The following is a 450,263-nucleotide window of genomic DNA, read 5'->3' on the forward strand; positions in this document are numbered from 1 at the left end:
ACGCGATCGTCGCGCACGCCCACGACCGCGCCGGCGACGATCGGGACGGCCGGCCCCGGCTGCGCCTCGCCGTCGCGCACGACGCGCACGGTGGAGGCGTCGCGATCGACGAGGACGGTGCCGCTCGGGCTCTGGTGCGCCTCGTCGACGCCTCCGACCCGCACGATGCGCTCGATGGTGCCGTTCGCGGTGTTCGCGAGCCCGATCGCGCCGGCACCGCCGTTGGCGACCCAGACGCTCGACCCGTCGAGCTGCGGCTGCACCGCGACGTAGCCCGGGCTCAGCACCGCACCGGCGACGACGCCGGCGACGAGCAGCGTGCCCAGCGCGGCGCCGGCGGTGCGCCGCTTCACGGCAGCGGCTCCCCGCACGCGGTCGTGACGTCGCCGGTCGAGCCGTCGCGGTTCACCGCGATGTCGATGCAGAGCCGCTCCCCCGCGTCACCGGTCATCGTGAACTCGCGCCCGCCCTGGATGAGCGCATCGCCCGTCGACGTGCGCACGTGGTAGGTGTCGGTGTCGACGAGGCCGGGGTCTGGCCATGCGAACACCACGCGGCCCGACTCCGGCGTCACGGCGACGTCGGCGACCACCGGGATGCGCTGCGAGACGCTCGAGAGCGCCACGGCCGCGACCGCGACGATGCCGAGCACGACGACGCTCGCGAGGCCGACGCCCAGGCCGACCGCGAACCGCTTCGGCTGCTGCGGCTGCCGCCTGCCGGTCGAGGCGGAGATGTCGACGCGGCTGCCGGTGATGCCCGGCGACCGGCGCGAGCGGCGCTGGCGCAGCCGCAGGGCATCCGCGTCCTCGTCCGAGGCCGTCTCCGGCAGCGGCGCCGCCGCCCACGCGTCGACCTCGACCTCGATCGGCGTCTCGTCGAAGCCGAGCTCGCGCTGCACGCCCTGCAGCTCGAGCAGCATCTGCTCGACGCTCTCGAAGCGGTCCGCGGGCCTCGCCGCGAGCGCGCGGTCGAGCACGCGGCGCAGCGGCGCCGGGATCGCGCGCGACGGCAGCAGGTCGTGGGCGATGATCCGCTCGGTGAGGGCGGCGTGGTCGTTGGCCCTGCCCGGGTGCTCGGCGGGGCTGCGGCCCGCGACGAGCGAGAAGAGGGTCGCGCCGAGGGACCACACCTCGGTCGCGATCGTGCCGCCCGTCTCACCCTGCAGCACCTCGGGGGCGGCCCAGGGCACGGAGACGCCCGCGGTCTCGGTCGCGTCGTGCTGGAGCCCGGCGATGCCGAAGTCGCTGAGCACCGGGTGGCCGAACGCGGTGGTCAGGATGTTCGCGGGCTTGATGTCGCGATGCAGCACGCCCGCGCGGTGCGCGGTCTCGATCGCCGCGCCGACCCGGATGGCGACGCGCAGCGCCGCCTCGGGCGCGAGCGGCTCGGTGCGGAAGCGCTCGCCGAGCTCGGGGCTCGCGAGCTCCATCACGAGGTAGGGCCGCCCGTCGCTCGCGACGCTCGCCCCGAAGACCGTGAGGATGCCCGGATGCGACGACAGCCGCCCCATGAGGTTGACCTCGCTGCGGAACGAGCGGCGGACGTCCTCGTCGACGAGCTCGGCGAGCAGCACCTTGACCGCGACGGGGCGGCGCGGCAGCGCCTGCTCGTACAGGAACACGTCGGCGTAGCCGCCCGTGCCCAGCACGTGCAGGTGCGAGTAGCCGGGGAGGACCGGCGGCGCTGAGGGGAGCCGCCTCGCCATCAGGACCGCCTGGTCTCCTCGTCGCGCAGCGTCGTCCGCGGGACGGTGCGGTCGACGTCGTCGACCGTCGGCGCCTTCGTCACGTCGATGACGATGACGGTCACGTTGTCGCGGCCGCCGCTGTCGAGGGCGGCGGAGACGAGCGCGGAGGCGGCGGCGGCAGGCTCGTCGTGCTCCCAGAGGATGCGCTCGATCTCGATGTCGTGCACCTCCTTGGTCAGCCCGTCGGAGCACACGAGCAGCCGCAGCTGCGGCATGATCGGCAGCAGGAAGTAGTCGGGCACCGGGTCGATGCCGGCGCCGACGCCGCGCGTGACGACGTTGGCCTCCGGGTGCGTCTCGGCCTCCTCCTCGGTGAGGAGCCCGGCGTCGATGAGCTCCTGCACGACGGAGTGGTCGATCGTGATGCGGGTGAGCCGCTCCCCGAGCATCGCGTAGGTGCGCGAGTCGCCGACGTTGAAGACGGCGAAGTGCGGCGCCCCCTCGTGCATCGCGAAGGCGCAGCCGGTCACGGTCGTGCCGGCGGATCCCTCGCCGTCACCCAGCTTCTCGATCTCGTCGGTCGCGCGGCGGAGCGCCTCGACGACGTCGATCGGCTCGACCGACTCGAGCGAGCCGAGGCCGCCCAGCTGCTCGGCGACCGCCTTGCTCGCGAGGTCGCCGTGCGAGTGGCCGCCCATGCCGTCGGCCACCGCGAACACCGGCGGCTGCGTGACGAGCGAGTCCTCGTTGTGCTGGCGGCGGAAGCCGGTGTCGGTGGCGCCTGCCCAGCGCACCGCGAACTGCCGGCCCTCAGGCCCCTGTGTGGCGTGCTCGCCGGTCGCCGCTCCGATGTGGGTCACGATCCCCAGTCTTCCATGCCGTGGCTGATGCGCCCGCATCGCGCGCGCACGCCGTCCAGCTAGAGCCGGCCCTTGAGGATCCGGTGCCAGTACACCTGCGGGAGCGCGTAGCGGTCGAGCGCGTACCAGAGCGGGCTCGAGCGGATCTCGTCCGGCACCGGCAGGCTGCGCCGCACGCGGAGCTCCCGGTCGTACTCGCCGAACGAGAGGCTGCGCCGCGCGGTCATGATCGGCGCGACGGTGTAGCCGTCGTACCGCTGCAGCGGCTGCCCGCCACGAGCGCGGCGGATGTTCTCGACGACGGTCGTGACCTGCTTGCGCAGGGCGCCGCCGGTGCGCGCGTCGCCGAGGTCGGCGCCGTCGCCGACCGCCCAGATGCGCGGGTGCTCGGGGTGGCGGAGCGTCTCGGGATCGACGGCCACGAAGCCGCCGGTGCCCTCGGCGTCGAGCCCGGACGACGCGATGAACGCGTGGGGCGCGTACGGGGCGTGGAGCACGATGAGGTCGGCGTGCTCGGTGCCGGAGCCGTAGGGGCCGACGAGCGCGACCGCGTCGCCGTCGATGCTCTGGAGGCGGGTGCCGAGCCGGGCGTCGACGCCGTAGTCGTCGAGGTGGCGGCGGATCTCGCGCTCGATCGCCTCCACGCGGTGGAGCCGCGCGCCCTCGTGGACGAGCACGACCTCGATGCGGTCGAGCACCCCGGCGGCGCGCCACGTGTCGCACGCGATGAACAGCGGCTTGAAGGCGGTCTCCTGGCCGGAGGCCGGCTGGCCGTGCACGTGGAAGATCGCGCGGCCGCTCGTCGTCGCGGCGATGCGGGACCGCGCGCGGTCGAGCTCGCGGTCGTCCCACGTCGTGATCGCGGTGCCCTCGGCGAGCGCGCGCTCCGCGCCGGGGAGCAGCGACCAGTCGATCCGGGCGCCGGGCGCGAGCACGATGTCGGCGCCGCGCACCTCCCGGCCGTCGGCGCAGCGCACGATGCGGCGCACCGGGTCGATCGCGACCGCGGCGGTGCGGTACCACTCGACGCCGTCGGGCACGAGCGACGACTGGTCCCGGACGAGCTCGTCCGAGCTCGCGCGGCCCGTGCCGACGTAGTGCTGCAGCGGCTTGTAGACGTGCCGGTCGGCGGGCTCGATCATGCCCACGTCCCTGCAGCCCTTGCGGAGCAGGTGGGCGGCGGCCGACAGGCCGCCGTTGCCGCCCCCGACCACCAGGACGTCGTGCACGCGTTCGCTCGTCATGCCGCGACGCTACTCCCCGGACCTCTGCCCGAGCACCCAGTCGGGAGCGCCCTTCGCGTCGACGATGTCGCGCAGCAGCGGCGCCATCGAGAGGCCGGGGTCGATGGCCATCGCGAGCTCGGCGCAGCGGCCGGCCGTGCGGCCCCGGCCGACGAAGAAGTGCAGGAAGCCGACGATCACGAGCAGCGGCGCCCGCGCGTCGAGCGGCGTCGCCTCGGCGATGGCCGTCCAGCGGCGCAGCCGCTCGTGGAGGCGGTCGGCATCGGGCGCCGGACCGCAGCCCAGGAAGCGCTCGGCCGCGTCGTCGGCGGCGAGCGCGCCGTCGCGGTCGATGGCGGCGAGCGTCGCCACGGCAGCGTCGGGGCCGTCGAGGGCCAGCTCGATCGCGATGTCGCGCAGCACCGGCCGGGCGACGAGCGCGACGGCGACGGCCGCGGCCTTCGCCGGGTCGATGCCGATCGGCCCCGGACCGGCATCGAGCCGCGGCGCGAGGTCCACCGCGCGCTCGAGCGCCGGGATCGCCGCCTGCGCCGCGGCCTCGACCTCGACGACGCCGAGCGCGTCGAGCCACCGCGCGACGGCGAGCGCCGCGGGGCCGTCGGTGCCGCTCGGCGCGCCAGGCAGCGGCGGGAGCTCCGGCACGCCGGGCGCCGGGTCGTCGAGCAGGTCGAGCTCGGCGAGCGGTCCGCGGGCGCCCTCGGGCATCGCGTAGTCGCCCCACGCGTCGGGCGCGAGCGCGAGCAGCTCGAGGCAGCGGATGCCGTCGCGCGCGAGCCGCTCGGCGAGGGTCGTGAGCGCCGCGTGGAGCGGCAGCGGCGCCGCGCCGAGCGGCTCGGCGAGGCACGCGACGAGCACCACGGCGTCGGCGCCCTGCGCCCCCGCGCGGATCGCGCGGGCGATCGCGGGGACGGAGCGCCGGGCCGGGAGGTCGAGCACCATCGGCATGCCCGACCTGCCCCGGCGGAAGGGCAGCGCGAAGAGCGCGGGCGGCTCGGGCGCCCCGACGAGGCGCGGGAGCAGCCGGAGGAGCGATTGCGGGGTGCTGATGCGGACGGTGTCCATGGCGCGCACTCTGCGGCACCCGCGTCATCCGTCGCTTGCCGCGGGCACCCGGCTGTGGACAACGGCGACGGGAGGGTACGCCTCCGGCCGGAGGTCAGCGCGCGCCGGTTAGCCTGAGCCCCATGATGCGCACCAGACCGCCGCTGCAAGGTTCGTTCGGAGCGGTCGCGTCGACGCACTGGCTCGCGTCCTCGAGCGGCATGGCCGTGCTCGAGCGCGGCGGCAACGCCGCCGACGCCGCGGCCGCTACGGGCTTCGTCCTGCACGTGGTCGAGCCGCACCTCAACGGGCCGGGCGGCGATCTTCCCGCCATCGTCCGTCGCCCGGGGCAGCCGCCGCAGGTGCTCGCCGGCCAGGGCGTCACCCCTGCGTCGGCGACGATCGAGCGGATGCGCGCGGAGGGCATCGAGCACATCCCCGGCACCGGGCTGCTCGCGGCGGTCGTGCCGGGCGCGGTGCCCGCGTGGCTCGCCCTCGTGCGCGACCACGGCTCCTGGACGCCCGCCGACGTGCTCGCGTTCGCGATCGAGCTCGCAGAGCGGGGCCACCGGGTGCTCCCCCGCGTCGCCCGCACCATCGCCGGGCGGGCCGACTTCTTCCGCGAGCACTGGGCCTCCTCCGCCGCGCTGTGGGCCGACCCCGCCCCCGCCGCGTGGGACGTCATCCGCAACCCCGTGCTCGCCGAGACCTACCGCCGGCTTGCCGACGCCGGCCGCGGCAAGGACCGCGAGGCCGCGTGCGATGCGGCGATCGCCGCCTGGAGCGAGGGCTTCGTCGCCGAGGCGATCGACCGGCACGCGCGGCAGCCGGCGATGGACTCCACCGGCGCCGCGCACGCGGGGCTCCTCACCGGCGACGACCTCGCCGCCTGGCGGCCCACCTGGGAGGACACGGTCGCGATGCCCTGGCGGGGCACGACCGTGCACAAGGCGGGCGCGTGGTCGCAGGGCCCGGCGCTGCTCGCTGCGCTCGGCATCATGGACCCCCTGCTGCCCGATCGCGCGGAGGCGTTCGACGCCGACCTCGTGCACGTCGCGGCGGAGGCGACGAAGCTCGCGCTGGCCGACCGGGACGCCTGGTTCGGCGACGGCGCCGATCTCTCGCGGCTGCTCGACGCGGACTACCTCGCGGAGCGCAGGGCGCTCATCGACAGCACGGCGTCGCTCGAGCTGCGGCCGGGCGCGCTCCGCGGCGACCCGCGCCTGGCGCGCATGCCCGAGGGCGCGCCCGCGACCCGCGCCGCCGGCACCGGCGAGCCCACCCGCGGCGACACCTGCCACATCGACGTCGTCGACCGCTGGGGCACCGTGATCTCCGCGACCCCCTCCGGGGGCTGGCTGCAGTCGAGCCCCGCGATCGCGGAGCTGGGCTTCTGCCTCGGCACGCGGGCGCAGATGCTGTGGCTCGAGCCCGGCCTGCCGACGAGCCTCGCGCCGAGCATCCGGCCGCGCACGACCCTCTCCCCCACGATGCTCGTCGACGACGACGGGACGACGGCCGCGCTCGGCACGCCCGGTGGCGACCAGCAGGACCAGTGGCAGCTGGCGATGCTGCTGGGCCTGCGCGTGCTCGGCCTCGACCCGCAGGCGGCGATCGACGCGCCCTCGTGGCACGTCACGCACCTCGTGTCGTCGTTCGAGCCGCGCACGTGGGAGCCCGGCGGCCTGCACGTCGAGTCGCGGCTGGGCGACGCGACGATCGCCGAGCTCCGCCGCCGCGGGCACGTCGTGACGGATGCCGGCCCGTGGTCGCTCGGCCGGCTCTCGTTCGCGTCGCACGAGCCCGACGGCACCATCCGGGCCGCGTCGAACGCGCGCGACGAGCAGGGCTACGCCGCGCTGCGGTGAGCCCGCCCGCTCAGGCGAAGAGCGCCGAGATCTCCTCGACCGTCTCGGCCTCGAGCTCGCCGCGGCCGGCCGCCGCGTTCTGCGCGACCTGCTCGGGGCGCGTCGCGCCGGCGATGACGCTCGTGACCGCGGGCTGCGCGAGCAGCCACTGGAAGGTGGCGTCGAGCATCGTGCGGTCGGCGCGGCGGACGATCCGCTCGTACTCGGCGATGCGCGACCAGTCGGTCTCCTCGAGCAGCTGCGGCTTGAGCGCCGTGAGCCGCGCACCCTCGGGGCCGGTGCCCTGCGAGTACTTGCCCGAGAGCAGCCCGTTGGCGAGCGGGAAGTAGGGCAGGAAGCCGATCCCCACCTCGAGCACGGCGGGCAGCACCTCGCGCTCGACCCCGCGGGCGACGAGCGAGTACTCGTCCTGCGCCGAGACGAAGCCGTGCTCGCTCTCGACCTCGGCCGCCTCGCCGATCTGCTCGGCCGAGAAGTTGGAGTGGCCGTACGCGCGGATCTTGCCCTCGGCGACGAGCTCGTCGAGCGCGCGCACCGTCTCCTCGATGGGCGTCGACTCGTCGGGCGTGTGCAGCTGGTAGAGGTCGATCCGGTCGGTCTGCAGGCGGCGCAGCGACGCCTCGACGGCGTTGCGGATGTACGTGCGCGCGCCCTTGGGACCCCACGACTCGGTGCCCTCGATCGCGAAGCCGGAGTGGCCCCACTTCGTCGCGAGCACGACCTTGTCGCGCCCGGCGCTCCCCGCCTTCGCGAGCGCGACGCCCATGAGCGTCTCGGAGGTGGTGGCGGGGTTGCCGTAGATGTCGGCGGTGTCGAAGAGGGTGATGCCGTGGTCGATCGCCGCGTGGATGACGGCGTCGGTGCCCGCCTGATCCTCCGTCGCCGTGCCCCTGCGGCCGAAGTTGTTGCATCCGAGGCCGATGGGCGAGACCTCGATGCCGCTGTTTCCGAGCGTGCGCGTCATGCCTCCACCCTAGGACCCGTCGGCATCGAGGCCGCGCCGCTACGGGCGGCCGCCGGGGCCGCCCATGCCGCCGCCTGCGCCTCCGCCCTGGCCGCCGCCCATGCCGCCGCCACCGCCGGTCGCGGTGCCGAGCGTCACGGCCGTCTCGGTCCCGTCGACGACGACCGTCGCGGCGTCCCCGGTCAGCCCGGCGGCCGAGAACACCACGTTCGAGAACGCCGCCTCGGCCGCGAACGTCGCGATCGTCGCGCCATCCGCGCCCAGGACCTCGATCGTCGAGCCGGCGATGCCGGTCGCCTGCGCCTGCAGCCACGGCTGCGTCGACGCGGCGTCCGGCGACTCCGCCATGCCTGCGGAGCCGACCGCGAGGAGCGTGCCGCCGGTGACCATCAGTCCCCCGTTCGCGTCGAGCGCGCCGTTGCCGTCACTCGACGGCCCCCAGATCACGACCGTGCCGCCCGAGACCTCGATCGAGCCGTTGGAGTCGAGGCCGTCGCCGCCCGAGCGGAGCGTCACCTCGCCGCCGGTGATCGCGACGAGCTCGCCGGAGTCGGCCATGCCGCCGCCCATCCCGACCGCGCCCGCGTCTGCCGCCGACGACCCCGCGGATCCGTTGATCGCGTCGTCGTCAGCGGTCACGTCCACCGCGCCGCCGTCGATCTGCACGAGCGCCGACTCGAGGCCCTCGTCCGAGCCCTCGACGGTGATCGTGCCACCCGCGATCGCGAGCGCGACGTCGGCGTGCAGGCCGTCGCCCGTGGCGTCGACCGTGACCGTGCCGCCCGCGACGAGGATGTCGCTCACGGCGTTCAGGCCGTCGTCGCCGGCCGTGGCGATGATCGTGCCGCCCTCGATGCGGATCCACCCGCGCTCCGCCTCGTCCGCGTTGTCGCTCTGCAGCGCGTCGCCGCCGGCGGAGAGGGTGAGCGTCCCGTCCTCGACCTGGATCGAGTCCTTGCCGCGCAGCGCCTCGTCGGCGGCGGTGACGTCGATCGTCCCGCCGACGACGGCGAGGTCGTCCTCGCTCGTGATGCCGTCGCCGGATGCCTCGAGGCGCAGGGAGCCGGTGCCGGAGAGCGTCAGGTCCGGCTCCGAGAAGATGGCCGCGTTCGCCTCTGCGTCCTCGGCGTACGTCGAGGTGTCGACGATGGAGCTCTCGCTGCCCTCGGCGAGGTGGATCGCCACGTCGTCCGCCGTCTGCACCTCGATGGCCGGGCCGGCGTTCGAGGCGATCGCGGCGCCGTCGAGCACGAGGACGACCTGGGCGTCCTCGGGAGCCGCCACGACGATGCGGCCGTCGAGCGAGCCGGAGAGCCGGTAGACGCCGGCCTCCGTGATCGTGACGATGCCGTCGGCGCTCGTCACGCCGCTCGCCGCGGTCGCGCCGGTGCCGGCGAGCGTGACGTCGATGGCGTCGTCGACGCTCCACTCGTCCTCGCGCACGACCGTGCCGTCCTCGTTCGCCGATGCGAGCTCGTCGAGGGTCGCGCTGACGACCGACGTCGTCGTGCCGCTGGTGCCGCTCGCCCCGGCCGCGACCTGTGTGAGGCCGGCCTCGACCGCGGTGCAGCCGGCGAGCAGGATGCCGCTCGCGACGATGGCGAGGGCGGGCGCGAACCCGCGCCGCCGGAGGCGTGCGAGGCGGCCGGTGCGCATGCTGGTGGTGTCCATGGGTCTCTCCTGGTGGTGGTGGTGGTCGATCGTGGTCGTCATGCGGCGATGCGCTCGGCATCGGCGAAGCACCGGCGCAGCACGCCGTGCCAGCGGTTCGAGGGCAGGTCCGGGCGCAGCGCGGCGAGGCCTGTGGCGAACTTGCTGACGCGGTCGGGGCGGTGCCCGGCGCGCCAGAGCAGCCGGTCGACGGGACCGGCGCCGCTCGAGGCCTTCGTCTCGACGATGACGAGGCCGGGCGTCCGCATCGTCGTGCCGTCGTCGAGCTGCCAGGCGAGCTCCGTGTCGACGGTCGCACGGCTGGCGCCGTCGGGCAGCAGCAGGGTCGTGCGCCGGTAGGTCGTCTCGACCACGGGGGCGAGCGGTGGCGCTGCGAGGCCGATCGCCGCGAGGCCCTCGTCGGCGTAGGCGCGGCCGTCGTCGGTGAGCACCTCGCGGTCGTCGAGCGCGTACTCGATGCGCTCCTTCACGGTCGTGCCCCTGCCGCCGCGCGTCTTGAGCTCGAGGTAGGAGCGGCCGGCGTCCACGTAGGTGCGGGTGCGCAGCTTGAAGCGGCGCCGCCGGCCGTGCGCGGCGAGGCGGTAGGCGAGCAGGTCCGGCGAGTCGAAGTAGCAGGATGCGTACGCGAGCGAGCGCTCGCCGTCGATCTCGAGCGCCCGGGTGCCCTCGGGCAGCCGGCCGAGCACGGCGCCGGCGTCGCGCGCGTGGAGCGCATACTTGCGGTCCACGCGGGTCAGCAGCGCTGCGGCTGCGGTGAGCTCGGCGAGCGAGACCGGCTCGAGGCGGCCGAGCGCCTGCGCGACGCCGCTCACGCTGCGACCGCCTGCCGCGCGCGCGGAGCAGGGCTCCATCGCACGTCGACCAGCGTCGAGTCGTCGACGAGGTCGAGCTCGACGACGGTCGCCTGGCGGACCCGGCCTCCGGTGAGCCGCTCGAGCTCGGCGACGAGCTCGACCTCGTCGACGACCGCGCGGTCGAGGCGCACCATCTGCTGGCGGTTCCCCGCGAGCAGCCGCGGATGGTCGACGATCGCCATCGCCACGATGACGAGGGCGATGAGGCCGATCGCCACCGGCAGGCTGCTGCCGCCGAGACCCGCGACGAGGCCGATCGCGAGGGATGCGAAGTAGTACGCCACCTCGCGCTGCGAGATCTCGGTCGAGCGGAGCCGGATGATCGACAGCACGCCGAAGAGGCCGAGCCCGACGCCGATCGAGGCTGTGGCGCTCGCGAGCACGAGGCTCACGGCGAGCACCCCGACGTTCACGCCGACGAAGGCGACCAGCAGGTCGCGGCGGCGGTGGCGACGGAAGTAGAGGCCGAAGGCCATCATGGCGATCGCGATCGCGTCGATGCCGATCATGAGGATGTCGTTCACTGGTGCTCCAAGCGTTGCGGGTGCGGTTCGGTCGTGGGGGTCGGGTCCTGGACGGGCGCGAAGACGCCGAAGCGCTGCGCGAGGTAGGTCGCCGCGGCGAGCGCCAGGTCGATGCCGACCTTCGCCGGCAGGAGCGCCGCGCCGGCGGCGACCGCGAGCTGCAGGGCGGTCGCGCCGACGGCGATCGTGCCCGCCGCGAGCAGGGCGTAGCGACGCGCCTGGGCACGGACGCCGCCGGTCGCGACGAACACCCATCGGCGGCCGGCGGCGAAGTGCACGGCGCCGCTCGCGGCCCGTGCCAGCACGGCCGCGATGCCGGCGACGCCGAGCACCGCGGACAGCGCGACGACGAGCAGCGCGTCGAGCGCGAAGCAGGCGGCGCCGAGCGCGAGGAAGCGGCCGATCGGCGCGAGCAGCGGCGCGACGACGCGCGCGGAGTCGACGAGCGGACGGAAGTGCGACGACGCGTTGCCGGCCAGGTAGATGGTCGCGATCGGCACGCCTCGGAGCGGCACCCGCCGCCTCGACGCCTCGAGCAGCACGCGCTGCTCGTGGTCGAACCGATCGCCCGGCACGGCTGCGATCCACGGCAGCGCGTCGCTCGGGAGACCCCGGAGGCCGGTCTGCGCGTCGCCTACCCGGACGCCGGAGGCGAGCGCGAAGAGCGAGCGGGCGACGCTGTTGCCGACCCGGCTGCGCACCGGCACCGCCCCGGTGAAGCGGCGCTCGCCGAGGGCAATGGCGCCGGGCACGATCGCGGCCTCGACGGCGGCGACGTCCTGGGACCGATGCTGGCCGTCGCAGTCGGCGGTGACGATGTCGGCGCCCGGGTGGGCAGCGCGCACGTGCGCGATGCCGGTGCGGAGCGCAGCGCCCTTGCCCCGGTTGCGCTCGTGCGCGAGGACGGTCGCGCCCCGCCGCCGCACCCTGGCGAGGACGCCGGCGGAGTCCGAGCCGCTGCCGTCGTCGACGACCACGACGTGCCGGGGCGCGAGCGCCTCCACGAGCAGCTCGAGGCGCTCGTCGGGGTCGAGCGCGCAGATCAGGACGACGGCCATCAGCCGGCCACGTACAGGATGTCGCTCGTGGCGCGCTCGCCGCCGTTCGACGGCTCGGTGACGACCTCGCCGTCGACGACCATCGTGGAGGACCCGCCACCGTCGAGGTTGTACGCGGTGACCGCCCCGAGCCCCTGCACGTAGGCGGCGAGCTCCGAGAGCGTCATGCCGGCGCTCGCGTCGCTGCGGCCGTCGACCACGACGAACGCGACGCTGCCGTCGGCGAGCATCGCGATCGCGGTGCGGGGCTGGTCGCCCTGGATCGAGTGGTTGCCGATGTTCGTGTCGACCTCGACGGCGTCGATGCCTGCGACGACCTCGCCGTCCTCGACGAGCGCCGGCCCGAACGAGAGCGTCTGCCACGCGCCGTCCGCGAGCAGCTCCTCGCCCGGCGTGGCGGTCTCGTCGACGATCGTCGCCGTGCCGTCGCGGTACAGCACGAGCGCCTCGCGCGCGCCCTCGTCGCGGTACAGCACGCCGTTGCGGATGACGATGCCCGAGTCGCGGAAGCCGTAGTAGTCGCCGTTGATCGCCAGGCTCGCGCCGACGCCCTCCGCGATCACGCTCGGCAGCTCGGTGATGTTCTCGCCGAAGGCGTCGTCGGCGAACGCGCTGCGCAGCTGGGTCATGGCATCGAGGTCGATGACGGCGGTCGTGACGACCGCCGCGTCGCTGCCGCTCCCGACCGACTCGGTCGTGACCGCGAACGCGGCCGCCTCGGTCGTCGTGGTGACCGCCGACGCGCCCTCGGCGGCGGAGGCGCTCACGACCTCGACGTGCTCGACGACGAAGCGGTCGAGCGCCCACGCGACGCCGCCGACGACGGTCATGCACGCGACGAGGGCCGCGGCGATCGCGAGGCGGATGCGCGTGGAGAGCGGGCGGCGGACAGCGGTGCTGGGCGATGCGGAGTGCATGCCTCCAGGTCTACGGATCGCTCCCTACCCGGAGCAGAAGCGATGCTTGGTCGCGCATGAGCGCCGTCGAGCCGCCAGCAGGGCGTCGGCTATGGACTGGCCCTCAAGGTCGCGGCCGGCGTGCCTTCGCGGGCTTGTGCGGCTGGGTGCTCGCGATGGTCTGGGCGACCTCGTGGAGCCAGTCGGTGTCATCGAGCGCGTCGTCGTCCACGATGCCGTAGGGCTTCGATCCCGGGTATGCCTCGCCGCGCGGCAGGTGCTCGGTGAGCTCACCCGCCTCCGGGACCAGCTTGAGCAGCAGGGTGTCGTCGCAGACGAAGCCGAAGATCCGGTCGTCGCAGTAGATGGCCTGCTCGCCGAACATGGGCTGCAGCCGCACGGGCAGCGGCTCGAACGCCGCGCGGATGCGATCGAGGGTCTCTGGCCGGTTCGTCACGGCTCGATGCTAGGCCGCGGGTCAGCTGAGCGGGAGCCGGACGATGAGCTCCGTGCGTCCGGGCGCGCTGTCGACCTCGATGGTGCCGCCGTGCGCGGCGACGATCGCCTGCGAGATCGAGAGCCCGAGCCCCGTGCTGCCCGCCGCGCGGTGACGCGACGCATCGCCGCGCACGAAGCGCTCGAAGAGGCGCGACCCCAGCGCCGGGTCGATGCCCGGCCCGTCGTCCAGGACGCGGATCTCGGCGTGAGTCGCGTCGTGCGCGAGCGATGCGGTGACGGTCGTGCCCGCCGGCGTGTGCGCCCGGGCGTTGCCGAGCAGGTTCGCGATCACCTGCCGGATGCGGCCCTCGTCACCGCGCACCTCGACCGTCTCGTCGACGTGGAGGATCCACTCGTGGTCGGGTGCTGCTGCGTGTGCGTCGCTGACGGCGTCCACGAGCACGAGCGCGAGGTCGACGGGATCGCGCCGCAGCTGCTGGCCGGCGTCGAGCCGCGCGAGCAGCAGCAGGTCGTCGACGAGCGAGCTCATGCGCACCGCCTCGGCGCTGATCCGCTCGAGCGAGCGCTCCTGCGTCGGCGTCATGGGCGCGTCCTCGCCCTGCGAGAGCTGCGCGTAGCCGCGGATCGAGGCGAGCGGCGTGCGCAGCTCGTGGCTCGCGTCGGCGATGAAGCGGCGCAGCTGCTGCTCGCTGCGCTCGCGTGCTGCGAGCGAGGTCTCGACGTGCGACAGCAGCGTGTTGAGCGCGAGCCCGACGCGCCCCACCTCGGTGTGCGGGTCGGTGTCTGCGACGGCGACGCGGTCCGGCAGCTCCACCGCGCCGGCCGCGAGCGGCCGCTCGGCGACGCGCTGCGCAATGCCGGTCACCCGCTCGAGCGGCCGCAGCGCGCGCGTGACGACCAGGGCGAGGCCCACGACGACGAGGATGAGCGCCGCGCCCATCACGACCGCCAGGATGCCGGTGATCGCGCCCGTCGTCGCATCGACGTCGTCGAGCGAGCTGCCGGAGATGATGGTGCGGCCGTCTCGGGCCTCCGCCGCGACCCGGAAGGTCCCCAGCTCACCGCCGAGGTCGATGGTCGTGGGCGCGCGCTCGCCGAGGTCGGCCGCGAGGAGCGCCTCGAGCTGGGATGACGCCAGCGGCACCTCCTCGCCGTCGACGCCCGCGTAGGTCGCGCTCGTCGCGGTGCCCGAGCCGTCGACCACCACCTGGAGCGTGCCGATCCGCGCGGCCGGCTCGAAGCCGCTGCCGCCGGGTCCGCCGGGACCGCCGTCGGGCTCACCGCGGGGGCCGGCGGCGAAGTCCAGGCCTGCGAGCACCTGCTCATCGAGCCGCTCGATCTCGGCCGATCGCAGCGCCGACATCGTGATGATGCTCGTGAGGAGGAGCGCGAGCGCGACCAGGACGCTCGCGCCGGTCACGATCGTGCGGCGCAGCGTCCAGGCGCGACGGGGGGCGCGGCGCTTCACGCCGGCTTGATCGTGTAGCCGACCCCGCGCACGGTGTGGATCATCGGCTCGCCGAGCTGATCGATCTTCTTCCGCAGGTAGGAGATGTAGATCTCCACGATGCTCGACTTGCCGCCGAAGTCGTAGCTCCAGACGCTCTCGAGGATCTGCGCCTTGCTGAGCACCCTCCGCGGGTTGCGCATCAGGAACCGCAGCAGCTCGAACTCCTTCGCGGTGAGCGTCACGGCCGTGCCCGCACGCGCGACCTCGTAGGTCTCCTCGTCGAGCACGAGGTCACCCACTTGGAGCCGTGGGTCGGCGTCGGCGATCGCGACGTGGCGGCGCGCCATCCGCCGGAGCCGCGCGATGACCTCCTCGAGGTTGAACGGCTTCGTGACGTAGTCGTCGCCGCCCTCGTCGATGCCGGCGATGCGGTCCTCGACCGCGTCCTTCGCGGTCAGGAACAGCACCGGCACGTCGTTGCCCGTCGCGCGGATGCGGCGCAGCACCTCCATGCCGTCGATCGTCGGCATCATGATGTCGAGCACGATGATGTCGGGCTGGAACTCGCGGACGGCATTGAGCGCCTCCTGCCCGTTGCCTGCCGTCCGCGCCTCCCACCCGTCGTTCGACAGCGCCATGCGCAGCAGCTCGCTCAGGTTGACCTCGTCGTCGACGACGAGCGCGCGGACGGGCATCCCGTCGGGGCGCACGAGCGGTGCGCGCGGGCTGGTCGGGGTCATGGCCATAGTCAACCGGATTCTCGAGCGGATGATCGGGCCGCCGATGCGCGCCCTCCGGCATCGTGCCGCCGCGCCGTGAGGCGCACCTTCACGGTTCCTTGGTGACGGCTAAGCAGCGGGCAGCGGCTGCAGCACGCCGGTGCGCTCGATCGCCTCCACCGCGAGGGTCTTGTAGCCCTCCTCGTCGAACAGCACGGTGATGCGGTCACCGTCCTCGCTGACGACGCTGCCCTCGCCCCACGCCTCGTGGCGCACCTCGAGCCCCACGGGCCAGCTCGCGTCCGCGTCCCCCTCACCGCGCGTCTCCTCGACGCGCGCGGCCGACCCGCTCCTGCACGTGTCGCACGCACCGCAACGCTCGGGCAGGTCCTCGCCGAAGTAGCCGAGCAGGAACCGCCGGCGGCAGCCGCCCGTCTCGGCGTAGCCCCGCATCATGTCGATGCGCGAGCGGTCGACCCGGCGCCGCGCCTCCGCGAGCCTCGCCGCCTCGGCGACGGCAGGCTTGACCGTGCCCTCGCGCCACACGAGGTCGCCGTCCCCGTTGGTCTCGAGCGCGCCGGTCTGTTCGAGCAGGTTGACCGCGGAGGTGAGCCGGCTCGCGCCGACCTCGAGCCGCTCGCGCAGCCGCTCGGGCGGCACCGGCTGCTTCGCGCGCCGGATCCGCGACGCGACCTTCGACAGCATGTCGGTGTCGGCGGAGCCCGCGGTGCGGAAGCGGTGCACCCCGAAGTCCTCCTGCCGGAAGTAGAGCGCGGCGAGGGCCGGCTCACCGTCACGGCCGGCGCGCCCGATCTCCTGGTAGTACGCGTCGAGCGACTCGGGCGCCGCGGCGTGCAGCACGAACCGCACGTCGGCCTTGTCGATGCCCATGCCGAAGGCCGAGGTCGCGGCGACGACCTCCGCGCTGCCGTCGGTGAAGGCGTCGTGCACGCGCTCGCGCTCGGCGCGGGAGAGCCCTGCGTGGTACGTCTCCGCGCGCATGCCGGCCGCCCGCAGCTCGTCGGTCAGCTGCTCCGCCTGCTTGCGGGTGGCGACGTAGACGAGCCCCGGCTTCGCCTCGGCGCTCGCGCGCTCGACGACCGCTCGCCGCTGCTCGTCGTCGTCGGCCACCCGGTGGGCCTCGAGGAAGATGTTCGGGCGGTCGAAGCCCCGCACCACCTGGTGCGCGTCGCGCATCCGCAGGCGCTCGACGATCTCGTCGCGCACCGGCGGCGCCGCCGTGGCCGTGAGGGCGATCGTCGTCGGATGCCCGAGCGCCTCGATCACGTGGCCGAGCCGCAGGTAGTCCGGACGGAAGTCGTGCCCCCACGCCGAGACGCAGTGCGCCTCGTCGACGACGAACAGCGTCGGGCACAGCCCGCGGAGCCGCTCGACGACCTCGTCGCGGGCGAGCTGCTCGGGCGCCAGGAAGAGGAAGCCGGCCTCCTCGGCCTCGAGCTCCTCCCATGCCTCGCGGGTCTCGGTCGCGCGCTGCGACGAGTTCACGGCGACGGCGGGATCGGCGCCGAGCTCGCCGAGCTGCTCGACCTGGTCGCGCTGGAGCGCGATGAGCGGCGACACGACGATGGTGAGGCCCTCGGTGAGGCCGGCGGCGAGCTGGTAGATCGCCGACTTGCCGTGGCCGGTCGGCATGACCGCGAGCACGTCGCGCCCGTCGAGCGCGGCCTGGACCGCCTCCCGCTGCCCGGGCCGCAGCTCGGACCATCCGAAGTCGGCGGCAGCGGCGGCGATGGCGTCGGATTGGGGTACATCTGGCATGCAGCGATGCTAGGAGCACGTACCCGCACGTGCGCTGTACCCCGATGCTGCTGGTCAGCGGGCGGCGACGAGGCGCGGGTCCTGCACCGTCAGGCGCAGGCCGGCATCCGTGCGCTCGAGCGGCACGTCCGACGACGCGGCCCACGCGACGAGCGCATCCGCCGAGTCCGCCACGACGCGCGATTCGGCGAGCGCGCGCACGAGCGCGCCCTTGCCCGCCTTGTTCCAGTGGTTGAGCGCCTTGCCGTCGGGCGAGACGATCTCGACGGGCACGGCGCCCGCGACGGGAGCGAGCGACGCGTAGGCCTTCGAGCGCAGGTCGAGCGCGAAGCCCTCGATGACCGATCCGGAGCCCGACCACAGCTCGCGCATCCGCTCGCCCGGCAGCTTCGTGTGCTCGGACACCTTGTAGGCGGGGATGCGGTCGGAGGCGCGCAGGAAGCCGAGCAGCGCCGACTGCACGACGACGTGGCCGTCGAGCCACGCGCGCGCGTCGGGCGCGAGCGACGCGGCATCGAGCGCGTCGAAGAGCACGCCGGTGTAGCGCTCGATGGCGGGCATCGTCGCGGACGTGCGCACGGCGGCGTTGTCGGCCGCGGCGCGCGCCTTCGCGGGCGTCGAGACGTCCTGCCCCTCGGCGACGAGGCGGTCGAGCGCCGCCAGTGCCCGCGAACGGGCGACGGCCAGCCCGGGATATCCCAGACCGGCCGTCGAGAGGCGATCACCCGTCCCGCCTGCCGCCTTCGTCTCGCTGGGCGGCAGCAGGACGATCACGCGAGCTTGGCGTTCCTGGCCACGATCTCCACGCGGTCGTGGTCGACCGAGAGGAAGCCGTCCTCGGCATCCACCTTGTGCACCGTGCCGGACGCGTCGGTGACGCGCACCTGGCCCTCGGCGAGCACGGCGAGCAGCGGCTCGTGGCCCGTCAGGATGCCGATCTCGCCCTCGGTCGTGCGCGCGACCACCTGCGAGGCGTCACCCGACCACACCTCGGCCGCGGCCGACACGATGCTGACGGCGAGAGCCATCAGCCGTTCTCCTTCTGGATCTGCGCCCACTTGGCCTCGACGTCCGAGATGGCGCCGACGTTGAAGAACGCCTGCTCCGCCACGTGGTCGAACTCGCCCTTGGCGATCGCGTCGAACGACTCGACGGTCTCCTTGAGCGGCACGGTCGAGCCCTCGACGCCGGTGAACTTCTTCGCCATGTAGGTGTTCTGCGAGAGGAACTGCTGGATGCGGCGTGCACGCGACACGACGATCTTGTCCTCCTCGGAGAGCTCGTCGACACCGAGGATCGCGATGATCTCCTGCAGCTCCTTGTTCTTCTGGAGGATCTGCTTGACCGTGGTCGCGACGCGGTAGTGGTCGTTGCCCAGGTAGCGCGGGTCGAGGATGCGGCTCGTCGAGGTGAGCGGGTCGACGGCCGGGTAGAGGCCCTTCGACGCGATCTCTCGCGAGAGCTCCGTCGTGGCGTCGAGGTGCGCGAACGTCGTGGCCGGGGCCGGGTCGGTGTAGTCGTCAGCCGGCACGTAGATGGCCTGCAGCGACGTGATCGAGTGGCCGCGGGTTGACGTGATGCGCTCCTGCAGGATGCCCATCTCGTCGGCGAGGTTCGGCTGGTAGCCGACGGCGCTGGGCATGCGGCCCAGCAGCGTCGAGACCTCGGAGCCGGCCTGCGTGAAGCGGAAGATGTTGTCGATGAAGAGCAGCACGTCCTGGTTCTGCACGTCGCGGAAGTACTCCGCCATCGTGAGCGCCGAGAGCGCGACGCGGAGGCGCGTGCCCGGCGGCTCGTCCATCTGGCCGAAGACGAGGGCGGTCTTGTCGAAGACGCCCGCCTCCTCCATCTCGTGGATGAGGTCGTTGCCCTCACGGGTGCGCTCGCCGACGCCGGCGAACACCGAGACACCGCCGTGGTCCTGCGCGACGCGCTGGATCATCTCCTGGATGAGCACCGTCTTGCCGACGCCGGCGCCGCCGAACAGGCCGATCTTGCCGCCGAGCACGTAGGGCGTCAGCAGGTCGATGACCTTGATGCCGGTCTCGAACAGCTGCGTCTTCGACTCGAGCTGGTCGAACGAGGGCGCGTTGCGGTGGATCGACCAGCGCTCGGAGACCTCGAGGGTCTCGCCCTCACCGAGGTTGAGGGGCTCGCCGATGACGTTGAACACCTTGCCCTTGGTGATGTCGCCGACGGGCACCATGATCGGGTCGCCCGTGTCGCGCACCTCCTGGCCGCGGACGAGGCCGTCCGTCGGCTTAAGGGCGATGGCGCGCACGAGGTCGTCGCCGAGGTGCTGCGCGACCTCGAGCGTGATCTCCTGCGGCTCGGTGCCGTCGCCGAAGTCGACGGTCGTCTTGAGCGCGTTGTAGATGCCGGGGATGGCGTCGTGCGGGAACTCGATGTCGACGACGGGCCCGGTCACGCGAGCGACGCGGCCGACGCCGGCCTGCTTCTGCGAGGCCTCTGTGGTGTCAGTGATGGTCATGGTGCTTGCCTTTCGTGGCTACTTCGCCGAGGCGAGGGCGTCCGCGCCGCCCACGATCTCGGAGATCTGCGTCGTGATCTCGGCCTGGCGCGCGTTGTTGCGCAGGCGGGTGTAGTCGGTGATGAGCTTGTCGGCGTTGTCGGAGGCCGACTTCATCGCCTTCTGCGTGGCTGCCTGCTTCGCGGCGGCCGACTGCAGGAGGGCGTTGAAGATGCGGCTCTCGACGTAGACCGGCAGCAGTGCGTCGAGCACGCCCGCGGGCTCCGGCTCGAACTCGTAGAGCGGGAACTGCTCGGCGCTCTCGGCGCCCGAGGCCTCGACGATCTCGAGCGGCAGCAGCCGTACCGAGGTCGGGTCCTGCGTCATCATGCTGACGAAGCGGTTGTAGACGACGTGGATCTCGTCGACCTGCTCCGAGACGTACGCCTCGAGCACCGCGTCGGCGATCTCCTGCGCGAGCTCCGGGCTCGGCGTCTCCGACTGCCCCGTCCACTCGCGCACCGCGGTGCGCTTGCGGAAGCGGAAGTAGCCGACGGCCTTGTTGCCGACCAGGTAGTGGTCGACCTCCTTGCCCTCAGCCTCGAGCTTCGCCCGCAGCTCGCTCGCCTCGCGCAGGATCTGCGAGTTGAACGCACCGGCGAGGCCGCGGTCGCTCGTCAGCACGACGATCGCCGCGCGCTTGAGCTCCGGCCGCTCGACCGTCAGCGGGTGCGCCTCGTTGGAGTACGTGGCGACCGCGCTGACGGCGCGCGTGAGCGCGCGAGCGTACGGCGTCGAGGCGTGCACGCGTGCGAGCGCCTTCTGGATGCGCGATGCAGCGATGAGCTCCATCGCCTTCGTGATCTTCTTGGTCGTCTGCGCAGACTTGATCTTCTGCGTGTAGACCCGGAGCTGGGCTCCCATGTCGCCTCCTCAGCGAGCTCGCGTCAGCGACGGCCCTTGACGATCTGCTCCTGGTTGACGTCCTCGACCATCGGCGTGTCGGACTCGGTGCCCGGGTCGGTGATGCTCGACTCCGGCTTCGACTGCCAGTTCTTGACGAACGCGTCGACCTCGGACTCGAGGCTCGCGAGCGTCGCGTCGTCGAGCACGTTCGTCTCGCGGAGCGTCGACAGCACCGTGCCGTTGTGGCGCATGTGCTCGAGCAGCTCCGACTCGAACTGCAGCACCTGGTTCACCGGCACCGTGTCGAGCTTGCCGTTCGTGCCGGCCCAGATCGAGACGACCTGCTCCTCCACGGGGTACGGCGAGTACTGCGGCTGCTTCAGCAGCTCGGTGAGGCGAGCGCCTCGGTCGAGCTGGCGGCGCGACGTGGCGTCGAGGTCGGAGGCGAACATCGCGAACGCCTCGAGCGAGCGGTACTGCGCGAGCTCGAGCTTCAGCGTGCCGGAGACCTTCTTGATCGACTTGACCTGCGCGTCGCCACCGACGCGCGAGACCGAGATGCCGACGTCGACCGCGGGGCGCTGGTTGGCGTTGAACAGGTCGGACTGCAGGAAGATCTGGCCGTCGGTGATCGAGATCACGTTGGTCGGGATGTACGCCGAGACGTCGTTCGCCTTCGTCTCGATGATGGGCAGGCCCGTCATCGATCCGGCGCCGAGCTCGTCGGACAGCTTCGCGCAGCGCTCGAGCAGGCGGGAGTGCAGGTAGAACACGTCACCCGGGTATGCCTCGCGGCCCGGCGGGCGGCGCAGCAGCAGCGAGACGGCGCGGTAGGCCTCTGCCTGCTTCGACAGGTCGTCGAAGATGATCAGGACGTGCTTGCCCTCGTACATCCAGTGCTGGCCGATGGCCGAGCCGGCGTACGGCGCGAGGTACTTGAAGCCGGCCGGGTCGGACGCGGGCGACGCGACGATCGTCGTGTACGCCATGGCGCCGGCGTCCTCGAGCGCACCCTTGACGGCGGCGATCGTGGAGCCCTTCTGGCCGATCGCGACGTAGATGCAGCGGACCTGCTTGTTGACGTCGCCCGACTCCCAGTTGGCCTTCTGGTTGATGATCGTGTCGATCACGATCGCCGTCTTGCCCGTCTGGCGGTCGCCGATGAGCAGCTGGCGCTGGCCGCGGCCGACCGGGATCATCGCGTCGATGGCCTTGATGCCGGTCTGGAGCGGCTCGTGCACCGACTTGCGCTGCATGACGCCCGGCGCCTGGAGCTCGAGGGCGCGGCGGCCGCTCGAGGCGACCTCGCCGAGGCCGTCGATCGGGTTGCCGAGCGGGTCGACGACGCGGCCGAGGTAGCCCTCGCCGATCGGCACCGAAAGGACCTCACCGGTGCGGGTGACCTCCATGCCGGCGACGATGCCGCCGAACTCACCGAGCACGACGACGCCGATCTCGGTCTCGTCGAGGTTCTGCGCGAGGCCGAGCGTGCCGTCCGCGAAGCGCACGAGCTCGTTGGCCATGACGCCGGGCAGGCCCTCGACGTGGGCGATGCCGTCGGCGGCGTCGATGACGTGGCCGACCTCGGCCGTCGTCGACGTGGATGCCTCGTAGGACGAGACGAAGTCGGCGAGTGCGCCCTTGATCTCGTCGGGGCTGATGGTGAGCTCTGACATGTGTCTTCCTCTTCGAATGCCTTCGACCTAGCCGAGCTTCAGGCGCAGGTCGGTGAACTTGGAACGGACGGTGCCGTCGATGACGTCGTCGCCGATCGCCACCCTGAGGCCGCCGACGACGGCCGGGTCGACGACCTGCTGCAGCTGCAGCGTGCGGCCGTACTGGCGCTCGAGGCCGGCGCGGAGCCGGTCGAGCTGAGCGGTCGGGAGCTCGCGGGCCGAGGTGACGGTCGCGATCGAGCGACCGGCGGCGGCCGCGACCTCGGTCGCGGCGCCGCGGAGCAGCTGCCCGATGCGGCGGCCGCGCGGCACGCGGACGAGGTGGTCGAGGATCACGGTGGTCGCCTCGCTCGCTCGCCCGCCGATGAGCCGCTGCAGCAGCGCGGCCTTGTCGTCGGCCTTGCCGAGCACGCCGCCGAGCGCGAGCTCGAGCTGCGGGTCGGAGGACACGATGCGCGAGAACGAGGCGATCTCGCCCGCGACGTCGGCGCCGGCCGCTCCGCGCACGGCGATGCGGATGCCCGCGTCGTCGATGGCGGTGAGGATGTCGGCGGCGTCGGACCAGCGCTGGCGCGCCAGGTGCGCGACGATCGAGACCGCCGGTGCACCGAGCTGCCCGAGCACGCGCTCGGCGAGTGCCGCGCGCGCATCCGGAGCCGAGACCGGGTCGGCGAGCGCCGCGAGCACCTGCGGGCTGCGCTCGATGGCGCGCGATGCCTGGAACAGGTCCCGCGCGTCGTCGAGGCCGGCCTGCGGCTGGCGCACGAGTGCCTCGTCGATGGCGGTCCGCGCCTGGCTGGTCGCGCTGCCCACTAGCGGTTCGCCCCGTCGTGCTCGAGCTCGGCCAGGAAGCGGTCGACGATCGCGGCGGACCGCGCGTCGTCCATCGACTCGCCGACGACCTTCTCGGAGAGGCCGAGGGCGAGCGTGCCGACCTCGGTCTTCAGCGACGTGAAGGCAGCCTGGCGCTCCGCCTCGATGCGCTGGTGCGCCTGGGCGGTGATGCGCTCGGCCTCGTCGTTGGCGCGAGCCTTGAGGTCGGCCTCGATCTTGGCGGCGTCGGCGCGAGCCTGGTCCTTGATCCGACCGGCCTCGGCACGGGCCTCAGCGAGCTGGGTGTTGTACGACTCCAGCGCGGCAGCGGCCTCGGCCTGCGCGGCCTCCGCCTTCTTGATGCCGCCCTCGATGGCTGCGGAGCGCTCGTCGAGGAGCGCCTGCATGCGCGGGAGGATGACCTTCCAGAAGATCAGCAGCAGGACGACGAAGATGACCGCCGACCACAGGATGTCGTACGGCGCGGGAAGCAGGGGGTTCGGTGTGGCCTCCCCCGACTCCTCCGCGAGGAAGAGAGGAGTGGTGAGCATCCGTGGCTCAGTTCGTCATGAAGAAGTACGTGGCGATGCCGATGAACGCCAGCGCCTCGGTGAAGGCGATGCCGATGTACATGAGCACCGTCAGGCGACCCTGCAGCTCCGGCTGGCGGGCGACCGACTCGATCGTCTTGCCGACGACGATGCCCACGCCGATGGCGGGGCCGATGGCCGCGAGGCCGTAGCCGACGGTGCCGATGTTGCCGTTGATCTCGGCGAGGATGGTCGTGGCGTTGTCCACGGTGGTTCCTTTCTGCGGTTCCGGTTGCCCGGAAGGGTCAGTGCTCTTCAGCCAGCGCGAGCTGGATGTAGACAGTGGTCAGGAGGGCGAAGACGTAGGCCTGCAGCACTGCGACGAGGACCTCGAAGAGCGTGAAGGCGAAGCCGAAGGCGAACGTGCCCACGCCGAAGAGCGTGTAGAAGCCACCGGCGGAGAAGAAGAAGAACTGCGTGGCCGCGAAGAACAGCACGAGCAGCAGGTGCCCGACGACCATGTTCATCATGAGTCGGAGCGTGAGGGTGATGGGGCGCAGGACGAAGGTCGAGACGAACTCGATCGGCGTCACGATGATGTACAGCGGCCACGGCACGCCGGGCGGGAAGAGCGCGTTCTTGAAGAACGCTCCCGGGTGCTTCTTGACGCCGGCGTAGATGAACGCGCCGTACGCGACGAGCGCCAGCACGAGCGGGACGCCGATGACGCCGGTGCCCGCGATGTTGAGGAACGGCACGATGCCCGTGATGTTCATCGACAGCACCATGAAGAAGATCGTGGTGATGAGCGGCAGGAAGCGCCGGCCGTCCTTCTCGCCGAGCAGGTCGTAGGCGATGCCGTCGCGGACGAAGCCGAGGCCCATCTCGACGATGCTCTGGCCGCGCGTCGGGATGAGGCGCATCTTCCGGGTGCCGAGCACGAAGATCAGGATGATGACGAGCGCCGACAGCATGCGGATGAGCATGATGCGGTTGATGCCGAAGATCGGCTCGTCGCTGCCGAACCACTCGATGGTCGGGTCGGCGAAGAGCACGATGTCCGGGAAGAAGTCGGCGATCGACGGCGGATGGAACGGCTCGGGCTCGGTTCCAGCGGCAGCCAGCGGCGTCAGCAAGGCGTTCAGCGTGTCTTCCTCAACCTCAGGGCGCCTGGCGCCGGTTCGACGTCGGTGCACCCCCTCGCGCGGGCACGCTCGAAGCTGAGCGCGGCAGTGGGGGGAGCAGGTACGACACTATCAGAGAGGTGGGCGGCAGCGGGCCCCGACGACGCCTCCATCACGCCCGAGCGCCCGATGCCGGGCGCCCCTGCGTCTCGTCGTCGGCGTCGCTGTCGATCGTCGGCTGGCGGCTCGTGGCGATGACGACGCAGTCGATCACGAGCGAGCCGATGACGGCCGCGACGAGCGACCCGAAGGCGACGCCGCGGTGCAGCCACTCCTGGTCGCCGAGCACGAAGACGAGCACGATGAACAGCACGAACTTCAGCAGCCAGCCGCCGAGCACGATGCCGAAGAAGGCACCCGAGATCATGACGCCGCGCGATGCCTTGAAGGCGAGCAGGATGCTCACGGCCGTCAGCATGCAGAAGATGATGGCGAGGGCGGTGCCGACGAGCGCGGACGCGAGGCCGGCGCCTGCGGCGAGCAGCCATCCGACCACCCCGCCGACGACGGCGACCGCGGCTGCGAGGATGCCTCCCCAGAGCAGGATCCGCTGCATGATCGCGGTCGTGGTCACCGGCTGTCTCCTCGTGTGTCGATGGTCTGGCTGCGCTGCGTGTCGATCGGCTCGAGTCCTCTGCGCGCAGCTCGGCGCTCGCGCAGCACGCGCAGCAGCGTCTGCCACACGCGCCGGCTGACCGGCGCAGCGGTGAGCACCGCGCACACGAGGAATCCCGCGACCATGATACCGATCGCCACCCACCAGGGCGGGAACAGGAAGATGAGGCAGCCGATCGACACGACGGCGGTCCACGCGTAGAAGATCAGCACGGCGCCGAGGTGGGAGTGGCCCATGTCGAGCAGCCGGTGGTGCAGGTGCTTGCGGTCGGCGGCGAAGGGGCTCGAGCCGTTCACGAGCCGGCGCACGACGGCGAGCACGAAGTCGGTGAGCGGCAGCAGCAGGATCGCGAGCGGCAGCAGGATGGGGATGAAGGCCGGCAGGATCTGGCTGCGCCCGCCCATGGTCGCGAGGTCGATCTGGCCCGTGACCGCGATCGCGCTCGCCGCGGTCATGAGCCCGAGCATGAGCGCTCCCCCATCGCCCATGAACATGCGCGCCGGGTGCCAGTTGACGGGCAGGAAGCCGAGGCAGACGCCCACGATGATCGACGTGATGAGGCTCGCGAGCGAGAAGTAGGCGTTCTGCTGGCCCTGGTTGGCGCTGATGATGAAGATGTAGCCGAAGAACGCGGTCGAGCCGATGATCGTCGTGCCCGCGACCAGGGCGTCGAGGCCGTCGATGAAGTTCACCGCGTTCATGACGAGCACGATGAGCAGCACGGTGAGGCTGATCGCCATCGTCGACGACGGCACGGTGAGCCCGCCGATCGGGAGGCTGACGATCTGCACGCCGAAGATCGCGACGCCCGCGGCGACCAGGATCTGCGCGCCGAGCTTCAGCATCCAGTCGAGGTCGTAGAGGTCGTCGAGCACGCCGATCGCGCAGATCGCGACGGCGCCGGCGAGCAGCGTCCAGATGCGCACCGGCTCGGCGAAGACGCCGGACAGCTCGGGGATGAGCGCGGCGACGCCGAACGCGCCGAGCAGCCCCAGGCACATCGCCACGCCGCCCAGGCGCGGCGTCGGCCGCGAGTGCACGTCGCGGTCGCGCACCGGCGGGTGGATGCCGAACCGCAGCGCGAGGCGCAGCACGACCCGGCTGGTGAGGAACGTGATGACCGCCGCGACGGCCGCGACGGCCAGGAAGATCACGGCATCACCCGTCGACGAGCAGCTCGCCGAGCGCCTCGGCGATCACGGCTCGCGGCAGCACGCCCTGGCGCACGATGCGGAAGGTGCCGGGGGTCGAGCAGTCGAGGATCGTCGAGCCGTTCTGCTCCCCCGCCGCGGCGGCGCCGCCGACGGTGCCGGCGTCGAGCACGACGGCGACGCTGTCGCCGAGCATCTCGGCAGCCGCGGCCGCCTCGGTCGGCGCAGGGCGCCCGTGCAGGTTGGCGCTCGAGACCGCGAGCGGGCCGGTCTCGCGCAGCAGGCCGATCGCGATGGGGTGGTCGGGCACGCGGATGGCGACGGTGCCGCCGGTGTCGCCGAGGTCCCAGGTGAGCGACGGCTGCGCGCGCAGGATGACGGTGAGCGGGCCCGGCCAGTGCGCGTCGAGCAGCGGCTCGAGCTCTGCGGGCACCGACTCCGCGAGCGCGCTCGCCATGGCGCGGTCGGCGACGAGCACGGGCGGGGGGAAGCCCCGGTCGCGGCCCTTCGCGGCGAGCAGCCCGGCGACCGCGGCGTGCGAGAACGCGTCCGCCGCGATGCCGTAGACGGTGTCGGTCGGCATCACGATGCAGCGGCCGGCGGCGATGGCCGTGCGAGCGGCGCGGACGCCGTCGAGCAGGGACATCGGATCGGCGCAGTCGTGGATGGCGGGCACCCGCTCATCGTACCGGCGCACCGGATCGCGACGTGGTCAGCGGATGGCCGCCGTGACGCGGTCGCGGCCGGTCAGGTCGCGGTGCGTGCGCGCATCGTGGAAGCCCGCATCCTCGAGCATCTCGCGGATCGCGGCCGACTGGTGCTCGGCGTGCTCGAACGCGACGAGCCCGCCGGGGGCGACGAGGTCGGCGGCGAGGGGCGCCAGATCGCGCACGAGCTCGAGCCCGTCGACGCCCGAGTACAGCGCGCGCGCCGGATCGAAGCCGCGCACCTCCGGGTCGGCGGGCACGGATGCGTGCGGCACGTAGGGCGGGTTCGACACGAGCGCCGAGAGCGAGCCCGCGTGCACGCCCACCGCCGCGAGCGCCGCGGCGTCGCGCGCGTCGGCGTGCAGGAGCACGATGCCCGGGGCGAGCGCGGCGATGTTGCGGCGCGCCCACGAGAAGGCAGCGGGGCTCTGCTCGACGGCGACGACGCGCGCGCCCGCCTCCCGGGCGAGCGCGATCGCGACGGCGCCGGAGCCGGTGCCGACGTCGAGCACGGTCGGCGCGACCGCTGCGCGGAGGTGGTCGAGGGCGACCTCGACGAGCAGCTCGGTCTCCGGGCGCGGCGTGAAGACGCCGGGGCCCACCAGCAGCTCGACGTGCCGGAACGGGGCGAGGCCGGTGATGTGCTGCAGCGGCTCGCGCGCCTCGCGGCGGTCGACGGCGGCGCGGAACCGGTCGAGCGCATCCGGCTCGAACGGGCGGCCCATCGCCATGTCGACGCGGATCGCGCCGACCCCGCTCCCCGCAGCCCATGCCGCGAGCAGCTCTGCATCCGGTCCGTCGATGCCGACGAGGGCGAGCCTCGCACGGGCGTCGCGGACGTCGTCCCCGACCGATCGTTCGTTCACGCGCCAACGGTATAGCGACGGCGTGTCCCCCAAGCGTGCAGGCACCGGGCGCCCAGCCGAGCGCCTCTACACTGAAAGCAACGCTTCCATCGGGTGAAAGGACAACGCATGGCGCACATCTTCGACGACATCACCGCCACCATCGGCGGCACTCCCCTCGTGCGCCTCCAGCGCACGAACGACACGCACGCGACGGTGCTCGTCAAGGTGGAGTCCTTCAACCCCGGCGCATCGGTGAAGGACCGCATCGGCCGGGCCATCATCGACGCGGCGGAGGCCGATGGGTCGCTGCGGCCCGGCGGCACGATCGTCGAGGGCACGAGCGGCAACACCGGCATCGCGCTCGCGATGGTCGGCGCCGCGCGCGGCTACAAGGTCATCCTGTCGATGCCCGAGACGATGTCGGTCGAGCGGCGCGCGATCCTCAAGGCCTACGGCGCCGAGCTCGTGCTCACGCCCGGCCCCGACGGCATGCGCGGCGCGGTCGAGCGGGCGCAGCAGATCGTCGAGGAGACGCCCGGCGCGATCCTCGCCCGCCAGTTCGAGAACGAGGCGAACATCCGCGTGCACCGCGAGACGACCGCCGAGGAGGTCTGGGCCGACACCGACGGCGAGGTCGACGTGTTCGTCGCCGGCGTCGGCACGGGCGGCACGATCACCGGAGCCGGCGGACGCCTCAAGGAGCTCAAGCCCGACCTCCACCTCGTGGTCGTCGAGCCGGCGGACTCGCCGCTTTTGACCGAGGGCAAGGCCGGCCCGCACAAGATCCAGGGGCTCGGCGCCAACTTCGTGCCGGCCATCCTCGACACCGGCATCTACGACGAGGTCGTCGACGTGCAGCTCGACGACGCCGTGCGCGTCGGCCGCGACCTCGCGGCGAAGGACGGCATCTTCGCCGGCATCTCCTCCGGCGCCATCGTCTGGGCCGCGCTCGAGATCGCCCGCCGGCCCGAGTCGGCCGGCAAGACGATCGTCGCGATCGTCTGCGACACCGGCGAGCGCTACCTCTCGATGCCGATCTACGCCGACCTGGCCTGAGGGGCGAGCGGATGGGCCTGCTCAACGTCCGGGAGGACATCGAGAACGCGAAGCGGCACGACCCGGCCGCGCGCGGCGCGGTGACGATCGCGCTCACCTACTCGACCCTGCACGCGGTCTGGGCCCACCGCATCCAGCACCGCCTCTGGCACGCCGGCGCGCGCTCGCTCGCGCGCGCCGGCAGCCAGTGGACGCGCTTCATGACGGGCGTCGAGATCCACCCGGGTGCGCGGCTCGGCCGCCGCTTCTTCATCGACCACGGCATGGGCGTCGTGATCGGCGAGACCGCCGAGGTCGGGGACGACGTGATGCTCTACCACGGGGTCACGCTCGGCGGCACGGCGAACGCCGCCGTGAAGCGCCACCCGACGCTCGGCCACCGCGTGCTCGTGGGCGCCGGGGCGAAGATCCTCGGGCCGATCGCGCTCGGCGACGACGTCAAGGTCGGCGCGAACGCGGTCGTGCTGCACGACGCGCCCTCGGGCGTGACGCTCGTCGGCGTGCCCGCGAAGCCGGTCGCGAGCACCGCGCCCGCCGAGCTCCCCCACATCGAGTACTCGATCTGACCCGCCGCCGCTCCCAGAGCGGTCACTCCCGCGCCCGAGCGGTCACTTCCGCGCGTCAGCGGTCACTCCCGCGCCCGAGCGGTCACTTCCGCGCTCGAGCGGTCACTCCCGCGCCCGAGCGGTCACTTCCGCGCCCGAGCGGTCACTCCCGCGCGTGAACGGTCAGTCCGGCGCGTGGACGGTCAATGCCCCGTCGAGCGGCCGACCTCGCCTCGGACGAGCAAGTGACCGCTCGAGCGCCGAACTGACCGCTCACGCGCCAAGTTGACCGCTCACGTACCGAGATGACCACTCACACGCCAGGTTGACCGCTCACGCACGCAAATGACCCCTCGTGTGCCGAGCTGACAACTCAGGGGCGACGTGACCGCGCGCGCGGCGGCCGCCGCTCGGCGGGTCAGTCGGGGGTGGATGCGGTGGCCTCGGCGGGCGAGCCGTGCGGGCGCTCAGTGAGGGCGAGGCCCGCGACGGCCACGAGGATCCCCGCCAGGAAGAGCAGCATGAGCGGGTTCCAGGGCTGCGCGCCGGTGACGAGCGCCCAGATGACGGTGAGCGCGCCGCCGACCCCGGTCCAGACCGCGTAGCCGGTCGCGAGCGGCACCGTCTGCACGGCCCGCTCGAGGCCGATGAAGCTCAGCACGGCGGTCACGGCGAAGACGATCGTCGGGACAGGCTGCGAGAAGCCGGCTGAGGCCCCGAGCGCCGTCGCCCAGACGGCCTCGAGCACGGCGCTCGCGAGCAGCACGAGCCACGCGGTGCGGGCGCGCACGTCAGCTCACCAGCTTCAGGCCGACGAGGCAGCCGACGAGCAGCACGAGCAGCAGCGAGCGCACGACCGTGAGCCGCTCCTTGCCGCGCGCGGCCTGCAGCGCCACGGTCGCGACCGCGCCGACGCCCACCCACACCGCGTAGGCGGTGCCGGTCGGGATCTCGAGCATCGCCCACGCGAGGCCGCCCATCGACGCGAGCATCGCGACGACGAACAGCACCGTCGGCCGCCAGCGGCGGAAGCCCTTCGACGCCTGCATCGCGGTCGCCCATACCGCCTCCAGGAGGCCGGCGGCGATCAGGATCACCCATGCCATGACGAGCCCTTCCGGCCGTCTTGTCGCTGTGCGGGTACGGCTCCCTCGTCCGCGGCTCTGCGGCGAGCCTGCTCTCAGGCTACCCGCCGGCCCCCGATCGAGGCCGTCAGCCGGTCGGCGGCGCCGACCACGTCGTCGATGAGCGCGGCGCACCGCTCGTCGGTGAGCCGCAGCGTCGGCCCCATCACGGTGAGCGCGCCGGCGAGCTCGCCGTGCGCGTCGAACACCGGCGCCGAGACGCCGCTCGCCGCCTCCACCCGCTCCCCCGCCGTGATCGCGTAGCCGTCGGCCCGCGTGCGCGCGACGACCGCGCGCAGCGCATCCGGATCGGTGATCGTCGAGCCGGTCAGGGCCGCGAGCGGCGTCGCGAGCACCTCCTCGAGCAGGTCGTCGCGCCAGGCGAGGATGACCCGGCCCGCGCTGCCCACGTGCAGCGGCTGGATGCGCCCGACGTACATCGCCCGCTTGAGCCCGTGCAGGGTCTCGGCGACGCCGACGCACACGCGAGCGCCCCGCTCGGGGATGAAGAAGCACGCCGTCTCGCCGGTGGCGTCGCGCAGCGCCGCGAGCTGCGGCGGCAGCAGATCGCCGAGCGCCCTCGCGCGCACCGCCGGTCCCGCCCAGAACGCCATACGCGCGCCGATCGCGTACGCGTCGCCGGAGCGGTCGAGGAAGCCGTGCTCGACGAGGTTGCCGAGCAGCCGGTGCGCCGTCGAGGCCGGGATGCCCGTGGCGCGGCGGATGTCGGTGGCGGTCATGCTCGGACGCTCCAGCGTGAAGGCGTCGAGGATCGCGGTGATCTTCGCGAGCACGAGCAGCGGCGCTTCGGTCATGGCGCGATCCTACGGCCGCGCGACACGCCGGGCTACCCGCGATGTGGCATCTGTCCTACGATGTGGGAATCCGTGGCGCCGAGCGCCACCCTCAACGGAGAGGGATCCCATGCCCGAATGGACCATCCTCGCGATCGTCGCGGTCGTCATCGTCGCGGTCGTGATCATGATCGTGCGGCTGCACGTCAACCCCGTCATCGCGCTCGCGATCGGCGCCGCCGCCATCGGCCTCATGAGCGGCCTCGGCGCGCTCGGCACCGTCGAGACCATGGCCACCGGCTTCGGCGACACGATGGCCGAGGCGGGGCTGCTCATCGCCTGGGGCGTGCTCATCGGCTCGCTGCTCAACCGGATGGGCGCGATCACCCGGCTGGTCGAGTCGCTCCTCAAGCTCTTCGGTCCGAAGGGCGTGCCCTTCGCGATCGGCGTCTCGTTCGCCACCTACCTGCAGACGATCTTCGTCGACGTGATGATCGTGCTCGCCGCGCCGCTCGCCCGCCGGATCGCGCCGCGGCTCGGCAAGGCGGGCGTCGGCATCATGGCCGCGACCTTCGCCATCAGCCTCGAGACGGGCATCGCGCTCATGGTGCCCGGCATCGGCGCCGTCATGATCGCGGCGAGCCTCGGCATCCCGATCGGGCAGATGCTGCTGTGGGGCTTCGTCGTGGTCGTGCCCACCGTGATCGTCTCGATCCTCATCATGACCATCGCGTTCCGCGCCGGCTTCTGGAACCCCGAGGGCGACGAGCAGGAGATCATCCACGACGGCGACGAGCCGGGCGGCGCGGATGCCGACGCCCGGTCCGGCGCCGACGCGCCCCGCTCCGTCTCGGGTGCGACGCGGGCGATCCCGGTCGCCGGCGACGGCGCGCAGCGCTCGACCGTCGCCGTCGCGGAGCACGAGGACGAGGCCCGTCGCCTGCCGCTCATCGTGCTGTTCGCGCCGCTGCTGCTCTCGCTCGTGCTCATCGCCGGCGGCGCGCTCCTCGACATCGCCGAGGCCGAGGTGCCGGCGATGCAGTTCCTCGGCTCCCCCGCCATCGCCCTCCTCATCGGCGTCATCGGCACCGCGCTGATCGCACGCCGCGCCCTCGGACGCACCGAGCTCGAGCGCGCGCTCGTCCACGGCTTCAAGGACGCCGGCCAGATCTTCGCCCTCACCGGCGTCGGCGGCGCGCTCGCGGCCGTCATCGCCGCGGGCGAGCTCGGCGACCTGCTCACCGGCTACCTCGGCGCCTCGGCGTTCGCGCCGATCGTGCTCGTCTGGGTCTTCGCCGCGGTGCTCCACATCGCGGTCGGCTCCGTGACGCTCTCGGCGATGACGGCGGCGGGCATCCTCGCACCGGTCGCCGCGAGCCTCGGGCTCAACCCGATCCTCATCGGCCTCGCGGCCGGCGCGGGCGCCCTCTTCTGCATCCACGTCACCTCCAACACCTTCTGGCTGCTGCAGTCGTTCCTCGGCCAGTCGGTGCGGGGCGCGCTCAAGTCGGTGACCGTCGGCGTCTCGGTCGCGAGCATCGTCGCGCTCGGCATGGTGCTGCTGCTGTCGGTCGTGCTGTGAGCGGCGTCGTGCCGGAGCGAGCCCAGCAGAACCGGCCGCTGCAGGGCATCCGGGTGCTCGAGCTCGGCAACTACATCGCGGCGCCCACCGCCGGGCGGCTGCTCGCCGACTTCGGCGCCGACGTCGTCAAGGTCGAGCGGCCCGGCACCGGCGACGAGCTGCGGCGCTGGCGGCTGCACGCGGGCGACACCTCGATGCTGTTCCGCACCATCAACCGCGGCAAGCGCTCGGTCGTGCTCGACCTGCGCAGCGACGCGGGCCGCGCGGCGGTGCTCGCGCTCGCGGCGGAGGCCGACGTCGTGCTCGAGAACTTCCGCCCCGGCACGCTCGAGCGCTGGGGCATCGGCCCGGCCGAGCTCGAGGCCGTCAACCCCGAGCTCGTGCTCGTGCGCATCTCGGCCTTCGGCCAGACCGGCCCGATGTCGGCGCGGCCCGGCTTCGCGGCCGTCGCGGAGGCGTACGGCGGCTTCCGGGAGCTCGTCGGCGAGCCCGGCAGGCCACCGAGCCGCACGGGCTTCTCGATCGGCGACTCGATCGCCGGCCTCTACGCGGCGTTCGGCGCCGTCATGCGGCTGCTCGAGCGCGAGCGCGCCCGCGCCGCCGCCGACGGCACGGCGCCGCGCATCCCCCTCGACGCGCGCGCGATCGACGTCGCGCTCAACGAGGCGATGCTGTCGGTGACGGAGTCGCTCGTGCCGGAGTTCTCGGCCTACGGGCAGCGCCGCGAGCGCACCGGCGGCCGCATGGAGGGCATCGCGCCGTCGAACGCCTACCTCTGCGGCGACGGCAGGAGCATCGTCGTCGCCGGCAACGGCGACGGCATCTTCCGGCGCTACATGGAGGCGATCGGCAGGCCCGACCTCGGCGCCGACCCGGCGCTCGCGTCGAACGAGCTGCGCTGGGCGCGCCGCGACGAGCTCGACGACGCGATCGGCGCATGGACGGCGGCCCGCTCGAGCGGCGACGCGCTCGACGCACTCGACGCGGCGGGCGTGCCCGCCGGCCCCATCTACACGGCCGAGGATGTCATCGCCGACGAGCAGTACGCGGCGCGCGAGATGATCCAGCGCTTCGACATCGACGACGGCGCGGGGCTGCGCGAGGGCGTCGCGATGCCCGGCATCGTGCCGGTCGTCGGCGGGCGGAGCCTGCCCATCACGCATCCGGGCCCGGACCTGGGCGCCGACACCCGCGAGGTGCTGGCCGAGTGGCTCGGCTGGGACGAGACGCGAGCGGATGCGCTCGTGCAGGAGGAGGCAGCATGACGGTCGGGATCCGCGACGTGACGCTCCGCGACGGGCTGCAGCTCACCGGCAAGCCGCTGCCGACCGAGCGCAAGGTGCGGCTCGTGCGCGAGCTGCTCGCGCTCGGCGTCGAGCATGTCGAGATCGGCTCGATGGCGCGGCCCGACCTCGTGCCGGCGATGGCCGACACGCTCGACGTCGTCGCGGCGCTCACGCCCGACGAGCTCGCGCGCTGCTGGGTGTGGGTGGCGACGCCGCGCCATGTCGAGCGCGCCGCGGCGGCCGGGGTCACGCGCTTCCAGTACTGCTTCTCGGCAAGCGACAGCCACAACCGGGCGAACATCGGCCGCGACACCGAGGCGTCGATCGCCGCGATGCCCGACGCGCTCGCCGCCGCCCGCGCGGTCGATGGCGAGCTGCAGCTCTGCATCGCGACGACGTTCACGTGCCCCTTCGAGGGCGAGGTGCCGCTCGATCGCATCGAGCGCATCCTCGGCGACGACCGCACGGCCGGCGCAAGCGACGTCGTCATCTGCGACACGCTCGGCCAGGCGCACCCCGCCGTCGTGCGCGAGCGGGTCGGGCTCGCAGCCGCCCGCCGCCCGGAGGCGGGCCTCGTGTTCCACGGCCACGACACCTGGGGCGCGGGGGTCGCGAACGCCCTCGCGGCCGTCGACGCGGGGGCGGACGTCGTCGACGGCGCGCTCGGCGGCCTCGGCGGTTGCCCCTTCGCGCCGGGTGCTTCCGGCAACACCTCGACCGAGGACCTCGCCTTCACCCTCCGTCCCGCCTGGTCGAGCCCCGACTCCTTCGCCGCGCTCGTGCGGCTCGGCGAGGAGATCACCGGTGCGCTCGACGAGCCGGACCGCGCGCGCGTGCGCGGCGGCGCGCTCAGCCCCCAGGCGCGCGCCTTCCCCTGGACGCTGCAGGCCTGAGCGGCGCGGCGCCCGCGCGCTCCGTGGCCCCTGCCCCCGACGGAGTGTCGGGTTGCTGCGCGAGTGCCGTGACACTGCCGCAGCAGCCCGACACTCCTGGCCGAGCCGTCGCGGGGTCCGCAGCTCAGTCGACCGTGCGGTCGTCGCCGGGCGCATCGTCGGCGGGCGCGTCGTCGGCGAGCGCCGAGTGCGCGCGCCACGTGGCGAGCGCGAGGCCCACCACGAGCACGACGGCGGCGAGCACGGCGAGGATCGCCCACTCCTCGATGCCCGCGGCCGCGCCCGCGGCGAGCGCGCCGAGCGCCGCGATGGCGGCGACGGATGCCGTGAGCCAGGTGAGCGGCGTGGCCGCGCGGTGCGTGCGCCGGTAGGTCGGCGCATCCGCGCGCAGCCGCCTGCCGGGCAGGCCGAGCGCGGGCGACGGCTCGATGCGGCCGAGGCCGATCGCGTGGACGACGACCGCGATCGCGACGGCTCCGGCAGCCACTAGCGCGGAGCCGAGCCACGTGAGGAGCACGTCCATGGCGCCATCCTGGCACGTGCGGATCAGGCGGGCGCGGCTCGTCCGTAGGTGACGGCATCCAGGACCGCCGCCGGCGCGGCGGCACGCAGCTCCGCGTCCGGGATCGCGCCGAGCGCATCGTTGACCGTCGAGAACGCGATGCGCGCCGCGATGTAGGCGGTCAGGCCGAGGATGGCCCGATCGTCGAATCCCGCCCGGCGCAGGGCGTCGACGTCGGCGGCGGTCGTCCCGTTGGGGTCGCGCACGAGCTGCCGCGCCCATGCGGCGATCGTGCGCTCCTCGTCGTCGAGCCCCTCGTCGGTGCCGTCGAGCACGGCGCGCGCGGTCGGCGCGTCGCTCGCCCTCGCAAGGCGCGTGCCCCACGCGAGCGAGCAGTAGGCGTCGCCCATCGCGGCGGCGAGCGCGGTGACGACGATGCCCTTCTGCCGGAAGGTGAGGCCCGCGGCCTCGGCGGCGGCGCCCGCGAACGCCGTCCACGCGTCGTCCACCGGCGGCGCCTGCGCCCACACGCGGGTGAGGTTCATGACGTAGCCGTCGTCCGCGCGGTCGGCGGCGTACTTCGCCTCGACCGCGTCGCTCGGCTCGGGCTCTGCCAGGAAGCCCCCTTTGCCCATGACGGACCTCCTCGATCGCACCGGATGCGCGTCACGCTAGCCGGGGAGCGCTGCGGCGTCCAGGCGCGCCGGTCGTGTCGGCGCTCAGTCCGTGCGGACCTCGCGGTGCGGCTCGTCGTCGCCCGGCCAGTCGAAGCCGGCCACGAAGGCCGCGAGCGCGTCCTGCTCGAGCAGCACCGACTCCGGCCCCGCCTCGCGCCCTGCGACGCGCGCGGCGAGCGACGCCATCGATGCGCGCACGACGACGAGCTCGTGCTCCGCGCCGATCGCGTCGCAGCGCTCGCGCCAGGCGTCGCGCACCCAGCGCGCCGAGAGCGAGCCGTCGACGACGACCCGCTCCCCCACCTCGACCGCGCGCACGAGCCGGGCGTGCAGGTCGGCGTCGATCGCCGCCATCAGCTCGGGCGTGAAGCCACCGTCGTGCACGCCGCGGGCCCAGGCCTCGCGATCGAACGAGAGCACGAGCGCGCCACCCGCCTCGAGCTCTCTCGCGATCGTCGTCTTGCCGGCGCCCGCTGGCCCGCAGAGGAGCGTCACCTGCGGCATGCGCGCGACCCTAGAGGCTCGGCAGCTGGCCGGCCGCCCGGCGCGGACGCAGCACGAACCACGCGACGGCGCCCAGCACCGGCAGCGCCAGGATGACGAGCAGCCACAGCACGGCGCCGAGCCCCGAGAGCGTCGGCTCGCGCAGCACCTGCACGATCGCGACAGCCGCGAGCGCGAGCAGCGCCAGGACCGCGACCGTCCAGATGACGTCGTAGCCCGTGGGCAGCAGCGGGTTCACGACCTCGAGGAGCATGCGGCGAGCGTACCTCGCGGTGCGCTCGCCGCCGCGCGGCTCAGCGCAGGTCGACGCGGATGGCGGACCCCTCGCCCGGCGAGACCGAGTCGATCGTCAGGTACGCCGAGTGCCCGCGGATGGCGAGCCCGTACGGCGCCGACAGGCCGTCCACGACCGCCTCGTGGACGGATCCGCCGGGTGTCACCGCGCGCAGCGACCCGACGTGCCCGTCGAAGAAGTTCTCGTCGTCGAGCTGCACGGCATACAGGGTGTCGCCCTTCCACGCCAGGCTCGTCACCATCGTGAGGCCCGTCGCGTACGCCGAGACCTGCCCGTCGCGCGTCACGCGCCAGATCGTGGAGCCGCCGGTCGGGAACGGGAAGCCCGTCAGCTGCGACACGTAGTACGCGCCGTCGGGACCCACGGCGACGTCGGTCGGCACCGCCTGCGGGCTCACCTCACCCGGCCCGAACGGGTTGGGCACCGGGTCGCCGTTCGGGAACACCGCGACCGCGCGCTCGCCGCCACGGCCCACCCGCAGCAGCGCGTTGCCGCCGGCATCCGTGACCGCCCAGCGTCCGTGGCCGAGCGAGACGAAGCCGATCGCGTTGCTGTCGGGCGGCACGTTCCCGTCGGGGTTGTTCGCGACCTCGAAGGCGTTGATGTCGGCCACGAGGCTGAGATCGGCGCCGGTGAGCGGAGCCGACCGCAGGCGCGCGGAGCGCAGGGTGCCGAAGGACGCGTACTCGGCGGGCAGGTCGGCGCGCGCCGTCGCTGCCCCGGTCATCCCGCCGATCAGCACCTCGATGCGGTTGCCGCGCACGGCGACGTCGGACGCGCCGACCACCTCGCCGTTGAAGGTCATGGTGGGCAGCCCGGTGACGACCTGCCGCTGCTCGGCGCGCCGGTGGTCAGGCCGCCGCACCTCGGTGACGGCGCCCGTCAGGCCGCAGACCTGGAAGGCCGGGTCGACGCCCGGGATGGCGGCGCACGCGTCAGGGGCGCCGGCCTCCGCGATGTAGAGGCTGCCGCCCCGCCCGAGCGAGAGCTGCCTGGGGTTGTCGAGCCCGGTCGCCACCGTGACGACGTCGTCATCGGAGTGGCCGCCGGCGTAGGCGGGAGCGCCGGCGACGGCGATCAGGCTGAGACCCAGGACCGCGGCGGCCGCCGCCGCCGTCGCCCTGGATCGGAGGTTGCGAGACATGGGGGCTCCTCTTCATCACGCACGGGAGCGGCGGGATGCCGCCGCGCACCAGCGTCCGCCTGACCCGGCGGCACGACAAGCCCCCATCTCGGCGGAGCGAGGGCTGGTCGAGCGGCGCCGCCTGCTAGCGCGCTGTGCGACCGCGGGCGATCGGTGACGCCGCGAGGCCGATCGCCGCGATCGCGAAGCCGCCGCAGACGATCGCGAGGGCCGGCCCGACGCCGATCGCGTCGCCGAGCACGCCCGCGAGCGGGGCGGCGACCACGACCATCGCGCGGTTGACCGTGCGCATCGTCGCGTTCATGCGCGCCTGCATCCTGTCGGGAGTCGCCCGCTGGCGGAGCGCCATCTCGCTCGGGTTCGACAGGCCCATCGCGACGCCGGCCGCGGCGAGCCCCGTCAGCACGAGCGCGATCCCGCCGCCCTCCGGCAGCGCGAGCAGCGCTGCCGCCGCGACGACCGCCCAGGCGAAGGGCAGCAGCGATCGCTCCAGGATGATCGTGCGCGCGAAGCCCAGGCGCCCCGCGACGACGCCGGCGAGCGCGGTGCCCGCGAGCGTCGCCGCACCGAGCACGCCGAGCGCGAGCCCGAGGCCGCCGGGCCCCGCGTCGAGGTCGACGAGCACGAGCGGCACGAGCAGCGTCATCGCGGCGCCGTTGCAGAGGAACCACACGTGGGTCCAGCGGGCCTGCGGCCCGAGCCGCGGATGCCGGTGGACGAAGCGGAGCCCGTCCAGGATCGAGCGCCCGAGCCCGCGCTCGCGCCGCGGTGCGCGCGCATCGGGCGGCAGCGTCGCGAGCACGACCGCCGAGACGAGGTGCGCACCCGCCGCGAGCAGCAGCGAGACGGGCGCGCCGAGCCAGGCGATGACGACGCCCGAGACGGCCGGCCCCGCCGACTGCGCAGCGTTCGACCCGGCGTCGAGCCGCTGGTGCGCGGGCAGCAGCCGGTCGCGGTCGACGAGCCGCGGCACGAACGCCTGCGACGCGGCGTCGTTGACGAGGCTCGCGGCGCCGAGCAGCACCGCCGCGAGCAGCAGCACCCAGAGCGAGCCGCCGCCGGAGAGCCAGGCGATCGCGAGGCCGCCGAGCACGAGCGCCCGCAGCACGTCGCTCACGAGCATCACCGTGCGGCGCCGCATCCCCTCGACGATCGCGCCGACCAGCAGGCCGAGCACCACGTACGGCAGGAAGCGCGCGGAGGACAGCCAGCCGACCTCCGTGGCGCCGCCGCCGAGGTCGAGCACGACCATCGTCTGCAGCGCGATCACCGCGAGCCCGATCGCCGTCTCGGTCGCGACCTCGACGCTCCAGAAGCGCCAGAACGCCGCGCCAAGACCGCGTCGGTCCCGGGCGGCGTCGGTCATCCGGTCAGGCGTCGCCCGCGAGGGCCGCGAGCTGCGCCTCCTCGTCGGCCTGGATGCACGAGTCGATCACCGGCTGCAGGGCGCCGTCGAGCACGGCGTCGAGGTTGTACGCCTTGTAGCCCGTGCGGTGGTCGGCGATGCGGTTCTCGGGGAAGTTGTAGGTGCGGATGCGCTCCGACCGGTCCATCCCGCGGATCTGGCTGCGCCGCGCGTCCGACGCCGCGGCATCCCGCTCCTCCTGCTGCCGAGCGAGCAGGCGGGCGCGCAGCACGCGCATGCCGGCCTCGCGGTTCTGCAGCTGGCTCTTCTCGTTCTGCATCGACACCGTGATGCCGGTCGGGATGTGCGTGATGCGCACCGCCGAGTCGGTCGTGTTCACGCTCTGGCCACCGGGGCCCGACGAGCGGTAGACATCGATCTTGAGGTCGTTCTGATCGATCGCGACCTCCTCGGGCTCGTCGACCTCGGGGAAGACGAGCACGCCGGTGGTGGAGGTGTGGATGCGGCCCTGCGTCTCGGTCGCCGGCACGCGCTGCACGCGGTGCACGCCGCCCTCGTACTTCAGCGACGCCCAGACACCCTCGGACGGGTCGCTCGACGAGCCCTTGAACGCGATCTGCACGTCCTTGAACCCGCCCATGTCGCTCGCGGTCGACTCGAGCATCTCGATCTTCCAGCCGCGGGCGGAGGCGTAGTGCGAGTACATCCGCACGAGGTCGGCCGCGAACAGCGCCGACTCCTCGCCGCCCTCGCCGCCCTTGACCTCCATGATCACGTCGCGGCCGTCATCCGGGTCGCGCGGGATGAGCAGCCGGCGAAGCCGCTCCTCGGTCTCGTGCGCCGCCGCCTCGAGCGACGGCACCTCCTCGGCGAACGCCTCGTCCTCGCGCGCGAGCTCGCGAGCGGCGGCGAGGTCGTCGACCGCCGCGCGCCAGCGCTCGTGCGCGACCTTGATCTGGCTCAGCTCGGCGTACCGCCGGTTCACCCGGCGCGCACGACCAGCGTCGGCGTGCAGCGCCGGGTCGGCGAGCTGCAGCTCGAGGTCGGCGTGCTCGGCAAGCAGGCCCGAGACCGACTCGAACATGTCAGTCCTTGTCGTGCTGGCCGGGCACCGACTTCGAGACCTTCATGAGGAACTCGACGTTCGACTGCGTCTCCTTGAGCTGCTTGAGCACGAGCTCGAGCGCCTGCTGGGTGTCGAGGCCCGCGAGCGCCCTGCGGAGCTTCCACATGACCTTCGTCTCCTCGACGCCCATGAGCATCTCCTCGCGGCGCGTGCCGGAGGCGTTGACGTCGACGGCGGGGAAGATCCGCTTGTCGGCCATGTTGCGCGAGAGGCGCAGCTCCATGTTGCCCGTGCCCTTGAACTCCTCGAAGATGACCTCGTCCATCTTGGAGCCGGTCTCGACGAGCGCGGTCGCGAGGATCGTGAGCGAGCCGCCGTGCTCGATGTTGCGCGCCGCGCCGAAGAACTTCTTCGGCGGGTAGAGCGCGCTCGAGTCGACGCCGCCCGAGAGGATGCGGCCCGACGGCGGTGCCGACAGGTTGTAGGCGCGACCGAGGCGGGTGATGCCGTCGAGCAGCACGACGACGTCGTGACCGAGCTCGACGAGGCGCTTCGCACGCTCGATCGCGAGCTCCGCGACGATCGTGTGGTCCTCGGCGGGCCGGTCGAAGGTCGACGCGATGACCTCGCCCTTGACGGTGCGCTGGAAGTCGGTGACCTCCTCAGGGCGCTCGTCGACGAGCACGATCATGAGGTGGACCTCGGGGTTGTTCTCGGCGATCGCGTTCGCGATGGCCTGCATCACGAGCGTCTTGCCCGCCTTGGGCGGCGAGACGATGAGGCCGCGCTGGCCCTTGCCGATCGGCGACACGAGGTCGATGACGCGGGTCGAGAGCTTGTTCGGCGTCGTCTCGAGGCGGAGGCGCTCCTGCGGGTACAGCGGCGTGAGCTTCGAGAACTCGACGCGCGTGAGCGCGTCCTCGACCGACTGGCCGTTCACCGAGTCGACGCGCACGAGCGCGTTGAACTTCTGGCGGTTCGACTGCTGCTGCTCGCCCTCGCGCGGCTGCTTGATCGCGCCGACGACCGCGTCGCCCTTGCGGAGGCCGTGCTTCTTGACCTGCGCGAGCGAGACGTAGACGTCGTTCGAGCCGGGCAGGTAGCCGGAGGTGCGCACGAAGGCGTAGTTGTCGAGCAGGTCGAGGATGCCGGCGACGGGCAGCAGCACGTCGTCCTCGTGCACCTCGAACTCGTCGCCCTGCACGCGCCCGCGAGTGCGGTCGCGACCGCGGCTGCGGCGCGAGCCGTCGGCGTCGGCCTGCGGCTGCTGCTGGGGCTGGTTGCCCGGCTGGCCCTGCTGACCGCGGCCGCGGCCACGGCCGCGGCGGCTCTCGTCGTCGTCCTGCTGCGGCTGGTCGTCCTGGCCCTGCTGGCTGCCCTTGCCGCGGCTGCGGCGGCGGCGCGAGCCGCCCTCGCGCTGGCCCTCGCCCTGGGCGTCGCCCTGGCCCTGGTCCTGGCCGCGCTCGTCGGCGCCGTCGCGGTCGTCGGAGCGCTCGTCCGCGGTGACCTCGACGACGGCGGCGCGCGCACGGGCGGCGCGGTCGTCGGAGGCGCGGTCTGCGGTGCGGTCGGCGTCGGCGCGGTCGCCGTCGCGCGCGTCCGTCGCCTCTGCACCGGTCGTCTGGGCGACCGGGGCGTCGGGCTGCGGTGCCGGCTGGTCGTCGGACGGCGCGCCCGACTTGGCGCGCGAGCGGCTCGAGCGGGCGCGGGGCGCGCGCTTGGCGGGCGCCTCGTCAGCGGGGGCCTCATCGGTCGCTGCGACCTCGGTCGGCGCGGCGTCGGCGGGTGCCTCGGCCGCCTCGGCGGCGGGCGCCTCAGCAGCGGGTGCCTCGGCAGCGGCGGCGGTCTTCGACCGGCGCGGTGCGCGGCGCTTGGGGGCGGCCTCCTCGGCCGGGGCAGCGGCGGGCGCGTCGGCCGGAGCCTGCTCGGCCTGGGCCTGCTCAGCCTGGGCCTGGGCGGGCTCTGCGGGCGCCTCGGCCTGGGCGGGCGCCTCGGCCTGCTCGGCCACGGACGACGACGTCGCGCGGCGCGAGCGGCGCTTCGGCGCGGTCTGCGCGGGCGCCTCGGCCTGTGCGGACGTCGAGGCGTCGGGGCTGGTGGTCTGCGCGACAGCGGCGTCGTCAGACGTCGGGATGCTGTCGATGATCTCGCTCGTCATGGGCGAGTGCTCCTTCGATGTCGGCCCGCGCGCGATGCTCGCGGGCGTGGGACCACGTCTCCCGCTGCGCTCACGGCCGCGGTGCGGACGTCGGGCGCATTCAGAATGCGGAGAGAGGAGTCAGAATGTCCCCTCGCGCGGCTAGGCCGCAGCGGTGCTGGGGACGGGCTCCACTGTACCACCGCGGATGTCGACGGCCAGCAGGCGCGCGTGCCACGCCTCGGGCCGCTCCTCGACGATGCGGGCGGCCTTCAGCCGGGCGGCCGGATCGCTCGCGAGCACGAGCACCGAGGGCCCCGCGCCCGACACGACGGCCGCGTGGCCCGCGGCTCGCAGCGCCGCGACGAGGGCGCTCGTCTCGGGCATCGCGCTCGCCCGGTAGATCTGGTGCAGCCGGTCCTCGGTGGCGTCGAGCAGCAGCTCGGGGCTCTGCGTCAGCGCCGCCACGAGCAGCGCGGATCGCGACAGGTTGAAGACGGCGTCGGCGTGCGGCACCTCGGTCGGCTGCAGGCTGCGCGCGAGGGTGGTCGACATCGTCGCCTCGGGCACGGCGACGAGCAGCGACACGCCGCGGTGCACGGCGAGCTGCTTGTGGCGCGGGCCGGTCTCGTCGACCCACGCGATGGTGAGGCCGCCGAAGATCGCGGGGGCGACGTTGTCGGGGTGACCCTCGAGCTCGGTCGCGTAGCGCAGCACGTCCTCGTCGCTGACCTCGACGACGCCCTCGAGCAGGCCCTTCGCCGCGAGCACGCCCTCGACGATCGCGGCGCCGGAGGAGCCCATGCCGCGGCCGTGGGGGATGCTGTTCGTCGCCGTGATGGCGATGCCAGGAGGCACAACGCCGACCCGGTCGAAGACGTGCAGGAGCGCGCGCGCGACGAGGTTCGTCTCATCCGTCGGCACCTCGCCCGCGCCGACGCCGGTGACGTCGACCCGCACGCCCGACTCGGTCGCCTCGACCTCGAGCTCGTCGTGCACGTTGAGCGCGAGGCCCAGCGTGTCGAAGCCCGGGCCCAGGTTCGCGCTCGTCGCGGGCACGCGCACGTGCACGCGTCGGCCGACCGGCACGCCGGCCGGGTTCGTGCCGGTCGCGTCGGCGGCCGTCACGCGAGGCCCAGCATCTGCGCGACCTGCGCGGTGTCGGCGTCGGCCGACTCGGGCGTGGCGTCCGAGCCGTCCTCGAGCCGCAGGCCCCACGCGGCATCCTTCAGGCCGTGGCCCGTGACGGTGAGCGTCACGGTCGAGCCTGCGGGGATCTCGCCGGCGGCGTGCCGCTCGAGCAGGCCCGCGACCGAGATCGCCGAGGCCGGCTCGACGAAGACGCCCGTGGAGGATGCGAGCAGCCGCTGGGCGCGCAGGATGTCGGCGTCCTCGATGGCGCCGATGTAGCCCCCCGACTCGTCGCGGGCGGCGAGCGCCTGCTGCCACGAGGCGGGATTGCCGATGCGGATCGCGGTCGCGACGGTGTCGGGCTCGCGCACGACCTCGCCGCGCACGATCGGCGCGGCGCCGGCGGCCTGGAAGCCGATCATGCGCGGGCGCCGCGTGGCGGTGCCGGCCGTCGCGGCCTCGGAGAAGCCGCGCCAGTAGCTCGTGATGTTGCCCGCGTTGCCGACCGGCATGATGTGGATGTCGGGCGCGTCGCCGAGCACGTCGATGATCTCGAGCGCCGCGGTCTTCTGCCCCTCGATGCGGTCGTCGTTCACGGAGTTGACGAGGTGCACCGGGTAGCGGTCGGCGAGCTCCTTCGAGATCTCGAGGCAGTCGTCGAAGTTGCCGCGGATCTGCACGATGCGCGCGCCGTGCACGACCGACTGGGCGAGCTTGCCCATCGAGATGCGGCCCTCCGGCACGAGGACGATCGCCTGGATGCCGGCCGCGGCCGCGTAGGCGGCAGCCGCCGCCGAGGTGTTGCCGGTCGACGCGCACGCGACGGCCTTCGCGCCGCGCTCGACGGCGCGGGAGACCGCGACCGTCATGCCGCGGTCCTTGAAGGAGCCGGTGGGGTTGAGCCCCTCGAACTTCACGAGCACCCGGGCGTCGGTCATGGTCGACAGCGCCCTCGACTCGATGAGCGGGGTGCCGCCCTCGCCGAGCGTCACGACCGTCGACGCATCGGTCACGCCGAGCGTGTCGGCCCACTCGCGGAGCACGCCCTGCCACTGGTTCGCCATGTCTGCCTCCTAGTCGATGAGTCGGATCACGCTGTCGATCCGCTCCACGTCGGTGTGCGCCTCGAGCGCGTCGAGCACGGACGCGATGCGCGCCTCGCTCGCGGTATGGGTGCCGAGCACGAGCGAGGCGTGCGCCTCGCGCGCGTCCTGCCGCACGGACTCGACCGAGACGCCGTGCTCGGCGAAGAGCCCCGCGACCGCGGCGAGCACGCCGGGCCGGTCGGCGACGGTGAGCGCGAGCTCGTGGCGCGCCAGCACGTCGCCGAAGGGTGCGATCGGGAGGTCGGCGTGCGTCGACGACGCCGCGCCGGGTCCGCCCAGCACGTGGCGGCGGGCGATCGAGACGAGGTCGCCGAGCACGGCGGAGGCCGTCTCGGGCCCGCCGGCGCCCGCGCCGTAGAACATGAGGTCGCCCGCGGCCTCCGCGGTGACGAAGATCGCGTTCTTCGCCTCGCGCACGGCGGCGAGCGGATGCGTCGCGGGCAGCGAGACGGGGTGCACGCGGGCAGACACGCGGTCGCCGCCCTCGCCGGGCAGGCGCTCGCAGATGGCGACGAGCTTCAGCACCCGGCCGGTGCGCTCCGCCTGCGCGACCATCGCATCGGTGATGCCGGTGATGCCCTCGCGGTGCACGAGCGCGCCCGGGACGGCGGTGTGGAAGGCGAGCGACGCCAGGATCGTCGCCTTCGACGCGGCGTCGAAGCCCTCGATGTCGGCGGTCGGGTCGGCCTCGGCGTAGCCGAGCTCGGTCGCGACCCGGAGCGCGTCGGCGAGCGACGAGCCCTCCGTGTGCATGCGGTCGAGGATGAAGTTCGTGGTGCCGTTGACGATGCCCATCACGCGCGTGACGCGGTCGCCCGCGAGCGACTGCTCGAGCGGGCGGATGATCGGGATCGCGCCGCCGACGGCCGCCTCGTAGGCGACCTGCGCGCCGAGGATCTCGGCGGCGTGGAAGAGCTCGGGGCCGTGCGCGGCGACGAGCGCCTTGTTCGCGGTGACGACGTCGGCGCCGGAGGCGAGCGCATCGAGGAGCAGGGTGCGAGCCGGCTCGATGCCGCCGAGCAGCTCGACCACGATGTCGGCGCTCGCGACGAGCGTGCCGAGGTCGCTCGTCATGAGCTCGCGCGGCAGGTCGACGTCGCGCTGGGCGTCGACGTCGCGCACGCCGATGCCGACGAGCTCGAGCGGCGCGCCCACGCGGGCCGCCAGCTCGTCGGCGTGCTCGAGCAGCAGGCGGGCGACCTGCGAGCCGACGCTTCCGGCGCCGAGCAGCGCGATGCGGAGGCTGCGGTACGAGTTCATGCGTCTCCTGGGGTCGCTGCGTCGAGTCCCGCGTCGCGGGCGAGCAGGTCGTCGATCGACTCGCGGCGCACGAGCACGCGCACGGCGCCGTCCCGCACGGCGAGCACCGGCGGGCGGGGCGTCGCGTTGTAGTTGGAGGCGAGCGAGTGGCAGTAGGCGCCGGTCGCGGCGACGGCCAGCAGGTCGCCGGGCGCGACGTCGGCGGGCAGCCACTCCGCGTCGACGACGATGTCGCCCGACTCGCAGTGGTGGCCGGCGACGCGGGCGAGCGCCGGGGCGGCGTCGGAGGCGCGATCCGCGATCCGCGCCGAGTAGTGCGCGCCGTAGAGCGCGGGCCGCGGGTTGTCGCCCATCCCGCCGTCGACCGAGACGTAGGTGCGGACGCCGCCGTCGAGGTGCACCGGCTTGACGGTGCCGACCGTGTACACGGTGATGCCCGCGGGGCCGACGATCCAGCGGCCCGGCTCGATGGCGATGCGCGGCACCGGCACGCCGAGCTCGTCGGCGGCGGCGCGCACGGCATCCGCGAGCGACTGCGCGATCTGCTCGATCGGCTCCGGGCGGTCGGCGCCCGTGTAGGCGATGCCGAAGCCGCCGCCGAGGTTGAGCTCGGGCAGCGGCGCGTCGGCGCCCAGCTCGGCGTGGAGCGCGAGCATGCGGCGCGCCGACTCGGCGAAGCCGCTCGCGTCGAAGATCTGCGAGCCGATGTGGGTGTGGAGGCCGACGAGCTCGAGGCTCGGCAGCTCGCGGATGCGCGCGACGAGCGCCGGCGCCTCGCTGACGGGCACGCCGAACTTCTGGTCCTCGTGGCTCGTGGCGAGGAACTCGTGGGTCGAGGCGTGCACGCCGACGGAGATCCGGAGCCGCACGCGCTGCACGCGGCCCGCGCGCTCGGCGGCGGCCGCGACGCGCTCCGCCTCGATCGCGGAGTCGAGCACGAAGGTGCCGACACCCGCGGCGACGCCAGCATCGATCTCGGCGAGGCCCTTGTTGTTGCCGTGGAAGCCGATCGCCTCGGGCTCGACGCCGGCGCGCAGCGCGATCACGAGCTCGCCGCCCGTGCACACGTCGATGCGCAGGCCCTCGGCGCGCATCCAGCGGGCGACGTCGGCCGTGAGCAGCGCCTTGCCGGCGTAGTAGACGTCGACGCCCTGCTGGTCGAACGCGGCCTCGAACGCCTCGCGGATGCGCCGCGCACGGCCGCGCGCGACGGCCTCGTCGACGAGCAGGAACGGGGTGCCGTGCGCCTGTGCCACCTCGCGGAGGTCGGCCCCGCCGATCCGCACAGCGCCGTCGACGCGCTCCGCGCCGGCCGGCCAGACGCCGTCGGCGAGCGCGTTCGGGTCGCCCGCGTCGAGCAGCTGGGGGGCGAGCGGATGCGGCACGGGACTCCGTCCGTGTGTGGTTCATGGGGCTCGCGCTCCGGTGGGCTCGGAGCGCTGGCGGCGACGGCGCTTGTGGCGCTGCTCCCCATCCTATGAGGCCGCGCATGGCCGCTCTGCCGCCACGGCCGGCCCGTCCGACCCCGGGCGGACCTGTGAGCGCCGTGCCCTACCGTGGCGTGCGTGCCGACTCCTCCCCCGTCGTGGTTCGAGCGCGACCCGCTCGAGCTCGCGCCGCTGCTGCTCGGCGGCGTGCTGCGCCGCGCGGACGCCGCGGGAGCGGTGGCGCTGCGCGTCACCGAGGTCGAGGCCTACCGCGGTGCCGACGATCCCGGTGCGCACAGCTTCCGCGGGATGACGCAGCGCAACGCGACGATGTTCGGGCCGGGCGGGCACGTCTACTGCTACTTCACCTACGGCATGCACCACGCCGTGAACATCGTGGCCGGGCCCGCAGGCTCCGGCTGGGGTGTGCTCGTCCGTGCCGGGGAGGTCGTGGAGGGGCGCGAGCTCGCCCTCGAGCGGCGCTCGGCGCGGCGCGCGTCGCCGCCGACGGGCGAGCTCGCCCGAGGTCCGGGCAACGTCGCGCAGGCGCTCGGCGCGACGCTCGCCGACGACGGCGCGCCGCTCTCGGATGCGCCGCCGGCTCCGCCCGCCGAGCGAGGCGCGTGGTCCTTCGAGCCCGCCACCGCGTCCGTGCCGCATGCCACCGGACCGCGCGTCGGCGTCAGCGGCCCGGGCGGCGACGCGATCGCCCACCCGTGGCGCTACTGGATGCCGGGCGAGCCGAGCGTCTCGGCCTACCGCCCGGCGACGCCGAGACGGCGCGCGTAGCCCCGCAAGCCATGCCTTGAGGGCCCGGAGTGCCGGGGCTATGCTCGCCGCGAGGCGGCCCGGCCGCCGCGCGCGTGCGGATCCCGAGGAGCGCCCATGGAGGCCAGCCCGTCCAGCCCGTCGACCGCGATCCTGGTCGTCGCCGTCGATGACGACGTGCGCGAGGCCCTCCTCGAGCCGCTTGAGCGGCGCTACGCGCAGGACTACCTGATCGTGAGCGCGGAGGGGCCGGCGGACGGCGTCGCGGCGCTCGACGAGCTGCGCGCAGCGGGGGGCGACCTCGCGCTCGTGCTCGCAGACGACGCATCGCCCGTGGGCGACCACGACAACGTCTTCGCGGCGGCGCGGCGAGCGTTCCCCGACGTGCGCCGCGGCTATGTCATCGAGTGGGGCTCGTGGGCCGATCGGCGCACCGCGGATGCGGTGCTGCAGCTCATGACGCACCTCCAGATCGACTACTACGTCGTGCGGCCCACGCACTCCCCCGACGAGTCGTTCCACCGCGCCGTCACCGACTTCCTGCGCGAGTGGGAGGCGTCGGTCGGCAAGCGCCATCGCGCCTTCACGGTCATCGGCGACGGCGCGAGGCCCCGCACGCACGAGCTGCGCCGCCTGCTCCACCGCAGCGGCGTGCCGGCCGACCACCTCGCCGCCGACTCCCCCGACGCGATCGCACTGCTGGCGGAGGCCGGCATGGAGGCCACGGCGCCCGGCACCGCCGACGTGCCGCTCGTGCGCACCCCGGCCGGGCACATCCTGGTCGATCCGAGCGATGCCGAGCTCGCTCGCGCGCACGGGCTCACCACGGCGCTGCCGTCGGGGGTCGTCGACGTGGCCGTCATCGGCGCCGGGCCAGCCGGGCTCGCGGCCGCCGTCTACGCCGCGTCCGAGGGGCTCGAGACGCTCGTGCTCGAGGTGGAGTCGATCGGCGGGCAGGCGGGGTCGAGCTCGCTGATCCGCAACTACCTCGGCTTCTCGCGCGGCGTCTCGGGCGCCGAGCTCGCCCAGCGGGCGTACCAGCAGGCGTGGGTGTTCGGTGCGCGGTTCGGCCACACCCGGCGCGTGACGGGGATGCGCGTCGGCGACGTCTTCGAGCTCGACGTCGCGCCCGACGAGACCGTGCGCGCGCGGTCGGTCGTGCTCGCCACCGGCGTCACGTACCGACGGCTCGCGGCGCCGGGGCTCGAGCCGTTCGTCGGCGCCTCCGTCTTCTACGGCGCCTCGTCGGTGGAGGCGCGGGCGCAGGCGGGCCGCGACGTGCTGGTCGTGGGCGGCGGGAACTCCGCGGGCCAGGCGGCGCTGCACCTCGCGCGCTACGCGGGCTCCGTATCGATCGTCGTGCGCGGCGAGGGGCTCGCCGCGAGCATGTCGCGCTACCTCATCGACCAGCTCGAGGCCGCCGGCGTGCGGCTCGTCACCGGCGCGCGCGTGGTCGACGCGAGCGCCGCCTCCGCGGACCGGCTCGAGCGCGTGGTGCTCGAGCGGACCGGGTCGCGCGAGCGGTTCGAGGTGCCGGCGCACGCGGTGTTCATCACCATCGGCGCCAGGCCGCACACCGAGTGGCTGCCGCCCGAGGTGCTGCGCGATCAGTGGGGCTCGGTCATCACCGGGCCGGAGGTGCTCGCCGAGGGCGGCCGGCGCGCGTGGCTCGGGGCGCCGGGCACCGAGCCGACGCTGCTCGAGACGTCGGTGCCGGGCTGCTTCGCCGTCGGGGATGCGCGGCGCGGCTCGGTAAAGCGCGTCGCCTCGGCGGTCGGCGAGGGCTCGGTCGTCATCTCGTCGGTGCACAAGCACCTCGGCCCGATCGCGGGCGGCTGACCGCCGCACCCCCACGTTGGTCGAGTAGCACGGGCCGGAGGCCCGCGCGTATCGAGACCACCCCGGCCCAGCGGAGACCTGATCTCGATACGCGCCGCTTCGCGGTGCTACTCGATCAGCGTGGCAAGGGGCGGTGCTACTCGATCACCATCCGCCGCTGGTCGAGTAGCACGGGCCGAAGGCCCGCGCGCATCGAGACCACCCCCGGACCGGGCGCATCATGATCTCGATACGCGCCGCTCCGCGGTGCTACTCGATCAGCAAGCAAACGCTGGTCGAGTAGCACGGGCCGAAGGCCCGCGCGTATCGAGACCAACCCGACCGAGCGGAGACCTGATCTCGATACGCGCCGCTTCGCGGTGCTACTCGATCAGCGTGGCAAGGGCGGTGCTACTCGAGCAGCAGGGAGAGAGCGGTGCTGCTCGATCAGCGTGAGAGCGGCGGCTACATCCGCTCCGGGGCCGAGACGCCGACCGTCGTGAGCGCCGTGCGCAGCACCTGGCCGGTCGCGTCGTTGAGCCACAGGCGGGTGCGGTTCAGCGCACCGACCGGCTCGTCGCCCTGCGGCGCGACCCGGCACGCGTCGTACCAGCGGTGGTACAGCCCGGCGAGCTCCTCCGCGAACCGCGCGACGCGGTGCGGCTCGCGCAGCTCCGCCGCCTGCGCGAGCACGCGCGGGAAGTCGGCCAGCGCGCCGAGCAGTGCCGACTCCGTCTCGTGCGACAGCAGCGACGGGTCGAACTCGCTGCGGTCGACGCCGGCGGCCTCCGCGTTCCGCGCCACCGCCGACATCCGGGCGTGCGCGTACTGCACGTAGTAGACGGGGTTGTCGTTCGTTCGCTGCGTCAGCAGCTCGAGGTCGATGTCGAGCGGCGTGTCCGCGCTCGACCGCACGAGCGAGTAGCGGGCGGCGTCGACGCCGACCGCCTCGACCAGGTCCTCCATCGTGACGATGGTGCCGGCCCGCTTCGACATCCGCACCGGCTGCCCGCCGCGGATGAGGTTGACCATCTGGCCGATCATCAGCTCGAGGTGCACGTGCGGGGTGTCCCCGAACGCGGCGCACATCGCCATCATGCGGCCGACGTAGCCGTGGTGGTCGGCGCCGAGCATGATGATGCACTCGTCGAAGCCGCGGTCGCGCTTGTTCTGGTAGTAGCCGAGGTCGCCGGAGAAGTAGGCGGGCTGGCCGTTCGAGCGGATCACGACGCGGTCGCGGTCGTCGCCGAAGGTCGTCGTGCGCAGCCAGATCGCGCCGTCCTCCTCGAACACGTGGCCGCGCTCGCGCAGCACCTCGATCGCGCGGTCGACGGAGCCGTCGGACTGCACCTGGTGCTCGTGGAAGTAGACGTCGAAGTCGACCCCGAAGTCGTGCAGGTCGCGGCGGATCTCGTCGAACATCAACTTCACGCCGTGCTCGCGGAACGTCTCCTGCAGGGTCTGGTCGTCGAGGTCGAGCAGGTCGCCGTCGTAGGAGTCGTCGACGCGGCGGGCGATGTCGGCGATGTAGGCGCCGCCGTAGCCGTCCTCCGGCGTCGGCTCGCCCTTGAACGCTGCGACGAGGCTCTTCGCGAAGCGGTCGATCTGCGCGCCGTGGTCGTTGAAGTAGTACTCGCGGGTGACCTCGGCACCCTGGCGCTCGAGCACGCGGCCGAGGCTGTCGCCCACCGCGGCCCAGCGGGTGCCGCCCATGTGGATGGGGCCGGTCGGGTTCGCCGAGACGAACTCGAGGTTGATGCGCACGCCCGCGAGCGCGCTGCCGGCGCCGTAGGCGTCGCCCGCCTCGACGATCGTGCGGGCGAGCTCGCCGGCGGCGCCTGCCGAGATCGTCAGGTTGATGAAGCCGGGTCCGGCGACATCGGCGCGCTCGATGCCGTCGACCTCGGCCAGCGTCGCGGCGACGTCGTCGGCGAGCTCGCGGGGCGCGACGCCGACGCGCTTCGCGAAGCGCATCGCGGCGTTCGTCGCCCAGTCGCCGTGGTCGCGGTTGCGGGGGCGCTCGAGCACGATGTCGCCCTCGGCGACCTCCACGTCGGCCGTGCGTCGAGCGACCGCGGAGCGGACGGCGGCGAGCACGGCGAGCGAGAGATCGGAAGGCTGCATGGGGTCGATCGTAGTCCGCGCGGCGTCGCCACGACGCCGGTGCCGGCCCGTACCCTGGCCCCATGTCGAGCTCCAGCCTGCGCTTCCGCCGTCTCCTCCCGGTCGCCGTGGTGGCGGCGGCGACGGCCCTAGCGCTCACCGGCTGCCAGCCCGGCGCGCTCGCGCCGATCGAGTCCTCCGACGCCCCCGAGCCGTCGTCGAGCGCCTCCGAGCAGCCGACGCCGACGCCGAGCGCGTCCGAGACGACGCCCGGGTCCGAGCCCGAGTCGCCGACCCCGACGCCCGCGCCCACCGGCACCGCGCTGCCGACGACGCCGCCGGTCGCGGGCGACCTCGACTGCAGCGAGGTCTACACGGCCGACCAGCTGTACGAGTTCAACCCGAACTTCGCGCCGTCGAGCGACGAGGGCTCGCTGCCCGGCGCGATCGACGACGTCGCGGATGCCGGCGGCACCGTGTGCGCCTACCAGCACGTGACCGGCATGGACCGGCTGCTCATCGGCGTGCTCACCGACGCCGCGGGCTTCGCGGCCCCCGCCTTCGAGGCGGTCGGCGACATGGGCGTCGCGACCTCGCCGCAGGACGGCGCGATCGTCGCGGTGGCCTCGCAGTACTTCGACCAGGCGCAGGACGCGCAGCCCGTCATCGACCAGGTCGCCGACAACCTCGACTGACCTGCACCTCCCACGCTCGACGAGCTCGGCGCGGGTGCGCGCTAGGCGATCTGGATGCGCTGCGTCGGGTCGTCGACCGCGTCCGGCGCCAGGTCGTCGTCGGCCGCCTCGACCGTGAGCGACTGCAGCAGCACGGGGTTGCCACTCGTCGTCGCCCACGCCGTCTCGAGCGCATCCGCACCCGTCGCGATGCGGATCAGGCTGCCGCGCGGCGCGAGGCCCGTCGCGTCGACGACCCACCACTGCCCGTCGATGTGCACCTCGGCCACCGCGTGGAAGTCCGGCGGTCGCAGCCCCGGCGCGTAGACGCCGACGTAGCGCGCCGGGATGCCCGCCGCACGCGCGAGCGCGATCATGACGTGCGCGTAGTCGCGGCACATGCCGCCGCGCTTCTCGAGCGTCGTGACGGCGGAGTCGTCCATCGCCGAGAGCGACGGCGAGTAGGTGAAGCCGCGCGCGATCCACTGCCGCATGGCGGCGATCGCGTCGAAGCCGGTCGCGCGGCCGAACCGCTCCTCGACGAAGCCCCGCAGCGCGCTCGCCTCGACGTAGCGCGAGTCCTCGAGGTAGCGCGCGGCATCGCCCTCGTCGACCGGGCGCTGCGAGCCGCCGACGCTCGTCTGCACGTCGACGGCGAGCGTGCCGGCCGGCGCGGTGAAGACGAGCTCCCTCGTGTCGTGGGCGGCGGGCAGGATGCGCCAATCGATGGGCGCGCCGTCGACCGTGACCGAGATGCGATCGTCGGACGCGTAGTCGGCGGCCGGCAGCACGAGGAGGATGACGTCGGTGTCGCCCACGAGGTTCATCGTGAAGGCTGCATGGGCGGTGCGCATTTGGTTCGATCCTCCCACAGTCCGTCCCCCGACTACGGCGTCAGCGCCTCCGGCTGGAGCACGTAGAGGTAGCCGCTGATGTCCGACGTCCAGGGCTCGGGCTCGACGCCCGCCGCGAAGGTCGCCGAGCTCACCGAGACGAGCCGGGTGCCCAGCTGCAGCCGCTGCAGGAAGGCCTGCAGCTCGGCCGGGCCGACGCCCGTCGTCGAGATCGTGATGGGCACCGCCGCGAGGTTCTCGGGTCCGATGAGCGGGTCGGTGTGGGGCATCGGCACGTCGGGCGCAGGCCCCTCGGCGGGAGCCGCAGCGGGATCCGATGCTGCCGGCGCCTCCGACTCGGTCGACCCGTCGGTCTCGGCCGCGGCCTCCTCCGCCGGCGCCGGCTCGACCACGCCCTCCGGCTCGACCGGCGGGAGGTAGGCGACGGCCTCCGCTGCCGTGACCCCGACGATCGTGACCCCGGTCTCGAGCGCGAGCGCGTCGAGCTGCCGGATGAACTCCGCGTACTGCAGCTCGCCCGGCACGCCCTGCGACAGCTCGTCGCGCGACGCCTCGAACTCGCTCATCCCCGCGGCCGCCTCCTCGAGCTCGACGATGCGCAGCTCGTGCAGCCGGTTCTGCTGCTCGACGACCTCGAGGTCGCCGCGAGCGGTCGAGGCCGCGGTCAGGTCGGGCGAGATGGAGCCGAACCAGGCACCGGCGGCGACACCGATGGCGATCAGTCCGGCGCCGAGGCTCCACAGGCGGTCCTTGGCGTTCATCGGCTCTCCTCCCCTTCGGCGTCGGCATCGGCGGACTGCCCGTCCGTCGGCGCCTGCTCGCCCGGCGTCGCCGGGTCGGCCGGGTAGCGGCCCGAGTACGCGCCCTCGTCGAGGTGCACGATGAACGTCGTCTCGAAGACGCCCTCCTGGTCGACGGCCGAGCTCGGCACCTGCACGTCGACGAAGCCGGGCACGCTCGCGAGCTGGTCCTCGATGCCGGGCACCGAGAGCAGCGCCGGGCTGCGCACCGTGAAGGTGACCATGGCCACGCGTGCCCCTTGCAGCGGCACGACGGGCTGCGCGTAGGCCAGCATCGGCGAGCTGCCCTCGACGGCGACGCTCGTGAGCGTCGCATCCTCCGGCAGCGTGCCGGCGATCGCCGCCAGGGTCGACTGCCAGTCGATCTCGGTGCTGGCGATCACCTGGCGGGCCGCCTCGCGCTCCTCGATCTCGGCCTGCACGGCCAGCACACCGGCGAACTCCGCCTGCCGGTCGATGAGCGCGGCGGTGCGGTCCTGCTCGATGAGCAGCTCCACCTCTGCGGCGATCGCCTGCACCTTCGCGCCCGCGCCACCGGCGACGACGCCCACGATGACCAGCACGGCGATCGCGACGACGCCGCGTCGGATGCCCCGGCTCCGCCGCGCGAGGCCCACTTCCGGGGGAAGGAGGTCGACGGCGGGATGCGCGCCGAGCTCGAGCGGCGCGCCGTCGGTGCTGCCGCCGACCGTGATCCCGAAGACCTTCATGCTGCCCTCCGCATCGCAAGGCCGACGGCCACGACCGCTCGGTTGCCCTCGTTGGAGGCGCGCTCGCGCTCGCGCGGCCGCACCGTCACGGTGCCGAACGGGTCGCCCCACTCGACGGGCAGCCGCAGCACCTCGCTGAGCGCGCCGGAGAGGCCGCCGAGGGTCGCGCCGTCACCGGTGAGCAGCACGCGCCCTACCGGCAGGTCGGGCCGCGAGGTCTCGAAGTAGGTCACCGTGTTGCGCACGCCGGTGACGAGCTCGCCCGTCACCTCGCGGATGATCTCGATGATCGGCTCGTCGTTCGCCGGGAAGCCGCCGAAGCCGAGCCCGAGCGCGCGCTTGGCGTCCTCGGCGACATGCCGCTCGATGCCGAGCCGCGAGTGCAGCGTGTGGGTGATCTCGTCGCCGCCCGACGGGATGATGCGCACGAAGTGCGGCACCCCCTCCCAGGCGATCACGACCGTGGTGGTGTGCGCGCCGACGTCGACGACCGCGGTCGCGCCCTGCTCCTGGCCCCGTCGCAGCAGCGCGCGGCTGAGGGCGAAGGGGATGAAGTCGACCGTGGTGGGCTCGAGCCGCGCCTTGCGCACGGCGTCGATGGTCGCGAGCACGCCCTCCTTGACGGCGGCGACGAGCAGCCCCTGCACCTGGCCGTGCCCGGCGTCGGCGACCGGGTAGAAGTCGAGGATCGCCTCGGGCGTGGCCACCGGGAGCATGTCGTGGACCTGGAACGGCAGCGCCTCACGGATCATCGCGAGCGGCGCGTTCGGCACGGTCAGCTCACGCGCGAGCACGCGGTCGTTGCCGATGCCGAGCACGACCTTGCGGGTCGAGAACCGTCCACGCTTCCACAGCGTCTTCAGCGCCGCCGTCACGTGATGCGGCTCGACGACCTCGCCGCGCTGCATCGCGCCGGGCGGCAGCGCGACCGAGTGGTACCGCGTGAGGGTCGTGCCCTTGCGCGTGACGATCACCTCGGCGGCCCGCACGGCGGTCGCGCCGATGTCCAGTCCCACGATGCTTGCCATCAGTCGATCCTCACTCCAGTCCCACGAGGCGCAGGTAGCTGTGCCAGATGGGTTCGCCGGCGAGCACGGCGAGCGCCGCGCCCCCGAGCATCCAGGGGCCGAACGGGATGCCGCTGCCCCGTCCTGCGCGCCGCGCGATCACGAGGCCGATCGCGAACAGGCCGCCGAGCAGGAAGGCGCCGAACGCGCCGACCGCGAGCTCGCCCCAGCCCAGCCAGCCGAGCGCCATGCCCAGCACCCCGGCGAGCTTGACGTCGCCGAGACCCATGCCCTGCGGGTAGGCGAAGGCCATCGCGAAGTACGCGGCGAAGAGGATGGCGCCGCCCGCAGCCGCGCGCAGCAGCGATCCCCACTCCCCCGTCGTCGCCGCCGCGACGAGCAGCAGCGCGCCGACGACCGGGTAGGCCGGCAGCACGATCGCGTCGGGCAGCCGCTGCGTGTCGAGGTCGATCCAGGCGAGCGCCACCCCCACGGCGGCGAGCACGAGGAAGGCGACCGTCTCGGCGAGGGCGCCCACCATCTGCGGCACCGAGCCGTCGAGCGCCTCCCACGGCGCGAAGCGCAGCACGATGGCGGCGAAGACGACGCCGGTCAGCAGCTCGACGAACGGGTAGCGCGCCGAGATGCGCGCCTTGCAGTCGCGGCACCGGCCACCGAGCCACAGCCAGCTGAGCACGGGCACGTTGTCGATCGGGCGGATGCGCGCACCGCAGCCGCCGCACGCGCTCGGCGGACTGACGATCGAGCGCCCTGCCGGCACCCGGAAGATGACCACGTTGAGGAACGAGCCGATGAGCAGCCCGAAGCCGCCGACGAGCGACCCGGCGACCGCGGCCATCATCGGTAGCCCCCGGTCGCGTCCATCGCCGGAGACGTCTCGATCCACGTCGTCACGCCGTAGGCCGTCGTCACCGGCGAGAGGAAGTGCGGCGGGGAGCGGAACCGCAGGCGCGCGTCGTACTGGTAGTCCTTGATGTAGCCGCTGCTCTGGGCGACGATGCCGCGGAAGCTCTGCGCGATCGACCCGCGCACGGTCAGCGTGCCGTTGCGGTCGCCCGTCTTGTCGGTGTTCTGCACGGCGAAGCTGTGGAGCGACAGGATCGCCGCGTCGATCGTCCGGTTCGGCGAGTCGACGTAGCTGTTGATGCGCGGGTTGCGCACCCACACCATCCCCTGGCCGATGAGGCCGAGCATGTCGCGGTCGCGGTCGACGTAGGTCGTGTTGCCGACGACGTAGAGGTAGTTCTCGGTGGCGAACGTGACCTGCCCCTGCAGCCGGCCCTGGATGAAGAGGTCGCCGTTGCGGCAGCCGTACGCGGCGGTGCCGTCGATGGCGGCGGGCACCGTCTCGCCCGAGGTCGGGTAGCCGACGCCGTTGCCGTTGGTCGGGCAGGTGTGGGGTGCCTGGTTCGACCGCCAGCCGTTCGGGTCGGTCGTCGAGGTGGGCACGTTCTGCACGAAGACGGCGCCGCCGTTGGGGACGGGGATCGTGGCACCGGCGCTGTGGCCGAGCTGGCCCGACGCGGTGCCCACGCGGCCGCAGGCGGTCGGCACCGGCACCGCGGCGCCGGGTCGCGTGACCTTCGTCCACGGCGACCGCACCGTCATGGTGCCGTTCGAGTTGAGCGTGACCGTCGTCGGACCGGTGTAGAGGCAGCCGCCGTCGAGCGCGTCCGTGCGGATCTCGGAGTTCGTCTCCGGCATCCCGAGCACGCCGAGCAGTGCCGGCGAGTTGCCGCGCGCGGGATCCTTCACCCGGAAGTCCGGGTTGCAGCCGCTGCCCGAGCGCACGTACCGCTCACCGGTGGGCGGGTTGTACGCCGTCGAGACCGGCCCGTAGAACGTCGCGTCGCACGCGTGGATCACGTCGTTCGAGTGCACCTGTCCGCGGATCTGGTCGCCGCCCGAGAAGACGATCGTCGCGCCGCAGCTCGCGAGGCGGCCCGCCCACGCGTAGCGCACGCAGGAGTCCGGCTGCCCGTTGAGCGCCGGGTCCTCGATCTCGTAGTCGGTGAAGTAGAGGTAGTTGAGGAAGCCCGCCTGCCGCAGGTCGGCGACGACCGTGCGAGTCTCGTCGCCGACGCGCCCGGTGGAGCGCAGGCGGATGGTGCCGTCGCTGTCGAAGGTGCTGATGTCGGTCTCGTACCGGAACTCCGCCGTGCCGGCGCTGCCCGGGACGCTCGCCCACGTGCCAGCGGCGCCGATGCCGAACGCGGCGTTCGTCGCGTCGGCGATGACCGTGCTGCTGGCGGTGAAGGGCGAGGATGCGTTGCCGTAGCGCAGGTAGCCCGGGTCGGCGGCGAGGCGGCTCTGGTACTCCTCGACCCCGGCGTAGGCGGCCGAGAGCGCGCCCTGCCAGTCCGCGTCGTCGCGCGCATGCCGCGCACCCGAGACCGCGACCACGATCGCAGTGGTGAGCAGCGCCGTGACGAGCGCGCCGATGCCGATCACGAGGATGAGGGCAGCGCCGCGATCGCGCTGCTCGATCATGGCGCGGAGGTGACGACGCATCACAGCCCACCTCTCGTGAGGTTGAGGTTGGGGATGCCGACGGTGCTCAGCAGCTGCGCCGGTGCCGCATCGTCGCCGGCCGCGGTCTGGACGACGAGCGAGACGCGGACGGCGACGATCTCGCGTCGCTGCGTCTCCGTGAGCGAGCCGGTGGAGGGAACGGCGAGCGCGGTGCCGTCGGCCTTGAGGTAGGTGAAGAGGGCAGGCGACGTGCCCGTCGCGAGCGGCGTGCCGCGGGGCGCGACATCGCGCACGACGACACGGGTGCGGTTCGGCGTCGTCGCGAACACCCAGTCGCCGCCCGATCGAGTCGACGGGAAGCGGGACTCGATGAGCTCGCCTGCGGCGTTGACCGCGAGCGAGAAGCGGGTGGGGCCGGCCGCCGTGGACGGGGTATCGAGGTAGCCGTTGAGGATCATCGAGTCGGCGCGGGCGCTCTCGAAGGCGGGCAGCGCCTGCCAGCTCGTCGAGACCGGCACCTCCGTGCCGCTACGGATGACCCGGCTGATCTGCTGCATGCCGAGCACCGCCGTGCGCGTGCTGTCCTGCTCAGACTCCTGGCGCGAGAAGCTCTGAGAGACCGTGACCACGAGCGTCGTGATGAGCGTGGAGACGATGGCGAACAGGGAGATGGCGACGAGCAGCTCGATGAGCGTGAGCCCCCGCTCGCGGTCGATAGTGCCGGTCATCCCGCGACCTGCCGTGGATCGAGCGTGACGGTGTTGCCGACGGCGGTGCCGCTCGAGACGACCGTCGCGACGACGGCGCCGGTGGCGCCGTTGGTGAGCTTCCAGGTGCCGAAGGGCAGGGCGATCGTGCCGTTCGCGGCGACGTCGCCGAAGGTGTGGACGAAGGTCGCGGCGCACAGCGGCGTGCCGACGCCCGGCGCGGGCGTCGCGCGGAGGTCAGTGGCGCGAGCGCTGATGCGCACGAGGCCCATCGGGATGTCGACGGTCGCCGTGCCACCCGGGTCCATGCTGAGCTCCGGTGCGACGCCCGCGGCGAGGCCGATGCCGAGCACCGTCTCCTCGGGCCACGCCGTAGGATCGGCGGACGTGCAGTCGGCGCCGGTCTCGCGGCCGTAGTTGCCGGCGAGCAGGCGGTAGGTCACCCGGGGGTGCACGCGCACGGTGAAGGTCGTCGCCGCCGTCGTCGTGAACGACGTCGTGCCGGTGAGCGTCACGGGCGTCACGCCGTAGGTGCTGATGAGCGTCAACGGCAGATTGCGCGGCAGCCGCACGGGGTTGGCGCTGCCCGCGACGGTCGCGGTGAGCGTGGCGCGCTCGTCGTACTGGAAGCCGATGCTCGAGGTCGTGCCGGCCGCGACGCTGACGTCGCGCTGGCGGGGCGTGGGGTCGAGCGTGACGCCGATGTAGTTGGTCTTCGAGACGCTCACCTCGTAGGTGCCGCGCGTGACCTGCAGGAAGTACGCGCAGCCCTCGGCGTCGGTGGTCCTGCTGGGCGTCGCCGCCCCCTCGGCCGTCGGCGTGAGGGCGACCGTGGCGCCTGCGACACCGTTGCCCTGGGCGTCTCGGATCGAGACGAGCACCGTGCCCTTGGCCGGGTCGTTGAGCCGCTGGGCGGGGTCGACGAGGGTGTCGGCGCGCACCGGGTCCATGGTCGCGGGCATGCCGCCCCACGTGACGGTGACGTTGACGCGCTTGAAGCGGAGGCTGCCACCGCCGGTGCCGCACGCAGTGGCATCGGCGGCGTCGCTGACCCAGCCGGTGTCGCGCGTGACGGTGAAGGTCGTGCCGTTGACGGTCACGGTGCGCGAGCCGTCGAGCAGGGTGAAGAGGTCGGGGCTGTCATGCGCGAGCTCGACCTCGGCGGCAGCGAGGTTCGCGGCGACGTGCTGCGCCTCGGAGCTGCGGTTGACCGTGATGATCTGGAGCATCGACGAGAGCACCATGGTCGAGAGGATCGCGAACACGAACATCGCGACCATGACCTCGACGAGCGTCATGCCGTCGTCGCCGGCGACGCTGAGCCGCGCGCGGATGTTGCGCATGGTGCCCTCCTCTCTGGTCTGACGGGATGTGGCCGCGGCGGGAACCGCCGCGGCCACGTCCCGATCAAGGGGAACTACGAGGTCACGGAGCCCAGGTGATGGCGCTCGTGGTGCTGGTGTACGTCGCCACTGGCGTCAGCTCCGGGTGGTCGCCCGTGATCGTGAAGCTCCGACCGTCTGCAGCGACCGTGACGTCGAAGACGGACGCGGCGGTCGACTCGGTGAAGACCGGCGGGACCAGGTCGGCCTCGTCGAAGTCCGCGGCGTACTCGCCGTTGTTGTTGACGGCGTTGGTCTCGATCGCGAGGGCCGCGTTCTTGAGGTCGGACTCGACCTCGGCGCGCCAGGCGGCCTCCCGCTGGTTGAGGAAGACCGGGATGGCGATGCCGGCGAGGATGCCGATGATGATGACGACGACGAGCAGCTCGACGAGGGTGAAGCCTCGCTGCGACTGCTTGCCGTCCTGGAGCGCGATGCGGCGGTCGCCGAGAGCGCGGAGGAGGTTCTGCATGGTGTGTCCTTCTGGGGTTGGGGTTTGGGGCAAGGGATACGTGAGAGGACGAGCGATCAGTTGATCTGCTCGAAGACCGTGAAGACGGGCATGTAGAGGGCGATGATCATGGCGCCGATGAGCGCGCCGACCCCGGCGATCAGGATCGGCTCGATGATCGAGGTCATCTGCGCGGTCGTCGCCTCGACCTCGTTGTCGTAGGCGTCGGCGATCTTCGCGAGCATCGTCTCCATCGAGCCGGCGTCCTCGCCGACCGCGATCATCTGCACGACCATCGGGGGGAAGACGGGCTCGTGCGCGAGCTGCTCGGCGACGGGGCAGCCCTCGCGGACCGCCGTCGCGATGCGGGCGCTCGCCTGCTGGATCACGCTGTTGCCCGAGACCTCGCCGACGACGTTGAGCGCGAGCACGATCGGCACGCCCGCGCCGAGCAGCGCCGCGAAGTTGCGAGTGAAGCGCGCGAGCGCGATCTTGCTCACGATCTCGCCGAAGACCGGGAGCTTCAGCAGCAGCGGGTCGAGCAAGGCGCGCACCTCTGGCGCGTTCTTGTTGCGCCGCCACCAGACCGAGAACACCACGGCCGCGACGATGAGCAGCGGTCCGAGCCAGATCATGTTGCCCGAGATCGTCACGAGGATCTGCGTCGCCAGCGGCAGCTCGCCCCCGAGATCGGTGAACATCTTCTCGAAGATCGGCACGATGAACCACACCATGCCGACCACCGCGAGGAGTGCCATGCCGACGACGACGACGGGGTAGGCCATCGCCGACTGCACGGTGCCGCGCAGCTTGACCTCCTTCTCGAAGGAGTCGGCGACCGCGTTGAGCGCACCGTCGAGGAAGCCGCCGGTCTCGCCCGCACCGATGAGGTGGATCATGAGCGGCGGGAAGACCGTCGTGTGGCGGCCGAACGAGCTCGAGAGCGATCCCCCGCCCTCGATCTCGATGCGCACCTCGTCGAGCGTCTTGCGGAGCGTCGAGTTCTCGGTCTGCTCTGCGAGGATCTTGAGCGTCCGCAGGATCGAGAGGCCGGCGCCGATCATGGTCGCCATCTGGCGGCTCATGACCGCGAGGTCCTTGAGCTTCACGCCCTTGTTGAAGGGCAGCTCGATCTCGCGCTGCAGGCCCGTGCCGGTGCCGGTCTCGGCGACGCTCACCGGCGAGAGGCCCAACTCGCGCATCCGCGAGACGACCGCGACCTGGCTCGCGGCGTCGAGCTTGCCCTTGACGACCTTGCCGGTCGTGTCGCGGCCCTTGTACTGCCACGTCTTCGTGCTCGTCATGCGCGCTGCCCCTTCGAGAAGGTGTCGCCGAAGTCGACGCCGGCATCGAGCTTGGGGCCGCCGGAGGTGGCGAGCATGCCGCGGAAGTCATCGACGTTCTGCGCCTTGTCGCGGGCCGCGTCCTCGCGGATCAGGCCGCGGTTGACGAGCTCGGCGAGGTGCTGGTCGAGCGTGCGCATCCCCTGCGACGCGCCGGACTGCAGCGCGCTCGCGATCTGGTGCGTCTGACCCTCGCGGATGAGGTTCGAGATCGCCGAGGTCGCCACGAGCACCTCGCTCGCGGCGATGCGGCCGCGGCCGCCCGCGCGGGGCACGAGCGTCTGGCAGACGACGCCCTGCAGCGTCGCAGCGAGCTGCGCGCGCACCTGGCTCTGCTGGTACGGCGGGTAGACGTCGATGATGCGGTCGATGGTCTGCGCGGCGCTCTGCGTGTGGAGCGTCGCGAAGACGAGGTGGCCGGTCTCGGCGGCGGTGAGGGCGACCGAGATCGTCTCGAGGTCGCGCATCTCGCCGACGAGGATGACGTCGGGGTCCTGGCGCAGCACGTGCTTGAGCGCCTTCGAGAAGCTGTGCGTGTCGTGGCCGACCTCGCGCTGGTTGATGACCGCCTTCTTGCGCGGGTGCATGAACTCGATCGGGTCCTCGACCGTCACGATGTGCTCCGCGCGGGTGCGGTTGATGAGGTCGATGAGCGCCGCGAGCGTCGTCGACTTGCCGGAGCCCGTCGGTCCGGTCACGAGCACGAGGCCGCGCGGGAGGGTGGCGAAGCGGGTGATGGCCGGCGGCAGGTCGAGCTCGTCGATCGTGCGGATGCGCGTGGGGATGAGGCGGAACGCCGCGCCCTGCGCGGAGCGCTGCTGGTAGATGTTCACGCGGAAGCGCGCGGCCTCCGACAGCTGGTAGGCGAAGTCGAGCTCGAGCTCGCGCTCGAACGTCTCGCGGTGGTCCGCCGTCATGATCGAGCTGAGCGCCGACGCGACGCGCGCGGTCGACCAGATGCCGAACTCCTCGAGCGGCACGAGCATGCCGTCGAGGCGCATCGTCGGCGCCGTGTCGGCCGTGACGTGCAGGTCGGAGGCGCCGACCCGGACGACCCACTCGAGCGCGAGCAGCAGGTCGCTGTCGTCGCCGCGCGGCATGATCTGCGCGGGGGCGGCCGCCTCCGGCTCCACCGACTGCGCGCGCTGGCGCAGGCTCGCCCGCGTCGACAGCCCCTGCGGCTCGCCGAGGACGCCGGTCATCGAGATGCCGCTCATACGATCACCCGCACGATCTCGTCGACCGACGTGAGGCCGGCGCACGCCTTGAGCCAGGCGTCCTGGCGCAGCGTGCGCATGCCCTGCGAGGCCGCGACGCGCGCGATCTCGGAGGTCGACTCGCGTGCCACGGTCATCCGCTCGATCTCCTCGGTGACGGTCATGACCTCGTGGATCGCGATGCGCCCGCGGTAGCCGGTGCCGGAGCAGTGGGTGCAGCCGACCGCGCGGTGCACGCCGCCCGCGGTCGACGTGTCGAAGCCGAGCGCCTGGAAGTGGTGCGTCTCGCGGGGGTCGGGCTGCTTGCAGCGGTCGCAGAGGCGACGCGCCAGGCGCTGGGCGACCACGCAGTCGAGCGCGGAGCCGACGAGGAAGGGCTCGATGCCCATCTCCGTCAGTCGGGTGATCGCGCTCGGCGCGTCGTTCGTGTGGAGCGTCGAGAGCACGAGGTGGCCGGTGAGCGACGCCTCGATGGCGATCTGCGCCGTCTCGTGGTCGCGGATCTCACCGATGAGCACGACGTCCGGGTCGGATCGGAGGATCGAGCGGAGCGCGGCGGCGAACGTGAGGCCGGCCTTCGGGTGCACCTGCACCTGGTTGACGCCGGGCATCCGGTACTCCACCGGGTCCTCGACCGTGATGACGTTGACCTCGGCACGGGAGACGGCGTGGAGCGTCGTGTAGAGCGTGGTCGACTTGCCCGAGCCCGTGGGGCCCGTGACGAGGATCATGCCGTAGGGCTTGCGGTACGAGGACTCGTAGCGCTCGAAGTTGTGCTGCAGCAGGCCGAGGTCGGCGAGGTCGAGCTTCGTGCCGCCCGAGTCGAGGATGCGCATGACGATCTTCTCGCCCCACACGGTCGGCAGCGTGGCGACGCGGAGGTCGATCTTGCGGCCGTCGTGCATGACCGACATGCGGCCGTCCTGCGGCCGGCGACGCTCGGCGATGTCGATGTCGCTCATGATCTTGAGGCGCGAGATGATGCCCTGCTGCATGCCCTTCGGGGCGCCCGTCATCTCGTGCAGCACGCCGTCGACGCGGAAGCGCACGCGCACCGAGCGCTCCCCCGGCTCGATGTGGATGTCGCTCGCCCGGTCCTGCACGGCCTGGCTGACGAGCAGGTTGACGAAGCGCACGATCGGCGCGTCCTCGTCGGCCGCGTCGGCCATGCCGAAGGTGCTCGCCTCGACGGCGCGCTCCTCCTCCTCGACGACCGCCGTGATGTCGTTGAGCTCGCTGTCGGCGCGGTGGAACCGGTCGATGGCGTTCAGCAGATCGGGGCGCTCGGCGACGACGGGCTGCACGGCCATGCCGGATGCCTGGCGCACGTCGTCGATGGCGAGCACGTCGGCGGGGTCGGTCATCGCGACGACGAGGTAGCGGCCCTCGATCGCGATCGGCAGGACCGTGTGCCGGCGGGCGGTGGAGCTCGGCACCCTCGCGACCGCCGCGTGGTCGACGGCGAGCTCGGTGAGGACGACGAACGGCACGCCGGCCTGCGCGGCGCGCACCTGCGCCGCCTGGGTGTTCGTGATGACGCCCTCGTCGATGAGGGTGCGGACGGCCGCGTCGTCGTCGATGCCGGCCGCGAGCAGCTCGTCCCGACGGGACATGGAGAGGTTCCCCTGGCGCACCAGCAGAGAGGTGAGCGATGCCATGGCGGCTGCTTCCTCTATCGCCGCGCGCGGTCGGCGCAGGGCGCATCGACCGCACAGTGGAGTGCGAGCATGGAGTGGGTCCTTCGTGACAGGGCCGGGGCTGGGGACTCCGGAGCTGAGCGTGTCGTCGGACCTGCTTGGTCCGACAAGAGTTGAGTTTCACACGCCGTTACCGACTGCGCAACAATTCCAGAACTCAAGTTTGACTCAAGCGCGGGGATGCTTCCTCAGCATTTCGCAGGGAAGTGCATCTTCCCGTAGAAGTAACGCTGTTATCGGGCACACTTGCAGCAGGTTGCCGCGGCTCCGCGGCATACGATTCGGGACTCGTCCCACCATCCGACAGGGCGCTCACCATGCATGCATCCCCTACCGACCGGGCGTCGGTGCACGACCATGACTGACCACGACGGCGCTGGGTTCCACGCGCCGACCGGCCTGCGGGAGCGCAAGAAGGCGCTCACGTACAAGACGATCGCCGACGCGGCCTTCGAGCTCGCGCTCGACCGCGGCCTCGACGACGTGACGGTCGACCAGATCGCCGACCGCGCCTTCGTCTCGCCCCGCACCGTCTCGAACTACTTCTCGTCCAAGGAGGCGGCCGTCGTCGCCTCGGGCGACACGCCCCCGATCGTGCTGCTCGAGGGGCTGGCCGACCGGCCGGCCGACGAGCCGCCGCTCGTCTCCCTGCGCGAGGTGCTCGCGGCGAACGTGCGGGCATGGACGCCCGAGCAGCTGCACGCGATCCGCGAGAAGGAGCTGCTCGTCGAGCGGTTCCACGCCCTCCTGCCGTACCGGATGGCGCAGTACGACGAGCTCGAGGACGCGATACGCGAGGTCATCGCCGAGCGCAGCGGCGTCGACCCCGAGACCGCACCGTTCCCCCGGCTGATCGCCGGCGCCGCGACCGCGGTCGTGAAGACGGCGATCCGCGTGTGGGTCAACACCGACGGCGACCGTCGTGCCATCTCGGAGCTCGTCGAGCACGGCTTCCACGACCTCGAGGCAGGGCTCACGCCCGACGCATAGTCCAGGGCCGCGTCGAGGCGGTCGTTGCCCCGTCGGCGCCGGTGCTAGATTGGGCGCTGCTGCCTCGGCAGCCCGGCCCCCATAGCTCAGGGGATAGAGCGTCTGCCTCCGGAGCAGAAGGCCGCAGGTTCGAATCCTGCTGGGGGCACCGACACGCTTGTCAGAGGCGCTTTCGCGCCTCTGACGTCGGTGCCCCGTCGGGCCCGTCCCGGGCCCGAGTCACGAACATCCGTGACTGAGCCGCCTTCGCGCCTCTGACGTCGGTGCCCCATCGTGGCCGTCTCGGCCGCGCTGCACGACGACGAGTCGGCGCCTACGTTCTGCGTCGTCGCCGGCGCGCCCTCGATGCGCAGGAACGCGAGCTCCGACTCCTGGGCGGCCGCGTCGCGGAGAGCAGGTCGGACCCCGCGGTCGATGTCGCAGGCCCGCCTCGTCGACCGGATCGGGCTCGGCAGCGGCGACCGCATACGGGGCGACGGCGTCGATGCCGCACGGGAAGCGCCCGCGGTCTGCCGACGCGCGTATGATAACAGCGTTGCCCGGGCGATGGCCGCCCGGTTGTGCGCAACGCACATGCGAGAAGGCGTTGGGGTACACGACACGCGGATCGATCGCGCCTGCGCCCGAAACAGCGTCCGTGACCGCGTACGCTCAGCACCATGGGAAGACCACGCCTGCATGACGAGCACCTCCGCCAGCGCCTCCTCGAGGCCGCGACGGAGCTGATGGCCACCGAGGGGCCCGACTTCTCGCTGCGCCCGCTCGTCGCGTCGATCGGCACGTCGACGTCGGCGGTCTACTCGCTCTTCGGCTCGCGCGGCGAGCTGCTGGAGGCGATCACGCTCCGCGCCGCGAGCTCGCTCGTCGACGCGCAGAACGAGGCAGACGTCGACGACCCGGTGCAGCGCATCCTTGGCCTCGCGCACGCATGGCGCCAGTGGGCGACCGACAACGCGTCGATGTTCCAGGTGGTCTTCGGTCGCGGCGAGTCGACCCCTGCAGTCGACGAGGCCCGCGACAGCACCACCGAGCCGCTGCTGCGCGCTGTCCGGTCCGCGGTCGAGCAGGGCGTGCTGCACGGCGACCCCGAGACGTCGACCCGAACGATCTTCGCCGGCGTCCACGGCTTCATCACGCTCGAGCTGCTCGGCCTGTATCCCGCCGAGCAGGCGGACGCGCTCTTCGACGCGCAGCTGGCCGCCATCTGGCGCAGCTGGGCCACGCCGGAGCACGTCGACGCCGTCGCCGCCTGAGGCATTGCCACCCATACCCCTCAGGGGTATCATGGAGGCATCATGAGCATCGCCACCGCCGCCCCCACGCACGGCTACACCGCCGACAAGGACGCCCTCCTCAAGCGCCTGCGCCGCGCTGAGGGCCAGGTGCGCGGCGTCGCGCGGATGGTCGACGAGGATGCGTACTGCATCGACATCCTGACGCAGGTCTCCGCCGCCACGAAGGCGCTCGAGACCGTCGCGCTGCAGCTGCTCGAGGACCACCTCGCGCACTGCGTCGCCGAGGCGGCCGAGTCCGGCGGCCCCGTCGCGCAGGCGAAGCTCGCAGAGGCGAGCGCCGCGATCGCGCGCCTCGTCCGCTCCTGATCGATCCCGCAAGCCATTCGCACGAGGAAGGCACCACCATGCTCCAGAACATCGAGATCCTGTCCACCCCCGCCGAGGCCGAGGCCGACGCGCAGGCCCAGGCCGGCGGCTGCTGCGGCGGCGGCGCGTGTGGCGTCTCGTCGGCTGCGACCCCGTCTGCCACCGCGCAGACCTTCGAGGTCGACGGCATGACGTGCGGCCACTGCGTCTCGTCGGTCACCGAGGAGCTCTCCGGGCTCGCGGGCGTCGAGGGCGTCGACGTCCAGCTCGTGGCCGGCGGCCGCTCCACGGTCACTGTCTCGGCCGACGCACCCCTGCGCCTCGATGACGTGCGCGCCGCCGTCAGCGAGGCGGGCTACACGCTCGTCGAGGCCTGAGCCCAGCGCTGACCCGAAGCATCGCGAGCGCCGGTCCCCTCGGGGGCCGGCGCTCTGCTCGTGGCGACGCCCGCGCCGGCGTCCGGCCGCGCGGACGCCCCCTGGCGGACGGCGCCGGGCGGGTCTAGTGTCAGTGCCGATCCCCGCGGTCACGGCGCTCGGATCCCGTCGTCAGGGGTCATCATGCAGCGTCGCTCGATCGCCATCCTCGCCGCCATGGTCGTGGGCGCCTCCGCCCTCGCCGTCGCCACCCCCGCCTCCGCGGCGGATCCGCCGGACGGCGCCGTCTACGTGGCCCTCGGCGATTCCGAGGCCGCCGGCACGGGCAACCTGCCCTACGTCGACAGCGACTGCCTGCGCTCGCGGAGGGCGTACCCGGCACAGCTCGGATCGATGCTGGGCACCGGGGTCGCCTCGAACGCGTGCGCGGGCGCGACCACCCGGGACGTGATCACGACCCAGCTCGGCGACCTCGGCTTCGGCACGAGGCTCGTCACGATCACGGCGGGCGTCAACAACCTGGCGTGGCAGCGGGTGCTGCTCGAGTGCCGCGCCGGGGGCGATCCGCTGGCCTGCGGCCAGGCGAAGGCCGACGCGTTCGCCGCCATCGCCGCGCTGCCCACCGACATCGCGCAGATGCTGGCAGCCGTGCGCAGCCAGGCGCCGAACGCGCAGATCCTCGTCACCGGCTATCCGCTGCTGTTCGGCGATCTCGCCAGCGGCGTCTGCAGGGCCGGCACCTACCGGGGCACGCACGTCGTCTTCAGCGCCGCGGACACGCAGTTCGTCAACGCCGGCATCGGGCTCGTGAACGCCGCGATCCTCGGCGGGCTCGTCGGGTACATGAGTGCGACCGGCGACGAGGGCGTCTCGTACGTCGACGTCACCGCGACCTTCGACGGCCACGGTCTCTGCGACTCGTCCAGCCCATGGATCAGCCGCGTCATCTCGGGCACCGCCACGGTCGACCGCGGCTTCCACATCGACAGCCGCGGCATGCGGGCGTACGCCGACGCGCTCGCGGCAGCGGCGCCCGACATCCCCTAGCTACGCGGCCTGCTCGATCCGCACGAGGTTGCCCGCCGGGTCGCGCAGCGCGATGTCGCGCACGCCCCAGAACTGGTCGGTGGGCTCCTGCACGATCTCGACGCCCTCGGCGCTCGTCGCGCGCTCGAACACCGCGTCGAGGTCGCCCGCCCGGAGGTTGACGCTCCCGAGCTCGCCCTTCGCGAGCAGCGCGGCGATCGCCTCGCCGTCCTGCTCCGACCGGCCTGCGCGCGGATGCGACAGCACGAGCTGGATGCCGGGCTGCGACGGCGGCGACAGGGTCACCCAGCGGAACCCCTCGTTCTCGACCTCGCTCGTCACCGACATCCCGAGGACGTCGCGGTAGAAGGCGACCGCGGCATCCGGGTCGTCGACGATGACATGCACTGCGCTGATGGAGATGCTCATGCGCACGACACTAGGCGGGCACCGCCCGTCGCGCTTCTCGGAAACTGCCCGACGGATCGCCCTTCCGCGGTCGCGTCAGCACCATCGCCAGGCAGCCCGGCATGCCGTCGAGCGCCTCGTGGTCGCGGGCCCGGTAGGCGCTGGGGGTCTCCCCCATCAGCTTCGTGAAGCTCGCCGAGAACGAGCCGAGGCTCGTGCACCCGACCTGCATGCACGCATCCGTGACGCTCACCTCGCCGCCGCGCAGCAGCGCCGCGGCGCGCTCGATGCGCCGGGTCATCAGGTAGGCGTAGGGCGTCTCGCCGTAGGTGTCGCGGAAGCGGCGGCTGAAGTGCGCGGTCGACATCAGCGCGGTGCGCGCGAGCGCGGCGACGTCGAGCGGCTGCGCGAACTCGCGGTCCATCCGGTCGCGCGCGCGACGGAGGCGGCGCAGCTCGTCGAGGTCGACCATCGGCCCATCATCGCCGATGCGGGCTCAGTCGGGCAGTGCCTCGACGAACGCCGTCACCTGCCGGCGCACGCGGTCGCGGATGCGCCGCACCTCGTCGGTGCTGAGCCCGGCCGGGTCGTCGAAGTCCCACACCTCGATGCGCTGGCCGTCGACGAGGTCGAAGGGGTGCTCGATGAGCATGGTGATGATCACGTCGGCGGCCCGCGCGAGGTCGTCGGTGACGGGCTTCGGGAAGCTGTCGGTGAGCGGCACGCCGTCCTCCGCCATCACATCGCCGACCGTGCGCAGCACCTGGTCGGCCGGGTTGAGCGCTCCCGAGAGCGCCGCGATCCTGCCCTCCCCAAGCACGTTGAGGTAGGCGGCGGCCATCTGCGAGATGCCGTCGTTGCGGATCGACTCGACGAGCACGCGCAGCGGCGCGCCCTCGGCCCGGGTGCCCCGACGATCGAGCGCCTGCAGCCGATCCGCCGCGAACTGCAGCGCGAGCGGCGGCAGGTGCGCGCGGACGCGCGCGCCGCGAGCGAGCGTCGCGTGCGACTCGAAGACCACGCGCTCGACGAGCTGCGGATCGAGGTCGGGATGGCGCGCGGCGAGGCGCTTCGCGCCGCTGCGCAGCACCGCATCCGGCGAGCTGCCGCCCTGGTCGGACTCGATCATGTCGGCTCCTTCGGTCGACCCCGCGCATCCAGGCTACGGGCGGGCGGACCGCCAGCCAAGCGTCAGAGCGCGGGCGCGTGGCGCTCGAGGAACCCGTAGAGCTCTGCGTCGTCGACGCCGGGGTAGGTGCCCGACGGCAGCGGCGCGAGCGTGTGCTGGTGCATGCGGGCAGAGGCCCACGACTTGCGGCGCCAGCGCTCGACGAGCGCGTCGTCCGGGCGCGCGCAGCAGCGCTCGTCAGGGCACGTCGAGACCTCGCGGAACGCGGTCTGGGCGCCGCGGAAGTACTTCGCGTCGTCGAAGCGCACGCCGAAGGAGATCGAGAACTCGCCGTCGGCACCGGAGCCGGTCTGCGTCGAGCACCAGTACGTCCCGTTCGGGGTGTCGGTGTACTGGTAGAACTCCGTCGTCCGCGAGGTGCGCTCGAACGCGCTGCGGGCGGCGAACTTGCGGCAGACGAGCTGGCCCTCCGCGTGACCGGACGCGTCGACCGGGATGGGGATGCCGTCGTTCTCGTACACGCGCGACAGCGCGCCGTCCTCCTGCACCCGCAGGAAGTGCACGCGCAGGTCGAGGTGCGTGGTCGCGAGGTTCGTGAAGCGCATGGCCGCGGTCTCGTGCGTCACGCCGAACGCGTCCCGGAAGTCCTCGACGGCGAGGTTGCGCTCCTTCTTCGCCTTCCGCAGGTACTCGACGGCCCGCGAGCGCGGCATGAGCGTCGCGGCGGCGAAGTAGTTGATCTCGAGCCGCTGCTGGAGGAACTCGCTGTAGTCCTGCGGCTCGTGGTGGCCGAGCAGCCGGTGCGCGAGCGCCTGCAGCGACATCGAGCGGAGGCCGTGACCGCCGGGGATCGACGCCGGCGGCAGGTAGATGCGGCCGTTCTCGAGGTCGGTGACCGAGCGCGTCGAGTGCGGCAGGTCGGTGACGTAGACGAGCTCGAAGCCCAGCCGCGCCGCCATCTCGCTGACGGTGCGGTGCGTGAGGCTGCCGCCCTCATAGCCGACGGCGCGCAGCTGCTCCTCGGCGAGGTCCTCGATCTCTGGCAGCGCGTTCGACTGCTCCCGCATCCGGTGCCGCAGCGCGGTGGCGTCGCGGCGCGCCTGCTCGGGGGTCGCGATGGCCTCCCGCGCGCGGCGGTCGAGCTCGCGGTGCATGCCCACGAGGGCCGCGAGCAGGTCGTCGCCCATCGAGCGCGTCGGGCGCACGGTCGGCAGCCCGAGGCGACGGTAGCTCGCGCCCTCCTGCAGTCGCTGCAGGTCGAGCTCCATGCGGGAGCGCTCGCTCGGGGGCTCGGGGTCGAGCAGCTGGGCGGTGCCGACGCCGAGCACCTCGGCGATGGCCTGCAGGTGGCTGAGCTTCGGCTCGCGGTGGCCGTTCTCGATGAGCGAGAGCTGACTGCCGGCCAGGCCGATCCGCTCCCCCAGCGCATCGAGCGTCAGCCCGGCGGTCGTGCGGAAGTGCCGGATGCGGTGCCCGAGGATTGCTGCGTCGACCATGGCATCAGTGTACGAAACTTCTGCGGATCCTTCCGCCATGCGTCTCCCCTCCGGTCACGCCATGAAGGTCTAGCGCGGTGGCGTACCCTGATCGCTCCGACGGCGACCGCCGATGGCTCGATTCCGGGCGACTGGGCCACCATCGGCCCCGGCGTCGCTTCACCGCTGCGAAGGAAACAGCGAATCTTCCCTCGGCGACACGGCTTCAGAGCGTGAACGGCGCGCAGACTCGGAGCATGACGATCCTCCCCGCTGCTCCGTCCCGCTCCGCTGCCAAGCCCGTGCGGGCGAAGGCCGTGCACGCGCCCGAGGGCGCCGACCCCGGCGTCGTCGCCTGGGTCGCGAGCGTCGCGAACCTGCTCGAGCCCCGTGACATCGTCTGGTGCGACGGCTCCGCCGAGGAGCTGCAGCGCGTCACCGACGTGATGCTCGAGGCCGGCACGATCGTGCCCGTCCCCGCGCGACCGGGCAGCTACCTCGCCCGCTCCCACCCCGGCGACGTCGCCCGCATGGAGGACCGCACGTTCATCTGCGCCGAGGACGCGGACGACGCCGGCCCCACGAACAACTGGCGCGACCCGCAGGCGATGCGGCAGGTGCTCGGCGGCCTCTTCGACGGCGCCATGGCCGGCCGCACGATGTACGTCATCCCCTTCTCGATGGGACCGGTCGGCGGCCCGATCTCGAAGCTGGGCATCGAGCTCACCGACTCGCCGTACGTCGTCGCATCCATGCACTTCATGACACGCGTCGGCACCGCCGCCCTCGAGGCGATGCACGGCACCGACGACTGGGTGCCGGCGGTGCACTCGGTCGGCGCGCCGCTCGCCGAGGGCGAGCAGGACGTCGCCTGGCCCTGCAACCCGACGCGCTACATCTCGCACTTCCCGGAGACGCGCGAGATCTGGTCGTTCGGCTCGGCCTACGGCGGCAACGCGCTGCTGGCGAAGAAGTGCTTCGCGCTCCGCATCGCGTCGGTGCAGGCGCGCGACGAGGGCTGGCTCGCCGAGCACATGCTGCTGCTGCGCATGAAGCACGAGGACGGCCGCCAGCTGCACCTCGCGGGCGCCTTCCCGTCGGCGTGCGGCAAGACGAACCTCGCGATGCTGCAGCCGACGATCCCGGGCTGGACCGTCGAGACGCTCGGCGACGACATCGTCTGGATGCGGCCCGGCCCCGACGGCCGGCTGTGGGCGATCAACCCCGAGAACGGCTTCTTCGGCGTCGCCCCCGGCACGAGCGAGAAGACCAACGCGACCGCGATGGCGATGATGGACCACGACACGATCTTCACGAACGTGGCGCTCACCGCCGACGGCGACGTCTGGTGGGAGGGCCAGACGCCGGAGGCGCCCGAGGGCCTCATCGACTGGCAGGGTCGCCCCTACGACCCGGCCAACGGCCCGGCCGCGCACCCCAACGCCCGCTTCACGGTGCGCGCCGAGCAGGCGCCGTCGATCGCGCCCGACTGGGACGCCCCGACGGGTGTGCCGCTCGACGCCATCATCTTCGGCGGCCGTCGTCCCTCGCAGGTGCCGCTCGTGATGCAGGCGCGCGACTGGGAGCACGGCGTCTACGTCGGCGCGACCGTCTCGAGCCAGCAGACCGCCGCCGCGGAGGGCCCGGTCGGCGAGATCCGCCGCGACCCGTTCGCGATGCTGCCCTTCTGCGGCTACAACATGGGCGACTACTTCACGCACTGGATCGACATGGGCCATCGGCTCGGCCGCGGCGCGCCGAAGATCTTCTCGGTCAACTGGTTCCGCCGCGACGACGAGGGCGGATTCCTGTGGCCCGGATTCGGCGAGAACGCCCGCGTGCTCGAGTGGATCGCGGGCCGCGTCGCCGGCACCGCGAGCGGCGTCGACACCGCGATCGGCGTCATGCCGGCCGAGGACGCGCTCAACCTCGACGGCCTCGACATCGACCCGGCCGTGATGGAGGAGCTGTTCGAGATCGACGCGAAGGCGTGGCTCACCGAGCTCGTCGACGTCGAGGCGTTCTTCGGACAGTTCGGCCGCGCGCTGCCCACGGGCCTCGTGCGCCAGCTCAACCACGTGCGGTGGCGCCTCGAGCACATGCAGCAGGCAGTCGCCGCCTGACCCGTCGCGGCGCGACCTCGCCGAACTTCCCTCAACCGCGGGTTTCGCGATCGAAATGCCGCGGTTCAGGGAAGTTCGGCGGAGGATGGGGGCATGCAGCCGAATCCGCAGTACCGCATCGGGATCGACGAGGTGCGCACGCTCGCGCGGCGGGCGCCCTGGATGCTGCTCGTCTCGCATCCGGCGGCCGGCATGGTCGCCTCGCCGTCGCCCGTGCTCGTCGACGACGAGCACCCCGACGCGCAGGACGACCGGCTCGTGCTCGTCACGCACCTCGGCCGTGCGGATGCGCGCGGCCACGGGCTGCTCGCGGAGCGCTCCCAGGAGCAGGGGCCGCCCCAGATGCTCGTCGTGGTGCAGGGCGAGCACGGCTACATCTCCCCCAGCTGGTACGTCGGCGACGACCGCGGGCAGGTGCCCACGTGGAACTTCGAGATGGCCACGCTCACGTGCGACGTCGAGGTGCTCGACCCGGACGAGAACCTGCGGGTGCTGCACCGCCTCGTCGAGCACTTCGAGGGTCAGTACGCGTCGGATGGCGGCGTCCGGCTCGACATCGACGACGAGGGCAACCGCGGCATGGCGATGGGCACCGTTGGCCTGCGCCTCCGCGTCCGCGCCTTCGACGCGAAGGCGAAGATGAGCCAGAACAAGTCGCCCGAGACGCGCGCCAGCGTGGTCGCGCAGCTCGACGCATCCCACCCGCGACTCGCCGCGCGCATGCGCGCCGCCGGCTGAGCCCCAACCATCGACGCCGCTCGTTCGTCCTAGAGGGTAGGAGGAGACTCGCGTGCCAGCCCGGTGGGAGCAGGTCTGCGCCGAGCTCGTCGCCCACCGGGGCGAGGCGCTCGTGCGGTACGCGATGCTCCTGAGCGGCGACGAGGAGGAGGCGCGCGACATGGTGCAGGACGCCCTGGCGGCCACGTTCGGCCGCCTCCGCAACGGCTTCGAGGTCGAGCAGGCGGAGGCCTACGTGCGCAAGGCGATCGCGAACAAGTTCCTCGATCGCGCCCGCCGCGGCCAGCGCTGGCGCCGCATCGCCCCGCTCGTCGTCGAGCGCGAGGGCGTCGACTCGGGCGCGACGCTCACGGGCGAGCGGCTCGACATGGCGCACCGGTTGCAGCGGCTCTCCCCGCGCGAGCGCGCCTGCATCGTGCTGCGCTACGACGAGGACCGCACCGTCGAGCAGATCGCGACGGAGCTCGGCATCTCCGCCGGAGCCGTGAAGCGGTACCTGTCGGATGCGCTCGGCAAGCTGCGCGGCATGCTTGAGCGGGAGCAGGGACGGGCGGACCGCGAGGCGGGCGGCGCCGCGGCGGAGCAGGACCGGACGACGGGCGAGCGCACATGAGCGACGACGAGCTGCGGCGGCGGCTGCACGACATCCCGGGTCCCCGGTCGGGCATCGACGTGGACGCGGTGCTCGCGGGCGCGCGGCGCAAACGGCGGCCGAAGGTCGCAGCCATCACCGCTGCCACGGCGGGCGCGGGGATCCTCATCGTCGCGCCCTTCGTCGCACCGGGGCTCCAGTCGTTCCAGCCGACGAGCGCACCGGGGCTCGCCGAGGACGCCGGCGCGCCGGCCCAGGAGGAGGGGGTCGGCGGCGGCGACGCCGGGTCGCAGACCGGGGCCACTGAGGCAGGTCCTGCCGATGGAGCTGCGCTCGCCGACGCGTGCGCGGCCATCGCCGCGACCGGCCTCGGCATCGAGCTGCGGTTCCTCGACGACCCGGCCGACGGTTCGTCGGAGCTCGCTGTCTCGAGCCTCCTGGATGCCGGTGTGACCATCACGCTCGAGGCGGCCGGCAGCGCCGCGGTCGATGCGCAGGGCGTCCCACTGGCTGCGGCGCTGGACGCGGGCCGGGTGCTCCACCTTGACCTCGTCGCTCGCGCCACCGGATCGACCCCGGTCGAACTGGGACCACGCTCGGACTGCGGCGTCGCCGGTGAGGCGGTCGGCATCGCGCCGCTCGCCCTCGTGACACTCGTGCACGACGGCGAGACCTCGACCGCGACCGTCGTCGGCGACCCCTGGGGCGTTCGCTGAGAGCGGCGCAGACGGGGGTCATCCCCCAGGCTCCCGCTCACGTCCGCTGGCTAGACTCGCGCCAGGTCGGCACCCCCGAGACGTGCCGGCAGCGGGGAGCGCAGATGCAGGCCAGGATCGTCCGTCCGTTCGCGGTCGTCGCGATGGGGGCCGCAGGCCTGCTGGCGCTCTCGGCCGGCGCGCTCGTCGCCGAGGACCCCGTCGACGTCGGTACCGACCCCTTCGTCGACACGACCGGCGACTACCAGGCCGACGACGCCGAGGTGACGGCGCAGCTCGAGGAGGCGAACGCCGCATCCGACGGCGACGTGTTCGTCGTCGTGGTCGACTCCTACGACGGCATCGAGCGCGGCGAGTGGTCCGTGCAATCGGCGGAGGCCTCCGGGCTGGGCCAGGACGACCTGCTCGTCACGATCGCGATGGACGACGGCCAGTGGGGCTACGGCTACCCGCAGGGCTTCCCGCTCTCGGAGGCAGAGGTCAATCAGATCGCGCAGGAGTCGCTGCTCCCGGCGCTGAACAACGGCGACGTCCCCGGTGGCGTGACGGGCTTCTCCACCGCGGTCGGCGAGGCGATCGCGACGGGCGGCACCGAGGGCGGCACGGAGGTCAACATCGACCCGTGGCCGGTCGTGCTGCTCGTCGGCGGCGCGGCGGTGGTCGGCGGGGGCGCGTTCCTCGTCACCCGCGGCATGCGCTCGCGGCGCAAGAAGCAGGGCGAGGTCGCCGAGCGCAAGCAGCAGCAGCTGAGCCTCGAGGAGCTCAAGCAGCGCGCCGACATCGCGCTCGTGCAGCTCGACGACACCGTGCAGGCGAGCGAGCAGGAGCTCGCGTTCGCCAACGCGCAGTTCGGCGAGGAGGCCGTGCGGCCCTACCGGGAGGCGCTCGACAAGGCGAAGGCCGGCCTCACCGAGGCGTTCGCGCTGCAGCAGCAGCTCGACGACGCCTTCCCCGACTCCGACCAGGAGCGGCACGAGTGGTCGAGCCGCATCCTCCAGATCGCGAACGGCGCGGGCACCGAGCTCGCGAGCCATGCGACCTCGTTCGAGCAGCTGCGCGACCTCGAGCGCACCGCGCCGCAGGTGCTCGAGTCGCTCGTGCAGTCGCGCCAGCAGCTCGACGGGCGCATCGCGAACGCGCGGCAGATCCTCGACCGCCTCGACGACGTGCACGCCGGCGCATCCATCGACCCGGTGCGCGAGAACATCGCGGGCGCCGAGCGGCAGCTGCCGAACATCGACCAGTCGCTCGCCGCCGGCCGGGACGCGAGCCAGCAGGGCAACGGCTCGAACGCGGCGCTCGCCGTGCACGCGGCCGAGGCGGCGCTCGCCCAGGCCTCCGGCCTGCTCGCCGCGGTCGAGCGCGCCGAGCGCGACCTCGACACCTCCCGCAGGCAGCTCGACGAGCTCGTGCAGGACTCGATCGGCGACATCGCCGCCGCCAAGACGCTGCGCAGCACCAGCACGGTCGACCTCGCGCCGCTCATCCAGCACGTCGAGGAGCAGGTGCGGGTCGCGCAGCAGCGCCCCACCGACACCCTCACGGTGCTGAGCAACCTGCAGCGCGCCAACCAGCGCCTCGACGAGGCGACCGCGCAGCTGCGGCAGGGCGGCGGCCAGCTGCAGCGCCAGCAGGTGGGCCTCGACCGCTGGATCGACTCGGCGCGCGCGAACATCGACCGCGCCGAGGACTACATCCACACCCGCCGCATGGGCGTGGGCCCCCACGCGCGGCAGCTGCTCGCCACCGCGCAGCAGGAGCTCGCGCAGGCGCTGCGGCTGCGCGAGGCCGACCCGGCCACCGCCTCGCAGTACGCGCAGGCGGCGTCGCAGCACGCCGAGCAGGCGATGCAGGATGCGTCGGGCGACGTGGGCGGCTGGGGCGGCCAGGCGCAGAACCCCTACTACCGCGGCGGTCGAGGCGGCCGCGGCGGCGGCATGGGCGGCGGGCGCGGGCAGGACATGCTCACCGGCGGCCTGCTCGGCTACATCCTCGGCGACATGCTGAACGGCCCGGGCGGCGGCATCGGCGGGCACGCCGGCGGCTACACCGACCCCTTCGGCGGCGGTGGCGGCGGCGGAGGCGGCGGCCTCGGCGACCTCTTCTCCGGCGGCGGCGGCTCGTTCGGCGGCGGCGGAGGCGGCGGCTTCTTCGGCGGCGGCTTCTCCGGCGGCGGCGGCGACTTCGGCGGCGGAGGCGGCTTCTTCGGCGACTGACACGACCCGACCCGTGCACGCACCAGCGATCCCACCGACTCACACGTAGACATCCGACCCATGACCAGAGCACGATTCCCATGGCCGCTCCGGCGGCAACAGCAGGAAGGAACATCCATGTCCAAGCAGTCCATCCTCGGCCGCATCTCGCAGCTCGCGAAGGCCAACATCAACGCGCTCCTCGACCAGGCCGAGGACCCCCAGAAGATGCTCGACCAGATGGTTCGGGACTACACGAACTCGATCGCCGAGGCCGAGTCGGCCATCGCCCAGACGATCGGCAACCTCCGCCTGCAGGAGCAGGACTACCAGGAGGACGTGCGCGCCGCGGAGGACTGGGGCCGCAAGGCGCTCGCCGCCAGCCAGCGCGCCGACGAGCTGCGCACCACCGGCTCCCCCGACGCCGCGAAGTTCGACAACCTCGCCAAGGTCGCGATCGGCAAGCAGATGCAGTCGGAGTCGGAGGCACGCGCCGCCGAGCCGTCGATCCAGTCGCAGAACGAGGTCGTCGACAAGCTGAAGACCGGCCTCGACACGATGAAGGGCAAGCTCGACCAGCTGAAGTCCAAGCGCTCCGAGCTCATCGCGCGCGCGAAGGTCGCCGAGGCGCAGACGCAGGTGCACGACGCCGTGAAGTCGATCGACATCATGGATCCGACGAGCGAGATCGGCCGCTTCGAGGAGAAGATCCGTCGCGAGGAGGCACGGGTCGTCGGCCAGCAGGAGCTCGCCGCCTCGTCGCTCGACGCGCAGTTCGAGGCGCTCGAGGACGTCGGCCGCGAGACCGAGATCGAGGCTCGGCTCGCCGCGCTCAAGCACGACCAGCAGCGGGCTGTCGGCGGCGGCACGCAGCAGGGTGCGATCGGCGGCTCGCAGCAGAGCACGCAGGGCGACACCGTCGAGGCCGAGGTCGTCGACCGCTAGGACGTCGACCGCTCCTCAGCGGTGCAGCCGAAGGCGGAGGTCCGCGGACCTCCGCCTTCGTCGTGCCCGGCGGACGGTCAGACGCCGCAGTGTTGTCACACGCCCCAGTGCTGTCAGACGCCCCAGTGCTCGAGCATCGCCACGCAGAAGTCGTCGTTGGTCCCCGTCGAGCCGAAGATGACCTCCTCGCTCAGCACCTCGTCGGTCGCGATGTCGATCACGAGCAGCAGCCGGATCTGGCCGTCGTCCTTCGCCAGGAGCTTGCCGTCGCTGCCGACGAGCCGTGACCCTCCAGCCAGCAGCGCCGTGACGCTGAGCGTCCCGTCGCCGTTGTCGACGATCTTGTGGTCCCGCAGGAGCGTGTTCGGCTGGATGGCGGTGACCGTCATCCCGTCGTAGCTGAACGTCTCCACCAGCGTGAAGCGGTCGTGGTACCACAGCGGCCCACGGTCGCCGCGCGTCCTGATGGTGCTGGAGCCGGTGTAGTCGTAGGTGTAGGCCACCTCCAGCCCGGCGCCGCAGAAGTCGGTGGCGACACCACTGCCGGAGTCCTCGATGGTGAAGCGCTCGACGACACGGGCGCTGGCCGGAGCGGCGCCCGCGGCGATGAGGCCGCCGACGAGGACCGCGGTGAGCAGCGCGCGGGTCTTGGTGTGCTTGAACATGGTGGTGCCCTTCGGTGGAACGGAACTTCCGGACGGACAGCGCCCACCTCGTGACCCGCGCACCCGCACCAGCGGTCGGCTGCGCCGGCGACATCGTCCGCCGCCGAGCGTAGGCCGCGACCCCGGGCGGCGGTACTCCCCGATCTGCCCCTGCGGGCGGAGGTGGTCGACGGCGGATCGCGGTCACGCGGGGCCGCGTTTGGAGGGCGTGGACGAACGTCCACTCGCCGCTCACCGGCCGCCGCTAGGTTGACGGCGTGACCGAGACGACTCCGCGCGTCGCGATCGAGCGACGCGGCACCATCCTCCACATGACCCTCGACCGGGTCGACAAGCGCAACGCGGCCGACGAGCGGATGCTGCAGGAGCTGTCGCTCGCCTACGGCCAGCTCGACCGCGACCCGACGCTGCGCGCCGGCGTCGTGAGCGCCCGCGGCGATCACTTCACCGCCGGGCTCGACCTCGCCGACATCGCGCCGAAGCTCGCGACCGGGCGCATCCGGCTCGTGCCCGACGGCGGTCTCGACCCGTGGGGGCTGCAGACGCCGCCGGTGCGGAAGCCCGTCGTGCTCGCCGTGCAGGGCACGTGCCTCACGCTCGGCATCGAGCTCGCGCTCGCCGCCGACATCGTCGTCGCCGCCGACTCGACGGTCTTCGCGCAGCTCGAGGTCGCGCGCGGCATCATGCCGTTCGGCGGCGCGACCGTGCGGTTCCCGCGGCTCGGCTGGGGCGACGCGATGCGCTGGGTGCTGACCGGCGACCGCTTCGACGCCGTGGAGGCGCACCGCATCGGGCTCGTGCAGGAGGTCGTGCCCGCGGGGACGGAGCTCGACCGGGCGCTCGAGCTCGCCGAGCGGATCGCCGCGCAGGCACCGCTCGCCGTGCAGGCGACGCTCGCAGCGGCGCGCGAGGCGCTCGTCGACACGTCGGATGCGGTCGGCTCGCTGCTGCCCACGGTGCAGCGGCTGGGCATGACGAACGACGCGCGCCGGGCGGCCGAGGGCTACCTCGCCGGGAAGCCCATCCCCTTCCAGGGCGACTGAGGCGCCGTCAGGCGCGGGACGGGATCGTCGAGCGGTAGACGGCCTCGAGCTCCTGCGCGACGTCGCGCCACTCGCGGCGGCTGACGATGCGGCGGCCCGCGAGCCCCAGCTCGACCTGCAGGTCGACGTCCTCGAGGATCGCACCGACGGCCTGCGCCCACTCGGCGGGATCGCGGCCGTCGACGAGCACGCCGGTCTCGCCGTCGACGACCGACTCCACGAGCCCGCCGACGCGCGAGGCCACGACGGGCGTCCCGCTCGCCGCCGCCTCGAGCGGCACGAGGCCGAACGACTCCGTGCGGCTGGGCACCACGACGACATCCGCCGCGTCGAGCAGGCGCGCGAGCGCCGGCCGCTCGAGGCTGCCGATGTGGCGCACGCGCCCCTCGATGCCGATCTCGCGCGCGATGTCGTGCAGCGATTCGAGGTACCGCTCGTCGCCCGGCGTGGCGTCGCCCGCGACGACGAGCACGGCATCCGGCAGGTGCTCGAGCATGCGCACGGCGAGGTCCTGGCCCTTGAGCGGCTGCACGCGGCCGACGCAGACGACGAGCCCGTCGTCGGGCCGCACGCCGAGCCGCGCGCGCACCTCGGCGCGCGACGCCACGGGGCGAGGCTGGAACAGCAGCGCGTCGACCGCCGGCGGCACCAGCCAGACTCGCTCGGCGGATGCGCCGATGCCGTCGCAGAGCACGTCGACCTCCGCGCGCGAGACGGCGGCGATCGCGTCCACCTCGCCCGCGAGGTAGCGCTCGGTGAGCACGCGACGCTCGGGCTCGGGGCGCTCGTCGGTCGCGAGCCTGCGGTTCTTCTCCTCGGCGAGGGTGTGGAACGTCTGCACGATCGGGATGCCGAGCGACAGCGACACCGGGAGCGCCGCGAGCCCCGAGAGCCAGTAGTGCGCGTGGATCACGTCGTAGGAGTCGGTCGCGGCGAGCGCGGCGCGCTCGAGCTCGGCGCCGAACGCGTCGGCGAGGTTGGGCAGCTCGTGCTTGCGCACCACGCCGCCGCCGGTCGCGAGCGCGTAGAGCGTCACGCCCGACGCGATGGCTTGCGAGTGGGGCGCGCCGGCGGAGCGGGTGAAGACATCGACGTGGTGGCCGCGGGCGGCGAGCGCCATCGCGCTCTCGAGCACGAGCACGTTGAGCCCGCCCGCGTCGCCCTTGCCGGGGCGATCGGTCGGCGACGTGTGCATCGAGACGACCGCGATGCGCAGCGGCTCCGCATCGGGGATGCCGAACGGCTCGGGGCGCATGCGTCCAGGCTATCCGCGCTCCCTCGCCCGCGCATCCGAGTACGGTCGTCGCCATGACCTCCTCCGACACCCCGCTCGCGCGTGCCGGGCGCCGGCTCGGCGTGGCCGGCCGGACCGCATCCGGGCCCGCCTTCCGCGCGCTCACCGCTCCCCCGGTCGCCCGTGCCGGCCATCGCATCGCGACGCGTGCGGCGCGCCTGTGGGGGCGCATCCTCGGGGGCGAGGAGCGGCAGGTCGGCGACCTGACCGTCGTCTCGGGGCTGCCGAGCTGGGCCTTCGGCCGCGGCGGCACGACCGTCGGCGCTGTGTTCCTGACGAAGGACGCGGTGACCCCGGACATCCTGGAGCACGAGGACGTGCACCGGCGGCAGTGGGAGCGCTACGGGCTGTGGTTCATCCCGATGTACGTCGCCGCGGGCGCCGACGCGCTGCAGAACCGCTTCGAGGTCGAGGCCGGCCTCGAGCTGGGCGGCTACCTCCCCAAGCCCCGCAGGAATCTCAACGGAGCGGCTGGCAGCACGAGGGGATAGTGCCCTCGCGCTGCCAGCTGCTCCGTTGAGAAGACGGCTAGGGGCGCATGGCGGTGACGACGCGCTGCGTCCAGGGGATGCGGCGCTCGAGCTGGCGGCCGATCGCGAGCAGCGTCGCCTCCTCGCCCGGACGGCCGATGAGCTGCACGCCCATAGGCACTCCGTCGGCGGTCGGCGCCGTGCGGTGCACCGGGAGCGCGATCGCGGGGAGACCGACCATGTTGACGAACGACGTGTGCGGCGTGTGCAGCACCTGCGCGTCGAAGTCGGCCTCGCCGTCCTGGGGGTACCAGTCGAGCGGCCTCGGGGTGAGCGCGGTCGCCGGCGTGAGCACGGCGTCCCAGGGCGCGAACGCGGCCAGTACCCGCCGCTCGAGCTCGGTCGCCCACAGCTGCGCCGTCGCGAGGCCGCCCGCGGTGAGGTGGTCGCTCGTGTCGATGATCCAGCGGGCGAGCGGCTCGAGCAGGTGCCGGTCCTCGCGCGCGATCGGCACGGTGGCCGCGCCGCCGCGCCACAGCGCGGTGAACGCCTCCGCGTATCCCGAGACGCCGAGGAACCCCGACGCGTCCGGCAGCGCCACCTCGCCGATCTCGTGGCCGAACGCCTCGAGCGCGCGGATCGCGGTCGCGACCGCGTCGTCGGCCTCCGGCGCGATGCGGATGTCGTGGCTCGCGTCCCACGGCGTGCCGGTCATCACGGCGATGCGGAAGCGCCCCTCGCCGCGCACGGCGGCCGCGAGCAGCGAGCCGTCGTCGCGCTCGGGCGATCGCAGCGTCAGCGCGTGCGGCGTCACGCCGTTGACCCGGCCGATGAGGGCGTCGGTGAGCAGCGCCACGTCCATCACCGAGCGCCCGATCGCGCCGGCCGTGACCAGCCCGCCGACCTGGCCGACGCCGCCGTTCGCGGGGATGCGCCCGCGCGTGGGCTTCAGCCCGACGAGGCCGCACGTGGCGGCCGGGATGCGGATCGAGCCGCCGCCGTCGGACCCGGGCGCGAACGGCAGCAGCCCCTGCGCGACCGCGGCCGCCGCGCCGCCGGACGAGCCGCCGGCGTGCAGGCCGGGGTGTCCCGGCAGCGTCGTCGGGCCGTGCAGCGCCGAGCGCGTGTAGCCGGCGAACCCGAGCTCGGGCGCGGCGGTGCGGCCGAGCACCACGCCGCCCGCGGCGTCGAGCACGCTCGCGACCGGATCGGTGACGTCGGCGATGACGCCCGCCTGCCAGCGGCTGCCGAGCGACGCCGGCTGCCCGGCGCGGCGCGTGAGGTCCTTGTCGGCGAACGGCAGGCCGTGGATGAGCCCGGTGCGGTCGTCGGCGTCGTCGATCGCCCGCGCGCGGGCGATCGCGAGCTCGGCGTCGACGTGCACGATCGCGTTGGCCTCGTCGAGCCGGTCGATGCGGTCGAGGAAGTGCTCGGCGACCTCGACGGCGCTCAGCTGGCGCGCGTGCAGCAGCCGCCAGAGGTCGAGCGCCCCCAGCTCGTGGATCGCGCTCACGCGTCCGCCGCCGGTCGGCGCGCGAAGGTGATGTGCTGCGCGACCCAGCCCGTGCCGGCGCCGACCGCGAGCGCGACGAGCACGCGCAGCGGCTGCCCGGCCGCGCTCGTGGCCCACACGAGCGCAGCGCTCGTCGCGAGCCCGCCGGCGAGGCCGAGCAGCCAGCGCAGCAGCGCCACGGGTGCGCTGCCGGCGAGGGCGCGCAGGATGAGGGCGAGCAGCGCCATCACCGCACCGAGCACCGCGCCGAGCAGGAGCGACCAGAGGGCGATCGAGATCCACAGCACGACGTCGGTGCCGGCGGCGGTCTCGACGGCGGCGGCGAGCACGACCGCCTCGGCGAGCACCGCCGCGATGCCGACCGCCCAGAGCGCCACCTGCCACAGCCGCCAGCGGAACGGCGCCGCGGCGCGTGCCGCCGCGGTCACCCGAAGTACCTGCCGGCCCGGCGCTGCAGCCGCTTGCGCTCGGTGCGCTCGCGCATCTGGTCGCGGCTCGCGTAGTTCGTCAGCTCGCGGAACGGGTCGCGGCCGACGAAGCGCGACGGCTCGGCGATGATCGCCGCGATGGCCTTGTCGAACTCCCAGTACTCGCCGATGCGCGTGCCCTGGCCCGGGTTCACGTGCCGCAGGCGGGCCTCGAAGCGCACCTCGTCGCGCACCTCGACCTGCACGATGAAGCCGCGCGTCGCGCCCGCGACCGACACCATCCAGAACCCCGGGCCGAGGTCGGTCACGGTCGCGCTCGGGTCGCTCGCGGCTGCCGCCACCTGCGCGTCGGTGTGCTCGCGCGTCTTCCGCCAGTCCTCGAACTCGGTCACGGAGCCATCGTGGCACCGCGCGGTGACATGGGCGACCGGCGACGGCGGCGCGCTACGGCTCGTCGCGGTCACCGCGCTCCTCACCGCTCCCCGCGCCGCCGACGCCGCGCTCGGCGTCCCTCGCGCGGGCGACGAGGCCGGCGAGCGTCGACGCTCCCTGCTGCGCGTCGTCGACCGTCACCGCGAACCTCGACCCCTCGCGGGTGGTGACGACGATGCCCGGGCCGCGCCGCAGCACGATCGCGAGGTGCCCCGGGAGGCCGCGGTAGCCCCATCCGCCCCACCCGAGCGGCTCGATCTCGTGCGCCTCGACGACGCGGATGCGCTCGAGCGGGATCGTGCGCAGCGGCAGCATCACGAGCGCGCCGCGCACCCGCAGCCCGTCGGCGTCGACCGTGACGCGGATGCGCGCGAGCGCGAGCGCGATCGCGGCACCGGCGAGGAGCACGCCCGCGACGAGGATCGACAGCCACGGGCCCGCGATCGGCAGCACGGCCGCGACGAGCACGCTGCCGACGGCGAGGACGATGCCGAGCAGCAGGAACGGCGTCGAGCGCGCCTCGCCCCGCCACGACCGCTCGTCGGTGGGGGCGAGCGGCAGCACCGGCTCGTCGAGGTGCGGCACCCGGTCGTCGCGCGGGTGGATGAGCCACGGCACGAGCAGCAGCAGCACCGCGCCGAGCAGCAGCGCGAGCCACGGCCCGAGCACCGCCTCCTGCGCGCTGCCCGCCTCGACGGTCGTGACCGCCGAGACGACCCACGCCGCGGCGAGCATGCCCGAGACGGCGGCGAGCAGCGAGAGCAGCGTCGCCCGGGTGCGGCTCGACAGCCGCACGGCTGCGAGCACGAGCCCGGCGACGAGCATCGCGCCGGTGATCGACAGCAGCGTCACGGCGGTCGGCACCGTCGGCGAGATGCCGTCGGCCACGCCGGTGTCGGACCAGTGCGTCGCGATCGAGGCCGGCAGCCGCGGGGCGAGCGCCGCCCAGGTCGCGGCGATCACCGAGGGCGGCAGCGCCAGCACGAGCGCCGCGAGCCACACGCGCGCCCGGTCCATGCCCCCATCCTCTCGGACGACGGCTGCTCTCCCGGCGCGCGCGACGGCGAGCCTCAGCGGCGCGACCGCAGCAGGCCGATGCTGGTGGCCACGAGCGACGTCCACGCGCCGAGCAGCACCCCCACCGGGGCGAGCTCGATGGCCATCTGCGTGAGCGCGAAGAGCAGCCCGGTCGCGCAGGCGACCGAGAGCACGGCGATCGAGACCGCGCGCCAGTGCGGCACGCCGTGCGTCAGCTCCCGGCGCGCCACGACGACGCCGACGGCGGCGAGCACCCCCGGGATCAGGCCGTAGCCGCTGCCGACCGCGAGCGCCTCCAGGTCGGGGATCGCCGCGAGCGCGATCAGGGCGCCGCTCGCCACGCCGACGACGACGGCGACGGCCGCCGCCCAACCGACGGCGAGCGCGAAGCCGGGGTGCGCGCGATGGGCGTGGTCACGGTGCTGGACGGCGGTCATGGATGCCTCCCCGCGACGGCGCGGCACCGCCGCTGACGCCAGCATCCTCCGGGTGGCGGCCGCCCGCAATCCGCGTCAGAGGGCGGCCGTCGCGGAGACGCGCGTCAGCGCTTCTTGCGCAGCGACTTCTGCAGCAGCACGATGCCGAGCTCGCGCCCGAACTTCTGACCGACCCGACCCATCCGCCCGATCTCGTCGAAGCCCAGCCGCTCGTGCAGGCGGATCGACGCGTCGGCACCCTGGTCGGCGATCACGGCGATCATCTCGCGCACGCCGCGTGCTCTGGTCGCCTCGATGAGCGCCTCCATGAGCGCGCGCCCGAGGCCGCGGCCGGTTGCCGCGGGCGAGAGGTACACCGACGACTCCACCGTGTAGCGGTAGGCGCTGCGCTGCTTCCAGGGCTGCACGAGCGCGTAGCCGAGGATCGCGCCGGTCGCGCTCTCGGCGACGATGAAGGGCAGCTGCAGCTCGGTCGCCTCGCGCAGGCTGCGCCGCCACTGGCCGAGCGTCTTCGGGCGCTCGTCGAACGTGACGGTGGAGTTCAGCACGTAGTGGCGGTAGATGTCGCGCACGACCGGCAGGTCGGCCGCCGCGACGGGCCGGATCGTGAACGCGAAGTCGGGCTCGCGGTGCTCGGGCTCGCGCAGGTGCGCCGGCAGGCGACGACGGCGGTCGTACTCCTCGGGCAGCACGTCAGGCCTCGCCCTCGGCGGGGATGCGCCAGTCGATCGGGGCCGCGCCCTGCGCCTCGAGCGCCGCGTTCGCGCGCGAGAAGGGCCGCGAGCCGAAGAACCCGCGGCTCGCGGACAGCGGCGACGGGTGGGCCGAGGCGATGACGGGCGTCTCCCCGAGCAGCGGCGCGAGCAGCTGCGCCTTCGCGCCCCACAGGATCGCGACGAGCGGGAGCGGCTCGCCGTCCGAGCCGCGGCGCGCCACGAGCGCTCGGATCGCTGCCTCGGTCACCTGCTCCCATCCCCAGCCGCGATGCGAGTCGCTGACGCCCGCGCCGACGGTGAGCACCCGGTTGAGCAGCAGCACGCCCTGGTCGGCCCAGGCGGAGAGGTCGCCGTGCGGTGCCGGCTCGATCCCCAGGTCGTCGCGCAGCTCGCGGTAGATGTTCTGCAGCGAGCGCGGCAGCGGCCGCACGTGCCGCTCGACCGCGAACGACAGCCCGATCGGGTGCCCGGGCGTCGGGTACGGGTCCTGGCCGACGATGAGCACCCGGACGGCGTCGAGCGGCTGCCGGAACGCGCGCAGCACCGCGTCGCCCGCTGGCAGGTAGAGGCGACCCTCCGCGGTCTCGCGCCGCAGCCGCTCCCCCAGCTCGCGCACGACCGGCTCGACGGGCGCGAGCGCCTCGGCCCAGCCGGCGTCGACGAGCTCGCGGAGCGGCGCGACGGTCATGGCGCGGGAGCTGCGGCGAGCACGGCGACCGTGACCCGGTCGGTGTCGCCGGCGCGGTCGGCGGTCCAGACGCTGCCGTCACCCGCGACCTCGAGGCCACCGGCACCCACGATGAGCGACGTGCACTCGTCGATCGCGACGACCCGGTCGGCGAGGCCCGCCGCCACGATCGCGATCGCCCGCGAGACGTTGCCGTACTGCGCCGCGTGCACGTCGACGATGAGGTCGACGAGCCCGAGGCCCGCGTCGAGCGTGACGTCGTCGAGCCCCTCCGCGTTCGCCTGCGCCGCCACGGGCACCCCACCGATGCGCCAGCCGCCCAGCAGCGCGACGTCGCCGGCGATCATCGCGCCCGCAGAGTAGCCCGCGTAGGGCACGCCGGTCGAGACGAGCCCGCGGATGGTGTCGGCGGCCGGCATGACCGCCGCGTGGTAGCCGGGCGTGAGCCCGCCGCCGATGAAGATGCCGTCGGCGCCGCCGAGGTCGGTCGGCAGCAGCGTGCGCTCCGCGGTGAGCTGCACGATGCGCACCTCCCCCGCGCCGAGCTTCACGAGGTCGGCGCGGTAGTCGTCGTGCCACGCCTCGCCCTCGGCCGCATCCGCGGCCCACAGCACGACCACGATCACGGGTGCGCCCTCGGCGCGCTCGCGGGCCTCGGCGACGAAGCGGCCGGTCCAGCGCGACTCGTCGTCGGCGTCGCCGCCGCCCAGCAGATGGATGCTCATGCGTCCGAGTCTGCCAGTCCCTCGCGGGGAACTCTCAACGGAGCGACTGGCTGCACGAGGGGATAGTGCCCTCGCGTCACCAGCTGCTCCGTTGAGGATTCACGAGAGGGCGGTGAAGGCCTCGTCGAGGATCGCGAGGCCCGCGCGGGCGTCGTCGTCGCCCATCACGAGCGGCGGCACGACGTGCAGGCGGTTGTCGGCCGCGAACGGCACGTAGCCCCGCTCCATCAGGAGCCCCTTGAGCTGTGCGACGACGGATGCGTCGACCGGCTCGCGCGTGGCCCGGTCGGCGACGAGGTCGAGCGCCCAGAAGCAGCCGCGCCCGCGGACCTCGCCGATGATGGCGTGCCGCTCCGCGAGCGCCGCCAGCCCCGGCCCGAGGATGTCGGCGCCGAGGTGCGCGGCGTGCTCGACGATCCGCTCCTCGCGCATCGCGTCGATCGACGCGACGATCGACGCCGCCGCGAGCGGGTGGCCCGCGTACGTGAGTCCGCCCGGGATGGCCCGCTCGCGGAAGGTGTCGAGGATGTGCTCGGCCATGATGACGCCGCCGACCGGCACGTACCCGGAGTTCACGCCCTTCGCGAAGGTGACGAGGTCGGGGCGGACGCCGTCGTGCTGGTGCGCGAACCAGCGGCCGGTGCGGCCGAAGCCCGCCATCACCTCGTCGAGGATGAGCACGATGCCGTGCCGGTCGGCGAGCTCACGAAGCCCCTGCAGGTAGCCGGCCGGCGGCACCAGGATGCCCGCGGTGCCCGGCACCGACTCCACCAGGATCGCCGCGAACGTCGACGGCCCCTCCGCCTCGATCACGCGTCGCGCGTGCTGCAGCGCCCGCTCGCACTCCTGCTCCTCGCTCTCCGCCCAGAACTCCGAGCGGTAGAGGAAGGGGCCGAAGCAGTGCACGTGGCCGGTCGAGAACTCATTGCCCACCCGGCGGTGGTCGCCGGTCGCGTTCACCGCCGCGCCGGTGTTGCCGTGGTACGAGCGGTAGTGCGAGAGCACCTTCCCGCGACCGGTGTGGATGCGCGCCATCCGGATCGCGTTCTCGACGGCATCCGCACCGCCGTTCGTGAAGAACACCGCGGCCATGTCGTCGATCGTCGACAGGATGCGCTCAGCCGCTTCCCCGCGCCGCAGGTTCGTCGTGGCCGGGGCGACGGTCGCGAGCTCGGCCGCCTGCCGCTGGATGGCCTCGACGACCCGCGGATGCGCGTGGCCGATGTTCGTGTTCACGAGCTGGCTCGAGAAGTCGAGGTACTCGCGACCGTCGTGGTCCCACAGCCGCACGCCCTCGCCGCGCGCGACCGCGAACGGGTTCGTCGTGCCGTGCTTCGACCAGGAGTGCAGGATCAGCCGGTCGAGCTCGCGGGCGCGCTCGCCGTCGGGGTCGGGACTCGTCATGATCGCTCCTCGGTCACGAAGTCGTGGGGTCGCAGGTCGCAGGGGTTCTCCGGACTCTACCGATCGCTACTGGCCGCCCTCCTGCAGCTCGACCTCGATCGGCGAGAAGTCGTCGCCGGTGACGTCGACGCCCTCGGCCTCGAGCTGCTCGAGCGCCTGCTCGACGTACTCGTTCGTCCACGCGCCGTCGTCGGGGGCGGCGGTGAGCACCGTCGCGCCGTCCTGGTTGCGCGTGCTCATCGCGATGTCGACCGTCTGCTCCCAGGCATCCTCGTCGATCATGCCGATGCCGCCCTCGGACGGCCAGATGAGGCTGTTCGTCTCGTTCACCATCCACAGCTGGTGCGATGCGCCGAGCTGGCTGCCCGCGTCGACGACGATCTGCGCCGCCTCCTCGGGGTTGTCGCGCGCGTAGAGCCAGCCCTCGATCGACGCCTTGATGAACGCGACCGTGGTGGCCTCGAACTCCGGGTCCTCGAGCCGCTCGCTCGATGCCCAGATGGCGTCCTGCAGCATGGCGGTGCCGACGTCGTTCCAGTCGAGCACCGAGAAGTCGTCGGCCGTGTAGAGCTCGCCCGTCTCGGGGTCGACGCTCTCGAGCAGCTGCGCGTACTCGTTGTACGTCATCGCCTGCGCGGCATCGATGTCGCCGGCGAGGAGGCCCGACATGTCGAACGCCTGCTGCACGAGGGTGACGTCGGTCATCGGGTCCAGCCCCGCCTCGGTGAGCGCGGCGAACAGCTCGAACTCGTTGCCGAAGCCCCACGAGCCCACGTTCTTGCCGGCGAGGTCCTCGACCGAGTCGATGCCGGCGTCGGCGAACGACACCTGCAGCGTGCCCGAGCGCTGGAAGATCTGCGCGACGTCGGTGATCATCGCGCCCTGCTCGCGACTCGCGAGCGCCTTCGGCACCCACGCGATCGCGAAGTCGGCGCCGCCGTCGGCGAGCACGGTCTGCGGCACGATGTCGGCGCCGCCCTCCGTGATCGTCACGTCGAGCCCGGCCGCCTCGTAGAAGCCCTGGTCGACGGCCGCGTAGTAGCCGGCGAACTGGCCCTGCGCGAACCACTGCAGCTGCAGCGTCACGGGCGTGAGCTCGCCGTCGGCGCCGGCGCTCTCGGACTCGGTGGGTGCCGCGCCGGTGGAGCAGGCGACGAGCACGGCGGATGCGACGGCTGCGGCGGCGGCGAGGACGGCGCGGCGGCGGGTGCGGGACGCGGACGGCGGTGCGGAACGGTGCATGGTGGGCTCCTCGGGATGGGTGCTGGTGGTGCAGGGTGCTGCTGGTGCGGATGCGGTGGTGCGGATGGGCTGGCGCGCGAGCGCGTCAGCCGACGGGGATGCGGGCCCAGCGGCTCGCGAGACGCTCGAGCAGGAGCGTGACGGTGTAGAAGATGAGGCCGAGCGCGATCGCGGCGACGACGTACGCCCAGGCGCGGGCGTACCCGGACTGGGCCGCGGCGCTCGCGATGCGGCTGCCGAGGCCGTTCTGCAGGCCGCCGAAGTACTCGGCGACGATCGCGGAGATGACCGCGACCGACGAGGCGATCGTGAGCCCGGCGAAGACGAAGGGCACGGCGCCGGGCATGGTCACCATCCGCGTCGCCTGCCAGCCGCTCGCCCCGTAGGCGCGCATGAGGTCGCGGTGCACGGGGCGCACCTGGCGCAGCCCGCGCAGGGTGGTGATGAAGACCGGCACGAACGAAGCGATCGCGACGACGATGATGCGCGGCATCTCGCTCGTCGCGCCGTACATCGTCTGCAGCACCGGCGCGAGCGCGACGATCGGTACGACCGCGATCGCGGCGACGAGCGGTGCGACGACCTGGTCGAGCCAGCGCACGCGCGCGGCGAGCGCGGCGACCACGACCGCCACGACCGCGCCGAGCAGCAGCCCGACGAACGCGTTCCTGCCGGTCGCGAGCGCGGCCTGCGCGACGCCGGCGATCGCCGCCTGCAGCTGGGCGAGGATCGCGCTCGGCGCGGGCAGCAGGTAGGGCTGGATCTCGAGCGCCCGCACGCCGACCTCCCAGAGCGCGAGCGCGGCCACGCCGAGCGCCGCGGGCGCGGCGATCCGCACCCAGCCGCGGTCGGTCCAGTGCGCTGCGGTCATCGCGCCTCCGCCCCGCGCGGCGCGGCGCGCGGCGTCGCGCCCTGGCGGCCGTGGAGCGCCTCGCGCACGGCCGTGACCGAGCGGAAGAACGCATCCGTCTCGCGCACCGCGTCATCGGCGGCGCTCGCGACCGGCGCGCGTTCGACCGCGACGACGTCGGTGATGCGACCGGGCCGCGGGCTCATCACGACCACCGGTCGGCGAGGAAGACGGCCTCCGGGATGGAGTGGGTGACGAAGACGACGGCCGCGCCGGTCTCCGCGCGGATGCGCAGCAGCTCGCCCTGCAGCCGCTCCCGCGTCATCTCGTCGAGCGCGCCGAACGGCTCGTCCATCAGCAGCAGCCGCGGGTGCTCGGCGAGCGCGCGGGCGATCGCGACGCGCTGCTGCATGCCGCCGGAGAGCTGGTCGGGGTGCCGGTCGGCGAACTCGGCGAGCCCGACGAGCTCGATGAGCTCGTCGGCGCGGGCGCGGCGGTCGGCGGCGGATGCGCCGTGCAGCTGCAGCGGCAGCTCGACGTTGGCGCGCACGGTGCGCCACGGCAGCAGGCCGGACTGCTGGAAGGCGATGCCGTAGGCGCGCTCGAGCCGCGCCTGGCGCGCGGGCATGCCGAACACGCGCACCTCGCCGGCGCTCGGCTCGTCGAGGTCGGCGATGAGCCGCATGAGCGTCGACTTGCCGCAGCCGGACGGCCCGATGAGGGCGACGAACTCGCCCTCCGCGACCGTGAGGCTCACCGCGTCGAGCGCGCGCACCGTGCTCGCCGCCCTGCCGGCCCTCGTCTCGAACACCTTCGTGACGTCCGCCACCTCGACCGCGCTCATCGCGCCTCCGCTCTCCGGTAGTCGCGGAGCGCGAGCCCCGCGAGCGCGACGATGCCCGCCGCGACGAGGCCCATGACGACGGCGCCCGCGATCGGCGCCCAGGCCTTCGCGGGATCCGACGAGCCCGACTGCGCGTACTCGACGATGAGCCGGCCGATGCCGCCGCGCGCGCCCGTCGACACCTCCGCCACGACCGTGCCGATGATCGCGGTCGCGGCGCCGAGCCGCAGCGACGACAGCAGCTGCGGCACCGCGGCGGGCAGCCGGAGGTATCGCAGCGTCCCCCACCAGCCGACGCCCTGGGCGCGGAAGAGGTCGAGGTGCTCCTGCTCGGGCGCGCGGAGCCCGCGCAGCGTGCCGATCGCGATCGGGAAGAACGCGAGGTACGAGGCGATGACGGCCACGCTCATCCACCGCTCCCACTGCAGCGCGCCGAGCTCGAGCCGCCCGCCCCACGCGACCACGAGCGGCGCGAGGGCGATGAGCGGCACCGTCTGGCTGAGGATGAGCCAGGGCAGCATCGCGCGGTCGGCGAGCCGGAAGCGCTGCATGACGAGCGCGAGCAGCACGCCCACGACCGCGCCGAGCAGCAGCCCGATCGCGGCGGTGCCGAGCGTCTGCCCCGCGGCACGGGCGACGGCGACGACGACGAGCTCGCCCGCGGCGCCGGTCGCGGGCTGGAAGGCGCGGGCGACCGCGTCCCACACGTGCGGCATCGCCAGGTCGGTCGTGCGCGGCAGCAGCACCGTGCCGCCGAGCGCGACGCCCTCCGCCGGCCCGAGCGCCTTGTACAGCTCCCACAGCGCGGCGAGCCCGAGCGCGCCGAGGGCTCCGAGCAGCAGCGGTCGCGTGCCCCGAGCCCTCATGCGGTCACGACCTCGCCTTGGCGGTCTCGCGGAGCGCCGGGATGATCCGCTCGCCGTACTGGCGGAGCGTCTCCTCCTTGTCGTCGTGCATGACGTAGGCCGCGAACTGGTCGACGCCGAGCTCGCGCAGCCGGGTGAGCTTCTCGATGTGGTCGTCGGCGGTGCCGAGCACGCAGAACCGGTCGACGATGGCATCCGGCACGAAGTCGACGTGGTCGTTCTCGGCCTTGCCGTGGCTGTTGTAGTCGTAGCCCGAGCGCGACTCGATGTAGCTCGCCAAATCCTCGGGGATCGCGCTGCCCTTGCCGTACTTCGCCACGATGTCGGCGACGTGGTTGCCGACCATGCCGCCGAACCAGCGCGACTGCTCGCGCTGGTGGTCGAGGTCGTCGCCGACGTAGGCGGGACCGGCCACGCAGATCTTGATCGACATCGGGTCGCGGCCCGCGTCGCTCGCGGCGGTGCGCACCCGCTCGATCATCCACTTCGTGATCTCGGGGTCGGCGAGCTGCAGGATGAAGCCGTCGGCGACCTCCCCCGTGAGCTTGAGCGCGAGCGGGCCGTAGGCGGCGACCCACACCGGCAGCTCCGAGCCGTGCGACCACGGCAGCCGCAGCGTCACGCCGCCGACCTCGACGGCGCGGCTCGAGCCGAGCTCGCGGATGACGTGCACGGCCTGCCGCAGCTCCTTGAGCGTCGTCGGCTGGCCGCCGGAGACGCGCACCGCGGAGTCGCCGCGGCCGATGCCGCAGATGGTGCGGTTGCCGTACATCTCGTTGAGCGTCGCGAACGTCGAGGCGGTGACGCTCCAGTCGCGGGTCGCCGGGTTCGTGACGAACGGGCCGACGGTCACGCGACGCGTCGCCGCGAGCGCCGCCGACAGGATCACGTACGGCTCCTGCCACAGCACGTGGCTGTCGAACGACCACACGTGGCTGAAGCCGTGCACCTCCGCGAGCTGGGCGAGCTGCACGAAGCGGCTCGCGGGCGGGTTGGTCTGGAAGACGGCGCCGAACTCCATCATGCTCCTCGTCGTCGCGCGGGTGTCGCCGCAGGGATGCGCATCACAGCAGGTACTGGCTCAGGCCGCGCTTCACGAACGAGCCGTCGCCGGCCCGCCCGAGGTACTGCCGGTCGTCGACGACGACGCGGCCGCGGCTCAGCACGGTGTCGACGTGCCCGTCGATCTCGAACCCCTCCCACGCGGAGTAGTCCATGTTCATGTGGTGCGTCTGCTCCACGCCGATCGACGTGTGGCCCGCCGGGTCGTAGACGACGATGTCGGCGTCGGCGCCGGGCTGGATGACGCCCTTCCTGCCGTACAGGCCGAACATGCGCGCGGGGGTCGTCGCGGTGATCTCCACCCAGCGCTCGAGCGAGATGTGGCCGTCGACGACGCCCTGGTAGAGCAGGTCCATGCGGTGCTCGACGGAGCCGATGCCGTTCGGGATCTTCGAGAAGTCGCCGCGGCCCAGCTCCTTCTGGTCCTTCATGCAGAAGGGGCAGTGGTCGGTGGACACCATCTGGATGTCGTTCGTGCGCAGCGCGCTCCACAGCTCGTCCTGGTGGTGCTCGTGCTTCGAGCGCAGCGGCGTCGAGCAGACCCACTTCGCGCCCTCGAAGTCGCCCCACTCCTCGCTGCGGGCGCCGAGCTGCTCCTCGAGCGAGAGGTAAAGGTACTGCGGGCACGTCTCGCCGAAGACGTTCTGCCCGGCGTCGCGGGCCGCGGCGAGCTGCGCGACGGCCTGCTTCGCGCTCACGTGCACGACGTAGAGCGGCGCGCCGGTGAGGTTCGCGAGCATGATCGCCCGGTGCGTGGCCTCCTCCTCCATCTGCCAGGCGCGCGCGACGCCGTGGAAGTAGGGGTCGCTCTTGCCCTGCGCGAGCAGCTGCTGCACGAGCACGTCGATGGCCGGCCCGTTCTCGGCGTGCATCATCGTCATGAGCCCGGTGTCGGCCGCGACCTGCATGGCCTTGAGGATCTGCGCGTCGTCGGAGTAGAACACGCCCGGGTAGGCCATGAACAGCTTGTAGCTCGAGATGCCCTCGTCGGCGAGGCCGCGGAGCGCCGTGAGCGACGCCTCGTTGACGTCGCCGACGATCTGGTGGAAGCCGTAGTCGATGGCGCAGTTGCCGGCCGCCTTCTCGTGCCACGCGGCGAGGCCGTCCTCGATCCGCTGCCCGTACGTCTGCACCGCGAAGTCGATGATCGTGGTCGTGCCGCCCCAGGCGGCGGCGCGGGTGCCGGTCTCGAAGGTGTCGCTCGCGGCGGTGCCGCCGAACGGCAGCTCCATGTGGGTGTGCGCGTCGATCCCGCCCGGGATGACGTACTTGCCGGTCGCGTCGATGAGGTGGTCGACGGAGCGGGCGAGGTCGACGCCGAGCAGCTCGCTGCCGGGCGCGAGGACGGCGCGGATCGTCTCGCCGTCGACGAGCACGTCGGCGAGGGAGCTGCCGGTGGCCGACACGACGGTGCCGCCGCGGATGAGCGTGGTGGTCATGGCGGCGCCCCTACGGCTTCGCGATCCGGGTGTAGGAGTCGGGTCGGCGGTCCCGGTAGAACTGCCAGTCGTCGCGCATCTGCCGCACGACGTCGAGGTCGAGGTCGCGCACGAGCAGCTCCTCGTGCCCCTCGGCGCCGCGGTCCCCGACGAAGTTGCCGCGCGGGTCGATGACCTGGCTGGTGCCGTAGAAGTCGACGGCGAGCTCGCCGTACTCGTTGTCCTCGCGGCCGACGCGGTTGGGCTGCAGCACGAAGTAGCCGTTCGCGACGGCGGCCGCGGGACCCTCGACCTCCCACAGCCGGTTCGAGAGCCCGGGCTTCGTCGCGTTCGGGTTGAAGACCATGTGCGCGCCTGCGAGGCCGAGCTCGCGCCAGCCCTCGGGGAAGTGCCGGTCGTAGCAGATGTAGACGCCCACCTTGCCGACGGCGGTGTCGAAGACGGGGTAGCCGAGGTTGCCGGGACGGAAGTAGAACTTCTCCCAGAAGCGGTCGAGGTGCGGCAGGTGGTGCTTGCGGTAGGTGCCGAGGATCGAGCCGTCGGCATCGACGACGACGGCGGAGTTGTAGTAGACGCCGGTCTGCTCCTCCTCGTAGATCGGGAGGATCGCGACCATGCCGAGCTCCTTCGCGAGCGCGGCGAACCGCTGCACGATCGGGCCGTCAGCCGGCTCCGCGTAGGCGTAGTACTGCTTGTCCTGCGTGATGCCGAAGTAGGGGCCGTAGAAGAGCTCCTGGAAGCAGATGATCTGCGCACCCTGCTCCGCGGCCTCCCGCATGAACGCCTCGTGGCGATCGAGCATCGATGCCTTGTCGCCGGTCCAGGTGGTCTGGGTGATCGCTGCACGAACCGTGGTCATGCTCTTCCTCGACTTCCTCGCGTGGACGACGGCCGACGCTGGCCCCCGTGAGGAGCACTCTCCGGCCCTGCGGGCGCCACCGTCAAGAGGACTCTGCATTCCCGCCGTTTCGCGGGTGTTTCCCGAAGGTTGCTGTCTCGCTCGAGACCGGGGCGGTCGGAGGCGCGGCTCGGAGGTGCCGGACGGATGCGTCCCCGCCGCGGGCGTAGCATGGTGGTGCGCCGGGCATCACCTCCGCGCGCGGACCGCAGACCGTTCGCGCCAGCCTGCCCAGGAGCCCCGCCGATGCCCTTCCGCCTTCGTCCTCTCGTCGTCGTCGCCGCCGTGCCGCTGCTCGTGCTCGCGGGCTGCGCCTCCACCGGCCCCGCAGCCGGCCCGACGGCGGACCCGACGGCCGGCGCGGCCTCGCAGGCCGCCGCGGTGCAGGACTGCGGCATCGACGTGGCGCCTCGCACTGAGCCGGCCGAGCGCATCCTCGCCGTGAAGTCGACCGCTGCGGAGCTCGTCGTCGCGCTCGGCCTCGGCGACGCGCTCGTCTCGACCGCCTTCCTCGACGGGCCGCTCGAGATGGCGGACGGCGAGGCGCCGCCCACGATCGAGGGCATGCCGTCGCGCGAGGCCGTGCTCGCGCTCGAGCCGGATGCGGTGGTGGCGGGCTGGGAGTCGGCGTTCGCACCGGAGGCGGCGGGCGACCGCGCCGGGCTGCACGACCTCGGCGTGACGACGTGGGTCTCCCCCGCCGCGTGCCGGTCGGTCGACGTCGCGCCGCTCACGTGGGATGCCCTGCTCGGCGAGCTCGAGGACGCCGGCACCGTGCTCGGCGTGCCCGACGCGGGCGCGGCCCTCGCCGACGAGCAGCGGGCGGCGCTCGACGCGATCGAGCCGCTCGGGGACGACGGCACCGAGGCCACGGCGCTCTGGTACTCGTCGGGCGACGACGCGCCCTACGTCGGCGGCGGCTCCGGTGCCCCGCAGCTCGTGCTCGAGTCGGCGGGGCTGGAGAACGTCGCCGCCGATGTCGCCGAGCCGTGGACGACCATGTCGTGGGAAGCGCTCGCCGCGAGCGACCCCGACGTGATCGTGCTCGTCGACGCCGCGTGGCACACCGCCGAGTCGAAGATCGAGCGGCTGCGGGCGAACCCCGCGACGGCGCAGCTCGACGCGGTGCAGGAGGGCCGCTTCGTCGTCGTGCCGTTCCCGATGGCGGAGGCGGGCGTCGGCTCCGTCGACGCGGTCGGGCTCGTCGTCGACGGCGTCCGGGCGATGGCGCTGGGATGACCCGCATCGCGGACGGCACGAGCGCCGACGCCCCGAGCACGGACGCGACCAGCGCCACACGGTCGCGCGCGGGGCAGCGTGCGGCCGAGTCGCCCGTGGCCGCACGCCGCCGCCGGCGCTGGCTGCTGCCGGCGCTCGGCGCGCTGCTGCTCGCGCTCGGCGTCGCCGCCGCGTGCATCGGGGTGGCGGGCGTCGCGCCCGCCGATGCGCTCGCGGCGATCGCCGCCCGGCTCGGCGTGGGCGCGAGCCCGCTCGGCGCCGTCGGCGACGCGATCGTCGTCGACCTGCGGCTGCCGCGCATCCTCGCCGCCGCGGCCGTCGGCGCGGGGCTCGCGATCGTGGGGGCAGTGATGCAGGCGCTCGTGCGCAACCCGCTCGCCGACCCCTACCTGCTCGGCGTCTCGTCCGGCGCCTCGGTCGGCGCCGTGCTCGTGCTCGTCACCGGCCTCGGCACCGGCCTCGGCGCGCTCGGCGGTGCGGTGCTGCCCGCCGCCGCGTTCGCCGGCGCGCTGCTCGCCCTCGTCGCGACCCTCGGCCTCGCCGGCGCCGCGGGTGGGGCGACCCCCACCCGGACCGTGCTCGCGGGCGTCGTCGTGGCATCCGCCGCGAGCGCCGTCGTGAGCCTCGTGATCTTCTGGCGCGCCGATGGCGACGCGTTCCGCGAGATCCTCGCGTGGCTGCTCGGCTCGCTCGCGGCGTCCTCCTGGTCGAGCGCCACGATCGCGCTCGTCGGCGCCGCGCTGGCGCTGCCGCTGCTCGCGAGCGGCCGGCTGCTCGACGCGCTCGCCCTCGGCGACAGCACCGCCGGCGCGCTCGGCGTCGACGTGCGCCGCACCCGCTGGGTGCTGCTCGTGGCGTGCGCGCTCGTCACCGGCGCGCTGGTCTCGGTCTCGGGTGCGATCGGCTTCGTCGGCCTCGTCGTGCCGCACGCGGTGCGGCTGCTCGTGGGCGCGTCGCATGCGCTGCTGCTGCCCGCGAGCGGCCTCGCCGGCGCGATCGTGCTGCTCGTCGCCGACACCGTCGCACGCGCCGCCTTCGACCCGCGCGAGCTGCCGGTCGGCATCGTGACGGCGCTCATCGGCGCACCCGTCTTCGCGGCCCTGATGCTCAGCGGTCGGGTGCGGTCGTGAGCGGGGCGCGTCACGGCCTGGCCGTCGAGCGGCTCTCGGTCGCCGTGCGAGGACGCGCGCTCGTCGACGACGCGACCTGGTCGGCGCCGGCCGGGCAGATCACCGCGCTCGTCGGCCCGAACGGCGCCGGGAAGTCGACGATGCTGCGCGCGATCGCCGGGGTGCTGCCCGAGCGCGCGACGCACGCCGGCGGCGTGCTGCTCGACGGCGCGCGGCTCGACGGCCTGCCCGTCCGCGAGCGCGCGCGCCGCATCGCGCTCGTCGAGCAGTCGACGGATGCCGCGCCGCAGCTGACGGCGCGGGAGGCCGTGCGGCTGGGGCGCACGCCGCACCACCGCATGCTCGGGTTCTCGCTCGGCGACGAGCGCCTCGTCGAGGCCGCGCTCGCGGATGCCGGTGCGACCGGGCTCGCGGAGCGGCAGCTCGGCGAGCTCTCCGGCGGCGAGCTGCAGCGCGTGCACCTCGCGCGCGCCCTCGCCCAGCGCCCGGCGGTCGGCGAGCCGAGCGCGCTGCTGCTCGACGAGCCGACGAACCACCTCGACGTCGCCTGGCAGCTCGAGCTGCTCGCGCTCGTGCGCAGGCTCGCCGAGGACCGGCCGGTCGTCATGACGGTCCACGACCTCGGGCTCGCCGCGACCCACGCCGACCGGGTCGTGCTCGTCGACCGCGGCAGGGTGCTCGCGGAGGGCAGCCCGGACGCGGTGCTGACGGCCGAGCGGATCCGCTCGGTGTACGGCGTCGAGGCGACGATCGACGCGGCGCCGGACGGCGTCGCGATCCGCTATCGGAGGCTGACGGCATGAGGATCACCGCATGAGGATCACGCTGCTCGCGGGCGGCGTCGGCGGCGCGCGCTTCGCGCTCGGGCTGCGGGACGCGGCGCGCGAGCTGCCCGGCGACGCCGACATCCGCATCGTCACGAACGTCGGCGACGACGTGTGGCTCGCGGGCGTGAAGGTGTGCCCCGACCTCGACTCGCTGCTCTACGCGCTCGCCGGGGTCGGCGACACCGAGCGCGGCTGGGGACGCGCGGGCGAGAGCGAGCGCGTCGCCGCCGAGCTGACCGCCTACGGGGTCGGCTGGCCGTGGTTCACGCTCGGCGACCTCGACCTCGGCACGCACCTGGCACGCACGGCGATGCTGCGCGACGGCGCGACCCTCACCGAGGCGACCGCCCGGCTCGCGGCGCGCTGGCCGCTCGGTGCGACACTGCTGCCCGTCACCGATGACGAGGTGCCGACGCACGTCGTCACCGACGAGGGCGTGCTGCACTTCGAGGAGTGGTGGGTGCGCACGCGCGCGCAGCTGCCCGCGCACCGATTCGTGCAGCACGGGGTCGAGCGGTCGCGGATCGCCCCGGCCGCCCGCGCGGCGATCGCCGACGCCGACGTCATCCTGCTCGCGCCGTCGAACCCGGTGGTGTCGATCGGCACGATCGTCGGCATCCCGGGCGTGCGCGACGCGCTCGAGACGGCGACGGCGCCCGTCATCGGCGTCGCGCCGATCATCGGCGGCCGGGCCGTGCGCGGCATGGCCGAGGCGTGCCTCGCGGCGATCGGCGTCGAGGCGGATGCGGCCGCCGTCGCCGCGCACTACGGCGCGCGGTCGGCCGGCGGGCTGCTCGACGGGTGGCTGCTCGCCGAGGAGGACGCAGCGTCGCTCGCGACGGTCGAGGCGCTCGGCATCCGCGCGGCGGTGCACCCGCTGTGGCTCACGCCGGGCGCGCCGGCGGCCCGGGTCGCGCGGGATGCGCTGCAGCTCGCGGCGTCGATCGCCGGCTGAGCACCCCTCGCGCGGTCAGCTCGAGAGCGACGCCGCGGCGAGCACCGCGCGCGTGTGCTCCCCCACGCCGAGCTCCATCGCGAGGTGCAGATCGGCGAGCTCGTCGACGTCGATCCGGAGCCCCGAGTCCGGCGCGATGGGGAGCGGCGCGTGCCCCGCACGCCGATGCAGCGCCGCAGAGCCCGGGCCGAAGCGGGGGCGCAGCGCCTCCGCCCGGCGTGCCGCGAGCAGCGTCGTGCCCGTCGCGACCGCGTCGGGCACGTACGACCGCTCCTCGTGCTCGGCGAGCAGCAGGGCGGCATCGAGCACCTCGGCCGTGAGCGCGGGCAGGTCGCCGAGGATGACGGCGGCCGGCTCCTGCGGCTCGAGCTCGGCGAGGCCGGTGGCGATGGCGGCGCGGAGGCCGGCGCTCGGGTCGTCGACGACCTCGATGCCCTCGATGCCCTCGGTCACGGCCGGATCGCAGGTGACGACGACGACTCGGCCGATCGATCCGGCGTCGCGCGCCGCGCTGATGACGTCGCGGGCGAAGGCGACCGCGAGGGCGGCGCGAGCGTCGCCCGCATCGAGGCGCGACTTGCCGATCGAGCCCTTCACAGGGATGACGACCGCCCACTCCATGGCGCCAAGCCTACGGTGACGCGGGTGCGCTGCCCGACGCACCCGCTCCGCTACTCGTCGCGCAGCGGCGGCACGACGCGGAACAGGCTCGGCGGCAGCAGCGCCGCGAGCGCGCGCCGCCAGGGCGGCAGCGCCTCGGCGAGCGCGCGCCTCCCCCGGCGCACGTCGTCGTCCAGCACGCCGGGCTCGCGCGGGCCGTCGTCGAACACGGCACGCTCCGCCGCGAGCCGCACCCGGTCGACCGCGGGCGCGCCCGCCGGTGCGCGGGCGGCGATCGCCGCCTGCACCTCGCCCGGCGTCGCCGAGCCGGGCAGCCGCACCCCCGCATCCGCGAGCGACGCGCGCAGCTCGAGCCACGCGCCGGGCGCCCCTCGCCGCAGTCGCAGCAGGCGCTGCGCGGCGCGCACGAGCATCGGGAGCGCGAGCAGCAGCAGCACGCCGAGCCCGATGAGCCACCCGCGCAGCGCCGCCCAGTCGATCACGATGCCGGGGCCAGGGGCGGCGGTGGGCTGACCCGGCGCCGCGGATGCGCCCGGCGACGCCGACGGGGTCTGCGAGGCGGAGGGCGTGGGCGTCGGCGTCGGCGCGGCGGAGGTCGCGCTCGGCGTCGGGCTGGGCGTCGTCTCGGCGCCCTCGGGGCTCGCGACGCCGGTGCCGGCGCCGGGCGTCGTCTCGACCCGGACCCAGCCCGCGCCGTCGACCCACGCCTCCGCCCACGCGTGGAAGTCGTTCGTCGTCACCGAGCGGCCGCCGGCGATCTCGGCGCCCGGCAGGAACCCGATCACGACGCGCGACGGCACCCCCGCCCCGCGCAGCAGCGTCGCCGTCGCGCTCGCGTAGTGCACGCAGTAGCCCGCACGCGTGTCCAGGAAGCCGGCGAGCGCATCCCAGCCGTCGCCGCCGCCGCCCGCGAAGCCGGGCAGGTCGAGCCGCTCCGAGTAGTCCCACACGCCGCTCGTCATGAACCCGTGCACCGCCAGCACGCGCGCGCCGGCCGACATCCCCTCGTCGACGAGCGCGGCGCCCTGCGCGCCGATCGCCTGCGCCTCCGGCGGCAGCTCCAGCCAGGCGTCGTGACCCGTCGAGCCCGTGCCGGCCGGCAGCACCTCGAGCAGCGGCGACCGGCTGCCCGTGGCGGTGTACTCCAGCCCGGACTCGACGACGCCGGACTCGACGCGCAGCGCGTCGTTCGCGTCGTCCCAGCTCGCGCCGTCCGGCGCCGCGACGTCGAGCCCGCGCTCCGGCATCGGCAGGCTCTCGGCTCGCACGTCGCTCATCCGGACCGTCATCTGCAGCAGCGGTGCCGCGTCGGCGCCCTCGACGAGCACCGCGGGCTCGGCGGCCTGCGGCTCGACGTCGACGAAGCCGTTCGGCCCGGCCTGCGAGAGGGTCGTCACGCGCGTGACGGTCGGCTGGCCGTCGGTGGTCGCGTAGGTGAAGACCGGCTGCGGCTCCGGCCGCCGGAGCTCGTCGCCGAGGTCGATCGAGGCGTCGAGGATGGGCGTCGACGGCTGGAACAGGTCGTCGAGGGTGGGCAGGTCGACGTCGAGCTCGCGCGGGCTGGGCGCGACGAGCGGCACGGCCACCGCGACGAGCGCGGCGACGGCGACGAGGCCGATCGGCCCGGCCCACGGGCGCCCGAGCGCGAGGCGCTCGTCGATCGAGGGCGCGGCGAGCGCGAGCGCCGAGACGGCCGCGCCCGGCAGCGCGTGCCACCACGGCACGTCGACGCGGAACGCGATCGGCAGCAGCAGCGGCACGGCGGCGAAGAGGATGGCGATCGCCGGCGCCCGCAGCGCGAGGCCGATGAGGTCGACGTGCACCGCCAGCACCACCGCGGCCACCACGACGACGGCGAGCACGGGCGGCTCGAGCTCGATCGGGGTGGCGATCGCCCACGCGATGTCCTGCACGCCGACCGTGAGCACGCGCAGCGACTCCGCGACGGATGCGGGCGTCGGGATGACGCCGATCAGCGCGTCGTCGGCAGCGGTGAGCGCGGTCGTCCATCCGACACCGACGATCGCGGCGGCGGCCGACCCGGCGAACGTCGACCACGCGGCCCGCGCGAGCGCCGCGGCGATCCCCATCGACACCACGGCGAGCAGCACGGGCCACAGCCACTCGGTGCCGAGCACCGACTGCGTCGACCACAGCCACGCGACCGGCAGCGCGGCGAGCGCGAGCGTCTCGACGAGCCCAGCGCGGCTGCGGCGACGCCGGCGGCCGCGCGGCTCGACCGCGGCGGTCGCCGGTCGCTCGGGCGCGGCGGTGAAGGCGGGGGCGGTCATCGGAGCTCCCTGGCCGGCCCGACGCCGTCGATCCAGCGCTGGACCCGCACGCGCGACCCGGGCATGAGTCGGGTGTGCGGCGCGTCGAGGTCGGCGACGAGCCAGAGCGTCGAGCCGGGCGCGAGCGTCCAGCGCTCGGGCGCGGCCTCCTCGAGCGCGACGACGTGCGCCGCGGCACCCTCCCGCTGCGCCGGCTCTTCGCGCGCGACCGCCGAGAGCGTCGCGAAGGCCGCGAGCGCCGCGTCGCGGTCGCGCCAGTCGGCCGTGGCGATGCTCGGCGCGCCGGTCTCCGCCACCTGCACGATGCGGTCGCGACCGGCGAGCGCGCGCACGATCGAGCAGGCGGCGCGCGCGAGCCGGTCCTCCGCGTCGCGGCCGCGCCCCGCGGCGCCGGCCGTGTCGACGAGCACGAGCAGGTCGTCGGTGGCCGGGTTCGCCTCCTGACGCACCATCAGCTGGCCGCGCTTCGCCGACTGCCGCCAGTGCACGCGCCGCTGGGGATCGCCGGGCCGCCACTCGCGCACCATCGCGTCGATCTCGTCGGCGTTGCGGGTCTGCGACTGCTGCCCCGCCTCGCGGTTGGAGCGGAGCGACGCCGAGGGCACCGTGAGCAGCGCGGGGCCGACGACGACGCTCGAGCGCGGGTCGACGGAGCGGGTCGAGCGCATGACGCGGAACGGATCGAGCGAGGTGACCTCGACCGGCGCGAGCCGCCAGCGGCCTCGCGGCTGATCGCCGAGCGGCACCTCGGCGACGCCGTCGTCGTCGAGCGTCCCCTCGAGGTGGAGGTAGCGCTCGGGCCCGGGCGCCCAGGTCGCCCACCGGTCGCCCGCCTGCCGGCGGTCGGCGGCGATGCGCAGCACCGCGTGCTGCCCCTCCTCGAGCACGCCGGGTGCGGTGACGCGCACGCGCGTCGCGGTGCCGAGCACCCACCAGGCGCCGAGCAGCACGATGCCGAGGCACAGCGCCGCCGGCACGAGCAGCACGGCCTGGCGCTCCCAGTAGCCCGCGACGGCGAGCGCGACGCCCAGCAGCACGAGCACGATCCCCCGCGCCGTCGGGCGGGCGCGGGCTCGGTCGCGGGCCATCAGCGCATGACGGGGGCGACCGTGGTCGCGAGCGCGTGCGCCACCACCCGCCGGGCGTCGTCGTGCCGCGCGTGCGGGTCGTGCATCACCAGGTGGTGCGGGAGCACGTGCACGGCCAGCTCCTTGACGTCGTCGGGCGAGAGCCAGTCGCGCCCGAGCAGGTGCGCGCGGGCCTTCGCGGCGCGCACGAGCTGCAGCGTGGCGCGCGGGCTCGCGCCGAGGCGCACCTCGTGGTGGTCGCGGGTCGCGCGCGAGAGCCGCACGGCGTACCGCTCGACGAGCTCGTGCGCGCGCACCGAGCGGGCGACGCCGATCTCCTCCCGGAACTGCTGCTCGGTCGTCGCCGGGCGCACCGCGTCGAGCGGCTGCGCGACCTCGCGCGCCTGCACCATCGCGAGCTCCGCATCCTGGTCCGGGTAGCCGAGCTCGAGCCGCGCCATGAAGCGGTCGCGCTGCGCCTCCGGGAGCGCGTAGGTGCCCTCCATGTCGATCGGGTTCTGCGTCGCGACGACGAGGAACGGGGTCGGCAGCACGTGGGTGATGCCGTCGACGGTCACCTGCCCCTCCGCCATGCACTCGAGCAGCGCCGCCTGCGTCTTCGGGCTCGCTCGGTTGATCTCGTCGGCGATGACGATGTTCGCGAAGACCGGCCCGGGCTGGAAGCGCAGCTCGCCGGTCGTCTGGTCGAGCACCGACATGCCGGTGATGTCGCTCGGCAGCAGGTCGGGCGTGCACTGGATGCGCCGCACGGTGCCGCCGATCGCGGCCGCGAACGCGCGCGCGAGCTGCGTCTTGCCGACGCCCGGCACGTCCTCGAGCAGCACGTGCCCCTCCGCGAGCAGCACGGTGAGCACCGTGCGGATCTCGTCGGCCTTGCCGGAGATGACGGAGGCGACGGCGCGCTCGATGCGCGATCCCGGCGTCTCGACGACGGGCTCGCCGGGCGACGACGACGTCCGCGCCGGCGCGCTCACGACCGCGCGGGGGTCCTCAGCCTGCATGCGATGCTCCCGCCTCTGCCAGTGCGTCGATCCTGCCCGCCTCGCGACCGGCCCGGTAGGCCTCGTCGCTGCCGAGGTGGAACATGTCGCCCTCGCGACGCACGAGCCGGGTCGCGCCCGGCTCGTCGAGGCCCGCGACGTGGCGGCCGAGACCGCGCACGAGCACGACCGGCACCCCATCGGCCTTGCCTGCGACGAGCTCGGCGGCGCCGGCGATCTCGTCGGCGATCGCCGGCGCGGTGACGAGCAGCGGGCGGCCGTTCGCGTCGGTGCTCACCGGCTCGAGCACGCGGATGCCCGCAGCCCCGATCGCGACGTCGGTCTGGCCCATGCGCCAGGCGCGGCCGAGCGTGTCGCTCACGATGACGCCGATCGCCGCGCCGAAGCGCGACCGCAGCCGCTCGGCGATCGCGCGGGCCGACGCATCCGAGTCGAGCGGGAGCAGCAGGATCGTGCCGTCGTCGGTGTTCGAGGCGTCGACGCCCGCGGCGGCGAGCACGAGCCCGGTGCGGTGCTCGACGATGCGCGTGATGCCGCCCGGGAAGGCGCGCGAGGCGACGAGCCGCACCGACTCCTCGGTGATCGCCTGCTCTCGCTCGGCGGCCGGGCGGATGCGGCCCTCCGCCTTCGAGACGACCTTGCTCGTGACGACGACGATGTCGCCGTCGACGGGCGTGAGCGGTGCGACGGCGTCGGCCACGATCGCGGGCAGGTCGTCGCCGGGGCGGATCTCGCCGATCCCCCGCACTGCCCGCAGCTCGAGGTCGGCGGTGGGCGCCGGGTCGCTCATCGCGACTGCAGGAACGTGGCGACCGCGCGCGGCACGTAGGGGCTGATGTCGCCGCCGAGCTCGCTCACCTGGCGCACGAGGCTCGACGAGACGTGCGCGTTCTCCGGGTTCGGCAGCATGAAGATCGTCTCGATGCCGCCGAGGTTGCGGTTGACGATCGACATCGGCGTCTCGTACGAGAGGTCGGTCGACGAGCGGATGCCCTTCACGAGCACCTCCGCCCCCACCTGCTGGCAGTAGTCGACGAGCAGGCCCATCGACCAGTTCGCGATGCGGATCTCGCCCGAGATGCGCGCCTCCTCGATGGAGCGCTCGATGAGCGCCTCGCGCTCCGGCACCGGCAGGAACGCCTGCTTGTCGGGGTTGTGCGTCACGACGACGTGCACCTCGTCGAAGATGCTCGCCGCACGGCCGATCACGTCGAGGTGCCCGAGGGTCACGGGGTCGAAGGAACCGGGCACGACGGCGATGCGGGGCATGGGCAGAAGCGTACCGGTGGTCGCTATGGAAGCCGATCGCGCACGGTCAGGCCGTCACGAGCGCCGCCCGCGCATCCGGGTCGAGCCGCGCGTGCACGGCGAGGCGCAGCGCCGGATGCTCGGCGAGCGTCGGGTCGTCGTCGAGCACGGCGCGGGCGGCGTCGCGCGCCGCCTCGATGATCGACACGTCGCGCGCGACCCGCAGCACCCGCAGCCCGCTGCGGCCGCCCGACTGCGCGGCGCCGAGCACGTCGCCCTCGCCGCGCTGCTCGAGGTCGACCTCGGCGAGCGCGAAGCCGTCGAGGGTCGACGCGACGGCGTCGAGCCGCTCGCGTGCGGGTGAGAGCGGATCGGTCGCGCTCACGAGCATGCAGAGGCCCGCGTGCTCGCCGCGGCCGATCCGTCCACGGAGCTGGTGCAGCTGCGAGACGCCGAAGCGGTCGGCCGAGAGCACCACCATCATCGTCGCGTTCGGCACGTCGACGCCGACCTCGATGACGGTGGTCGCGACGAGCACGTCGATCTCGCGCGCCCGGAAGGCGCGCATGACCGCATCCTTCTGCTCGGTCGTGTCGGCGCCGGTGAGCGGCGCGATCTGCCGGCCGACGAGCGCGGGCACCTGGCGCAGGCGCTCGAGGGTGGTGGTGACGTCGTCGACCGGCGGCTGCGGCCGGCCGTCCTCCGGCGCCTCCTCGTCGCGGTCGATGCCCTCGAGCTTGCCGGGCGCGATCGCGGGGCAGACGACGAACGCCTGCCGCCCGGCCTCGAGCTCCTCGCGCATCCGCTCCCAGATGCGTCCGAACAGCTGCGGCTGCTCGGCCGGGTCGACGACGAAGGTCTTGATGGGGCTGCGCCCGGCGGGCAGCGAGCGGATCGTCGAGACGTCGAGGTCGCCGAACGCCGTCATCGCGATCGTGCGCGGGATGGGCGTGGCGGTGAGGACGAGGGTGTGCGGGTGGACGCCCTTCGCGCGCAGCGACTCGCGCTGCGCGACGCCGAAGCGGTGCTGCTCGTCGATGACGACGAGCCCCAGCTCGGCGAAGCTCGTGCGCTCGCTCAGCAGCGCGTGCGTGCCGACGACGATGCGGGCGGAGCCGGCGGCGATGCGCAGCAGCGCGCGCTTCCGCTCGGAGGCCGGCATCTGCCCGGTGAGGAGCGTCGGCTGCAGCTCTGCGGCGAGGTCGGGCCCGAGCGCCCGCGTGATGGAGCGGAGGTGCTGCACCGCGAGCACCTCGGTGGGCGCGAGCAGCGCCGACTGGCCGCCCGACTCGGCGACGACGAGCATCGCCCGCGTCGCGACGACGGTCTTGCCCGAGCCGACCTCGCCCTGCACGAGCCGGTGCATCGCCGTGCCGCTCGCGAGGTCGGCGAGGATCTCGTCACCGGTCGACCGCTGGTCGTCGGTGAGCTGCCACGGCAGGCTCGCGTCGAAGCGCTCCAGCAGGCGGCCCGGATGCCTCGGCGCGGTGGGCAGCGTGTCGAACCAGTCTCGGGTCGCGAGCAGGTACGTCTGCAGCAGGAACGCCTCGTGCCATGCGAGCGTGTGCCGGGCGCGATACGCGTCCTGCTCGACCTTCGGCTGGTGCGCGAGGCGCAGCGCGTCGGCGACCGGCATGAGCTTCTGCGTCCGGCGGACGGCGTCGGGCACCGGGTCGGGCACGTCGCCGAGCGCGTCGAGGCCCTGGGCCACGAGCGCCTGGATCTTCGTGGTGGCGAGCGTGGCGGTGGCCGGGTAGATCGGCACCGGCTGGTTGGCCCACTCCTCGGCGTCGATGCCCTCCGCCTCGTCGAACAGCTCGTAGTCGGGGTGCGCGAGCTGGCGCTTGCCCTTGTAGACGCCGACGGTGCCCGAGAACAGCGCGGTCACGCCCTGGTGCAGGTCGTCCTTGCGCCACGACTGGTTGAAGAACGCCAGGTCGAGCTCGCTCGTGCCGTCGGTGATCGTGATGCTCGTGAGCGTGCGCGGCCGGCCCTTCGCGTCGCGCTGCAGGTCGCGGTTCTCGACCGAGCGCACCTTCGCCACGACGGTGACGTGCTCACCGGGCACGAGGCTCGCGAGCTCGGTCAGCTCGCCGCGCTTCGCGTAGCGCCGCGGCAGGTGCCAGACGAGGTCGCCGAGCGTCTGCATGCCGAACGCGCGCTCGAGCTTCGTCGCCGCAGCCTTCGGCAGCACGCGCTCGAGCGGACGCTCGAACCCGTCGGGCAGCGCCCCGCCCGCCCTCTTCGTCGCCACCCGCCCAGGGTAGGCCGTGCCGCCGACGGGCACGGACGCATCCGCCGGTCCGCACCTGCCAAGATGGCCGCATGACGCGGATCGTCGGAGGCCTCGCGGGCGGGGCGAAGCTGCATGTGCCGGGGCCGGGCACCCGGCCCACCTCCGAGCGGGTGCGGGAGGCGATCTTCAACGCGCTCGACGCCCGCGGCCTGTGCGACGGCGCGCACGTGCTGGACCTCTTCAGCGGCTCGGGTGCGCTCGGGCTCGAGGCCGCGAGCCGCGGCGCCGAGTCGGTCGTGCTCGTCGAGCGCGAGCGGGGCGCGGCGAACGTGGCGCAGCGCAACGCCGAGATCGTCGCGAAGGCCGGTGCCGTGCGAGCGCTCGTGGAGCAGGTGGCCGTGCACCAGTACCTGCAGCGCTCCGGCCGGCAGTTCGACCTCGTGTTCGTCGACCCGCCCTACCGGCTCCCCGCGCACGAGATCTCCGCGGTCCTCTCGGACCTCGCCCCGCTGCTCGCGCACCCCGCGATGGTCGTCGTCGAGCAGTCGAAGCGCGCCGACCCCCTGAGCCTGCCGGGCGACCTGGAGGTCGAGCGCAGCCGGGACTACGGCGACACGCGGGTGCACTACCTGACGACGAGCGGCCTGGCCAACGACGTCGTGCCGCCCGATGCGCACCCCGACGCCGGGCAGGCGGACGCGGACGCGTGATCGCGCTCACGATCCGGCCCGCCGACTTCGCCGACGCGGCGCTCCTCGCGTTCCTGCAGGCGCACCTCGACGACCTCGCCCCCACCGCCCCGGCGTGCAGCCAGCACGCGCTCGACGTCGACGGGCTCCAGCGGCCGGGCGTCCGCGTCTGGACCGCGCGGTCCGCGGATGCGGCGCTCGTGGGCACGGTCGCGCTCGCGCCCGTCGATGCCGGCCACGAGGAGCTCAAGAGCATGCGCACGGATCCCGCGCGGCGCGGCGCGGGCATCGGCGCGACGATGCTGCGCCACGCGATCGACGACGCGCGCTCGCGCGGCGTCCGCCGGGTCTCGCTCGAGACGGGCAGCCAGCCGTTCTTCGCACCCGCACGGGCGCTCTACGCGAAGCACGGGTTCGTCGAGTGCCCGCCGTTCGGCAGCTACCGGCCCGACCCGAACAGCACCTTCATGACCCTCCCGCTCGAGGATCAGCCCGCGCGATAGGGATCCCAGCCGCGCGGCTCGAGCGGCTCCCCGTCGAGCGTGACGTCGCCCGCTCCTTGCGCCGCCTGCTCGACCCGGCCGATGCGCCGCACCGGGTGCCCGGCGAGCTCGGCGGGCGGCGCGACGCCCGCTGGCAGCGTGACGAGCAGCGCGTGGTCCTCGCCGCCGTGCAGCGCCGCGGCCAGCGCGGCGTCCGGCGACGCGGCGGCGACGGCGGCCTCGTCGAGCGCGATCCGCACGTGGGATGCGCGCGCGACGCGGGCGGCGTCGAGCGCGAGGCCGTCGGAGACGTCGAGCATCGCGGTGGCACCGAGATCGGCGAGCAGCGTGCCGGCCCCGATCGGGGTGACGGGGGCGAGCTGCGCGGCGATGGACGCGCCGTGCGCACCCGCGCGCAGCAGCTCGGCGGCGTCGCGGTCGGGCTCGGCCGCCTCGTCGACCGCTTCGACGAAGAGGTGGCGCAGGCCCGTCGCCGCCCGGCCGAGGTCGCCGACGACCCACACCGCATCCCCCGGCCGCGCGCCGGAGCGCAGCACCGGGGGGCGACCCTCGAGGTCGCCGAAGGCCGTCACCGCGATGACCGCGTGGCGGGAGGTGCCGAGGTCGCCGCCCACCACGCCGACCCCCGGTGCCATCGCGGCGATCGCGTCGCCCAGGCCGCGCGCGAGCTCCTCGAGCGCGCCGATGCGGGTCGACGGCGGCACCGCGAGCGCCACGACGAGCGAGGTCGGGCGCGCGCCCATCGCCGCGACGTCGATGAGGTTCGTCGCGACGGCCTTCCAGCCGAGGTCGTGCCAGCGCGACCAGCCGAGCCGGAAGTCGGCGCCCTCGAGCATCGTGTCGGTCGTGACCACGAAGCGCCCGTCGGGTGCGGCGACGACCGCGGCGTCGTCGCCCGGGCCCACCGCGGTCGCGTCGCCCTCGGGCAGCAGCGGCAGGAAGCGCCGCAGCGCCTCGAGCTCGCCGGCCTCGTGCAGCGTGGCGTCGTCCATGGGGCAACGGTAGCCCGCGTCCGCGAACGCCGACGCCGACGGTGCGCTCGATCGGGCAGAGCGGCACCCGAACCCCGCCGGGCGGTCGGTGCAGCGCTCTGCCCGATCGAGCTCGCGCAGCCGGCCCCGCCGATAGTCTCGAGGCGTGCGCAACCTCCCCCTCGCCGCGGCCGCGGCCGCCGTGCTCACGCTCTCCGGCTGCGCCGCCGCCGTCATCCTGCCGCCCGCCGACGAGGCCTCCGCGCCCGGCTGCGCCGCGGTCGTCGTCTCGCTCCCCGAGGCGCTCGGCGACGAGAGCCTGCCGCAGCCGCTCGAGCGCCGCACCACGACCGCGCAGGGCGCATCGGCGTTCGGCGATCCGAGCGCCGTCACGCTGCGCTGCGGCATGCCAGAGCCCGCGCCGTCCACCGCCCGCTGCATCACGATCGGCGAGGTCGACTGGCTCGAGGTCGCGGCCGAGGAGAACATCTGGACGTTCGTGAGCTACGGCCGCTCCCCCGCGACCGAGGTCGTCATCGACACGGATGTCGTCAGCGCCGTGACCGCGCTCGAGGGTGTCTCGAGCGCCGTCGCCCGCACCGACCGCACGGGCGCCTGCACCTAGGCAGCGTCCTCCGCGAGCACGTCGGGCAGGAAGACCCGCCCGTCGTCGTGGCCGGGGTCGAGCACGATCGCGTGGCCCGGCGGGATGGCCGCCGCGAGCTCGGCGCCCGTGACCTTCAGGTGCCGCTTCGTGCGCGTGGCGAAGCCGCCGATGCGCTGCGTCGACGTGAACGCCACGACGAGCTGCATCCCCTTGTGCGGCAAGACGAGGAACCGGCCGGAGGCCGGATCGCGCGGGTCGCCGACGACCGCCGGCACGACGAGCTCTGCCTCGCGCACGACCGCCCAGGCGGCCGCGTGGTCGGTGGCGGGGATCGTCTGCAGGGCATCGAGCGTCGGGTTCTCCATGCGGCAATGCTCGCAGACGTGCTGCCGGACGTGCTGACGGCCGAGCGCCAGGAGCCGCTCGCGGCGGGACCGCGGCAGGTGGTGTGGGCGCGCTCTGGGAGACTGGACGCATGGCCCTCGACTTCACCGCGATCGACTTCGAGACGGCCAACGGCAACGCCGCATCGGCCTGCGCGGTCGGCCTCGTGAAGGTGCGCGACGGCCTCGTGGTCGACCGGTTCTCGACGCTCATCCGCCCCACGGCGCCCTACGACGAGTTCTGGGAGTGGAACACCCGCATCCACGGGATCTTCGCCCACCAGGTGCTCGACGCGCCCGACTGGGTCGAGACGCAGCGGCAGATCCTCGCGTTCGGCGGCGACGACGTCTACGTCGCCCACAACGCCGGCTTCGACCGCGGGGTCATGCGCGCGGCCGCGAAGGCGGCCCGGCTGCCCGTGCCCGACATGCGCTGGACCGACTCGCTGCGGATCGCCCGCAAGACGTTCGCGCTCGAGTCGTACCGGCTGCCGGTCGCGGCGCTCGCCGCCGGCTTCGACGACTTCCGCCACCACGACGCCGCCGGCGACGCCGAGGCGTGCGCGGCGATCGTCATCGGCGCGGCGAAGCGCCACGAGCTCGACGAGCTCGGCGACCTCGTCGCGCGCTGCATGTCGGCCGTGCACGAGATCGGCGAGCGGCACGAGGAGCTGCGCGAGCTCGAGGCGGCGCGTCGCAACGCGCAGCGCGAGCGGCCCTGGTGGCAGTAGCCGCCCCCCGGCACCCGCCCGCCGCGCTCACGGACCCGATCCCGGACGGTGGACCCGAGATCTGGGGTCCATCATCCGGAGTCGGGTCCGCGAGCCGAACCGGCTCGCGGACGCGCCCGCGTCAGTCGTTCGCCGCGACGTGCGCGAGCAGCTCCTGCACGAAGCGCGCCTCGTCCTCGAGGTGCGGCGAGTGGCCCGCGCCCTCGAAGACGACCTCCCGGTAGGCGCCGCCGTTCGCGGCGTACGCGTCGAGGACCGCGCGGGTCTGCGCGATCATCGGCTGCGGCGGCGCCGCCTCCTCCCCCGGCCAGCCGGGCACGATGCCGTGCTTGCCGAGCGTGTTGAACTCGAAGAACGACTCGTCCGCGACGATCGCGTCGTGCGCGCCGCGGACCCACAGGACGGCGGGCTTCACGGGCGCCTCGACGATGCCGGTCAGGTCGAGGTGCACGACCGACATCGCGTTGAGGATGCCGCGCCCGCCGGCCGCGAAGCCGGGCCACGAGTCGGAGGCGACGCCGTCGCCGGGCTGGTTGTCGGGTCCGGTCCTCGTCGACAGCATCGACTCGACCCAGAGGTCCTCGCGGCCGTCGTCGAAGCCGGGCGCGACGTAGCTCGAGCGGAAGACGCTGCGCGGGCTCGTCGCCTCGTCCGCCGACGTGTCGCCCGCCTCGAGCCGGGCGATGAAGTCGGCGTTGACGCCCAATCCGCCCGTGCCCGCCCCGTCGGGCGTGCACGGCGTGCCGTCGCGCCGCGAGCCGAAGCCGTGCGGCGGCACGGGCGCCTGCAGCGTGATCGAGCGCACGAGCTCCGGGCGGTCGAGCAGCAGCTGCAGCACGACGCCCCCGCCCATCGACCAGCCGACGACGTGCACCCCCGAGAGGCCGAGCGCGTCGAGCACCGACGCCACGTCGTCGGAGAGGTCGCGGAGGCCGCGCGTCGCGTCGACGGGGAGGGTCTCGCTGTCGCCGTAGCCGCGCAGGTCGATCGCGACGCTCGGCCGCGGGAGCGCGAGCATGAGCGGCTGGAAGAAGAGCGACGACGACACGTTGCCGTGGATGAGCACGATCGGCGTCGCGTCCCGCGCGCCGGCATCGGTGCCCGGCGCGCGGAGCACGGATGCCCGCAGCCGGTCGGTCTCGACGAAGACCTGCTCGACGCCTTCGAGGATGGTGCTCACGCGAGGATCTCCGGCTCGGTCTGCTCGCGCAGCTCCTCGAGCGTGACGCCCGGCGCGAGCTCGACGAGCCGCAGCCCCTCGGGCGTCACGTCGAGCACGGCGAGGTCGGTGATGATGCGGTCGACGACGCCCTTGCCGGTGAGCGGCAGCGAGCACGCGTCGACGATCTTCGCCGAGCCGTCCTTCGCCACGTGCTCCATGAGCACGATGACCTTCGCGGCGCCGTGCACGAGGTCCATCGCGCCGCCGGGACCCTTCACCATCTTGCCGGGGATCATCCAGTTGGCGATGTCGCCGGAGGCCGACACCTGCATCGCGCCGAGGATGGCCGCGTCGATCTTGCCGCCGCGGATCATCGCGAACGACGTGGCCGAGTCGAAGAACGACGTGCCCGGCAGCGTCGTGACGGTCTCCTTGCCGGCGTTGATGAGGTCGGGGTCGACCGCATCCTCCGTCGGGTACGGGCCGACGCCGAGGATGCCGTTCTCGCTCTGCAGCACGACGGTCACGTCGTCGGGCACGTAGTTGGGCACGAGCGTCGGCAGCCCGATGCCGAGGTTGACGTAGTTGCCGTCCTCGAGCTCCTGCGCCGCGCGCGCGGCCATCTCGTTCCGTGTCAGTGCCATGTCAGCTCTCCCCTGTGCTCTCTACTGCTCGGTGACGGTGCGGCGCTCGATGCGCTTCTCGATGTCGGTGCCCACCTCGACGATGCGGTGCACGAACACGCCCGGCAGGTGCACGGCGTCCGGATCGATCTCGCCCGGCTCGACGAGCTCCTCGACCTGCGCGATGCAGATCCGGCCGGCCATCGCGGCGGGCGGCGAGAACTGGCGCGCCGCCTTGTTGAAGACGAGGTTGCCGTGGCGGTCGCCGCGGAGCGCGTGCACGAGCGCGAAGTCGGTCGTGATCGCCTCCTCGAGCACGAACTCCCGCAGCTCGCCGTCGACCTCGAACGTCGCCGTCGGCTTCGGGGCGGATGCCTTCGCGACCGTGCCGTCGGCGTTGTAGCGCTGCGGGAGGCCGCCCTCCTGCACCTGCGTGCCGACGCCCGTGCGCGTGTAGAACGCGGCGATGCCGGACCCGCCGGCGCGCAGCTTCTCGGCGAGCGTGCCCTGCGGGGTGAGCTCGAGCTCGAGCTCGCCCGTCAGGTAGCGGCGCTCGAACTCCTTGTTCTCGCCCACGTACGACGACGTCATCTTGTCGATCTGGCCAGCCCGCAGCAGCAGCCCGAGGCCCCAGTCGTCGACGCCGCAGTTGTTCGAGACCACCTTGAGGCCGCGCACGCCGCGCTCCTCGAGCGCCCGGATGAGCGCCATCGGGTTGCCCGAGAGGCCGAAGCCCCCGACGGCGAGCGTCGCGCCGTCCTGGATGTCGGCGACGGCCTCCGCCGCGGAGCCGTAGGTCTTGTCGATCGCCATCGGTCAGCGTCCCTCTCTGTGCGCCGCAGCCACGGGGGCAGCGGGTCCCGCGCCGGTCTCGGCGAGCGAGACCGCGTCGAGCACGGCATCCGCCCCTCGGCCCAGCAGGATCGTGTAGTGGTTCGTGTGCTCGACGTCCCGCACCGCGAGCTCGGGCAGCCGCGACGTCCATGTCGCGAGCCACTCGTCATCGTAGAGGCCGGGTGCCTCGTCGAAGAGGCCGCGCGGGCTGCGCAGCAGCCGCATGGGCACGCGCAGCGCCTGCAGCGCCTCGGCGTACCCGCCGCGCCCGTCGAGCTCGACGAGGTTGGCGATCACCGCGTCGGGCGTCGCCGACGGCCGGAGCGCACCGTCGACGTCGACGAGGTCGTAGTCGACGTACTCCTCGATCGCCTCGTTCCAGTACGGCCCGAAGGCGGGATGCTGGCGCCAGAAGTCGCGGTACGCCTCCGCTGACGGGAAGGTGCGGCGCAGCCGCTCGATGGCGGGCCCCAGCACGTCCTCGGGGCTCACGTCGTCGGCCGCGGGCCGCAGCGGCACGCCGCCGTCGATGAGCACGAGCGCCTCGACGAGCTCGGGGTGCGCGGCGGCGAGCCGCACTGCGACGTACGCGCCCATCGAGTGGCCGACGACGATCGCGCGGGCGAAGCCGGCCGCGGCGATCGCCGCGGCGACGTCCTCGGCGTGCTGCTCGAGCCCGTACGGGCCCGGCAGCGCGCGGGAGCCGCCGCGACCGCGCAGGTCCATCGCCAGCACCGGTGCCGACAGGCGCGCGGCGACGTGCGCGAAGGAGCGGTGGTTGGCGGTGATCCCGTGGATGGCGACGACGGGCGTGCCGGACGCATCCGGCCGCCAGAGGGTCGCGATGAGCTCGCCGCCGTCGACCGCGACGCGCAGCGGCCGCGCGTCGGCGTGCTGCTCGTGCTGTGCCTGCTGCTCGCTCATCGGGCGCTCCACCCGCCGTCCATGACGTACGACGAGCCCGTCACCATGCCCGCGTGCGGGCCGGCGAGCCAGGTGGCGAGCGACGCGACCTCCTCGGGCTCGACGAGGCGCTTGATCGCGGCCTCGGTGAGCATGACCTTCTGCAGCACCTCGTCCTCGGGGATGCCGTGCGTCTTCGCCTGATCGGCGATCTGGCTCTCGACGAGCGCCGTCTTGACGTAGCCGGGGTTGATGCAGTTCGACGTCACGCCGTGCGGGCCGCCCTCGAGCGCGGTGACCTTCGACAGCCCCTCGAGCCCGTGCTTCGCGGCGACGTAGGCCGACTTGAAGGCGGAGGCGCGGATGCCGTGGACGCTCGAGAGGTTGATGATGCGCCCGAAGCCGCGCTCGTACATGCCCGGCAGCGCCGCCCGGATGAGCAGGAACGGCGACTCGAGCATGAGGGTGTGGATGCGTCGCCACATCGCGGGCTCGAGCTCCTGGATCGGGGCGACCCGCTGGATGCCCGCGTTGTTCACGAGGATGTCGGCCTCGAGCGACAGCGACTCGAGCGAGGCGACGTCGAGCAGGTCGACCTCCCACGACTCGCCGCCGAGCTCCTGCGCGAGCGCGTCGGCCGCCGCGCCGTCGCGGTCGGCGATGACGACGGAGGCGCCCTCGGCAGCGAACGAGCGCGCGATGGCGGCGCCGATGCCCGCCGCGCCACCGGTGATGACGGCCCTGCGGCCGGAGAGCGTGCTCATGAGTCCTCCTTGACGTGCGCCGTGGCGCGCTCGGTGGTGCTGTGCTGGCTGGTGCCGTGCTGGGTCGTGGGGTCGTGGCCGGTCGCGGCGGCGGCCGTCGGTGCGGCGGTGCCGAGCGCGCGCTGCACGAAGGCCACCATCTCGTCGAAGACGTCGTCGGGCACGGGCGTCGCGCCCGAGCCGAAGGCGCCGTCGTCGCCGGTCGGCCAGAGCACGTAGCGCATGCCGATCATCTCGCCGACGCCCATGAGCGCCCACGCCGCGACCTCCGGGTCGACGTCGCCGATCTCGCCCGCGGCCCTGGCCCGCGTGAGGCCGTCGCGGTAGCCCTCGACGATGCGCTCGTAGTGCCGGCGCATCGCGCCGGGCGAGACGTACTCCGCCTCCCGCACGACGCGGTAGAGCGCGGGGTGCTCGGCCGTGAAGGCGAAGAACTCGCGGAAGCCCTCGCGCTCCGCCTCCGCGCGGTTCGCACCGCGCGCGGCGCCGTCGCTCATGGCCTTGCGCACGCGCCGGTTGAGGTCGTCGACGAGCTGCTCGAACAGGTCGAGCTTCGACGAGAAGTACAGGTAGAAGGTGCCCTGCGCGACCCGGGCGCGCTCGGTGATGCGCGAGATCGACGCCGCCTGGTAGCCCTGCTCGGCGAACACCGCCTCGGCGGCCGCGAGCAGCTTCGCCTTCGTCTGCTCGCCGCGCTTCGTCCTCGGCTCGTTCATCGCGCCTCCGCCCTGGCCGCCTCGAAGGCGGCGATGAGCGCCCGGCGCAGCGGCTTGCCGCTCGTCGTGCGCGGGATGCCGTCGACGACCTGGAAGCGCTTGGGGTGCTTGAAGTCGGCGAGCCTGCCGTCGAGGTGCGCGTGCAGCGCCGCGTCGTCCGCGGGCTCGGCAAGCACGACCCACGCGACGAGCTCCTCGCCCCAGCGCTCGCTCGGCACGCCCGCGACGGCCGCGTCGATCACGGCCGGGTGCTCGAGCAGCGCGAGCTCGACCTCGATCGGCGCGATCGACTCGCCGCCCGACCGCACGATGTCCTTCACCCGGTCGACGATGCGGATGCGGCCGCTCGCGTCGCGCGCGACGAGGTCCCCCGTGCGCAGCCACGGCCCGAAGCTCGCCGCTGCGGTCGCCTCCGGGTCGCGGAAGTAGCCCTGGAAGACCGCGGGGCCGCGGACGAGCAGCTCCCCCGTGCCCGCGCCCTGCTCGACGCGGCCGTCGACGAGGAGCGCGACGTCGACGTGCGGGTAGGGGCGCCCGACGGTGCCCGCGTCGCTCTCGTCGCGCGTGAGCGCGACGTTCGGGGCCGCCTCGGTGAGGCCGTAGCCCTGGCGCACGACGATGCCCGTGCGGGCCAGCTGCTCGGAGGCCCGCGGGTCGAGCATGCCGCCGCCCACCACCGCCGTGCGCACGCTCGAGAGGTCGCGCGCCTGGAAGTCGGGGTGCTGGATGAGCGCGCGGAACGTCGTGGGCACGCCCATCGTCGCGGTGACGCGGTGCCGCTCGATGAGGGCGAGCGCGCGTCCGGCGTCGAAGGTCCGCTCGAGCACGACGCACGCGCCGACCCACCAGGCGAGCAGCGGCTGCACGTTCCAGCCCGCCACGTGGTGCTGCGGGAGCACCTGCAGCACGATGTCGTCCGGCGTGAGCGGCGTCGCGCGCGAGAGCGAGAGGTTGGCCCACGCGCAGTTCGCGTGGCTGAGCACGACGGCCTTCGGCGCGCTCGTGGTGCCCGAGGTGAAGAGCATGAGCAGGGCGTCGTCGTCGCGGGGCGCGGCGGCGGCGACCGGGTGCAGCGCATCCGGCACCGACGACTCCGCGCCGGCGGCGCCGAGCGCGGTCGTGGGGATGCGCGCCGGGGCCGCGTCGCCGAGCCGCTCGAGCGCTGCCTCGGCGACCGGCCGGTGGTCGTCCTCGACGAGCAGCAGCGAGGGGTCGGCGATCCGCAGCTGCGCGGCGAGCTCGCCGGCGGTCAGGCGCCACGAGAGCGGGACGAGCACCGCGCCTGCCTTCGCGCACGCGAACAGCAGCACGACCTGGTCGGCGGTCGAGCCCGTCACCGTCGCGATGCGGGCGCCCAGGCCGTGCCCGGCCTCCCCGAGCGCGTGCGCGAGCGCTGTGGCCCGCGCCTCGAGCTCGCCGTACGAGACGACGACGCCGCGGTCGACGATCGCCGCCCGCGCGGGCTCGATCGCGGCGCGGTCGGTCGTCCACCGGCCCAGGGTGAGCGGGCCCGGCGTCCCCGGACCGTCCGTGCGAGCGTCGTCGACCATGCGCCTAGGCTTCCATGTCCTGCAGCACCGCGGGCTCCCCCGCGTCGCGCCGGCCGCCGCGCCGCCGCGTGACGCGGTGGGCGATGCCGACGATGCCGCCGGGCGCGAACATCACGACGAGCACGAAGAGCATCCCGAGGATGAACAGCGGCTCGGACAGCGGGATGCGCAGCACGTCGGGCAGCCCGGCGATCGCGTCGCTCGAGGCGAGCGCCGCGAGCCGCTGGTCGAGCAGCGTGTAGACGATGCCGCCGACGATCGCGCCCCAGCGGTAGCCGACGCCGCCGAGCACGACGATCACGAGCAGGGTGAGGGTGAAGTCGCTCGTCGAGATGCGCGGGGTCGCGCTCGACTGCAGCAGCATGAAGCCCATCCCCGCGACCGCGGCGAGCACCGCGGCGGCCGAGAAGAGGAACAGCCGCACGAGGTAGGGCCGCAGGCCCAGCACCGTCACGCGCAGCTCGTTCTCGCGCGCGGCCGCGACGACGTGGCCGAGCCGCGAGCGCTCGACCCACACGCACGCGAGATAGACGATCACGAGGATGGCGAGCGCCAGCCAGTAGAGGTTGCGGGTGTTGACCACGCCGACGAGCCAGTCGGGCACGACGGCGACGGTGAGGGTGACGCCCTCCTCGCCGCCGGTGAGGCCGCCGACGTTGCGCCGGATCATCACGTTCATCGCCTGGGCGATCGCGAGGGTCACCATCGCGAACGAGATGCCGCTCACCCGCAGCGCGAGCGCGCCCACGAGGTTGCCGAGCACGAGCGCGACGACGAGCGTGAGGACGATCGCGAGCAGGAAGACGGCCTCGCTCGGCATGCCGGTGGGCGCGAGCAGCCGCAGGATGATGCCGAGCCCGTACGCACCGGCGGCGAAGAACATCGCGTGGCCGAACGACAGCATCCCCGCGACCCCGAAGATCAGGTGGTAGCTGAGCGCGAGCGCGGCGATGAGCATCGCGTACGCGAGCACCGTGAGCGTGCCGGGCGTGTACGTGGGGCCCGGCAGCACGCCGGGGATGTCGATCGCGAGCAGCGGCAGCATGGCAGCGACCGCGATGACGACGGCGCCGACCGCGATGCGGCCCCAGCGGGACGCGAGGCCCCGACGGGCGGAGGCGAGGAACGTGTGCATCGTCATCCCCTAGTGCGTGACCTTGCCCATGAGGCCGGTCGGTCGGACGAGCAGCACCGCGGCGAGCGCGAGCACGACCGCGAGGTCGCCGGTGCCGCCGAGGTAGAAGTTCGCGAACTGCTGGATGACGGCGACGAGCACCGAGGCGATCGCGGCGCCCGACAGCGAGCCGAGCCCGCCGATCACGGTCACGATGAAGGCGTAGATGAGCAGCGACGTGCCCTGGTGCGCGCCGACCTGGCCGTAGTACACCGAGGCGAGCACGCCCCCGAGCCCCGCGGCGGCGCCGCCGATCGCGAAGACGATCGTGAACGCGCGTCGCACGTCGATGCCGAGCGCGGTCACCATCGTGCGGTTCTCGACCCCTGCGCGGATGACGAGGCCGTAGCTCGTGCGCTGCAGGAACAGCACGATGAGCGCGAGCACGACCGCCGCGGAGCCGATGAGCAGCCAGCGGTCGTTCGGGATGTTCGCGCCGAGCACGTTCGTCGTCTGGCCGAGCCACTCCGGCAGCCGGATCTGGATCGGGTCGGTGCCCCAGATGCCCTCGAAGAGCGCGACCGAGGCGAGCCCGAGCCCGACGGTGACGAGCACCTGCTCGATGTGCCGGTTGTAGAGCGGGCGGATGAAGACGAGCTCGGTGATCGCGGCGACGAGCGCGCCGACCACGAGCCCGACGAGCATGCCGACGAGCAGGCCGCCCCAGCTCCCGTCGCCCACGCGGCGGCCGACCTCCCAGCCGAGGAAGCCGGCGAGCGTGAGGAACGAGCCGTGGGCGAAGTTGAGCACCCCCATGAGCCCGTAGATGAGCGAGAGGCCGCTCGCCACCAGGAAGTAGAGGGCCCCGAGCCCGACGCCGGTGATGAGCAGGAGCAGGACGGTGGTCACGCGGCCTCCTGGTCGGTCGCGACGCCGAGGTGGCGGTGCACGAGGTCGGAGTCGAGGAACTCGGCGGCCGGGCCGGTGTGCACCACGCGGCCGCCCGAGAGCACGACGACGGTGTGCGCCAGCGCCCGCACGACCTGCAGGTTCTGCTCGACGAGCAGCATGGGCGTGCGGTCGGCGGCGGCCTCGAGCGCCGTCGTGACGGTGCCGACGATGAGCGGCGCGAGCCCCTTCGTCGGCTCGTCGACGAGCAGCAGGCGATTCTCGTTCATGAGCGCGCGCGAGAGCGAGACCATCTGCTGCTGCCCGCCGGAGAGCGTGCCGGCCTGCTGCTTGGCGCGCTCGATGAGCTCGGGGAAGAGCTCGGCGACGATCGCCCGGTTGGGGGCGCCGCCGCGCTCCGCGAGCCGCAGGTTCTCCTCCACCGTGAGGCCGCCGAAGACCTCGCGATCCTCGGGCACGTAGGCGATGCCGCGCTGCACGATGCGGTGCGTGAGCAGCCCGTCGATGCGGGCGCCTGCGAACGTCACCTCGCCGGTGCGCTCGGTGAGGCCGAGGAGCGCCTTGATGGTCGACGACTTGCCGACGCCGTTGCGGCCGAGCAGCGCGGTGACGCCCTGCTCGGCGACGTCGAACGAGACGTCCTCGACGACCTGCTGGCCGCCGATGTGGGCGTCGAGTCCGCGGACGGTCAGGATGGCGCTCACACGGACTCCCCGAGGTAGGCCTTCTGCACAGCCGGGTCGGCCATGACGGCCTTCGGCGTGTCGATGGCGAGCAGCTCGCCGTGGTGCATGACCGCGACGCGGTCGACGAGGCCGAGCAGCACCTCCATGTGGTGCTCGACCATCAGCACGGTGCGGCCGGAGCGATGCAGCGTGCGGATGACCTCGACGAGCCCGGCGACGTCACCGGAGCCGACGCCCGCCATCGGCTCGTCGAGCAGCACGACCCGCGGCTCGGTGGCGACGAGCATGGCGATCTCGAGCTTGCGCTTGTCGCCGTGCGAGAGCACGCCCGCGGTGGTGCCGCGGTGGTGGTCGAGCCCGACCTCCTCGAGGCAGCGCAGCGCGACGCCGCTCGCCTCATCGTCGGCGCGCGGGAACCGCCAGGGGCTCGTCGCTCCCCCGAGCCTCGCCTGCGCCGCGAGGCGCACGTTCTCGCCCGCCGTGAGGCCGGCGAAGACGCTCGAGGTCTGGAACGTGCGGCCGAGACCGGCTCGCGCCCGCTGGTGCACCCGCTGACCGGTGACGTCGTCCCCGCCGAGCAGCACCCTGCCGCTCGTCGGGACGGCGACGCCCGAGATGATGTTGAACAGCGTGGTCTTGCCCGCGCCGTTGGGGCCGATGACCCCGATCATCTCGCCGGTCGCGACCTGCATCGTGACGTCGCGCAGGATCCGCGCACCGCCGATCTGCAGCCCGACGGCGTCCAGCTCGAGCGCGGGCCGGTCGGCCCTCACTGGCCCGCGACCGGGGGCGCGACCATCTCGGCGTCGATCGCCTGCACGAGCTCCGGCGCCCACGTGCCGCCCTCGTCGACGAGCCGCACCTGGAACATCGGCTGGATGAGCGCGTGGTCCTCGGCGCGGATCGTGAGCTCGCCCTTGACCGACTCGAAGGTCCAGCCCTCGAGCGCGGCGATCATCGCGTCGACGTCGCCGCGTCCCTCGGTGATCGCGTGCACGAGCATCTGCGCGCCCACGAAGCCGTCGACGGTGAAGAGGTCGGCCTCCTGCCCCGCCTCCTCGAGGAACGCGTCCATCGCCTGCGCGGGCTCGGTGTCGGTCGCGCCCGGGAAGTAGTGGTTGAGGAACTGGATGTCGGCGGAGCCGGGGCCGTAGGCCTGGTACGACGCGCGGTCGGCGAGGCCCGTGACGACGGTCGTCGACTCGAGCACCTGCTGCTGCGCGAGCGCCTCCCACATCGCGCCGGTCGTCGCACCGGCCCACGCGACGAAGACGAGGTCGGGCGAGGCCGCGGAGATCTGCTGGGCGAAGGGGGTGAACTCGGTCGCGTCCTCGGCGACCAGGATGGGCGTGACGGTCGCGCCCTCGCCGCCGAGCACGGCCTGCACCGAGGCGACGTTGCCCTGGCCGAACGCGTTGTCCTGCGCGAACACGACGATGTTCGAGCCCTCGACGCTGTCGAGGAAGGTCGCGGCGGTCGCGACGTCCTGCAGCGTCTGCCTGCCCGAGCGGAAGGTCTGGTCGTTGACGCCCGTGATCGCGTCGGCCGCGGCGGGGCCGGAGAGGAAGAGCGTGTTGTTCTGCGCCGCCTGCTCGGCGACGGCGAGCGAGACGCCGGAGGCCGCGGAGCCGCCGATGATCTGGAAGCCCTGGCCGATGACGTCCTTCGCCTGCGTGACGGCGGTGTCGGGGTTGCCCTGGTCGTCGATCCACTCGATCGTGAGGTCGATGCCCTCGATCTCGCCGGTGCCGTCGGTGGCGTAGTCGAGGCCGGCCTCGAAGCCCTGCTGGTAGCTCTCGCCGTAGGCGGCGAGCGGGCCGGTGATCGACGTGATCATGCCGACGTTGACGGCGACGCTCTCCTCGCCGCCGTCGCTGCTCCCGGCGGAGGGGGCCGGTGCGGTGGTGGGCGCGCACGCCGTGAGCGCGAGCGCAGCGAGGGCGATGCCCACGCCGGCGAACTTCGTTGTCCTGCGCATGAGTTGCCTTTCGAGCAGTGCGAGCCTCAGCTGGCGCATGCTCGGCGGGCGAGCGAGCACTCCGTCGTGCGGCTTCACGGTGACCATAACCTGACAGGTGGTTCAGGTTTCAGGTCCAGCATGCGACGAGGCGCGCCGCGTGTCAAACCGCCGCCGCCACCGTGACCGGATCGTGATGATCGGAGCGGGGGGGGCGGCTGCCGCGCGAGCTCGGCTCGCGACGGGTGGCCGCAGCTGCGACAGGTGGGCGAGCCCACGACAGGTGGGGCTGCTGGCCCACCCCTCGCGAGCAGCGCCACCCGTCGCCCGAGCGGCGCGACCCGCTCAGCGGAAGGTGTCGAGCGCCGCGGCGAAGCGCGCCGGGTCCGCGCGCGTCGCGTCGGTCATGAGCAGGGCCGAGGTGCCGATCCGTCGGGTGTGCTCGCCGTGGCACGGGATCGTGACGATGCGGGTGAGCCCCGCTCGCCACGCCGGGATGAGCGCGCCGAGGGCCTTCAACTCGGGCTCGTCCTCGTGCCGGTGCGACCAACCCCGCATGAGGCGATCGACGTGCCGCTCGTTCCAGCCGAGGAAGCTGACGTCGAGCGCACTGCCGCCGAAGCGCATCGCCCAGCGCGGTCCGAGCAGCCGCTCGAACAGCTCGTGCCGCTCCGAGGACCCGAGCGCTGCACGATCGATGGCTTCGAGCAGCCCCGGCTCGATCCCGCTCCCCGCATGGCGCAGCGCGCCGCCCCAGAGCTCCGGCCACGCCGCCTCCCAGACCGCCGCATCCGGAGTCGTGCCCTGGGTCGCGGGCGCGTCGACGAGCAGCGGCGGCGCGTCGCCGGCCGGCTGCAGGCCATAGGCGTCCCGGATCCACAGCAGCTCCAGGAGGAACGTGGGGTGGTCGTCGATCGTGATCGCCATGTCGTCGGGCCAGCGAGGATCGATCCCCCAAGCGCTCAGCTGCATCGCCCCTCCGCTCTCCGGGTGGCGCCAGTGTCGCATGCGCGGCCGCGACAGCGAGAGGGACCCGATCCCGGCTCGCGGACCCCTGATCTCGGGTCCGCGAGCCGGGAACGGGTCCCCCGGCAGCGTGCCGTCAGCGGGCGAGCTCCGACCACCGGTCGTCGAGCCGGTCGAAGCCGGCGTCGATGCCCTCGGCCATGCCGCTCGCGTAGGCGCCGTCGCGCATCTCCTTCGACGCGTAGGTGATGACGGTGCGCATCGTGGTCACGCCATCCGCCTCGACGAAGGTGACGACGTTGTCCGTGGGCGGGAGCTCCATGCCGCCCATCGCGGACCCGCCCATGTGCTCGGTGCTGACGAGGCGGTGCGGCTCCTCCGCTTCGAGGATGTCGCCGTGGATCTCGAGCTCGCCCTGCGCGTCGACCCACACCCAGCGGAACGAGCCGCCGGTGCGCATGTCCATCTCGCACACGGGGAACTCGGTCTCGGGGTTGGGCCCGAGCAGCCACGTGCGGACGATCTCGGGGTCGGTGTAGGCCCGCCAGACCTCGGACGCCGGCGCGGTGAAGGTGCGCTCGTAGGCGATCGAGGTGTCGTCGGGCATGCTGAACTGGGTCTTCATGATGGCTCCTTGTCGGTCCCCGACGTGAGGTGCGCCTCGAGGCGGTCGAGTCGGGCGTCGACCTCCTCTTCGAACTGCGAGACGAAGACGGCAGCCCGGATGAGCGGCGCGAGCTCGATGATCCGGTGGATGCGCTGCGCGTCGCGCTCGGCGCGGATCAGCCCGGCCTCCTCGAGCACCTTGCAGTGCTTCGAGACGGCCGGCTGGCTGAGCCCGGCGAGCGCGGTGAGCTCGGTGACGGTGGCAGGGCCCGACCGCAGCCGCAGCAGGATGCGGCGGCGCGTGCGGTCGGAGAGCGCGGCGAAGATGCGGTCGAGCGCCTCGTCGTCGAGCCCGTGCGCCATGTCCACCACCTCTGTCCATCACCTCTTGGTTCTATAACTAGTTGGCAATGTACGGCGACGCCGCGGCGGATGTCAACCCCGGGTGTCGGATCCGATCGGTGCGGACGGCGGCGCCTCGCGCGCCCTGCCGGCTGCGGCGTCCGCGCATCCGCCGACCACCGTCTCGAGCGGACCGCGGGCACCGGCGCTCGCGAGCAGCGCTCCCAGCGCGATCGCGATGGCGACCTGCAGCGCCCATGCGAGCCATCCGGCGGCGAGCCAGCCCGCCGGCCCCTGCGCGAGGGGCACGAGCGCCGAGAGCAGGGTGACGTGCACGACGTAGATGGAGAGCGGCGCGGCGCCGGCTGCGCGCAGCGGCTCGATCGCGCGGGCCGAGCCGCGCGGCAGTGCGATCACGACCAGCGACAGCAGCGCGATCACCAGGAGCGCGATGCCGACGGTGCGGGCGATGTCGGCGGGCGTGCCCGTGTGCGGCGCGGCGAGCAGCTGCCAGACGGGCTCGACGCCCGGGACCGCGCCGTAGCCGTTCGCGAGCAGGTCGTCACGGGCGAGCTCCGGCCCGCCCGGGTACCGCGCTCCGATGAGCCGCAGCCCGAGCTCGCTCGCGGCGACGCCGAGCGCGACGAGGACGGCGCCGACGCCCGCGAGCACGAGGAGGGCCGGGCGCTCCCGGCTGCGGGACCGCGCCGACGTCAGCGACCGGGCGACGAGCATCCCGATGAGCAGGTAGACGAGCCAGACGAGCGCGGGGTAGACGCCCGTGAGCGCGATGTCCTGCAGCGTCCCGGGCGGGTCTGCCACGATCGTCACGATCGAGCTCGTCTCGGGGAGCACGCCGAGCCGATCGCGCGCGACGGCGACGAGCCAGCCGACCGAGCCCGCCAGCACGAGCGCGACGGCGGCGACGGCCCAGGTCGGCAGCAGCAGGAACACGGATGCCGCCGCGATCGCGAGCCCGAACGGCGCGAGCACGACGTACACGGCCGAGGCGATCGGCGCGAGCAGCAGCCCGAGCACGAGCACCACCAGTCCGCGCGCGACGGTCGCCCGCACTGCCGCGGCCCGCTGCCCGGCCTCGAGCCGCGATCGCGCGGCGAGCGCGACGCTGACGCCGCCGAGCACGGCGAAGAGCGTCGACGGCGGCCCGTCGATGAGCGCGACGACGCCGGGTCCCGGCTCGGGCTCCGCGAAGGCGAGCGTGTGCGACGCCATCATCCCCGCGACGGCGACGAGCCGTGCGAGGTCGATGCCCACCCACCGCGCGGAGCCGCTCACCCGTCCATCGTCCCGCATCGCCGCCTCCCGAACCCTCGAGCTTCCCCGAACGGCGGGTTTCGCGGCGCAGAACCCGCACTAGAGGGAAGTTCGGCGGACGGGGCGGTCAGTCGCGGTGCGAGTCCTTCTCGAGCCACTTCTCGGCGCGGTGCTCGGCGATGACGCGGCGCGCCGTGCCGGTCTTGGAGCGCAGCACGAGCGACTCGGTGCGGATCAGCGGACCCTTGCGGCGCACGCCGTCGAGCAGCTGGCCGTCGGTGACGCCCGTGGCGACGAAGTAGGTGTTGTCGCTCGAGACGAGGTCGTCGAGCGCGAGCACGCGGGTGAGGTCGTGGCCCGCGGCGATGACCTTGCGGTGCTCCTCGTCGCTCTGCGGCGAGAGGCGTCCCTCCATGAAGCCGCCGAGCGCCTTGATCGCGCACGCGGTGATGACGCCCTCGGGCGTGCCGCCGGCGCCGGCGCACATGTCGATGCGGCTCTCCCAACGGGATGCGTTGATGCCGCCGGCCACGTCGCCGTCGCGCATGAGGCGCGTGCCTGCGCCTGCCGCCCGGATCTCCTCGATGAGCTCGGCGTGCCGCGGGCGGTCGAGCACGGCGACGACGATCTCCTCGACGTCGCGGCGCTTCGCCTTCGCGAGCTCGCGGATGTTGTCGCCGATCGACTGCTCGAGCGAGATGACGCCGATCGCCTCGGGCCCGGCGACGAGCTTGTCCATGTAGAACGCGTCGACGGGGTCGTACATCGTGCCGCGGTCGGCGACGGCGATGACGCTGAGCGCGTTCTGGCGACCGGCGGCGGTGAGCGAGGTGCCGTCGATCGGGTCGACGGCGATGTCGCACGACGGGCCGCGGCCGTTGCCGACGTGCTCGCCGTTGAACAGCATGGGCGCCTCGTCCTTCTCGCCCTCGCCGATGACGATGACGCCGTCGAACGCGACGGTCGCGAGGAACGTGCGCATCGCATCCACCGCCGCGCCGTCGGCGGCGTTCTTGTCGCCGCGGCCGATGAACGGCACCGCGCGGATGGCCGCGGCCTCCGTCGCGCGGACGAGCTCCATCGCGAGGTTGCGGTCGGGGTTGTCGAAGACGGGGGCCTTCTGCGAGTCGAGCTGCTGCGCCACGGGTGCCACGGTGTCCTCCATCGGTGAGCCTGCTTCGAGCGTAGTGAGGGGATGCGTCGGACCCGCCACCCGGGCGCCGAAAGTCCCGCGGTTCCTTCGCCGACGCGAAAGGCCGGATCGGGGTGTCGCGGGTCCCGATCCGGCCTTCGTCCACGCATCCGCTCCTCACCGGCAGCGGATGCAGGTCTTGCTCGCCGTCAGCCGACGAGTGCCTGCTCCTTGCGGCGGCGGAGCGCGCCGCGGGCCATCCCGATGAGCCGCGGCAGCAGCACCATCACCACGGCGAGCAGCAGCACGCCGACGGCGATGGGGCTCTGGAAGACGACGCCCAGGTCGCCCTGGCCGATCGCGCTCGTCTGCACGAGCGCCTTCTCGAAGAGCGGGCCGAGCACGAGGCCGAGCACGAACGGCGCGAGCGGCAGGTCGAGCTCCTTCATGAGGTAGCCGAGCACGCCGAAGATGAGCACGAGCCACACGCTGAACATGTTGTTGCCCACGGAGTAGGCACCGACGAGCGACGTCAGCAGGATGATCGGGTACAGGTAGCCGTACGGGATCCGCAGCATCTGCGCGAACACCGGCGCGAGCGGCAGGTTGAGCACGAGCAGCAGCACGTTGCCGATGAAGAACGAGACGAGCAGGCCCCAGACGAGCTCGGGCTGCGTCTCGAACAGCTGCGGGCCCGGCTGGATGCCGAAGATCGTGAACGCTCCGAGCAGCACGGCCGTGGTCGCGCCGCCGGGGATGCCGAGCGCGAGGGTCGGCACGAAGTTGGCGTTCGCGGCCGCGTTGTTCGCGCTCTCCGGGCTCGCGACGCCCTCGATCGCGCCCTTGCCGAAGTTCGCCTTGTTCTTGCTGACGCGGCGCTCGATGCCGTACGACATGAACGACGCCAGCGTCGAGCCGGCGCCCGGCAGCATCCCGAGCAGGAAGCCGATGCCCGAGCCGCGCAGGATCGCCGGCATGGAGTCGGTGATGTCCTTGCGCTTGATCACCATGTCCTTGAAGCGGGCACGGATGGGCTTCGCCGCCCCGACGCGGATTTGGTACAGCACCTCGCCGAGCGCGAAGATGCCGATCATCACCTCGACGAACGGGATGCCAGAGAGCAGGTTGACGTTGTCGAACGTGAAGCGCTGCGTGCTGCCGGTGCCGGGGAAGATGCCGACGGTGGCGACGAGCAGGCCGAGCGCCGCCATGAGCCCGCCGCGCACGAGCGCGCCGCCCTGGAACGTGACGACGATCACGAGGCCGAGGATCATGATCGCGAACATCTCGACCGGCTGGAACTCCAGCGCGATGCTCGCGAGCGGTGGCGCGAGCGCCATCAGCAGCGCGAGCGAGATGATCGCGGCGATGAACGAGCCGATCGCGCTGATCGCCAGCGCCGCACCCGCCCTCCCCCGCTTCGCCATCTGGTAGCCGTCGAGCGTCGTGACGACGCTCGCGGCCTCACCGGGGGTCGAGATGAGCACCGAGGTGATCGTGCCGCCGTACTGCGCGCCGTAGTAGATCCCGGCGAGCATGATGAGCGCCGTCACGGGCTCCATGACGAAGGTGAGCGGCAGCAGCACGGCGACACCGGTGGTCGAGCCGAGGCCCGGCAGCAGGCCGATGACGGTGCCGAGCACGACGCCGACCGCGCACCAGAGCACGTTCTCGAGCGTGAGGGCGGTCTGGAAGCCCAGGATGAGGTTGTCGAGCATCAGATGAGTCCGATCAGCCCGGTGGGCAGGGGCACGTTGAGGAGCACCCCGAAGATGAGGTGGACGATCCCGACGGCGACGACGCTGACGATGATCGACGAGATGATCGGCCGTCGCTCGACGACGATCGCGATGGTGAGCATGAGCACGCCGAGCGAGATGAGCAGGCCGAGCACGGGCACGAGCAGCAGCGCGCCGAGCAGCATGCCGCCGACGACGACGAGCATGCGGTTGCGCTGGCGCTGCGAGCGGCCGAGCGCGTCGATGTCGGGCGACTCCTCGACCGTGTCGATCGCGGCGGCGTCAGCCTCCGCCTCGACGCCCGTGAGCTGCTCCGCCGGGTGGGCGGGCTCGCGCCGCAGCAGGATGGAGGCGGTGTCCACGCCGGCGAGCACGACGATGATGATGCCGAGCGCGACGGGCAGGAACCCCGGTCCGATCTGTCCGTTCTCCTGGGCGACGCCGTAGCCCCATCCGCCGATGGCTGCAGCGAGGCCCAGGAGCGCCAGGGCCGCGCTGGACGCGGCCCTGACGATCCTGGGCGAGAGCGTCACTCTGCCAGCGCCGCTTCGAGGTCGGCCGAGTTCTGGCCGAGGTACTCGACGAACTCGTCGCCGTAGATGGCGTTCGGCTGCATGAGGTTCTCCTCGATGTAGGCCGTGTACTCCTCGCTCGCGGCGTACTCCTCCGCAGCGGCGATCCAGTAGTCGCGCGCCTCGTCGCTGATGCCGCCCGGGGCGATGAAGCCGCGCCACTGGGCGAAGGCCACGTCGATGCCCTGCTCGATCGCCGTGGGGACCTCGGCGATCTGCTCGTACTCGTAGCGCTCCTCGGAGAGCGAGCACAGCGCGCGCAGGTCGCCGGACTCGAGCTGGCCGAGCACCTCGCCCGGGTTGAGCGAGCCGACCTCGACGGTGCCGCCGAGCAGGCCGGCGATGACCTCGCTGCCGCTCTCGTAGGGCACGCGGTCGAAGGTGACGTCCTGGTCCTGCTCGATGAGCGAGAAGACGATCTCGTCGAGGCTGATGGCGCCCGAGACCGCGACGACCACGCCGTCGGACTTGGCCGCGTCGACGACATCGGTGCAGGTCTCGAAGGGGCTGTCGGCCGGCACGACGACGAGCGTGTAGTCGTCGCCGAGCTTCATGATCGGGGTGAACGACTCGTAGTCGTAGTCGACCTCCGTCGTGAGCGGCAGCGACAGCAGGGTGGTCTCCGAGGCGAGCAGGTAGTTGGGGTTGCCCTCCTGCGCGAACAGGTGCGAGTAGCCGACGGCGCCGGAGCCGCCCTCGCGGTTCTCGACCGTGACGGTCGCGCCGCTCGCGGCCTCGAGGCCCGAGGCGATCGCGCGGCCGGAGGCGTCGGAGCCGCCGCCCGCCGAGAACGGGACGATCATGCGGACGTCCTGGGGCTCGAACGCGCCGTCTGCGGCGGGCGCGCCCGAGGTGCTCGAGCAGCCGGCGAGGGCTGCGACGGCGACGGCGCCGATGAGGGCCGTAGTGGTGCGTGACTTCATTGTCGGTTCCTTGCTGTGGGTGGTGGGAGGGAGGGGTCTAGGCGAGCTCGCGCGCCGCGCGGCGCTGCGCACCGACGCCGACGGCGGTGCTGAAGGCGTGCTCGTACGCGCCGGTGGAGGCGACGCGCTGGCCGACGACGTCGAAGGCCGTGCCGTGGGCGGGCGTGGTGACGGCGACGCTGAGGCCGCCGGCCATCGTCACGCCGCGGTCGAAGCCGAGCAGCTTCACGGCGATCTGGCCCTGGTCGTGGTACATCGTCAGCACGCCGTCGAAGGCGCCGTCGCGGGCCTTGAGGAAGATCGTGTCGCTCGGGAAGGGCCCGCTCGCGTCGACGCCGCGCGAGCGCAGCTCCTCGATGGCGGGGGCGATGATGTCGATCTCCTCGCGGCCGAACTTGCCCGACTCCCCCGCATGCGGGTTGAGCGCGCAGACGCCGATGCGCGGCGCCTCGATGCCGCGGGCGCGCAGCACGCGCTCGAGCAGCTCGCCGCGCTCGACGACGAGGTCGAAGTCGATGAGGCCGGCGACCTCGGCGAGCGAGCAGTGGCTCGTCACGCGCGCCGTGACCAGCTCGGGCAGCACGTTGAGCTCGGTCGCGGCGGTGCCATCGTCGAGCACGGTCTCGAACCACGACATCTCGTCGTTCTCCTGCATGCCCGCGAGGTGGAGCGACGACTTGTTGAGCGGGGCGAAGACGATCGCGTCGACCTCGCCGGCCTTCGACAGCTCGAGCGCCGTGCGGAGGCTCGCCATCGCCCACTGCCCGCCCTCGCGGGTGGCCTGCTGGCGCACGAAGCCGCCCTCGGGGCGCTCGCCGCCGTTGTCGATGAGCTGCGGCACACCGGTGCCGGCCTCGCGCGTCCAGGCGAACTCGACGCCGGCATCCGCCATCGCGTCGGTGAGCTCCTGCTCGTCGCCGATGAGCAGGATGTCGGCGGCCTCGGTCGTCGAGGCCTGCGCGAGCTGGCGTGCGACGAGCTCCGGGCCGACACCGGCCGGGTCGCCGAAGGTGAGCGCGATGCGGGGTCGCGAGGTCTGCTGCGTCATGTCACTCCGTCGTGTCCAGGGCGCCGATCGATGGCGTTCTGAGAATCCTATAGGAAATAGCAGCGAGGATCCACACCTCGCTCTGCATCGATCCGGTAACGACGAGGACGGGGCCGGGAGCGAGCTCCCAGCCCCGTCCAGGGGTGCGTGCGCGACGCGATCAGTGGCCGGGGGCCACCGTGTCGGCGTCCTCCTCGAGCAGCGAGTCGGCCTTGGCGCTGAAGAACTTCGTGCCGAAGAGCATCGCCGCCGCGAGGAAGGCGAAGACGCCGAGCGACACGACGCCCCACGCGCCGGAGTCGGTCGGCACGGCCTCGTTGATGCCCGTGCGCATGAGCGGCGCGACGAAGCCGCCGAGGTTGCCGAGCGAGTTGATGAGGCCGATGCCCGCCGCCGCCGCCGTGCCGGTGAGGAACGCCGTCGGGTACGACCAGGTGATCGGTCCCACCGAGAGGAAGCTCGCCACCGCGATGGTGATGAACAGGATGCCGAGGATCGGCTGGCCGTTCGCGCCCGCCCACGCCGAGGCGAGGATCGCGACGCCGGTGATGATGTAGAACGCCGTGCCCCAGTTGCGGCGGCGGACGATCGTGTTGGCTGCCTTGCCGAAGAAGTAGCAGGCGAAGAGGCCGACGAGCCACGGGATGGCCGCGACCAGGCCGACCTGCCAGCCGACGTCCTGGCCCAGCAGGTTCGCGACCTGCTGCGGCAGGTAGAACGTGGTGCCGTAGACCGCGATCTGCAGGCAGAAGTAGATGATGGTGAAGTACCACACCTTCCAGTTGCCCATCGCGCGCCAGATCCCGGTCGGACCGTCGGACTCGCGGACCGTGTCCTCCTTGGCCATCACGTCGATGAGCGCCCGCTTCTCGTCCGCGTCCAGCCACTTCGCGTCCTGCGGGCCGTTGATGAGCAGGAAGATCGCGGCGATGCCCGCGACGACGGCCAGCATGCCCTCGACGAAGAACATGACCTGCCAGCCGGCCCACGGGGTGAGCGTCTCGCCGAAGCTGATGAGGCCGCCGGAGAGCGGCGCGCCGAGCATCTGCGAGAACGGCTGCGCGAGGTAGAAGATCGCGAACATCTGCACGCGGTGCTTGTTCGGGAACCACTCCGAGAGGAAGAGGATGACGCCCGGGAAGAGACCGGCCTCGGTGACGCCCAGCAGGAAGCGCAGGACGATGAACGACGTGTCGTCCGTGACGAACGCGAACGCGGCGGCGACGATGCCCCACGTGATCGCGATGCGCGCGAGCCAGAAGCGGGCGCCGAACCTCTTCAGCAGCAGGTTCGAGGGGATCTCGAAGATGGCGTAGCCGATGAAGAAGATGCCCGCGCCGAGCGCGAACGCGCCCGCCGAGATGCCGCGGTCCATCTGCAGCGCGTCCTCCGCGAAGCCGACGTTCGTGCGGTCGAGGAAGGCGACGAAGTACAGGATCACCAGCATCGGCATCAGATGCTTGGCGGCCTTCTTGATGGCGGAGTCGAGGGCGGGGTTCGCCGGGGACTTCGCGCTCAGAGCCGTGTCGGACACAGAACTCTCCTTTGAGTGCGGATCGGGTGGTTCGTCAGAGGATGGATGGGAGCAGGAGCCACAGTCCCACACCGACGAGCACGATGCCGAGGGCGAGGAACAGGATGCGGGACTTCGACCAGTGCCGCATGGCTCAGTGCATGTAGAGGCCGCCGTCGACGTTCAGGGTCTGGCCCGTCACGAATCCGGCGTCCTCGGAGATCAGGTAGGCGATGGCCGCCGCGATGTCGCGCGGCGTGCCGATGCGCGGGAGCACGCCGTCGGCCGCCATGGCCGCCTTGCGCTCCTCGGTGAGCGTGCCGCCCATGATGTCGGTGTCGATCGGGCCGGGCGAGATGGCGTTGACCGTCACGCCCTGCGGGCCGAGCTCGCGGGCGACCGAGCGGGTGAAGCCGATCACGCCGGCCTTGGCCGCCGAGTAGACGGTCTTCGAGAAGGTGCCGCCGCCGCGCTGCGCCGAGACCGACGACAGGCTCACGACGCGGCCGACGCCGTGCTGCACCATCGACTCGACTGCGCGGCGCGTCGCGTAGTGCACGCCGTTCATGTTGATGCCCATGACGCGGTTCCACTCGTCGGCCGTGACCTCGAGGTACGGCACCGGGCTGGAGACGCCCGCGAGGTTGACGAGCGCGACGACCTGCGGCAGCGCCGCCTCGAGCTCGTCGAAGGCGGCGCGCACCTGCGCCTCGTCTGCCACGTTCGCGCCGGCGCCCGCGGCCTGCACGCCGTGCTGCTCGGCGATCTCGGCGGCGACGGCCTTGGCCGCATCCGCGTCGAGGTCGATGATGCCGACGTTCCAGCCGAGCTCGGCCAGGTGGTGGGCGGATGCGCGGCCGATGCCGCGCGGGGAGGCCGCGCCGGTCAGGACGACGGTCTTGGACTCGGGGAAAGCGGTTGCCATGGTGTGCGGATGCCTCTCGCGGATCAGTGGATGGGGGCCGGGCCGAGCTCGTCCATGAGCTGCTTGATGGCCACGTACGCCTTGTTGCGGTAGGCGACCAGCTCGGCGGTGCGCTCGGCGGGCACGTCGAGGTAGCCGGCGCCGGTCTTCGTGCCGAACTTGCCGGCGTCGACGAGCTCCTTGAGGGAGTCCGGCGTCGCGAAGCGCTCGGGCCAGCGCCTCTGCAGCGATGCGTAGCAGAACGCGTACACGTCGAGGCCCGCCATGTCGGCGATCGCGAACGGCCCGAAGACCGGCAGGCGGAAGCCGAAGGTCGTGCGCACGATCGTGTCGATGTCGTCGGGCGTCGCGACGCCCTCCTCCACGAGCTGGGTGGCCTCGTGGAAGAGGGCGTACTGCAGCCGGTTGAGCACGAAGCCGGTCGCGTCGCCGACGCGGGCCGTCTCCTTGCCGGTCGCCGCGACGATCTCCTCGACCACCGGGAGCACCGACTCGTCGGTGCCCGCGTGCGCGATGAGCTCGACGCCCGGGATGAAGGGCGCCGGGTTCGAGAAGTGCACGCCGAGGAAGCGCTCGGGGTGCTCGACGGCCTCGGCGAGCGAGCCGATGAGGATCGTCGACGTGTTCGAGCCGATGATGGCGTCGGGCCGAGCCGCGGCCGAGATGCGCGCGAGCGTCGCGTGCTTGATCTCGATCTTCTCGGGCACGGCCTCCTCGATGAAGTCGGCGTCGGCGACGGCCGACTCGATCGACTCCGCGGCGGTCAGCTTGGCCTCGATGCGCTCGACGGCGGCGGCCGGGAAGAGGCCGTCGGCGGCGAACTGCGCCGCCTCCTCGAGCAGGCGCGCGCGGTTCTGCTGCGCGATCTCGGCGCTGATGTCGGCGATCTGCACGTCGTAGCCGGCGAGCGCGAGCACCTGGGCGATGCCGCCGCCCATGTAGCCGGATCCGACGACGGCGATGGTCTTCGTGGTCATGTTCAGCCCTTCGGGAGGAGCGAGCGCAGGTAGCGCTGGTTGGTGGAGCAGTTGCCGAGGCTGTCGCCGCCGTAGTGCTCCATGAGGAAGATGCCGTCGAAGCCGAGCTCGAGGGCGTCGCGCACGACCTGGCGGTAGTTGATGAGGCCGGCCTCCATCGAGCTCGGCACGCTCGTGGCCCACGAGCCGTCGGCGGCCTCGTCGCGGGTGTAGTTCTTGACGTGCCAGTAGTTCGCGTAGGGCAGCGTCTTCGCGTGCATCTCGCGCCAGTCCTCGATCGGCCGGTGGAGGCGGATGAGGTTGGCGATGTCGGGGTTGAGGCCGACGTTGTCGAGCCCGATCTCCTCGACGAGGCGCACGGCCGAGTCGGCGGTGCCGAGGAAGGTGTCCTCGTACATCTCGAGCGACATCTTGAGGCCCACCTCGGCGGCGTGCGTGCCGAGCTCGCGGAGGCGCGAGACGGCGGCCGCCCACAGCTCGGGGTCGTCGGGGTCGTTCACCGGGCCCTGCGCGGTCCAGAACCACAGCGCCTTGCGCTGCGCGTCGCTGAACGGCTCGTGCAGGCCGGTCGAGAAGACCTCCATGCCCCACTCGGCGGCCGCGTCGATCGTGCGGTGGGCGTACGCGAGGTTGCGCTCCTCGTGACCGGGCATGATGACGCTCTGGCGCTGCAGGTGCACCGAGGGGAAGCGGATGCCGTGCGCGTCGAGGATCGAGAAGAGCTCGTCCTTGCGGCTGGGCTCGAGGTCCGCGGGGCGGATGTGGCTGTCGGCGAGCTCCGCGAGCGAGAAGCCGACGTCCGCGACCTGCGCGAACGCCGCGTCCCAGACCTCCGGTGTCGCGTCATGGAGCGCGACGCCGTCGCGCGACACGGGCGGGATGCCGTGCAGGCACGTGGCGATGGGCCAGGTCTCTGCGGTGAATGCGTGCTGGTCTGCCATCTCGTCTGCTCCGTTGCATCGGTGGGCCGCTCGGCCTCGAAAAGATCCTATAGGAAAGGTAATCTGATAACGCTCGGCGCGCAACCCCGCCGCATGGACGCTCGGCCGTGCACCGCTCCCCTACGCCGACTCGTCGCGCACGGAGCGCAGGCGAACGCCCTCGATGTGCGCGCGCATCGCGGCGGTCGCCGCCTCGGCGTCGCCGCGCTCGAGCGCCTCGAGCACGCGCTCGTGCTCGCTGTGCGCCTCGCGGACGTCGCTCGTGCCGCGCAGCACCGCCTGCCGGAGCCGGTGGGTCATGGCGCCGAGGTCCTCGTGCATGCCGACGAGGTAGCGGTTGCCCGCGGCGGCGAAGATCGCCCGGTGGAACGCACTGTCGGCCTCGAAGTAGTCCTGCGTCGTCCGCACCGGCACGTCGGCGTCGCGCTCCATCGCCTCGACGACACGGTCCGCGCACTCCTGGTGCAGCCGGTGCGCGAGGCGCAGCTCGTCGAGCACCGCCTGCGCGCGCGGGGCGGCGAGGCGCGTGGCCTCGAGCTCGAGCATGAGGCGGGCGTCGAAGAGCTCCGAGAGCTGCTCGCGCCCGAGCGGCGGGGCCACCCGGTAGCCCTTGAGCGCCTCGCGCGTGACGAGGCCGGTGCGCTCGAGCTGCACCATCGCCTCCCGCACGGGCGTCGGCGAGACGTCGAGCTGCTTCGCGAGCGAGTCGATCGACAGCCGCGAGCCGGGCTCGACGTCGCCCTCGAGCAGCATCTCGAGGATGAGCTCATAGACGCGGTCGCGCAGGCCGCGCCGCTCGAGGTCGCCCACCCGCAGGGGCAGCTGCGCGGTCATCGCGCGCCCCGCAGCGCGAGCGCCTCGTCGAGGATGGTGCCGAACGCCGCCGGGTCGTGCGCGAAGCGGCCGAGGAACATGCCGTCGACGCTGTCGGCGATGCGCGGCAGCAGCCCCGGGCCGGCGCTGCCGCCGTAGATCACCTGCGCGTCGAGCTGGTCGTCGGCGAGGTGCTCGCGCAGCGCGCTCGCGACCGCTCGGATGTGGTCGTCCCCCGCCGGTCGCGGGGCGCCGATCGCCCACACGGGCTCGTAGGCGACGACGAGCCTGCCGATCGCGTCCGCCTCCCGGGCGAGCGCGAGCGACGCCTCGAGCTGGCGGATGCACGCGGCGGCCGCCGCGGCGGGCGCCCCCTCGTCGGTCTCGCCGATGCACAGCACCGGGGCGATGCCGTTGCGGAGCGCCGCCGCGACCTTGAGCGCGACGGTGGCGTCGCTCTCGCCGAACATCGCGCGCCGCTCGGCGTGGCCGATCTCGGCGAGCGAGACGCCGTGCTCGGCGAGCTCCGGGGCCGACACCTCGCCGGTGAAGGCGCCCGAGTCCTCCCAGTGCAGGTCCTGCGCGCCCACGAGCATCCGCGCATCCGACGCGATCGCGACGACCTCGGGGATGGACGGGAAGGTGGGGATGACGAACGGCTCGACGACACCGCCCTGCACCGCGGGGTGCTCGGCGCAGATGGCGGCGACGGCGCGCGTCCACTCGAGCGTGCGCGCGCGCCCGAAGTACATCTTCAGGCTCGAGCCAATCAGCATCCCGGACAAGCGATCAGCCCTCGTACGCGCAGATGTCGTCGACGTTCGCCTGCGAGTGGCTCGACGGGTCGAAGGTGTACGTCAGCCACTCCTTGGCGAGGCGGCGGGCGAGCTCGATGCCGACGACGCGCTGGCCCATGCAGAGCACCTGCGCGTCGTTCGAGAGCACCGCGCGCTCGACCGAGAACGAGTCGTGGGCGGTGACGGCGCGGATGCCCGTGACCTTGTTCGCCGCGATGGCGACGCCGAGGCCCGTGCCGCACACGAGCAGCGCGCGGTCGGCCTCGCCGCGCGCGATGCGCTCGGCGGCCTCGATCGCGACCTTGGGGTAGGAGGTGGCGCCGTCGGCGTCGTCGACGCCCACGTCGACGACGGACTCGACGAGCTCGTGCGCCTCCATGTCGCGCTTGAGGATCTCCTTGTAGTCGAAGCCGGCCTTGTCGCTGCCGACGATCAGGCGAATCGCCATGGTCACTGCTCCCTGTCTGTGGTGAGGACGTCGTAGATGGTGCTGCAGATGAGCGCGAACGACACGGCGCCCGGGTCGGGCGTGCCGATCGACTTGTCGCCGTGCGACTTCGCGCGCCCGAGCGTCGCGGCGAGCGCCGCGGTCTCCTGGGCGGCCTCGTCGGCCACGCCGGCGGAGTGCCCCCACGCGTCGCGCAGGCGCTGGCCGTCGGCGATGCGGCGGGAGAGGTCGTCGGAGAACGGCACGATCGCGTCGACCATCGTCTTGTCGCCGACCTTCGCCTTGCCGAACGCCATCACGGCGTCCTTCGCGGCGACGATGCCGTCGGCGACCGTCTGGGAGGTGACGTGGCGGTCGTCGCCCACGTGCTCGCCGAGGGTGCGGAGCATCTCGCCCCAGATCGCGCCAGAGGTGCCGCCCGCGCGGTCGCTCCACGCGTCGGCCGCCCACGTGAGCGTCGTCTTCGCGCCGGCGCCGGCGCGGAGCGCCGCGGTCGCCGCGTCGCTGCCCGCGCGCGACCCGCGCTGCATGCCGATGCCGTGGTCGCCGTCGCCGGCGACGGAGTCCATGTGGCCGAGCTCCTCGGCCGCCTCGTCGATCGCATCGGCGACCGCCGCGAGCGATGCCGCGATGAGGTGCGCGGCGTCGCGCGACTCGGCGGTCGACTCGGGCACGTCGTGGGTGGCGATGATCGCCTCGACCGCGTCTGCCTGCTGCTGCGGCGCGACGGAGCCCTTGCGGAACCCGGCGCTGTCGGCGGGGGCCGACCAGAGGCGCTCGAGCTCGTCGTCGAGCCACAGGAGCGTGAGCGAGACGCCCGCCATGTCGAAGCTCGTGCAGAGCTCGCCCACCTCGGGCTCGACGATCGTGAGCCCGCGCTCCTCGAGCAGCGCGTGCACCCGGCGGTAGACGACGAACATCTCCTCGTACTTCACGCTGCCGAGGCCGTTGAGCAGCGGCACGACGCGCGAGCCCTCGACCTCGACGCCCTCGGGCACCTCGTCGAGCAGCTTCTCGACGAAGAGCTCCGCGAGCTCGTCGGCGGTCGGCACGTCGACCTCGTCGATGCCGGGCTCGCCGTGGATGCCGAGGCCGACGGCCATCTTGCCCTCGGGCACCGAGAACAGCGGCTCGGTCGCGCCGGGCAGGGTGCAGCCCGAGAACGCGACGCCGAACGAGCGCGTGCGCGCGTTCGCGGTCTGGGCGACGCGCTCGACGCCGTCGAGGTCGTAGCCCGCCTGCGCCGCGGCGCCCGCGACCTTGAAGACGGCGAGGTCGCCCGCGATGCCGCGGCGCTCGTCGAGCCGGTCCTTGGGCGCGCTCCAGATGTCGTCGGTGACGGTGACGGTGCGCACATCCATGCCCTCGGCGCGCAGGCGCTCCTGCGCCTGGTCGAAGTGCAGCACGTCGCCCGCGTACTTGCCGTAGCTCAGCAGCACGCCGAGGCCCTGGTCGGCCTGCTTGGCGATCGCGTAGACCTGCTGGGCCGAGGGCGAGGCGAAGAGGTTGCCCATCGCGGCGCCGTGCGCGAGGCCGGGGCCGACGAGGCCGCCGAAGGCCGGGTAGTGGCCGCTGCCGCCGCCGATCACGAGCGCGACGGTGGGCTCCTCGGCCTTCGTGGAGCGGACCACGCCGCCCGGGGCGGCCTGCACCCAGCGCGAGGCTGCTGCAGCGAAGCCCTCGATCATCTCGTCGGCGAACTGGGACGGATCGTTGAACAGCCGCGTCATTGCGCTCTCCTCATATAGGAACCCCATGCGGGGCGGGCACTCCCGGAAATCCTATAGGAAGTTGGGTTCGCTGTCACCCCGCTCGCGCGCATCCGCCCTCGGACTCGCACCTCCCCCGACCTAGACTGATGCCGATCCCGCGCGGCCCGGCACCCGGGCCCGCGACCAGACGAGTCAGGAGTCCAAGGATGCCCGTCGCGACCACCGAGCAGTACGCAGCCATGCTCGACAAGGCCAAGCAGCACGCCTTCGCCTACCCCGCCATCAACGTGTCGTCGTCGTCGACGATCAACGCCGTGCTCCAGGGCCTCACCGAGGCGGGCTCGGACGGCATCATCCAGGTCACGACCGGCGGCGCCGACTTCTTCGCCGGCCAGAGCGTCAAGAACCGCGCGGGCGGCGCGATCGCCTTCGCCCGCTTCGTGACCGAGGTCGCGAAGGCCTACCCGATCACGGTGGCGCTGCACACCGACCACTGCCCGAAGGACGCCCTCGACGGGTTCGTCTTCCCGCTGCTCGACGCGAGCGAGGAGGAGGTCCGTGCGGGCCGCGCCCCGCTCTTCCAGTCGCACATGTGGGACGGCTCGTCGGTGCCGCTCGAGGAGAACCTCGAGATCGCGAAGCAGATCCTCCCCCGCACGCACGCGCTCGGCCAGGTGCTCGAGGTCGAGATCGGCGTCGTCGGCGGCGAGGAGGACGGCGTCAGCCACGAGATCAACGACCAGCTCTACACGACGCTCGACGACGCGATCGCGACGGTCGAGGCGCTCGGCCTCGGCGAGCAGGGCCGCTACATGGCGGCGCTCACCTTCGGCAACGTGCACGGCGTCTACAAGCCGGGCAACGTCCAGCTGCGGCCCGAGCTGCTCGGCGAGATCCAGGCGGGCATCGCGGCCAAGTACGGCACCGGCGAGAAGCCGCTCGACCTCGTCTTCCACGGCGGCTCCGGCTCGACCGACGAGGAGATCGCCGAGGCGGTGCGCAACGGCGTCATCAAGATGAACATCGACACCGACACGCAGTACGCGTACACGCGCTCGGTCGCGGGCTCGATGTTCTCGGGCTACGACGGCGTGCTGAAGGTCGACGGCGAGGTGGGCAACAAGAAGGCCTACGACCCGCGCGCCTGGGGCAAGGCGGCGGAGTCGGCGATGGCCGCCCGCGTCGTCTCGGCCACGCAGCAGCTCGGCTCGGCCGGCTGGTCCGGCAAGTAGCACCCTCTCAACGTCGCCGGTGGTCGCACGAGGCGCTCAGCCCGTCGTGTGACCACCGGCGACGTTCAGAAGACGGCGGCTAGGAGCGGCGGTCGACGACGATGGCGCCGCCGACCCCCGCTCGGCATGGCCCCCGGTCTCCCCCGCCGCTGCACGACGCACGAAGCGCCCCTCCGCGGAGGGGCGCTTCGTCGATCTCTCAACCGGGCAGGTGGTTCTGCGACGCGATTATCCCGTCGGCGCACCACTGGACCGGTTGAGGAGGAGTCACTCCCAGTCGGTGTCGTCGACGATGCTGTCGGTGCCCTCGGGGAGGACGGTGTCGTCCACGCCGTTGTCGTCGCTGTCGATGCCCGCCTGCGTGCCGCCGTGCTCGTCGGGGATGTCGGCGGGGTCGTCGCCCTCGTGCTCCTCGTCGTGCGCCTCAGCGCCCTCGGGCGCGTCGTCGTCGTCGATCTCGTCGAGCTCGTCGGTCGCGAGCACGCGGTCGTCGTCCGCGGGGTCGCCCATCGACTCGTCGAAGTCCTCGCCGGCGGCCATGCGGTCGGCCCACTGATCGGGGTCGGCGACGTCGCCGTCGTCCACCGGGGTCGTCGAGACGGCGCCGACCGCGCCCTCGTCGTCGTCGACCTGATCGGTGTCGATCGCACTAACCTGGCGCACCGCGTCGGTGCCCTCGGGGGCGATCCCGGCGCCGCCGTCGCCGGCTGCGCCCGCCGCGGTCGCCTGCGTGCTGTCCTCGTCTCGAAGCTGCTGATCCGTCATGCCGCGAGCGTATCCAGGGCCGCTGGGAGCGCGCCAGGAACGACTGCTCGGCGCCGACGCGTCAGCGGTTGCGGCTCGGGCGCAGCTCCTTGGGGAGCGAGAAGATGAGGTCCTCCTCGGCCGTCCGCACCTCGGTGACGTCGCGGTAGCCGGCATCCTCGAGCTCGGCGAGCACCTCGCGCACGAGGCCCTCTGGCACGCTCGCGCCGCTCGAGACGCCGATCGAGCGCACGCCCTCGAGCCACTCCTGCTGGATCTCGGTCGAGTAGTCGACGCGGTAAGCGGCCTTCGCGCCGTACTCGAGGGCGACCTCGACGAGCCGCACCGAGTTCGACGAGTTCGCGCTGCCGACGATGATCACGAGGTCGGCGTCGGGCGCGACTTTCTTGATCGCGACCTGCCGGTTCTGCGTCGCGTAGCAGATGTCGTCGCTGGGCGGGTCCTGCAGGTTCGGGAAGCGCGCGCGCAGCCGTCGCACCGTCTCCATCGTCTCGTCGACCGAGAGCGTCGTCTGGCTGAGCCAGACGAGCTTGTCGGGATTCTGCACCTGCACGGTGTCGGCCTCGTCGGGGTTGTTGACGATCGTCACGCGATCGGGCGCGTGGCCCGCCGTGCCCTCGACCTCCTCGTGGCCCTCGTGGCCGACGAGCAGGATCTCGAAGTCGTCGCGCGCGAACCGAACGGCCTCGCGGTGCACCTTCGTCACGAGCGGGCAGGTCGCGTCGATCGCGTCGAGGCCGCGGTCGGCGGCCGCCTGCACCACCGCGGGGCTCACCCCGTGCGCGCTGAAGATGACGCGTGCGCCCTCGGGCACCGCATCCACCTCGTCGACGAAGATCGCTCCCTGCTCTTCGAGCGTCGAGACGACATGCTTGTTGTGCACGATCTCCTTGCGCACGTAGATGGGGCCCTCGTACTGCTCGATGGCCTTCTCGACCGCGAGCACCGCTCGGTCGACGCCCGCGCAGTAGCCGCGCGGCGTCGCGAGCAGGATGTGCTTGCCACCGTCGACGGGGCGGTCCTGGAGCCGACCCCGGCGGAGCGCGGGACGCGGGGCGTCGAGCGGGACTCGTCCGTTCGTGATCGTCACCCGCCCAGTCTACGTTGGACTGACGAGGAGGCGCCCGAGCGTGGCGCCGCGGAGGACGGGAGCTGCATGGCCGAGCGGATCACCGGCACGCCCGACGAGCCGTGGAGCGTCGAGCGCCTCGGCGGCGAGCTGAAGTCCTACATCGGCCGGCTCGGCTACCTCTGGGTCGAGGGCGAGATCACGCAGTGGTCGGCGTCGCGCGGCAACGTCTTCGGCAAGCTCAAGGACGTCTCGACCGACTCGACGGTGTCGTTCAACGTCTGGAGCTCGACGCTCTCGCGCATCGAGGGCGAGTTCCGCCAGGGCGACCGCGCCGTGCTGCTCGTGAAGCCCGACTACTGGCCGCGCGCGGGCACCCTCTCGATGGTGACGGCGCAGATCCGGCACGTCGGGCTGGGCGACCTGCTCGCGCGGCTCGAGGCGCTCCGCCGATCGCTCGCCGCCGAGGGGCTGTTCGACGCCGCGCGCAAGCGGCCGCTCCCCTTCCTGCCCGGCACCGTCGGCCTCATCACCGGCCGCGACTCCGACGCCGAGAAGGACGTGCTGCGCAACGCGCAGCTGCGCTGGCCCGGCGTGCGCTTCCGGGTCGAGCACGCGGCGGTGCAGGGCGACCAGACGGTGCCGACGGTGCTCGCGGCGCTCGAGCGCCTCGAGGCCGACCCCGAGGTCGAGGTCATCGTGATCGCGCGCGGCGGCGGCGACTTCCAGAACCTGCTCGGCTTCAGCGACGAGCGCCTGCTGCGCGCCGTCGCGGCGGCCACGACGCCGATCGTCTCGGCGATCGGGCACGAGGCCGACCGGCCGCTGCTCGACGACGTCGCCGACCTGCGCGCCTCGACCCCGACGGACGCGGCGAAGCGGATCGTGCCGGACGTCGCCGAGGAGCTCTCCCGCATCGCGCAGGCCCGCGCGCAGCTGCGCGCCCGCGTGACGCAGCACGTCGCCCGCGAGGCCGAGCGGCTCGAGGCGCTCCGCACCCGGCCGGCGCTCGCGCGGCCGGAGTCGATGATCGACGCGCGCGCCGACGACCTCGCGCGGCTCACTGCGCGCGCCGACGAGCTCGCGGGCCGCGTCGTCGAGCTCGGGGGCCAGCGGCTCGACCACCTGCGGCAGACGCTGCGGGCGCTCAGCCCGCAGTCCACGCTCGACCGGGGCTACGCGGTGGTGCAGACCGCCACCGGCTCGGTCGCGCGCGACGCCGCATCCCTCGCCGCCGGCGAACAGCTGCTCGTCACGCTCGCGAGCGGCACGCTCGACGCCGAGGTGCGCGCCGCGCATCCCGAGCGCTGACACGGCGATGCCCCGGTCGCTCGAGGCGACCGGGGCATCGTCGTGCGAGCTCAGCGCTGCGCGTAGCGCTTCCGCACGAAGTACAGCCCGACGAGCGACAGCACGGCGATCGCCATGTAGTACAGGCTCGGCGCGTTGAGCGAGCCGGTCGCCTGCAGCAGCCAGGTGAGCACGAGCGGCGCGATGCCGCCGAGCAGCGTCACGCCGACGTTGTACGTCACCGACAGGCCCGAGCCGCGGATGTCGGCGGGGAACATCGACGACAGCAGGCCCGGCAGCGGCGCGAAGTAGAACGCCATGATGACGCCGAGCAGCGCGATCGCGACGACGAGCGCCACGACGCTGCGCAGGCTCACGATCAGCTGGAAGATCGGCCACGCGAGCACGAGCGCCGCGACCGCCGCGTACGTCATGATGCGCGCGGGCCCGAAGCGGTCGGCGAGGTGCCCGACGTAGGGCGACGCGAAGACCGTGATCGTGCCGGCGACGACGCCGCCGAGGTAGGCGGAGGCCGGCGGGATGTCGAGGTTCGTCACCGCGAACGTCGGCATGTACAGGATCATGTAGACCGAGATGGTGGCGACGCCGATGACGGCCGAGCCGGCCAGCAGGCGGCCCCAGTGCTCGCGGAAGAGCGTGCCGAGCGGGGACTTGCGGCGCTCAGTCGTGCCGAGCTCGTCCGGCTCCGACAGCCGTGCGCGGATGTAGAGGCCGACCGGGCCGATGAGCAGGCCGACGAAGAACGGCACGCGCCAGCCCCACGCGTACAGGTCCTCCTCCGAGAGCCAGGTGTTGAGCGCGAAGCCGAAGCCCGACGCGAGCAGCATCGACGCGCCCTGCGCCGCGATCTGCCACGACGCGTAGAACATCTTCTTGTGCGGCGCCGTCTCGATGAGGAACGTCGTGGCGGTGCCGAACTCGCCGCCGGCCGAGAAGCCCTGGATGAGACGCGACAGCAGGATGATGACGCCGCCCCAGACGCCGACCATCGCGTAGGTCGGTGCGATCGCCATGAGCAGCGTGCCGACCATCATGAGCAGCAGCGTGATCGTGAGGGCGTTCTTGCGCCCCTTCCGGTCGGCGTAGCTGCCGAGGATCATGCCGCCGAGCGGGCGGATGAGGTAGGTCGTCGCGAAGGTCGCGAACGTCAGGATGAGCCCGTAGGCACCCGCGTCCGGGAAGAAGTTCGCCGTGATGACGACCGCGAACGAGGCGTAGACGATGATGTCGAACCACTCGAGGGCTGCGCCGATCGAGCTCGAGATCACCGCCTTCCGCGCGGCGGCGAGGCGCTCGGGCGTCGCCTGGGTCTGGGTTGCTGCGGTCATGCTGTCTCCTCTGGACCCGCCCGGGATGGGCGGTCGATGACGGTCAGGCGCCGGTCGTGCTGCTGGCGTCGATCAGGCGGTCGACGAAGGCCTCGCACGCCGCGATCTGGGCGAGCTCGATGAACTCGTCTGGGGCGTGCGCCTGGGCGATGTCGCCCGGGCCGCACACGACGGTGGGGATGCCGGCCTGCGCGAACAGCCCTGCCTCCGTGCCGTAGGTGACCTTCGTGTCGCTCGGCTCGGCGCCCCACGCCGCGGCGAGCGCGACGATCTCGGCGTCGGCCGGGGTGTCGACGCCGGGCGCCGCAGCGGTGACGGTGAGCTCGACGCTCGCTCCGGGGTGCTGCTCGCGCATCGCGGCCTCGATCCGCCGGCACTCCGCGCGGAAGCGCTCGGTGAGCGCGTCGTGGTCGACGGTGGTGAGCGCGCGGTACTCGAAGAGCACCGTGCACTCGGCGGGGATGGTGTTGACGGCGATGCCGCCCTCGATCCGGTTCACGCTCACGGTCGTGAACGGCACGACGTAGGCCTCGTCGAAGGGCCCATCCGCGCGCATCTCGTCGGCGACGCCCTGGACGAAGCGCACGAGCTCGGCGGCGTGGGCGATCGCGTTCACGCCCTGCGGCGTCAGCGACGAGTGCGCCGCGAGGCCGCGCACGTCCACGCGGAACACGTTCATCGACTTGTGGCCGCGCACGACGCGCATGCTCGTGGGCTCCCCCACGACGCAGCCGCGAGGCTGCAGGTCACGACGGACGATCTCGTCGACGAGGTCGACGGCGCCGACGCAGCCGACCTCCTCGTCGTACGAGAGGGCGAGGTGGATGGGCTCGGCGAGCGTCGCCTGCGCGAGCGCCGGGAGCTTGGCGACGACGACGCCGAGGAAGGACTTCATGTCGGCGCTGCCCCGCGCGTACAGCCGGCCGTCGCGGATCTCGGGGGCGAACGGCTCGCTGCTCCACACCTGGCCGTCGACGGGGACCACGTCGGTGTGGGCCGACAGCACGACGCCACCGGTGACCGTGCCGTCGGCCGCCGGGAAGGTCGCGAGCAGGTTGGCCTTCCGCCCGTCGGGGCTCGGCACGAGCACCGGCTCGACGCCGACCGCGGCGAGGCGCTCGGTCACGTGGTCGATGAGCTCGAGGTTCGACTCGCGGCTGGTGGTGTCGAAGCGGATCAGCTGCTCGATCTCAGCCATGGTGGCGTCGGCGGGTGCGATGGGCACGGCAGATCCTCACGGTCGTCGGGATGTCTGATCTCGATTTTCGCACGCGCGCCGTACCCCGATGCGCACGAGCACGCCACGGCGTGCGCGAGCGCTGCGCGGTAGGCTGGAGCCGTGACCAACCCCGACCCCGCAGCGCCCGTCGCCGAGCTCGGCTACGAGGCCGCGCGCGACGAGCTCGTGCGGGTCGTGCACGCGCTCGAGTCCGGTGGCGCGTCGCTCGAGGAGTCGCTCGCGCTCTGGGAGCGCGGCAACGCGCTCGCCGACCGCTGCGAGGAGTGGCTGCAGGGCGCGAAGGCCCGCCTCGACGCCGCGCGCGCCTCCGGGCCCGCCGCGACGGTGCAGGAGGCCGGCCAGGCATGAGCCGCGAGCGCCGCATCGTCGCCGAGCTCGGTCGCCCGGAGACGCCCGAGGAGATGGCCGCGCGCAAGGCGGCAGCGTCGAAGCGCCACCGCGACAACCAGACCTTCGGCAACCTGATCGCCGCCATCGTCGTCTGCCTCGCGGTCGTGCTCGTGATGGTGCTCGTGGTCGTCCGGCCGGGCCTGCCCGAGCGGGAGGCGTTCGACGTGCCGGCCGCCGCTGCGGCGGCGCAGCGCGTCGTCGACGCACCGCTCGTCGTGCCCGCGCTCCCCGAGGGCTGGGCCGCGAACCTCGCCGAGCTCCGGACCGGCGCCGACGGCATCACCACCTGGTACGCCGGCTACGTCACCCCCGACGAGCAGTTCCTCTCGTTCACGCAGGCGGTCGACGCGAACCCGACCTGGCTCGTGACGGCGACCGAGGATGCCCCGCCGACCGGCGAGCGCGAGATCTCGGGCATCACCTGGACGGAGCACGACCAGCGCGCCGCCGAGGATCCCGGCAACCTCGCCTACGTCCTGACGACCGAGCGCGGCGCATCCACCGTCGTCGTCGCGGGCACCGCGGGCGACGCCGAGCTGCAGACCTTCGCCGAGGCCGTGAGCGAGCAGCTCGCGGCCGGCGAGTGACCCACCACCACCACGCACGACCCGGAGGCACGACGACGTGAACGCGCAGGACCAGTACCGCATCGAGCACGACACGATGGGCGAGGTGCGCGTCCCCAAGGACGCGCTGTACGCCGCGCAGACGCAGCGCGCCGTCGAGAACTTCCCCATCTCGGGCTCGGGCCTCGAGCCCGCGCAGATCGTCGCGCTCGCCCGCATCAAGCGCGCAGCGGCGATCGCCAACCGCGAGCTCGGCATCCTCGAGGCGGATGTCGCCGACGCGATCGTCGCCGCGGCCGACGAGATCATCGGCGGCGCGCACCACGACCAGTTCCCGGTCGACACCTACCAGACGGGCTCCGGCACCTCGTCGAACATGAACATGAACGAGGTGCTCGCCACCCTCGCGACGCGCCACCGCGCCGCTGCCGGTGGCGACAGCCCGGTGCACCCGAACGACCACGTCAACGCGTCGCAGTCGTCGAACGACGTCTTCCCGACCTCGGTGCACATCGCGGTCACCGGCGCGCTCATCGAGCAGGCGATCCCCGCCCTCGAGCACCTCGCCGGGGCGCTCGAGGAGAAGGCGACGCTCTGGGCGGACGCCGTGAAGCCGGGCCGCACGCACCTCATGGACGCGACCCCCGTCACGCTCGGCCAGGAGTTCGGCGGCTACGCCGCGCAGGTGCGCTACGGGATCGAGCGCATCCAGGCGGCGCTCCCCCGCGTCGCCGAGGTGCCGCAGGGCGGCACGGCCGTCGGCACGGGCATCAACACGCCGCTCGGCTTCCCCGAGCGCGTGATCGCCGAGATCGCGGCGTCGTCGGGGCTCCCGATCACGGAGGCGCGCAACCACTTCGAGGCGCAGGCCAACCGCGACGGCCTCGTCGAGGCATCCGGCGCGCTGCGCACGATCGCCGTGTCGCTCACGAAGATCAACAACGACCTGCGCTGGATGGGCTCGGGCCCGAACACGGGGCTCGGCGAGCTGCGCATCCCCGACCTGCAGCCGGGCTCGTCGATCATGCCCGGCAAGGTCAACCCGGTCGTGCCGGAGGCCGTGCTGATGGTGTGCGCGCGCATCATCGGCAACGACGCGACCGTCGCGTGGGCCGGCGCCTCGGGCTCGTTCGAGCTCAACGTGCAGATCCCGGTGATGGGCACGGCGCTGCTCGAGTCGATCCGGCTGCTCTCCAACGCGTCGCGCGTGCTCGCCGACAAGACCGTCGCCGGCCTCGAGGCCGACGTCGAGCGGGCGGCCGCGCTCGCCGGCATGAGCCCGTCGATCGTCACCCCGCTCAACCGCCTGATCGGCTACGAGGCCGCCGCGAAGATCGCGAAGCACTCGGTCAAGCAGGGCATCACCGTGCGCGAGGCGGTCATCGACCTCGGCTACGTCGAGCGCGGCGAGCTGTCGGAGGCCGACATGGACAAGGCGCTCGACCTGCTGTCGATGACGCACCCGGGCGTCGCGAAGTAGCACGCTCGACGCGAGGGGCATCGGCTGCGGCGGGTGCCCCTCGCTCGTGCGTGGGCCCGCCCGGCGAAGGGCTGGCGTCCTGCGGGAGGCTCCCCGGCGCGGCTCGTAGGCTGGGCGGATGCGCTACCCCGAGGTGAGACGAGACGACACCGTTGAGACCGTGCACGGGGAGGCGATCGCCGACCCGTACCGCTGGCTCGAGGACGGCGAGAGCACCGAGACGCGCGCCTTCATCGAGGCGCAGAACGCGTTCGCCGAGCCGGTGCTCGCGCAGCTGCCCGCGCGCGACGCGTTCCGCGAGCGGGTGTCGGCGCTGCTCACCGCGCCGACCCGCGGCTGCCCGTGGGTGCGCGGCGGCCGTGCGTTCGCGTGGCACAGCGACGGTCAGAACCAGCCGGTGCTCGTCACCGCCGGCTCGATCGACGAGCTCGACGACCCGGCCGCCGCTCGCGTGCTGCTCGACCCGAACGGCCTCTCCGACGACGGCACGGTCGCCGTCACGATGGCCTCGGTCAACCCCGAGGGCACCCTGCTCGCCTACGGCGCGGCCGACGGCGGCTCCGACTGGCGCACGATTCGCATCCGCGACGTCGCGACGGGTGAGGACCTCCCCGACGAGATCCGCTGGACGAAGTGGAACGGCGCGGTGTGGCTGCCCGGCGGCCGCGCGTTCAGCTACTGGGCCTACGACGCGCCCGCCGGCGACGCGCTGACCGACGAGATGGGCGCCGGCCGCCTCATGCGGCACGACGTCGGCACGGACGTGGCCGAGGATGCGGTGCTCTTCACACGCCCGGATGCGCCGCGCATGTTCGCGCGGCACTGGCCGCGCGACGACGACTGGTTCGTGCTCTCGACCGACACCGGCTCGTCGAGCGGCAACGACCTGGCCGTGCGGCGCCACGGCGACGACGCCCTCCGGCAGCTGGTCGAGGGCCACGAGCACGAGTGGAACGCGATCGGCATCCACGACGGCGCCCTGTTCGTCGTGACGGACGGGGGCGCCGGGCGCTACCGGCTCGCCGCGTTCGACCTCGCGACCGGCCGCGAGTCCACCGTCGTGCCAGAGCACCCCGAGGACGTGCTGCTCGACGCATCCCTCACGACCACCGGCCTCGTGCTCGAGTACTCGCACGACGCGAGCCACCGCATGCAGCTCGCCACGTTCGCCGGCGAGCTCGGCGACGACGTGCCGCTCGGGGACGGCGTCTCGATCACCGGCTCCGACACGAGCCAGGACTCGGGCGTCGTGCTCGCGACCACCGAGAGCTTCGTCGACCGCGGCACCCGGCACATCATCGAGGTCGACGGCGCACGGCTCGTCGCCCACCGCACGCTGCCGACGCCCGGCCCGGCCGCGCCCGCCGCCACCACCGAGCGCATCCGCGCGACGTCGACGGACGGCGCGACCGTGCCCGCGTTCCTCGTGCGCCCGGCCGGCGACGACGGCACCGCGCCGCGGCCGACGCTCATCTGGGGCTACGGCGGCTTCAACATCCCGATGAACCCCGGCTTCCGGGCGGTGCTCGCGGCGTGGGTCGCGGCCGGCGGCGTCCTCGTCGTGCCCAACCTGCGCGGCGGCGGCGAGTTCGGCACCGACTGGCACAAGGGCGGCACGAAGGAGCGCAAGCAGCAGGTCTTCGACGACCTGTTCGCGATCGCCGAGCACCTCGTCGCGACCGGCGTCACGACGCACGCGCAGCTCGCGTTGCACGGCCGCTCGAACGGCGGGCTGCTCGCGGGCGCCGCGCTCACGCAGCGGCCGGAGCTGTGGGCGGCCGTGCTGCCCGGCGTCGGCGTGCTCGACATGCTGCGGTACCACCGCTTCACGATCGGCTGGGCGTGGGCGAGCGACTACGGCGACCCCGACGAGGCGGACGCGCACGCGTACCTCCGCGCCTACTCGCCGCTGCACAACGTGCGCGAGGTCGCGCATCCGCCGACGCTCATCACCACCGGCGACCACGACGACCGCGTCGTGCCCGCGCACTCCTTCAAGTTCGCGGCCGAGCTGCAGCGCGCGCAGGCGGCGGCCCGGGCAGCCGGGCTCGACGCGGATGCGCCGGTGCTGCTCAGCGTCGACACGCGCGCCGGGCACGGGATGGGCAAGCCGAAGGATGCCGCCGCGCTCGAGTTCGCCGACCAGCTGGCGTTCGCGGCGCACCACACGGGCCTCGACGACCGGCTGCGCGAGGGGCAGGCGCCGTGAGCCTCGAGTGGGAGACCGCCGCCTGGAGCGCGGCGGTCGCCGAGCTCTGGGACCGCGTCGACCGCACGCCCGCCGACGAGGCGATCGCCGCCATGCGGTCGCTCGCGGCCGCGTACCCGGGCGCCGACGGGCGGGCGGCGTTCGAGCTCGCGGGGATGCTCGACTCGCTGGGCCGCGAGCACGACGCGGAGCGCGAGTACGAGCGGGCGCTCGCGCTCGGCCTCGACGCCGAGCGGCACGCGCAGCTCGCGGTGCAGTACGGCCCGACGCTGCGCAACACCGGCCGCATCGACGAGGCGATCGCGGTGCTCGAGGCGGCACCCGAGCATCCGTCGACCGGGGCGTCGCCGCGCGTGTTCCTCGCCCTCGCGCTGCACAGCGCCGGCCGCCACGACGAGGCGCTGCGGGTCGTCATCGAGGCGCTCGAGCCGACGCTCCCCCGCTACAACCGCTCGGTGCGCGCCTACGCCGGGGCGCTCACCGAGCCACAGTCCGCCGCCGACCCCAGCTGATCTCCAACGGCAGCGACGACCCCGCGCGGGCCGGCGAGCCGCCGCTCCCTGCCGCAGAACGCAAGCCCGCAGCCGGACGCGCGCAGCTCGTGAGCCGCCTGCGCTCAGACTGCGCGCAAGGCGGCGCGCGGGCTTGCGTTGTGCGCGGCCGGCCGGCCGCCCCGAGCGGGCAGTCGCCTGGACCGCTCCCGGCGGGTCAGCAGCAGCGGCCCTCGGGGTTGGCGTCCTGGCGGCGGTACTCGTCGCGCCAGAAGGCGCGCTCCGTCATCGGCTCGCGGTCGGGGTGCACCAGCCGCTCGTGGTCGACGTAGGCCTGGTACTTCGACTCGCCCGTCACGCCCTTCGCCCACCAGACGAGCGCGCGCCACGCACGCGCGAGGAGCGCACCGGCGGCTGCCGGGCGCCCCTCGCTCGCGGACGCGGTCATCTCAGTGGCCGGTCCGGCGACGCTGCTGCTCGGCCGGCAGCGCGTCCCACTGCTTCTGGACCTCGCGCTCCTCGGGCGTCGGCAGGAAGCCGGCCGGGGCGAAGATCGCCGACTCGGTGCGCTCGTCCTCGTGGTCGACGACCTCGGTGGAGCGGAACGCCTTGATGACGTTCGCGACCGAGAAGCAGATCACCACGATGGTGAGCACCACGAAGATGATCGAGAGCGTGCCCTGGATCATCGTGTTGCGCACCACCGACTCGAGCGCGGCGACGCCCTCGGTCGTGCCGACCGACGTCTCCCCCGCCGCGAGCGCATCGCGGAAGCGGAAGTGGTTGGCCCAGTAGCCGACGGCGGGCACCGGCGAGAACACCTTGAACGCGGAAGCGGTGACGGTGACGACCGTCACGAACGCGAGCGGCACCGCCACGATCCACAGCGAGCGGAAGGTGCGGCGCTTCGCCACGATCGCGAGCACGACCGCGAGCGCGATCGCGGCGAGCAGCTGGTTGGCGATGCCGAACAGCGGGAACAGCGTGTTGATGCCGCCCAGCGGGTCGGTGACGCCCATGATCAGCACCGCGCCCCACGCGGCGACCATGATCGCCGTGCAGATCCAGGCGCCGAGCGTCCAGGACGTGTCCTTGAACTTCGGGAAGACGTTGCCGAGCGAGTCCTGCAGCATGAAGCGCGCGACACGGGTGCCGGCGTCCACCGCGGTGAGGATGAACAGCGCCTCGAACATGATCGCGAAGTGGTACCAGAACGACATCATCGCCGGGCCGCCGATCCAGCTCTGCATGATCTGCGCGAGGCCGAGGGCGAGCGTCGGCGCACCGCCGGTGCGGGAGACGATCGACTCCTCGCCGACCGCGGCTGCGGTGGCGGAGAGCTGCTCGGGCGTCACGCTCACACCGGTGAGGCCGAGCGACTGCACGAAGGCGGCAGCGCCCTCGATCGTGCCCTGCGTGTTCGCGGCCGACGAGTTCATCGCGTAGTAGATGCCCTGGTCGATCGAGATCGCGGCGACGAGCGCCATGATCGCGACGAACGACTCCATGAGCATGCCGCCGTAGCCGAGGAGGCGCGTCTGCTTCTCCTTCTCGACCATCTTCGGCGTCGTGCCCGAGGCGATGAGCGCGTGGAAGCCCGAGAGGGCGCCGCACGCGATCGTCACGAACAGGAAGGGGAAGAGCGAACCCGGCCACACCGGTCCGCTGTCACCGGCGGCGAACTCCGTGAACGCGGGCACCGAGATCTCGGGGCGGACGAAGATGATCGCGAGCGCGAGCGCGACGATCACGCCGATCTTCATGAACGTCGAGAGGTAGTCGCGCGGCGTGAGCAGGATCCAGACCGGCAGCACCGCGGCGAGGAAGCCGTAGATGACGATGCCCCAGGCGATCGTGACGCGGTCGAGCGTGAAGAGCTCCTGGCCCCACGCCGTCTCGGCGACCATGCCGCCGCCGATGATCGCGGCCATGAGCAGCACGAAGCCGATGATCGAGATCTCGAGCACCTTGCCCGGGCGGATCCAGCGCAGGTAGACGCCCATGAAGAGCGCGATCGGGATGGTCATGGCGACCGAGAAGACGCCCCACGGGCTCTCGCCGAGCGCGTTGACGACGACGAGCGCGAGGATCGCCGTGATGATCACCATGATGAGGAGCGTCGCGAGGATCGCGGCGGCGCCGCCGACCCGGCCGAACTCGTCGCGCGCCATCTGGCCGAGCGAGCGGCCGCCACGGCGCATCGAGAAGAACATCACGAGGTAGTCCTGCACCGCGCCCGCGAGCACGACGCCGACGATGATCCAGATCGTGCCCGGCAGGTAGCCCATCTGCGCGGCGAGCACAGGGCCGACGAGCGGGCCGGCGCCGGCGATGGCGGCGAAGTGGTGGCCGAAGAGCACCCGGCGGTCGGTGGCGACGTAGTCGCGGCCGTTGGCCTTGTACTCGGCGGGCGTCGCGCGCGTGTCGTCGGGGCGGACGATCTTGCGCTCGATGTACTTCGAGTAGAAGCGGTAGAAGATCAGGTAGGTCGCGACGGACGCGAACACGAACCAGATCGCGTTGACGGTCTCGCCGCGGACGACGGCGAGCATCACCCAGGCGATGCCGCCGAGCAGCGCGATGGCCGCCCACAGCGCGATCTTCAGCGGCGTCCACCGCTTGGATGTGGTCTCCTCAGCCGCCGTGGGCGGCAGCTCGGGCTTCGATGTGGCGACGTCGGCCATCGGTGGATCCTTCTCTGCGCGTGGGATGTGCGGGTCGTACCCAGGGAAAGCCTAGCCCGGCCATAGCGGCGGGGAGCCCTCGTCTGGGCCGGGCGCAGCGCCCACGCCCTCGCGTCGCGCACTCAGTCGAGCGGGTCGTGGCCCCAGTTCATGAGCGAGTAGCGCCACGGCGTCTCGGCGACGTCGCCGTCGGGCCGCTGCTTCGCGTGCCGCGCGACGTAGCCGACGACCTTCCGCATGTGGGCGTAGTCGTCGTCGGTCAGGTCGGCCTGCTTCGTCCTGAGGATGTCGGGAATCCGTCGCCCCGAGGCGTGGCCCGTCGACTCGTCCCCCTCGTGCTCCTTCTGGCCGACGGCACGCGACTCGTCCGTCTCCAGCCACCGCTCGATCTCCGACGCCGTCATCGTCACGGCCTCGTGGAAGTCCTCTCGGATCCGGGTGCGCTCGTCGTCGTCCATGGTCACGATCCTGCACGCTCCGACCGGGCGGCGCCAAAGGATCCGTCGGCGATCGACCGCTCCACCGCGTCGACGAGCGCTCGCGCGCGATCCACCGCGTCGCGCAGCGCCGCAGGTGTCGCGTCGCCGAGGGCGAGCGCCTCCGTCGCGCGAGCCTGGAACCCCGCCGGCGCATGCGGCAGCCGCGCCGCCGCCGCGATCAGGCCCTTCTCGTTCGTCGCCCACGCGCTGTCGCGGCCGTGGATCGCATGCGCCGCGGTCAGCAGCGCGTGCGCGATGCTGAGCGCCACGAAGGCGGCGTCGCCTCGCGCCGCGGCCTTCGCGGCTCCGTCGAGGGCGAAGCGCGCCTCCCAGGTCCGCGCCGCGAGCGCCGCGGCGAGCGCGTCCGGCATCCACTGCATCTCACCTCGTCGACCCTCGAGCTCGCCGTCGGGATCGGCGAGGATGCGGCTCAGCGCGAGCTCCCCGCAGTACGACACGTCGAGGAATCCCAACGGATGTCCGGCCTGCGCGTGGAAGGCGTGCTCGCCCCGGAGCGCCCGTGACCACTGGGCGCCGACGCGCGCGAGGTCGCGGCGGATCCAGTCGACGGCCGTGCCCTCGACCTCGAGCCAGGCGCCGCCGTCGACCCACGGCCCCCACGCACCGGAGGGCGTCCAGTCCGTCGGCGCATCCGACCACGCGTCGGCGAGCTCCGCGATCGCGACCTCGTCGACGGCGCCGCTGAGGTAGACGCCCACGTCGACGTCCGAGTCCGGGCGGGCGAGCCCCCGCACCCGAGAGCCGCCGAGCACCACCCCTGCCACGCCGTCGATGCGGGCGAGGTCGCTCGCCATGGCGAAGAGCGTGGCGTCGTCGAGCATGCGACCGAGCCTAGGCAGTCGCCTCGCGGCACCGCGAGGGCTCAGCGCCGCATGATCCGCCGCGCGAGCCAGTTGCCGAACGCCTGGATGACCTGCACCACGATCACGACCACGAGGAGCGCCGACCAAGTGACGACCTCGTCGAACTGCCGGTAGCCGTAGGTGATCGCCCAGTTGCCGAGGCCCTGCCCGCCCACGAGGCCCGCGACCGCCGACATGTCGACGATCGAGATGACCGCGAAGGTGAACCCGAGCACGAGCGGCCCGAGTGACTCCGGCAGCACGACCGTGCGGATGATCCGCCACGGGCTCGCACCCGTCGCGCGCGCCGCCTCGATCACGCCGGTCGGGATCGAGACGAGGTTCTGCTCGACGATGCGCGCGATGCCGAACGTCGCCGCGAGCGCGATCGCGAAGACCGCGTACTCGGTGCCGATGCCGGTGCCGACCACGACGCGGCCGAGCGGCTGCACCGCCGCGAGCAGGATGATGAACGGGATGGGCCGCACCGTGTTGACGAGCACGTTGAGGATCCACCAGACGACCGGCTGCTGCAGCACGCCACCGGTGCGGGTCACGTAGAGGCCCGTGCCGATGATGAGCCCGCCGATGCCGCCGAAGGCGAGCGACAGGGCGACGATCCCGAGCATGATCGCCGTCTGCTCCCCGAGGGTCGGCAGGATCTCGACGATCTCGTTCATCGCTGCTCCTCCACCGTCACGCCGGGACCGATCTGCGCCAGCGCCGCGTCGACGGCGGCCGCGTCGCCGCGCACGGCGATGGTCAGGAGGCCGTAGACGCGGCCCTGGATGTCGTCGACGCCGCCGTGCACGAGGTTGAAGTCGACGCCGGCGCGAGCGAGCGCGCCGAACACGCGCGCCTCCGAGGCGCCCTCGTCGGTGAACGAGATCGTGAAGAAGCGACCCTCGTGCTGCGCCCGCAGCTGGGCGAGCTCGTCGCCCTCGGGCAGCGCCCGCACGACGGTCTGCACGAACCGTCGTGCGGTCGACGTCTGCGGCCGTGTGAAGACGTCGTAGGTGGAGCCGGTCTCGACGACCCGGCCAGCCTCCATCACCGCGACGCGGTCGGCGATCCGCGTGATGACCTCCATCTCGTGCGTGATCACCACGATCGTGACGCCGAGCTCGCGGTTGATGCGCGCGAGCAGGTCGAGCACCTCCGCCGTCGTCTCGGGGTCGAGCGCGCTCGTCGCCTCGTCGGCGAGCAGCACCTGCGGGCTCGCGGCGAGCGCGCGGGCGATGCCGACGCGCTGCTGCTGGCCGCCCGAGAGCTGCTCGGGGTAGGCGTCGGCGCGACCACCGAGCCCGACGAACTCGAGCAGCTCCTCGACCCGGCGGCGGCGCTCCGCGCGCCCCATGCCGACGACCTCGAGCGGGTACGCGACGTTGCCGGCGACCGTCCGCGACGTGAGCAGGTTGAAGCGCTGGAAGATCATGCCGATGCCGGTCTGCTGCTCGCGCAGGCGCTTGCCGCGCAGCTCGCTGATCGGCACGTCGCCGATCGTGATGCGGCCATCGGTCAGCGGCTCGAGCTGGTTGATGAGCCGCACGAGCGTCGACTTGCCGGCACCGGAGTAGCCGATGATGCCGAAGATCTCGCCCTGCTCGATCGCGAGCGAGACGTCGTCGACGGCGACGATCTCCTCCCCGCCGCGCTTCGCGGGCGGGAAGCGCTTCGACACTCGGTCGAGCACGATGTGCTGCGCCACTGGTTGCTCCTCAGGTCGGGTGCTGGACGGGCGGATGGGCACCGGGTCGTCCCGGTGCCCATCCGAGGCCGATCAGCCCTGCAGGTCTGCCTCGACGGCGGCGAGCGCGTCCTGCAGCTCGGCCTTCGGCGTCTGCACGAAGATGCCGGTGCCGCCCGACGACTCGAGGGCGCCGGCCTGCACCTCCTCGTTGGTCTGGTAGATCTCCACCAGGCGGTTCAGCACCTCGTCGTCGACGAGCTCGGCCCGCGTGGCGAAGATGTTGATGTAGGGCTGCGCGGCCGGGTCGGTCGGGTCGTCCTGGGCGATCGCCTCGTCGGCGCTGAGGCCGGCGTCCTCGATGAAGTCGTTGTTGACGATCGCGGCGGCCACGTCGGGCAGCGAGGTCGCGGTGATCGCGGCGTCGACGGCCTGCACGGTGACGCGCGACTCCTCCTCGATGACGTCGGCGACGGTCGAGTAGGGGCTGCCGCCGTCCTGCAGCGCGATGAGCCCAGCCGACTGCAGCACGAGCAGGCCGCGGGCCTGGTTCGTGTCATCGTTGGGCACGATGACGGTCTCGCCATCGGGGATCTCGTCGGCCGACGCGTACTTGTCGGAGTAGAGGCCGATCGGGTAGATCGCCGTCGACCCGATGGGCTGCAGGTCGTCGCCCGCGTTCACGTTGTAGTCGGCGAGGTAGATGACGTGCTGGAACTGGTTGATGTCGAGCTCGCCCTCGCTCGTCGCCGGGTTCGGCTGGTTGTAGTCGGCGAAGTCGCGGATCTCGAGCTGGATGCCCTCGGCCTCGACGGCCGCCTCGTAGACGGCCCAGTACGGCTCCGCCGCACCGACGACGCCGAGCTGCACGGGGTTCTCGGCCGAGCCGAGCTCCGCCTCATCGGCGCCGGCGGTGGCGCTGCAGCCGACGAGTGCGACGGCGAGGCCGAGGGTGCCGGCGAGGGCGAGCGGGCGGGCGGTGCGGATGCGCATGGAGGCTCCTTCTTGGGGGATGCCCTCACGGTACGTATCTGATAGCCGTCGCCGCCAATCCGGCCGTCACGAACCGTCACAGAGGGAGCCCGGGCGCTCAGAGCACCCCGCTGGCGCCCGCCGCAGCCGCGATCGCGTTGCCGAGCAGCAGCGCCGGCCCGAACGGCACGGTGCGCCGACCCGCCACGAGCGCGGCAGCGCCGAGGACGCCGCCGACCATGACGGATGCGGCGAGGCCGGTGAGCGGCGCGGCCCATCCGAGCGTCGCGGTCGCGAGCGCGAGCGCGAGGCCGAGCTTGACGTCGCCCATGCCCATGCCGCCCGCCAACGCCATCGCGAGCAGCACGAGCCCGCAGGCGAGCGCGGCGAGCGGCGCGAGGTCGCCTTGGACGAGGCGGACGGCGCCGGCGGCCGCACCGAGCAGCAGCAGCGGCACGGTCAGCGCGTTCGGCAGCCGCCGCTCGGCGACGTCGATGCGGGCGAGCGCCGGCGCGAGCGCCGCCGCGACCGCGAGCGGCACGCTCACGACCGCATCCCAGCCGCCGAGCGCGAGCAGCGACGCCGCGCTCACCGCCGCCGGGGCGCCGAGCAGGTCGACCGCTCGCGCGCGCAGCCGCACCGCCTCCGCCGACGTCGTCGTCACCCGGGCGACGCTAGTCCGGCGCTTCCCCGCCCCGCCGCCGCTCTCCACAGCGTCCGATCGGCAGGCGCGAAGCCGAGCCGGTTTCATAACACTGCTATCTTTCTGCTCCCCCGTCACTGAGGATGGGGGACAGCGCGACGCAGCGTGCGGCGCCCCGTGTGAGGAGACCCCATGAAGGGCACGTTCGTGATCAGCGCCGGCGCCGCATTCGCGCTCGTCGCGCTCGGCGGTGCACCCGCGCTCGCGGCCGGCGACGACTCGACGGTCTCGGTGCTGCACATGATCCCCGGCATCACGGTCGACGCGTACATCAACGGCGAGGAGGCGATCACCGACTTCGAGCCGGGCGAGCTGACCGACCCGATCCAGCTCGCGCCGGGCGTCTACGACGTGCAGCTCTACTACGACGGCGAGACCCCCGACACCGCCGAGCCCGCCGTCGAGGCGCTCGGCGTCGAGGTGCCTGCGGGGCAGAACCTCACGATCACCGGCAACCTGACCGCGGACGACCAGCCGACGCTCTCGGTGTTCTCGAACAGCACCGAGCCGGTCGCGGCCGGGCAGGCGAGGCTGACCGTCCGCCACCTCGCCGCCGCGCCCGCTGTCGACGTGCGCGCCGACGGCGCAGTGATCGCCGGGAACCTAACGAATCCGGCCGAGGCACTGCTCGAGGTGCCGGCCGGCGCCGTCTCCGTCGACGTGGTGCTCGCCGGCACCGACGACGTCGTGATCGGGCCGGTGGACGTCGAGCTGGCGGAGGGCGCGAACACGATCGTGACGGCGTGGGGCAACGCGCGGCAGGAGAGCCTGCAGCTCGCGGTGCAGGTGGTCGATGCGCACACCCCGCCGAGCGGCGTGCCCTCGGGCCTCGGCGGCGCCGGAGCGCAGGGTGCGCTGGGCGTCCTGCTCGCCGCCGCCGGCGCTCTCGGCCTCGCCGCCGTCGCAGGGCGCGCGTCGCGCGCGCGTGCAGCGCGCCCGTGACGCCTGCCGTCGCCCTGCCGCGACACGCCCGGGATGCAGCGGCCGCGATCGCTGCAACCGCGCACGGGGTCCCCGCCGATATGGAGGTAGACGGCGCATCCGGCGCCGCGCACCTCGAGGAGACCACCATGAAGCGCAAGCTCGCGATCGGCATCGGCGCCGCTCTCGCTCTGACGGCAGCCGGCGGCGCACCCGCCATGGCAGCCGAGACCGACTCGACCGTCTCGGTGCTGCACGCCGTGCCCGGCATCACCGTCGACGTCTTCATCAACGGCGAGGAGGCCATCAGCGACTTCGAGCCCGGCACCCTGACCGACCCGATGATGCTCGCCGCCGGCAGCTACGACATCCAGGTGTTCGCCGACGGCGGCACCCCCGACACGGCCGAGCCCGCCATCGAGGCGATGGGCGTCGCCGTGCCCGAGTCGGCCAACCTGACGCTCGTCGCCCACCTCACGGAGGGCGGCGACCCGACGCTCTCGGCGTTCGCGAACGACACCGAGCCCGTCCCCGCCGGTCAGGCCCGCCTCACGGTGCGCCACCTGGCCGCCGCACCCGCCGTCGACGTGCGCGCGAACGGCACCGCGATCGTCGAGGGCCTCACGAACCCCGATGAGGCCGCGCTCGAGACCGCGGCGGGCGCCGTCTCGGCGGACGTCGTGCTCGCAGGCACCGACACCGTCGCGATCGGCCCGGCCGACCTCGACCTCGCGGAGGGCGCGAACAGCATCGTGACCGCCTGGGGCAGCGCCGAGGACGGCAACCTCGCCCTCGCGGTGCAGGTCGTGGAGGCGCACAGCGCGCCGAGCGGCGTGCCGTCGGGCCTGGGCGGCGCAGAGGACCAGCGAGCGCTGGCCATCTCGCTGCTGCTCGCCGGAGCGCTCGGCCTCGCGCTGATCGCCACGAAGACGCTGCGCCCCGCAAGGGAGCGCGGCTGAGCATGGACGCTGAGCGGGGGCTCTCGTCGCGCAGCGCGCGGCGGGAGCCTCCCGTGCGTCCTGGCTCCCGCGGCGGTCGCGTGGCTACCGTGGCCGCCGCGGTCATCGCCGTCGCGGCGCTCGGGACCGGCGCCGTGCTGCTCGCGCAGCTGCCGTCGGCGCCGAGCGTCGCGCCGCAGCCGAGTGCCTCGCTCGCTGCGGACGCCGGCCCGACGGAGCCGGCTGCGCCCAGCGCATCCGCCCCGCCGTCCGGCACCATCCCGACCGGGGTGGGCGTGCGCGACGCCTCGCCGCCCGCACCGGTCGCGGTCGACGCGCCGGCCGCGGTGCGCGTGCCGTCGGTCGACCTCGAGCTCGGTGTGGTCCCCGTCGGCGTGCGCGACGACGGCCAGATGGATGTGCCCGACCTCGTGCGCGAGATCGGCTGGTACCGCTTCGGCCCGGCGCCCGGCGCCGACGCGGGCTCCGCGGTCTTCGCCGCCCACGTGGACAGCGACATCGGCAGCGCGCCGATGGCGTCGGTGCTGCGGGCGGCGGAGGGCGACGCGGTCGAGATCTCGACGGCCTCCGGCGCCGAGCTGCTCTACCGCATCACGAGCATCGAGCAGGTGTCGAAGGACGAGCTGCGGCTCGACGCGCTGTTCGCCCGCGACGGGGAGCACGTCGTGCGCCTCGTCACCTGCGGCGGCGAGTGGGATGCCGCCGCGGGCGCCTACGAGGACAACATCGTCGTCACCGCCGTCCTGGACGCGCCGTGAGGCGCATGGCCCGGTGATACCGTCTGGCCGTGGACGAGGGCGTGACGGATGTCGAGCGGCTATCGCTCGCGTTCGCGGCCGATGCCTCTCCCGAGACGCTGCGCCTGGCGTACGAGCGCTGGGGCGGCATGGTCTACGCGATCGCCTGCCGGGCGATGGCCCCGCACGATGCGGAGGATGTGGTGCAGCAGACCTTCGTCTCCGTCTGGCGGTCCCGCGAGGCGTATGACGCCGCGAACGGGCCGCTCGGCGCCTGGATCATCGCGATCGCCCGCCGGCGCATCGCGGACCACTACCGCAGCCGCACCGCCAAGGAGCAGGCCTTCGACCCCCACGACCTCGCGGAGCGCCTCGAGCACGGTGAGGGCGACCCGGTGCTCGACGCCGTGGCCGACGCGCTCACCGTCCAGGAGGAGCTCGAGCGCATCGGCGAGCCCCAGCGCACCATCGTCCGGCTCGCGGTGCTCGAGGACCGCTCGACCGCCTCGATCGCCGAGGCGCTCGACATGCCGATCGGCACCGTGAAGAGCCACTTGTCGCGAGCGCTCCGAAGACTCAGGGAGAGATGGGAGGACACCCATGCAGCACCTGTCGACTGACGCGCTCACCGCGCTCGCGCTGGGCGAGTCCGACGCGAGCGCCGAGCACCTCGCGACCTGCGCGCACTGCCGAGCGGAGGTGTCGTCGCTCCGCGACGCTGCCGACCGCTTCCGCGCCGCCGACGTCTCGCCGGTCGAGCCGCCCGCAGCGGTCTGGGACCGGATCGCCGCCGACATCGCCGCCCTCGACGAGCCGGCCGCCGCGCCGATCGCGCAGCCGGCCATGCCGGCGACGCGCGCCGTTGCATCGACCCGCTCACCCGACGTCGCCCGTCGCCGGCGCTTCAGCGGCCGTGCGCTCATCGCCGCATGCGCGGCCTCCGCGCTTGTCGCGGCGAGCCTCGCGGTGCTGCTCGTGACGCAGCTCGGCGGCGGCCCCCGGTCGATCGACGTCGCGGGCGCCGTGCTCGAGCCGCTCGGCTCGAGCGTCGCACCCGCGCGCGCCGAGGTGATCGAGCGCGACGGCCAGCGCCTGCTCGTGGTCGACGCGGATGCGCTGCCCACCGTCGACGGGTACCTCGACGTGTGGCTGCTCGACGCGGACGCGCAGCAGATGGTGAGCCTGGGCGTCATGGACGCGGCCTCCACCGAGCTCGCGCTGCCCGCAGACCTCGACCTCGCGGCGTTCCCGGTCGTCGACGTCTCGGTCGAGCCCTACGACGGCGACCCCACGCACTCGGGCGCCAGCATCTGGCGCGGCGCGCTCGAGCTCTGACTCAGCGGTGCGGCCACTCCGCGAGCGCGGCATCGATCCGGCGGCGGGTCACCGCGCTCACCGGCTCGACGAGCTCGAGCAGCGGCTCGACCGGCGCGCTCGGATCAGCGGCCTGCCCCCGGGCGGTCGCGCGGCGTGATCGCGCGGCGCTGGAGCGTCCGACGGCGCGCGACGCCGGGAACCGCCACGTGCCGACCGCTGCCCCGTCGACGACGACCATGGGCCGGAAGACACCGTTGCCGCCCGGCACGACCGCCGCCAGCACCGTGGGGCTCGCGACGAGCGACCGGTCGCGGTAGCCGAGCAGCAGCTCGTCGAAGCCCGGCACGAGCACGACGTCGGAGGGCTCCCCCACCGCGCCCGCGACGACGAGCATCTCTCGGCCCTCGACGAGCACGGCCTCGAGCCCCTCGATGCGGGCGAGCGACGCGCGCACGATCGTCTTCGGCAGCCCGAGCCACCACGCGACGTCATCGGGGTGCACGGGGCCGCGCGCCCCGACGAAGCGGCGGAGCGCCTCGTCGAGCGCACGCTCCGGCTCCGGGACCGAGGGGCGCGGCCCCCCGACGAGCAGCTGGTCGCGGCCGTCGAACGGGCCGAATCGCAGGATCCCGTCGTAGGAGCCGAGCGCGAGCAGGTGGTAGCCGCGACCGCCGGCCGTCGAGACACCGGCCGCCTCCCACGCGGCGAGCATCGCGGAGCGGAGCACGGGCCCGTCAGCGAGCACCTCGACCAGCACGTCGGCCGCCCGCTCGGCGGTCGCCTGGTCGATGCCGCGCACCTCGCACATGCGCCACTCCTGCCGGCGCATCCGCTCGGCCGTCCAGGCGTGCAGCACGGCGAGGTCGTCCGCCGCGGCGACAAAGAGCGTGCCCCGCATCGCCCACGATCGGACGAGGCCGTCGTCGAACGCGGCGCGCACGTCGTCGAGCGTCGTCCCGGGCGTCGAGCGCGCCGCGATCGCGCGCAGCACCGCCGGCAGGTCCTGCCCCTGCAGGGCGACCGCATGGCGGACAGCCTCGAGCGGCGTGCGCGTCGAGCCGAGCCATCCGCCGGTGACGAGCCCCTGCGAGACCATGCGCATCCGCCGCGCCTCGACCGCCGTCAGCTCCCGCACCCCGCCGACGCTACTCGGCAGCGCTCCTCGGCAGTGCCGACACGGCGGCGCGGACCCCGGACGCCGAAGGACCCGACCCCGGCGGGACCCGAGATCTGGGGTCCGGCATCCGGAATCGGGTCCGCGATCGGCGGTCAGTCCTCCAGCAGGCTCGTCACGAGCGCCGCGATGCGGCTGCGCTCGCTGCGCTGCAGGGTGATGTGGCCGAAGAGGTCGTGCCCCTTGAGCGTCTCGATGACGCTCGCGACGCCGTCGTGGCGGCCGACGCGCAGGTTGTCGCGCTGCGCCACGTCGTGCGTGAGCACGACGCGCGAGTTCTGGCCGATGCGGCTCAGCACCGTCAGCAGCACGTTGCGCTCGAGCGACTGCGCCTCGTCGACGATCACGAACGCGTCGTGCAGCGAGCGGCCGCGGATGTGCGTGAGCGGCATCACCTCGAGCATGCCGCGGGCCGCGACCTCGTCGAGCACGTTGTCGCTCACGAGCGCGCCGAGCGTGTCGTAGATCGCCTGGCCCCACGGGTTCATCTTCTCGGCGGCGTCGCCCGGGAGGTAGCCGAGCTCCTGGCCACCCACCGCGTAGAGCGGGCGGAAGACGATGACCTTCTTGTGCAGCCGCCGCTCGAGCACCGCCTCGAGGCCCGCCGCGAGCGCGAGCGCCGACTTGCCGGTGCCAGCGGAACCGCCGAGCGAGACGATGCCCACCTCGTTGTCGAGCAGCAGGTCGATCGCCAGCCGCTGCTCGGCCGAGCGGCCGTGCACGCCGAAGACCTCGCGGTCGCCGCGCACGAGCGAGACCTCGCCGCGGCGGGTGACGCGGCCGAGCGCCGAGCCGCGCTCGGACGAGATGACGAGGCAGGTGTTGATCGGCAGGTCGGCGACCTTGCTGGTGTCGAGCCGCTCGTCCTCGTAGAGCCGGTTGATCTGCTCGCCGGAGAGCGCGAGCTCCGCGGTGCCGGTCCATCCCGAGTCCACCGCCTGCTCGGCGAGGTACTCCTCGGCCGGCAGCCCGATCGATGCGGCCTTCACGCGCATCGGCATGTCCTTCGAGACGATGCAGACGTCGAGCCCGTCGCCCGCGAGGTTCGAGGCGACCGCGAGGATGCGCGAGTCGTTGTCGCCGAGCTGGAGTCCGCTCGGCAGCACCTGCTGGTTGGAGTGGTTCAGCTCGACGCGCAGGCTCCCGCCGCCCTCGGTCGGCACCGGGAAGTCGAGCCGCTCGTGCGTGACCCGCAGGTCGTCGAGGTTCCGCAGCGCCTTGCGCGCGAAGTAGCCGATCTCCGGGTCGTGCCGCTTCTTCTCGAGCTCGGCGATCACGATCACGGGGATCACGACGGCGTGCTCGGCGAAGCGGTGGATCGCCCCCGGATCGGACAGCAGCACGCTCGTGTCGAGCACGTAGGTGCGCTGGCGGGTGTCGAGGCCCTCTGCCTCGGCGACGCCGCTCTGGGGGGTGGTGGCGAGTTCAGGCACGTGACGCTCCCTTGCCGACCCTGGGGTCGGTATCACGCGGCCGTCACCTCCGTGTTGCTCGCGGACGCGAAGGCCGCTCGCTGTCGGGCGGAACTGCCCGACAGGGCCGAATCTACGCTCGCCTCCAGCGCATCCGACGATCCGACACACGCGGCCTCAGCCAGAGTTCATCCGATCGAAACCTGGGCTTCAGGTCGCCGCCCCGTCAGCGCCCGTAGCGTCGCTCGCGCAGCCCGTACGAGCGCACCGCGCGCAGGAAGTCGACCTCGCGCAGGTCGGGCCCGAGCGCCTCGACGAAGTAGAACTCGCTGTGCGCGCTCTGCCACAGCATGAAGTCGCTCAGCCGCTGCTCGCCGGAGGTGCGGATGACGAGGTCAGGGTCCGGCTGGCCGGCGGTGAAGAGGTGCTCGGCGATGAGCTCGGGCGACAGGCGCTCGGCGATCTCGGCGACGCTCGCGCCGTCGGCGCCCTCGAGGATCTTGCGCACCGCCTCGACGAGCTCGTGCCGGCCGCCGTAGCCGACGGCCAGGTTCACGACGATGCCGTCCTGATCCGCGCTGCGTGCGACCGCGCCCTCGAGCGCCGCGACGAGCGGGCGCGGCAAGCCGCGGGTGTCGCCGACGTGGCGGATGCGGCGGCCGGGCAGGCGCGACAGGTCGTCGGCGAGCTCGGCGATGATCTCGCAGAGCTCGCCGAGCTCCTCGCCGCCGCGGCCGGTGAGGTTGTCGCGCGACAGCAGGTAGAGCGTCACCACCTCGACGCCGATCTCGGCGCACCAGTCGACGAACTCGCGCAGCTTCGCGGCGCCGGCGCGGTGCCCGTGGCCCGCGCTCTCGAGCTTCTGCTCCCGCGCCCAGCGGCGGTTCCCGTCGATGATCATGGCGATGTGGCGAGGCACCGCGGTGCGCTGGAGGTCGCGCCGCAGCCGCCGCTCGTAGTAGCGGTAGACGAGCCGTGATCCCGGCGAGCTGCGCAGTCGCACCCGTCGAACCTACCGGGCGCTCGTCCCCCACGGCGGCATCGGCATGCTCGACGCGGTACTGCGTACGCCGTACGCTGTCGTCATGGCACTGCAGTCCGAGCCGGCAGGCGCGTCGTCCGACCGGCCCTCCCCCGAGGTCCGCGTCAGCGACCCGTCCTCCGCGCACCTCCCGCTCATCGAGGCGGCCGGCGACTCGATCGTCGAGGCCGCCGTCGAGCAGAAGCCCACCTGGCGCGGCTGGATCCACGCGGGGACGGCGCCCCTCGCCCTCATCGCCGGCATCGTGCTGGTGGTGATCGCCGACGGCACGACCGCGAAGGTCTCGACCGCCGTGTACGCCGCATCCAGCCTGCTGATGTTCGGCGTCTCGGCCGTCTACCACCGCTTCCACTGGCAGGAGCGCACGCGCGTGGTGCTCAAGCGGCTCGACCACGCCAACATCTTCCTGCTCATCGCGGGCAGCTACACGCCCATCGCGCTGCTGACGCTGCCGTCGCCCACCGACTGGATCCTGCTGACCGTCATCTGGGCCGGCGCCGTGCTGGGCATCGCCTTCCGCATCTTCTGGCTGCACGCACCGCGCTGGCTCTACGTGCCGATCTACCTCGCCCTCGGCTGGGCGGCCGTCGCGTTCCTGCCGCAGATCTGGTCGGCCAACGCCCTGACCGCGGCGCTCGTGATCGCGGGCGGGCTCGCCTACACGGTCGGCGCCATCGCCTACGGGATGAAGAAGCCGAACCCGTTCCCCGGCCGGTTCGGCTTCCACGAGATCTTCCACGCCTGCACGCTCGTCGCGTTCCTGTGCCACGGGACGGCGATCATGCTCGTCGCCGTCGCACCGCCGGCCTGACGCCGCGCGCCGCGTTCTCAGCGATCCTGCGGCGCACCGCCCTAGCGTCGCAGCATGCGCCTCGCTCGAACCGCCGCCGTGGCCGCAGCGGCGCTCACCGTCCTCACGATGAGCGGATGCATCATCCTGGCGCCGCCGCTGCCCACCCGGCAGCCGCAGCAGCCGCCTTCGCAGACCCCGCGGCCGTCGGGCGAGCCGCAGATCGAGGTGCGGCCGGTCGAGCCGGACGCGCCGATCACGACGACGGACGAGACCGACGCCGACACCGGCGAGCTCTACGCCGGCTCGCAGGGCGAGACCGTCGACGGGTACTTCCCGGATGCGGCGCTCGACCTCGTGCTCGAGCCGACGCGCGGCACCGCCCGAGTCGCGCCCGGCATCGCGATGCCCGTGCACGACGGCGGCGACGAGCTGCTGCCGGGCACGCCGCACACCGCCGACGCGAGCCTGCTGCTGACGACCGTCGGCCGCCTCGTGCTCGAGACGGAGGACGCCGAGTACACGTGCAGCGGCACGGTCATCAACAGCGAGTCCGGGCTCGTCGTCGTCACCGCCGCGCACTGCGTCTTCGACGACGAGACGCGCGACTACTACGACCGGATCACCTTCGAGCCGGGCTACGAGCGCGGCGATGCGCCCTTCGGCACCTGGGAGGCCGAGCGCTGGTGGGTGCCCGACCAGTACCTGGAGGCGAACGATCGCTGGCTCGACGGCGCCGACGACGACGGCTGGATGGGCTTCGACTTCGGCTTCGTCCGCTTCGCGCCGCAGGGTGAGACGACGCTCGAGGACGTCGTCGGCGGCCAGGGCGTGAGCTTCACCGCGGAGACGAACGGCGTGGTGATCGCCGGCTACCCCGGCAACGACGCGTTCGACGCGGAGGTGCTGCGCCACTGCGCGGAGGACGAGCTCGACTACGGCGCGGGCGGCGATGCGAACTACGGGGCGGACTGCGAGATGGGCGACGGCGCCTCGGGGTCCGGGTTCGTCTCGAACCTCGATCCGCAGACGGGGGCCGGGCACATCACCGCGGTCTACTCGAACGGCGGCGAGACGGGCGCCTACGGCCCGCCGCTCGGCGTCACCGCCTACAACGGCTTGCGCACGCTCGACGACTGACGCGCGCGCCGCCACGCTCGTCGCCCACCCGCTCGTCGAGTAGCAGCCGAAGGCCGCGCCCCCGATGCTCGTCGAGTAGCAGCCGAAGGCCGCGTATCGAGACGACTGGCCGAGCGTGATCTCGATACGCGGCCGGACTCCGTCCGGCTGCTACTCGATCAGCGGGTGGAGGCCCACCCGCTCGTCAAGGAGCTGCCGAAGGCCGCGCCCCCACGCTCGTCGAGTAGCAGCCGAAGGCCGCGTATCGAGACGAAGGACGCGAGCGTGATCTCGATACGCGGCCGGACTGCGTCCGGCTACTACGTGATCAGCGGGTGGGTGCGATCAGCGGGAGGAGCCCTCGTTGTCGGCGTCCTGCAGCTGGCCGAACGCGCCCTTCCTCGGCGCGGCCTTCGCCGCCTTGTCGGCGGCGCGGCGCTGCTCGCGGTTGCCGCCAGCGGCCTTCGCCTTCCCGGCGACCGCCGGGTTGCCGGAGCGCTGGCGCGCCTTGTCGGTCGCCGCGCCGAGCTCCTTGCCCCGCGCGTCGTGCACCGACGCCTCGCCGTCCTCGTCGGGCGCCGAGTAGGTGAGCGCCTCCGGGCTCTCCTCCTCGGGCTCCTCGAGCCCGCCGCCCTCGATCGCGGGCGCCTCGGGGCTCGCGCCCTGCTGCACCTTGACCTCGAGGTTGAACAGGAACGAGATCGACTCCTCGCGGATCGCCGACATCATCTGCTGGTAGAGCGCGAAGCCCTCGTTCTGGTACTCGACGACCGGGTCGCGCTGCGCCATCGTGCGCAGGCCGATGCCCTCGCGCAGGTAGTCCATCTCGTAGAGGTGGTCGCGCCACTTGCGGTCGATGACCGACAGCACGACGCGGCGCTCGAGCAGCCGCATCGCGGGCGAGCCGAGCGACTCCTCGCGCTTCTGGTACGCGATCTTCGCGTCCGACACGAGCTGCTCGTACAGGAAGTCGGCCGTCAGGCGCGGCTGCGCCTCGGCGACCACCTCGTCGATCGTGATGCCGACGGGGTAGATCTGCTTCGCCTCGGTCCACAGCGCCTCGAGGTTCCACTCGTCGCTGTCGTTGCCCACCGCGTGGTCGGAGACGAGCGATCGCAGCGTGCCCTCGAGGAAGCCCTGCACCTTGCCCTCGAGGTCGTCCCCGTCGAGGATGTGCCGGCGGTCGGAGTAGATCGCCTCGCGCTGGCGGTTCATCACGTCGTCGTACTTCAGCACGTTCTTGCGCATCTCGGCGTTGCGCGACTCGATCTGCGCCTGCGCGGTGCGGATCGTGCGGGAGAAGATCTTCGACTCGAGCGGGATCTCGTCCTCGTCGGCGTCGACGGCCATGAAGCGCTCCGCGACGGAGCCGCCGAACAGGCGCAGCAGGTCGTCCTGCATCGAGAGGTAGAAGCGGCTCTCGCCCGGGTCGCCCTGGCGGCCGGAGCGGCCGCGCAGCTGGTTGTCGATGCGGCGCGACTCGTGGCGCTCGGTGCCGAGCACGTAGAGGCCGCCGGCCTCGATGACCTTCGCGGCCTCCGCCTCGACCTCGGCCTTGACCTCGGCGAAGACGTCGTCCCAGCGCTCCTCGTACTCGTCCGGCGTCTCGGAGGGGCTGAGCCCGAGCTCCTGCATGCGCGTGACGGCGAGGTGCTCCGCGTTGCCGCCGAGCATGATGTCGGTGCCTCGACCGGCCATGTTCGTCGCGACGGTGACGGCGCTGACGCGGCCGGCCTGGGCGACGATCGCCGCCTCTCGAGCGTGGTTCTTGGCGTTGAGCACCTCGTGCTTGACCCCGGCCTTCGCGAGCAGGCCCGAGAGGTACTCGCTCTTCTCGACGCTCGTGGTGCCGACGAGCACGGGCTGGCCGGCCGCGTGCCGCTCGACGATGTCGTCGACGACGTGCTTGAACTTGCCCTCGACCGTCGCGTACACGAGGTCGGACCGGTCGGCGCGCTGCACCGGCTTGTTCGTCGGGATCGGGACCACGCCGAGCTTGTAGGTCGCCATGAACTCGGCGGCCTCGGTCTCGGCGGTGCCGGTCATGCCCGAGAGCTTGTCGTAGAGGCGGAAGTAGTTCTGCAGGGTGACCGTCGCGACCGTCTGGTTCTCGGCCTTGATCTGCACCCCCTCCTTCGCCTCGATCGCCTGGTGGATGCCCTCGTTGAAGCGGCGACCCTGCATGATGCGGCCGGTGTGCTCGTCGACGATGAGCACCTCGCCGTTCATGACGACGTAGTCGCTGTCGCGCTTGAAGAGCGCCTTCGCCTTGAGCGCGGTGTTGAGGAAGGAGATGAGCGGCGTGTTCGCCGACTCGTACAGGCTGTCGATGCCGAGCAGGTCCTCGACCCGCTCGATGCCGGGCTCGAGCACGCCGACGGTGCGCTTCTTCTCGTCGACCTCGTAGTCGACGTCCGGGCGGAGCCGCTTGGCGATGCGCGCGAACTCGCCGAACCAGCGGTTCGCCTCGCCCGCGGCCGGGCCGGAGATGATGAGCGGCGTGCGGGCCTCGTCGATGAGGATCGAGTCGACCTCGTCGACGATCGCGAAGCCGTGGCCGCGCTGGACCATCGCCTCCTTCGAGTGCGCCATGTTGTCGCGCAGGTAGTCGAAGCCGAACTCGTTGTTCGTGCCGTAGGTGATGTCGGCCTCGTACTGCTCGCGCCGCACCTCCGGCGTCTGCCCGGAGATGATGCATCCGGTCGTCATGCCGAGGGCGCGGAAGACGCGGCCCATCAGCTCCGACTGGTAGCTCGCGAGGTAGTCGTTCACCGTGACGATGTGCACGCCGTCACCCGTGATGGCGTTGAGGTAGGCGGCGATCGGGGCGACGAGCGTCTTGCCCTCACCGGTCTTCATCTCGGCGATGTTGCCGAGGTGCAGGGCAGCGGCACCCATCACCTGCACGTCGTAGGGGCGCATCCCCAGCGTGCGCTTCGCCGCCTCGCGCACCGCGGCGAAGGCCTCGGGCAGCATCGCGTCGAGCGGCTCGCCGTCGGCGTAGCGCTGCCGGAACTCCGCGGTCTCGCCCGCGAGCTCCTCATCGGTCAGATCCTCGAACGCGTCCTCGAGGGCAGCCACATCTGCGGCGATGCGCTCCAGGCGGCGCCGCAGCCGGCCTTCGCCGGCTCGGAGCATGTTCTCGAAGAAGTTGGCCACGAGGGATGCCTCCCGTGAGGTAGGGGTTCGGTCACGGTCCGTTGACCGACTGCTCATCGTAGCAACGCGCGACGAGCGGCACCCCAGAGCCCTCTGGGGTGCCGCTCTGGGCGGTCAGGACGCGGCGCGCTCGCTCTCGGCGTCGGCCACGACGCGGGCCTCAGTGCCGTCCTCGGCCGCCTCGTCGTCGAGGGAGATGACGCCGTAGGACCAGCCCTTGCGGCGGTAGACGACGGCGCACTCATCGGTGGCCTCGTCGACGAAGAGGTAGAAGGGGTGGCCGACCAGCTCCATCTGGTCGACGGCGTCGCGCACGCTCATGCGCTTGCCGGGGAACCGCTTCTCGCGGATCACCACGGGCGACCACTGGTTCTCGGCCTCGGGCTGCTCCTGGGCGACGACGGGGATCGAGCCGGTCGCGACGGCCTCGACGAGCGCGGGGTCGGCCGGGGTGACGGCGACCTGCTCGAAGCCGGCGACGGCGGCGTCGCGGAGCGGCGTGCGCCGGCGGGCGCTGTGGTCGTGGCGCTTGTCGTGGGCACGCCGGGCGCGCTCCATGATGCGGTGGAAGGCGGAGTCGAACGCCATGTACTTGTCGGGGCCGTCGGCCTCCGAGCGGATGATCGAGCCGGGGCCGTGGACGGTGATCTCGACCCTGCCGCCCGCGATGGCGGCGTGCGGATCCGCGTGTCGGGTGAGCTTGACATCGAGCGCCGTGGCCCGCGGGAGGAGCTGCGTGACCTTCGCGAGCTTCTCCTCCGCATATGCGCGGAACCGGTCTGTGATGTCTGCGCCCTTGGCGCCGAACGTGATGTCCATCGTGGCCTCCCGTTGGTCGGCGTCGGCGCTGCGGCGTGCAATGCCGACGTGCGTGGCCTGCACTCTACCCCCGGCCGCCGTGCGTCGGCTCACCTCCCAGGAACCCGCTTGGGCGTGCGCGCGACGGCCACGATCGCGACCGGCCGGCACCCGGCCGCACGCAGGGCGCGCACCGCCTCGCGGGCCGTCGCACCGCTCGTCACGACGTCGTCGACGACCACGACGGCACTGCCGACCAGCCGGCGCGCCGCGCTCGACGGCAGCGTGAGCGACCCCGCCGCCGCGACCCGCCGGGCCTCGACGGACCGCTGCTTCTGCGCACCACCACCCCGGATGCGGCGCAGCGGCGTCGCGCGCAGCCCGGCGGCGCGCAGCACGAGCACGACCGGGTCGAAGCCACGCCGCCGCATCCCGCCGCGGCTCGACGGCACCCGCACGAGCGCCCCTGGCGGTGCCGCGGCGACCGCGAGCGCGAGCCCTGCGCCCAGCGCCCGTGCCTCCGCCCGGCCGCCGCGCTCCTTGCACGCCGCGACGAGCTCGCGCACCGGTCCCTCGTAGGCGGCGGCCGCGAGCAGCGGCACGCCGTCGAGCGCCTCCCGCAGCGGTCCTGCCCGAAGCGCCGCCGGGCACGCGCCGCAGACGGCGACGTCGACGGCGCCGCACCCGGCGCACGCGACGGGCCACAGCACGCTCGCCGCCTCCCGCAGGGCTGCGGCGATCGGCCCCCTGCCCACCACCGCGCCCGCCCGCATCCGCATGCCCCGATGATGCGGCGCGGATGCCGTGCCGCGCTCGGCGGCGCCGCGCACCTGTGGACGGCGCTACTGCTGCGTCGCGATGAGCGAGATCGGGCCGAGTCCGTCGGCCGCCGTCCAGACCCTGCCGCGCTGCGAGAGCAGCGAGCCGTCGGCGCCGAGGGCGCGCAGCGTCGAGGTGCCCTCGCTGCCGCCCACGAGCGCCTGCACCGGGACGCCGGGCTGCGGCAGCTGCTCGGAGTCGCCGCCCACGACGAGCGTGGCGATCTGCGCCTGGTCACCGCCGGCGGCGAGCACCGCGATCTGCGTCGGCCCCGACCACGTCACGTCGGTGGCGACGCCGTCGAGCAGCGGCAGCGGGTAGGGCTCGCCCAGCGAGGCGGGCCTCCCCTCGGCGTCACGCACGATCGCCGCGACGAGCACCTGGCTCGCGTCGCCGTCGACCGTCACGATCGCGAGCCGCGAGCCGTCGCGGGCGAGCTCCATCGCGGTGATGCGCCCGGTGCCCGGCGGCAGCCCCAGCTCGACCCGCTCGCCGTCGCGCCACGCCAGCAGCCGCTGCGGCGCCGAGCGCTCCTGCAGCAGCACCCATCCGCTGTCGTCGACGGTGCCGACCGATGCCGCGTCGGCGGAGATCGTCACGGGATCGGCGCCGGCCTCGATCCAGACGGCGGTCGTGCCGGTGTGCGCGACGCCGCCCTCGGCCCCGACGGTGTAGCTCGTCGCACCGATCGCGCTGAGCGTCGGCCCGACGTCCTCGATCGTCGACGCCCCTGCCCCGATCGGGCGCAGCGACGCGCCGTCGAGCACGAGCGGGCGCGGATCGACCGCCCCGAGGTCGATCGGCGGGCTCGCGGCGCTCGACGCCGAGAGGTCGGGGCGGCCGCTGATCTCGACGATCACCTCGCGCACGCCGACCGTGCGGAGGGACAGCGCGAGCTGCTGCGAGAGCGCCTGCAGGCTGCCGGGGCCCTGCTGCTGGATCTGCGTGGCGTCGACCGTCACCGTCATGGTCGTGCCGTCGACGCGCGGCTCGCCCACCCGCGACGCGTCGGCGGCGCCCGAGGTGACGACGGCCGGCGACAGCCACGTGGAGGGGCCGTCGAGCAGCGCGTCGATGATGCGCGACGGGAGCGTGGTCGCGGTGCGCTCGAACCAGCGCACCTCGGGCACCGAGCGCGTGGCGTCCGGGGTCATCCAGTGCAGCGCGTGCATCCGGAACAGCTCGGCGAAGTGGAAGCTCGAGAGCACGATGCCGTCCGGCGCGGCCGCGATGCGCCACTGGCCGTCCTGCAGCAGCATCTCGAACTCGAGCATCCGGTCTTCGCCCGGGCGCCGGAGCGCACCGCCGGCGTCCACCTCCGAGAGCGCGGCGACGACCGCGGTGGCCTGCGTCTCGCTGCCGAACGAGACCTCCGGCGGGCCGGCGCGCACGATGACGCCGGCGTCCGGCTGCCAGCGCTGCGCCTCGTCGCGCGTCAGGAACTCCCGGGCGATCGAGAAGTCGTCGTCCGGGCTGATGCCCGCGCTCAGGAAGCCGAGGATGATCTGCTCCTGCGTCGCGCCCTCCTCGGGCTCCTGCGCGAGGAAGACCAGGCCGTTCTCCTGCTCGCTCACGTCGACGACGCCCTCGGTGACGGCGCCGGAGTCGGGGATGGCGACGCACCCCGTGAGCACGAGCACGGCGGCGGCCGCGATGGCGGCGACGGAGCGGATCATCGGTCGGCCTCCTCGGTCGCGGCCCGCGGCGCGGGGTCGACGAGCGCGATCTCGACCGTGGGCTCGGCGAGCGCCATCCCGGCCTCGTCGGCCGGGGCTTCGAGCACGTGGGGGTGGTGCGGCAGCTCGATCGCCTGCGTGTCGGCGGGCGGCAGCTCGATGGGCGACGACACGGCGTGTGCGCCGGCGCGCGGCAGGGTGAGGCGGAACGCGGTGCCCTCCCCCGGCCGCGACCAGACGTCGATCCAGCCGCCGTGCAGCGCCGCGTCGTCACGGCTGATCGAGAGCCCGAGGCCGGTGCCGCCGGTGCGCCGCTGCCGTGACGGGTCGGCGCGCCAGAAGCGGTCGAAGACGCGCGCGGCCTCCTCCTCGGTCATGCCGACGCCGTGGTCGCGGACGGCGATCGCGGCCGCATCGCTCGTCGAGTCGACCGTGACGACGACGGGCCGCCCCTCGCCGTGGTCGATCGCGTTCGCGAGCAGGTTCTGCAGGATGCGTCGGATGCGCCGCGGGTCGACCTCGGCCTCGAAGTGCCCGCCGGGCGCGACGAGCCGCAGCTCGGTGCCGCGCTCGGCGGCGAGCGGCTCGACGGCCGCGAGCTCGCCCTCGGCGAGCCGCACGAGGTTCGTCGGCTCGATCTCGAGCTGCGCGGCGCCCGCGTCGAAGCGGCTGAGCTCGAGCAGGTCGGCGAGCAGCTGCTCGAAGCGCTCGATCTGCGTGTGCAGCAGCTCGACCGTCCTGCCCGCGACCGGGTCGAACGAATCCCGCCGGTCGTGCAGCACGTCACCGGCCAGGCGGATGGTCGTGAGCGGCGTGCGCAGCTCGTGCGAGACGTCGGAGACGAAGCGCTGCTGCACGGTCGACAGCGTCGCGAGCTCGTTGATCTGCCGCGAGATGGAGTCGGCCATGTCGTTGAAGGAGCGCCCGAGCTTGGCGATCTCGTCGTCGCCGCGCACCGGGATGCGCACGTCGTACTCGCCGGCGGCGATCCGCGCGCTCGACGCGGCGGCCGCCTCGACGGGCCCGACGACCATCCGCGCGACGAACCAGGTGATGAGGCCGATGAGGCCGATGAGCGCGATGCCGCCGAGCATCATCGTCAGCTGCATGAAGCCGAGCGTCGCCTGCGTCGACTGCAGGCTGGTGAGCAGGTAGAGCTCGTAGCGACCCGCGAGCGGCACGTCGACCGTGGTGCCGACGATGATGCCGGGCTCGCCGCCGTTCTCGGAGGCGAGCCGCACCGACTGGTAGAACGGCAGGTCAGCCGATGCGGCGACCGCGCTCCGCAGCTCGGCGTGCAGCAGGTCGGTGTCGAAGCCCTGCGACTGCACGTCGTTCATCTGCAGCAGCGTCGACGCCTGCGCCTCGGCGCGGAGCATGGCGTAGTCGGTGCTCGAGCGCGACGAGATGACCCCGGTGACGGCGTCGAGCGCGCGATCCTGCAGCGCGTCGACCTCACCGCTCGTCAGGCTCTGCGTGACGGCCTCGTCGAAGATCTGCTGCATGCCTGCGGTCGCGCGCACCGCCTCGACGAGCGCCTCGTCGCGGCGCGTCTCGAAGAGGTTCTCACCCACGGATGCCGACATGTAGCCGAAGACGCCGACGAGCGCGAGCATCGACAGCAGCATGCTGAAGGCGACGACGCGCGCCTGCAGCGAGCGCCGCAGGAAGCCCGTCGCCCGCTCCCAGCTCCAGCGCCGCCCGGCCATGCGCGGCCTCAGGCCTGGGGGGCGCCGGCGCGATAGCCGACGCCGCGCACGGTCGTCACGACCACGGGGTTGTCGACGTCGCGCTCGACCTTCGAGCGCAGGCGCTGCACGTGCACGTTCACCAGGCGCGTGTCGGCCTTGTAGTGGTAGCCCCACACCTGCTCGAGCAGCATCTCGCGCGAGAACACCTGGCTCGGCCGCGAGGCGAGCGTGACGAGCAGCTCGAACTCGAGCGGCGTGAGCGCGATCGGGTCGCCGCCGCGGCGCACCTGGTGGCCCTCGACGTCGATCTCGAGGTCGGCGACCTTGAGCACGCCGGCGTCGGCCTGCCGCTGCGGGCGCAGTCGCGTGCGCACGCGGGCGACGAGCTCCTTCGGGTTGAAGGGCTTCGTGATGTAGTCGTCGGCGCCGGACTCGAGGCCGACGACGATGTCGGTCGGGTCGCCCTTCGCCGTGAGCATGATGATCGGCACGCCGGACTCGGCGCGCAGCTCGGTGCAGATCTGGATGCCGTCCTTGCCGGGCAGCATGAGGTCGAGCAGCACGAGGTCGGGCTTCACCTCGTGGAAGCGGTCGACGGCCGCGGCGCCGTCGGCGCAGAACTCGAGCTGGTAGCCCTCGCCGCTCAGCACGATGCCGATCATCTCGGCGAGCGCCGGGTCGTCGTCGACGACGAGGATCGTCTGCTCCGTCATCGCGGCCCCTTCCGCCGGCGCAGGCGGCGCGGCTCTCGTCAGACTATCCGAGCCGACCGGATGCAGGGCCCGGCCCGCCGCTCCCGCGCGAGGCTCACGCCTCGAGGCCCTCGTGGGTCTCGAGCCACTGCTCCTCGAGCTCGGCGATGCGCCCGTCGATCTCGGCGAGCTCGGCCTGGAGCGCGCTGAGCGCGCCGAGGTCGCTGTGGTCGACGACCTCGAAGCGGTCGAGCACGCCCTTGCGCTGCGAGGTCGCCTTGGCGAGCCGTCGGTCGAGGCTCGCGGCCTCCTTCTCGAGCGCGCGGCGCTCGGCGCCGCTGAGCCCGGCGGGTGCCGCCTGGGCGTCGCCCTTGGCGTCGGCGCTCGACGCCTTGCCCACCGAGCCCTTGCCCGACATCGCCAGGTACGCATCCACACCGCCCGGCACGTGCTGCAGGCGGCCGTCGAAGATGGCGTACTGGTGGTCGGTGACCCGCTCGATGAGGTAGCGGTCGTGGCTGACGACGATGAGGCAGCCGGCCCAGGAGTCGAGCACGTCCTCCATCGCGGCGAGCATGTCGGTGTCGAGGTCGTTCGTCGGCTCGTCGAGGATGAGCACGTTGGGCTCGTCGAGCAGGATCAGCAGCAGCTGCAGGCGGCGGCGCTGACCGCCGGAGAGGTCCTTGACCAGCGTCGACAGCTCTCCCGAGCGGAAGCCGAGCCGCTCGAGCAGCTGTCCGGGCGTCAGCTCCTTGCCGCCCGAGGCGTAGCTCGTCTTGAGGTTCGCGACCACGGTGCGCACCGGGTCGTCCTCGTGCTGCGCGAGCTCGGCGAGCTCCTGCGTGAGCTCGGCGATCTTCACCGTCTTGCCGGTCTTCACGCGGCCCGACGTGGGGCGGATGCGGCCGGCGATGAGCGCGAGCAGCGTCGACTTGCCGGCGCCGTTGCGGCCGAGCACGCCCGCGCGCTCGCCCGGCGCGATGCGCCAGGTGACGTCGTCGAGGATCGTGCGGCCGCCGAGCTCGACGGAGGCGTCGACGACGTCCACGACGTCCTTGCCGAGCCGCGTCGCGGCGAGCTGCGCGAGCTGGATCGGGTCGCGCACGGGCGGCTCGTCCTCGATGAGCTGCGTCGCGGCGTCGATGCGGAACTTCGGCTTCGCGGTGCGGGCGGGCGCGCCGCGGCGGAGCCACGCGAGCTCCTTCTTCATGAGATTCTGGCGCTTCGCCTCGCTCGCGGCAGCCATCCGGTCGCGCTCGACGCGCTGCAGCACGTAGGCCGCGTAGCCGCCCTCGAAGGGCTCGACGAGCTGGTCGTGCACCTCCCACGTGCCGGTGCACACCGCATCCAGGAACCACCGGTCGTGCGTCACCGCGACGAAGGCGCCGCGACCCGACGCGTAGCGGGCGTTCAGGTGGTCGGCGAGCCAGGCGATGCCCTGCACGTCGAGGTGGTTGGTGGGCTCGTCGAGGAAGAGCACGTCCCAGTCGCCGGCGAGCAGCTGCGCGAGCGCGACGCGGCGGCGCTGCCCGCCGGAGAGGTCGCCGATGCGGCCGTGCCAGTCGAGGTCGCCGACGAGGCCGGCGAGCAGGTCGCGGATGCGCGCGTCGCCCGCCCACTCGTGCTCGGGCCGGTCGCCCACGATCGCGTGGCTGATCGTCGAGTCGGGGTCGAGGGTGTCGCGCTGGTCGAGCACGCCGACCTGCAGGCCGCCACGGCGGGTGACGCGGCCGCTCGTGGGCTCGAGGCTGCCGGCGAGCACGCGCAGCAGCGTCGACTTGCCGTCGCCGTTGCGGCCGACGATGCCGATGCGGTCGCCGTCGTCGAGCCCGAGCGAGATGGATTCGAAGACGGTGCGCGTGGGGAACGCGACGCCGACCCGCTCGGCGCCCAGGAGATGAGCCATTCGTCCATCATCCCGCACTCGGCGTCGGCGCCGGGCCGATCGGCCCCTTCCGCCGCGCGCACGCCGGTGCCATGCTCGCCGCACGACCCCTGCTCGGGGCAGCCGCGCAGGGCATGCCGCGCCGCCGGTCGGCGCGCCGCACCCGCTGCCACGAGCTCGCGACAGCGCATCCGCAGGATCGATCGATCGCAGGTGCCCGATGCTCGACTCCCCGATCCGGTCACGCCGACCGCTCGCCCGACTCGGCGCGGCGGCCGTCGCCGTCGCGGTGCTGATCGCGGGCTGCGCCGCCGCGGGCCCGGGCAACACCGCGGCGCCGACCTCCGATCCCGCCGCTGCGCCCGACGCATCCTCGACCGCGCCCGCGGGCCAGCTCGTGGTGCTCGGCGACTCGATCCCGTTCAACGCCCCCGAGGACTGCCCCGGATGCACAGGCTTCGTCGACGCGTACGCCACCGCGGTGGGCGAGGCGCTGGGTGGCGCCCCGGAGGTGCAGAACCTGTCGCGCCACGACGGCGCCCAGGTCGCCGACATCCTCGAGCAGGTGGAGCGCGGCACCGTCGACACCGCGCTCGCGAGCGCGCAGACCGTCGTCCTCTCTGCCGGCTTCAACGACCAGCCGCCCTACTGGCGGCCGGATGCGCCGTGCGTCGGCGCAGTCGAGACCGACGAGCAGGTGATCGACACGCTGATCGCGACGACGCCGGAGTGCATCGCCGACGTGACGGCGGCCGTCCGCGCCGATTACGCGCAGCTGCTCGCCGAGATCCGTGCACGGGCAGCCGATGCCGAGCTGCTCACGCTCACGTCCTACAACGCGTGGACGGGGTGGGAGGCGCTCGACGCCCGCGCTCCCGAGGACTCGAGCGCGGCGCAGGACGTGGTCGTGAGCGCACTCGAGCAGTGGCGCGACGCTGTCTGCGCCGAGACGGAGGCGGCCGGCGGGACGTGCGTCGACCTGCTCGCGCCGTTCAACGGTGCCGACGGGCGCACGGCGGCCGGCGAGCTGCTGGCAGAGGATTACACGCACCCGTCGCAGCTGGGCAACGACCGGATCCGGGACGAGCTGTTGGCGGCCACTGCACCCTGAGCCGACCCTCGATCGCGCGACCCTCGAGGGGTGGCCGTGCCCGCGACGGGTAGCCGCGCGCGCGAGGGGTGGCCGCGCGTGGCTACCTGTCGGGCGCAGCGCCACCTCTCGGCGGCGGGCGCGGGCGGGTACGCCGGATGCGGCGGATGCGGCCGGTCAGTCGATCAGGCGGGCGCCCGGCACCGGGCCGGTCACCTTGACCGCCGTCAGCTGCGCGGCCGAGAGGCTCGCCTGCACCTCGATCGCCGATTCGATGCTGTCGCAGAGGAACGCGACGGTCGGGCCCGACCCCGAGACGATGCCGGCGAGCGCACCGGAGCGCTCCCCCAGCTCGAGCGTGCCCGCGAGCCGCGGCATGAGCCGCAGCGCCGGCGCCTGGAGGTCGTTCTGCAGCACCTCGGCGAGCATCGACGGGTCACCCGCCCGCAGCGCCTGCAGCACCCGCGCATCCACGGTCGGCACGTCGTGGGCCGGGGCGATGTCGGCGGCGTGCAGCGCGCGGTGCTCGTCGAGCGCGCGATAGACGTCGGGGGTCGACAGTCCCGCCTCGGTGTAGGCGAGCACCCAGTGGAACTGCCCGCGGGCGAGCGCAGGCGTAAGCCGGTCGCCACGACCGGTGCCGACGGCGGTGCCGCCGGCCAGCGCGAACGGTACGTCGGCGCCGAGCTCCCTGGCGATGTCGTGCAGCGCCTCACGGCCCAGGTGCAGCCCCCACAGCTCGTCGCACGCGACGAGGGTCGCCGCGGCGTCGGCCGAGCCACCGCCCATCCCGCCGGCGATCGGCACGTGCTTCTCGATCGACAGCGAGACACCACCGGTGACGCGGCCGCGGCGCGCGAGCGCCATCGCGGCGCGGATCGCCAGGTTGTCGGCGCCGGTCGAGAGGTGCTCGTGCGGCACCGGGCCCGAGAAGCGCACCGAGAAGTCATCGGCCTCGGTCGCCTCGACGAACTCGTGCAGGCTCACGGCCTGGTAGGCGGTCGCGACGTCGTGGTAGCCGTCGTCCTGCAGCGCACCGACGCCCAGGTGCACGTTGATCTTGCCGGGCGCCTTCGCCCGCACCGTGCTCCTCCGACTGCCCTGCGCCACGGCATCCAACCTAGTGCGCTCGCGAGGCGCTTCCTGCGAGCCCCGGCGCTACCCTCCCCTCATGGCGCACGAGATCATGTTCGATCCGGCGGATCCGCTGCTCGCCCGGGTGCGGGCGATCGCCCTCGCGCTGCCGGGTGCGCAGGAGAAGGTCTCGCACGGCCGGCCGGCGTTCTTCACGACGAAGGTGTTCGCCTACTACGCCGGCACGACGAAGGAGGAGCACGTTACGGGTGTGCATCCGCAGCGCCTGACCGTGCTCCTCGACCCGGACGAGCGGCTCGCGATGCTCGAGGAGGGCGCGATCGCGCCTGCTTACCTCGGGCCCTACGGATGGATCGCGGTGGAGCTCGAGGACGCCGACTGGGAGCGCGTCGCCGAGCTCATCGACGCGTCGTTCCGCGTGACGGCGCCGAAGCGGCTGGTCGCGGAGCTCGACGCGCGATCGCGCTGAGGCGGATCAGCGGCGGCCGATCGGCGGGATCAGCCGGGTCAGCGCGCGACGGCCGCGAAGATCGCCGCGATCTCGTCCTTCGCCGTCTCCATGGCCGCCGCATCCGGCAGCCGCTCGATCGTGAGGTTGACGGGCGTGCCCGACCGGTTCGGCTGCTGCGCCGCGGCCGCGAGGCGCGTGCCGTCGCCGAGCCGCCAGCGCACCACCGGCTGCGCTGCCGCGAGGTTCTCGCCGTGCGCGGCGCCGCAGCGGGCCTCGACCTCGGCCCGCACCGCCGCGAGCGCCTGCATCCGCTCCCCCGGCACGGTGCGCGTCTGGGAGACCGAGAACGTGCCGTCTGCCTGCTGGCCCGGAAGCCTGCCCTTGCGATCCTGCTCGAAGTCGACGGTGATGCCCTGCGACCACCACGGCTCGACACCGTGCTCGGCGACGAGCCAGTCGGCGATCTGCCGGTGGCTCCACTCGAGCGCCCCGGCAGCCTCGAGCCGGTCGCGCCACTCGACGTGCGAGCGGCCGGTCGCCGCGCGCATCGCCTCGGCACCCATGTTCCGGTCGATGCGGTCGACCATCAGGCGTCCGGTGCGGATGCGGTCACGTCGGGCGCATCGGCCGCCTCGGCGATGCGGATGAAGTCGTCGAGGTCGAGCGCTTCGCCGCGGAGCGTCGGCTCCACACCGGCGCGCTCGAGCACGGCGGTCGCCGCGCCGGACGACCCGAAGACGCCGGACAGCGCCTGGCGCAGCATCTTCCGCCGCTGCCCGAAGGCGCCGTCGATGACGCGGAACGTGCGGCGCCGGAGTGCCTCGTCGCCGCGCTCCGGGCCGCGCCGGAAGCCGACGAGCACGCTGTCGACGTTGGGCACCGGCCAGAAGATCTGGCGCGAGACCTCGCCCTCGAGGGCCCACTGGCCCCACCAGGCGACCTTCGCGCTCGGCGAGCCGTAGACCTTCGATCCGGGCGGGGCGGCGAGCCGGTGCCCGACCTCCGCCTGCACCATCACGAGCGCGCGGTCGATCGTCGGGAAGCGCTCGAGCAGGTGGATGAGCACGGGCACCGAGACGTTGTACGGGAGGTTCGCGACGATCGCCTGCGGCTCGAAGGGCAGCGCCTCGATCGTGAGGGCGTCGTGGTGCACGACCTCGAGCCGCGCCTGCGGCTGCTTGCGCTCCACGGTCCGCGGCAGCAGCTCGGCGAGCCGCGGGTCGATCTCGACGGCCGCGACGCGCGCGCCGACCTCAGTGAGCCCGAGCGTGAGCGACCCGAGTCCCGGCCCGACCTCGACGACGTCGCGGCCTGCGACATCCGCGGTCCTGACGATGCGCCGCACCGTGTTGGCGTCGACGACGAAGTTCTGGCCCCAGCGCTTCGTCGGCGTCAGCTCGAGCGTCAGCGCGAGCGCGCGGATCTCGGTCGGACCCAGGAGCGCCTCGGCGCTGCGTCCACCCGGTCGCGCCTCGCCGGCCTGGCTGTCGATGCTCATCCATCGACCCTATGCCGCGCGCGCGGCGGGCGCGCCCAGCGGTCTCGGGCAGGATGCTGGGACCGAGGATGCCGGAACGTGGCCGAATCGTGACCGAGCGGGCGTGACCTCGACCCGACACTGGACATGTCAGAGCGTGCGGGGAGACCGCCCGCCAGAGAGGACACCGCCGTGCGCCGATCCGAGAGCCACTCGCTCACCGCCATCGCTTCCGCCGGCGCGCCCAGCGCCCGGTCGCGTCGGATGCTCGCCCTCGTCGCCCTCACCGGCTCCGCGGCACTGCTGGCAGCGTGCGCGTCGCCGGGCACCTCCCCCACCACCGCGCCGCCCGAGCCGAGCGCTGCCGGCGACACCGGCGCCGCGCCCGTGGCGCTCGCCGACGACCTGCTGCAGGCCGAGGGGCTCTTCGATGAGGTGAGCAGCGAGGGCTACGCCGTGCGCTGGGTGGAGCCGGGCGAGTCGATCGCCGTCGTCATCGGCGGCTCGGGCGGGGGCGGCGGGTGCATCCCGCAGCCGCACGCGGCCGAGCTCGGAGCGGTGGGCGCTGCCGTCGTCGTGTCCTTCGACCCGCCCGACGCGGCGATCGCCTGCACGGCCGACTACCGCCTGCACGGCTGGGGGCTCGCCCTCCCGATGAGCGTGCCCGTCGACCTGCCCACCGTGGTGGAGCTCGTGAACCTCCGCGGAGAGGACGAGACCACCGAGGTCCGGATCGGTGCCGACAACCTGCTCGACGCGGGGCCCACCGCCGACCCGCAGCCGTCGCTCATCCCCGAGCCGTCGGCCGAGGGCGCGGCGCCCTCGCCCATCCCGCCCGACCAGCTGCCCGAGGCCGACGTCACGATGCAGGACGCGCAGGTGCGCTGGATCGAGCCGGGACGGCGGCTCGCGGTGATCCTGGGCGGCTCGGGCGTCGCCGAATGCGTGCCGACCCCCGTCGCCGCGCGCACCACGGGCATCAGCGCCATCGCCGTCTCGTTCGAGTTCCCGAGCGAACCGATGGACTGCAGCGCCGACTTCCACCTCTACGGCTGGCAGTTCGAGCTCGAGGAGCCCGTCTCCGGCACGCTGCCCGCCGAGGTGACGGTGACGGGCACGACCGCTGCAGACAGCTCGACGGTGCTCGCCCTCCAGCCCGACGACCTGCTCAGCGCGCCGTAGGCCCCGGTCAGTCCCAGGTGCCGTACGCGCGCAGCGTGTTCGCCGCGGTCTCGGCCGCGATGACGTCGGCCTCGACGCCGAGCCGGTCGGCGATGAAGCGCACCGTGAGCGGCGTCAGGTAGGGGCTGTTCGGTCGGCCGCGGTGCGGCGCGGGTGTGAGGAACGGCGCATCCGTCTCGACGAGGATCCGGCTGCGATCGGCGACCGCGAGCGCCGCGTGCAGGTTCTTCGCGTTCGAGAACGTGACGGTGCCCGCGAACGACAGGTACCAGCCGTGCTCGGCCGCGATCCGCGCGAGGTGCTCGTCACCGGAGAAGCAGTGGAAGACGGTCGTCTCGGGCGCGCCCACGCGCAGGAGCGTCTCGACCACGTCGTCGTGCGCGTCGCGATCGTGGATCTGCAGTGCGATGCCGTGGCGCTTCGCGATGTCGATGTGCGCCTCGAACGACTCGAACTGCGCGCGACGCCCGTCGTCGCCGGTGCGGAAGAAGTCGAGCCCGGTTTCGCCCACCGCCCGCACACGCGGCTGCGCGGCGAGCGCATCGATCGTGGCGAGTGCGTCGAAGAGCGTGTCGGCGTCGGCGTAGCCGGGCGCCTCGTTCGGGTGGATCGCGACGGCGGCGAGCACGCGCGGGTCCTGCGCCGCGAGCGCCGCCGACCACTCCGACGACTCGACGTCGCCGCCCACCTGGATGACGCCGACGACCCCCGCCTGCTCGGCCGCGTCGAGCGCCGCCCAGTACGGGAAGTGCTCGCCGTCCTTGATCTCGAGGTGCGTGTGGTTGTCGTAGATCGGCACGCCGAGCGGCTCCGGCACCGGCGGCCGCGTTGTGTCGCGCTTGCCATCGTCGTGCCGCTCGCGGATGTACTCCCCACCAGGGAGGGTCGTCTCGCGGGGGCCGTCGGAGAGTCGGTCGGCGGCGCTGTCGATGGGGGCGGTCCCGTCGTGGCTTGCAGGCATGGCCACCAGCCTACGAGCGCGCCGCCCAGGCCGATGCCGAGTCCCCGTCCAGGTTCTCCGATGGATCCGATGCCAGCATGGCCGGTGCAACGACCCGTCTGGAGGCCTCCCGGCATGCTGAGACTGCTCGCCCTGCCCGTCGCCGTCGCGGCTGTGCTCGCCTCGAGCGGGTGCGCAGCCGGCGACCGCGGGGGCGAGTCGACGGCGCCGGGCACGACGCCGGCCGAGGCACCGGAGGCGTACCAGTCGCCGTCCGGCGAGACTCCGGCGGGAGACGATGGCGCGACCGGCGACCCGAACGGCTCCGCCGAGCCCAGCACCTCCCCGCCATGGGCGATGAGCTCGACGGCTCCGAGCCCGAGCGGCGACCCGGGCACGCCCGGCCTGCCGGAGCACAGCGGCGCATCCGTCGACGACGTCCTGCGGCTCGGCGCGGTCGCGACGTGGATCGAGCGGCCTGTGCTCATCGCGCTGTCGTTGCCCGCGACGGCCAGCTGCTGGGCGTTCGCGGGCGCGCCGGAGGTCGAGTCGACGACCCGCATCGTCGTGGCCGTCGAGGTGCCGACCACGTGCGAGGCGCCGGATGGCGCGCGCACCTACGCGATCCCGGTGCCAGCCGGGATCGACGCGAGCGCCGAGGTGGAGCTCGCGGTCGTGGGCCTCGAGCACGAGTTCACGCTGACGCTGCCCGGGCGGTAGCGGCGGCGCACGCAAGAGCGGAACGGACCACGACGTGCACGGTTCTGCGCTTCACGCGCGTCCAGAACAGCCGTTCCATGCAACGTCTCGCCGATCGACTCCGTGACGACCCGCGCGCGACCTGCCCGCCCGCTCCCGTCAGTGCGCGAGCCGCGCGAGGGCCTCGTCGAGCCGCTCGAAGTCCTCGTCCATGCCGCCGTCGATGCCGGAGGCCACCATCGCGTCGCAATCGGCTGCCGACGCGTACGTCGACGTGATCTCGAGCGAGCTGCGGCCGTCGGGCAGGTCGCGGAACTCCAGCACCTCGAGCGTGGGTCGGCCGGGCTCTGCCTGGAACTCCCACGTGTGCACGATGCGCCCCTGCACCACCTCGTGGTACGAGCCCCAGAACCGCCAGTCACCGCCCATCTCGACCGTGTAGTCGAAGCGGCCGCCGGTGCGCGGCTCGAAGTGCTCGATGCGCAGGCGCGAGCCGCGCGGGCCCATCCACTGCGAGAAGATCTCAGCGGTCGTGTGCGCGCGCTGCACCGCGGCGGCGGGTGCCTCGAACTCACGGCGGTGGACGATCGACTGCGACCCGATGCGCTCGTGGGTGGTGGTGGCCATGCGGCGACACTACGCGCCGCTCCTCCGCTGCGCGTGATCTCGATGCGCGGCCGGGCTCCGCCCAACCCGCTCGTCGAGTAGCAGCGCCCTTCCGCGCTCGTCGAGTAGCAGCGCCGAAGGCGCCGCATATCGAGACGACCCCGCAGCGCACGACAGTCCTGATCTCGATACGCGGCCGGGCTCCGCCCGGCTGCTACTCGATCAGCAGGGTGACGCGGCCGGGCTCCGCCCGGCTGCTACTCGATCAGCAGAGGGTGCCGGTCAGGCCGCGGGCTGCGCCTGCTCGATGCGCGGGAAGAGCGGCGGCACCGTCGTGACACGGCCCGTGCCCTCCCAGCGGTGCGCCTCGCGGATCGGCTGCGCGAGCACGTCGCCCTCGCCCCCGATGGCCGCCCACAGCTTCTGCGCCGACTCGGGCATGACGGGCGCGAGCAGCACCGCGACCGCGCCGATGCCGTGCACGTTCGAGGCGAGCACCGCGGCGAGCCGGTCGCGCTGCGCGTCGTCCTTCGCGAGCACCCACGGCGCCTGCTCGGTGATGTAGCCGTTCAGCCGCTCGACGATCGCCATCGCGGCGTCGACCGACTCGTCGATCGCGAACCGGTCGATCGCCTCGTCGGCGCGACGCACCGCATCCGCCACGATCGACTGGATGTCGTCGTCGACCGCGACCGCCGGCACGACGCCGTCGCAGTACTTGTGCACCATCGCGATCACCCGGCTCGCGAGGTTGCCGAGGCCGTTGGCGAGCTCGGAGTGGTACCGCGCGTCGAGGTCCTCCCACGAGAACGAGCCGTCGGAGCCGAACGCGATCGCCGACATGAAGTAGTAGCGGAACGCGTCGACGCCGAAGACCTCGGTGATCTGGCGCGGCTCGATGCCCGTCGCCTTCGACTTCGACATCTTCTCGCCGCCGACGAGCAGCCAGCCGTGGCCGAAGACGTGCTCCGAGATCTCGAGCCCCGCCGCCATCTGCATGGCGGGCCAGATGACCGCGTGGAAGCGTGCGATGTCCTTGCCGACGATGTGGGTGGCCGGCCAGCGGCGGGCGAAGCGCTCCTCGTCGACGCCGTAGCCGTTGGCGGTGATGTAGTTGAGCAGCGCCTCGAACCAGACGTAGACGACGTGCGTCTCGTCCCACGGCACCTTGATGCCCCAGTCGAAGGTGTTGCGGCTGATCGACAGGTCGTTGAGGCCCTGCTTGACGAACTGCCGCACCTCGTTGCGCACGTGCTCGGGCTGCACGTAGTCGGGCCGCTCGTCGTAGAGCGCGAGCAGGCGGTCGCCGAACTCCGACAGCTTGAAGAAGTAGTTCGCCTCGCGCACCGTCTCGATCGGGCGGGAGTGGATGGCGCAGACGAGCTGCCCCTCGAACTCGCCCGTGCCCGGCACGAGGTCGTTCGGCGTCTTGTACTCCTCGCAGCCGACGCAGTACTGGCCCTCGAACTCACCGTGGTAGATGTACCCGGCCTCCTTGAGGCGCTCGAGGAAGATGCGCACGCCCGCCTTGTGGCGCTCTTCCGTCGTGCGGATGAAGTCGTCGTTCGCGATGTTCAGCAGCTCGAGCTGCGGGATCCAGGCGGTCTCGACCAGTCGGTCGGTCCACTCCTGCGGACTCACGCCGTTCGCGGCGGCGGTGCGCATGATCTTCTGGCCGTGCTCGTCGGTGCCGGTGAGCATCCAGGTGTCGTCACCGCGCTGCCGGTGCCAGCGGGCGAGCACGTCGGTCGCGACCTCGTTGTAGGCGTGCCCGATGTGCGGCACGTCGTTGACGTAGTAGATCGGCGTCGTGACGGTGAAGCGCTCGGGCATGGGGTCCAGTCTAGGCGCGCGGCCGCACGGCGTCCGAGCGTGTGACGCCCGGCGTCAGGCTCACCGGGTCATGCGTGAACCAGCACCTCGACGCGCTCCAGCGCAAGCCCGTGGCGGTCGTGAGCCTGCTCGATGTCGAAGTCGTTCTGGACGTTCAGCCAGAAGCGCTCCGACAACCCAAGGGCCTTCGAGAGTCGAAGTGCGGTGTCGGGCGTGATGCTGCGCTTGCCCCGGATGATCTCGCTCAGGCGCGTCTGAGCGAGGCCGGTCGCCTGCGCGAGTCGGTATGCCGAGATACCGAGCGGCTCAAGGAACTCCTCCCGCAGGATCTCGCCTGGCGCGATGGGAGCGTGGGCCTTGGTCATCGGAACTCCTCTCAGTGGTAATCGGTGATCTCGACCCCGGCGGGTCCGCTCGGGGTCCAGGTGAAGCAGATCCGATACTGATCGTTGATGCGGATCGAATGCTGACCCGCGCGGTCGCCGACCAGCTGCTCCAACCGATTTCCGGGCGGCACGCGCAGGTCGTTGAGCGCGTCGGCCGCGTTCAAGAGTCGCAGCTTCCGCTGAGCTGAGCGCTGCAACTCGGGGCCGAACTGCCGCACATGCTCGCGCTCCCAGACCTTCCGAGTCCGTTGGTCGGCGAACGACTGGATCACGGCACGATACTATCGCAAGGCGATACTGTCGTCAAGCGATACTAGGGCGCGAGCGCGGCCTGGTAGAGCGCGTTCCGCGGGTGCCCGGTCGCCTCTGCGACCTCCGCCGCGGCCTCCTTCAGCCGCATCCCGCCGGCCTTGAGTCGCAGCACCTGCTCGACCGCGGCGTCGAGGTCGGCGAGCACGGGCACGGCGCCCTCGATGACGATGACGATCTCGCCCTTCACGCCGGCCTTCGCCCAGTCGACGAGCTCGGCGGCGGTGCCGCGGCGCACCTCCTCGAAGCGCTTCGTCAGCTCGCGGCAGACGGCGATGCGGCGGTCGGGCATCGCGCGGGCGATCGCCTCGATCGAGTCGGCGAGGCGGTGCGGTGCTTCGAACAGCACGAGGGTGCGCTCCTCGCGGGCGACGGAGGCGAGCATCCGGTCGCGCTCCCCCGCCTTTCGCGGCAGGAAGCCGTCGAACGCGAACCGGTCGGTCGGCAGGCCCGAGAGGGCGAGCGCCGTGAGCACCGCGGAGGGGCCGGGCAGGCACGTCACCGCGACGCCCGCGGCGACCGCGGCCTGCACGAGCCGGAACCCGGGGTCGCTCACGGTCGGCATGCCGGCGTCGGTGAGCACGAGCACGTCCTCTGCGCGAGCGCGCTCGACGAGGGCGGGTGACGCGGCTTCCTCGTTGTGCTCGTGGAGGGCGACGAGCTGCGGCTGCGCCTCGAGCCCGAGGGCACGGATGAGCTGGCGGGCCGTGCGGGTGTCCTCGGCGGCGATGATGGGGGCGGTGGTGAGCGCCTCGCGCAGCCTGCCGCTCGCGTCGCCCAGGTTGCCGATGGGCGTCGCGCCGAGGATGATCACGCGGTCGAGGGTATCCCGCGGCTGCGGGAGCCCTCCTGCGATCCGGCCGGCGCTCCACGTCCGCTCGATCGGGCTGAGCCGGTCGCCGACCGGCATGACCGCCGCACACCGCGCTCAGCCCGATCGAGCGCGCGCCCGGCGGGCTCGTCCGGGCGAGCAGTGCGAGAATCGGGCCCGTGACCCTGCCCCGCACCGCCGATGACGCCGACGGCGGCGGCGGCGGCGAGCTGCGCGACGCGGAGCTCGGCGCGACGGCGACGGCGGTGTCGGCCTCCGCACCGTCGCGCGCCGGCTCCCCCCGGGTCGCGCGCCTCACCGACGCGTACGGGTCGCTCGAGCGGCGCCTGGCCGAGCCGCGCATCCGCCGGCGCATCGAGATCGCCGCGCCCGTCGCCATCCTCGCGCTCGCCGCGGTCGCGCGGCTCGTCGGCCTCGGCAACCCGCACCTGCTCATCTTCGACGAGACCTACTACGTCAAGGAGGGCTGGTCGACCTGGCAGCTCGGCTACGAGGGCGAGTGGGCCGAGGGCGCGAACGAGCGCTTCGAGGCGGGCGACCCGGGCGCGCTGTCGACGGAGGCCGACTACGTCGTGCACCCGCCGCTCGGCAAGTGGATCATCGGCATGGCGATGGCTGTGTTCGGCATGGGCGACCCGTTCTGGTGGCGGCTGCCGAGCGCGCTCGCCGGCATCGCGCTCGTCGGGCTCACCTACGCGGTCGCGCGCGGCCTGCTGCGGTCCGTCGCGTTCGCCTCGCTCGCAGGCTTCTGGATGGCGATCGACGGGTTCGCGATCGTGATGAGCCGCACCGCGCTGCTCGACGGCATCCTCGCGGTGTTCGTGCTCGCCGGCGCCGGTGCGCTGCTGCTCGATCGGCGCGGCTCCCCCGCGCGCACGGTGCGGGCGCTCGCTGCCCGGCGCGGCCGCTTCGGCGCGGCGCTCTGGAACCGGCCGTGGATCATCGTCGCGGGCGTGCTGCTGGGCGCGGGCTGCGCCACGAAGTGGTCGGGCGGCGCATTCCTCGCCCTGTTCGGGCTCTGGATCGTCGTGATGGAGGCGCTCGACCGACGGCGCGCGGGCTACCGGCATCCGTGGCTCGGCACCCTGCTGACGCAGGCACCGGCGAGTTTCGTGCTGCTCGTCGTGCCGGCGCTCGTCGTCTACGTCGCGAGCTACGCCGGCTGGTTCGACGGCGGGTGGGGCAGCCAGCTCATGCTCGAGCGCGCCGACCTGCGCTGGGGCGGACTGCTCGCGTGGGTGCCGCTCGGGCTGCAGTCGCTTTGGGCATACCACGCGCAGCAGCTCGGCTTCCACGTCGGGCTCACGAACGACCACGCCTACCAGTCGCCCGCGATCGAGTGGCTCTGGCTGGGGCGCCCGACCGGCTTCAAGATGGTCACCGTCGAGGACGGCAGCTGGTGGATCACCGCGGTGCCGAACCTGCTCGTCTGGTACGCCGGCGTGCTCGCGCTCGGCTTCCTGCTCTTCCACGTCGGCCGCACGCTCGACCGCCGCGCCGCGTTCCTGCTGCTCGCCGTCGCGGCCGGCTACGTGCCGTGGCTGCTCTTCCCCGACCGCACGATCTTCTTCTTCTACGCCATCGTCTTCCTGCCCTTCCTCGTCATCGGCCTCGCCTTCACGCTGCAGCAGCTCGTCGCGCTGCGCGCCCCCGCCCGGGTCGCCGTCGTCGCGGATGCGCCCACCGCCATCGACGCGGACCTCGCGGCCGCGATCCCGCCCGTCCCCGGCACGGAGGCCGCTGCGCGAGCCACGGCCTCCGAGCCCGTCGACGACGTCGAGTGGCGGGCGGCGGCGTGGTCGATCGTCGCCCTGCTGATCGTGACGAGCATCCTCGTCGCCGCCTGGTACCTGCCGGTCTGGTACGGCATCCCGCTGCCGGATGGGCTCATGCGGCTGCGGTTCTGGCCGCCGAGCTGGCCGTGACGACGGCTCAGTAGGGCTGCGGCAGCTCGCAGACGAAGCCCTCGCAGCGGTAGGCGGCGGGTGCGGTCTTGCCGTCGAGCAGCGCGAAGCCCGTGGCCGCGAGCTCGGCCGCCTGCTCGGGGGTCGCGACGAACGCGCCCGGCTCTCGGCGCAGCTCCTCGGGCGGATCGCCGATGAGCACGAGCGTGCGCGGCGGCTCCGCGATGCGAGCGGCGACGCGGAGCATCGCGGGACCCGCGATCGGGTTGCGGATGGCCAGGCGCGCGTCGAGGAGGCGAGCCGCACGGTCCAGGTGGGCGGCGTCGCCGCTGAGCGAGAAGAGGGCGTGCAGCGCGCCCGCGAGCGCGGCCTGGCCCGAAGGCGCGTCGCCGTCGGCGTCGGGACCGAGCTGCAGCGCCGGCCCCTGTGCCGACGTGGCGGCCGGGTCGGGCGCCGCGTCGAGGATCGCGCGCGCGGCGATCGCCCAGCGCGCCTCGCCGGTCGCGGCGGTGAGCGCGAGCAGGCCGCTCGCGAGGTTGCCCGCGTCGGCCGCGGTCGCTCGCGCGGTGGAGGGCAGGCCGTCGAGGCTCGCGTGCACGAGCGCGGCGGGGTCGGCGGCGTGGTGTGCGAGCAGGTGCTCGGCGGCACCGCGGGCGAGGTCGAGCGCAACCCGGTCGCCGTCGCGCAGCGCGCGCACCGCGAGCGCCTCGATCGCGAGGCCGTTCGCGGCGGTGACGACCAGCCGGTCGAGCGGCGGCCGCTCGACGCCCGCATCCGCCGGCGCGAGGTGCCAACCGCCCTCCACCCGCCGCCCGTCGACGGTGGACTCCGCGTCCTCCGCCACCGCGAAGGCGCCGCCCGGCAGCCGCAGGACCTCGCCGAGGAAGCCGACGAGGCCGCTCGCGACGGATTCGCGGCCCAGCAGCGTCGCGACGTGCAGCAGCTGCGCGTTGTCGACGAGCATCCGCTCGAAGTGCGGCGCCGACCAGTCGCGCTGCGTCGCGTAGCGGAAGAAGCCGCCGTCGCGGCCACGGAGGTGCGAGTAGCCGCCCGCAGCGACGACCGCGTCGTCGCCAGCCGCGGCGTCGAGCAGCCGACCGGCGAGCTGCGGATCGACGTCGACGAGCGCGAGCAGCAGCGGCGCCTGCGGGAACTTCTGCCCGGTGCCGAGGCCGCCGTGCTCCGGGTCCTCCGCGCGGGCGACCGCCGCGAGCGCCGCGCGCGCGGCCGCCGCGTCGGGCGCGTCCCCGTCGACGGCGGCCGACTCGCGCAGCGCCTGCTGCACCTGCTCGGCGGTGCCGGCCACGGCATCCGGCTGAGTGCGCCACGCCTCGCCGATCGCGCCCAGCACGTCGCGGAAGCCCGGGATGCCCTGCCTGGCGGCGGGAGGGAAGTAGGTGCCGGCGTAGAACGGCAGGCCGTCGGGTGTGAGGAACACGCTGAGCGGCCAGCCCAGCTGACGGGTGAAGGCCGACGCGGCGCCCATCAGGGCGGCGTCGACGTCGGGCCGCTCCTCGCGGTCGACCTTCACGGCGACGAAGCCGTCGCGCAGCAGCGCGCCGACCGCCGGGTCGGCGAAGGACTCGCGCGCCATCACGTGGCACCAGTGGCACGTCGCGTAGCCGACCGAGGCGAAGACCGGCACGCCCCGCTCGCGCGCCTCGGCGAACGCGTCGTCGCCCCACTCGCGCCAGTCCACGGGGTTGTCGGCGTGGAGCCGGAGGTAGTCGCTCGTCGCTTCGGCGAGCCGGTTGTCGACGGGTCGCTCCATGCGCCCGACGGTACTCGCGCCGCCTGGCGGCGAGCAGGACGGCGGCGGTGGCGACCGCATGCGAGGCTCGACGGCGTGGATGCGCAGCGCAGGACCGAGCCGAGCCGGATCGTCGCCGTGGCGATCGAGCACCCGACGGTGCCGCACGTCGACGCGATCGTCCAGGCGCCGGATGCGGCGTGGGCGAGCGTCGTGCTGCTGCACGGCGCCGGCGGTTCGGCGACGCATCCCTGGATGGAGGGCGTCGCGCGCGGGCTCGTCGGCGAGGGCGTTGCGGTCCTGCGCGCGAGCTTCCCCAACGCGCAGGCGGGCAAGCGCCAACCGGAGCGAGCGCCGAGCGCGATCGCGACGTGGCACGCGGTGATGGCTGCCGCCAGGGACCTGCTCCCTCACGAGCCGTGGGCGGGCGGCAAGTCGTTCGGGGGCCGGATGGCCGCCGCCGCGGTCGCGGAGGGCATGCCCGCCGCCGGCCTGCTCTACCTCGGGTACCCGCTGCACGCGCCGGGCAAGCCGGAGCGGGTGCGCGACGAGCACCTCGAGGGGATCCGCCTGCCGCAGCGGTTCCTGCAGGGCACGAACGACCCGTTCCAGTCGGGCGACCTGCTCGACGGGCTCGTCGAGCGGCTGCCCGACGGGCACGTCGACTGGGTCACCGGCGGCGATCACTCGTTCCTGGTCGCGGGTGGCGACCGCGACCCCGAGCGGGTGGCGGAGGCGCTCGCGCCACGGATCGCCGCGTTGATTCGCTGACCGAGCCGGACCGCACCTCGGCCTCACCGGTGACCGCCCGGCAGGTGTCAGCGGTACGGCACGCGCGGTCGGCGCATCCGATGCCAGTGCACGCACGGCTGGGTGGAGCCGCGCCGCACGCCCGCGCACGGCGGCATGCCCTCGGGCGGCTCTGCCTCGAGCACGATGGTGCGGCCGTCGAGCTCGAGCTCGCGACTGGTCGACCAGAGGTGCCACGCGGGCTGCACGGCGTTGCCGAGCACCTCGCAGTCGCAGTAGCCACCGCTCGCCTCGAGGCGCCGCTCGAGCTGCGTCGCGCGGGGTGCGACGAGATCGCGGTAGTGCGCCGCGAAGCGCAGATCGCCGTCGCAGTCGTACCGCTCGAGCACGCGTTCGAGGTAGCAGGCGAGGCACTCCCCCGGGTTGGGCGCGAGCCAGGCGTCCAGCAGGCTGCGCACGTAGGACTCGGCATCGTCGGTGATCGATCGCTCCATGCGGCGCACGATGGCACGGCGAGCGCGTCCGGCGTGCGACGCATCCGCAGGCCTGTGCACAGCCGCCGAGCGGAGCGGCGTGCGGCCGACTTGGTGTCCCGGAGCCGGATGGATCCGATACCGGGTGATGGACCCCGGATCTCGGGTCCCTGAGCCGGGATCGGGTCCACGAGCGCGCCAAGTCGCGGGGACGCGGGGACGCCGGGCGCCATCTGCTTTGCTGACCGCATGCGCGCATGGTCGAAGCAGGAGCTCCTCATCGCGATCGCCGCCGAGCGGGCGGCGCTCGCAGAGCAGCTCGCCGAAGTCGACGAGGTGCAGTGGGCGACGCCGTCGCTCTGCGCCGGTTGGACGGTCGAGCACGTCGTGGCGCACCTCACGGCGGCCGCGAGCATCGGGCCGCTGCGCTGGCTACGGAGCATGTCGGGCGCGCGCTTCGACGATGCCGTCCACAACCAGCGGCGCCTCGAGGAGCACCTCGGGCCGACGCCCAGCGGCACGCTCGAGCGCTTCCGCGCCGTGGTCGACAGCCGCACGGCGGCGTCCGGTCACTGGCCCGCGTGGCTGGGCGAGGTGATCGTGCACGGCCAGGACATCCGGATCCCGCTCGGACTGCCGACCCCCACCCCGCCGGATCGCGCAGCCCAGGTGGCGGCCTTCTTCGCCGCCCGCGACTTCGCGGTCGCGAGCCGCAGCGCGGTGCGCGGACTGCGCGTGGAGGCGAGCGACGCGGAGCTCGGCGTCGGCGACGGCCCGCTCGTGCGCGGCCCCGCCGTGGCACTGGTCGTCAGCATGGCGGGTCGCAGCGCGATGCTCGACCGGCTCGAGGGCGACGGCGCCGCGATGCTCGCCGAACGGATCGCCGCACCGCGGGAGCCGCGCCCCTGACGCGACTCGACCCGCTCCCACCGACCCGACCCGCTGTGCGGGGTCGAGTGGGCGAGAACGGGTCGAGTCGAGCGGTGGGACCGGGCTCGGGTCAGCTGACCTCTGCCGGGTCGGCCGACACGCGGCCGGCCTCGCCCTGGTCGAGCGCGTCGATCGCGGCGAGGTCCTCGGCGGTCAGCTGCACGCCGGCGGCAGCGAGGTTCTCGTCCATGCGGTCGCGGCGGTTCGACTTCGGGAAGACGATCCGGCCCGACTGCAGGTGCCACGCGATCGTCGCCTGCGCCCACGAGATGCCGTGGCGCTCGGCGATCTCGCCGATGACGGTCGACGCGTAGTCGACCTTGCCCTGGCCGAGCGGCCCCCAGGCCTCGATGCGGATGTCGTGCTCGGATGCGAGCGCGGTCGTCGCACGCTGCTGGAACTGCGGGTGGAGCTCGATCTGGTCGATCGCGGGCACGATGCCCGTCTCGAGGATCTCCGGCAGGTAGCGCTCGTCGAAGTTCGAGACGCCGATCGAGGTCGTCAGGCCCTCGTCGCGCAGCGCGCCGAGCGTCTGCCAGGTCTCCACGGCGCTGCCTGCCGACGGCGTCGGCCAGTGGATGAGATAGAGGTCGACGCGGTCGAGCCCGAGCTTCTCGAGGCTCTCGCCGAGCGCGGCGCGCGCCTCGGCCTCGCCGCGGCGGTCGTTCCAGAGCTTCGTCGTGATGAACAGCTCGTCGCGCGGGATGCCGCTCGCCGCGATCGCGCGGCCGACACCCTCCTCGTTGCGGTAGATCGCCGCGGTGTCGATGTGGCGGTAGCCAGCCTCAAACGCGTCGAGCACGATGCGCTCGGTCTCGGCCGGGTCGACCTTGAAGACGCCGAAGCCGAGCTGCGGGATCGAGCGTCCGTCGTTCAGCTGCAGGGTGGGGATGGTGGCAGAGGTCATGCGGTCTCCTCGATGTCGGATGTGTCCTCGGGCAGTGCGGCCTGGTCGACGCCGTCGACATGGCGCTCGTCGTGGCCGACGTACTCCGAGAGGGGGCGGATGAGCGAGTTGTTGGCGCGCTGCTCGATGATGTGCGCGGTCCAGCCGGTCACGCGCGCGGCGACGAACAGCGGCGTGAAGATCGGCACGTCGAAGCCGATGAGCGCGTAGGCGGGCCCCGACGGGAAGTCGAGGTTGGGCTTGATCGGCTTCCGGTCGGCCATCGCCTGCTCGAGCGCGGTGTACATCTCGAGCGTCTCGGGCGAGCCGTAGTGCTCCGCGAGCCGCTCGAGCGCAGCACGCATCGTCGGTACGCGCGAGTCGCCGTTCTTGTAGACGCGGTGCCCGAAGCCCATGATCTTGCGCTTCTCGTCGAGCGCGGTCTGCATCCACGCATCCGCCTTCGACGGCTCGCCGACCTCCTGGAAGACCTCCATCACGGCCTCGTTCGCGCCGCCGTGCAAGTGGCCCTTGAGGGCGCCGATCGCTGCGGTGACGGCCGAGTAGAGGTCGGCGAGCGTCGAGGTCACGACGCGGGCGGTGAAGGTGGATGCGTTGAACGAGTGCTCGGCGTACAGCACCATCGACTGGTTGAACGCCTCGACGACGACCGGATCGGCCTCCTCGCCGAACGCCATCCAGAGGAAGTTGGCGGCGTAGTCGAGGTCGTCGCGCGGCTCTACCAGCTCCTTGCCGTTGCGACGGCGCTGCTCGTAGGCGACGATCGCCGGCAGCACCGCGAAGAGCGTGAACGCCTTGTCGAGGTCGGCGGAGGGGTCGTCGGCCTTGGGGTCGTTGGCGCCCACGATGCTCACGGCCGTGCGCACGACGTCCATGGGGTGCGCGTGCGACGGCAGCACATCCATCACCGACCGCACGTTGTCGGGCAGGGCGCGGAGCGACCGCTCCTTCGCCCGGACCTCGGCGAGCTGCTCGTCGGTCGGCAGCTCGCCGTGCCAGAGCAGGTAGGCGACGGCCTCGAACGGCTGCGTCGCGAGCTCCTGCACCGGGTAGCCGCGGTAGAGGAGCGAGTTCGTGTCGGGGTTGACCTTCGAGATCTCGGTGGTGTCGGCGACGACGCCAGCGAGTCCCTTCTTGATGTCGGACTCGGCCATGGTGCTCCTCGATGAACAGGGGGTGCGGGGCGCCATCCGACTCTAGGGCACGGCTCCCTGGCGACCACCCGAGCGCGTTCCGCCCTGCGCGCAACGCCGCAGCGCCCCGCCGGGTGGGCGGGGCGCTGCGGGCCGGACGCGCCGTCGGAGCAGCGCAGGGCGGCTCAGTCGTTGGAGCCGGCGGAGGGGGCCGAGACCGGCGACTGCGGCGAGGCGGGCGCCGGGGCGGACGCCGCGCTCGGTGCGGAGTCGACCGCGGGCGCGGGGACCGGCGCCAGCGCGGGCGCCGGAGCGGGGGCCTGCTGCGCGGGGGCGGGCGCCGGCGCGGGCGCGGGCGCGGGTGCCGCGGGCGCGGGTGCCGGCGCCGTCACCGCAGACGGAGCGGATGCGGCGGTCTGCGCCACCGGCGAGGCGGCGGAGCGGGTGGCCGACGGCGCCGCCGCCGACGCGGTCGCCGACGGTGCGTCGCTCGCGGAGGTGGCCGAGATCACGGATGCGTGGTCCCCCGTCGTCTTGATGGCGACCGTGCCGCGCTCGAGCACGTCACCGCGGACGGTGCTGCTCGCGAGCACGCGGCCCTCCGCGTCGCGCAGCTCGACGGCGTTGGCGATCCCGGCAGCGCTCGCGGCGATGGCGCCGAGACCGATGGTGCCGATGGTGCTGATGGCGATCCACTTCGTGTGCATGGTGTGCTCCTCCTGGTGCGCAGGGGGCCCGGGTGGCCGGCCCTTCGTCTGCCACCACTCTCGCCACGGCCCGTGAGCCTGGGAGGAGGGGTGCGTGAGAGGGCTCTCACCGCGGTCGACGCCCTCGCCGCGGCCGGATCCCGCGCGCTCGAGCGCCCGCGTCAGCGGTGCCGGAAGCGCGGCTCCCGCTTCTCGCTGAACGCCGCCATGCCCTCCTGCTGGTCCTCGGTGTCGAAGAGCGCCGTGAAGTGCTCGGTCTCGAGCGCGATGCCCTCGGCGAGCGGCAGCTCCAGCGCGGCGTCCATCGCCGCCTTCGCGGCGACGAGCGCCGGCAGCGACTTCGCGGCGATCGACGCGGCCATCTCCTGGGCCTCGGCGAGCAGTCGGTCGGCTGGCACGACGCGGGAGATCAGCCCGATGCGCTCCGCCTCCTCGGCGCCGACGCGGCGGCCGGTGAGGATGATCTCGGCAGCCTTCGGATAGCCGAGCGCGCGCACGAGGCGCTGCGTGCCGCCGATGCCGGGGATGACCCCGAGCGAGAGCTCCGGTAGGCCGAACGTGGCAGAGTCGGCAGCCAGGATGATGTCGCACATGAGCGCGAGCTCGCAGCCGCCACCGAGCGCGTAGCCCGACACCGCCGCGATCACGGGCTTGCGCACGGCGGCGAACGCCGCCCATCCGCCGAAGTGGCCGTCGGCCCGCATCTCGGCCGTCGACTTCGTCGCCATCTCCTTGATGTCGGCCCCCGCGGCGAACGCGCGCTCCGAGCCGGTGACCACGATCGCGCCGACGCCGTCGTCGCCGTCGAGCTCGGTCGCCGCGGCCACGACCTCGCGCATGAGCTGCACGTTCAGCGCGTTGAGCGCTTCGGGCCGGTCGAGGTGGATCCACGCGACGCGGTCGCGCCGCTCGACGCGGATGGTGCGGTAGCCGTTGGTGCTGGACTCGTTGGTGCTGGGCTCGTTGGTGCTGGGCTCGTTGGTGCTGGGCTCGGTCATGCTGCCTCCTCTGGCAGGGCGAGGTCGCCGTCGGGCGCGGGTGCGAAGCAGGCCTCCACCATGGCATCCGGCACCTGCGCGATGGTGGCCGGCTGCCATGAGGGCCTGCGGTCTTTATCTACAAGCTGGGCGCGGATGCCCTCGGCGAAGTCGGGCAGGAGGCTCACGTGCGACGAGACCCGGTACTCCTGCTCGAGGGCCCGCTCGAGGCTCGGCAGCCCGGCGGCGCGGCGGAGGGCTGCGAGCGTCACGGCGAGCGCCGTCGGCGAGCGCGTGGCGATGGTCGCGGCGAGGGCAGCGCCGGGCTCCCCGGCCGCGGCGAGCCGCTCGAGGATCGTGCCCAGGTCGTCGCCCGCGAAGGCCGCGTCGACGAGCGCGCGGGCGGCCGCCAGCTCGCCGGTGGGCGGCGTAGCGGCGGCCGCTCTGATCGCCGCGTCGGCGTCGGTCGTCTCGAGGGCCGCGAGCAGCTCCGGGATCCGCTCCCCCGGGACGAAGGCATCCGAGAGTGCGAGCAGGATCGCGTCGGCCGGTCCGACGTGCTTGCCGGTGAGCGCGACGCGGGTGCCGAGCTCGCCGGGGGCGCGGGTGAGCAGCCAGGTCGCGCCGACGTCCGGCACGAAGCCGATCGTCACCTCGGGGAAGCCGATGCGGGTCGACTCGGTGACGACGCGGTGGCGCGCGTGCGCCGAGATGCCGACGCCGCCGCCGAGCACGATGCCGTGCTGGATGGCGACGACCGGTTTCGAGGACCGGGCGATCGCGGCGTTCAGCGCGTACTCGTCGCGCCAGAACGCGCGGGCGGCCTCGCCGCCGGTCGCGGCGACGTCGGCGCGCAGGCCGACGACATCCCCGCCGGCGCAGAGGCCGCGATCGCCGGCGCCGGTGATCGCGATGGTGGCGACGGCGGGGTCGCGCTGCGCGGCGGCGAGGGCCGCGGCGATGCCGCGCACCATGTCGTGCGTGAGCGCGTTGAGGGCCTCCGGCCGGTGCAGCTCGATGGTCGCGAGCCGGCCGCGGCGATCGGTGCGCACGTGCTCGGGCATGGTCCCCATCTTCGCTGATCGAGTAGCAGCCGAAGGCCGCGTATCGAGATCATGTCGTCTCGATACGCGGCCGGCTCCGCCGGCTGCTACTCGACGAGCGTGGACGGCTCGACCGGGAGCCCTCTCCCCCGCTGATCGAGGAGCAGCCGAAGGCCGCGTATCGAGATCACAGAGCCCGCCGGGGCTGTCGTCTCGATACGCGGCCGGCTCCGCCGGCTGCTACTCGACGAGCGTGGAAGGGCATGGCCGGGAGCCCTCACCCTGCTGATCGAGTAGCAGCCGAAGGCCGCGTATCGAGATCATGCCGTCTGCATCAGTGGGTGCGCTGCGGCACCCGCCGGGCGCGCGTGTACTGCGGCGGCCACACCGACGCATCCGCGACGCCGTCGAGCTCGGCCTCGGCACCGAGCGCCCAGTGCGGGTTGCGCATCCAGGCGCGCGCGAGCATCACCGCGTCGGCGTCGCCATCGACGAGCACCGACTCGGCGTGCGCCGGATCCTCGATGAGGCCGACGGCGTTCACCTTCGCGCCCGTCGCCGCGCGCACGTCGCGCGCGAACGGCACCTGGTAGCCGGGCTCGAGCGGGATCTCCTGGCGCGGGTCGAGCCCGCCCGAGGAGAGGTCGAACCAGTCGGCGCCGGCAGCGATCGCCACCCGCACGTGCTCGACCGTCATGGCGGAGTCGATGCCGCCGTCGACCCAGTCGGATGCGCTCAGCCGCACCATCAGCGCGGCCTCCGGCACCGCGGCGCGCACGGCCTCGACCACGCGCTGCAGCAGCAGCGTGCGCAGACCGCCCTCGCCGACGCCCCACTCGTCGTCGCGGGCGTTGGACAGCGGCGACAGGAACTGATGCAGCAGGTAGCCGTGCGCCGCATGCACCTCGACCGCCTCGAAGCCGGCGTCGACCGCGCGACGGGCAGCGACGGCGAAGCGCTCGGGGAGCGCCGCGACCTCGTCGGCGGCGAGCGCGCGCGGCGCCGCGTAGCTGCCGAACGCATCCGAGCCGGCGCTGACGGTCGGCCAGCCGCCCTGCTCGAGCGGCACCGAGCCGCGGCCGCTCCACTCGCGATAGGTCGACGCCTTGCGCCCGGCATGGGCGAGCTGCACGGCCGCCACGGCGCCGTGGGCGCGGATGCGCGCGGCGATCGGCGCGAGCGCCTCGGCCTGCGCGTCGTCCCAGATCCCGAGGTCCTGCGGCGAGATGCGGCCGATCGGCTCGATCGCCGCGGCCTCGGTCATGACGAGCCCGGCACCGCCGCGCGCGAACGAGGTGAGGTGCTCGCGATGCCAGTCGCCGGGCATGCCGTCCTGCTCCTCGCACGAGTACTGGCACATGGGCGACACCCACGCGCGGTTGCGCACCTCGATCGGCCCGAGCTGCACGGGCGAGAACAGCACGCTCATCGGGGCTCCGCCCCGGGCACCTCGAAGTCGAAGACGCCCTCGTCGAAGGCGCTGTAGGCGGCGTAGTCGTTGAGCTCGTACAGCCGGGCGCGCGTCTGCATGCGCTCGACCGCGCCGTCGAGGGTGCCGGTGTCGCGCAGCCCCTCGAGCTCCCGCTCGATCGCGCCCATCGCGATGCGCAGCAGCGAGACGGGGTGGATCGCGATGTTCACGCCCACGTCCTGCAGCTGCTGGTGCGTGAAGAGCGCGCTCCTGCCGAACTCCGTCATGTTGGCGAGGATCGGCACCTGCACCGCCTCGCGGATCGCGGCGAACTCCTCGAGCGAGGCCATCGCCTCCGGGAAGATCGCGTCGGCGCCCGCGGCCTCCAGCGCCTTGGCGCGGTCCTTCGCCGCCTCGAGGCCCCGGACCCCGCGGATGTCCGTGCGGGCCATGATCACGAGGTCGGCATCGCGGCGGGCCGAGACAGCGGCCGCGATGCGCTGCACCGCCCGGTCGAGCGACACGACCTCCTTGCCGTCGAGGTGGCCGCAGCGCTTGGGGTTGACCTGGTCCTCGAGGTGCAGGCCCGAGACGCCGGCGTCCTCGAGCTCGTGCACGGCCCGCGCGACGTTCATCGCCTCGCCGAACCCGGTGTCGGCGTCGATGAGGGTCGGCAGGTCGGTCATGCGCGAGATCTCGCGGCCGCGCTGCGCGACCTCGGTGAGCGTCGTCAGGCCGATGTCGGGCAGTCCCAGCTCGGCCGCCATCACGGCGCCGGAGATGTAGACGCCCTCGAAGCCGAGCTGCTGGATGAGCGGCGCGGTCAGCGGCGTGAATGCGCCCGGGAAGCGCTGCAGCGTGCCGGAGGCGAGCCCCGCCCGCAGCGCCTGCCGCTTCTCGGACGGGGTGACCGTCGTCGACAGCACTAGAACAGACCCTTCGTCGTGCCCTGGTCGACGGTGCCGGCCGGCGCGTCGACGGTGAGCTGGCGCACCTCGTCGACGCTCAGCTCGGGCAGCCGCTCGACGAGCGCGAGGAAGCGGTCGATCTCGGCGTCGTCGACGATGCCCTGCGCCAGCGTGCGCAGCTTCGACACATACTCGGCGCGGCCGAAGGGACGGGCGCCGGCCGGGTGGGCATCCGCGACCGAGATCTCCTGCTCGATGACCTCGCCGGAGGTCAGCGTGATGACGATGCGGCCCCCGAACGCCTTCTTGTCGGGGTCCGGGTCGTGGTAGCGCTCGGTCCAGATCGGGTCCTCGACCGTCGTGATCTTGTTCCACAGCGCGACCGTGTCGGGCCGGCCCGCGCGCTGGGGCGCGTAGGAATCGACGTGGTGCCAGCCGCCGTCCTGCAGCGCGACCGCGACGATGTACGGGATGGAGTGGTCGAGCGTCTCGCGCGACGCGGTCGGGTCGTACTTCTGCGGGTCGTTCGCGCCCGAGCCGATCACGAAGTGCGTGTGGTGACTCGTGTGGAGCACGATCGACTCGATGCCCTCCGGGTCGCGAAGCTCAGGCCGCTCGGCCGAGAGCCGACGGGCGAGGTCGATCCACGCCTGCGCCTGGTACTCGGCGGAGTGCTCCTTCGTGTAGGTGTCGAGGATGCCGCGCTTGGGCTCGCCCGGCGCGGGCAGCGGCACGCTGTACGAGCCCTCCCAGCCGTCGAGCAGCTGCGCGATCACGCCGTCCTCGCCCTCGTAGATCGGCACGGGGCTCGTCTGCCCGCGCATGGCGCGGTCGACGGACTCGACGGCCATCTTCCCGGCGAACGCCGGGGCGTGCGCCTTCCAGGTGGAGATCTCGCCCTTGCGCGACTGGCGGGTGGCGGTCGTCGTGTGCAGCGCCTGGCCGACGGCCTGGAAGATCGTCTCGGCATCGAGGCCGAGCATCGTGCCGATGCCGGCGGCGGCGGATGGGCCGAGGTGCGCGACGTGGTCGATCTTGTGCTTGTGCAGGCTGATCGCGCGCACGAGGTCGACCTGGATCTCGTAGCCGGTCGCGAGGCCGCGTACGAGCGCGTGCCCGTCGCAGCCCACGTGCTGCGCGACGGCGAGGATCGGCGGGATGTTGTCGCCCGGGTGCGAGTACTCGGCGGCCAGGAAGGTGTCGTGGTAGTCGAGCTCGCGCACGGCGACGCCGTTCGCCCAGGCCGCCCACTCCGGGCTGACGCGGTCCTCGATGCCGAACACCGCGGCGCCGGGTGTGTAGGGGTGGCGCTGGGCCTGCTCGCGCGCCGAGACGACCGGCGGCCGGTTGAGGCTCGCGATCGCGACGGAGGCGTTGTCGATGATGCGGTTGGCGATCATCTCCACGACGTCGGCCTCCACCTCGACCGGGTCGACCGCGACCTGCGCGATCCTCCAGGCGAGCTGCTCCTCGCGGGGCAGGTTCTCGGCGCTCTTGTGGGCTCTCACGTCATGGTGCTGCATGCGCTCGAGCCTAGCCCGGAGCGGTCGGGCGCCAGCCGTTGCCCGATCGTTACGCCGCTCCCGGCCGGCGTCCGGCTTCGCGGCGGGCCGACCGTTGAGAATGGCTCGAGGACGCGTCGCGGCGTCCTCTCCTCCTCCATGAAAGGCACCGCCATGGCCTCCGCCCGTCGCTCCGCCCTCGTCGGTGTCATCGCGCTCGCGATGCTCACCGCCTGCACGCCGACGCCGGCAGCGCCGTCCGCGTCGCCGACGCCGAGCACGACGCCGACGCCGAGCGCGACGCCGACGCAGAGCGCGACGCCGACGCCGACGCCGAGCGAGGCACCGTCGCCCGCGCCCGCCGCGTCGGCGACTCCTCCTGCCTCCGCCTCCGCGACGTGGCCGCGCTGCGCGGACGGTGTCGTCCGGGATCCGGAGGCCGGCTACACCGTGAGCTGGAACGTCGACACCTACGAGGAGCAGATCGCCGCATCGGATCCGCGCACCGGCTTCGAGCCGGAGGGGCTGCTCGACTCGGACGGCGTGCTCTGCTCGGTCGTGTACGACCACCCCGTCGACGGGCCCGGCGCGGGCGTCGGCCGGTTCTCCACCGCCATCGTGCGCGACGCCGACATGGTGGCCTCGGTGCAGGCGTGGGCGGCCGAGCACGGCTACGAGCCCCTGGAATCGGGCGGCGAGACGACGGAGTACGTGCTCGGCGCCGAGGACGACATCTACGACGCCCGGCTGCACGCGTACGTCCTCGGCGACCCGGCCGACGGCACCGCCGAGCTCGAGAACCTCGAGCGGCGGTCCGGGCTCGACCTCGAGCCCACGGATGTGCTGCTGACCCACGTCGCCTTCGAGACGGAGCAGTAGCGAGACGGAGCAGTAGCGAGTCGAGGTCGGCCCCGCGATCGGGCCTGCCGCGCGCGGTCCCGTCGGCGTACGATCGGCGCTGACCCTCGAGGAAGAGGCGGCCATGGCTCGGTCGAGTGCCCGCGCATCCCGGTTCCGCCGCTCCCTCGCGACCATCGCCGTCGCATCCGCCGCCGTGGCGTCGCTCGCCGGGTGCATGAGCGGCGGCGCGCCCGACCGCACCGACATCGGCGCGACGGCCGCGCCCGCGACGCCGATCGGCGAACCGGGGCCGGATGCGCAGTGCGGGGACGGCGTCTACACCGAGGGCGACGACAAGCTCGAGCCGTCCACCGACGCGCTCCGCGCGGGCTTCGCGGTGCCGGATGCGCTCGACGGCTTCGACGTGCTGTGCACGCTCAGCTGGCGGGCGCTGATGAACGACTGCGAGATGACGTTCTCGCGCGCCTACCTCGACGGCGGCGAGGCGGGCGCGCGGCGGTCGGAGATCGACGACGCGCTCGTCGGGTGGTCGACGTCGCACGGCCTCGAGCAGACGGAGATCGGCATGTTCGACGACACCCGCAGCTACGGCATCGAGGTCGACCCGGCCGACGGTGCGGTGTCGACGCTGCTGCAGTGGGATGCGGTCAGCCGCTACGACGGCGCCGACGGGGTGCAGCGCCACGCGGACCACGCCGGCATCCCGTTGGACGGGGCCGACGTGGTCGTCGCCTGGAGCGTGTGCCCGGCGCTGCAGGGGTGGGAGACACCGCCGGCAGGAGGCTGAACGGCTAGGCCGATCCCACGAGCCGCGCGAACACGACGTAGTTGTTCGGGTAGGGGCTCGACGAGTCCTCTCCCTTGTGGCAGGTGATGAGCCGCAGCTCGGCGTCCGCGACCGGGTAGTAGACGGCGCGGGTCGGGAACGAGTCCTTCGCGAAGGTCTCCATGCTGTAGACCTCGAAGACGGCGACAGATCCGTCCTCGCGCGTGACCCGCACCTCGTCGCCCTCGACGAGTCGCGGGAGGTCGTAGAAGACCCCGCTGTCGTCGGTGGTGGAGTTGACCTGGCCGAGCAGCACCGATGCGCCGCGCTCGCCGGGCGTCGGCGAGCCGTCCCACCAGCTTCCGGGGGATCCCTCCTCGCCGGGCGGCACCTCGAGGGCGCCGTCCTCGCGGATGCCCGTGTGGATCAGCGACGCATCCAGGCCGATGGACGGGATCTGCACGCTGACGGGCGCCGATGCCTCGAGCACCAGCGGCTCGGATGCCGGCGCCGCGCTGGGCGTGGGCGTCTCTGCGGCGGGCGCCTCGGCCGCAGGGGCGGTGGAGGCCTCGGGTGCCGCGGTCGGCGGCTCCTGGCCGCTGCCCGAGCTGCATGCGGTGAGGGCCGTGAGGGCGACCACGAGGGCCGCCGCCCCCGCCGTGAGGCGGAGACGACGGCCCTTGTTGTGCTCGATCATGAGATCGATCAGTTGTCGCGGACCACGCGACGACGGACGACGTACACGCCGGCAGCCGTCATGAGCGCGAGCGTGCCACCCAGGGCGACGGCGCCGAGGGCGGAGCCCTCCGTGCCAGCGGCCGCGACGGTCGTGACGTCGGTGTCGACGCCACCGGCCGGCGCGACCTCGAGGACGCCGCACAGTGCGGGCGACGTCGCGGCGAGCGGGAGCTCGGGGACGAGGTCGCTCGGGCTGGTGCCGGCCTCGGGCTGCGTGGCCGGGTCCAGGCCGTGCACGACGACGACGGCGGAGCCGTCAGCGAGCGAGTCCTGGGTGGCCTGGTCGAGGTCGAAGGTCTCCTCGTAGGTGATGGTGTCGCCCGACGGCGCTGCCGCCAGGTCGAGACCGCCAGCGGGGGTCTTGTCGGCCTCGCCCACCGAGAGGGTGGTGCCGATGTCGCCGTAGAACGGAGCACCCTCGGTGGTGCTGATGATGCCGTCACCGTTGGTGTCCGCAGCCTCGCTCGGGCAGGAGCCCTGCGCGGCGATGTGGATGTGCTGCACGTGCGGGTACGGCGCGCCGTCGAACTCCGCCGCGAGGCCGGAGGCGTTGATCGTGACGGTGGCGGAGGCGCCCTCGACGTCGATCCAAGCCTCGCCGGTCGCGCCGCTGTTGTTGAGCTCGTCGAGCATCGCGGAGTACGAGCCCTCCGCGTGCGCAGCCATCGCCGGCGCCGTGCTCAGCGCGACCATGCCCAGCCCGAGCGCCGGAGCGACGAGCAGGAGTGCTGATTTCTTCATGGGATTCCTCTTCCTTGAAGTGTCGGGCCCAGGAGGTTGTGCCCTCTTCCTGCGAGGGGTTCGAGGCGGAGGCCCGGACGGATTGGACCGGATGGGCACAGCATCCGATCGACGCGATCGGATCAGGACCAATCCCGATGCCGCACGGCGCCGAACCACTCCGTGCAACCCCCCGCGCACGATCACCACAGCGCACGCACCCGACAGATCGGACGATCCCATGATCCGCATGAGCTGGCTCTCGGCCATCGCCGTCGCAGCACTGCTGCTCACCGGATGCGCGAGCGCGGCGCCGGCCGGCGACACGCCTGCCCCGGAGGCGTCGCACACGATGCCCGACGGCACGGCGATGTCGGGCGAGGAGCACGGCTCGCAGGGCTCGGAGCACGAGAGCGCGCAGGGCCCGTCCGCCGCTGCAGAGATGGTCTGCGCCGGCCAGGTGACGGGCGCGGTCACCGCGATCCTCGACCTCGAGGGCGAGGTCTCGCCGTCGTCGACCTGGAACGAGCCGATGTTCACGTGCTCCTACGACATCGACGGGTCTCCGCTCATGCTCTCGGTGCACGACGCGACCGACCTCGAGGTGGGCGAGGCGCACTTCGACGAGCTGCAGGGCAGCACCGCCGGCGCCAGGGAGATCGAAGGGATGCTCGGGCTCGGCCTGCCCTCGTTCACGAACGATGCGGGGATCGTCTCGTTCCTCCGCGACGGCAAGACGCTGATGGTCGACGCCACCCGCCTGCCCGACGAGCTCGCCGGCGGCACGATGACGCGGTCCGAGGTAGCCTACGCCGTCGCATCGGCCGTGCTCGTGTGCTGGGTCGAGCACGACTGAGCTCACGCGGCACCGCGCGATCGTGGCCCGATCGTAACCGGGCTTCCCCCACACCTCGGGCTGGTTGGCGCATGCTGATCGGCATGGCGTCATCGGGGCGCCCGATCCGAGGAGCCCGCATGCGGCCCACGCCCGCACTCCCCTTCGTGCTCGTCGTGCTCGTCGCCCTCGTGGGATGCGGCCAGACCGTGCCCGCAGCGACCCCCGACACGATGCCGCCCGCCACGACCGCTCCGACATCGGCGCCCCGCAGCGATCCCCCAACCCTGCCCCCGCCGTCGACCCCGGTGCCGCCCTCCGCGGCACCCGCGCCGTCGCTGTTCGTCAGCGCCGGCACGCGCCTCGCGGATGCCCCGCGGTGCGGAGACGGCGTGGTGCTCGCCGCAGCGATGGTCGAGCCCGGCTCGCCAGACGCCGGCGCTTGGCTCGAGGCCGGCGATGCCCGGACCGGCTTCGAGCCGGCGCAGGTGCTCGACGCCGCGGCAGTGCTCTGCGCGATCACGTTCCGCTTCGAGCCCGACGGCGCGCGCGCGGCAGTCGAGGTCTCCCAGGCCTACGTCCGCGGCGACGGCGTCGGTGCCGCCGTCCAGGCGTGGGCGACCGCCAACGGGTATGCGCGGGACGACCGGTCCGACCTGCCGAGCTATCTGCTCGGTGACGAGGACGCCCCCGCAGGCTCGCTGCAGGCCGTCCGGATGGATGCCGAGGCGCTGGGCGCGAACGACCTGGCGTGGCACGAGCAGACCGGAGGCTTCGACCTCGATCCGACCGACTGGATCGTCACGCGCGTCGGCACGCTGCCGTAGCCGCGCTCAGCGCTTGTCGACGACCTTCCGCAGGTAGCGGATGCGGTCGCGCAGCTGCTGCATCGACGCCTGCGCGACCGGCGGGCCGCCGCAGACGCGCCGCGACTCCGCGTGCACGAGCGCGTGCGCCTCGCCGCGGCGCTTCGCCACGATCGCGACGAGCGAGTTGAGCAGCTGCCGCTCCTCGCGCATGTTGCGGTAGAGCGGCTCCGGCACCTCCTGGCTCGGCGGCCGGTCGCGGATGCGCGCGGCCTGGCGGGCGTGCCGTCGCTTCAGCAGGTCCGAGACGTCCTCCGCGTCGAGGAGCCCCGGGATGCCGATGAAGTCCAGCTCCTCCTCGGTGGCCGGCTCGACGAGCTGGCCGAACTCGGCGTCGCCGAACAGCACCCGGTCGAAGGTGGCGCTCGACTCGAGCGGCTCCCACGTGAACGGCGCGGCCTCGCGGTCGTCGCTGTCGCCGCGCTCCGCCGCATCCATCGCGTCGTCGTCGAGCAGCTGGTCGTCGGACTGCTCGCGGTCGAGCGCGTGGTCGCGCTGCCGCTCGAGTTCGGCGGCGAGCGTCAGGAGCGGCGGCACCGACGGCAGGAAGATGGTCGCGACCTCGCCGCGGCGCCGCGAGCGCACGAAGCGGCCGATCGCCTGCGCGAAGAACAGCGGGGTCGACGAGCTCGTCGCGTAGACGCCGACCGCGAGCCGCGGCACGTCGACGCCCTCCGACACCATCCGCACCGCCACCATCCAGCGCTGCGTGCCATCGGAGAAGGCGCTGATCCGGTCGGAGCCGCCGGGGTCGTCGGAGAGCACGACCGTCGGCTCCTCCCCCGAGATGCCGCTCAGCAGCGCTGCGTACTGGCGCGCCTGGGCCTGGTCGGTCGCGATCACGAGGCCGCCCGCATCCGGCACCGTCTGGCGCACGTGCGTCAGCCGCACGTCGGCGCTGCGCAGCACCTGCTGGATCCACTCGCCGCCCGGATCGAGCGCGGTGCGCCAGGCGCCGTTCGTGATGTCCTTCGTGTCGCCGTGGCCGAGGGTGGCGCGCATCTCGTCGCCCATCGACGTGCGCCACTGCATCGTGCCGGCGTAGGCCATGAAGAGCACCGGGCGCACGACCCCGTCGCGCAGCGCGTGGTCGTAGGCGTAGGCGTAGTCGGTGCGCGAGAGGCGGATGCCGCGCTCGTCGCGCACGTACTCGACGAACGGGATCGGCGCGGTGTCGCTGCGGAACGGCGTACCGGTGAGCGACAGCCGGCGGGCGGCGGGGCCGAACGCCTCGAGCACCGCGTCGCCCCACGAGAGGGCATCGCCCGCGTGGTGCACCTCGTCGAGGATGACGAGGCTGGGCGCCGAGCGGGTGATGCGCTCGTGCACCGGCGGCCGCGCGGCGACCTGCGCGTAGGTGACGACGACCCCGTGGTACTGCCGGGGATAGTCGCCGTCGCCGTTCGAGAAGTCGGGGTCGAGGCGGATGCCCGCGCGGTGCGCCGCGTCGGCCCACTGCTGCTTGAGGTGCTCGGTGGGCGCGACGACCGTGATGCGGGCGACCGCGCCGCGGCGGAGCAGCTCGGAGGCGAGCCGCAGGGCGAACGTCGTCTTGCCGGCGCCCGGGGTGGCCGCTGCGAGGAAGTCGCGCGGCTCGGTGCGGAAGTACTGCTCGAGCGCCTCCTGCTGCCACGCACGGAGCGGCTGCGCGGTGCCCCACGCGGCGCGCTCCGGGTAGGTCGGCGGCAGGTGATCGGCCGCGTAGGTGCCGAAGTGCTGGCCCTGCTCGGTGGCGTGCTGGCCGTGCTGCTGCGCCGAGTGCTGGATGCCCTGCTGCCCGGCGAACGCCCCGAACGGGGTTGCTGCGGGCTGGCTGGTCACTCGCTCCATCGTAGGCGCGGCCACCGACCTGCGCCTCGTGCGCGTGTCGCGCATCCTCGTCCCCTGATCCTCAACGGAGCGGGTGGTAGCGCGAGGCGATAGAGCCCTCGCGGCACCACGTGCTCCGTTGAGACGGGGTTCGTCGCGGTTTCAGGGGCGTGCGCCTAGGCTGACCGCATGCACTACCTGCTCGGTCTCGCAGCGCTCGTCATGGGCGCCGCCATCGCGACGCGCCGCACCCGGCCGACGTGGTTCGTCGTGCTGACGGCCGCGCTCGTCGCCGTCGGCGCGCTGTTCGCCATCCTCAGCTACACGCGCGTCACCGACGGCCTCGGCCTGCTGCCGAACAGCATCATCGGCTGGGTGTTCGCGGGGCTGTCGATCATCACGATGCTGGCGTCGATCTTCGTGCTCGAGCGGCGCGGCGAGCACGGCGAGGAGCTGCCGCCGCTCATCGGCGACAACCCGTTCGACGGCGACACCGACGACTCGGATGACCCGGCGCACGGCACGGCGCCGGAGTCGCTGCAGGGCGTCGCGCACGGCACGGCGGGCTCGACCTCGGATGGCCAGGGGCGCTCGGCCGCGAGTGACGCGGCCGTCGCGTCGGTCACCGGCGCCGCGGCATCCTCCGGGGCCGCCGGTGCTGCCGCTGCCGGTGCACCCGGATACGCCGGTGTCGGGGCGTCCGGCACCGAGGCCTACGCAGAGGAGATCGTCATGAACCCCGCCATTCCCGACGACGACACGACGTCGCACCCCGGCCCGAGCGAGGACGCCCACGACGGCACCGCCGTCATCGGCGCCGACCCGGACATCGCGACGGCACCCGCCGAGACCGACGTCGACGCGGCGCCGGAGGGCGACGCCTCGGACGACCAGGGCACGTCCCACCGCTGACGCGCATCCGCTCGCGCGCATCGCCGCGAACGACGAGACGCCCGCCGATCAGCTCGGCGGGCGTCTCGTCGTCTCGGGGCTAGGCCTTCTCCTCGCCCTTCGTGTCGACCTCCTCGACCCACGACGGCGGCTCGTCGCGGCCCGCCTCCTCGTCGGCGTCGGCGTCCTCAGCGGTGGGCTGGACGATGCCCTGCGCGTGGTGGGTCGGCGCGTAGATGGCGTAGAGGCGCATGGGCTCGTCGCCGATGTTGATGACGTCGTGCCACGTGCCGGCGGGCACCTGCACGCTCCACCCGTCGGAGACCTCCTGCTCGAACGGCAGGTCGTCCTTCGACGGGCCCATCACGACGCGGCCCCTGCCCGCGTCGAGGCGCAGGAACTGGTCGGTGCCGTTGTGCACCTCGAGCCCGATCGAGCTGCCCGGCGGGATCGACATGAGGGTCACCTGCAGGTGCTCGCCGGTCCAGGCGACGGTGCGGTAGTTCGAGTTCTCGCGCGTCGCCGTCTCGATGTCGAACGCGTTGCGCTGCGGTCCGTTGTCGTGGATGTCCATGCTCCGCATCCTGCCCGCGCCCCCTGGGAAGCGCCAGAGTGGCTCCGCCGCCGTTCGGCGCCCTCACCGCTCGAAGGACCCGATTCCGGATCCTGGACCCGAGATTCGGGGTCCCTGGGCCGGAATCGGGTCCATCCAGCTCAGGCGGCGGGTGGCAGCCACAGCGACGGCCGGCGGATGCGCGGGAGCCGGTGCGCCAGCAGGAGCCGCTCGAGCCGCGCGGGTTCGAGCAGGTCGATCCAGATCCACCGCGCGATGTCGTGCTCGACGCGGAGGTCGTCCTCGCGGGCTTTCTCCCGCGCGAGCGCCTGCGCCGGTGTCAGTCCGTCCGCTGCGGCGAGGCGACCGTACTTCTCTTGGCCGTCGAACTCTCCGAGCAGTGGTCTCGGCAGCTCGGGCAGCGTCCACCCGAAGTCGGGCTCCCACATGCGCCCGCTCGCGCCGCGCACCCGCGGCTGCACCTGCGGGGCGGGGAAGCCCAGGAGCTGCAGGACCACCCGGCTCCAGGACTCGCCGACCGACTCCGCGCCACCGTCGGCGAACGCGAGCGCCGCTTCCGCACGCGACCGGCCCACCCTGCTCTGCCGCGACAGCGCTGCGGCGATCTCCTCCCGGTCGCACCGCTGCTCGTGCAACGCCGCGTCGATCGCGGCGACCGCGACCCGCTGATCGCGCCGTCGCGCCAGGTCCGCGAGCGCATACGGCACGGACGTCGCCTGCATCCCGTGCACCTCGACGACGTCCTCGGCGTCGAGCTCCACGCGCGCGTGCTGCACCCCGGCCTTGAGGCCCGCGGTGCGCAGGTCGCCGATGGTGAAGACGCGGTCGGGCTCTGCCCCATACGGGAGCCCGTGCAGGGCGAGGGCGGACTCACGCGCGAAGGTCGGTGAGCTGCGCATCTCGGCCGTCGCCTCGATCCGAGCGAGGTACCGCACGCCGTGGCCCGCCGCCTCCAGCTCGGCGGCGGGAGCGTAGACGCCGTGTCGGATGCGTGCGAGGCCCGACTCCCGCCACGGCTCCGCCGTCGGGAGGTCGGCGCGGAGCGCGCCCGAACGCTGCACGCGCACGCGTCGTTGCCAGATGGTGCTGTCGGAGTCGCGCATGGAGGCAGGGTGCCCGCTCCTGGCGCGCCCGGTCTGGCGGCGACCGCCACCCTGTGGACAGCCTCCTCGGCACAAGCGGAGCCCGTCAGCAGGATGGACCCGTTTCCGGAGCATGGACCCGAGATCTGGGGTCCACCATCCGGAAACGGGTCTACCGACTCCGGGCGCTGGTCCGCGGGTGCGGCGGGCGCGGGTGCGCGGGCACAGCGGAGCACGGGAGAATGGAGGGATGCGCATCGAGTACCCGGCTGATCTGCCCGTCAGCGCGGCGCGCGACGAGATCATGGCGGCGATCCGCGACCACCAGGTGGTGATCGTCGCCGGCGCGACCGGTTCGGGCAAGACGACGCAGCTGCCGAAGATGTGCCTCGAGCTCGGCCGCTCGAGCATCGGCCACACGCAGCCCCGCAGGCTCGCGGCGCGCACGATCGCCGAGCGCATCGCCGAGGAGCTCGGCGAGGAGGTCGGCGGCGCCGTGGGCTACAAGGTGCGCTTCACCGACCAGGTGAGCGCGGCGACGCAGATCAAGGTGATGACCGACGGCATCCTGCTCGCCGAGATGCACCGCGATCGCGACCTGCAGCAGTACGACACGATCATCATCGACGAGGCGCACGAGCGCAGCCTCACGATCGACTTCCTCATCGGCTACCTGCAGCGGCTGCTCCCCCGCCGCCCCGACCTCAAGGTGATCGTCACGAGCGCGACGATCGACCCGGAGTCGTTCAGCCGGCACTTCGGCGGTGCGCCGATCATCGAGGTCTCCGGGCGCACCTTCCCGGTCGACATCCGCTACCGCCCCCTCGTCGCGGAGGCGATGGACGAGGACGAGGACGGCGATGGCGAGCCCGACGAGCACGTCGACCTCGACCCGATCGACGGCATCGAGTCGGCCCTCGCCGAGATCGCCCGCGACGACAGCGGCGACGTGCTCGTCTTCCTGCCCAGTGAGGCCGACATCCGCGACGCGCAGGACCAGCTGCAGGGCAGGCTCGGCGCCACCACCGAGATCCTCCCCCTCTACGGCCGGCTGAGCGCCGCCGACCAGCACCGGGTGTTCGAGCGCTCGCACCGCCCGGGCATCCGCCGCCGCGTCGTGCTCGCCACGAACGTCGCCGAGACGAGCCTCACCGTGCCCGGCATCCGGCACGTCATCGACACGGGCACCGCCCGCATCTCGCGCTACTCCGCCCGCAGCAAGGTGCAGCGGCTGCCGATCGAGGCGATCAGCCAGGCGAGCGCGAACCAGCGCTCGGGGCGCGCGGGCCGCGTCGCGCCGGGCATCGCGATCCGCCTCTACGCCGAGGCCGACTTCGACAAGCGCCCCGCGTTCACCGACCCCGAGATCCTGCGCACCAACCTCGCCGCGGTCATCCTGCAGGCCGCCTCGCTCGGGCTCGGCCCGCTCGAGGAGTTCCCGTTCCTGCAGCCGCCCGACTCGCGCGGCATCAAGGACGGCCACGACCTGCTGCGCGAGCTCGGCGCCATCTCGGCGAAGGGCGGCATCACGAAGATCGGCCGCGAGCTCGCCCGCCTGCCCGTCGACCCGCGGTTCGGGCGGATGGCGCTGGCCGGCCGCGACGCGGACGTCGCCCACGAGGTCATCGCGATCGTCGCCGGCCTGACGATCCAGGACCCTCGCGAGCGCCCGCTCGAGCGGCGCGAGGAGGCCGACCGGATGCACGCGCGCTTCGTCGACCCGACGAGCGACTTCATCACGCTGCTCGCGCTCTGGCGGCACCTGCAGGCGCAGCAGGCGGCGCTCTCGGGCAACCAGTTCCGCAAGGCGTGCAAGGCGGAGCACCTGAGCTTCCTGCGCGTGCGGGAGTGGCAGGACGTGGTGCGGCAGCTGACGAGGTCGATGGGGCTGAAGCCTCTCCGCTCGTCGAGTAGCACCGAAGGCGCGTATCGAGACGCCAGCCGCTCTGATCTCGATACGCGGTCTGCGACTGCTACTCGATCAACGGAGAAGAGGCGGTCAGTCGACGACGCACCTGGCTCCCTCGCCACGTCCGTCGACGCCGACGCCGTCCACAAGGCGCTGCTCTCCGGCCTGCTCGGCCGCATCGGCACGCTCGACGAGACCCAGAAGCCGCAGCAGTCGCGGCCCGGTGACAAGGGCGACAAGCGGCGGATGCGCCCCCGCCCCGAGTACCTCGGCGCACGTGGCGCGCGGTTCCAGATCTTCCCCGGCTCGGCCCTCGCCAAGAAGCCGCCGCACGCGGTCATGGCCGCGGAGCTCGTGGAGACCAGCCGCCTCTTCGCCCGCAACGTCGCATCCATCGACCTCGCCTGGGCCGAGCCGCTCGCCGGCGACCTCGCGAAGCGGCAGGTGTCGGAGCCCCACTGGGAGCGCAAGCAGGGCGCGGTGGTCGCCTTCGAGAGGGTGACGCTCTTCGGCGTCACGATCGTCGAGCGGCGCCGGGTGCAGTTCTCGCGCATCGATCCCGAGCACGCGCGGGAGCTGTTCATCCGGCACGCGCTCGTCGACGGCGAGTGGGACAGCCCGCAGGACTTCGACCGCAGAAACAAGGAGCTGCGCCGCGAGCTCGAGCGGCTGGAGGAGCGCCAGCGGCGCCGCGACCTGCTCGTCGGCGACGAGGCCGTGTTCGACTTCTTCGACGCGCGCATCCCCGCCGACGTCGCCTCCACCCGCAGCTTCGAGGGCTGGTGGCGCGAGGCGAGGAAGACCACGCCCGACCTGCTGACGATGCGCCGCGAGGACCTCACCGGCGAGGACGCGACCGTCGACAGCCAGGCGTTCCCGACGAAGTGGCAGCAGGGCGAGCAGCGGCTGCGGCTCAGCTACCGGTTCGAGCCGGGCGCCGCCGACGACGGCGTCACCGTCCACGTGCCGCTCGCGGTGCTGCCCCGGCTCACGCCCGCCGGCTTCGACTGGCTCGTGCCCGGCATGCGCGAGGAGCTGCTCACCGCGATGATCAAGAGCCTGCCGAAGCACGTGCGCAAGCACGTCGTGCCGGCCGCCGACTGGGCGCGCGGGATGCTCGCCGAGCTCCCGGCCGAGCCGCCGGCCGGCGGCGAGGGCCGCGGCGCCGCCTCCCGCTCGATCGCGGAGGTGCTCGCCGCGCGCATCTCCCGCACCGCCTACGTGCAGGCGGCGGCGACGGATGTCGACTGGCACCGCATCCCGGACCACCTGAAGCCGACCTTCGCGGTCGAGGACGGCCGGGGGCGCCGGCTCGGCGCCGACAAGGACCTCGAGGCGCTGCAGCGGCGCTTCGGCCAGCAGGCGCGCACGCAGGTGGCGAAGGTCGCGGTGAAGGTGACGAGCGACCTCGAGCGCGACGAGGTCGCCGGCTTCGACACCGAGCTGCCCGAGCACATCGACGTGCGGCAGGGCGGCAACACGGTGCGGGCGTACCCGGGCTACGCGATCACCGGGCCGGCGGCGAAGGGCGCGGGGGCTGGCAGGGCGACCGTCGGCATCCGCCTCGCCGCCACCCGCGAGGCGCAGCAGCGCGACCAGCGCGCGGCGGTGCGGCAGCTGCTGCTGCGGCAGGTGCCGAGCCCGGGGCCCTACGTGCAGTCGAACCTCACGGCCGCCGAGAAGCTGGCGCTCGGCGCGAGCCCCTACGCGTCGACCGACCGGCTGTTCGACGACCTCATGCTCGCGATCATCGACGCCGAGCTGGGCACGACGGCTCCGGCGACGGTCGCCGACTTCGAGGCGCTGCGCGCCCGCGTCGCCGACGGCCTCGTCGAGCGGATGTTCGCGCTCGCGTCGCAGGTGGCGCGCATCCTGACCTCCGCCCGGCTCGCCGACCGCGCGATCCGCGACGGCGCGAGCCTCGCCCACATGGCGGCCCTCGCCGACGCCCGCGCGCACCTCGACCAGCTCGTCTTCGACGGCTTCGTCAGCCGCACCGGCCTCGACCGGCTCGGTCGCCTCGAGGTCTACGTGCGCGCGATCGAGCACCGCGTGAAGCGGCTGCCCGAGACCGCGAACCGCGACCGCACGTGGATGACCGAGGTCGAGCAGGCGGTCGCGCTCTTCACCGCGGCGGGCGGCACGCTGCCGCTGGCGCCGGCGGTGACCGATGCCGTCCCCGGCACCGACGGATCCGCGAAGGCCGAGCGGCTCATCACCGCCCGCTGGCTGCTCGAGGAGCTGCGCGTCAGCCTCTTCGCGCAGCAGCTCGGCACCGCAGGTCCCGTCTCGCTGCAGCGCATCCGGAAGGCGCTCGCGGACTGACGCCCGCCGCGGTGGCCATACGGTGGAAGCCGACCCGGAGGAGTGCAGCACCCATGGAGCCAGACCGCTACGGCCCGAGCGTCCAGCGCAACGCGCTCGCCCCCGGCATCCTGCTGGCGATCGCGCTCGTCGTCGGCACGCTGCTCATCGGCAGCGACTGGTACGAGACGCTGCGCTTCGTGATCGCGGTGCTCGCCCTCATCATCGGCTGGTTCGCCGTGCAGGCGAAGCACTGGTGGTGGGTGCCCGTCTTCCTCGCGATCGCCGTCGCGTGGAATCCGGTCGTGCCGTTCGACCTGTCGAGCCAGCTCGGGCTGCTGGCGCACGTCGCGGCCGCGGTCGTCGCGCTCGTCGCCGCGGTGCTCATCAAGGCCCCGCGCGCCGACGCCGACCGCTGACGCGTCGGGGCGCCGCGGAGGGCGCTCGTCGTCCTAGGCTGTCCTGGTGCGCGCGTACGGTGAGGTGCTGAGGGTCCCAGGACTCGCGCGCATCATCCTCGCGCAGCTCATCGCGCGCTTCCCCGCGGGCATGTACTCGCTCGGCATCCTCATGCACATCGAGCACGAGCACGGCTCCTACACGGCCGCCGGTCTCGTGCTCGCCGCCTTCTCGGTCGGCATGGCGATCGCCGGCCCCTTCGTCACCCGGCTGATGGCCCGCTTCGGCACCGTCGCGGTGCTGGTGACGACGACCGCCGTGTCGGTGGCGGCACTGCTGTCGATGGCCACGCTCAGCGTGCCGCTGTGGGCGGATGTGCTCGCCGGCGCCGTCGCGGGCGCCGCGATGCCGCCGGTCACGCCGACCGTGCGGACGCTCTACCCGCGCATGGTGCCGCAGCGGCTGCTGTCGCCGCTGTTCTCGTTCGACGCTGCGCTGCAGGAGATCATCTGGGTCTTCGGGCCCGTGCTGCTCACGCTGCTCGTCTCGGTCATGGGCACCGGACCGACGCTGCTCGTCACGATCGCGATCCAGGCGATCGGCGCCGCCTTCTTCATCGTCTCGCCGGAGGTGCGGCGGCTGCGCATCCCGCCGACCTCGCGCAAGCTCGGGCGCGTGCTGCGGAAGCCCCCGGTGCTGCTCTCCGTCGTGGTCTCCGCCATGTTCATCGGCGGCTTCTCGGCGGTCGAGGCGGGCGTCGTCGCGACCTTCGGCGAGGGCGCGCTCGAGGCAGGCATCGTGCTCGCCGTCTCGGCGTTCGGCTCGCTCATCGGCGGCTTCGCGCTCGGCAGCCGCGGCATCACGCCGTGGTCGGTCGCGATCCGGCTGACGATCGTGCTCATCGGCATGGCGATCGCGCTGCCGATGACCGAGGTCGTGGGCCTCTCGATCGCGCTCTTCATCGCCGGCATCGGCACCGCGCCCGCGCTCGCCGCGTTCTCGGCGATCATCGCCGGCACGGTGAAGTTCGCCGACACCCCGGAGGCGTACGCCTGGATCGGCACCGGCCAGCTGCTGGGCGCCGCCGTCGGCTCTGCGGTGGCGGGCGTCTGCATCGACGCGATCGGCGGCGTGGGCGGCGTCTGGGTCGCGGTGGCGATGGTGGCGATCGCCGCGACGATCGCGGCGGTCTTCCGCCGCCACCAGCCCGACCTGCGCCACGGCATCGGCGAGCCGCCCGAGACCGCGCCGGTCGAGCTGCCGCGCTGACCGCGGCACCGACAGCCTCCCCCGAGCGAGGGAGGAGCCGAGTGGGCCCAGCCTGCGACAATCGAGCCATGCCCGCCGACCTGCCCCTGCTCGACGGGCGCAGCATGCCCGCGCTGGGCTTCGGCCTCTACAAGGTGCCCGCCGACGAGGCCGGCGCGGTCGTCGACGCCGGGCTCGCCGCCGGCTACCGGCTCATCGACGGCGCCGAGCTCTACGGCAACGAGCGAGAGGTCGGCGACGCGGTGCGGCGCGCGGTCGACGGCGGGCTCGACCGCACGACCCTGACGGTCACGAGCAAGCTCTGGGGCGAGCAGAGCCAGTCGACGGATGCCGTGCGCGCGTCGTTCGCGGCGAGCGAGGCCGCGCTCGGCTCCCCCGTCGACCTCTACATGATCCACTGGCCGCGCCCGGCGCGCGGCCAGTTCGTCGACGTCTGGCGCGCGCTGATCGCGCTCCGCGACGAGGGCCGGATCCGCTCCATCGGCGTCTCGAACTTCACCGACGAGCACCTGCGGCGCATCATCGGCGAGACGGGCGTGACCCCGGTCGTGAACCAGGTGGAGTCGCACCCGTGGCTGCCGCAGCACGAGCTGCGCGCGTTCCACGCGGCGCACGGCATCGTCACCCAGGCGTGGAGCCCGCTCGGCAGGTCGCGGCTGCTCGACGATCCCGTCATCGGGCGGATCGCCGCCGCGCACGGCGTGAGCCCGGCGCAGGCGATCATCCGCTGGCACCTGCAGCTCGGCGGCGCCCTGACGCCGAAGTCCACGCATCCGCAGCGCCTGCGCGAGAACCTCGACGTCGACGGGTTCTCGCTGGACGACGACGACCTCGCCGCCATCGCCGCGCTCGAGACCGGCGAGCGCACCGGCACCCACCCCGACGACCGCCAGTGAGCGACGAGGCAGCTGTGACCAACCCGATCGAGCCGATCGACCCCACGCCCGACCTGCCGCACGCGGTCGCCGTGACGTGGGGCGTCGCGGAGCTGCCGCACCGCGGCCCGAAGCGCGAGCTCACGACCGAGCAGATCGTCGAGGCGGCGATCCAGCTCGCCGACGCCGAGGGGCTCGAGGCCGTCAGCATGGGCAAGGTCGCCGCGGCGGTCGGCGTCGCGCCGATGTCGCTCTACCGGTACGTCACCGGCAAGGACGGCCTGCTGCTGCTCATGTACGACACGGCGAGCGAGGTGACGGTGCCCGGCGCGGGCAGCACCTGGCGCGAGCGGCTGCGCGAGTGGGCGATGTTCGTGCGCGCCGCGTACGACGCGCATCCGTGGCTCGCCGACCTGCCGCCCAGCTCCACGCCCACCACGCCGAACCGGCTCGCGATCATCGAGGCGGGCCTCGCCGCGCTCGAGGGCGTGCCCGCGCCAGACCGCATGAAGCTGCCCACGCTGCGGCTGCTGCTCGGCTACATCGCGCTCTACTCGAAGGCGTCGAGCGACGCGGCGGTCGACGAGGACGTGCGGCGCGCGCTGCCCGAGCTCGTGACCGACGAGCGCTTCCCGCTGCTCGCGCCGGCGGTGCGCGCCGGAGCGTTCCAGTCGAACGACGTCGACGACGGCAGCGGCTTCGGCTTCGGCCTCTCGCGCCTGTTCGACGGCATCGAGCGCTGGCTGGAGCGCAACGAGCCCGACGAGCCGCTCGAGCGCCTGCCTGCGTCGATCCTCGACGACAAGCAGGTGCGCGAGGCGGGCAAGGTCGTCGAGGAGGCGCGCGCAAGGCTCCGGCAGGCAGAGGCGAAGGCGGCGGATGCCGTGGCCAGGGCGGCCGAGCGGCTCCAGGCGGTCGAGGCGCGCAACGAGGCAGCCGAGGCGCGCGCAGCGGCGAAGGCCGACCTGCGCGCGGCCAAGGCGGAGGCGAAGGCGGCGAAGCGCGGCGACCCCCGCGACTGACCGCGACCGCCCTGACCGGCGTCGCCTGACGCCCGAGTCGTGCGAAAGGTTGGGCTGTGCTTCGGCCGGTCTGCGCGCACGCTGGAAGCATGACCCGCAGACTCCTGTCCATGGCCGGCATCGTCGTCGTCGGCGCCGTGCTCCTCACCGGCTGCGGCGCCATGGGCGCCTCGCAGTCGCCGGTCGTCGGCGCGCCCGCCCAGGAGGGCGGCGGCCAGGACGGCGGCGTGCCGGACCTCGGCGGCAGCCCCGCGGAGGAGCCGAGCGTCGGCATCCCCGGGGCCGGCGAGGACCTCGGCGGCGTCGCCGGTGACGAGGACCGCTCCGTCATCATCTCCGGCACACTCAGCATGCGGGTCGGCGACCCGATCGCGACGGCGGATGCGGTCTCCGACGCGGCCGTCGCCCGCGGCGGCGCGATCGATCGCCGCTCCGAGGGCGCGTCCACCGAATTCGAGCCCGCATGGGCGACGCTCACCGTGCGCGTGCCGGCCGCGGAGGTCGAGACGATGCTCACGGCCCTCCGCGAGCTCGGCGAGGTGACCCGCGTCGACATGGGCGAGGAGCAGGTGACGGCGCAGGTGCGCGACCTCGAGGTGCGCGTGAACGCGGCCCGCACCTCCGTGGACCGGCTCACGCAGCTGCTGACCACCGCCGCCGACACCGAGACCCTGCTCGAGGTCGAGGCGCAGCTCACCGAGCGCACGAGCGAGCTCGAGCAGCTGCGCTCGCAGCAGCGCGCGCTCGAGGACCTCGTGGCCATGTCGACGATCGGCGTCGACATCCGCTCGACCACGGTCGAGGGGCCGACGGGCACGCCCAGCTTCTGGGACGGGCTCGTCGCCGGGTGGGGCGCGTTCCTGGCCTGGGGCGCCGCCGCGCTCTTCGCGCTCGGGCAGGCTGTGCCGACGCTCATCGTGCTCGCGGTGCTCGGCCTCGTCGTCTGGCTCATCGTCCGGCGCGCGCTCAAGCGGCGTCCGCAGCGCGCGACGGTCGCCGGGCCGTCGGTCGAGAACCCGGCGACGCCGACTCCCGTGCAGTGATCCTGCCAGCAGCGCTCGGGCCGCGCGCCTTGCGACATCGGCAACGTCCCGGCAGGGAAAGATTGCGAATACCCTCGACCTGAGGTTGAACTCCGCGCTACGCTCAGCGTCGGTCCTGCTCCCCAGCCCGTCACGAGGTCCCCGCTTGCGCCGCCCGCTCATCCTTGCCGTCATCACCCTTGGTCTCGGCGCCACCTTCATCGCCATCCCGCCCGCGCCCCCGGCGGTCTCCGCCGACGACATCCCTGCCATCCAGGAGGCGCACTTCGCGGTGATCGACGAGATCGCCTCGTGGGATGCCCGCACGCCCGTCTCGCGCATCGGCACGATCGAGGGCGACCCGGTCGCCGGCACCATCCGCATCGGCTGGGCCGGCGACGTGCCGAGCGAGGTGCGCGCCATCGCCCGCGACGCGCGCGCCCAGGGCATCGACGTCGGCTTCGTCGCGCAGGAGTCGAGCGAGGCGGAGCTGCTCGAGATCGCCTACGACATGGCGGCGTCCATGCCCGTCGACGGTGCCTTCGCGATCGGCATCGGCCAGGACTCGCTCTCGGTCGAGGTGCCCACCGCATCCGCGGCTCGGGCCGCCGGCACCGAGCCCATCGCGGTCGAGGGCGACGTGCGCGAGGTCATCGACGAGGCCGAGGATGCCGCAGCCGAGGTCGGCGCGTCGGTCAGCGTCGCGCAGACCGACACCGTGCCCGCCAACGCGGCCGCGGTGCCGCTCGAGGCCGGCGCCGCCATCGACCCGGCGGCGGTCGCCCCCATCCGCACGGCGCGCACCAACGACGTCGCCGTGCTCTCGGGCGGGATGCGCGTGCAGACGCAGTTCCGCAGCGGCTCGTTCGTCTCGTGCACGTCCGGCTTCACCGGGTTCTACGGCCACCGACCCGTGATCGTCACAGCCGCGCACTGCAGCGACTACGCCGACGACCGCGCGGTGCGGAACGCCGCCGGCACGTCGATCGGCCGCAGCGACCTGGTCGCCGAGCTCAACGACGGCGAGCTGCCGTTCGACCTCGGCGTCATCGCCGCGTCCTACGACGCACGCACGCTCCCCCGCATCTACACCGGCAACACGACGACCGTCGACATCACCGGCACGCAGACCACCTGGCCGCCCTCCGGCTACCAGCTGTGCTCGTCGGGCCAGGTCACCGGCTGGAAGTGCGACCTGACCGCGGGCGGCGCCTACGTCACCTGCTACGGCACGCCGCGCGGGTCGGAGTGCATGCACGTGCAGATCGTGCGCTCGAGCGGCTCCTCGGCGTTCTGCCTCGGCGACTCCGGCGGCCCGGTCGTGAGTCGTCCGACGGATGCCGGCGCGCGCGCGGTGGGCGTCGTGTCGGGCATCCGCGGCACCGGCGGCACCTGCGCCGTCGAGGGGCTCATGGCGCCCGTGTCGCAGCTCGGCACGGTCGTCTACGGGCTGCAGCTGCACACGCTGCCGTAGTCGCTGCCGCCGGTCGGGCGAAGCGGTGCGCGCGGCGCACCGTCCGCGTCGAGACCACCGGCTGATAGCCAGCATCCAGAGCCACCCGGCATGATGGCCACCATGAGCGACCCCACGCCGACCGACGCTCCCTCCCTCACCGACGCATCCGTCCTGACCGCCGTCGCGGCCTGGATGCCGACCACTCGCTGGTACCCGCTGAAGGGCCAGGAGGTCGACATCGCGCTCGAGACGAGCTACGACCTGGGCGATGCCGAGATCCTGCTGCTGCGCGCGGGCGACACCCTGCTGCAGGTGCCGGTCGCGTGGCGCGACGAGCCGGGCAGCTCCCCGATCGCGCAGCTCGACGGCCGCTGGCTCGTCGACGCGTGCGGCGACGCGGATGCGGTGCAGGCGCTCCTCGACGTCGCGACCGGCAGGCGGTCGGTCAACGGCCTCGACGGCGACGCGACCGCCGACCCCGCCCCCGCGGGCGACATCCGCGTCATCACGGGCGAGCAGTCGAACACCTCGATCATCGGCGGCGACGGCACCTGGATCGCCAAGGTCTTCCGCGTCGTCTCCCCCGGCGACAACCCCGACGTCGTCGTCACCGGTGCGCTCACCCGGGCGGGCTGCGACCGCATCCCCCACCTGCTCGCGTCCGTGACGGCCGGCTGGCCGGCGGGCGACGCCTTCGTCACCGGCCACCTGCTCGCGGTGTCGGAGTTCGTGTCCGGCGGGCAGGACGCCTGGGAGCTGTTCCGCCAGCACGCCCTCGCGACCCTGCGCGGTGAGCAGCCCGGCGACGCGCCCGACGCCCGAGCGCTCGGCGAGGCGGTCGCGACGGTGCACCGCGACCTCGCGGCGGCCATGGGCACGGCCAGCGCGAGCGAGGCGGACACGCTGCGCTTCATCACCGGGCTCGAGCAGCGCATGGCGTGGGCGCGGCAGGAGGCGGCGGGCGTGCTCGGCGAGCTCCACGACGAGCTGCAGGCGGCCGCCGACCGGCTGCGCGAGGTGCGGCAGCTCGGAGAGCTGCAGCAGATCCACGGCGACCTCCACCTGGGCCAGGTGCTGCGCGGCGCGGACGGCGGCTGGGTGCTGCTCGACTTCGAGGGCGAGCCGCTGCGGCCGATGCACGAGCGGATGGTGCGCGAGCCGCGGTTGCGCGACGTCGTGGGCATGCTGCGCTCGTTCGACTACGCCGCAGGCTCCGCGCTGCAGGAGCTGCCCGACGCCGACGGCGCGGCGGCGGGCGACTGGGTGTGGCAGCGTCGCGCGGAGTTCCTGGCCGGCTACGCGGAGGCGGCCGGACCGGTCGACGAGTCTGATCCCGTCTTCACCGCGCTGCTGCTCGACAAGGCGCTCTACGAGGTCGTCTACGAGGTGCGCAACCGACCGAGCTGGGTCGCGGTCCCGCTCGAGGCGGTCCGCGCGCTCGTCACCGCCCCCGACGGGCTGGCGGGTTCGCAGCCGGCCCCCGACCCGCTGGCGGGTTCGCGGCCGGCCCCCGACCCGCTGGCGGGTTCGCGGCCGGCCCCCGACCCGCTGGTCGAGTAGCAGCCGGCGAAGCCGGCCGCGTATCGAGACCACCATGTCCCGCCGAGCGAAGACCACCGCGGCTGTCCTCGCCGCCGTCGCCCTCGCCGCCATCGCCGCCCTGCTGCTCTGGCCCCGGCCCCCCGCCCCGGAGCCGTCCGGGAACCCGACCGCGACCACAGCGCCGACCTCCGCGGGCTCCGACGACGCCCCGCTCGCCGTCTTCATCGGCGACTCGTACACCGTCGGCACTGCCACACCCATCAGCGGAGCGGGCTTCCCGGCGATGCTCGGCGAGCTGCGGGGCTGGCGCGTGGAGAACCCCGCGATCGCCGGCACCGGCTACTCCACCGGGCGCGCGGACGGGACTTGCGCATCGAGCGGATGCCAATCGTACATCGGCGTGCTGCCGAGGGCGGTCGACGCCGATCCCGACATCCTGGTCGTCTCCGGCGGCCGCAACGACCTCCAGCGCGCGCACGTCGAGGAAGCGGTGACCACCTTCTACGCAACGGTGCGGCGCCAGCTGCCGGATGCGCGGCTCATCGTCACGTCGCCGCTCTGGGACGATTCCCCGACCCCCGACGCATTGCTCGCGCTGCGCGAGCACGTGGCAGCGGCTGCCGAGAACGCCGGGGCCGAATACCTCGATCTCGGCGACCTGTTCCTGGACCGGCCCGATCTCATCGCCTACGACGATCTCCACCCCAATGAGGAGGGCCTGGCATTGATCGCCGAGCGGATCGACGAGCTGCTCGCGCGATGAGCGCATACGAAAGAGCGCCGCCCCTCGGGGCGGCGCTCTCGTCGTCTGCGTCGGATCAGCGGTTGTTGTACCGGTCGACGATGTCGGCGGGGATGCGGCCGCGCGTCGCGACCTTCAGCCCCTGGGACTCCGCCCACTCGCGGATCGCCGCGGTCTCGCCGCTGCTGCTGCTGCCACCGCTGCGGCCCGCGGGAGCGTTCGTCTTGCGTCGCCCGGAGACGCGGCGCGATGCGCGCACGTAGTCCTCGAGCGCGTTCGAGAACTCCTCGATGTGGGAGTTCGTGAGGTCGATCTCGTAGTCTGCCCCGTCGAATGCGAATCGCACAGTGCGGCCTTCGCCGTCGCCGATCGCATCACCTGAGATATCGTCGACGAGTTGCACCATTGTCTTCTTAGCCATAACGGAGAGAATACTCCCGGATGTCCGCGAATCCAATTCGCTTCGCATTCGCCGGGTATTGTCCCCCACTGCTTCACCGAGATTGACGCGGACAATCGGCGCGGTCGATTGCATTCACTCTCAGAGATCTCGATGCTCGACCATCCGGGACGAATCCTCCTGCCTCGCTGCGCCAAGCCACCGGGCGTGCCGTGCAGACTGGATGCATGAGCCGGCTCTGGGAGATCCACGCGCGCGCCGTGCGGGCGTCCCTCCGCCGCGTCGGCGCGGTCGGGCTCGCAATCGTCGCGCCCGTCGCGCTGCTCGTCACGCTGCTGCCGACGCCCCTGCAGGCGCGTGCCAAGCCGCTCGTCGTCCGCGGGCTCGGATGGCTGCACGACCGGACGCTGCTCGAGTGGCTGAGCTGGACGCGACTCGAGGCGCTCGCGAACGTCGCGATGCTCGTGCCCGTCGCGCTGCTGCTGACGTTCGTGCTCGGCGCACGCCGATGGTGGCTCGCCACCGCGATCTGCGTCGCCGCGAGCGCCGGCGTCGAGACGGCGCAGCTGTTCATGCCCGCCCGGGTCACGTCGCTGCTCGACGTCGCCGCGAACGGCCTCGGCGCGCTCGCGGGCGCGGCGATCGCTGCGATCGCCGAGGCGACTGTCCTCCGAGCCAGGCGGCGGTCGCTCCGACGCTGACCGCCTCAGCGCACGCGCGCCGCGCTCAGTCGCGGCCGTAGATGTCGCGCGTGTAGAGCTTGTCTGCGACGTCCTCGAGCTCCTCGGAGCGCCGGTTCGCGACGATCACGTCGGAGCGTCGCTTGAACTCGTCGAGGTCGCGGATGATCTCCGACCCGAAGAAGGTGTCCTCCTCGAGGGCCGGCTCGTACAGCACGATCTCGACGCCCTTGGCGCGCACCCGCTTCATCACGCCCTGGATCGACGACGCCCGGAAGTTGTCGGAGCCCGACTTCATGATGAGCCGGTGGATGCCCACGACCTTGGGCTCGCGCCGCAGGATGTCGGCGGCGACGAAGTCCTTGCGCGTGGTGTTCGCCGAGACCACGGCGGCGATGAGGTTCTGCGGCACGTCCTCGTAGTTCGCGAGCAGCTGCTTCGTGTCCTTGGGCAGGCAGTAGCCGCCGTACCCGAACGACGGGTTGTTGTAGTGCGTGCCGATGCGCGGGTCGAGTCCCACGCCGCCGATGATCTGCGCGGCGTCCAGCCCGTGCGTCGCGGCGTAGGTGTCGAGCTCGTTGAAGTACGCGACCCGCAGCGCGAGGTAGGTGTTGGCGAAGAGCTTGATCGCCTCCGCCTCCGTCGGGTCGGTGAGGAGCACGGGCACGTCCTTCGCCTCCGCGCCCTCGACCATGAGGTCGGCGAACTGCCGCCCGCGCTCGCCGGTGTCGCCCACCACGATGCGCGACGGGTGCAGGTTGTCGTGCAGTGCGCGGCCCTCGCGGAGGAACTCCGGCGAGAAGACGATGTGCGCGCCCGGGTGCGCGGCACGCATCCGCTCGGTGAAGCCGACCGGCACGGTCGACTTCACGACGATCGTCGCCTCGGGGGCGACCGCGACCACCTGCTCGATGACCGACTCGACCGACTTCGTGTTGAAGAAGTTCTCCTGCGGGTCGTAGTCGGTCGGCGTCGCGACCACGACGAGCCCGGCGCCCTCGAAGGCCGCTGCCGCATCCGTCGTCGCGGTGAGGCTCAGCTGCCTCGTGGCGAGGTAGTCCTCGAGCTCGACGTCGATGATCGGCGAGATGCGCGCGTTCACCTGCTCGACCTTGCGCTCGTCGATGTCCACGGCGACCACATCGTGGTGCTGCGCCAGGACCACTGCGTTCGAGAGGCCTACGTATCCGGTGCCGACGACGACGATCTTCACAGCTGCTCGTACTCTCTGCCGGCGGGCGCCGACGTCACTCTCGGGCGCCGGTGCGGCACCCTGTCAACCCTACTTCGGGGGCGTTCGTGGTCGTGCGCGGTCGGCTCAGAGGCCGGCGACGAACTGCTTCAGCCAGTCCTGCAGCTCCGGGCCGATGTCCTCGCGCTCCGAGGCGAGCAGCACGTTGGCCTTGATGTAGTCGAGCCGGTCGCCGGTGTCGTAGCGGCGTCCGCGGAAGACGACGCCGTGCACACCGCCCGCGGCGTCGTCGCCGGCGAGCTCGAGCAGCGCGTCGGTGAGCTGGATCTCGCCGCCCTTGCCGGGCTCCGTCCGCTCCAGCACCCCGAAGACCTCGGGGCGCAGCACGTAGCGGCCGACGATCGCGAGGTTCGACGGCGCCGTGCCGGCCTCGGGCTTCTCGACGAGTCCGGTCACGCGCACGACGTCGTCCTGCTCGGTCGCCTCGACCGTGGCGATGCCGTAGAGGTGCGCCTGCGACTCGGGCACCTCCATGAGCGCGACGACCGTCGTCTGCAGCGTCGACTGCACCTCGACCATCCGCTCGAGCAGGTGGTCGCGCTCGTCGATGATGTCGTCGCCCAGCAGCACCGCGAAGGGCTCGTCGCCGACGTGCGCGCGTGCCCGGAGCACGGCGTGGCCGAGCCCGAGCGGGTCGCCTTGCCGCGTGTAGTGGATGTTCGCGAGCCCCGACGAGCGCTTCACCTTGGCGAGCCGCTTGACGTCGCCCTTCTTGATGAGCGTCGCCTCGAGCTCGGTGGCGCGGTCGAAGTGGTTCTCGAGCGCGTTCTTGTTGCGCCCGGTGACGAACAGCACGTCGTCGAGCCCTGCGCGCACCGCCTCCTCGACCACGTACTGGATGACCGGCTTGTCCACGACCGGCAGCATCTCCTTCGGCAATGCCTTGGTCGCGGGCAGGAACCGGGTGCCGAGCCCTGCGGCGGGGATGACGGCCTTCGTGACGGAGGTCTGCATGGTGATGAACCTATCGATCGATGGTTACGCGACTGTGTCCGAGCGGCGTCGCGCAGTCGACGGCGCGTAAGTCAGGCCTTCGCCTTCGCCTTCGCCTTCGCCTTCGCCGTCGCCTTGCTCAGCGCGTAGCCCTCGCCGTATGCGCCGTATGCGCCGTATGCGTTCCCCGCCTTCGCCGGCAGCATCGTGAGCACCACGCCTGCCACGGGAGCATCGACGTTCTCGAGCATGCTGAGCGCGACGTCGAGCTGATGGCGGGTTGCACGGCCGCTGGCCACGACCATGATGGCACCGGCAGTGTGTCGGGCGAGGACGGCTGCATCTGTGACGGGAAGCAGCGGCGGCGCGTCGAACAGCACCCAGTCGAACTCTGACTCGAGCTGCGTGATCAGCGCCTGCATCGACTTGGAGCCGAGCAGCTCGCTCGGGTTGGGCGGGATCTGGCCGGACGGGAGCACGTACAGCGACGACTCCCCCCACATCTGTACGGCGTCCACCAGCTCGGCACGCCCGATCAGCACATCCGTCAGTCCGACGCTGCCATCGATGTTCATGTACTCGGCGACCTTCGGCTTGCGGAGGTCCGCATCGATGAGGATGACCGTCTCCCCGGCGTCTGCCAGTGCGAGTGCGAGGTTGGCAGCGGTGGAGCTCTTGCCTTCGCTCGGCGTCGAGGAGGTGACGACGAAGGTCCGGCTGCGGCCGTCGACTTCGACGAACTGCAGGTTCGTACGGAGCGTGCGATACGCCTCCGAGCGAGGGCTCAGAGGATCCGAATGCACGACCAGCGGGCGCTGCTTCGCTTTCGAGTCGAAGGTCATGGAGCCCACGATCGGGAGGTCGGTGACCAGCTTGAGTCCACGCTCGTCGCGGATGCGAGTGTCCAGCACCTCGCGCAGCAGTGCGATTGCGACCGCGAGCGCGATCCCCAGCACCGCACCAACCGCGACGTTCAGCAGCGGCCGCGGGCTGATGGGATCCTCGGGGACCACGGCGTTCTCGACCGTGGTGAGCCGGATGGGGCTCCCCTGCTCCCCTGCCGACTCGATCTCCGCCACGGTTGTGGCGAGGCTCGCGGCGACCGCATCTGCGATGCGAACGGCGACCGCGGGGTCCTCGCTGACCGCGCTGATCTCGATGATGGTCGTGTCGAGCAGCGGCGACGCGGCAACGGAGCCCGCGAGCTCACGTGCGGTGGCATCGAGGTCCAGCTCAGCGACGACGCGATCGAGCACACCCTGCGACGTCGCGAGGCGCGCGTACGTCTTGACCCGCGAGAGCGTGAAGGAGTTGCCCTGCACGAGCTCGGCACTGGTGTCGCCGCCCTGCGTCGACACGAAGACCTGCGTCTGCGCACTGTAGACGGGCTCCTGCACCGCCGCGACCAGCGCGCCGGCGCCGACGCCCGTGAGCATGAGCGCCAGCAGCAGCAGCAAGTTCTTGCGAAGGACCCGCAGGTAGTCGCTCAGCTCCACGTCACATTCCCTTCGATTGCCGTGCCTCGATCGAAGCCGGCCGATCGCGCGTCAGTACGCGCCATCTCGGGCCACCACTGCTTTCGCGGTGCGCCAGAGGATCTGCAGGTCGGCGATGAGCGACCAGTTCTCTACATAGTAGAGGTCCAGACGCACCGACTCCTCCCACGAGAGGTTGGAGCGACCGCTGACCTGCCAGAGACCCGTGATGCCGGGCTTGACGAGGAACTTGCGGTGCACGTGCTGCTCGTAGAGATCGACCTCGCGCTGCAGCGGTGGTCGCGGTCCCACGAGCGACATGTCGCCAGCGAGCACGTTGAACAGCTGCGGGAGCTCGTCCAGCGAGAAGCGACGGATGAAACGCCCCACGCGCGTGATGCGCGGATCGTGCTTCATCTTGAACAGCACCGCGTTGCCAGCGTCGAGCCCATCGTCGCGCTCGTCGAGGAGGGTCGCCAGCACCTGCTCCGCGTCGACCCTCATCGACCGGAACTTGAGCATGCGGAAGGTTCTACCCCGGAAGCCGATCCGCTCCTGCCTGAAGAGCACCGGCCCGGAGGAGTCAAGCTTGACCGCGAGCGCGATCGCCAGCAGCGGCACCGAGAGGGTGATGATGAGCCCGATGCTCGCGAGGATGTCGAACATCCGCTTCAGGAAGCGCTCCGAGCCCTCGAACCTGGGCGTCTCGACATGGATGAGCGGCAGCCCTGCCACGGGGCGAGTGTGGATGCGGGGTCCACCGACGTCGGTCAGCGCGGGCGCGACGATCAGGTGCTGGCGGCCCGGCTCGAGGCGCCAGCTCAGCTCGCGGATCTTCTCCGGCGACAGCTCGTCGCTCCCCGTGAGCACCAGCGTGTGTGCGTTGACGCGTGCGAGCGCGGCGATCGAGTCGTCGATGTCGCCGAGCACGGGTACCCCGAGCTTGCGCAGCCTTCCGTTCGCCGTTCCGCCCGGCACGCACACCCCCTGCACGCCGTAGCCCGCTCCCTTCGCGGTGTGCAGCTGCTCCACGATGTGCGCGACCCCCGCGACCGACCCAGCGACGACCACCCGATTCTGGAAGTAGCCCCGCACTCGCATGCGAGCCAGCCACTGCCGCCACAGCTGTCGCGAGAGCAGGAGGAGCGCGAGGCCTGCCGGCAGCGCGATCGCGACGTATGTTCTCGCGAACTCGTACTCGGTCAAGTAGGCGGTGATCGCGATCACCCCGAAGAGGAAGAATGACGCGTTGAAGACGCGCACGTACTCCGTGGTGCCGCTGCCGAGGACGCGCGCGTCTCGCGACCCTGAGGCCGCGAGCGCGATCAGCCACGCGACGGCGATGACGACGCTGATCCAGGTCGGATCCACGATCCCGCGCCAGTTGACACCCTCGACGAGGTCCCGGTCGCCTAGCAGGGACAGATTCACGAACTGAGCGACACCGACCGCGAGCAGGACGCCGACGATGTCGGTGATGAGGAGGCGCTCAGGGAATCGAGCCACCCATGGCGGCGACGAGCGTCGCAGCGATATGGGTTGCGTTGCGTTCGGCCCCGGAACCCGGGTCACCACTCTCCCTCGGTCATCGTCCACTCCTCCGACATCGACTTCACCCCTGTTGCGCATGGCCTTTTCCTCTGATGCTATTGCTGGGGGGACGCTGAGGACGCATGTGCTACGGCAGGCGCGACTGCGACCCCGCGCCATCCGGGAAGGGCTGGCCTGCCAGCGTGGTGAGCGCCTGCATGGTGCGGCCGACCCACAGCTGGACCGCGTCTGCTGACTGCCGATAGACGTCTGCGGACAGCCGGTACGGATCGATGATGTCGTCCTCGACTCGCGAATGCGGGGGGGCGACGAGGCCTCGTGCCGTCGCTGCAGCCTCGACAACGCTGTGCATGAACGGCGCCAGCCCACTCCTGTCGAGCCCGATGCCGACATCAACCCGTCCCTGCGCCAGCGCCTCGAGTACCCGCGCGAACTCGACGAGCGCGAACGCCCGCCGGTTGGCACTCGGAAGCATGCTGGCTGCCGCACCGCGATGCTCCCTCGACATGCCGAGGATGAGGTCGGCACGCTCGATGAAGTCTGGGCGGAGTCGTCGAGCGCGGTGACCCGCAGCGTGCAGCGCCCCCAGCCGCTCCGCCTCGGCTCGGGCCTGCTCGTCGATGCGCTGCCCGTCGTATCCGAGCGTGCCCGCACTCCCGACGACCACGACGTCGGCTGCCTGCGCACCGAACGCGGTGTCGAAGCGCAGACGGAGGAGATGCTCCGCTTGCGGGGACCTGCAGATGTTGCCGGTGCAGACAGTGAGGATGCTGAACGACGACCGGTCACGTGCGGCTACCGTGCGTTGACTCGGCAATGGCATGTCAGCAACGATAGACGGCGGATGTGTCCGGCTTGTGAACGCCGATGCGCCGGCGGCGTCGAGCTGCCCTGGGAAGGCGCGCGCCACCGCGCCACGCTACAGGCCGACCGGCTCATGCCAGAGCGATCCATCCCAGACGAGGTCGAGCCGCCGCCCTTTCCAGAGCGTGCGCGCCGCGGCGCCCTTGAGCGAGGTGCGCGCGGTCGTCCCGTGGAGGAACTTCACCGTCCCGGCCGACGACTGGAAGAACACCCAGCGCTGACCCCGCCTGCGGCCGGCGGGCAGCTGACCGATCTCCAGGGCCTTGCCCTCGGTGTCGAGATGGATCCATACCTCCGGGTCGTTCGACTTCACGACCTCCCCCCATTGCGTCGCCGCGACCACGGTCTTGAACGCGAAGTACGCGGAGTGCGCTCCCGAGCCTGCGACACCGGGCCGCGCATCGACCGACCACGTCCAGGACGTGTCTGCGTGACTCTCGCCGAGGACGCGCGGGAAGGGGTGCGTGAGGCGGATGCCGCTGCCGTAGACGCGATTCTCAACCCCGCCGAACACGAAGTATGCACGGGACGCCGCCTCCGGGGTGATGCGGATCTCGAGACCGTCGATCGTCGTGTCTTGACGCCCGGGTGTGAACCCGGTCGCGCCGCCCGTGATCACCGGTCTCGGCCGCCCAGCGACGTTCTCGCAGTAGTCGAGCACGACGTCGCGGATCGACGCATCGCAGTTCCGGAGGAAGAACCCCTCGAGCAGAGCCCCGTCGACTCCGGCGGGCGCATGGTAATGCCCCCCGCTGATCGAGAATCGGGCATTCTCCGCGTACACCAGGCGGAGGGAATCGACGCTGCTGACGCCCTCGATCCTCACGTTCGTCTCCGAGTCGCGCTGCTTGGCCTGCGGGTGTCCCGTCGGGTGGATCTCGATGCGCACCGCGGCGTTCGTCAGGCGCTCGCCCCTGAAGTCCGAGACGAGGTGCCCCCTGCTCTCCCCTCCCGCTGATTCCGTGCGGATGAGCACGCCGTTGGTCAGGGCGACCGCGGAGCAGGAGCTGACGCGGTGGCGCCTCCCCCGCAGCTCGAAGGCGACGGCGCTCGTGCCGCCGGGGACGCCCCCGGTGGCCCGGCAGGCTTCGAAGTGCACGCCTTCCGACGAGTGGTGCGTCGAGAACGCCGCGGACGTAGTCCCCACCGCATGGACTCCGACCAGGACCGTGCCGTAGGTGCGTCCGTAGTTGGCGAGATCCGAGTCGTTCGCCGCGATCGTCGGGGTGTCGTCGGTGTAGGCGTGCCGGACGTGGCGGAACGTACCGCCGACGATGCGCCCGTACGAGCTCGCGTTGTCCAGCACTCCGTACCCCAGCACCCCCTCGCCGGCCGCGTCCTGTGCGTACGAGACGTCGACCCCTTCTGCTCGGTATCCGAAGCACGAGGAGAAGCGGATCGCTGGTCCCGCCGCCCGCATGACGCTCACGTCCTTCACCACCGGGTCGAACAGCCTGGTGAACGACAGCAGCGCGTCGCTCCCTGTCTGCCCCTCGGCCGTCTGGACCTCGAAGCCCTCGACCCGGATCGTCTGGCGCGAGACCCGGGCGACGCGGACGTTCTGCGCGTAGGCGTCGCGCAGGCGGGCCGTAAGGGTCACGGTCGAGCCCACCGAGCTCAGCACCGTGGCGAACTCCCCTCGACGATTGCGAGCGTCGCGAGCACCTTCGATGCTGTCATCCGACACGACCTTGATGACGTCCCCGCTCCGCCAGCCCGGGGTGCCGTAGACGGTGAGCACCGAGGTCACCTCGGTGACCCCGGAGGCGAACGCCTGGGCGACCTCCCTGACCTGGGTGACTCCCAGAGTCCCGTCGTACTGACCCCTCAGCGAGATCACCGAGGCTCCGCCGGTCGCGACGAGCGTCGCTCCATACCCTTGGATGCGCACGGAGCGGCCGCTCTTCGGAGCGATGGCCTGCCTCAGCAGGTAGGTGCCATTGGGCACGATGAGCGTCCCGCCCTCGAGCGTCGCGTCGAGCGCAGCCTGCAGGCCCGCGGTCGAGTCCGTCGCCCCGGTCGGGTCGACGCCGGGGAACTCGCCCGGCTCTGCCACGGTGATGACACCTGGGTGATCCGAGACAGCGAAGTAGCGCTGTGACGCCTGCGCGCTGTGGTTCCGCGCCATGTCGAGGGCCGCCACCGCGGCGAGCGCTCCGCCCACCACCACGCTCCGCCTGCTGAGAGTTGCCATGGCCCACCCCGTTCGTCTCGGCGACGGACGCCGCCGGGCTCGACTCCTCAGGAGGCAGCGAGCTCCTCGAGCATCCGATCGACCGAGGCCGCGATGGTGAGCAATTCCGCGCTCTCGCGAAGATGGTCAGATGCGCGCTGGCGAAGTTCTGCGTTCCTGCAAAGTTCCGTCATCGTTGCTCCCCATCGAAGCTGATCTTGCGGGTCGAGCACAAGCGTTTCCCGAAGATCCGCTTCACGGAACAGCAGCGGTGCCGCGCCGTAGCTGCCTCCCACGATGACGGGGACCCCCCGCAGGGCGGCCTCCGCAGCGCTGCGACCGAACGCCTCGCGGTAGGACGTGCCCACGAAGATCGACGCGTCCCGCCAGAGCTCATCGGGCGAGACCCAGCCCACGACCTCGACCCACGGCGGCGCGGACGATCGCACCAGCGACTCCATCGGCCCAGCGCCGAACATCCTGGACGCGATCCCGCTCGCTCTCGCGGCCTCGACGAACAGCTCCGGCTGCTTGTCGACGGCGAGCCGTCCCGCCCAGACCGCGTGCGTCCCTTCATCGAGCGCCCCGAAGTGCGTCCGAGCCGCCGAGGGGATGCCCGCCGGCACGATCGTGGCCCGTCCCTGGAGACCAGCCTCCCGCGCGAGGACGTCGGTCGTCGCCCAGATGCCGTCGGCTCTGCTCAGCGCTGCAGATTCAGTAACGCGCTGGACGAGCCGCTTCACCACATGCTGCTCACCACGAACGGGCCAGGGCATGCCGCGCAGGAAGGCGACCCACGTCTTGCGCGGCCGCTGCGCCATCGTGGACATCGCGATGTCGGATTGCGTGATGAGCGTGACCACCACGTCCGCTTCGTGGAACGCGGCGGACCGCTCGAGCAGCGCCTTGATCTCACCCACGCCAGCAAAGCCATGCCCATCGACGAACGCTTCCTCGACGGCATCCGACTGCTGCCGTGCGGCGGCGGGGGCTGAACGACGCATCCCGACCAGTGCGGACCAATCGAGTCCTCGACCTCGAGCCTCGTGCACCAAGTCGTACGTCGTCCTGTAGACGCCGCTCCGCCCTTCGAGGGGCGCGGCCACGATAAACACCTTCATGACCGGGTCACTCCTACTCGCACGTCGGATCCGGAGGGCGGCACCAACGGGCGTTCCTCGCCTCGTTGGCGCAGTTGCGCACTGACGAAGGCGAACGCGAAGCAAGCGAAGAGCAGCACGTCGGGCGCGAGCCATCCCCAACCCGTCCACCCGATCGCGACGAGGGCGGGGACGTAGGCCAGCACTGCCCGCGCGAACGAGCCCTCGCTACCGGCCGCGCGCCATCGACCCGCAGATCGGAGCATCACGATGACGAACGGGAGGAAGAAGATCGTGGCACCGATGACGCCCAGCTCCACGGCCTGCAGCACGAAGATGTTGTGCACCGGCCAGCCCTGCGCCGTCAACGCATCGAAGCGCCCGACGACGGGCACGTAGGAGCCCGGTCCGACACCGGTCCACGGCGTACGGCCGAGCTGCTCCAGCGCCACGCGCATGAAGTGCTCTCGCTCGCCCGTTCCCTGGTCGAACCTGCTGAGGATCTGATCGAGGAAGATCAGGATCACGCCGCCTCCGACCGCGGGCAACGCGAAGCGCTTGAGGCTGAACCCGACCTGCGGCTGCAGCAGCGACCACACGAGGACCATGGCGGCGACGGCGAGCAGGTTGGCCCGACTCGCCGACAGCACGATCGGCAGGATGCTCGCAACCACGGCGACAGAGGCGAGCCGACGCGTCCACGCGTCGGTGGAGCGCGTGCTCGGAAGCACCAGCAGCAGAACGAGCGTCAGGATCTTGCCGACGGTCGACGGGTGCGCGAACGTGCCGTTGGCGCGCCCGCCCTCCAGCTCGATCGTCCGCGCATCTGGCACGAAGATCTGGAGACCCGCGAGCTGCAGCGCACAGACCGCGAGCTCAAACGCCACGACGAGCAGCAAGCCCACGACGAGCCAGCGCTCTGCCGCTGGATCGTCGCGGTAGAGCGACCCCAGCAGTGCCCCGGCCGCCCACGCGATCGCACCGAACAGCAGGTTCAAGGCGGAACCCATCTGTCCGCTCTGCGGCTCCCAGATCAGCGTCATCCCGAGCGCGAGGTAGACGGCGAGCGGGAGGAAGAGCAGCGGCAGATGCTGCTTCCGTAACGAGAGGATGGCGATCAGCGCCACGACCGCAACGACGATGTACGTCGATGACAGCCCGATGGTCCCGCGTCCTCCGGTGGTCTGGAAGACAGCGAGCACGACCAGGAGGGCGAAGGCGGTGACCCCGAAGCGGATGTGCTTCTTCGCTGGGAGCGCAAGCGCCATCGCCGCGATGAGCGGGATCGCGAGCAGCACGTCCATCAGCGTGCTCCGACGAGCTGGTCGTAGAGCGCGACGTGCGCGTCCACGATGGGCTGCCACTCACGCGCCCGCATGTCGGGAGGCGAGGCCGGCAACCTGTGGGCGGGGCTCAGCGCACCCTCGATGACTGCTGCACTGATCGCTCCGTCGTAGAGCGTGACCCAGTGGGGGCCGAATTCGCCGAGGAGGAGCTCGGAGGAAGGAGTTCGAGGAGCGACGATGCGGGTGCCCAGGCTCAGCGCGAGGAGGGCCGCTCCAGAGTTGTAGAAGTCCCGGTACGGAAGCACGACGCAGGCGGCGGAGGCCACGAGCTGGGCGAGCGCCCGATCCGGCACCCGGCGGGCATCGACCGTGATCCTCGGGTCTCCTGTCGCCGCCGCGACGATGTCGTGCTCGTATGCGGGATCCGCGGGAGCGCCTGCGATCACGAACGTGCATCGTTCCGCGGGGGGCAGGGCCTTGAACGCGGCGATCGCGTCCTCGATGCCCTTGTAGCGACGGAGGGAGCCGAACAGCAGCATCGACCTCGTCTTGGCGGGCGGCGCATCGAGCTTGTAAGGCTCCCACTCGCGGTAGTGACCGTGAGGGATCACGTGCTTGCCAGGGCCTGCGGCCTCCGTCGAGGGGCTGAGCAAGACGGTGCTGACGGTCGCGCGGTCGAGACGGCGGATGAACCATCGCTCGATCAGCGAGCCCGGCTCATGAGGCTCGCGGTTGTGCAGTGTCCGGACGATCTTCACCCGGCGCGCGCGCGCGATGGTCAAGTACGCGTGTCCAGCCAGCTGGCGGGCGATCCGCCGTCCTGCGCTCGACCCTCGCACGAGGGTCTCGGGCCAGTGGACATGCAGGATGTCGTGATGACCCAGCAGCGCTCGGCGCCAGGAGAAGAATTCGACTGCCATCGATTGGGCGACGCCCCGCGCGAGCATCGTCGTGTACGGGTTCGATGCAGCGCTCGGCGCAGGCACCGAATAGAGCACCGTGGGTGCACGGCGGGGCGATCGAGCGGTCACTTCGCGCTCCTCAGGGAGTGTCGCAGCTGGGAGATGGATTGGATGTCGCGTCGAACACGCGGCCATACCATCATCACGAGGATGCCAGCAACGATGAAGACCGCCGCCCCGACGATGAGCTCATACACAGCGTCCAAGGGGAGCGCCGCGACGGCGAGCCGAGACGCGGCCGCGCTGACTCCGGCAGCGACCAACGCCCTGATCCCGACGCCGAACATGCTGCGAGCCGGCGCGGGGGTAATCCTCGAGATCCACCACAGCCCGAAGGGCCAGAAGGCCAGCAGGGTCGCGCTGTAGCCGATGGCCACCCCGACCGGTCCCCAGAACGACCCGAGGATCACTGCGACGATCAGGATCGGTCGCGTGAGCAGGGCGTACCGCAGGTTGGACGCAGTCAGCCCGAAGGTCAGGAACACCCAGTACGTCGCATAGCTCAGCGCTTGGGCGACTCCTCCGACTGCCAATGCCTGGAAGATCGGCGCACTGGCCGTCCACTGAGCACCCAGCAGCAGCTCGATCACCGTCGCGGCGTGGAAGGCTGCGAACGCGAACAGGGCCGTGATGACGTAGACCAGCACGGTCTGTCCCCGCAGCAGGAACTGGCCGAACCGGGCGCTGTCGTCCTGGAGCCGCGAGAGCACAGGAAGTGCGACGCGCGTCGCCGGAGCATTGATCTGATTGAGCGGGAACACCAGCAGCTGGAACGCACGGTCGTACAGGCCGAGGGCACTCGGCCCGAAGCGCGTCCCCACGACGATGGAATCGACATTGCGCGAGGCGTAGGTCAGGAGCTGGACGCCGAACAGGTGCGCGCCGAAGCGGACGAACTTTCGGATCGAGGTGTGCCAGTGCGGACCCTTCGGCAGCCAGCGGGTGAGTGCCAAGAGCAGGACCATCGCTGCGATGGCAGTCACGAGCTGCTGGACGACGAGCGCCCAATAACCGGCTCCCAGCACCGCGAGCACGATGCTCGTCGCCAGCCCAAGGATCGGCGCAACGGTCTCGGCGATGGCGAGCCGGCCGAACCGCAGCTCTCGAGTGAGGTTCGCTCGATGCTGCGTCGAGATGCCGTTGACGAGGAAGGTGCATGACAGCGCCGCCGTGATGGGCCCCAGGCGGGGCTCGTTGTAGACCAACGGCAGCGCGAAGGACAGCGCGAGCACGATGATCGCCAAGCCGAATCCGATGGCGCTGTTGACCCAGAACAGGTTGTCGCGCTCCTCAGAGGAGAGCGTCTTCGCCTGCACTGCCGCGGACGACAACCCGAAGTCTCGGAGGATCTCACCGACGCCGATGATCGCCGTCACCATCACGAGCAGGCCGTAGTCCGCGGGCGCGAGGATCCTCGCGAGGACGACGATGCCGACGAGATGGACGACGATCCGCAGCACCTGCGCGCCCATCGTGGTCGCGGCGCCCCGCGCGGCGGACCCCCCGAGGGTTGGTGCAGTCGTCATGTCACGTCGACATGGGTGCGGGCTGCGTCAAGCCGAGGAAGTTCTGTGCGGAGAGCTCCTTGACCCGATCGAGCCACGGCTCGCTGGAGTGCGCTCTCGCCCAGCCGATCTGCCGGATGATGGCATCGGCCATCCCGCGACCCGGCGCGATGCACAGCTGCGGCGCGTCGAAGAGCTCCATCAGCCCCTCGACCTTGCCCTGTGTGGCGAGCACGATCGGCATGCGTCCCTGGAGCAGCCCGTTGACGGCCAGGTGCATGCGCCCGGTCACGATCGAAGCAGCGTGCCGGCAGAACCCTCGAACCTGCGCGGGGCTCGGCGCATCGGTGACGAGTTGAACCGGTAGGCCGGGCTCGATCAGCCGCATCACCTCGCGGCACGCTTCCGCATCGTCGGAGTCGACCTTGACGACATGCGGCAGCAGCAAGACGTTGCAGTCAGCGGCCAGATGGCGCACGACCGACACGTACTCCGCAGCGAGATCGACCTCTTCCCGGATGAGCCCGCTGACGTTGACAATCGCGATCGGTCGGCCGGGCTCCGAGAAGCTCGCCAGCCACTTTCGCGCGAGCGTGTCGTCGACGGACGTCGCGGAGAACACGATGTCGGCCGAGGGAGCGACATTGGTCAGCCCGTCGCGCACGGCTCTCGCTTCGGACCTCGGATCGCGAAGATAGAGACGAGCACCACTCGCGGCTGCGAGCCCGAGCTGGCGCACCGCCGCCGGATGCGGAGCACCATTCCAGCTGAAGCCGAGCACACGAGTCGGGATGCCGCGCCGGGCCGAGACCTCGGCGACTGCGGCACGATTCACCGCCGCCCGATGGTTGTAGGCACCGTCCATGGTGTCCGCGCCCACGATCGAGACGCTTCGTGCGCCGCGGAGGAGCTCCGCGAAGCGTCTCGCAGCCCCCACGTTGTCCGGCAGCCGACCGTAGAGGAGGCTCGGCACCGCCACCACGCGCACGCGGTCCGCGAAGCGCGCTTCGATGACGAAGTCAGTTGCCGACCTGGTGATCAGTACGACGGGTCCGGCGATGTTCTCGAGGAATGCTTCGACCAGCGCCTGGTCGCCGAGGTTTCCTGCACCAGGCGGACACACGAGGATGTGTGCCTCACCGCCCACGCCCCGGATCCCAGCCGTCGCGGCCAGCAGCAGACGACGATGCACTTCCACGGACTTCAGCACGCCCACGACGGCGCGCTTCGCGCGCTGCTTCACCTTCATGATGCCCCTCCCAGACCGAGCCGTTCGAGGATGAGGTCAGCCTTCGTCTCCCACTTCACCTCTGCGGGCAGCTCGGTGACCACGCGGTCGAGACGCGGTCCGGCCGACGCCTGCTCTGCGGTCCAGCCGATGTGGTCTCCCGGTTCCAACACAGCGACAGCGTCAAGGCCTCGGCTCGTCGCACCGGCCACCGGCGTGCTGAGCACCGGCAGACCGGCCGCCCGGTACTCGTACGTCTTGATGACGTCGCCACCGACCTCGCCTTCGCCGACGCGATGCGGGACCCAGCCGACGTCGAACGTCGTGAGCAGTTCGGGTACGTCGTCGTAGTGCACGTCGCCCAAGAGCGTGATGTTCTCCTGCGCAGCCATCGGCGCTCGGTACTCCCGATCCAAGATCGGGCCCGCGAACACGAACGAGACGTGCGGCAGCGACTTCGCGGAGTCGACGATCAGGTCGAGGTCGAGCCGCTTGCCGATCTTGCCGACGTAGCCCACCGTCAGAGGCCCGTCGGCACGGGACGTCGCCTGGAACCGCTCAGGATCGCAACCGTTGGGCAGGAACACGACGTCATCGCGGCCGAACCGCTTCGCGAGCTCGACCGTGCCCTCCGCGTTGGCGGTCACCACCGTCGCGTGCTCGAAGAGCGCCCGATAGGCCCGATCGAGTTCGGCGCGCACGCCGGCGAACGCGTAGTGGATGGTCCAGTCATCGAGCAGGTCGAGCGCGACAGGCTGACCGGAGTCGACGATCGCCTCCCACGCGGACGAGATGCCGAGGAACGGGTTCCATGTGATGAGCGGTGTCTCGAGCGACGGCAGCGCGCGCTTGTAGGAGCCGAGGGACGTCACCCACCAGCGCTGCCGATCCCGAGGATCGGGCAGACGCCAGTCGAACGTCGGCTTGGGCGTCGTGTTCGTGGCGACGCTCTCGGTCGAGTACCGGCGCATGGGCCTGAAGGCGAGCGGCTCCGGTCGTGAGAGCACGCTCACGGCGCCGCGACCCTCGAGCTTCTTACCGAACCACTCGATCATGTGGCCATCGCGCGTGCGGTAGCCCTCGTTCGAGAGCTTGTGCTGCCCATGCATCGGGAACGCGACGAGCGCGGTCGTATCGGTCATTCGGCTCATCGTGATGCCTCCAGCAGTTCGGTGAGCGCGGCCTCGTAGCTCGCGCAGACGCCCTCCCACGTGTAGTCGCTTCGCGAGCGGGCGAAGTTCGCCGCCGATGCTCGTTCCTGCGCCTCCGGGCTCGTGGCCATCGCGAGCACCTCGCGAGCGATCGCGGCAGGCGTCGGAGCGCAGAAGCGCCCGCCGGCACCGAGGACCTCGCGATTGTACGTGGTGTCCCGAGCGACGATGGGCGTGGCCGTCGCCATCGCCTGCACGAGCGTCGGATTCGTGCCGCCCACGCTGTGGCCGTGGAAGTACACCGCGGCGTGCTGCCACAGGGACAGCAGTCGCTGATCGTCACTGATATGACCGAGCCACCGCACGTCGGCATCGGACGCGGCGAGGGCTGCAACCGCATCCTCGACTTCGCCGCCGTAGCCGGAACTACCGACGATGACGACGGGCACTTCGCGCGCGATCGTCGCCGCGGCCTCGACGAACTCGGGAATCGTGTTCTCGGGCACGAATCGCGCCACCACGAGGACGTACCCGCGGTGCGTCAGGCCCGCCTCGAGCGGCAAGGCCGGCGGCACGTCACCCCCGTACGGGATGAACGTTCCGGATCGCCCGAACGTCTCCCGCCAGCGGCGCGCGATCTCGAGCGAGTCGTAGACGAGCTCGTCACCGAAGTGCTTCGTCATGCGCGCACCGATTCGGAAGACCTTCTTCGCCGAACGGCCCCACTTCGCGCGGTGCCATTCGATGCCGTCGACGTTGACGAGCGTCGGGATGCCGCGAGCCTTCAGCAGCGGCAGGAAGTACCCGTTCGCGACGTTCATCACGAGCGCGACGTCGGGCTTCAGGCGTGCCGCGTGTGTCGTCGCAGAGAGCCCGTAGGAGAGCGTGCTGACCGACTTGGTCTCGACGCCGCGAGTGAGCACTGAGCGCACGCGCGCATCGCGCAGCGGGTCATCATCGACCGTCGCGCCGTCGCGGCCGTACACGGTGACGTCCCAGCCGGCGTCGGCAAGGTAGGGCGCGAGCTTCCGCACGGCGGTCTCGAAACCGCCGTAGTAGCTCGGGTAGCCGCGAGTTCCGATGATCGCCACGGATTTCGACAAGATCACTCCAGGGGTAGGCCGGGTGGGGGGTGCCGCTCCGTTGACGCACGTAGCAGTCTACGGGTGCGTGCATGCCCGTCGAGGTGGGCACTGCCGCCACTCGTCACCTCAGTGGGCACTCAGCGCTTCCTGAGTGTTGCGCTCGCGCGAACGCAGGATATCGCACGGATGTTCTCGATAGCCGATGTCATGCGCCGATGGAACCAGGACGAACACGCCGATCGACGTGTTGCGCGTCTGGCGGTGGACGACACCGAAGCGGTCGGCCAGCCACATCAGGAGGACTGCGCTGACGATGACGATCGCGACGGACGCGGGGAACAGCAGCCGAGGCGGTCGAGGGGCCGTATCGTGGCAGCCGCCCCTCGTCACAGGAGATCCATGCGCGTACTGCTCACCGGCGGCGCCGGCTTCATCGGCTCCCACACCGCGATCGCACTCGCGGAGCACGGCCACTCCCCCGTCGTGCTGGACGACCTGTCCAACGCGAGCCCCGCGGCGATCGAGCGCGCCGGCAGGCTCTCGGGCGTCGAGATCCCGATGGTCGCCGGCGACGCGGGCGACCGCGAGCTCGTCGGCCGCGTGCTCGACGAGCACGACATCGACGCCGTCATCCACTTCGCGGGGCTCAAGGCGGTCGGGGAATCGGTCGCGAAGCCCCTCACCTACTACCGCGTCAACCTCGGCTCGGCGATCGCGACGCTCGAGGCGATGGCGGCCCACGGCGTCGACCGCTTCGTGTTCTCCTCCTCGGCGACCGTCTACGAGCAGCCGGGCGAGCTGCTGCGCGAGGACGCCCCGGTCGGCATCGACCTCCCGAACCCCTACGGACGCACGAAGGCGATGATCGAGGCGATCATCGCGGACGCAGCCGCTGCCGACCCGAGCCTCCGCGCAGCGGTGCTGCGCTACTTCAACCCGGTGGGCGCGCACGAGTCGGGCGACATCGGCGAGGATCCCAAGGGCGTGCCCAACAACCTCATGCCCTTCATCGCCCAGGTCGCGGCCGGGGAGCGCGAGCGGCTCCGCATCTACGGCGACGACTACGACACCGCCGACGGCACCGGCGTGCGCGACTACATCCACGTCTCGGATCTCGCCGAGGGGCACGTCGCCGCCCTGGAGGCACTCGAGCCGGGCGTGCTCACCGTCAACCTCGGCACGGGGATCGGCGGGAGCGTGCTCGACGTGCTGCGCGCCTTCGAGCGGGCGGTCGGGCACGAGCTGCCGAGCGAGGTGGTCGCCCGCCGTCCGGGCGACGCTCCGGTGTCGACCGCCGACCCGACCCTCGCGCGCGAGCGCCTCGGGTGGCAGGCGACGCGCACCCTCGACGACGCGGCGAGGGATGCCTGGCGCTGGCAGCAGCGCAACCCGCGCGGCTACCGCGGCTGACGCGCTCCATCCCCGGTCCGGACTCCCGGTCGTGCACGCCGGGTACGCTGGCAGGCATCCATGCTCTGATCCGCGGAAGGATGCGCGTCCTCTATGCCGTCTGAAGGCACCCGACCCTGGGCCTACGCAGGCCTCGGCGCCGCCGCGCTCTTCGCGGTCGGCTCCGTCGTCGCCGTGACGATCGTCGGGGACCAGCGGCGAGCCGATGCGGAGGCCGCGAGCGGGTCGTCGAGCCAGCTGCAGGAGCGCTACGCGACCGCGGCGAGCGCGATCGACGCCTGGGAGGCCGAGCAGCTCCAGGCCCAGTGCGAGGCCGACGCCCGCATCGTGGGCAGCGTGCAGCTCGAGCAGCGCATGGAGGCCGCCCTCGGGGGCGCCGCCATCGTCGAGGACGCGTACATCATCATCGAGGCCGTCGACCGCGCCGCGTTCGAGGAGAGCCGCGCGGCTGCGGTCGAGGTCTTCGCCGCGGGCTTCACGACAGATGACGACGCTGCCGTCGCCGCGGAGTACGAGGGCGTCGCAGACCCGCTCGCGGCGTGCCTGGCGGAGGCGCCGCCGACGACGGAGCCCGCGCCCGCGGGCCTGACGGCGGATGACGTGGAGGCGCTCGAGTCGCGAGCAGCCGCGCTCGATGACGCCGCGCCCGACACCGCACGGCTCGACCAGCTCGACCAGACGGTCACCGCCTTCGGACCCGCCGTGCTGCAGGCCGCGGATGCGCGCGTCGCCGTCAACGGGCTGGGCGCCACCGCCGACGCGCTCGGTGCGGCCACCGAGCCCCTCCGCGCGCAGACGGCGCCGGCCCAGACGATCGACGCGCTGGAGGCGCTCACCGCCCACGCGCAGGTGGCGCTCGACCTGCAGGCGGCCATCGCCGCCGAGCAGGCTGCGGTCGAGGCGCCCGTGGAGCAGGCGCCGGCACCCGCTCCCCGCCCGGTGCAGCCCGCTCCGGCACCGGCTCCGGCGCCGCCACCGGCGCCGAGCGAGCCGACACCGACGGACCCCGGCGACGGCGGCGAAGGCGGCAACGGCGGCGACGCCCCGACGCTCCCCGAGGTGCCGTAGGTCGACGCGGCTCGAGGCCCGGCATCGGCGGCCTCGCGCGGCTCGGGCGCGCCTCCGGTCGCGGGGCTAGCCTGAGGCATGAGCGTGCGCCAGCTCGCGTGGCGAGCACTGTACGAGCTGCTCGCTGCCCGGGTGCAGCGACCCGAGTGGGCGTTCATGAACTACGGCTACCTCGTGCAGCCTCCGGCGGACCGTCCCGTGCTCGACGCCGCCGACGAGCCCGACCGCCTCTGCATCCAGCTCTACGACCACGTGCTCACCGGCACGGACCTGCGCGGTGCTGACGTGCTCGAGGTGGGGTGCGGACGCGGCGGGGGCGCGTCGTTCATCGCGCGCTACCGAGCCCCGCGGGCCACGATCGGGCTCGATCTCTCACGTCGTGCCGTCGCCCTGTGCCGCCGGCACCGACGCGCTCCCGGGCTCAGCTTCGTCGAGGGCGACGCGCTCGCGCTGCCGTTCCCCGACGACGCGTTCGATGCCGTCGTCAACGTGGAGTCGTCCCACTGCTACAGCTCGATGGACGACTTCCTCGCGGAGGTGCACCGCGTGCTGCGCCCGGGCGGCAGCCTCCTCTTCGCCGACCTCCGCCCGGCGCGGGAGATGGCCGCGCTGCGGCGCCGGCTCGGCGAGGGCCCGCTCGAGCTCGTCGATCTCGACGACATCACGGCGGACGTCCGGGGTGCGCTGGACCTGGATGACGACCGTCGGCGCGCCTTGATGGAGGCGTGGATCCCGCGGAGGTTCCACCGAGCCTTCGCGCCCTTCGCCGGCTTCCGTGGCACCGAGACCTTCGCGAAGCTCGAGCGCCGCGAGATCCAGTACGTCAGCGCCCGGCTCGTGAAGGCGGCGGACGCCGGGGCCGCATGAGCGATGCCGCGGCTCCACGCTCCGAGCAGCAGCGCCGAGCTGTGACGCTCGACGGCAACGATTCGCCGCACTCCCTGGACCCGTCCAGGCCCCGGGTGCAGGCTGGGGCCATGGCCGAGACCTACCACCACGAACCCCCGTACACGATCGGCGTCATCTGCGGCAGCATCGCCGCGTCGTCGATCAACCGTCGCCTCGCGCGCGCGCTCATCAAGCTCGCTCCCCCGGCGCTGCAGTGCTCGTTCATCGAGATCGACCAGCTCGACCTCTACGACCGGGACCGCGACGACGCCTACCCGCCGGAGGCCGTCGAGCTCAAGCGCGCGATCACAGAGGCCGACGGCATCCTCATCGTCACGCCCGAGTACAACCGATCCATCCCGGGTGCGCTCAAGAACGCGATCGACTGGGCGTCCCGGCCCTACGGCGAGAACGCGCTGAACCGGAAGCCGGTCGGCATCATCGGCACCTCGCCCGGCGGCATCGGCACCGCGGTCGGACAGCAGCACCTGAAGACGATCATGTCGTTCTGCAACGCCCCGATGATGAACGAGATCGAGGCGTACGTGCAGTACAAGGACGGGCTCGTCGACGACGACGACGACGTCACCGTCGAGTCGACGAAGGAGTTCCTGAGCACCTACATGGCGGCCTACGACGACTTCGTACGCCGGGTGCTCACGGTGCTGCCGAAGGCCGACGGCTCGACGGCGGCTGGCTGAGCGGATGGCGCCGCGCTCGCGCCAGCAGCCGCGCCGCGACACCGAGCGGCGGCTCTCGCAGGACGTCGACGTGTGGGTCGCGACCGCCTCCCGCTCCGGCGAGGCGCACCTCGTGCCGCTCTCGTTCGACTGGGACGGCGACACGCTGCTGCTGGCCACCTCGCCGTCGAGCCCGACCGGGCGCAACCTCGAGGCGACCGGCCGCGTGCGGCTCGGCCTCGGGCTCGTGCGCGACGTCTCGATGATCGACGGCAACGTCGAGGCGCTCGACATCGACGACCTGCCGGCCGCGAGCGCCGATGCGTTCGCGGCTCGGGCGGGCTTCGATCCCCGCGCGTCGACCGGGCGGATGCGGTGGTACCGCGTGCGCCCGAAGGAGATCCAGGCGTGGCGCGAGGTCGATGAGCTGCCCGAGCGGCAGCTCATGCGCGGCCGCACCAGCCGATGCTGGCGACGGACTGGCAGTGTCGTCGTCGGCGCGCGATCCGAAGGAGGTCCTCCGCGCGGCCGGGACTGCGGGCGAACGCTTCAGTCAACCCGGCAGCGCAACGCACCGGCGGCTGGGCCCGCAGTCTATGGAGGATCGCTCATATCGGTGACAATGGTTCCACCGGTCCCCAGCCGGAGCTCCCTGTCTCGTGAAGGCCTTCCATGCAGCACGCGCGATCGTTCTCGTCACCCCTGCCCCGCTCCACCGCCGCTATAGTCGCGGCTCGAGCGGCGTGAGCGCTCCCGCAGGGCTGGGAGCGCCGCTCCCTGCCTCGCAGCGCGTCTTCGGCATTCCGGGTGCTTCGCTCATCGGAGCGGGACGAGCGCTCAACGTGCAGCGGGCACATCAAGGTCGGCTGGGTGAGGAGCGACTGTCGGGGCTGACTCGCGCTGTGGTCGACGAGTCGCCGGACATGGTCCTGTTCCACTCGGTGAAGCTGCCGGGCGAGACCGGCGACGTCGACCAGCTCCTGTACGCCGGCGGCGCCTTCTACCTTGTGGACGCGAAGCTGTGGAAGGGCTTCGAGGGGCAGCGACGCGTCACCTACGACGTTGCGATGCGCGACTCGGAGTCCATGGTCTTCGTGCGCGACGGGCAGCCGTTCGCCGGTGGGGACGTGAAAGCCCCGAAGCAGCTGCACAAGTGGCGCCGCTACCTCGCGGGCCACCGCGTGTTGTCGGTCATCGTGCTCATGGACCCCGGCGCAATCGTCGCGCCGAACGCTTCGAATCCCGATGTACTGGTGCTCAACGCGCTGCAGGTGCAGGGGTGGCTTCGAAGCCTGCCAGTAGTCGGTCGTTCCCCGCTGCACGATGTGTGGATCCGCGAACTCGCCGGTCTCACGTTCGATCCAACGCGTTCGCCTCGACCCCCACAACAGCACCGGTCGGCGACAGCTCGCTCGCAACACCGGCCGGGTACGCATGTGCCGCCGCCTGCACCCTCGCATCCCAGTGTCGCCGTGCCGCCGCTGCCGCGCGTCGCCACGCCTCCCCTACCGAACTCGATGCGCCCCGACGTCGCGAGCACCTCGACCGTTCCTGCGATGCGCCCACGAGCCGAGCACCGGGCTTCTCGCTTCGGGAAGCGCTCGCTGGGGGCCGTGCTGATGTCGTGGCTGCTGTGGCTGCTCACGCTCGCCATCTACCTGCCGACGCAGTCCGCGCCTTTGATCGCAAACCTCACCATGCTCGCGAGCCTCTCGCTCGCGATTGCCGCGATCGTCCTGGGTGCGAAAGGCATCCGCCGCGCACGCCGAACGGCCACGAGCAGCACGGCGGCGAGATGGGGCATGGGCCTCGGCGTCGCTCACGCTGCGCTCGGCTTCGCGGCGCCTGTGACAGCCTCACTGGTGATGGTCCTCGCGTCGCAGCTCTGACGAGGGCGACACCGACCACTCGCAACTGACTCCTGTCGGCGCCATCGGCACGTCGCGCCAGGGATCTCGAGGCTCTGCGGCCCGCCGTCAGTCCTTGCTCGACTGACCGGCTTCAGCCCGGCCGCACCAAAGCCCCGCTCGCGACGATGACGTCCTCCTCGGAGGGCGGCACCTCCTCGGGCGGCGGCCGATCGCGTGTCCATCGGGTCGACTCCGCGCGCGGCGCCGGCAGCACGAGCCGCTCGATGAGCTCGGCGGCATGGCGCGCGCCGCCGAGCCGCTCGAGCTCGGCGGCGATCTCGAGCGCCCGCTGCTTGAAGCGGGGGTCGCTGCGCACCCGCCGGACGGCGTCGCGCACCTGCGCGGGCTTCGGCCTGCCGGTGCGCAGGTCGACCCCCGCGCCCGAGTACGCCACCTGCGCCGCGATCTGCGGCTTGTCGAGGGTGCCACCGGCGACGACGAGCGGCACGCCCATCGACAGCATCTCGAGCACCCCGCCCCAGCCGCCGTTCGTGACGCCGACCTCGCAGCTCGGCACGATCGCGGCGAAGGGGACGAAGTCGACGAGCCGCGCATTCGCCGGCGGCTCGGCGCCGACGTCCCGACCGGCGGTGGTGCCCACCACGCGCACCGGCTCGTCGGCGAGGCCTGTCAGCGCGGGGACGAGCAGGTCGGTCGGCTCGGTGTTGAGCGTGCCTTGCGTCACGAACACCACCGGCGAGCCCTGCTCCAGGAGCGGCGCGACCCACGCCGGTGTGGGTCGCGCCGCGGTCGGGGGCACCAGGCGGCCGACGAAGTGCACGGTCGCCGGCAGATCGGTGCGCGGGAACTCGATCGACGGCGCCCCGGTGGCGATCACGAGCGTCGGCGAGTAGAGGGTGCTGTCGAACCGGCGCCCGGGGCCGAGCCCCAGCGACGCTCGCACGGCGCGGTGCGGCCGGTCGAGCGGCGCCGTCATGGTCGGGGCTGCGCGGCGCAGCAGCGCATCCCGTGCCTCGCCGAAGCGGCCTCGACCCGGCGCCAGGGCAAGACCGCTCGGCGGCAGGTCCCGGCTCGGCATCGACAGCGGCACGACGGAGATGGTCGCCCACGGCAGGTCGAGCAGCTCGGCGGTGAGGCCGGCGCCGACCGCGAGCACGTCGGCGACGATCGCGTCGAACGGCGTGACCGCGTGCGCCGCGCACATGTCGTCGACCTGCCCGCGCGCGGTGCCGATGAACACGTCGCGCACGTTGGCGATCAGCCCGAGCGGGCCAGGGCCACCGGCGTCGGGGAAGGTCTCGGAGAGTCGGGTCTCGTCGAAGTCCTGGGCCGCGCTCCACGGCAGGATCGCGCATCCCAGCCGACCGAACGCCTCCGCATACCGGGCGCCGGTGTAGGCGGTCACGCGGTGCCCGCGGTCGAGCAGCGCTGCGGCGACCGCGGTCATCGGACGGACGTGTCCCGCGAACGGCATCGCGGTGACGAGGATGTGTGCCACGGCGTCACGGTAGTGCCGGATGCGACCGCCTGAGGAGAATCGCGGACACTGTTATGGAAGTGTGGTGGCTTCCCCGCAGAGACGAGCAGAGCCCCGCCTCGCGGCGGGGCTCTGCGTGTGGTGGACCCGGGGGGAATCGAACCCCCGACCTTCTCATTGCGAACGAGACGCGCTACCAACTGCGCTACGGGCCCGGACCGGATCAGCGTACCCGACGACGGCGGGCTCTACGAAATCGGCGCCGGCCGAGGCGTCGTCATGCCGTCCGCGGCCGTTCACCTCCCGGCCACCGCGCGTCGCTAGCGTCCGATCGTGCCTCGCGCTCTCGTCCTCGCGGCCAGCGCCGCCGCCATCGTGCTCAGCATCGCGCTCGGCGCGATCATCGTCGTCGTCTGGCAGCCCTGCGCCGGCGCGGCGATGCCGCTGCAGCCCGGGCTGTCGCCGAGCTGCGCCTCCGTCACGAGCGGGGCCAACACGGGCTGGATCGGCCTGCTGTGGCCGCTGGCGCTCGCCGCGGCGGGCCTCGCTGCCTACCGGCTGCTGGCGCGCGGCTCGGGCGTCGCGCGCAGCGTCATCGTCGTGCTGCTTGCTGCGTGCGCGATCGCGGCGAACCCGATCGTCGAGTACACCCTGCTCAACGCCGTACCGCAGTCCTGGGACGAGCCGCCCGGCACCGGCGCGCTCACCGCACTGCTCTTCGCGCTGGCCGGCCTCGTGCTCGCGACGACCGCGGGCCGGCGCAGGCGCGCCTAGCGATCAGCCGACGCGGCGGAGGAACGCCTCGTGCACGTCGAGGCGCTCGAGCTCGTCGTCGACGAGGCCCATCGAGGCGAAGCGCGAGCCGCTCGCCGGTCGCTCGACCTGGCGGGCGGGCTGCTCGACGCGCACGCGGTGCTCGTCCTGCTCGGTCTCGAGCGGCGCCTGCTGCTCGAAGACGACGGCCGGGACCGCGGGAGCCCGGTCGACGCGCATCTCGCGCACGGGCGCGACCGGCTGCGTCTCCGCGGTGCGGCGGTCGGCGGCCGGCTCGGTAGGCGAGGCGGTGCCGATCTCGCCGGTGACGATCTCGTCGAAGCTCGCCTCGAGCGCCGCGACGCGGGCGATGGGGCCCGAGATCGCGCGGCGATCCTCGGCGAGCTGCGCACGGGCGCGTCGCAGCAGCTCGTCGCCCGCGCGGTACTCGGGGCGCAGCCGCTGCTCGGGCACCGGCCGGGGCGACCAGGCGCGCGACGCGGGGGCCTCGTCCGCAGTCCCGGCGGCCTCGGCGCGCGGGGTCTCGGCGGTGCCGAAGATCACGCCGGAGGCGGACGCCGCGGCGCGCACGGCGCCGGTGCGGTGCTGACCGGGGCGCGACGCCTGCCGCGCGACGACCTGCGCGGCCACGCGCGACTCCGCGGCGACCGCCTGCGCGGCGACCTCCCGGGCCTCGACGAGCGTGCGGACCTCTGGCGCGGACGACGCGACGCGACGCATCCGCGACGCCGACGCGTTCACGGCGACGAGCCCGACGAGGCCCAGCACGGCGACGACGGCGCCGAGCGCGAGCAGCACCTGCAGGCCCGGCACGATCGCGCCTGCGACCACAGCCACCACAGCGGTGAGCACGAGCGCGAAGCACGCCAGGCGGGTGCGGCGCAGGCGCTGCGCGCGCGAGACGGTCGACTTCACCGCGGCGCGCACCTCGCGCTCGACCGCCTTGATCTGCTCGTCGAGCTCGCGCGCCCGCGCGACGGCCCTCGCGTGCTCCATCGCCTGCTTGAGGCGCGCCTCCTTGGCGACCGCCTTCTGCTGCACGGCGATGGTGCGGGCATCGGCCTCGATGCGCACCTCCTCCGGCGACTCCGCCGACTCCGCCATGATCCGCAGCGTCTGCTGCAGGCGGATGGCGTTGCGCTCGGTGGCGAGGTACTCGCGCTTGCGGGTCCAGACGGGCACCAGGTAGGCGACCCAGAGCACCACCGCGACGATGAGGACGAGGGACGTCCCGAGACCTGCGAACTCTGGCATGTCCTGCACGGTAGCGGCGGCGCGGGCCCGATCTCGGGAGGCCGTGCGGCGGTTCGCCACGCATCGGGAACATTGCCGCGCGAGCGGCTCCGGCGCGCGCGCTGGGGTCAGCGCGGAGAGCCCGCGCGCGGGTCGCCGCCGACCTCGACCGGGTAGACGGACCGGTCGAACGGCGGCACCCGGCCGGCCAGCCAGCGCTGCAGCATCGGCTCGGCGAGCTCCTCGCGCACGATCGCGAAGCACAGGTGGTCGCGCCAGTCGCCGTCGATGTGGATGTAGCGGCGGCGGCAGCCCTCGTAGCGGAAGCCGAGCTTCTCGACCACCCGCAGGCTCGCCACGTTCTCGGGGCGGATGCACACCTCGACGCGGTGCAGGGCCGCCGGGCCGAGCAGGTGGTCGGCGACGAGCGCGACCGCCGTCGTCGTGGCGCCGCGGCCGGCGAACCGCTGCGCGATCCAGTAGCCGAGCGTCGACGACGCGAGCGCCCCGCCGGAGATGTTCGCGACGTTGAGCTGGCCGGCGAACTCGCCGTCGACCTCGATCGCGAACGCCATGCCGGTGCCGTCGCGATCGGACTCGAGCAGCGAGCGGATCGACGAGCGGGTGTCGAAGCGGCCGCTCGGCCGGGTGCCCGGCAGCGTCGCCTCCCAGCGCTCGAGCCAGGGGCGGTTGGCGATCAGCTCGCCCTCGAGCGCCTTCGCGTCGCGCTGGCGGATGCCGCGCACGGTGATGGCGCCATGGGTGAGCCGCGGCGCAGTGTCGAACACGAGAGCGAGCCTAGGCGGTCCGGCGAGGCGACCGCTCCTCGACGAGCGCGGCGGGCACGACGTTGAAGTTGTCGCGGAACAGGTTCTCGGGGTCGACCTCTGCCTTCAGCGCGCGCAGCCGCGCGAGCGTCGCGGGCGGGAACGCCTCCTTGAGCCGGCCGGGCCGCTGGTCGGTCTCGAACGAGAGGTACAGGCCGGATGCGTGCGGCGCGACGAGCGTGTCCCACGCGGCGTCGAGGCGCGTGCGGTCCATGCCGAACGCGGTCACCGAGAAGCCGGCGTCGCGGTGCGCGAACGCGGTCGCATCCGCGTCGACGTCACCGATCGCGCCGCCCATCGCGCGGGTCTGGAAGAAGAAGTGGGCGCCGGTGTCGAGGAAGCGCGCGAGTGCCGTGGCCACGGCGGGCGTGATCGAGCGCAGCAGCGCCGACCGGGTGGTCGGCTCCCCCTGCCCCTGGTGCGCGCCGCCGGCCGCGTTGTCGATGACCCCGGCGTAGCGCGTGCGGACGACCTGCTGCTGCACGAGCGGCCCGACCATCGCGAACGGCTGCAGGTGGTCGACGATCGTCTCGGGCTCGGAGGCGTCGACGGCGATCATCGCCTGTGCGATGCGGGACTGGCCGGGGCGATCGCGGCCGATGAGCAGGAACGGCGTCACCGCTCGGTCGCTCGCCTCGGTGGCGGCGCCCCACCGCTCGAGGAGGTCGGCGGTGTCGCTCGCGTCGAACGCGAGCTGCGCGAAGCCGATCTCCCCCACCGGCTGCGCGATCATCTCGAAGGCCACGGCCACGCCGAGGTTGCCGCCGGCGCCGCGCATGCCCCAGAACAGCTCCGGGCGCTCGTCGCGGCTCGTGCGCACGAGCTCGCCGCTCGCGAGCACGACCTCGATCGACTCGATGTGGTCGATCGTGAGCCCGTGCTCGCGGCCGAGGAAGCCGACGCCGCCTGCCGTCGCGAGCCCGCCGACCCCGACGCCGCCGTAGTCGCCGGAGGTGATCGCCCAGTCGTGCGCGTCGAGCGCGCGAGCGACCGCGCCCCACGTCGCGCCGGCGCCGATGCGCACGAGGCGACGCTCGGCATCCACGACGTCGATGCGGTCGAGCGCGCCGACGTCGATGACGATGCCGCCCTCGTTCGTCGAGCGGCCCGAGATGCCGTGGCCGCCGGAGCGGATGCCGAGCGGCACGCGGCCCTCCACGACGCCCTGCGCGCGAGCGTAGGCGAGCGCATCCGCGACCTGCGCGGGGCTCGTCGGCCGCAGCACGACGCCGGGCGCGCCGCCGCGCATGTAGGTGTGGCGAGCGTCGGCGTAGGCCCACGAGCCCGGCTCGACGGCGGTCGCCGTGAGGCTCGCGGGGATCGCGTCGTAGTCGAGCCCGGGCGCGCGCTTCGCGAGCGCCGCGGCAGGCACGGCGGGTGCCGTGTCGGTGCCGCGCTCGGCGCGCTCGGCCGCGACCTGCTCGCGCACGGCGGGGGCGACCTCCGCCATGAACCGCTCCATGAGCGTCGGGTCGTCGGCCGCGAGGATGAACGTCGCGATGCCCTCCGCGAGCGCGAGCTCGACGAGCTCCTCGACCCACTGATCGGGCGGGCCCTGCAGGCGGCCCGTCGAGCGCTCCGAGAGGGCGCCGCCGATGTTGAGCAGCCGGCGGATCTCGCGCGGGTCTCGGCCCGCCCGCGCGGCCGCCTCGTCGATCGTCCGGTTGCCGCGGCCGAGGTCGCCGGGCTGCAGGTACCCGAGCGATGGGAGCCAGCCGTCGCCGAGCCTGCCGGTGAGGCGCAGCATGCGCGGCTTGTAGGCGCCGATGTGGAGCGGGATCGGATGCGCGGGGCGCGGGCCGCGCTTCGCACCCGCGACGCGGTGGTGCTCGCCGTCGACCCGCAGGCCGGAGCGCTCGCTCGTGTCCCACACGCCGCGGATGATCGCGATCGCCTCCGCGAGCGCATCCACCCCCTGCCCCGGCGTGAGCCGCGTGCCGCCCATCGCCTCGATCGCATCCCAGAAGCCGCCGGAGCCGAGCCCGAGCTCGAAGCGGCCGCCCGAGAGGAGGTCGAGGCTCGCGGCGCTGCGCGCGACGACCGCGGGCTGGCGCAGCGGCACGTTGAGCACGTTCGGCGCGATGCGGATGCGCGACGTCGAGGCCGCGACCCACGTCATGAGCGTCCACGTGTCGTGGAACGACGGCTGGTAGGGGTGGTCCTGGAAGGTCGCGAGGTCGAAGCCCGCCGCCTCGGCGAGCTGCGCGAGCTGCACGGGCTGCTCGGGCGGCTGGTTGGTGGGCGTGATGAAGACGCCGAACTCGAGCTCGTGGCCGTAGTCCATGGTGTGCGGATCCCTCCCCGGGGCGCGGAGCCGCCCTCTGGATGCAACCGCCCGGTGGCGGCGGGATTCCCTCGGCCGCCTGCCGGCCCGGCCGGGACCCGGCCCCGGGGTCCTGCCCCGGCGAGCGGGCGGCCCTTCCCACCCGGACGCGCTAGCGTCCCAGGTGTGAGCGATGACGAGTCGACCATCGAGGACGCGAAGCGGGCGCTGCGGCGCCGCTTGCGCACGCAGCGCGCCGAGCGGGGCGCCGTGCCCGCCGAGCGCACCGCGTCCCTCGCCCAGCACCTGCAGCGGCTCACCGAGTCGCTCGGCGCACGCACGATCTCGGCCTACCTGTCGATGCCCGACGAGCCCGACACCCGCGACTTCCTGCGCTGGGCCGGCGACGCGGGCATCCGGGTGCTGCTGCCCGTCATCCGCGAGGACGGGCTGCTCGACTGGGCAGAGCACGACGGCACCGAGACGATCGAGGCGACGCTCGGGGTGCCGCAGCCGACGAGCGACACGCTCCCGCCGACGGTGCTCGACGAGGTCGATCTCATGCTCATCCCGGCGACGGCTGTCGGCCGCGACGGCTCCCGGCTCGGCGGCGGACGCGGATTCTTCGACAAGACCATCGCCACGATGGCAGAATGTCCTCCGGTGTATGCCGTGGTCCATGACGACGAGCTGTTCGACAGCGTGCCGCACGCGGCATACGACCAGCCTGTCGACGGCGTCGTGACGCCATCCGGGATCCACACCACATCGAGGAGCTGACCAATGCCCGTCTACGCCTACGCCTGCACCGCCTGCGGACACGCGTTCGAGGCTCGGCAGGGCTTCGACGAGCCGTCGCTCACCGTCTGCGAGCGCTGCCAGGGCGCGCTCCGCAAGCAGTACGGCACCGTGGGCGTCACGTTCAACGGCTCGGGCTTCTACCGCACCGACTCGCGCGCCGCGAGCGGCAGCGCCGCGCCCGCCAAGACGCCCGCTGCGCCCAGCAGCGGCAGCAGCTCGACCGACTGACCGAGCCGCCACTCCCCTGGGCATCAACCACACTCTCGAGGAGGACCCCATGGAGGGCTTCAAGAAGTTCCTGATGCAGGGCAACGTCGTCGAGCTCGCCGTCGCCGTCGTCATCGGCACCGCGTTCGCGGCGATCATCGGCGCGTTCACCCAGGCGATCATCGACCCGCTGCTCGCGATGGCGTTCAACGCCGACGACCTCGCGGGCGCCGTCGTCGGCCCGTTCAAGATCGGCCTGCTCATCGCCGCGATCATCAACTTCGTCATCATCGCCGCGGTCGTCTACTTCGTGCTCATCATGCCGATGGCGAAGCTGAAGGAGCGCAACGACCGCCGCAAGGGCATCCTGCCCGACGAGCCGGCCGAGTCGGAGATCGACGTGCTGCACGACATCCGCGACCTGCTGCGCGCGCAGACGCCCGGCTCGACGGCGCCGCCGCGCCCCTGACGCACGGTTGACGTCGACCGACGACGAGAGGGCGGGCCCGCGCGGGTCCGCCCTCTCGTCGTCCGGGATGCTCGTCAGCCCCAGTGGGGCGGGACGTCGCGCCGCAGCTGCTCGTCGTTCTCGCTCGACTGGTGCCGCTCGACCGGCGGCTCGCCCGTGTAGCCGGGCGTCGGCTCGGTCGAGACCCGGCGGCCGCGTCGCTTGCTCACGAGCGGCGCGGGCTCGACGTCAGCCGGCTCGACGTCAGCGGGCTCGGGCTCGACGCGCGGCGCGCCGGCCTCGTCGGTCACGGCGACGCATCCGCCCCGACGAGCTCGGCGATGCGATCGGCGACGCCCTCGGGATCGGTGAACAGCTCGAACGCATGCACGCGCATGGTGTGCCAGCCGAAGCGCCGCAGCACCTCGGGACGTAGGCGCAGCGCCTCGCGCAGCGTGCGCTCGCCGTCGTCGTGGTCGGCCTCGATCGCCGCGCAGACGCCGCCGTTCGCCACCACGAGCGGCAGCTGGCCGTCGTACGAGACGTCGGCGCGCAGCCCCCGGCGGCGCAGGCGCGTGGCGAGGTCGATCATGAGCGGGTCGCCGCCGTGGAACGACTTCGGCTGCTCGCCGCCTGCGATGTCGAGCAGGATCTCGCGGAGCTGCGCGGCACCGTGCTCGAGCCGCTCGGGGTCGAGCTCGGCCGCGTCGAAGGCCGTGACGATCTGCATGGCCTTGCGGGCGCGCGTCATGGCGACCGCGAGCATCCGCTCGCCGCCCGGCTCGCCGAGCGGACCGAACTCCACGTTGCGGCCGTGCTTCGTGTGCCCGTAGCCCACCGAGAAGATCACGCGGTCGCGGCTCAGCGCGCTCGCGTGCGTGATGTCGACGATGACGAAGGGCTCCTCGCGCTCCGCGACGACGAAGTCGGTGAGCGGGCCGCCGGCGCCGAGCGACGCCATGACGGCCTGCTGCAGCCGCACCTCGTGCTTCTCGTTGGCCGTGACGACCATGAGCGACTCCTGCGGCCGCGAGCGCGCGTGCTGCGTGACGAGCTGCACGACGCGCTCGACCTCGGCGTCGGGGCTCTCGACGGTCGCGGCGCCCTGCTCGGGCAGCCCGTGCGCGCCGTGGACGATCGAGCTCGTCAGCGACGCGTGACCCAGGTAGGCGCCCGCCCATGGCAGCGCCTCGATGCGGCCCTCGTAGAAGCGCTCGTTGACGGCGGCGACGAGGTCGGCGCCGCCCGTCCGGTACGAGCGGGTGAGGCGCCGCGTCGGCAGCACCTGGCCGAGCCGCGACAGCGCCGACTCGGCGTGCAGCTCGTCGGGGGTCGCCAGCTCCTCGCTCGGCCGGATGCCGAGCGTCGAGATGCCGACGTCGAACGGCGAGGGCGTCTGCGTCACCGAGTCGCCGAGCGCGATCACCTGGCGCGCGCGGCTGATGGCGCCCGCGGCCTCGGCGATCGTGATGGCACCGGCGTCGGCGATCACGACGGCGTCGAACGGGATGCGCTTCGGCACCCGGTGCAGGTCGTACGGCGAGGCGAGCCACACGGGCGCGAGCGAGCGCGTCAGGTGGGGCGCGACGTGCTGCAGCTCGTCGGCGTCGACGGGGCCCGCCTTGATGAGCCGCTTGACCGCGGCCGCCTCGTCGCCGTGGTCGTCGATGGAGAGCCGCCACTGCTTGGCGAGCTGGTGCGCGAGGCGTGCGCTCGAGGCGTCGACGTGCGCCTCGTCGACGAGCGCGAAGTCCTGCTCGAGGCGCTGGAGCACCTCGGTGTTGCCGCGCAGCAGCGCGCGCTCCTTGCCGAGCATCGCCTGCAGCGCGGACTGCCACCACGCGAGGTCGAGCTCGTGCTCGACCTGGTCGTCGGCGACGTGCCGGTTCGCGAAGTCGGCGAGCAGCGGATCGAGGCCGAGGCGCTCGACCGACGCCATGAGCTCGGCGCGCTCCTGGATGTTCTGCAGCGCGTCGCTCGGCGCCGCCAGGCCCGCGACGCGCTCCTCGAGGTCGTCGAGCTGCAGGTCGGTGCTCGGCACCTCCGGGCTGAGCGCGGCGTCGAGCCGCGCGAGGCGCTCGAGGATGTCGGTGAGGCGGGTGTCGAGCGCGGCGAGGCCGGACGGCACCGCCGGGATCGACCCGTCGGGCGCGAACTTCGCCCAGAGCCGGCGCTGCTGCTGCGCCGCGATGAGCACGTCGTGCAGGTCGGGCACGTGGGCGCCGGGCCGCACGTACTCCTCCGCGAGCTTCCGGAGCCGGCGGCGCTGCATGCTGCCGAGCGCCTGCACCGCCTCGCGGCGCGGGCCGGTGGCGGTGATGAGCTCGCCGAGCGGGCGGTCGTAGATCGACGGCGTCATCACGTCGAGGGTCGCGAGCACGTCGGTGAGCAGCGCCACCTGGATCGCGAGCTCGGCGAGGGTCGCGGCAGGGCGCAGCTTCGTGTCGCCGATGACCCGCTTCGCCTGCGCGAGGAGGGCGGCGAGGTCGCCGGGGCCGCCGTCCGAGCTGGGGCCGGCGAGCCGCTGGGCGTCGGCGAGCGCGGCGGATGCGTCGCCGGAGCTCGAGAACGACGCGCCGTACCAGGGCGTGTCGCTCGGCCCGTACTTGAACTGCCCGAGCGCGGCGGCCTTGCGCATCGTCGCCGCCACGCGCGGCCGGTCGGTGGCGAGCTCGCGGGTGGCTCGCTCGCTGAGGCGCGCGCGGGTCGACGGCGGCGTCGGCAGCATCGCGAGCCGCGAGAGCTCCTTGAGGGCGTCGAGCACCGACACCTGCAGCTCGGGGTCGACGCGCTGGAGGGCGGCGCGGTAGTCGAGCAGCACCTTGCGGAGGCGCAGCATGGCCTCGTCGATCTCGGCCGTCTCGGGCCGCGGGCTCTGCTCGATGCGGCGGATGGCGGCGATGAGGTCGCGGCGCAGGGTCGCCTCCGAGACGGCGAGCGCCTCGAGCTTGGTGGCGGCGAAGCGGTCGGCGATGTCGCGCAGCGTCGCGCGGCGCGGGCTGACGACGAGCACGCGGCGATCGTCGCCGACGAGCGCGCCGACGACGTTCACGATCGTCTGGGTGAGGCCCGTGCCCGGCAGCGCCTCGACCACGATCGAGTTGCCGGCGGCGGCCTCGGCGATCACCGCGTCCTGCTCGCCGTCGGCGTCGAGCACGAGCCGGTCGACCTCGGGGTCGCGCTGGTCCTGCGGCGTCTCGTCGATGCCGGCGCGGCCCTCGCGCACCCGCCACGCGGCCTGCTCGTCGCCGCGCACGGCGTCGAGCACGTCGTGCGGCTGCTGCTGCAGGTCGGTGACCATCGGCTCGCCGACGTCGGCGAAGGTCGACGCCAGCAGGCGCGCCTCGACCGAGAACCCGGGCACGTGCGCGGCCGCCTGCCGCACCGCATCCAGCACCGCGTTCGGCGTGAAGGTGCCCTCGCCGGACGCGAGCTCGATCAGCTGGCGCTCGTCGAGCCGCACGCCGTGGTGGCCGCGCAGGATGCTCGCGATGCGCGGGTTGACGAAGGGGCGGCCGAGCAGCTGGAGCTCGAAGTCGCGGCCGCGGCGGCGGATCATGAGCGGCCGGAGCAGCATGGGTCCGTAGACGTCGCGGTCGCCGTGCGGGAAGCGCACCATGCCGATCCCGAGGTGCACGGCGTCGATCGAGCGGGCGGCGGCCAGCTCGACGCCCTTCGACGCGATCGCCGCCGCGGCGCCACGGGCTGCGCGCAGGGCGAGGTCGTCGCGGATGAGGCTCGAGAGCGCCGTCGGACGGCCGGTGATGAACTGCGCGAGGCCGCCGGGATGCGTCGTCGACAGCTCGACGCGCGTGGCGGTCGTGTCGATGAAGTCGGTCAGCGGGCTCCGGCCGCCGACGCGGCGGAGCGCGCCCGCCCACGCCTCCCACTCGCCATCGCGGCGCGAGCGCCGGGGCTCGGGGTCGGGCTGGCGCTCCGGCGCGCGGGCGGCCTGCGGCGCGGCGTCCTGCCCGGCACCCGACTGCTCGAACACCGGCGCACCGCCGAGGCCGTCGTCGGTGCCGTCGTCGCTCGGGGCCGCCGCGGGCTGCACGAGCTCGACCGCGTCGTGCGTCGCGCCGTCGACGGGCTCGTCGCCCAGGTTCTCGATCTCGTCTTCGCGCACACCGTCACGATAGTGAAGCGCTCGCGAGACGCGGCGGTGCCGCCCCGCAGAGCCGCAGAATCGGTCAGGTGCTGCCTAGAACCAGGCGTCGCCCGTGCGCCGGGTGTAGACCGCGCGCAGCCAGCGGCCCGCCTTCTGCCACAGCGCGTAGCGGCCGGAGAGCGGCAGCTCGAACGTGGGCATGTAGCGGACGGGCTCCGGCGCCCACGCGGTCTTGAACGTGTAGAGGCCGCGGATGTCGCTCGTCTCCCACGCCGCCGGGTCCGGGATGTTCGCGAGCTCGTACAGCGTGACGCCGTCGGCGTGGAGATCCTGCATGATCTTCCACTGCATCAGGTAGGGCGCGAAGATCTTCGCGTTCTCGCGGATGCTGCCGGCGTCCTTGTACCAGGCGGTGTCGCCGAAGCGGATGACGAAGGCCATCGACTGCACCTCGCCCTCGTAGTGGGCGACGTAGAAGTGGCCCTGCCCGACGGTCTTGTAGACGTCCCAGATGCGCTGGAAGTACTCCGGGTGGCGGAAGTAGCCGCCGGAGCGCTCCTTCGTCTCGCCGATGAGGCGGTGCATCTCCGCCTCGTTCTCGGCCGTCATCTCGACCTTCGTGACCGTCACGCCGAACTTGTTCTCGGCGGCGCGGTAGGAGTTGCGGGCGCGCTTCTTGAAGCGGGCCGCGACCTCGTCGAGCGTGCCCGTGAGATCGACCGCCACGGCGTGCTGGTACTGGCTCGAGGCGGCACGCGCCCAGCCGTTGCGCTCGAAGGCGGCGATGAGCGCCGGGTCCTCGGTCTCGAAGGTCTCCATCTTCAGCCCGAACCAGCGCTTCGGGTAGGCCTTCGCTCGCGCCGTGATCGCGTCGACCGCCTCGGGCGTGATGCCGCTCACGCGCGGCAGGAAGAGGATGCGTCCGGCGAGCGGCGCGGTGCGCTCGAACATCTGGATGGGCAGCTGCCGCTCGCCCCCGTCAGCGGTCGGCACGGGGACGACGTCGCGGAGCGCGCGCCACGGGCTCTCCTCGCGGGTGCGGGCCCACGCATCCGACTGCATGTAGTGGGCGCGCGACTGCCCCTCGAGCACCTGCGCGTCCCACGCGGCTGCATCGGTCGCCTTCGCGGGCCTCGGCTCGGCTGCAGCGGTGGTGCTCATGCGCTCGCTCTCGTGGGGGTGGGATGCGGGGGTCGCGGTGCGATCGCACCGCCCTCGATGCTACCCGCGCGGCTCGCGGGCCGGCGGCGGGCGCGCTCGCCGACGGCGGCCCCGTCAGCGGCTCGACGTACCGTCGGCGTCATGACCCTCCGCCCGGCCGAGTGGGACGTGCTCCACCCACTCGACGGGCACGCCATCGCGATCGTCCGGCTCGTGCAGCTCGGCACGCGCCGCGAGCCCTACTACCGGGCCGTCTCCCCCGAGCCCGACCGCGCCCTGCGGCGGCTCATCGGCTACTGGGGCACCGTCGACGAGGCGCATGAGGGCGTGCTCGCGCTGTACGAGCGGGCGTCCGGCCGCTCGCTCGCCGGCGGGGACCGCCCTCCGTCTCGGCCGCTCGTGCCGCAGAAGCCGCCGCCCGGCACGCCGCAGCAGGGCACACCGGCGCGGCCGCGACTGCATGCAGCCCGCGCCTAGCGCTGCGGCTGCTCGGGAGGCTGCCGTCAGGCGGGCTTGGTCGCCTTGCCGTCGAGCCAGAGCGTGTCGGAGTCATCGCGGTGGCTGCCGGTCGAGCCGACGTGCTTCGCGTCGATCTGCGGGCCGTGCTTGATCACGTGCACGAGCGCCATCCCGTGCCCGCGGCCGAGGCCGTGGTCGGCCTTCAGCCACTCGAGGATGGTGCCGGCCTTGACCGACGGATCGTCGAAGCCGCGCTCCTTCGCCTGGTCGACGAGCGCTCGCGGGGTGAGACCGGTCTTCTCCTCGATCGCGTCGAGGTACGCCTGGAACGACATGCCGCCGACGGTACACCGCGCCGCGCGGTCGCGGTGATGACGAGCGCCGTCGAGGTCCCATCGATGTGAGGATGCGTCGACGAGGACGAGGGCATAGCGTTGCTCGCATGAGCGAGGCGACGTGGCGCGCGCTCGCGCACGCTCGCGTGGTGCTCTCCTGCGAGTCGGTGTTCGCGCGGCTCGAGATGCGCAGCCGCCTGGGGGCGATCGCCGACGTCGTGCCACGCCAGCTCGCGACCGTCGCCCTGGCGGAGCTCGAGCCGCACGGCGACATCGGTGCCGACCTGGCCGGTGTGCGGGGGGCCGGTCGAGAGCGTCGACTGGACGAGGTCACCGCCGCCATCGCCGAGCGCATCCGCACGGGCATCGACGAGGTCCAGTGGCCCGTGCCCGACGAGGGATACGACGTGGTGCTGACGGTCGACGTCGCCGCAGCGGTCTACGGCTTCGTCGCCGGGTGCGTCAAGCCGCTGGAGTCGCTCGTCGTGCAGCACGCGCACGGCCGCCATGACGAACGCTCGGCGCACCGCCTGCTGTCGCCCCGCCCGTTCTTCGACGCGGATGCCTTCACCGCGCTCGCCGGACTGCTCAACCTCGTGGCGGCGGCCGAGGCCGCGGTGCACGAGGCGCAGCGCGACCACGAGGCGGCGGTACGAGACGCGGCCCCGGACGAGCACGACGGCTGAGCGCAGCTCGAGACACACTCCTATCAACCGTCCAGTCAACGGGTCTACCGTGCTGGCATGAAGGACTCCCCGCCGGGGGTGAAGACGTACTCGGACGCCGACATCGACGCGATCCTGGCCGACCTCACCGCGCACGTGCCCGAGCAGCACCAGCTGCGCGCGTGGGCGAGCGAGTGCGGCATCCCCGTCAAGCGCGTGGTCGCGACGCCCGACCTCACGTACGTCCGGCTCGCGGGCAAGGACGAGACCGGCGGCTACGTCGTCCTGATGCTGCTCGACGGCATGTGGGAGCGGGTGTTCTAGCCCTCGTCAGAGCGCTCCTGCCCGCGTCCGGCGGGGTCGCGACGCCCGGGATCTCCATCGTGCGGTCCACGACGCCCCGCGCCACCTCGTGCAGCTTGAGGTTCTTCGTGCGGGCGTGCTCGCGGAGCACCCGGAACGCCTCCTCCATGTCGACGTCGATCGACGCGGCGAGGACGCCCTTCGCCTGCTCGATGAGCACCCTGCTGTCGAGCGCGCGCTGTAGCTGCTCCGCGATGATGCCGCGCTCGCGCAGCGCCCGCTCCTGCAGGATGCCGACCGTGGCGAGGTTCGCGAGCGCCTGCGCGACGGCGACGTCCGCGCGGGAGAGCTCGCCCCTGCTCGTGCGGTACAGCCCCAGGGCCCCGATGACCTCCGAGCGCACCCGCAGGGGCACGCCCAGCGACGAGTGGAAGCCCTCGGCGAGCGCCGCCTCGCGGAACTCCACCCAGTCGTCGCTCGTCGCCTCGACGTCGCTGACTGTGATCAGCTCGCCGGTGCGCGCGCAGTCCACGCAGGGCCCGGCATCGCCGTTGAGCTGCATCACCTCGACGAAGCTCGCGGCCTCGCTCGTCGAGGCGACGAGCTCGAGATCGCCGTGCCCGTTCCTGAGCAGCAGTCCACCTGCCTGCGCATCGATGAGCTCGATGCACTCGTTCACCACGGTGTGCAGCAGCTGCACGACGTCGTAGTCGGAGGTCAGCGTCTCGGCGAGCGTCGCCAGCGCTCCACTGAGGCGCTCCTCCCTCGTCACCTGGGTCATGGCGCACATCCCTTGCATCTGGAGGTCGTGGGGAGGATCACTCGGTCCCCCGTTCGTCGTGGAACGTCAATCGCCGCGCCACCACGTCGCGGGCGACCGCATCGAGGGGCACTCCCGACGCGAAGGCGTGCGCGCGGAGCCGCGCGAAGGCCTCGGTCGCCGTCACGTCGAGCTGCACCACGAGGATCCCGGTCGCCTGGTGCACGACCCGCCGGAGCTCGGGAGCCGCAGCGTGCACGCCGGCCACCTCCTGGCTCGCCGATGCGGACGCGAGCCGCATCGCGGCCGACGACGCGACGAGCGCGAGCGACCGGGCCGCAGCGACATCCGCACCGCTCAGGTCGCCGGGCGCCGCTCGGTACAGGTCGACGACGCCGACCGTGGCAGCGCCCAGCTGGAGCGGGAAGGCGAAGAGCGCGCGCGCCGACAGCTCGCTCGCGGCCGCAGCGAACACGGGCCACATCGCGCTGTCGGTCCGGACATCCGCCACGAGCACGGCTCGTCCACTGCGCAGCGCGGTCCAGTGGGGACCCTCCCCCAGCTCGAACTGCAGCTGCTCGAGCTGCGCTGCCACGGCATCGGTCGAGCCGAGCGTGGAGTGGCTGGGTCCGGCTGCCACCGAGATCGACGCACCGGAGACCGGCAGCAGCTCGAGGAAGGGAGCGAGCAGCTCGGAGGCCGACTCGCGGAAGGGCGCTGATGAGTCGCCGGCCTCGGCCGACTCCGGGTCCAGGGTGCCGTCGGTCATGCGCCTTCCTCAACCGTGGCCGAGCGCGACCCCCTCCTGCGGTGGGGCGCGCACCGCTCGGGAGCACGGCCGTTCCTTGGCGAGAGCGTACCCCGTCCGCGCTGCATCGGCGCTCAGCGCTCGTCATCGGAGGCTCCGGGGTCTCGGCCGTCGGCGCCGAAGAAGTCGCGCATCTCGCGACGGTCGCGGTAGAAGTCGCGCTGCTCCTCGAGCTCCGACTTGATGGCGAAGATCTCGATCGCCTGGCTCAGCCCCGCGTGATGGGCGAACACCAGCACCATGTGCTGCTGGTCGTCGCCGCCGTAGGCGTCGATGCGCTCGGCGAGATCGAGCAGGGCGTCCCGAGCCGGCCCGTCCGGCATGCTCGTCGCGGCGAGGAGCCGCAGCGTCAGATCACGCTTGCTCTCTGCGCCCATCTCGGATCACGACCCCGGCATGCGCGCAGCGGCGCGGACCCTCGCCGCGACGCCCTGGCCGCGCGAGCGGGCCGGTGCGTGCCACGACGACCGTCAGTCTCGGCAGCGGCGCTCGCGATGTGCTCATGCCCTGAATGTACGCCGAGTCCGCGTCGGGTGAGCGTCCGTGTCGCCTCGGGGTGCCGACATGACGCCCGCACGTCGACTGCCGACGAGCGCCGCCAACCGCTCGCGTGCACCAGACCGATCGGCGCATCCGGAGGCAGTCGGCGCTACGACGACCCCGTGCCAGAGGCTCGTCGGGGCAGCAGCCGGGGCACGAGCCGGACGTAGGCCGCCATTCCGAGGAGCTCGACGAGCGTCTGCGTCACGACGACCGCGGCCGCGAGTCGCAGCTCAGCGGGCAGGGCGAGCGCCAGCGGAAGGACGACCAGCGAGTTCCTCGTGGCGCCGCTGAACACGAGCGCTCGACCTCGAGGCACGTCGAGGCGCGCGACCTGTGCGACGACGACGCCCAGCACCGCCATGACGACGAGGAATGCGGCATAGATCGGGACGACGCCGAGCAGGGGCGCGGGATCCGACGCGATGAGCGGCATCTGGGACGCCACGACGACGAGCAGCACGATCATCATGAGCGGGACCATCGCATGCAGAGCGCCGACGGCCGCCGACCGGACGATGCGGTTGCGGTCGCCCCACCGCTGGGCGATCGCCGCCGCAATCATGGGAACGACGATGAGCCACAGCAGCGCCTCGACGAACGGGCCCGGCTCGACGGCTGCGCTGGAGATGGGCCCGGCGATGACGAGCAGGTAGAGCGGCAGGAGCAGGAGCTGCAGCACCATCAGCAGGGGCGCGGCAGCCAGGAGTCGCTCGTGCGCACCGCCGGCGGCGGCTGCGAAGACGATGACGTAGTCCACGCAGGGAGTCAGCAGCACGAGCAGCACGCCGATCATGAGTGCTGCGTCGCCGGCGACGAAGCGTGACAGGCAGAACGCCACGGCAGGAACGGCGACGAAGTTCAGCACCAGCAGCGCGCTCAAGAACCGGAGGTCGCGGAATGCGCGCGCGAGCTGCGCGAACGGCACGCCGAGGAACGTCACGAACAGCAGCACGGCGATCGACGGGTTGATGAAGACTTCCAGCCCTTGCGAGCCTGGCGCGGTCAGCCCGAGAGCCACCCCGGCCACGATCGCGACGAGGTAGAGCGCGACCTGGTGGCGTTCCATCCAGGCGACGGACGCCGTCGAACCCGTCACAGAGCCGCGTCGGGGTCGCGAAGGCTTCCCATCGCCGAGAGCCCCGGGCGGCATGCACGTCGAGCACCGCCCGCGAACAGGACCGACCCGCCGCGCGGGGCAGACGCGGAGAGCCCGCCCTGCGCGCCTCTGGCGAGCTGCATGGAGACCATGCTCGAACGCTAGCCGCTCGCGTGCACGACACGGTGACCGCGTCCAATAGGTCAGCCAATGCTGTACAGTGGCCACGTGCTGACGGACTCGACCTCCCACGACGCCCGATGAGCCCCGATCTCTCCGCGGAGCGGCGCTCGCGCCTGCATCGCCGCGTGAAGCTGATCGTGGGCTTCACCATCACGTACAACGTGCTGGAGGCGGTCGTCGCGATCTGGGCCGGCACCGCGGCGTCCTCAGCGGCGCTGATCGGCTTCGGTCTCGACTCGATCGTCGAGGTGGCATCCGCGGCAACCGTCGCGTGGCAGTTCACGCGCAAGCAACCAGAGCGCTACGAGCGGATCACCGTTCGGATCATCGCGATCGCCTTCTTCGCCCTCGCCGCCTACGTGACGATCGACGCAGCGCTCACGCTCGCCGGGGTCGAGGAGGTCGACGAGAGCCCGCTGGGCATCGGCATCGCCGCGCTCAGCCTCCTGGTCATGCCAGCGCTCGCGTGGTTCGAGTTCCGCACAGGACGCGAGCTCGGTTCGAAGAGCGTGCAAGCCGACGCGAAGCAGCTGCTGCTGTGCATCTACCTGTCCGGCACGGTGCTGATCGGCTTGCTGCTCAACACGCTGTTCGGCTGGATGTGGGCGGATTCGGTGGCCGCCCTCATCGTCGCAGCGCTCGCGATCCGAGAAGGGATCGAGGCGTGGCGCGGCGAGCTCGAGTCCCCGTTCGAGACGATCGAGCAGCTGCAGGGCGACGCCGAGTGAGCGATCCCGAGCAGTTGGCGGCCCCGAGCGGCACCGACGCGTCGCTCCTTCGGGAGGCGAGCACGACATCGCCCAGGGCCACCGATCCGCCCGCGGTCCCCCGGCGGGGCGTGCGCACGGTGGGGTGGGGCGTCGCCGCCGTGGCCGTCGGCATCGACCAAGGCTCCAAGGCCCTCGCCGAAGCCGCCCTGGAACCCGGCGAGCGCTACCCCGTGCTCGGTGATGCCCTTGCGCTCCACCTGGTCTACAACCCCGGTGCGGCCTTCTTGCTCGGTGCGGCATCCACGCCGATCATCACGATCGTCGCGCTCGCGGGCGCCGGCTTCGCGGCCTGGTTCCTCTGGCGCACGACGTCCCGCCTATGGGCGCTCGCCCTCGGACTCGTCCTGGGCGGGGCGCTCGGCAACATCCTCGACCGGCTCGCGCGTGCTCCGGGGATCGGCCGCGGCCACGTCGTCGACTTCATCGCCTACTTCGACTGGTTCGTCGGGAACATCGCAGATGTGGCAGTCTTCGCCGGCGTCGCGCTCGCCGTCTGCTTCATCGCCCGAGGTCGGCGCGTCGTCCTGAAGCGCACGTGATCCGGTCGAACGCGTGCTGAGCGTCGAGGGCTGGTCTCTGATGGCATCCGTCGGCTTCATGAGCGGGCTCGCACTCGGTGGGCGTCATCGACGAACACGACCGCGGTCGCTGCCGCAACGCGAGAAGAGCCCTGGCCGGTGGCCAGGGCTCTTCCTTCGTGAGACGTGTCGCGACTCGGTCGAGACCCATGTCGCGACGCAGCGCACAACGTGCCCCTGGAGGGATTCGAACCCCCAACCAGCTCCTTAGGACGGAGATGCTCTTCCATTGAGCTACAGAGGCAAGGCGCGAACAGTCTACCGGCGGACGGCGAAGCGCCCGCCCCTCGGGAGGGACGGGCGCTTCGCGATGATCAGGCAGCGCTGGCGGCTGCGCGGATCACGTGATGTCGATGAAGACCGGAGCCGAGCCGCCGATGTCGACGCTCGCGACCACCGTGGTGTTGCCGGTCCATCCGCCGTGCACCGCCTGGCCGCCGCCGATGTAGATCGCGACGTGCTTGCCACCCATGCCGTTGTAGGAGTAGTAGATGACATCGCCGGGCGACGCCTGCGACATCGGGATGGTCGGGCCGAGGTTGAACAGCGAGCCCATGCCCGTGTACGGCAGGCCGGCTGCCGCGATCGAGCGGCGCACCAGCTGCACGCAGTCCTGCGACACCCCCACCTGCGCGAGCGCGGCGCTCGCGATGGCGCTGCCCGAAGCGCCGGCCGACGCCTGCGCCGGCCGCGCCGGAGCCGCGGCGGCCGCACCTCCGGCGGTCGCACCGCCCGCGGTCGCGCCTGCGGCGGGTCGGGCAGCGGCAGCAGCGGCAGCAGCAGCCTCCTGCTGCCGTCGCTCCTCGTCGGCCGCAGCCTGCAGCTCAGCGCGGATCGCCGCCAGCTCCTCGGGCGTCGTCGCGGTGACCTCCAGCCGGGAGCCGTCGAGCCGCTCGCCGGCGGTCACGACGCCGGACACCGACTGCGAGTCCTGGGCGACGAGCGCGGAGAGCGATTCCTGCGACCCGGCATCCGAGCTCGCGGCGAAGGCGGGCAGTGCGAGCGGGGTCGCGAACGCCGCTGCGACGGCGATGACGCCGACCCGCCGAGCGTTGCGCATGAAGGAGGCGCGGCCGAAGCGCTTCCGATTGGTCGGCTCGATGGCCGTCATCTCGGTCGAGGTCGTCACAGGCTGTTGCTCCAAAGCATTCGGGGTCGTGATGGGCCGCCAGGGCGGCACTGCTTCCTACGTTACCAAATCGTTATCGATTTGTCACCAGGCACACAGGTCAGCCGAAGCGGCGCACCTGCGGGGTCCCGAACGCCGCGACCATGGCCGCGTAGTTCGAGTACTTGACGGGCTTGCCGCTCGTCGCGGCGTGGATGATCTGGTTGCCGCCGGCGTAGATCGCGACATGGCCGCTCCACACCAGCAGGTCGCCGGCGGCGACGGACGACGCGGGCACCGGCGTGCCGTACCCCGCTTGGGCGTTCGATGAGTGCGGCAGGTAGTAGCCCGCCTGGCCGTAGACCCACATCGTGAACCCGGAGCAGTCGAACCCGGTCGAAGGGCTCGTGCCGCCCCAGACGTAGGGCACGCCGAGCTGCGACTGCGCAAGGCCGACGATCGAGCCGTCGGAGGGCACGTTGACGGATGCAGCGGCAGCGGCGGGCGCAGCGGCACCTGCGGCGGACGCGGTCGCGGTCGCGGTGACGGCGGCTGCCGCCTCGCGCGCGGCCGCGAGCTCGGCCTCGCGGGCCTCCTCTGCGGCACGTGCCGCTGCGCGGATCTGCTCGAGCTGCTCGGCGGTGGTGCCGGCGAGGCCGTCGCGGGCGATGAGGTCGACCTGCGCGTCGGCGGCGACCGTGACCACCTGCGAGTTCTCGGCGACGACGCTGGCGAGCTGCGCATCCGTGAACTGCTCGCCCTGCGGCCCGAAGGCGGCAGCCGGCAGCGACAGCGCGCCGACGAGGGCGGCGGCGATGCAGACGACCCCGGCGCTCTTCACGCCCCGCCGCAGCGAGCCGCCAGCGGGTCGCTCGGCCATCGGTGAGACGGCGACGGCCGTCGAGTGCTGCAGGTTCATGTGTCGGTGTTCTCCCGGATGTCCCGGCGCCCCGCCATGCTGACGGGCCGCAGATCCTCGGGAAGACTAACCGACCGTTACCAATCTGTCACAATTGCTCACCATTACGCGGCGAGCCTCTGAGCGGCCTGGACGCCTCCTGGACGGCGCTCGGTCGGATGCTGGACGTCAGGCCGTCAGATAGACGTGCTGCGCGAGCTCGAGCGGCAGATCGATCGCCGAGCCGCCGACGACGCCCACGCGGATGCGGCGCCCCATGTCGGTCACGTGCACACGGGCGCCCGGCACGACCCCGACGGCCTGCAGCTCCGCGAGCCCCTCGATGTCGTCCTGGATCGGCTCGCCCAGCCGACGCACCACATGCTCGCCGCGCGCCGCGGTCGCGGGCACCACCCCGGCGAGGAAGGCCTCGGCAGGCGGCAGCCCCAGCTCGGCGAGCCCCGGGATGGGCGTGCCGTACGGCGACTCGGTGGGATTGCCGAGCAGGGCGAGCAGCCGACGCTCGACCTGCTCGCTCATGACGTGCTCCCACCGGCACGCCTCGTCGTGGACGAGGCTCCAGTCGAGCCCGATCACGTCGGCGAGCAGCCGCTCGGCGAGGCGGTGCTTGCGCAGCACCTGGGTCGCGAGCCGGCGGCCCTCGTCGGTGAGCTCGAGGTGGCGGTCGGCGGCGACCACGACGAGGCCGTCGCGCTGCATCCGGTTGATCGTCTGCGACACGGTCGGGCCCGAGTGGTTGAGGCGCTCCGAGATGCGGGCGCGGAGGGGCGTGATGCCCTCCTCCTCGAGATCGAGGATGGTGCGGAGGTACATCTCAGTCGTGTCGACGAGATCTGTCACCCGCAGCTCCTGCTCTCCTGTGCTCCTGTGCTCGAGCCGGTGCGCGCGAGACGTCGCAACCGACTGGCCCCACCCTATTGGCCCCGCTCATAGGATCGTCTCCGTGAGCGACATCGTCATCCCCCGCGACCTCCTGCCCGCCGACGGCCGATTCGGGTGCGGCCCGTCGAAGGTCCGCCCCGAGCAGGTGGCGCGCCTGCAGTCGAGCCTCGACCTGCTCGGCACGAGCCACCGGCAGGCGCCGGTGAAGTCGCTCGTGCGCTCGGTGCGCGAGGGGCTCGCGCAGCTCTTCTCCGTGCCCGAGGGCTATGAGGTGCTGCTCGGCAACGGCGGCTCGACGGCCTTCTGGGACGCGGCGGCCTTCGGCCTCATCGAGCGACGCTCGCATCACCTGGCGTTCGGCGAGTTCGGCGCGAAGTTCGGCAAGGCAGCGGCCGCGCCCTGGCTCGAGGCGCCGAGCATCGCCTCGGCCGACCCCGGCTCGCGCCCGGAGCTCTCCGCGGTCGAGGGCGTCGACGTGGTCGCGTACCCGCACAACGAGACGTCGACCGGCGTCTTCCACCCCGTCGTGCGGGGCCAGGCGGATGCGCTGACGGTCGTCGACGCGACGAGCGCCGCGGGCGGGCTCGCGGTCGACGTCGCCGAGACCGACGTCTACTACTTCGCGCCGCAGAAGAACTTCGCCGCCGACGGCGGCCTGTGGCTCGCGGTCGTCTCCCCCGCCGCGGTCGAGCGGATCGAGCGGATCGCCGCATCCGACCGCTACATCCCGGAGTTCCTGTCGCTGCAGCAGGCGGTGACGAACTCGCGCCTCGACCAGACGCTCAACACGCCAGCGCTCGCGACCCTGCTGCTGCTCGACGAGCAGGTGCAGTGGATGCTCGGCCAGGGCGGGCTCGACGCCATGGCGGCGCGCACGGCCGAGTCGGCGGCGACGCTCTACGACTGGGCCGAGGGCCGCGCCGAGGCGACGCCGTTCGTGGCCGACCCCGCGCACCGCTCGAACGTGGTCGTGACGATCGACTTCGACGAGTCGGTCGACGCCGGCGCGCTCGCGAAGGCGCTCCGGGCCAACGGCGTCGTCGACACCGAGCCCTACCGCAAGCTCGGCCGCAACCAGCTGCGGGTCGCGACCTTCGCGGCGATCGACCCGTCCGACGTCGTGCAGCTCACGCGGAGCCTCGACTTCCTGCTCGACCGGGCGTAGCCGCGCGCACGGGCTGCCGCAGGATCGTCCTGCGGCGCTCCGGCGGCACTCGGCGCGCGTCGCTCAGGCAGATCTCGTGGTGCCGCCCGGTCATCTCGAGCCCGTGCTCCGGGATCCACGCGTCGTGCAGGTGCGCGAGCGTCGGCGCCTCATCGTCGAAGGCGCCGACGAAGGCCTCGCCGTTGGGGTCGCCGTGGCCGTCGATCATGAGGTGCTGCAGCCGCGGCACCTCGACGAGCCGGATCCTGCCGACCTGCGCCCGGTAGCAGTCGAGGCTGCGGCGCAGGTCGAGCTTCTCGGGCATCGAGGGTCAGGACGGCTGCGGGCCGTCCGCTCCGTCGTGGTCGTCCCAGCCGTCGTCGTCGGCGTCGGCAGCGGCGGCGCCGGCTCCGACGTCGTGCCCCATCGCGGCGTCCGCGTCGAGGTCGACGTCGTCGAAGTCGTCGTCGAAGTCGTCCTCGAGGTCGGACTCGAGGTCCGACTCCAGGGCCTCGTCGTCCTCGTCGAGGTCGCCGTCGACGCCCGCGGCCTCCTTCGCCGCGAGGTAGTCGGCGAGCCGCTCCGACCAGGGCACCCACGCGGGCGCGAGCAGCGACGAGTCGCCGGGCAGCAGCGCCACCTCGAGCACGGTCGGACCGCCCTCGACGCCGCGCGACAGCAGCACCGTCCAGGTCCAGTCCGGATAGCCGGGGAGCGCCGACGCGTGGCGGATCGCCAGCACCTGCGCCTGGCCGCCGTCCTCGAGCAGCGCGTCGAGCACGTCGCCGACGGCGCCGCGGGGCGTCACCTCGTGGAGCGCTGCGGCGGCGAGCTCGAGCTCCTCGGGCGTGGGCGTCGTCGGCACGGGCGGGGCGGGTGCCGGGGCAGGCTCGGCGGGCGCGCCGACGTCGACGGGATCAGGCGTCGAGGTCATCGGCGACCTTCCGCAGCATCTGCGCGACCGTCGATCCGTGGGCGGCGCCGGGGTAGCGGCCGCGGCGCAGGTCGTTGCCGATGGTATCGAGCAGGCGCACGAGGTCCTCGACGATGATCGCCATGTCCTCGGTGTCGCGGCGCTGCGCGCGCACGGCGGTCGGGCCGCCGACCATCCGGAGCGAGAGCGCCTGCGGGCCGCGGCGTCCCTCGGCGATGCCGTACTCGACCTTCGCACCGGGCTTGATCTGCACGTCATCGGGCACCGCCGAGGCGTGCAGGAACACCTCCACGCCGTCGTCCCCGGCGATGAAGCCGAACCCCTTCGCGTCGTCGAAGAACTTCACCCTGCCGGTCGGCATGGCACCCTCCAGCGCTGTGCATGGTGCGGCGCCCTGCCGCACGGACCCAGCGTAGTGTGCGGCATCCTGAGACCCCGACCCGCGATATCCTGGCCGGATGCCGAAGGCCAGCAAGAACCCGACGCAGCGACCGAAGCCGCGCGAGCGCTCCGCCGCTGCGGCGGAGCCCCGCACCGGGCGCGACGTCGCCGAGCGGATCCTCTCGGTCGCGGTCGTCGCGTTCGTCGCGCTGGCGGTGCTCGGCTTCGGCGCCACGATGGCGCACCTGGGCCTGCGCGACACGGTGCCGTTCTTCGCCTCCTCGCTGTGGCAGTTCTCCTACTGGCTGCCGCTCGTCGCCCTCCCGCTCGCGATCGTGTGCCTCGTCGCCCTGGTGGCCGTGAGCGCGGCCGGCAAGGCGCGCAGGCGCTGATGGACGTCGTCGAGCTCGCGGCACGCATCCAGGCGATGTCGGACGACGCGCTCGACCGGCTCGTCGTCGAGCGCCAGGCGCCCGCGCAGCTCGGCTCGACCTTCGACCTCGCAGAGCACCTCTTGACGGATCCGTCGATCAGTCAGGCGCTCCGGTGGCGGTCGGCCGACGAGCTCGTCGCGCTCGCCGCCGGCGCCTCGACGCCGCGGCTCGACGCGCTGCTGCTCGGCGTCGACGGCGTCGCCATCCCGCAGGTGCGGGTCATCGCGGCGGCGGCCGACGCCGTGCCGAGCGCGCCGATCGAGCCGGCGGTCGAGAGCGCCATCGCCCCGCAGATGGCGATCGACGAGGCGATCAAGGTCTCGGAGCTCGTGCACCGCATCGCCGACGCACCGATCACGCTCCGCAGCCGCGCCCAGCTGCCGGCCGCGACCGCCCGCGCGCTCGCCGCGGCGATCGACGCGGAGCCCGGCCAGCTCGAGGAGCGGCTCGAGCCGGCGGCGCTCGCCGGGCTCATCGACCGCCACGACGGCCGGCTGCGCGCCACCGTCGACGCCGACGCCTGGCTCGCGGCCCCCGTGCCCGACCGCTGGTTCGCACTGGCGAGCGCCTGGCTCGCCGCGACCCCGGATGCCGCCGCGGTCGCCGCGTGGTCGCGCGCGCAGTTCCCGCTCGCCGACGCTGCCGTGCTCGCCGAGCGCGAGCGGCAGCACCGCCAGGCCGAGCGGCTGGGCCTCGCGCACCGCGGAGCGCTCACCACGCTCGCCGCCGACCTGCAGCGCGACCTCGAGGCCGCACTGCCCGACGCCGACCAGCCCGACGGCGCGGCCGAGCCCGACGGCGCGCGCACGTCCGGAGGCACGGGCGAGCCCGGTGGCACCGCCCGCGCGGCGCTCGCCGCGCACGTGCCGCCCGCCACCGCATCCGTCTACCTGCAGCCCGACCTCTCCGCCGTCGCACCCGGCCCGCTCGAGGCCGCGGTCGAGACCCGGCTGCGCCGCATCGCCGCGCTCGAGCGCGCCGGCATCGCCTCGCAGTGGCGCGTGACGGCGCAGAGCGTCGCGACCGGGCTCGCGGCGGGCGAGACGGCCGACGGGCTGCTCGCCTTCCTCGGCGAGGTCTCGCTCACCGGCCTGCCGCAGCCCGTCGCCTACCTCGTGCGCGACACCGCCGCCCGCTTCGGCGCGCTGCGCGTGCGCGCGATCGATCCGCTCGCCGAGGGCGGCGCCCGCGCGCAGGCGCGGAGCGACGACGCGCAGCTCATCCGCACGATCGCCGTCGACCGCGCGCTCGTGAGCGCCGGTCCGGTGCAGACCGGTCCGCACCGCATCACGTTCCGCACGAGCGCCGAGGAGGCGCTCCAGGCGCTGCTCGAGGAGCGCTACCCCGCGGTGCTCGAGGACGACGCCGGCGAGCTCGTCGTGCGCGTGCCCGAGCGCGCGCCCCGGCGGGAGCGCGAGCGCAACCGGCTCGTCGCGCGCCTGCGCGACTCCGGCTTCGAGGTCGGCGAGCACGAGCGGGCGTGGCTCGAGCGGCAGCTGCAGGCGGCCGTGCGCGAACGCATGCCGGTGCGGCTCACCGTCATCACCTCGGGCGACCCGGCCGACATCGAGCTCGTGCCGCTCGCCGTCGCGAACGGCCGGCTGCGCGCTCGCGACGCCGGGCGCGATGTGGAGCGCACGTTGCCCCTCAGCGCGATCACGAAGGTCGCGGGCCTCGGCGTGTCGATGTAGCGCAGTGCCGCGACCGCGATGGCGTCCTGCGCTACTGCAGGGCAGCCTGGATGGCCGCCTCGATGTCGCCGATGGCCTGGATGTCCAGCTGCTCCCCGTCCAGGAAGATCGTCGGCGTGCGGCTCACCCCCAGCGCGACCCCGGCCTGGAAGTCCTGCTCGACGCGAGCGAGCGTCTCCGGATCCTCGACGGCGCTGTCATACGCAGCCATGTCCAGGCCGAGCTCCTCCGCGTAGCCCCGGAAGCGGTCGGCGGCCGAGACCCGCGCCTCGCCCCACTCCGACTGCGTCTCGAACATCCGCTGGTACATCGCCTCGAAGGCCCCCTGCTCCGCCGCGGCCTCGACGGCGACCGCCGCGTTGCCGGAGTTGAAGTGACCGGGGAGCGGGAAGTACCGGATCGCGAACGTGACCTCGCCCTGATACTCCTCTCGCAGTGCCTCCATGGTGGGATAGACGGCACCGCACGCCTCGCACTCGAAGTCGAGGAACTCGACCAGGACCGGGGCATCCGGGCCGGCGTCGTCGAGGATGTGCGTCGACGACTCCACGAGCGCCGGCTCCGACGCCGGTGCGACCGACGCGTCGGTCGCTGCTCCACCCCCGGGCGACGTGGCAGTGCTCTCCCACGGCCGGAGGACGAGCAGCAGTGCGCCGATGACGACCGCTGCGGCGAGCGCGACGATGGAGAGGGCGATGACGGGACGTGTGCGCACCTGACTCACGATACCGTCGCCGCGTGCTCGCACGCCGCGCAGCAGGCGGTCGCATCCTGACTGTCCTCGTCGGCGTCGAGGCTCGGCGCGCAGCAGAGCTCGCCTCGCCAGGCCTCGATGCCTTCTCGCACGGCAAGCCCGGCGACGACGAGCGCGGCGACGGCGTCGGCCCACCACCAGCCGACCAGCGAGTTCGCCAGCAGGCCGAGCAGCACGGCGGCCGAGAGGTAGGTGCAGACGAGCAGCTGCTTGGCGTCGGCCTGCACGCTGCGGGAGCCGAGCTCCTTGCCCGTGCGGAGCTCGAGCCACGCGAGGCCAGGCATGACGGCGACACTGAGCGCCGCGATGGCGATGCCGACCGGGCTGTGCTCGACCGGCACCGCGCCGGCGAGCGACAGCACTGCATCGATCGACACGTACGCGGCCAGTGCGAAGAAGGCGACCGCCACGATCTTGACCGTGATCGCCTCCCACCGTTCGGGGTCCTTGCGCGTGAACTGCCAGGCGACCGCCGCAGCAGACATCACCTCGACCACCGAGTCGAGCCCGAACCCGATGAGCGCAGCAGACGACGCAGCGGCGCCCGCCCCGATCGCGACGACTGCCTCCACGGCGTTGTAGCCGATGGTGAAGCCGACGATCCATCGCACCCGGCGGCGGAGCCGCGCTCGCCGGCCGTCGGTCAGCGTCATGGTCATGCCGGGGCCTCGCAGCATCCCGGGAGCGAGCACGAGCCGTCGATGCAAGGGGCACCCTCGTCGACAGCGAGCGTCACGGCCAGCAATGCGGCGATCGCCCGACCCAGGTGCGGGTCCGCGATCTCATATCGCGTCTGACGCCCCTGCGGCTCCGCGACGACGATGCCGCAGTCTCGGAGGCATGCGAGGTGGTTGGAGACGTTGGCGCGCGACGTCTCCAGCTCTGCTGCCAGCACAGCCGGGTACCCGGGTCGTTCGAGCAGCTGCAGGAGGATGCGGGCGCGCGTGGGGTCGGCCATCGCCCGACCCAGTCGGTGCATCACGTCGACGCGCGAGGAAATGGTCAGCATGGGTCGACTATACAGCGATCGCTGACGCGTCCGGGCCCGCGCACGCCGGGCACGGGCGCGGTTGCCCGGTCGTTACCGATCCGTTACTTTGGTAGTCGACGCGTACGACGCGATCGCCCACGAGCCGGCTCCGGGAGCGGCGGAGGCCGAGCCGTCTGCGCGCGATCCGCGTTTGGGACGCTCGTGCCCGATGCCGTTCGACTCGAGGACCCTGCCGCGTGACCCCATTCTCTGAAGCATCCGACGCGCCTTCGCCCCGCGATCCGCAACCCGGCGGCCGGCTGATGACTCGCAGGAGCGTCAGGGAGCAGGAGCGCGCTGCGGTGACCATCGCTCGGACCGCCGCGGAGGCACGTGCTGAGCTCGGCGTCGCCGTCGTGCAGGGCTCGCCGCTCATCTACACGAGCCGCCGGGCCATGCGCGTCGCCGCGACGCGCACAGCGCAAGCGCTCCCCGCGCGGGTCGCGGAGCTCGAACCCGCGGCGCGACGCATCGTCGTCGACGCCCCTGCGCTCGGGAACGGGGGCGAGCACGCGCCGTCCCAGCGACGAGCTCCGGTGGCCGCAGTGCCGCTCGAGCGCTCAGCTCCGTCCTCGCGCTCTCCCGCCGGCCGCCGCCACCGCCGCGGCGTCGCTCGACAGGTGACGGCGGGCGCTGCGCTGCTGCTGATCGGCTCGCTCGTGGTCGTCACGTCGCTGCCCGCTCAGGCGGTGCAGCCGCCGGCCGGCCTCGACCCGCGCGTCGCGCAGCTGGAGCCCGAGGTGCAGTCGCTCGCCCCGGTCTCGTCCGAGGCGACGACGCTCTTCGCTCGCGACGCGATCGTCGTCAGCGACCCGGTCGAGAGCGCGCTCATGTCGCCCGATGAGCTGGCCGCGCTGCAGGCCACCGCCGACTCGGAGGCGGGCGGCTCCTACTTCGGCGGTGACCCCGCGTTCCCCGGCGTCTGGCCCGCGCTCGAGACCGACTACGTGCAGACGCCCTTCCCGCAGATCGCGGACATGCCGATCTCGAGCGGCTTCGGCAACCGGCCCGGCGGATTCCACGGCGGGACGGACATCCCGCTGCCCCCGGGGCAGGAGATCCGTCCCATCGCCAACGGCGTCGTCTCTGCGGTGTGGCAGGGAGACAACCCTGGCGGGGGCGGCTATGCGGTCTTCGTCGACCACAACATCGATGGCCGATTCGTCCAGTCGTGGTACCCGCACATGCTGGCCGGCTCCATCCGCGTCGAGGTCGGCCAGGTGGTGGACATCTCCACCGTCCTCGGCGGCGTGGGCAGCACTGGACGCTCGTCGGGGCCGCACCTGCATCTCGAGCTGAAGAACAGCGACTACGTGTCGTTCGATCCGGTCACGTGGCTCGAGACGCGCGAGCTGCGACTCGAGACGGGCTGACGCGTCGGATCAGCGCGTGCCGGCAGCACGAGCCCGGCTGGCCGCGCGGCGCTTGACCGCGAACGCGACTCCCGCAGCCAGCGCGAGCAGCGCTGCACCCAGGCCGAGCACGAGCGGCATGCTGACAGCGTCGGCCGGCTCCTCCCGGCCGCCGGCGCCGGGTTCGGTTGTGGTCTCGGGCGCGCTCGCCACGGCGCCCTCCGTGGTCTCGGCGGGCGCAGGCTCGGCCGTGGTTGCGGAGGCGGAAGCCACGGGGGCTTCGCCGCATACCGGCGCAGTCTCCCTCCCCGCCGTGCCCTCGGCCCCTGGCGCGGGCTCGAAGGTGAACGCGACCGTGCCGTCGACCGCGTGCCCGTCTGCGGACACGAGCTGGTACGCCAGCGTGTACGCCCCGGCGGCGCCGAGCTCGGCGTCGAGCGCGATGGTGCTTCCGTCCACCGTGGTGCAGCCGTCGCCGTAGAACAATCCGCGCGCGTCCGTGAGCTGCATGACGTTCGCGCTCGCTGCGCCTTCGACCGCCAGGATCTCCTCGTTCATCACGACGCTGAGCGTGCCCGGCTGCTGCTGGATCGAGTCCCCGCTACCTGGAGTCGACCCGATGACCGCCGCATGGGAGGGCAGCATGATGACAGCCGCAGCGGCGGCAGCGATGAGGATCATGGCCCCATGCTACGTGGCCGTCGCGACGCGTCGCCCTGCTGCTGAGGTCTGCTCAGGGACCGGTGAGCACCAGCCACAGCAGCACGCCGTTGAGCGCCGTCAGCGCCGCGGCTGCGACCGCGCCCGCGAGGGTCGTCCAGAGCCGGTTCACGTGCTGCCCCATGAGCGCCCGGTCAGCCGTCAGGCGCACGAGCGGGATGAGGGCGAACGGGATGCCGAACGACAGGACCACCTGGCTCAGCACGAGCGCGAGGGTGGGATCGACACCCAGGGCGAGCACGACGAGCGCGGGGATCAGCGTGACGAGCCGCCGCGTCACGAGCGGCACCCGGACTCGCAGCAGCCCCTGCATGATCTCGGCACCCGCGTAGGCGCCCACCGAGGTGGAGGCGAGGCCGGAGGCGAGCAGCCCCACGGCGAAGAGGGTCGCCACGACCGGGCCGAGCGACGCGCCGAGCGCCGCGTGGGCGCCCTCGAGCGTGTCGGTGCCCTCCACCCCGGCGAGGTTCGCCGCAGCGAGCAGCATCATCGCGATGTTCACGCCCCCCGCGATCACCATCGCGACAGAGACGTCGACTCGCGTCGCGCGCAGCAGCCGCGGCGTGCTCAGACCCGCTCGGTCGCGGAAGCGGTCCCGCGACAGGCTCGAGTGCGCGTAGATCGCGTGCGGCATGATGGTCGCGCCGAGCACGCTCACCGCGAGCAGGACGGAGTCCGTGCCCTGGAAGCGCGGGACGAGCCCCGCGGCGAATGCGGCGGGATCGGGCGGGGCGACGACGACCCCCCACGTGAAGCCGAGCACGATGATGGCGAGCAGCGCGATCACGACACCCTCGAACGCGCGTGGCCCGCGCCGCGACTGCACCGCGAGCAGCACCAGCGAGACGGTCCCGGTGATCACCCCGCCGACGAGGAGCGGGATGTCGAACAGCAGCCAGAGGGCGACCGCGCCACCGATGACCTCGGCCAGGTCCGTCGCCATCGCGACACCTTCTGCCTGCACCCAGTAGGCGATCCGCCCCGCGCGCGATCCGATGCGCTCTCCGCACAGCTCCGGGAGGCTCTTGCCCGTCACCACCCCGAGCTTCGCCGAGAGGTACTGGATGAGCCACGCCACCAGGTTCGCGCTCACGACGACCCAGATGAGCAGGTATCCGTAGCGGGCACCCGCGGTCACGTTGGACGCGACGTTGCCGGGGTCGAGGTACGCGACGCCGGCGACGAGCGCCGGCCCGAGCAGGAGCATCCAGTGCGGTCCGCGGGCGACGCGGCTCGTGGCGATCACGGGGGTGGCCATGCCACGAGGGTACACAGGGTTTCGGGAGACCGAAACCTTTCTGTCAGGGATGCCGAACGGCGGAGGATTCACGTTCGCGGATCTGCGCCGTCTCGATCTGGAACGTGGAGTGGGGCACGGCCACGCTGAAGTGCTCCTCGACGCAGCGCTGGACGTCCTCGAGCACCTCCGCGGCATGGCCGTCCGAGAAGCACCCGTCATCGACGACCACGTGGGCGCTGATCGTCGGCAGCCCCGTGGCGACCGTGGAGGCGTGCAGGTCGTGGACGTCCTGGACGTGCTCGAGCTCGAGGATGTGGCGGCGGACGTCGTCGAGGTCGAGTCCGCTCGGCGTGAACTCCATGAGCACGGCTGTCGTCTCCTTCATCAGCAGGAACGCCCGAGGCGCGATCAGGGCCGCGATGAAGAGCCCGGCGATCGCGTCGGCCTGCTGGAAGCCGGTGGTCGCGATCACGATCGCGGCGACGATCACGCCGAGCGAGCCGAGCGCATCGTTCAGCACCTCGAGGAAGGCGGCTCGCATGTTGAAGTTGGCGCCACGGCTCGACGCCAGCACCACGATGGACACCACGTTCATGACGAGCCCGATGATGCCGAACACCACGAGCTCGGAAGCGGGGATGTCGGGCGGCTCGAAGAGCCGTCGGACGCCCTCGATGGCCGCGTAGACGCCGACGCCGAGCAGCAGCGTCGCCTGGCCCAGCGCCGCGATCACCTCGATGCGGCGGAAGCCCCAGGTGCGCTTGGACGTCGGCGGCCGCAGGACCAGCGTCGCGGCGATGAGCGCGACGAGCAGGCCGGCGGCGTCGGCCAGCGCGTGCGCGGTGTCGGTGAGCAGGGCGAGGCTGCCCGTGAGCACCGAGCCCACCGCCTGGGCGACCACCATCGTCGCAGTCAGTCCGAAGGCGATGCCGAGACGCACCCGGAAGTCGCTCGTCACCGCTCCACCGGAAGCTCCGTGGTCATGCCCTGCTCCCATGGGGGCCCTCCTCTCCCGCTTCGCCGCTGCTCCGGGCGGCATCCGTCAGATGGGCATGCAGCACGCGATGTCCGCCGCCGGCGCCGAGCAGCCGCTCAGCGGCGACGACGAGCTCGGCGAGCAGCGCCGGACGCGCGAGGGCGTACCAGGTCGCACGGCCCTCGGCACGTGCATCGATGAGCCCGCACTCGACGAGGGACGCGACATGCTTGCTCACGGTCGACTGCGCGAGACCCAGGTGCTCGACGAGGTCTCGCACGCGGTGCTCACCCGATGCGAGGTGCTGCAGCACGGTGAGGCGCGACGCGTCCGAGAGCGCGTGGAACAGCTGAGCGAACGCGACCGTGGCGTCGCGGTCGATGCGCACCGGCTCATGCATCGTCATGCGGCGATGGTATCGCTCACCAGCGTTCATTCGCGCTGCCTGCTCGAATGGGCCGGGCGGACGCCGCGTGCGAGGAGTACGCTCGAAGGTCATGTCACTCCCAGGTCCCCTCATCGTGCAGTCCGACCGCACCGTGCTGCTCGAGGTGGCGCATCCCGATGCCGCGACCGCTCGCCAGGCCCTCCAGGTCTTCGCCGAGCTCGAGCGAGCGCCCGAGCACATCCACACCTATCGGGTGACGCGGCTGGGCCTCTGGAACGCCCGCGCGGCGGGCCACACGGCCGACGAGATCATCGGCACGCTCGACCAGCACGCCAAGTTCCCGGTGCCCGCGGGCGTCGCGCAGGACATCCGCGAGACGATCGGCCGCTACGGCCGGCTCGTGATCGAGCGCGACGACGAGGGGCTCGTGCTGCGCAGCCAGGACCGGCCCGTGCTCGAGGAGGTGCGGCGCTCGAAGAAGATCGCGCCGCTGCTCGCCGGCCCGACGACCGACGGCATCCGCGTGGTCGACTGGGCGCGCGGGGAGCTGAAGCAGGAGCTCGTGAAGCTCGGCTGGCCGGCCGAGGACCTCGCCGGCTACACGCCCGGCACGCCGATGGAGATCGACCTCGTCGAGGACGGCTGGGCCATGCGGCCGTACCAGCAGGATGCGGTCGACCACTTCTCGAAGGCCGGCTCGGGCGTCGTCGTGCTCCCCTGCGGCGCGGGCAAGACGATCGTGGGCGCCGCGGCCATGGCCGCGACCGACACGACCACGCTCATCCTCGTGACGAACACGGTCTCGGCGCGGCAGTGGCGCAACGAGCTGCTGGCGCGCACGAGCCTCAGGCCGGAGGACATCGGCGAGTACTCCGGGCACAGCAAGGAGATCAAGCCGGTCACGATCGCGACCTATCAGATCCTCACCGTCAAGCGCGCCGGCGAGTACGCGCACCTCGGTGTGCTCGACGCGCTCGACTGGGGCCTCATCGTCTACGACGAGGTGCACCTGCTGCCCGCGCCGGTGTTCAAGCTCACCGCCGACCTGCAGGCCCGCCGCCGGCTCGGCCTCACCGCGACGCTCGTGCGCGAGGACGGCCGCGAGTCCGACGTCTTCAGCCTCATCGGCCCGAAGCGCTTCGACGCGCCCTGGAAGGAGATCGAGCGCCAGGGCTTCATCGCCCCCGCCGAGTGCTTCGAGGTGCGCATCACGCTCGACGAGGACGAGCGGCTCGAGTACGCGGCGTCCGGCGACCGGGACCGCTACCGCATCGCGGCATCGAGCCCGCGGAAGATCCCGACGGTGCGGCGCATCCTCGAGGAGCACCCGGACGAGCCGACGCTCGTGATCGGCCAGTACCTCGACCAGCTCGACGAGCTGTCGGAGGCGCTCGACGCGCCGCTCATCACCGGCGAGACGCCGGTCTCGGAGCGCGAGGAGCTGTTCCAGGCGTTCCGCGACGGCACCGAGCGGGTGCTCGTGGTGTCGAAGGTGGCGAACTTCTCGGTCGACCTGCCGGACGCCTCGCTCGCCGTGCAGGTGTCGGGATCGTTCGGCTCGCGCCAGGAGGAGGCCCAGCGCCTCGGACGACTGCTGCGGCCGAAGGGCGGCCGCACCGCGAGCTTCTACACGATCGTGGCGCGCGACACCGTCGACCAGGAGTTCGCCCTCGGCCGGCAGCGGTTCCTCGCCGAGCAGGGCTACGCGTACACGATCCTCGACGAGCACGAGCTCGGCCTCGCGGACCACGCCGCGGCCAGCTGATGCGCTGGCGGCTGGCGTTCAGGAACCGCACAGGCAACGATCAGAGACTGAGCGCATGACTGAGCCCAGCGCCAAGATCCTCGTGGTGGACGACGAGCCCCACATCCGCGACCTGCTCTCCACGAGCCTCCGCTTCGCCGGCTTCGACGTGCGCGCCGTCGGCGCAGGCGCCGCAGCGATCTCGGCGGTGCTGGAGGACGAGCCCGACCTCATCCTGCTCGACGTGATGCTGCCCGACATCAGCGGCTTCGGCGTCACCAAGCGGCTCCGCGCATCCGGCTTCACGTCGCCCATCCTCTTCCTCACCGCGAAGGACGACACCGACGACAAGATCACCGGCCTCACCGTCGGCGGCGACGACTACGTCACGAAGCCCTTCTCGCTCGACGAGATCATCGCGCGCATCAAGGCGATCCTGCGGCGCACGATGGCCGAGACCGACGACGCCACGATCCACGTCGGCGAGCTCGCGATGAACCAGGACACGCACGAGGTCACCGTGGGCGGCGAGGAGATCGAGCTCTCCCCCACCGAGTTCAAGCTGCTGCGCTACCTCATGCTCAACGCCAACCGCGTGCTGTCGAAGGCGCAGATCCTCGACCACGTGTGGGAGTACGACTTCAACGGCGACGTCGGCATCGTCGAGTCGTACATCTCCTACCTGCGGCGCAAGATCGACGACGGCGCCGCCGAGCCGATGATCGTCACGAAGCGCGGGTTCGGCTACATGCTGAAGTCGCCGAAGGCGTAGGTGCGGGGCGCGCTCGCTCGCCTGCTCGGCCGCACCACGCTGGCCGGGCGCATCAGCGCACTCATCGTCGTCGTCATGACCTTCGGGCTCGCGCTCGCGGGCATCGGCACGCTGAGCATCATCCGCGATGCGCAGGTGGCCGACGTCGACCGCGACCTCGAGCTGGCGATGCGCGCGTTCACGAGCGAGCCGATCACGCGCACCGACTCCCCCGAGCAGTGCGACCTCGCGCAGCGCATGCCCAACACGTACTACCTGGGCGTCGGGGATGCGTCGGGCACGGTGCTGTGCGACAACAAGCTGCCAGCACCCGACAACCCCGACCTCTCGGGCCTCACGATCGGCACCGCGGCGGAGCAGGACACCGCCTTCACGCTGCCCTCGATCGACGGCGAGTCGAGCTGGCGCACGCTCGTCGCGCCCAGCACGGTCGAGGGCACCGGCGAGCTGCTGGTCTCGGTCGTCGCGGTCGACCTGCAGTCGCTCGAGTCGACGACCGCCACCTTCATGCTCGTGTTCGCCGGGTTCTCGCTGCTCGCGATCGTGCTCGGCGCCGCGCTGACGCGGATCCTCGCCGTCTCGACGCTGCGCGGCCTGCGGAAGGTCGCTGCGGAGGCGCAGCGGTTCGCTGACGGCGACTATGACACCCGCCTCACGGGTGAGAACCCGCGCACCGAGGTGGGCTCGCTGCAGCAGTCGCTCAACGCGATGCTCGACCGCATCGAGGCCGCGATCGAGCAGCGCGACGCGTCGGTCGCGCAGATGCGGCAGTTCGTCGGCGACGCGAGCCACGAGCTGCGCACCCCGCTCGTGTCGGTGCGCGGCTACGCCGAGCTGTACCGGATGGGCGCGATCTCGCGACCCGAGGACGTCTCGAGCGCCATGGACCGCATCGAGGGCGAGGCGAAGCGCATGGCCCGGCTCGTCGAGGACCTGCTGCAGCTCGCGCGGCTCGACGAGCGCCGGCCGCTCGACCTGCAGCCGCTCGACCTCGTGCCGCTCGTGAACGACGCCGCGAGCGACACCCGCGTCGGCGCGACCGACCGGCACGTGGCGGTGCTGCCGATCGCCGCCGACGAGATGGGGCCGGTGGCCGGCGCCGTCGACGACGCGCCCTCGAGCGGCGTCTTCACGCCGCCGCCCCTGACGCCGCCCGCCATCGTGATGGGCGACGAGCACACGCTGCGGCAGGTGATCTCGAACCTCATCGGCAACGCGCTGCGCTACACGCCCGACGGCACGCCGATCGAGCTCGGGGTGGGCGTGTCGACCCGGCGCCGCGAGGCGGTCGTGCTCGTCATCGACCACGGCGAGGGCGTGCCGGAGGAGCTGCGCGATCGCATCTTCCAGCGCTTCTTCCGCGCCGAGAGCTCGCGGGCCCGCGAGCTGGGCGGCTCGGGTCTCGGCCTCGCGATCGTCGCGGGCATCGTGCGCGCGCACCGCGGGCGCGTCGATGTCGTCGAGACGCCGGGCGGCGGTGCGACGTTCCGCATCGCCATCCCGCTCGCCGACGACTCGGCGGTGATGGCGCTGTCGCAGCGGCTCCGACCGGAGACCTCGACGACCGGCGATCCACAGGGCGTCCTCCGCGGCCTCGCCTGATCGGCGCATCCGCCTACCTTCTCCCTCGAGCGCGGATGCGCCGCGCGGGATCGAGGGGATCATGAGCAGGTACGGATCATGAGCAGGTACGGCGTCGACGCCGACGCGCTCCACGGCGCGCACGTCGGCGTGCGGGGCACGGGGTCGCGGGTGCAGTCGGAGGTCGCGGCCATGCTCGCGCAGCTGCAGGCGCTGCAGGAGTCGTGGACGGGCCAGGCGTCCGTCGCCTTCCAGGCGCTCCTGCAGGAGTGGCGCGCGACCCAGCAGCGGGTGGACGAGTCGCTCGCGAACATCAACGAGGCGCTCGCAGCGGCGGGCCGCCAGTACGACGAGGTGGAGGCGGGCAACGCGCGCCTGTTCGGCGGCTAGGTCGCCCGGCGCACGCTGGTCGAGTAGCACGCGGCGGAGCCGCGCGCGTATCGAGACCACCTCTTGCTGGTCGAGGAGCACGCGCCGGAGCCACGCCTCTTGCTGGTCGAGTAGCACGCGGCGCAGCCGCGCGCGTATCGAGAACACCCGGGTACGGCGAAGGGCCCCAGCACTGCTGCTGGGGCCCTTCGTTGTGGTGGAGCTCCTGGGTCTCGATGCGCGGCCGCCTTCGGCGGCTGCTCCTCGACCTTGAGTCCTCCGGCTTCAGGCCCGCTACGCGGACCCGAAGCCTCCGGACTCAGAAGTCCATGCCACCCGTGGGGTCTGCCGGCATGGCCGACGCCTTCTCGGGCTTGTCGGCGACGACGACCTCGGTCGTGAGGAAGAGGCCGGCGATCGACGCGGCGTTGGCGAGCGCGGAGCGCGTCACCTTGACCGGGTCGGAGATGCCCGCGGCGAGCATGTCGACGTACTCGCCCGTGGCGGCGTTGAGGCCGTGGCCCACCGGGAGGCTGCGGACCTTCTCGACCACGACGCCCGGCTCGAGGCCGGCGTTGAGGGCGATCTGCTTGAGCGGAGCGTCGACCGCGACGCGGACGATGTTCGCGCCCGTCGCCTCGTCGCCCGTGAGCTCGAGGCCGTCGAACGCGGTCTTCGCAGCCTGGATGAGCGCGACGCCACCACCGGCGACGATGCCCTCCTCGACAGCGGCCTTCGCGTTGCGGACGGCGTCCTCGATGCGGTGCTTGCGCTCCTTGAGCTCGACCTCGGTCGCGGCACCCGACTTGATGACGGCGACGCCACCGGCGAGCTTCGCGAGGCGCTCCTGGAGCTTCTCGCGGTCGTAGTCGCTGTCGGTCGCCTCGATCTCCTGGCGGATCTGGCGCACGCGGCCGGCGATGGCGTCAGCCTCGCCCGCACCCTCGACGATCGTCGTCTCGTCCTTCGTGATGACGACCTTGCGCGCACGGCCCAGCATGTCGAGCGTCGTGTTCTCGAGCTTGAGGCCGACCTCCTCGGAGATGACCTGGCCGCCCGTGAGGATGGCCATGTCGGCGAGCATCGCCTTGCGGCGGTCGCCGAAGCCCGGAGCCTTGACGGCGACGGACTTGAAGATGCCGCGGATCTTGTTCACGACGAGCGTCGCGAGCGCCTCGCCCTCGACGTCCTCGGCGATGATGACGAGCTGCTTGCCCGCCTGGATCACCTTGTCGACGACCGGGAGCAGGTCCTTGATGTTCGAGATCTTCGAGTTGACGATCAGGATGTACGGGTCCTCGAACACCGTCTCCTGGCGCTCGGGGTCCGTCACGAAGTACTGCGACAGGAAGCCCTTGTCGAAGCGCATGCCCTCGGTCAGCTCGAGCTCGGTGCCGAAGGTGTTCGACTCCTCGACGGTGACGACGCCCTCCTTGCCGACCTTGTCGATGGCCTCGGCGATCAGCGCGCCGATCTCCTCGTCCGCCGCCGAGATCGATGCCGTCGCGGCGATCTCCGCCTTGGTCTCGACCTCCTTGGCGTTCTTCAGCAGCTCCGCGGTGACCGCGGCCGTGGCCTTCTCGATGCCGCGCTTGAGCGTGATCGGGTCGGCGCCTGCGGCGACGTTGCGGAGGCCCTCGCGGACCAGCGCCTGGGCCAGCACGGTGGCCGTCGTCGTGCCGTCACCGGCGACGTCGTCGGTCTTCTTGGCGACCTCCTTGACCAGCTCGGCGCCGATCTTCTCGTAGGGGTCCTCGAGCTCGATCTCCTTGGCGATCGAGACACCGTCGTTCGTGATGGTGGGGGCGCCCCACTTCTTCTCGAGCACGACGTTGCGGCCACGCGGGCCGAGGGTCACCTTCACCGCGTCGGCGAGCGTGTTGAGTCCACGCTCCAGCCCGCGGCGGGCCTCCTCGTTGAATGCGATCATCTTTGCCATTGCAGTCTCGTCCCTCCTGGACGCTGTGGACGTTCAACTGGCACTCCAACAGGGCGAGTGCCAAGGCCCAAGTTTGGCACTCGGCACCTTCGAGTGCAAGCCAAGCACGCGCGGCCTCCGAGACCGGCCGTCGGCGCGGGACCGGGCGGGGGCTACGGCGCGGGCGGCGTCGGCGCGTGGTCGACGTCGCCGTCCTCGCTCGGGGCGACGCTCGGCACCGTGCCGGGCGCATCCGTGCCGAGCACGATCGTGATCGGGGAGCCCGAGATGCGGCCGTCCGACTGCAGCGCCTGGCCGACGCCCAGCTGCTGCGCGAGGCCGCGCGCGATGGGCTCGAGCGCGGGGGCGTCGAACCAGACGACCGTGCGGTCGCCGACCTCGGTGGCGGATGCGGTGGCGACGACCGACCAGCCGGCGTCGGAGAGCGCCTGGCCCGCGCCTGCAGCGACGCCTCGCTCCCCCGTACCGTCGAGCACCGTGATCGACGCGTCGATCGTCGGGTCGATCTGCGACGGGTCGGCGATCACGAGCGGCTCCTCCGTGGCGACCGGCTCGGGCACCGGCTCGATGCGCAGGCGGTCGAGCAGGAAGAGGCCGACAGCGGTGAGCACGACCGCCACCGCGAGCGCGGCGAGCAGGATCGCCCAGCGCGGCCAGCGGGTGTCGCCGGTGCTGCGGTGCGCGCCGACGCGGTGCGTGCGGCTCATGCGCCGTCGCGCAGTCGCAGCAGCCGGCGCACGAGCATCGGGTCGTGGTGCAGCGCCTGCGGCGTCTCGATCGCTGCGTCGAGCACCTGGTAGTAGCGCGTGGTCGACCAGCCGAACTCGGTCCGGATGGCCCGTGCCTTCGCGCCGCCGTGGCTCGACCAGCCCGCCTCGAAGTCGAGCACCGCGCGGATGCGCTCCTCCCGAGCCCGTGCGAGGTCGTCGGCCGCCGTGCCGGGACCGGTCGCCGCATCCGTCGCCTCGCCGATGCCGTCGTGCTCGGGCCGGGCTGCCTCGGCGGCCGCGAACGCGAGGGCCGCCGCCTCGTCGGCAGTGCCCTTCGAGCGATGGCGCGGCTCGGTCGACATGGAGTCGATCCTAGGTGTGGCGCCGCGTTCTGCCCGCCGCGAAACGCGCTCCGCCGCGGCGTAGCATCGAGGCATGACCGATCGAATCGAACGCTCCGACTCCGAGTGGCGTGAGGCCCTCGCCCCCGACGCCTACCGCGTGCTGCGCCAGGCCGGCACGGAGCGCCCCTGGACAGGCGCGCTGCTCGACGAGCAGCGCCAGGGCGTCTACGCGTGCGGCGCGTGCGGCAACGAGCTCTTCGACGACCAGACGAAGTTCGACGCCGGCTGCGGCTGGCCGAGCTTCTACGAGGCCCGCGAGGACGCCGTCGAGCTCATCGAGGACCGCTCGCTCGGCATGGTGCGCACCGAGGTGCGATGCGCGAAGTGCGGCAGCCACCTCGGCCACCTCTTCGACGACGCCCCGCAGACGCCGACCGGCGACCGGTTCTGCATGAACTCGCTCGCGATGACCTTCACGCCCGAGTCCTGACCGCGCGGCTGCGAGCTCGATCGGGCTGAGCGCGGACGCAGGCGGCCCACGTCGCTGGCGGTGCGCTCAGGCCGATCGAGCTTTCCGGCGCACCGGGCGGCGGATCGCCGAGACGCCGACCGCCGCGATCGTCAGGCCGGCGCCCAGCAGCGACCAGATGGTGACCGGGTGGCCGGCGGGGAAGACGACGTCGAGCAGCACCGACGTCACCACCTGCCCGCAGATGACGCCGAGGCCCATCGTGAGCACGCCGAGGTGGTGCACGGCGACCGACATGAGCGCGATGAAGACGATGCCGAGCAGCCCGCCGATGTAGAGCCACGGCTCCGTCGGCAGCGGCGCCCCGCGCACGCCCAGGGCGGTCTGCACGAGCACGAACAGTGCGAGCGCGATCGTGCCGACGACGAAGTTCGACACCGTCTGCGCGATCGCCGACTGCGCGTGCCGCTGCACGAGCCCGCCCATCGCCTGCTGCAGCGACTGCAGCAGGCCGGCGAGGAACGGCAGCACGATGAGCCAGGCGCCCTCGAGCTCGCCGGTGCCGACGAGGGCGAGGCCCACGGCGACGAGCGCGAGCACCGCGCCGACGACGCGCGGCGGCGTGATGGCCTTCCTCGCGAGGCCGCCGAGGCCCATCCGATCCACCGCGAGCCCGCTCATCGTCTGGCCGGCGACCACGCCGACCGTGTAGAGCGCGACGCCGAGCGTGCCGACGACGATGCCCTGGGTCGCGACGAGGAAGGCGCCGAGCAGACCGGTCGTCGCGTACCACCACGGCATCGAGCCGTCGCGGATCACGCCGATCAGTCGACGTACGCCCGCTCGTGCGCCCGGCCAGACGACGAGCAGGAGGGCGAGCACCGCGGTGCCGATGCCGAACGAGATGAGCGCGGCGAGCATGCCGTGCTCGAGGCGGGCGCCGAGCTCGCCGTTCACGCGGCTCTGCAGCGCGAGGCCCGTACCGGCCCCGATCGAGGCGAGCAGCCAGAGGAAGGCGGTCATGCGAGCTCCATCGGGGTGAGGTCGGGGGCGGGGTCGGTCGCGAGCCGCGCGAGCCGGACGACGTCGAAGCGCTCGTCGCGTCCGTGCTCGTCGACGTAGCGCAGCCGCTCCCGCTCGACGCCCTCGCGCACGAACCCCGCGCGCTCCGCGACCGCGACGGACGCCGGGTTGTTGGCCCTCGCGCCGAGCTCCAAGCGGTGGAAGCCGTCGGCGAAGAGGCTGCGGGAGCGCGTGTCGAGCGCCCGCGCCGCGAGCCCGCGGCCGCGAGCGGCAGGGGCGAGCCAGTACGACATCCAGGCGGTGCCGTGGCGGAGGTCGCGATCGGCGGCCGAGATGCAGCCCACCGCGATGCCGTCGACGTCGATCGCGAGCGCGTCGTCGGCGATGTCGGCGAGGTACGCGTGCGCCTCGTCGAGCGTGCGGATGGGCGGTGCCTGGCGGTGCAGGTCGTCGGATCCCGCGAACGCGGCGAGCACGGCCGCCGCGTCGCGCTCGGGGTTCCAGGGACGCAGGCGGCTCACTGGGCAAGCCTAGAATGGCTGACGGTCCCGGGCGAACCGGGCCGCGCCTCCTTAGCTCAGTGGTAGAGCAACGCTCTTGTAAAGCGTAGGTCGTCAGTTCGATCCTGACAGGGGGCTCCGCTCGGACGTCGGGGCGCTGCCTGCTCCCGCGCGCTCGTGTTCCGGGCGACACGAACCGCGCTGCGCGCGCGGCAGTGCGCAGCGTGCTGAGATGCAGCCATGGAGGACAGCACGGCTGACGCGTTCACGGTCGCTCACGCGCGCACGCTGGTGTTCGGCGACTTCCGCAGCAGCATCGATGCCGCCGTGATGGCGCTGCTCGACGGCGACGAGGCGCTCGAGGTCGCCGAGCTGGCCGGGGCGAGCCCTTCGCTGGGGTGGTCGGAGGCGCGAGCGCTCGTCCGGCGCGCGCATTCGGCGCTGGGACTCGACTACCGGCCGATGTCCGACGAGGATGCGCAGGTGATCGCGCTCCGAGTCATGGTCATGGAGCACCGCAGCGGCGCGCGCTCGTTGCGCGAGCTCACCTCGTGGGCACACGACGTGATCATGCACGGCTCCAGCCGTCGAGCTGTCGAGCGACTCGTGCAGCTCGAGGACGACCTCGAGGTGTGGCAGCCGAGGCGCGATCGGGTCGAGGTGGACGCCGTGCTCGACGCGTTCCTCCGCGAGACGGCTGACGCGGTCGCGCGCTGGCGGCCAGCGGCGATCCGGCCATGAGCCGTCCCTCGACGGCACCCGCGGCGGTCATCCCGCGACGCGCTCGTTCAGGATCCCGCGACGGCGGCGAGCTCCTCCCGCGTCCGCTCGGCGAGCGTGCGGCTGCGCTCCTGCTCGGCGCGCGCCTGCGGATGGAGCCGGTCGTCGTCGAGGAGGCCCTCCGTCACCTCGATCGCGGCGTCGACCTGCGCGCGCAGGAAGTCGAGGTCGGCTGCGGTCGCCTCGATGTCGAGGCTGGCCGATCGCGGCGGCCAGCCGACCGGCCCCTCGTCGTGCTGCGCATGCGCCTCGCCTGCCGCCCAGCCGCGCTCGCGCAGCGCTCGCGCATGCGCCACCATCGCGTCGTCGCCATCCGACTGGAGCGCGACCGCGATGGCGTTGTCGAGCGCGGCGTCGATGATCAGCCAGGAGCCGACGGAGATCTGCATGCTGGAGGCTAGCAAGCGGCAGGCGCGCGGTCGGGACTAGGAGCGCGGCGCCTGCGCCGCGACGAACGCCGCGAGGGCGGCCGGATCGCTCACGTCGCCCGCGAAGCTGACGCCGTCGACGAGGATCGTCGGCACGCCGCGCAGCGGCTCGACGCCCTGCAGGGGCTCCTCGATCGCCCGCACGGTCGCCTGCCGCACCCACCACGCGAACGGGGCCGACGCGATGCAGTCGCCGACCTCCGCCCCCTGCTCGGCCGCGAGCGCCGTCACCTCGGCGGCATCGAAGCGCGTCGTCTGCAGGTGCGCGAGCAGCGCGCTCTGGAACGGTCGGTAGGCGTCGGGGGCGCTGTCGGCGACGCACGCGAGCGCGTTCGCGCCGAGCGTCGACGCATAGCCGTTGGCGATCTCGTCGCCGAGCGACACCGGCAGGTAGGCGACCCGCGCCTCCCCGTCGTCCGCGAGCCGCTCGAGCTCCTCGCCGCTCGCCGTGAGCGCCCGCGCGCAGTACTCGCAGCGCGGGTCGACGACGACGAGGATGTCGTGGATGCCGGACGGCGGCTCGACGGCCGCGGGCTCGCCCTCGGCGGGCACCGGGTCGGCCTCGACGACCCCGTCGGCGCCGAAGGCGATGGCGTCGGCCATGTTCGCCGGGCCGTCTGCGGGCGCGAGCCGCACGATCTGGCCGCCGAGCGACTGCTGGATGGTCTCGAGCGCCGGGTCGCGGATGACCCAGCGATCGGCGACGAGCACGGTCTGCTCCTGCAGCTGCCGCTCGGTCGCGATCGCCTGCGCCTCGTCGGCGTCGGCGGCGAGCACGAGCTCGGTGCCGGTGCCGCACGCGGCGACCACCGGATCCGTCTCCGTCGCGCGGTACTGCTCGACGAGGTCGCTGCACTCGCCGCCCGCCTCGAGGTAGGCAGCGCCCAGCTCGCCGATCGTGGTGATCGGGGCGGGCGGGGTGGCGGCGCACCCGGCCAGCAGGGCGATCGCGGCGATCGCGAGCCCTGCCGGCCAGGCGCGCCGGCGCATCAGCCCTCGCTCGGCGCGGGCGTCTCGCTGGGCGCGGGCGTCTCGCTCGGCGCGGGCGTCTCCGTCGCCTCGGGCGTCTCGGACTCGCCGGTCAGCTGGCCGGCGGTCGCCGTCACGAACGCCTGGAACCCGGCGGCGTCGTTGGGCGCCCCCTCGTACTTCTGGCCGTTGACGAGCACCGTCGGCGTGCGGTCGGCGACGACGCCGTCGGTGCCGGGCAGCGGCTGCGAACCGGCACGGATCGTCGCGTCCTCGGCCCAGCTCATGAACCGGCCCTCACGGATGCAGTCAGCGACGCCGGTCGACGGGTCGATGCCCGCGCCCTCGGCGATGCCGACGATCTCATCGTTCGTGAGGCCCGCGGTCTGCTCCTCCGGCTGGTTGTCGTACATCGCGGAGTTGAACGCCCAGAACTGGTCGGGCGCGAACTCGGCGACGCAGGCCGCGGCGGACGCGGAGCGCGTGGAGAACTTCGTGCCGAGCGAGAACCGGTCGAGGATGGCGATCGGGTGCACCTCGACGGTCGCGGCGCCGGTGTCCAGCAGCTGCTCGAGCGTGGCGCGGTTCGCCTCGTCGAAGGCACCGCACACGGGGCACATGTAGTCCTGGTAGATCTCGATCTGGATGATGTCCTCGCGCGGCTCGGTCGGCGTCGGCTCGCCCTCGGCAGGCGTCGCGGCCGTCCGCTCGGCGACGAAGTCCTGCCCGACGACGATGCCGTTGCTCGCCATGTTCTCGGGGCCGGGGCCGGCGGGACGGATGCTGTTCACGATCACGACCGCGACGATCGCGACGATCGCGACGGCCGCGAGGATGATGCCGCCGATCGTCAGGCCGCGGCGCATCCGCTCGCGGCGACGCCGGCGCTCCTGCATCGCGCGTGCCTGCTCGCGCGCCTGCGCTCGGCGCTCGTTCTTCGTCAGCTTGTCGCTCATGCGTTCCTGTCCTGCTCGACCGGGATCCGGTGGCGCGCTGAGAGCACACGCCAGTTCCTAGGGTACCGGGCACTTCCCGTGCCAGGATGTCCCCGCGGGCAGTGCTGCCCGTACCGACCACTACGGATCGTCCGGCACGTACCTGCCGGTGGAAGGAAGACGACCATGGCGTCTGTGACGTTCGACAAGGCAACCCGTCTGTACCCGGGGAGCACGAAGCCCGCGGTCGACTCGATCGACCTGGAGATCGCCGATGGCGAGTTCCTCGTCCTCGTCGGCCCCTCCGGCTGCGGCAAGTCCACCACCCTGCGCATGCTCGCGGGCCTCGAAGAGGTCAACGACGGCAAGATCATGATCGGCGACCGCGACGTCACCGACATGCCGCCGAAGGACCGCGACATCGCGATGGTGTTCCAGAACTACGCCCTCTACCCCCACATGACGGTGGCCGAGAACATGGGCTTCGCGCTCAAGATCGCCGGCATCGCCAAGGAGGAGCGCGCGAAGCGCGTCGAGGAGGCCGCGAAGCTGCTCGACCTCGAGCCGTACCTCGGCCGCAAGCCGAAGGCGCTCTCGGGCGGTCAGCGCCAGCGCGTCGCCATGGGCCGCGCGATCGTGCGCCAGCCGCAGGTGTTCCTCATGGACGAGCCGCTGTCCAACCTCGACGCCAAGCTGCGCGTGCAGACGCGCACGCAGATCGCGTCGCTGCAGCGCCGCCTCGGCGTCACCACGGTCTACGTCACGCACGACCAGACCGAGGCGCTCACGATGGGCGACCGCATCGCGGTGCTCAAGGACGGCATCCTGCAGCAGGTCGGCACCCCGCGCGACCTGTACGCGAACCCGGCCAACGTGTTCGTCGCCGGGTTCATCGGCAGCCCCGCCATGAACCTCATGCAGCTGCAGACGAGCGACCAGGGCGTGCACTTCGGCCAGCACCTCACCCCGATCCCCCGGGAGCAGCTCGCGTCGGCGAAGGGCGGCCTCGTGGTCGGCGTGCGACCCGAGGACATCTCGGTCTCCGAGCAGGGCGACGGCCTGCCCGTGCTCGTCGACCTCGTCGAGGAGCTCGGCGCCGACGGCTACCTCTACGGCCACGCGGACGTCGAGGGCAAGCGCGTCGACATCGTCGCGCGCGTCGACGGCCGCACCCACGCGTCGCTCGGCGACACGGTCTACATCACGCCGGACCCGTCGCACCTGCACCTGTTCGACAACGAGTCGGGCCTGCGCCTCTGAGGCGACGCAGCCGCAGCATCCGAAGGGCCCCCGCTGACGGCGGGGGCCCTTCGGCCTACCATGGCGGCATGCGCTCCGATCTGCGCATCACCTCCGCGGTGATGGATGCGACCCTGCTCGACCTGCCCTGGGAGGTGCCGCTCGAGGAGTGGACCGAGGAGGACGTCGTCCAGCTGCCGAAGGGCATCTCGAGGCACCTCGTGCGGTTCGCGCGCCTCGGCGGCCGCGTCGTCGCCATCAAGGAGACGACCGAGGAGATGGCCTCCCGCGAGTACGCCATGCTGCGGCGGCTGCAGCGCCTCGACGTGCCGTGCGTCGAGCCGCTCGCCGTGATCTCGGGCCGCACCGGCGCCGACGGGGAGGAGCTCGACGCGGTGCTCGTCACCCGGCACCTGCGCTTCTCGCTCCCCTACCGCGCGCTCTACTCGTCGTCGATGAAGCGCGACACCGCCCAGCGGCTCGTCGACGCGCTCGCCGGCCTGCTCGTGCGGCTCCACCTCGTCGGCTTCTACTGGGGCGACGTGTCGCTCTCGAACACGCTCTTCCGCCGCGACGCGGGCGCCTTCGCCGCCTACCTCGTCGACGCCGAGACGGGCACGCTCGAGCCGAGCGGGCTCTCGACCGGCCGCCGCGAGGACGACCTCGAGGTCGCGCGCGTGAACATCGCGGGCGAGCTGCTCGACCTCGCCGCCGGCGGACGGCTCGACGAGTCGATCGACCCGGTCGCGGTCGCCGCCTCGATCGTCGAGCAGTACCGGTCGCTCTGGCACGAGCTCATGAGCGACGAGGTGATCGACGCCTCCGAGCGCTGGCGCATCACCGCGCGCATCGAGCGGCTCAACGCGCTCGGCTACGACATCGAGGAGCTCGCGATCCGCACCGGCGACGGCGGCACGACCGTGCGCATCCAGCCCAAGGTCGTCGACCCCGGGCACCACCACCGCCGGCTGCAGGGGCTCACGGGCATCGACGCCGAGGAGAACCAGGCGCGGCGGATGCTCAACGACCTCGACCAGTACGTGGCGCTGCAGCACGACCTGCGCCCGACCGTCGGCGACGAGGCGCTCGCGAACGAGTGGTTCGAGCGGGTCTTCGCGCCGATCGTCGAGTCGGTGCCCCTCGAGCTGCGCGGCAAGCTCGAGGGCCCGGAGGTCTTCCACGAGGTGCTCGAGCACCGCTGGTACCTGTCGGAGCAGCGCCAGTGCGAGGTGCCGCTCGAGGAGGCGGCGGCGAGCTACATCGAGACGCAGCTCTCCTTCCGCCGCGACGAGGCGGCGCTGCTCGGGGTGCCGGTCACGACGGCGATCTCGGTCGTGCCGATCGAGACCGGCGCGATCCTGCTCGACGACGAGGACGACGACCCCGACTGGCGCGACAAGGTCTGAGCGCCCACACGCTCGTCGAGGAGCACGCAACATCCGCTCGTCGCGTAGCACGCCGAAGGCGCGCGTATCGAGACGACGATCGTGATCTCGATACGCGGCCGGCAACCACCTGCTCGTCGAGCAGCACGCCGAAGGCGCGCGTATCGAGACGACGGCGACGCGCGAGGTCCCTCGATCTCGATACGCGGCCGGCTCCGCCGGCTGCTACTCGACCAGCATCGACCTGCTCGTCGAGTAGCACGCCGAAGGCGTGCGTATCGAGACGACGGCGGCGCGCGAGGTCCCTTGATCTCGATACGCGGCCGGCTCCGCCGGCTGCTACTCGATCAGCAGCGACCTGCTCGTCGAGTAGCACGCCGAAGGCGCGCGCATCGAGACGAAGGCGGCGCGCGAGGTCTCCTGATCTCGATACGCGGCCGGCTCCGCCGGCTGCTACTCGATCAGCAACCACACGCTCGTCGAGTAGCACGCCGAAGGCGCGCGTATCGAGACGAAGGCGGCGCGCGAGGTCCCTTGATCTCGATACGCGGCCGGCTCCGCCGGCTGCTACTCGATCAGCACAGGGCCGGCTCCGCCGGCTGCTACTCGACCAGCATCGACCTGCTCGTCGAGTAGCACGCCGAAGGCGTGCGTATCGAGACGACGATCACGATCTCGATACGCGGCCAGCAACCACACGCTCGTCGAGTAGCACGCCGAAGGCGCGCATATCGAGACGATGATCATGATCTCGATACGCGGCCGGCTCCGCCGGCTGCTACTCGATCAGCATGGCTGCGTCAGCGGGTGCGGGCGCCGCGCAGCTTCGCGACCTCGTAGAGGGTGATCGACGCCGCGATGCCGGCGTTCAGCGACTCGGTCGCCGCGCCGATCGGGATCGAGACGATCGCGTCGCACGTCTCGGCGACGAGGCGGGACAGCCCCTTGCCCTCGCTGCCGACCACGATCACGAGCGGCCCCGCGGCGAGCTCGAGCTCGTGGAGCGACACGTCGCCGTCGCCGTCCAGGCCGATGACGAAGCATCCCTGCGACTTCAGCTCCTTGAGCGTGGCGGTCAGGTTCGACGCCATCGCGACCGGCACGCGCGCCGCGGCGCCCGCGCTCGTCTTCCAGGCGCTCGCCGTCACGCCGACCGAGCGGCGCTGCGGCACGATGACGCCCTGCGCGCCGAACGCGCCGGCCGAGCGGATGATCGCACCGAGGTTGCGCGGGTCGGTGATGCCGTCGAGCGCCACGAAGAGCGGCGTCTGGTGCCGGTCGAGCACCTGCTCGAGCAGGTCGACGGGGTGCGCGTACTGGTACGGCGGCACCTTGAGCGCGACGCCCTGGTGCACGGCGTCGTGGCCGGAGATGCGGTCGAGCTCCGGCCGCATCACCTCGAGCACGGGCACGCCGCGCTTCGTGGCGATCGACAGGATCTCCTTGACGCGGTCGTCCATCTCGAGCCGCGAGGCGAGGATGAGCGAGGTCGCGGGGATCTTGGCGCGCAGCGCCTCGAGCACCGAGTTGCGGCCGGTCACCATCTCGGAGTCGTCCTTCGCGGACGACGGCTTGCGGTGCCGCGGCGGCTGCGCCGGCCGGCCCTTCGCCGAGGCGGCCTCGAAGCGCTCGCGCGATGCCTTCCGCTTGCCGGCGGGGTGCCAGGATCGGTCCTCTGCCTTCGGGGTGGGGCCCTTGCCCTCGAGCGCGCGGCGGCCGAGGCCGCCGGTGCCCTTCGAGGGGCCCTTCTTCCGCGGCGATCGCTGCGGCTTCGTCATGAGGTGCTCCAGGTGGTCGTGTGCTTGCCGTCCTCGACGAGGATGCCGGCGGCCGCGAGCGTGTCGCGGATGCGGTCGGATGCGGCGAAGTCCTTGTTCGCGCGAGCCTCGCGGCGCTCCGCGAGGAGCGTCTCGACGAGGCTCGACAGCGCATGGCTCTCGGCCGAGGGTACAGCCTGCCACGCCTCGTCGGCAGGATCGAGCCCCAGCACGCGCAGCATCGCGAGCGCCTCGCCGGCCCGCGCGAGCGCCGCGGCGTCGTCGCCGGCGTCGAGCGCGGCGTTCGCCGCGCGGGTGGTGTCGTGCAGCACGGCGACGGCCTGCGGGGTCGAGAGGTCGTCGTCCATCGCCGCGCCGAACGCCTCCGGCACCGCCGTCTCGGGCAGCTCGCCGACGCGTGCGGCGCGCTCGAGCATCGACTCGATGCGGCCGAACGCGGCCTCCGCCTCGGCGAGCGAGCCGCCCTCGAGGCTGCCGTCGGCGGTGCGCAGGTCGATCGTCGAGCGGTAGTGCGGCGCGACGAGGAAGTAGCGCGCGACGATCGGACGCACCGACGACAGCAGGTCGGCGGCGAAGATGGAGTTGCCGAGCGACTTCGACATCTTCTCGCCGTCGACGTTGACGAGCCCGTTGTGGCTCCACACGCTCGCGAAGCCGAGGCCCGCGGCCGTCGACTGCGCGAGCTCGTTCTCGTGGTGCGGGAACCGCAGGTCGAGCCCGCCGCCATGGATGTCGAAGCTGTCGCCGAGGTACCGCCGCGCCATCGCCGAGCACTCGATGTGCCAGCCGGGGCGGCCGTCGCCCCACGGCGATGCCCACGAGGCCGAGGCGGGCTCCTCGTGCTTCGACGCCTTCCAGAGCGCGAAGTCGCGCGGATCGCGCTTGCCGCGCGGGTCGGCGTCGGCGGCCGGCTCCATCTTGTCGATCGACTGGCGCGTGAGGGCGCCGTACTCGCCCCACGAGCGCACGTCGAAGTAGACGTCGGCCGAGCCGTCGAGCGCGGGATACGCGTGCCCGCGCTCGATGAGCAGCTGGATGAGCTCGTGCATGCCCGGCACGGACGCCGTGGCGCGCGGCTCGTACGTCGGCGCGAGCACGCCGACGGTGCGGTAGGCCGCCGTGAACTCGAGCTCGATCCGGTAGGCGAGCGCCCACCACGGCTCGTCGACCGCGTTGACGAGCACCTTGTCGTCGATGTCGGTGACGTTGCGCACGAACGTGACCCGCAGCCCGCGGTGCGTGAGCCAGCGGCGCCAGACGTCATAGGCGACGGCGCTGCGCACGTGACCGATGTGCGGCGACGACTGCACGGTCGGCCCGCACACGTACATCGACACCTCGCCCGCGCGGAGCGGCTCGAGGTCGACGACGGCCTGCCGCCGGGAGTCGTAGATGCGCACGGTCACGGTCCCCAAGGCTACTGGCGTCCAGCGCTCCGGGACCCGCTCCACCCGACGGGACCCGGCGCACCGGGTCCCGTCGGGTGGACGGGGTCCCGTTCGGCGGCGCGGCCTGCGCGGGCCGGCTGCGGGTCAGCGGCGGATGAGCGCGGTCGCGATCGCCTGCACGCCCTCGCCGCGGCCGAGGGCACCGAGCCCGTCGGTCGTGGTGCCCGAGACGCTCACGGGTGCGCCGACCATCGCGCTGAGCGCGCGCTGCGCCTCGTCGCGGCGGGTGCCGATGCGCGGGCGCACGCCGAGCACCTGCACCGCGACGTTCACCGGCCGCCAGCCGTGCTCCGTGAGCCGCGCGACCGCGGCGCGGACGAAGACCTCGCCGTGGGCGCCCGCGTGCTGCGGGTCGTCGACCCCCACGAGCCCGCCGATGTCGCCGAGGCCCGCGGCGCCGAGCAGCGCGTCGACGATCGCGTGGCACACGGCATCGCCGTCGGAGTGGCCCTCGAGGCCCTGCCCCTCCCACTCGAGGCCGGCGAGGCGCATCGGGCCGTCGCCCCCGAAGGCGTGCACGTCGGCGCCGACGCCCACCCGGATCGCCGGGCCGAGCAGCGACTCGGCGCGATCGGCGTCGGCGGGCGTCGTGATCTTGAAGGCGAGCTCATCGCCGCGCACGGCGGCGACCGGGAGGCCGAGCGCCTGCACGAGCTGGGCGTCGTCGGTCGACGCGCCGCGCGCATCCGCCTCGGCGTAGGCGCGGCGCAGCAGCGTCGCGTCGAAGCCCTGCGGCGTCTGCATCGCGCGCAGCCCCGCACGGTCGACGATCGCGCCGAGCTCGTCGGGCTCCGCGCGCGCCGCCGGCGCCAGCGACGCGGGCGTGACCGCGCGGATGGTGTCGACGACCGGCAGCACCGGCACGACCGCGGATGCGCCGGCCCGCAGCGCCGCGATGACGCGCTCGACCTGCGCGGCCGGCGTGAGCGCGCGCGCCGCGTCGTGCACGAGCACCCAGCGCGCATCGCCCGCGGCGTCGAGGCCCGCGGCGACGGAGTCGGCGCGCGTCTCGCCGCCCACCACCACGCGCGCTGCGACGCCAGCGCGCGCGGCGATCGCCGCGGCATCCGCCTCGAGGCCCGCGGGGACGACCACGACCAGCGTGGCGTCGACGGCGGCGAGGCCGCGCAGCGCGTGCTCGAGGATCGGCGCGCCCGCCACCTCCGCGAAGGCCTTCGGCACGCCGCGGCCGAGCCGGGTGCCGCTGCCCGCGGCGACGACGATGAGGGCGGTGTCGGTCACGCGCCTCAGCCTAGACACCCGAGCGCGCCCTCCCTGCGGGCATGAGAGAGGCGCCCGACCTTGGGGATCGGGCGCCTCGGCTCGGTGCGTGAGACGCGTGCGTGAGACGCGTGCGCCTCGAGCGGTCAGACCGCGGGGGCGAGCGCCTCGTCGAGGCGAGCGGCTGCCGCGTCCTCGTCGGTGTGCTCCGCGAGCGCCAGCTCCGAGACCAGGATCTGCCGGGCCTTCGCGAGCATGCGCTTCTCGCCGGCCGAGAGGCCGCGGTCCTGGTCGCGGCGGGAGAGGTCGCGCACGACCTCGCTCACCTTGATGACGTCGCCCGACGCCAGCTTCTCGACGTTCGCCTTGTAGCGACGTGCCCAGTTCGTGGGCTCCTCGGTGAAGTCCGCGCGCAGCACCTCGAACACGCGGTCGAGGCCCTCCTCGCCGATGACGTCGCGAACGCCCACCATGTCGACGTTCTGCGCGGGGACCTCGATCGTGAGTCCGCCCTGCGCGACGTTGAGCTTGAGGTAGGTGGTCTCGACGCCCTTGATCTTGCGGACCTTGACCTCGGTGATCGTCGCGGCACCGTGGTGGGGGTAGACGACCGTCTCTCCGACCTCAAAGTTCATCGAATGCTCCTCGTCATAGCCAGAACCTTGATTTTATCACAGCGTGTCGCTCGCGGGCGCCGGGGCAGGCGTGGTTGGATCACGCCCCGCCGCGGCCCTGACCACGTCACGAGGCCCGGATCGGCACGGCGCCGGGGTCGCGGCGCAGCGCCGTCGAGCCCTTGCCCCGCGCCGCGCCGCGCTAGACTCGCTTGCGACCGCGAGCGCACCCTCCAGCGCCCCCGGCCATCGTCGAAAGGGTCCTCGTGCAGCCTCGCACCGTCGCCGCAGCAGCCGCAGCAGTCGTCGTCGCCTTCGCCGCGACCGGATGCAACATCCTGACGCCGCAGGCGACGCAGATCCAGTACGACGCATCCGACGGCATCTCGGGCCAGACCGGCACCGTCGAGTTCCACAACGCGATGCTCATCGGCGAGCCCGAGGGCGACGCGCTCAACCTGTCGGTGACCTTCACGAACCCGGGCGAGGCGACCTTCCTCGAGGTCCGCGTCGGCGACGAGGTGCAGGAGGTGCGCGTGGCCACCGGCGTCACCACCTACGGCTTCCCGGAGCAGCAGCTCGTCTTCGCTGCCGACGAGATCGCCTATGGCGGTCACCGCAACGTCTCGTTCCAGGCCGACGGCGCAGAGCCGACCGGCGTCGAGGTGCAGATGATCTCGACCGAGTTCGTCGGCTACGAGACGCTCGCCCCGGTCGAGCCCGCCGCCGACTGACCCGCAGCGCCTGAGCGCCGGGTCAGCGCTCGAAGCGGTACCCCAGGCCCCGCAGGGTGACGACGCACGTCGGGTTCGACGGGTCCTCCTCGATCTTGGCCCGTAGCCGCTTGATGTGCACGTCGAGCGTCTTGGTGTCGCCGAAGTAGTCGCTGCCCCAGACGCGATCGATGAGCTGGCCCCGCGTCAGCACCCTGCCGGCGTTGCGCATGAGGTACTCGAGCAGCTCGAACTCGCGCAGCGGCATCGCCGTCTCCCGCCCCTCGACGGTCACGGTGTGGCTGTCGGCGTCGAGCCGCACGCGGCCGATCTCGACGACCGCGTCGTCCTCCTCCTCGTCCTCGACCGCGCGGCGGCGCAGCACCGCGCGGATGCGCGCGACGAGCTCTCGGGTCGAGTACGGCTTCGTGACGTAGTCGTCGGCGCCCAGCTCGAGCCCGACGATCGTGTCGACCTCGCTGTCCTTCGCCGTCAGCATGATGATCGGCACCTGCGACGTCTGGCGGATGTGCCGGCACACCTCGGTGCCGCTGCGCCCCGGCAGCATGAGGTCGAGCAGGATGAGGTCGGCGCCCTCCGTCTCGTACATCCGCACGGCCGCGTCGCCGTCTGCGGCGTGCGCCGTCTCGTAGCCCTCGAGCTCGAGCAGGTAGGCGAGGGGCTCGGCGAGGGCGGTCTCGTCCTCGACGATCAGGATGCGCGTCATGCGATCTCCTTCGGGGCGGTGGCGGTGGCGCCTGCGACGGGCAGGCGGAGCGTGAAGGTGGAGCCCTGACCCGGGCGCGACCAGAGGGTGACCTCGCCGCCGTGGCTGCCGGCGACGTGCTTCACGATGCTGAGGCCGAGGCCCGTGCCGCCGGTCACGCGGCTGCGCGCCGGGTCGACGCGGTAGAAGCGCTCGAAGACGCGCTCCAGGTCCTCGTGGCCGATGCCGACGCCCTTGTCGGTGACGGAGATCTCGACGACGCCGTCGGTCACGCGCACGCCGACGCCCACGTGGGTCGCCTCCGGCGAGTACTGCAGCGCGTTCGCGACGAGGTTCTGCACCGCCATGGTGATGAGGTCCTCGGAGCCCAGCACGTCGGCCTCGTCGAGCACGCGCGGGATGACGCGCATGCGCTTGGAGTCGGCGAGCACGCGGTTGCGGTCCACCGCCACCTCGACCACGCGACCGATCGGCACGCGCTCGGCGTGGTCGAGCGGGTCGTCGGACTGGATGCGCGAGAGGTCGATGAGCGCCTTCGTCATGCGCCCGAGGCGGTCGGCCTCGAGCTGCATGCGCTGCGCGAACGAGCGCACCCGGTCGGGATCCTCCGCCGCGGCCTCGATCGCCTCGGCGAGCACGCTCACCGCGCCGATCGGCGTCTTCAGCTCGTGGCTGACGTTGGCGACGAAGTCGCGGCGCACGCCGGCGAGCCGCAGCTCCTCGGTGCGGTCGGCCGCGAGCACGAGCATGAAGCGGTTGCCGAGCGGCGCGACGCGCACGCGCAGGTGCACGTCCATGCCGGTGCCGATGCGGCCGCGGCGGTGGACGAGCTCGAGCACCTCCTGCTCGCCCGAGCGCCAGACGCGGCGCACGGCGGCGAGGATGTCGTGCGAGCGCAGCGCCCTGCCCTCGACGAGGTCGAGCGCGAGCGCGCCGGGCGACGAGAGGATCACCTGGTTCGAGCCGTCGAGCACGACGCCGGCGGACTCGAGGACGTGGACCATCGCGGCGATGCCGTCCGGGACGGGCTCGCTCGCGATCGCCATCACCTGGCGGCCGCGATGCGCGGCGATGCCGAGGAGGTGCACGGAGACCGCTCCGATCGCGAATCCCAGCAGGAGCGCGATGAGCACGTACCACGACGCATCCACCCTGTCAGCGTAGTCGGCGGCCACCTGCCGTTCGCCGCCGGAGGCCGGTCGCCGCCGAGGGTTCAGACACTGGACACCCGCCGGTAACCTGGGGCCAGAACACTGGGCGACAGGTCCGTGCCGTGCTCGACGCAGCGACGGCGCGGCGCACAAACGAGAGCAGGAGCCATGCGCGACGTATTCCAGCAGGAGCTGAGCGAGGTGCAGGAGCGCCTCGTCGACATCGCCAACCACGTCGTCGTCTCGATCGAGGCCGCGGTGCGCGCCTTCGGCGACTCGAACGTGCAGCTCGCGGAGCAGGTGATCGCGACCGACCCGATCATCGACGACAAGGCCGCGTCGCTCGACGAGCTCGCGATCGACATCATCGCCCGCCAGTCGCCGGTCGCCCGCGACCTGCGCATCGTCGTCTCGGCGCTGCGCATCTCGGCGTCGCTCGAGCGCATGGGCGACCTCGCGCGGCACATCGCGCTGCTCGCGCGCTACCGCTTCCCGATGCAGGTGGTGCCAGAGTCGCTGCAGCCGACGTTCGCCGAGATGGGCGCGAGCGACATCGAGATCGCGAAGATGCTGCGCGACCTGCTCGAGTCGCAGGACCTCACGCTCGCCGACCGCCTCGAGACGGCCGATTCGCACGTCGACAAGCTGCACCGCGACGTGTTCGCGCACGTGCTCGGCACGACATGGGAGGGTGCGGCGCACACGACCGTCGACGCGACGCTCGCGAGCCGCTACCACGAGCGCTTCGCCGACCACGCGGTCGGCATCGCCAAGAAGGTCAAGTACCTCGCCACCGGCGACTGGACCGGCGACGACGACGCGCGCGCCGAGATGGCACCCGAGCCGGTGCGCGCGCAGCCCGCACCCGAGTGACCCCGCGGCGCGCGAGCGCCGACGTCGCCACCGACGACGAAGGGCCCCGCATCGCGCGGGGCCCTTCGTCGTGCACGGACTAGTGCTTGCTGCCCTGGCTCGCCACGGCGGCCGCGCCGGCCGCTGCCGCCTCGGGGTCGAGGTACTCCCCCGGGCCGAGCGGCATGTTGTCGTCGCCCAGGCGGTAGACGAGCGGGATGCCGGTCGGGATGTTGAGGGCCGCGATGTCGTCGTCGGAGATGCCGTCGAGGTGCTTCACGAGCGCGCGCAGCGAGTTGCCGTGCGCCGTGACGAGCACGGTGCGGCCGGCCTCGAGGTCCTTCGTGATCGTCGACTCCCAGTACGGCAGGAAGCGGTCGATGACGTCCTTGAGGCACTCGGTCGCGGGCACGTCGCCGTCGATGCCGGCGTAGCGGGGGTCGCCCGCCTGCGAGAACTCGTTGTCGTCGGCGATCGCCGGCGGCGGGGTGTCGAACGAGCGGCGCCAGAGCATGAACTGCTCCTCGCCGTACTGCTCGAGCGTCTCGGCCTTGTCCTTGCCCTGCAGGTCGCCGTAGTGGCGCTCGTTGAGCCGCCACGAGCGGGTCACCGGGATCCACGCGCGGTCCGCCGCGTCGAGGGCGATGTTCGCGGTCTGGATCGCGCGCGTGAGCAGCGACGTGTAGAGCACGTCGGGCAGCAGGTCGCGCTCGCGCAGCAGCTCGCCGCCGCGCTTCGCCTCCTCGGCGCCCTTGGCGGTGAGGCGGACGTCGACCCAGCCGGTGAACAGGTTCTTCTCGTTCCAGGTCGACTGGCCGTGGCGGAGCAGGATGAGGGTGCGCTCGGTCATGCCGCAAGCCTAGTTGGGATGCATGCGCCGTCGCGTGCGGGCGGCCCCCGGCGCGCGCTCGCCGCCGGGCCGTCAGTCCGGGTCGTCAGTCCGGGCCGTCAGTCCGGGCCGCGACGTCCGAGGATCGGGCCGACCACGACGAGCACGAGCGGCACCGCCGAGGCGACCATGAGCACCGTGCCGAGCTCCGGGTCGTCCGGTCGCAGCAGCGCACCCGCGAGCAGCAGCCCGGCGAAGAGCATCGCCGTGGCGAGCCGTCCGACCGCGCGCTCGAGCCGCGCGACCCGGCGGTCGAGGCGCGGCGTGCTGATGGCGAGGCGACCCTCCTCGGCGCGCGTGATGAGCGCATCCACCCGCCTCGGCAGCCGGGCGACGACACCGGCCGTCGCGAGCACCTCCTGCGCGATGTCGCGCACGGCGCTGCCGCGCTCGTCGCGCACCAGCCGGCCGGCGTAGGGCTCGACCGAGTCCCAGAGGTTGAACGCGGGGTCGAGGTTGCTGGCGACGCCCGACGTGAGCGACATCGCGCGGATGATGAGCAGGAAGTCCTCGGGGAGCTGGAACGGCAGCGAGCGCATGAGCTCGCCGAACTCCACGGCGAAGTCGCGGAACTCGCGCGGGTCCACGTCGCGCAGCTCGGCGAACCCCATGCCGCCGAATCGGGCGAACGCGTGGCTCATCGCGCGCTCGAGCTCTGCGGTGTCGGCCGTGGGCAGCAGCGCGCCGAGCTCCTGGATGGCCTCGACGAGGCCCTTGCCGTCGCGCGCGGCGGCCGCGATGAGCATCCGCCGGAGCCCGCGCCGGGTGCCGCTCGGCACCTCGCCCATCATCCCGAAGTCGACGAACGTGAGTTGCCAGTCCGGGCCGGGCGCAGCGGCGCCGCCCGTCGCCCCCGTAGCGACGGCGCCCGGCGTGACGAACAGGTTGCCCGGATGCGGGTCGGCGTGGAAGAAGCCGAGCGAGAAGAGCTGGTCGAACATGACGGCCGCGAAGGTCGAGGCGACCGCGGACGGGTCGATGCCCGCGGCGCGGAGGCCGTCGACGTCGTTGATCTTGATCGCCGAGACGTCGGAGAGGGTCAGCACGCGACGGCTCGTGCGCTCCCAGACGATCTCGGGCGTGCGCACGCGGGCGTCGCCGGCGAAGGCGGCGGTGAAGCGCTCGGCGTTCGAGGCCTCGTGCAGGTAGTCGACCTCGAGCAGGCTCGTGATGGCGAACTCCTCGACGAGCGCCGGCGCGTCGACGCGGTCGGCGACGATCCGCACGCGCCGCAGCCAGCCGCCCACGCGCCGCAGCGCCGCGAGGTCGACGTCGACGACCGCCTCGATGCCGGGGCGCTGCACCTTCACGACCGCGTCGGTGATGCCGGTGTCGGCGGTGTCGAGCGCCGACAGGCGGGCGCGGTGGGCCTGGCCGAGCGACGCGGCGGCGATCGGCGTCTCGTCGATCCACGCGAAGGCGCGGTCGAGCGGCATGCCGAGCTCCTGCTCGGCGAGCGCGCGCACCTGCGCGAACGGCACGGCCGGCGCCTCGTCCTGCAGCCCCTCGAGCTCGCGGGTGATCTCGGGCGGCAGCACGTCGAGCCTCGACGACAGGAACTGCCCGACCTTGATCATGAGGCCGCCGAGCTCGACCGCGAGCGCGTGGAAGCGGCGGGCGAAGCGCGTCATCCGGCGGCTCCGGCCGCGCGCCGCGAGGCGGGCGAGCCCGATCCGCGGCAGGAACAGCTCGAACCACCACATGATCGCGAGGTGCCGGGCGGCGAAGCGCAGGATGCGGCGGTAGCGGGCGCGCGTGCTCCCGGCGTCGGGCATCGTCCCTCCTAGCGCCCGACGTGGGGTCGGCACCCGGGTTCAGTCCTGAGCGAGGATGGAGTAGAGCCTACGGCGCGCCTCGTCGAGCGCGGCGACCGCCTGCTGCACCTGCTCGGGCGTGCCCGTGCGGCCCACCTGCGCGGCCGCCTGCGCGAGCTCCATGCCGGCCTTCGGCAGCGCCGAGAACCCGCTCTCCCGCTCGCTCGTCGCGAGCCACGGCGCCTGCCGGTCGGCGGCATCCGCCTCGGCCCTGCCGCCCTCGGTGAGCGCGTAGGTCTTGCGACCGTTCGCCTCCTCGGCGCTGATGAGCCCCTCGTCGGCGAGCAGCTGCAGCGTCGGGTAGACCGAGCCGGGGCTCGGCTTCCACGCGCCGCCGCTGCGCTCCTCGATCTCCTGGATGATCTGGTAGCCGTGCATGGGGCGCTCGGCGAGCAGCGCGAGCACGGCCGCGCGCACGTCGCCGCGACCCATCCGGGTGCCGCCGCGCCGCTCGAACGCAGTGCGCAGCTGCTCCATCGCCTCCCACACGCCAGCGCCGGGCCGGCCGTCGCCGAAGCCCCGAGGGCCGGCGTAGCCTCCGCCTGCGAATGAACCGTGCATGATGTCCTCCTCGCACCGTCGCGTCTCGACGATACGCAACGATATATCGCTCACGCGCGTCGCGGAAGGGTGCAGAACCTATGAGAATGGATGCGTGGCCAAGCCGACGGGGCGCATCACGCGCGGGACGACGGGCGTCAACCGACTGCGCCGCGTCGACCGCTGGATCGCCGCGCAGCCCGCGGCGCGCGTGCCCGGCGCGCTCGTCGTCGACCTCGGCTACGGCGCGAGCGCCACGACGAGCCTCGAGCTGCACGAGCGCCTCGCGCGCGGCAACCCGGGCGTCGAGGTGCTCGGCCTCGAGATCGACCCGGCGCGCGTCGCCCTCGCGACCGCAGAGCTCGCGCTCGCCCGCGAGGCCGGGCCGACCCGCTACGGCCGCGCGATCGCGCCGGATGCCCGGGTGTCGTTCGCGCTCGGCGGCTTCGAGGTGCCCGCGCCGCGGGCGCCCCAGGTCATCCGCGCGATGAACGTGCTGCGGCAGTACGACGAGCACGAGGTGGCGGGGCACTGGGCGACCATGCTCGCGCGCCTCGCGCCGGGCGGCCTCCTCGTCGAGGGCACCTCGAACGAGCTCGGCCGCGTCTGCGCGTGGGTGGCCCTCGACGCGACGGGGCCCAGGTCGCTCACGATCGCGCTCAAGGTCGACGAGCTCGGCACCGACGCGATGCCCGCGCCGTCCGTCGTCGCCGAGCGGCTGCCGAAGGCGCTCATCCACCGCAACGTCCCGGGCGAGCGCGTGCACGCGCTGCTCGTCGAGCTCGACCGGGCGTGGGCGAGCGATGCGCCGCTCGCCGACTTCGGGGCCGGGCAGCGGTGGCAGTCGACGGTGCGGCGGATGCGCGACTCCGGCTGGCCGGTCGCCGGCGGCCCGTCGCGCTGGCGCCTCGGCGAGCTCACGGTCGCCTGGGACGCCGTCGCCCCGCTCCCCTGACCGGCTCCCGCCCATCCGCAACCCGCGCTGAGACCCGTGCCCCGGGACCGATGCGCCGGGTGGTCACGACACGCCGTCAGCGAGCGCGCTCACGCGGCGCGTCATGACCACCCCGCGACGCTTGCGCGGCGCGTCGTGACCACCCCGGGCTAGCGGGTGGGGCGCTGCACCGCGCCGAGGCGCGGGAGGCGCGGCGGGCGGTGCGCGTGGCCGGCCGTCGGCGGCACGAGCACCTGCTGGCCGGCCGCGACCGCGATGCCCTCGGCGCTGCGGACCGCGAGGTCCTCGTCGGTCGGGGTGCCGCGCTTCACGACCGCGAGCGCGATCGGGCCGAGCTCGTCGTGCATCGCCGAGGAGGTCACGGCCCCGACCTCCGCGTCGCCGCGCAGCACGACGTCGCCCGGTGCGACGGGCGCGTTCTGGCTGCCGTCGAGGTGCAGCAGCACGACGCGGCGCGGCGGAGCGCCGAGGTTGTGCACCTTCGCGACCGTCTCCTGGCCGCGGTAGCAGCCCTTCGAGAGGTGCACGGCAGTGGTGAGCCAGTCGAGCTCGTGCGGGATCGTGCGCTCGTCGACCTCGGCGAGCGCGGGACGCCCGGCGGCGATGCGGAGCGCGTCCGCCGCGAGCGTGCCGACGAAGCGCGCCGGGTCGAGCGCATCCGCCTCGGTCGGCGTCAGGATCGCCTCCGACCAGCGCCAGGGCTCCCCCGTCGGCTCGCCGTAGCGCACGCCGCCGGGCGCGACCTCTGGCCAGCCGTCGAGCCAGGCGAGCTCGCCCGCGGGCTCCCCCGCGGCGCCGACGACGACCGCCTCCGGTCGCTCGATGCCCACCTCCTTGAAGAAGCGCATCCGCGTCAGCCAGGCCTCGAGCGCATCACCGGCGCCGGCGTCGACGACGATCCAGAGCGCGTCGCCCGTCTCGCGCAGCCGCAGCGCGTGCTCGATGCGGCCCTCCGGCGAGAGCACGAGCGTCTCTGCCGAGGCGCCGGCGGGCAGGCGGTCGATCGCCTGCGAGGTGATGGAGTCGAGCCACGGCAGCCGGTCGGGCCCGGTGAGCCGCAGCACGTCGCGCGGCAGCAGCACGAGCGCGTCGCGCCGCAGCCGGCGCTGCTCGGCGACCGGGTTGCCGACGTGCAGCGGCAGCCCGTCGGGAGCGAGCACCGCTCCGGGGATCCGGCTCGCGAGCGCCGCGGCGGCCGTCACTGCTCGTTCGCCTCGCCCGGCACGACGCGCGTCAGGCGCGCGGACGCGTGGCTCTCGAGCCCCTGCCCGAGCGCCGCGAGGTCCCACGCCCACAGCAGGTGCTGGTCGACGAGCCCGAGCATGCGGGTGGATGCGGTGTGCTCCTTCGCGCCCGCGCCGCGCAGCACCGCGTCGGTCGCGAGATCGATGCGCGGCCCGGCGATCGTGCCGAGGTAGAGCTCGGCGACGCCCGTCGGGTGCGAGATGAGGGCCTGCAGGTCGAAGGCGCCGTCCGGTCGGCGGAGCGACTCGACCGCGGAGGCGTCGGGGTAGGCGGGCTCGCCCTCGGGCGGGAGCATGCCGGGGCCGGCGTCCGAGTCGGCCGAGGGCCGGGCGAGGCGCCAGAAGCCGCTCTCGGCGGCGAGCGGCGTCAGCTCGTCGTCGAGCATCCACGCGTACGCCTCGTAGGCGAGGTAGGGGTGGCCGTGGTGCGCGAACGAGACGCGCTGGGCGAACTCGTGCTCGACGGTGCGGTCGCCGACGGGGAACGACAGGACGCCGGTCCCCTCCCAGGTGCCGATGAGCCACTGCAACGGCCCCAGCTCGGCCGGGAGCGTGGGATCGAGGTCGAGCATCGGCTAGCGCTGGCCCCTGAAGAGGTTGCGGATCACGACGAAGGAGATGCCGAAGATCGCGAGCATCGCCAGGCCGAGCAGGCCGAGGTAGAAGATCTCGAGCGCGACGATGGGGATTTCTGCCATGGCTCGATCCTAGCCGACCTCGCCCGAAGGGGACGGGCGGTCAGAGGTGGGTCAACGGCACGAGGATCGCGCTCGCCACGGCGAGGATGATCACCGAGCCGAGCACGGCCTCCGCGAGCCGGCCGACGATGCCCGGCACCGTCGGGCCGCCGAGCTGGATCGCGAACGCGGTGAGCGTGCAGGCCCCGAGCACGATCGGCATCCAGACGATGCCGTCGGTCGGCTGCAGCACGCCGACGAGCACGGCGCCGACGACGGCCACCGCCCACACCGGCCACACGCTCGCCCATCGCCACGACACGCGCCCATCATCCCCCACCTCGGCTGGACGGCAAGGCACGCGCCGCATCCGCGCCGATTCGGGACCCGCTGCCGCGACCCGTAGGATCGAGCGCAGGCAGGGGGCTGGATGGCGCACGTCGTGATCTTCACCCGCCGCGACCGGGGTGTGCTGCCGGGTCTCGAGCTCCTCGAGCACCGCGTGACCATGCTGCCCGGCACGGCGGAGGCGGTGGCGCACGCCCCCGACGCGGACGTCGTGGTGGTCGACGGCGCCGCGGAGCTCGCCGCCGCGAAGCAGCTGTGCCGGCTGCTCGAGCGCGACGCGGCGCCGCTGCTGCTCGTGCTCGCCGAGGGCGGCTTCGCGGCGGTGACCGCCGAGTGGGGCGTCACCGACATCGTGCTCGACTCCGCCGGTCCCGCCGAGCTCGAGGCGCGCATCCGCCTCGCGATCACCGGCGCGAAGACGAGCGGCCCGATCGTGGCGAGCGGCCTCTCGATCGACGAGGCGAGCTACCAGGCGAAGATCGACGGCCGCCCCATCGACCTCACCTACAAGGAGTTCGAGCTGCTGCGCTTCCTGGCGTCGCACCCCGCGCGCGTCTTCACGCGCGAGCAGCTGCTGAGCGAGGTCTGGGGCTACGACTACTTCGGCGGCACCCGCACGGTCGACGTGCACGTGCGCCGCCTGCGCGCCAAGCTCGGCGACCTCGAGGGCGTCATCGGCACGGTGCGCGGCGTCGGCTACCGCTTCGAGCTGGCCGACGAGTGAGCGCGATCGAGCTGGCGCGCGCGCTCGCCGCGGCCTGCGCCGCGCACGACGGCGTGCCGCCCTTCAACGACCAGGCGCTCGTCGAGCTCGAGCGCGGCGAGCGCCGCACGATCGGCGACGCGGAGGCGCTCGCCGTCATCAGCGACCGGGACCGGGAGGTCGAGCTCGCCGTCGCTCCCGACGCGCGCGGTCAGGGCCGCGGCGGCGACCTCGCGCGCCGGGTCGCGGCCGAGCTCGGCGCCTTCGACGCCTGGTCGCACGGCGACCTGCCCGCGGCGCAGGCGATCGCCGCGTCGCTCGGCATGGAGCGCGTGCGCACGCTGCTGCAGCTGCGCGCGCAGGTGCCGGCTGCCGATGCCGCCGACGACCGGCTGCCCGACGGCGTGCGCGCGTTCGAGCCGGCCGACGCATCCGCCCTGCTCGCCCTCAACGCCGCCGCCTTCGCCGACCACCCCGAGCAGGGCCGCATGTCGGCCGACGACCTCGCCGCCCGCATGGCCGAGCCGTGGCACGACGACGCCAACCTCGTGGTCGCCGACGGCGCCGACCCCTCGACGCCCGGCGCCCTCGACGCCTTCGCCTGGGTGAAGCCCGACGGCGACGTCGCCGAGCTCTACGTGCTGGGCGTCTCGCCCACGCGGCAGGGCGCGGGGCTCGGCCGGCGGATGCTCGCGGCCGCCTTCGTGCGGATGCGCGCCCTCGGTGCGACGACCGCGCACCTCTACGTCGAGGGCGACAACGCCCCCGCGCTCGCGCTGTACGAGCGTGCGGGCTTCGATCGCTGGGCGATCGACGTGCGATGGAGGCACGCGCCGTTCACCGATGGTTGACATGATTGGCGCATGACCGACGGCATCGCGACAGACACCGGCCTCTCCGGCGACGAGGCACAGCTCGACCGCTCCCGCACCGCGCGCACGCTCGAGGAGGAGCAGAGCTTCCACGACGCGAACGCCGCCGACTTCGACGACTACGACGCCGAGCTCGACTGGTCCGCGGAGCTGCAGGGCGGCGAGACCGACGACGGCCTCCCGGCCGACCGCTTCCTCGACCGCGAGCTCTCGTGGCTCGCCTTCAACGAGCGCGTGCTCGAGATGGCCGAGGACCCGCGCACGCCGCTCCTCGAGCGCGCCAACTTCCTGGCGATCTTCGCGTCGAACATGGACGAGTTCTTCATGGTGCGCGTCGCCGGCCTCAAGCGGCGCATCGCGACCGGCCTCGCCGTGCCGACGAACGTGGGCATCGCGCCCGCCGAGCTGCTCGCGCAGATCGTGCAGCGCGCCCACGAGCTGCAGCTGCGCCACGCGCGCGCTGCCCGCGGCTCGTTCGAGCCCGAGCTCGACGCCGCCGGCATCAGCGTCGTCGCCTGGCACCAGCTCACGCCCGAGGAGCAGGAGGCGATGTCGGCGCGCTTCGAGGCCGAGATCTTCCCGGTGCTCATGCCGCTCGCGGTCGACCCCGCGCATCCCTTCCCCTACATCTCCGGCCTCTCGCTCAACCTCGCCGTTCGGGTGCGCGTGCCGGGCGAGCCCGAGGACCAGTTCGCGCGCCTCAAGGTGCCCGCGGTGCTGCCGCGCTTCGTCGAGCTGCCCCGCTCCGGCCAGTCCCAGCGCTTCCTCACGCTCGAGGAGCTCATCGCGAACAACCTCGACGAGGTGTTCTCGGGGATGGAGATCGTCGAGCACCACGCCTTCCGCGTCACCCGCAACGAGGACGTGACGATCGACGAGGACGACACCGAGAACCTCATCAAGGCGCTCGAGCACGAGCTCTCGCGCCGCAAGTTCGGCCCGCCGATCCGCCTCGAGGTGTCGGAGGACATCGACGACGACACCTACGCGCTGCTCGTCGACGAGCTCGGCATCACCGAGCGCGAGGTCTACAAGCTGCCGGGCCTGCTCGACCTGAGCGGGCTCTTCCAGCTCGCGGGGCTCGACCGGCCCGACCTGCACTACACGAAGCGGGTGCCGGTGACCGCGGCCGCCTTCCTGCCGACCGACCAGGATGAGCGGGCCGACTTCTTCCAGGCCATCACGCGCAAGGACGTGCTCGTCCACCACCCGTACGAGTCATTCGCGACGAGCGTGCAGGCGCTCCTCGAGCAGGCTGCCGACGACCCCGACGTGCTCGCGATCAAGCAGACGCTCTACCGCACCTCCGGCGACTCCCCCGTGGTCGCGGCGCTCATCCGCGCCGCCGCCGCCGGCAAGCAGGTGCTCGCGCTCGTCGAGGTGAAGGCGCGCTTCGACGAGCAGGCGAACATCCGCTGGGCGCGGCAGCTCGAGCGCGCGGGCGTGCACGTGGTCTACGGCATCGTCGGCCTCAAGACGCACTGCAAGCTCATGATGATCGTGCGGCGCGAGAACGGCCGGCTGCGCAACTACTGCCACATCGGCACGGGCAACTACAACCCGAAGACCAGCCGCATCTACGAGGACTTCGGCCTCTTCACCGACAACGACCAGGTCGGCCGCGACATCACCCGGCTGTTCAACGAGCTCTCCGGCTACGCGAAGGAGAAGTCGTTCCAGCGCCTGCTCGTCGCTCCGCGCCACCTGCGCAAGGGGCTGCTGCAGCGCATCGAGCGCGAGACGCGGGCGGCGCGCGACGGCCGCCCCGCGCGCATCCGGCTCAAGGTCAACTCGATCGTGGACGAGCAGCTCATCGACGCGCTCTACCGCGCGAGCCGCGCCGGCGTCGACGTCGAGATCTGGGTGCGCGGCATCTGCTCGATCAAGCCGGGCGTGCCCGGGCTGAGCGAGCGCATCACGATCCGCTCGATCGTCGGCCGCTACCTGGAGCACTCGCGCGTGTTCGCGTTCTGGAACGACGGCGACGAGGAGGTGTTCATCGGCTCGGCCGACATGATGCACCGCAACCTCGACCGCCGCGTCGAGACGCTGATCCAGCTCACCTCGAGCGAGCACAAGCGCGACATCCAGCAGCACTTCGACAAGGCGATGTCGCCCGAGACCGCGTCGTGGTGGGCCGAGGCCGACGGCACCTGGACGCGCAGGTTCTACCGCGAGGACGGCACGGCGCTCGACGACCTGCACCGCGACCGGATGATGCAGATCCAGCGGCGCAAGCGCTCGGGCCGATGACGACCCAGCTGCCGGTGCTCGCCGCCGGCGCGCTCGTGTGGCGCGAGACGGAGGGCGAGGTGCGCGTGCTGCTCGTCGAGCGCACGCAGCACCGCGACCACTCGCTGCCCAAGGGCAAGCTCGACCCGGGCGAGACGCTGCCGCAGTGCGCGGCGCGCGAGATCGAGGAGGAGACGGGCGTCCGGATCGCGCTCGGGGCGCCGCTCGGCACGACCGAGTACCGGCTCCCGGACGGCCGCGACAAGGTCGTCTACTACTGGCAGGCGTTCGTCGACGAGGAGGAGGCGGAGCGCGCACCCTTCGAGCCGAACGACGAGATCCTCGAGCTGCTGTGGCTGTCGCTCGATGCGGCGAAGGCGCGCTGCACCTACGAGCACGACGTGGACGTCATCGAGCGCTTCGAGGAGCGGCTCGCGGCCGGGCACGCGCACACGTTCCCGATCATCGCGCTGCGCCACGCGAAGGCCGCGAACCCATTCAACTGGGAGGGCGACGACGCGTCGCGTCCGCTCACCGACCGCGGCGAGCGGCAGTCGCGCGCCGTCGCGCCGGGCGTCGCGGCCTTCGGACCGCGGCGAATCGTCACGTCGAGCGCCGTGCGCTGCCGGCAGACGGTCGCGCCGCTCGCCGCGCTCACCGGGATCGCGCCGCGCGCCACCGCCGAGATCAGCCAGGAGTCGAGCGTCGACCCGCGCGCCGCGCTCGAGGCCCGGATCGCGAAGGCGGTGCGCAAGCGCCGCGGCACCGTGCTCTGCTCGCACGCGCCGATCATCCCCGAGATCGTCACCGCGGTCGTGCACGCGGCCAACGGGCTGGAGTCGGAGCGCACGCACCGCGCGTCGATGCTCCACACGGCGGAGTTCACGGTGCTGCACGTCAGCGCCGGCGACACGCCCGCGCTCGTCGCGCTCGAGACCCACGCCCCCGCCGAGCCCTGACGCAGAGCTCGAGTCGGGCGGGTCAGGGGCGAGCCAGGCGCGCAGTGTCGCGCTGCTGCGCGAGTGTCGCGCTGCTGCGCGAGTGTCGCGACACCGCGACAGCGTCCCGACACTCGCGGCCGAGCGTGTCAGCCGAGCCTGTCAGTCGGCCGCGGCCTCGAAGCCCGTCATGCGGATGAGCCTGGCCGGCACGCCGGCGACGATGCCGTTCGCGGGCACATCCTTGGTGACGACCGCGCCGGCGCCCACGATCGCGCCGTCGCCGATCGTCACGCCGGGCACGACCGTCACGGAGGCGCCGAGCCAGACGCTGCGGCCCAGCACGACCGGCGCCGGCTGCATGTCGCCGCGGTGCGCGGGGTCGACGCCGTGGTTCAGCGTCGTCAGCGTGCTGCCGTGGCCGATGAGCGAGCCGTCGCCGATCGTGATGCCGCCCGTGTCCTGGAAGCGGCAGCCCATGTTGATGAAGACGTCCTTGCCGAGGCGCAGGTTCTTGCCGAACTCGCTCGAGAAGGGCGGGAAGACCGTCACCGACGGGTCGACCTCGGTGCCGGTCAGCTCGGACAGCAGGGCCCGCACCTCGTCGGGCGTGCGGTAGCCGCCGTTGAGCTCGGCGACGACGCGCAGCGCATCCTGGGCGGCGCCGTGCATGAAGGCGTGCTCGGGCGAGCCAGCCTCGATCAGGGCGCCGCTGCGCACATGGGCGAGGAACTCCTGCAGGGTGATCATCGCCACCACGCTACGCCCGCCCCGCGGTCCCGGATCTCAACGTCGCCGGTGGTCCATCAGCGCCGAAGAGCGGATGCGGGACCACAGGCGACGTTGAGAATCGCGGATCAGCCGAAGCGGCCGGAGACGTAGTCCTCGGTGGCCTGCACGGTGGGGTTCGAGAAGATCTTCGTCGTCTCGCCGAACTCGATGAGCTTGCCCGGCTTGCCGGTGCCGGCGATGTTGAAGAACGCGGTCTTGTCGCTCACGCGGCTCGCCTGCTGCATGTTGTGGGTCACGATCACGATCGTGTACTCCTGCTTGAGCTCCTCGATGAGGTCCTCGATCGCGAGCGTCGAGATCGGGTCGAGGGCCGAACAGGGCTCGTCCATCAGCAGCACGTCGGGGCTGACGGCGATCGCGCGGGCGATGCAGAGGCGCTGCTGCTGACCGCCCGAGAGGCCGGAGCCCGGCAGCCCGAGGCGGTCCTTGACCTCGTTCCAGAGGTTGGCGCCGCGCAGCGAGCGCTCGACGAGCTCGTCCTGGTCGCCCTTCGACATCCGCCGGTTGTTGAGCATGACGCCGGCGAGCACGTTCTCACGGATCGTCATCGTCGGGAACGGGTTCGGGCGCTGGAACACCATGCCGATCTGCCGGCGCACGTTCACCGGGTCGACGCCCGCGCCGTACAGGTTGGCGCCGTCGAGCAGCACCTCGCCGTCGACCCACGCGCCCGAGATGACCTCGTGCATGCGGTTGAGCGTGCGGAGCACGGTCGACTTGCCGCAGCCCGACGGGCCGATGAAGGCGGTGACGCTGCGGGGCTCGATCTCGACCGACACCCCCTCCACGGCCTTGAAGTCGCCGTAGTAGACGTCGAGGTCGTTGATCTCGATGCGCTTGGACATGTTCCTTACCTTCCGGACTTCGGCGCGAAGAAGTGCGCGATGAGGCGCGCGCCGATGTTGAGCAGCATGACGATGAGGATGAGCACGAGCGCGGCCGTCCATGCACGGTCGAAGTAGGCCTGCTCCTGCACGCCTGGGCTGACGTACTGGTTGAACGCGAACACCGGCAGCGTCATCATGCGGCCGTCGAACACGTTGTAGTTCATGTTCGTGGTGAAGCCGGCGATGATGAGCAGTGGCGCGGTCTCGCCGATGACGCGGGCGATGGCGAGCGTGACGCCGGTGACGATGCCGGCGAGCGCCGTCGGCAGCACGACCTTCGAGATCGTGAGCCACTTCGGCACGCCGAGCGCGAGCGACGCCTCGCGCAGGTCGTTCGGGACCAGCTTCAGCATCTCCTCCGTCGAACGCACGACGGTCGGGATCATCAGCAGGCTGAGCGCGACGGCGCCGCCGAAGCCGCTGCGCACGCCCTCCCCCGCGAAGAGCGCGAAGAGGGCGTAGGCGAACAGGCCCGCGACGATCGAGGGGATGCCGGTCATGACGTCGACGAAGAACGTGATGGCCTGCGAGAGGCGGCCGCGCCCGTACTCGACGAGGTAGATGGCGGTGAAGATGCCGACCGGCACCGAGATGACGGCGGCCAGCAGCGTGACGAGCACGGTACCGACGATCGCGTGCAGCACGCCGCCGCCCTCGCCGACGACGTTGCGCATCGTGTAGGTGAAGAACTCGATGTCGAAGCGCGCGAGGCCGTTGACGAGCACGGTGGAGATGAGCGAGATCAGCGGCACGAGCGCGAGCAGGAACGCGCCGAGCACGATGCCCGTGACAAGCCGGTCGGTGGCCTTGCGCCCGCCCTCGATGAGCTGGCTCACGACGGTGATCGCGACCAGGTAGAGCACGAAGCCGATGACGACGGTCGAGACCAGGCTGAAGCCGGTGCCGCTCGCGCCGGCGACGAGCGCCGAGACGGCCGCGCCGACGACGAGCGCGACGCCGAGCAGCGCCCACGGGCCCCACTTCGGCAGCTGCCCGGCGGTCAGCGGGTTGTTCGCCTCGCGGCGGGGGGCGGTGAGCGTGGTGGTCATGGTCTACCTGCCTCCGTCCACGGTCGTCTTCGCGATGATCCACCGCGAGACGCCGTTGACGACGAGCGTGATCGCGAACAGCACGAGGCCGGACCCGATCAGCATGTTGACGGTGATGCCGTGCGCCTCGGGGAACCGCAGGGCGATGTTCGCCGCGATCGTCGAGGGGTTCTGCGAGCCGACCACCACGAAGGTGACGGCGCCGGCGGAGGCGAGCACCATCGCGATCGCCATCGTCTCGCCGAGCGCGCGGCCGAGGCCGAGGATCGACGAGGCGATGATGCCGGAGCGCCCGTGGGGCAGCACCGCCATCGTGATCATCTCCCAGCGCGTCGCGCCGAGCGCGAGCGCCGCCTCCTCGTTGAGGCGCGGCGTCTGCAGGAAGATCTCGCGGCAGAGCGCGGTGATGATCGGCAGCACCATCACCGCGAGCACGATGGCGGCGGTGAAGATCGTGCGGCCGGTGCCGGAGGCGGGCGGCGTGAAGAGCGGGATCCACGCGAGGTTCTCGGCCAGCCAGGTGTACGCCGGCTGCATGAAGGGCGCGAGCACCGTGATGCCCCACAGTCCGTAGATGACCGAGGGGATGGCCGCCAGCAGGTCGATGAGGTAGCCGAGGCCCTGCGCGAGGCGGCGGGGCGCGAAGTGCGTGATGAACAGCGCGATCGCGATGGCGAGCGGCACGGCCATGAGCATGGCGAGGAACGCCGACCACAGGGTGCCGAAGGTGAGCGGCCAGACCCAGGCGAAGAAGCTGTCGTCGTTCGGCAGCGGGCCGATGATCGCGGGCACGGCCTGCGCGACGAGGAAGATCGCGACGCCGGCGAGCGCGACGAGGATGAGCACGCCCGCGGTCGTCGAGATCGACTTGAAGATGATGTCGGCGGGTCGCTTCGGAGCTGCGGCGCGAGTGGCGGCCGGTGCTGCGGTGGTCATGGGGCTCCCAGTGGATTCGGGAAGGGGCCGGGCAGAGCGTCCGGCCGGGGCGATGGAGCGCCCCGGCCGGACGAGTGCAGCGCGAGCGCTGCCGAGATCAGTCTGTCCTACTGGATCGTGTCGACGACCGCGAGGATCTCCTCGCGGAGCTCGTCGGAGATCGGCGCGTTGCCGGCGTTCTCCTGGCCGGCCGCCTGGCCCTCCGCCGAGGCGATGTAGCTCAGGTAGCCCTTGACGAGCTCGGCCTCGGCGTCGTCCGCGTAGTCGGTGCAGGCGATCGCGTAGGAGATGAGCACGAGCGGGTAGACGCCGGCCTCGGTCGACGTGCGGTCGAGCTCGACCGCGATGTCACCCTCGTGACGGCCCTCGACGCGCGGCGACACGTCGACCGCGGCGGCAGCGGCGTCGGCCGTGAACGGCACGTACTCCTCGCCGACCTGCAGCGCGACCGTGCCGAGCTCGCCGGCGCGCGATGCGTCGGCGTAGCCGATCGTGTTGGTGCCGTTCGTGACGGCGTCGACGACGCCCGAGGTGCCCTGCGCGCCCTCGCCGCCGTAGGAGGCGGGCCACGTCTCGAACTCACCCTCGGTCCAGTCGGACTCGGCGGTCGCCGTGAGGTACTGCGTGAAGTTCTCGGTGGTGCCCGAGTCGTCCGAGCGGTGCACGGCCGTGATGGTCGCGTCGGGCAGCGTGACGCCCTCGTTCTGCGAGGCGATCGCCTCGTCGTTCCAGTTCGTGATCTGGCCCGAGAAGATCTTCGCGATGGTCGACGCGTCCATGTTGAGCGAGTCGACGCCCTCGACGTTGAAGATGACGGCGATCGGCGAGATGTACACCGGCAGGTCGACCGGGAGCGTGTCGGGCACGCATGCGGCGAACTCGCCCGCGAGCTCCTCGTCGTCCAGGTAGGCGTCCGAGCCGGCGAACGAGACGCCGCCCGCGATGAACTGCTCGCGGCCCGCGCCGGAGCCGGCGGGGTCGTACGTGACGTTGACGTCCTCGTTCGCGCCCTGGAAGCCGGCGATCCATGCCTCCTGCGCTGCGCCCATCGACGACGCGCCGGCACCGGCGAGGTCGCCCGAGAGGGTCGACTCGGCGGGGGCGTCGGAGCCATCGGCAGGCGCGTTCGGCGCCGGCTCGTTGGCGGCGCAGGAGCTGAGCAGGATCGCGCCAGCTGCTGCGACGACCGCAGCGCGGCCGAGCTTCGTGAACTTCACGGTGTTCCCTTTCGGAATGTGGTTCGGTGCAGGGACTGCAGCGCCCTGGGTCTGGCGCACGCTTGCGCACCGCTGATCACGGTAGGCAGGCAGGGTGGCGGCCAGGCCCCGCGCAGGTGAACAGCCGGTGAACGGGGGCGCATGAGCGGCTCAAGGCGACGGCGACGGCAGCGGCTCCGGGCATCCCGACAGCTGCGCACGTGGCGACGGCTCCGGACATGCGAAGGCCGGGCCGCGAAACGCCTCTCGGCGGAAGGCCGCTCGCAGCGGCGAATATTGGAGCCCGGGGTTACGCGGCCCGGCTCATCCAGGGTAGCGACCGAGCGCGCCGCATGCAGCCCTCTGCGCTCAGCGCGAACGATCCCCGCCGCCGGGCGCGTCGCCCATGAACGCGTCAGGGCGCCCGGGTCTCCCCGGGCGCCCTGGATGCTGTGACGCGGCGGTCACTGCACTGGTCACTCCACGTCGATGACCGTCTCGGGGACCTCCGGGTAGCCGTAGGCCGAGCGCAGGATGACCTGCGCGGGGTCGACGCCCTCCGGGAGCTGCACGACCGCGCGGGCCTGCGTGAAGCCGGCCTCGTCGGCGTAGAACACGTCGTTCTCCGCGGTGACCGCGATCGTGTCGCGCCAGTCGTACTCGACCCCGTCGCTGCCCACGACGAAGATGTCGAACGAGCTGCTGAAGCCGAACGATCCCTCGACGTGCTCGGCGTCGAACAGGATGCCGACGAAGTAGGTGCCGGGCTCCGGCTCGCCCGACTGCATCGGCGGGTTCTCCTCGAGCGACGTGACGCTGAACGACCAGATGTCGCCGGCACCGTCGTCGACCGTGAAGTCGTAGGCGCCGTCGGCGGGCTCCGACGGCTCCTCCGAGGAGCCGGTCTCGCTCGGCTCGGCCGGCTCGGTCGCCTCGGTGGTGTCGACGGGGTCGGCCGGCTCGATGGGCGAGCCCGTGGGCGCCGCGGGGATCGCGGGCGGCATCGGGATGCAGCCGGTGAGGGCGAGGGCGCTCGCGCCCAGGATGAGTGCAGCGGCGAGGGGGCGGCGTGCCATGTCGGTCTCCTTGTCGGTGCCGACCGGGTGCGCGGCCGACGAGCCGAGCCTACGGCGGAGCGGCGACGACCCGCCTCAGCACACGCTCAGACCAGGCTCTCCGATCGCCACATCCGCGCGCACACGCGCAGGTCGCCGGCGATGTCGGTGAGCGACGCCGCCAGCCGGGTGCGCTCGCCGGCGCGCTCCGGATGCACCGGCTCGTCGACGTGCGCGGCCTCGACCGCGCCCGCGGCCGTCACCGTCGCGAATGCGGCCGCGCGCTCGAGGGCGAGCGCGAAGTCGCCCGAGAAGACCCCGCGCAGGATCGTCTCCGAGAGGGAGCGGAGCTCGTCGGGCGTCGCCGGGGCCGGCACGCCCGCGACCACCGGGGCGGCCGTCGGCAGCGCATCCGCCCCCTGCTGGTACAGCAGCGCCGCCTCGTCGGCGCGCTGCGTGACGAGCGCGTGCAGCAGGTTGACGCGCCACAGCGCGCCCGGCAGCGAGTGGGGTCGCGCGTGCGACCAGAGCTCGGCGACCGTGTCGATGCCGTCGTCCTTCGCGACGCGCAGGATGCGCTCGACGACGTCCGGATCGGCACCGGAGCGGACGCGCGCGAGCAGCGCCTGCGCGGTCTCGCTCGCGAGCTGCAGCCGCAAGGCAGGGTCGACGTCGCCCTCGATGCGGGAGAACCAGTCGTTCGAGAAGCGGGTGGGGCGCTTGAAGTGCTCAGCCATCCCCACCATCATCCCGGATGCTCGCTGCCGCCGGGATGACGGGGCCGCCTCAGCGGGAGAAGTCCCAGACCCCGCCCTGGTCGGTCGTCACGCGCACGTGGTCGATGCCGAGGCTCGCCGGCACGTGGAAGATGCCGACGCCGCCGGTGATCGACGGCTCCTGCCCGGTCGTGAAGAGGTCGCCCTCGGCGTAGAACGAGCTCGCGGTGCTGAGCCCGTACTCGTCACCGGTCGCGTCGTCCACGATGTAGATGTGGAAGGCGTGGTAGAAGTCGGGCTCGCCCTCGAGGAGCTCGGCGTCGACGAGCACCTCGACGAGCTGGAACCCGGGCTCCGCCGGCTGGCCGCCCGAGTCGGTCTCCACGACGCGGCTGTCGGTGACCTCGAAGCTCCACACCGAGCCGTCCTGGCCCTCGGCGGTGATCTCGTACGGACCCTCGGACGCGGCAGCGGTCTCGCTGGGCTCGGTGGGCTCGGCGCTCTCGGTGGGCGCGGGCTCCGGCGCGGTGGTCGTCGCGGTGGTCTCGACGGGCGCAGGCGGGGCGGGCGCGGTGATGACGCAGCCCGCGGTGAGGGTGACGACGGCGGCGCCGACGAGCAGGGGGGTGGCGGAACGGCGGGATGCGGGGGTCATGGAGGCTCCTCGTGACGGTCTGGTACCAGCGTAGGTTCCGCGCCGCGGCGACGCACGCATCCCTCGGCGCCCGCCCTGCGCGTGTCGCCGACGTCCGGCGATGCGGGGGCGCGCCTCAGGCGTCGGCGACGAGCGCCGGCGGCAGCTTGGGCGCCAGGCGGTGCCACACCTCGATGAGCGCGCTGCCGACCAGGCCGATGCCGATCGACGCCAGCAGCAGCGGCGCCTCCGGCAGCTGGAACTGGAAGAAGTCGCGCACGATCGGCACGAGCACCGCGACGACGAGCGCGACGACCATGAGCGCGACGATGCCCGCGCGCAGGAGCGTGAAGGGGCGGCACGCGATGCCGAGCACCCAGAGCCCGCAGACGGTGAGCGTGATGACCGCGGCGGTCTGCACCTGGCGCTCGTCGACCTCCGCGCCGCGCCCGATGAGGGTGATCGCGAGCACCGCGAGCGCCACCGTGACGCCGGCCGGGATGGTGAAGCGCAGGCTGCGGCCGAGGAAGCCCGGCACGTAGCGGGTCGCGGCGGGGATGAGCGCGAGCACGAAGGCGGGGATGCCGATCGTCAGCCCGTCGGTCGCCGAGAGCTGGCGGGGCAGGAACGGGTACTGCACGAGGAACGCCCCGAAGAGCAGCGCGAGCGTGAACGCGTAGGTCGTCTTCGTCAGGAAGATGCGCGAGACGCGCTCGATGTTGGCGATCACCTGCCGCCCCTCGGCGACGACCTGCGGCAGGTGGGAGAAGCGCCCGTCGAGCAGCACGAGCCTGGCGACGGCCTTCGTCGCCGCAGCGCCCTCCCCCATCGCGATCCCGAGGTCGGCGGTCTTCAGCGCGAGCGCGTCGTTGACGCCGTCGCCCGTCATCGCGACCGTGCGGCCCATCGCCTGCAGCGCCTCGACGATGCCGCGCTTCTGGCCGGGCGAGACCCGGCCGAGCACGTGATGGTCGGCGAGCACGGCCTCGAGCTCGTGCCGGTCCGTCGGCAGGTGCCGCGCGTCGTAGGCGTCGCCGACGAGCGGGATGCCGACCTGGCGCGCGACGGCGCCGACCGTGCGCGGGTGGTCGCCCGACATGACGCGCACCTCGACGCCCTGCGCGCGGAAGTAGTCGAGCGTCGCGGCGGCGTCGTCGCGCACGTGCTCGCCGAACGCGACCACCGCCACCGGCCGCAGCGGCGGCAGCTCGAGCCGCTCGCACTGCTCCTGATCGATCGGATGTGGCGCGTGCGCGAGCACGAGCGCGCGACGCCCGGCGGCCGCGATCTCGAGCGCGCGCTGCGCGACCGCGCTGCCGCCGTCGCCGTCGCCGAGCACCGACTCGGGCGCGCCCAGCACCCAGGTGCCGCGCGCCGCGCCGTCCAGGAAGGCGACCGCGCTCATGCGGCGGGCGGACGAGAAGCCGATGACGGCGCTGGGCGCCAGCCCAGGCGAGTCGAGCGCCGGCCGGATGGCCTGCGCGGTGGGGTTCGCGTCCTCGTCGTGGCCGAACCAGGCGAGCGCGGCCGGCCACGCGGGCGCGCCGGGCTGCACGTCGACCGCGCGCAGCGCATCCGACCGCAGCGCCGCCTGCGGGGTGCCGTCGTCGTCGACCGGCGTGACGTCGAGCAGCTCGAGGTCGCCCTCGGTGAGCGTGCCCGTCTTGTCGAGGCAGATGACGTCGACGCGCGCGAGCCCCTCGACCGCGGCGAGCTCCTGCACGAGCACCTGGCTGCGCGCGAGCTTGACCGCGGCGACCGCGAAGGCGATCGAGGTCATGAGGATGAGCCCCTGCGGCACCGACGCGGAGATGGCGGCGGTCGAGAGCACGACCGCGTCCTGCCACTCGCCGCTCGCGATCGCGGCGGGCCATCCGCCGCGCGCCTGCATCTGGCCATTGAGCACGATCGCGATGAGCGGCACGAGCGCGATCGAGATCCAGGTGACGACGCGGTTGAGCGCGACCCGCAACTCGGAGTGCACGAGCGAGAAGCGGCGCGCCTCGGCCGTGAGGCGGGCGGCGAAGGAGTCGCTGCCGACGCTCGTGAGCTGCACCGAGGCGGAGCCGGCCGAGACCGCGGAGCCCGAGAGCACGCCGTCGCCGACGTGCTTGAGCTGCGGCTCCGACTCGCCCGTCAGCAGCGACTCGTCGAGGTCGACGCCCTCGGTCGCCACGATCACGCCGTCGGCCGGCACCTGGTCGCCTCGGCGCAGCAGCAGGATGTCGTCCTGCACGAGCTCGCCCATCGCGACGTCGCGTCGCTCGCCGTCGCGCACGACCGTCGAGCGCTGCACGTGCAGCAGCGCGAGCCCGTCGAGCTTGCGCTTGGCGCTGTGCTCCTGCACGACGCCGATGACGACGTTCGAGATCGCCGCGAACGAGAAGAGCGCATCCTGCCAGCGCCCGAGCACGATGAGCACGGCCGTGCAGACCGCGATCACGAGGTTGAAGAGCGTGAAGAGGTTGACGCGCAGGATCGACAGCAGGCTGCGGCTCGACGCGTTGGCGAGCCGGTTCACGCGGCCGTCCGCGACGCGCGCCGCGACCTCGGCGGCGGACAGCCCCGTCGCGGGATCGGTGGTCGTCAGGATGCGCTGGTGGTCGACGTGACCGGCCGCGGGCGCGCCCGGGGCGTCGGCAGGCGCGGGCGTGCGGGCGGGGGTCTGAGCAGACATGCGGCTTCCTGGCAGGCGGCGGATGCGGGGACGGCGGATCCGGGGACCACTCTGTCCGCTCACCGCGGCGCACGGTAGGGAGGATCGCCCGAATCATCCGGAGGGTTGACCCCCGGGTGCGGGACCATGTGGCCCGGCCGTGCCCCGCGGAGGCACGCCCGCCGCCGCGGCTACCCTGGAGGAGCGGGCCTGTAGCTCAGTCGGTAGAGCGTCGGACTTTTAATCCGCTGGTCGTGGGTTCGAGCCCCACCGGGCCCACCGCATCCGGCCGTCCGATCACGCGCGCGGCCCGGCCCGCCGCTCCTGGCCCGACGGGTGGGGCGGCCCCCGAGAGGTGGGCCAGCAGCCCCACCGCTCGGCCGTGCGGCCACCGCTCGGTGCACGGTCGTGCATGCGCGCGCGAGCGGTAGCGCCCCGCCCGAGAGGTGCTTGCGCGCCGCTACTCCTCGGGCGCGGGGCTACCTGTGGCGCCGAGGAGCGGCGATCGCTTGCGATGATGGGCGGATGCGTCAGGGAGCGGTCGGGCACGTGCGTGCGGTGGAGCGCGACGGTCGAGCGCTCGTCGAGAAGCGGCTGCGGGATCCGTTGCGCCACGACGCGGAGGCGCTCGCCCTGAGGGCTGTCGCAGGCAGCGCCATCCCCGTGCCCGAGCTCATCGACGTGCAGCCGGGCTCCATCCTCATGACGCGCATGCCCGGTGAGCGGCTCGATGACGTCGCGCCCTACGTCCGGATCGCCGGGCTGCGGGCGTCGGCCGCGCTGCTCCGCCGGCTGCACGAGCTCGCGCCGCCGCCTGGCCTGCCCGCAGCGCCGGACGATGCGGCGATCATCCGCCGCTACCGGGACGCGGGTGGGCCGCCGCTGCCGCTCGTCGTGCCCGCGGCCGCACCGCCGGTGTTCTGCCACGGCGACTGGGGCGACGGCAACCTGCTGTGGGCGGCCGGCCGCATCACCGCGGTGCTCGACTGGGAGAAGGCGCACCTCGGCGATCCGCTGCGCGAGGTGGCCCGCGCCGCGTGGGGCGCTGCCCGGAAGGATCCGCGCTCGTTCGAGGCGATCGCGAGCGGGTACGGCGCCGATCCGGATGCGCTGCTGCCGTGGCTCCCTGTCCACGCGGCCGAGCTGTGGCTGTGGTTCGCGGAGGTCGGGCCGCCCGAGTACCTCCACCAGCTGACAGCCGAGCTGCTCGCCTGGCCCGCCTGACCGGCGGCGCAGGGGTCGGTTGCCGCTCACGGGTGGGGCTGCGAACGACCGGTGGGGCAGACACCGAGAGGTGGGCCCGCAGGCCCACCTCTCGGCCGCCCGCCCACCTCTCGGCGACGTGGCAGTCACCAGCTCGGCGCTAGTCGCCCTTCACGTTCACGAGCTGGCGCAGCGTGTGCCGGATCCGCACGAGGTCGCCGGCGTCGGCCATCACCTCGTCGATCGGCTTGTACGCCTGCGGGATCTCGTCGATGAACGCGTCGGTGTCGCGGTACTCGATCCCGACCATCGCCTCCCGCAGCTCGTCGCGCGAGAACGTGCGCCGGGCGGCGTTCCGCGACAGCCTCCGCCCCGCGCCGTGCGGCGCGGAGTTGAGCGCGAGCGGGTTGCCGAGCCCCTCGACCACGTACGACGCGGTGCCCATCGACCCGGGTATGAGCCCGGGCCGACCCTCGTCCGCCTGGATCGCACCCTTGCGCGACACCCACACCCGCTTCCCGAAGTGCGTCTCCGACTCCGTAAAGTTGTGGTGGCAGTTGATGCGCTCGAGCTCGTCGATGCCGGTGCCGACGAAGCGGCCCAGCTGGTCGGCGACCCGGTCCATCATCTCCTCGCGGTTGAGCAGCGCGAAGCGCTGCGCCCACCGCAGCTCGGCGATGTACCGGTCGAACTCGCGCGTGCCCTCCACGAGGTACGCGAGGTCGGGGTCGGGCAGCTCGATCCACCACTGCTTCGCGAGCCGCTGGGCGATCGCGATGTGCCGCTGCGCGATCTTGTTGCCCACGCCGCGCGAGCCGGAGTGCAGGAACATCCACACCGCATCCGTCTCGTCGACCGAGACCTCGATGAAGTGGTTGCCGCTGCCCAGCGACCCGAGCTGCAGCCGCCAGTGCTTCGCGTAGCTCTCGGGGTCGAAGCCGCTGCGCTCCGCGAGCTGCTCGAGCTCGGCGACGCGCGGCTCGGCCGTCGGCCGCACCGTGCGGTTGTCGCGGCCCGCCGACAGCGGGATGCTGCGCTCGATCTGCTCGCGCAGCTCGGACAGCTCGCGACCGACGAGGTCGTCGCGGTGCAGCTGGGTGCGCACGGCGATCATGCCGCAGCCGATGTCGACGCCGACCGCGGCGGGCATGATCGCGCCGAGCGTCGGGATGACCGAGCCGACGGTCGCGCCGCGACCGAGGTGTGCGTCGGGCATGAGCGCGAGGTGCGGGTGGATGAACGGCATGCCGGACGCGGTGCGAGCCTGCTCGAGGGTGGAGTCCTCGAGGATGCTCGCCCACGACAGCAGCCGCTTGGAGAGGGTCTCCATGGTGCCTTTCCTTCTGTGGGTGCGCTGGAGAGCGCGGTGGGGGCTGCCACAGGGTGCGGGCAGTCCCCCTCGCCGTGGAAGGGGCGTCCCGGACCCTGTCGGTCTCGGGACGCGCGGAGCTGGAGGGCTACGCGGCCGGGGCCGGAGAGCATGGCTGCTGGAGGTCTGCGGGGTAGACCCGGACCTCTGCTCGTTCGCGCTGCGCGCTCACGATCGCCACCTCTCGACGTGCCTGCCGTGCGGGATGCACAGCCTTGCGACCGTACGGCACGATCGCCGCCGCGTCAACGGCGAATGCACGGGTCGTCGACCTCGGACTCGCAGAGGGCTGTGGTGGGCCGGCGTCACACAGCCGTTCCGCGGCGCGGTCAGATCGAGCTGAGCATCTCCCGCACCTCGCGGCGCAGCACCTTGCCGACCGCAGAGCGCGGCAGCGCGTCGACGATGCGGATGCGGCGGGGCGCCTTGTAGCCCGTCAGGCGCTCGCGCACGAACGTGCGCAGCGCATCCTCGGTCGGCGACTCGCCGTCGACGGGCACGACAGCTGCCATCACGTCCTCGCTGCCCGCGGTGCCCGGCAGCCCGACGACGGCCGCGTCGGCGACGAGGGGGTGCGATCGCAGCACCTCCTCGACCTCCGACGGGTAGACGTTGAAGCCAGCGGTGATGATGAGGTCCTTGATGCGGTCCACGATCGTGATGAAGCCGTCGTCGCTCTGCTCGACGACGTCACCGGTGCGGAGCCAGCCGCCCTCGAGCAGCACGCGTCCTGTCTCCTCGGGCTGCCGCCAGTAGCCGGGGAAGACCTGCGGTCCGCGGATGAGCAGCTCCCCCGGCTCACCCGGCTGCCGGTCGACCGTGGGGTCGTCGGGGTCGACGACCCGGATCTCGGTCGAGGGGAAGGGCAAGCCGACGGAGCCCGGCCTGCGCGTGTCGGCGAGCGGGTTGCCGAGCGCGATCGGCGATGTCTCGGTCATGCCGTAGCCCTCGACGAGCGCGCCGCCCGTGAGCTGCTCCCAGCGCTCGACGAGCTCGGGCGGCAGCGGCATCGCGCCCGAGATCGCGAACCGGATCGACGACAGGTCGACGCCGCGCTCATGGGCTGCCTCTGCGAGCCGCGCATAGATGGGCGGCACGCCAGGCAGGAAGGTCGCGGGGCGGCGCTCCATCGCCTCGAGCACCTGGTCGACGTCGAAGCGCGGGAACAGCACGAGGCACGCGCCGAGCCGCACCGACATGAGCAGGCACAGCAGCATGCCGTAGGCGTGGAACAGCGGGAGGATGCCGTAGAAGACCTCTCGCCCGTCGTGCAGCTCCGGTACCCACGCGCGGCTCTGCGCGACGTTCGCCACGAGGTTGCGGTGCGTGAGCATCGCCGCCTTCGGGGAGCCCGTGGTGCCGCCCGTGTACTGCAGCAGCGCCACGTCGGTCGGGGCGGCGACGTGCGGCGTCCACGCCGCATCCGGCCGCCGGCTCGCGCGCACGGCGTCGTCCCACGAGCGTCCGATCGAGGGGCGCTCGGTCATCGCCGCGCGCGTCTCGCGCGCCTTGCGGATGGGCAGGCGCAGCGCGAGCCGCTTGCCGAGCGGCAGCGCGCGGCTGAGGTCGACCGTGAGCACCGTCAGCTCGTGCGGGAGCGAGAGGCCGGCGAGCGTGTCCGCCGACTTGTCCCACACGACCGCGACGCGGGCCCCGTGGTCCGCGAACGTGCGCTGCAGCTCGTCGGCGGTGGACAGCGGGTTCTGCTCGACCACGACGCCGCCGAGCTCGAGCACGGCATAGAACGCGATGACCGCTTGCGGGCACGAGGGCATCACGAGCGCGACGCGGTCGCTGACGCCCACGCCCGCCGCCGCGAGCGCCGCAGCGGCGGCGCGCACGTCGCCGCCGAGCCGCGCGTACGTCGTCGTCGCGCCGTAGAAGTCGAGCGCCGGGCGATCCGGATGCGTGCGGATCGCGTCGTGCAGCACCGTCGTGAGCGCGACGTCCGGCACCTCGATCGTGGCGGGCACGCCCGGTGCGTAGCCGGCGGGCGCCTCGTCGGGTCGCTGCGTGCCCATCTGTGCCTCCGTCGTGCGATGCGCCGCCGCAGCGCGACGGGCGTCCCCCAGTCTCGCGCCGGCGGTGCCGTCGAGCCAAACCGGCGGGCGGCCGCACCGGGCGAGGAGGGGCCGCGGCGCACCGGCGCTAGAAGCCGACCGGCGAGATGCCCCAGTGGCCGCGCCACGACTCCCCCGGCTCGAGCCAGACGAGGCCCTGGCCGGAGTTCAGCGCGTTCGCGGGCGCGCTCATCGGCTCGACCGCCGCCGCCTGCTTCGGCCCGCTCGCGGCGGGGAAGTCGCGCGGCGTGAAGACGACGACGTACGGGAAGGCGTCGTCCTGCCACAGCTCCGCGCCGCGGCCCGTGTCGTCGAGCAGCGACGAGGTCGCCACGCCGCCCACGAACTCGAGTCCGGCGTAGTTGTGGTCGACGTCGAGCTCGGTGAGGCGGCGGCCGGCGCGCAGGTCGGGCGCCGACGCATCCATCGCGTCGACGAGCGTCTCCTCGGTCGGGATGAGGTCGACGGCGTTGAAGGCGCGTGCGGCCGGCACGGTGAGGGTCAGGCGCTCGGGCGCGGTGTCACCGACCGCGAGGTAGGGATGTGCGCCGCACGCCCACGGCGCGCGCTCGGTGCCGACGTTGGTCGCCTCCTGCGTGACGAGCAGCCCGTCGTCGGTGAGCTCGTAGGTGACCGACGTGTCGACGAGGAAGGGCCAGCCGCCCTGCGGGTGGATCGTGGCCTGCAGCACGACGCGCGACGCCGAGTGCTCGAGCACCCGGTATGGCGCGAAGCGCAGCAGCCCGTGGCTCGCGTTGCCCTTGTCGCGCTCGGTGATCGGCAGTCGCTGCGTCGCGCCGTCGAGCTGCCAGTCGCCGCCCGCGACACGGCCGCCCCATGGCGCGAGCACGATGCCCTGGCCCTTCGCGGGCCGCGCGTGCTCGGGGAACGGCTCGACGAGGTCGACGCCGTCGATCGTGAGCTCGCGCAGCGTGGCGGCAACCTCGGTGATCGTGGCGCGCAGCTCCGAGCCGTCGACGGTGCGCGAGATCGTGAACTGCTGTCCTGTTGGCGGCCGCATGGCGCGAGCCTAGCGAGCGGGTTCCCGAGCGGAACCCGAAGGGATTCCAAACACTGTCCGCGAAAGCGGCGCCGCCGCGTACGGTGAGCACATGGCGCAGGTAGCAGCTCGAGCGGGACGCCTCGACTTCCTCGATGGCATACGCGGGGTCGCTTCGCTGATGGTCGTCTTCAGCCACACGGCCGAGTCGGCTTGGCCGGGCTTCGGCACCTGGTCGCACGCCCACATCGATCTCGGCCGCGTCGGCATCGTCGCCTTCTTCCTGGTCTCCGGGTACGTCGTCGGCCTGACCCTCAGCGGTCAGTCGCCGCGGACGTTCGCTGTGCGCCGCTTCTGGCGGCTCTACCCGGTCTACTGGCTGGCGACGTCGATCTGGGTCGTCGTCTGGCTGCTCGTCGGGAACGACATGCCGGCAGAGATGAGCGTCTGGGCCATCCTCGTGAACATCACCATGGTGCAGAGCATCTTCGGGATGTGGTCGATCCTCACCCCGGCGTGGACGCTCGGCATCGAGATCGCCTTCTATGCGCAGGCCATCGCCGCCAAGCTTTCCGGACGCTTCCACTGGGTGACGCTGGCAGGCTGGGTCTGGCTCGCCGCGTTCGCTGCCCTCGCCCTGTCGAACCTCGTGCGCGGCACGGCATACTCAGCCGTCATCCCGCTCATGCTGTGCACCGCATCGGTGGGGTTCGCGCTGTTCCGATGGGACACGGAGCGAGACCGACGACTCTGGCCGCTGCTCATCGCCGTTGTCGTGGGAGGCCCTGCCCTCGGCTTCGCCCTCGGCGTCGATCCTCAGCCCGGCATCTGGCCTCCGGTGGGCTTCGGGGCTTCCTACCTCGGAGGCTTCGTGCTCTTCGCCGTCTTCTGGTCGATCCGCAAGGTCGCACTGTCGAAGTGGCTGCTGTGGCTCGGCGCGGTCTCGTACTCGCTCTACCTCGTCCACGTCAGCGTCATCCAGGTGGTCGGACACACGCCGCTCTGGGACATCCCTCCGCTCGGCGCCGCGGCGGCGACCGTGCTGTCGCTGGTGGCAGCCGGTCTGCTGCACCGGTTCGTCGAGCGCCCGTCGACGAAGCTCGGGCGTCAGCTCACGACTCGGGTCGAACGCGCGCCGCTCCCAGTCCGGGAGGAATGAGCGAACAGGGCGCATGGCTGGGCCGCGAGCGAGCGCGCGGGCGGTGCCCCCGCTGGGGTTCGAACCCAGACTGGGCGGAGTTTAAGTCCGCTGCCTCTGCCGGTTGGGCTACGGGGGCCGGGCCCGTCGGCCCGCCTCCAAACCTAGAGCGCCGTCGATCGGTTCCGTCGAACCTGGAGAAGCGCTTCTAGGTCGGGGTACAGGTTCGATGTACGGTCAGCCCTAGGCCGACGCAGGCTGCGGACGGCCATCCGACATGAGGAGACCGACGTGAGAGCACGTGCTGGCGCAGCAGGCGCCATCGCAGCAGCGCTGCTGCTGACCGGATGCGGAGGCGCTGCAGGCAACGCCGAAGCCGACTTCGAAGCGGACCCGACCGGCGCGCTGAGCGGCTGGGGCTTCGAGAACACCGACGACGTGGGCCAGGCCCGCCTCGACCACGCCGCTGCGCAGCTCGAGGGCGTCGAGATCACGCTCGACCAGACCGCCTTCGACGCACAGAAGTTCACGACGCTCGCGGCGTCGGGCTCGATGCCCGACGTGGTGCAGATCGACCGCCAGTTCGTGGCGACCTACGCGGCGCAGGGGCTGCTCATGCCGCTCGACGCGTGCTTCGCGGCGAACGACGTCGACCCGCAGCAGCGCTGGTACCCGCAGGTGGTGCAGGACGTCACGTGGGAGGACCAGGTCTGGGCGGTGCCGCAGTTCTACCAGCCGCCGCTCATCCTCACGAACGCCCGCGTCATGGAGGAGGCGGGCGTCTCGGCCGAGGACCTCGACCCGAGCGACCCGGTCGGCCTCATCGACGCCGCCGAGGCCATGACGGCGACCGAGGGCGGCTCGATCTCGCGCGTCGGCTTCGACCCGCAGGGCGTCTCGAAGGCGGCGATGTGGATGCTGTCGTTCGGCGGCGGCATCGTCGACGAGTCGGGCGCTCCCACGCTCGACCGCGCTGAGAACGTGGAGGCCGCGGAGTTCCTGCAGCAGCTGTACGACGCGCAGGGCGGCTTCGCCGAGGTCTCGAGCCTCGTCGACTCGTTCGACATCTTCGGCGACGAGAACCCGTACGTGACCGACCAGGTCGGCGCGGCCGTGTTCGACCAGTGGTACGTCAACGTGCTGACGCCGTACGCCGAGCAGGTCGAGATCGGCGCGGTGCCGCTGCGCGACCAGGAGGGCGAGGACTTCACCGCTGCCGGCGGCTCGTCGTTCGTCATCCCGGCCGGCGCCGCCAACCCGTCGGCGGCGTGCGCGTGGGCGCTCCAGCTCACCTCGCCCGAGGCCTGGCAGGCCGCAGCCGAGGCGCGTGCGACGACGACCGAGGAGGAGCCTGAGCGGCTCGGCATCAACGCCGGCCTCTTCACCGGCTCGCCCGAGAGCGACACGGCGATCCGCGAGAACTTCGCGTCGGCCGAGGGCTTCCCCGGCTTCCAGGGCGCGATCGACGCCTACTACGACGTCGCCGCGGAAGGCACGTCACTCGGCGGCTCCCCCGCCGGCCAGCAGATCCAGACGGAGCTGCAGAACGCGATGCAGTCGATCCTGCTCGGCGACAGCTCGGCGGAGGACGCGCTCGCCGCGGCCCAGGAGGCCGCGCAGCGCGCCTACGACCAGGTGTCCACCGAGTAGCCGATCGTCAGAACGATGAGGGCGGGAGCGGCGATGCCGCTCCCGCCCTCACTGCGTGGGCTCCGTGCGCCGGGCGTCAGCCCTTCCGGCCGGAGGTGGCGAGGCCCTCGATGAACGAGCGCTGCCCGAAGGCGAAGAGGATGAGCATCGGCAGCGTGACGATGAGCGCCGCGACCATGACGTACTGGTAGTCGCCGTGGCCGCCGGTGGACGGGTCGTACTTCGTCATCGCGCTCGCGATGCCGAGCGGCACGGTGTAGCCCTCGGCCGAGCCGACGTTGAGGTAGATGAGCGCGCCCTGCAGGTTGTTCCAGCTGGCCTGGAACTCGAAGAGGAAGACGATCACGAACGACGGCACCGACAGCGGGAAGGCGATGCGCCAGAACTGGCCCCACGCGTTCAGGCCGTCGATCCGCGCCGCCTCGAACAGCTCCTTGGGCAGGCCGAGGAAGAACTGGCGCTGCAGGAAGATGTAGAACGCGGAGCCGAACAGGTTCGCGCCCCAGAGCGGCACGTTCGTGCCCACGAGCCCGAGCTGGTTCCAGATGAGGAACGACGGCACGAGCGTCACCGCGCCGGGCAGCATCATGGTCGCGAGCACCACGCCGAACAGCACCTTGCGGCCCGGGAAGCGGTAGTAGGCGAAGCCGAAGGCGACGAGCGAGCTCGACACCGTCACGAGCCCCGCGGCGAGGATCGCGACGAGCAGGCTGTTGCCGAGCCAGCTGAGCAGCGGCAGCTCCTGGAAGATCTGCACGTAGTTCTCGGGCACCCACGTCTGCGGGATGAGCCGGTTGTCGAACACCTCGCCGCGCGGCTTGAAGCTCGCCGCGAGCAGCCACGCGAACGGGTACAGGAAGAGGGCGCTGCAGATGAGCAGCAGCACCCAGCGCACCACCTCGAGGACGCGGCCGAGCGGGCTGAGCGCCGGGCCGCGCTCTCGGCGTCGCCGCGGGCGCGACTTCCCCGCGGGCGGCGGCGGCGTCGCACCGTCGGTGCGCTCGACCTCCTCCGCCTGCTCGGGCGTGAGGACGTAGGCCTCCTGGATGCGGCCGGGCTGGATGGGCGAGCTCATCGCGCGTCCTCGCTCTCGTAGTAGACGAACCGGTTGCCCACGCGCATCTGGATGAGCGAGATGACGAGGATGATGACGAACAGGAGCCACGCCATCGCAGCGGCGAAGCCGAAGTTGAACTGCCGGAAGGCCTGGTCGAACAGGTAGATCGCGTAGAACAGCGATGCATCCGAGGTCCCGGCCCCCGTCTGCCGATGGAAGAGCAGGAAGGCCTGGTCGAAGATCTGGAACGCCGCGATCGTGAGCACCAGCACGTTGAAGAAGATCGCCGGCGAGATCATCGGCACGGTGACGTTCCAGAAGCGCCGGCCGGCGCCCGCGCCGTCGAGCGACGCGGCCTCGTAGAGGTCCTTCGGCACGTTCTGCAGCGCGGCGAGGAAGATCACCATCGTGCCGGCGACGCCCCACAGCGTCATGAGCACGATCGACGGCTTGACCCACGCCGGGTCGAGCAGCCACTGCGGGCCCTGGATGCCGATGGCTGCGAGCCCGCGGTTGATGGCGCCCTGGCTGCCGTTCAGCAGCAGCAGGAAGACGGATGCCGTGGCCACCGCGGGCGTCATCTTGGGCAGGTAGAAGATGGTGCGGAAGATGCCCGCACCGCGGCGCGCGCTGTTGAGCAGCAGCGCGAGGCCGAGCGCCAGCACGATCTCGAGCGGCACCGCGAGCACCGCGTAGTAGAGCGTGTTCGCGAGCGCGATGCCGATCTTGGGGTCCTCGAAGAGCGCCTCGTAGTTCGCGAGCCCGACGGGGCGGGCCGTGTCGGTCGCCAGCTGGTAGCGGCTGAACGAGATCACGAGGCTGTAGACCATCGCACCGAGCGTGAAGACGAGGAAGCCGACGATCCACGGCGAGATGAAGAGGTAGCCCGTGAGCGCCTCGCGCCGCTGGCTCTTCGTCATGGGCGTCCTGGGTGCGCGCTTGCGTCGCCTGCCGCGATCGCCCGGCGGATCGCCGGGGAGCGTGGCGTCTGGAGCTGCGGTCGTCGTCGACACGGTGCCTCCTGGGGTCAGGCGGCCGGGTGGGAACCGCACTCCATGTAGTACCCCACTTCTCGGAGAAGCGCATCAGGTCTTCGAAGAAGCGATGGGGTACAGCGGCCCCCGCGGTGCGGTCAGCCGCGCTCGAGCACCGCCAGGAACCGCTCGGGCAGCATGACGTTCTCGGGCGCCGCGCGGAAGAGCGGCGCGATCTGCTCGGGCGTGTAGCCGGCGATGCCGCAGCCGATCTCGGTCACGAGCAGCTCGAGCTCGGGATGCTCGGCGGCGAAGGCGAGGAACGCCTGCACCTCGGTCTCGATCGTCGGCAGCCCGCTCATCGTGTCGATCGCGTAGGACTGGCCGTGCAGCCCGTGCCCCTCGCCCCAGACGGCGCCGAAGCGCTCGTGCGCCATCCGCGCGGCGCCCGCGCCGTGGTGCCCGGACGCGTTCGATCCGAAGACGAACACCTGGTGCGGCTCCAGCGCCTCGATCCTCATGCCGCGAGGATACGCCGGGGCTACCCTGGCGCCATGACCGTCCACGAGCGCGCCACGATCATCCCGCTGCCGGGCCACGCCCCGCACCTGCCGAAGTCGGTGCTCGTCATGCCCGGGGCCGTCATCGCGGGGGCCGTCTCGCTCGGCGATCGGGTGGGCATCTGGCCGGGGGCGAGCCTGCGCGCCGAGGAGGAGCCGATCACGATCGGCGACGACAGCAACGTGCAGGACTCCTGCTCGCTCCACGTCGACCACGGCTCGCCGCTGCGCATCGGCGCCCGCGTCTCGATCGGCCACAACGCGGTCGTGCACGGCTGCACCGTCGAGGACGACGTGCTCATCGGCATGCACGCGACCGTCATGAACGGCGCGGTGATCGGCACCGGCTCGATCATCGCCGCCGGTGCGCTCGTCACCGAGGGCACCGTCATCCCGGAGCACTCGCTCGTCGCGGGCGTGCCCGGCAAGGTGCGCCGCGAGACGACGGAGGACGAGCGCCGCGGCATCGCGCGCAACGCCGACGTCTACAGCAAGCGCATCCGCCTCTACGCCGACGCGATCCACACGCACTGAGGCTCGGCGCCGCGGCGCGCATCGGCGGCACGGGGGCTCGGCTGCCCTGGCGCTGTGGCGGGGCGGATGCGTAGGCTCGGCCGCAGCGGAGGGAGCGAGATGGCGATCGCACGCACAGGCACGGTCACCGAGCACGGTGAGTCGGCAGAGCTCACGCTCGAGCGCAGGGTCCCGGCCGACGCGATCGCGGTCTGGCCGTTCCTGACGGAGTCGCGCGAGCTCGGGATGTGGTTCGGCACCTACGCGGGCGACCCCGACTCGGGCGAGGTCGTCATGAGCATGACCGCCGAGGAGGGCGACGCGACGACCGCGGTCGAGATCCTCGACTGCCACGCGCCCGAGCACCTCGCGGTGCTCACCACCGACGAGCACGGCTCGTGGAGCCTCGAGGTCGAGGTGCTCGACGGCGGGCACGACGCCGGCTCGGGCGCCACGATCCGCTTCACCCACCACGACGTCGCGCTCTCGGCGCTGCCCGACATCGGCGCCGGCTGGGAGTGGTACCTCGACCGGCTGGTCGCCGCGCTCGCGGGGCAGCCGATGCCGGACTGGGACGACTACTACCCTGCGCTGCGCGACGCCTACGCCGCCTGACGCGCGGTCAGCGGGAGCGGACGGCCTTCTCCGCCATCTGCACGACGTTGTCGAGCAGCATGACGCGCGTCATCGGGCCGACGCCGCCGGGAACCGGCGACACCCATCCGGCGACCTCGCGCACACCGGGGTCGACGTCGCCGAGCAGCTTGACGCGGCCCGTCTCGGCCGAGAGCCCGCGCGTGATGCCCACGTCGAGCACCGCGGCGCCCGGCTTCACCCAGTCCGCCTTGATGAGCCCGGGCACGCCGACCGCCGCGACGACGATGTCGGCCTCGCGCACCTGCGCGGCGAGGTCGGGCGTGCGCGAGTGGCAGAGCGTGACGGTCGCGTCGATGCCCTTGCGGGTGAGCAGCAGGCCGAGCGGCCGACCCACGGTGAGCCCGCGGCCGACGACCGCGACGGTCGCGCCGGCGATCTCGATGTCGTGGTGCCGCAGCATCCGCACGATGCCCGCCGGCGTGCAGGGCAGCGGCGAGTCGATCGGGCCGTCGACGCCGAGCACGAGCCTGCCGAGGTTGACCGGGTGCAGGCCGTCGGCGTCCTTCGCCGGGTCCATCAGCTCGAGCATCGCGTGCTCGTCGTGCCCGGGCGGCAGCGGCAGCTGCACGATGTAGCCCGTCACCTCGCGCGCCTCGTTGAGGTCGCGGATGGCGGCGCGCACGTCGGCGGTCGAAGCCCCGTGCGGCAGGTCGACGCGGATCGACGTGATGCCGACGTCGGCGCAGTCGCGGTGCTTGCCCTTGACGTAGGACTGGCTCGCCGGGTCGTCGCCCACCAGGAGCGTGCCGAGCCCGGGCGTGAGGCCCTTCGCCTGCAGCCCCGTGACGCGGTCGCGGAGCTCCTCCTTGATCGCGGCCGCCGTGCGGTTGCCGTCGAGGATCTGCGCGGTCATCGCTCGACGCTCGATCCGAGCTCGTGCACCACCTCGGGCTGGCCGCTCGGGCCCACGCCGGGGTAGAGCGGCAGCGCCTGCGCGAGCGCCTGCACGCGCGTGCGGAGCGCGGGCAGGTCGGCGCCCGGCTGCAGCGCGAGCGCGATGACGTCGGCCACCTCGGTGAACTCCTCGTCGCCGAAGCCGCGGGTCGCGAGCGCCGGCGTGCCGATGCGGAGGCCGCTCGTCACCATCGGCGGGCGCGGGTCGTTCGGCACCGCGTTGCGGTTGACCGTGATCTGGATCTCGTGCAGGAGGTCCTCGGCCTGCTTGCCGTCGATCGCGGCCTCGCGGAGGTCGACGAGCACGAGGTGCACGTCGGTGCCGTTCGAGCGCACCGAGATGCCGGCATCCGCCACGTCCTGCTGCATGAGCCGCTCGGCGAGGATCTGCGCGCCGCGGATCGTGCGCTCCTGGCGCTCCTTGAACTCCTCGCTCGCGGCGAGCTTGAACGCCGTGGCCTTCGCGGCGATGACGTGCATGAGCGGGCCGCCCTGCTGCCCCGGGAAGACGGCCGAGTTGATCTTCTTCGCGATGTCGGCGTCGTTCGTGAGGATGAAGCCCGAGCGGGGGCCGCCGATGGTCTTGTGCACGGTCGACGAGACGACGTGCGCGTGCTCGACGGGGTTCGGGTGCAGCCCGGCGGCGACGAGGCCGGCGAAGTGCGCCATGTCGACCCAGAGCAGCGCGCCGACCTCGTCGGCGATCGCGCGGAACGCGGCGAAGTCGAGCTGGCGCGGGTAGGCCGACCAGCCGGCGATGATGACCTTGGGCTTGTGCTCGACGGCGAGGCGGCGCACCTCCTCCATGTCGACGCGGCTCGTCTCGGGGTCGACGCCGTAGGCGACGATGTCGTAGAGCCGGCCGGAGAAGTTGATCTTCATGCCGTGCGTGAGGTGGCCGCCGTGGTCGAGCGAGAGGCCGAGGATCGTGTCGCCGGGACGGGCGATCGCGTGCAGCACGGCGGCGTTCGCCGTCGCGCCCGAGTGCGGCTGCACGTTGGCGAACGCGGCACCGAAGAGCGACTTCGCGCGCTCGATCGCGAGCGACTCGGCGATGTCGACGGCCTCGCAGCCGCCGTAGTAGCGGCGGCCCGGGTAGCCCTCGGCGTACTTGTTCGTGAGCACGCTGCCGGCGGCCTCGAGCACGGCCACGGGCACGAAGTTCTCGCTCGCGATCATCTCGAGGTAGTCGCGCTGGCGGTCGAGCTCCTGCTGCAGCACGGCGGCGATCTCGGGATCGACCTCGAGCAGCGGGCTGTTGAAGGACGAGGGGAGGCGGTCGGACACGATGGCTCCTTCGGGCTCTGCGGCGCACGGGACGCCCGGCTTCTTGCACGCATGCTGCGTGGCCCAGGCGCGCGGCCGAATGTTCGCCGCTTCCCGGTGGTGCTCCACCTGTGCGCCAGTCGCGGCGCCTCCATCGTAGCCAACGGGCACGTGCCGGTGGGCGCGGTCAAGCGGCTCGCCGATCCTCGGGGAATGCTCATGCGCGGCGGCTTGTGGAGCGGAACGCGGCGCGGGACGCTGAGGCCACCATCCCCCGTGCGAAGGAGCACCATGAGCCTGATCGACCTCACCGGCAAGGTGGCCGTCATCACCGGCGGCGGCAGCGGCATCGGCCGCACCACCGCGACCCTCTTCGCGAGCCTCGGAGCGCAGGTCGTGGTGAGCGACATCGCCGAGACCGCGCACGAGACCGTCGCAGCGATCGAGGGCGACGGCGGCACCGCATCCGCGCACCTCGGGGACATCGGCGACGCCGCGGTCGCCGATGCGATCGTCGCGGCGGCGGTCGAGCGCTACGGGCGGCTCGACGTGCTCGTGAACAACGCCGGCATCATGGACCACTTCGCCGGCGCCGCCACCGTCGACGACGCGCTGTGGGACCGGGTGCTGCGGGTCAACCTCTCGGCGCCCTTCTACCTCACGCGCGCGGCGCTGCGGGTCATGCTGCCGCAGGGGTCCGGCTCGATCGTGAACATCGCGAGCGAGGCGGGCATCCGCGGCGCAGCGGCGGGCGCGGCCTACACCGCCTCGAAGCACGGCCTCATCGGCCTCACCCGCAACACCGCCTACACGTATGCGAAGCGCGGCATCCGGGCGAACGCGATCTGTCCGGGCGGCGTCGAGACGAACGTCATGACCGCCGACATCCAGCAGCACATCGACCAGGAGGGCATCGGCGCGCTCACGCCCGTGCACCAGTCGGCGATGCGCGTCGCGCAGCCGATCGAGCAGGCGAACCTCGCGGCGTTCCTCGCCTCCGACGCCGCGAGCAACGTCAGCGGAGCGATCATCCCCAACGACGGCGGCTGGTCGGCCGGCTGAGCCGCGGCCTGGCTCGAGCGCGCATCACCCGCACCAGCGGGACCCCGTCCACCCCTCGGGACCCGGTGGACCGGGTCCCCGCTGGTGGAGCGGGTCCCGGCGCGCGTGCTTGGATCGGCGCATGGCCGACGACCGCACCCGCTCGCTGCTGCTCGGGGCGCTGGACGCGCAGCGGCGCCACATCCTCGACGCGGTCGAGGGGCTGACGGATGCGCAGCTGCGCACACCGGCACTGCCGTCCGGCTGGTCGCCGATCGGCCTCGTGCGGCACCTGACGCTGGGCGGCGAGCGCTACTGGTTCCGCACGGTGATGGCGGGCGAGCCGCTGGACTACTGGCCGGCGGATCGGCCCGACATCGACGAGAGCAGGCCCGCAGACTGGCGCGTGGAGCCGTGCGAATCGACGGAGGCGGTGCTGCAGCAGTACCGCGACGCGATCGCGCGCGCCGACGAGCTCATCGCGCGGCTGCCGCTCGACGCTCCGCCCGCGCGGCCGGAGCCCGACTGGCCGGAGGGACGGTTCGCCGACCTCCAGGCGGTGCTCCTGCACGTGATCCTCGAGACCGCCACGCACGCGGGCCACCTCGACGCCGCGCGCGAGCTGATCGACGGCCAGCGGCACCTCGTGCTCTGATCCGCACGCGCAGAACGGGACCCCTCCCACCTTGCGGGACCCGGTCGACCGGGTCCCGGAGGGTGGAAGGGGTCCCGTCGGCGACTGGGGCCCCTCGGCGCTAGATGAGGCCGTCCGTGAGGTGGTTCGGCGTGCCGAAGCGGTGCGCCGTGATGGCGACCGCCTGCTCCCGCAGGAACGGCAGCAGCTCGAGCCGCCCGGCCTCCGTCACCGCGTGCGCGATGATCGCGAGGTCGGGGCGGCCGTCGACGGCCTCGGCGAGCGCTCGCACGCCACCCTCGACCGCGTCGTCCGCGGCGAGGTAGCGGATGCGTCCCTGCTCGAGCCGCGCGGCCGAGCGCCCGAAGGCGGCGTCGTCCTCGACCGTCACCGGGATGCTCGCGGAGGCGAGCGCCGCCCGCACGGCCGGCGCGGGCTCGATCGCGGTCGACACCCGCACCTCGGCACCGGCGCGCAGCGCCGCGGCGACGGTGCGGGCGAGCTGCGCGACGCGGCCGCCCTCGGCGAGGCGGATGACGACGCCCGGCATCGGCAGGTGGCGCAGGATGTCGCGCTCGGCGGAGAGCCGCTGCACGTCGATCGCGACGCCGAGCTCGGTCGCCCAGACGTGCTGGTCGCTGCCGGCCGCGCGCCGGAGCGCAGCGGCCTCGTCCGCGGTGACCGACGCATCCGCCGACCGCGCGAGCGTGTCGACCGCGTCGACGATCGCCTGCACCGCGGGCAGCTCGATCGCCTCGACCCGCCGCGCCTCGGCCGTGCGCCAGTCGACGAGCGGCATGAGGTAGCTCGGACCGCCCGCCTTCGTCGTCGGGCCGACGACCGAGCGCTTCCAGCCGCCGAACGGCTGCCGCTGCACGATCGCGCCGGTGATGCCGCGGTTGACGTAGAGGTTGCCCGCCTCGATCGTGTCGAGCCAGGTGCCGATCTCGTCGACGTCGAGCGAGTGGATGCCCGAGGTGAGGCCGTAGTCGACCTCGTTCACGACCGCGATCGCCTCCTCGAGCGTCTCGACGCGCATGATGCCGAGGATCGGGCCGAAGTACTCGGTGCGGTGGTACTCGCTGCCGCGGCGCACGCCGGCGCGCACGCCGGGGCTCCAGAGCTTGCCGTCGTCGTCGAGCCGCTTCGGCTCGATGACCCACGACTCGCCCTCGCCGAGGGTGGTCAGCCCCTCGAGCAGCTTGCCCTCGGCCGGCGCGATGATCGGGCCCATCTGCGCGGTGGGCTCCCACGGCATGCCGATCGTGAGCGAGCGCACGCCGTCGACGAGCTGGTTGTGCAGGCGCTTCGAGCGGCCCGCCTGCCCGACGAGGATGGCGAGCGACGCGGCCGAGCACTTCTGGCCGGCGTGGCCGAACGCGCTCGCGACGATGTCCTTCGCCGCGAGGTCGTAGTCGGCCGAGGGCGTGACGATGATGGCGTTCTTGCCGCTCGTCTCGGCGAGCAGCTGCAGGTCGGGGCGGATGCGCCGGAAGCCCTGCGCGGTCTCGAACCCGCCCGTGAGGATGACGCGCTCGACCCGCGGGTCGCCGATGAGCGCGTCGCCCAGCTCGCGAGCGCCGAGCTGCACGAGCTGCAGCACGTCCCTCGGCACGCCGGCCGCCCAGAGCGCCTCGACCATCGCGGCACCGGTGCGCGCGGTGGCGCGAGCCGGCTTGACGATGACGGATGCGCCGGAGGCGAGGGCCGCGAGCGTCGAGCCCGCGGGGATCGCGATCGGGAAGTTCCACGGCGGGGTCACCGCGATGAGCCGTGCCGGCACCGCGACGGCGCCGTCGACGCGGTCGAGGTCGCGGGCGCGCTCCGCGTAGTAGTGCGCGAAGTCGATCGCCTCGGAGACCTCGGGGTCGGACTGGTCGAGCGTCTTGCCCGCCTCGGCCGCGGCGACCTCCATGAGCTCGGCCCTGCGGGCCTCGAGCTCGACGCCCGCCCGGTGCAGGATCGCGGCGCGCTCGTCGCCCGAGAGCGCGCGCCAGCCGGCGTTCGCGGCGATCGCGGTCTCGATGGTCGACTCGAGCGCTGCCGCGTCGCGCAGCGTGGCGGCCTCGACGAGGTCGATGCCGATGCGCGAGTCGCGGGCCCGCTCGCGGATGCCCGCGGCCCAGGCCTGGTTGGCGGGCAGCGACGGGTCGCTGTCGGGCGCGTTGCGGAAACCCTGCTCGGCGACCTTCGTGGGGGCGTCCGTGCGGTCCTGAATGCGGTGGGTGGCGGGCGCCTCAGCGGCGAGCCCCTCGAGCGAGGCGAGGAAGCGGTCGCGCTCGCGCTCGAAGAGGTGCTCGTCCTTCGCGAGCTCGAACACGGCCGACATGAAGTTCTCGCGGCTCGCGCCCTCCTCGAGGCGGCGGATCAGGTAGGCGATCGCGACGTCGAACTCGGCCGGGTGCACGACCGGCGTGTAGAGCAGCAGGCCGCCGACGTCGCGGCGGACGACCTCGGCCTGGCCCTGCGCCATGCCGAGCAGCATCTCGAACTCGAGGCCGGCCTCCACGCCGCGCTGCTTCGCGAGCAGCCACGCGAAGGCGACGTCGAAGAGGTTGTGGCCGGCGACGCCGAGCCGCACCGCGCGCACGCGCTCGGGCGTGAGCGCCCAGGCGAGCACACGCTTGTAGTGGGTGTCGCTGTCCTGCTTCGTGTGCCAGGTCGCGAGCGGCCAGTCGTGCAGCGACGACTCAACCCGCTCCATCGGCAGGTTCGCGCCCTTGACGAGGCGCACCTTCACGGGCGCGCCGCCGTTCGCGATGCGCTCGGCCGCCCAGGTCTGCAGCCGCTCCATCGCGGGCAGCGCGTCGGGCAGGTACGCCTGCAGCACGATGCCGCCCTCGTAGCCCTCGAGCCCCGGCTCCTCGAGGATCCGCGTGAAGACCGCCATGGTCATCTCGAGGTCCTTGTACTCCTCCATGTCGAGGTTGATGAAGGTGCCGGTCGCGGCCGCGCGACGGTAGAGCGGCATCAGGCGCTCGATGACGTGCTCGACCGCGGCGTCGAACGCCCACGGCTGGTGCGGCGCGGTCGTCGCCGACACCTTGATCGAGACGTAGTCGACGTCCGGGCGCTCGATGAGCGCGCGGGTGCCCTCGATGCGGCGCTCCGCCTCGCGGTCGCCGAGCACCGCCTCGCCGAGCAGGTTCACGTTGAGCCGGGCGCCGGTGCCGCGGATGCGCGCGATCGCCGCGCCGAGGCGGGCGTCCGTCGCGTCGATGATGAGGTGGCCGACCATCTCGCGGAGCACGCGCCGCGCGATCGGCACGACGATGTGCGGGGCGAGCGGGGCGACGCCGCCGCCCAGCTTGAGCGCCTGGCGCATCGGCCAGGGCAGGAACGCCGGGGCCTTGCCGGCGATCTCGCGGAGGGTCTGCGCGGCGACGTGCACGTCCTCCGGACGCACGACGCCGTCGACGAAGCGCACCGCGAACTCGAGGCCCGCGGGGTCGCGGAGCACGCCGGCGAGCTGCTCGGCGCTCGCGTCGGCGGGGATCTGCTCGGCCTGCTCGAGCCACGTGCGCACCTGCGCGACGATCGCCGGAGCGAGGGCCCGGAGGCTCTCGAGCTCGGCGTGCGCCGCGGTCCCCTGCTGCGCGGCGTCCTGCTGCGAGGCGTCCTGCGGCGCGGTGTCCTGGGGCTCGGTGCCCTGCTCGGTCTTCTGCTCGATGCTGTGCTCGGTGGCGGCTGCGCCCATGCGGCTGCCCTCTCTCGATCGGACTGCGGACGCGCCGGCGCGCGCCGCGCCAAGTCTGCACCCGCCGACCATTCAGGTACAGTGACGGTTCGCGACGGATTCCCGTCACCCTCGACGATGCATCCGGAGGCCCTGTTGCTCGACGTCCGACGCCTGCGACTGCTGCGCGAGCTGCGGCTCCGGGGCACGATCGCCGCGGTGGCCGCTGCGCTCGCCTACGCGCCGAGCGCCGTCTCGCAGCAGCTCTCCGCGCTGGAGCGCGAGGTCGGCGTGCCGCTGACCCGCAAGCACGGCCGCCGGCTCGCGCTCACGCCCCAGGGCGAGCTGCTCGCGCAGCACGCGGAGGGCATCCTCGCCGCCCTCGAGTCGGCGGAGCGCGCCGTGGCCGCATCGCTCGGCCGCCCCGTCGGCACCGTGCGCGTCGCCGTCTTCCAGTCGGCCGCGCTCGGGCTCGTGCCGCAGATGCTGCGGATCCTCGCCGAGACCGCGCCGGAGGTGCGGGTCGAGATGGTGCAGCGCGAGCCCGAGACCGCGCTCTACGACACCTTCGTCGGCGACTTCGACCTCGTGGTCGCCGAGCAGTACCCGGGCCACGCGGCGCCGCAGCACCCGGGTCTCGACCGGCAGCTGCTCATGACGGATGCGCTGCGGCTCGCGGTGCCGCCCGACAGCCCGGTCGAGCGCCTCGCCGATGCCGCCCACCTCGCGTGGGTGATGGAGCCGGTGGGCGCGGCCTCGCGCCACTTCGGCGAGCAGCAGTGCCGGGTCGCGGGCTTCGAGCCCGACGTGCGGTTCGCGACCGCCGACCTGCAGGCGCAGATGCGGCTGATCGAGACGGGCCACGCGGTCGGGATCATGAACGACCTGACGTGGGCCGGCGCTGACGTCGGCTTCCGCGCGCTCGACCTGCCCGGCGCACCGCGCCGCGAGGTCTTCACGGCAGCGCGCACCGCCTCCGAGAGCAGTCCCGCGATCGCCGCCGTCCGCGAGGCGCTCGCCGCAGCGGTCCCGGCCGGTCTCTGACCCGGGACCGACGCCGCATGGGGTCGGCGCAGCGGTCCGCTCAGCCGATGGCGGTGCCGCGGAAGCACGTGGTCGTGGCCCCGCCGACCCACACCGTGCCGTCCCCATCGACGTCGATGACGATCTCCCCCGCGCGGCCGAGGCGCTGCCCCTGCGAGACGACGTAGGAGCCCGATACGGCGCCCGACGCGGCGAGCCACTGGCCGACCGAGGCGTTCATGCTGCCGCAGACCGGATCCTCGGGGACGCCGATGCGAGGCGCGAACGAGCGCATCTCGTACGCGTGCGGCGAGCCCTCCGGGTAGGCGCCGATCGCGCCGAGCATCGCCGTCGGGATCTGCGAGAGGTCGGGCTCGAGGTCGAGCACCTCCTGCGCGGTCGCGAGCTGGAGCACGCACCAGCCGGGGCCGTTGTCGACCCACTGGTGGGCGAGCACCTGCGAGCGCTCGATCCCGAGCGCGGCCACGATCTGCGCGAGGTCCGCGTCGTCGATGTCGCCCGTGCGGCGCAGCGGCGGGGCGGCGAACGAGAGCACCGCACCGCGCCGGATGGGGATGAGCCCGGCCTCGCACTCCTGCACGATGACGTCGCTCGAGCGCGGCACGCCCCCGTGCTCGAGCCACGCGTGCGCCGAGCCGAGCGTCGGATGGCCCGCGAACGGCAGCTCGCCGCCGGGCGTGAAGATCCGCACGCGGTAGTCGGCCTCCGGCGTCGTGGCCGTCGAGACGAACGTGGTCTCGGAGAGGTTCGTCCAGCGCGCGATGCGCTGCATGCGCTCGTCGTCGATCCCCTCCGCGTCGAGCACGACGGCGACGGGATTGCCGAGGTACGGCGTGGTCGAGAACACGTCGATCTGTGCGAAGTCGTGCACCTGGGTCATCGTGGACCTCCTCTTCGACGACAGGCTCGCACGGCGCGCCGGGCGCAAGCCCGTCCACTCCGAGCGAACTGGTCGGCACGCGCTCGGTGAGTCACGCGACGGACGACGTAGCATGGCATCGTCGACAATCCGACGATCGGCTCGGAGCGCGACCTCGAACGGGAAGCGGTGGAGCATGGCGGCACTCGAGACGGACGTCGTGATCGTGGGGGTCGGCTCCGTCGGGAGCATGGCCGCGTGGCAGGCCGCGTCGCGCGGGCTCCGCGTCATCGGCGTCGACCGCTTCTCGATCCCCGGACCCTTCTCGGCCTATGCGGGCGAGTCGCGGCTCTTCCGCAAGGTCTACGCCGAGGGTGGCCACTACACGCCGCTCCTGCAGCGCTCGCAGGACCTCTGGCGCGAGCTCGAGCGACGCAGCGGCACGTCGCTGCTGCGCACCACCGGCGGTGCGGTCACGTTCTACGACGAGCAGAACCCCGTGCTCGCGCGGTACCTGACGGCCGCGCGCGACCAGGGCCTCGCCCACGAGCTGCTGCGCGGCGACGAGGCGCGGGCGCGCTTCCCCGAGCACGTCGTCCGCGACGGGGACGTCGCGGTGTTCGACCCGGAGGGCGGCTACCTGAAGTCGGAGCGGGCCGTGGTCGCCGCGCTCGCCGAGGCGACGCGGCTGGGCGCGCGGTTCCTGGGCGGGCGCAGGGCGCACGCCGTCGAGGCGCACGGCGATCGGTACGTCGTCAGGACCGATCAGGAGGAGATCGTCGCCGGTCGGGTGATCATCGCGCAGGGCACGGGCGCCGGGGCGGTCGGGAGGGAGCTCGGCGTGCACGTCGCCGTGCGGCCGCAGGTGCTCACCTGGTTCCCCACGGTCGAGCCGCAGTCGTTCAGCCGCGAGGACCTCCCCGTGTTCCTCCGCCGGGCGGAGGAGGACGGGCGCGCGGACAGCGCCCGCTTCTACGGGTTCCCGAGCGCCGACGGCTGGACCGTGAAGGTCGCCGGCAGCGTCTACATGGACGAGGTCGAGTCGATGGAGCAGCCGCCGTCGTGGGACCCCTCGTACCTCGATCCGGTCATGGCCTGGGTGCGCGAGTTCCTCCCCGGGCTCATCCCCGAGCCCGTCAGGGTGGCGCTCTGCGCGGACGGCTACACGCCCGACGACACCGGCCTGCTGGGCACGGTGCCCGGCATGGAGGGCGTCGCCGTGGCGGTCGGCTTCTCGGGGCACGGCTTCAAGATGGCGTCGGCGATCGGCGCCGTCGCGATCGAGCTCGCGGTCGACGGGTCGACCGCGACCGACGTCGGCTTCATGGCCGCCGACCGCTTCCTGGCGCCGGGCACCCGGCTCTCGCGGCTCGCGCTGCGCTGAGCCTCGGTCGGCGGGTCGCGGTCAGCGGCGCGCGAGGTCGCGTCGGTGCAGCAGCGCGTCGGTGCCGACGAGCACGAGCGCGATCGCGAGCCCGGCGAAGAGCAGCCACGGCAGCGCGGCGACCCCGAGCGACTCGAGCACGAGGCCGCCGAGCAGCGCCCCCGCGCCGATGCCCACGTTGAAGCCGGTCGTGTACCAGGCCGACGCCTGCTGCAGGATGCGCTCGGAGGCCGCCTGCAGCTGCCGCGTCTGCAGCAGCGCCGGCAGCGCGCCGAGCGCGAACGCCCACACCATCCCCGCCACGACCGTCAGCACCACCTGCTGCGAGAGGCCGAGCACGAGCATCGCCAGCAGGCCGGTCGCCATCATCGCGAGCGTCGACGCGGTGGGCCGCCGTCCGAGCCAGAGCGCGATCGCGACGACGGCGACGATCCCGACGATGCCGTAGGCGAGCAGCGCGCCCGAGAGCCACGACTCCGGGATGCCCGCGTGATCGACGAGGAACGGCGAGACGTAGGTGTAGAGCGCGTAGTGGCCGAGCATCACGACCATCGTCGACAGGATCGACAGCGCGACGCCGCGCACGCTCTTGCCCGGCTCCGGGATCGGCACCGCGACCGAGCCGGTCGAGGTGGTGGCGGTGTCGCGCAGGTGGTCGACCGCCGGCAGCAGCCGCCAGACGGCGACCGCGACCACGAGGCATACGACGCCGAAGAGCGCGAACGACCAGCGCCATCCGATGAGCTGCCCGAGCAGCGTCGCGAGCGGCAGGCCGAGCACGTAGGCGAACGAGCCGCCCGTCGAGGTGATGGCGACGGCGCGCGCGAGCTGCTGCGGCTGCACGAGGTAGGCGGCGTAGGCGCCGACGACGGTCCAGAAGATGCCGTGCACGATGCCGCCGATGACGCGGAAGGCGACCGACCATGCGTAGTCGGGCGCGAGCGCCGAGCCGAAGCAGCTCGCCGCGAAGACGACGAGCACCGTGATCACGAGCAGGTGCCGCGGCACGCGACGCGTGAGGCGTATGAGCGTGGTCGAGGATGCGACGACCGTGAACGCGAAGATCGTCACGAGCAGGCCGATCGCGCCCTCCCCCACGCCGAGCTCGCGGCTCATCGGCAGCAGCAGGCCCATCGGGAGCATCTCGACGGTGATGTTCGTGAACACCGCGAGCGCCAGCACGAGCAGCGCCGCCGTCGGGAAGGCGTCCTGGGTGCTCCCCTGCGCCATCGCCCGCTCGCTCACGACCGGCAAGCCTACGGCCACCCGGCGGCGGCGACGCCTTGAGCGCTGCCACGGGCGCCTGACGAGCAGCCGTTGTACCCCGGCCCGGTACGGTGGCAGGGTGTTCACCGCCGATGACGTGCTCGCGCTCACGTTCCCGACCGGGAACTCCTTCGTGTCGGGCTATGCCGTCGACGCGGTCGACCGCTGGCTCGGGCGGGTGGCGGCGACGCTCCGCGCCTACGAGGGACAGCCCGACGGCGAGGCCTTGATGCGCGCCGCCGACGCGCGCGCGGTGCGGTTCCCCGAGCGGCGCGGCGCGGCCTCCTACGAGCCGACGCCGGTCGACGACGCGATCGACATCATCGCCGCGACCCTCGCGATGCACGAGGCCGCCGCCCGGCGCTGACGACCCGGGCGAGGGCGCCGCACCTCGTAGGATCTCGAGGTGACCTCGAACCACTGGATCCTGTCGTTCGTCTGCGACGACCGCCCCGGCATCGTCCACGCGATCTCCGGCGCGATCGTGGCGTGCGGCGGCAACATCACCGAGTCGCAGCAGTTCTCGTCGGCCGACACCGACCGCTTCTTCATGCGCCTGCAGGTCGAGGCGGAGGCCGAGCGCGCCGACTTCGAGGCGTCGCTCGCGCCGGTGGTCGAGCGCTACGGGATGCAGTGGCAGCTCGACGACGTCGGCCGCCCGCTGCGCACGCTCGTGCTGGTCTCGAAGGCCGCCCACTGCCTCAACGACATGCTCTTCCGCCAGCGGGCCGGGCAGCTGTCGGTCGACATCCCGCTGGTGATGGCGAACCACCCCGACCTCGGCGCGCTCGCCGCGTTCTACGACGTGCCGTTCGAGCACGCGCCGGTCGTCGACGCCGCGTCGAAGGCGGCGTTCGAGCGCCGCATCCTCGAGGTCGTCGAGCAGGAGGGCATCGAGCTCGTCGTGCTCGCCCGCTACATGCAGATCCTCTCCCCCGAGCTGTGCGCGGCGCTCGAGGGCAGGCTCATCAACATCCACCACTCCTTCCTCCCCGGCTTCAAGGGCGCGAACCCCTACCGGCAGGCGCACGCGCGCGGCGTGAAGCTCATCGGTGCGACCGCCCACTTCGTCACCGCCGACCTCGACGAGGGCCCGATCATCGAGCAGGAGGTCGTGCGCGTCGACCACGCCCACACCCCCGCGCAGCTCGTCGCGATCGGCCAGGACGAGGAGTCGCGCACGCTCTCGCGCGCTGTGCAGTGGTTCGCCGAGGACCGGGTGCTGCTCGACGGGCAGCGGACGATCATCTTCCGCTGACCGCGCGCGCGGGCGTCACCCGCTGTTCACGCGAAAGTCGGGCGCGGCGTCACCGGCGCTGGCTATGTTGACGGTGTCCCTGCACCTCAACGGAGTGGATCCATGCGCGCACGCACCATGCTCGGCACCTCGACGGTCGCCGCGCTCGCCCTCACGGGCCTCGTCGCCGTCCCGGCGCACGCGGCCGAGCACCCGGTCATCAACGAGTTCTCGGCCGATGTCAGCAGCACCGACGGCGGTGCGGAGTACGTGGAGGTGCTGGGCACCCCCGGCGCCGACCTGAGCGCGACGCACTCCGTGCTCATCGTCAAGGGCGACAACCCGCACGATCAGGCGGGCGAGGTGCTGCAGTCGAACCCGGCGCCGGTGCTCGACGGCGCGGGCTTCGGGCTCGTCAGCTACGCCGAGAACGGCATCCAGAACGGCTCGGTGTCGATCCTCCTCGTCGAGGGCACGGCGACCGTCGGCCAGGTGGTCGACGCCGACCTCGACGGCACGATCGACGCGGGCGTCGGCTTCACGGTCGTCGACGGCGTGGGCGTGCACGACGGCGGCGCCGACGACCTCACGTGGGGCACGCGCCTCGGCGTCGCGTTCGACGGCGCCGCGTTCGATCCGGGCGGCGCGAGCCGCATCCCCGACGGCACCCACACGGAGGCCGCGACCGACTGGGTGCGCAACGCCTTCAGCGGGGCGGGCATCACCGGCCGCACCGGCACGCCGGCACCCGGTGAGGCATGGAACACCCCCGGAGCGCCGAACCGCGTGGCCGAGGTCGAGGAGCCCCCGGTCGACGCGACCTGCGGCTCGGATGCCGTGATCGCGATCGGCGCCGTGCAGGGCTCCGGCGACGCGACCACGATGGGCGGCCAGGCGGTCACCGTCGAGGGCGTGGTCACCCGCACCTTCCAGGGCTCGTCCGCCGTCGCGGGCTTCACGCTCCAGGACGCCGGCGACCGCGACGCCGCGACGAGCGACGCCATCTACGTCGCCGCATCCGGCGCCGCCGTCGCCGAGGGCGACGTCGTGCAGGTCTCCGGCACCGCAGAGGAGAGCTCCGGCCTCACCCGCCTGACCGACGCGACGCTGCTCGACTGCGGCGAGGGCACGCTGCCGGCACCCGTCGCCGTGACGCTGCCGCTCGACGACGCCGAGTCGACCGAGTCGATGCTCGTCACGCTGACGCAGGAGCTCACGATCCTCGAGTACTTCAACTTCGGCCGGTTCGGCGAGGTCGTCGTGGGCACGGAGCGCCAGGTCCAGCCCACCGCGATCGCCGCCCCGGGCTCCGCCGAGGCCGCAGCGGTGCGCGCCGCGAACGCCGCGAACCGCATCACGATCGACGACGGCCGCTCCGCCCAGAACGCCGACCCCGCGATCCACCCCGGCAACCTGCAGCCACTGAGCCTCGAGAACCGCTTCCGCGGCGGCGACACGATCACCGGCATCACGGGCGTGCTCGACTACGCCTTCGGCCTGTGGCGCCTGCAGCCGACCGAGGCGGGCACCTTCGCGTCGGAGAACCCCCGCGAGGCCGCGCCCCAGATCGAGGGCGCGACGCTCGAGGTCGCGTCGTTCAACGTGCTCAACTACTTCACGACGCTCGACAGCCGCGGCGCCGTGACGCCGGAGGAGTTCAACCGGCAGGAGGCGAAGATCGTCGCCGCGATCGACGAGCTCGACTCCGCGATCGTGGGCCTGCTCGAGATCGAGAACAACGACGGGCTCGCGCTCGAGACCCTCGTCGCCGCGCTCAACGAGGTCGCCGGCCCCAACGCCGACGGCAGCGCGCACTGGGCCGGCATCGACACCGGCACGCTCGGCACCGACGAGATCACCACGGCGCTCATCTACCAGCCGGCGCTCGTCGCGCCCGAGGGCGACCACGCCGTGCTGGATTCCTCGGTCGACCCGCGCTTCGACACCTCGGCCAACCGGCCCGCGCTCGCGCAGTCGTTCCGCGACCTCGCGACCGACCGCGTCGTCACCGTCGCGGTGAACCACCTGAAGTCGAAGGGCTCGGCCTGCGAGGGCGACACCGGCACCCCGGAGCAGGGCAACTGCAACGCGGTGCGCACGCTCGCCGCTGACGCGCTCTCCGACTGGCTCGCGATGGACCCGACCGGCGTCGAGACCGACGGCTCGCTCATCATCGGCGACCTGAACTCCTACGACAACGAGGACCCGATCACGACGCTCGAGGCGGCCGGCTACACCGACCTGCTCGAGGAGTTCCAGGGCGAGGATGCCTACACCTACGTGTTCGACGGCCAGATCGGCTACCTCGACTACGGCCTCGCCGACGCCGCGCTCCTGCCCTCCGTGGTCGGCGCCGACGAGTGGCACGCGAACGCCGACGAGCCGAGCATCTTCGACTACACGATGGCATTCAAGGCACCGGCGCAGGACGCGCTCTTCGCTCCGGACCCCTACCGCGCGAGCGACCACGACGCCGTCGTGATCGGCCTCGCCTTCGAGGCGGCCCCGCCGGTCGAGACCGTCGTCGAGACCTACGCGGGCGACGACCGCTACGCCACGAACGTCGAGACGTCCGAGGCGCTGTTCGAGCCGGGCACCGACGTGATCATCGCCTCCGGGCAGGTCTTCGCCGACGCGCTCGCCGCCGGTCCCGCGGCGGCGCGCGCTGACGCGAGCCTGCTGCTGACGCCGACCGACGGCCTGCTGCCGGTCACGGTGGCGGAGCTCGAGCGCCTGCAGCCGGGCACGGTCACGATCGTCGGCGGCACGCCGTCGGTCTCGAGCGCGACCGCCGCGCAGATCACCGAGGTCGTCCCGAACGCCGCGGTCTCCCGCATCGCGGGCGCCGACCGGTACCAGACGGCGGCGCTGATCGCCGAGCGGTACTTCGGCGACGCGACCGAGGTGCTGCTCGCGAGCGGCGAGCAGTTCGCCGACGCGGTGTCGGCGAGCGGCGTGGCCTCGGCCGTCGGCGACCTGCCGGTGCTGCTGACGCCGCGCGCCACGGCGAGCGAGCACACGATCGACGCGATCGAGTCGCTCGGCGCCGGCACGGCGGTGGTGCTCGGCTCGAGCGCGACCGTGACGGACGCCACCGTGCGCGCCTACCGCGCCGAGGGCTTCACCGTGCCGCGCGTCGCGGGCGCCGACCGGTACGCGACGAACGCGCTGCTCGTCGAGCGCCTCGTCACGCCGACCGACGAGCAGGCGATCGCGATCGCATCCGGCACCAACTACCCCGACGCGCTCTCCGCGTCGATGGTGGCGGGCGCGCACAGCGCTCCGGTGCTGCTGGCGGCGAGCACGTGCGTGACGCTCGACGTCGAGGAGCTGATCGCGGCGCTCGCACCGACGACGGTGTACAACGTCGGCGGCCTGCCGACGCTCGCGTCGAACGCGTGGCGCACCGGCTGCTGACGCAGCCCCGCGCCTGTTGAGGGTCTGCGTCCGAGTCGCACTGCACTCGGACGCAGACCCTCGACTCGTCTCAGCGGAAGTCGCGCGACCCGCTCGTCGGCACCTCGAAGCGGTCGAGCTTGTCGGCGAGCAGCGCGATCACGCCCTCCGGGGTGCGCTGCAGCATCCCGCGCACGATGAGCGCCGGCGCGTGCCGCGCCACCTGCCGCGAGTGCGCCCACAGGCCCTTCGAGCAGATGACGTTGAGCATCCCCGTCTCGTCCTCGAGGTTCATGAACGTCACGCCCTGCGCGGTGCTCGGCCGCTGCCGGTGCGTGACGATGCCGGCCGCCTGCACGCGGCGGCCCGGCTCGGCCGTTGCGAGCGCCGTGATCGGCAGCACGCCGCGCTCCGCGAGCATCGCCCGCGCGTACCGCACCGGGTGGTCGTCGGGCGCGACGCCGGTCGACCAGATGTCGAGCGCCACCTGCTCCTCGGCCGACAGCATCGGCAGCAGCGGGGGCTGCAGGCTCACCTGCGAGCCCTCGAGCTGGTCCTCGCGCTCGGTCGATGCGGGGCCGGCGAGCCACAGCCCCTCGCGGCGGCCGACACCGAGGCCGTCGAGCGCGCCGGCGGTCGCGAGCGCCTCGAGCTCACCGCGGTCGAGGTCGGCGCGGCGCGCGAGGTCGTGGATGTCGCGCAGCGGCGAGGCCTCGCGGGCGGCGACGATGCGCGCAGCGGCGGCCTCCCCCATCCCGGTCACGCTCGACAGGCCCATCCGCACCGAGAAGGCGCCGTCGCGGCGATGCCTGGCGCGCGCCGAGAGCGACTCCGACGCCTTCGGCGGCACCGGCGGCTGGTCGCGCTGCAGGCACGCGTCGTCGCCGCGCGGTGCCGGCCGCCCGTGCAGCTCGAGGCCCGCGTCGACGGCCGAGTGCACGACGTCGGGCCGCAGCGTCTCGACGCCGTGCCGCAGCGCATCCGCCACGAGCGTCTGCGGCGACCAGAAGCCCATCGGCTGGCTGCGCAGCAGGCCGGCGAGGAACGCCGCCGGGTAGTGCAGCCGCATCCACGACGAGGCGTAGACGAGCTTCGCGAAGGCGAGCGAGTGCGACTCGGCGAAGCCGAAGCCCGCGAACGCCTCGATCTTGCGGTAGATCGACTCGGCGACGTCGGGCTCGACGCCGTTCGCCGCCATCCCGGCGAAGAGCTTCGCCTTGAGCGCCTCGATGCGCTCGAGCGAGCGCTTCGAGCCGATCGCGCGCCGCAGCTGATCGGCCTCGCCGGCGTCGAAGCCGCCCACCGCGACCGACATCTGCATGAGCTGCTCCTGGAACAGCGGCACCCCGAGCGTGCGCTCGAGCACCGGGATGAGCAGCGGGTGCGGGTAGCTGATCGCCTCGGCGCCCGTGCGGCGACGGATGTAGGGGTGCACGGCCCCGCCCTGGATGGGACCGGGGCGGATGAGCGCGATCTCGACCACGAGGTCGTAGAAGCAGCGCGGCTTGAGCCGCGGCAGCGTCGCCATCTGCGCGCGCGACTCCACCTGGAACACGCCCACCGCATCCCCCTCGCAGAGCATGTCGTAGACGCCGGCCTCCTCCGCCGGGATCGACGCGAGCGTCCACCGCTCCCCCACGAGCTCGGCCGCGAGCTCCATCGTGTGCGAGAGCGCGCCGAGCATGCCGAGGCCCAGCAGGTCGAACTTCACGAGGCCCATCCACTCGCAGTCGTCCTTGTCCCACTGCAGCACCGTGCGGCCCGGCATGCGGGCCGGCTCGATCGGGCAGACGGAGCCGACCGGCTCCTGGGTGAGCACCATGCCGCCGGAGTGGATGCCGAGGTGCCGCGGCGCGTGCAGGAACTCGCCTGCGAGCTCGGTGACGGCGGCCGGGATGCCCGGGGCGTCGGGGCTCGAGTACGACTCGACCGACTTCGACCAGGCGTTCTGCTGGCCGACCGCGTAGCCGAGCGCCTTCGCGGCGTCGCGCACCGCCGACTTCGGCCGGTAGGTGATGACGTTCGCGACCTGGGCGGCGTTGCGGCGGCCGTAGCGCTCGTAGACGTGCTGGATGACCTCCTCGCGGCGGCCCGCGTCGAAGTCGATGTCGATGTCGGGCTCCTCCTCGCGCATCATCGAGATGAAGCGCTCGAACGGCAGCCGGTAGCGGATGGGGTCGACGGCGGTGATGCCGAGGATGAAGCAGACGGCGCTCGCCACCGCGCTGCCGCGGCCCTGGCAGAGGATGCCCTGCGAGTGCGCGAAGTCGGCGATCTCGAACACGATGAGGAAGTAGCCGGCGAAGCCCTTCTGCTCGATGAGCCCCATCTCGTGGTCGAGGCGGGCGGCGACCTCCGGGGTCGGGCGGCCATCGGCCGTCGTGTCGTAGACGCGCGGCAGCCGCTCGTCGACGAGCGCCCGCAGCCAGCTGATCGGCGTGTGCCCATCGGGCACCGGGAAGTCGGGGAGCCGAGGGGATGCGGCGCGCAGGTCGAACGCGAGGGCGCGGCCGAGCGCGGCGGCCGTGTCGACCGCGCCGGGGAACGCGCGGAAGCGTCGTGCCATCACGGCGCCGCTGCGCAGCGACGGCACGCCGCCGGCCGGCAGCCAGGCGTCGAGCTCGTCGATCGAGCGCCGCGCGCGCACCGCGGCGACCGCGTCGCCGAGGTGCTGCTTCGCGGGGCTCGCGACGTGCGCGTTCGTGGTGGCGATGAGCGGCAGCCCGCGCCGCTCGGCGAGGTCGGCGAGCACGCGGTTGCGCTCGAAGTCGCGCGGGTCGCCGATGTCGCTGAGCTCGACCACGACGCGGTCGCGGCCGAAGAGCGACATGAGGCGGTCGAGCTCGAGGCCGGCCCCATCCGCCCCCTCCGCCGATCCGCCGTGCCGCTCGAGCGCCTGCCGCACGCCGCCCTTGCGGCAGCCGGAGAGCACCATCCACTCGCCGTCCGCCGTCTCGGCGAGCCGCTCGAGCTCGAAGACCGGCCTGCCCTTCTCGCCGGGGGCGCCGCGCGCGTCGGTGGTCAGGTACCCGTCGGTGAGCGCCGTCGCGAGCGCCGTGTAGCCGGCAGGGCCGGTCGCGAGCGCCACCAGGTGGCTGCCGTCGGGGTCGGGGATGCCGTTCTGCGGTGCGTCGAGGCCGAGCGTGAACTCGGTGCCGAAGACCGTCGGCAGCCCCGCCTCCGCGGCAGCCTCGGCGAACCGCACCGCCCCGTAGAGCCCGTCGTGGTCGACGAGGGCGAGCGCCTCGAGGCCGAGCGCGCGCGCCTCGTTGACGAGCTCGGCCGGGCTCGAGGCGCCGTCGAGGAACGAGTAGTGCGAGTGGGCGTGCAGCTCGGCGTAGGGCGTGGTGGCGCCGGGCGCGGGCACGCCGATCCGCGGGCGGCGCGCCTCGTCGAGCTCGGCGGGATGCGGCCGGCCGCTGCCGACGTCGCGGTCGGAGAGGATGCCCTCGAGCTCGCGCCAGGGCATCGACGGGTTGTTCCAGCCGGCCATCGCTCCCCTCCTCCTTCCCTGCTTCTCAACGTCGCCAGTGGTCGCTCAAGCGCCTGAGCGGCTCGTGCTACCACCCGCGACGTCGAGGAGGTCAGGCATAGCGGCCCTCGGCGAGCCAGAGGCCGTCGGCCTGCAGCAGCACCCACGCCTCGCCCTCGCCGTCGAGGATCTGCACCCGGTGCACGACGTCGCCGAGGTCGCGGCGGCGGATGGGCCACGGCCCGGCCCAGGCGACGACGCGGCGGCGGGCGGATGCGGGCGGCGAGAACGACACCGGCGCCCCCTCCCGCACGTCGAGCGCCGCGGACTCGACCTGGGCACCGGCGGCGTCGAGCAGCCGCACCGGCAGCGGCGGCCGGAACACGACCGTCGGCCTCGGTGGCGGCAGCGCGCCCGGCCACGGCCCCGCAGCGGGGGCTGGCGCAGCATCGCCCCAGGGCGTCAGCACGCCGCGCTCCGCGAGCAGCCTCCCGCCGCCCGGCGCAGCCGTCAGCACCGCCTCGCGGCCGAGCATCCCCTGCAGGCGCTCGAGCGCGTGCTTCGTGCGGTCGTCGATGTCGCCGCCGCCCCACAGGCCCGGCATGTGCGCGGCGTCCGCGTCGAGCCGCTCGGGGAGCGCCTGCACCTCGACGAGCGGCGAGCCGAGCTCGCTCTCGGTCAGCTGCCAGCGCATCCGGTCGACGATGTCGCCCGCGCGCAGGAAGCCCGGCTGGCGCCAGAGCCGCTCGCTGACGTGCCCTTCCTCGCCGCGCAGCACGATGCGGATCTCGCTGCACACGAGCCGCTGCTCGGCGAGCTGGCGCACGAAGCGCTCGACCGGCTCCCGCACGGCGAGCGCGAGCTCGTGCACCCCCTCGATGCCCGGCTCGAAGGCGAGCCGCAGCACGCGCTCCTCCCCCAGCCCGTCGGCGTCGACGCGTCGGTCGTCCTCGCCGCGCGCGCGGGCGAGCGCGACGAGCCCCGCCTCGCCGAAGCGGTCGCGGATGCTGTCGTCGGGCAGCTTCGCGAAGCCGCCGAGGGTATGCACGCCGAGCCGGTGCAGCATGCCCGGCAGCTCGTCGTCGCCGAGCACCCCCACCGGCAGCCCCTCGAGGAACATGCGGCTGCGGCCGGGCGGCACGATCGTCTCGCCCCTGCCGCCCGCGGCGAGCTCCGCGGCGAAGCGGTCGTCGGCGACGCCGAAGCTCGCCGTCAGTCCGAGCGGCGCGAGCGCGGCACGCACGGCCTCGATCGCCCGCGGCTCGGAGCCGTAGAACCTGCTGGCGCCGCGCATCCGGAACGCGAGCGCCCCGTCGCCGATCGGCTGCGCTGCCGGCACGACGGCGAGCACGGCGCGCACGACGCGCTCGAAGGCGAGCGCCTCGCCCACCGGGTCGGAGGGGGCGAGCGCGAGCAGCGGCGAGGCGGCTTGCGCGTCGCGCACCCGCATGCCGGTGCGCACGCCGTCGGCGCGGGCGCCCTCGTCGCACGCGACGATCCGCATGGCGTGCACGACGGCGCCCGGCGAGCCCTGCTCGCCACCACCGGGCAGCGCGCCGGTCTGGCGCGCGACGACGATCGGCCAGTCGGGCACCCGCAGCACGCCGATGCGGCTGCCGCGCAGGCGCACCGGGTGCGGCGCCGCAGCGCTGCTCGTCGTCTCGATCCCCACACCTCATGATCGAACATACGTTCGATCAGCGTCAAGCCGGTGCGGCGTGGCGCGTCGGGCGAGCTGCGCGTGGTCGCTCCTGCGGCAGCATCGGCAGCCGCCGCTCGCGGACCCCGTTCCGGATGGTGGACCCCAGATCTCGGGTCCACCATCCGGGATCGGGTCCGTGCGGGCCGCGTGCCGCTCGGCAGGTGGCGCGACGGAGCGCGGGACGCGCTGCACGCATCCCGCGCCCGTCACCTGTCAGCGCGTCGCGCGCACGCGGCGCGCGCCCACCACCAGCAGCAGGCCGAGCGCCAGCATCGCGAGCGCCAGCGGCAGGATGCCGGGCTGGTCGAGACCGGTCCGCGGCAGCTGGGCCGCCGAGGCGCCCGAGCTCTGCAGATCGGCGCGGCTGTCGCCGCCGTCGCGCACGGCGTCATCGCCCGGCAGCACCGGGTCCTTCTCGACCTCGGTGCCGTCGCCCGACCCACCGGTGTCGATGGGGGCCGGATCCGTCGGCTCGCTCGGAGCCGTCGGCTCGGTCGGCTCGGTCGGCTCGGTCGGGACCGTCGGGACCGTCGGCTCCGTCGGGACCGTCGGCTCCGTCGGGACCGTGGGGACCGTCGGCGAGGTCGTCGTCGAGCCTGTGCTCGTCGCGTCGCCCACGACGCCGACCGCGTTGCCGCCGATCGTCACGGGAGCGAGCACGTCGAGGTCGATGATCGAGCCGGAGAGCAGCCCGTCGTCGCCCGAGCTGCTGGATGCATCCGCCGCGCCGCCGGTCTCCGACGTGGTCGTCGAGCCCTCACTGACGGCGTCGCCCACCACGCCGATCGCGTTGCCGCCGATCGTCACGGGAGCGACCGCGTCGAGGTCGATGATCGACCCCGAGAGCAGGCCATCCTCGCCTGACGTCGTCGCGCCATCCGAGCCGACTGCCGCCTCCGAACCGGTCATCGCACCCTCGCTCGACGCGTCACCGAGCACGGCGACCGCGTTGCCGCCCGCCGTGATCGGCGCGACCACGTCGGCGACGATCTGCGAGCCGGACAGCACGCCGTCCTCGCCCGAGGTCGTCGCACCATCCGCGCCGCTTGCCGCGCTCGACTCGGTCGTCGAGCCCTCGCTCGACGCGTCGCCCAGCATGGCGACCGCGTTGCCACCCACGGTGATCGGCGCGACCACGTCGGCGACCACCTGCGAGCCGGACAGCACGCCGTCCTCACCCGAGGTCGCAGCCCCGTCCAAGCCGGCAGCCGTGCCCGACTCGGTGCTCGAGCCCTCGCTCGACGCGTCACCGAGCACGGCGACCGCGTTGCCGCCCGCCGTGATCGGCGCGACCACGTCGGCGACCACCTGCGAGCCGGACAGCACGCCGTCCTCACCCGAGGTCGTCGTGCCATTCGAGCCGCCCGCCGTCGTGGCAGACGACTCGACCGTCGAGTGCTCCGACGATGCGTCGCCGAGGACACCGATGGCGTTGCCGCCGATCGTCACGGGTGCGGTGACGTCGGCGAGCGCCTGGGTGCCCGAGAGCAGCCCATCGTCGCCCGAGGTCGCCGCGCCCGACCCGCCCGATCCGGCGGTGGCGCTCGTCGCCGACGAGCGGTCGCTCGACGCGTCGCCGAGGACACCGACGGCGTTGCCGGCGACCGTCACCGGCACGTCGACCGAGACGACGGCAGCCGTGCCCGAGAGCACGCCCTCGAGGCCGGCGGTGCTGACACCGGCGGACGGCGCCGCGGTGCTCGACGACGTGGACGCGTCGGTCGTCTCCGCGTCGCCGAGCAGGCCGATCGCGTTGCCGCCGATGGTGATGGGCGCCGAGAGCGAGATCGCGGCCTCGGTGCCGGATCCGACGCCGTCCGAGCCGTCGGTCCCTGTCGCACTGGCGACGCCAGTGCCCGCGGCCCAGAGGCCGCCTGCGAGCGCTGCGGTCAGCAGCGCGCGCTTCGTGAAGTCGTGCATGGTCATGCCTTCCCTGTTCGAGTGATCAGCCGTCCCGCTCCGGGACGACGGCGTGCCGTGCGCGATGCACGGCCTCGATCGCTCAATCAGGGCTGGCGGCGTGCTCCTCGACCGGGGATGCGGGGGCGCGGTCGAGCTCGATCGCACCGATTTGGCCGGCCGTGAGGCCCGGCAGCAGGATGTCGTGGGTGATCGCCGAGGGCGACGCGGAGCCGCCCGGGCTGCCGCTCGAGCCCGACGGCGCGACGCCGTCGCCGGCGGGCGTGCGCGTGGGCGCGTCGCTGTCCCGTCCGGCGGTCGAAGACGACGCGGCGGTGCCCTCGAGCACCGCTGCGGCCGCGGCGCCATCGCTCGGGCTCACCGATCGCAGGGCGACGGCGAGGCGATCGGATGCGGATGCTCGGACGGCTGCCTCGGACGCGTCGACCTCGGCGCCATCGGCGTCGAGCGCGGGGCCGGCGGGAAGCTCGACGACCGGCGCGGGGCCGGGATCGGCGCCCGGATCGACGCCTGGCCCGGGTCCGACGCCGGGTCCGACGCCAGGACCGGCACCCGGTCCCGCGCCGGGCGCGAGCGGGTCGCGGACGGTGTCGACGATCGGCTCGACGACCTCCTCGACGACGCCGGCGATCGGCGCCTCGCCGAGCAGCTCGCCGACGACCGGCAGGGCACCGAGTGCGCCGTCGACGGTTCCGACGACCGGCTCCGCGACGGGCGCCACGACGTCGTCGACGACGACGCCGATCGCCCGGTCGACGGGCGCGAGCACGGGCTGCAGCGGCTGCAGCACCGGGTCGAGCGCACCGGTGACGGGGGCGACGGCGTCGCGCCCGGCCTCGGCCGCGGCGCCCGGCGCCTGCACGACCGGCCGCACGATCGGCGCCACGGGCTCGACGACCGGCGCCGTGATGGGCTGGATCGCGGCCTCGACGGGGCGGAGCACAGCCTCGACCTCACCGACGAGGGCGTCGACCGGGTCGGTCGCCGTCTCGACGACGCCGCCCACAACACCGCCGAGCCCGCCCAGGAGCCCCGCGTCCTGCTCCGACGCGGTCGCGGCCGATCCGCCGACGAGGAGGGAGAGGGCGACAGCGCCGATCGATGCAGCGCTCGCGGACAGGCCCAGGCGCAGCCAGCGGGACGGTGTCCTCGCGCTGCTCGCCTGCATCGGCGCCTCCGAAGTCGTGACCTTCTTGCGATGACGGTAGGCCTGTCGTGCGGTATCGGCAAGATTTCTCAGGACCTTCTCAGCGAGCGGCCGGAGACGGGGTCAGGCGGCCGGCTGCTCCTCGAGCTCCGGCTCGCGCTCGGGCATCCCCTCGCCGGCGATCGGGATCCGCGCGAGCCTCGGCGCCCCGCCCGATGCGGCTTCGACGACGAGGCTGCCCGCCGCGATCCTGCCGTCGCCGTCGGCGAGCCCCTGCCACTCGGCGCGGACCTGCCGCACGACGGTCGCCGCGTTCGGCCACGGCCCCTCGATCAGCAGCGTCGACGACGCCTGCCGCAGCCGGGCCGCGAGCCGGGCCGCCTCGGTCGGGGCGACCCGGCCAGGCGAGACGGCGAGCACGACCGGCATCGCCTCTGCGAGGCTCGCGACCACGTCGAGCCACGAGCGCCCCGGATGCGGCACGAGCGCCACGCGATCCATGGGCACGCCGAGGTCGCGGGCAGCCTCGAGCCCCAGGTCGGGCATCCCGACGATGGCACCCCACGCCCCGCGCGGCATCGCCGCACCGAGGCACGCGAGCGCGAGGCTCCGCGACTCGATGCTGTGCGCGGCGCCGGAGCGGAGCCGGCGCACGACCTCGTCGAGCCCCGCGGGTATGGGCTCGACGAGGTCGGGCGCGGTGTGCTGGGGCGCTGCCTGCTGCATGCTGCGCAGCCGCTCGCGGAGCGCGTCGACGGTGGCCGTGCGGTCGTCGCCCGCCCGGCGCTCGAGCCTCGTCGACGCCATCCCCATCCTCCTATCTTCGAACATGTGTTCGAACAGGGCAAGCCTGCTCGGCGTGTCGACGGACGTCCCGCGTGGGATGATCGAGCCGCCCCGATCCGATCGGGATCGACCGCGACGAGGAGGCACCATCGTGACCAGCGCCGATGCCCGAAGCGTCGCACGCACCGCTGACGCACCCGACGCATCCCCCTTCCTCTGCGTCACCACGAACCCCGCGATCGACATCACCTACACGATCGACGAGCTGCGGATCGGCACGAGCCACCGCGTGCCGACGGGCCTCGCCCGCGCCGGCGGCAAGGGCGTGAACGTCGCCCGCGTGCTGCACCAGCGGCACGAACCGGCCATCGTCATCGCCCCCATCGGCGGCCCCGTGCACGCGCTGTTCGTGCATGACCTCGACCGCGCGGGCATCCCCCACCGCCTCATCGAGGTCGACGCGCACACCCGTCGCACCACGGCGATCGTCACGCCCGCGGGCACGACCAACCTCAACGAGCACGGCGCAGCGATCGATGCCGCCGACTGGGAGCGGCTGCTCGACATCGTGCGCGACGAGGTGACCGGCGCGCGCGTCGTGGTCTCCTCCGGGTCGCTGCCGCCCGAGACGCCGCAGGGGTTCTGCGCGAGCGTCGTCGAGATCGCGAGGGCCGCCGGCACGCCCGTGCTCGTCGACGTCGGCGGCGAGCAGCTGCCGGTCGCCGTCGCGGCCGGTGCGACGGCGGTCAAGCCCAACCGCCACGAGCTCTTCGACGCGATGGGCGGTACCGACCCGCTCGACGCCGCCCGCCGCCTCGCGGCCCTCGGCACCGGCACCGTCTTCGCGTCGCTCGACGTCGAGGGGATGCTCGCGGTGCTGCCCGACGGCCGCGCCTGGCACGCCGCGCTCGACCTCGTGCTCGAGGGCAACCCCACCGGCGCCGGCGACGCCGCCGTCGCCGCGATCGCGCAGGCGATCACCGAGGGCGCGACGCTCGAGGAGCAGCTCGCGCGGGCGACCGCCTGGTCGGCGGCCGCGGTGCTCGCCGCGCAGGCGGGGTCGATCGCCGACCCCGACGATCTCGGCGGGCGCATCCGCATCACCCCGATCGGCTGACCGCCGTTCATCCAACCGCCACATCGGCGTCGGCATGCCGCTGGTACGGTGTCGCCATGGAGACTCTGCGCCTCGAAGAGCTGTCAGCGGCCAACATCGTCGCGGCCAACGGCATGACCCTCAAGCGGGGTCAAGAGGCGTTCCTGGCGCCGAACGCGCGGCTCGAGGAGTTCGTGAACACCCAGAGCGCGTGGCAGCGGGTCGTCTTCGACGGCGACGAGCCGGTCGCCTTCGTGATGGCGAACTTCGACCCCGAGGTCGACCGCGAGGAGTACCGCTCGAGCGTGCTGCGGATGTACGTGGCCGGCACCTCGCAGCGCAAGGGCGTGGGCAGCTACACCGTCGAGCAGGTCGCCGACGAGGCCCGTCGCCAGGGCTTCGACAGCCTCTACGCCGTCTGGGAGGAAGGCGACCAGGGTCCCGGCAAGTTCTTCCAGGCGGTCGGCTTCGAGCCGATCGGCGAGAACGAGTACGGCGAGGTCATCGGGCGCAAGACGCTCTGACGCGAGGCCGGCGATGCGCGCTGGCGTGCTGCGTCGCACGATCGCCGCGATCGGCATCGCCGCGGTGCTCGCGGTGACGGGATGCGCATCCGCCGCGCCCGAGCGCCGCGACACCGGGATCGCCATGTTCCAGTGGACATGGGACGCGATCGCGGCCGAGTGCCCGACGCTCGGCGAGGCGGGCGTGGCCTGGGTGCTGACCTCCCCGCCGCAGGAGCACGTCGACGGCGCGAGCGTGGGCACCGGATCCGACGGCTCGGAGTGGTGGTGGTCGTACCAGCCGGTGTCGTACCGGGTGGAGTCGCGGCTCGGCACGCGCGACGAGCTCGCGGCGATGACCGCGGCGTGCGACGAGGCGGGCGTCGATGTCTACGCGGATGCGGTCATCAACCACATGGCGGGCGTCGGGTCGGGCACGGGCTGGGCCGGCACCCCGTTCGAGCACTACCGGTACCCGTCGACGGGCGGCGCGGCCGTCTACGACCGCGCCGACTTCCACGACTGCGACCGCACGCCGGACGACGACATCGACGCGTACCGCGAGCCCTTCGTCATCCAGCACTGCGAGCTCGAGGACCTCGCCGACCTCGCGACCGAGTCGGAGCACGTGCGGGCGACGATCGGCGCCTACCTCGACGACCTGCTGTCGCTCGGCGTCGACGGGTTCCGCATCGACGCGGCGAAGCACATCGACCCGGACGACGTCGCGGCGATCGTGGCCGCGCTCCCCGAGGGCACGCCGGTCATCAGCGAGGTCATCCGCGGCGCGGGCGAGCCGGTGCAGCCCGAGCAGTACACGGCCTTCTCGACCGTGTGGGAGTTCGGCTGGGCGGAGCGCGTCGGCGCCTTCGTGCACGACGGGTCAGCGCGGGCGCTCGCCGACCTCTCCCCCGCGTCGTACGGGCTGCTCGAGGAGCAGGCGCGCACCTTCATCGTCAACCACGACACCGAGCGCAACGACGCGACGCTCTCCTACCGCGACGGCGCAGAGCTGTCGGCGGCGACCGCCGTGATGCTCGCCTCGGACGACGGGATGCCGACGCTCTACTCGGGCTACGCCTTCAGCGACCGCGACCAGGGGCCGCAGCTCGAGCCCGACGGGTCTGTGTCGGATGCGTCGTGCACGGGTGAGGAGCACCCCGACGTCGTCGCCGGGGACGGCTGGGCCGATCGGGCATGGGTGTGCCAGCACCGCTGGCCTGGCACGCTCGGGCTCGTCGCGTGGCGCTCGCGGGTCGTGGACGCCCCGCTGACGGCGGTGGAGGCGCACACTCGCGACGGCATGCTCGGCGCCGCGGTCTCCTACGCGCGCGGCAGCACCGGCCTCGCCGTGGTGAACGTCTCCGAGCATCGCCTGGTGCTCGCCGTGCCGACCGCGCTGCCCGACGGCATGTACTGCGATGCCGCCCGGCCCGGATGCGTGCGCATCGGCGTCGAGGACGGCGAGGCGGGCATCGCGCTCGAGCCCTGGCAGGCGGTCGCGATCGACCGCTTCACGCGCCCGTAGCCGACGCATCCGCCGGCGACGCGCCCGTTGAGGGTTTGCGTCCGAGTTGCTGCCAACTCGGACGCAAACGCTCAACCGGCCGGATCAGACCAGCGACTCGCGCCAGGCGCGGTGCAGCGACGCGAACTTGCCGCCCGCGGCGATGAGCTCCGCGGGGCTGCCGTCCTCGATGATGCGCCCGTGCTCCATGACGAGCACCCGGTCGGCGATCGCGACGGTCGAGAGCCGGTGGGCGATGATGATCGCGGTCCGGTCGTCGAGCAGGGTCGTGAGGCCCTCCTGCACGAGCCGCTCCGACGGGATGTCGAGCGACGCCGTGGCCTCGTCGAGGATCAGCACGCGCGGGTCGGCGAGGAAGGCGCGGGCGAACGACAGCAGCTGCCGCTGGCCGGCGCTCACGCGGCCGCCGCGCTTGTTCACGTCGGTGCCGTAGCCGTCGGGCAGCGCCATGATGAACTCGTGCGCGCCGACCGCGCGGGCTGCCGCCTCGATCTCCTCGTCGCTCGCGCCCGGCTTGCCGAGCGCGATGTTGTCGGCGACGGTGCCCGAGAACAGGTACGCCTCCTGGGTCACCATCACGACCGCGCGCCGCAGGTCGTCGTTCGAGAGCTCGCGCAGGTCGACGCCGTCGAGCTTCACCGAGCCCTCGGTCGGGTCGTAGAAGCGCGAGACGAGCTTCGCGAGCGTCGACTTGCCGGCGCCCGTGGTGCCGACGAGCGCGATCGTCTGCCCCGAGGGGATGTGCAGGTCGAAGTCGGGGAGCACGACCTTGCCGCTGCTGTACGAGAACTCGACCGCGTCGAAGTCGATCTGGCCGCGCGACTCCGGCAGCGCCTTGGGCGCACCGGGCTCGCGCACCGTCGGCTCCTCCTCGAGCATGCCGGAGATCTTCTCGAGCGCCGCCGATGCCGACTGGTAGCCGTTGAAGAACATGCCGATGCCCTGGATGGGCTGGAAGAAGTTGCGCGCGTAGAGCGCGATCGCGAGCAGCACGCCGACCTGCAGCGACCCCTCCGCGACCCGCAGGCCGCCGACGAGCACGAGCGTCGCGATCGTGACCGCGCCGATCGCCATGATGCCGGGCTCGTAGATGCCGAAGATGTTGATCGTGCGGTAGTTGGCGTCGCGGTAGTCGTCGACCCGCTCGTCGAACTCGCGCTGGTTCGCGGGCTCCTTGCGGAAGGCCTTGACGGCGCGGATGCCCGTCATGGTCTCGACGAAGTGCACGATCATGCGTGCGCTCGTCGTGCGCGTCTCGCGGAACAGCAGCGTCGAGCGCACCTGGAACCAGCGGGTGAGGATGATCGCCGGGATGAGCGCGATGCCGATGATGAGGCCCGACAGCGGGTCGAGCACCGTCATCGCGACGCCCGTGAACGCCATGAAGAGCACACCGCGCACGAGCTCGTTGAGCCCCTCGTCGAGCAGGTCGCGGATCGCCTCGAGGTCGCTCGTCTGGCGAGCGATGATGCGGCCCGACGTGTAGGACTCGTGGAACTCGAGGCTCAGTCGCTGCGCGTGCGCGAAGAGCCGGCGGCGCAGGTCGAACAGCACCGTCTGGCTGATGCGCGCGATGCCCACGGTGTAGAAGTACATGAGCACGCCGGCGAGCACCGCGGCGACGATGTAGGCGATCGTGGCGACCCACAGGGGCATCCAGTCCGCGCGCTCCATGATCGACGGCAGGCCGGTGTCGATGCCGTAGGCGATGAGCATCGGGCCGGCGATGTTCGCCGCGACCGCGACGATCACGAGCACCATCGTGACGACGACGCGCCACAGGTGGGGGCGCAGCAGCGTGCCGAGCAGCTTCCGCGAGCGCGCGCGGATGGCCTTCGACTCGGCCTTCGTGTAGTCGGTGCGGTCCTCGCCCTGCACGCCGTAGACGCTCATCGCGACACCTCCTCGTCCTGCTCCTGCTCGAGCTCGCGCTCGAGCGCATCCACGTCGATCACCTGCATCGAGCCGGTGACGGCATCGATGCTCCTGCGGTCGAGCTCGGCCTCCTCGAGGCTCGAGATCACGTAGCGGTAGTGCTCGTTGCGCGCGAGCAGCTCCGAGTGCGTGCCGACGTCGTCGATGCGGCCGTCGCGCATGAGCGCGACGCGGTCGGCGAGCTGCACGGTGCTCGGGCGGTGGGCGACGATGAGCGCCGTCGTGCGGTCGAGCACGCTGCGCAGCGCCTCCTCGACCTGCGCCTCGGTCTCGACGTCGAGCGCCGAGAGCGGGTCGTCGAGCACGAGCACCGCGGGGTCGGCGGCGACGGCGCGGGCGAGCGCGAGGCGCTGGCGCTGGCCGCCCGAGAGCGAGAGGCCCTCCTCGCCGATCTGCGTGTCGAGGCCGTCGGGCAGGTCGCGGATGAACCCGGCCTGCGCGATGTCGAGCGCGCGGTCGAGCACGTCGTCCGACGCATCCGGCACGCCCATCAGCACGTTCTCGCGCACGGTCGCCGAGAAGAGCGTCGCGTCCTCGAACGCCATCGCGACGTGCGTGCGCAGCTCCGAGAGCGACAGGTCGCGCACGTCGACGCCGTCGAGCAGCACGCGGCCGCCGGTGACGTCGTAGAGGCGGGCGGGCAGCGCGGTGAGCGTCGTCTTGCCGGAGCCGGTGATGCCGATGAGCGCCATCGTCTCGCCCGGCTCGAGCGTGAGCGTCGCACCGTCGACGAGGTCGCGCTCGTGCGGCTGCGCGTCCTGGTAGCGGAAGTGCACGTCGTCGAACACGAGCCGGCCGCGCGGCTGCGCGATGGTCGTCGGCGCCTCCGGGTCGACGATCGTGTTCTCGCTGTCGACGATCTCGTGGAAGCGGCGCGAGGCGTTCGACGCGTCGATGAGGAAGGCGAAGAGGAAGCCGATCGACTCGATGGGCCAGTTGAGCACCATCGCCACGGCGAAGAACGCGAAGAGCGTGCCCACCGAGAGCTGACCGGTCGCGGCGAGCCAGACGCCCAGGAAGAGGCAGACGGCGTACGAGACGTACGGCACGATCGTCAGCCACATCCACAGGTGCCCGTCCATGCGGGCCTTGTCGATCTCGGTCTCGCGCAGGTTCGACGCCTGGTCGGTGAAGCCCTCGAGCGCGTGGCGGCCGCGGCCGAACGCCTTGAGCACGCGGATGCCGTGGATCGACTGCTCGACGGTGGTCGCGAGGTCGCCCGCCTGGTCCTGCGCCGAGCGGGAGATCGTGAAGTAGCGGCGCTCGAAGCGCAGCGCGACGAAGACGATCGGCGCTGAGAGCACGACGAAGGCGCCCGCGAGCACCGGGCTCCAGAAGAAGAGGATGACGATGCCGACGACGAGCGTGATCGCGTTCACGACGAGCAGCGGCATGCCGAAGGCGATGAAGCGGCGGATCATGCCGAGGTCCTGCACGGCTCGGCTCAGCAGCTGGCCGGACTGCCAGCGGTCGTGGAAGGCGACCGGCAGCGCCTGCAGCTGGCCGTAGAGCGAGCGGCGCATCGCCGCCTCGATCTGGGTCGAGGGCAGCGTCACGAGGATGCGGCGCATGTAGACGAAGAACGCCTCACCGAGCGCGAGCAGCAGGATCGCGAGCGCGACCGGCCACACGGCGGATGCGTCGGACTGCGCGAGCGGCCCGTCGACGAGCGCGCGCATGGCGATCGGCGTCGCGAGGCTCAGCAGCGCCGAGATCAGCGCGGCGACCGTGCCGAGCACGAGGCGCGGCAGCACCGGGCGCAGGAACGGCAGCAGCCGGGCGAGCGCGGACAGGTGGCTCGCGGTCTCGGGCTGGGCAGCTGGCTGCTCGGTCGGAGGCTGCGCGGGCGGGGACTGCTCGGGCGGGGGCGTCGAGGACATGAGGGCGATCCTTCGCGGTCGCGGGCGTCGTGGGCCCGCGGTGCTGATGCGACCGGTGGGTCGCGATGGTGGTGCTGCGTCCGACCTCGGCGGTCGACGCGTGCGAGCGAGGCTCGCGACGGGCTACGAGGCCCTCCTGCTACCGGCGTCCGCCGACGTCGGTGCGGGCGAGGAGGGCGCGGGCGGCAGCGATCGGAGCGTTCGTCGTCGTGCTCATGGCATCCTCCTCGGTCGGCCGCGACGGGATGGCGCGGACAGCCTTCCATCCTAAGCAGTCCCTGCGCGACGCGTCTAGCCCCTCAGCCGCGAGTCGCCCGTCACAGCGACGCGAGCAGGCGGTCGGCGTCGCGCGGGCGGGCCAGCAGCAGCACTGGCGGCGCGGACGCGTCCGACTGCCACCGGCGCATCCGCTCGCGCTTCGACCGCCACGAGCGGAAGTGCCAGCCGATGATCGAGTCGCGCGCGAGCGCGAGCCGGAGCGTCTCGACGTTGCCGTTGCAGACGCGCTCGCGGGTGCGGATGCGGCGGGCGGTGCGGCGGACGAGTCGCGCGAGCGAGACCAGGCGCGCGTAGTCGAGGCCGACGATGACGTCGACGCTCGCGAGCGCGTGCTCGTTGTGGAAGCCGTAGACGGTGTCGAGCACGAACGCGTCCCCTGCGAGGATCGGCAGCACGCTCGCGTCGATCTCGTCGCGCGAGCGCTGCACCCAGCCGGGCGACCAGCACAGGTCGTCGACGAGCGTGACGGGCAGCCCGAGCCGCTCCCCGAGCGCGACCGCCATCGTCGACTTGCCCGAGCCGGTAACGCCGAAGCAGAGGATGCGGCGCGCGCGGCGGACGTCGTCGACGGTGCCTGCGCTCACGGCAGCCAGGCTAGCGACGCGGGCCGTCGCGCGGGGGCGGCGTCCCGCGACGGGTGGGGCTGCCCGCGACGGGTGGGCCTGCTCGGCCACCGGTCGCGGGCGCGCCCACCTGTCGGCGAGCCAGCGGGGGTCAGTGCGCGAAGTGGCGCTCGCCCGTGAAGTACATCGTGATGCCGGCCGCGTTCGCCGCGGCGATGACCTCCTCGTCGCGCACCGAGCCGCCCGGCTGGACGACCGCGGTGACGCCCGCGTCGAGCAGGATCTGCAGGCCGTCGGCGAACGGGAAGAACGCATCCGACGCCGCGACCGATCCGGCCGCGCGGTCGCCCGCGCGCTCGACGGCGAGCTTGCACGAGTCGACGCGGTTCACCTGTCCCATGCCGACGCCGACGGATGCGAGGCCCGACGCGAGCAGGATCGCGTTCGACTTCACCGACCGGCAGGCGCGCCAGGCGAACTCGAGGTCGGCGAGCACCGCGTCCGACACGTGCGACCCGCTGACGCGGCGCCACGTGTGCGACGAGAAGCCCTCGAACGTGTCGGGCTGCTGCACGAGCACGCCGCCCGAGACCTGCCGCAGCTCGGAGCCCTCGCGCGCGTAGCCCTCGGGCAGGCGCAGCAGGCGGATGTTCTTCTTGGCCGTCAGCAGCTCGAGCGCCTCGGGCTCGAAGTCGGGGGCGACGACGACCTCGGTGAAGATGTCCTTCACCGTCTCGGCCATCGCGCGCGTGACCGTGCGGTTCGCCGCGATCACGCCGCCGAACGCCGAGACCGGGTCGCACGCGTGGGCACGCTCGTGCGCCGACGCGATCGGGTCGACGGCGCCGGCCGCGGCGACCGCGATGCCGCACGGGTTCGCGTGCTTGATGATCGCGACCGCGGGCTCCGAGAAGTCGAAGGCGGCGCGGAGTGCCGCGTCCGCGTCGACGTAGTTGTTGAACGACATCGGCTTGCCGTGCAGCAGCTCGGCCTGCGTGATGCCCGCACCCCCGGGTAGCGCGAAGATGCCCGCCTGCTGGTGGCTGTTCTCGCCGTAGCGGAGGCCCGAGACGAGCGTCGCGCCGCCGACCGCCTTGAGGAGGCCCGTGGCGCTCGACGTGTCGGGCACTGCGGATGCGTCGGCCGCAGCCGGCGCCGGCGCGGCCTGCGCTGCGGGTGCCGCAGCGGCCTGCGCGGCGACCGGCTCGACCGGCTCAGGCTTCGGCGCGGCGGGCGCTGCGGGCGCCTCGACCGGCTCGCCCGCAAACCAGCGCGCGACAGCGCCGTCGTAGGCGGCGGTGTGCGCGAACGCGTCGCGCGCGAGCGCGCGGCGCTGCAGCAGCGTGAGGCCCGTGCTCGCGGCCTTCGCGATGAGCGGGTAGATGCGCGGGTCGGTGACGATCGCGACGTTGGCGTGGTTCTTCGCCGACGCGCGGACCATCGCCGGGCCGCCGATGTCGATCTGCTCGACCACGTCGGCGTCGGCGGCGCCGGAGCGGACCGTCTCGACGAACGGGTAGAGGTTGACGACCACGAGCTCGAACGGCGCGATGCCGAGCTCGGCGAGCTGGGCCTCGTGGTGCTCGAGCCGCAGGTCGGCGAGCAGGCCGGCGTGGATCGCGGGGTGCAGCGTCTTCACGCGGCCGTCGAGCGCCTCCTGGAACCCCGTGACCTGCGCCACCTCGGTGACCGGGAGGCCGGCATCGGCCAGCATCTTCGCGGTCGAGCCGGTCGAGACGAGCTCCACACCCGCCTCGGCGAGCGCGCTGCCGAGCTCGACGACGCCGCTCTTGTCGCTCACCGAGAGCAGCGCGCGCCGGAAGGGCACCAGGTCGCGCTCCCGGTAGAGGCTCGGGTCGTGCTGGGGTCCGCTCACTGTCTCTCCTCCGTGTCGCTCGCCGCTCGGCGTCGCTCGAGGCCGTGGCCGGCCAGGTCGCATGTGCCGTCGGCGATGTCGATGATCACGCTCGCGAGCAGGTCGCGCTCCACGAGCTTGATGCGGTCGTGCAGGGTGTCCTGCGTGTCGTCGGGCAGCACGGGCACGCGCTGCTGCGCCAGGACGGGACCGGTGTCGACGCCGCTGTCGACGATGATCACGGATGCGCCGGTCTGCGCCACGCCGGCCGCGATCGCGTCGCGCACGCCGTGCGCGCCGGGGAACTCGGGCAGGTACGCCGGATGCGTGTTGAGGATCGCCGGCTCGAAGCGCGCGACGGCGCGCGCCGACAGCAGCCGCATGAAGCCGGAGAGCACGACGACGTCGGGCTCGAACGCCGCGATGCGGTCGGCGATGCGATCGGACCACGCCTCGCGCGGTGCCGAGAACGGCTCGACGAACGTGGGGATCCGGGCGGCGCGGGCGATGTCGAGGCCGCCGCACTCGCGGTCCGCGCCCACGGCGATGATCTCGGCCGGGACGCGGCCGGCGCGGGTGCGCTCGAGCAGATCCGCGAAGTTGGTGCCGCTGCCGGAGACGAGGACGACGAGGCGCAGCACGTGCTCCATCCTACGGCCCCGCTGCTTCACCCGATCGGGCGGTCGTCCTCCGGGTGGCGCGCCTGATCGCGCATCCGCTCGTGCTCCGGATGCGTCGGCTCGCTCGCGTCGTCGGCCGCCCGATCCCGCTCTGCCGCGTCGGACGAGGCGTCGCGCGTCGGCATCCGCGTCGGTACCGGCATCGGCGTCGGCACGGGCTCGACCGCGGCCGTCTCCTGCTGGTCGGGGTCGACGGCGGAGCTGTCGGTCGCCGGCGCATCCGCATCGCGGTCGGCCACGTCATCCGTGCCAACCACGTCATCCGCGCCATCCGCATCGTCCACCGGCTCGTCGCGGCTGCGGCCGAAGCCGAGCACGTCGCGCATCGACGTGCCCGAGCCCTCCCTGGCGAGCGCGCTCGCACCGCGGCCGCCGGCGAGCATGCCGATGAGCAGCCCCGCGCCCACCTCGAGCGCGCCCCATGCGGCCACCTGCACGGCATCCGGTCCGGTGAGCGACAGCCGGCCGGGACCCGCCGCGCCCGTCGCGAGCATCGCGGCGACGCCGAGCAGCGCGCCGGCGAGCACGCCGCCGCCCACTGCGGTCGCCGCGAGCTCCCACCAGTGCACCGGCCGGTCGGCGCTGCCGGCGAGCGTGGTCTGGCGCGCGAACGCGCCCACCACGACGGCGGCGAGCACGGGGAGCGCGACGACGACGAGCATCCACGACTGCGTGTCCGGGTCGATCGCCGTCAGCATCGGCAGCGACGGCACCGGGCCGAGGTCGGTGCCGAGCGGTGAGACGCTCGAGCCGCGCCCCAGCATGAAGCCCGGGCCGATCGCCCACGCCGCGCCCCACACGATCGCGACCGGCGCGAGCGCGAGCTGCAGCAGGAGGAGCACGCCTGCGCCGAGGTGCGTCACCTCGAGCGACTCCATGAGCAGCAGGCCGTCGGTGAAGCGCAGGAGCAGGCCCACGCCGACGAGCAGCGCGCCGACGCCGAGCACGCCGATCGCGCCGCCGATCCCCGCGCGCAGCGCCGCGCGCACCGGTCGCAGCCAGCCGTCCTCGATGGTGAGCGCGCGCGCGAGCGCGTGCAGCCAGTCGTGGCCGCGCGCCGCGAGCAGGGCGCCGACCATGCCGACGAGCGCGACGAGCGCCGGGAGCGCGAACGCCTGGCCGAGGTTGGGCGCGGCGCTCGGATGCTGCGCGCTCACGCCGGCGAGCAGGCCGACGGCGCCGGTCGCGAGCGCGCCGGCGACGACCGCGATGCCGGTCTCGACGGGCGGCAGCCCGGCGAGCCGGCGGCCGCTGCGCCAGTGCAGCCAGAGGGTCACGAGCCCGATGCCCCAGGCGCCCAGCGAGAGGACGAACGAGCGCCCCGCCTCCTCGAGGCCGATCGCGAGCACCGCATCCGGCGCGAGCGTGATGCCGACGTCGACGCCGTGGCCGAGCATCCACGCGTCGACCGCGATGCGCCACTGCAGCAGCGGGTCGCCGGCGAAGCCCTGGTCGATGCCCCAGACGGCGAGCAGCACGAGCGCGCACAGGACGAGGCCCACCGCCGCGATGGCGGCGGACTCGACAGCCTGGCCGATCCCGGCCCACACGCGACGCACGGCTGGCAACCCTACCGACGATCCGCTCGCCGGCCGTCTCCCCCGCCGCGCGCCGCCAGAGCCCGGTCGCGGTAGGTTGGAGGCGCATGGCGCGGCCGGCGCGAAGCGCTCGCGGCCGCCGTTCTACACGACCGCGAGGGGTTCGAGCCGCATGGCCAAGATCATCTACACGTACACCGACGAGGCGCCCATGCTCGCGACGCACTCGCTGCTGCCGATCGTGCGCGCGTTCGCCGCCGCGGCCGACGTCGAGGTCGAGAGCCGCGACATCTCGCTCGCGGGCCGCATCGTCGCGGCGTTCGCCGACCGCCTGCCGGCCGACCAGCAGGAGTCGGACGCGCTCGCCGAGCTGGGCGAGCTGGCGAAGTCGCCCGAGGCCAACATCATCAAGCTGCCGAACATCTCGGCATCGGTGCCGCAGCTGAAGGCCGCCATCGCCGAGCTGCAGGGCAAGGGCATCGCCCTGCCCGACTACCCCGACGAGGTCTCGACCGACGAGGACCGCGACATCCGCGCCCGCTACGACGCGATCAAGGGCTCGGCCGTCAACCCGGTGCTCCGCGAGGGCAACTCCGACCGCCGCGCCCCGCGCTCGGTGAAGGAGTACGCGCGCAAGCACCCGCACTCCATGGGCGCCTGGCTGCCCGACTCGAAGACGGCCGTCGCGACGATGGGCGCCGGCGACTTCCGCGCCAACGAGCAGTCGGTGACGATGCCGGCCGACGACACGCTGCAGATCCGCCTCGTCACCTCGGGCGGCACGACCGTGCTCAAGGACGGTCTGCGCGTGCTCGAGGGCGAGATCGTCGACGCGACCTTCATGAGCGCGAAGGCGCTCGACGCGTTCCTCGTCGAGCAGGTGCAGCGCGCTCGCGACGAGCACGTGCTGTTCTCCGCCCACCTCAAGGCGACCATGATGAAGGTCTCCGACCCGATCATCTTCGGCCACGTCGTGCGCGCCTTCCTGCCGACGGTGTTCGAGCGCTACGGCGCCGCCCTCGATGAGGCGGGCCTGTCGCCCGAGAACGGCCTCGCCGCGATCCTCTCCGGGCTCGGCGAGCTCGACGAGTCGACCGCAGCCGGCGTCCGCCAGGCGATCGAGGACGGCCTCGCCGACGGCCCGCGCCTCGCGATGGTCAACTCCGACCGCGGCATCACCAACCTGCACGTGCCGTCCGATGTGATCGTCGACGCGTCGATGCCCGCGATGATCCGCCAGTCCGGCCACATGTGGGGCCCGGACGGCGAGGAGGCCGACACGCTCGCCGTGATCCCCGACTCGTCGTACGCCGGCATCTACCAGGTCGTCATCGACGACTGCCGCGCCAACGGCGCCTTCGACCCGACCACCATGGGCTCCGTGCCCAACGTCGGCCTCATGGCGCAGAAGGCCGAGGAGTACGGCTCGCACGACAAGACGTTCCGCGTCGAGCAGGCCGGCCGCATCGAGGTCGTGAACGCCGCGGGCGAGGTGCTGCTCGGGCACGACGTCGAGGCCGGCGACATCTGGCGCGCGTGCCAGACGAAGGATGTCGCGGTGCGCGACTGGGTGAAGCTCGCGGTCACGCGCGCCCGCGCCTCCGCCACCCCCGCGGTGTTCTGGCTCGACAAGGGCCGCGCGCACGACGCGCAGCTGATCGCGAAGGTCGAGGAGGAGCTCGCGAAGCACGACACCGAGGGCCTCGAGATCGCGATCATGAGCCCCGTCGACGCGACGAAGCACGCGATCGAGCGCATCCGCCGCGGCGAGGACACCATCTCGGTGACCGGCAACGTGCTGCGCGACTACAACACCGACCTGTTCCCGATCCTCGAGCTCGGCACGAGCGCGAAGATGCTGTCGGTCGTGCCGCTGCTGAACGGCGGCGGGCTCTTCGAGACCGGCGCCGGAGGCTCCGCCCCGAAGCATGTGCAGCAGCTCGTCGAGGAGAACCACCTGCGCTGGGACTCGCTCGGCGAGTTCATGGCGCTCGCCGAGTCGTTCCGGCACCTGTCGGAGTCGACCGGCAACGCCCGCGCGGGCGTGCTGGCCGAGACGCTCGACGCCGCGACCGGCTCGTTCCTCAACGAGAACAAGTCGCCGTCGCGGAAGACCGGCGAGCTCGACAACCGCGGCAGCCACTTCTGGCTCGCGCGCTACTGGGCGGAGGAGCTCGCGGCGCAGACCGACGACGCCGACCTCGCGCAGACGTTCGCGCCGGTCGCCGAGGCGATGGTCTCGCAGACCGAGGCGATCGAGCGCGAGCTCGTCGCGGTGCAGGGCAGCCCGGTCGACCTGGGCGGTTACTACCGCGTCGACACCGAGCTGGCCGACGCCGCGATGCGTCCGAGCACGTCGCTGAACGCGATCCTCGCGCCGCTGCGCTGATCCCGCCGACGAAGGGCCCGGCTCCGGCCGGGCCCTTCGCCGTTCCCCGAAACATGTGCAGCTGAGCGGACTGCCGGGTGGATAGTCCATCCGGCGGTCCGCTCAGCTGCGCATCTTTCGCACGCGCGGCCGTCGGTGATCGCCACGACGCACGATCGCGAGCACGTCCGCCTCGATCCGGGGCCAGTCGTCGTGGATCTGGCGGTAGGTGAGGCGGAGCGGCAGGTAGCCGAGCGCCGCCAGCTCGCGATCCCGCGCGCGATCCTGCTGCTGCCGATCCCAGCCGGCGTGGTGCTCCCTGCTGTCGCACTCGATGACGAGCCGATCGCCGATGAGCAGGTCGACGCGCATGCCCTCCCAGATCGACACCTGCGTGCGCACCGCGATCCCGAGCGCACGCAGCCGGAGCCGCACCATCGTCTCGGTCCCGGACTCCGCGACATCGACCTTGTCGAGCAGCCGGCGCACGCGTGCCGGAGCGTCCTCCGCCCAGCGCGTCAGCTCCGCCCGCGTCGCCCTCCGCAGGTGCAGCAGCGAGTCAGCCACGACCACGACGTCCTCTGCGGATCCGCACCGCAGCAGGCAGCGGAACGCGGTCTCCACGTCGTCGACGGCGCTCGCCACCGCATGGCTCCCACCGAACGGCGAGCAACCGGACTTCCCGGCCCGCCGCGGGAACCGCACATGCCCCCGGCCGAGCCCCTCCGGCACCCAGACGCCGCGGGCGCGCAAGGCGCTCGCGCACGCGAGGCACCCGCCCTGCCGCACCGCCGACACGACGCTCGCGCTCGCTCCTGGCTGGGCGAACCATCCCGAGCGCAGCCGGAGCAGCGTGCCGAGCTGCACGGCTCGTTCGATCTCCCACCGCGACCATCCGAGCTGCAGCAGCTGCGCAGCGCTCAGCACGCCGAGCTGGGATCAGGAGCGGATCGACCATGCCGCGCACCGTGCCACGCGATGCGCGACCCCCGCGGCTCGGTTCGCGGCCGCTGTGGACTACGTCAGGTGGTCGAAGGCGCCCGTCACCCAGCCGATGTGCCGCTCGGCGCTGCGCGCGATCGCCGTCGGCCCGTCCTCGACGACCTGGCCGGGGATGTTGCCGTAGACGCGGCGGAACCGCAGCTCGGCCGCACGGTCGGCGAGCCGGCGTACGACGCCCGCCGAGAGCGGGATGTTGTTCGGGTACGAGCGCATGAAGCCGACGCTCGCGCGGTCGGGCTTCGGCTGCATCGTGTCGCCCGCGAGCAGCGACCCCTCCCCCTCGCTCCCGGCCTCCCACACGACGACGGCCGCGCCCGGGAAGTGCCCGCCGAGGCGCAGCAGCCGCACGCCGGGCAGCAGGTCGACCTCGTCGTCCCAGAGCTCGATGCGCTCGTGCTGGCGCTGCACCCACGACGCGTCGTGCCGGTTCACGAGCGCGCGCGCGTCGAGCGCATCCGCCCACGCGCACTGCACGCCGAACATGTGCGGATGCGACGCCGCCACGACCGCGAGCCCGCCGAGCTCGCGCACCTGCTCGACGGCCGCGTCGGTGATGGTGCCGAGCGGGTCCCACAGCAGGTTGCCCTCGGTGGTCTGCACGAGGATCGAGCGCTGCCCGATGCCGACGGCCGGGTCGGAGGTGAGCGCCCACGCGCCCGGCTCGAGCTCGACGACGTCGATGTGCATGCCGTCGTCGGCGTGCTCGTCGGTGCTCGTCCAGATCTGGCCGTGCATCGGCACCCACTGGCGCTCGTCGGCGCAGATCGGGCAGGTCTCGGGCAGCGGCTCGGCGGCCTCGACGCCGCACGTCGCGCACAGGATCGTCATGCGCCCACTCTGCCGCCCTGCGGCGCCGAGCGCGAGCGCGACGCCCGGATGCGCCCGGATGCGCCCGGATGCGCCCGTACGCTGACCGCATGGCCCGCTTCCGCCGCTCGATCGCCCGCAGGCTCGCCGATCGCGCCATCGTGGCGCTCGCCCGAGCGGGGTTCGGCCCTGGCGGCGCGGTCGCGCTGACGGTCGCCGGCCGGTCGAGCGGCGAGCCGCGCACCACGCCGGTCACGCCGCTCCCGCTCGACGGCCGCGTGCACCTCGTCGCGCCCTACGGCGTCGTCGACTGGGTGCGCAACCTGCGCGCCGCGGGCGTCGCGACGATCGAGCGCGGCACGACGCACGAGGTGCGCGCGACCGAGCTCCCGCCCCAGGAGGCGGCGCCGGTGCTGCGCGCGTACGTGCGCCGCATCCCGATCGTGCGCCCGCACGTCGAGGCCGGGCCGGACGACGACCTCGCGGCGTTCGCCGCGATCGCCGCCCGGCATCCGGTCTTCGTCATCGAGCGCATCGGCGGAGCGGCGCCCGACGAAGCTCTGCGCTAGTCGGCCTCGGGCTCCGCGGCCTCGTCCTCCTCGGGCTCGAACGTCGACGACTCGTCGGTCGTCGTCGCGCCCAGCCCGTCCGGGTCGGCCGGGATCGTGCCGTCCTCGCCGAGGCCTCCCGGCTTCTTCGTGCCCTCGCTGTCGTGTCCCTCGTCGTGGCTCATCGCCGCCCCCTCCGTCGTGTCGATCGGTGCGGCAACCCTAGTGCGCGCGCCCGGGCGCGGGCAGGGAGCGCACTCCGCCGAGAACGCGAAGAGGGCCCCGGCCGAAGCCGGGGCCCTGCATGGCGAGTCAGCTCAGAGCGACTCGATGATCTCGCGCATGAGGCGGGCGGCCTCGGACGGCGTCTTGCCGACCTTGACGCCGGCGGCCTCGAGCGCCTCCTGCTTCGCCTGCGCCGTGCCCGACGAGCCGGAGACGATGGCGCCGGCGTGGCCCATCGTCTTGCCCTCGGGCGCCGTGAAGCCGGCGACGTAGCCGACGACCGGCTTCGTGACGTGCGCCTTGATGTAGTCGGCAGCGCGCTCCTCGGCGTCGCCGCCGATCTCGCCGATCATGACGATCGCCTTCGTCTCGGGGTCGGCCTCGAACGCCTCGAGGGCGTCGATGTGCGTCGTGCCGATGATCGGGTCGCCGCCGATGCCGATGGCGGTCGAGAAGCCGAGGTCGCGCAGCTCGAACATCATCTGGTACGTGAGCGTGCCCGACTTCGAGACCAGGCCGATCGGGCCCTTGCCGGTGATGTTCGCGGGCGTGATGCCCACGAGCGACTCGCCCGGCGTGATGATGCCGGGGCAGTTCGGGCCGATGATGCGCGTCGTGCCCGCGGACTTCGCGTGCGCCCAGAACTCGGCCGAGTCCTGCACGGGGATGCCCTCGGTGATGACCACGAGCAGGCCGATGCCGGCGTCGATGGCCTCGATGACCGCGTCCTTGGCGAACGCCGGCGGCACGAAGACGATCGAGACGTCGGCGCCGGTCTCGGCGATCGCCTCGGCGACGGTGCCGAACACGGGCAGCTCGACGGCGGAGCCGTCGGCGGCGGTGTGCGAGACGGTCGTGCCGGCCTTGCGGGCGTTCACGCCGCCCACGACCTGCGTGCCCGCGGCGAGCATGCGCGCGGTGTGCTTGGAGCCCTCGCCGCCGGTGATGCCCTGGACGATGACCTTGCTGTCCTTGTTGAGATAGATCGACATCTTCTGCTCTCCTAGGCCGCAGCCAGCTCGGCGGCCTTGGCCGCTGCCTCGTCCATGGTGTCGACGACGGTCACCAGCGGGTGGTCGGCGTCGGCGAGGATGCGTCGGCCCTCCTCGACGTTGTTGCCGTCGAGTCGCACGACGAGCGGCTTCGAGGCCTCGTCGCCGAGGATCTCGAGCGCCTTGACGATGCCGTTCGCGACCTCGTCGCACGCGGTGATGCCGCCGAAGACGTTGACGAAGACGCTCTTCACGTCGGCGTCGCCCAGGATGACGTCGAGGCCGGCGGCCATGACCTCGGCCGATGCGCCGCCGCCGATGTCGAGGAAGTTGGCGGGCCTCACGCCGCCGAACGCCTCGCCGGCGTAGGCGACGACGTCGAGCGTCGACATGACGAGCCCCGCGCCGTTGCCGATGATGCCGACCTGGCCGTCGAGCTTCACGTAGTTGAGGTCCGACTCCTTGGCCTTCGCCTCGAGCGGGTTCGCGGCGGCCTTGTCCTCGAGCTCGGCGTGGCCGGCCTGACGGAAGTCGGCGTTCTCGTCGAGCGTGATCTTGCCGTCGAGCGCGATGACGTCGCCGCTCTCGGTGAGCACGAGCGGGTTGACCTCGACGAGGGTGGCGTCCTCCTTGTCGAAGACGCCGTAGAGCGTCACGAGCACGGGTGCGACCTTCGCGACGAGCTCCTCGGGGAAGCTCGCGGCGCGGACGATCTCCTCGGCCTTCGCCGCATCGATGCCGACCGCCGGGTCGACCTCGACCTTGGCGAGCGCCTCGGGGCGCTCCTCGGCGAGCTGCTCGATGTCCATGCCGCCCTCGTACGAGCACATGGCGAGGTAGGAGCGGTTCGAGCGGTCGAGCAGGATGGAGAAGTAGTACTCCTCCTTGATCGCTGCGCCCTCGGCGATCATCACGCGGTGCACGGTGTGCCCCTTGATGTCGAGGCCGAGGATGGCCTCCGCGGCCGTCTTCGCCTCCGCCGGGCTCTTCGCCAGCTTCACGCCGCCGGCCTTGCCGCGGCCGCCCGTCTTGACCTGTGCCTTCACGACCACGACACCGCCGCCGAGCTCCGTGGCTGCTGCCTCGGCCTGCTCGGGGGTGTCGGCGGTGATGCCTCGCAGCACGGGTACCCCGTGCTGCTCGAACAGGTCCCTTGCCTGGTACTCATAGAGATCCACGCGTCATCCAATCCGTTGATGTTGGGGGATTCGCCTGGGCAAGCCTAGCGCCGACGCGCATGCGCCCCCGCTCGCTTTCGGCTTCCCGAAGCGTCAAGATTCGGCATTCGTACGGCTTTCGAACGAGCCTGGCCTTCGTTGCGGCGGCGCCGCGGAGCCCGGACGATGGATGCCAGGAGGACACCCATGGATCCAGCGCTCCAGCGCCGCCCCGACCTGCCGCCGCCGGTCGAGTCGATGGCCTCGAGGCTCAACTGGCTGCGCGCCGGCGTGCTCGGCGCGAACGACGGCATCGTCTCGACGTCGGCCCTCATGGTCGGCGTCGCGGGCGCGGGCACGACGCTCGCCGGCATCCTCACCGCCGGCATCGCCGCCCTGGTCGCCGGCGCCTTCTCGATGGCCGTCGGCGAGTACGTCTCGGTCTCGTCGCAGCGCGACAGCGAGCGCGCGGCGATCCGTCGCGAGCTGCGCCACCTCGACGAGAACCCTGAGGGGCAGATCGACCAGCTCGCGCACATGTACGAGCTCCGCGGCCTCTCGCCCGAGACGGCGCACCTCGTCGCCGCCGAGCTGACGGCGTCCGACCCGCTGCGCGCGCACCTCGACGTCGAGTACAAGCTCGACCCCGAGGACCTCAACAACCCCTGGGCTGCCGCCGCCTCCTCGGCCGTCGCCTTCACGCTGGGTTCGCTCGTGCCGCTGCTCGCGGCGCTGCTCTCCCCTGCCGCGTGGATGCCATGGTCGATCGTGGTCGCGACGATCGTGGCGCTGCTCGTCACCGGCGTCGTCTCGGCGCGCATCGGCGGCTCCGGCAAGCGGCTCGGGACGGTGCGCGTGCTGCTCGGCGGCATCATCGCGCTCGCCGCGACCTGGTCGATCGGCACCCTGCTCGGGTCGCCGGTGCACTGAGGCACCGGCCTCGGCTCACGCGAGGTCGAGCGGTGCCGCGCCGAACGAGACGGCGAAGCGCTCGCACCAGATCGAGACGCTCGTCACCTGGGCGAGGTCGACCCCATCGGGGATCGCGTACTGCTGGGTGCCCACGTTCCCGCGCAGCGGTCCGAGCGAGGTCCATGCCCCGTCGTCGAAGACGAACCACCCGTCCGTGCCCTCGATGACGGGCTGGTCGGTGAGCCACACGTGCAGGTCGGGCCCGTTCACGGTGTCGAGGCCGTCGAGCACGAGCACGCGTGCGCCGTCCCCGAGCTGCAGCACGCGAGCCGTGCCCGTGGTCGGGTGCTCGTGCGAGATCAGGTCGCCGGCGGCGAGCTCCACCGGCCCCGTCGGCGCCGCAGGGGTCGGCGACGACGAGGGCGCTGCCGGATCGGCCTCCGCCACCGGTCCAGCCGTCGGCACGGCCTCGACCACCGTCTCGTCGTACAGCAGCCGCCAGGGCTGGAAGATGGCTCCGGCGACAGCCGCGACGAGCAGGACCGCGATCGCGGCGCCGAGCCACCGGATCCGTCGGCTGCGCGTGCGCTCCATGGCCTCGATCCCCGGTTCGTGGTGGGCGAAGGCTACCAGCGGGGTCGGCGATCAGCGCCGCGCGCTGTAGCGCAGCTCCGGCCTGCCGGTGCCCCCGTAGCGCGGCGCCACCTCGGCGCGGCCCTCGATCACCAGCCGCTCGAGGTAGCGCCGCGCGCTGACCCGCGACATCCCCAGCCGCTCGCCGATCTCGGCCGCGCTCGCCGACTCCTCGAGCGTCTCGAGCACCGCGGCCACGCGGTCGAGCGTGAGCTGCGACCCCGCCGGCGCCGGCCGCTGCCGGTCGGCCGGCTGCAGCATGGCGTCCACCGCGCGCTGGTCGAGCACCTGCACGCCGAGCGCCTCCGCCTGCTCGAGCTCTGCCCGGATCGCCTCGAGCCGCTCGCGCATCGCCTCGAGCCCGAACGGCTTGACGAGGTAGTGGCGCACCCCGAAGGCGCGTGCCGCGCGCACCGTCTCGAGGTCGCGCGCCGCGGTCACGGCCACGACCTCGCCGGCGAAGCCGCGCGTGCGCGCGACCCGCAGCACCTCGATGCCCGAGGCGTCCGGGAGGTGCACGTCGAGCAGCACGAGATCCGGGCGGAGCGCCTCGATCGCCTCGAGCGCCGCGCGACCCGTCGCCGCCTCCCCCGCGACGACGAACGCGCCGTGCCGCTCGACGAACCTGCGCGTGACGAGGGCGACCGCCTTGTCGTCCTCGACGATGAGCGCGCGCAGCGGCCTCATGCGCGCACGCCGCTCGGCACGACCGGCAGGCGCGCGACGAAGCGGGCACCGCCGAGCGGCGAGGCCTCGACGTGCGCGCTGCCGCCGAGCCGCTCGGCGACCCGGCGCACGAGGGTGAGGCCGTAGCCGCGCGCGAGACCTGCGACGTGCGACTTCGTCGACACCTCGATGTCGAAGATCGCGTCGCGCTGCGCCTCGGGCACCCCCGGCCCGTCGTCATCGACCGTGATGGTCACGACGCGGGTGCCGCCGTCGCCCTCGTCGTCGATCGCGACCTCGATGCGGCCGCCGTCCGACGCATCCATGGCGTTGTCGACGAGGTTGCCGAGCACGGTCACCCAGTCGCCCGCGGCGCCGACGGAGTCGGCGGGGCGGAGCGTCGACCCGGGCAGCACGGCCAGCTCGACGCCGCGCTCCTTGGCCTGCGCCCGCTTCGCGAGCAGCAGCGCCGCCACCTCGAGCTCGAGGATGCCGGAGGAGGGCTCGAGCGATGCGAGCGCGCCGCCGGCGCCCGCGCGCTCGATGACGCCCATCGCCGCCTCGGCCTCGCCGAGCTCGAGCAGCCCGCCGAGCGTGTGCAGGGTGTTGGCGAACTCGTGCTGCTGCGCGCGCAGCGTCTCGGTCATCCCCTGCGCGCCGGCGAGGTCGCGCAGCGCCGCGTCGAGCTCGGTGCGGTCGCGCAGGATCAGCACGGTGCCGACCGCGCGGTCGTCGACCACCACGCGGTCCACGCGGGCGACCAGCATCCGCTCCCCCGCGAGCACGAGCTGCTGCTCGCCGGCGTCGGCGAGCAGCGGATCGATGGGCGCATCGAGCACCTCGGCGATCGGCGTGCCCGCGAGGTCGGCCCCCTCGCGCCCCAGCAGCCGCAGCGCCGCGTCGTTGCAGAGCACGATGCCGCCGCGCTCGTCGAGCACCACGAGGCCGTCGCCGATGCCGTGCAGGGTCGCGTTGCGCGTCTCGAGCATCGACTTGATCTCGTCGGGCTCGACGCCGTAGATGCGACGCCGCACGAGCGACGCTGCCCAGGAGGCGAGCACGACGCCGACGATCGCGGCGACGCCCAAGCACAGGGCGAGGATCCAGACGGTGCTGAGCCAGTCCCGCTGCAGCTCCGACTCGAGGATGCCCACCGAGACCTGGCCCACCACGGCACCCGACTCGTCGAACACCGGCACCTTCGCACGCCACGACGTGCCGAGCGTGCCGGTCTGCGTGCCGACGTAGACCTCGCCCGACTCGGCTGCCGTCGGATCGGTCGAGACGCGCTCGCCGATGAGATCGGGATTGGGGTGGGAGAAGCGGATGCCGTCGGCATCGGTGACGACGACGTAGGTGACGTCGGAGGCCTCGCGGATCGTCTCGGCGATCGGCTGGATGATGGCCGACGGGTCGGGCGCATCGAAGGCGTCGACCACCGTCGGCAGCCCGGCGGTCGACTCGGCCACCGCGATCATGCGGTCGAGGTAGGCGTCCCGGAGCGAGCGCTCCTGCAGCCACGCGGCCGCGATGCCGGACCCGAGGATGACGACGAGCATGATGGCGCTCTGCAGCAGCACCAGCTGGGTGCGCAGCCTCATCGCCCGTCTCACGTCGCCCATGGTAGGCCGCGCCCGAGCGGCGTAGCCTCTGACCAGAACGACCGAAACGCACCTTTCGACCACAACCCCGGCGCACGCCTCCGCCCCCGTTACGGTCACAGCAGATCGCGACTCGGCATCGGTGCCGGGCGCTCAAGGAGGAGACGTGCGATCCATGCACCACAGCACTCAGCGCAGCACGCGCATCACCACCCTCGTCCGCGTCGGCATCGCCGGCGCTGCGGTCGTCGCCCTCGCAGGCTGCTCGACCGGCGGCGCGCCCTCGGGCTCGCAGGGCGCCGACGGTGAGGCCGCGGCCATCACGGACGTCAGCGTCATCGCCCCCGCCGACCCCGGTGGCGGCTGGGACCAGACGGCCCGCGCCCTCGGGCAGACGCTCACCGACACGGGCCTCGTCGGCTCCGCCCCGGTCGAGAACATCGGCGGCGCGGCCGGCACGGTCGGCCTCGCGAGCCTCGCGACCGAGACCGACCCGAACACGCTCATGGTCATGGGCTCCGTCATGGTCGGCGGCGTCGAGACGAACGCGTCCGAGACGCGCATCGAGGACATGACGCCCATCGCGAAGCTCACCGAGGAGCCGCTCGTGATCGTCGTCCCCGCCGACTCGGAGTACCAGTCGCTGGAGGACCTCATCGACGCGATCGTCGCCGAGGGCCAGGGCGTCGCCGTCACCGGCGGCTCGGCCGGCGGCATCGACCACATCCTCGCGGGCCTGCTCCTCACCGAGGCGGGCGTCGACGCGGCCGAGGTGCCGGCGACGCTCAACTACGTCGCCAACTCGGGCGGCGGCGAGGCGCTCACGATGCTGCTCGGCGGCACCGTCCAGGCCGGCATCTCCGGCGTCGGTGAGTTCTCGGAGTCCGTCCTCTCGGGTGACCTCCGCGCGCTCGCTGTGTCGAGCGAGGAGCCTGCCGAGGCGCTGCCCGACGTCCCGACCATCCAGGACGAGGGCATCGACGTCACCGTGACGAACTGGCGCGGCGTGATCGCGCCCGGCGGCATCTCCGACGCGGAGCGCACGGCGCTCATCGACCTCGTCACCGAGCTGCACGGGCAGGACGCCTGGGCCGAGGTGCTCGAGACGAACGGCTGGACGGATGCGTTCATGCCGGGCGACGAGTTCGACGCCTTCCTCACCGAGGACATCACCCGCACCCAGGAGACGCTGCGCACGATCGGCCTGATCGAATGAGCACCGCCTCGGCCGGCGCGCCCGAGCAGGGCGCGTCGGCCGCGGCGCGCGCCGAGCGGTCGGCCCGCATCGAGGCGATGATCTTCGTCGGGCTGCTCGTCGTGCTCGCGGTCGGCGTGCTCATCTCGACCACGACCATCCGCGAGCCCCCGGGGTCGACGAACACGCTCGGCGCTCGCGTCGTGCCCTACGCGGTCGGCGTCCTGCTGCTCGTCTCGTCGCTCGCCGTTCTCGTCGGCCAGCTCCGGGGGCGCTTCGGCCACCCCGAGGGGGGCGAGGACATCGACCTCGAGCACGGCACCGCGTGGATCCCGACCGGCATCCTGGCGCTCAGCTTCCTCTCGCTCATGGTGACCATCCCGTTCCTCGGGTGGCCGCTCGGCGTCACCATCCTGTTCGCCGGCGCGTCGCTCGCGCTCGGCGCCAAGCGCTGGTGGGTCGCGGTGCTCATCGGCCTCGCCATGGGCGTCGTCACCCAGCTCGTGTTCGGCACGCTGCTCGGCCTCTCGCTGCCGCCCACCGGCACCCTCACCTCCTGGATCGGCATCTGATGGACACCTGGACCCTGCTGCTGGAGGGATTCGCCACCGCGCTGCAGCCGATCTACCTGCTGTACGCGCTGCTCGGCGTGCTGCTCGGCACCGCCGTGGGCGTGCTGCCCGGCATCGGCCCCGCCATGACGGTCGCGCTGCTGCTGCCGATCACCTACTCGCTCGAGCCCACGGCGGCCTTCATCGTCTTCGCCGGCATCTACTACGGCGGCATGTACGGCGGGTCGACGACGTCGATCCTGCTGAACACGCCGGGCGAGTCGGCGTCGATCGTCACCGCCCTCGAGGGCAACAAGATGGCGCGGGCGGGACGCGGTGCCGCAGCGCTCGCGACCGCGGCGATCGGCTCGTTCGTGGCCGGCACCATCGCGACCGTGCTGCTGACGCTCCTCGCGCCCACCGTCGCGCGGTTCGCCGTGAGCCTCGGCCCGGCCGACTACTTCGCGCTCATGGTGATCGCGTTCCTCACGGTCGGCGCGCTGCTGGGCGACAGCGCCTGGCGCGGCATGGTGTCGCTCGCCGTGGGCCTTTTCATCGGACTCATCGGGGTCGACACGCTCACGGGGCAGTCGCGCTTCACGTTCGGCGTCCCGCAGCTCGGCGACGGCATCGACGTCGTGCTCGTGGCCGTCGGCCTCTTCGCGCTCGGCGAGGCCCTGTACGTCGGCTCGCGGCTGCGCCACGGCACCATCCCGATCATCCCGATCACCCGCGGCTGGCGCACCTGGATGCGCCGCTCCGACTGGGCGCGTTCGTGGAAGTCGTGGCTGCGCGGCGCCGCGATCGGCTTCCCGATCGGCTCGATCCCCGCCGGCGGCGCCGACGTCGCGACCTTCCTGTCGTACGCGACGGAGCGCAGCGTCGCGAAGCCGGAGTACCGCAAGCAGTTCGGCAAGGGCGCGATCGAGGGCGTCGCCGGTCCGGAGGCGGCGAACAACGCGGCCGCCGCCGGTGTGCTCGTGCCGCTGCTGACCCTCGGCATCCCGACGACCGCCACCGCGGCGATCATGCTGAGCGCCTTCCAGACCTACGGCATCCAGCCCGGTCCGCGGCTGTTCGAGACGCAGTCGGCGCTCGTGTGGGCGCTCATCGCGAGCCTCTTCATCGGCAACACGCTGCTGCTCGTGCTGAACCTGCCGCTCGTGGGCATGTGGGTCAAGCTGCTGCAGATCCCGCGGCCCTACCTCTACGCCGGCATCCTGGTGTTCGCCGGCCTCGGCGCGTACGCGGCCAACTTCACCGTCTTCGACATCGGCGTGCTGCTCGTGCTGGGCGTGCTCGGCTTCTTCATGCGCCGGCTCGGCTTCCCGATCGCACCCCTCGTGGTCGGGGCGATCCTCGGCCCGATGGCGGAGGAGCAGCTGCGCAAGGCGATGCAGATCGGCCAGGGCGACCCGTCGTACCTCGTGCACAGCCCGTTCGCGATCGTCGCGTACATCGCGATGGCGCTCATCATCGCCCTCGCGCTGTGGCTCAAGCGCCGCCGCGCGCGCTTCGAGGCGTCGCTGCCGCCCGCCGACACGGTGGCGATCGCGACCCTCGACGAGGAGATCGAGTCGCAGCAGCCGCACCCCGAGCTCGACCGCGGACGGCTCTCGACGCAGGCGCTGCCGCGGCAGCGCTCGACGTCGAACCACCCGGAGGGGCCGGACGTCGGCGGCGACGGCTAGCCGACGCGGACGGCAGTTGCGACAGGAGGGGGAGGCTGCGGCCTCCCCCTTCTGCATGTCGGCGGCCGGGCGTAGCGTCGCGCACATCGAGCGGTCGACGGCGACCGCCGGGATGGGAGCGACCATGGCCGCGATGGAGTACCGCATCGAGCTGATCTTCGTGCCGGTGAGCGACACCGACCGCGCGAAGGCCTTCTACACCGAGCAGCTGGGCTGGCACGCCGACTTCGACCAGGTGGTGCAGCCCGGCCTGCGCTTCGTGCAGATCACGCCGCCGGGGTCGGCGTGCTCGATCGCCTTCGGCGAGGGCATCGCCGAGGACGAGCCGGGCACGATGCGCAACGTGCAGGTGGTGATCGACGACGCGGATGCGACGCGCGCGGCGCTCCTCGAGGCCGGCGTCGACGCGAGCGAGGTCGACGAGCAGGACTGGGGCCGGTTCGTGACCTTCGCCGACCCCGACGGCAACCGCTGGACGCTGCAGCAGCTGCCAGCGCGAGCGTGAGCCTGCGCTGACGGGCCGACGCTGCGGCGCCGTAGCCTCAGGCGTGCAGCGCCGGCTCGTGGACCGCGGCGAGCGCGAGCACCCGCCGCGCCGCGAGGTCGGCGCCGCGCAGCAGCGGCGACGGCACCCCCGGCGACGCACCGATCGCGCTGCCGGGCTGCGTGCTGAGCGCCGGGATGCCGAGCACGAGCACGCGGGCCGACGGCTCCCCCGCGCCGTCGACGAGCGCGAGTCCGAGCCGCATCCCGGCGGACGGCGGTACGGCGTCGAGGCTCGCGCTCTGCACGCGCGTGCCGTCGCGCGCCTCGAGCTCGTGCACGCGCGCCCGACCGGAGTCGAGCAGCGCCCGGAGCAGCGGGTCGGCGGTCTCCGGCACCGCGCCCTTCGACATCCGCGTCTCGGCGAGCGCGCGGGCGCGGACGACCGCGCCGGTGATCGGCGAGCGCGCGACGAACGCGCCGTCCTCCACCGCGACGGTCGTCTCGGGCCCGATGAGCCGCACGACCCCGGCCTCGATGAGCGCGAGCACCTGCCGGGTGCGCCCCGCGGGCGGACCGCTCGCCAGGAACAGCCCGTCGGCGTCGAACCAGCCGTGCACGTCGCGCACGCGCGAGCCCCACTCGACGACCCCGGTGGCCGCGAGCTCCGCCGCCGGTCCGCGCAGCACCGCCATCGCGCGGTTGACGGCCTGCCGGGGGCTCGTCCCCGGGTTCGCGATGCTGTCGAGCTCGTCCTCGACGAGGTGGGCGACCATGCCCGCCCACGCCTCCGCACCGACCGGCTCGCCGAGCGTGGGGCGGCGCAGGTGCTCGAGCTGCAGCAGGTGCTCGGGCGCCATGCGCGCGGCGAGCACGCCGTCGATCGCGCGCGTCGCGGCGCGCGCGGCGCCGGCACCGCGTGCCGGCAGCGGCAGCGCGCCGAGCTCGGCCTCGAGCGCCGCGATGCCGCCCGGGACGGCGCCGGCGTGCCGCGCCTCGGCCGCCGCGGCGCCCGCGAGCGCGAGGTCGCGGGCGAGCACCGGCCAGACCTCCGCGGCGAAGTCCACGGAGCCGGGAGGTCGCCCGCCGACCTCGGCGAACCACGCGGAGGTCGCGAAGCGCGGGCGCGGCGGCAGCTGCGCCGCGCTCAGGTCGCCCTTGCTGCGATACGGGATCCCGCGACGCGACCCGGCGTGGAGCCGCGGCTCGAGGCCGCTCGGCAGGTAGCGCAGCCGCCCGTGCGGGTCGCCGGGGACCGGCGTGAAGCGGCCGCCACGGCCCGCGGTGAGCTCGGCGACCACGTCGAAGAAGTTCGCGCCGAGGCCGCGGACGATGACGTCCTCCCCCGCCGGCAGCGCCGACCAGTCGCGCTCCGAGGGCATCCCCGGTGCGACGTAGACGAGCCCGAGCCGGTCGGCGTCCGCGGAGAGCGCGCGCACCTCGGCGTCGGGCAGCGACTGCACCATGCCCTGCGCGAGCACCACGGAGGCGGTGACGAGCCGCGCGCCGTCGGCGAGCACGACGGTGGCCGAGTCCCGGGACTCGACGACGTCGACGACCGTGCCGACGACGCGCCCGAGCAGGACGCCGCCCCGCGCCTCGATGCGGTCGAGCTGCTCGCCGTAGTACGCGCCCTGCAGTCGACGAGACGGGAAGGAGCCGGGGTCCGTGCGCCGCGCCTCCTGCACCACCCAGGCCGGGCGCTCGTCGCGCTCGCCCTCCGCGGCGACGCGCCGCGCCCACGCGACGAGCGTCTCGCCGTCCTCCGGCACGTCGTCGAGCCCGGTCGACGCGTCGGGATGGATGGTCGTCTGCGACGACGTCGTGTTGTTGAGGAAGTGCTCCGTCTGGTCGGTGCGCCAGGTCGCGCCCGCACCGACCTCGACCCGGTCGACGATGGCGATCGAGACAGCGCGACCGCCCGAGCAGCGCAGGTGGGCGGTGACGCGCTCGACGAGCGCGACCGCGCGGGGCCCGCCGCCGACGATGACCGCGTCCCAGCGATGCGGCCGCATCAGCGCAGCGCGCCGCTCGCCGGCGTGGCGGCGCGTGCCGGGGTGCGCGTGGTCGCGCACCTGCCCCTCGATCCGTCGTGCCCGCGTGCGGCAGCGGCGGGGAGCCGTCGGGTGGTGGGCATCGCACCCTCCTTCGGTGTCGCGCGCGGGCCGGTGTGCACCCAGGGTCGCAGAAGGAGCGCCTCTGGCTCACATCGCGTGACGTTGTGTGTCGCTCGCTCGCGGAGCACCGGCGCTCGACGCGGGCGACCGCGGATGGGAGGCTGGGCGCATGCAGAGGCATGACGAGGAGCAGGTCCCGCCGGAGCTCGACCCGTGGTTCGAGCGCTACGACGACGACCGGCCGCCGCGCACGATGGCGCGCCGGTTCCGCCCGCTCATCGTCGGCGCGGCCGCGCTGACGCTCGTCGCGATGGTGCTGCTGGTGACGCAGGCGCTCTGATCGCCGCGGCCGCGGGTCCCGCGGACGTGCGGCCGCGGCCCGGTCAGCCCCGGGGCTCGGTCAGCCCAGCTTCTCGATCGGCGCGATCTTGATGAGCAGCCGCTTCCGGCCCGCCGAGCCGAAGAGCACCTCCGCGATCCGCTTCGCGCCCGCGCCGGTGACGGCCTGCACGCGACCCTCGCCGAAGTCCTTGTGGCGGATCCGGTCCCCCGGGGCGAGCTCGAGCCCCGAGTTGTCGCGCACCTCGGTGATGGTGTTCGCGAACTGCTTCGGCGGGGCCTTGGGCAGCGCCTTGGGCTCGCGGAAGCCGGTCACGAACGACTCGCGCGGCTCGTCCCGCCAGCGGCCGGCGAGGGCGCGCTGCGGCGACGGCCGCACGGTCGACGGCGGCGTGCGCCAGTCGACGAGCTCCGCGGGGATCTCCTCGAGGAACCGGCTCGGCACCGCCGGCGACACCTCGCCGAACTGCGCGCGCGTCATCGCGAGCGAGATGTGCAGCCGCTGCCTGGCCCGCGTGATGCCGACGTAGAACAGCCGCCGCTCCTCCGCCGGACCGCCGGGCTCCTGCGCCGAGATGCGGTGCGGCAGCAGGTCCTCCTCGACGCCGGTGATGAACACCGCCTCGAACTCGAGGCCCTTCGCGGTGTGCAGCGTCATGAGCGACACCTGGCCGCCCGAGTCGTCGAGCTCGTCGGCCGCGGCGACGAGAGCCGTCTCGGTGAGGAAGTCGATGAGGTTGCCGCCCGGGTTCTGGCGCCGGAACTCCCGCGTCACCGCGACGAGCTCCTCGACGTTCTCGAGCCGCGCCGCGTCCTGCGGGTCGAGCGACCGCCGCAGCTGGTCGGTGTAGCCCGACCGGCTCAGCAGGTCGCGCAGCAGCTCCCCGGGGTCGGCCTCCGGCTGCGACGACCAGTGGTCGAGCAGCGCGGCGAGGTCCTTGATGGCTGCGGCCACCTTCGGGCCGAGGGCGATCTCGTCGACGCGCCGCATCGCATCCCGCAGCGTGATCTCGTGCTCGTCGGCGAACGCCTGGAGGGCAGCCTCGGTCGCCGGCCCGATGCCGCGCTTCGGCACGTTCATGATGCGGCGCAGGCTGAGCGGATCGGCCGGGTTCGCCACCGTGATGAGGTACGCCATCGCGTCCTTGATCTCGGCGCGGTCGTAGAACTTCGTGCCGCCGATCACCTTGTAGGGGATGGCGGTGCGGATCAGCACCTCTTCGAGCGCTCGCGTCTGCGCGTTCGTGCGGTAGAACACGGCGATGTCGCTGTACGACATGCCACCGGAGGTGAGCTCGACGATCTCGTCGGCGACGAACTGCGCCTCGTCGTAGCCCGAGTAGCCGGTGTAGCCGACGATCTTCTCGCCGTCGCCCGAGTCGGTCCAGAGCCGCTTCGCGCGGCGGTCGAAGTTGTTGCCGATCACGGCGTTCGCGGCCGAGAGGATGTTCTGCGTCGAGCGGTAGTTCTGCTCGAGCAGGATCGTGCGCGCGCCGGCGAAGTCGCGCTCGAAGTCGGTGATGTTGCGGATGTCGGCGCCCCGGAAGGCGTAGATCGACTGGTCGGAGTCGCCGACGACGGTGAGCGAGGCGCCCGGCAGGTCGGCGCGCAGGTCGGGCAGATCGGTGCGCGACACGGGCTGCGTCAGCTCGCGGATGAGCGCGTACTGCGCCGCGTTCGTATCCTGGTACTCGTCGACGAGGATGTGCCGGAAGCGCTTGCGGTACTGCGCCGCCACGTGCGGGAAGGCGCGGAACAGGAACACGGTCTGCGAGATGAGGTCGTCGAAGTCGAACGCGTTCGCCCGCCGCAGCTCGCGGTCGTAGTCGCGCCACAGCTCGAGGAACGCGGCGTCGAGCGGGTTGTCGAGGTTGGCCGTGCGCGCCCAGGAGTCGACGTCGTGCAGCTCGTTCTTCGCCATGGAGATCCGCGAGGAGACGCCGCCGGGCGTGAGGCCCTGGATGTCGGCGCCGCGCTCCTTGATGAGGCGCTTGATGAGCGCACGGACGTCGCCCGAGTCGTAGATCGTGAACGACTGCTTGAAGCCGAACTCCTCGGCCTCGCGGCGCAGGATGCGCACGCACGCGGAGTGGAACGTGCGGATCCACATGCCGCGCGACTCCTCGCCGACGAGGCGGTCGACGCGCTCGCGCATCTCGGCGGCAGCCTTGTTCGTGAAGGTGATCGCGAGGATCTGGCTCGGCCACGCCTCGCGCGTCGCGAGCAGGCCGGCGATGCGGTGCGTGAGGACGCGCGTCTTGCCCGAGCCGGCGCCGGCCACGATGAGCAGCGCCGGTCCGCGGTGCACGACCGCCTCGCGCTGCGGCGGGTTCAGCCCCTCGAGCAGCTCCTCGGGGATGGTGTCGCCGCGCGGTCCGATCGGCGACGGCCGCTGCACGTCACCGAAGCCCTCGTCGTTCAGCCCCCACAAGTCGCTCATCAGATCGATTCTACGAGCCCCCGGTGACGCGGCCCGCCGGTCGCGGACGCGACGACGGCCCGGATGGCGCGCATCCGGGCCGTCGTCGCCGCGTCAGGCCCTGCGCCGCGCGACGAGCAGGCCGAGGCCGGCGAGCAGCAGGAGCGCCGCCGCCAGCAGGGCACCCATCGGGGCCTCGGCGCCGGTGCGAGGCAGGCTGCCGCCGCTCGCGCCCGGGTCCGTGCTGCCGCTGCCGGCGCCCGGCGTCACCGGATCGCCGCCGCCCGAGCCGTCACCGGGGCCACCGGGCACCTCGCCGCCGCCGTCGCCCGGCCCGGGCGTCTCGTCGACCGCGCAGGCGCCGCCCGCGGCGACGCGCAGCGAGACGCCCTCGTGCGCCGAGTCCGAGATCCACGCGACCGTCGGCACGGCGGTCGGGTCGAGCTCGCACCAGTCGATCGCGAGCCCCTCGTTCGTGTAGCCCGCGGGCATCGTGCTCGGGGCGGCGACGTCGCGCTGGGCGGTGAGCTGGCCGTCGACGAACGCGAGCTCGGAGCTCGCGCTGTTGCACAGGTCGTCGCAGAGCGCCCACAGCGCGTTGCCGCCCGCGCGCCAGTCGAGCGCCATCGTCACCTCGACCGCCGGGCCGGGCGACGCGGTCTGCAGCACCGTGACCTCGCCCGACGGCTGGAGCACCACGACGTACAGCAGGCCGGTCTGCTCGACCGAGATGGCGAAGACGCCGTCGAAGTGGTCGCCGAAGGCCGCCGGGTCGTACGGGAGCGCACTGCCCGTCGACCGGTCGAGCACGCCCAGTCGCGTCGCATCGGCGTCCGAGATCCACTCGATCGCCTCGATGCCGACGTTCGCGCCCAGCTCGGGCAGCGCGCCTGCGGTCGTCAGGTTCCACTCGTGGGTCGTCGTGGTGGCGCCGTCGGCGCCGAGCTCGACGCGGAGCACCGACGGTCGGCTGACGCCCTTGGCGGCGTTGTCGCGCTCGGTGGAGAGGAAGATCGCGCCGTCGCCGGCGACGGTGAGCCCCTCGGCGTCGGGCGTGCCCGTGCCGTCGGGATAGCTCGGCACCCACGACTGCGCGATCGCGAACTGCGTCGCATCGGTCTGCTCGAGCTCGAAGATCTCGGCGTTGTCGTTGTTCACGGCGAACAGCGTGCCGTCGGCCGCGTAGTCGAGGCCCGACATGTCGTCGCCCCACCTCCCGGGCGCGACGGCGGGCACGACCTCGTCCGCGAAGGGCCACGGCTCCGTCTCGACCTCGGGCTCCTCGGCGGTCTCGCAGGCGTTGACGAGCTCGAAGCTGCCCGCAGCGGTCAGCGAGAAGGCGCCCGTCATGTCGGGGCAGCGGCCGTAGGTCGTCGTCGCGTGCGCCGTCCAGGCGTAGGCGTCGACGACGGCACCGCTCGCGTCGCGGACCGTGACGGCCTCCTCGCCACCGAGGCCGAAGCTCGAGTCGTAGGCATCCCCGTCGGTGATGATGCCGAGGTACCCGCCCGACTCGATCGTCGTGCCCTCGGGGAGCACGATCGGCTCGTGCGTCGGGTCGCCGTCGACGACCGTCCAGCCGGAGACGTCGACGGTGCGCACCGTGTCGGTGTTCGCGAGCTCGATCCAGTCGCCGCGGCCGTCGCCGTTCGACTCGACCTCGTTGAGCACGACCGGCGAGGCGACGGCGCGGACGGCGTTCGCGGCGCCGCGCGTCGGTGCGGTGTCGACGAAGACGCCGCTGCCGTCGGGCAGGCGCCCCTCGGTCGTGGCGTGCTCGGTCCACGCGTAGCCGTCGACCAGGCCGGTGCCGTCCGCGGTGAAGATGCGGATCTCGTCAGCCTTCCCGAGGCCGAAGCCGGCGCCGGTGACCGCGTCCCGCGTCTCGACGACCAGGAAGGCGCCCGGTGCCAGCACCGTGCCGGACGCGATGGGCAGCGCGCTCAGGTCGTCGTCGTCGCGGAGGATCCAGCCGCTCACGTCGACGGGCGCAGCGCCGGTGTTCAGCAGCTCCACCCAGTCCGGACCACCCGCCGCGTCGTCGCTCTGCACCTCGTTCACCACGACGGGCGACTCGACGGGCTCCACGACGACCGGCTCGCGGGCGACGTTGGGCGCACCCGGCGTCGGCTGGGTGTCGACGACCTCGCCGGTGCCGTCGGGCAGCCGGCCCTCGGTGAATGCGTGGTCCGTCCACGAGACCGCGTCGACGAGCGTGACGCCGTCAGGAGCGTAGATGCGCGCCGCGTCGTCGGCGCCGAGGCCGAAGCCGCCCGCGACATCCGTCTCGAGCACCGCGAAGCCGCCAGGGCCGAGCGTGGTGCCGGTGGGCACGCGCAGCGTGCGGGTGTCGTCGCTGTCCTTGAGCAGCCACCCGGAGATGTCGACCAGCGTCGTGCCGACGTTGAGCAGCTCGATGAAGTCGGGCGCACCCGTCGCGCTGTTCGACTGCACCTCGTTGATGACGATGTCGGCGTCCGCCGCGTGCGCGGCCGGGGCGGTGAGGAGGGTGGCCGCGAGCGCCGCCGGGAGGGCGGCGGCGAGCATCGCGGAACGGCGTCGGCGCATGAGGGATCCTTAGTCGGTCGGGGTTCCCAGCCAACGCCTCGCAAGCATCCGGCAGGTGCCGCCAGGGGAACGCGAGGTGAACGAGCGATGGCGACTCGGCCGCGGTCGTCACCTGGTCGGGAGCCGCCGCCAGAGGTCGGGATGGTCGACGAACACCGCCTCGAGCCCGAGCGCCGCCACCGTCGCCCACTCGGTCGTCCAGTCGCCCCACGCCGCGTCGTGCGCGCCGAGCCGGTGCTCCGGCTCGAGGAAGCGGTTCTCGGGCCGCAGCGTCCAGGCGAGCGTGCCGAGCCCCGCCGCCCTCGCGCGCTCGACGAGGTCGCTCGGCGCGAGCCGCCCCGTGCTGCGGTCGAACAGCAAGGCCTTGTCGACGCTGATCGCGTCGACGCGACGGCCGAGCGCGGCGAGCCCGGTGTCGGTGCGCTGCTGCGCGTAGGACGGCGCCCGGTCGTCGCCGACCAGGTCGGCCGCCGTGCCGTCCTGCTCCATCAGGTAGACGATCCGGGCCTCGACGCCGCGCTCGCGCACCGCGTGCAGCACCGACTCCTCGAAGCTCTCGATCGTCAGCCGCCCGCTCGACGACCAGTGCGCGCCGGCGACCGCATCCGCCAGCAGCGCGTCGAGCGGGAGCCCGATCGATGCGTGATGCGTCGCGTGCTTGAGCTCGGCGACGACGTCGAGCCCCGTCTCGTCGGCGATCGCGAGGAGGTCGGTGAACCGGAGGACGGCGTCCCGACCGTCGCGACGCGCGCTGAGCGGTCGCAGCGCGGGCAGCCGCTCGCGAGCGCGGAGCGTCGCCACCTCGGCCCACGTGAGGTCCTCGACGAACCAGCCATCGAGCTCGACGCCGTCGATCGTCTGCGTGCGACGCCGGTCGGCGAGGTCCGGCCGATCGGCGATGTCGGTCGTCCCACCGAGCTCGTTGTCGTGCCGCACGACGAGCACGCCGTCGCGGGTCGCGACGAGGTCGGGCTCGACGGCATCGGCGCCGAGCTCGGCGGCGAGGCGCACGGCCGTCCTGGTGTGCTCGGGCGCCCATCCCGAGGCGCCGCGGTGGCCGATGACGCGAGTGGGTGGCACCGCGCCAATCTAGCGAGATGCGCCCTGGGCGAATCGTCCCCGTGACACAGCAAATGCTGGGGGTCGCCGGATACGCTGATCGCGTCCGCCCACCGGGGCGGCCACCCGTTCTTCCCGACAGGAGCATCTCCCTTGGCAGGCAACCCGGCGTTCCGCAACTCGCCCGCGTTCACCGAGAACGCGCAGCGCGCCTCGCAGGCTGTCCCCGGCGGCCAGCAGGCACCCTACGGCCAGCAGCCGCACGGCCAGCAGCCGCAGCAGTTCGGCCAGCCCCAGTACGGGCAGGCGCCGTATGGCCAGGCACCCTACGGCCAGCAGCCGTACGGCCAGCCGGCCATCCCCACGCCCGAGCAGCTCGACCAGCAGTTCGGTCGCCCCGCTGCCGGACCGCTCGAGACCGAGCGCCTCACCTACGACGGCGTGATCATGAAGACGGCCGTCACGCTCGGCGTGACCGCGCTCGGCTTCATCGTCACGCTCGGCATGCTGTTCGTGTCGGGCACCTCGCCGGCCTTCTTCGTGCTCACCTACGGCGGTGCGCTCGTCGGCTTCGTGCTCGCGCTCGTCAACATCTTCAAGAAGGAGCCGAGCCCGGCGCTCATCCTCGCCTACGCGGCGGCGCAGGGCCTCTTCCTCGGTGGCTTCTCGGGCATCCTCGAGTTCGGCACTGGATACGACGGCATCATCTTCCAGGCGCTGCTCGCCACCGCGTGCGTGATCGGCGCGACGCTCGCGCTCTACGCGTTCCGCATCGTCCGCACGTCGCCGCGCATGAACAAGATCTTCTTCATCGCGATCATCGGCTACGGCGCCTTCTCGCTGATCAACCTCGTGCTCATGCTCACCGGTGTGAACCAGGACCCGTGGGGCGCTCGCTCGATCGAGGTCTTCGGCATCCCGCTCGGCGTGCTGCTCGGCGGCCTCGCCGTCCTGCTCGGCGCCTACTCGCTCGTCATGGACTTCGAGGGCATCGAGATGGGCGTCAAGCGCGGCGTGCACAAGAAGTACGGCTGGTCGGCCGCCTTCGGCCTCACGATGACCATCATCTGGCTCTACGTCGAGATCCTGCGGATCATCGCGATCCTGCGCGGCAACAATTAGCGCACCCCGCTGACGCACGACGAAGGCCCCGGCGGACGCCGGGGCCTTCGTCGTTCCCGCCCTACTGGTCGCGGCTCGACAGCACGCAGAACTCGTTGCCGTCGATGTCGGCGAGCACGGTCCACGAGACGTCCGGGCCCTGCCCGACGTCGATGCGCCTGGCGCCGAGCGCCTCGAGCCGGGCGATCTCGGCGTCGCGGTCGTCGCCCGTGTGCGGCGCGAGGTCCATGTGGATGCGGTTCTTCGTCGCCTTCTCGTGGTCGACGAGCACGAACGTGAGCCCGGGCGGCACCTGCTCGAACGAGAGCTTGGGCGCCAGCTCCTGCGCCCACTTCGGGATGAGGACGACCTCGTCGTCGGCCTCGTAGATGATCTGCCAGTCGAGCGCGTCACCCCACCAGCGGGCGAGCCGCCCGGGGTCGGTCGACTCGATCACGTTCGAATACCAGCGCAGCGCCATCGCAGCTCCTCCTGTCGGTTGCGCGCAAGGCTACGCCCCGCCGCCCCGTGGGGCGACGGGGCGCTCGACCCTCGTCAGCTGGCGACGGGCTGATCGTCGAGCGCGGGCTCGGCGGTGCCGACGGCCTTCGGCGGGCGGCGCGACCAGTAGGAGGCCAGCAGCGAGCCGGACACGTTGTGCCAGACGGAGAAGATCGCCGCGGGCAGCGCCGACTCGGGCGTGAAGTGGGTGCGCGCGAGGCCTGCCGCGAGGCCGGAGTTCTGCATGCCGACCTCGATCGCGACCGCGCGACGGGCGCTCTCGTCGAGCCCGACCGCCTTCGCCGCGAGGAAGCCGAGCCCGTAGCCGACGCCGTTGTGCAGGATGACGACCAGCGCGACGAGCAGGCCGACCGAGAGGATCGTCGATGCGGAGCCGGCGACGACGGCGAGCACGACGAGCGTGATGCCGAGCACCGAGACGAGCGGCAGCCACGGCAGGATCGCCCGCACGACCTTCGGCAGCAGCATCCGCAGGAGCACGCCGACGACCACGGGGATCAGCACGATGAAGATGATCGACTGGAACAGGGCCCAGGCGTCGACCGGCAGGTAGGAGCCGGCGAGCCACAGCACGAGCAGCGGCGTGAGCACGGGCGCGAGGAGCGTCGAGGCGGTGGTCATCGCGACCGAGAGCGCCGTGTCGCCCTTCGCGAGGTAGACCATGACGTTCGACGCGGTGCCGCCCGGCGCGGAGCCGACGAGCACGACGCCGACGAGCAGCTCGGGCGGCAGCTGGAACGCGAGTGCGAGGCCGATGGCCGCGAGCGGCATGATGACGTACTGCGCCACGACGCCGACCGCGAACGCCTTCGGCTTCTTGGCGATGACGGCGAAGTCGACCGGCTGCAGGGTCAGGCCCATGCCGAGCATGATGACGCCGAGCAGCGTGTTGATCCACGGACCGATCGGCAGGAACGCCTGCGGGACGACGATGGCGATCGCGGCCGCCGCGAGGACGACGAGCGGGAACCAGGTGCCGGCGACGCGGCCGATGCGCTCGCCGACGGATGTGCTGCTGGACATGTCAGACCTCCTGTGGGGACCTCTCATCCCATCACAGGAGGCATGCCGCCGACGCCTCGGACATGCGTGCCGAGCTCAGCTCGCGGCCTGGTCGAGCGCCTCCTCGAGCGCGACCCACGCGAGCATCGCGCACTTCACCCGCATCGGGAACCTCGCCACGCCCGCGAACGCCACCGCGTCGCCGAGCAGCGCCTCGTCGGGCTCGACGCCGCCGCGCGAGCGCAGCAGCTCGCGCATCGCCTCGATCCGCTGCCGCGCCTCGGCCACGGTCAGGCCGGGCGCCTGCTCGGCGAGCACCGAGGCCGATGCCTGCGAGATCGAGCAGCCCTGCCCCTCCCAGCCGAGCGCGGCGACCGCGTCGCCGTCGAGCCGCACGCGCAGCCGGATCTCGTCGCCGCACGTGGGGTTGCGCAGGAAGCGCTCGGCGTCGAACGGCTCGATCGCGCCCTCCCCCTCGCGCCGCTTCGCGTGCTCGAGGATGAGCTCCTGGTAGAGGCCGGCGAGCGGGTCGCGCGGTGCCTGGCTCGTCATCGCCCGGCCCCGAAGTAGGCGCGCACGCCCGAGAGCGCGTCGAGGAACAGGTCGACCTCCGCCTCGGTCGTGTAGAGGTAGGCGGAGGCGCGGGTCGTGGCGGCGACGCCGAGTCGGCGGTGCAGCGGCTGCGCGCAGTGGTGGCCGACGCGCGCCGCGATCCCCTGGGCGTCGAGCACTTGGCCGACGTCGTGCGCGTGCACGCCGTCGACGATGACGCTCGCGAGCCCCGCGCGCTCGGCGCCCGGCTGCGGACCGACGAGCCGCACGCCCTCGATCGAGGCGGCGCCCGATGCGAGCCGCTCCCCGAGCGCGAGCTCGTGCGCCTCGATCGCCGCCATGCCCACGCGCTCGAGGTAGTCGACCGCCGCCGCGAGGCCGACGATCGCCGACACGGGCTGCGTGCCGGCCTCGAAGCGCTGCGGCGCGGGCAGGAACTCGCGCTCGGTCATCGTCACGGTCGTGATCATCGAGCCGCCCAGGCGCGCGGGCGGCAGCGCGGCACCGAGCGCCTCGGCGAGGTAGAGCACGCCGATGCCGCCGGGGCCGAGCATCTTGTGGGCGCTGAACGCGGCCGCGTCGACGCCGAGCGCGCGCATGTCGACCGGCCGGTGGGGCACCGACTGGCAGGCGTCGAGCACGACGAGCGCGCCGACCGCGTGCGCCGCGGCCACGATCTCGTCGACCGGCGCGATGAGCCCGGTCACGTTCGAGACGTGGGCGACCGCGACGACGCGCGTGCGCTCGGTGATCGCGGCGAGCGCCGCCTCCGCCGTCCAGACGCCGTCGTCGTCCACCTCGATCCAGCGCAGCGTCGCGCCGGTCTCGTCGGCGAGGCGCTGCCACGGCAGCAGGTTGGCGTGGTGCTCCGCCTCGGTGACGAGGATCTCGTCGCCCGCCCGGATGCGGAGGGCGGGGTCGACCGCACCCGCTCGGTTGGCCTCGGCGAGCGACAGCGCGACGGTGTTGAGGGCATCCGTCGCGTTCATCGCCCAGGAGATCTCGGTGGGCCGCGCGCCGACGAAGCGCGCGATGCGGTCACGGGCGACCTCGTAGTCATCGGTCGCGAGCGCGGCGAGCGTGTGCGCGCCGCGGTGCACGGCGGCGTTGCGCTGCGTGCGGAAGGCCCACTCGGCATCGAGCACCTGGCGCGGCTGCTGGCTCGTGGCGCCGGAGTCGAGGTAGACGAGCGGCACGCCCGCCGGCTGCTCGGCGAGGATCGGGAAGTCGGCGCGCAGCGCCAGCACGCGGTCGTCGGTCAGCCCTGTCGTCGCGATGCTCGTCACCCTTCCACGGTAGTCGCCCCCGCCCCACCGCTGCCTCCCGGCCGCAACGGGCGGTCACGGACGACCAACGCGGTCAGCGCGTCGCGGCCCGGGCGAGGAGGATGGCGCGCTCCCGCTCGTTCTGCGTGCGCTCGGCCGCCTGGGAGAAGGCGGCGCGTGCCTCCTCGTCGCGGCCGAGCCGCGAGAGCAGCTCCCCGCGCACCGACGGCAGCAGGTGGCCGATCGCGAGCGCCTTCTCCCCCGCGAGCCGGTCGACGATCGCGAGCGCCGCCGCCGGGCCGTCGGCCATCGAGACGGCGACGGCCTTGTTGAGCGTCACGATGGGCGACGGCGCGACCTGCTCGAGCCCGCCGTAGAGCGCGACGATCCGTGACCAGTCGGTCGAGGCGACGTCGGCGGCGACCGCGTGGCACTCGGCGATGGCGGCCTGCAGCGCGTAGGGGCCGAGGCCGCGGCCGAAGCCCTCCGCGCGGGCGAGCGCCGCGCGGCCTCGCCGGATCGCGCCGCGGTCCCACCGCCGGCGGTCCTGGTCGGCGAGCAGCACCGGCTCACCCTGCGCGTCGACGCGCGCCGGGAAGCGGGCGGCGGTGAGCTCGAGCAGCCCGACGAGCCCGTGCACCTCGGGCTCGTCGGGCTGCAGGGCGGCGAGCGTGCGGGCGAGCCGGATCGCCTCGCGCGCGAGGTCGGGACGCATCCAGTCGTCGCCGGCCGTCGCCGCGTGCCCCTCGGTGAAGATGACGTAGAGCACGCCGAGCACCGCGGCGAGGCGCTGCGCCCGCTCGCCGCGCGGTGGCGCCTCGAATGGCACGTGCGCATCGGCGAGCGCCTGCTTCGCGCGCACGATGCGCTGCTGCACCGTCGCGACGGGCACGAGGAAGGCGCGCGCGATCTCGGCGGTCTCGAGGCCCGCGACCACGCGGAGCGTGAGCGCGATGCGAGCCTGCGGCGCGAGCAGCGGGTGGCAGGCGATGAAGACGAGCCGCAGCACGTCGTCGTCGATCTCGTCCGGGTCCCACGGCAGCGCATCCGCCGCCTCGTCCTGCTCCCGCTCGAGGTCGTGGGCGATCGCGGCCACCCGGTCGTCGAGCCGCTCCCGGCGACGCCAGTGGTCGATCGCCTTGCGCTTCGCGACCGCGGTGAGCCAGGCGGCGCCGTTGCGGGGCACGCCGCGCTCCGGCCATTGCGCGAGCGCGTCGGCGAGCGCCTCCTGCGCGAGGTCCTCGGCGAGCGCGAAGTCGCCGGTGTGGCGCGTGAGGGTCGCGACGATGCGGGCCGACTCGATGCGCCACACGGCGACGACGGCGCGCCGGGCGGAGTCCTCCGCCCGGCGAGCCGCCTCGTCCGCCGTCACCGGATCAGCCGGCGGCGCCGCCGGGAGCGGTCGCTGCGCGCTTCGCGGCCTCCTGCTCGCGCCAGCCCTCCTCCTTCTGGATCCACTCGTTGTCGGCAGGGAAGTCGTCGACGCCCTGCACGCGGCGCACCTCGAGCTTCGAGCCGGGGCCGAGCGGGCAGCGCTGCGCCCACTCCGCGGCCTCCTCCTTGGAGGCGACGTCGAGGATCCAGAAGCCGTTAAACAGCTCCTTCGTCTCGCCGTACGGGCCGTCGGTGACGAGCGGCGGGTCGGCCGAGAAGTCGACGACGAAGCCCTCCGATGCATCGGACAGGCCCTCGCCGGCGAGCAGCACGCCGGCCTCGACCATCGACTCGTTGTACTTCCCCATCGCCTCGATGACCTGCTCGAAGGGGATCTGCTTGTACGCCTCGACGGCCTCGTCGTTCGAGCGCATGATCAGCATGTACTGCACGGTGTGACTCCTTGCGTGTGTGGGTCGTCGATCGACCCTCTCACTCAAGGCGTCGAACGGGAACGGTCCGGATCGACATCCGCTGCAGATCGCTTCGCGCTCGCCGGCCAGGCGCCTGCCGCGATGTACCAGCCGGCGCCGATCGCGCTCGCCGCGACGATGCCGGAGGGCAGGGTGCCGAGCGACGACATCGCCGCCGAGAGCAGCAGCAGCAGGAGCGCCGTGATGAGCGCCACGAAGGCGACGCGGCGTGGCCTGCCGCGCGCGCGCATCCGCAGGCCGCTCGCGGCCAGCAGCCCGGCGACGAGGCTCGCGAGCGCCGAGAGCATCGCCCGCTCCGCCCACATCGCGACGCGGCTCGCGTCGAGGGCGACGCCGGATGCGTCGTGGGCGATCGCGTCGACGAGCAGCAGCAGGCTCAGCACCACCGTCGGCAGCACGCCGATGAGCGCGATGGAGCCGAGCCACTCGGCGCGCAGCCGCGCGCGATCCCAGGTGGCACGGATGAGCAGCGCGACGCCGCCGAGCGCGAGCGCGCCGAGCAGGGTGCCGCCGATCGCCGGCCACAGCAGCGCGGCCTGGTCGTCGCAGACCCAGTCGACGCCCGAGAGCCGGCAGCCGAACCGCAGCCGCGCCTGCAGGAAGCTCGCGCGGGCGAGGCTCACCATCGCGCTCGCGACGAACCCGATGACGAGCAGCCAGAGCGCCGCCGCGCGGGCGGAGCGCTCGCGCCCTGGTCGGTTCGTCACCACGGGCTCGACGCTACTCCCCTGCGCCCCTCATGCTGCAGGCGCCCGCGGGTGCAGGTCGGCGCGCGTGCCCGCCGCGAGCTCGCGGCCGTAGGCCGCCGCCACGCCTGTCGCCGCGCACGCGATCGCGGTGCCGACGACCGCCGGCGCGAGCGTGCCGCCGAGCGTGGAGGCGCACGAGAGCAGGAGCGCGACGGTGCCGGCACGCGAGAGGCTCCGCGCGACCGCGGGAGCTCGGCCGCGGACGAGCAGCCAGGTCCCGACGGCGACGCAGATCGCCGCGAGGCCCACCCAGCCGCTGGCCAGGCCAGCGGAGCTCATCCACAGGTCGAGCGCGGAACGCTCTGGCGGCAACCCGCCGGACTGCGCGAGGGCGGCATCGGTCGCACGAGCGGGTCCGAGCAGGAGCAGGCAGGTCGCGATCGTCGGCACCCCGGCCATCAGCGCCGCGACGGGCAGCAGCGCTCGCGGCGCACGCCCGGCCGCCAGCACGCACAGGAGCGAGACCGCGAGCGCCGCAGCGCACAGCAGGAGCATCGGCACGCCGGCAGACAGCAGCACGATCCCGTCGCCGCAGGACCAGGACCCGGGGCCTTCGCTCGCCGGCGCGTACGAGCACCCGAAGCGCAGCCCGTCTCGCAGCCACACCACCGCGCTGGGCGCCAGCGGGACGGCGAGGAGCGCCGCTCCCCCCAGCGCCCACCACGCGAGCACCCTCGCCTCGCGAACCTCTCCGCCACCACCCTGCACGGCACGATCCTCCCCCGAACGCCTGCGAATCTCCCTGCCCTCCGCCTGCCCTCCCACCCGCAGCGGGGGTCGCGCGGTCTGCGGGGTGTCGAGTTATGACGAAGGCCGGATGCCCCACATCACCAGGACCCGAAGAAGGCCGGACACCCCGTGGGGCATCCGGCCTTCGTCATTGTCTGAGCTGAGGAGCAGACCGCGCGACCCACGCGACCCTACGAACCCCTACTCCCACTCGATCGTCCCCGGCGGCTTCGACGTCACGTCGAGCACGACGCGGTTGACCTCCGGCACCTCGTTCGTGATGCGGTTCGAGATGCGCGCGAGCACGTCGTACGGCAGGCGCGTCCAGTCGGCGGTCATGGCGTCCTCGCTCGAGACGGGGCGCAGCACGATCGGGTGGCCGTAGGTGCGGCCGTCGCCCTGGACGCCGACCGAGCGCACGTCGGCGAGGAGCACGACCGGGCACTGCCAGATCTCGCCGTCGAGGCCTGCGGCCGTCAGCTCCGCGCGCGCGATCGCATCCGCGCGGCGCAGGGTGTCGAGCCGCTCCTCGGTGACCTCGCCGATGATGCGGATGCCGAGGCCCGGTCCGGGGAACGGCTGGCGCGAGACGATGACCTCCGGCAGGCCCAGCTCGCGGCCGATGGCGCGCACCTCGTCCTTGAAGAGCGCCCGCAGCGGCTCGACGAGCTTGAACTGCAGGTCGTCGGGCAGCCCGCCGACGTTGTGGTGGCTCTTGATGTTCGCGGTGCCGGAGCCGCCGCCCGACTCGACGACGTCGGGGTAGAGCGTGCCCTGCACGAGCCAGCGGATCGGCTCGCCGTCGGCTGCTGCCTCGGCGGCGAGGTCGCGCTCCGCCTGCTCGAACGCGCGGATGAACTCGCGCCCGATGATCTTGCGCTTCTCCTCGGGGTCGGTCACGCCGGCGAGCGCCTGCATGAATCGCTCGCGCGCGTCGACCGTGACCAGCCGCACGCCGGTCGAGGCGACGTAGTCCTCCTCGACCTGCCGTCGCTCGTCCTGGCGCAGCAGCCCGTGGTCGACGAAGACGCAGATGAGCTGGTCGCCGATCGCCTCGTGCACGAGCGCGGCGGCGACGGCGGAGTCGACGCCGCCGGACAGGCCGCAGATCGCGCGGTCGGTGCCGACCTGCTCGCGGATGCGCGCGACCTGCTCCTCGATGACGTTGCCGGTGCGCCAGTCGCCCGGGAGCCCCGCGATGTCGTGCAGGAACGACTCGAGCACGCGCTGGCCGTGCTCGGAGTGCCGCACCTCCGGGTGCCACTGCACGCCGGCGAGCCTGCGCTCGCGGTCCTCGAACGCGGCGACCGGGGTGTCGGCGGTCGATGCGAGCACCGTAAAGCCTGCCGGCGCCTCCGCGACCGCGTCGCCGTGGCTCATCCACACCGTCTGCGCGTCGGGCTGGCCGTTCAGCAGCGCGCCGCCGCCGTCGACCTGCATCGCGGTCGAGCCGTACTCACGGTTGCCGGTCTTCGCGACCGTGCCGCCGAGCTGCGCGGCCATCACCTGGAAGCCGTAGCAGATGCCGAACGTCGGCACCCCGAGCTCGAGGATGCCCTCGTCGAGCCGGGGCGCGCCCTCGGCGTAGACGCTCGAGGGTCCGCCGGAGAGCACGATCGCGGCGGGATCCTTCGCGCGGATCTCGTCGGCGGTGATCGTCGACGGCACGATCTCGCTGTAGACGTCGGCCTCGCGCACGCGGCGCGCGATGAGCTGCGCGTACTGCGCGCCGAAGTCGACGACGAGGACGGGGCGCTGGGCGGTGTCGGACATCATGCCTCCGGGGCGGTGGATGCGGGAGCGGGGGCGGCCGCCGACCTGGCGGCCTTCTCGGCCTCCAGGCGGGCGAGGTCGGCGAGCGCGATGCGGTGCATCGGGCGCTCGACGAAGAAGGAGAGGAACGGCACGACGCCGCCGAGCGCCATCGCGAACAGGCGCTTGAAGGGCCAGCGGAGCAGGCTCCAGAGCCGGAACGACGCGAACAGGTAGACGACGTAGATCCAGCCGTGCACGATCAGGATGCCGAGCGAGATGTTGACGCCCTCGCCGAGCGAGGTGATCTCGCAGCCCATGCCGCCGGGCACGAACAGCGAGTACCACTGGCATCCGGCGCCCGGCACGACCGCCTCGAGGGCAAGCGGGCCGCTCGCCCCGAAGGCGAAGACCTCGACGTGCGTCGGCGAGTACTTCAGCACCATCTCCGCCACGAGCAGCAGCAGGAAGATGCCCGTCACCCACGACATCACGCGGTAGAACGTAATCGCCGTGCGGATCTGGGGCAGCTGTTCGATCGGTCTCGGCACGTCTCCAGCCTATCCGCGGGCCGTGTCGCCGCCCGCTGCGGCGGCTTCCGCTGCATCCTCGATGGCCTCGACCTCGCGCTCGAGCGCGTCCTTGACGAGTCGGTACCAGAGGTAGAAGGCGAAGAGCATGAACGCGACCCACTCGATCGCGTAGAAGATGTTGAGGGCGTTGAGCTGCGTGTCGGTGACCGGGCGGACCGACACGATCGGCTCGCCGCCGTCGACGAGCGCGCCGGATGCGTCGGCCGCGGCGGCGTCGAGGATCGCGTACGACCCGTAGACGCGGCCGTCGTACGCCTCCCACTCGTTGATGAGCGCGGCGACGCTCATCGCCTCGACCTCGTCGGTCTGGATGTCGCCCTGCGTCGGCGCCTCGGACGGCATGAGCCTGCCGACGAGTTCCCCAGCGCCGCCGGCGCCGCGCTGCTCGACGAGCGCCTGCGCCGCGGCCGGGTCGGCGAACCACGCGAGCGCGACGGGCAGCGAGACGGGGTCGGCACCGTCCTGCGGCACGAGGACGCGCCCGACCACCCAGGTGCCGATCAGGCCGTCCTGCGAGCGGCCGGCGAGCGTGTCGAAGTCCTCCGGCACCCACTCGCCCGTGAACGAGACCATGCGGCCGCCGGCCTCGCTCGTCAGCGTCGAGCCCGGCACGGCCACGCTCGTGAGCGGCACGGCGGTCTCGGTGTCGCGCTCATCCGCCTGGCCCTGCTCGACCGCGCGCGCGATCTGCCACTGGCCGAGCAGCGCGAAGACGGCGGCGACCGCGAGGCACGCGACGAGCACGCCGATCCAGCGGGGCCGCGTCGCGACCTGCCGGAAGGTGGGGAAGGGGGTGCTCATGCACCCCCGAGTCTACCGGCGTCGACCGGCGCGGCGGCGACCCGGCTGCCCGCTCGACGAGCGGGCAGCCGAGGCCGCTCAGGCCACCGGCTCCTGCCTGGTGCCGACAGCGCTCGCGGTCGGGAGCGCGCCGAGCGGCACGATCTCCGGCGCCTCGAGGCGCGCCCGGTCGGCCGACTCGTCGTCCGGCAGCTCCTGGCTCGCGAGCTCGGCGGCGACGCGCTTGTTGTAGGTGTTGATCTCCTTCTCGATGCGCGCCTCGTCCCAGCCGAGCGCATCCGCCATGATCCGAGCGGCGACCGGGGCCGCCGCGACGCCGCGGTCCCACGACTCGATCGAGATGCGGGTGCGGCGGGCGAGCACGTCGTCGAGGTGCAGGGCACCCTCGTGCGTGCAGGCGTAGCGCACCTCCGCGCCGATGTAGTCGTCGGCGCCCGGCAGCGGCTCGGCGAGCTCCGGCTGCTGCCGGATGATGTCGAGCACCTCGTCGGTGAGCGTGCCGTACCGGTTGAGCAGGTGCTCGATGCGGTGCTTGTGCACCCCGAACGCGCGCGCGATCCTCGCCCGCTTGTTCCAGGCCGCCCGGTAGCCGACGGCGCCGAGCAGCGGGATCTGCTCGGTGCACGAGTCGGGCACCTTGCCGTCCATCGCGCTCGCCGCCTCGTCGATCGCGTCCTTCGCCATCACGCGGTAGGTGGTCCACTTGCCGCCGGCGATGAGCACGAGGCCCGGCACGGTGTGCGAGACGTAGTGCTCGCGCGAGAGGTTCGCGGTCGAGGAGCCGTCGCTCGCCGCGAGCAGCGGCCGCAGGCCCGCGTAGACGCCCTCGACGTCGCTGCGGGTCAGCTTCGTCGCGAGCACCGAGTTCACGTGGTCGAGGATGTAGTCGATGTCGGCCGCCGTCGCCGCCGGGTGCGCCTTGTCGAGCTCCCAGTCGGTGTCGGTCGTGCCGATGATCCAGTGCCGGCCCCACGGGATGACGAAGAGCACGCTCTTCTCCGTGCGCAGCAGCAGGCCCATCGACGAGTGGAAGCGGTCGCGCGGCACCACGAGGTGCACGCCCTTCGACGCCCGCACCTTGAACTCGCCGCGCGAGCCGACCATCGCCTGGGTGTCGCCCGTCCAGACGCCGGTCGCGTTCACGACCTGCTTCGCGCGGATCTCGAACTGCTCGCCGGTCTCGTAGTCGTGCGCCTGCACGCCGACGACCCGCTCGCCCACCTTGAGGAAGCCCTCCGCGCGCACGCGGCTCGCCACGTGGGCGCCGTAGAACGACGCGGTGCGCGCGAGCTCGGCGACGTAGCGGGCGTCGTCGACCTGGCCGTCGTAGTAGGTGAGGCCGCCGACGAGCGCGTTCGGGTCGAGCGACGGGATCTGCTTCAGCATCTGCTTCTTGGTGAGGTGCCGGTGCATCGGCACCCCCGGCTTCATGAAGCCCGTGTAGCTGAAGGCGTCGTACATCGCCATGCCCGCGCCGATGTACGCGCGCTCGATGAGCGGCGTCGTGAGCGGGTAGAGGAACTTGACGGGCTTCACGAGGTGCGGCGCGAGGCGCTGCAGCAGCAGGCCGCGCTCGATGAGCGCCTCCCGCACGAGGCCGAAGTTGGCCTGCTCGAGGTAGCGGATGCCGCCGTGGATGAGCTTCGACGAGCGGCTCGACGTGCCGGAGGCGAAGTCGCGCCCCTCGATGAGGCCGACGCGCAGGCCGCGCGTCACGGCGTCGAGCGCCGCGCCGGTGCCGACGATGCCGCCGCCGATCACGAGCACATCGACCTCGCGCTCGCGGAGCGAGGCGATCGCGGCAGCGCGCTCCTCGGGGCCGAGCTTCCTCGACCGACTCACGCTGTTGGTGGTCTCAGCCATGGATCCTCCTTGGATGCGCGCCCGGGTGGGCGGTCTAGCGTGGCGGGCTGCTCTCCACGACCACGTCGATCCGCTGGAACTCCTTGAGGTCCTTGTAGCCGGTGGTCGACATGGCCTTGCGCAGAGCGCCCATGATGTTCGCCGTGCCGTCCGCGACCGGTGAGGGTCCGTTCAGCACGACGTCGAGCGGGCCGACCTGGTCGACCTGCACGCGATTGCCGCGAGGCAGCTTCTGGTTGTGCGCCTCGGGGCCCCAGTGCCAGCCGCGGCCGGGGGCATCCGTCGCACGAGCGAGCGCGGTGCCGAGCATGACGCCGTCGGCGCCGCATGCGAGCGCCTTCACGACCTGCCCGGAGGTGCCGAGCGAGCCGTCGGCGATGACGTGCACGTAGCGGCCGCCGGACTCGTCGAGGTAGTCGCGCCGGGCGGCGGCGACGTCGCTCACGGCGGTCGCCATCGGGGCCGCGACGCCGAGCACCTTCTCGCTCGTCGAGGCCGCACCGCCCCCGAAGCCGACGAGCACGCCCGCCGCACCGGTGCGCATGAGGTGCAGCGCGGCCGTGTAGGTGACGACGCCGCCGACCACGACGGGCACGTCGAGCTCGTAGATGAACTGCTTGAGGTTGAGGGGCGCGCCGCGCTCGGCGGAGACGTGCTCGGCGCTCACCGTGGCGCCGCGGATGACCATGAGCTCGACGCCCGCCGCGAGCACCGTCTCGTAGTGCTGCTGCACGGCCTGCGGGCTGAGGCTGCCGGAGACCGGCACGCCGGCGTCGCGGATCTGCGCGAGGCGGTCGCGGATGAGCTCCGGCTTGATCGGCTCGGCGTAGATCTCGCGCATGCGGCTCGTCGCGAGGTCGGCGGGCAGGCGCGCGATCTCGGCGAGCAGCGGCTCGGGGTCGTCGTAGCGGGTCCAGACGCCCTCGAGGTTGAGCACGCCGACGCCTCCGGCCCTGCCGAGCGCGATCGCTGTGGCCGGGCTCGTGACCGAGTCGGTCGGGGCGCTCATCACCGGGATCTCGAACTTGAAGGCGTCGATCTGCCACTGCAGCGAGACGAGGTCGCTGTCGCGCGTGCGCCGTGACGGCACGATGCTGATGTCGTCGAAGCCGTACCCGGTGCGGGCGCGCTTGCTGCGGCCGATCTCGATCTCCGTCACCCGCCCAGCCTATCCCGCAGGGAGCGAGGGACGCTCAGGACCCGAGCACGCTCTTGATGCGCAGCAGCGCCGCCTCGAGCTCGACCCGCACCGACGCGGCCTTCGCGGTGCTCACGCGCTCGCCACGATCGGCGCGCGCCGCGTCGCGCACCTGCTGGCGGAACTCCGTGAGGGCGAGGTCGATGTCGTGGATCGCCATGCGCGCGGCCGCGCGCTCGGCCGGGTGGGGCACATCCGCCGGGTTGCTGGCCTCCGTCCACGACGGCCCGGTCCACGATGGCTCCGGCTCCGGCCAGGGCGTGGAGACGGGGTTCGGCACGGAGCTCGACGTGGGGCTCGACGCGGGCACCGGTCGCTCAGGCAAGGACGGGTCGGGCGGAGACGCGGGCCGCGCGTGCGCCTCGAACCAGCCCCGCTCCTCGCGCTCCGGAGGCGTGGGCGTGCTCGGGGTGGGCGGCGTGCCGCGCGCATCGCGCTCGGCGGCCGCGAGGTCGGCCCGCAGCGCCTGCATCGCGCTCTTCACGCCCGCGCGCACGTCGGACGCCATCCGCCGCACCGAGTCGGTGATCTCGCCCTCGAGCTCGCGCAGCTCGCCCTCGCGCGCCGCGAGCTCCGCGCGTCCCGCGTCGGTGATCTCGTAGGTGGTCTTGCGGCCGTCGGTCGACTTCGTCAGCAGCCCCTCCTCCTCGAGCTTCGACAGCCGCGGGTAGATGGTGCCGGCGCTCGGCGAGTAGGTGCCGCCGAAGCGGTCGCTCAGCGCCTGCATGAGCTCGTAGCCGTGGCGCGGCGCCTCGGCGAGCAGGCTCAGGAGGTAGAGGCGCAGCGCGCCGTGGCCGAAGACGGGGCTCATGCGTCCCTCCGCACGACCGTGACGGCGCCCGAGACGGTGTTCGCGGCGAAGCGGAAGGCGTTCGTGCCCTCGACCACCTCGGTGCCGCCGCGCTTCGGCACGGCCCGGCCGACGATGCGGCCGCGGCCCGAGACGGTGCGGGTGGTGGCCCGGACGCCCTGGTCGGCGTCGAGCCGCAGCGTCACGTCGGCCGAGACGGTGTTCACGGTGATGCTGCGCGGGGCGCCGTGCACGTCGAGCAGCACCTCGCCGCTGACGGTGTCGACGCCGACCTCCTGCAGCGCGCCGGTCGCGGTGACGCTCGCGGAGACGCCGTTGACCGCGAGCCGCCCGGCGCCGCCCGAGACCTCGATGTCGCCGGAGACGGTGTTGAGGTCGAGGTCGCCGCGGTGCGACTCCACCTGCAGCGGGCCCGACACGGTGCTGAGGGTGGCACGGGCGCCGAGGCCCGAGACGAGGGCGGATGCGCTGACCTGCCCGAGCGAGAGCGCGACGTGGCGGGGCACGAGGATGCTCAGCTCGACCTTGGCCCGCACGCCCACGAGCGCCTTGACCGACTCCCACACGTCGTCCCAGCTCACGCGCGGGTGCGAGATCGACAGCCGGCCCTGCTCGAGCGTGACGCTGAGGTCACGCCCCTCGACGCGGTGCACCTCGACGCGGGCGGTCGGCTCGTCGTGGCCGACGATGTCGACGCTGCCGCCGACGATGCCGACGCGCAGCGCCGTCACCGCGTCGAGGTCGATGACGCGGCTCTCGCCCTCGGCGATCGTCCAGCGCTCGGTGATGGCGTCGGCGCCCGACGCCGATGCGCCGGATGCGCTGCGCGGCTTCGTGTCGCCGGCCTCGTGCTGCGTGTCGTGCTGGTCCATGGCTGCCCCCTCAGGCTCCGAAACGCGATATATCGCGTCTGCTGCGAGACACGATATATCGCGTCTGTGCGCCCCGCAAGCCCTCGTCGAACACCGAGAGGTAGCCCTGCGCCCGAGCGGTAGTGGCGCGCCGCTACCGCTCGCGCGCAGCGCTACCTATCGGCGCGCGCTACCGCTCGCGCGGAGCGCTGCCGGTCGGCGCGCTCCACAGGCAGGGCTGGAGGCGGAGCGAGCAGGACCCCGGCTCGGGCAGGGTGCGGGCATGCCTCTCGATCTGATCCCCGCCAGCGATGACGCACCGATCCGCGCTCGCGCGGATCCCGCGCTCGCCCGAATCCGGCGCGGCTGGTACGCAGAGCGCGCAGCGCTCGAGGCTCTGCCACGGCACGCGCGCTACCTGCTCGAGGTCCAGGCCGCGGCCGCCGCGCGGCCGGGCGCCGTCTTCGCGCGCGAATCGGCGCTCGTGCTCGCCGGGCTGCCGCACGGCATCCCCCAGGACGTGTTCACGATCGGCGATCCATCCATGCCCGGCTCGCTCGCGGGCATCCGCAACTCGCACGTCCGCGTGGCGGGCCAGGACGTGCTCGTGGAGGACGGCATCGCACGATCGACCCCCGCCTATGCGCTCGGCCACGTCGCCCGCCTCGGCAGGCAGACCGACGCGGTCAGCGCCCTCGACTGGGCGCTGCGGACGGGCGTCGTGACGCGAGCGGAGGTGACCGATGCCCTGACCAGGCAGGGCCCGCGAGGCCAGCGGCGCGCGGCGTGGGTCGTCGGGTTCGCCGATCCGCTCGCCGAGTCCGTCGGCGAGTCGTGGAGCCGTGTCGTGATCCACCGGCTCGGCGCGCCGGTGCCGCAGCTCCAGGTGCGCGTGCGGACGCGCCTCGGGGACCGCTTCCCTGACTTCCTATGGGAGCGACCCGGTCGCCGGCCCCTCGCCGGCGAGTTCGACGGCGCCCAGAAGTACGGCGTGCTCGCCGGGGCGAACGGCGTCCAGCCGGTCGATGCGGTCATCGCCGAGAAGCGCCGGGACGACGCGATGCGCGAGGTGGCCGACACCCTGCACTGGATGTGGGATGCGGTGCAGCGACCCACCATCCTGCAGTCGATGCTCGCGCAGCACCACGTACCGGTGCGCACCTCGCTGCTCCCGGGCTGGTGAGCACCGAGCGGTAGCGCCCCGCCCGACAGGTAGCCGCGCGCCGCTACCGCTCGCGCGGGCCGCTACCTCTCGATGTGCGAGCGGAAGTCAGCGGCGGTAGTTCGGCGCCTCGACGACCATCTGGATGTCGTGCGGGTGCGACTCCTTGAGGCCGGCGGCGGTGATCTGCACGAAGCGGCCCTTCTGCTGCAGCTCCTCGATCGTGCGCGCGCCGGTGTAGAACATCGACTGCCGCAGGCCGCCGACGAGCTGGTACGCCACCGAGCCGAGCGGGCCGCGGTACGGCACCTGACCCTCGATGCCCTCGGCGATGAGCTGCTCGTCGCTCGGCACGTCCGCCTGGAAGTAGCGGTCGCGCGAGTACGAGGTCTTCTTGCCGCGGGTCTGCATCGCGCCGAGCGAGCCCATGCCGCGGTACGTCTTGAACTGCTTGCCGTTCACGAGCACCAGGTCGCCCGGGCTCTCGTTCGTGCCCGCGAGCAGCGAGCCGAGCATGACCGACGAGCCGCCCGCCACGAGCGCCTTGGCGATGTCGCCCGAGTACTGCAGGCCGCCGTCGGCGATGATCGGGATGTCGGTGCCCGCGTCGTGCGCGGCGCGCGCGGCGTCGTAGATCGCCGAGACCTGCGGCACACCGACGCCCGAGACGACGCGGGTGGTGCAGATCGAGCCCGGCCCGACGCCCACCTTCACCGCGTCGACGCCGGCCTCGATGAGCGCCGCGGCGCCCTCGTAGGTCGCGACGTTGCCGCCGATGATGTCGATGCCGCTGAAGCGCTCGTCGCCCTTGAGCTTCGCGACCATGTCGAGCACGCCCTGGCTCTCGCCGTTGGCGGTGTCGACGACGATGACGTCGACGCCGGCCTCCGCGAGCGCCACGGCCCGGTCGAAGGCGTCGCCGAAGAAGCCGATCGCGGCGCCCACGCGCAGGCGGCCGTGCGCATCCTTCGTCGCGTTCGGGTACTGCTCGACCTTGTCGAAGTCCTTGACGGTGATGAGGCCGCCGAGGCGCCCCTGCTCATCGATGAGCGGCAGCTTCTCGAGCTTCGTCTCGTGGAAGATCGCGAACGCGTCCTCGCGGGAGATGCCGACCTTCGCCGTCTTGAGCGGCGCGGGCGTCATGACGTCGCGCACGAGCGTGGTGGCGAACTCCTCGCGCGGCACGAAGCGCATGTCGCGGTTCGTGACGATGCCGACGAGCACCCCGTCAGGGTCGACGACCGGCAGGCCGGAGACCTTGAACTCGCCGCAGATGCGGTCGACCTCCTCGATCGTCGCGTCTGCGTGCGTCGTGACCGGGTCCGTGATCATCCCGGACTCGGACCGCTTGACGCGGTCGACCATCCCGGCCTGGTCCGCGACCGAGAGGTTGCGGTGCACGATGCCGATGCCGCCCTGGCGTGCCATCGCGATCGCCATCCGGTCCTCGGTCACGGTGTCCATCGCGCTCGAGACGAGCGGGATCGCGAGCCGGATGTTGCGCGAGAGCCTCGTGCCGGTGTCGGCCTCGCTGGGAATCACATCGGTGCGGCCCGGGAGCAGCATGACGTCGTCGTAGGTCAGGCCGATCGGGCCGAACGGATTGCGCATCTCCATCGCTTCCATCGTATCTATTCGGTAACGGTCGTGCGGCATCCGCATGAAGAAGCGCACAAGAGAACCGAAAGTGGACGGCGGCCCTCGAAGCGGCCGCTACTGTTTCACCACCGATGTAACGGGCATCACGCGCAGCCCATTCCCTTGCGCCCGCGCGGCCCCACGGCATGGAGGACACGTGAAGACGTCCAGCAGACCGCGACGGAGCGGGCTGCGGCGAGCAATCGCCGTCGCCCTCGCCGTCATGGGCATGGTGGCAGGTGGTGCGACCGCGGTCGCCGCCGCGCCCCTGGCCACGACCGAGCAGCCAGCTCCGTTCAACTTCAACGGCATCGTCCGCGACGGGCAGACGCCCCTCGAGGGCGTCGAGATCACCGTGACCGGTGACGGCGTCGATGAGACCGTGGCGACCGGGGCCGACGGCCGCTGGATCGTCGGGGTCCCGGCGGCGGGCACCTACACGGTCTCGATCGACACCGCGACGCTGCCCGACGGCGTGACGCTGCGGGACGCGTCGTTCGAGAGCCGGGAGTTCGAGGTCGGCGGATCGACGTCGGTCGGCGTGCTCTTCCCGTTCGCGAGCGCCGACGGCGCTCCGGCGCCCTCCCCGAGCGGCGGCGGCAGCCCCGGTGACGGCGGTGCGAGCGGTGCGCCGACGACCGGCGAGGGCGCGGCCCCCGGCGGCGAGGCGTCCACCGGCGCCGCGTCGAACGACTTCGGCTCGCAGCTGCTGTCGCGCATCATCTCCGGCCTCAACTTCGGCCTCCTGCTCGCGCTCGCCGCGATCGGCATCACGCTGATCTTCGGCACCACCGGCGTGAACAACTTCGCGCACGGCGAGCTCCTCACCTTCGGCGGCGTGGTCTTCTACGCCACGACGACCCTCGTGAACTGGCCCGTCTGGATCGCGATCATCGTGACGCTCGTCGCCTCGGCTGCGCTCGGCTGGGTGCACGACTGGGGCATCTTCAAGCCCCTGCGCCGGCGCCGCGTCGGTCTCGTGCAGGTGCTCATCGTGACGATCGGCCTCTCGATCGCGCTCCGCTACATGTTCCAGTTCCTCATCGGCGGCGGCACCGAGGGCCTCTCGGTCGACCCCGGCCCCGTGCTCGAGGTCGGTCCCGTGCTCATGCGCACGTCGAACGTCGTCAGCACGGTGATCGCGATCGTGGTGCTCATCGCCGTCGGCCTGTTCCTGACGCGCACGCGCATCGGCAAGGCCACCCGCGCGGTGAGCGACAACGCGAGCCTCGCTGCGGCGTCCGGCATCGACGTCGACCGCGTGATCCGCATCGTCTGGGTCCTCGCCGGCCTCCTCACCGGTGGCGCGGGCATCCTCTACACCTACTTCATCGGCGCCAACATCAAGTGGGACGTGGGCTTCACGATCCTGCTGCTGCTGTTCGCCGGCGTCACGCTCGGCGGCCTCGGCAGCGCCTTCGGCGCCCTCGTCGGGGCGGTGGTGATCGGCCTGGTCACCGAGATCTCGACGCTCTTCCTCGCACCCGACCTCCGGTATGCGATCGCGCTGCTCGTGCTCATCCTCGTGCTGCTGTTCCGACCGCAGGGCATCCTGGGTCGCAGGGAAAGGATCGGCTGACATGGACTTCCTCAGCGTCCTCAACACCGCCGCGGGCGAGATCCTCTCCCCCACCACCGCCGCGTTCGCGCTCGCGACCATCGGCCTCAACGTGCACTTCGGCTACTCCGGCCTGCTGAACTTCGGCCAGGCGGGCTTCATGGCGATCGGCGCGTACGCGTTCGCGATCTTCACGATGATGGCCGACCCGACCGCGACGCTCGGCTGGCCCGCGTGGCTGTCGTTCCTCGCGGCCATGCTCGTCGCCATCGTCGCGGCGGTGATCTTCGCGCTCATCCTCGGCATCCCGACGCTGCGGCTCCGCGGCGACTACCTCGCGATCGTCACGATCGCGGCCGCCGAGATCGTGCGCTTCACCGTCCGCACGCAGGACCTGACGAGCATCACGGGCGGCTCGCAGGGCCTCCGCGGTCAGGATTACAAGGGCGACTTCGACGCGATGAACCCGCTGACCGGCACCACCTACGGCTTCGGCCCGTGGACGGCCACGGCCTACGACACCTGGGTGCGCATCATCGCCTGGTCGCTCGTCATCGTCGCGCTCGTGCTCGTCTGGCTGCTCATGCGCAGCCCGTGGGGCCGCGTCATCAAGGGCATCCGCGAGGACGAGGACGCCGTGCGCTCGCTCGGCAAGAACGTCTACAGCTACAAGATGCAGGCGCTCGTGCTCGGCGGCACGCTCGGCGCGATCGCGGGCGTCATGTTCGTGCTCCCCCGAGCCGTGCAGCCCGACAACTTCGCGACCACGATGACCTTCTACATCTGGACCGCGCTGCTGCTCGGCGGCGCCGCGACCGTCTTCGGTCCGCTGCTCGGCTCGATCCTCTTCTGGGTGCTGCTGTCGTTCACCGGCGGCGTCATCAACGTGCTCCACGGCATGGGCCTCTTCGGCGACATGAGCGGCTCGCAGGCCGGCCAGATCCGCTTCGTGCTCATCGGCGTCGCACTGATGCTCCTCGTGATCTTCCGACCACAGGGCATCCTCGGCAACAAGAAGGAGCTGTCGTTCAATGTCTGACACGACCACGCCCCCGGTCACGCACCCGCTCGTCGACGGCCCCGTCGGCCCGGGCTGCAAGAAGGTCGACCCGATCGTCATCGCGGATGGCGTGATCCGGCAGTTCGGCGGCCTCACGGCCGTCGACGTCGCGCACGTCGAGATCCCGCGCGGCAGGATCACCGCCCTCATCGGCCCGAACGGCGCCGGCAAGACGACCTTCTTCAACCTGCTCACCGGCTTCGACCGCCCCAACAAGGGCAGCTGGTCGTTCGAGGGCCAGTCGCTCGCGCACGTGCCCAGCCACAAGGTGGCGCGGCGCGGCATGGTGCGCACGTTCCAGCTGACGAAGTCGCTCGGCCGCCTCACCGTGCTGCAGAACATGCTGCTCGGCGCGCGCGACCAGCGCGGCGAGGGGCTGTTCGCAGCGCTCGTGAAGCCGCTGTGGAAGGCGCAGGAGCAGGCCAACACCGAGCGGGCCGACAACCTGCTCGCGCGCTTCAAGCTCGACGAGAAGCGCGAGGACTACGCGGCGTCGCTCTCGGGCGGCCAGCGCAAGCTGCTCGAGATGGCGCGCGCGCTCATGAGCGAGCCGACGCTCGTCATGCTCGACGAGCCGATGGCCGGCGTCAACCCGGCCCTCACGCAGTCGCTGCTCGACCACGTGCGCGGCCTCAAGGACGACGGCATGACCGTGCTGTTCGTCGAGCACGACATGCACATGGTGCGCCACATCTCCGACTGGGTGATCGTGATGGCCGAGGGCAAGGTCGTCGCTGAGGGCCCGCCCGAGACCATCATGCAGAACCAGGCGGTCGTCGACGCGTACCTCGGCGCCCACCACGACACCGACCTCGGCACCCTGACGAACCAGCAGGTGGCGCAGATCCATGAGGCCGCCGAGGAGGAGGTGCCCGTCGACCCCGACGCGCCCTCGACGTCGGCGGATGCGTCGCGCGACGCCACGACGGACGCGGACCAGGAGGGCCAGCGATGACCACGACCGGAGCCAGCTCGGCGACCACCCCGGTGCTCGAGACGAAGGAGCTCGTCGCGGGCTACCTGCCGGGCGTCAACATCCTCAACGGCTGCTCGATCGTCGCGAACCAGGGCGACCTGATCGGCATCATCGGCCCGAACGGCGCCGGCAAGTCGACGCTGCTGAAGGCGGTCTTCGGCCAGGTGAACGTCCGCGAGGGCAGCGTGCTGCTCAACGGCGACGACATCACCGGGCTCAAGGCCGACAAGCTCGTCGGCAAGGGCGTCGGGATGGTGCCGCAGAACAACAACGTGTTCCCCTCGCTCACGATCGAGGAGAACCTCGAGATGGGCCTGTTCCAGCAGCCGAAGCTCTTCAAGGAGCGCTTCGAGTTCGTCGGCGGGCTCTTCCCGGAGCTCGTGAAGCGGCGCCGCCAGCGCGCCGGCAGCCTCTCCGGCGGTGAGCGCCAGATGGTCGCCATGGGCCGCGCGCTCATGATGGACCCCGCGGTGCTGCTGCTCGACGAGCCGAGCGCCGGCCTCAGCCCAGTGCGACAGGACGAGACGTTCCTGCGCGTGGCGGAGATCAACAGCCACGGCGTCACCATCGTGATGGTCGAGCAGAACGCGCGGCGCTGCCTGCAGATCGCCCACCGCGCCTATGTGCTCGACCACGGCAAGGACGCCTACACGGGCACCGGCCGCGAGATGCTGAACGACCCCAAGGTCATCCAGCTCTACCTCGGCACGCTCGCGACCGACGTCGAGGAGAAGGCGCGCACCGAGGCCCACCCGACGGTCGATCCCGCCGCCTGACGCGACCGCGTCGAGAGGGGCTCCGCTGCGGCGGGGCCCCTCTCTCGTGCCTCCAGCGGGGGCGCGCGGGCAGCCGCGTGCCGCTCCCCCACGCCCTGCACCCCGACGCCACCTGCGGCCCGTGCGAGCGAGCGTAGCCCCGGGCCCGCACGGGCGGCCGTGCGCTGCTCCAGCGCACGCGAAGAGGGCCCCGCCGGAGCGGGGCCCTCTCGTGCTGTCTCGTGTCAGCGCTGCCGGATCACTCGTTGAGCGAGCCGAACTCCGACGACACGAAGGTGTACTGGTTGTTGGCACCGTACTGGTAGATGCCGATGTACGCCTCGGTGGGGTCGCCGTTCTCGTCGAACTCGATCGGGCCGGAGGGGCCGTCGTAGTCGATGTCCTCGCCGTCAGCGATGAGCTGCAGGCACTCGGCCACCTCGGTGCACGCCGTGCCCTCGGTCGAGACGGCCTGCAGGTTGTCGCGGATGGTGATGGGGTCGGCGCTGCCACCCGTCGCCGCGGCGAGCGCCGCCAGGATGACGGCGTCGTACGACTCGGGACCGTAGGAGAAGTCCTGCAGCTCAGGGTCCTGCTCGAGCAGGCGGTCGCGGAACGTGTCGTCGGCCGGGTTGCCGGGCAGCGTGCCCTTCGCACCGTCGAGCGTGCCCTCGGGGAAGTTGTAGCTGTTCGACAGGTTGCCGTCGACGAAGTACATGCCCGAGGCCGGGAAGCCCTGCGTCACCAGCTCGGGGACGATCTGCGCCGTCTCCGCGAACGCGAGGATGCCGATCGCGTCGGGCTGGCCCGCCATGATCTCGGCGACCTGCGACGTGAAGTTCGTGTCACCCGGGTTGTAGAGGACGCTGCCGGTGACCGTGCCGCCGGCGGCCTCGACCGCGAGTCGAGCGTTCTCCTCGAGGCCCGTGCCGTACGGGTCGTTGATCGTGATGAAGGCCACGTTCGCGGCGCCGTCCGACGTCATGAGGTTGCCGAGCACGCGACCCTGGAGCACGTCCGACGGGGCGGTGCGCCAGTAGAAGCCGTCGTCCTCGTAGTCGGAGAAGTCGGGCGACGTGTTGGCCGGCGAGATCTGCACGACCTGCGCGTCGATCAGCTGGTCGACGAACGTGAACGACACACCCGACGAGGCGGCGCCGATGACGACGTCCGCACCGGCCGAGACGAGCTCGCCCGCAGAGGCGGTGGCGATGTCGGTCGTGGTGTCGCCGGAGTCGCGGTGCTGCACGTCGACGTCGAACTCGAAGCCCGCGGCCTCGAGGTCGGCGGCCGCCAGGTCGACGCCCGCGAACTCGGGCGGGCCGAGGTATGCGAGGTTGCCCGTCTGGGGCAGGATCGTGCCGACGACGAACGAGGTGTCGACCTCGCCGCCCTCGGTGGGGCCGGTCGAGCCGCCTGCCGAGCCGGACGGGGTGGGCGAGCCACCACCGGCACAGGCTGCGAGCAGCAGGACGCCGGCGGTTGCGGCGCCGAGGGCCGCGGCACGACGGGGGTGCTGCCCCTTGGTGCGGAGGAAGGACTGCATTGTGCTCCTAAATTCCTACTGGAGGACGCGCGCTGGTACGCGTGTTGGCACAACAGTAGGCGAGCCCCCGACCGAAAACGGCCGTTCCGCGTTACGTCCTGGTAACGGTCTTGGCGCGAACGACGTGACCTTCCGGAGTCCTGCGGCATTCCTGAGCCCTGCTCACAAGGGGCGGGAGTAGGCGCGCTCGCCCTTATGCCCAGGCGGTCCGCGCTACCGTTGCCGCCACTGCGAGAGGGAGCCATGGGACTGTTCGGCGACAAGCGATCCAGCGGCGATGTCCGCGTGCCCGTGCCGGTGCCGGTCGCGGCGCCGACGGTGTGGGGCGACAGCTTCGGCCGCTTCGCGACCCGCGCGCTGCAGGGCATCATCCTGGTGGTCGCCATCGCGGGCATCGTCTTCGTGATGACGCAGCTGACGCTCGTGACGATCCCCGTGACCATCGCGCTCATCCTGGCATCGGCCTTCGCGCCGGTGATGCGCTGGATGCGTCGCCGCGGCGTGCCGAGCTGGCTCGCGACCACGATCTCGCTCGTCGCGATCGTCGCCGTGCTGAGCGGCGTCGGCTGGCTGATCGTGAACGCCGTGCGCTCGCAGTCTGCCGAGCTCGTGGAGCGCGCGTCCGGCGGCATCGACCGGGTGCTGGAGTGGGTCTCGACCCTGCCGTTCGCGCCCACCCCCGAGCAGATCCAGCAGGCGCGCGAGGCCGTCGTGGGCTTCCTCACGAGCGCCCAGTTCGGCTCCGGCGCCGCCGCCGGCGCCGCCGCCGCCGCGAACTTCCTCACCGGCTTCGCGCTCATGGTGGTCGTGCTCTTCTTCTTCCTCAAGGACGGTCCGCGCATCTGGGAGTTCCTGCTGCGCCCCTTCGAGGGCGAGCGGTACGCGCGCGGCAAGCGCATCGGCGCCAAGACGGTCGAGACGCTCGGCGGCTACGTGCGCGGCACCGCGGTCGTCGCGGCCGTGGACGCCATCGGGATCGGCGTCGTGCTCGCCATCGCGCAGGTGCCGCTCGCGCTGCCGCTCGCGGTGCTCGTCTTCCTGCTCGCCTTCGTGCCGCTCGTGGGCGCGACCATCGCGGGCGCGCTCGCCACGCTCGTCGCGCTCGTCGCCAACGGCCCGGTCGTCGCGCTCGTCGTGCTCGGCGCGGTCGTGGTCGTCAACCAGCTCGAGGGCAACTTCCTGCAGCCCGTCGTCATGGGCAGGTCGCTGCGGCTGCACGCGCTCGTGATCCTCATCGCGCTCACGATCGGCACCGTGCTCGGCGGCATCGTCGGCGCGGTGCTGTCGGTGCCGATCGCGGCCGTCGCGTGGGGCATCGTGCAGGTCTGGGACGGCGACGACCGGCCGGCGCGCATGTTCCGCCAGAAGCGGCCAGAGGTCGCCTAGCCCGAGCGGCGCCCTCTCGCGTCAGGCTGCGCGCGGCCTCGCGCGGTGCCCCCGGATGTGTCGGCCGAGCAGGTCCGTCGACACCAGCACGAGCGACGCCCAGACGAGCGCGAAGCCGATCCAGCGCTCGAGCGGCATCGGCTCGAGCATGACGAACGCGCCGAACAGGAACGAGATGATCGGCGCGAGGTACTGGGTGAACGCGAGCGCCGTGAGGGAGATGCGACGGGCGGCCGACGCGAAGGCGAGCAGCGGGATGGCCGTGACGAGGCCCAGCAGGGCGGTGCCCCAGATGCCGGCGGCGCCGTTGGCGCCGACCGTCAGCCCGTGCCCGGCGATCGCGACGCCCATCATGACGAGCGACGCGGGGAGCGCCGCGACCGTCTCGATCGTGAAGCCCGAGAGCGCATCCACCGAGCCGCCGACGCGCTTCTTGATGAGGCCGTAGATGCCGAACGACACCGCGACGGTGAGCCCGATCCATGGCACCTCGCCGTAGCCGATCACCATCACGAGCACGCCGAGCGCCCCGAGGCCGACGGCGACCCACTGCACCGGTCGCAGCCGCTCGCCGAGGAAGAGCACGGCCAGCACGACGCTCACGAGCGGGTTGAGGAAGTAGCCGAGGCTCGTCTCGAGCACGCGGTCGGAGAGCACGCCGAGGAAGAAGGCGGTCCAGTTGACGAGCACCGCGAAGCCCGCGAGCACGAGCGACCCGGTGTCGCGGCGGCTGCGCAGCACGGCGGCGAGGCGGCCCCAGCCGCGCGTCGCCGCGACGAGCGCGAAGGCCACCACGACCGAGGCGATCACGCGCCAGCCGATGAGCTCGAAGCCGTCGATGCCGCGGGTCAGCTGCAGGTAGATCGGGACGACGCCCCAGAACGTGTACGCGAAGATCGCGTACCAGAGCCCGGTGGTCGTGCGCGGCTCGCTCATCGCTCCTCCTGGAACGGCGAAGGCGGCGCCCCCACGAGGGGGCGCCGCCGACGGGATCGTCGCTGGGTCAGCGCTCGACGATGGCGAGCACGTCGCGAGCCGAAAGCACGAGGTACTCGTCGGCGCCGAACTTCACCTCGGTGCCGCCGTACTTGGAGTACAGCACCTTGTCGCCGACGGCGACGTCGATCGGAACGCGGTTGCCGTTGTCGTCGATGCGACCGGGACCCACTGCCACGACCTCGCCCTCCTGGGGCTTCTCCTTGGCGGTGTCAGGGATGACGAGACCGCTCGCGGTCGTCGTCTCTGCCTCGACCTGCTTGATGACGATGCGGTCCTCGAGCGGCTTGATGGAAACCGACACGGTTGCCTCTTTCTTGTCAGACTCTGGGGCGCGTCCGGACGGGCCGGACGCCAGAGCAAGCCTAGGCGGTCGGCTGGCACTCGGTCAACATGAGTGCCAGCGATCCGGCGGCCGAGCGCCCTCGCGGGCGGCGCGGCGCCGCGCCGGTGCTTGGATGGAGCGATGGACGCCGAGGAGCTGCGACTGCTGCTGTCGAAGGACGGCCTCGCGCTGCTCGAGCGCACGGAGGCACAGCTCGACGACCGCTCGGACGTCGTCCGCGAGGTGTCGCGGCTGCGCGCCGACGGCCACGCGCCGGCGCTCGTCGCCGCGGTGCTGTCGCAGGCGCGGCTGCGTCGCCGGGCGCGGGCGAAGTTCGGCGAGTTCGCCGCCGGGATGCTCTTCACGGAGGCCGGGCTCGAGCAGGCGACGCGGCTCCGCGTCGCCGCGCACCACGCCGGCAGGATGCGCCGCGCGGGCATCGTCTCGGTCGCCGACCTCGGCTGCGGGATCGGCGCGGACGCGCTCGCCTTCGCGACGCTCGGCCTCGAGGTCACCGCCGTCGAGCGCGACGAGGCGACCGCCGCGATCGCCGCGTTCAACCTCGCCGCGTGGCACGCGACCGTGCTCCACGGCGACGCGCTCGAGACGCCGGTCGACGCCGAGGCGCTGTGGTTCGACCCCGCCCGTCGCGACGGCGCACGCCGGCTCAACGACCCCGCGGACTGGTCGCCGGCCCTCGACGCCGTCTTCGCCCGCGCCGCCGCGCAGCCGACCGGCGTCAAGCTCGCGCCCGGCATCGATCGCGCCCTGCTGCCGGCGGATGCCGAGCACCAGTGGGTCACGGACGGCCTGGAGACGGTCGAGGCGGTCGTGTGGACCGGGGCGCTCGCGCGCCCCGGCGTCGCCCGCAGCGCGCTCGTGCTGAGCGACGACGGCGCGGAGGAGCTGACCGGCGAGGCGAGCCATCCGGAGCCGGGCGAGCTCGGCGAGTGGCTCTACGAACCCGCCGGCGCGGTGATCCGCGCGGAGCTGATCGGCGCGCTCGCCGACCGCCTCGGCGCCACCGGGGTGAGCGACGGCATCGCCTACCTCTCGGCCGACCGCCACGTCGAGACGCCGCTCGCACAGGCGTTCCGCGTGCGCGAGACGCTCCCCCTCGACGAGCGGCGCATCGCGCAGCGGCTGCGCGAGCTCGGCATCGGCGAGCTCGAGATCAAGAAGCGGGGCGCCGACGTCGACCCGGCCGCGCTGCGCAAGCGGCTCAAGCTCAAGGGCGACGGCCGCGCGACGCTCATCGCGACGCGCGTCGGCGGGCGGCACCGGGCGATCCTGGCCGATCGCCCATGACGCCCATCACACCCGTGACCCCCTGAGCACGACAGAGCCCGCGACCGTTCGGCCGCGGGCTCCGTCGTGCGTGGGCTGCTACATCTGCCCGATCGCGATGAGGTACGGGATCCAGCTCACGAGCAGGATCACGATCACGACGATCGAGATCACGGTCGCGACGACGCCCGCGAGCGCCGCGATGAGCGGCCACGGCTTCGCCTCGGGGTTCTTCTTCATGGCGACGAAGCCGAGGATCGCGCCGACGATGCCGCCGAGCAGGCCGATGCCGCTCATGAAGGCACCGATGAGGCTGAGGCCCGACACGATGAGCGCGGCGATCGTGATGCCCTTGAGCTTCTTCTGGCCCGGCTGGGCGAAGCCCTGCTGGCCGTAGCCGGCGGCGGGGTCGCTGTAGCCGGTCTGCTGCCCGTAGGCGGGCTGCTGGCCGTACGGCTGCTGGCTGTAGCCCTGCTCGGAGGGCGCCGACGGCTGGGCGTAGGACTGCCCGTAGGCGGGCTGCTGGCCGTAGCCCTGCTCGGCCGGCTGCTGGCCGTAGGACGGCTGCTGGCCGTAGCCCTGGTCGGGCGTCGAGGCCTGGCCGTAGGACGGCTGCTGGCCCTGCTGCTGGCCGTAGGCGGGAGCGCTCGAGCCGAAGCCCTGCGCGTCCTGCGACGGCGCCTGGCCGTACGACGGCGCCTGGCCGTAGCTCGGGGCCTGACCGTAGGACGGGGCCGACTGGCCGGCGTCGGGTGCCTGGCCGAACGACGGCGACGGCTGGGCCTGCTGGCCGAAGTCGGCGGCGGGCTGGGCGCTGTCGGCGGAGTCGCCGGCGGCACCCTCCTGGTCGGGTCGACGGAATCGGCCGTCGGCCGGTGGGAACTGGTCGCTCACGGGATCCTCCTTGCGATGCGCGACTGCGCGAGCACCACCGTACCCTGGTCAGGCGCGAGGAATCCTAGATTCCGCCCGGCGATCCGCGCCCCTCGAGGCGCGATCAGGACCGACCCGGCGGTCGGCGCCGCGTCAGAGGCCAGAGGTGGGCAGCTGCTCCACGATCGTGACGATCATCGCGATGCCCGCGACCGTCGCGGCGATGAGCCCCACGAGCGTGACGGCCCCGAGCACGATCGACCAGATCGCGAGCAGCCGGCCGTCGTCGCCCGTGCGCCGGATCTGCGCGAGCGCGATGGCGCCGAGCACGATCGCGGCGATGCTGCCGAGGCCGAGGAAGATCGTCGTCCCAGCCGCAGCGGCGATGATGGCGAGGACCGCGAGCAGGTTGGTCCTGGGTCCGGGATGCGTCGGCGCCGACCACGCCTGCTGCGGGACCGGGGGCCAGGCCGCGGGCTGCTGCGGCGGCGTGCCCCAGCCCTGCTGCTGCCATGCGGTCGCGCTCATGCTGTGCCCCCTCGACGGATCCCGGCTCCCGATCCTGCCAGGCCGGCCTGTGCATCCGCCGCACCCAGCGAGGCGCAGGACTCGCCGCGGGGCGTCAGCGCACCTGCACCGTGCTCGCCTCGAGCGTCGACTCGGCCGCGAAGCCCGCCGAGCTCGGGGCGTCCCCGCGCGCGACGAGCATCGCGCCCACCGCGGCGATCATGGCGCCGTTGTCGGTGCAGAGGTCGAGCGGCGGGATGCGCAGCGCGACGCCGGCCTGGGCGGCCCGCTCCGCGGCGACCTCGCGCAGCCGGCGGTTCGCGACGACGCCACCGCCCAGGAGCAGGCGCGGGATGCCGTGCTCGGCGCACGCGTCGAGCGCCTTCGAGACCAGCACGTCGACGACGGCCTCGCGGAAGCTCGCCGCGACGTCGGCGACCGGGAGCGGCTCGCCCGCTGCCTCGGCGCGCTCGACGTGCCGGGCGACGGCGGTCTTGAGCCCCGAGAACGAGAAGTCCCACCGGTGCCGGTCGCGGTCCTTTGGCGCGGTGAGCCCGCGCGGGAAGCGGATCGCCTCGGCGTCCCCGTCGACGGCGGCCCCGTCGATCGAGGGGCCGCCCGGGTAGGCGAGGCCGAGCAGCCGCGCGGTCTTGTCGAACGCCTCCCCCGCGGCGTCGTCGATCGTCTCCCCCAGCAGCTCGACGTCGCCGGCGAGGTCGCGCACGAGCAGCAGCGACGTGTGGCCGCCGGAGACGAGCAGGGCGATCGTCGGCAGCTCGAGCGGCTCGCCGGAGAGCACGTCGGCGGCGACGTGCCCGACGAGGTGGTTGACGCCGTACAGCGGCAGCTCGCGCGCCGTCGCGAGTCCCTTCGCGGCGCCGATCCCGACCATGAGCGCACCCGCGAGCCCGGGGCCCGCGGTCACCGCGACGGCGTCGATGTCGTCGAGCGTCATCGACGCGTCCGCGAGCGCCGCGCGGATGGTCGGCTCCATCGCCTCGAGGTGCGCGCGGGCGGCGATCTCGGGCACGACGCCGCCGAAGCGCGCGTGCAGGTCCATCGACGACGCGATGCGGTTCGCGAGCAGCTCGGTGCCGCGCACGATGCCGACACCGGTCTCGTCGCAGCTCGTCTCGATGCCGAGCACGACCGGCCCGCTCACGATCGCGTCCGCTTCATCACCACGGCATCCACGTCCTCCGGCTGGTAGTAGCGCGGTCGCACCCCGATCTCGACGAAGCCGGCGGAGGCGTAGAGGCCGCGGGCCACGTCGTTGTCGGCGCGCACCTCGAGGAACAGCTCGCGCACGCCGCGCCGCTCGGCCTCGACGAGCAGCTCGGTGAGCAGCGCCCGGCCGATGCCGCGGCCGCGCGCGTCGTCGGCGACCGCGATCGTCTGCACGTCGCCCTCGACGCCCACGGCGCGCAGGCCCGCGTAGCCGAGCGCGCGTCCCTCGTCGTCGACGGCGAGGATGTAGCGGCCCCACTCGCTCGCGATCTCGGCCTGCATCGTCGCGGGCTCCCAGGCGCTCGCCGGGAAGGCGGCGCGCTCGAGCGCCATGATCGCGTCGAGGTCGGCCTCGCCGGCGGTGCGGATCCGGACGCCGGCGACGGGCTGCGCGCCGCTCACTGGCTCACCCGCTTCGGACCGGCCGACGGCACCGCATCGGCGTCGCGGAGGTAGAGCGCCTCGGGCACCTCGAGGGCGCCGCGCGCCGCCGCCCGGGCGAGCATGGCGGCGTCGACGGCGTCGGCATCGATCCTCGGCACGAGCGCGTGCTCGCCGGCTGGCGCCGGCACGGCGTCGGCCGGCGCCAGGTGCGGGCCGTCAGCGACGAGCCCGTCGACGACCACGCTCCACGCGCGCTCGCGGCGCCGCACATCCGTCGTCACCTGCGCCGTGCCCTCGGTGATGCCCGCGTGGCTCGCGATGCCGCGGCATGGCACGCCGAGGCCGAGCGCGGCGGCGCGCGCCGCGGCGATGCCGACGCGGAGCCCCGTGAAGGCGCCCGGGCCCATGCCGGCGACGACGAGCGCGATGCGGTCGCGTCGGCCGTCGAGCGCGCGCTCGAGCATGCCGCCGAGGTGCTCGGCGTGCCGGCGCGTGTCGGCCGCCTGCTCGCGGAACACGACGTCGTCGCCGTCGACGACGGCCACCGACGTGCCGAGGGAGGTGTCGATCGCGAGGATCACGCTGCGCTCCCGTCTGCCGTCGAGGTGGCTCTGGTCGAGGTGGCTGCGGCCGGGGCGGCCGAGGCGGATGCTGCGCCGCGCGCGAGCGAGCGGATGCGGGCGGCATCCCAATCCTGCCCGTGCCCGCGCAGGCGCACGAATCGGGGCTCGTGGTCGTCGGCGTCGTCGCCGTCCGCGTCGTCGTCGGCGGCGCCGCGGGCGAGCTCGACGCGCAGCCACGAGTCGAGCGCGTGCTCGAGCGGCGCGCCCCACTCGGCCACGGTGATGGCGCCGTCGAGGTCGAGGTCGAGGTCGTCGAGCTGCGCCTCGTCGCCGGCGCCGCCCTCCTGCAGGCGATAGGCGTCGACGTGCTGCAGGTCGGGACCTGCGTCGGTGCGGTGGGTGCGTGCGATGACGAACGTGGGGCTCTGCACCGTGCCGTGGGCGCCGAGCGCGCGGCCGATGCCGCGCGTGAGCGTCGTCTTGCCCGCGCCGAGCGGCCCGATGAGCAGCACGGCGTCGCCGGCGCGCAGCGCGCGGCCGATCCGCTCCCCCAGCGCCTCCATCGCGTCGGCGTCGGGCACGACGCCCGCGACCTCGAGCGCGACGCGCGGGCCGATCATGCCGGTCAGCTCTGGCGCGGCCGCGAGCTCGAGCGCGACGGGATCGCCGACCTCCGCGCGCTGGTCGCCGATGTCGAGCACGACCTGGTCCATCGCGACGCGGCCGCGGATGGGGTGCGCGACGCCGCCGAGCTCGACCGGCCTGCCGGCAGCGGTGCGCGTGACGCCATCGGCGTAGCCGGCGCCGACGAGCGCGAGCGTCGTCTCGGCCGCCGTGACGTGCTCGCCGCCGTACGAGACGCCGAGCCCGGGCTCGACGCGCTTGACGCCGATGACCTCCGCGAGCAGCCGTCGCGGCTCGCCCTCGAGGTCGAGCTCGAGCACCCGGCGCGGGGCGAGCGCCGGCCCCGCCGCGACGACGCCCGCACCCCGGGCCGCACCGCCCATCCGGGTCACGACCTCGTAGCCGATCGTGCCGGCGGCGGCGGCCCAGGCGTCGGCGCTCGGCTCACCGCGCGCCGGGTCGCCCCAGAGCACGCCGTCGCCGTCGAGCGCCGGCTCGATGCGCAGCTCGCCCGCGCCGACCGCGACGACGCGCGCCGCCTGCCCCTTGACCACGACCGGGGCGCCGAGCGCAGGCAGCAGCCCGTCGTCGAGCCCGACGGGGGCGGAGCCGCCGACGAAAGCCGCGCGGACGCGCATCGCGGGCACGAGCCCGAGCACCGCGGCCCCGGCGCCGTCGCCCGCGGCGGGCCCGAGCGGGTCGATGCCGTAGGCGGCCATGCCGATGCGCACCATGTCGAAGCGCGCCTCCGGGATGCCGAGGGCGCCCGCGGAGTTCGCGAGGTGCCGCACCTCGAGGCCGAGCGGGGCAGCGGCGTCGAGCGCCGCCTCGAAGTCGCGCAGCTGGGCGAGGTCGGCCTCGGCGCTCGTGCCGGCGAGGTGCGACATCGCGCCCCGGATGCGCGCGCCGCCGTCGGCGAGGACGATCGCCCGGCGGATGGCGTCGGCGCGGTCGCCGCGCGCGATGCCGTTGCGGCCGAGGCCCGTGTCGAGCTTCAGGTGGATCGTCGCGCCCGCGGCGGCGGCGGCCTCGAGCTGCGCGATCGAGCTGACGGCCACCTCGATGCCGTGCCGCGCGGCGATCCGGAAGTCGACGCCCGGGCCGTGGAGCCACGCGAGCACCGGCGACTCGATGCCGGCGTCGCGGAGCGCGAGCGCCTCGGCGAGGTCGACGACGCCGAGCATGGCCGCGCCGCCGTCGAGCATCGCCCGCGCCGCCACAACCGCCCCGTGCCCGTAGCCCGCCGCCTTCACGACGCCGCAGACGGGCACGCCGACGCGCGCCGCGAGCGTGCGGACGTTCGCCGCGATCGCGGCGCCATCGACCTCGACGAGCATCAGGACTCCGCGATGACCGTCGCGGTCGCGATGCCGGCGTCGTGGCTCATCGAGACGTGCAGGCGCGCGACGCCGATCGCCGCGGCACGCTCGGCCGCGGTGCCGCGCAGCTCGAGCGACGGCTCGCCGCCCGGCCCCTGCACGACGACGAGGTCGATCCAGCGCATGCCCGCGTTCGCGCCGAGGGCCTTCAGGGCGGCCTCCTTCGCCGCGAAGCGCGCGGCGAGCGAGTGCGGGGCGCGCTCCCGGCCGTCGACGACGAGCTCGTCGGGCGCGAAGAGCCGCTCCTTGAGCCGTGGCGTGCGGGTGACGGCGCGCTCGAAGCGGGCGAGGTCGACGATGTCGACGCCCAGCCCGACGATCACGAGCCGACCCCGTGCATCCTCAGCCGATCCGGCTCACTCGACCGTGACCGACTTGGCGAGGTTGCGCGGCTGGTCGACGTCGAGCCCCTTCGCGGTGGCGAGCTCGAGGGCGAAGACGTGCAGCGGCACGACCTGCAGCACCGGCTCGAGCATCGGGAGGGTGAGCGGCACGCGCAGCACGACGTCGGCGTACGGCAGCACGGCCGCGTCGCCGGCCTCGGCGACCGCGATGACGCGAGCGCCGCGAGCGCGGATCTCCTGGATGTTCGACACGATCTTCGAGTGCAGCAGCGGCTCGTTGCGCGGGCTGGGCACGACGACGAAGACGACCTGCCCCGGCTCGATGAGGGCGATCGGGCCGTGCTTCAGCTCGCCGCCGGCGAAGCCCTCCGCGTGGATGTAGCTGATCTCCTTGAGCTTGAGCGCACCCTCGAGCGCCACCGGGTAGCCGACGTGGCGGCCCAGGAACAGCACCGAGCGGGTGTCGCTCATCCAGTGCGCGAGCTCGTGCACCGAGCCCTGGTCGGCGAGCACCTGGCGCAGCTCGTCGGGCAGCTCGCGCATCTCGGCGACGACCTCGGCGATCGCCTCGTCGGTCATCGTGCCGCGCACCTTCGCGAGGTGCAGGCCGAAGAGCAGCTGGCCGATGACCTGCGCGAGGAAGGCCTTCGTCGACGCGACAGCGACCTCTGGGCCGGCGTGCGTGTAGAGCACCGCCTCCGACTCCCGCGGGATGGTGGCGCCCTGCGTGTTGCAGATCGAGAGCGTGCGGGCGCCGCGCGACGCCGCGTGCTGGACCGCCATCTTCGTGTCCATGGTCTCGCCCGACTGCGAGATCGAGATGACGAGCGTGCGCTCGTCGAGGAACGGGTCGCGGTAGCGGAACTCGTGCGCGAGGTCGACCTCGACCGGGATGCGCGCCCACGTCTCGATCGCGTACTTGCCGACCAGGCCGGAGTAGGCCGCGGTGCCGCACGCGACGATGACGATGCGGTCGATGCCGCGCAGCACCTCGGCGTCGAGCACGCCGAGCTCGCCGAGGTCGACGCCGTGGTCGGTGAGGCGGCCGCGCATGGTGTTCTCGACGGCCTCGGGGCCCTCCGAGACCTCCTTGGCCATGAACGACGACCAGCCGCCCTTGTCGGCGGCCGACGCATCCCAGTCGACGTCGAAGCGCTTGGCCTCCGACGGGTTGCCCTCGAAGTCGATGACGGTCGCGCTGTCGTCGGTGATGGTGACGATCTGGTCGTTGTCGAGCGCCGCGGCGTGCGGCGTGAACTTCACGAACGCGCTCACGTCGCTGCCGAGGAAGTGCTCGCCCTCGCCGTAGCCGACGAGCAGCGGGGAGTTGTGCGAGGCGCCGACGACGACGCCCGGCTGCTCGGCGTGCATCGCGAGCAGCGTGAACTGCCCCTCGAGCCGCCCGACGGTGCGCTGCATCGCCGCGGTGAGGTCGCCGGTGTCGCGGTAGGCGCGGCCCAGCAGCTTCGCCGCGGCCTCGGTGTCGGTCTCGCTCGAGAAGGTCTCGCCCGCGGCCTCGAGCTCGGCGCGCAGCGCGGCGAAGTTCTCGATGATGCCGTTGTGGATGAGCGAGAGCCTGCCCTCGTCGCCGAGGTGCGGGTGGGCGTTCTCGTCGGTCGGGCCGCCGTGGGTGGCCCAGCGCGTGTGGCCGATGCCGGTCGTCGAGGCGGGCAGCGGCGCGTCCTCGAGGCTCGAGCGCAGCACGGCGAGCTTGCCGCCCTTCTTGCGCAGCGCGATCCCGTCGCCGTCGATCACCGACACGCCTGCGCTGTCGTAGCCGCGGTACTCCAGCCGGCTCAGGCCCTCGAGGAGCACCTCGACCGTGCCGCGATCACCGGTGTAGCCCACGATTCCGCACATGGACCCGATCCTAGCGGCGGTAGGCTCGCCACCGATGTCGCACCCGATCCAGTCGCCGTTCGTCGAGATCGAGCGTGCCGATTGGGCACGCCTCGCGCCCCGCATGCCGAACCCCCTCACCGAGGAGGAGGTGCGACGGCTCCGGGGCACCGGCGACCGGCTCGAGCTGCGCGAGGTCGCCGAGGTCTACCTGCCGCTCTCGCGGCTCGTCAGCCTCTACCAGGAGTCGGCCTCGCGGCTCCACCGGGAGACGACCTCCTTCCTCGGCGCGACGGCCCAGCCCACCCCCTTCGTCATCGGCGTGGCCGGCTCGGTCGCGGTCGGCAAGTCGACCACCGCGCGCCTGCTCAAGGAGCTGCTGCGGCGCTGGGAGGGCTCGCCCAAGGTCGACCTGCTGACGACCGACGGCTTCCTGCACCCGAACCGGGTGCTCGAGGAGCGCGGCCTCATGCAGCGGAAGGGCTTCCCGGAGTCGTACGACCGGCGGGCGCTGCTCGGCTTCGTCTCGCGCGTGAAGTCGGGCGAGGCCGAGGTGCGGGCGCCCGTCTACTCGCACCTCACCTACGACATCGTGCCGGGCGAGGAGGTCGTGGTGCGCCGCCCCGACATCCTCATCGTCGAGGGGCTCAACGTGCTGCAGCCGCCGCCCTCCGGCTCGCACCTCGCGGTCTCGGACCTGTTCGACTTCTCGATCTTCGTGGACGCGCGCACGAGCGCGATCCGCGAGTGGTACGTCGACCGCTTCTTCGCGCTCAAGGCAAGCGCCTTCCAGGACCCGCAGTCGTACTTCCACCGGTTCGCCGACATGTCGGACGCGAAGGCGCGCGCCTACTCGCAGGACGTCTGGGACTCCATCAACGGCCCGAACCTCGTCGAGCACATCCTGCCGACGCGGCCACGCGCCGACCTCGTGCTGCGGAAGGCCGACGACCACACGATCCGGAGCGTGCTCCTCCGCAAGGTCTGAGTCGCCGCCTCCCGTCCCCGAGTGGTCACTCCCGCACCTGACTGGTCACTCCGGCACCTGACTGGTCACCCCCCGACCTGACTGGGCACTCTGGGATGTGAGTGGTCACTCCCGCACCTGAGTGGTCACTCCCGGATGTGAGTGGTCACTCCCGCGCGCGAGTGGTCACTCCGGGAGGTGAGTGGTCACTCCCCCGCGTGAGTGGCGCCTCCCGAGTTCGAGACGATCGGCCGGGATGCCGTGACACACCCACCGGGAGCATCACTCACCCACCGCACCGGTCCACCCACTTCCCGGATGGGTTCCGGCGGTCCACACATCCGAGACCGGCGGGTGCACGTGCCATTCACCCACCGGAGCGACCACTCACCCACCGGAGTGACCGCTCACCCACCGGAGTGACCGCTCACCCACCGGAGTGACCACTCACATGCAGGAGTGACCACTCACAAGCAGGAGTGACCACTCAGATGCGGGGAGTGACCACTCAGGCTGCCGCTACGGGCTCGGGATCCCCTCGACGATCGCCGGGGACCTCGAGGCGCGCGGCCGGTCGATCTGCCCGAGCTTCACGAGCACGACGCCGGCGATGATCGCGGCGGCGCCGACCCACTGCATGCCGCTCGGCAGCAGCGCGAGCAGCAGCGCGGTCCAGAGGATGCCGAACATGGGCTCGGCGTAGCCGACGAAGCTCGCGAGCGTCGCGCCCAGGCGGCGGGCGCCGAGGATGCCGAGCGTGTACGCGGCCGCGGTCGCCACCAGGATCAGCAGCGCCACCGCGACCCACATCGGCACGGTGCTGCCGGCGAGCTCGACGGGGCCGGTCGTGGCGACGAAGGGCAGCAGCCCGGTGGCGGAGGCGATGCCGAGCACGATCGCGCCCACCGCGAGCCCGAGGCCCGCGAGCGCGATCGGCGGCAGCTCGGAGTCGGCCTTCGACGCGGCCGCCCAGTAGGCCGCGTTGCCGACCGCGGCGCCGAGCGCGAGCAGCACCCCGACCGGGTGCAGGGCCGTGCCGCCGACGCCCGAGACGAGCGCGAGCCCGACGAGTGCGACGAGCGCTCCCACGATGGTGAGCAGCGCCGGCGCGCGCCGGGTCGCGAGCCACGTCACGGCGACGAGCAGCACCGGTCCGAGGAACTCGATGAGCAGGGCGAGCGCGGGCGAGATGTAGGCGACCGCGCTGAAGAAGGCGAGCTGGCAGAGCGCGACGGCGAGCAGGCCGAGCACGAGCACCTCGCGCCACGAGCGCAGCACCGCGCCCCAGCGACCGCGCAGCAGCCACAGGGTGGGCGCGAGCAGCACGAGCGCGCCGCCCGCGATGCGCACGAGCGTCACCGCGCCGGAGCTCCACCCGGCCTCGAGCAGCGAGGCGGCGAGGATGCCGGAGACGCCGAAGGTGGCGGCGCTCGTGAGCGCGAACGCGAGTCCCAGTGGACGTCGAGGATGCATGGGCCGCTCGCAGGGGTTCCGGGGCTACGATCGTGCTCACCAGGGCGGGCACCGGTCACGGCCGTCGGCCCTGACAGTCGTGAGCCTAACCGAGGGAACACCCGTGTCGATGCCGTACCCCCGCGAGCTCGTGCGGTCGCTCGAGTTCATCGCCGAGGTCTGCAACCGGCGCCGCGACGGACAGCTGCGGACCGCTGCGAGCCTGCGCGAGGTGTGCCTCGAGTGGGGCGTCCCCGGCGTGAGCCGGCTGAGCAGCGCGGATGCGGCGGCGACGTGGGCGTACGTGCCCACCGTCGAGCGCCTGTGGGACGGCGGCCGCGACGAGGTCGCCGCGCTCGTCAACCGCGTCTTCCGCGACACCGGCGCTCGCCCGCAGCTCGTGCGCCACGACGACTACGACTGGCACCTGCACGGGCTGCCGCCCGGCGCGCCGATCGCCGACTCGCTCGTCGTCAACGCCGCGATGGCGATCGTCGACCTCGTCCGCGCCGACGACATGGCGCGCTGCAAGCGCTGCGGCGACGACCGCTGCGACCGCATGTTCCTCGACCAGTCGCGCAACCGCTCGCGCCGGTTCTGCTCGACCACCTGCCAGTCGCGCACCAACGTGGCGGCGTTCCGGGCGAGGCACGCGTAGCGCGATTGCCAGGTATCGGCGTCCAGCGGAGCCGTGCCATCCTTGTCGACCATGGCGACCACCACGACTGACGGGCCGGCTTCCGGGACGAAGCTCAAGCGCGGCATCACGACGCTGCTCCTCTTCTTCTTCATCGTCGGCGACACCCTCGGGGCCGGCATATACACGCTCGTCGGCAGGATGGCGGGTGACGTCGGCGGCGCGATCTGGATACCGCTCATCCTCGCCCTCGTGCTCGCCCTGCTGACCGCGGGCACCTACGCGGAGCTCATCACGAAGTACCCGCACGCGGGCGGCGCCGCGCGCTTCGCGGAGCGCGCCTTCGACAAGCCGTACGTGACCTTCCTCATCGGCTTCCTCATGCTCTCGTCGGGCATCACGACGTCGGCGGCGCTCGCCAACGCGTTCGCGGGCGACTACCTGCAGGCGCTCGTCCCGGGCATCTCGCCGATCCCGGTCACGCTCGTCTTCATCGCGCTGCTCGTGCTCGTCAACATCCGGGGCGTGCGCGAGTCGCTCATGGCCAACGTCGGGGCGACGCTCATCGAGATGACCGGTCTCATCATCATCATCGCGGTCGCCGCGATCGTGTTCGGCTCCGGCAACGGCGACCCGTCGCGCCTCACCACCTTCGCGGAGGGCGTGCCGCCGCTCACCGGCGCGTTCGCCGCCACGATCACCGCCTTCTTCTCGTTCCTCGGCTTCGAGGCCGCGGCGAACATGGCCGAGGAGGTCAAGGACCCGAGCCGGTCGTACCCGCGCGCGCTCTTCGGCGCGATCCTCACGGCCGCCGTCGTCTACCTGCTCATCGCGGTCGGCGCCGCGATCGTCGTGCCGATCGACCAGCTCGCGACCTCCGAGGGCCCGCTGCTCGAGGTCATCGACGCCTCCGGCCTGGCGTTCCCGCCGTGGCTCTTCGCGATCATCGCGCTCGTCGCGATCGGCAACGGCGCGCTGCTGTTCATGGTGATGGCCTCGCGCGCCACCTACGGCCTCGCCGAGGCGAAGCTGCTGCCGAGGGCCTTCGGCGCCGTGCTCTCCGGCCGCCGCACCCCGTGGGTCGCGATCGTCGTGGTCGGTGCCGTGACGATGGCGATGTCGTTCATCGGCGACGTCGGCACGCTCGCCGACACGACCGTGCTGCTGCTCGTGCTCGTCTTCATCTCGGCGAACGTCTCGGTGCTCGTGCTCAAGAAGGACAAGGTCGCGCACAAGCACTTCACCGCCCCGCGCATCGTCTCGGTGGTCGCGCTCATCGCCTCGATCGCCCTGCTAACGCAGCAGAGCCTGCAGACGTGGCTCATCGCGGGCGCCTACGTCGTCGTCGGCACGATCCTGTTCCTCATCGCCCGCGCCGCCCGCCGCCGCGAGCACCGCCTGGGCACCGCCGAGCCGACCCGCTCCATCCCGCTCGAGTGACGATCGAGGCGGAGGTCCGCTCGGACCTCCGCCTCGATCGGGGTCCGTCGTGGACCGCCGGAGCCGTGCTGGCTAGGCGCTGACGCTCAGCTCGGCCCGCACGAGGGCCGCGAGCTCCTCGGCGATCGTCTGCGCGATGTGCCGCTCCTGCGCCTCGACCATCACGCGCACCATCTTCTCGGTGCCGGAGGGGCGCAGCAGCACGCGGCCGTCGGAGCCGAGCTCGGCCTCCGCCCTCGCGACCGCGTCGGCGATGGGGCGGTTGCCGCGCAGGCCCAGCCGGTCGACGCCGGAGACGTTGACGAGCACCTGCGGGTAGACGGTCATCACCGCGGCGAGCTCTGCGAGCGTCCGCCCGGTCCGCACCATCTCGGCCGCGATCTGCAGGCCGGTGAGGATGCCGTCGCCCGTCGTCGCGTGGTCGGAGAAGATGATGTGCCCGGACTGCTCGCCGCCGAGCGAGAGCCCGTACTCGCCGAGCGCCTCGAGCACGTAGCGGTCGCCGACGGCGGTCTGCACGAGCGCGATGTCGTGCTCGTCCATCGCGACCTTGAGGCCGAGGTTCGACATCACCGTCGCGACGAGCGTGTCCTGCACGAGCAGGCCGCGGCGCTGCTGCGAGACCGCGAGCAGGGCCATGATCTGGTCGCCGTCGACGACACCGCCGTCGGCGTCGATCGCGAGGCAGCGGTCGGCGTCGCCGTCGTGGGCGATGCCGAAGTCGGCGCCCGACGAGCGCACGAGGGCGCGCAGCTGCTCGAGGTGCGTCGAGCCGACCTCGCGGTTGATGTTGATGCCGTCCGGGTCGTTGCCCATGACGGTGACCGTCGCCCCGGCATCCGCGAACGCGCGCGGGCTGACGCCGGCGGCCGCGCCGTGGGCGCAGTCGAGCGCGACGTGCAGGCCGCGAAGGCTCACGTCGAGCGTGCCGAGCAGGTGCACGAGGTAGCGGTCCTCGGCGTCCGAGAAGCGGCGCACCGTGCCGACCTCCGCGCCGATGGGGCGCAGCGGGGTGTCGGTCAGTGCGCGCTCGATCTCGTCCTCGACCGCGTCGGGCAGCTTGCGGCCGCCGCTCGCGAAGAACTTGATGCCGTTGTCGGGCGCCGCGTTGTGCGACGCCGACACCATCACGCCGAAGTCGGCGCGGATGTCGGCCACGAGGTAGGCCGCGGCGGGCGTCGGGATGACGCCGGCGTCCAGCACGTCGACGCCGCTGGACGCGAGTCCCGCCGCGACGGCCGCGGCGATGAACTCGCCGGAGATGCGGGGATCGCGCGCCACGACGGCGACAGGGCGCCGCCCCTCCTGCCGGGCTGTTCGCCCGAGCACGAGTGCGGCGCCCTGTGCCAGCGCCAGCGCCGATTCAGCCGTGATGTCGAGGCCTGCGAGGCCCCGTACTCCATCCGTGCCGAAGAGGCGCGACATCGATCAGCGCTTCGAGTACTGCGGCGCCTTGCGAGCCTTCTTGAGACCGGCCTTCTTGCGCTCGATGACGCGAGCGTCGCGCGAGAGGAAGCCGGCCTTCTTGAGCTCGGCGCGGTTGTTCTCGACGTCGATCTCGTTGAGCGCACGCGCGATGCCGAGGCGCAGCGCGCCGGCCTGGCCCGAGGGGCCGCCGCCCGAGATGCGGGCGATCACGTCGTAGCTGCCCGTGAGCTCGAGGAGCGTGAACGGGTCGTTGATGAGCTGCTGGTGCAGCTTGTTCGGGAAGTAGTCCTCGAGCGTGCGGCCGTTCACCGTGAACGAGCCGGAGCCGGGGACGAGGCGCACGCGGGCGATGGCCTGCTTGCGACGACCGACGGCCTGGCCGCCGATGTTGACGACGCGCGGGGCACGAGGGGCCTCGGCTGCCGGCGTCTCGGTCGAGAAGCTCTCGGGAGCCTCGATGGAGTCTGCGATCTTCGCCATGTCTGGTGTCTCCTCGCGCCCTACTGGGCGACCTGGTCGAACGTGTAGGGGGTCGGCTGCTGCGCCGCGTGCGGGTGCGTCGGGCCTGCGTAGACCTTGAGCTTCTTGATCTGGGCGCGGCCGAGCGAGTTCTTCGGCAGCATGCCGCGGATCGCCTTCTCGACGGTGCGGACCGGGAAGCGGTCGAGCATCTCGGCGTAGCCGACGGCCTTGAGGCCGCCCGGGTAGCCCGAGTGGCGGTAGGCCACCTTCTTGGCGAGCTTCTGCCCCGTGAGCGCCACCTTCTCGGCGTTCACGATGATGACGAAGTCGCCCATGTCCATGTGGGGGGCGAACGTCGGCTTGTGCTTGCCGCGGAGCATGGCAGCCGCGTGGCTGGCCAGGCGTCCGAGGACCACGTCGGTGGCGTCGATGACGATCCAGTCGTGCTGGACGTCGCTCGCCTTGGGCGAGTAGGTGCGAGTCATTGGTGCCTCACTGATCGAATGGATGGTCGTGAATCCCACTCCGAGGTGTTCTGCGCCGCGATGCGGCGGAACGATCCGGTGGAGGGCTCATTCGGGCGCGCGCAGGCTGCACGCACCAAGGGTCGAGCCTAGCCGTGCGGACAGCCCCGGGTCAAGCGCGGGCGCGGCGCGACCGGTTCAGCGGTCGATCGACGGATCGTACTGCTCCTCGTCGTCGTGCCAGACGACCTCGACGACCTCCTCGCGGGTCGCGGGCGACTCGAGCGCCTCCCCCTCGATCGGCTCGTCGACCGCGAGGGTCAGGTCGGCGAGCGGGTCGACGTCGGGTGCGGCTGCGGTGAAGCCGTCGGACACGACGGCCCGATCCTCGGCCGCGACGACCGGGAGCGAGCCAGCGGGGCTCGAGCCCGCATCCGGCGCCGGGGCGCTCGGGGTGCTGCTCGACCTTTGGCCGGCGGCCGGCTCGGCGCCCGCCGAGCTCCACGTGCGCGGGTCGGCGGCGTCGGCCACGCGCATGAGCGACTGCACCTCGGCCATGAAGCCCTGCAGCTGCTGCTGCTGCCAGCGCAGCCCCCGCGCGCGGTCCTCGGCGTCGCGCAGCACGTCCTTCGTGTGGCCCGCGACGGCGTCGACGATCGCCTGCGCTCGCTGCCGGGCCTCGTCGAGCATCGACGACGCCCGCGCCTTCGCACTCGCCTCGATCTGCGCGGCCTGCGCCTTCGAGAGCCGCTCGTAGGCCTCCGACTGCTCGGCCACGTGCGTCGCGTGGGCGAGCGCGGAGGCGACCTTCTCGTTCGCGTCGGCCGTGATGCGCTCGGCGTGCGCGACGGCCTGGTTGTGCAGCCGCAGGAACTCCTGCTGCGCGTCGTCCTGCCGACGGCTGAGCGCCGCGTCGAGCTCGACCCGGCGGGCCTTGGCCTCGCGCACGACGCGGTCGGCGTCGAGCTTGAGGTCGTCGGTCTCGCGCGTCGCCTGGGCGCGCAGCGCCGCGGCGGCCCGCTCGGCCTCGCCGAGCAGCACCTGCGCCTCGCGGTCGGCCTGCGACACCTTCTCGCCGAGCGAGCCGAGCTCGCCCTCGAGGCGCGCGCGGTGCGCGGTCTGCTCCGTCTCGCTGCGGCGTCGCACGAGCTCCGCCTCGTGCTGCGCCTCCTGCAGCACGCGCTGGGCCTCCTCCTGCGCGTCCCGGCGGATGCGGTCGCGCTCGGCGTTCGCGTCGTCGAGCACGCGCTGCGCCGACGTGGAGGCGTTCTGCACGAGCGTCGACGCCTGGTCCTCGGCGACGCGCAGGATCTCCGAGAATCGCACGCGGGTCTGGCGGCCGTCCTCGGCATCGCCCTCGGGGGCGTCGTCGTCCCCGTCGCCGTCGAGCGTCTGCACCTGCTGGGCGAGTCGCAGCATGCGCGCCTCTGCCTGGTCGGCGCGCGCGATCGCGGCGTCGAGGTCCTCGGTGAGGTGCTGCACGGTCGCCTCGTTCGCGAGCGCAGCCGCATCGCTCGCGCGCCTGGCGTCCTCGAGCGCCGACCGCAGCTCGGCGAGCGCGCCGTCGACCTGCTCGCGGTCGTAGCCGCGGAAGACCTGATCGAACGCTGCCTGCTGCTCCGACATGACCACTCCCGGCTCCCGGCCGACCCCTCGTCGGCCGCCGCCATCCTAAGCCGCGAGCGGATCCGCTGGCAGGCCGATCTGATACCTGGGAGGATGGAGGGACATGACTCCCCACGGCATCATCTTCGACCTCGACGGCACCCTCACCGACTCCAAGGAGGGCCTGCTCGCGAGCCTGCGGCACATGCACGACGCGGTCGGGTGGCCGCAGCCGAGCGATGAGGAGCTGCTCCGCTGGCTCGGCCCGCCGCTCGTGACCGTGCTCGCCGAGGCCGGCAGGACGCCCGACGAGATCGCCGTCGCGCTCACGGCCTTCCGCGCCCACATGGCCGACGGCGGGCTCGTCGACTCGACGCTCTACCCGGGCGTCGACCGCCTGGTCGCCGACCTCGACGAGTCGGGCCGCCCGCTCGCGGTCGCGACGCACAAGATCCAGCGCGACGCCGAGGCGGTCGTCGAGCACTACGCGCTCCGCCACCGCTTCCGCGGCGTCCACGGGCGCATCGACGGCGAGGCCGGCCACTCGAAGGCGCCGGTCATCGAGCGCGCCATGGCGTCGCTCGGGCTGCCGGCCGACCGCGTGGTCATGGTGGGCGACCGCATCAACGACATCGCCTCCGCGCGCGAGCTCGGCGTGCGGAGCATCGGCGTCGCGTACGGCTACGGCGGCCGCGCCGAGCTGGCCGAGGCCGGGGCCGACCGCATCGTCGAGACGGTCGACGAGCTGCGCGAGGCCCTCGCGGGCTGACCGCGCCTCAGGCGTCGAGGTCTCTCAGGCGTCGAGGTCTGCGGCGCTGCGACGCGCCCGCGCGCGCTCGGCCTGCGCGGCGAGCTCGTCGTCGGCCGGGTAGCCGACCTCGACGAGCGTGAGCCCGCGGGCGGGCATGAGGCCCGTGAGCGATGACCGGCGCCGCTCGTCGAGCAGCGCGACCGCCTGCGCGAGGCCGAGCCTGCCCTCCCCCACGCGCACGCACGCCGCGACGAGCGCGCGCACCATCGAGTGGCAGAAGGCGTCGGCGGTCAGCGATGCCGTGAGCAGCTGCCCCTCGTGCGCCCACGAGAAGGCACGCAGCTCGCGGATGGTCGTGGCGCCCTCGC

433 protein-coding genes, 6 tRNA genes, 2 pseudogenes and 2 riboswitches (2 of these 443 running past the window's edge) are annotated in these 450,263 nt (G+C 72.9%); of the genes and pseudogenes, 138 read left to right on the top strand and 303 right to left on the bottom strand.

Going from position 1 to position 450,263, the window contains the following annotated elements:
* The 5 genes in view from ABIB37_RS00525 to ABIB37_RS00545 are tightly spaced (at most 59 nt apart) and all read right to left on the bottom strand, a layout consistent with a single transcriptional unit that may run on beyond the window.
* On the bottom strand, nt 1-353 hold the beginning of the coding sequence (locus ABIB37_RS00525) for an Ig-like domain-containing protein (RefSeq protein ID WP_354255353.1). Its footprint begins 5,374 nt before the window's first position; the window shows 353 of its 5,727 coding nt (coding positions 1-353); its start codon is at nt 351-353; the stop codon falls past the left edge of the window.
* Nucleotides 350-1,708, bottom strand: coding sequence for a serine/threonine-protein kinase (locus ABIB37_RS00530; RefSeq protein WP_354255356.1), 1,359 nt, complete (start codon nt 1,706-1,708; stop codon nt 350-352). Before ABIB37_RS00530 ends, ABIB37_RS00525 begins: the two co-directional genes overlap by 4 nt.
* The gene (locus tag ABIB37_RS00535) at nt 1,708-2,550 is read right to left on the bottom strand and encodes a PP2C family protein-serine/threonine phosphatase (protein ID WP_123697464.1); all 843 of its coding nucleotides are present in this window, start codon (nt 2,548-2,550) and stop codon (nt 1,708-1,710) included. The genes ABIB37_RS00530 and ABIB37_RS00535 overlap by 1 nt, the downstream gene beginning before the upstream one ends.
* A 59-nt stretch (nt 2,551-2,609) precedes the next feature.
* A complete protein-coding gene (locus tag ABIB37_RS00540) occupies nt 2,610-3,794 on the bottom strand; it encodes an NAD(P)/FAD-dependent oxidoreductase (protein ID WP_354255360.1) in 1,185 nt (394 codons plus the stop codon).
* Between the two features lie 9 nt (nt 3,795-3,803).
* Nucleotides 3,804-4,856 carry a hypothetical protein gene (locus ABIB37_RS00545; RefSeq protein ID WP_354255363.1) on the bottom strand — a complete coding sequence of 351 codons (1,053 nt, stop codon included), beginning with the start codon at nt 4,854-4,856 and terminating at the stop codon, nt 3,804-3,806.
* 122 nt (nt 4,857-4,978) lie between these two features.
* On the opposite strand from ABIB37_RS00545, the gene ABIB37_RS00550 reads away from it, so the two are divergent.
* Nucleotides 4,979-6,703, top strand: coding sequence for a gamma-glutamyltransferase family protein (locus ABIB37_RS00550; protein ID WP_354255365.1), 1,725 nt, complete (start codon nt 4,979-4,981; stop codon nt 6,701-6,703).
* A 10-nt stretch (nt 6,704-6,713) separates the two neighbouring features.
* Here the strand turns inward: ABIB37_RS00550 and ABIB37_RS00555 are convergent, their stop codons facing one another.
* From ABIB37_RS00555 to prmC, 23 genes are all read right to left on the bottom strand, one after another.
* A complete protein-coding gene (locus tag ABIB37_RS00555; RefSeq protein WP_354255368.1) occupies nt 6,714-7,667 on the bottom strand; it encodes an aldo/keto reductase in 954 nt (317 codons plus the stop codon).
* Nucleotides 7,668-7,706: 39 nt separating this feature from the next.
* Nucleotides 7,707-9,338 carry a carbohydrate-binding domain-containing protein gene (locus ABIB37_RS00560; RefSeq protein ID WP_354255371.1) on the bottom strand — a complete coding sequence of 544 codons (1,632 nt, stop codon included), beginning with the start codon at nt 9,336-9,338 and terminating at the stop codon, nt 7,707-7,709.
* 38 nt (nt 9,339-9,376) lie between these two features.
* Nucleotides 9,377-10,150 carry a polyphosphate polymerase domain-containing protein gene (locus ABIB37_RS00565; RefSeq protein ID WP_354255374.1) on the bottom strand — a complete coding sequence of 258 codons (774 nt, stop codon included), beginning with the start codon at nt 10,148-10,150 and terminating at the stop codon, nt 9,377-9,379.
* Nucleotides 10,147-10,716, bottom strand: a complete 570-nt coding sequence (locus tag ABIB37_RS00570) for a DUF4956 domain-containing protein (RefSeq protein WP_354255377.1) — start codon at nt 10,714-10,716, stop codon at nt 10,147-10,149. Before ABIB37_RS00570 ends, ABIB37_RS00565 begins: the two co-directional genes overlap by 4 nt.
* Complete coding sequence (locus tag ABIB37_RS00575; protein WP_354255380.1) at nt 10,713-11,774, bottom strand: glycosyltransferase; 1,062 nt, start codon at nt 11,772-11,774, stop codon at nt 10,713-10,715. The genes ABIB37_RS00570 and ABIB37_RS00575 overlap by 4 nt, the downstream gene beginning before the upstream one ends.
* The gene (locus ABIB37_RS00580) at nt 11,774-12,691 is read right to left on the bottom strand and encodes a phosphodiester glycosidase family protein (RefSeq protein ID WP_354255383.1); all 918 of its coding nucleotides are present in this window, start codon (nt 12,689-12,691) and stop codon (nt 11,774-11,776) included. The genes ABIB37_RS00575 and ABIB37_RS00580 overlap by 1 nt, the downstream gene beginning before the upstream one ends.
* Before the next feature lie 103 nt (nt 12,692-12,794).
* A complete protein-coding gene (locus ABIB37_RS00585; protein ID WP_123697457.1) occupies nt 12,795-13,127 on the bottom strand; it encodes a TfoX/Sxy family protein in 333 nt (110 codons plus the stop codon).
* A gap of 21 nt (nt 13,128-13,148) precedes the next feature.
* Nucleotides 13,149-14,597, bottom strand: a complete 1,449-nt coding sequence (locus ABIB37_RS00590; RefSeq protein ID WP_354255386.1) for a sensor histidine kinase — start codon at nt 14,595-14,597, stop codon at nt 13,149-13,151.
* Nucleotides 14,594-15,319, bottom strand: a complete 726-nt coding sequence (locus tag ABIB37_RS00595) for a response regulator transcription factor (RefSeq protein ID WP_354255389.1) — start codon at nt 15,317-15,319, stop codon at nt 14,594-14,596. Before ABIB37_RS00595 ends, ABIB37_RS00590 begins: the two co-directional genes overlap by 4 nt.
* Nucleotides 15,320-15,427: 108 nt before the next feature.
* Nucleotides 15,428-17,077 carry a RecQ family ATP-dependent DNA helicase gene (locus ABIB37_RS00600; RefSeq protein ID WP_354255392.1) on the bottom strand — a complete coding sequence of 550 codons (1,650 nt, stop codon included), beginning with the start codon at nt 17,075-17,077 and terminating at the stop codon, nt 15,428-15,430.
* Between the two features lie 54 nt (nt 17,078-17,131).
* Nucleotides 17,132-17,851 (bottom strand): YaaA family protein, encoded by a 720-nt coding sequence (locus ABIB37_RS00605; protein ID WP_354255395.1) that lies wholly within the window; start codon nt 17,849-17,851, stop codon nt 17,132-17,134.
* Nucleotides 17,848-18,105, bottom strand: coding sequence for a F0F1 ATP synthase subunit epsilon (locus ABIB37_RS00610; RefSeq protein WP_123697454.1), 258 nt, complete (start codon nt 18,103-18,105; stop codon nt 17,848-17,850). Before ABIB37_RS00610 ends, ABIB37_RS00605 begins: the two co-directional genes overlap by 4 nt.
* Entirely contained in the window at nt 18,105-19,562 is a 1,458-nt protein-coding gene (gene atpD, locus ABIB37_RS00615; RefSeq protein ID WP_456515418.1) for a F0F1 ATP synthase subunit beta, read from the bottom strand. Before atpD ends, ABIB37_RS00610 begins: the two co-directional genes overlap by 1 nt.
* A 24-nt stretch (nt 19,563-19,586) precedes the next feature.
* Complete coding sequence (locus ABIB37_RS00620) at nt 19,587-20,471, bottom strand: F0F1 ATP synthase subunit gamma (RefSeq protein ID WP_354255401.1); 885 nt, start codon at nt 20,469-20,471, stop codon at nt 19,587-19,589.
* A 23-nt stretch (nt 20,472-20,494) separates the two neighbouring features.
* Complete coding sequence (gene atpA, locus ABIB37_RS00625; protein ID WP_354255404.1) at nt 20,495-22,129, bottom strand: F0F1 ATP synthase subunit alpha; 1,635 nt, start codon at nt 22,127-22,129, stop codon at nt 20,495-20,497.
* Nucleotides 22,130-22,156: 27 nt separating this feature from the next.
* Nucleotides 22,157-22,942, bottom strand: coding sequence for a F0F1 ATP synthase subunit delta (locus tag ABIB37_RS00630; RefSeq protein WP_354255407.1), 786 nt, complete (start codon nt 22,940-22,942; stop codon nt 22,157-22,159).
* Nucleotides 22,942-23,493 carry a F0F1 ATP synthase subunit B gene (locus ABIB37_RS00635; RefSeq protein ID WP_123697450.1) on the bottom strand — a complete coding sequence of 184 codons (552 nt, stop codon included), beginning with the start codon at nt 23,491-23,493 and terminating at the stop codon, nt 22,942-22,944. The genes ABIB37_RS00630 and ABIB37_RS00635 overlap by 1 nt, the downstream gene beginning before the upstream one ends.
* Nucleotides 23,494-23,500: 7 nt before the next feature.
* The gene (atpE, locus tag ABIB37_RS00640; RefSeq protein ID WP_123697449.1) at nt 23,501-23,740 is read right to left on the bottom strand and encodes an ATP synthase F0 subunit C; all 240 of its coding nucleotides are present in this window, start codon (nt 23,738-23,740) and stop codon (nt 23,501-23,503) included.
* Nucleotides 23,741-23,777: 37 nt separating this feature from the next.
* Nucleotides 23,778-24,608: a F0F1 ATP synthase subunit A gene (gene atpB / locus ABIB37_RS00645; protein WP_425453433.1), complete on the bottom strand. Its 831-nt coding sequence runs from the start codon at nt 24,606-24,608 to the stop codon at nt 23,778-23,780.
* Nucleotides 24,609-24,768: 160 nt separating this feature from the next.
* The gene (locus ABIB37_RS00650; protein WP_123697447.1) at nt 24,769-25,230 is read right to left on the bottom strand and encodes a Cg1360 family ATP-synthase-associated protein; all 462 of its coding nucleotides are present in this window, start codon (nt 25,228-25,230) and stop codon (nt 24,769-24,771) included.
* Nucleotides 25,227-26,426: an MraY family glycosyltransferase gene (locus ABIB37_RS00655; RefSeq protein ID WP_354255412.1), complete on the bottom strand. Its 1,200-nt coding sequence runs from the start codon at nt 26,424-26,426 to the stop codon at nt 25,227-25,229. Before ABIB37_RS00655 ends, ABIB37_RS00650 begins: the two co-directional genes overlap by 4 nt.
* A gap of 4 nt (nt 26,427-26,430) precedes the next feature.
* Nucleotides 26,431-27,099, bottom strand: coding sequence for an L-threonylcarbamoyladenylate synthase (locus ABIB37_RS00660; protein WP_354255415.1), 669 nt, complete (start codon nt 27,097-27,099; stop codon nt 26,431-26,433).
* Between the two features lie 36 nt (nt 27,100-27,135).
* Nucleotides 27,136-27,996 carry a peptide chain release factor N(5)-glutamine methyltransferase gene (gene prmC / locus ABIB37_RS00665; protein ID WP_354255418.1) on the bottom strand — a complete coding sequence of 287 codons (861 nt, stop codon included), beginning with the start codon at nt 27,994-27,996 and terminating at the stop codon, nt 27,136-27,138.
* 108 nt (nt 27,997-28,104) lie between these two features.
* Between prmC and cysK the strand changes: the two genes are divergently transcribed.
* Together cysK and epsC are read left to right on the top strand one after the other, a co-directional pair.
* Nucleotides 28,105-29,034, top strand: a complete 930-nt coding sequence (gene cysK, locus ABIB37_RS00670; RefSeq protein ID WP_354255421.1) for a cysteine synthase A — start codon at nt 28,105-28,107, stop codon at nt 29,032-29,034.
* Nucleotides 29,035-29,045: 11 nt separating this feature from the next.
* Entirely contained in the window at nt 29,046-29,600 is a 555-nt protein-coding gene (gene epsC / locus ABIB37_RS00675; RefSeq protein ID WP_354255424.1) for a serine O-acetyltransferase EpsC, read from the top strand.
* Between the two features lie 397 nt (nt 29,601-29,997).
* Here epsC and ABIB37_RS00680 read toward each other — a convergent pair whose 3' ends face one another.
* The 3 genes from ABIB37_RS00680 to ABIB37_RS00690 form a co-directional block, all read right to left on the bottom strand.
* The gene (locus ABIB37_RS00680) at nt 29,998-30,369 is read right to left on the bottom strand and encodes a DMT family transporter (RefSeq protein WP_354255427.1); all 372 of its coding nucleotides are present in this window, start codon (nt 30,367-30,369) and stop codon (nt 29,998-30,000) included.
* A gap of 1 nt (nt 30,370) precedes the next feature.
* Nucleotides 30,371-30,685: a DMT family transporter gene (locus tag ABIB37_RS00685; RefSeq protein ID WP_354255429.1), complete on the bottom strand. Its 315-nt coding sequence runs from the start codon at nt 30,683-30,685 to the stop codon at nt 30,371-30,373.
* A 10-nt stretch (nt 30,686-30,695) separates the two neighbouring features.
* Nucleotides 30,696-30,758: riboswitch (guanidine-III (ykkC-III) riboswitch) on the bottom strand.
* A 1-nt stretch (nt 30,759) separates the two neighbouring features.
* Nucleotides 30,760-31,518: an IclR family transcriptional regulator gene (locus ABIB37_RS00690; RefSeq protein ID WP_354255432.1), complete on the bottom strand. Its 759-nt coding sequence runs from the start codon at nt 31,516-31,518 to the stop codon at nt 30,760-30,762.
* A 109-nt stretch (nt 31,519-31,627) separates the two neighbouring features.
* Here ABIB37_RS00690 and ABIB37_RS00695 point away from each other — a divergent pair, with 109 nt between their 5' ends.
* Genes ABIB37_RS00695 through ABIB37_RS00705 form a run of 3 tightly spaced genes read left to right on the top strand, consistent with a single transcriptional unit; the run spans nt 31,628 to nt 35,258 of the window.
* A complete protein-coding gene (locus ABIB37_RS00695) occupies nt 31,628-33,079 on the top strand; it encodes a GntP family permease (protein WP_354255435.1) in 1,452 nt (483 codons plus the stop codon).
* Between the two features lie 8 nt (nt 33,080-33,087).
* Nucleotides 33,088-34,344, top strand: a complete 1,257-nt coding sequence (locus ABIB37_RS00700) for a CaiB/BaiF CoA transferase family protein (protein WP_354255438.1) — start codon at nt 33,088-33,090, stop codon at nt 34,342-34,344.
* Nucleotides 34,341-35,258 (top strand): hydroxymethylglutaryl-CoA lyase-like TIM-barrel protein, encoded by a 918-nt coding sequence (locus ABIB37_RS00705; protein WP_354255440.1) that lies wholly within the window; start codon nt 34,341-34,343, stop codon nt 35,256-35,258. Before ABIB37_RS00700 ends, ABIB37_RS00705 begins: the two co-directional genes overlap by 4 nt.
* A 124-nt stretch (nt 35,259-35,382) precedes the next feature.
* Here the strand turns inward: ABIB37_RS00705 and ABIB37_RS00710 are convergent, their stop codons facing one another.
* From ABIB37_RS00710 to lysA, 12 genes are all read right to left on the bottom strand, one after another.
* Nucleotides 35,383-35,781 (bottom strand): hypothetical protein, encoded by a 399-nt coding sequence (locus ABIB37_RS00710; protein WP_354255443.1) that lies wholly within the window; start codon nt 35,779-35,781, stop codon nt 35,383-35,385.
* 23 nt (nt 35,782-35,804) lie between these two features.
* Nucleotides 35,805-36,395, bottom strand: coding sequence for a carboxymuconolactone decarboxylase family protein (locus tag ABIB37_RS00715; protein WP_354255446.1), 591 nt, complete (start codon nt 36,393-36,395; stop codon nt 35,805-35,807).
* 84 nt (nt 36,396-36,479) lie between these two features.
* Nucleotides 36,480-36,941, bottom strand: coding sequence for a P-loop nucleotide/nucleoside kinase family protein (locus ABIB37_RS00720; protein ID WP_354255448.1), 462 nt, complete (start codon nt 36,939-36,941; stop codon nt 36,480-36,482).
* Nucleotides 36,942-36,951: 10 nt separating this feature from the next.
* A complete protein-coding gene (locus ABIB37_RS00725; protein WP_354255451.1) occupies nt 36,952-37,194 on the bottom strand; it encodes a PLDc N-terminal domain-containing protein in 243 nt (80 codons plus the stop codon).
* A 40-nt stretch (nt 37,195-37,234) separates the two neighbouring features.
* A complete protein-coding gene (locus ABIB37_RS00730) occupies nt 37,235-38,380 on the bottom strand; it encodes a ScyD/ScyE family protein (protein ID WP_354255454.1) in 1,146 nt (381 codons plus the stop codon).
* A 124-nt stretch (nt 38,381-38,504) separates the two neighbouring features.
* Complete coding sequence (locus ABIB37_RS00735) at nt 38,505-39,746, bottom strand: MFS transporter (protein WP_354255457.1); 1,242 nt, start codon at nt 39,744-39,746, stop codon at nt 38,505-38,507.
* A 4-nt stretch (nt 39,747-39,750) separates the two neighbouring features.
* On the bottom strand, nt 39,751-40,830 hold the full coding sequence (gene prfA / locus ABIB37_RS00740; RefSeq protein ID WP_123697430.1) for a peptide chain release factor 1: 1,080 nt from the start codon (nt 40,828-40,830) through the stop codon (nt 39,751-39,753).
* Nucleotide 40,831: 1 nt separating this feature from the next.
* Nucleotides 40,832-42,970, bottom strand: a complete 2,139-nt coding sequence (gene rho, locus ABIB37_RS00745) for a transcription termination factor Rho (RefSeq protein ID WP_354255460.1) — start codon at nt 42,968-42,970, stop codon at nt 40,832-40,834.
* 141 nt (nt 42,971-43,111) lie between these two features.
* On the bottom strand, nt 43,112-44,077 hold the full coding sequence (thrB, locus tag ABIB37_RS00750) for a homoserine kinase (protein WP_354255462.1): 966 nt from the start codon (nt 44,075-44,077) through the stop codon (nt 43,112-43,114).
* Nucleotides 44,074-45,144: a threonine synthase gene (thrC, locus tag ABIB37_RS00755; RefSeq protein ID WP_354255464.1), complete on the bottom strand. Its 1,071-nt coding sequence runs from the start codon at nt 45,142-45,144 to the stop codon at nt 44,074-44,076. Before thrC ends, thrB begins: the two co-directional genes overlap by 4 nt.
* Before the next feature lie 9 nt (nt 45,145-45,153).
* Nucleotides 45,154-46,446, bottom strand: a complete 1,293-nt coding sequence (locus ABIB37_RS00760; RefSeq protein ID WP_354255467.1) for a homoserine dehydrogenase — start codon at nt 46,444-46,446, stop codon at nt 45,154-45,156.
* The gene (gene lysA, locus ABIB37_RS00765; RefSeq protein WP_354255470.1) at nt 46,443-47,831 is read right to left on the bottom strand and encodes a diaminopimelate decarboxylase; all 1,389 of its coding nucleotides are present in this window, start codon (nt 47,829-47,831) and stop codon (nt 46,443-46,445) included. The genes ABIB37_RS00760 and lysA overlap by 4 nt, the downstream gene beginning before the upstream one ends.
* Before the next feature lie 180 nt (nt 47,832-48,011).
* On the opposite strand from lysA, the gene ABIB37_RS00770 reads away from it, so the two are divergent.
* Nucleotides 48,012-48,662: a DNA-3-methyladenine glycosylase gene (locus tag ABIB37_RS00770; protein WP_354255473.1), complete on the top strand. Its 651-nt coding sequence runs from the start codon at nt 48,012-48,014 to the stop codon at nt 48,660-48,662.
* A 96-nt stretch (nt 48,663-48,758) separates the two neighbouring features.
* On the top strand, nt 48,759-50,480 hold the full coding sequence (locus ABIB37_RS00775) for an NAD(P)/FAD-dependent oxidoreductase (protein WP_354255476.1): 1,722 nt from the start codon (nt 48,759-48,761) through the stop codon (nt 50,478-50,480).
* A gap of 444 nt (nt 50,481-50,924) precedes the next feature.
* Here ABIB37_RS00775 and argS read toward each other — a convergent pair whose 3' ends face one another.
* Nucleotides 50,925-52,583 (bottom strand): arginine--tRNA ligase, encoded by a 1,659-nt coding sequence (argS, locus tag ABIB37_RS00780; protein ID WP_354255478.1) that lies wholly within the window; start codon nt 52,581-52,583, stop codon nt 50,925-50,927.
* Between the two features lie 62 nt (nt 52,584-52,645).
* Here argS and ABIB37_RS00785 point away from each other — a divergent pair, with 62 nt between their 5' ends.
* Complete coding sequence (locus ABIB37_RS00785; protein ID WP_354255481.1) at nt 52,646-53,257, top strand: hypothetical protein; 612 nt, start codon at nt 52,646-52,648, stop codon at nt 53,255-53,257.
* 41 nt (nt 53,258-53,298) lie between these two features.
* Here the strand turns inward: ABIB37_RS00785 and ABIB37_RS00790 are convergent, their stop codons facing one another.
* From ABIB37_RS00790 to ABIB37_RS00845, 12 genes are all read right to left on the bottom strand, one after another.
* A complete protein-coding gene (locus ABIB37_RS00790) occupies nt 53,299-54,090 on the bottom strand; it encodes a transglutaminase-like domain-containing protein (protein ID WP_354255483.1) in 792 nt (263 codons plus the stop codon).
* 32 nt (nt 54,091-54,122) lie between these two features.
* On the bottom strand, nt 54,123-54,851 hold the full coding sequence (locus tag ABIB37_RS00795; protein ID WP_354255486.1) for a hypothetical protein: 729 nt from the start codon (nt 54,849-54,851) through the stop codon (nt 54,123-54,125).
* The gene (locus tag ABIB37_RS00800) at nt 54,848-55,600 is read right to left on the bottom strand and encodes a PilN family protein (RefSeq protein ID WP_354255489.1); all 753 of its coding nucleotides are present in this window, start codon (nt 55,598-55,600) and stop codon (nt 54,848-54,850) included. Before ABIB37_RS00800 ends, ABIB37_RS00795 begins: the two co-directional genes overlap by 4 nt.
* A complete protein-coding gene (gene pilM, locus ABIB37_RS00805; RefSeq protein ID WP_354255492.1) occupies nt 55,597-56,628 on the bottom strand; it encodes a type IV pilus assembly protein PilM in 1,032 nt (343 codons plus the stop codon). Before pilM ends, ABIB37_RS00800 begins: the two co-directional genes overlap by 4 nt.
* A gap of 10 nt (nt 56,629-56,638) precedes the next feature.
* On the bottom strand, nt 56,639-57,466 hold the full coding sequence (locus ABIB37_RS00810; protein WP_354255495.1) for a prepilin peptidase: 828 nt from the start codon (nt 57,464-57,466) through the stop codon (nt 56,639-56,641).
* Nucleotides 57,466-59,139: a hypothetical protein gene (locus tag ABIB37_RS00815; protein WP_354255497.1), complete on the bottom strand. Its 1,674-nt coding sequence runs from the start codon at nt 59,137-59,139 to the stop codon at nt 57,466-57,468. The genes ABIB37_RS00810 and ABIB37_RS00815 overlap by 1 nt, the downstream gene beginning before the upstream one ends.
* Nucleotides 59,139-59,828, bottom strand: coding sequence for a prepilin-type N-terminal cleavage/methylation domain-containing protein (locus ABIB37_RS00820; RefSeq protein WP_354255500.1), 690 nt, complete (start codon nt 59,826-59,828; stop codon nt 59,139-59,141). The genes ABIB37_RS00815 and ABIB37_RS00820 overlap by 1 nt, the downstream gene beginning before the upstream one ends.
* On the bottom strand, nt 59,825-61,150 hold the full coding sequence (locus ABIB37_RS00825; RefSeq protein WP_354255502.1) for a carboxypeptidase regulatory-like domain-containing protein: 1,326 nt from the start codon (nt 61,148-61,150) through the stop codon (nt 59,825-59,827). Before ABIB37_RS00825 ends, ABIB37_RS00820 begins: the two co-directional genes overlap by 4 nt.
* A gap of 82 nt (nt 61,151-61,232) precedes the next feature.
* Nucleotides 61,233-61,661, bottom strand: a complete 429-nt coding sequence (locus ABIB37_RS00830; RefSeq protein WP_354255505.1) for a type IV pilin protein — start codon at nt 61,659-61,661, stop codon at nt 61,233-61,235.
* A 56-nt stretch (nt 61,662-61,717) separates the two neighbouring features.
* Nucleotides 61,718-62,944: a type II secretion system F family protein gene (locus ABIB37_RS00835; protein WP_354255507.1), complete on the bottom strand. Its 1,227-nt coding sequence runs from the start codon at nt 62,942-62,944 to the stop codon at nt 61,718-61,720.
* A complete protein-coding gene (locus tag ABIB37_RS00840) occupies nt 62,941-64,200 on the bottom strand; it encodes a type IV pilus twitching motility protein PilT (RefSeq protein ID WP_354255509.1) in 1,260 nt (419 codons plus the stop codon). Before ABIB37_RS00840 ends, ABIB37_RS00835 begins: the two co-directional genes overlap by 4 nt.
* Nucleotides 64,197-65,858 carry a GspE/PulE family protein gene (locus tag ABIB37_RS00845; protein ID WP_354255512.1) on the bottom strand — a complete coding sequence of 554 codons (1,662 nt, stop codon included), beginning with the start codon at nt 65,856-65,858 and terminating at the stop codon, nt 64,197-64,199. Before ABIB37_RS00845 ends, ABIB37_RS00840 begins: the two co-directional genes overlap by 4 nt.
* A 396-nt stretch (nt 65,859-66,254) precedes the next feature.
* On the opposite strand from ABIB37_RS00845, the gene ABIB37_RS00850 reads away from it, so the two are divergent.
* From ABIB37_RS00850 to ABIB37_RS00875, 6 genes are all read left to right on the top strand, one after another.
* The gene (locus ABIB37_RS00850) at nt 66,255-66,887 is read left to right on the top strand and encodes an acyl-CoA-like ligand-binding transcription factor (protein ID WP_354255515.1); all 633 of its coding nucleotides are present in this window, start codon (nt 66,255-66,257) and stop codon (nt 66,885-66,887) included.
* 75 nt (nt 66,888-66,962) lie between these two features.
* A tRNA-Arg gene (locus tag ABIB37_RS00855) sits at nt 66,963-67,035 on the top strand.
* Nucleotides 67,036-67,546: 511 nt separating this feature from the next.
* The gene (locus tag ABIB37_RS00860; RefSeq protein WP_354255518.1) at nt 67,547-68,140 is read left to right on the top strand and encodes a TetR/AcrR family transcriptional regulator; all 594 of its coding nucleotides are present in this window, start codon (nt 67,547-67,549) and stop codon (nt 68,138-68,140) included.
* Between the two features lie 42 nt (nt 68,141-68,182).
* Nucleotides 68,183-68,488, top strand: coding sequence for a metal-sensitive transcriptional regulator (locus ABIB37_RS00865; protein ID WP_123697409.1), 306 nt, complete (start codon nt 68,183-68,185; stop codon nt 68,486-68,488).
* Between the two features lie 38 nt (nt 68,489-68,526).
* Entirely contained in the window at nt 68,527-68,865 is a 339-nt protein-coding gene (locus ABIB37_RS00870; RefSeq protein ID WP_354255521.1) for a heavy-metal-associated domain-containing protein, read from the top strand.
* 183 nt (nt 68,866-69,048) lie between these two features.
* Nucleotides 69,049-69,912 (top strand): SGNH/GDSL hydrolase family protein, encoded by an 864-nt coding sequence (locus tag ABIB37_RS00875; protein ID WP_354255524.1) that lies wholly within the window; start codon nt 69,049-69,051, stop codon nt 69,910-69,912.
* Here the strand turns inward: ABIB37_RS00875 and ABIB37_RS00880 are convergent, their stop codons facing one another.
* From ABIB37_RS00880 to ABIB37_RS00895, 4 genes are all read right to left on the bottom strand, one after another.
* Nucleotides 69,913-70,320 carry a VOC family protein gene (locus ABIB37_RS00880; protein WP_354255527.1) on the bottom strand — a complete coding sequence of 136 codons (408 nt, stop codon included), beginning with the start codon at nt 70,318-70,320 and terminating at the stop codon, nt 69,913-69,915.
* 10 nt (nt 70,321-70,330) lie between these two features.
* Nucleotides 70,331-70,771 carry a helix-turn-helix transcriptional regulator gene (locus tag ABIB37_RS00885; protein WP_354255530.1) on the bottom strand — a complete coding sequence of 147 codons (441 nt, stop codon included), beginning with the start codon at nt 70,769-70,771 and terminating at the stop codon, nt 70,331-70,333.
* A 24-nt stretch (nt 70,772-70,795) separates the two neighbouring features.
* On the bottom strand, nt 70,796-71,428 hold the full coding sequence (locus ABIB37_RS00890; protein WP_354255532.1) for an arsenate-mycothiol transferase ArsC: 633 nt from the start codon (nt 71,426-71,428) through the stop codon (nt 70,796-70,798).
* 62 nt (nt 71,429-71,490) lie between these two features.
* Complete coding sequence (locus tag ABIB37_RS00895) at nt 71,491-72,924, bottom strand: helix-turn-helix domain-containing protein (RefSeq protein WP_123697403.1); 1,434 nt, start codon at nt 72,922-72,924, stop codon at nt 71,491-71,493.
* A gap of 236 nt (nt 72,925-73,160) precedes the next feature.
* On the opposite strand from ABIB37_RS00895, the gene ABIB37_RS00900 reads away from it, so the two are divergent.
* The 6 genes from ABIB37_RS00900 to ABIB37_RS00925 all read left to right on the top strand — a co-directional run bounded on the left by ABIB37_RS00900 (nt 73,161) and on the right by ABIB37_RS00925 (nt 80,212).
* The gene (locus ABIB37_RS00900) at nt 73,161-75,026 is read left to right on the top strand and encodes a phosphoenolpyruvate carboxykinase (GTP) (RefSeq protein WP_354255534.1); all 1,866 of its coding nucleotides are present in this window, start codon (nt 73,161-73,163) and stop codon (nt 75,024-75,026) included.
* Nucleotides 75,027-75,119: 93 nt separating this feature from the next.
* Nucleotides 75,120-75,764, top strand: a complete 645-nt coding sequence (locus ABIB37_RS00905; RefSeq protein WP_354255536.1) for an FMN-binding negative transcriptional regulator — start codon at nt 75,120-75,122, stop codon at nt 75,762-75,764.
* Nucleotides 75,765-75,816: 52 nt separating this feature from the next.
* Nucleotides 75,817-76,377: a sigma-70 family RNA polymerase sigma factor gene (locus tag ABIB37_RS00910; RefSeq protein WP_123697400.1), complete on the top strand. Its 561-nt coding sequence runs from the start codon at nt 75,817-75,819 to the stop codon at nt 76,375-76,377.
* Nucleotides 76,374-77,072, top strand: a complete 699-nt coding sequence (locus tag ABIB37_RS00915; protein ID WP_354255538.1) for a hypothetical protein — start codon at nt 76,374-76,376, stop codon at nt 77,070-77,072. The genes ABIB37_RS00910 and ABIB37_RS00915 overlap by 4 nt, the downstream gene beginning before the upstream one ends.
* 104 nt (nt 77,073-77,176) lie before the next feature.
* Nucleotides 77,177-79,288, top strand: a complete 2,112-nt coding sequence (locus ABIB37_RS00920) for a TPM domain-containing protein (protein WP_354255541.1) — start codon at nt 77,177-77,179, stop codon at nt 79,286-79,288.
* Between the two features lie 117 nt (nt 79,289-79,405).
* On the top strand, nt 79,406-80,212 hold the full coding sequence (locus tag ABIB37_RS00925) for a PspA/IM30 family protein (protein WP_123697397.1): 807 nt from the start codon (nt 79,406-79,408) through the stop codon (nt 80,210-80,212).
* A gap of 113 nt (nt 80,213-80,325) precedes the next feature.
* On the opposite strand, the gene ABIB37_RS00930 is transcribed toward ABIB37_RS00925, so the two are convergent.
* Nucleotides 80,326-80,877 (bottom strand): hypothetical protein, encoded by a 552-nt coding sequence (locus ABIB37_RS00930; RefSeq protein ID WP_354255544.1) that lies wholly within the window; start codon nt 80,875-80,877, stop codon nt 80,326-80,328.
* 257 nt (nt 80,878-81,134) lie between these two features.
* Here ABIB37_RS00930 and ABIB37_RS00935 point away from each other — a divergent pair, with 257 nt between their 5' ends.
* On the top strand, nt 81,135-81,920 hold the full coding sequence (locus ABIB37_RS00935; protein ID WP_354255547.1) for a crotonase/enoyl-CoA hydratase family protein: 786 nt from the start codon (nt 81,135-81,137) through the stop codon (nt 81,918-81,920).
* A gap of 7 nt (nt 81,921-81,927) precedes the next feature.
* Here the strand turns inward: ABIB37_RS00935 and ABIB37_RS00940 are convergent, their stop codons facing one another.
* Nucleotides 81,928-83,175, bottom strand: coding sequence for a glycosyltransferase (locus tag ABIB37_RS00940; protein WP_354255550.1), 1,248 nt, complete (start codon nt 83,173-83,175; stop codon nt 81,928-81,930).
* 53 nt (nt 83,176-83,228) lie between these two features.
* Here ABIB37_RS00940 and ABIB37_RS00945 point away from each other — a divergent pair, with 53 nt between their 5' ends.
* A complete protein-coding gene (locus ABIB37_RS00945; protein WP_354255553.1) occupies nt 83,229-83,705 on the top strand; it encodes a hypothetical protein in 477 nt (158 codons plus the stop codon).
* 37 nt (nt 83,706-83,742) lie between these two features.
* On the opposite strand, the gene ABIB37_RS00950 is transcribed toward ABIB37_RS00945, so the two are convergent.
* The 16 genes and pseudogenes from ABIB37_RS00950 to ABIB37_RS01025 form a co-directional block, all read right to left on the bottom strand.
* Nucleotides 83,743-85,197 (bottom strand): amidase, encoded by a 1,455-nt coding sequence (locus ABIB37_RS00950; protein WP_354255556.1) that lies wholly within the window; start codon nt 85,195-85,197, stop codon nt 83,743-83,745.
* Complete coding sequence (locus ABIB37_RS00955) at nt 85,194-85,625, bottom strand: hypothetical protein (RefSeq protein ID WP_354255558.1); 432 nt, start codon at nt 85,623-85,625, stop codon at nt 85,194-85,196. Before ABIB37_RS00955 ends, ABIB37_RS00950 begins: the two co-directional genes overlap by 4 nt.
* On the bottom strand, nt 85,622-86,017 hold the full coding sequence (locus ABIB37_RS00960) for a hypothetical protein (protein ID WP_354255561.1): 396 nt from the start codon (nt 86,015-86,017) through the stop codon (nt 85,622-85,624). Before ABIB37_RS00960 ends, ABIB37_RS00955 begins: the two co-directional genes overlap by 4 nt.
* Nucleotides 86,018-86,069: 52 nt before the next feature.
* Entirely contained in the window at nt 86,070-87,074 is a 1,005-nt protein-coding gene (locus ABIB37_RS00965; protein ID WP_354255564.1) for an SdpI family protein, read from the bottom strand.
* Nucleotides 87,075-87,127: 53 nt separating this feature from the next.
* A complete protein-coding gene (locus ABIB37_RS00970; protein WP_354255567.1) occupies nt 87,128-87,532 on the bottom strand; it encodes a hypothetical protein in 405 nt (134 codons plus the stop codon).
* A 104-nt stretch (nt 87,533-87,636) separates the two neighbouring features.
* Nucleotides 87,637-88,224, bottom strand: coding sequence for a GNAT family N-acetyltransferase (locus ABIB37_RS00975; protein WP_354255570.1), 588 nt, complete (start codon nt 88,222-88,224; stop codon nt 87,637-87,639).
* 1 nt (nt 88,225) lies between these two features.
* The gene (locus ABIB37_RS00980) at nt 88,226-88,936 is read right to left on the bottom strand and encodes a uracil-DNA glycosylase (protein ID WP_354255573.1); all 711 of its coding nucleotides are present in this window, start codon (nt 88,934-88,936) and stop codon (nt 88,226-88,228) included.
* Nucleotides 88,933-89,661: a Type 1 glutamine amidotransferase-like domain-containing protein gene (locus tag ABIB37_RS00985; RefSeq protein ID WP_354255576.1), complete on the bottom strand. Its 729-nt coding sequence runs from the start codon at nt 89,659-89,661 to the stop codon at nt 88,933-88,935. Before ABIB37_RS00985 ends, ABIB37_RS00980 begins: the two co-directional genes overlap by 4 nt.
* Before the next feature lie 99 nt (nt 89,662-89,760).
* On the bottom strand, nt 89,761-91,065 hold the full coding sequence (locus tag ABIB37_RS00990) for an aspartate aminotransferase family protein (RefSeq protein ID WP_354255579.1): 1,305 nt from the start codon (nt 91,063-91,065) through the stop codon (nt 89,761-89,763).
* Between the two features lie 66 nt (nt 91,066-91,131).
* Complete coding sequence (locus ABIB37_RS00995; RefSeq protein ID WP_354255582.1) at nt 91,132-92,307, bottom strand: ABC transporter substrate-binding protein; 1,176 nt, start codon at nt 92,305-92,307, stop codon at nt 91,132-91,134.
* An 85-nt stretch (nt 92,308-92,392) separates the two neighbouring features.
* Nucleotides 92,393-93,178: an ABC transporter permease gene (locus tag ABIB37_RS01000; RefSeq protein ID WP_354255585.1), complete on the bottom strand. Its 786-nt coding sequence runs from the start codon at nt 93,176-93,178 to the stop codon at nt 92,393-92,395.
* Nucleotides 93,175-94,001 (bottom strand): annotated as a pseudogene (locus tag ABIB37_RS01005) (ABC transporter ATP-binding protein). The gene ABIB37_RS01000 and the pseudogene ABIB37_RS01005 overlap by 4 nt, the downstream one beginning before the upstream one ends.
* A complete protein-coding gene (locus ABIB37_RS01010; RefSeq protein WP_354255587.1) occupies nt 93,998-94,867 on the bottom strand; it encodes an ABC transporter permease in 870 nt (289 codons plus the stop codon). Before ABIB37_RS01010 ends, ABIB37_RS01005 begins: the two are co-directional and overlap by 4 nt.
* Nucleotides 94,868-94,871: 4 nt before the next feature.
* Nucleotides 94,872-95,888 (bottom strand): TIGR03842 family LLM class F420-dependent oxidoreductase, encoded by a 1,017-nt coding sequence (locus ABIB37_RS01015; RefSeq protein ID WP_354261497.1) that lies wholly within the window; start codon nt 95,886-95,888, stop codon nt 94,872-94,874.
* A gap of 43 nt (nt 95,889-95,931) precedes the next feature.
* Entirely contained in the window at nt 95,932-97,368 is a 1,437-nt protein-coding gene (gene hydA, locus ABIB37_RS01020) for a dihydropyrimidinase (RefSeq protein ID WP_354255590.1), read from the bottom strand.
* A gap of 10 nt (nt 97,369-97,378) precedes the next feature.
* The gene (locus ABIB37_RS01025; RefSeq protein ID WP_123697378.1) at nt 97,379-98,227 is read right to left on the bottom strand and encodes a nitrilase-related carbon-nitrogen hydrolase; all 849 of its coding nucleotides are present in this window, start codon (nt 98,225-98,227) and stop codon (nt 97,379-97,381) included.
* A gap of 285 nt (nt 98,228-98,512) precedes the next feature.
* Here ABIB37_RS01025 and ABIB37_RS01030 point away from each other — a divergent pair, with 285 nt between their 5' ends.
* From ABIB37_RS01030 to cofD, 4 genes are read left to right on the top strand one after another with little or no spacing between them, the layout of a single operon-like run.
* Complete coding sequence (locus tag ABIB37_RS01030) at nt 98,513-99,505, top strand: ABC transporter substrate-binding protein (protein WP_354255593.1); 993 nt, start codon at nt 98,513-98,515, stop codon at nt 99,503-99,505.
* Nucleotides 99,502-100,635 (top strand): iron chelate uptake ABC transporter family permease subunit, encoded by a 1,134-nt coding sequence (locus ABIB37_RS01035; RefSeq protein ID WP_354255596.1) that lies wholly within the window; start codon nt 99,502-99,504, stop codon nt 100,633-100,635. Before ABIB37_RS01030 ends, ABIB37_RS01035 begins: the two co-directional genes overlap by 4 nt.
* On the top strand, nt 100,632-101,438 hold the full coding sequence (locus ABIB37_RS01040) for an ABC transporter ATP-binding protein (RefSeq protein ID WP_354255598.1): 807 nt from the start codon (nt 100,632-100,634) through the stop codon (nt 101,436-101,438). The genes ABIB37_RS01035 and ABIB37_RS01040 overlap by 4 nt, the downstream gene beginning before the upstream one ends.
* A gap of 10 nt (nt 101,439-101,448) precedes the next feature.
* Nucleotides 101,449-102,417, top strand: a complete 969-nt coding sequence (cofD, locus tag ABIB37_RS01045; RefSeq protein ID WP_354255601.1) for a 2-phospho-L-lactate transferase — start codon at nt 101,449-101,451, stop codon at nt 102,415-102,417.
* A 15-nt stretch (nt 102,418-102,432) separates the two neighbouring features.
* On the opposite strand, the gene cofC is transcribed toward cofD, so the two are convergent.
* From cofC to ABIB37_RS01080, 7 genes are read right to left on the bottom strand one after another with little or no spacing between them, the layout of a single operon-like run.
* Nucleotides 102,433-103,038, bottom strand: a complete 606-nt coding sequence (gene cofC / locus ABIB37_RS01050; RefSeq protein ID WP_354255603.1) for a 2-phospho-L-lactate guanylyltransferase — start codon at nt 103,036-103,038, stop codon at nt 102,433-102,435.
* A gap of 50 nt (nt 103,039-103,088) precedes the next feature.
* Complete coding sequence (locus ABIB37_RS01055; protein ID WP_354255606.1) at nt 103,089-105,329, bottom strand: transglutaminase-like domain-containing protein; 2,241 nt, start codon at nt 105,327-105,329, stop codon at nt 103,089-103,091.
* Nucleotides 105,326-106,417: a DUF58 domain-containing protein gene (locus ABIB37_RS01060; RefSeq protein ID WP_354255609.1), complete on the bottom strand. Its 1,092-nt coding sequence runs from the start codon at nt 106,415-106,417 to the stop codon at nt 105,326-105,328. The genes ABIB37_RS01055 and ABIB37_RS01060 overlap by 4 nt, the downstream gene beginning before the upstream one ends.
* Complete coding sequence (locus tag ABIB37_RS01065; RefSeq protein WP_354255611.1) at nt 106,417-107,418, bottom strand: AAA family ATPase; 1,002 nt, start codon at nt 107,416-107,418, stop codon at nt 106,417-106,419. The genes ABIB37_RS01060 and ABIB37_RS01065 overlap by 1 nt, the downstream gene beginning before the upstream one ends.
* Complete coding sequence (cofE, locus tag ABIB37_RS01070) at nt 107,408-108,208, bottom strand: coenzyme F420-0:L-glutamate ligase (RefSeq protein WP_354255613.1); 801 nt, start codon at nt 108,206-108,208, stop codon at nt 107,408-107,410. The genes ABIB37_RS01065 and cofE overlap by 11 nt, the downstream gene beginning before the upstream one ends.
* On the bottom strand, nt 108,205-108,687 hold the full coding sequence (coaD, locus tag ABIB37_RS01075) for a pantetheine-phosphate adenylyltransferase (RefSeq protein WP_354255616.1): 483 nt from the start codon (nt 108,685-108,687) through the stop codon (nt 108,205-108,207). Before coaD ends, cofE begins: the two co-directional genes overlap by 4 nt.
* 46 nt (nt 108,688-108,733) lie before the next feature.
* A complete protein-coding gene (locus ABIB37_RS01080; protein ID WP_354255619.1) occupies nt 108,734-110,920 on the bottom strand; it encodes an ATP-dependent DNA helicase RecG in 2,187 nt (728 codons plus the stop codon).
* A gap of 71 nt (nt 110,921-110,991) precedes the next feature.
* On the opposite strand from ABIB37_RS01080, the gene rsmD reads away from it, so the two are divergent.
* The gene (rsmD, locus tag ABIB37_RS01085; RefSeq protein WP_354255621.1) at nt 110,992-111,612 is read left to right on the top strand and encodes a 16S rRNA (guanine(966)-N(2))-methyltransferase RsmD; all 621 of its coding nucleotides are present in this window, start codon (nt 110,992-110,994) and stop codon (nt 111,610-111,612) included.
* A complete protein-coding gene (locus ABIB37_RS01090) occupies nt 111,609-112,094 on the top strand; it encodes a GNAT family N-acetyltransferase (RefSeq protein ID WP_354255624.1) in 486 nt (161 codons plus the stop codon). Before rsmD ends, ABIB37_RS01090 begins: the two co-directional genes overlap by 4 nt.
* On the opposite strand, the gene thiL is transcribed toward ABIB37_RS01090, so the two are convergent.
* A complete protein-coding gene (gene thiL / locus ABIB37_RS01095; RefSeq protein ID WP_354255627.1) occupies nt 112,079-113,086 on the bottom strand; it encodes a thiamine-phosphate kinase in 1,008 nt (335 codons plus the stop codon). The genes ABIB37_RS01090 and thiL overlap by 16 nt on opposite strands.
* Nucleotides 113,087-113,231: 145 nt before the next feature.
* Between thiL and ABIB37_RS01100 the strand changes: the two genes are divergently transcribed.
* The gene (locus ABIB37_RS01100) at nt 113,232-113,690 is read left to right on the top strand and encodes a DUF3515 family protein (RefSeq protein WP_354255630.1); all 459 of its coding nucleotides are present in this window, start codon (nt 113,232-113,234) and stop codon (nt 113,688-113,690) included.
* Here ABIB37_RS01100 and ABIB37_RS01105 read toward each other — a convergent pair.
* The gene (locus ABIB37_RS01105) at nt 113,687-114,037 is read right to left on the bottom strand and encodes an SseB family protein (protein ID WP_354255632.1); all 351 of its coding nucleotides are present in this window, start codon (nt 114,035-114,037) and stop codon (nt 113,687-113,689) included. The two genes, ABIB37_RS01100 and ABIB37_RS01105, sit on opposite strands and share 4 nt — an antisense overlap.
* 110 nt (nt 114,038-114,147) lie before the next feature.
* Between ABIB37_RS01105 and ABIB37_RS01110 the strand changes: the two genes are divergently transcribed.
* Nucleotides 114,148-114,786: an exonuclease domain-containing protein gene (locus ABIB37_RS01110; RefSeq protein WP_354255635.1), complete on the top strand. Its 639-nt coding sequence runs from the start codon at nt 114,148-114,150 to the stop codon at nt 114,784-114,786.
* Between the two features lie 121 nt (nt 114,787-114,907).
* On the opposite strand, the gene ABIB37_RS01115 is transcribed toward ABIB37_RS01110, so the two are convergent.
* From ABIB37_RS01115 to ABIB37_RS01255, 29 genes are all read right to left on the bottom strand, one after another.
* Nucleotides 114,908-115,966 carry an alpha/beta fold hydrolase gene (locus ABIB37_RS01115; protein WP_354255637.1) on the bottom strand — a complete coding sequence of 353 codons (1,059 nt, stop codon included), beginning with the start codon at nt 115,964-115,966 and terminating at the stop codon, nt 114,908-114,910.
* On the bottom strand, nt 115,963-116,592 hold the full coding sequence (locus ABIB37_RS01120; RefSeq protein WP_123697360.1) for a CoA transferase subunit B: 630 nt from the start codon (nt 116,590-116,592) through the stop codon (nt 115,963-115,965). Before ABIB37_RS01120 ends, ABIB37_RS01115 begins: the two co-directional genes overlap by 4 nt.
* A gap of 21 nt (nt 116,593-116,613) precedes the next feature.
* Nucleotides 116,614-117,384 carry a CoA transferase subunit A gene (locus tag ABIB37_RS01125; protein ID WP_354255639.1) on the bottom strand — a complete coding sequence of 257 codons (771 nt, stop codon included), beginning with the start codon at nt 117,382-117,384 and terminating at the stop codon, nt 116,614-116,616.
* A 3-nt stretch (nt 117,385-117,387) separates the two neighbouring features.
* Entirely contained in the window at nt 117,388-118,329 is a 942-nt protein-coding gene (locus ABIB37_RS01130) for an alpha/beta fold hydrolase (protein WP_354255642.1), read from the bottom strand.
* Entirely contained in the window at nt 118,326-119,072 is a 747-nt protein-coding gene (locus ABIB37_RS01135; protein ID WP_354255644.1) for a 3-hydroxybutyrate dehydrogenase, read from the bottom strand. Before ABIB37_RS01135 ends, ABIB37_RS01130 begins: the two co-directional genes overlap by 4 nt.
* Nucleotides 119,069-119,788, bottom strand: coding sequence for a TetR/AcrR family transcriptional regulator (locus ABIB37_RS01140; protein WP_354255647.1), 720 nt, complete (start codon nt 119,786-119,788; stop codon nt 119,069-119,071). Before ABIB37_RS01140 ends, ABIB37_RS01135 begins: the two co-directional genes overlap by 4 nt.
* The gene (locus ABIB37_RS01145) at nt 119,785-121,338 is read right to left on the bottom strand and encodes a class I adenylate-forming enzyme family protein (RefSeq protein ID WP_354255650.1); all 1,554 of its coding nucleotides are present in this window, start codon (nt 121,336-121,338) and stop codon (nt 119,785-119,787) included. The genes ABIB37_RS01140 and ABIB37_RS01145 overlap by 4 nt, the downstream gene beginning before the upstream one ends.
* 4 nt (nt 121,339-121,342) lie before the next feature.
* Nucleotides 121,343-122,479: a branched-chain amino acid ABC transporter permease gene (locus ABIB37_RS01150; protein ID WP_354255653.1), complete on the bottom strand. Its 1,137-nt coding sequence runs from the start codon at nt 122,477-122,479 to the stop codon at nt 121,343-121,345.
* Nucleotides 122,480-122,482: 3 nt separating this feature from the next.
* Complete coding sequence (locus tag ABIB37_RS01155; protein ID WP_354255656.1) at nt 122,483-123,361, bottom strand: branched-chain amino acid ABC transporter permease; 879 nt, start codon at nt 123,359-123,361, stop codon at nt 122,483-122,485.
* Nucleotides 123,358-124,065 carry an ABC transporter ATP-binding protein gene (locus ABIB37_RS01160; protein ID WP_354255659.1) on the bottom strand — a complete coding sequence of 236 codons (708 nt, stop codon included), beginning with the start codon at nt 124,063-124,065 and terminating at the stop codon, nt 123,358-123,360. The genes ABIB37_RS01155 and ABIB37_RS01160 overlap by 4 nt, the downstream gene beginning before the upstream one ends.
* Complete coding sequence (locus ABIB37_RS01165; RefSeq protein ID WP_354255662.1) at nt 124,062-124,820, bottom strand: ABC transporter ATP-binding protein; 759 nt, start codon at nt 124,818-124,820, stop codon at nt 124,062-124,064. Before ABIB37_RS01165 ends, ABIB37_RS01160 begins: the two co-directional genes overlap by 4 nt.
* Nucleotides 124,817-126,025 carry a substrate-binding domain-containing protein gene (locus ABIB37_RS01170; RefSeq protein ID WP_354255664.1) on the bottom strand — a complete coding sequence of 403 codons (1,209 nt, stop codon included), beginning with the start codon at nt 126,023-126,025 and terminating at the stop codon, nt 124,817-124,819. Before ABIB37_RS01170 ends, ABIB37_RS01165 begins: the two co-directional genes overlap by 4 nt.
* A 324-nt stretch (nt 126,026-126,349) precedes the next feature.
* The gene (locus tag ABIB37_RS01175; protein ID WP_354255667.1) at nt 126,350-126,976 is read right to left on the bottom strand and encodes a hypothetical protein; all 627 of its coding nucleotides are present in this window, start codon (nt 126,974-126,976) and stop codon (nt 126,350-126,352) included.
* A gap of 130 nt (nt 126,977-127,106) precedes the next feature.
* Nucleotides 127,107-127,595: an SRPBCC domain-containing protein gene (locus ABIB37_RS01180; RefSeq protein ID WP_354255670.1), complete on the bottom strand. Its 489-nt coding sequence runs from the start codon at nt 127,593-127,595 to the stop codon at nt 127,107-127,109.
* Nucleotides 127,592-127,939 carry an ArsR/SmtB family transcription factor gene (locus tag ABIB37_RS01185; protein WP_354255673.1) on the bottom strand — a complete coding sequence of 116 codons (348 nt, stop codon included), beginning with the start codon at nt 127,937-127,939 and terminating at the stop codon, nt 127,592-127,594. Before ABIB37_RS01185 ends, ABIB37_RS01180 begins: the two co-directional genes overlap by 4 nt.
* Nucleotides 127,940-128,011: 72 nt before the next feature.
* A complete protein-coding gene (locus ABIB37_RS01190; protein WP_354255676.1) occupies nt 128,012-129,214 on the bottom strand; it encodes an acyltransferase family protein in 1,203 nt (400 codons plus the stop codon).
* A gap of 106 nt (nt 129,215-129,320) precedes the next feature.
* Nucleotides 129,321-130,358: a class II fructose-bisphosphatase gene (glpX, locus tag ABIB37_RS01195; protein ID WP_123697349.1), complete on the bottom strand. Its 1,038-nt coding sequence runs from the start codon at nt 130,356-130,358 to the stop codon at nt 129,321-129,323.
* 176 nt (nt 130,359-130,534) lie between these two features.
* The gene (locus ABIB37_RS01200) at nt 130,535-132,043 is read right to left on the bottom strand and encodes a tripartite tricarboxylate transporter permease (protein ID WP_354255679.1); all 1,509 of its coding nucleotides are present in this window, start codon (nt 132,041-132,043) and stop codon (nt 130,535-130,537) included.
* Nucleotides 132,043-132,597 carry a tripartite tricarboxylate transporter TctB family protein gene (locus ABIB37_RS01205; RefSeq protein ID WP_354255682.1) on the bottom strand — a complete coding sequence of 185 codons (555 nt, stop codon included), beginning with the start codon at nt 132,595-132,597 and terminating at the stop codon, nt 132,043-132,045. The genes ABIB37_RS01200 and ABIB37_RS01205 overlap by 1 nt, the downstream gene beginning before the upstream one ends.
* Complete coding sequence (locus tag ABIB37_RS01210; RefSeq protein ID WP_354255685.1) at nt 132,594-133,559, bottom strand: tripartite tricarboxylate transporter substrate binding protein; 966 nt, start codon at nt 133,557-133,559, stop codon at nt 132,594-132,596. Before ABIB37_RS01210 ends, ABIB37_RS01205 begins: the two co-directional genes overlap by 4 nt.
* 37 nt (nt 133,560-133,596) lie before the next feature.
* Nucleotides 133,597-134,607, bottom strand: coding sequence for a 4-hydroxythreonine-4-phosphate dehydrogenase PdxA (locus ABIB37_RS01215; RefSeq protein WP_354255688.1), 1,011 nt, complete (start codon nt 134,605-134,607; stop codon nt 133,597-133,599).
* Nucleotides 134,608-134,767: 160 nt separating this feature from the next.
* Nucleotides 134,768-136,141 carry an MFS transporter gene (locus ABIB37_RS01220; protein WP_354255691.1) on the bottom strand — a complete coding sequence of 458 codons (1,374 nt, stop codon included), beginning with the start codon at nt 136,139-136,141 and terminating at the stop codon, nt 134,768-134,770.
* 133 nt (nt 136,142-136,274) lie between these two features.
* The gene (locus ABIB37_RS01225; RefSeq protein ID WP_123697344.1) at nt 136,275-137,045 is read right to left on the bottom strand and encodes an SDR family NAD(P)-dependent oxidoreductase; all 771 of its coding nucleotides are present in this window, start codon (nt 137,043-137,045) and stop codon (nt 136,275-136,277) included.
* Between the two features lie 23 nt (nt 137,046-137,068).
* Nucleotides 137,069-138,022, bottom strand: a complete 954-nt coding sequence (locus ABIB37_RS01230) for a 3-hydroxyacyl-CoA dehydrogenase family protein (protein ID WP_354255695.1) — start codon at nt 138,020-138,022, stop codon at nt 137,069-137,071.
* A gap of 2 nt (nt 138,023-138,024) precedes the next feature.
* Entirely contained in the window at nt 138,025-138,963 is a 939-nt protein-coding gene (locus tag ABIB37_RS01235; protein ID WP_123697342.1) for a sugar phosphate isomerase/epimerase family protein, read from the bottom strand.
* Nucleotides 138,964-139,083: 120 nt separating this feature from the next.
* Complete coding sequence (locus ABIB37_RS01240) at nt 139,084-139,797, bottom strand: GntR family transcriptional regulator (RefSeq protein WP_123697341.1); 714 nt, start codon at nt 139,795-139,797, stop codon at nt 139,084-139,086.
* Nucleotides 139,794-140,552 carry a triose-phosphate isomerase family protein gene (locus ABIB37_RS01245; RefSeq protein WP_354255699.1) on the bottom strand — a complete coding sequence of 253 codons (759 nt, stop codon included), beginning with the start codon at nt 140,550-140,552 and terminating at the stop codon, nt 139,794-139,796. The genes ABIB37_RS01240 and ABIB37_RS01245 overlap by 4 nt, the downstream gene beginning before the upstream one ends.
* Before the next feature lie 13 nt (nt 140,553-140,565).
* Nucleotides 140,566-141,021 (bottom strand): ribose-5-phosphate isomerase, encoded by a 456-nt coding sequence (locus ABIB37_RS01250; RefSeq protein ID WP_123697339.1) that lies wholly within the window; start codon nt 141,019-141,021, stop codon nt 140,566-140,568.
* Between the two features lie 2 nt (nt 141,022-141,023).
* Nucleotides 141,024-142,751 (bottom strand): dihydroxyacetone kinase family protein, encoded by a 1,728-nt coding sequence (locus ABIB37_RS01255; RefSeq protein WP_354255703.1) that lies wholly within the window; start codon nt 142,749-142,751, stop codon nt 141,024-141,026.
* A 188-nt stretch (nt 142,752-142,939) separates the two neighbouring features.
* Between ABIB37_RS01255 and fbaA the strand changes: the two genes are divergently transcribed.
* A complete protein-coding gene (gene fbaA, locus ABIB37_RS01260) occupies nt 142,940-143,965 on the top strand; it encodes a class II fructose-bisphosphate aldolase (protein ID WP_354255706.1) in 1,026 nt (341 codons plus the stop codon).
* Nucleotides 143,966-144,232: 267 nt separating this feature from the next.
* Here fbaA and ABIB37_RS01265 read toward each other — a convergent pair whose 3' ends face one another.
* Together ABIB37_RS01265 and ABIB37_RS01270 are read right to left on the bottom strand one after the other, a co-directional pair.
* Nucleotides 144,233-144,730 carry a hypothetical protein gene (locus ABIB37_RS01265; RefSeq protein ID WP_354255709.1) on the bottom strand — a complete coding sequence of 166 codons (498 nt, stop codon included), beginning with the start codon at nt 144,728-144,730 and terminating at the stop codon, nt 144,233-144,235.
* 61 nt (nt 144,731-144,791) lie between these two features.
* Nucleotides 144,792-145,814 carry a 4-hydroxy-3-methylbut-2-enyl diphosphate reductase gene (locus ABIB37_RS01270; RefSeq protein ID WP_354261499.1) on the bottom strand — a complete coding sequence of 341 codons (1,023 nt, stop codon included), beginning with the start codon at nt 145,812-145,814 and terminating at the stop codon, nt 144,792-144,794.
* Nucleotides 145,815-145,886: 72 nt separating this feature from the next.
* On the opposite strand from ABIB37_RS01270, the gene xseA reads away from it, so the two are divergent.
* Nucleotides 145,887-147,110, top strand: coding sequence for an exodeoxyribonuclease VII large subunit (gene xseA / locus ABIB37_RS01275; protein WP_354255712.1), 1,224 nt, complete (start codon nt 145,887-145,889; stop codon nt 147,108-147,110).
* 50 nt (nt 147,111-147,160) lie between these two features.
* Here the strand turns inward: xseA and ABIB37_RS01280 are convergent, their stop codons facing one another.
* Together ABIB37_RS01280 and argE are read right to left on the bottom strand one after the other, a co-directional pair.
* Nucleotides 147,161-148,438, bottom strand: a complete 1,278-nt coding sequence (locus tag ABIB37_RS01280; protein ID WP_354255714.1) for an MFS transporter — start codon at nt 148,436-148,438, stop codon at nt 147,161-147,163.
* A 43-nt stretch (nt 148,439-148,481) separates the two neighbouring features.
* Nucleotides 148,482-149,663 carry an acetylornithine deacetylase gene (argE, locus tag ABIB37_RS01285; protein WP_354255717.1) on the bottom strand — a complete coding sequence of 394 codons (1,182 nt, stop codon included), beginning with the start codon at nt 149,661-149,663 and terminating at the stop codon, nt 148,482-148,484.
* Between the two features lie 114 nt (nt 149,664-149,777).
* Here argE and ABIB37_RS01290 point away from each other — a divergent pair, with 114 nt between their 5' ends.
* The 5 genes from ABIB37_RS01290 (at nt 149,778) to ABIB37_RS01310 (ending at nt 154,835) form a co-directional block, all read left to right on the top strand.
* Nucleotides 149,778-150,026: an exodeoxyribonuclease VII small subunit gene (locus tag ABIB37_RS01290; protein WP_354255719.1), complete on the top strand. Its 249-nt coding sequence runs from the start codon at nt 149,778-149,780 to the stop codon at nt 150,024-150,026.
* A complete protein-coding gene (locus tag ABIB37_RS01295; protein ID WP_354255722.1) occupies nt 150,023-150,655 on the top strand; it encodes a DUF4245 domain-containing protein in 633 nt (210 codons plus the stop codon). The genes ABIB37_RS01290 and ABIB37_RS01295 overlap by 4 nt, the downstream gene beginning before the upstream one ends.
* A gap of 37 nt (nt 150,656-150,692) precedes the next feature.
* Nucleotides 150,693-152,114, top strand: coding sequence for a class II fumarate hydratase (locus ABIB37_RS01300; protein ID WP_354255725.1), 1,422 nt, complete (start codon nt 150,693-150,695; stop codon nt 152,112-152,114).
* A 118-nt stretch (nt 152,115-152,232) separates the two neighbouring features.
* Nucleotides 152,233-154,323 carry a prolyl oligopeptidase family serine peptidase gene (locus tag ABIB37_RS01305; RefSeq protein ID WP_354255728.1) on the top strand — a complete coding sequence of 697 codons (2,091 nt, stop codon included), beginning with the start codon at nt 152,233-152,235 and terminating at the stop codon, nt 154,321-154,323.
* Nucleotides 154,320-154,835 carry a tetratricopeptide repeat protein gene (locus ABIB37_RS01310; RefSeq protein ID WP_354255731.1) on the top strand — a complete coding sequence of 172 codons (516 nt, stop codon included), beginning with the start codon at nt 154,320-154,322 and terminating at the stop codon, nt 154,833-154,835. The genes ABIB37_RS01305 and ABIB37_RS01310 overlap by 4 nt, the downstream gene beginning before the upstream one ends.
* A 196-nt stretch (nt 154,836-155,031) precedes the next feature.
* On the opposite strand, the gene ABIB37_RS01315 is transcribed toward ABIB37_RS01310, so the two are convergent.
* The 8 genes from ABIB37_RS01315 to ABIB37_RS01350 form a co-directional block, all read right to left on the bottom strand.
* A complete protein-coding gene (locus ABIB37_RS01315; RefSeq protein ID WP_354255734.1) occupies nt 155,032-155,262 on the bottom strand; it encodes a YbdD/YjiX family protein in 231 nt (76 codons plus the stop codon).
* Nucleotide 155,263: 1 nt separating this feature from the next.
* Entirely contained in the window at nt 155,264-157,498 is a 2,235-nt protein-coding gene (locus ABIB37_RS01320) for a carbon starvation CstA family protein (protein WP_354255737.1), read from the bottom strand.
* A gap of 122 nt (nt 157,499-157,620) precedes the next feature.
* Nucleotides 157,621-157,956, bottom strand: a complete 336-nt coding sequence (locus ABIB37_RS01325; RefSeq protein ID WP_354255740.1) for a DUF3140 domain-containing protein — start codon at nt 157,954-157,956, stop codon at nt 157,621-157,623.
* Between the two features lie 2 nt (nt 157,957-157,958).
* Nucleotides 157,959-158,819, bottom strand: coding sequence for a nucleotidyltransferase domain-containing protein (locus tag ABIB37_RS01330; RefSeq protein ID WP_354255743.1), 861 nt, complete (start codon nt 158,817-158,819; stop codon nt 157,959-157,961).
* 41 nt (nt 158,820-158,860) lie between these two features.
* A complete protein-coding gene (locus ABIB37_RS01335) occupies nt 158,861-159,520 on the bottom strand; it encodes a methionine ABC transporter permease (protein WP_354255746.1) in 660 nt (219 codons plus the stop codon).
* The gene (locus tag ABIB37_RS01340) at nt 159,517-160,548 is read right to left on the bottom strand and encodes a methionine ABC transporter ATP-binding protein (RefSeq protein ID WP_354255749.1); all 1,032 of its coding nucleotides are present in this window, start codon (nt 160,546-160,548) and stop codon (nt 159,517-159,519) included. The genes ABIB37_RS01335 and ABIB37_RS01340 overlap by 4 nt, the downstream gene beginning before the upstream one ends.
* 72 nt (nt 160,549-160,620) lie before the next feature.
* On the bottom strand, nt 160,621-161,520 hold the full coding sequence (locus ABIB37_RS01345) for a MetQ/NlpA family ABC transporter substrate-binding protein (protein WP_354255752.1): 900 nt from the start codon (nt 161,518-161,520) through the stop codon (nt 160,621-160,623).
* A gap of 97 nt (nt 161,521-161,617) precedes the next feature.
* Entirely contained in the window at nt 161,618-162,163 is a 546-nt protein-coding gene (locus ABIB37_RS01350) for a prepilin peptidase (RefSeq protein WP_354255755.1), read from the bottom strand.
* Between the two features lie 171 nt (nt 162,164-162,334).
* Here ABIB37_RS01350 and ABIB37_RS01355 point away from each other — a divergent pair, with 171 nt between their 5' ends.
* From ABIB37_RS01355 to ABIB37_RS01375, 5 genes are all read left to right on the top strand, one after another.
* Entirely contained in the window at nt 162,335-163,144 is an 810-nt protein-coding gene (locus ABIB37_RS01355) for a DUF4397 domain-containing protein (protein ID WP_354255758.1), read from the top strand.
* Nucleotides 163,145-163,272: 128 nt separating this feature from the next.
* The gene (locus ABIB37_RS01360) at nt 163,273-164,082 is read left to right on the top strand and encodes a DUF4397 domain-containing protein (protein ID WP_354255760.1); all 810 of its coding nucleotides are present in this window, start codon (nt 163,273-163,275) and stop codon (nt 164,080-164,082) included.
* Nucleotides 164,083-164,171: 89 nt separating this feature from the next.
* Nucleotides 164,172-164,840, top strand: a complete 669-nt coding sequence (locus ABIB37_RS01365; RefSeq protein WP_354255763.1) for a class F sortase — start codon at nt 164,172-164,174, stop codon at nt 164,838-164,840.
* Between the two features lie 29 nt (nt 164,841-164,869).
* Entirely contained in the window at nt 164,870-165,439 is a 570-nt protein-coding gene (locus ABIB37_RS01370; RefSeq protein WP_354255766.1) for an RNA polymerase sigma factor, read from the top strand.
* On the top strand, nt 165,420-166,154 hold the full coding sequence (locus ABIB37_RS01375; protein WP_354255769.1) for an anti-sigma factor: 735 nt from the start codon (nt 165,420-165,422) through the stop codon (nt 166,152-166,154). Before ABIB37_RS01370 ends, ABIB37_RS01375 begins: the two co-directional genes overlap by 20 nt.
* Nucleotide 166,155: 1 nt before the next feature.
* On the opposite strand, the gene ABIB37_RS01380 is transcribed toward ABIB37_RS01375, so the two are convergent.
* From ABIB37_RS01380 to uppS, 3 genes are all read right to left on the bottom strand, one after another.
* Nucleotides 166,156-167,271 (bottom strand): winged helix DNA-binding domain-containing protein, encoded by a 1,116-nt coding sequence (locus ABIB37_RS01380; protein WP_354255772.1) that lies wholly within the window; start codon nt 167,269-167,271, stop codon nt 166,156-166,158.
* A 134-nt stretch (nt 167,272-167,405) separates the two neighbouring features.
* Complete coding sequence (gene phoH2 / locus ABIB37_RS01385) at nt 167,406-168,743, bottom strand: RNA 5'-3' helicase PhoH2 (RefSeq protein WP_354255773.1); 1,338 nt, start codon at nt 168,741-168,743, stop codon at nt 167,406-167,408.
* Between the two features lie 205 nt (nt 168,744-168,948).
* Nucleotides 168,949-169,725 (bottom strand): polyprenyl diphosphate synthase, encoded by a 777-nt coding sequence (gene uppS / locus ABIB37_RS01390; RefSeq protein ID WP_123697310.1) that lies wholly within the window; start codon nt 169,723-169,725, stop codon nt 168,949-168,951.
* Nucleotides 169,726-169,807: 82 nt separating this feature from the next.
* On the opposite strand from uppS, the gene trhA reads away from it, so the two are divergent.
* Both trhA and ABIB37_RS01400 read left to right on the top strand, forming a co-directional pair.
* Nucleotides 169,808-170,575, top strand: a complete 768-nt coding sequence (trhA, locus tag ABIB37_RS01395; RefSeq protein WP_354255776.1) for a PAQR family membrane homeostasis protein TrhA — start codon at nt 169,808-169,810, stop codon at nt 170,573-170,575.
* A 54-nt stretch (nt 170,576-170,629) separates the two neighbouring features.
* A complete protein-coding gene (locus tag ABIB37_RS01400) occupies nt 170,630-171,694 on the top strand; it encodes a trypsin-like serine peptidase (protein ID WP_354255779.1) in 1,065 nt (354 codons plus the stop codon).
* Nucleotides 171,695-172,018: 324 nt separating this feature from the next.
* Here ABIB37_RS01400 and secA read toward each other — a convergent pair whose 3' ends face one another.
* From secA to ABIB37_RS01435, 7 genes are all read right to left on the bottom strand, one after another.
* Nucleotides 172,019-174,832: a preprotein translocase subunit SecA gene (secA, locus tag ABIB37_RS01405; RefSeq protein ID WP_354255781.1), complete on the bottom strand. Its 2,814-nt coding sequence runs from the start codon at nt 174,830-174,832 to the stop codon at nt 172,019-172,021.
* 114 nt (nt 174,833-174,946) lie between these two features.
* A complete protein-coding gene (gene hpf / locus ABIB37_RS01410; protein ID WP_354255784.1) occupies nt 174,947-175,651 on the bottom strand; it encodes a ribosome hibernation-promoting factor, HPF/YfiA family in 705 nt (234 codons plus the stop codon).
* An 89-nt stretch (nt 175,652-175,740) separates the two neighbouring features.
* The gene (locus ABIB37_RS01415; protein WP_354255786.1) at nt 175,741-176,409 is read right to left on the bottom strand and encodes a ComF family protein; all 669 of its coding nucleotides are present in this window, start codon (nt 176,407-176,409) and stop codon (nt 175,741-175,743) included.
* Between the two features lie 63 nt (nt 176,410-176,472).
* Complete coding sequence (locus tag ABIB37_RS01420; protein WP_354255789.1) at nt 176,473-178,125, bottom strand: LpqB family beta-propeller domain-containing protein; 1,653 nt, start codon at nt 178,123-178,125, stop codon at nt 176,473-176,475.
* Complete coding sequence (gene mtrB, locus ABIB37_RS01425; RefSeq protein ID WP_354255792.1) at nt 178,122-179,834, bottom strand: MtrAB system histidine kinase MtrB; 1,713 nt, start codon at nt 179,832-179,834, stop codon at nt 178,122-178,124. The genes ABIB37_RS01420 and mtrB overlap by 4 nt, the downstream gene beginning before the upstream one ends.
* Before the next feature lie 8 nt (nt 179,835-179,842).
* Entirely contained in the window at nt 179,843-180,529 is a 687-nt protein-coding gene (gene mtrA, locus ABIB37_RS01430; protein WP_123697303.1) for an MtrAB system response regulator MtrA, read from the bottom strand.
* A 94-nt stretch (nt 180,530-180,623) separates the two neighbouring features.
* Nucleotides 180,624-182,414, bottom strand: a complete 1,791-nt coding sequence (locus ABIB37_RS01435) for an ABC-F family ATP-binding cassette domain-containing protein (RefSeq protein WP_354255795.1) — start codon at nt 182,412-182,414, stop codon at nt 180,624-180,626.
* Nucleotides 182,415-182,613: 199 nt separating this feature from the next.
* Here ABIB37_RS01435 and ABIB37_RS01440 point away from each other — a divergent pair, with 199 nt between their 5' ends.
* Nucleotides 182,614-183,504: an SGNH/GDSL hydrolase family protein gene (locus ABIB37_RS01440; protein WP_354255798.1), complete on the top strand. Its 891-nt coding sequence runs from the start codon at nt 182,614-182,616 to the stop codon at nt 183,502-183,504.
* Between the two features lie 156 nt (nt 183,505-183,660).
* Here ABIB37_RS01440 and ABIB37_RS01445 read toward each other — a convergent pair whose 3' ends face one another.
* Nucleotides 183,661-184,593 carry a 4-(cytidine 5'-diphospho)-2-C-methyl-D-erythritol kinase gene (locus ABIB37_RS01445; protein WP_354255801.1) on the bottom strand — a complete coding sequence of 311 codons (933 nt, stop codon included), beginning with the start codon at nt 184,591-184,593 and terminating at the stop codon, nt 183,661-183,663.
* A 61-nt stretch (nt 184,594-184,654) separates the two neighbouring features.
* Between ABIB37_RS01445 and ABIB37_RS01450 the strand changes: the two genes are divergently transcribed.
* Nucleotides 184,655-185,047, top strand: coding sequence for an MmcQ/YjbR family DNA-binding protein (locus ABIB37_RS01450; protein ID WP_354255803.1), 393 nt, complete (start codon nt 184,655-184,657; stop codon nt 185,045-185,047).
* A 38-nt stretch (nt 185,048-185,085) separates the two neighbouring features.
* On the opposite strand, the gene ABIB37_RS01455 is transcribed toward ABIB37_RS01450, so the two are convergent.
* Both ABIB37_RS01455 and rsmA read right to left on the bottom strand, forming a co-directional pair.
* On the bottom strand, nt 185,086-185,616 hold the full coding sequence (locus ABIB37_RS01455; protein ID WP_354255805.1) for a hypothetical protein: 531 nt from the start codon (nt 185,614-185,616) through the stop codon (nt 185,086-185,088).
* The gene (gene rsmA, locus ABIB37_RS01460; RefSeq protein WP_354255808.1) at nt 185,616-186,527 is read right to left on the bottom strand and encodes a 16S rRNA (adenine(1518)-N(6)/adenine(1519)-N(6))-dimethyltransferase RsmA; all 912 of its coding nucleotides are present in this window, start codon (nt 186,525-186,527) and stop codon (nt 185,616-185,618) included. The genes ABIB37_RS01455 and rsmA overlap by 1 nt, the downstream gene beginning before the upstream one ends.
* A gap of 171 nt (nt 186,528-186,698) precedes the next feature.
* Here rsmA and ABIB37_RS01465 point away from each other — a divergent pair, with 171 nt between their 5' ends.
* Nucleotides 186,699-187,688: a hypothetical protein gene (locus ABIB37_RS01465; RefSeq protein ID WP_354255811.1), complete on the top strand. Its 990-nt coding sequence runs from the start codon at nt 186,699-186,701 to the stop codon at nt 187,686-187,688.
* Nucleotides 187,689-187,695: 7 nt separating this feature from the next.
* Here ABIB37_RS01465 and ABIB37_RS01470 read toward each other — a convergent pair whose 3' ends face one another.
* The gene (locus ABIB37_RS01470) at nt 187,696-188,649 is read right to left on the bottom strand and encodes a TatD family hydrolase (RefSeq protein ID WP_354255814.1); all 954 of its coding nucleotides are present in this window, start codon (nt 188,647-188,649) and stop codon (nt 187,696-187,698) included.
* 114 nt (nt 188,650-188,763) lie between these two features.
* Here ABIB37_RS01470 and ABIB37_RS01475 point away from each other — a divergent pair, with 114 nt between their 5' ends.
* Nucleotides 188,764-189,348 carry a hypothetical protein gene (locus ABIB37_RS01475; protein ID WP_354255816.1) on the top strand — a complete coding sequence of 195 codons (585 nt, stop codon included), beginning with the start codon at nt 188,764-188,766 and terminating at the stop codon, nt 189,346-189,348.
* Nucleotides 189,349-189,486: 138 nt separating this feature from the next.
* On the opposite strand, the gene ABIB37_RS01480 is transcribed toward ABIB37_RS01475, so the two are convergent.
* The 5 genes from ABIB37_RS01480 to rsmI form a co-directional block, all read right to left on the bottom strand.
* Complete coding sequence (locus ABIB37_RS01480; protein WP_354255819.1) at nt 189,487-189,954, bottom strand: SRPBCC domain-containing protein; 468 nt, start codon at nt 189,952-189,954, stop codon at nt 189,487-189,489.
* Nucleotides 189,955-190,215: 261 nt separating this feature from the next.
* Nucleotides 190,216-191,766 (bottom strand): methionine--tRNA ligase, encoded by a 1,551-nt coding sequence (metG, locus tag ABIB37_RS01485; RefSeq protein WP_354255822.1) that lies wholly within the window; start codon nt 191,764-191,766, stop codon nt 190,216-190,218.
* 68 nt (nt 191,767-191,834) lie between these two features.
* A complete protein-coding gene (locus tag ABIB37_RS01490; RefSeq protein ID WP_354255825.1) occupies nt 191,835-192,131 on the bottom strand; it encodes a HigA family addiction module antitoxin in 297 nt (98 codons plus the stop codon).
* Between the two features lie 11 nt (nt 192,132-192,142).
* The gene (locus ABIB37_RS01495) at nt 192,143-192,424 is read right to left on the bottom strand and encodes a type II toxin-antitoxin system RelE/ParE family toxin (protein WP_354255828.1); all 282 of its coding nucleotides are present in this window, start codon (nt 192,422-192,424) and stop codon (nt 192,143-192,145) included.
* Between the two features lie 41 nt (nt 192,425-192,465).
* Nucleotides 192,466-193,275: a 16S rRNA (cytidine(1402)-2'-O)-methyltransferase gene (gene rsmI / locus ABIB37_RS01500; protein WP_354255831.1), complete on the bottom strand. Its 810-nt coding sequence runs from the start codon at nt 193,273-193,275 to the stop codon at nt 192,466-192,468.
* 176 nt (nt 193,276-193,451) lie between these two features.
* Between rsmI and ABIB37_RS01505 the strand changes: the two genes are divergently transcribed.
* Nucleotides 193,452-195,218 (top strand): dolichyl-phosphate-mannose--protein mannosyltransferase, encoded by a 1,767-nt coding sequence (locus ABIB37_RS01505; RefSeq protein WP_354255834.1) that lies wholly within the window; start codon nt 193,452-193,454, stop codon nt 195,216-195,218.
* A gap of 7 nt (nt 195,219-195,225) precedes the next feature.
* On the opposite strand, the gene ABIB37_RS01510 is transcribed toward ABIB37_RS01505, so the two are convergent.
* Complete coding sequence (locus tag ABIB37_RS01510) at nt 195,226-196,968, bottom strand: thioredoxin domain-containing protein (RefSeq protein WP_354255837.1); 1,743 nt, start codon at nt 196,966-196,968, stop codon at nt 195,226-195,228.
* 75 nt (nt 196,969-197,043) lie between these two features.
* Here ABIB37_RS01510 and ABIB37_RS01515 point away from each other — a divergent pair, with 75 nt between their 5' ends.
* A complete protein-coding gene (locus ABIB37_RS01515; RefSeq protein WP_354255839.1) occupies nt 197,044-197,718 on the top strand; it encodes an alpha/beta hydrolase family protein in 675 nt (224 codons plus the stop codon).
* Between the two features lie 47 nt (nt 197,719-197,765).
* Here ABIB37_RS01515 and ABIB37_RS01520 read toward each other — a convergent pair whose 3' ends face one another.
* Nucleotides 197,766-198,191 (bottom strand): DUF2695 domain-containing protein, encoded by a 426-nt coding sequence (locus tag ABIB37_RS01520; RefSeq protein WP_354255841.1) that lies wholly within the window; start codon nt 198,189-198,191, stop codon nt 197,766-197,768.
* A gap of 228 nt (nt 198,192-198,419) precedes the next feature.
* Between ABIB37_RS01520 and ABIB37_RS01525 the strand changes: the two genes are divergently transcribed.
* Nucleotides 198,420-199,079: a maleylpyruvate isomerase family mycothiol-dependent enzyme gene (locus ABIB37_RS01525; RefSeq protein ID WP_354255843.1), complete on the top strand. Its 660-nt coding sequence runs from the start codon at nt 198,420-198,422 to the stop codon at nt 199,077-199,079.
* Between the two features lie 91 nt (nt 199,080-199,170).
* Here ABIB37_RS01525 and ABIB37_RS01530 read toward each other — a convergent pair whose 3' ends face one another.
* The 8 genes from ABIB37_RS01530 to ABIB37_RS01565 form a co-directional block, all read right to left on the bottom strand.
* Complete coding sequence (locus tag ABIB37_RS01530) at nt 199,171-200,007, bottom strand: aldo/keto reductase (RefSeq protein WP_354255845.1); 837 nt, start codon at nt 200,005-200,007, stop codon at nt 199,171-199,173.
* Entirely contained in the window at nt 200,004-201,161 is a 1,158-nt protein-coding gene (locus tag ABIB37_RS01535) for a bifunctional 2-methylcitrate synthase/citrate synthase (RefSeq protein WP_354255847.1), read from the bottom strand. Before ABIB37_RS01535 ends, ABIB37_RS01530 begins: the two co-directional genes overlap by 4 nt.
* Before the next feature lie 164 nt (nt 201,162-201,325).
* Entirely contained in the window at nt 201,326-201,847 is a 522-nt protein-coding gene (locus ABIB37_RS01540) for a hypothetical protein (RefSeq protein WP_354255850.1), read from the bottom strand.
* A gap of 161 nt (nt 201,848-202,008) precedes the next feature.
* Nucleotides 202,009-202,845, bottom strand: a complete 837-nt coding sequence (locus tag ABIB37_RS01545; RefSeq protein WP_354255852.1) for an enoyl-CoA hydratase-related protein — start codon at nt 202,843-202,845, stop codon at nt 202,009-202,011.
* Nucleotides 202,842-203,888: a 3-hydroxyisobutyryl-CoA hydrolase gene (locus ABIB37_RS01550; RefSeq protein WP_354255855.1), complete on the bottom strand. Its 1,047-nt coding sequence runs from the start codon at nt 203,886-203,888 to the stop codon at nt 202,842-202,844. The genes ABIB37_RS01545 and ABIB37_RS01550 overlap by 4 nt, the downstream gene beginning before the upstream one ends.
* A 313-nt stretch (nt 203,889-204,201) precedes the next feature.
* Nucleotides 204,202-205,296 carry an oxidoreductase gene (locus ABIB37_RS01555; protein WP_354255858.1) on the bottom strand — a complete coding sequence of 365 codons (1,095 nt, stop codon included), beginning with the start codon at nt 205,294-205,296 and terminating at the stop codon, nt 204,202-204,204.
* Complete coding sequence (gene prpB, locus ABIB37_RS01560; protein WP_354255860.1) at nt 205,293-206,204, bottom strand: methylisocitrate lyase; 912 nt, start codon at nt 206,202-206,204, stop codon at nt 205,293-205,295. The genes ABIB37_RS01555 and prpB overlap by 4 nt, the downstream gene beginning before the upstream one ends.
* Complete coding sequence (locus ABIB37_RS01565) at nt 206,204-207,709, bottom strand: MmgE/PrpD family protein (RefSeq protein ID WP_354255863.1); 1,506 nt, start codon at nt 207,707-207,709, stop codon at nt 206,204-206,206. The genes prpB and ABIB37_RS01565 overlap by 1 nt, the downstream gene beginning before the upstream one ends.
* Nucleotides 207,710-207,862: 153 nt before the next feature.
* Between ABIB37_RS01565 and ABIB37_RS01570 the strand changes: the two genes are divergently transcribed.
* Nucleotides 207,863-208,567 (top strand): hypothetical protein, encoded by a 705-nt coding sequence (locus ABIB37_RS01570; protein WP_354255866.1) that lies wholly within the window; start codon nt 207,863-207,865, stop codon nt 208,565-208,567.
* A 103-nt stretch (nt 208,568-208,670) separates the two neighbouring features.
* Nucleotides 208,671-209,336, top strand: a complete 666-nt coding sequence (locus tag ABIB37_RS01575; protein WP_354255869.1) for a hypothetical protein — start codon at nt 208,671-208,673, stop codon at nt 209,334-209,336.
* Between the two features lie 4 nt (nt 209,337-209,340).
* Here the strand turns inward: ABIB37_RS01575 and ABIB37_RS01580 are convergent, their stop codons facing one another.
* Nucleotides 209,341-210,012 carry a class F sortase gene (locus ABIB37_RS01580; RefSeq protein WP_354255873.1) on the bottom strand — a complete coding sequence of 224 codons (672 nt, stop codon included), beginning with the start codon at nt 210,010-210,012 and terminating at the stop codon, nt 209,341-209,343.
* 8 nt (nt 210,013-210,020) lie between these two features.
* A complete protein-coding gene (locus ABIB37_RS01585; RefSeq protein ID WP_354255876.1) occupies nt 210,021-210,794 on the bottom strand; it encodes a hypothetical protein in 774 nt (257 codons plus the stop codon).
* A gap of 229 nt (nt 210,795-211,023) precedes the next feature.
* On the opposite strand from ABIB37_RS01585, the gene ABIB37_RS01590 reads away from it, so the two are divergent.
* Both ABIB37_RS01590 and ABIB37_RS01595 read left to right on the top strand, forming a co-directional pair.
* A complete protein-coding gene (locus ABIB37_RS01590; protein WP_354255879.1) occupies nt 211,024-211,629 on the top strand; it encodes a hypothetical protein in 606 nt (201 codons plus the stop codon).
* A 119-nt stretch (nt 211,630-211,748) separates the two neighbouring features.
* On the top strand, nt 211,749-212,435 hold the full coding sequence (locus ABIB37_RS01595) for a hypothetical protein (RefSeq protein ID WP_354255882.1): 687 nt from the start codon (nt 211,749-211,751) through the stop codon (nt 212,433-212,435).
* Between the two features lie 6 nt (nt 212,436-212,441).
* Here the strand turns inward: ABIB37_RS01595 and ABIB37_RS01600 are convergent, their stop codons facing one another.
* A complete protein-coding gene (locus tag ABIB37_RS01600) occupies nt 212,442-214,304 on the bottom strand; it encodes a DEAD/DEAH box helicase (RefSeq protein WP_502914013.1) in 1,863 nt (620 codons plus the stop codon).
* A 168-nt stretch (nt 214,305-214,472) separates the two neighbouring features.
* Between ABIB37_RS01600 and ABIB37_RS01605 the strand changes: the two genes are divergently transcribed.
* A complete protein-coding gene (locus ABIB37_RS01605) occupies nt 214,473-215,195 on the top strand; it encodes a hypothetical protein (RefSeq protein ID WP_354255885.1) in 723 nt (240 codons plus the stop codon).
* A gap of 79 nt (nt 215,196-215,274) precedes the next feature.
* Here the strand turns inward: ABIB37_RS01605 and ABIB37_RS01610 are convergent, their stop codons facing one another.
* Together ABIB37_RS01610 and ABIB37_RS01615 are read right to left on the bottom strand one after the other, a co-directional pair.
* Nucleotides 215,275-215,748, bottom strand: a complete 474-nt coding sequence (locus ABIB37_RS01610; protein WP_354255888.1) for a cupin domain-containing protein — start codon at nt 215,746-215,748, stop codon at nt 215,275-215,277.
* 140 nt (nt 215,749-215,888) lie between these two features.
* Nucleotides 215,889-216,851 carry a type IV toxin-antitoxin system AbiEi family antitoxin gene (locus tag ABIB37_RS01615; RefSeq protein WP_354255890.1) on the bottom strand — a complete coding sequence of 321 codons (963 nt, stop codon included), beginning with the start codon at nt 216,849-216,851 and terminating at the stop codon, nt 215,889-215,891.
* A 229-nt stretch (nt 216,852-217,080) separates the two neighbouring features.
* On the opposite strand from ABIB37_RS01615, the gene hrpA reads away from it, so the two are divergent.
* From hrpA to ABIB37_RS01660, 9 genes are all read left to right on the top strand, one after another.
* Nucleotides 217,081-221,064: an ATP-dependent RNA helicase HrpA gene (hrpA, locus tag ABIB37_RS01620; protein ID WP_502914014.1), complete on the top strand. Its 3,984-nt coding sequence runs from the start codon at nt 217,081-217,083 to the stop codon at nt 221,062-221,064.
* 53 nt (nt 221,065-221,117) lie between these two features.
* The gene (locus ABIB37_RS01625) at nt 221,118-221,462 is read left to right on the top strand and encodes a DUF6804 family protein (protein WP_354255896.1); all 345 of its coding nucleotides are present in this window, start codon (nt 221,118-221,120) and stop codon (nt 221,460-221,462) included.
* A 46-nt stretch (nt 221,463-221,508) separates the two neighbouring features.
* Nucleotides 221,509-222,711, top strand: a complete 1,203-nt coding sequence (locus ABIB37_RS01630; protein ID WP_354255899.1) for an MFS transporter — start codon at nt 221,509-221,511, stop codon at nt 222,709-222,711.
* Nucleotides 222,712-222,779: 68 nt separating this feature from the next.
* On the top strand, nt 222,780-223,607 hold the full coding sequence (locus tag ABIB37_RS01635) for an aldo/keto reductase (protein WP_354255902.1): 828 nt from the start codon (nt 222,780-222,782) through the stop codon (nt 223,605-223,607).
* Between the two features lie 14 nt (nt 223,608-223,621).
* Entirely contained in the window at nt 223,622-224,608 is a 987-nt protein-coding gene (locus tag ABIB37_RS01640) for a TetR/AcrR family transcriptional regulator (RefSeq protein WP_354255905.1), read from the top strand.
* An 89-nt stretch (nt 224,609-224,697) separates the two neighbouring features.
* Complete coding sequence (locus ABIB37_RS01645; RefSeq protein WP_354255908.1) at nt 224,698-225,651, top strand: DUF4349 domain-containing protein; 954 nt, start codon at nt 224,698-224,700, stop codon at nt 225,649-225,651.
* 145 nt (nt 225,652-225,796) lie between these two features.
* Nucleotides 225,797-227,104 (top strand): trypsin-like serine protease, encoded by a 1,308-nt coding sequence (locus tag ABIB37_RS01650; protein ID WP_354255911.1) that lies wholly within the window; start codon nt 225,797-225,799, stop codon nt 227,102-227,104.
* Nucleotides 227,105-227,206: 102 nt separating this feature from the next.
* Nucleotides 227,207-228,646, top strand: coding sequence for a maltokinase N-terminal cap-like domain-containing protein (locus tag ABIB37_RS01655; protein ID WP_354255914.1), 1,440 nt, complete (start codon nt 227,207-227,209; stop codon nt 228,644-228,646).
* 34 nt (nt 228,647-228,680) lie between these two features.
* Entirely contained in the window at nt 228,681-229,391 is a 711-nt protein-coding gene (locus tag ABIB37_RS01660) for an SGNH/GDSL hydrolase family protein (protein WP_354255917.1), read from the top strand.
* A gap of 55 nt (nt 229,392-229,446) precedes the next feature.
* On the opposite strand, the gene ABIB37_RS01665 is transcribed toward ABIB37_RS01660, so the two are convergent.
* Nucleotides 229,447-229,905: a histone-like nucleoid-structuring protein Lsr2 gene (locus ABIB37_RS01665; RefSeq protein WP_354255920.1), complete on the bottom strand. Its 459-nt coding sequence runs from the start codon at nt 229,903-229,905 to the stop codon at nt 229,447-229,449.
* Nucleotides 229,906-229,997: 92 nt separating this feature from the next.
* Here ABIB37_RS01665 and ABIB37_RS01670 point away from each other — a divergent pair, with 92 nt between their 5' ends.
* Nucleotides 229,998-230,471 carry a VanZ family protein gene (locus tag ABIB37_RS01670; RefSeq protein WP_354255923.1) on the top strand — a complete coding sequence of 158 codons (474 nt, stop codon included), beginning with the start codon at nt 229,998-230,000 and terminating at the stop codon, nt 230,469-230,471.
* Between the two features lie 25 nt (nt 230,472-230,496).
* On the opposite strand, the gene ABIB37_RS01675 is transcribed toward ABIB37_RS01670, so the two are convergent.
* The 14 genes from ABIB37_RS01675 to ABIB37_RS01740 form a co-directional block, all read right to left on the bottom strand.
* Nucleotides 230,497-231,663: a nucleotide sugar dehydrogenase gene (locus ABIB37_RS01675; protein WP_354255926.1), complete on the bottom strand. Its 1,167-nt coding sequence runs from the start codon at nt 231,661-231,663 to the stop codon at nt 230,497-230,499.
* 105 nt (nt 231,664-231,768) lie between these two features.
* Complete coding sequence (gene galU, locus ABIB37_RS01680) at nt 231,769-232,656, bottom strand: UTP--glucose-1-phosphate uridylyltransferase GalU (RefSeq protein WP_123697259.1); 888 nt, start codon at nt 232,654-232,656, stop codon at nt 231,769-231,771.
* 71 nt (nt 232,657-232,727) lie between these two features.
* Nucleotides 232,728-234,131 (bottom strand): tyrosine-protein kinase domain-containing protein, encoded by a 1,404-nt coding sequence (locus ABIB37_RS01685; protein ID WP_354255929.1) that lies wholly within the window; start codon nt 234,129-234,131, stop codon nt 232,728-232,730.
* A gap of 51 nt (nt 234,132-234,182) precedes the next feature.
* Entirely contained in the window at nt 234,183-235,820 is a 1,638-nt protein-coding gene (locus ABIB37_RS01690; RefSeq protein ID WP_354255932.1) for a sugar transferase, read from the bottom strand.
* Nucleotides 235,789-236,571, bottom strand: a complete 783-nt coding sequence (locus tag ABIB37_RS01695) for an arsenate reductase/protein-tyrosine-phosphatase family protein (protein WP_354255935.1) — start codon at nt 236,569-236,571, stop codon at nt 235,789-235,791. The genes ABIB37_RS01690 and ABIB37_RS01695 overlap by 32 nt, the downstream gene beginning before the upstream one ends.
* Before the next feature lie 9 nt (nt 236,572-236,580).
* The gene (locus ABIB37_RS01700) at nt 236,581-238,719 is read right to left on the bottom strand and encodes a glycosyl hydrolase family 28-related protein (RefSeq protein ID WP_354255937.1); all 2,139 of its coding nucleotides are present in this window, start codon (nt 238,717-238,719) and stop codon (nt 236,581-236,583) included.
* Between the two features lie 47 nt (nt 238,720-238,766).
* Entirely contained in the window at nt 238,767-239,819 is a 1,053-nt protein-coding gene (locus ABIB37_RS01705; RefSeq protein WP_354255940.1) for a glycosyltransferase family 4 protein, read from the bottom strand.
* Nucleotides 239,816-241,102, bottom strand: a complete 1,287-nt coding sequence (locus ABIB37_RS01710; protein ID WP_354255942.1) for an O-antigen ligase family protein — start codon at nt 241,100-241,102, stop codon at nt 239,816-239,818. The genes ABIB37_RS01705 and ABIB37_RS01710 overlap by 4 nt, the downstream gene beginning before the upstream one ends.
* Complete coding sequence (locus tag ABIB37_RS01715; RefSeq protein WP_354255945.1) at nt 241,102-242,115, bottom strand: glycosyltransferase; 1,014 nt, start codon at nt 242,113-242,115, stop codon at nt 241,102-241,104. Before ABIB37_RS01715 ends, ABIB37_RS01710 begins: the two co-directional genes overlap by 1 nt.
* Complete coding sequence (locus ABIB37_RS01720) at nt 242,112-243,572, bottom strand: lipopolysaccharide biosynthesis protein (RefSeq protein WP_354255948.1); 1,461 nt, start codon at nt 243,570-243,572, stop codon at nt 242,112-242,114. The genes ABIB37_RS01715 and ABIB37_RS01720 overlap by 4 nt, the downstream gene beginning before the upstream one ends.
* A 1-nt stretch (nt 243,573) precedes the next feature.
* A complete protein-coding gene (locus tag ABIB37_RS01725; protein ID WP_354255951.1) occupies nt 243,574-244,800 on the bottom strand; it encodes a polysaccharide pyruvyl transferase family protein in 1,227 nt (408 codons plus the stop codon).
* Nucleotides 244,797-245,921, bottom strand: coding sequence for a glycosyltransferase (locus ABIB37_RS01730; RefSeq protein WP_354255954.1), 1,125 nt, complete (start codon nt 245,919-245,921; stop codon nt 244,797-244,799). Before ABIB37_RS01730 ends, ABIB37_RS01725 begins: the two co-directional genes overlap by 4 nt.
* Nucleotides 245,922-245,926: 5 nt before the next feature.
* Nucleotides 245,927-247,033 (bottom strand): DUF1972 domain-containing protein, encoded by a 1,107-nt coding sequence (locus ABIB37_RS01735; protein ID WP_354255957.1) that lies wholly within the window; start codon nt 247,031-247,033, stop codon nt 245,927-245,929.
* A gap of 108 nt (nt 247,034-247,141) precedes the next feature.
* On the bottom strand, nt 247,142-247,405 hold the full coding sequence (locus ABIB37_RS01740; protein ID WP_354255959.1) for a hypothetical protein: 264 nt from the start codon (nt 247,403-247,405) through the stop codon (nt 247,142-247,144).
* Nucleotides 247,406-247,414: 9 nt separating this feature from the next.
* On the opposite strand from ABIB37_RS01740, the gene galE reads away from it, so the two are divergent.
* The 6 genes from galE to ABIB37_RS01770 all read left to right on the top strand — a co-directional run bounded on the left by galE (nt 247,415) and on the right by ABIB37_RS01770 (nt 252,950).
* On the top strand, nt 247,415-248,425 hold the full coding sequence (gene galE / locus ABIB37_RS01745) for a UDP-glucose 4-epimerase GalE (protein ID WP_354255962.1): 1,011 nt from the start codon (nt 247,415-247,417) through the stop codon (nt 248,423-248,425).
* Between the two features lie 93 nt (nt 248,426-248,518).
* Nucleotides 248,519-249,493: a hypothetical protein gene (locus ABIB37_RS01750; protein ID WP_354255965.1), complete on the top strand. Its 975-nt coding sequence runs from the start codon at nt 248,519-248,521 to the stop codon at nt 249,491-249,493.
* Between the two features lie 78 nt (nt 249,494-249,571).
* A complete protein-coding gene (locus ABIB37_RS01755) occupies nt 249,572-250,360 on the top strand; it encodes a class I SAM-dependent methyltransferase (RefSeq protein WP_354255968.1) in 789 nt (262 codons plus the stop codon).
* A 110-nt stretch (nt 250,361-250,470) separates the two neighbouring features.
* Nucleotides 250,471-251,082, top strand: a complete 612-nt coding sequence (locus tag ABIB37_RS01760) for an NADPH-dependent FMN reductase (RefSeq protein ID WP_123697244.1) — start codon at nt 250,471-250,473, stop codon at nt 251,080-251,082.
* Nucleotides 251,083-251,086: 4 nt separating this feature from the next.
* A complete protein-coding gene (locus tag ABIB37_RS01765) occupies nt 251,087-251,788 on the top strand; it encodes a pyridoxamine 5'-phosphate oxidase family protein (RefSeq protein WP_354255971.1) in 702 nt (233 codons plus the stop codon).
* A 175-nt stretch (nt 251,789-251,963) separates the two neighbouring features.
* The gene (locus tag ABIB37_RS01770) at nt 251,964-252,950 is read left to right on the top strand and encodes a hypothetical protein (RefSeq protein ID WP_354255973.1); all 987 of its coding nucleotides are present in this window, start codon (nt 251,964-251,966) and stop codon (nt 252,948-252,950) included.
* A gap of 112 nt (nt 252,951-253,062) precedes the next feature.
* On the opposite strand, the gene ABIB37_RS01775 is transcribed toward ABIB37_RS01770, so the two are convergent.
* Together ABIB37_RS01775 and ABIB37_RS01780 are read right to left on the bottom strand one after the other, a co-directional pair.
* Complete coding sequence (locus ABIB37_RS01775; protein WP_354255976.1) at nt 253,063-254,430, bottom strand: glycosyltransferase; 1,368 nt, start codon at nt 254,428-254,430, stop codon at nt 253,063-253,065.
* A gap of 118 nt (nt 254,431-254,548) precedes the next feature.
* Nucleotides 254,549-254,624, bottom strand: a tRNA-Ala gene (locus ABIB37_RS01780).
* Between the two features lie 118 nt (nt 254,625-254,742).
* Between ABIB37_RS01780 and ABIB37_RS01785 the strand changes: the two genes are divergently transcribed.
* Nucleotides 254,743-255,183, top strand: coding sequence for a hypothetical protein (locus ABIB37_RS01785; RefSeq protein WP_354255979.1), 441 nt, complete (start codon nt 254,743-254,745; stop codon nt 255,181-255,183).
* Between the two features lie 3 nt (nt 255,184-255,186).
* Here ABIB37_RS01785 and ABIB37_RS01790 read toward each other — a convergent pair whose 3' ends face one another.
* From ABIB37_RS01790 to ABIB37_RS01800, 3 genes are all read right to left on the bottom strand, one after another.
* The gene (locus ABIB37_RS01790) at nt 255,187-256,437 is read right to left on the bottom strand and encodes a hypothetical protein (RefSeq protein ID WP_354255982.1); all 1,251 of its coding nucleotides are present in this window, start codon (nt 256,435-256,437) and stop codon (nt 255,187-255,189) included.
* A gap of 107 nt (nt 256,438-256,544) precedes the next feature.
* Entirely contained in the window at nt 256,545-257,204 is a 660-nt protein-coding gene (locus ABIB37_RS01795; RefSeq protein WP_354255985.1) for a GNAT family N-acetyltransferase, read from the bottom strand.
* A 10-nt stretch (nt 257,205-257,214) separates the two neighbouring features.
* Nucleotides 257,215-259,527 carry an LLM class flavin-dependent oxidoreductase gene (locus ABIB37_RS01800; protein WP_354255988.1) on the bottom strand — a complete coding sequence of 771 codons (2,313 nt, stop codon included), beginning with the start codon at nt 259,525-259,527 and terminating at the stop codon, nt 257,215-257,217.
* Nucleotides 259,528-259,692: 165 nt separating this feature from the next.
* Between ABIB37_RS01800 and ABIB37_RS01805 the strand changes: the two genes are divergently transcribed.
* From ABIB37_RS01805 to mscL, 3 genes are read left to right on the top strand one after another with little or no spacing between them, the layout of a single operon-like run.
* Complete coding sequence (locus ABIB37_RS01805; RefSeq protein ID WP_354255991.1) at nt 259,693-260,286, top strand: 5-formyltetrahydrofolate cyclo-ligase; 594 nt, start codon at nt 259,693-259,695, stop codon at nt 260,284-260,286.
* Nucleotides 260,287-260,289: 3 nt separating this feature from the next.
* Complete coding sequence (locus ABIB37_RS01810) at nt 260,290-260,535, top strand: FmdB family zinc ribbon protein (protein ID WP_354255993.1); 246 nt, start codon at nt 260,290-260,292, stop codon at nt 260,533-260,535.
* Between the two features lie 49 nt (nt 260,536-260,584).
* Complete coding sequence (gene mscL / locus ABIB37_RS01815) at nt 260,585-260,983, top strand: large conductance mechanosensitive channel protein MscL (RefSeq protein ID WP_354255996.1); 399 nt, start codon at nt 260,585-260,587, stop codon at nt 260,981-260,983.
* Nucleotides 260,984-261,057: 74 nt separating this feature from the next.
* Here mscL and ABIB37_RS01820 read toward each other — a convergent pair whose 3' ends face one another.
* The 3 genes from ABIB37_RS01820 to ABIB37_RS01830 all read right to left on the bottom strand — a co-directional run bounded on the left by ABIB37_RS01820 (nt 261,058) and on the right by ABIB37_RS01830 (nt 266,231).
* Nucleotides 261,058-261,273 (bottom strand): hypothetical protein, encoded by a 216-nt coding sequence (locus ABIB37_RS01820; RefSeq protein WP_354255999.1) that lies wholly within the window; start codon nt 261,271-261,273, stop codon nt 261,058-261,060.
* The gene (locus ABIB37_RS01825) at nt 261,270-265,088 is read right to left on the bottom strand and encodes an AAA family ATPase (protein WP_354256002.1); all 3,819 of its coding nucleotides are present in this window, start codon (nt 265,086-265,088) and stop codon (nt 261,270-261,272) included. Before ABIB37_RS01825 ends, ABIB37_RS01820 begins: the two co-directional genes overlap by 4 nt.
* 75 nt (nt 265,089-265,163) lie before the next feature.
* The gene (locus tag ABIB37_RS01830; RefSeq protein WP_354256005.1) at nt 265,164-266,231 is read right to left on the bottom strand and encodes a lipid II:glycine glycyltransferase FemX; all 1,068 of its coding nucleotides are present in this window, start codon (nt 266,229-266,231) and stop codon (nt 265,164-265,166) included.
* A gap of 141 nt (nt 266,232-266,372) precedes the next feature.
* Here ABIB37_RS01830 and ABIB37_RS01835 point away from each other — a divergent pair, with 141 nt between their 5' ends.
* Nucleotides 266,373-266,708, top strand: a complete 336-nt coding sequence (locus ABIB37_RS01835) for a hypothetical protein (protein WP_354256007.1) — start codon at nt 266,373-266,375, stop codon at nt 266,706-266,708.
* Nucleotides 266,709-266,734: 26 nt separating this feature from the next.
* Here the strand turns inward: ABIB37_RS01835 and ABIB37_RS01840 are convergent, their stop codons facing one another.
* On the bottom strand, nt 266,735-267,025 hold the full coding sequence (locus ABIB37_RS01840) for a DUF4287 domain-containing protein (protein WP_354256009.1): 291 nt from the start codon (nt 267,023-267,025) through the stop codon (nt 266,735-266,737).
* Between the two features lie 107 nt (nt 267,026-267,132).
* On the opposite strand from ABIB37_RS01840, the gene ABIB37_RS01845 reads away from it, so the two are divergent.
* Together ABIB37_RS01845 and ABIB37_RS01850 are read left to right on the top strand one after the other, a co-directional pair.
* Complete coding sequence (locus tag ABIB37_RS01845) at nt 267,133-267,711, top strand: hypothetical protein (protein ID WP_354256011.1); 579 nt, start codon at nt 267,133-267,135, stop codon at nt 267,709-267,711.
* Nucleotides 267,712-267,768: 57 nt separating this feature from the next.
* Complete coding sequence (locus ABIB37_RS01850) at nt 267,769-268,014, top strand: hypothetical protein (protein WP_354256014.1); 246 nt, start codon at nt 267,769-267,771, stop codon at nt 268,012-268,014.
* Here ABIB37_RS01850 and ABIB37_RS01855 read toward each other — a convergent pair.
* The 4 genes from ABIB37_RS01855 to ABIB37_RS01870 form a co-directional block, all read right to left on the bottom strand.
* The gene (locus ABIB37_RS01855) at nt 267,926-268,774 is read right to left on the bottom strand and encodes a GAF domain-containing protein (RefSeq protein WP_354256016.1); all 849 of its coding nucleotides are present in this window, start codon (nt 268,772-268,774) and stop codon (nt 267,926-267,928) included. The genes ABIB37_RS01850 and ABIB37_RS01855 overlap by 89 nt on opposite strands.
* Before the next feature lie 37 nt (nt 268,775-268,811).
* Nucleotides 268,812-269,522 carry a GAF and ANTAR domain-containing protein gene (locus ABIB37_RS01860; RefSeq protein WP_354256018.1) on the bottom strand — a complete coding sequence of 237 codons (711 nt, stop codon included), beginning with the start codon at nt 269,520-269,522 and terminating at the stop codon, nt 268,812-268,814.
* A 113-nt stretch (nt 269,523-269,635) separates the two neighbouring features.
* Nucleotides 269,636-269,938, bottom strand: a complete 303-nt coding sequence (locus tag ABIB37_RS01865; protein ID WP_354256021.1) for a hypothetical protein — start codon at nt 269,936-269,938, stop codon at nt 269,636-269,638.
* Nucleotides 269,939-270,210: 272 nt separating this feature from the next.
* Nucleotides 270,211-271,428: an arsenic resistance protein gene (locus ABIB37_RS01870; protein ID WP_502914015.1), complete on the bottom strand. Its 1,218-nt coding sequence runs from the start codon at nt 271,426-271,428 to the stop codon at nt 270,211-270,213.
* Between the two features lie 32 nt (nt 271,429-271,460).
* On the opposite strand from ABIB37_RS01870, the gene ABIB37_RS01875 reads away from it, so the two are divergent.
* Entirely contained in the window at nt 271,461-272,111 is a 651-nt protein-coding gene (locus ABIB37_RS01875) for a cation efflux transmembrane domain-containing protein (protein WP_502914016.1), read from the top strand.
* Nucleotides 272,108-272,692 carry a signal peptidase II gene (locus tag ABIB37_RS01880; protein WP_354256027.1) on the top strand — a complete coding sequence of 195 codons (585 nt, stop codon included), beginning with the start codon at nt 272,108-272,110 and terminating at the stop codon, nt 272,690-272,692. The genes ABIB37_RS01875 and ABIB37_RS01880 overlap by 4 nt, the downstream gene beginning before the upstream one ends.
* Nucleotides 272,693-272,903: 211 nt before the next feature.
* Here the strand turns inward: ABIB37_RS01880 and ABIB37_RS01885 are convergent.
* From ABIB37_RS01885 to ABIB37_RS01900, 4 genes are all read right to left on the bottom strand, one after another.
* Nucleotides 272,904-272,975 (bottom strand) — tRNA-Arg (locus ABIB37_RS01885).
* A 96-nt stretch (nt 272,976-273,071) separates the two neighbouring features.
* Nucleotides 273,072-273,860, bottom strand: coding sequence for an NlpC/P60 family protein (locus tag ABIB37_RS01890; RefSeq protein ID WP_354256030.1), 789 nt, complete (start codon nt 273,858-273,860; stop codon nt 273,072-273,074).
* A 100-nt stretch (nt 273,861-273,960) separates the two neighbouring features.
* On the bottom strand, nt 273,961-274,758 hold the full coding sequence (locus ABIB37_RS01895; protein WP_354256033.1) for a C40 family peptidase: 798 nt from the start codon (nt 274,756-274,758) through the stop codon (nt 273,961-273,963).
* A 168-nt stretch (nt 274,759-274,926) separates the two neighbouring features.
* On the bottom strand, nt 274,927-275,598 hold the full coding sequence (locus ABIB37_RS01900; protein WP_354256035.1) for an iron-dependent transcriptional repressor DtxR: 672 nt from the start codon (nt 275,596-275,598) through the stop codon (nt 274,927-274,929).
* 103 nt (nt 275,599-275,701) lie between these two features.
* On the opposite strand from ABIB37_RS01900, the gene serC reads away from it, so the two are divergent.
* Entirely contained in the window at nt 275,702-276,805 is a 1,104-nt protein-coding gene (gene serC, locus ABIB37_RS01905) for a phosphoserine transaminase (protein WP_354256038.1), read from the top strand.
* Here the strand turns inward: serC and ABIB37_RS01910 are convergent.
* The 3 genes from ABIB37_RS01910 to ABIB37_RS01920 are packed head-to-tail and all read right to left on the bottom strand — an operon-like array spanning nt 276,768 to nt 278,079.
* Nucleotides 276,768-277,109 (bottom strand): GyrI-like domain-containing protein, encoded by a 342-nt coding sequence (locus tag ABIB37_RS01910; protein ID WP_354256041.1) that lies wholly within the window; start codon nt 277,107-277,109, stop codon nt 276,768-276,770. The two genes, serC and ABIB37_RS01910, sit on opposite strands and share 38 nt — an antisense overlap.
* Before the next feature lie 6 nt (nt 277,110-277,115).
* A complete protein-coding gene (locus tag ABIB37_RS01915) occupies nt 277,116-277,718 on the bottom strand; it encodes a DUF3027 domain-containing protein (RefSeq protein ID WP_354256044.1) in 603 nt (200 codons plus the stop codon).
* Nucleotides 277,702-278,079 (bottom strand): cold-shock protein, encoded by a 378-nt coding sequence (locus tag ABIB37_RS01920; RefSeq protein ID WP_123697217.1) that lies wholly within the window; start codon nt 278,077-278,079, stop codon nt 277,702-277,704. The genes ABIB37_RS01915 and ABIB37_RS01920 overlap by 17 nt, the downstream gene beginning before the upstream one ends.
* 97 nt (nt 278,080-278,176) lie before the next feature.
* Between ABIB37_RS01920 and ABIB37_RS01925 the strand changes: the two genes are divergently transcribed.
* Nucleotides 278,177-278,491 carry a hypothetical protein gene (locus ABIB37_RS01925; RefSeq protein WP_123697216.1) on the top strand — a complete coding sequence of 105 codons (315 nt, stop codon included), beginning with the start codon at nt 278,177-278,179 and terminating at the stop codon, nt 278,489-278,491.
* Nucleotides 278,491-280,224: a helicase-associated domain-containing protein gene (locus tag ABIB37_RS01930; protein WP_354256047.1), complete on the top strand. Its 1,734-nt coding sequence runs from the start codon at nt 278,491-278,493 to the stop codon at nt 280,222-280,224. Before ABIB37_RS01925 ends, ABIB37_RS01930 begins: the two co-directional genes overlap by 1 nt.
* 31 nt (nt 280,225-280,255) lie before the next feature.
* Here ABIB37_RS01930 and ABIB37_RS01935 read toward each other — a convergent pair whose 3' ends face one another.
* From ABIB37_RS01935 to cmtR, 3 genes are read right to left on the bottom strand one after another with little or no spacing between them, the layout of a single operon-like run.
* Nucleotides 280,256-280,939, bottom strand: coding sequence for a DsbA family protein (locus tag ABIB37_RS01935; RefSeq protein WP_354256050.1), 684 nt, complete (start codon nt 280,937-280,939; stop codon nt 280,256-280,258).
* A gap of 5 nt (nt 280,940-280,944) precedes the next feature.
* Entirely contained in the window at nt 280,945-281,637 is a 693-nt protein-coding gene (locus ABIB37_RS01940; RefSeq protein WP_354256052.1) for a cation efflux transmembrane domain-containing protein, read from the bottom strand.
* Nucleotides 281,634-281,987: a Cd(II)/Pb(II)-sensing metalloregulatory transcriptional regulator CmtR gene (gene cmtR / locus ABIB37_RS01945; protein ID WP_354256055.1), complete on the bottom strand. Its 354-nt coding sequence runs from the start codon at nt 281,985-281,987 to the stop codon at nt 281,634-281,636. The genes ABIB37_RS01940 and cmtR overlap by 4 nt, the downstream gene beginning before the upstream one ends.
* A gap of 323 nt (nt 281,988-282,310) precedes the next feature.
* Between cmtR and ABIB37_RS01950 the strand changes: the two genes are divergently transcribed.
* The gene (locus ABIB37_RS01950; protein WP_354256058.1) at nt 282,311-283,381 is read left to right on the top strand and encodes a peptidoglycan DD-metalloendopeptidase family protein; all 1,071 of its coding nucleotides are present in this window, start codon (nt 282,311-282,313) and stop codon (nt 283,379-283,381) included.
* Between the two features lie 9 nt (nt 283,382-283,390).
* On the opposite strand, the gene ABIB37_RS01955 is transcribed toward ABIB37_RS01950, so the two are convergent.
* The 4 genes from ABIB37_RS01955 to ABIB37_RS01970 are packed head-to-tail and all read right to left on the bottom strand — an operon-like array spanning nt 283,391 to nt 286,702.
* Nucleotides 283,391-284,041, bottom strand: a complete 651-nt coding sequence (locus ABIB37_RS01955) for a copper resistance CopC family protein (protein ID WP_354256061.1) — start codon at nt 284,039-284,041, stop codon at nt 283,391-283,393.
* 52 nt (nt 284,042-284,093) lie between these two features.
* Nucleotides 284,094-285,338 carry an Nramp family divalent metal transporter gene (locus ABIB37_RS01960; RefSeq protein ID WP_354256064.1) on the bottom strand — a complete coding sequence of 415 codons (1,245 nt, stop codon included), beginning with the start codon at nt 285,336-285,338 and terminating at the stop codon, nt 284,094-284,096.
* A gap of 43 nt (nt 285,339-285,381) precedes the next feature.
* A complete protein-coding gene (locus ABIB37_RS01965; RefSeq protein WP_354256066.1) occupies nt 285,382-286,317 on the bottom strand; it encodes a cation diffusion facilitator family transporter in 936 nt (311 codons plus the stop codon).
* Nucleotides 286,301-286,702, bottom strand: a complete 402-nt coding sequence (locus ABIB37_RS01970; RefSeq protein WP_354256069.1) for an ArsR/SmtB family transcription factor — start codon at nt 286,700-286,702, stop codon at nt 286,301-286,303. The genes ABIB37_RS01965 and ABIB37_RS01970 overlap by 17 nt, the downstream gene beginning before the upstream one ends.
* 91 nt (nt 286,703-286,793) lie before the next feature.
* Here ABIB37_RS01970 and ABIB37_RS01975 point away from each other — a divergent pair, with 91 nt between their 5' ends.
* The 4 genes from ABIB37_RS01975 (at nt 286,794) to ABIB37_RS01990 (ending at nt 291,171) form a co-directional block, all read left to right on the top strand.
* The gene (locus ABIB37_RS01975) at nt 286,794-288,449 is read left to right on the top strand and encodes a DNA repair helicase XPB (RefSeq protein ID WP_354256072.1); all 1,656 of its coding nucleotides are present in this window, start codon (nt 286,794-286,796) and stop codon (nt 288,447-288,449) included.
* A 55-nt stretch (nt 288,450-288,504) separates the two neighbouring features.
* Entirely contained in the window at nt 288,505-289,200 is a 696-nt protein-coding gene (locus ABIB37_RS01980) for a response regulator transcription factor (protein WP_354256075.1), read from the top strand.
* Nucleotides 289,201-290,802, top strand: a complete 1,602-nt coding sequence (locus ABIB37_RS01985; protein ID WP_354256078.1) for a sensor histidine kinase — start codon at nt 289,201-289,203, stop codon at nt 290,800-290,802. It begins immediately after the preceding gene.
* A gap of 78 nt (nt 290,803-290,880) precedes the next feature.
* The gene (locus tag ABIB37_RS01990; RefSeq protein ID WP_123697211.1) at nt 290,881-291,171 is read left to right on the top strand and encodes a WXG100 family type VII secretion target; all 291 of its coding nucleotides are present in this window, start codon (nt 290,881-290,883) and stop codon (nt 291,169-291,171) included.
* A 298-nt stretch (nt 291,172-291,469) separates the two neighbouring features.
* Here ABIB37_RS01990 and groL read toward each other — a convergent pair whose 3' ends face one another.
* From groL to ABIB37_RS02005, 3 genes are all read right to left on the bottom strand, one after another.
* Nucleotides 291,470-293,089, bottom strand: a complete 1,620-nt coding sequence (gene groL, locus ABIB37_RS01995; protein ID WP_354256081.1) for a chaperonin GroEL — start codon at nt 293,087-293,089, stop codon at nt 291,470-291,472.
* 152 nt (nt 293,090-293,241) lie between these two features.
* Nucleotides 293,242-293,796 (bottom strand): LytR C-terminal domain-containing protein, encoded by a 555-nt coding sequence (locus tag ABIB37_RS02000; RefSeq protein ID WP_354256084.1) that lies wholly within the window; start codon nt 293,794-293,796, stop codon nt 293,242-293,244.
* Entirely contained in the window at nt 293,793-294,161 is a 369-nt protein-coding gene (locus ABIB37_RS02005) for a DUF3263 domain-containing protein (RefSeq protein ID WP_354256087.1), read from the bottom strand. Before ABIB37_RS02005 ends, ABIB37_RS02000 begins: the two co-directional genes overlap by 4 nt.
* Before the next feature lie 73 nt (nt 294,162-294,234).
* On the opposite strand from ABIB37_RS02005, the gene msrB reads away from it, so the two are divergent.
* On the top strand, nt 294,235-294,633 hold the full coding sequence (gene msrB, locus ABIB37_RS02010) for a peptide-methionine (R)-S-oxide reductase MsrB (RefSeq protein ID WP_354256090.1): 399 nt from the start codon (nt 294,235-294,237) through the stop codon (nt 294,631-294,633).
* A gap of 66 nt (nt 294,634-294,699) precedes the next feature.
* Here msrB and ABIB37_RS02015 read toward each other — a convergent pair whose 3' ends face one another.
* Both ABIB37_RS02015 and ABIB37_RS02020 read right to left on the bottom strand, forming a co-directional pair.
* Entirely contained in the window at nt 294,700-295,635 is a 936-nt protein-coding gene (locus ABIB37_RS02015) for a DMT family transporter (protein WP_354256092.1), read from the bottom strand.
* Nucleotides 295,632-296,156: a GNAT family N-acetyltransferase gene (locus ABIB37_RS02020; protein ID WP_354256095.1), complete on the bottom strand. Its 525-nt coding sequence runs from the start codon at nt 296,154-296,156 to the stop codon at nt 295,632-295,634. The genes ABIB37_RS02015 and ABIB37_RS02020 overlap by 4 nt, the downstream gene beginning before the upstream one ends.
* A gap of 45 nt (nt 296,157-296,201) precedes the next feature.
* Between ABIB37_RS02020 and ABIB37_RS02025 the strand changes: the two genes are divergently transcribed.
* Both ABIB37_RS02025 and ABIB37_RS02030 read left to right on the top strand, forming a co-directional pair.
* Nucleotides 296,202-296,273: transfer RNA gene (locus tag ABIB37_RS02025), tRNA-Thr, on the top strand.
* 102 nt (nt 296,274-296,375) lie between these two features.
* Nucleotides 296,376-296,876: a hypothetical protein gene (locus ABIB37_RS02030; protein ID WP_354256098.1), complete on the top strand. Its 501-nt coding sequence runs from the start codon at nt 296,376-296,378 to the stop codon at nt 296,874-296,876.
* 47 nt (nt 296,877-296,923) lie between these two features.
* Here the strand turns inward: ABIB37_RS02030 and ABIB37_RS02035 are convergent, their stop codons facing one another.
* From ABIB37_RS02035 to ABIB37_RS02045, 3 genes are read right to left on the bottom strand one after another with little or no spacing between them, the layout of a single operon-like run.
* Nucleotides 296,924-297,304, bottom strand: coding sequence for a hypothetical protein (locus tag ABIB37_RS02035; RefSeq protein WP_354256101.1), 381 nt, complete (start codon nt 297,302-297,304; stop codon nt 296,924-296,926).
* Between the two features lie 36 nt (nt 297,305-297,340).
* On the bottom strand, nt 297,341-298,333 hold the full coding sequence (locus tag ABIB37_RS02040; protein WP_354256103.1) for a DsbA family protein: 993 nt from the start codon (nt 298,331-298,333) through the stop codon (nt 297,341-297,343).
* Nucleotides 298,333-299,268 (bottom strand): DsbA family protein, encoded by a 936-nt coding sequence (locus ABIB37_RS02045; RefSeq protein WP_354256106.1) that lies wholly within the window; start codon nt 299,266-299,268, stop codon nt 298,333-298,335. Before ABIB37_RS02045 ends, ABIB37_RS02040 begins: the two co-directional genes overlap by 1 nt.
* A 165-nt stretch (nt 299,269-299,433) precedes the next feature.
* On the opposite strand from ABIB37_RS02045, the gene ABIB37_RS02050 reads away from it, so the two are divergent.
* Both ABIB37_RS02050 and ABIB37_RS02055 read left to right on the top strand, forming a co-directional pair.
* Nucleotides 299,434-300,507 carry an ABC transporter ATP-binding protein gene (locus ABIB37_RS02050; protein WP_354256108.1) on the top strand — a complete coding sequence of 358 codons (1,074 nt, stop codon included), beginning with the start codon at nt 299,434-299,436 and terminating at the stop codon, nt 300,505-300,507.
* A gap of 68 nt (nt 300,508-300,575) precedes the next feature.
* Nucleotides 300,576-301,892, top strand: a complete 1,317-nt coding sequence (locus ABIB37_RS02055; RefSeq protein ID WP_354256111.1) for a DUF4032 domain-containing protein — start codon at nt 300,576-300,578, stop codon at nt 301,890-301,892.
* Nucleotides 301,893-302,438: 546 nt separating this feature from the next.
* Here ABIB37_RS02055 and ABIB37_RS02060 read toward each other — a convergent pair.
* The 5 genes from ABIB37_RS02060 to ABIB37_RS02080 form a co-directional block, all read right to left on the bottom strand.
* Nucleotides 302,439-302,618, bottom strand: a complete 180-nt coding sequence (locus ABIB37_RS02060; protein WP_354256114.1) for a hypothetical protein — start codon at nt 302,616-302,618, stop codon at nt 302,439-302,441.
* 53 nt (nt 302,619-302,671) lie between these two features.
* Nucleotides 302,672-303,649, bottom strand: coding sequence for a 23S rRNA (guanosine(2251)-2'-O)-methyltransferase RlmB (gene rlmB, locus ABIB37_RS02065; RefSeq protein WP_354256117.1), 978 nt, complete (start codon nt 303,647-303,649; stop codon nt 302,672-302,674).
* Entirely contained in the window at nt 303,646-305,055 is a 1,410-nt protein-coding gene (gene cysS / locus ABIB37_RS02070) for a cysteine--tRNA ligase (protein WP_354256120.1), read from the bottom strand. The genes rlmB and cysS overlap by 4 nt, the downstream gene beginning before the upstream one ends.
* A 126-nt stretch (nt 305,056-305,181) precedes the next feature.
* Nucleotides 305,182-306,339, bottom strand: a complete 1,158-nt coding sequence (gene ispD, locus ABIB37_RS02075; protein ID WP_354256123.1) for a 2-C-methyl-D-erythritol 4-phosphate cytidylyltransferase — start codon at nt 306,337-306,339, stop codon at nt 305,182-305,184.
* Nucleotides 306,340-306,464: 125 nt separating this feature from the next.
* Nucleotides 306,465-306,953: a CarD family transcriptional regulator gene (locus ABIB37_RS02080; protein WP_123697195.1), complete on the bottom strand. Its 489-nt coding sequence runs from the start codon at nt 306,951-306,953 to the stop codon at nt 306,465-306,467.
* 245 nt (nt 306,954-307,198) lie between these two features.
* Here ABIB37_RS02080 and ABIB37_RS02085 point away from each other — a divergent pair, with 245 nt between their 5' ends.
* On the top strand, nt 307,199-307,666 hold the full coding sequence (locus ABIB37_RS02085; protein ID WP_354256126.1) for a hypothetical protein: 468 nt from the start codon (nt 307,199-307,201) through the stop codon (nt 307,664-307,666).
* Nucleotides 307,667-307,688: 22 nt separating this feature from the next.
* On the opposite strand, the gene ABIB37_RS02090 is transcribed toward ABIB37_RS02085, so the two are convergent.
* Nucleotides 307,689-308,372 (bottom strand): response regulator, encoded by a 684-nt coding sequence (locus tag ABIB37_RS02090; protein ID WP_354256129.1) that lies wholly within the window; start codon nt 308,370-308,372, stop codon nt 307,689-307,691.
* A complete protein-coding gene (locus ABIB37_RS02095) occupies nt 308,369-309,523 on the bottom strand; it encodes a sensor histidine kinase (RefSeq protein ID WP_354256132.1) in 1,155 nt (384 codons plus the stop codon). The genes ABIB37_RS02090 and ABIB37_RS02095 overlap by 4 nt, the downstream gene beginning before the upstream one ends.
* 168 nt (nt 309,524-309,691) lie before the next feature.
* Between ABIB37_RS02095 and phoU the strand changes: the two genes are divergently transcribed.
* Nucleotides 309,692-310,396 (top strand): phosphate signaling complex protein PhoU, encoded by a 705-nt coding sequence (gene phoU / locus ABIB37_RS02100; RefSeq protein WP_354256135.1) that lies wholly within the window; start codon nt 309,692-309,694, stop codon nt 310,394-310,396.
* A gap of 79 nt (nt 310,397-310,475) precedes the next feature.
* On the opposite strand, the gene ABIB37_RS02105 is transcribed toward phoU, so the two are convergent.
* The 3 genes from ABIB37_RS02105 to ABIB37_RS02115 all read right to left on the bottom strand — a co-directional run bounded on the left by ABIB37_RS02105 (nt 310,476) and on the right by ABIB37_RS02115 (nt 313,639).
* Nucleotides 310,476-311,225: a phosphoglyceromutase gene (locus ABIB37_RS02105; protein WP_354256137.1), complete on the bottom strand. Its 750-nt coding sequence runs from the start codon at nt 311,223-311,225 to the stop codon at nt 310,476-310,478.
* A gap of 98 nt (nt 311,226-311,323) precedes the next feature.
* A complete protein-coding gene (locus ABIB37_RS02110; RefSeq protein ID WP_354256139.1) occupies nt 311,324-313,039 on the bottom strand; it encodes an ABC1 kinase family protein in 1,716 nt (571 codons plus the stop codon).
* Between the two features lie 39 nt (nt 313,040-313,078).
* Nucleotides 313,079-313,639 carry a PadR family transcriptional regulator gene (locus ABIB37_RS02115; protein ID WP_354256140.1) on the bottom strand — a complete coding sequence of 187 codons (561 nt, stop codon included), beginning with the start codon at nt 313,637-313,639 and terminating at the stop codon, nt 313,079-313,081.
* A gap of 94 nt (nt 313,640-313,733) precedes the next feature.
* Here ABIB37_RS02115 and ABIB37_RS02120 point away from each other — a divergent pair, with 94 nt between their 5' ends.
* The gene (locus ABIB37_RS02120; RefSeq protein ID WP_354256142.1) at nt 313,734-314,573 is read left to right on the top strand and encodes a class I SAM-dependent methyltransferase; all 840 of its coding nucleotides are present in this window, start codon (nt 313,734-313,736) and stop codon (nt 314,571-314,573) included.
* A 149-nt stretch (nt 314,574-314,722) separates the two neighbouring features.
* On the opposite strand, the gene ygfZ is transcribed toward ABIB37_RS02120, so the two are convergent.
* The 4 genes from ygfZ to ABIB37_RS02140 are packed head-to-tail and all read right to left on the bottom strand — an operon-like array spanning nt 314,723 to nt 316,816.
* Entirely contained in the window at nt 314,723-315,775 is a 1,053-nt protein-coding gene (gene ygfZ / locus ABIB37_RS02125; protein ID WP_354256144.1) for a CAF17-like 4Fe-4S cluster assembly/insertion protein YgfZ, read from the bottom strand.
* A complete protein-coding gene (locus ABIB37_RS02130; RefSeq protein WP_354256147.1) occupies nt 315,772-316,389 on the bottom strand; it encodes a heme-binding beta-barrel domain-containing protein in 618 nt (205 codons plus the stop codon). Before ABIB37_RS02130 ends, ygfZ begins: the two co-directional genes overlap by 4 nt.
* A 3-nt stretch (nt 316,390-316,392) precedes the next feature.
* Nucleotides 316,393-316,515: a hypothetical protein gene (locus tag ABIB37_RS02135; RefSeq protein ID WP_281273315.1), complete on the bottom strand. Its 123-nt coding sequence runs from the start codon at nt 316,513-316,515 to the stop codon at nt 316,393-316,395.
* A 40-nt stretch (nt 316,516-316,555) separates the two neighbouring features.
* A complete protein-coding gene (locus ABIB37_RS02140) occupies nt 316,556-316,816 on the bottom strand; it encodes a hypothetical protein (protein ID WP_354256150.1) in 261 nt (86 codons plus the stop codon).
* Nucleotides 316,817-316,924: 108 nt separating this feature from the next.
* On the opposite strand from ABIB37_RS02140, the gene ABIB37_RS02145 reads away from it, so the two are divergent.
* From ABIB37_RS02145 to ABIB37_RS02160, 4 genes are read left to right on the top strand one after another with little or no spacing between them, the layout of a single operon-like run.
* Nucleotides 316,925-317,566: a response regulator transcription factor gene (locus tag ABIB37_RS02145; RefSeq protein ID WP_123697183.1), complete on the top strand. Its 642-nt coding sequence runs from the start codon at nt 316,925-316,927 to the stop codon at nt 317,564-317,566.
* The gene (gene mshD, locus ABIB37_RS02150; protein WP_354256153.1) at nt 317,563-318,396 is read left to right on the top strand and encodes a mycothiol synthase; all 834 of its coding nucleotides are present in this window, start codon (nt 317,563-317,565) and stop codon (nt 318,394-318,396) included. The genes ABIB37_RS02145 and mshD overlap by 4 nt, the downstream gene beginning before the upstream one ends.
* Before the next feature lie 12 nt (nt 318,397-318,408).
* Nucleotides 318,409-320,670, top strand: a complete 2,262-nt coding sequence (locus tag ABIB37_RS02155) for an RNA degradosome polyphosphate kinase (protein ID WP_354256156.1) — start codon at nt 318,409-318,411, stop codon at nt 320,668-320,670.
* Nucleotides 320,667-321,608 carry an NUDIX hydrolase gene (locus ABIB37_RS02160; RefSeq protein ID WP_354256159.1) on the top strand — a complete coding sequence of 314 codons (942 nt, stop codon included), beginning with the start codon at nt 320,667-320,669 and terminating at the stop codon, nt 321,606-321,608. The genes ABIB37_RS02155 and ABIB37_RS02160 overlap by 4 nt, the downstream gene beginning before the upstream one ends.
* A gap of 141 nt (nt 321,609-321,749) precedes the next feature.
* Here the strand turns inward: ABIB37_RS02160 and ABIB37_RS02165 are convergent, their stop codons facing one another.
* The 9 genes from ABIB37_RS02165 to ABIB37_RS02205 form a co-directional block, all read right to left on the bottom strand.
* Entirely contained in the window at nt 321,750-322,337 is a 588-nt protein-coding gene (locus tag ABIB37_RS02165; RefSeq protein ID WP_354256161.1) for a DapH/DapD/GlmU-related protein, read from the bottom strand.
* A gap of 107 nt (nt 322,338-322,444) precedes the next feature.
* On the bottom strand, nt 322,445-323,224 hold the full coding sequence (gene pstB / locus ABIB37_RS02170; protein ID WP_354256163.1) for a phosphate ABC transporter ATP-binding protein PstB: 780 nt from the start codon (nt 323,222-323,224) through the stop codon (nt 322,445-322,447).
* Nucleotides 323,225-323,229: 5 nt separating this feature from the next.
* Nucleotides 323,230-324,315, bottom strand: coding sequence for a phosphate ABC transporter permease PstA (pstA, locus tag ABIB37_RS02175; protein ID WP_354256165.1), 1,086 nt, complete (start codon nt 324,313-324,315; stop codon nt 323,230-323,232).
* 3 nt (nt 324,316-324,318) lie between these two features.
* Entirely contained in the window at nt 324,319-325,251 is a 933-nt protein-coding gene (pstC, locus tag ABIB37_RS02180) for a phosphate ABC transporter permease subunit PstC (RefSeq protein WP_354256168.1), read from the bottom strand.
* Nucleotides 325,252-325,358: 107 nt separating this feature from the next.
* On the bottom strand, nt 325,359-326,468 hold the full coding sequence (locus ABIB37_RS02185; RefSeq protein ID WP_354256170.1) for a phosphate ABC transporter substrate-binding protein PstS: 1,110 nt from the start codon (nt 326,466-326,468) through the stop codon (nt 325,359-325,361).
* Nucleotides 326,469-326,923: 455 nt separating this feature from the next.
* Nucleotides 326,924-327,523 carry a hypothetical protein gene (locus tag ABIB37_RS02190; RefSeq protein WP_354256173.1) on the bottom strand — a complete coding sequence of 200 codons (600 nt, stop codon included), beginning with the start codon at nt 327,521-327,523 and terminating at the stop codon, nt 326,924-326,926.
* 86 nt (nt 327,524-327,609) lie between these two features.
* Nucleotides 327,610-328,239, bottom strand: coding sequence for a DNA-directed RNA polymerase subunit beta (locus ABIB37_RS02195; RefSeq protein ID WP_354256176.1), 630 nt, complete (start codon nt 328,237-328,239; stop codon nt 327,610-327,612).
* Nucleotides 328,240-328,288: 49 nt separating this feature from the next.
* Complete coding sequence (locus ABIB37_RS02200; protein WP_354256178.1) at nt 328,289-328,873, bottom strand: hypothetical protein; 585 nt, start codon at nt 328,871-328,873, stop codon at nt 328,289-328,291.
* 115 nt (nt 328,874-328,988) lie between these two features.
* Nucleotides 328,989-331,529 carry an HAD-IC family P-type ATPase gene (locus ABIB37_RS02205; protein WP_354256181.1) on the bottom strand — a complete coding sequence of 847 codons (2,541 nt, stop codon included), beginning with the start codon at nt 331,527-331,529 and terminating at the stop codon, nt 328,989-328,991.
* Nucleotides 331,530-331,714: 185 nt separating this feature from the next.
* On the opposite strand from ABIB37_RS02205, the gene ABIB37_RS02210 reads away from it, so the two are divergent.
* Both ABIB37_RS02210 and ABIB37_RS02215 read left to right on the top strand, forming a co-directional pair.
* Nucleotides 331,715-331,787: transfer RNA gene (locus ABIB37_RS02210), tRNA-Lys, on the top strand.
* A 246-nt stretch (nt 331,788-332,033) separates the two neighbouring features.
* A complete protein-coding gene (locus ABIB37_RS02215; protein ID WP_354256184.1) occupies nt 332,034-332,732 on the top strand; it encodes a phosphotransferase family protein in 699 nt (232 codons plus the stop codon).
* Between the two features lie 139 nt (nt 332,733-332,871).
* On the opposite strand, the gene ABIB37_RS02220 is transcribed toward ABIB37_RS02215, so the two are convergent.
* The 3 genes from ABIB37_RS02220 to ABIB37_RS02230 all read right to left on the bottom strand — a co-directional run bounded on the left by ABIB37_RS02220 (nt 332,872) and on the right by ABIB37_RS02230 (nt 337,161).
* Entirely contained in the window at nt 332,872-334,041 is a 1,170-nt protein-coding gene (locus tag ABIB37_RS02220) for an RtcB family protein (protein WP_354256187.1), read from the bottom strand.
* 368 nt (nt 334,042-334,409) lie between these two features.
* A complete protein-coding gene (locus ABIB37_RS02225) occupies nt 334,410-336,101 on the bottom strand; it encodes a long-chain-fatty-acid--CoA ligase (RefSeq protein WP_354256190.1) in 1,692 nt (563 codons plus the stop codon).
* Between the two features lie 127 nt (nt 336,102-336,228).
* Complete coding sequence (locus ABIB37_RS02230; RefSeq protein ID WP_354256193.1) at nt 336,229-337,161, bottom strand: aldose 1-epimerase family protein; 933 nt, start codon at nt 337,159-337,161, stop codon at nt 336,229-336,231.
* Between the two features lie 91 nt (nt 337,162-337,252).
* On the opposite strand from ABIB37_RS02230, the gene ABIB37_RS02235 reads away from it, so the two are divergent.
* A complete protein-coding gene (locus tag ABIB37_RS02235; protein WP_354256195.1) occupies nt 337,253-338,299 on the top strand; it encodes an acyltransferase family protein in 1,047 nt (348 codons plus the stop codon).
* A gap of 44 nt (nt 338,300-338,343) precedes the next feature.
* On the opposite strand, the gene ABIB37_RS02240 is transcribed toward ABIB37_RS02235, so the two are convergent.
* Nucleotides 338,344-338,417, bottom strand: a tRNA-Leu gene (locus tag ABIB37_RS02240).
* 152 nt (nt 338,418-338,569) lie between these two features.
* Here ABIB37_RS02240 and ABIB37_RS02245 point away from each other — a divergent pair.
* Nucleotides 338,570-339,928, top strand: coding sequence for an ABC transporter substrate-binding protein (locus ABIB37_RS02245; protein WP_354256198.1), 1,359 nt, complete (start codon nt 338,570-338,572; stop codon nt 339,926-339,928).
* A gap of 76 nt (nt 339,929-340,004) precedes the next feature.
* Here ABIB37_RS02245 and ABIB37_RS02250 read toward each other — a convergent pair whose 3' ends face one another.
* The 3 genes from ABIB37_RS02250 to ABIB37_RS02260 form a co-directional block, all read right to left on the bottom strand.
* Nucleotides 340,005-341,003, bottom strand: coding sequence for a carbohydrate ABC transporter permease (locus tag ABIB37_RS02250; protein WP_354256201.1), 999 nt, complete (start codon nt 341,001-341,003; stop codon nt 340,005-340,007).
* Nucleotides 341,000-341,905: a carbohydrate ABC transporter permease gene (locus tag ABIB37_RS02255; protein ID WP_245990064.1), complete on the bottom strand. Its 906-nt coding sequence runs from the start codon at nt 341,903-341,905 to the stop codon at nt 341,000-341,002. Before ABIB37_RS02255 ends, ABIB37_RS02250 begins: the two co-directional genes overlap by 4 nt.
* A gap of 212 nt (nt 341,906-342,117) precedes the next feature.
* Complete coding sequence (locus ABIB37_RS02260) at nt 342,118-342,480, bottom strand: A1S_2505 family phage non-structural protein (RefSeq protein WP_354256204.1); 363 nt, start codon at nt 342,478-342,480, stop codon at nt 342,118-342,120.
* A 33-nt stretch (nt 342,481-342,513) separates the two neighbouring features.
* Here ABIB37_RS02260 and ABIB37_RS02265 point away from each other — a divergent pair, with 33 nt between their 5' ends.
* Both ABIB37_RS02265 and ABIB37_RS02270 read left to right on the top strand, forming a co-directional pair.
* Nucleotides 342,514-343,053, top strand: coding sequence for a gamma carbonic anhydrase family protein (locus ABIB37_RS02265; protein ID WP_354256207.1), 540 nt, complete (start codon nt 342,514-342,516; stop codon nt 343,051-343,053).
* 99 nt (nt 343,054-343,152) lie between these two features.
* Nucleotides 343,153-343,647 (top strand): SRPBCC domain-containing protein, encoded by a 495-nt coding sequence (locus ABIB37_RS02270; protein ID WP_354256210.1) that lies wholly within the window; start codon nt 343,153-343,155, stop codon nt 343,645-343,647.
* Nucleotides 343,648-343,654: 7 nt separating this feature from the next.
* On the opposite strand, the gene ABIB37_RS02275 is transcribed toward ABIB37_RS02270, so the two are convergent.
* Both ABIB37_RS02275 and glyA read right to left on the bottom strand, forming a co-directional pair.
* Nucleotides 343,655-344,542, bottom strand: coding sequence for a bifunctional methylenetetrahydrofolate dehydrogenase/methenyltetrahydrofolate cyclohydrolase (locus ABIB37_RS02275; protein WP_123697158.1), 888 nt, complete (start codon nt 344,540-344,542; stop codon nt 343,655-343,657).
* Nucleotides 344,539-345,870, bottom strand: a complete 1,332-nt coding sequence (gene glyA, locus ABIB37_RS02280; protein ID WP_123697157.1) for a serine hydroxymethyltransferase — start codon at nt 345,868-345,870, stop codon at nt 344,539-344,541. Before glyA ends, ABIB37_RS02275 begins: the two co-directional genes overlap by 4 nt.
* A 54-nt stretch (nt 345,871-345,924) precedes the next feature.
* A riboswitch (ZMP/ZTP riboswitch) is annotated at nt 345,925-346,003 on the bottom strand.
* Nucleotides 346,004-346,140: 137 nt separating this feature from the next.
* Here glyA and ABIB37_RS02285 point away from each other — a divergent pair.
* Nucleotides 346,141-346,911 carry an SDR family NAD(P)-dependent oxidoreductase gene (locus ABIB37_RS02285; RefSeq protein WP_354256214.1) on the top strand — a complete coding sequence of 257 codons (771 nt, stop codon included), beginning with the start codon at nt 346,141-346,143 and terminating at the stop codon, nt 346,909-346,911.
* Between the two features lie 121 nt (nt 346,912-347,032).
* Complete coding sequence (locus ABIB37_RS02290) at nt 347,033-347,545, top strand: DinB family protein (protein WP_354256216.1); 513 nt, start codon at nt 347,033-347,035, stop codon at nt 347,543-347,545.
* A gap of 100 nt (nt 347,546-347,645) precedes the next feature.
* Here ABIB37_RS02290 and ABIB37_RS02295 read toward each other — a convergent pair whose 3' ends face one another.
* Nucleotides 347,646-351,221, bottom strand: a complete 3,576-nt coding sequence (locus tag ABIB37_RS02295; protein WP_354256219.1) for a bifunctional proline dehydrogenase/L-glutamate gamma-semialdehyde dehydrogenase — start codon at nt 351,219-351,221, stop codon at nt 347,646-347,648.
* Between the two features lie 135 nt (nt 351,222-351,356).
* Between ABIB37_RS02295 and ABIB37_RS02300 the strand changes: the two genes are divergently transcribed.
* Entirely contained in the window at nt 351,357-352,244 is an 888-nt protein-coding gene (locus ABIB37_RS02300) for a LysR substrate-binding domain-containing protein (protein WP_354256221.1), read from the top strand.
* 40 nt (nt 352,245-352,284) lie between these two features.
* On the opposite strand, the gene ABIB37_RS02305 is transcribed toward ABIB37_RS02300, so the two are convergent.
* On the bottom strand, nt 352,285-353,124 hold the full coding sequence (locus tag ABIB37_RS02305) for a PhzF family phenazine biosynthesis protein (protein ID WP_354256224.1): 840 nt from the start codon (nt 353,122-353,124) through the stop codon (nt 352,285-352,287).
* 175 nt (nt 353,125-353,299) lie between these two features.
* Between ABIB37_RS02305 and solA the strand changes: the two genes are divergently transcribed.
* Nucleotides 353,300-354,487 carry an N-methyl-L-tryptophan oxidase gene (gene solA, locus ABIB37_RS02310; protein ID WP_354256226.1) on the top strand — a complete coding sequence of 396 codons (1,188 nt, stop codon included), beginning with the start codon at nt 353,300-353,302 and terminating at the stop codon, nt 354,485-354,487.
* A 21-nt stretch (nt 354,488-354,508) separates the two neighbouring features.
* Here the strand turns inward: solA and ABIB37_RS02315 are convergent, their stop codons facing one another.
* Nucleotides 354,509-355,732 carry an MFS transporter gene (locus ABIB37_RS02315; RefSeq protein ID WP_354256229.1) on the bottom strand — a complete coding sequence of 408 codons (1,224 nt, stop codon included), beginning with the start codon at nt 355,730-355,732 and terminating at the stop codon, nt 354,509-354,511.
* A 100-nt stretch (nt 355,733-355,832) separates the two neighbouring features.
* On the opposite strand from ABIB37_RS02315, the gene ABIB37_RS02320 reads away from it, so the two are divergent.
* From ABIB37_RS02320 to ABIB37_RS02330, 3 genes are all read left to right on the top strand, one after another.
* Entirely contained in the window at nt 355,833-356,120 is a 288-nt protein-coding gene (locus tag ABIB37_RS02320) for a DivIVA domain-containing protein (RefSeq protein WP_354256232.1), read from the top strand.
* A gap of 39 nt (nt 356,121-356,159) precedes the next feature.
* Nucleotides 356,160-357,011, top strand: coding sequence for a formyltetrahydrofolate deformylase (gene purU, locus ABIB37_RS02325; protein WP_354256235.1), 852 nt, complete (start codon nt 356,160-356,162; stop codon nt 357,009-357,011).
* A gap of 102 nt (nt 357,012-357,113) precedes the next feature.
* A complete protein-coding gene (locus ABIB37_RS02330) occupies nt 357,114-360,407 on the top strand; it encodes an ExeM/NucH family extracellular endonuclease (RefSeq protein WP_354256237.1) in 3,294 nt (1,097 codons plus the stop codon).
* A 70-nt stretch (nt 360,408-360,477) separates the two neighbouring features.
* Here the strand turns inward: ABIB37_RS02330 and ABIB37_RS02335 are convergent, their stop codons facing one another.
* From ABIB37_RS02335 to imuA', 5 genes are all read right to left on the bottom strand, one after another.
* The gene (locus ABIB37_RS02335; RefSeq protein ID WP_354256240.1) at nt 360,478-363,879 is read right to left on the bottom strand and encodes an error-prone DNA polymerase; all 3,402 of its coding nucleotides are present in this window, start codon (nt 363,877-363,879) and stop codon (nt 360,478-360,480) included.
* 91 nt (nt 363,880-363,970) lie between these two features.
* Nucleotides 363,971-365,530: a DNA polymerase Y family protein gene (locus ABIB37_RS02340; protein WP_354256242.1), complete on the bottom strand. Its 1,560-nt coding sequence runs from the start codon at nt 365,528-365,530 to the stop codon at nt 363,971-363,973.
* Between the two features lie 243 nt (nt 365,531-365,773).
* A complete protein-coding gene (locus ABIB37_RS02345) occupies nt 365,774-367,486 on the bottom strand; it encodes a beta strand repeat-containing protein (protein ID WP_354256245.1) in 1,713 nt (570 codons plus the stop codon).
* Between the two features lie 76 nt (nt 367,487-367,562).
* The gene (locus ABIB37_RS02350) at nt 367,563-368,648 is read right to left on the bottom strand and encodes a hypothetical protein (RefSeq protein ID WP_354256247.1); all 1,086 of its coding nucleotides are present in this window, start codon (nt 368,646-368,648) and stop codon (nt 367,563-367,565) included.
* Nucleotides 368,649-368,750: 102 nt separating this feature from the next.
* Nucleotides 368,751-369,434, bottom strand: a complete 684-nt coding sequence (gene imuA', locus ABIB37_RS02355) for a DnaE2-dependent mutagenesis accessory factor ImuA' (protein ID WP_170165573.1) — start codon at nt 369,432-369,434, stop codon at nt 368,751-368,753.
* A gap of 130 nt (nt 369,435-369,564) precedes the next feature.
* Between imuA' and ABIB37_RS02360 the strand changes: the two genes are divergently transcribed.
* Genes ABIB37_RS02360 through ABIB37_RS02370 form a run of 3 tightly spaced genes read left to right on the top strand, consistent with a single transcriptional unit; the run spans nt 369,565 to nt 372,540 of the window.
* On the top strand, nt 369,565-370,530 hold the full coding sequence (locus ABIB37_RS02360) for a 1-phosphofructokinase family hexose kinase (RefSeq protein WP_354256249.1): 966 nt from the start codon (nt 369,565-369,567) through the stop codon (nt 370,528-370,530).
* Nucleotides 370,531-370,586: 56 nt separating this feature from the next.
* Complete coding sequence (locus ABIB37_RS02365) at nt 370,587-371,033, top strand: GNAT family N-acetyltransferase (protein WP_123697143.1); 447 nt, start codon at nt 370,587-370,589, stop codon at nt 371,031-371,033.
* A 25-nt stretch (nt 371,034-371,058) separates the two neighbouring features.
* Entirely contained in the window at nt 371,059-372,540 is a 1,482-nt protein-coding gene (locus tag ABIB37_RS02370) for an alpha-amylase family glycosyl hydrolase (RefSeq protein ID WP_354256251.1), read from the top strand.
* Nucleotides 372,541-372,624: 84 nt separating this feature from the next.
* Here the strand turns inward: ABIB37_RS02370 and ABIB37_RS02375 are convergent, their stop codons facing one another.
* The 6 genes from ABIB37_RS02375 to ABIB37_RS02400 all read right to left on the bottom strand — a co-directional run bounded on the left by ABIB37_RS02375 (nt 372,625) and on the right by ABIB37_RS02400 (nt 381,291).
* A complete protein-coding gene (locus ABIB37_RS02375) occupies nt 372,625-374,433 on the bottom strand; it encodes an ABC transporter ATP-binding protein (RefSeq protein ID WP_354256253.1) in 1,809 nt (602 codons plus the stop codon).
* On the bottom strand, nt 374,430-376,355 hold the full coding sequence (locus tag ABIB37_RS02380; protein ID WP_354256255.1) for an ABC transporter ATP-binding protein: 1,926 nt from the start codon (nt 376,353-376,355) through the stop codon (nt 374,430-374,432). The genes ABIB37_RS02375 and ABIB37_RS02380 overlap by 4 nt, the downstream gene beginning before the upstream one ends.
* A 317-nt stretch (nt 376,356-376,672) precedes the next feature.
* On the bottom strand, nt 376,673-377,218 hold the full coding sequence (locus tag ABIB37_RS02385; RefSeq protein ID WP_354256258.1) for a P-loop NTPase family protein: 546 nt from the start codon (nt 377,216-377,218) through the stop codon (nt 376,673-376,675).
* A 130-nt stretch (nt 377,219-377,348) separates the two neighbouring features.
* Nucleotides 377,349-379,073, bottom strand: coding sequence for a bifunctional phosphoribosylaminoimidazolecarboxamide formyltransferase/IMP cyclohydrolase (purH, locus tag ABIB37_RS02390; RefSeq protein WP_354256261.1), 1,725 nt, complete (start codon nt 379,071-379,073; stop codon nt 377,349-377,351).
* Nucleotides 379,070-379,693 (bottom strand): phosphoribosylglycinamide formyltransferase, encoded by a 624-nt coding sequence (purN, locus tag ABIB37_RS02395; RefSeq protein WP_354256264.1) that lies wholly within the window; start codon nt 379,691-379,693, stop codon nt 379,070-379,072. The genes purH and purN overlap by 4 nt, the downstream gene beginning before the upstream one ends.
* A gap of 26 nt (nt 379,694-379,719) precedes the next feature.
* Complete coding sequence (locus ABIB37_RS02400) at nt 379,720-381,291, bottom strand: cell division protein PerM (protein WP_354256267.1); 1,572 nt, start codon at nt 381,289-381,291, stop codon at nt 379,720-379,722.
* Between the two features lie 151 nt (nt 381,292-381,442).
* Here ABIB37_RS02400 and ABIB37_RS02405 point away from each other — a divergent pair, with 151 nt between their 5' ends.
* A complete protein-coding gene (locus tag ABIB37_RS02405; protein WP_354256270.1) occupies nt 381,443-383,659 on the top strand; it encodes an NADP-dependent isocitrate dehydrogenase in 2,217 nt (738 codons plus the stop codon).
* A gap of 102 nt (nt 383,660-383,761) precedes the next feature.
* On the opposite strand, the gene ABIB37_RS02410 is transcribed toward ABIB37_RS02405, so the two are convergent.
* Together ABIB37_RS02410 and ABIB37_RS02415 are read right to left on the bottom strand one after the other, a co-directional pair.
* Nucleotides 383,762-384,565: an endonuclease domain-containing protein gene (locus ABIB37_RS02410; RefSeq protein WP_354256273.1), complete on the bottom strand. Its 804-nt coding sequence runs from the start codon at nt 384,563-384,565 to the stop codon at nt 383,762-383,764.
* A 90-nt stretch (nt 384,566-384,655) separates the two neighbouring features.
* Nucleotides 384,656-385,468 carry an MBL fold metallo-hydrolase gene (locus ABIB37_RS02415; protein ID WP_354256276.1) on the bottom strand — a complete coding sequence of 271 codons (813 nt, stop codon included), beginning with the start codon at nt 385,466-385,468 and terminating at the stop codon, nt 384,656-384,658.
* An 89-nt stretch (nt 385,469-385,557) separates the two neighbouring features.
* Between ABIB37_RS02415 and ABIB37_RS02420 the strand changes: the two genes are divergently transcribed.
* Nucleotides 385,558-386,016 carry a nitroreductase family deazaflavin-dependent oxidoreductase gene (locus ABIB37_RS02420; RefSeq protein WP_354256279.1) on the top strand — a complete coding sequence of 153 codons (459 nt, stop codon included), beginning with the start codon at nt 385,558-385,560 and terminating at the stop codon, nt 386,014-386,016.
* Here ABIB37_RS02420 and ABIB37_RS02425 read toward each other — a convergent pair.
* The 3 genes from ABIB37_RS02425 to sucC all read right to left on the bottom strand — a co-directional run bounded on the left by ABIB37_RS02425 (nt 386,013) and on the right by sucC (nt 388,390).
* Complete coding sequence (locus tag ABIB37_RS02425) at nt 386,013-386,180, bottom strand: hypothetical protein (protein WP_354256282.1); 168 nt, start codon at nt 386,178-386,180, stop codon at nt 386,013-386,015. The two genes, ABIB37_RS02420 and ABIB37_RS02425, sit on opposite strands and share 4 nt — an antisense overlap.
* A gap of 132 nt (nt 386,181-386,312) precedes the next feature.
* On the bottom strand, nt 386,313-387,212 hold the full coding sequence (gene sucD, locus ABIB37_RS02430; protein ID WP_354256285.1) for a succinate--CoA ligase subunit alpha: 900 nt from the start codon (nt 387,210-387,212) through the stop codon (nt 386,313-386,315).
* Nucleotides 387,213-387,223: 11 nt separating this feature from the next.
* Nucleotides 387,224-388,390, bottom strand: a complete 1,167-nt coding sequence (gene sucC, locus ABIB37_RS02435) for an ADP-forming succinate--CoA ligase subunit beta (RefSeq protein WP_354256287.1) — start codon at nt 388,388-388,390, stop codon at nt 387,224-387,226.
* Between the two features lie 186 nt (nt 388,391-388,576).
* On the opposite strand from sucC, the gene ABIB37_RS02440 reads away from it, so the two are divergent.
* Nucleotides 388,577-389,299 (top strand): VIT1/CCC1 transporter family protein, encoded by a 723-nt coding sequence (locus ABIB37_RS02440; RefSeq protein ID WP_354256290.1) that lies wholly within the window; start codon nt 388,577-388,579, stop codon nt 389,297-389,299.
* A gap of 15 nt (nt 389,300-389,314) precedes the next feature.
* Here the strand turns inward: ABIB37_RS02440 and ABIB37_RS02445 are convergent, their stop codons facing one another.
* Genes ABIB37_RS02445 through ABIB37_RS02455 form a run of 3 tightly spaced genes read right to left on the bottom strand, consistent with a single transcriptional unit; the run spans nt 389,315 to nt 392,193 of the window.
* Complete coding sequence (locus tag ABIB37_RS02445) at nt 389,315-389,875, bottom strand: DM13 domain-containing protein (RefSeq protein ID WP_354256293.1); 561 nt, start codon at nt 389,873-389,875, stop codon at nt 389,315-389,317.
* A 51-nt stretch (nt 389,876-389,926) separates the two neighbouring features.
* Nucleotides 389,927-390,601 (bottom strand): response regulator transcription factor, encoded by a 675-nt coding sequence (locus ABIB37_RS02450; protein ID WP_123697127.1) that lies wholly within the window; start codon nt 390,599-390,601, stop codon nt 389,927-389,929.
* Complete coding sequence (locus ABIB37_RS02455) at nt 390,598-392,193, bottom strand: ATP-binding protein (protein ID WP_354256297.1); 1,596 nt, start codon at nt 392,191-392,193, stop codon at nt 390,598-390,600. Before ABIB37_RS02455 ends, ABIB37_RS02450 begins: the two co-directional genes overlap by 4 nt.
* Nucleotides 392,194-392,356: 163 nt before the next feature.
* On the opposite strand from ABIB37_RS02455, the gene ABIB37_RS02460 reads away from it, so the two are divergent.
* The 4 genes from ABIB37_RS02460 (at nt 392,357) to ABIB37_RS02475 (ending at nt 396,123) form a co-directional block, all read left to right on the top strand.
* The gene (locus ABIB37_RS02460; RefSeq protein WP_354256300.1) at nt 392,357-393,397 is read left to right on the top strand and encodes a Bug family tripartite tricarboxylate transporter substrate binding protein; all 1,041 of its coding nucleotides are present in this window, start codon (nt 392,357-392,359) and stop codon (nt 393,395-393,397) included.
* Nucleotides 393,394-393,948, top strand: a complete 555-nt coding sequence (locus ABIB37_RS02465; RefSeq protein ID WP_354256303.1) for a tripartite tricarboxylate transporter TctB family protein — start codon at nt 393,394-393,396, stop codon at nt 393,946-393,948. The genes ABIB37_RS02460 and ABIB37_RS02465 overlap by 4 nt, the downstream gene beginning before the upstream one ends.
* Nucleotides 393,948-395,618 carry a tripartite tricarboxylate transporter permease gene (locus tag ABIB37_RS02470; protein WP_354256306.1) on the top strand — a complete coding sequence of 557 codons (1,671 nt, stop codon included), beginning with the start codon at nt 393,948-393,950 and terminating at the stop codon, nt 395,616-395,618. Before ABIB37_RS02465 ends, ABIB37_RS02470 begins: the two co-directional genes overlap by 1 nt.
* A gap of 133 nt (nt 395,619-395,751) precedes the next feature.
* Nucleotides 395,752-396,123, top strand: coding sequence for a VOC family protein (locus ABIB37_RS02475; RefSeq protein WP_354256309.1), 372 nt, complete (start codon nt 395,752-395,754; stop codon nt 396,121-396,123).
* Nucleotides 396,124-396,160: 37 nt separating this feature from the next.
* On the opposite strand, the gene ABIB37_RS02480 is transcribed toward ABIB37_RS02475, so the two are convergent.
* Entirely contained in the window at nt 396,161-398,176 is a 2,016-nt protein-coding gene (locus ABIB37_RS02480) for an FAD/NAD(P)-binding protein (RefSeq protein WP_354256312.1), read from the bottom strand.
* 211 nt (nt 398,177-398,387) lie between these two features.
* On the opposite strand from ABIB37_RS02480, the gene ABIB37_RS02485 reads away from it, so the two are divergent.
* The gene (locus tag ABIB37_RS02485) at nt 398,388-398,558 is read left to right on the top strand and encodes a hypothetical protein (protein WP_354256314.1); all 171 of its coding nucleotides are present in this window, start codon (nt 398,388-398,390) and stop codon (nt 398,556-398,558) included.
* A 60-nt stretch (nt 398,559-398,618) separates the two neighbouring features.
* Here ABIB37_RS02485 and ABIB37_RS02490 read toward each other — a convergent pair whose 3' ends face one another.
* The 3 genes from ABIB37_RS02490 to ABIB37_RS02500 all read right to left on the bottom strand — a co-directional run bounded on the left by ABIB37_RS02490 (nt 398,619) and on the right by ABIB37_RS02500 (nt 404,624).
* A complete protein-coding gene (locus ABIB37_RS02490) occupies nt 398,619-400,997 on the bottom strand; it encodes an ATP-dependent helicase (protein WP_354256316.1) in 2,379 nt (792 codons plus the stop codon).
* 93 nt (nt 400,998-401,090) lie between these two features.
* On the bottom strand, nt 401,091-403,544 hold the full coding sequence (locus ABIB37_RS02495; protein WP_354256318.1) for a lamin tail domain-containing protein: 2,454 nt from the start codon (nt 403,542-403,544) through the stop codon (nt 401,091-401,093).
* Between the two features lie 108 nt (nt 403,545-403,652).
* On the bottom strand, nt 403,653-404,624 hold the full coding sequence (locus ABIB37_RS02500) for a glycerophosphodiester phosphodiesterase family protein (protein WP_354256320.1): 972 nt from the start codon (nt 404,622-404,624) through the stop codon (nt 403,653-403,655).
* Nucleotides 404,625-404,756: 132 nt separating this feature from the next.
* Here ABIB37_RS02500 and ABIB37_RS02505 point away from each other — a divergent pair, with 132 nt between their 5' ends.
* Nucleotides 404,757-405,725: a Bax inhibitor-1/YccA family protein gene (locus ABIB37_RS02505; protein ID WP_354256323.1), complete on the top strand. Its 969-nt coding sequence runs from the start codon at nt 404,757-404,759 to the stop codon at nt 405,723-405,725.
* A 61-nt stretch (nt 405,726-405,786) separates the two neighbouring features.
* Here the strand turns inward: ABIB37_RS02505 and ABIB37_RS02510 are convergent, their stop codons facing one another.
* From ABIB37_RS02510 to ABIB37_RS02580, 15 genes and pseudogenes are all read right to left on the bottom strand, one after another.
* A complete protein-coding gene (locus tag ABIB37_RS02510) occupies nt 405,787-406,185 on the bottom strand; it encodes a VOC family protein (protein WP_123697118.1) in 399 nt (132 codons plus the stop codon).
* 74 nt (nt 406,186-406,259) lie between these two features.
* A complete protein-coding gene (locus tag ABIB37_RS02515) occupies nt 406,260-407,249 on the bottom strand; it encodes a bile acid:sodium symporter family protein (protein WP_354256325.1) in 990 nt (329 codons plus the stop codon).
* A 75-nt stretch (nt 407,250-407,324) separates the two neighbouring features.
* Nucleotides 407,325-407,780, bottom strand: a complete 456-nt coding sequence (gene sufU, locus ABIB37_RS02520; RefSeq protein WP_354256328.1) for a Fe-S cluster assembly sulfur transfer protein SufU — start codon at nt 407,778-407,780, stop codon at nt 407,325-407,327.
* Nucleotides 407,777-409,057: a SufS family cysteine desulfurase gene (locus ABIB37_RS02525; RefSeq protein WP_502914060.1), complete on the bottom strand. Its 1,281-nt coding sequence runs from the start codon at nt 409,055-409,057 to the stop codon at nt 407,777-407,779. Before ABIB37_RS02525 ends, sufU begins: the two co-directional genes overlap by 4 nt.
* Nucleotides 409,058-409,139: 82 nt before the next feature.
* Entirely contained in the window at nt 409,140-410,417 is a 1,278-nt protein-coding gene (locus ABIB37_RS02530) for an RNA polymerase sigma factor (RefSeq protein ID WP_354256333.1), read from the bottom strand.
* Between the two features lie 4 nt (nt 410,418-410,421).
* The gene (locus tag ABIB37_RS02535) at nt 410,422-410,871 is read right to left on the bottom strand and encodes a YciI family protein (protein WP_354256336.1); all 450 of its coding nucleotides are present in this window, start codon (nt 410,869-410,871) and stop codon (nt 410,422-410,424) included.
* A 44-nt stretch (nt 410,872-410,915) separates the two neighbouring features.
* The gene (locus ABIB37_RS02540) at nt 410,916-411,623 is read right to left on the bottom strand and encodes a hypothetical protein (RefSeq protein ID WP_354256338.1); all 708 of its coding nucleotides are present in this window, start codon (nt 411,621-411,623) and stop codon (nt 410,916-410,918) included.
* A gap of 27 nt (nt 411,624-411,650) precedes the next feature.
* Nucleotides 411,651-412,163 carry a hypothetical protein gene (locus tag ABIB37_RS02545; protein WP_354256341.1) on the bottom strand — a complete coding sequence of 171 codons (513 nt, stop codon included), beginning with the start codon at nt 412,161-412,163 and terminating at the stop codon, nt 411,651-411,653.
* Nucleotides 412,164-412,592: 429 nt separating this feature from the next.
* Entirely contained in the window at nt 412,593-414,164 is a 1,572-nt protein-coding gene (guaA, locus tag ABIB37_RS02550; protein WP_123697112.1) for a glutamine-hydrolyzing GMP synthase, read from the bottom strand.
* Complete coding sequence (locus ABIB37_RS02555; protein ID WP_354256344.1) at nt 414,164-414,694, bottom strand: DUF3817 domain-containing protein; 531 nt, start codon at nt 414,692-414,694, stop codon at nt 414,164-414,166. Before ABIB37_RS02555 ends, guaA begins: the two co-directional genes overlap by 1 nt.
* A 9-nt stretch (nt 414,695-414,703) precedes the next feature.
* Nucleotides 414,704-415,537, bottom strand: a complete 834-nt coding sequence (locus ABIB37_RS02560; RefSeq protein WP_354256346.1) for an SURF1 family cytochrome oxidase biogenesis protein — start codon at nt 415,535-415,537, stop codon at nt 414,704-414,706.
* Nucleotides 415,538-415,615: 78 nt separating this feature from the next.
* Nucleotides 415,616-417,400 carry a glycerol-3-phosphate dehydrogenase/oxidase gene (locus tag ABIB37_RS02565; RefSeq protein WP_354256349.1) on the bottom strand — a complete coding sequence of 595 codons (1,785 nt, stop codon included), beginning with the start codon at nt 417,398-417,400 and terminating at the stop codon, nt 415,616-415,618.
* Nucleotides 417,401-417,434: 34 nt separating this feature from the next.
* Nucleotides 417,435-418,559, bottom strand: coding sequence for a GuaB3 family IMP dehydrogenase-related protein (locus tag ABIB37_RS02570; RefSeq protein ID WP_123697109.1), 1,125 nt, complete (start codon nt 418,557-418,559; stop codon nt 417,435-417,437).
* Nucleotides 418,560-419,022: 463 nt separating this feature from the next.
* Nucleotides 419,023-419,409: pseudogene (locus ABIB37_RS02575) on the bottom strand (PadR family transcriptional regulator); the annotation flags it as partial.
* The gene (locus ABIB37_RS02580; RefSeq protein ID WP_354256353.1) at nt 419,406-420,281 is read right to left on the bottom strand and encodes a DUF4097 family beta strand repeat-containing protein; all 876 of its coding nucleotides are present in this window, start codon (nt 420,279-420,281) and stop codon (nt 419,406-419,408) included. The gene ABIB37_RS02580 and the pseudogene ABIB37_RS02575, both read right to left, overlap by 4 nt.
* A 262-nt stretch (nt 420,282-420,543) precedes the next feature.
* On the opposite strand from ABIB37_RS02580, the gene ABIB37_RS02585 reads away from it, so the two are divergent.
* Nucleotides 420,544-421,443, top strand: coding sequence for a hypothetical protein (locus ABIB37_RS02585; protein WP_354256356.1), 900 nt, complete (start codon nt 420,544-420,546; stop codon nt 421,441-421,443).
* Between the two features lie 87 nt (nt 421,444-421,530).
* Here ABIB37_RS02585 and guaB read toward each other — a convergent pair whose 3' ends face one another.
* Complete coding sequence (gene guaB, locus ABIB37_RS02590; RefSeq protein WP_354256358.1) at nt 421,531-423,039, bottom strand: IMP dehydrogenase; 1,509 nt, start codon at nt 423,037-423,039, stop codon at nt 421,531-421,533.
* A gap of 178 nt (nt 423,040-423,217) precedes the next feature.
* Here guaB and ABIB37_RS02595 point away from each other — a divergent pair, with 178 nt between their 5' ends.
* The 4 genes from ABIB37_RS02595 to ABIB37_RS02610 are packed head-to-tail and all read left to right on the top strand — an operon-like array spanning nt 423,218 to nt 427,430.
* The gene (locus ABIB37_RS02595; protein ID WP_354256361.1) at nt 423,218-424,639 is read left to right on the top strand and encodes an ABC transporter permease subunit; all 1,422 of its coding nucleotides are present in this window, start codon (nt 423,218-423,220) and stop codon (nt 424,637-424,639) included.
* Nucleotide 424,640: 1 nt separating this feature from the next.
* Nucleotides 424,641-425,657: a branched-chain amino acid ABC transporter permease gene (locus tag ABIB37_RS02600; RefSeq protein WP_354256364.1), complete on the top strand. Its 1,017-nt coding sequence runs from the start codon at nt 424,641-424,643 to the stop codon at nt 425,655-425,657.
* On the top strand, nt 425,650-426,633 hold the full coding sequence (locus ABIB37_RS02605) for an ABC transporter ATP-binding protein (protein ID WP_354256367.1): 984 nt from the start codon (nt 425,650-425,652) through the stop codon (nt 426,631-426,633). The genes ABIB37_RS02600 and ABIB37_RS02605 overlap by 8 nt, the downstream gene beginning before the upstream one ends.
* On the top strand, nt 426,630-427,430 hold the full coding sequence (locus ABIB37_RS02610; protein ID WP_354256370.1) for an ABC transporter ATP-binding protein: 801 nt from the start codon (nt 426,630-426,632) through the stop codon (nt 427,428-427,430). The genes ABIB37_RS02605 and ABIB37_RS02610 overlap by 4 nt, the downstream gene beginning before the upstream one ends.
* A gap of 238 nt (nt 427,431-427,668) precedes the next feature.
* On the opposite strand, the gene ABIB37_RS02615 is transcribed toward ABIB37_RS02610, so the two are convergent.
* The gene (locus tag ABIB37_RS02615; RefSeq protein ID WP_354256373.1) at nt 427,669-428,955 is read right to left on the bottom strand and encodes an ABC transporter substrate-binding protein; all 1,287 of its coding nucleotides are present in this window, start codon (nt 428,953-428,955) and stop codon (nt 427,669-427,671) included.
* Nucleotides 428,956-429,198: 243 nt separating this feature from the next.
* Between ABIB37_RS02615 and ABIB37_RS02620 the strand changes: the two genes are divergently transcribed.
* Complete coding sequence (locus tag ABIB37_RS02620; protein ID WP_354256375.1) at nt 429,199-430,341, top strand: AI-2E family transporter; 1,143 nt, start codon at nt 429,199-429,201, stop codon at nt 430,339-430,341.
* A gap of 21 nt (nt 430,342-430,362) precedes the next feature.
* Here ABIB37_RS02620 and rarD read toward each other — a convergent pair whose 3' ends face one another.
* Together rarD and groES are read right to left on the bottom strand one after the other, a co-directional pair.
* A complete protein-coding gene (rarD, locus tag ABIB37_RS02625; protein WP_354256378.1) occupies nt 430,363-431,277 on the bottom strand; it encodes an EamA family transporter RarD in 915 nt (304 codons plus the stop codon).
* 67 nt (nt 431,278-431,344) lie between these two features.
* Nucleotides 431,345-431,641 (bottom strand): co-chaperone GroES, encoded by a 297-nt coding sequence (gene groES / locus ABIB37_RS02630; protein ID WP_123697098.1) that lies wholly within the window; start codon nt 431,639-431,641, stop codon nt 431,345-431,347.
* A 162-nt stretch (nt 431,642-431,803) separates the two neighbouring features.
* Here groES and ABIB37_RS02635 point away from each other — a divergent pair, with 162 nt between their 5' ends.
* The gene (locus tag ABIB37_RS02635) at nt 431,804-432,970 is read left to right on the top strand and encodes a class I SAM-dependent methyltransferase (protein WP_354256381.1); all 1,167 of its coding nucleotides are present in this window, start codon (nt 431,804-431,806) and stop codon (nt 432,968-432,970) included.
* Between the two features lie 78 nt (nt 432,971-433,048).
* Here the strand turns inward: ABIB37_RS02635 and ABIB37_RS02640 are convergent, their stop codons facing one another.
* From ABIB37_RS02640 to glmS, 8 genes are all read right to left on the bottom strand, one after another.
* Nucleotides 433,049-433,843, bottom strand: coding sequence for a hypothetical protein (locus tag ABIB37_RS02640; protein WP_354256384.1), 795 nt, complete (start codon nt 433,841-433,843; stop codon nt 433,049-433,051).
* Nucleotides 433,844-433,975: 132 nt separating this feature from the next.
* Complete coding sequence (locus ABIB37_RS02645) at nt 433,976-434,350, bottom strand: DUF4190 domain-containing protein (protein WP_354256387.1); 375 nt, start codon at nt 434,348-434,350, stop codon at nt 433,976-433,978.
* A 94-nt stretch (nt 434,351-434,444) separates the two neighbouring features.
* Nucleotides 434,445-435,494, bottom strand: coding sequence for a tRNA (adenosine(37)-N6)-threonylcarbamoyltransferase complex transferase subunit TsaD (gene tsaD / locus ABIB37_RS02650; protein WP_354261505.1), 1,050 nt, complete (start codon nt 435,492-435,494; stop codon nt 434,445-434,447).
* Nucleotides 435,488-435,958 (bottom strand): ribosomal protein S18-alanine N-acetyltransferase, encoded by a 471-nt coding sequence (rimI, locus tag ABIB37_RS02655; RefSeq protein ID WP_354256390.1) that lies wholly within the window; start codon nt 435,956-435,958, stop codon nt 435,488-435,490. The genes tsaD and rimI overlap by 7 nt, the downstream gene beginning before the upstream one ends.
* Nucleotides 435,955-436,521: a tRNA (adenosine(37)-N6)-threonylcarbamoyltransferase complex dimerization subunit type 1 TsaB gene (gene tsaB / locus ABIB37_RS02660; RefSeq protein ID WP_354256393.1), complete on the bottom strand. Its 567-nt coding sequence runs from the start codon at nt 436,519-436,521 to the stop codon at nt 435,955-435,957. The genes rimI and tsaB overlap by 4 nt, the downstream gene beginning before the upstream one ends.
* A complete protein-coding gene (tsaE, locus tag ABIB37_RS02665; RefSeq protein ID WP_354256396.1) occupies nt 436,518-438,464 on the bottom strand; it encodes a tRNA (adenosine(37)-N6)-threonylcarbamoyltransferase complex ATPase subunit type 1 TsaE in 1,947 nt (648 codons plus the stop codon). The genes tsaB and tsaE overlap by 4 nt, the downstream gene beginning before the upstream one ends.
* Nucleotides 438,464-438,829: a holo-ACP synthase gene (locus ABIB37_RS02670; RefSeq protein ID WP_354256399.1), complete on the bottom strand. Its 366-nt coding sequence runs from the start codon at nt 438,827-438,829 to the stop codon at nt 438,464-438,466. The genes tsaE and ABIB37_RS02670 overlap by 1 nt, the downstream gene beginning before the upstream one ends.
* Nucleotides 438,830-438,862: 33 nt before the next feature.
* Nucleotides 438,863-440,710, bottom strand: a complete 1,848-nt coding sequence (glmS, locus tag ABIB37_RS02675; RefSeq protein ID WP_354256402.1) for a glutamine--fructose-6-phosphate transaminase (isomerizing) — start codon at nt 440,708-440,710, stop codon at nt 438,863-438,865.
* 34 nt (nt 440,711-440,744) lie between these two features.
* Between glmS and coaA the strand changes: the two genes are divergently transcribed.
* Complete coding sequence (gene coaA, locus ABIB37_RS02680) at nt 440,745-441,677, top strand: type I pantothenate kinase (RefSeq protein WP_245989795.1); 933 nt, start codon at nt 440,745-440,747, stop codon at nt 441,675-441,677.
* Nucleotides 441,678-442,175: 498 nt separating this feature from the next.
* Here the strand turns inward: coaA and ABIB37_RS02685 are convergent, their stop codons facing one another.
* Nucleotides 442,176-443,129 carry an EamA family transporter gene (locus ABIB37_RS02685; RefSeq protein WP_123697090.1) on the bottom strand — a complete coding sequence of 318 codons (954 nt, stop codon included), beginning with the start codon at nt 443,127-443,129 and terminating at the stop codon, nt 442,176-442,178.
* Between the two features lie 109 nt (nt 443,130-443,238).
* On the opposite strand from ABIB37_RS02685, the gene ABIB37_RS02690 reads away from it, so the two are divergent.
* On the top strand, nt 443,239-443,766 hold the full coding sequence (locus tag ABIB37_RS02690; protein WP_354261507.1) for a CGNR zinc finger domain-containing protein: 528 nt from the start codon (nt 443,239-443,241) through the stop codon (nt 443,764-443,766).
* Nucleotides 443,767-443,817: 51 nt separating this feature from the next.
* Nucleotides 443,818-445,185 carry an APC family permease gene (locus tag ABIB37_RS02695; protein WP_354256406.1) on the top strand — a complete coding sequence of 456 codons (1,368 nt, stop codon included), beginning with the start codon at nt 443,818-443,820 and terminating at the stop codon, nt 445,183-445,185.
* Between the two features lie 72 nt (nt 445,186-445,257).
* Here ABIB37_RS02695 and glmM read toward each other — a convergent pair whose 3' ends face one another.
* The 4 genes from glmM to ABIB37_RS02715 all read right to left on the bottom strand — a co-directional run bounded on the left by glmM (nt 445,258) and on the right by ABIB37_RS02715 (nt 449,165).
* A complete protein-coding gene (glmM, locus tag ABIB37_RS02700) occupies nt 445,258-446,610 on the bottom strand; it encodes a phosphoglucosamine mutase (protein WP_354256409.1) in 1,353 nt (450 codons plus the stop codon).
* A 3-nt stretch (nt 446,611-446,613) separates the two neighbouring features.
* On the bottom strand, nt 446,614-447,093 hold the full coding sequence (gene rpsI / locus ABIB37_RS02705) for a 30S ribosomal protein S9 (protein WP_354256411.1): 480 nt from the start codon (nt 447,091-447,093) through the stop codon (nt 446,614-446,616).
* Between the two features lie 20 nt (nt 447,094-447,113).
* A complete protein-coding gene (gene rplM, locus ABIB37_RS02710; protein ID WP_354256414.1) occupies nt 447,114-447,560 on the bottom strand; it encodes a 50S ribosomal protein L13 in 447 nt (148 codons plus the stop codon).
* A 177-nt stretch (nt 447,561-447,737) separates the two neighbouring features.
* Entirely contained in the window at nt 447,738-449,165 is a 1,428-nt protein-coding gene (locus ABIB37_RS02715; RefSeq protein ID WP_354256417.1) for a DivIVA domain-containing protein, read from the bottom strand.
* A gap of 103 nt (nt 449,166-449,268) precedes the next feature.
* Between ABIB37_RS02715 and ABIB37_RS02720 the strand changes: the two genes are divergently transcribed.
* Complete coding sequence (locus tag ABIB37_RS02720; RefSeq protein ID WP_354256420.1) at nt 449,269-449,913, top strand: HAD hydrolase-like protein; 645 nt, start codon at nt 449,269-449,271, stop codon at nt 449,911-449,913.
* A gap of 24 nt (nt 449,914-449,937) precedes the next feature.
* On the opposite strand, the gene truA is transcribed toward ABIB37_RS02720, so the two are convergent.
* A protein-coding gene (gene truA / locus ABIB37_RS02725; RefSeq protein WP_354256423.1) for a tRNA pseudouridine(38-40) synthase TruA crosses the window boundary here: on the bottom strand, nt 449,938-450,263 show its final stretch. 499 nt of this gene lie beyond the right edge of the window; the window shows 326 of its 825 coding nt (coding positions 500-825); its start codon lies beyond the right edge, outside the window; it ends in the stop codon at nt 449,938-449,940.

The sequence above is a fragment of the Agrococcus sp. UYP10 genome, assembly GCF_040547205.1.
Lineage (GTDB): Bacteria > Actinomycetota > Actinomycetes > Actinomycetales > Microbacteriaceae > Agrococcus > Agrococcus jenensis.

Coding starts and splice junctions, on each gene's coding strand:
- ABIB37_RS01625 (WP_354255896.1), top strand. CDS start 221,118: ATGGAGCCAGACCGCTACGGCCCGAGCGTCCAGCGCAACGCGCTCGCC.
- ABIB37_RS01035 (WP_354255596.1), top strand. CDS start 99,502: ATGACCCGCATCGCGGACGGCACGAGCGCCGACGCCCCGAGCACGGAC.
- galE (WP_354255962.1), top strand. CDS start 247,415: ATGCGCGTACTGCTCACCGGCGGCGCCGGCTTCATCGGCTCCCACACC.
- ABIB37_RS02155 (WP_354256156.1), top strand. CDS start 318,409: ATGACCGACGGCATCGCGACAGACACCGGCCTCTCCGGCGACGAGGCA.
- ABIB37_RS01010 (WP_354255587.1), bottom strand. CDS start 94,867: ATGAGGGCTCGGGGCACGCGACCGCTGCTGCTCGGAGCCCTCGGCGCG.
- ABIB37_RS01200 (WP_354255679.1), bottom strand. CDS start 132,043: ATGCTCGACAACCTCATCCTGGGCTTCCAGACCGCCCTCACGCTCGAG.
- ABIB37_RS01240 (WP_123697341.1), bottom strand. CDS start 139,797: ATGACCGCGCAGCTGCCCCTGCGGGTGGGCGACCTCGAGCGGCGCGGC.
- ABIB37_RS00760 (WP_354255467.1), bottom strand. CDS start 46,446: ATGAACTCGTACCGCAGCCTCCGCATCGCGCTGCTCGGCGCCGGAAGC.
- ABIB37_RS02115 (WP_354256140.1), bottom strand. CDS start 313,639: ATGCACGGTTCATTCGCAGGCGGAGGCTACGCCGGCCCTCGGGGCTTC.
- ABIB37_RS00695 (WP_354255435.1), top strand. CDS start 31,628: ATGCCCGAATGGACCATCCTCGCGATCGTCGCGGTCGTCATCGTCGCG.
- ABIB37_RS00610 (WP_123697454.1), bottom strand. CDS start 18,105: ATGGCTCTCGCCGTCAGCATCGTGTCGGCCGCGGCCGAGGTGTGGTCG.
- ABIB37_RS01540 (WP_354255850.1), bottom strand. CDS start 201,847: ATGCACACGAAGTGGATCGCCATCAGCACCATCGGCACCATCGGTCTC.
- ABIB37_RS02165 (WP_354256161.1), bottom strand. CDS start 322,337: ATGATCACCCTGCAGGAGTTCCTCGCCCATGTGCGCAGCGGCGCCCTG.
- ABIB37_RS01980 (WP_354256075.1), top strand. CDS start 288,505: ATGACTGAGCCCAGCGCCAAGATCCTCGTGGTGGACGACGAGCCCCAC.
- ABIB37_RS01830 (WP_354256005.1), bottom strand. CDS start 266,231: ATGAGCACCACCGCTGCAGCCGAGCCGAGGCCCGCGAAGGCGACCGAT.
- ABIB37_RS02485 (WP_354256314.1), top strand. CDS start 398,388: ATGCAGAGGCATGACGAGGAGCAGGTCCCGCCGGAGCTCGACCCGTGG.
- ABIB37_RS02615 (WP_354256373.1), bottom strand. CDS start 428,955: ATGCAGTCCTTCCTCCGCACCAAGGGGCAGCACCCCCGTCGTGCCGCG.
- ABIB37_RS01670 (WP_354255923.1), top strand. CDS start 229,998: ATGAGCCGGCTCTGGGAGATCCACGCGCGCGCCGTGCGGGCGTCCCTC.
- ABIB37_RS01470 (WP_354255814.1), bottom strand. CDS start 188,649: ATGCCTGCAAGCCACGACGGGACCGCCCCCATCGACAGCGCCGCCGAC.
- ABIB37_RS01875 (WP_502914016.1), top strand. CDS start 271,461: ATGAGCCCCGATCTCTCCGCGGAGCGGCGCTCGCGCCTGCATCGCCGC.
- ABIB37_RS01315 (WP_354255734.1), bottom strand. CDS start 155,262: ATGACCGCGTCCGCGAGCGAGGGGCGCCCGGCAGCCGCCGGTGCGCTC.
- ABIB37_RS01960 (WP_354256064.1), bottom strand. CDS start 285,338: ATGGCCACCCCCGTGATCGCCACGAGCCGCGTCGCCCGCGGACCGCAC.
- ABIB37_RS00925 (WP_123697397.1), top strand. CDS start 79,406: ATGTCCAAGCAGTCCATCCTCGGCCGCATCTCGCAGCTCGCGAAGGCC.
- ABIB37_RS00790 (WP_354255483.1), bottom strand. CDS start 54,090: ATGCGCACCGCCCATGCAGCCTTCACGATGAACCTCGTGGGCGACACC.
- ABIB37_RS01110 (WP_354255635.1), top strand. CDS start 114,148: ATGGCCCTCGACTTCACCGCGATCGACTTCGAGACGGCCAACGGCAAC.
- ABIB37_RS00845 (WP_354255512.1), bottom strand. CDS start 65,858: ATGGCATCGCTCACCTCTCTGCTGGTGCGCCAGGGGAACCTCTCCATG.
- hydA (WP_354255590.1), bottom strand. CDS start 97,368: ATGACCACCACGCTCATCCGCGGCGGCACCGTCGTGTCGGCCACCGGC.
- ABIB37_RS01440 (WP_354255798.1), top strand. CDS start 182,614: ATGCTCGACTCCCCGATCCGGTCACGCCGACCGCTCGCCCGACTCGGC.
- ABIB37_RS01600 (WP_502914013.1), bottom strand. CDS start 214,304: ATGGAGCGAGTGACCAGCCAGCCCGCAGCAACCCCGTTCGGGGCGTTC.
- ABIB37_RS00595 (WP_354255389.1), bottom strand. CDS start 15,319: ATGACCCCGACCAGCCCGCGCGCACCGCTCGTGCGCCCCGACGGGATG.
- ABIB37_RS00555 (WP_354255368.1), bottom strand. CDS start 7,667: ATGACGCGCACGCTCGGAAACAGCGGCATCGAGGTCTCGCCCATCGGC.
- ABIB37_RS02290 (WP_354256216.1), top strand. CDS start 347,033: ATGGCCGACGACCGCACCCGCTCGCTGCTGCTCGGGGCGCTGGACGCG.
- ABIB37_RS01235 (WP_123697342.1), bottom strand. CDS start 138,963: ATGGCAGACCAGCACGCATTCACCGCAGAGACCTGGCCCATCGCCACG.
- ABIB37_RS02195 (WP_354256176.1), bottom strand. CDS start 328,239: ATGGCTGAGCACTTCAAGCGCCCCACCCGCTTCTCGAACGACTGGTTC.
- ABIB37_RS02080 (WP_123697195.1), bottom strand. CDS start 306,953: ATGAACTTTGAGGTCGGAGAGACGGTCGTCTACCCCCACCACGGTGCC.
- mtrA (WP_123697303.1), bottom strand. CDS start 180,529: ATGACGGAGCAGACGATCCTCGTCGTCGACGACGACCCGGCGCTCGCC.
- ABIB37_RS00915 (WP_354255538.1), top strand. CDS start 76,374: ATGAGCGACGACGAGCTGCGGCGGCGGCTGCACGACATCCCGGGTCCC.
- rho (WP_354255460.1), bottom strand. CDS start 42,970: ATGACGAGCGAGATCATCGACAGCATCCCGACGTCTGACGACGCCGCT.
- ABIB37_RS02375 (WP_354256253.1), bottom strand. CDS start 374,433: ATGAGCGTCTACGGCGTGCAGGGCGAGGACCGCACCGACTACACGAAG.
- ABIB37_RS01345 (WP_354255752.1), bottom strand. CDS start 161,520: ATGCGCATCCGCACCGCCCGCCCGCTCGCCCTCGCCGGCACCCTCGGC.
- hrpA (WP_502914014.1), top strand. CDS start 217,081: ATGCGCATCGAGTACCCGGCTGATCTGCCCGTCAGCGCGGCGCGCGAC.
- ABIB37_RS00685 (WP_354255429.1), bottom strand. CDS start 30,685: ATGGCATGGGTGATCCTGATCGCCGCCGGCCTCCTGGAGGCGGTATGG.
- ABIB37_RS01025 (WP_123697378.1), bottom strand. CDS start 98,227: ATGACCACGGTTCGTGCAGCGATCACCCAGACCACCTGGACCGGCGAC.
- ABIB37_RS00705 (WP_354255440.1), top strand. CDS start 34,341: ATGACGGTCGGGATCCGCGACGTGACGCTCCGCGACGGGCTGCAGCTC.
- ABIB37_RS01760 (WP_123697244.1), top strand. CDS start 250,471: ATGGCCGAGACCTACCACCACGAACCCCCGTACACGATCGGCGTCATC.
- ABIB37_RS01845 (WP_354256011.1), top strand. CDS start 267,133: ATGAGCGAGGCGACGTGGCGCGCGCTCGCGCACGCTCGCGTGGTGCTC.
- ABIB37_RS02005 (WP_354256087.1), bottom strand. CDS start 294,161: ATGTCGACCGAGCCGCGCCATCGCTCGAAGGGCACTGCCGACGAGGCG.
- ABIB37_RS02495 (WP_354256318.1), bottom strand. CDS start 403,544: ATGCGCCGACGCCGTTCCGCGATGCTCGCCGCCGCCCTCCCGGCGGCG.
- epsC (WP_354255424.1), top strand. CDS start 29,046: ATGGGCCTGCTCAACGTCCGGGAGGACATCGAGAACGCGAAGCGGCAC.
- ABIB37_RS02000 (WP_354256084.1), bottom strand. CDS start 293,796: ATGAGCCGCACGCACCGCGTCGGCGCGCACCGCAGCACCGGCGACACC.
- ABIB37_RS01840 (WP_354256009.1), bottom strand. CDS start 267,025: ATGTCGTTCCAGGCGTACCTCGACGCGATCGAGGAGAAGACCGGTCTC.
- ABIB37_RS01580 (WP_354255873.1), bottom strand. CDS start 210,012: ATGATCGAGCACAACAAGGGCCGTCGTCTCCGCCTCACGGCGGGGGCG.
- ABIB37_RS02420 (WP_354256279.1), top strand. CDS start 385,558: ATGGCCCGCTTCCGCCGCTCGATCGCCCGCAGGCTCGCCGATCGCGCC.
- ABIB37_RS01790 (WP_354255982.1), bottom strand. CDS start 256,437: ATGCCAGAGTTCGCAGGTCTCGGGACGTCCCTCGTCCTCATCGTCGCG.
- ABIB37_RS01810 (WP_354255993.1), top strand. CDS start 260,290: ATGCCCGTCTACGCCTACGCCTGCACCGCCTGCGGACACGCGTTCGAG.
- ABIB37_RS00735 (WP_354255457.1), bottom strand. CDS start 39,746: ATGACCGACGCCGCCCGGGACCGACGCGGTCTTGGCGCGGCGTTCTGG.
- ABIB37_RS01450 (WP_354255803.1), top strand. CDS start 184,655: ATGGCGCACGAGATCATGTTCGATCCGGCGGATCCGCTGCTCGCCCGG.
- ABIB37_RS01000 (WP_354255585.1), bottom strand. CDS start 93,178: ATGACCGCAGCGCACTGGACCGACCGCGGCTGGGTGCGGATCGCCGCG.
- ABIB37_RS01255 (WP_354255703.1), bottom strand. CDS start 142,751: ATGACGCGGCTGTTCAACGATCCGTCCCAGTTCGCCGACGAGATGATC.
- ABIB37_RS01335 (WP_354255746.1), bottom strand. CDS start 159,520: ATGAACGAGATCGTCGAGATCCTGCCGACCCTCGGGGAGCAGACGGCG.
- ABIB37_RS02145 (WP_123697183.1), top strand. CDS start 316,925: ATGGCGCACGTCGTGATCTTCACCCGCCGCGACCGGGGTGTGCTGCCG.
- ABIB37_RS02460 (WP_354256300.1), top strand. CDS start 392,357: ATGCACCACAGCACTCAGCGCAGCACGCGCATCACCACCCTCGTCCGC.
- ABIB37_RS01555 (WP_354255858.1), bottom strand. CDS start 205,296: ATGAGCGTGCTGTTCTCGCCCGTGCAGCTCGGGCCGATCGAGGTGCGC.
- ABIB37_RS00970 (WP_354255567.1), bottom strand. CDS start 87,532: ATGACCGCCGTCCAGCACCGTGACCACGCCCATCGCGCGCACCCCGGC.
- ABIB37_RS02235 (WP_354256195.1), top strand. CDS start 337,253: ATGGCGCAGGTAGCAGCTCGAGCGGGACGCCTCGACTTCCTCGATGGC.
- ABIB37_RS02635 (WP_354256381.1), top strand. CDS start 431,804: ATGGACGCCGAGGAGCTGCGACTGCTGCTGTCGAAGGACGGCCTCGCG.
- ABIB37_RS00775 (WP_354255476.1), top strand. CDS start 48,759: ATGGAGGCCAGCCCGTCCAGCCCGTCGACCGCGATCCTGGTCGTCGCC.
- ABIB37_RS00715 (WP_354255446.1), bottom strand. CDS start 36,395: ATGGGCAAAGGGGGCTTCCTGGCAGAGCCCGAGCCGAGCGACGCGGTC.
- ABIB37_RS00550 (WP_354255365.1), top strand. CDS start 4,979: ATGATGCGCACCAGACCGCCGCTGCAAGGTTCGTTCGGAGCGGTCGCG.
- ABIB37_RS00835 (WP_354255507.1), bottom strand. CDS start 62,944: ATGACGAGCACGAAGACGTGGCAGTACAAGGGCCGCGACACGACCGGC.
- ABIB37_RS01755 (WP_354255968.1), top strand. CDS start 249,572: ATGAGCGTGCGCCAGCTCGCGTGGCGAGCACTGTACGAGCTGCTCGCT.
- cmtR (WP_354256055.1), bottom strand. CDS start 281,987: ATGCTGACCATTTCCTCGCGCGTCGACGTGATGCACCGACTGGGTCGG.
- ABIB37_RS01140 (WP_354255647.1), bottom strand. CDS start 119,788: ATGAACGAGCCGAGGACGAAGCGCGGCGAGCAGACGAAGGCGAAGCTG.
- ABIB37_RS00865 (WP_123697409.1), top strand. CDS start 68,183: ATGAGCATCGCCACCGCCGCCCCCACGCACGGCTACACCGCCGACAAG.
- ABIB37_RS02110 (WP_354256139.1), bottom strand. CDS start 313,039: ATGCCCGACGCCGGGAGCACGCGCGCCCGCTACCGCCGCATCCTGCGC.
- groL (WP_354256081.1), bottom strand. CDS start 293,089: ATGGCAAAGATGATCGCATTCAACGAGGAGGCCCGCCGCGGGCTGGAG.
- ABIB37_RS02610 (WP_354256370.1), top strand. CDS start 426,630: ATGACCACGACCGGAGCCAGCTCGGCGACCACCCCGGTGCTCGAGACG.
- ABIB37_RS00920 (WP_354255541.1), top strand. CDS start 77,177: ATGCAGGCCAGGATCGTCCGTCCGTTCGCGGTCGTCGCGATGGGGGCC.
- ABIB37_RS01245 (WP_354255699.1), bottom strand. CDS start 140,552: ATGCTGATTGGCTCGAGCCTGAAGATGTACTTCGGGCGCGCGCGCACG.
- ABIB37_RS01575 (WP_354255869.1), top strand. CDS start 208,671: ATGGCTCGGTCGAGTGCCCGCGCATCCCGGTTCCGCCGCTCCCTCGCG.
- glmS (WP_354256402.1), bottom strand. CDS start 440,710: ATGTGCGGAATCGTGGGCTACACCGGTGATCGCGGCACGGTCGAGGTG.
- ABIB37_RS01570 (WP_354255866.1), top strand. CDS start 207,863: ATGGCCTCCGCCCGTCGCTCCGCCCTCGTCGGTGTCATCGCGCTCGCG.
- ABIB37_RS02260 (WP_354256204.1), bottom strand. CDS start 342,480: ATGAGGATCGAGGCGCTGGAGCCGCACCAGGTGTTCGTCTTCGGATCG.
- ABIB37_RS01700 (WP_354255937.1), bottom strand. CDS start 238,719: ATGGCAACTCTCAGCAGGCGGAGCGTGGTGGTGGGCGGAGCGCTCGCC.
- imuA' (WP_170165573.1), bottom strand. CDS start 369,434: ATGGCGTCGACGAGGCTCGAGCGCCGGGCGGGCGACGACCGCACGGCC.
- ABIB37_RS01175 (WP_354255667.1), bottom strand. CDS start 126,976: ATGCAGCTGAGCGCTTGGGGGATCGATCCTCGCTGGCCCGACGACATG.
- ABIB37_RS01120 (WP_123697360.1), bottom strand. CDS start 116,592: ATGGCACTGACACGGAACGAGATGGCCGCGCGCGCGGCGCAGGAGCTC.
- ABIB37_RS02285 (WP_354256214.1), top strand. CDS start 346,141: ATGAGCCTGATCGACCTCACCGGCAAGGTGGCCGTCATCACCGGCGGC.
- ABIB37_RS02425 (WP_354256282.1), bottom strand. CDS start 386,180: ATGAGCCACGACGAGGGACACGACAGCGAGGGCACGAAGAAGCCGGGA.
- ABIB37_RS01975 (WP_354256072.1), top strand. CDS start 286,794: ATGTCACTCCCAGGTCCCCTCATCGTGCAGTCCGACCGCACCGTGCTG.
- ABIB37_RS00620 (WP_354255401.1), bottom strand. CDS start 20,471: ATGGGAGCCCAGCTCCGGGTCTACACGCAGAAGATCAAGTCTGCGCAG.
- glpX (WP_123697349.1), bottom strand. CDS start 130,358: ATGGAGGACACCGTGGCACCCGTGGCGCAGCAGCTCGACTCGCAGAAG.
- ABIB37_RS02130 (WP_354256147.1), bottom strand. CDS start 316,389: ATGCTCGACCTCGATCCCACGCTCCCGGCCGAGCTGGGGCCGTTGCAG.
- ABIB37_RS01230 (WP_354255695.1), bottom strand. CDS start 138,022: ATGACCACGAAGACCATCGCCGTCGTCGGATCCGGCTACATGGGCGGC.
- argS (WP_354255478.1), bottom strand. CDS start 52,583: ATGCAGCCTTCCGATCTCTCGCTCGCCGTGCTCGCCGCCGTCCGCTCC.
- ABIB37_RS00530 (WP_354255356.1), bottom strand. CDS start 1,708: ATGGCGAGGCGGCTCCCCTCAGCGCCGCCGGTCCTCCCCGGCTACTCG.
- ABIB37_RS01130 (WP_354255642.1), bottom strand. CDS start 118,329: ATGAGCGAGCAGCAGGCACAGCACGAGCAGCACGCCGACGCGCGGCCG.
- ABIB37_RS00600 (WP_354255392.1), bottom strand. CDS start 17,077: ATGCCAGATGTACCCCAATCCGACGCCATCGCCGCCGCTGCCGCCGAC.
- ABIB37_RS02470 (WP_354256306.1), top strand. CDS start 393,948: ATGGACACCTGGACCCTGCTGCTGGAGGGATTCGCCACCGCGCTGCAG.
- ABIB37_RS01550 (WP_354255855.1), bottom strand. CDS start 203,888: ATGCCCGAGCACGTGCGCACCGATCGCCGCGGCCGGCTCGCGACCATC.
- ABIB37_RS01475 (WP_354255816.1), top strand. CDS start 188,764: ATGCTGAGACTGCTCGCCCTGCCCGTCGCCGTCGCGGCTGTGCTCGCC.
- ABIB37_RS01150 (WP_354255653.1), bottom strand. CDS start 122,479: ATGACGATGCACACGTTCCTCGCCTCCGCCCGTCGGGGCCTCGCGTCC.
- ABIB37_RS00945 (WP_354255553.1), top strand. CDS start 83,229: ATGACCTCCTCCGACACCCCGCTCGCGCGTGCCGGGCGCCGGCTCGGC.
- ABIB37_RS01565 (WP_354255863.1), bottom strand. CDS start 207,709: ATGCAGCACCATGACGTGAGAGCCCACAAGAGCGCCGAGAACCTGCCC.
- guaA (WP_123697112.1), bottom strand. CDS start 414,164: ATGTCCGACACCGCCCAGCGCCCCGTCCTCGTCGTCGACTTCGGCGCG.
- ABIB37_RS01525 (WP_354255843.1), top strand. CDS start 198,420: ATGCGCGCATGGTCGAAGCAGGAGCTCCTCATCGCGATCGCCGCCGAG.
- ABIB37_RS02620 (WP_354256375.1), top strand. CDS start 429,199: ATGGGACTGTTCGGCGACAAGCGATCCAGCGGCGATGTCCGCGTGCCC.
- ABIB37_RS01135 (WP_354255644.1), bottom strand. CDS start 119,072: ATGAGCACGCTCTCCGGCCGCAGGGCCGTCATCACCGGTGGCGCGGCG.
- ABIB37_RS01210 (WP_354255685.1), bottom strand. CDS start 133,559: ATGAAGTCACGCACCACTACGGCCCTCATCGGCGCCGTCGCCGTCGCA.
- ABIB37_RS01415 (WP_354255786.1), bottom strand. CDS start 176,409: ATGCGGATGCGGGCGGGCGCGGTGGTGGGCAGGGGGCCGATCGCCGCA.
- ABIB37_RS01185 (WP_354255673.1), bottom strand. CDS start 127,939: ATGGCGCACGGGCTCGACGACGAGGCGCTCGACCGCATCTTCGCCGCG.
- ABIB37_RS02695 (WP_354256406.1), top strand. CDS start 443,818: ATGGCGACCACCACGACTGACGGGCCGGCTTCCGGGACGAAGCTCAAG.
- ABIB37_RS01325 (WP_354255740.1), bottom strand. CDS start 157,956: ATGGACGACGACGAGCGCACCCGGATCCGAGAGGACTTCCACGAGGCC.
- ABIB37_RS01305 (WP_354255728.1), top strand. CDS start 152,233: ATGCGCTACCCCGAGGTGAGACGAGACGACACCGTTGAGACCGTGCAC.
- solA (WP_354256226.1), top strand. CDS start 353,300: ATGGCGGCACTCGAGACGGACGTCGTGATCGTGGGGGTCGGCTCCGTC.
- ABIB37_RS00540 (WP_354255360.1), bottom strand. CDS start 3,794: ATGACGAGCGAACGCGTGCACGACGTCCTGGTGGTCGGGGGCGGCAAC.
- ABIB37_RS01765 (WP_354255971.1), top strand. CDS start 251,087: ATGGCGCCGCGCTCGCGCCAGCAGCCGCGCCGCGACACCGAGCGGCGG.
- ABIB37_RS00710 (WP_354255443.1), bottom strand. CDS start 35,781: ATGGACGTGCTCCTCACGTGGCTCGGCTCCGCGCTAGTGGCTGCCGGA.
- ABIB37_RS00730 (WP_354255454.1), bottom strand. CDS start 38,380: ATGTCTCGCAACCTCCGATCCAGGGCGACGGCGGCGGCGGCCGCCGCG.
- ABIB37_RS01750 (WP_354255965.1), top strand. CDS start 248,519: ATGCCGTCTGAAGGCACCCGACCCTGGGCCTACGCAGGCCTCGGCGCC.
- ABIB37_RS01015 (WP_354261497.1), bottom strand. CDS start 95,888: ATGGAGTTCGGCGCCGTCTTCCAGACCAACCCGCCCGCGAGCCGCTTC.
- thrC (WP_354255464.1), bottom strand. CDS start 45,144: ATGGCGAACCAGTGGCAGGGCGTGCTCCGCGAGTGGGCCGACACGCTC.
- ABIB37_RS01835 (WP_354256007.1), top strand. CDS start 266,373: ATGACCCTCCGCCCGGCCGAGTGGGACGTGCTCCACCCACTCGACGGG.
- ABIB37_RS01705 (WP_354255940.1), bottom strand. CDS start 239,819: ATGAAGGTGTTTATCGTGGCCGCGCCCCTCGAAGGGCGGAGCGGCGTC.
- ABIB37_RS01615 (WP_354255890.1), bottom strand. CDS start 216,851: ATGCGCGACTCCGACAGCACCATCTGGCAACGACGCGTGCGCGTGCAG.
- ABIB37_RS00965 (WP_354255564.1), bottom strand. CDS start 87,074: ATGGACCGGGCGCGCGTGTGGCTCGCGGCGCTCGTGCTGGCGCTGCCG.
- trhA (WP_354255776.1), top strand. CDS start 169,808: ATGGCACTGCAGTCCGAGCCGGCAGGCGCGTCGTCCGACCGGCCCTCC.
- ABIB37_RS02405 (WP_354256270.1), top strand. CDS start 381,443: ATGGCCAAGATCATCTACACGTACACCGACGAGGCGCCCATGCTCGCG.
- mtrB (WP_354255792.1), bottom strand. CDS start 179,834: ATGGCCGGGCGGCGCTGGAGCTGGGAGCGGGCGACGGGCTTCCTGCGG.
- ABIB37_RS02350 (WP_354256247.1), bottom strand. CDS start 368,648: ATGCAGGCGAGCAGCGCGAGGACACCGTCCCGCTGGCTGCGCCTGGGC.
- hpf (WP_354255784.1), bottom strand. CDS start 175,651: ATGGACATCACGTTCGGCGCCAAGGGCGCAGACATCACAGACCGGTTC.
- ABIB37_RS00860 (WP_354255518.1), top strand. CDS start 67,547: ATGGGAAGACCACGCCTGCATGACGAGCACCTCCGCCAGCGCCTCCTC.
- ABIB37_RS01725 (WP_354255951.1), bottom strand. CDS start 244,800: ATGAAGGTGAAGCAGCGCGCGAAGCGCGCCGTCGTGGGCGTGCTGAAG.
- ABIB37_RS01480 (WP_354255819.1), bottom strand. CDS start 189,954: ATGGCCACCACCACCCACGAGCGCATCGGGTCGCAGTCGATCGTCCAC.
- cofC (WP_354255603.1), bottom strand. CDS start 103,038: ATGGAGTGGGCGGTCGTCATCCCTGTGAAGGGCTCGATCGGCAAGTCG.
- ABIB37_RS01295 (WP_354255722.1), top strand. CDS start 150,023: ATGAGCCGCGAGCGCCGCATCGTCGCCGAGCTCGGTCGCCCGGAGACG.
- ABIB37_RS00825 (WP_354255502.1), bottom strand. CDS start 61,150: ATGCGCAACATCCGCGCGCGGCTCAGCGTCGCCGGCGACGACGGCATG.
- ABIB37_RS02330 (WP_354256237.1), top strand. CDS start 357,114: ATGCGCGCACGCACCATGCTCGGCACCTCGACGGTCGCCGCGCTCGCC.
- ABIB37_RS00810 (WP_354255495.1), bottom strand. CDS start 57,466: ATGGCCGCGGTCGCCGGGTCGCTCGTCGGCGGCTTCGGGCTGCTCATC.
- ABIB37_RS01145 (WP_354255650.1), bottom strand. CDS start 121,338: ATGGTCGACGACGCTCGCACGGACGGTCCGGGGACGCCGGGCCCGCTC.
- ABIB37_RS00990 (WP_354255579.1), bottom strand. CDS start 91,065: ATGACGAGTCCCGACCCCGACGGCGAGCGCGCCCGCGAGCTCGACCGG.
- galU (WP_123697259.1), bottom strand. CDS start 232,656: ATGCAGACCTCCGTCACGAAGGCCGTCATCCCCGCCGCAGGGCTCGGC.
- ABIB37_RS01855 (WP_354256016.1), bottom strand. CDS start 268,774: ATGACCCAGGTGACGAGGGAGGAGCGCCTCAGTGGAGCGCTGGCGACG.
- ABIB37_RS00980 (WP_354255573.1), bottom strand. CDS start 88,936: ATGACCGTCGCGCCGCTCCGCGAGCTCGTCGACGCCGGCTGGGCCGAG.
- ABIB37_RS02040 (WP_354256103.1), bottom strand. CDS start 298,333: ATGCGCCGGCGCGCCTGGCCGGCAGGGCTCGCGATCGCCGCGATCGCC.
- ABIB37_RS02715 (WP_354256417.1), bottom strand. CDS start 449,165: ATGTCGGAGCAGCAGGCAGCGTTCGATCAGGTCTTCCGCGGCTACGAC.
- cofE (WP_354255613.1), bottom strand. CDS start 108,208: ATGAGCGACCCGGCGCCCACCGCCGACCTCGAGCTGCGGGCAGTGCGG.
- ABIB37_RS02255 (WP_245990064.1), bottom strand. CDS start 341,905: ATGACGAAGAGCCAGCGGCGCGAGGCGCTCACGGGCTACCTCTTCATC.
- rpsI (WP_354256411.1), bottom strand. CDS start 447,093: ATGGCGAAGATCGCAGACTCCATCGAGGCTCCCGAGAGCTTCTCGACC.
- ABIB37_RS02270 (WP_354256210.1), top strand. CDS start 343,153: ATGGCGATCGCACGCACAGGCACGGTCACCGAGCACGGTGAGTCGGCA.
- ABIB37_RS01720 (WP_354255948.1), bottom strand. CDS start 243,572: ATGACGACTGCACCAACCCTCGGGGGGTCCGCCGCGCGGGGCGCCGCG.
- ABIB37_RS01800 (WP_354255988.1), bottom strand. CDS start 259,527: ATGGACTACGGCCACGAGCTCGAGTTCGGCGTCTTCATCACGCCCACC.
- ABIB37_RS00940 (WP_354255550.1), bottom strand. CDS start 83,175: ATGCGCCCCGAGCCGTTCGGCATCCCCGATGCGGAGCCGCTGCGCATC.
- ABIB37_RS02345 (WP_354256245.1), bottom strand. CDS start 367,486: ATGACCATGCACGACTTCACGAAGCGCGCGCTGCTGACCGCAGCGCTC.
- rplM (WP_354256414.1), bottom strand. CDS start 447,560: ATGACTCGCACCTACTCGCCCAAGGCGAGCGACGTCCAGCACGACTGG.
- ABIB37_RS00870 (WP_354255521.1), top strand. CDS start 68,527: ATGCTCCAGAACATCGAGATCCTGTCCACCCCCGCCGAGGCCGAGGCC.
- ABIB37_RS01125 (WP_354255639.1), bottom strand. CDS start 117,384: ATGGCGATCGACAAGACCTACGGCTCCGCGGCGGAGGCCGTCGCCGAC.
- ABIB37_RS02600 (WP_354256364.1), top strand. CDS start 424,641: ATGGACTTCCTCAGCGTCCTCAACACCGCCGCGGGCGAGATCCTCTCC.
- ABIB37_RS01170 (WP_354255664.1), bottom strand. CDS start 126,025: ATGCGCAGGACAACGAAGTTCGCCGGCGTGGGCATCGCCCTCGCTGCG.
- mscL (WP_354255996.1), top strand. CDS start 260,585: ATGGAGGGCTTCAAGAAGTTCCTGATGCAGGGCAACGTCGTCGAGCTC.
- ABIB37_RS01360 (WP_354255760.1), top strand. CDS start 163,273: ATGAAGCGCAAGCTCGCGATCGGCATCGGCGCCGCTCTCGCTCTGACG.
- ABIB37_RS01590 (WP_354255879.1), top strand. CDS start 211,024: ATGAGCTGGCTCTCGGCCATCGCCGTCGCAGCACTGCTGCTCACCGGA.
- ABIB37_RS02380 (WP_354256255.1), bottom strand. CDS start 376,355: ATGTCCTCGACGCCCCCGCCCGAGCAGTCCCCGCCCGCGCAGCCTCCG.
- ABIB37_RS02090 (WP_354256129.1), bottom strand. CDS start 308,372: ATGACGCGCATCCTGATCGTCGAGGACGAGACCGCCCTCGCCGAGCCC.
- ABIB37_RS01435 (WP_354255795.1), bottom strand. CDS start 182,414: ATGGCTCATCTCCTGGGCGCCGAGCGGGTCGGCGTCGCGTTCCCCACG.
- ABIB37_RS02720 (WP_354256420.1), top strand. CDS start 449,269: ATGACTCCCCACGGCATCATCTTCGACCTCGACGGCACCCTCACCGAC.
- ABIB37_RS00580 (WP_354255383.1), bottom strand. CDS start 12,691: ATGCACTCCGCATCGCCCAGCACCGCTGTCCGCCGCCCGCTCTCCACG.
- ABIB37_RS00995 (WP_354255582.1), bottom strand. CDS start 92,307: ATGCACCGTTCCGCACCGCCGTCCGCGTCCCGCACCCGCCGCCGCGCC.
- ABIB37_RS01940 (WP_354256052.1), bottom strand. CDS start 281,637: ATGACCATGACGCTGACCGACGGCCGGCGAGCGCGGCTCCGCCGCCGG.
- ABIB37_RS00575 (WP_354255380.1), bottom strand. CDS start 11,774: ATGGCCGTCGTCCTGATCTGCGCGCTCGACCCCGACGAGCGCCTCGAG.
- ABIB37_RS02465 (WP_354256303.1), top strand. CDS start 393,394: ATGAGCACCGCCTCGGCCGGCGCGCCCGAGCAGGGCGCGTCGGCCGCG.
- ABIB37_RS02440 (WP_354256290.1), top strand. CDS start 388,577: ATGGATCCAGCGCTCCAGCGCCGCCCCGACCTGCCGCCGCCGGTCGAG.
- ABIB37_RS02415 (WP_354256276.1), bottom strand. CDS start 385,468: ATGACGATCCTGTGCGCGACGTGCGGCGTCGAGGCCGCCGAGCCGCTG.
- ABIB37_RS01265 (WP_354255709.1), bottom strand. CDS start 144,730: ATGACGGATCAGCAGCTTCGAGACGAGGACAGCACGCAGGCGACCGCG.
- ABIB37_RS02220 (WP_354256187.1), bottom strand. CDS start 334,041: ATGGAGACCCTCTCCAAGCGGCTGCTGTCGTGGGCGAGCATCCTCGAG.
- ABIB37_RS02365 (WP_123697143.1), top strand. CDS start 370,587: ATGGAGACTCTGCGCCTCGAAGAGCTGTCAGCGGCCAACATCGTCGCG.
- ABIB37_RS02265 (WP_354256207.1), top strand. CDS start 342,514: ATGACCGTCCACGAGCGCGCCACGATCATCCCGCTGCCGGGCCACGCC.
- ABIB37_RS01595 (WP_354255882.1), top strand. CDS start 211,749: ATGCGGCCCACGCCCGCACTCCCCTTCGTGCTCGTCGTGCTCGTCGCC.
- xseA (WP_354255712.1), top strand. CDS start 145,887: ATGGCCGAGCGGATCACCGGCACGCCCGACGAGCCGTGGAGCGTCGAG.
- ABIB37_RS01455 (WP_354255805.1), bottom strand. CDS start 185,616: ATGGTCGACCGCATCGACCGGAACATGGGTGCCGAGGCGATGCGCGCG.
- ABIB37_RS00690 (WP_354255432.1), bottom strand. CDS start 31,518: ATGACCGAAGCGCCGCTGCTCGTGCTCGCGAAGATCACCGCGATCCTC.
- ABIB37_RS00820 (WP_354255500.1), bottom strand. CDS start 59,828: ATGACCGGCACTATCGACCGCGAGCGGGGGCTCACGCTCATCGAGCTG.
- ABIB37_RS02645 (WP_354256387.1), bottom strand. CDS start 434,350: ATGAGCGCGACCGCATGGCAGCAGCAGGGCTGGGGCACGCCGCCGCAG.
- rsmD (WP_354255621.1), top strand. CDS start 110,992: ATGACGCGGATCGTCGGAGGCCTCGCGGGCGGGGCGAAGCTGCATGTG.
- ABIB37_RS01055 (WP_354255606.1), bottom strand. CDS start 105,329: ATGACCGCCCCCGCCTTCACCGCCGCGCCCGAGCGACCGGCGACCGCC.
- ABIB37_RS02305 (WP_354256224.1), bottom strand. CDS start 353,124: ATGACCCAGGTGCACGACTTCGCACAGATCGACGTGTTCTCGACCACG.
- ABIB37_RS02105 (WP_354256137.1), bottom strand. CDS start 311,225: ATGACCGAGCGCACCCTCATCCTGCTCCGCCACGGCCAGTCGACCTGG.
- ABIB37_RS01610 (WP_354255888.1), bottom strand. CDS start 215,748: ATGGACATCCACGACAACGGACCGCAGCGCAACGCGTTCGACATCGAG.
- ABIB37_RS01635 (WP_354255902.1), top strand. CDS start 222,780: ATGCCCGCCGACCTGCCCCTGCTCGACGGGCGCAGCATGCCCGCGCTG.
- ABIB37_RS02605 (WP_354256367.1), top strand. CDS start 425,650: ATGTCTGACACGACCACGCCCCCGGTCACGCACCCGCTCGTCGACGGC.
- ABIB37_RS02015 (WP_354256092.1), bottom strand. CDS start 295,635: ATGACCGCCTTCCTCTGGCTGCTCGCCTCGATCGGGGCCGGTACGGGC.
- ABIB37_RS01645 (WP_354255908.1), top strand. CDS start 224,698: ATGACCCGCAGACTCCTGTCCATGGCCGGCATCGTCGTCGTCGGCGCC.
- ABIB37_RS01690 (WP_354255932.1), bottom strand. CDS start 235,820: ATGGCGCGGGGTCGCAGTCGCGCCTGCCGTAGCACATGCGTCCTCAGC.
- ABIB37_RS01660 (WP_354255917.1), top strand. CDS start 228,681: ATGTCCCGCCGAGCGAAGACCACCGCGGCTGTCCTCGCCGCCGTCGCC.
- ABIB37_RS01930 (WP_354256047.1), top strand. CDS start 278,491: ATGGACGTCGTCGAGCTCGCGGCACGCATCCAGGCGATGTCGGACGAC.
- pstC (WP_354256168.1), bottom strand. CDS start 325,251: ATGACCACCGCAGCACCGGCCGCCACTCGCGCCGCAGCTCCGAAGCGA.
- prfA (WP_123697430.1), bottom strand. CDS start 40,830: ATGTTCGAGTCGGTCTCGGGCCTGCTTGCCGAGCACGCCGACCTCGAG.
- ABIB37_RS02035 (WP_354256101.1), bottom strand. CDS start 297,304: ATGCAGATCTCCGTCGGCTCCTGGCTGATCATCGACGCCGCGCTCGAC.
- ABIB37_RS02445 (WP_354256293.1), bottom strand. CDS start 389,875: ATGGAGCGCACGCGCAGCCGACGGATCCGGTGGCTCGGCGCCGCGATC.
- cofD (WP_354255601.1), top strand. CDS start 101,449: ATGAGGATCACGCTGCTCGCGGGCGGCGTCGGCGGCGCGCGCTTCGCG.
- ABIB37_RS01925 (WP_123697216.1), top strand. CDS start 278,177: ATGCCGAAGGCCAGCAAGAACCCGACGCAGCGACCGAAGCCGCGCGAG.
- ABIB37_RS01490 (WP_354255825.1), bottom strand. CDS start 192,131: ATGACCAAGGCCCACGCTCCCATCGCGCCAGGCGAGATCCTGCGGGAG.
- coaD (WP_354255616.1), bottom strand. CDS start 108,687: ATGCCCCGCATCGCCGTCGTGCCCGGTTCCTTCGACCCCGTGACCCTC.
- ABIB37_RS00720 (WP_354255448.1), bottom strand. CDS start 36,941: ATGCCGCAGGTGACGCTCCTCTGCGGGCCAGCGGGCGCCGGCAAGACG.
- tsaE (WP_354256396.1), bottom strand. CDS start 438,464: ATGCTCGTCGAGGTCGATGGCGCCGCGATCGCGGCGAACGTCCGCACG.
- ABIB37_RS02190 (WP_354256173.1), bottom strand. CDS start 327,523: ATGGCACGCCGCCCCCTCGCCGCTGCACTCATCCTGGGCGCGAGCGCC.
- ABIB37_RS02060 (WP_354256114.1), bottom strand. CDS start 302,618: ATGATCATCGTCTCGATATGCGCGCCTTCGGCGTGCTACTCGACGAGC.
- ABIB37_RS02225 (WP_354256190.1), bottom strand. CDS start 336,101: ATGGGCACGCAGCGACCCGACGAGGCGCCCGCCGGCTACGCACCGGGC.
- ABIB37_RS01655 (WP_354255914.1), top strand. CDS start 227,207: ATGAGCGACCCCACGCCGACCGACGCTCCCTCCCTCACCGACGCATCC.
- ABIB37_RS02450 (WP_123697127.1), bottom strand. CDS start 390,601: ATGAGGCCGCTGCGCGCGCTCATCGTCGAGGACGACAAGGCGGTCGCC.
- ABIB37_RS01865 (WP_354256021.1), bottom strand. CDS start 269,938: ATGGGCGCAGAGAGCAAGCGTGATCTGACGCTGCGGCTCCTCGCCGCG.
- phoU (WP_354256135.1), top strand. CDS start 309,692: ATGCGCGACGTATTCCAGCAGGAGCTGAGCGAGGTGCAGGAGCGCCTC.
- ABIB37_RS02215 (WP_354256184.1), top strand. CDS start 332,034: ATGCGTCAGGGAGCGGTCGGGCACGTGCGTGCGGTGGAGCGCGACGGT.
- ABIB37_RS02295 (WP_354256219.1), bottom strand. CDS start 351,221: ATGGGCGCAGCCGCCACCGAGCACAGCATCGAGCAGAAGACCGAGCAG.
- coaA (WP_245989795.1), top strand. CDS start 440,745: ATGTCGCACCCGATCCAGTCGCCGTTCGTCGAGATCGAGCGTGCCGAT.
- ABIB37_RS00985 (WP_354255576.1), bottom strand. CDS start 89,661: ATGAGCATCCATCTGCTGGGCGGCGGCGACGCCGACGACGAGTCGCGC.
- msrB (WP_354256090.1), top strand. CDS start 294,235: ATGACCGATCGAATCGAACGCTCCGACTCCGAGTGGCGTGAGGCCCTC.
- ABIB37_RS02205 (WP_354256181.1), bottom strand. CDS start 331,529: ATGTCTGCTCAGACCCCCGCCCGCACGCCCGCGCCTGCCGACGCCCCG.
- ABIB37_RS00545 (WP_354255363.1), bottom strand. CDS start 4,856: ATGGACACCGTCCGCATCAGCACCCCGCAATCGCTCCTCCGGCTGCTC.
- ABIB37_RS02580 (WP_354256353.1), bottom strand. CDS start 420,281: ATGGACCAGCACGACACGCAGCACGAGGCCGGCGACACGAAGCCGCGC.
- ABIB37_RS01420 (WP_354255789.1), bottom strand. CDS start 178,125: ATGATCCGCTCCGTCGCCGCCATCGCGGCCGCCGCCGTGCTCGTGCTC.
- rarD (WP_354256378.1), bottom strand. CDS start 431,277: ATGAGCGAGCCGCGCACGACCACCGGGCTCTGGTACGCGATCTTCGCG.
- pstB (WP_354256163.1), bottom strand. CDS start 323,224: ATGTCCAAGCGCATCGAGATCAACGACCTCGACGTCTACTACGGCGAC.
- ABIB37_RS00850 (WP_354255515.1), top strand. CDS start 66,255: ATGACTGACCACGACGGCGCTGGGTTCCACGCGCCGACCGGCCTGCGG.
- ABIB37_RS01030 (WP_354255593.1), top strand. CDS start 98,513: ATGCCCTTCCGCCTTCGTCCTCTCGTCGTCGTCGCCGCCGTGCCGCTG.
- ABIB37_RS01955 (WP_354256061.1), bottom strand. CDS start 284,041: ATGATCCTCATCGCTGCCGCCGCTGCGGCTGTCATCATGCTGCCCTCC.
- ABIB37_RS02030 (WP_354256098.1), top strand. CDS start 296,376: ATGGAGGACAGCACGGCTGACGCGTTCACGGTCGCTCACGCGCGCACG.
- ABIB37_RS00880 (WP_354255527.1), bottom strand. CDS start 70,320: ATGAGCATCTCCATCAGCGCAGTGCATGTCATCGTCGACGACCCGGAT.
- ABIB37_RS01105 (WP_354255632.1), bottom strand. CDS start 114,037: ATGGAGAACCCGACGCTCGATGCCCTGCAGACGATCCCCGCCACCGAC.
- ABIB37_RS01225 (WP_123697344.1), bottom strand. CDS start 137,045: ATGGCAACCGCTTTCCCCGAGTCCAAGACCGTCGTCCTGACCGGCGCG.
- ABIB37_RS02050 (WP_354256108.1), top strand. CDS start 299,434: ATGGCGTCTGTGACGTTCGACAAGGCAACCCGTCTGTACCCGGGGAGC.
- ABIB37_RS01860 (WP_354256018.1), bottom strand. CDS start 269,522: ATGACCGACGGCACCCTGGACCCGGAGTCGGCCGAGGCCGGCGACTCA.
- ABIB37_RS00840 (WP_354255509.1), bottom strand. CDS start 64,200: ATGAGCGGCATCTCGATGACCGGCGTCCTCGGCGAGCCGCAGGGGCTG.
- metG (WP_354255822.1), bottom strand. CDS start 191,766: ATGCCCGAGCGCTTCACCGTCACGACGCCGATCTACTACGTCAACGAC.
- ABIB37_RS01710 (WP_354255942.1), bottom strand. CDS start 241,102: ATGGACGTGCTGCTCGCGATCCCGCTCATCGCGGCGATGGCGCTTGCG.
- ABIB37_RS01730 (WP_354255954.1), bottom strand. CDS start 245,921: ATGACCGATACGACCGCGCTCGTCGCGTTCCCGATGCATGGGCAGCAC.
- ABIB37_RS01510 (WP_354255837.1), bottom strand. CDS start 196,968: ATGGAGCGACCCGTCGACAACCGGCTCGCCGAAGCGACGAGCGACTAC.
- atpA (WP_354255404.1), bottom strand. CDS start 22,129: ATGTCAGAGCTCACCATCAGCCCCGACGAGATCAAGGGCGCACTCGCC.
- ABIB37_RS01355 (WP_354255758.1), top strand. CDS start 162,335: ATGAAGGGCACGTTCGTGATCAGCGCCGGCGCCGCATTCGCGCTCGTC.
- ABIB37_RS01990 (WP_123697211.1), top strand. CDS start 290,881: ATGAGCAGGTACGGCGTCGACGCCGACGCGCTCCACGGCGCGCACGTC.
- ABIB37_RS02230 (WP_354256193.1), bottom strand. CDS start 337,161: ATGCGGCCGCCAACAGGACAGCAGTTCACGATCTCGCGCACCGTCGAC.
- ABIB37_RS00560 (WP_354255371.1), bottom strand. CDS start 9,338: ATGGACACCACCAGCATGCGCACCGGCCGCCTCGCACGCCTCCGGCGG.
- ABIB37_RS02160 (WP_354256159.1), top strand. CDS start 320,667: ATGACGACCCAGCTGCCGGTGCTCGCCGCCGGCGCGCTCGTGTGGCGC.
- ABIB37_RS01375 (WP_354255769.1), top strand. CDS start 165,420: ATGCAGCACCTGTCGACTGACGCGCTCACCGCGCTCGCGCTGGGCGAG.
- ABIB37_RS01280 (WP_354255714.1), bottom strand. CDS start 148,438: ATGACCGCAGCAACCCAGACCCAGGCGACGCCCGAGCGCCTCGCCGCC.
- ABIB37_RS02585 (WP_354256356.1), top strand. CDS start 420,544: ATGCCTCTCGATCTGATCCCCGCCAGCGATGACGCACCGATCCGCGCT.
- guaB (WP_354256358.1), bottom strand. CDS start 423,039: ATGGAGATGCGCAATCCGTTCGGCCCGATCGGCCTGACCTACGACGAC.
- ABIB37_RS02200 (WP_354256178.1), bottom strand. CDS start 328,873: ATGACCCCCGCATCCCGCCGTTCCGCCACCCCCCTGCTCGTCGGCGCC.
- sufU (WP_354256328.1), bottom strand. CDS start 407,780: ATGACGAGCCAGGCACCGCGCGACCCGCTCGCCGGCCTCTACCAGGAG.
- ABIB37_RS01215 (WP_354255688.1), bottom strand. CDS start 134,607: ATGACGCAGCAGACCTCGCGACCCCGCATCGCGCTCACCTTCGGCGAC.
- rlmB (WP_354256117.1), bottom strand. CDS start 303,649: ATGACGAAGCCGCAGCGATCGCCGCGGAAGAAGGGCCCCTCGAAGGGC.
- ABIB37_RS02685 (WP_123697090.1), bottom strand. CDS start 443,129: ATGCATCCTCGACGTCCACTGGGACTCGCGTTCGCGCTCACGAGCGCC.
- pstA (WP_354256165.1), bottom strand. CDS start 324,315: ATGACCACCACGCTCACCGCCCCCCGCCGCGAGGCGAACAACCCGCTG.
- ABIB37_RS02250 (WP_354256201.1), bottom strand. CDS start 341,003: ATGAGCTCGCCCATCCAGCCCGGCCGCATCCAGGAGGCCTACGTCCTC.
- rsmA (WP_354255808.1), bottom strand. CDS start 186,527: ATGAGCATCGACAGCCAGGCCGGCGAGGCGCGACCGGGTGGACGCAGC.
- ABIB37_RS02275 (WP_123697158.1), bottom strand. CDS start 344,542: ATGACCGCGCAGATCCTCGACGGCAACCGCACGGCGGCCGCGATCAAG.
- ABIB37_RS00800 (WP_354255489.1), bottom strand. CDS start 55,600: ATGAAGGTCTTCGGGATCACGGTCGGCGGCAGCACCGACGGCGCGCCG.
- ABIB37_RS02515 (WP_354256325.1), bottom strand. CDS start 407,249: ATGTCCAGCAGCACATCCGTCGGCGAGCGCATCGGCCGCGTCGCCGGC.
- ABIB37_RS00635 (WP_123697450.1), bottom strand. CDS start 23,493: ATGCTCACCACTCCTCTCTTCCTCGCGGAGGAGTCGGGGGAGGCCACA.
- ABIB37_RS01965 (WP_354256066.1), bottom strand. CDS start 286,317: ATGGGAGCAGGGCATGACCACGGAGCTTCCGGTGGAGCGGTGACGAGC.
- ABIB37_RS01970 (WP_354256069.1), bottom strand. CDS start 286,702: ATGACGATGCATGAGCCGGTGCGCATCGACCGCGACGCCACGGTCGCG.
- ABIB37_RS01545 (WP_354255852.1), bottom strand. CDS start 202,845: ATGACCGAGCCCAGCACCAACGAGCCCAGCACCAACGAGCCCAGCACC.
- ABIB37_RS01065 (WP_354255611.1), bottom strand. CDS start 107,418: ATGCAGGCTGAGGACCCCCGCGCGGTCGTGAGCGCGCCGGCGCGGACG.
- ABIB37_RS01400 (WP_354255779.1), top strand. CDS start 170,630: ATGCGCCTCGCTCGAACCGCCGCCGTGGCCGCAGCGGCGCTCACCGTC.
- ABIB37_RS00830 (WP_354255505.1), bottom strand. CDS start 61,661: ATGCAGAACCTCCTCCGCGCTCTCGGCGACCGCCGCATCGCGCTCCAG.
- ABIB37_RS01585 (WP_354255876.1), bottom strand. CDS start 210,794: ATGAAGAAATCAGCACTCCTGCTCGTCGCTCCGGCGCTCGGGCTGGGC.
- ABIB37_RS00930 (WP_354255544.1), bottom strand. CDS start 80,877: ATGTTCAAGCACACCAAGACCCGCGCGCTGCTCACCGCGGTCCTCGTC.
- ABIB37_RS01520 (WP_354255841.1), bottom strand. CDS start 198,191: ATGGAGCGATCGATCACCGACGATGCCGAGTCCTACGTGCGCAGCCTG.
- ABIB37_RS01320 (WP_354255737.1), bottom strand. CDS start 157,498: ATGGCCGACGTCGCCACATCGAAGCCCGAGCTGCCGCCCACGGCGGCT.
- ABIB37_RS00785 (WP_354255481.1), top strand. CDS start 52,646: ATGTCGAGCTCCAGCCTGCGCTTCCGCCGTCTCCTCCCGGTCGCCGTG.
- ABIB37_RS01850 (WP_354256014.1), top strand. CDS start 267,769: ATGAAGGACTCCCCGCCGGGGGTGAAGACGTACTCGGACGCCGACATC.
- ABIB37_RS01530 (WP_354255845.1), bottom strand. CDS start 200,007: ATGACCTCTGCCACCATCCCCACCCTGCAGCTGAACGACGGACGCTCG.
- ABIB37_RS02135 (WP_281273315.1), bottom strand. CDS start 316,515: ATGGCAGAAATCCCCATCGTCGCGCTCGAGATCTTCTACCTCGGCCTG.
- ABIB37_RS02475 (WP_354256309.1), top strand. CDS start 395,752: ATGGAGTACCGCATCGAGCTGATCTTCGTGCCGGTGAGCGACACCGAC.
- ABIB37_RS01250 (WP_123697339.1), bottom strand. CDS start 141,021: ATGGCGATTCGCCTGATCGTCGGCAGCGACAAGGCCGGCTTCGACTAC.
- ABIB37_RS00725 (WP_354255451.1), bottom strand. CDS start 37,194: ATGCTCCTCGAGGTCGTGAACCCGCTGCTGCCCACGGGCTACGACGTC.
- ABIB37_RS01915 (WP_354256044.1), bottom strand. CDS start 277,718: ATGACCTCGACGCCTGATCCCGTCGACGTCGGCGCGCCCGCCGAGCCT.
- ABIB37_RS02690 (WP_354261507.1), top strand. CDS start 443,239: ATGCCGTACCCCCGCGAGCTCGTGCGGTCGCTCGAGTTCATCGCCGAG.
- ABIB37_RS00815 (WP_354255497.1), bottom strand. CDS start 59,139: ATGCGTCGTCACCTCCGCGCCATGATCGAGCAGCGCGATCGCGGCGCT.
- ABIB37_RS01180 (WP_354255670.1), bottom strand. CDS start 127,595: ATGAAGACCCAGTTCAGCATGCCCGACGACACCTCGATCGCCTACGAG.
- ABIB37_RS01330 (WP_354255743.1), bottom strand. CDS start 158,819: ATGCTCGACGACGCCACGCTCTTCGCCATGGCGAGCGACCTCGCCCGC.
- ABIB37_RS02055 (WP_354256111.1), top strand. CDS start 300,576: ATGCGCTCCGATCTGCGCATCACCTCCGCGGTGATGGATGCGACCCTG.
- ABIB37_RS01665 (WP_354255920.1), bottom strand. CDS start 229,905: ATGCAATCGACCGCGCCGATTGTCCGCGTCAATCTCGGTGAAGCAGTG.
- ABIB37_RS00795 (WP_354255486.1), bottom strand. CDS start 54,851: ATGAACGCCAAGGACCGCCTGTGGAGCCTCGGCGCCGGACTGATCGCC.
- ABIB37_RS00875 (WP_354255524.1), top strand. CDS start 69,049: ATGCAGCGTCGCTCGATCGCCATCCTCGCCGCCATGGTCGTGGGCGCC.
- ABIB37_RS02490 (WP_354256316.1), bottom strand. CDS start 400,997: ATGAGCGACTTGTGGGGGCTGAACGACGAGGGCTTCGGTGACGTGCAG.
- glmM (WP_354256409.1), bottom strand. CDS start 446,610: ATGTCGCGCCTCTTCGGCACGGATGGAGTACGGGGCCTCGCAGGCCTC.
- ABIB37_RS01910 (WP_354256041.1), bottom strand. CDS start 277,109: ATGCCCGAGAAGCTCGACCTGCGCCGCAGCCTCGACTGCTACCGGGCG.
- ABIB37_RS02045 (WP_354256106.1), bottom strand. CDS start 299,268: ATGAGCGACAAGCTGACGAAGAACGAGCGCCGAGCGCAGGCGCGCGAG.
- ABIB37_RS01060 (WP_354255609.1), bottom strand. CDS start 106,417: ATGGCCCGCGACCGAGCCCGCGCCCGCCCGACGGCGCGGGGGATCGTG.
- sucD (WP_354256285.1), bottom strand. CDS start 387,212: ATGTCGATCTATCTCAACAAGGACAGCAAGGTCATCGTCCAGGGCATC.
- ABIB37_RS00885 (WP_354255530.1), bottom strand. CDS start 70,771: ATGGTCGACCTCGACGAGCTGCGCCGCCTCCGTCGCGCGCGCGACCGG.
- ABIB37_RS02335 (WP_354256240.1), bottom strand. CDS start 363,879: ATGGCCGGCTGGAACAACCCGTCGATGCCCTGGCGCGAGCTCGAGGGC.
- cysK (WP_354255421.1), top strand. CDS start 28,105: ATGGCGCACATCTTCGACGACATCACCGCCACCATCGGCGGCACTCCC.
- ABIB37_RS02510 (WP_123697118.1), bottom strand. CDS start 406,185: ATGGCGCTGCGCTGGTATTCGAACGTGATCGAGTCGACCGACCCCGGG.
- ABIB37_RS01920 (WP_123697217.1), bottom strand. CDS start 278,079: ATGCCGACCGGCAGGGTGAAGTTCTTCGACGACGCGAAGGGGTTCGGC.
- ABIB37_RS00895 (WP_123697403.1), bottom strand. CDS start 72,924: ATGGTCGACGCAGCAATCCTCGGGCACCGCATCCGGCACTTCCGCACG.
- pilM (WP_354255492.1), bottom strand. CDS start 56,628: ATGGCAAGCATCGTGGGACTGGACATCGGCGCGACCGCCGTGCGGGCC.
- ABIB37_RS01605 (WP_354255885.1), top strand. CDS start 214,473: ATGCACTACCTGCTCGGTCTCGCAGCGCTCGTCATGGGCGCCGCCATC.
- ABIB37_RS00900 (WP_354255534.1), top strand. CDS start 73,161: ATGACGATCCTCCCCGCTGCTCCGTCCCGCTCCGCTGCCAAGCCCGTG.
- ABIB37_RS01895 (WP_354256033.1), bottom strand. CDS start 274,758: ATGAACCTGCAGCACTCGACGGCCGTCGCCGTCTCACCGATGGCCGAG.
- thiL (WP_354255627.1), bottom strand. CDS start 113,086: ATGGACGACGCCACGCTGCACGAGGCCGGCGAGCTCGAGGCGCTGCGG.
- ABIB37_RS00905 (WP_354255536.1), top strand. CDS start 75,120: ATGCAGCCGAATCCGCAGTACCGCATCGGGATCGACGAGGTGCGCACG.
- ABIB37_RS02560 (WP_354256346.1), bottom strand. CDS start 415,537: ATGAGCACCCCCTTCCCCACCTTCCGGCAGGTCGCGACGCGGCCCCGC.
- ABIB37_RS01535 (WP_354255847.1), bottom strand. CDS start 201,161: ATGGCCGAGTCCGACATCAAGAAGGGACTCGCTGGCGTCGTCGCCGAC.
- fbaA (WP_354255706.1), top strand. CDS start 142,940: ATGCCCGTCGCGACCACCGAGCAGTACGCAGCCATGCTCGACAAGGCC.
- ABIB37_RS00890 (WP_354255532.1), bottom strand. CDS start 71,428: ATGATCGAGTCCGACCAGGGCGGCAGCTCGCCGGATGCGGTGCTGCGC.
- ABIB37_RS02565 (WP_354256349.1), bottom strand. CDS start 417,400: ATGGCTGAGACCACCAACAGCGTGAGTCGGTCGAGGAAGCTCGGCCCC.